This window comes from Arthrobacter sp. 35W (genome assembly GCF_000482545.1).
GTDB lineage: Bacteria > Actinomycetota > Actinomycetes > Actinomycetales > Micrococcaceae > Specibacter.
In genome coordinates, this window is record NZ_KI519455.1 from 1 (window position 1) to 461,373 (window position 461,373).

Sequence of the window (461,373 nt, forward strand, 5' to 3'; positions counted from 1 at the left end):
CGCCAGACGTTCCTGGACATCCTCGCCGGCACCCCGGCCATGGCCCGGGTGCTGGCCGACGGGCACCGGCAGACGGTGATCGCGGACCGGAACTACTACGGCCGGGACTTCGAAGCCGCCCTGGGGGAGGCCGGGATTGATCTGCTGCGCCCGGCCCGCCGGGGCGAAAAGCCCCGCGCCGGGGCCCGGTTCTTCAAACCCCTGCGCCAGGTCATCGAATCCATCAACGACACCCTCAAGGGCCAGCTCGACCTGGAACAACACGGCGGACGGACCCCGGCAGGGGTCGCCGCACGCGTCATTCAGCGGCTGCTGGCGATGACCGCGGCGATCTGGCACAACGACCGCACCGGCCAAGCCGTCCGCCGCTCACTCATCGCCTACGACCACTGACCGCTTGGAATTACTCGTCTAGAGGGCGTGCTCGGGGATGCGGGCCAGGCGGCGGGAGGCTTCGACGGCGGCGGCGCGGCCGGCGCGTGTGGCACCCAGGGTTGAGGCCGAGGCGCCGTAGCCCACCAGCAGCAGCCGCTCCTCTTTGAGCACCTTTACCCCATCCATCAAGATGCCACCGCCGGGTTCGCGCAGCTTCAACGGCGCCAGGTGGTCCAGGGCGGCGCGGAATCCGGTGGCCCAGAGGATCACGTCGGCATCGAAGGCGGACCCGTCGTCGAAGACCACCCGCTCCGCCTCGATCCGCTCGATGCCGCCGCGGCTCACCAGCGTGCCCGCGGTGATGCCCCGCTGGTACGCCTCGATCAGCGGGATCCCTGTCGCTGCCACCACGCTCAGCGGTGGCAGCCCGGCGGCGGTGCGGGCGTTGACGCCGCGTTCCACATCCCTGCCCCACTCGGGGTCGAAGGCGCGGGTGGTGAATTCCGGCGGCCGGCGGGTGGACCAGGCGGTCTTGACCCCGGCGCCGGCCAGTTGCAGCAGGAACTGCACGGCCGAGGTTCCACCGCCCACCACCAGCACGCGCTTGCCGGCAAACTCGGATACGGAACGGAAATCGTGGGTGTGGAGCTGCCGGCCGGTGAAGGTCCGCTGGCCGGGGTAGCTGGGCCAGTACGGCTTGTCCCAAGTGCCCGTGCCATTGATGACGAGGCGGGTTTCATAGACGCCGCGGTCCGTTTCGACCAGCAGTGGGGAGGAGCCGTCGTCCGGGTCCCGGGGCCGGATGGCGAGCACCTTCACCGGGCGGTGGATGGGCAGTTCAAAGACGTCTTCATAGGAGCCGTAGTAGCGGCCGACGACGGCGGAGGCGGGCTCGGAAGGGTCCGGCTCGCCGAGCTTCATCCCGGGCAGGTCGTGGACGGCGTGGGCGGCACCGAGGGTGAGCGAGGGCCAGCGGTGGCGCCAGGCGCCGCCCGGTCCGGCGTTCGCGTCCAGGACCACAAAGTCCCGTTCCGGTTCCAGCCCGCGCGCGGCGAGATAGTAGGCGGCCGACAGACCCGCCTGGCCGGCCCCGATGACTACTACGTCTAACACCGTTCCTCCTGCACCGGCGCCCACTGTGGGCTCCACTCACAGGAACTACTTGCAGGCGCGCACTATTCCTACCGGGAGCGTGCCGTCCGCCACGATCGGCGTGCGGCGCCCCGGCGCAGGGCTGCGTCCACCAGCAGGGCTGCGAGCGCCCCCACCGCATAGGCGGGCAGATCCGTGGCGGCGAAGGTGGTGCCCAGCAGCAGCCGGAAGGGCGGGAAGGCCGCGGTCAGCTCCGCCGGGATGCCGGTGAGCTGCAGCAGTTCAATGCCCACGCTCACCGCGAGCGCCAGCACTCCCACCACGGCGCTGGAAAGCCGTGGAAACAGCAGGCCCAGCAGGACAAACACCAGCACGGTGTAGAGGGCGTCGCCCGCGAAGTCAGCGAAGGGGCCGCTGCCAAAATAGTGGACGGCCAGTCCCGTGCCTAGCACTGCCACCGCCGCTGCGGCCAACGCCACACGGCGCCGCGAAGTCCTGCGCATTACCCCCACCCGTCCCCGGCCCGGTGCCGGCCACCCCAGCCTACGATGCCGCGGTCACCGGGAAGTGCACGGGTGCGGCGGGGCGGCAGCGTCCGTGCACTTCCGGAGGGAGGCTAGGCCCGGACTACGGGGATTTCGGCCCATTCGGTGGTGAAGCGGGGCGAGGAGTGCTCGCGTTTCATGGACCACTGCGGCGGCTCGGCCAGGCCGCCCAGGCCCAGGCCGATGGCTGCGGCGCCGAACTTGGTCCGCACGCTGCCCATCAAGTCGCCCAGTTCCAGCTGCTCGCGGTGGTCCACAAAGAGGTCCAGCACCTCCTGGCCCCCGGCCGGCTCCAGTCCGCTGAAGAGCACGCCGGCGCGCAGGTATGCGGCGCCCGGGACGACGGATTCCCGCACCGCGGCGACGGCGGCGCGGGTCAGCAGGATGGGGTCCTGCGTGGCCTGCGGCAGCCGGATGGTGACGGAGGGGAAGCTCGCCACGCCCTGGGCGAAGCGGCTGGTCCCGGCGGTGACGGTCATCGTCGTCGTCCGCATCCCCTCGGCACTGAGCCGGGCCGCCCCGCGCTGGGCGTAGATGGCCATCACCTGCTCCATGCCCTCCACGGACGTGACGGGGGTGGAAAAGCTGCGGGAGAACATGATCTGCTGCTTGTCCGCACGCTCCTCTGTGTGTGGAATGCAGGCGGTGCCGTTCAGCTCATGGACGGTGCGGGCCAGGACCACGGAGAACTTTTTGCGGATCACCAGCGGGTCCGCCGCCTTGAGATCGGCAATGGTCTCGATCCCCAGGGCGTTCAGCCGCTCCCCAGTGCGCCCGCCCACTCCCCACAGACCGGTCACCGGGACCTTGGCCTGGATGGCGTCCACATGGCCCGGCGGCATCGAGTCAAGAGAACACACGCCGTTCAGGGCGGGGTTCTGCTTGGCAATGCGGTTGGCGAACTTGGCCAGGGTCTTGGTCGAGGCGACACCCACGCATACCGGCACGCCCACATGCCGCGCCACAGCCGCCCGGATGCCGGCACCGGCATCGCGCAGCTGCGCCTCGTCCCCCACCAGGCCCACGAAGGACTCGTCGATGGAATAGACCTCCTGCCAGGTGCCAAAGCGGCCCACCACCTCCATGACGCGGGCGCTCATATCGCCGTAGAGCTCATAGTTGCTCGAGCGGGCCACCAGCCCCCAGGCCTTGGCCATCGGCTCCACCTGGTACCAGGGTGCTCCCGTGGCGATGCCCAGCGCCTTGGCCTCTGCCGAGCGCGCCACCACGCAGCCGTCGTTGTTGGAGAGCACGACGACGGGGCGGCCTTCCAGCCGGGGGTTGAAGACCCGCTCGCAGGAAACGTAGAAGTTGTTGACGTCCACCAGAGCCATGCGGTCCCTGCCGGTTCCTGCCGCCACAACCACCACCGCCTAGAACAAATATTCGATTGTTCATGCTAGCACCGGACCGCCGGAGCGGTCAGTGGCATGCGGTGGGCAGGATCAAACCAGCGGGCTGTGGCAGCCAGCCAGCTGGCCGATGAGTTCCTCGGTGCTGCCGGAGCGCGCCAGGGCCAGCAGGCGGCGGTGCTTGGCCACCACACCGGCACTCTTGGCATTGTCACCCCGGTACGAGCGGATGATCCGCCGCTGCACGGGGTTTTCCCAGATGCCCTGCAGGGACGCGAGCAGGTACTTGTTGGGGCATGGAGCCACCAGCAGGAGATGGAAGTCCATGCTGGTGCGGAAGATTGCATCAAAGTCCGCCTCCGGTACGGATTCCGCCTCAGCCAGTGCCATCTCCAGCCGCGCGAGGTCCATGGGCGTGTATCTGCCGCCAAACCGCCTGATGGCCAGCGCCTCCACCTCCCGGCGGACCTCGTAGACGTCCGCGATGTCGGAGTCACTGAGCACCTTCACGAAATGCCCGCGGCCCGGAATGAAATCCGCCATCCCCTCATGGACCAGGCGTGCCAACACATCCCTGACCGGCATGCGCGAGACCCCATACTGGGCAGCAAGCTGGTCCTGGACCAGCTGGGCCCCCGGAGCAATGAGCTCGTTGACGATGTCATCACACACCCGTTCGTACACTCGCTCACTCAGCGGGCGCGTATCCCGGACCTCCACACTTGCCACCTTTTGCCCCTTGCCGCCGGCCCCTCGCGCAGACCTCTGCGCAGAATTCTTCCCAACATCTTTTCCCAAAGGTGTTGCACTTCACAGTATCCCTTGGATATGTTGTATCCAATCTTACCGATTGGATACAGAGCACATGGTGCAGCTACCCCACACGATCGACCGGGTCCGCGGAATCGACTTCGCGGCCCCCGGCAGGCAGCTTGGCCACCTGTCGATCGAGCACTCCAACAATGAGTTCGACGGCGCCGTCATCCCCGTACCCATCGCCGTGCTGGCCGGGCCGGACGCATCGAATGGCCCCACGGTCCTGCTGACGGCAGGCACCCACGGCGACGAATACGAGGGCCAGGTCCTGCTGCACGAGCTCATCCGCACCCTGGATCCAGGAAGCATCTGCGGCCGGATCATCGTCCTCCCCTCGCTCAATCTGCTGGCGGTGCGGGAAGGCTCCCGGGTCTCCAAGGTCGACGGCGCCAACCTGAACCGGGCCCTTCCCGGCCATGCAGCGGGCGGCCCCACGGCGCAGATTGCACGGATCGTCGACGCCGACCTGCTGCCATTGGCCGACTTCGCCCTCGACATCCACTCCGGCGGCGCCGTCAACGAATACGTCCCATCGGCCTTCGTCTATGCCGGGCCCACGCCGGAGGTGTGGGCGCGCAAGATGGCAGCCGTCGAGGCCTTCGGCCAGCCATACTGCGTCGTCGTGAAGCCGAACTATGTGTCGGGATCCATCAGCGGGGCGGCCGACCGCGCGGGCGTTCTGATGGTCTCCACGGAACTCGGCGGGCGCGGCACGGTCAACCGCCGCTTGCTCGCAGACTCCCGCGCCGGGCTCTACAAGCTGCTGGCCCATGTGGGCGTGCTTGACGGCGGCACTCCGCGCCCCGGAGCCACGGCCGACGCCGACGCGCGTACCCCCGCGGGTCCCCCTGCGGACATCCAGTACATCCAGCTGGGCTCCGATGCAGCAGTCATGGCCCGTGCCGGCGGTCTCTTCGAACCAACCGTCGATCTGGGCCAGCGGGTCGTCGTCGGCGATCTCATCGGCAAGGTCCATTTCATTGACGAGCTGGACCGGCCGGCCTATGAATACCGCGCCCACATCGATGGCCTCATTGCCACATTGCGCCACCCCACCCTTGTACGGACCGGAAGCACCCTGGTGAACATCGCCGTTCCCATGGACAACCCTTCACGATTGGACAGCTGACATGACCTTTCCACGCATCCTCCGCCTGGTCCTCGCCGCCACTGTCGTCCTGACGACCGGGCTGGCAGCCACGGGCTGCACCAACGCCTCCCAAGGCCTGGCCGGCACGGGCCCCGCCAGTGTGCCGGGCTCCCCCAGCTTTGATCCGTCCACCCTGCACAAGGACGACGCCCTGGCCGCCATGCTGCCGGACTCGCTCAAGGGCAAGGACACCATCACGGTTGGCTCGGACACCACCTATGCCCCGGCCGAGTTCCTGGGCGGCACCGACGGCCAGACGCCCATGGGGTTCGACGTCGACTTCGCCAAGGCCATCGGCGCCACACTGGGATTGACGGTGGACTTCCGCACGGCGGGCTTCGCCACCATCCTCCCGGGGCTGGGCACCAAATACGACCTCGGCATGAGTGCCTTCTCCATCACCAAAGAGCGCATGAAGGCCGTGAACTTCGTCGACTATTTCAAGGCCGGCTCCATCTGGGCCGTCCAAAAGGGCAACCCGCAGAACGTCAGCGTCGACAACCTCTGCGGCCTCAAGGTGGGGGTCCAGACCGGGTCCGTCCAGGAGGATCCGGACCTCACCGGCCGTTCCAAGGCCTGCACCGACGCCGGCAAGCCCGCCATCGACGTCGTGAGCCTGCCCAACCAGACGGACATCACCACCCGCCTGGTCAATGGCGGCATCGCGGCCATGGTGTCCGGTGGAACCACCATCACCTACGCGCTGACCCAGACCGGCGGCCAGTTGGAACTTCTGGGTGGGTTGTACAACCCGGACCACAACGGCATCGCCGTGGCCAAGTCGGACCCTGAACTCGCGGACCTGGTGGCCAAGGTGATGAACAAGCTCATCGCCGATGGCAGCTACGCCAAGATCATGGACCGATGGGGCATCGCCGTACTGTCCACCGACAAGTCAGTGGTCAATCCGGAGGTCGACAGGTGACCGACACCAAGACGCGCATCCCCGGGCGGACTCCCCATGGCGATGCCCATCCGCACGGCGTCGTGTTGAACGATGCGGTTCCGGTCCGGCACCCGGGCCGGTGGGTCGGGGCCGCCATCATCGTGCTCGTCCTGGCCATCACCGCCCAGTCCCTGATCACGAACCCCCGCTTCCACTGGGACCTCGTGGGCACCTACCTGCTGGACACCCTCGTCGTCCAAGGCATCGGCTGGACCCTGATCCTCACCGTCTCCTCGATGGTCATCGCGATCGCCCTGGCCATCATGCTGGCCTTCATGCGCCAATCCGAGAACCCGCTCTTCCGCTACGTCTCCTGGGTCTGGGTCTGGTTCTTCCGCGGCACCCCCGTCTACACCCAGCTCGTCTTCTGGGGCCTCGTCGCGACCCTGTACCCCAAGATCATCATCGGCGTCCCCTTCGGCCCCGAATGGTTCTCCATGGACACCCAGACCGTGGTCAACGCCACCGTCGCAGCGATCCTGGGCCTGGGCCTGAACGAATCCGCCTACCTCGCCGAGATCTTCCGCGCCGGCCTGAAATCCGTGGACAACGGCCAGATGGAGGCCGCCGAGGCCCTGGGCATGCGCCGCTCCAAGATCATGTGGCGCATCATCCTGCCCCAGGCCATGCGCGTGATCGTCCCCCCGACCGGCAACGAAACCATCGGCATGCTCAAAACCACCTCCCTGGTCCTGGCCGTGCCCTTCACCTACGACCTGACCTTCGTCACGAACACCATCGCGAACCGCATCTACCAGCCCATCCCGCTGCTGATCGTCGCCGCGTTCTGGTACCTGCTGGTCACCTCCGTGCTCATGGTCGGCCAGTTCTACATCGAACGCCACTTCGGCAAGGGCGTGGACAACCTCACCAAGGCCCCCGTCAAACCCGCCGCCGTGGCCGCCGCCGTCGCCCACGCCCACAACCCCGCCGCCCCGGCAGACCCGGAACCGGCGGCCCCGACCAGTGAAGGCGGCACCACGCCATGACCACCACCGCCACCGGCACCCCCGGACGGGCCGGCACCGACCCGCTCGTCAGGATTGAGGGCGTGCACAAGTTCTTCGGCGAGCACCACGTGCTGCGCGGCATCGACATGACCGTCCAGCCCGGGGAGGTGTCCGTGATCATCGGCCCCTCCGGCTCGGGCAAGTCGACCCTGCTGCGCTGCATCAACCTGCTCGAAACGATCTCCGCCGGCCGCATCCAGGTCCGCGAGGACCTCATCGGCTACAAGGAGGTCAACGGGCGCCTGCACGATTTGTCCACGAAGGCCATCGCGAACCAGCGCCGGGAGATCGGCATGGTCTTCCAACGCTTCAACCTGTTCCCGCACAAGACCGCGCTGGCCAACATCATGGAGGCCCCCACCCAGGTCAAGCGCAAGTCCAAGACCGCCGCCCGCACCGCGGCCCTGGAACTGCTGGACCGGGTCGGGCTGGCCGAGAGGGCCAACCACTACCCGTCCCAGCTCTCCGGCGGGCAGCAGCAGCGCGTCGCGATCGCCCGCGCCCTGGCCATGGAACCAGAACTGATGCTCTTCGACGAGCCGACCTCCGCCCTGGACCCCGAACTCGTCGGGGACGTGCTGAACGTGATGAAGGACCTCGCGAAGTCGGGCATGACGATGATCGTGGTCACCCACGAGATCGGCTTCGCCCGCGAGGTCGGAGACACGCTCACCTTCATGGACGGCGGCGTCGTCGTTGAAACCGGCAACCCCCGCCAGATCATCGCCAACCCCCAGCACGCCCGCACCAAGGAATTCCTCTCCCGCGTCCTCTAACACCACCGCCTCCGGCCAACAGCACCGGCACATCTGGGGCGCGCCAACTGCACAGAACCACCCGGTTCCCGACAGTTGCCGCGCCCCAGATGCATGCACGGCCCGCGGGGCGGCGCCGGGACCGCTGTTAGGCTCGGGCCATGACCACCCTCTCCCGCGTTGCCGCTGTCGCAGGCTCGACGGCGTTCGCGGCGTCGGCCGTGGTGCACACAATGTGGGGTCTGGGGTCGGCGTGGCCGATGCGCACCCGGGCGGAACTAGCTGACGCAGTGGTGGGCAGCAACACCGTCCCCGACGCCCGGGCATGCTTCGCTGTCGCCGGACTATCGGTGGCTGCGGCAGCCTTGGCCGCGGGCGTGGGCGGGTCCGGCAGGGCTGCCCAAGCGGCACGGTTCGTCTTGGGCGCCGGCATCCTGGCGCGCGGCACCGCCGGTGGACGGCCGGCTACCAAGGTCCTCGGCCTGCCGGAGCCCTCGGCACGATTCGTTCGTCTGGACAAGACCCTGTACCGGCCGCTCTGCCTCGGCGTGGCAGCGGCCGTCTTCACAGCCGCCCGGCGCTGACCGAGCAGCGCCGTCATCGACCCACGCAGTTCGGCGGCTGAACCGAGTTCGCTAGGGCGCCAACATATCGGCCGTAAACGCCGGATCCTGGGACCACAGATCCAGCCAGATCTGGTCCGGCGAGGAGTCATCCGCGGCCGACACACTGACCAAGACGCGGGTTTCGCTTGCACCGGCGGGCACGGCCACGCTTAGCTCGGCATCTCCGATATGGATGGTCCCGCTTGGCGTCAGCAATGTTCCTTCGTAGACCAACTGTCGCTCCGGATGCACATCAACCGGCCCGTGATGGAATGCCGCACTGACGGATCCTTCGGCAAGATCTGGGTCGCCGTCGTCGTCGGAATCGTCATTCAGATCGTCGTCAATGTCCTGGGCATGGCGGATAAGGATAACCAGACCGGTTTCATTCGCCGAAACCACCCTGCCTGGCTCAATATCCGGCAGTTCGCCAGTGGCTGAGTTGTCGGTGACCACCACGATGCCCCAATTCCACGGGCGGGCCAGCGACGTCGTCATGATCGGCTGCACGGAGCCCCACTTCCACGAGATGATGAGTAATTGTCCAACCCGACTCTAAACGGCCAGCATCAACCGTGAATTCTCGGCAAAGTTCTCCGCCGTGTGGTCATTGAAGGCGCTGCAGAGATGGCCCACCAGCACGTCCACGGCATCTTGGATGCGCTTGGTCTCCGCCGGCTGCCCGGCATGGATCCGGCCATCCTCCCCCACGATGATGTAGCCCCACTCATAGAGGGCATCGCATCCCAGCGCACAGATGAGCATCGCGGACCGCTCGTGGTCCATGCGCTCCTCCTCGGTGCACTTGCCGCGAGGCTTGATATGGCCGGCGATCAGCAGCCGGGCCGGCAGGTCCTCCCCGCAGATGGAGCACGGTGCGTTCTGGCGGCCGCGCAGCAGGTGCTTGCGCAGATGTGCCTGCTCAACGCGGATGGTGGTCATGCCCGGATCGTCCTCTTCAACTCCCCACACATCCCCCGGCAGCCCGCGCAGGCTGCCCGCGGAGGACAGCGGCGCGCTCACGCCCGCCTCGGCCAGCAAGGCCTTGCCCTCCTCGTCGGAGAGGGGCGTCAGGTAGCGGTGCTGGGGCTTCCCGGCTTCGTTGAAGGGCCCGTTATGTTCACCGGAGGCCGTCAACGCGGCGGCACGGTCGCGGTGGATCTGCAGTCCCGTGGCGATGGAATAGACCCGCACCAGCCAGCCCTTGTTGCTCTCGCCCTCCTGCTGCTCATAGCCGGAGGGCCGTTCAAAGTCCTGCCATTCCTCGGCGACGACGCTGACGGCGCGGACATAGGGGCCGAAGTAGTGGAAGACGATGTCCCCCTGCTTCATCTCCTTCAGGGAGGCTCTGTCATCGGGCAGCGAGCCATCCGCTTCGGGGCAGCTCCACAGCGTGCCCTCCTCGATCGCAGTCTCGTAGTTTCGGCCCTGGCTGGCCCACCAATAGCGCATCCCCAGACTCCTTGCCTCGGATCGGTCCGTCTCCGTCGAGCTTCCACCCTAACCCCGGACCGGGACGCCGGGCAGGCGCAACGGGGATCGTTGTGGCCGGAATTCCGCGCCGTTCCACGGCAGCGGCGGACTTGCTACAACCGGTGCAGGCAGCGTGTCGCGACGCCCCAGATGACCAGCTCGGACAGGTCCGGCACCAGGATTTCCGGGGCCGGGGCGCCGTCGCCGCTTTCCGATTCCAGGGTGGCCCCGCCGTCGGAGATGCGCAGGCGGCGGACCACCAGGTCGCCGTCGAGCACCGCCACCACCACCGATCCATCCCGGGGCGGCACGGAGCGGTCGACGATGATCTCATCACCGTCGCTGATCCCGGCGCCCTCCATGGAGCTGCCGGCCACGCGCATGATGAAGGTGCAGGTCCTGTCGCGGATCAGATGCCGGTTGAGGTCGATCCCGCCGTCAAAATAGTCCCGGGCCGGGGAGGCAAAACCCCGCGGTTCGACGTCGACGGCGGGAGGCTGGGCGGACCGTGGTGCAGGCAGATCCATTCCAAACACCGCAGCCACCACCTAGAACAAAGGTTCGAATGGTTCATGGTAGCACCGCGAAAAACCGGCCGCCGGGGACCGGGCGTCAGCCGTGGCGCAGGGCGATGCGGGTCTGGGTTTGGGCGGCTCCGCCGTCGTGCTTGAGCCGGTGCAGGAATCCGTCCAGTTCCAAGGGATTGCGCACGCGCACATGCAGCAGATAGTCGTAGGGGCCCGTCACGTGCACCGCGTCGCGCACCTGCGCCAGCGGCTTCAGATAGGCCAGAAAGGCGTCGCCGCCGGTGGACTCGCGCAGCCTCACATCGATGAACACCTCCAAGCCCTCCGCCGGGCGCTCAAGGTCGTCGGCCAGGCGCACCGTGTAGCCGGCAATGATGCCATCCTCCTCCAACCTGCGCACACGGGCGGCGGCGGCATTGGCACTCAACCCCACGCCGCGCCCCAAGGCACTGAAGGAAGCTCTGCCGTTGTCACCCAAAAGCCGCAGCAATCCACTGTCAATGGCATCCATACGGCGATCGTAACGGTTTGGCAGAGCTTTTGTCAGCGAGCGCAGGAGCCGAATGTACGCTCGGTTCCATGACACTATCCGCATCCCTTCTGGCCGGCCTGGCCGCCGGGCTCGGCGTCGCCCTGCCGCTGGGCGCGGTGGGCATCCTGATTGTCACCCAGGGTGTGGCCGGCGGGTTCAGGTCCGGGGCCGCTGCGGCGGGCGGGGTGGCGCTGGTCGATCTGGTGTACTGCGTGGCCGCGCTGGCCTTCGGGGCCGCCCTGGCCCCAGCCGTTGCTGCCGCCGGGCGCTGGCCGGGCGCCGCGGCGGGCGTCCTCCTCATTGCCCTCGCCGTGCGGGGGCTGGCGAAGCTTCGATCGGCCGACGGCGCCGCCGCGCCGGCGGTGCGGGGCGGTCCAGTGCGGGTGTTCGCCACGTTCACCGGGCTCACGGCGCTCAACCCCGCCACGGTGCTGTACTTTCTGGCACTCGCCACGGTGCTGGGAGCGGGCGGCTGGACGTGGGGCTCGGCGGCTGCCTTTGCCATCGGCGTGGGCACCGCCTCGCTGGGCTGGCAGCTGGTCCTCGCCGGCACCGGGTCCCTGGCCGGCCGGTGGATCACCGTCCGAGGCCGGCGCTGGCTCGGCATTGCCGGGTACGGCATGGTCACCCTCATGGGGCTCGCCGCCCTGGCCGTGGCGGCGTCCGGATAAGCGGCAGGACAGGCGCGGCCGCAGAGGGAAACGCTAGGCGGTCAGGCCCAGCTGGCTCATCCGTTTGGAATGGTTGCGGGTCAGCGCGGACATCAGCGCCGGGACCGCCGTCGCCGGAATGGCCTCCTGGGGCAGCAACCCCATCAGGAAGCTGTGTTCGCGGCCCACCCGCTGCGCCTGGGTCAGGGCCTCGCCCACCAGCCGGCGGCCCCACAGGGCCAGCCGGGAGGAGAGCCGCGGATCCTCGGCCAACATCAATTTCAGGCGGGACTGCAGCAGCGCCGAGGATTCCTCCGGGGTGCGCACGGCCTCAATGACGGCGCTCGTCTCGGCATCCAGGAACGTGCTGATGGACTGGTAGAAGTCCCCGGAGATCGCGTCCACCACATAGGCCTTCATCAGGGACTCATACCAATCCGCCGGACGGGTGCGGTCATGGAAGGCATCGATGGAGGCCTGGAAGGGGCGCATGGCCAGCTCCGGGTCCAGGCCCATGGCCGACAGCCGGGCGCTGACCACCTCGAAGTGCTCAAATTCGCGCACCGCCATGGCACCCAGCGTGGCCCGGTCGTGCAGCGTTGGTGAGTACCGTGCGTCGGAGGAAAGGCGTTCAAAGGAGGACAACTCGCCGTAGGCCATAACGCCCAGCAGGTCCACCACAAATTTGTCGTACCGTGCCGTGAACTCGCCCGATGACAGGACGGGGGCCGATTCGCCCTGGGGAATGCTCATGGTTCTAGGTTAGCCCGGGCTCCACCGCATTGCGGCGTGCATCACTTACGCTATGAGCGTGCCCTACACACACATTGGCGTGCATGACAATGCAGCACAGCAGCAGCTCTCCTCGGCCCTTCAGGCCCTGAAGACGGAGTTCAAGCTGCCCGGCGAGTTCCCCGCGGAGGTGCTGGCCGAGCTGGAGCGCTCGATTGCCGCACACCAATTGCCGGATCTGGACCTCACGGCACTGCCGTTCCTGACCATCGATCCGCCGTCGTCGCTGGATCTGGACCAGGCCATGCACCTGGAACGGACCGACGGCGGCTACCTGGTCCGCTACGCCATCGCCGATGTGCCGGCCTTTGTGCCGCCCGGCGGCGCGCTGGATGCCGAGACACGGCTGCGCGGCCAGACGTACTACACCCCGGACGGGCGGGTTCCGCTCCACCCGGCGCCCATGAGCGAGGATGCGGCCAGCCTCTTCGCCAACCAGGACCGCGCGGCCTATGTCTGGGACATCGGGCTGGATGCCGACGGCGCCCACACCACCACACTGGTCCGGCGCGCCCGGATCCGCAGCATCGCCAAGCTGGGCTACGAGCAGGCCCAGAAACTGCTCGACGACGGCGCAGCGCCCACTGCACCTGTGGGCCCCGGCGCCGCGGCGGAGGACGACGTTCGCGCAGAGGACGACGTTCCCGCGGAGGACGACGCCGCCACCCGCCTGAGCCATCCCACCGGCGCCGTGCTCGACCAGGTCCGCGCCACGTTGGAGCTGCTGCGCGAGATCGGCCTGTTGCGGATTGAACGCGAACGCGAACGCGGCGGCGCCAGCCTGAATGTGCCCCAGCAGGAGGTCGAATTCGTCGACGGCCGCTACCGGCTGGTCTTCCGCCCGGCCCTGCCCATCGAGGACTGGAACGCCCAGATCTCCCTGCTGACCGGCATGGCGGCGGCCACCCTGATGCTCAAGGGCAAGGTGGGCATTCTGCGCACCATGCCCGAGCCGGATGCGGGTTCCATCGCCCACTACCGGCGCCAGAGCGTGGCCCTGGGCAAGCCCTGGCCGGCGGACATGCCCTACGGGGAGTTCCTGCGCACCTTGGATACATCGGACCCCAAGCAGCTGGCGCTGATGCACGCTGCCCGCTCGCTGTTCCGCGGCGCCGGCTACACCCCCTTCGACGGGGAGGTGCCGGCGAAAACCATCCAGGCCGCCGTCGCCCACGAATACGCCCACACCACCGCTCCCCTGCGCCGGCTGGTGGACCGCTTTGTGCTGGTCATCTGCGCCGCCCTGTGCGCCGGCGAAGAGGTGCCGCAATGGGCCCGGGACGCCCTTCCCTCGCTGCCGGGGATCATGATGGCCTCCGACCAACTGGCCAACAAGGTGGACCGCGCCGCCGTGGACACGGTGGAGGCGGCCATCCTGAGCAGCTATGTGGGCCGCGAGTTCGACGCCGTCGTGCTCTCCGGACCCCGCCCCAACGGCAATGGGAACGGCAATGGGAACGGCAATGGCCACAAGGCCGACGCCGGCCCGGTGAGCAGCATCCAGATCCGCGAACCAGCCGTCGACGCCGACTGCCAAGGGGCCCTGGAGCCCGGCACCACCGTGCGCGTGAAACTCCTGCAGGCGGACATCGCCACGCGGACGGTGCTCTTTACAACCCTCTAGCGGCGTGGAATTGGTGCCACCGGCTAGACTTGGCTCTGTAGACATGGATGCCCGGTCGTTGATTGATCCTTTACCCACTCAACAAGCCCGCCCATACGCGCTTCTTATGTGCCCTCTTGCGACGCTGGGGCCGCAACCGGTTCGGTTGACGGCACCCAATCGCGGGGCATGCATGTGTTAGCCCGCGATCGGCTTCCCAAAGGATGTGCCGCCTTGGCTGGCTCCGTCACCGCCCACTGGGCCGGTGGCGTAGAGCCCAAAGATGCGGCACCTGTATAGACGAATTGAACGGTAAGCATTTGAACACTGAGAATGAGACCCACCTGCACGCGGACAACAGCGACGAGGAACTCACGGTTGAGGCCACGCTGACCACCACGGAGGAACCGCACCACGAGGTTGCTGCCACGTTTGCGGACTTCAACGTCCGTGCGGACATCGTCGAGTCGCTGGCCGAGGCCGGCATCACGCACCCGTTCCCGATCCAGGCCATGACCCTGCCGATCGCCCTCGCCGGCCACGACATCATCGGCCAGGCCAAGACGGGCACCGGCAAGACCCTCGGCTTCGGCATCCCCGCGCTGCAGCGCGTGGTGGGCCCGAAGGACGCCGGCTTTGACAAGCTGACGGTCCCCGGCGCCCCGCAGGCCATGGTCATCGTCCCGACGCGCGAGCTCGCCGTCCAGGTGGCCAGCGACCTCGAGGTGGCCTCCCGCCACCGCGGCGCCCGCATCGCCACCATCTACGGCGGCCGTGCCTACGAGCCCCAGATCGAGGCCCTGCAAAAGGGCGTCGAGGTCATTGTCGGCACCCCCGGCCGCCTGATCGACCTCTACAAGCAGAAGCACCTGAACCTGGCCAACGTCCGCATCGTCATCCTTGACGAGGCCGACGAGATGCTGGACCTGGGCTTCCTGCCCGACGTCGAGACCCTGATCGCCGGCACCCCCGCCGTGCGCCAGACGCTGCTGTTCTCCGCCACGATGCCCGGCCCGGTGGTGGCCATGGCCCGCCGCTACATGACGCAGCCCACCCACATCCGCGCCGCCGATCCGGACGACGAGGGTCTGACCAAGCGCGACATCCGCCAGCTGATCTACCGCGCCCACAACCTGGACAAGATCGAAGTTGTCGCCCGCATCCTGCAGGCCCGCGGCCGCGGCCGCAGCATCATCTTCACCAAGACCAAGCGCACCGCCGCCAAGGTGGCCGAGGAGCTGGTGGACCGCGGGTTCGCCGCCGCGGCCATCCACGGCGACCTGGGCCAGGGCGCCCGCGAGCAGGCCCTGCGTGCCTTCCGCAACAACAAGGTTGACGTGCTGGTTGCCACCGACGTCGCCGCCCGCGGCATCGACGTCGACGACGTCACCCACGTGATCAACTACCAGTGCGTTGAAGACGAGAAGATCTACCTGCACCGCGTGGGCCGCACCGGCCGTGCCGGCAACAAGGGCACCGCCGTGACCTTCGTGGACTGGGACGACATGCCGCGCTGGGCCCTGGTGAACAAGGCTCTGGGCCTGAGCGTTCCCGAACCCATCGAGACCTACTCCTCCTCCCCGCACCTGTACGAGGACCTGGACATTCCCGAGGGCACCAAGGGCCGCCTGCCGCGCAACAAGCGCACGCACGCCGGCATCGACGCCGAGGTCCTGGAGGACCTGGGCGAGACCGGCAAGCGCAACGCCTCCTCCGGTGCACGCGACGGCGGCCGCGGCACCGGCGGCCGCGATGGTGGCCGCAGCTCCGGCGGCCGCGATGGCGGACGCAGCTCCGGCGGCCGCGATGGCGGACGCAGCTCCGGCGGCCGCGATGGCGGACGCACCAGCACCGAGCGCGAGGACCGCAGCGGCACCGAGGGTGAAACCCGCAGCGCCACGGCACTGGACGGCCGCTTCACCCAGAGCCCCGAGCGCGGCCCGGAGCGCGAGGGCGGCAGCCGCCGTCGTCGTCCGGCCACCGTTCCCGGCGCATCCGCCGACAAGGGCGCCAACGGCGCCGAGTCCAAGGGCAACGGCCCGGCCTCGGGCGACGCCGGCAGCAGCGAAGGTGCCTCGGCACGTCCGCGCCGCAACCGCAGCCGCACCCGCCGCCGCAATGGCGAGGTTGTTGGCTCGTCCGACGCTCCGGCCGCCGAGTAGTACAGGCTGCCGATTCCTTCATGACGAATACCCCGTGGCATCCGGAGAGCGCGGGCGCAAACCTGGTGGTCCAAGCGGACAACGCCGAGTTTCTGCCCACGCTCCCGGATGGCGCGTTCACGCTGATCTATGTGGACCCGCCCTTCAACACCGGACGGGCGCAGAAGCGCCGCTCCACCACCATGGTCCGCAGCACCACCGGCGACGGCGACCGCGTGGGCTTTGGCGGGCGCAGCTACGAAACCATCAAGGGTGCGCTGCACAGCTACGACGACGCCTTCACGGACTACTGGTCCTTTCTGGAGCCGCGGCTGCTTGAGGCGTGGCGGCTGCTGGCCGACGACGGCACCCTGTACCTGCACCTTGACTACCGCGAGGTGCACTACGCCAAGGTGATGCTGGATTCCATCTTCGGCCGGGACAGCTTCCTCAACGAGATCATCTGGGCCTACGACTACGGCGCACGCGCCAAGAACCGCTGGCCCACCAAGCACGACAACATCCTCGTCTACGTGAAGAACCCCTCCGGGTACCACTTCGACAATGCCGAGGTTGACCGCGAGCCGTACATGGCGCCGGGGCTGGTGACGCCGGAGAAGCGCGAGCTCGGCAAGCTGCCCACCGACGTCTGGTGGCACACCATCGTCTCCCCCACCGGCAAGGAAAAGACCGGCTACCCCACGCAAAAGCCCGAGGGGCTGCTCCGCCGTGCCGTGGCGGCGTCCTCGCGCCCGGGCGACTGGTGCCTTGACTTCTTCGCCGGCTCCGGAACTCTTGGCGCCGTCGCGGCGTCTCTGGGGCGTCGCTTCATCTGCGTGGACGCCAACCCGCAGGCCATCGAGGTCATGGCAGCACGGCTGGGCCACGTCGCAGAGATCGTGCCGGCCAAACCCAAGCGGAAGTCGCGTGCCAAGGCAGCGGTGGAGGCTGCTGCTGCTCTTGCTGCTGATCCGAAGGCCAAGGCGGCCGCGAAGCCCCGGGCCAAGGCAGCGCCCAAGGTGAAGGCTGCCGCCAAGCCAAAGCCCGAACCGGCCGTGGAGCCCGAACCGGCCGTGGAGCCCGGGCCCGCCGTCGTCGTCGTGGAGGAACCCACAGCCGTCCTGGCGGTGGAGGCAGATTCCGTCGCTGAGGCGGCAGTGCAGCCTCCTGTGCCGAAGCCGAGGCCCTTTCCCAAACCGCGTCCGCCCGTCGCCGTCAGCTGACCTATCGACCGGTGATTGAGCGGAGCCAAGAGAGGCAGCAGGGTTCCCTGGCCGAGCGAAGCGAGGTTAGGGCGGCTGCCGAACGGGAGCCGAAATCCCGTGAGCCGCATATTGTCGCCCGCCACCGACGCAGTTCCCCTGTCAGGACGCAATCGCAGCCATGTCATAAGCGGCGAACTGCGTCCCGGCCACCGCCGTCGGCCGCCAGGGGTCTCGACAGGCTCGACCAACGGTTGCGCCGATCGGAAGTGGCCCTAGCGGACGACGGCGGTTCCGGTGCCGAGGGCTTCGATGCGGGCCAGCGCCTCGGGTGACGTCAGGTTCTCACCGAGCAGGTTGGGTTTGCCGGCGCCGTGGTAATCGGAGGATCCGGTGACGATCAGGTCCTTGCGCGCAGCCAGCTTCCGCAGCCAGGCGCGGCCCTCCTCCGGATTGTCCCGATGGTCGATCTCCAACCCCAGCAGGCCGGCGTCGATCATGTCATTGAAGGTCGCCTCAGCCACCACGCGCCCACGCGCCGAGGCCACGGGGTGGGCGAACACCGGCACTCCCCCGGCGGCGCGGACCAGCTGGACCGCCAGCACGGGGTCCGGAGCGTAGTGGCTGACAAAGTAGCGAGAGTGCGAGGTCAGGATGCTGGCGAACGCCTCGCTGCGGTCCTCCACCACCCCGGCGGCGACAAGGGCATCAGCGATGTGCGGCCGGCCCACCGTGGCACCGGGGGCCACATGCTGGGTGACATCGTCCCAGTTCAGCGGATAGTCCTCGGCCAGCCGCTCCACCATGCGCTCGGCGCGGGAGAGCCGCGCATCCTTGGATTTGGTGATCTCCTCCAGCAGATCCTCATTGAAGGGGTCGTGCAGATAGGACAGCAGGTGGACGCTGATCCCCTCGCGGGTCTTGCAGGAGATCTCCATGCCGGGGACCAGCACAATGCCCTGTTCCCGTGCCGCCAGGGACGCCTCGGCCCAGCCGGAGGTGGAGTCATGGTCCGTCAGGGCCAGCACATCCAGGCCGGCGTTCTTGGCAGCGGCCACCAGCACCGCCGGTGTCTGGGTGCCGTCGGAGACGTGCGAATGTGCGTGCAGATCGATCTTCACTCCACAAGCCTACGTCCGCACGCCGCCATTGGACCCGGACAGCGTCCGCTCCGGGCTACGGTGCGTGCGTCAGCGGCACGTCGGCGAGGTTGAGGATCTCGGCGTAGCGGTCGATCATCATGTCCTGGCCCTTGATCCTGGAGATCATCTCGGCGCTGGCGATCTCACCGTTGGGCAGCTGCCCCGATCCTCCCCTGGGCCCCAAGGGCAGGATGATGACGGGCTGGGACGGTGTGTAGCGGGCCGGTCCCCCCTCACCCGTGAGTTGGTGGATGATGTTGCCGGCGACGACGGCGGCCTGCCGCCCTGCGACGCCGGCCTTGTTCACATCAATGGCCGCGATGTCGCCCAGGGCATAGACGTTTCCGAAGCCGGGCACGCGGAGGTCCGAGTCGACGCGGAGGTATCCGTCGGCCGTCCGGGCCGCCGCCAGATCCCCGGCAAGGTAGCTTGTCTGGGGAGCGATTCCGTAGCAGCGGAACCAGATGTCGGCCTCAATGCGGGTTCCGGCGGTGGTGGTGACGGTGAACGGCGACAATTCACCGGCCGCGGGACCGGGCAGCGCCGTCAGCGGGCTGCCCATCGCCTGGCCGATGCCCAATGCCGCCAGCTGCCGGTTGATTTCATCGCGCAGCCGCTGGTCATAGGGTCCCGGAAGGATATGTTCGGCCTGGTCCACCAAGACAATCTCCTTGCCGGGCCAGGCTGCCGCAATCTCGCCGGCAAACTCCAGCCCCACGGCCCCGGCACCGAGCAGCATCACCGTGCCCGCACGCCCCAGGTTGCTGTGCGCGGCACCATAGCGCCGGATGGCCGCCGCGGTTTCGACGTCGTCGGTCTTGGCGGGGAACGGGTAGCTGGACCCGGTGGCCAGCACTATGACATCCGGCTCCATCCGGCGCCCGGAGGCCAGTTCCACGGTCCGTCCGTCAACCATCACCGCACGGTCGCGGACCACCGTCCCGCGCGCCAGAAGCCGCCCGTAGGGAAGGAACATCCGGGGCAGGAAGTCCGGCTGGACCACCGAGCGCAGTGCGGCGATGTTGTGGACAAACGCGTCCTTGGGCTCCACCAGCGTCACGGCGGCGTGCCCGTCGAGGGCCTTCGCCACGTTGATGCCGCCGTATCCACCGCCGATGACCACAACAGAGGGCTGGATTGCTGAACCACTCATGGCATTCCCTTCACCGAGGCGATGCTGCGGCCGGGCTGGCTGCCGGGGCCATCAACACGGCCAGTGACCATTCATATTACCAAATCATTGGCAAAGTACAATCATTTTTGAATCAATATGATTGGCATGCTGGTAAAATCAATGGATGGATCCCGCGGCAGCCCCCGACCAGCTTGGCTTTCTTTTGGCGCGCCACGGACGCACCATGAACGCCGCACTCCGCCAGGCCCTCGGATCCGCCGGGCTCAACCCGCGCCATGCCTCCACCCTGGTCCGGCTGCACCATGCCGGGCCCACCAGCCAGCAGGATCTGCTGGACATCCTCTCGATCGACGCCAGCGCGCTGGTGGCCATCCTGAACGACCTTGAGCGGGACGGGCTGGCCTCCCGGCGCCGCGATGCGGCCGACCGCCGCCGCCACATTGTGGAGATCACCGAGGCGGGACGTGCCGCCGTGGCCGCCGTGGAGAGTTCCATCGCCGCCGTCGAACGCGAAGCCTTTGCCGGCTTCTCTCCTGGCGAGCTGGAGGCACTGCACGGGCTGCTCACCAGAATCCACTCCGGCCCGGCGGACCCGGACTGCGCCACGGACTAAGCAGCAGACTGGAGCAGCGGACCGCACGGGGCCGCCGGGCCGCCGCCATTGGTCCCAGCCCCGGTGCAGGTGCGAGACTTGAAGGGTGAATCAGACACAGCCTGCCTCCAATGACCAGCCGATCGAGGACCGCGTGAACAACCGTTCGCAGCGTCCCACCTCGGAAGCCTTCAAGACCTTCATGGCCAGCAGCTGGGCGCCGTCCTCCACGGAACTGCCCGCCCGGGCCGCCGTGGCAGACCACGCCGCGCTGCGCCGTCGTGCCGTTTCCGAGCAGTTCACCGGCGAACGCCTCGTGATCCCGGCCGGTCCCCTGAAGGTGCGTTCCAACGACACCGACTACCGCTTCCGCCCACACTCCGGCTTCGCCCACCTGACAGGTCTAGGCCTGGACCACGAGCCCGACGCCGTGCTGGTGCTGGAGCCGACGGCAGCCGGTGCCGGCGACGACGGCGGCAACCACCACGCCACGCTCTACTTCCGCCCGCTGGCCGGCCGCAACACCGAGCAGTTCTACTCCGACGCCCGCTCCGGCGAGTTCTGGATCGGCGCCCGCCCCACGCTGGCCGAGTTCAAGGCACAGCTGGGTCTTGACACCGCCGACATCACCGAGCTGGAACTGGCCATCACCAAGGATGTGGGCGATCCCAAGATCGGCGGCATGTCCATCCGTCTGGTCCGCAAGGCCGACGAAAACGTTGACGCCCTGGTGGACACCGCGCGCTTCAACACCGCGCAGAACCCGGAGGAGCTGGACCTCTCCGAGCTGGACGCCCTCGATGACAAGCTGACCGAGGCCCTCTCGGAGCTGCGCCTTCTCAAGGATGCCTGGGAAATCGAGCAGATGAAGGTGGCCATCGCCGCCACCGCCGCCGGGTTCGAGCAGGTCGTCAAGTCGCTGCCGCGCGCCGCCGCCCACCACCGCGGCGAGCGCGTCGTCGAGGGTGCGTTCTTCGCCCGCGCCCGTGAAGAGGGCAACGAGCTGGGCTACGACACCATCGCCGCCGCCGGCAACAACGCCACCATCCTGCACTGGACCCGCAACAACGGCACAGTGGTGGAGGGCGAGATGATCCTCGTCGACGCCGGTGTGGAGGCCGACTCGCTGTACACCGCCGACATCACCCGCACCCTGCCCGTCAATGGCACGTACTCCGAGATCCAGCGCAAGGTCTACCAGGCCGTGCTCGACGCCGCCGATGCCGCCTTCGCCGTGGCCGTCCCTGGACGCAAGTTCCGCGATGTGCACACTGCCGCCATGGAGGTGCTGGCCGACCGCCTTCAGGCATGGGGCCTGCTGCCCGTCTCCGCCGAGGTCGCCCTGTCCGCCGAGGGCCAGCAGCACCGCCGCTGGATGCCGCACGGCACCAGCCACCACCTGGGCCTGGACGTGCACGACTGCGCCCAGGCCAAGCGCGAGCTCTACGTGGACGGCATCATCACCGAGGGCATGGTCTTCACGATCGAGCCCGGCCTGTACTTCAAGAACGAGGACCTGGCCATCCCGGCCGAGTACCGCGGCATTGGCGTGCGCATCGAGGACGACGTCCTCATCACCGCCGACGGCCCCGTGAACCTCTCCGCCGCCCTGCCCCGCACCCCGGAGGCCGTGGAGGCCTGGATGGCGTCGCTGGCCGGCTAGGACGCACATCCCCGCGGGGGACGCGGTAGTGGACGCGTCCCCCGCGGGGAACCGCGTCGCCGCTGCGGTCCCTGTGGCCGGTTGGCGCGCAAAGGGCATAAAGAAGGACGACGGCGGAACTCAAGTTCCGCCGTCGTCCTTCTTTGCATCTGGGACTAGTGCTTGTCCCCCGGGACCGCGTTCGGCTCCTGCGGGGCCTCGGCGGCTGCGGCCGGGGGCTGCGGTGCCTCCACGGGCTCCGCCGGCGCTGCAGGCTCCACGCGGATGCCGTACTGCGGGCGGCCGTCGGGCAGGTCGTGGTAGGTGCCGGGCGGAGGCGTGGCGGGGGCTTCGGCCGGGGCCTCCGGAGCGGCCGGTTCAGCTGCAGCAGGGGCCGCGTAGGGATCGTGCCAGCCCTGGGGGCGTGCGGGCGGGGTCTGGTTGGCCGGCGGCTGGTGCAGCTGGCTCTGGTAGCTCGGCGGCCGGACGGCCTGGGAGCCCATCGGCAGCTGCGAGAGCAGGCGGCGTGCCTCGGAGGCCGCCTCCGGTGCGACGATCACGTCATAGCTGGACGCCAGCACCTGGCTGGTGGAGGTGAAGTCCCGCTTGCCGCGCTGGGCCGCGTAGCCCACGATCGCGAAGAGCATCCAGAAGGCGGCACCCATCAGCACCGAGGTTCCCACCGAGAGGTAGGAACCGGCACCCTGGGGTGCAGTGCTGAAGAAGGACAGCAGCACTCCGATGAACAGGCCGAACCAGGCGCCTGTCAGCGCACCGGAGAGGGCAACGCGCGGGTAGCTCAGCTTGCCGGTGACCCGCTCCACCATCTTCAGGTCATTGCCAACGATGGACACCAGCTGCACGGGGAACTTCTGGTCGGCCAGATAGTCCACCGCCTTCTGCGCGTCCAGATAGGAGGTGTAGGAGCCGATCGTGTCCCCAGTGGGTACGCTGCGGGCTTCATCGATTGGGCGGGTCCGTCCAAAAAGGTTTGCCATACCTTCATTCTTACCCAAGTTCATGGGTGTAGGCAGGGTTATCGCTGGCAGTGAACTGATCCCCGGCTGGACGGGCTGGATCCAGACAGGCTTCCGGGCCCAATCCGGGGCTCCGGTTGCTCCAATTCCACGCTGTGCAAGTAGCCTGTACATGTGAGCACCATTCCCTCACGCGTCTTTGTTGCGCGACTCCTCGGCCTTGACGTATTCGACCCGCTGGGTGACCGGCTGGGACGGCTGCGCGACGTCGTCGTGCTGGCACGCGGCGGGAAGGCACCCCACGCCGTGGGCATCGTGGTGGAGGTCCCGGGCAAGAAGCGCGTCTTCGTGCCGATGACCCGCCTGACGTCGATGGACCAGTCCCAGATCATCTGCACCGGCCTGGTGAATCTGCGCCGTTTTGAGCGGCGCGGTGCCGAGCAGCTGGTGGCCGGCGGCCTCTTCGACCGCAAGGTGATCCTGAAGGACGACGGCGGCGACGCCGTCATCGAGGATCTGGCCATGGACCAGCAGCGCAATGGCGACTGGCTGGTCACCAAGCTCTTTGTCCGCCGTGGCAGCTCCACCTCCCGCCTGCGTGGACTGCGCCGCGGCCACACGCTGCTGGTGGACTGGGAGGATGCCCTGACCGGCTCCGCCGCGGACCCGCAGGGCGCCAGCCACTTTGTGGCCACCCACGAGGACCTCAAGCCCGCCGACTTCGCCGATGCACTGCAGGAAATGTCGGACAAGCGCCGCATCGAGGTGGCCAGCGAGCTGCAGGATGAGCGCCTGGCCGACGTCCTGCAGGAGCTTCCGGAGGAGGACCAGGTCTCCCTGCTCTCCGCCCTGGACAATGAGCGCGCCGCCGACGTTCTGGAGGAGATGGACCCCGACGACGCCGCCGACCTCCTGGCAGATCTGCCTTCGGCCAAGGCCGAGGAGCTGCTCCAGCTCATGGAACCGGAGGAGGCCGACGACGTCCGCCGCCTGCTGCAGTACGCCGAGGACACCGCCGGCGGTTTGATGACCCCCGTGCCCGTGATCCTGCCGCCCGAGGCCACAGTCGCCGAGGCGCTGGCCCATGTCCGCAGCGAGGACCTCTCCCCCGCACTGGCCTCGGCCATCTTCATCTGCCGCCCGCCGCTGGAGACGCCCACCGGCCGCTTCCTGGGCGTGGTGCACATCCAGCAGCTGCTGCGCAGTGCCCCGCCGGAACAGCTGGGCACCATCGTGGACAAAAACCTTGAACCCGTCTCCGACCATGCGAGCGTCAGCGAGGTCAGCCACATCATGGCCTCGTACAACCTCAACTCACTGCCCGTGGTGAACAGCGACGGCCGTCTGGTGGGGGCGGTGACTGTTGACGACCTCTTGGACCATCTGCTCCCGGACGACTGGCGAACCCACGAAGACGGAGCCCCGATCAGAAAACTAGGAGGCCGCATTGGCTGAAAAGCTTCCCCCCAAGGGCGGCGGCCTGGACACCCCGCGCGAGCTCCGCTCCCGGCTCATGCCCAACTTTGGCGCCGATCCGGACACGTTCGGCCGCTTCGCCGAGCGTTTTGCGCGCTACATGGGCACCGCGAACTTCCTGTTCTATATGACCATCTTTGTGATCATCTGGGTGGCCATCAACGTGGTGGGGCTCTTCGGCTTCCAGTGGGATCCGTACCCGTTCATCCTGCTCAACCTCTTCTTCTCCACCCAGGCCTCCTATGCCGCGCCCCTGATCCTGTTGGCGCAGAACCGCCAGGACGACAGGGACCGCGTGCAGATCGAGCAGGACCGCTCGCGCAACGAGCGCAACCTGGCCGACACCGAATACCTCACCCGCGAGGTTGCCGCGCTGCGCATTTCCCTGCGCGAGCTGGCCACCCGCGACTTCATCCGCTCCGAGCTGCGCTCCATGCTGGAGGATCTGACCGCCGCCCAGGACGGGGAGGACGACGGCGAACGCCGGGAGAAGCAAAAGGACTCCCGCGGCTCCTCCCGCCACCCCGCCACCTCCAAGATGCGCGCCATCAAGAGCGGCCCAGCTTCTACCGGATCGGCCAACTAGCGCATGACTGCACCCACCACTGATCAACTCACTGCTGCCCTGGACACGGTGATCGACCCCGAGCTGCGCCGTCCCGTCACCGAACTGGGCATGGTCGAATCCGTGGCGGCCGACGACGCCGGCCGGGTCCGTGTCGTCGTGCGCCTGACGGTGGCCGGCTGCCCGCTGCGGGAGACGATCACCGCCGACGCCACGGCGGCCCTGAGCGCCGTCGACGGCGTCACCGGCGTGGACGTGGAGCTGACCGTGATGACCGCCGAGCAGCGCGCCGTCCTGAAGGAACAGCTCAAGGGTGCCGGCGCCGCACGCGGCATCCCGTTCAACGATCCCGGCTCCCTGACGCGCGTCTACGCGGTGGCCAGCGGCAAGGGCGGCGTGGGCAAATCCAGCGCCACCGTGAACCTCGCCTGCGCCATGGCGGCCAAGGGGCTGCGCGTGGGCATTGTGGACGCCGACATCTACGGCTTCTCGGTGCCGGCGCTGATGGGCATCACCCAGAGCCCCACGCGGGTGGATGAGATGATCCTGCCGCCGGTGGCCTACGGCGTGAAGGTGATTTCGATCGGCATGTTCGTCACCGGCAACCAGCCGGTGGCCTGGCGCGGGCCGATGCTGCACCGCGCACTCGAGCAGTTCCTCACGGACGTCTACTTTGGCGATCTGGACGCACTGTTCCTGGACCTCCCCCCGGGGACCGGGGATGTTGCCATCTCCGTGGCGCAGCTGCTGCCCAAGGCGGAGATCCTTGTGGTGACGACGCCGCAGGCGGCCGCCGCGGATGTGGCCGAGCGGGCCGGGGCCATCGCCCTGCAGACCGGGCAGAAGGTTGCCGGCGTCATCGAGAACATGTCATTTTTGACGCTGCCCGATGGCAGCACCATGGAGCTCTTCGGTTCCGGCGGTGGGGCCACCCTGGCCGCACGGCTGAGCCAGACGGTCAACGCCCCGGTGCCCCTGCTGGGCCAGATCCCGCTGGATGTGGCGCTGCGCGAGGGCGGAGATGTGGGGGCTCCCATCGTCATTTCGACCCCGGACTCGCCCGCCGCCGTCGCGCTGCAGGGCATCGCGGACCAGCTGGCGTCCCGCCCCCGCGGCCTCGCCGGCCTCAAGCTGGACGTCACGCCCCGCTAGAAAAAGTTGAGCCGTGAGGTGGTGCCCTTTAGACCATGTCTAAAGGGCACCACCTCACGGCTCAACGAAAGAGTCTTAAGTGGCTTCGACGTCGAACGGGGCTGCCACGCCGGCGGGCAGGCGCTCGATGGTCTTTGCCGGGGCGGCGGGCTGCTCGACGGCGGCATCGGCGGGATCGTCCTTGCCGAGCATGGCAGCCATGGCTGCAGCGGGTGCCGCCTTGGCCGCGGCCAGGGCCTCGACGTCGTCGTCGTCCAGCAGGGCTTCGCGGATGATGCGGCGCGGATCGTACTGGCGCGGGTCCAGCTTCTTCCAGTCGATCTCGTCGATATCAACGCCGGCCTCATCCTTGATGGTTTCGCGCGCGCCGGAGGCCATCCTGCGCACTTCGCGGATGAGGTTCTTCAGCTTCTCCACATATTCGGGCAGCCGCTTGGGGCCGATCACCAGGACCGCCACGATGGCGAGCATGATCAGCTCCGGAGTATTGATACCAAACACGTTAGGAAGATTACCCTCTCCGGGTGCAAAGCAACGATTCCCCGCTGCCACAGAAGCCGATTATTGATTTGTCATGCCGAGTGTGCTTCACATCACTGCCCGCCCATTCCGGACAGGCGCAGCAATCCACGCAGCAGGCGCCCCATCACCGAGTCGTCGACGGCCCGCTGGGCGGCCTCCTGCGGCTCATGCGTGGCCGCCTCGATGTCAGCCGCCAAGCGGGTGGTCACGGCCGCTCCGGAGGCCTTGCCGCCCGTCCCCGCGACCGCTGATCCGTCGGCGGAGGCCAGGGAGTCGACGCCGGTGGCCAGCGAGAGCGTGTAGCTGGTTCCGCCGGCCACAAACACCGCCCGCCAGCCGCCGTCGGGTGAGATCCACAGCGGGTGTCCATCCACCTGCACCGCCGTGAAGCCGTCCACATCGGCGCGGTGGCCGGTGGCGGCGTTTACGGGCACATCGGTAGAGCCGGAGGACGGAGCACCGGAGGACGCCGCGGCGGGGTGCTGTTCAAACAGTGTCAGCGTGGTGTTGTCCTTGGCCATGACCAGGCGCAGCGTCGGCTGCCCGTCCACCACCAGTCCCCCGGCGGAGCTCAGGGCAAAGCCCTCCTCATCCAGCACGGGGCAGGACCAGCCGGCGGCACGGAGCCGGGCAAGGTCCGAGCCGGCCAGCGGGGCCGGGTGCGCTGACGCACCGCCCGCCGCCTGCGGCCACGCCAGGGCCGCCAGGGCTGCCGTGGAAGCCAGACCCGGAATGGGGGCCGCGGCATTGACGGTGGTGTTCTGGGCTGTGCCCTGTGCGTTGTCCAGCCCAACTGTCTGGGTGCCGTCCGCTGCGGCGGCGTGCCCGGCGGCATGCACGGTTGGGGCGCTGCCCACCACGTAGGCGCCGGCCCCAAGGATGGCCAGAACGGCCCCGGCTGCCACGGTGGCGGCACCCACCATGCGCAGCACGCGGTGCCGTTCAAAGGGCAGCTGGAGATCCTCGGTGCAGCTGGTCTGCAGGGTCTCCGTCATCCGCAGGATGCGGGCTGTCAGATCTGGCGCCGGGTCGGGGCCTTGAAGATGTCCGGGGTCTGTCATGGCTGAGGCTAGCGGGCACCCATGATGCGCGGCAGGGCAAGCCGCGGCTTCCTGGGCGTCTCCGGCAGCGGACCGCTGTAGCCCGGTGCGCGGTGGGCCAGCGACTGGCGCAGCATGGTGCGGCCGCGGTGGATCCGCGAGCGCACGGTGCCCAGCTTCACGTCCAGCGCCTCGGCCACCTCGTCGTAGGAGAGGCCTTCGAGGTCGCACAGCACGACGGCGGCGCGGAAGTCCGGCGGCAGGGCGTCCAGGGCGGCCTGCACGTCCAGGTCCAGGTTGTTGAACTCAAAGACGCGCTCGGGACCCGGGTCGCGGCCGGGCAGGCGCGCCTCGGCGTCCTCGGCCAGCGGGTCGAAGCGGATGCGCGTCTTGCGGCGCGCCTGGTCCAGGAACAAGTTGGTGGTGATGCGGTGCAGCCAGCCGTCCAGGGTGCCGGGTTTGAAATTGGCCAGCGAGCGGAAGACGCGGACAAAGACTTCTTGGGTGAGGTCCTCGGCGTCGTACTTGTTGCCCGTGAGGCGGTAGGCCAGCCGGAACACTTTGGCTGAGTGGTTGGACACCACTTCCTCCCAGGATGGCGCCGTCCATGGCTCGCCGTTCGCATCAAGGGGCGCGGCAGCCGTGGCGGGGTCCTGCGGGGGCTCTGGTGTGGCGTGTGCGCGGGCCGAAAGCGTGGAACTCATGGCCGCACCTCTCTTCCGGGGTGGACAATACGTGCTTCATTCTCTCAACGAAAGCTGGACTTTCGCTGAATGGCGGTGAAATTGCGCGCAGGGCGCAAGAACCCCCGGCGGCACAGGGGCCGAGGCAGTAGGCTGGAAACCAATCCACGCGCGCGAAAGTCAGGAATCAACATACCCATGAGTGCCGACAAGTCCACCAGCTGGTCCTACACCGAAGGACTGCCCATCGAGGACGAGGTGCTCATGCGTGCCCGGGAGCGCTCCCATGAACTGGGCCTGTTCCCTGTCAGCCCCGGCGTGGGCGCAGCCCTGACGGTTTTGGCCGCCGCCTCCAAGGCCGCCACCGCCGTCGAGATCGGCACCGGAGCCGGCGTGTCCGGCGTCTGCCTGCTGCGCGGGCTGGGCCGCAGCTCGGTGCTGACCACCATCGACCCCGACGTCGAACACCTCAAGGCGGCCCGCGAGGCCTTCCTGGAGTCCGGCTCCCCCGCGAACCGGACCAGGACCATTTCCGGCCGCGCCCAGGATGTGCTCCCCCGCCTGACCGACGCCGCCTACGATCTGGTGTTCATCGACGCGGACAAGCCCTCCTTCCCCGAATACGTGGACCAGGCCATCCGGCTGCTCAAGAGCGGCGGGCTGCTGATTGTCAACGACGCCCTGGACAAGGACCGCGTGTCCGATCCGGCCATCCGCGAGGCCAGCACCGTGGTGCTGCGCCAGGTGGGGCGCACCATCCGCGAACACAACCAGCTGATGACGGCCATGCTGCCCACCGGCGACGGACTGCTGCTCGCCGTCAAGCGCTGACCCAACTGAGTGACAGCTATGACACGTTCCGGGCCCTGGAATGCGTCATAACTGTCACCTAGTTGGGGTGACGGGTGTCGGCGGGCGGTGGTAGAGATGGTGCATGGACGCCACAGAGGATCTTCCGGACCTGCCAGACGTTGAACTGTGCCACCTGCCGGGCAGCGAGCGGCCCCCCGCGGCCGGCTTCCTGCCCGCTGCGGCGAGGCCTGTTCCACCCGAATCGACCATTGAGGCCACCCTGGTGCTGCGGCGCCAGGCGTCGCCCGGGGCTGAAGTGTTCGACGGCGTACTGACGCCGGCCGAGCTGGCCGCCCGCTATGGTGCCGCGCCCGCGGATGTGGCGCTGGTGCAGTCCACCCTTGCGGGCCTCGGCGCCGCCGTCGTGTCGGTGGACGCCGCCAGCCGCCGGGTGAAGGTGGCAGGCAGTGCCGCCCTGCTGGGCCGGATCTTCGGCACCGACCTGCAGGAAATCCCCGCCACGCCGCCCCAAGAGCCCGGGCCCAACTATGCCCAGCGCCACCGCAGCGGCGGTCTGAGCATCCCGGTGGCGCTCGACGGCGTGGTCACGGCCGTCCTGGGTCTGGACGACAGGCCGCAGTCCCGTCCGCTGTTCCGGATGGCCCCCGCGGCCCAGCGCAGGATCTCCTACACTCCCCTGGAGCTGGGCCGGATCTACAATTTCCCGCCGGACCTGGACGGCAGCGGCACCACCATCGCCCTCATCGAACTCGGCGGCGGCTTTGCCCAGGCGGAACTGGACACCTACTTTTCCTCCCTCGGCATCAAGCGGGCACCGGTGGAAGCCGTCGGCATTGACGGGGCAGCAAACCTTCCCGAGGGCAATCCCAACGGGGCCGACGGCGAGGTGCTGCTGGACATCGAGGTGGCCGGCGCGCTCGCCCCGGGGGCCCGGATCGTCGTGTACTTCGCGCCGAACACCGACGCCGGCTTCCTGAACGCCATCGCCACTGCCGCCCACGCGACGCCCACCCCGGCCGCCATCAGCATCAGCTGGGGCCTGCATGAGGATGGCTGGACAGCGCAGGCCCGGACCGCCATGGACGAGGCGCTGGCCGATGCTGCGCTGCTGGGCGTGAGCACCAGCGCCGCCGCGGGGGACGATGGCAGCGCGGACCAGGCCACCGACGGCGGCGTCCACGTGGACTTCCCCGCGTCAAGCCCCCACGCCCTGGCCTGCGGCGGCACGCGGCTGCTGGCCTCTGCAGGAAAGGTGGAAGCGGAGACGGTGTGGAACAACGGCGTTGGCGCCGGAGCGACGGGCGGTGGCGTCAGCGGCGCGTTCCCCCTCCCCACCTGGCAGCGCCGTGCCGGTGTGCCACTGCTGCGCGGCCGCCCGGGGCGCGGCGTGCCCGATGTTGCAGCGGTGGCCGATCCGCAGACCGGCTACCGCGTGCTGGTGGACGGTGTGGAATCGGTGATGGGCGGCACCAGCGCCGTCTCGCCGCTGTGGTCGGCACTGCTGGCCTGTCTGGCCCAGGGGGCAGGCAGGCCCTTCGGCCTGGTCCAGCCCAAGCTGTACCCGGCGGGCGGGCACCCCGCCGTGCAGCGTGGATTCCGCGATGTGCTGGCCGGGAGCAACGGGGCCTACCAGGCCGGGCCCGGCTGGGACCCCTGCACGGGGCTGGGCGTGCCCGACGGCGCCGCGCTGAGGGAGCTGCTCGTGGGCCGGAAGCCCTGACGCTCTCCGGGGCACCGGCGCCGGTGCACAAAAAAGCGGGGCGGCCGAAGCCGCCCCGCCGGGAAATCAATTGCCCGGATGCTGCATCCGGATTATTCGGTGACGCCTACCAGGCATTCCTTCAGATTGGAGGCCTCGGCTGCGTTGAGCTCGACCACCAGTCGACCGCCACCCTCCAGGGGCACGCGCATGATCAGGCTGCGGCCCTCCTTGGTAACTTCCATCGGACCGTCACCGGTTCTAGGCTTCATGGCCGCCATAAGGAATCCCCTTTTCTTTGTGCGGACAGGTACCCGCCTGCAGCTTCCCCCAGGCCAGCCTTCCGCGAGTTGACATCAACCTCCACCGCCCGGTTTCAGCAACCGGTTGAAAGAGGCTGGGACATTTTGTCTGTCCGTGTTCGTTCGCTCACACTATTATCCCGCAGATTGCACGCAGGTGCGAATCGGCACCCCCTAAGAGTGTGATGGCCCCCACCGCGGACTACGGCGGATAGTCGCCGCCGCCGGGCAGTGGGGCCCAGGCCCAGAGCCAGGTGACCCAGACAATCTGCAGAATCACAAAAAGAACCACTACCGTGCCACGGTAGGCCTTCGACCGTGAGAGGAAGGCCGCGGCCAGGGCCAGCGGAAACAGCGGCAGCAGCATCCTAAAGGTGCTGGTCTGCGGGTGCAGCACGGCCAGCAGGTAGCCAAGGTAGGCGGCACACCACAGGCGCAGGTCGACGCCGATCCGCCGCACGGAGTCGGAGTTCAGATACAGCGCGGCCAGGCCCACCAGCAGCACCGGTGCCAGCGTTCCCGCCACGGGGCCCAGCAGGGACACCCCGGCGTCGAACCACGGCTTGAACAGCGTCAGATCCGTACCGCGCCAGGCCATCTCGGTGTCCGTGTAGGCCTTCATCTCCCCCGTGACGGCCCAGGCGATCAGCGGCCAGGCAAAGGCTGCCGCGCCGCTGGCCAGCAGCAGTGCACCGCTGGCAATCATCTCCCGCCGGGGGAAGCCGTCGCGGCGGCGGTTCCACACACGCAGGGCAATGTGGGCGGCGACGAGGGCGGCGAAGGGCACGCCGGCCGGCCGGGACAGGCACATCAGCACCACCACCGGAATCGCCCAGAGGTAGCGCCGGAGCACCAGTTGGTACAGGGATGCGGCGATCAGGGCCGTGTTGAGCGACTCCGCATAGGGCACCTGCAGGATCGGGGAGATCGGGAAGGTGGCAAAGAAGACCACGCCCCACATCGCCGTCGTGGTGGAGGCAAAGTGGCGGAAGAGCTTGTAGATCACCAGGGTGGCGCCCAGGCCGCACAGCAGCGCCACCGCCGGGGCCAGCACCAGCCAGCCCACGCCCGTCAGGGCACTGAGGGCCTTGACCAGCAGCGGGAAGAGCGCGTAGAAGGCCCAGGCATTCTGGCCCGCCACGCCGTCGGCGCCGCGCGGAATGTCCACCGGATAGCCGCTGGTGAAGATCCGCTGGTACCACTCGCTGTCCCAGATCCCCACGAAGTGCAGGTAGTCCGGGTGCGGCCCGCCCCAGGGGCTGGTCCCCTGGTGCAGCGCGACGCCCTGGAAGATGAAGAAGGACACCAGCCGCGCGGCGAAGTAGATCAGCGTGACCTGGGCCCACCAGGGCAGCCGGCGCAGCGGAGCCAGCCCCGAGCGCAGGACGGCGTAGAGGCGGTGGTTGAGGGTGGGGTGTGCGGCGACGGCGGCCGCGCCCTGGGTGGTCTGCGGTTCAGTCATGGCCCGCACCGTCCGCGGCCGAGGACGGGACCATGGCGCCGACGGCCCAGCACAGCGGGTGGTGGTCGTTGACCAGCCCGATGGCCTGCATCATGGCGTAGGCGGTGGTGGGGCCGACGAAGGAGAAGCCGCGCTTCTTGAGCTCCTTGGCCAGGGCCACGGACTCGGGCGTGGTGGCGGGCACCGGGGAGCCGGGCAGCCGCGGCACGGCAGGGGCGTGGCGCCGCACCAGGCCCTCCAGCGTCTCCGCTTCGGGGAGGGCGCGCAGGGCACGGGCGTTGGCAATGGTGGCCCGGATCTTGGCGCCATTGCGCACGATCCCGGCGTCGGCCAGCAGCCGGGCCACGTCGTCGTCGCCAAAGTCCGCAACCACCGCCGGGTCGAAGTCCGCGAACGCCGCCCGGAAGGCCTCGCGTTTGCGCAGAATGGTCAGCCAGCTCAGCCCGGATTGGAAGGCTTCCAGGGTGAGGCGTTCAAAGAACTCCCGCTCGCCGTGGGCCGGGCGGCCCCATTCGTGGTCGTGGTAGTGCTCGTAGTCCGGGTTGTCGGCCATCCCCGCCCAGGCACAGCGGGCCCGTCCGTCGGCACCGATGGTCACCTCGGCCACTACTGGCCGCCCTCCCGCTGGGCCTCCGCGGGGAGCCCGACGGCGGCCTCGAGGCTGGCGATGCGTGCATCCTTGGCGGCCAGTTCATCGCGCAGCCGGTCCAGCACCTCATCCACCTGGTCCATCCGGTAGCCGCGCAGCCCCAGGGAGAACCGCAGGTGGTCGACATCCTCGGGCACCGGGTGGTGGGGAAGCAGCACCGGTGGCAGATTGGCCACCGGCTCGGTGTAGCCATCGGGCAGCCCGACGGTTTCCGGGCGCTTCTTCAGGCCGAGGGCATAAAAGGCCACGGCGCCGGCCAGCAGGACGGCCAGAAAAACAAGGAAATAGCTCACCTATCCATGGTGCCAGAAACGCCCCGCCCCCGGCAGCCGTGACACAGGACACGTCCGCCGGGGGCGGGACGGGCGGGGCCGGACGGGGCGGGGACAGGGCCTGGTGCGGCTAGGAGCGGCCCACCACGCCGCTGGCCAGCACCAGCTCCACGGCCTCCTCGGCCGTGTCCACGACCTGGATGATGTTCAGATCCACCGCGGAGACCAGACCCTCGGCCACCAGGGTGTTGTGGATCCAGTCCAACATGGGGCCCCAGAATTCCGAACCGATCAGCACGATCGGGAAGGAGGTCACCTTGCGGGTCTGTACGAGGACCATGGCCTCGAAGAGTTCATCCAGCGTGCCCAGACCGCCCGGCAGCACGATGAACCCCTGGGCGTACTTGACGAACATCGTCTTGCGGGCGAAGAAGTAGCGGAAGTTGACGCCCAGATCCACCCATTCGTTCATGCCCTGCTCAAAGGGCAGTTCAATGCCCAAACCAATGGAGAGTCCGCCGCCGTCGATCGCACCGCGGTTCGCCGCCTCCATGGACCCGGGGCCTCCGCCGGTGATGACGGCGATCTTTGCCTCGGCCAGGCGGCGGCCAACTTCCACACCCACCTGGTAGTGGTAGCTGCCGGGCTTGGTGCGGGCGGAGCCGAAGACGCTCACGGCCGGGCCAACATTGGCCAACGCGCCGAAGCCCTCAACGAACTCGCTCTGGATGCGCATGACGCGCCAGGGGTCGGTGTGGGTGAACTCGCCGCTGACCCGGGTGTCAAGCAGGCGCTCGTCCGACGTCGACCCCTTGGCCAGTCCACGGCGAAGGACGATCGGCCCTTCGCGGCGGGACGGGATGGGATTGCTGGATTCGGTGGGTGCACTCATTCGACAAGGGTATGTCAAGACCAAGGGCGGTTTTTTGCACGGCACGCCCCCGGCGCCGGCCCATTCCCATGGCGCGGGAAAGGTCTCGTTCAGGTCACGATCGACTGTGATCCGGCTCATAGTGTTGATTGCTGTCGTGGTTTGGCTAGATTCAATTTCATGACTAGTCCCGCACAGACGCATGTCCTGGTGGACCTGCAATCAGTCAACAAGCACTACGGCCCGCTGCATGTTCTGCAGAACATCAACCTTCAGGTGACCAAGGGCGAGGTGGTGGTGGTGATCGGGCCTTCCGGGTCAGGAAAGTCCACCCTGTGCCGCGCCATCAACCGGCTGGAAACCATCGACGACGGCGACATCTTCATCGACGGGAAGAAGATCCCCGCCGAGGGCAAGGAACTGGCCCGGATGCGCGCGGATGTGGGGATGGTCTTCCAGTCCTTCAACCTCTTTGCGCACAAAAACATCCTGGAGAACGTGACCCTTGGCCCAATCAAGGTCAGGGGCGTTGCCAAGCCGGAGGCGGAAAAGGATGCCATGGCCCTGCTGGAGCGGGTCGGCGTCGGCAAGCAGGCCAACAAGCTGCCCGCCCAGCTCTCCGGCGGCCAGCAGCAGCGCGTGGCCATCGCGCGGGCCCTGGCCATGAAACCGAAGGTGATGCTCTTTGACGAGCCCACCTCGGCCCTGGACCCGGAGATGATCCAGGAGGTGCTGGACGTGATGATCGGCCTCGCCAAGGACGGCATGACCATGATCGTGGTGACCCACGAAATGGGATTTGCCCGCCGTGCCGCCGACCGCGTGGTCTTCATGGCCGACGGCCAGATTGTTGAAGAGGCCACCCCGGAGCAGTTCTTCACCAACCCGCAGAGCACCCGTGCCAAGGATTTCCTCAGCAAGCTGATCACCAACTAGCCCATGTAGCGCTCGCGGCCCGTACATCGGGCCGTCAACGAAGGAGAGAAACATGCAAAAGACACGCTTGGCGATCGCCGCCATTGCAGCGGCGGCAGCACTGGCCCTTAGCGGCTGCGGCGGTGGCACCAGCGGCGGCGGCTCCGCCGACAAGATCAAAATCGGCATCAAGTTCGACCAGCCCGGCCTGGGCTACAAGGACGGCGACAAGTACACCGGTTTCGACGTCGCGGTGGCCACCTACGTCGCCAACGAGCTTGGCTTCCCGGCGGACAAGATCGAATTCGTCTCCACCCCCTCCGCCACCCGCGAAACCGCCCTGCAGAACAAGCAGGTGGACATGATCTTCGCGACCTACTCCATCACCGATGCCCGCAAGCAGTCGGTGGCCTTCGCTGGACCATATTTCATTGCCGGCCAGGACCTCCTGGTGCGCCAGGACAACAATGACATCAAGGGCCCGGAGGATCTGAACGGCAAGACGCTGTGCTCGGTGACGGGTTCGACGTCGGCGAAGAAGATCAAGGACAACTACGCCACCACTGTGAACCTGCAGGAACTGCCCGGCTATGCCGAGTGCGTTACGGCCATGGAGGGCGGACAGATCGACGCCGTCACCACCGATGACATCATCCTGGCCGGCCTGGCCGCCCAGCCCGCCTACCAGGGCAAGTTCAAGGTGGTGGGCGCACCGTTCTCCGAGGAGAAGTACGGCGTCGGCCTGAACAAGGAATCCGACAAGTGCAAATCCATCAACGATGCCATCGCGAAGATGATCAGCAGCGGTGAATGGCAGAAGGCGCTCGACACCAACACGGCGGGAACGGGCTACAAGCCCAGTGCCGCCAACCCGCCCAAGCAGGACGCCTGCGCCTAGGCGCACCACCAGCGCCAGGGGGCGGACGACGGCGGCGCCTTGCGCACCGCCGTCGTCCGCCCCACCGATTCGGGCCGGCCACCGGCCCGTGGATTCGAGGCAGCCATGGATAATTACCTCTCGCTCTTTACGCAGTACAACATTCCGGCGGCATTCTGGGTGAACATCCAGCTCACCTTCTGGGCCGCCATCGGCGCCCTGGTGATCGGCACCATCCTGGCCCTCATGCGCATCTCCCCCGTGCCCAGCTTCGAGGCCTTTGGCGCCGGCTATGTGAACATCATCCGCAATACGCCGCTGACCATCATCCTGCTCTTTGGCGTGCTGGCCCTGTACAACCAGCTCGGCTTCCGGCTCTCGGATGATTTCCAGACCAATTTCTTCCGCCTGGCGGTGATGGGCCTGTCCATCTACCACGCGGCGTTTGTCTGCGAGGCCATCCGCTCCGGCGTCAACACCGTCCCGCAGGGCCAGGCCGAGGCCGCCCGTGCCATCGGGCTGGGCTTTCTGCAGTCGGCCAGCCTGGTGATCCTGCCGCAGGCCTTCCGCGGCGCCATCGTCCCGCTGGGCAATGTACTGATCGCCCTGATCAAGAACACCACCGTGGCAGCCGTGGGTTCGGTTGCCGTGGAGGCCTCCTCGGTGATGAAGACTGCCCTGGAGTTCCGCGGCGACATCATCATCCCGATCTTCCTGACGTTTGCGATCGGCTTCGTCATCATCGTGATCCCGGTGGGGCTGCTGACCACCTGGCTCTCCAAGAAACTGGCGGTGGCCCGATGAGTGCATCTGTCCTCTTTGACGCGCCAGGCCCCAGGGCACGGCGCCGCATTCTGCTGACCAACATCATCGGCATCCTGGTCATCGTGGTGCTGCTCTACATCGTCATCTCCGGACTGGCGGGCAAGGGGCAGATGACGGCGGAGAAGTGGTCCTCGCTGTTCACCGCCAACGCGTGGGTGAACTTCCTGCTCCCGGGGCTGGTCAACACCCTCAAGGCAGCCGCCCTGGCCATCGTGTTCTCCGTGGTCATTGGCCTGCTGCTGGGCATTGGCCGGCTCTCGCTGAACAAGCCGATCCGCTGGGTGTGCTCGATCCTGGTGGAGTTCTTCCGTGCCGTTCCTGTGCTGTTGATGATGGTGTTCTTCAACATCTTCTTCTCCCGCACCGGCCTGGTGCCCGGCAGCGATGCACCCTTCTGGTCCGTCGTCGTCGGGCTGGTCTGCTACAACGGCTCGGTGGTGGCCGAGCTGGTCCGCAGCGGCGTCAACAACCTGCCCAAGGGCCAGCGCGAGGCCGGCACGGCCATCGGCCTGACCCGGGGCCAATCGCTGCGGATGATCGAGATCCCCCAGGCGCTCACGGCAATGCTGCCGGCGTTGATTGGGCAGTTTGTCGTGATCCTGAAGGACTCCGCGCTGGGCTACATCATCTCCTACAACGAGTTCCTGTTCTTCGCCCGCACCTTCGGCTCCGCCAACGCGAACACCCTGCAGGCGCTGGTCGTCGCGGCGGCCGTGTTCATTATCATCAACTTCGCCCTGACCAAGGTCGCCGAGTTTGTCTCGCGGCGCCTGGGCAGCAGGTTGGGCAAGGCCGGCGACGACGAGCCGCCCGTCGTCGCCCTCGGCCTGCCGCCGATGGTCCCCGGAGCCAAATAGGCCCCACGTTCAGCTGGAGACAGAAAGCGAAAATCGCGCCTCAAGATAGTTTCCGCGCCCGTTCACCGGGCGCGGAAACTACCAGGGGGCGCGATTTTGGCGTCTGCAGGGGGGACGACGGCGGCTATGCCTCCTCGGGTCAGCCGAGCCAGCGGGTGAGGGCGGCCAGGCAGGCGCGGATGTCCTGCGCCGCGACGTGCTCGTTGTCGCTGTGGGCCAGCAGAGCATCGCCCGGGCCGAAGTTGACGGCCGGGATGCCCAGCTCGCTCAACCGGGCGACGTCGGTCCAGCCGTACTTGGGCTTGGGCTCGGCCCCCACGGCAGCCACGAAGCTGGCGGCTGCGGGTGCGTTCAGGCCGGGCCGGGCACCCGCCGCAGCGTCGGTGCGGACCACCTCAAAGCCCTCCAACAGCTCACGAACATGGGCCTCTGCCATGTCCGGCGTCTTGTCCGGGGCAAAGCGGTAGTTGATCTCCACCACGCAGGCATCGGGGATGACATTGCCGGCGGTGCCGCCGTGGATCTTCACCGCGTTCAGGGATTCACGGTAGTCCAGGCCGTCCACCGTGACGGTGGCGGGCTCGTAGGCGGCCAGCCGGTTCAGGATGGGGGCTGCGGCGTGGATGGCGTTCTCGCCCATCCAGGCGCGGGCCGAGTGCGCTGCCTTGCCGTGGGTTGTGGCGTGGAAGCGGATGGTGCCGTTGCAGCCGCCCTCCACCGTCCCGTCCGTCGGCTCCAGCAGGATGCCGAAGTCCGCGCCCAGCCAATCGGCGTGGTCGCGCACCAGCCGGCCCAGACCGCTCTTGCTGGCCTCGACCTCCTCGTGGTCGTAGAAGACGAAGGTGATGTCTTTCGTGGGCTCTACCAGGGTGGCGGCGAGCGCCAGCTGGACGGCGACGCCGCCCTTCATGTCCGTGGCGCCGCGGCCATACAGCACCTCCCCCTCCCAGCTGCTGGGCACCGTGCCGCGCGAGCCCGGTGTGGTGGGCAGCGGGACGGTGTCCAGGTGGCCGGCCAGGATAACGCGCTCGGCGCGGCCCAGCGTGGTGCGGGCCATGATGGCGTCGCCGTTACGCAGGATCTCCAAGTGGGCCAGCGGGCGCAGCGCGGCCTCGACGGCGTCGGCGATCGGCCCCTCGTTGCCGGAGACGCTCTCAATGTCCATCAGGGCTGCGGTCAGCGCCGCGACGTCCTGGAGCAGGTCCAGGGCCGGGGGCGCGCCCGGATCGGCAGGGGTGGACGGGGTGGCGGAGGCGTCGTCGTAGGTCACCGGGCCAGTTTACCGGCGGCGGGAAAAGCAATCCCAACCGGGTCCAATCCAAGATGCCGCTCTGTTCCGAAGTACTCCCCGACAGCCCAGCACGACAGTAGCCGGGACACCCGGCGGAAGCCTCCGCCGACTTTGAAGGAGAACGCCATGCTTCGTCTCACCAACAAGAAGACCGCCGCCCTGGGCGTCATCGCCGTTGCAGCCTTTGCGCTGAGCGCCTGCAGCGGTTCGGGCTCCACCACCACGACCACCACCGCCGCTGCGGCGCCGACCACCTCCATGGCGGCACCGACGACGTCGGCCGCCATGAACCCGGCCTCCGAGCTGGTGGGCGCCGGCTGCGCCGCCTACGCCGCAGCAGTTCCCAGTGGTGCGGGATCCGTGGCCGGCATGGCCCAGGACCCGGTGGCCACCGCCGCCTCCAACAACCCGCTGCTGACCACACTCACCGCTGCGGTCTCCGGCAAGCTCAACCCGGACGTGAACCTGGTGGACACGCTCAACTCGGGCCAGTTCACCGTCTTTGCCCCCGTCGACGATGCCTTCGCCAAGATCCCGGCCGCCACCATCGAGGGCCTGAAGACCGACTCCAAGACGTTGAGCTCGATCCTGACCTACCACGTGGTCCCCGGACGCCTCTCCCCCAGTGAGGTCGCAGGCATGCACGCCACCGCCGAGGGTGGCTCCGTGAACGTGACGGGCAGCGGCGACAACCTGATGGTCAACGACGCCAAGGTGATCTGCGGCGGCGTCCAGACAGCCAACGCCACCGTCTACCTGGTGGACACCGTCCTGATGCCCCCGGCCAAGTAGCCAAAACCGCGACAACAGCAGGCCGCCAGCAGAAACAGTGATCGAAGGAGAACCGGGTGCCGGGGGAACGTGAGAGTCTAGGGTCCATGCGGATACCGTGGTTGCGGTCCGCGGAGCCCACGGCCCCGCCGACCCATGAAGACCTGATCCGCCTCGTCGCCCTCGGCGACGAGGCGGCCTTCGAAGCACTCTACGACGCGATGGCGCCACGGGTTTTTGGCTTGGTGCGGCGGATCGTCCGAGATCCAGCGCAAAGCCAAGAGGTGGCGCAGGAGATCTTCGTGGACGTGTGGCAGCAGGCCGCACGGTTCGATGCGGACCGGGGGAAGGCAGTCTCCTGGATCCTGGTGATAGCCCATCGGCGGGCTGTCGACAGGGTCCGGGCCAGCCAGGCCAGCACGGACCGGGATCTGCGCCAGGGCATCAAGGAATTCCAGGAAAGCTACGACGACGTCGAGGACACCGTTGAAGCGCTGCTGGAATCCGAACGGGTCAACAAAGCCTTGGAATCATTGACCCAGGTCCAGCAGGAAGCCATCAGGTTGGCCTACTACGGTGGCTATACGCACCAGGAGGTGGCGGAGCTGCTGAAGGTCCCGGTGGGGACCGTCAAGACACGAATACGCGATGGAATGATCAGACTTAGGGACAGGTTAGGGGTGGCGTGATGGAAGAACAATTGCATCTTTTGACCGGCGCCTACGCCCTGAACGCCCTCAACGATCTGGAGCGGGCCGCGTTCGAGCGGCTGGCCCGGACCGATGAGGACATCCGCTCCGAGGTCCGCGAACTCAGCGAGACCGCCGCGCTGCTGGCCTACGGCGTCCCTGAACAGACACCTCCGCCGGAACTGAAATCCTCGGTGATGGCGGCCATCCGCAACACCCGCCAGCTCCCTGCCGCCCAGGTGGCCACCGATGCTGCACCAGCGGCATCCGCCGCACGAGGCCACCGCGCCGCAAAGCCACGCACGATCACCATGCGCCGCAGCGTCCTTCAGGGGCTCGCGGCAGCGGCGGCGGTCGTGGCCATCGCCGCAGCCGGTGTGACCGGCTGGGCCCTGGGCCAGAGCAACGGCCGCAGCGGGCAGGACGGGCTGGAACAGCAGCTTGCCGCCGCCCAGGCCAAGCAGAACCAATTCCTGACCATCCTGGGCTCCGAGGACGCCAAGGTTGCCACCCAGCGCCTGGGCAACGGCGCCACCGTCATGGTGGCCGCATCGGCCGCGGCAGACAAGGCCGCCGTGATGGTGGCCAACATGCCATCGCTGCCCGCCGACAAGGTCTACGAGCTGTGGTTCATTGCCGACGGCAAGGCCATCCCGGCCGGGCTCATGGGCCCCACTGTGGCGGCCGGGCCGAGCCTGCAGCTGCTCGACGGCGGCCTCGACGGTGCCAGCCACATCGGCATCACCGTCGAACCCAGCGGAGGTTCCGTGCAACCCACCACCGATCCAATCCTGTTGCAACAGTTGTAACGGGTTTCCTGCCCGGTAGTTTCGGGCGCTGACGTTTCCCGGCACCGGAAGGTGCGGGAGGAGGGCACATCATGGGCACCACAGGGAAAACCAGCATCGGCCGCCCAGGCCGGCTGGCAGCGTTGGCGCCCGGTGCCGTGGCCGGTGTTGTCGCTGCTGCCATCCTGTTTGGCGTCGCCGAACTGCTGGCGGCATTCATCGGCCCCCGGTCCTCCCCACTGGTGGCGGTGGGTTCGACGTTCATCGACTTCACTCCGCCGTGGCTGAAGGACTTTGCCGTGGCCACCTTTGGCACGGCGGACAAACTGGTCCTGTTCATCTCGATGGCCGTAGTGGCCACCGTGGGCGCGGCTCTGGCCGGCGTCCTGGCAGTGCGCCGCTTCAACCTCGGCGCCACACTGGTGCTGGCGCTGGCCGTGCTCATGGCCGTCTGCGTGGCCACCCGGGCCGGCGCCGCAGCCACCGACATACTGCCCACCCTGCTGGGCACAGCGGCGGGCCTGGCCGCGCTGCGCAATCTGGTGTCCAAGGCCCCGAAGCCAAACGCTCTTGGGCTTCCCTCCCCGATTCCGGCGCCGGTGCCTGAGTTTGCCGACTCCGCCAACCGCCGGCCGGCAGCTCCGCCGGTGGCATCCACCACGGCACCGGGGCGGCGCGCCTTCTTCGCCACGGCGGCCGTGCTGGCAGCGACCGCCGTCGTGCTGGGCGTTGGAGGCAAGGCATTGAGCGGCATCCGCGGTGCCGCCGAAAAGGTGCGCGAGGCCCTCAAGCTGCCCGCCGCCGCAAAGCCCGCTCCCCCGCTGCCGGCCGGCGTCCAGGCGCCAGTGGACGGCGTGGGGCCCTTCGTCACCCCCAATGCCGACTTCTACCGGATCGACACGGCCCTGATCGTCCCCGACGTCGACCCCTCCCAATGGAAGCTGCACGTGCACGGCATGGTCGAGAAGGAGTTCTACCTTTCCTTCCAGGATCTGCTGGACTCACAACTCATCGAGACGCATGTGACACTGACGTGCGTGTCCAATGTGGTGGGCGGCAATCTGGCCGGCAATGCCAAGTGGCTGGGCTACCCGCTGCGGGAAGTGCTGGCCCGGGCCAAACCGCTCCCCGGGGCGGACATGGTGCTCTCCACCAGCATCGACGGCTTCAGCGCCTCCACCCCGCTGCCCATCCTGCAGGACGGCCGCGACGCCATCCTTGCGGTGGGCATGAACGGCGAGCCGCTGCCGCTGGAGCATGGCTTCCCGGTGCGCATGGTGGTCCCCGGACTCTACGGCTACGTCTCGGCCACCAAATGGGTGGTCGATCTGGAGGTCACTACCTTTGCCCAGAAGGAGGGCTATTGGACCTCGCGGGGCTGGTCCTCGCACGGACCGATCAAGACCGCCTCCCGGGTCGAGGTGCCCCGCGCGCTGGCCCGGGTGCCCGCCGGCACCGTGGCCGTGGGCGGCACCGCCTGGGCCCAGACCGTGGGCATCTCCGCCGTACAGGTCCAGCTCGACGGCGGCCCCTGGCAGGAGGCCACCCTGGCGGCCGAAGCCACGGTGGACACGTGGCGCCAATGGTCCCACTCCTTCGACAGCGTGGCCGCGGGTTCGCACAATGTGCGGGTCCGGGCCGTGGATGCGAAGGGCCAGCTGCAAATCGAGCAGCAGGCCCCGCCGCAGCCCGATGGATCCACGGGCTGGCACAACATCACCTTCACCACCACCTAGCCGCGCTCTGGACCGCTTTCTTCCGGCGTGCCGCCTCTCGATAGACTGGGGGCATGACTGAGACTGCTTCCACAACCCGCACAGCCCACGGCTTCGGCCTCGCCACCGTCACCGCCGACGGTTCCATTCTGGATGTGTGGTTCCCCGCTCCGGCGCTGGGCACCGCCGTCGACACCCTGGGCGCCGCGCCCGCCGCCGATGCCGAGCTCACCGCCCTGGCCGAGGCCGGCGCCGACGCCGACCGCGGCACCACCACCGCCGTGGTCTTCGCCCAGATCGATCTGGACGCCGCCCCCGAAGACACCGCCGATGCCTACCTGCGCCTGCACCTGCTCTCGCACCGTCTGGCCGCCCCCAACTCGATCAACCTCGATGGCATCTTCGGCAAGCTGCCGAACGTCGTCTGGACCAACTTCGGCCCGGCCGCCGTCGAGGGCTTCGAACTGACCCGTGCCAAGCTGCGCCGCCGCGGCGCCGTCACGGTCTACGGCGTGGACAAGTTCCCGCGCATGGTGGACTACGTGGTCCCCGCCGGCGTCCGTATTGCCGACGCGGACCGCGTCCGCCTGGGCGCCCATCTGGCCGAGGGCACCACCGTGATGCACGAGGGCTTCGTCAACTTCAACGCCGGCACTCTGGGCGCCTCCATGGTTGAGGGCCGCATCTCCGCCGGTGTGGTGGCCGGCGACGGCACCGACGTCGGCGGCGGCGCCTCCATCATGGGCACCCTCTCCGGCGGCGGCAAGGAAAAGATCACCCTGGGCGAGCGCGTGCTGCTGGGCGCCAACTCCGGCGTCGGCATCAGCATCGGCGACGACTCCGTCGTCGAGGCCGGCCTGTACGTCACGGCCGGCACCCGCGTGCGCGTCCACGGCCCGAAGGACGAGAACGGCGAGGACACCTCGGTGATCGTCAAGGCCTCCGAGCTCTCCGGCGTCGCCAACCTGCTCTTCCGCCGCAACTCCAGCACGGGCGAGGTTGAGGTTCTGCCGCGCAAGGGCCAGACCGTGGCGCTGAACGCCGCCCTGCACGCCAACTAGGGCAGGGCACCACATGGGCAGCGGACGCCGCTGGCGGGCGCTGCTGCTGTGGCTGCTGGTCCTGGCCGGGGTGCTGGGCTTGATAGTGGCTGGCGGCATCTGGGCCGTCAGCTTCTTCAAGCCCTTCGCCGCACCCCTGGCCCAGGGCTGCCGGGCCGCTGCCGACGGCACCGAGTACTCCCTGGCGCTGGACCAGACGGAGAACGCCGCGCTCATCACGGCCGTCTCCGTGCGCCGCGGCATGCCCGCCCGGGCCGCCTCGATTGGGCTGGCCACGGCCATCCAGGAGTCCAAGCTGCGCAATATTACGCACGGCGACCTGGATTCGCTGGGCCTGTTCCAGCAGCGTCCCTCCCAGGGCTGGGGCACCGAGGAGCAGATTCTGGACCGGTTCCACTCGACCAACGCCTTCTTCGACGTGCTGGCCACCGTGCCCGGCTACGAGGACATGCCGATCACCGAGGCGGCGCAGATCGTCCAGCGCTCGGCCTACCCGGATGCCTACGCGCAGCGGGAGCCTACGGGCAAGGCCTTCGCCTCGGCACTCACCGGCCACTCCCCCGCGGCGCTGAGCTGCACCCTCACGGCACCCGACGGCACCGGGAGCCCGGCAGCCGTCGCCGATGCCCTGGATGCCGCCTACGGCTCCGTGCCGTCGCAGATCGACGGCGCCTTGCTCTCCGTGGCTGCCTCCGAAACGGCGGGGTGGAGCTACGCCCAATGGGCGGTGGCCAACGCGCAGTCGCTGGCCATCACGGAGGTTTCCTTTGCCGGGCAGCGCTGGGTGCGCGGCAACAACGATGGCAGCCGCAATGCGGGCTGGCACTCCACCGGTGCGGAGCCGGGCCCCGTCGTCATCACCGTGGCCCAGCCCTAGGTCCAGCCCTGGACCGGGCAGCGGCCTGGCCGTGGGTCCAGTGGCGGCTAGACCAGCAGTTCCACCACGGGCTGGACAAAGCTCAGGAACACGGGCTCGTCGTCAAGCAGGTGCTGGCTCATGATCAGCCTGTTGGGTTCGACAAACCAGGCCCGTGGCTCGCACAGCGGCATTTCGACGATCGAAAGCGTGAAATCCCTTGCGTTGCGGCCCAGCTCCATCTCCCGGTTCTGCACGAGCTCGGCGAGGATCTTCGGCGAGCCCAGATTCTCCCGCCGGGCGGACAGCAGCGAGTACTGGCTCTGCTGCTCGCGCGCCCAGGTCAGGGCCGAGCCGAAGTGGGCCTGCAGCACGCGCTGGAGGGCCGGCATGGGGGCGAAGGCCGGGAACGACGGCGGTGCCAGTTCAGGCTGCCGGCCGGTGCGGTTGTCCACCAGGGTGCCCCACCATTTTTCCCATTGGCTGCGCAGGGCGTCTGTGCCGCCGACATGGGCCGTCAACTGGTGGTGGTCCGCCGGTCGGATGGCGGGGGCGACATGGCACAGCGCCGGATTGCCTGCACCGGCCAGCCCTGTCACATCGCGAATGTAGAGTGCCAAAAGCATGGGGCCCGAAGTATCCATGGTGATTCGCCAGCCCGGGCCACCGGTGTGATGCATGATGCTGCCTCCACGGCTGGTGATCGGCCACCAGCCACCAGTTAAGAGTTTACTCCGCTGCGGTGTCCATGAGTGAGGACAAATGCGTGCGCAGCGTGGCCAGCGCCTGCTCGCCGCCGGCCCACTCGGGCTGCACCAGCATGTGCAGGCCCAGGCCATCCACCACTGCCATCAACCGCTCGGCCTCCAGCAGCGGGACCAGCTCCGGCGCCGCCGCTCCGGAGTCCAGCAGCAGCAGGATGATGCGCCCCACCGCTGCCGCAGTGCCCCGGTAGCTGTCCTGGCCGGCGGAGTGCAGCAAGGGGGCGGTGCGGGCGGCCAGGGCAAAGGAGAGCAGCACAGTGGCCTCCTCCTGTCGCACCTCATCCAGCGGCAGCAGCTGCGCCAGGACGTCGACGCAGCCATCCAGCAGGGATTCCAGGTCCGTGTGCTCTGCATCCTCCAGCGGCGCCAGCAATTCCTCCACGCGGGCGTGGATGCGCGCTGCGACAAGGCGGAAGGAGTAGTCCATCAGCTCCGATTGGCTGCCAAAGTAGTGGCGCACGGACCCCAGGGCCAGCTCCGCCTCCCTGGCCACGGTGCGCAGCGAGACGGCGGCGAACCCGTCGCGGCGGACCACACGGAAGAGGGCATCGGCCACGTCTTCGCGGCGTGCGTCGGCATCAACAATCTTGGGCATTGTTCCTTCTTAGCATGGGCGCGCACCAATCCGTGGAACCACCGCACGCACCGCCGTCGTTCGCGCTGCTGCCACAGCAGCCGATCCTGCGGCCGGCGCCACCGTCCATCAGGCGGGCGGCGCCGCGGCGCTGGGCGCGCACCGATTAGGCTGGAGGCATGAGAGTTTTGGTCACCGGAGGAACCGGGTACATCGGATCGCACACCGTTCTTTGCCTGCTTGAGGCCGGCCACCAGGTGGTGGTGCTGGACAACCTGGTCAATTCATCCCAGGAATCCCTGGTCCGGGTCCGCGAGCTGACGGGCAAGCCGGTGTCCTTCCACCACGTCGACCTGCTGGACGAGCCCGCCGTCGACGGCGTCTTTGGCGCCTATGAGGCCGACGGCGGGATCGACGCCGTCATCCACTTTGCCGGGCTGAAAGCCGTGGGCGAGTCCGTCCACCAGCCGCTGCGGTACTACCACAACAACGTCACGGGAACCATCAACCTGCTGCGCGTGATGGACGCCCGCGGCGTGCGCACCCTGGTCTTCAGCTCCTCCGCCACCGTGTACGGCGACAGGAACCCGACGCCCTACATCGAGAAGATGGACATCGGGGCCAACAACCCCTATGGCCGCACCAAGGAGCAGATTGAGGACATCCTCTCCGATGTTGGCGCCGCCGACAGCCGCTGGCACATCGCCCTGCTGCGCTACTTCAACCCGGTGGGTGCGCACCCGTCGGGCCGCATCGGCGAGGACCCGATGGGCATTCCGAACAACCTGGTGCCGTTCATCGCCCAGGTGGCAGTGGGCCGCCGCGAGAAGCTGATGGTTTTTGGCGGGGACTACGACACCCCCGATGGCACGGCGCTGCGCGACTACATCCACGTCATGGACCTCTCCGAGGGGCACGTTGCGGCCGTTGACCACGTGGCCAAGCGCGAGGGCGTCTTCCGCTGGAACCTCGGCTCCGGCATCGGCTCCAGCGTCTTCGACGTTCTGCACGCCTTTGAGCGCGCCGTGGGGCACCCGCTGCCCTACGAGGTGGCTGCACGCCGCGCCGGGGACCTGCCGGCCTTCTGGGCCGACCCTTCCTCCGCGCTGGCGGACCTGGGCTGGTCCACCACCAAGACCCTCGACGAGATGTGCGAGGACCACTGGCGCTGGCAGAAGAACAACCCGGCAGGCTACGCCCCCGCCGAATAGGCCCCGGCCCGCTGGGCCGGCCGTCCGATGTTCTCTGGTTTCAAACATGACGCCGAACCCCGTTGAGGACGCAGTCATAGACGCGTCGCCAACGGGGTTCGGCGTCGCAAGTCGTGGGATAGGCCCACAGCACAAACGACGGCGGCCGGCCTCCCGAAAGGGAGGCCGGCCGCCGCTGCTTTTCCGGTTGTACCAACGCGCTCTTAGCGCGAGGGGTACATGCGCTCCGGCTCACCCGTGTACAGCTGGCGCGGGCGGCCGATCTTGGTCTGCGGGTCCTTCATCATTTCGCGCCACTGGGCAATCCAGCCCGGCAGGCGGCCGATGGCGAACAGCACGGTGAACATCTTCTCCGGGAAGCCCATGGCCTTGTAGATCAGGCCGGTGTAGAAGTCCACGTTCGGGTACAGGCGGCGGGAGATGAAGTACTCATCCGTCAGGGCCACCTCTTCCAGTCGCATGGCGATGGCCAGCAGCTCATCGTTGCCGCCCAGCTTCTCCAGGATCTCGTGGGCCGTGGCCTTGACGATCTTGGCGCGCGGATCGTAGTTCTTGTAGACGCGGTGCCCAAAGCCCATGAGCTTCACGCCGGCTTCCTTGTTCTTCACGCGCTCAACGAACTTCTCCACCGGCTCGCCGCTGTCGCGGATCTGGCGGAGCATGTTCAGCACGGCCTCGTTGGCGCCACCGTGCAGCGGGCCGAAGAGGGCGTTGATGCCGGCCGAAACCGAGGCAAACATATTGGCGTTGGCGCTTCCCACCAGGCGCACGGTGGAGGTGGAGCAGTTCTGCTCGTGGTCCGCGTGCAGGATCAGCAGCAGGTCAAGTGCCTTGACCACCACCGGGTCCATCTCGTAGGGCTCGGCCGGCAGGCCGAAGCTCAGGCGCAGGAAGTTCTCCACCAGGTTCATGGAGTTGTCCGGGTACAGCATCGGCTGGCCGATGGACTTCTTGTGCGCGTAGGCGGCGATGACCGGCAGCTTGGCCATCAGACGGATGGTGGCCATTTCCACCTGCTCGTCATCGAACGGGTCCAGTGAGTCCTGGTAGAACGTGGACAGCGCGGAGACGGCCGAGGAGAGCACCGGCATCGGGTGTGCGTCGCGCGGGAAGCCGCCGAAGAAGCTCTTCAGATCCTCGTGCAGCAGCGTGTGGCGGCGGATGCGCTGGTCAAAGGCGGCCAGCTCTGCCGGGGTGGGCAGGTTGCCGTAGATGAGCAGGTAGGAAACCTCCAGGAAGCTGGAGTGTTCCGCCAGTTCCTCGATGGGGTATCCGCGGTAGCGCAGGATGCCCGCGTCGCCATCGATGTAGGTGATGGCCGAGGTGGTGGCTGCGGTGTTCACGAAGCCGGGGTCAAAGGTGACCGCACCGGTGTCCTTGAGCAGCTTGGAAACGTCGTAGCCGTCATTGCCTTCTACGGCCTTGATGCGCGGCAGGTTCAGCTCTCCGCCGTCGTAGCGCAGGGTGGCGCTCGTCGATTCAGTCATGGAGTCCCCTTCATGAGGTAGCCCTGCCCGTTGGCAGAGCCTGTATTTAGCTCTATGCACCATCACTGCGCGGTCCAAGCCGCGCAACAGGGCGCTGGGCTTGGTTAAGAGCCAGGGCTCCTAAGCAGCAAGGCACAGCAGCGTGCATAGACTTCTACTTAGAAAATACCGCCCCGCACGCCTTCTGCACTAATCCGTGCCGCCCGGAGTCGGGCCGGCACGGGCCTGATGGCGCAATGGCGCCGCCGCGTTAGGCCCGGATCAGCGGCCGGCCGCGGCGGCCAGCAGGCGCCCCACGGCCGCGTCAATGCGCTCATCGGTGCCGGTCAGCGCCACCCGGATGAAGCCATTGCCGGCCTCCCCGTAGAAGACGCCAGGGCCCGCAACAATGCCCAGATCCGCCAAACGGCCGATGGTGGTCCAGGTGTCCTCGCCGGCGGTGCACCACAGGTAGAGCCCAGCTTCGGAGTGCTGGATCTGAAGACCGAAGGCCTCCAGGGCCGGAACAAGCCTGTCGCGGCGTGCGCGGTAGAGCGCCTTCTGCGCCGAAACGTGGGCATCATCACCCAGTGCCACGCGCATGGCCTCCTGCACCGGGAAGGGCACGATCATGCCGGCGTGCTTGCGGCTGTTGACGAGGTTGGCCATGATGGCCGAATCCCCGGCAACAAAGGCTGCGCGGTAGCCGGCAACATTGGACTGCTTGCTCATCGAGTAGACGGCCAGCAGGTTCTCGGTGGATCCACCGGAGACCTCCGGGGCCAGGATGCTCGGCACGGCGGTGCCGCCGCGTTCCGAATCCCATTCGCCCCAGCCCAGCTCGGCGTAGCACTCGTCGGAGGCGACGACGGCGCCCACGGCGCGTGCCTGCTCCACCAGGGTCTTCAGCGAGTCGGCGCCGCGGACGATGCCTGTCGGGTTGCCGGGCGAGTTGACCCAGACGAGGCGCACGCGCGCACGGGTGGCGTCGTCGAGCTCGTCCAGGGAATCCGCGGCAACCGCCGTGGCGCCCACCAGGAGCGCGCCAATGTCATACGTCGGGTACGCCACGGTGGGGCGGACGACGACGTCGCCGGCGCCCAGTCCCAGCAGCATGGGCAGCCAGGCCACCATCTCCTTGGAGCCAACCGTCGGCATGACGTCCGCCGGGTCCAGCCCGGATACCCCGCGGCGGCGGGCAAACCAGTCCACGATCGCCTGGCGCAGCGCCGGGGTCCCGTGCGTGGTCGGATAGCCCGGCGCGTCGGCGGCGGCCACCAGTGCGGCCTTGATGAGCTCCGGCGTCGGGTCCACCGGGGTGCCGATGGAAAGGTTCACAACGCCGTTGGGGTGCTGTGCGGCGGTGGCCAGGTAGGGTGCCATGGCATCCCACGGGTACTCGGGCAGCTGCAGGCCAAAGCCCGCGGTGGTTCCGGCAGTCATGAGGGCGTACTAGTCCTGGTTCTGGGGCGGCAGAGCGGCAATGAAGGCGTGGTCGCGGTGCGTGTTGCCGATCTTGGCGGCACCGCCCGGGGACCCGAGGTCATCGAAGAACTCAACATTGGCCTTGTAGTACTCGGCCCACTCGTCCGGGGTGTCATCCTCGTAGTAGATGGCCTCCACGGGGCAGACGGGCTCGCAGGCGCCACAGTCGACACATTCGTCGGGGTGGATGTAGAGGGAGCGCTCACCTTCGTAGATACAGTCGACGGGGCATTCTTCAATACATGCCTTGTCCTTGACATCCACGCACGGCTGCGCGATTACATACGTCACGTCCCGACCTCTCTGCTACATATTCAGTGCCCCGTCAAACATGCCACAACGGGGCTGGGCTTGTGACCATTATCCCCCACCGGCGCCGGGGCCACGAACATAGAAGACCTACTATGAACAGGTGAACGACGCCGTGGACAGAATCCGATCCTTCCCGCTGGGCACCCGTGTGGTGATCCGCTATGTGCACGGCGACGGCGCCACCGATGCGCTGGGCGAACTCGTGGCGCTCGACGCCGGCTCGGCCACCGTGCGCACCCGGCGCGGGGACGCCGTCGTCGCCCTATCCGATGTGCTGCTGGCCAAGGAAGTCCCCCCGCCGCCGGCCCCGCGCCCGCGACGCTAGAGGTGGGCCGGGTCCACCGAGTCCGGCAGCCGCTTCATCCCCAGCAGCGGGGAGAAGAACACCGCGAGCGGCGGCAGCAGCCCGCCGGCCGCCGCAACCCACAGGGCACCAGCGAGCCCCAGCGACTGGCCCAGCAGCCCCGCCAGCAGGGCGGCCAGCGGCATCACGCCGAACACAGCAAAGCGGATCGAGGCATTCATCCGCCCCAGCAGCCGGGGCGGGCAGACGCGCTGGCGCATGGTGACCTGCATGATGTTGTAGACCAGCGTCGCGAAGCTGGCCAGGAACTCCGCCACCACCAGCATCACCAGGGCCAGCCCGTGGGATCCGGCCAGCAGTGTGGCCGGCACCAGGACCAGCGGCACGGCACCGGCCAGTGCCGAGAGCGGAATCAGCGTCCCCTCCCCCACGACCCGGCCCAGCCAGGGTGCGGCCAGGGCGCCCAGCAGGCCGCCGGCAGCACCCACCGAAAGCACCAGTCCCAGGCCGCCCGCCCCCAGGCCGAGCTCCCGCAGCACCAGAATGGGCAGGAGGGTGAAAGTGATGGTGGAGAAGGCGTTGAAGCCCGCCGTGCAGAGCACTATGCGGCTGATCAGCGGATGCTTCACCACAAAGGCGAGTCCCTCCTTGATCTCCGCCGCGAGCGGCCTCCGGTCCGCCACCGGCTGGGGCACCTCTGCCACACGGGTGCGCCACAGGAAGACGGCGCTCAGGAGGTAGCCCAGGCCCTCACCCAGGAACAGCAGCGGCGCACCCATGATGGTCAGCAGGCCGCCGCCCAGCGCCGGTCCACCGACCCTTGACACCTGCGCGGTGCCCTCGAGCTTCGCATTGGCCTCCGCCACCTTGGAAGTGCGGACCAGCAGGGGGACGATGCTCTGGTAGGAGACGTCGAAGAAGACCGTCGCCACACCCACCACGGCCGCCACGACGTAGAGCTGCCACATCGCCAGCACGCCCAGCCACCACAGCAGCGGCACGGCGGCCATCGCCGCCATGCGCACCAGGTCGGCGGCGATCATTACGCGCCGCTTGAGCCAGCGGTCCACCCAGGCGCCGGCCGGCAGCCCCACCACCAGGAAGGCCGCGGTGGACGCCGCGTTCAGGGCTCCCACCTCCATCTCGGTGGCGCCCAGCAGCGAAACGGCCAGCACCGGGAAGGCCAGCAGTCCCAGCTGGGCGCCCAGGGCGGAGATGGTCTGGCCCGTCCAAAAGGTGGCAAAGTTGCCATCCCGCAGCAGGGAGCGTTCGGCGGTGGTCGTGCTCATCCGGCCAGTCTTCGCCTGCCATTGGGATTTGTCAATCACTTCAACCGGGATGCGCCAGGGCCCGAGCCAGGGCCGTGCCGAAACACACCAGACGCCGCCGTCGAACGTCCTAGACTGGGGCCATGGACGACTCACAGGCCAGGGCCCGGGCGCTCAGCTCCCCGCTGCGGCTGCGGATTCTGCGGCTGTGCCTGCACCAGGGCAGAACCAACAAGGAGCTCGCCGATGCACTGGCATTGAACCCGGCCACCACGCTGCACCATGTGCGCACGCTGCTGGCCACGGGCTTCCTGGCGGCCCAGGAACCCCGTATAGGTAGGCGCGGCGCCCGCGAAATCCCCTACCTGGCCACACGGCTCTCGTGGAACACGGAGGTTCCGGACCTTGGCCCGGTGCTGGTGGAAACCTTCCTGCAGGAGATCCAGGGCCTGGAATCGGACGAGCTGGAGATCTCCCGGCTGGGGCTGAAACTCAACAAGGACCACCAGGAGCAGATGCGCTCCCGCTTTCGGGCCCTGCTGCAGGAATACGCCGGCATGCCGGCCGATCCCGACGGCGAGCCGACGTCGATCTTCTTTGTCCACCACCCCGACCGGAGCGCTCCCACACCCCGCTGAATGCACGGATGCGGACGGTTCGGGTCAGCGGGCGCTGCGGCGCAGCACGGCGCGGGCGATGAGGGCCGCGACGGGCGTGGCCAGCGCGATCCCGATCAGCCAGACGTTGCCCTGCAGATTGGTCACGATCAGGCCAAAACCCCCGCGGGGAATCGAGAGGATGCCGGCGACGGCGTACGCTACGCCGCCCGTCAGCAGAGCCACCCAGCTGCGCCGGGCCCAGAGCCCGGTCAGCACCGCCAGAGCGGTCAGCAGCACCAGCGCCGCGGCAGCACCGAGCGGCACCACGGAGGTTGCCGCATAGATCGCCTGCCCGTGCAGAGCGGTGCCCAGCAGCCCCGCGCCGAGCCCCGCACCGACACCGGCGGCCACAGCGGCCGCAGCGGTGGGCAGCGGGGCCGGATGGGCCGGCTCCTCCGCCAGCGAATCGCGCACCAGAGCCTGGAACTCCTCCCGGGGGCTGATGCCCTTCCACACGCCGTCGGAGAGGGCGTAGCGCTCCCCCTCAACGGTGATCTGGGTGCGGTGTGCGCGCATGGCCGCCGTCTTGGCGGCCAGGTCGCCGTCCACCACAATGCGCTCGGCCGCGGGGTCCAGGGGGCGCTCGGGGCGATCGCTGACGATGGTGAAGACCTGCGGCACCTGCCACGCGGGCAGCCTGCCGCCGGGCTCCTGCGCGGCCAGTTCGATGGCCCGCAGGGCAAGGTCGTGGGTGCGGACGTGGTCCGGATGCCCATAGCCGCCGTCCGCGGCGTAGGTGACGACGACGTCGGGCTGCAGTGCGCGGACCAGGGCCGCCGCGTGGCCGGCCACCTCGTCCAGCGGCGCGCGGGAAAGCGATCCCGGCAACAGCGTGTCCGCTGCCACCGCGCGGCCGTCCGGGCCCCATTTCATCCCGGAGTCCCGGTAGAGGGTGTCAGGCCCGCTCGTGGCGGCTCCGGAGCCCAGCCAGTGGTGGTCCGCCACCCCCAGCGCGGCCAACGCGCCGGCCAGTTCATGTTCACGTTCGACGGCGAGGCCGGCACCGCCGTCGGCGGCTCCGCGGCCCACTTCCAGGTGGTGCAGCTGGGGCGGAATGACCTCGCCCAGTTCGCCGCGGGTGCAGGTCAGCAGCGACACCCGCGCTCCGAGGGAGGCGTAGCGGGCCATCGTGGCCCCTGTGACAAGAGTTTCGTCATCCGGATGTGCGTGGATGAAGAGCAGCCGGGGCGCATCGGCCCCGGGCATGGACGGCAGGGGGCGCGTTAACGGCAGCAACCCGCCCCAAGGGTTGCTGGGGGCGGGTTGCTGATGCGTCATGGTTCCATCTTGTCAGGTCGGCGGGAGTGCCAGTGACAAGGGGCGGAACACCATGCGCCGGCCGCAGGCGGCCGGTTAAGGACTAGGCCTTGGCGCGGGCGCGGTTGGACTTGGCGCGCTCGGAAGCGTCCAGGATGAGCTTGCGGATGCGGATGGACTCCGGGGTGACCTCCACGCACTCGTCCTCACGGGCGAATTCGAGGGACTCTTCCAGGGTCAGCACGCGCGGCGGCGTCAGGTTCTCGAAGGTGTCCGAGGAAGCGGCACGCATGTTGGTGAGCTTCTTTTCCTTGGTGATGTTCACGTCCATGTCATCGGCGCGGGAGTTCTCGCCAACAATCATGCCCTCGTAGACCTCGGAGGTCGGCTGGACGAAGAAGGAGCCACGCTCCTGCAGGTTGATCATGGCGAACGGCGTCACAACACCGGCGCGGTCGGCGATCATCGAACCGTTGGTGCGGTACTCGATCGGGCCGGCCCACGGCTCGTAGCCCTCGGCGATGGAGGCCGCGATGCCGGCACCGCGGGTGTCGGTCAGGAAGCGGGTGCGGAAACCGATCAGGCCACGGGCCGGAACGATGAACTCCATGCGGCACCAGCCGGTGCCGTGGTTGGCCATGTTGGTCATGCGGCCCTTGCGGGCGGCCATCAGCTGCGTCACGGCGCCGAGGTATTCCTCGGGTACGTCGATGGTCATGTGCTCCATCGGCTCGTGGGTCTTGCCGTTGATGGTCTTGGTCACAACCTGGGGCTTGCCCACGGTCAGCTCGAAGCCTTCGCGGCGCATCTGCTCAACGAGGATGGCCAGGGCCAGCTCGCCACGGCCCTGGACCTCCCAAGCGTCGGGACGCTCGGTCGGCAGAACCTTGATGGAGACGTTACCGATCAGTTCCTTGTCCAGACGGTCCTTCACCTGGCGTGCGGTGACCTTGGCGCCCTTGACGCGGCCGGCCAGCGGGGAGGTGTTGATACCGATGGTCATGGAGATGGCCGGGTCGTCAACGGTGATCAGCGGCAGCGGCTGCGGGTTGTCGAGGTCGGTCAGGGTCTCACCAATGGTGATCTCCTCGATGCCGGCGACGGCGACGATCTCGCCGGGGCCTGCGGACTCGGCCGGGACACGGGTCAGTGCCTGGGTGGCCAGCAGTTCGGTGATCTTGACGGGCTTGATGGTGCCGTCGTGGCGGGCCCAGGCAACGGTCTGGCCCTTGCGCAGGGTGCCGTTGAAGATGCGCAGCAGAGCCAGGCGGCCCAGGAACGGGGAGGCATCCAGGTTGGTCACGTGGGCCTGGAGGACGCCCTCCGGGTTGTAGGTCGGGGCCGGGATGTGCTCGATGATGGTCTTGAACAGCGGCTCAAGGTCCTCGTTGTCCGGGGCGGCACCGTTGTCCGGCTGCGTCAGGGAGGCGCGGCCGAGCTTGCCGGAGGCGTAGACGACGGGCACGTTCAGCACGGCGTCCAGGTCCAGGTCCGGAACCTCGTCGGCCATGTCGGAGGCCAGGCCCAGCAGCAGGTCCATGGACTCGGCGACAACCTCGTCGATGCGTGCATCGGGGCGGTCGGTCTTGTTGACCAGCAGGATCACGGGCAGCTTGGCGGCCAGCGCCTTGCGCAGCACGAAGCGGGTCTGGGGCAGCGGGCCCTCGGAAGCGTCAACCAGCAGCACAACGCCGTCGACCATGGACAGACCGCGCTCCACCTCGCCACCGAAGTCGGCGTGGCCCGGGGTGTCGATGACGTTGATGGTCATGACCGTGTCCGGGGAGGACGGTCCGTTGTAGGCCACGGTGGTGTTCTTGGCCAGAATGGTGATGCCCTTTTCGCGCTCCAGGTCACCGGAGTCCATCACACGCTCGGCAACCACGCCGTGGTCGGCAAAGGAGTGGGTCTGCTTGAGCATGGCGTCCACGAGGGTGGTCTTGCCATGGTCAACGTGCGCCACAATGGCGACGTTGCGCAGGTCATTGCGCGAGGCAGTGTTGACGGTGGTTTCAGTCATGCGGAAAGACTCGTTTCAGTATGGTCCTGGCCTGACAGCCCTCAGGGGCCATGGCAGAAACTCACAATAGATGGTGGGCCGCGAAAATCGGCAGATAACCCCATTCTAGACCGTCCGGCAAAAAATGGCCTAAACACCCTATCCCAAAAGGACGGATCCCGCAGCCTGCGGCGCTCTGGCGGCACTAGGATGGCTTCTGTCACCGCTGCGCACCGAAGGAAACACCATGGCCGGCCACCGCCCGCGACGCCTGCGCCGCACCGCGCCGGCCGCCCTCACCGCCGTCGTTCTCACCGCCGCCATTTTCAGCACCGCGGCCGGGTTCGGCCCCGCCGTGGCGGACGACGCCGGCGCCCGCACCGCTGCGCCGCAGACCGTCTCCCCCGGAGCACTGCAGAGCGGAACGCTGCAGAGCTTTCCCGCGCTTGGCCCCAGACCGGGCCCCTTGTCGGGCCCCCTTCCGGGGCGGCACGGGGCCGTCGATCCGCTCATGGGCTCCACCGCAGTGCTCTTTGGCGACTCGCAGGCCGCCGGCGCCGCGGGCGTCCCGGGGCCCGCCACGTGGCCGCAGCAGGCACTGGCCCGGCAGGGCTACCGCGTTCTCTTTCTGGGCGCACCAGGCATCGGCTTCGTCGCCGGCACGCCCAAGGCGGCAAACTACATCGATTCCTTCACCCGAGGGCCCCTGGTGCTGCCCGCCGGGAATCCGGCCCTGGTGGTGGTCCAGGGCGGCGGGAACGATGCCTCCCGCGGCGTTCTTGATGGCCAGATCCGGGCGAACGCCGACAGGCTCCTGCGCCGGTTGCAGGCCGGCTACCCCCAGGCCCGGCTTCTCATGGTGGGGACGTTGGCCAAGGGCACCGGGCGCAGGACCCAGGTTGACGCCGCACTTGGCGCCGCCGCCCGCGAGCATGGGGTGGATTTCATCAGCGCCGGGGACTGGCTCACCCGCTACTCGTTGGCCCCGCTGATGGCCGACGGCGTGCACCTCACGGCCGCCGGGCACGAGGCCCTGGCCACGGTGCTGTCCGCCCGGATGGACGGGCTGGGAATGCGGCAGGGGCCGCCCGCGAAGTAGCGGACGGCCCCTGCCGATGGTGGGACGCAGTTCCCCGTTCATGACGCAATCGTGGACGTGTCCTGGGCGGGAAACCGCGTCCCGGATGCAGATGTGCGTCCTGAAGATCCGCTAGTCGGTGCCGGTGGCGAGGAGCTGCTCGCGCAGTTCGCGGCGTTCGCGCTGCTTGTCCGGGTCCGGCAGCGGCACGGCTGCGAGCAGGCGCTGCGTGTACGGCTCCTGCGGGTTGCGCAGAATTTCGTCGCGCGTGCCCTGCTCCACGATCGCGCCGCGCTGCATCACCACGATGCGGTCGGCCAGGTAGTCCACCACGGCGAGGTCGTGGGTGACGAACAGGCAGGCAAACTTCAGCTCCTCCTGCAGCCCCTTGAGCAGGTCCAACACCTTGGCCTGCACCGAAACGTCCAGCGCCGACGTCGGCTCATCGGCCACCAGCAGCTGTGGCTTCAGCGACAGGGCCCGGGCAATGCCCACGCGCTGCTTCTGGCCACCGGAGAGCTCGTGCGGGTAGCGGTTGCGGTACGCGCGCGGCAGCTCCACCTGGTCCAGCAGCTGCTCGATGCGCTTCTGCAGTTCCGGCCCCTTGGCCACCTTCGCCAGGAACATCGGCTCGCCGATGCTCTCACCCAGCGGCAGACGCGGATTCAGCGAGGAGGACGGGTCCTGGAACACCATGCCCACCTTCTGGCGCAGCGCGCGCAGGTCCTTCGGGCGGGCGGCGGTGATGTCCTGGCCGACGACGTGCAGGGTGCCGGCGGCGACGGGCAGCAGCCCGACGGCGGCGCGGCCCACGGTGGTCTTGCCCGAACCGGACTCGCCCACCAGGCCGACAACCTGGCCGGGGTAGATGGACAGGTTGGCGCCCTCCACGGCACGGAAGGCCGGAACGCGCCCCTGCTTGGGGTATTCGATGGCGACATCCGTCAGCTCCAGCACGGGTTCGCCGTGCTTCTTCACGCTCTCGGCCCGCGCCGCGGCCAGGGCCGTGGTGAGCGCGGCCTTGTTCTCCGCCTCGCGCTTGGCCAGCTCCGCCGGATCCACGCTGGTGAGTTCGGCATGGGTGACGGCGGCCAGCGCTGCCGTCACATCGACGTCGGCGCCCTCCCCCGAGCCCTGGCCCAGGTGCGGGACGGCGGCCAGCAGCGACTGGGTGTAGGAGTGCTGCGGGTTGTTGAAGATGTCGTTCGCCGTGCCGGTCTCCACGATGACGCCCTTGCGCATGACGGCAATGCGGTCCGAGAGGTCCGCCACCACGCCCATGTCGTGGGTGATCAGCACGATGGCCGAATCCAGCTTGTTGCGCAGATTGCGCATCAGGTCCAGGATTTCGGCCTGGACCGTGACATCCAGCGCCGTCGTCGGCTCATCGGCGATGAGCAGCTTGGGGTCGCAGGACAGTGACTGGGCAATCATGGCGCGCTGGCGCTGGCCGCCGGAGAGCTGGTGCGGGTAGGACTTGAAGGCCTTCTCCGGATCCGGCAGCTCCACGAGTTCGAGCATGTTGATGGCGCGCTTGCGGGCCTCGTCCGGGGAGATGGCGTTGTGCAGGCGCAGGGTCTCCATGATCTGGAAGCCGATGGTGTACACCGGGTTCAGCGCCGTCATCGGCTCCTGGAAGATGACCGCCACGTCCTTGCCGCGGATCTGGCGCAGCTTGGCCGGGCTGGCGTTGAGGATCTCCTCGCCGTTGAGCTCCACGCTGCCGGTGACCCGGCTGTTGGAGGGCAGCAGGCCCAGGATGGCCATGGAGCTGGCGCTCTTGCCGGAGCCGGACTCGCCCACGATGGCCAGCACCTCGCCGGCGTGGACCTCGTAGTCCAGACCGATGGCCGCCGGGACCCAGTGCTTGTCCACGCCGAAGTCGACCGAAAGGTTCGAGACCTTCAGCACGGGCTTGCGACGGGGGCGCTTGTCCGAGGACGCCAGGAGAGGGACGTCGATGTTCTCCGGCGTGGTGTTTTCCGGCGTGCCCGGCGTGCCAGGGGTGCCGTTCTCGCCGGGGGTGTTCTCGGCGTTGGGGACGTTTTCACTCATCTTGGGTTATTTCCTTCCGCCCAATGCCAGCTCTGGAACAGGGATGTTGACTTTACTGGCATGGATTCGATGAAACGATGGGGGCATGGCTACAGCACACACAGGCAAACCAGCACCCGTTTCCGGAGAATTCCGGCCCCGCACCAGCGTGCTGCTGGCGGGGTTCATCTGGCTGCTGGCCGCTGCTGCGGCGGTGTCCACGCTGGCCAGCGGGGTGGACGGATGGCGTGGCCTTCCGTTCGCCGCGGCTCTGGCCTTCATTGGCTATTGGTTGTTCTGGTACCCGGTGGTCCGTCTGGACGCCGACGCTGTGCTGCTGCGCAATCCGGTGCGCCGGATCAGCGTCCCGTGGGATGCGCTGATCCAGGTCGACACCAAGTACGCATTGACACTTGTCACCACCAAGGGGTCCTTCGCGGCCTGGGCCGCGCCGGCGCCGGGCGCCCTGGGCGCATTCCGGGCCAAGGCCTCGGATGCCCAGGACCTCCCGGCCACCAGCTATGGTGCCGGTGGATCGATGCGTCCGGGTGATCTGAAGAATTCCGATTCCGGGGCCGCGGCCCAGCTGGTCCGCACGCATTGGGCGGCACTGGCCGAGGCCGGTGCGCTCAATGTGGATGCGACCGAGACCGCCACCGCCACCATCCGGTACAACTGGGCACTGATCGGTGCCGCCGTCGTACTGGCCGTGGCGGTGGCCGCCTCGGCGACCATCTGAGTGGATCCCAGACATGGTGCCTAGGCCTTCACGATCGGCTTGGCCTTCTTGGAATTGAACTTCTTCTGGCGCGGGTCGAAGGCATCCCGGAGACCGTCGCCGATGAAGTTGATGCACAGGCAGATCACCACGATGAACAGGCCCGGCCACCAGAACAGCCACGGCCGGGTGGTGAAGGCCTCCTGGTTGTCGCTGACCAGCAGGCCCAGCGAGGTGTCCGGCCGCGTCACACCGAAGCCGAGGTAGCTCAGACCGGCCTCCAGCAGGATCGCCGAGGACATCAGCAGCGTGGTGTTGACGATGATGGTGCCGAACGCGTTGGGCAGGATGTGCTTGAAGATGATGCGGGCATTGGAAGCGCCGGCAATCCGGGCCGCATCGACAAACTCACGCTCGCGCAGGGACAGGAACTCGCCGCGCACCAGACGGGCCAGGCCCGTCCAGATGACCATGCCCAGGAACGCGCCCAGCAGCACCACGCCAAAGTTGGTCTGCAGCCAGCCGAACATGGCGTCGATCCAGTTCTTGCTGATGCCAACGGTGCCGTCGGCTTCGATCACTGTGGTTCCGCTGCCGGCATTGCCTGCCACACGGCCCAGCACGGCGGCCAGCACGATCACCGGAATGATGATGATGACGTCGGTGAAGCGCATCAGCACGGCCTCGACCCAGCCGCGGAAGTAGCCGGCGAGGGCGCCGACGACGACGCCGATGGCCGTGCCGATCAAACCGATGGTGAACATCACCAGAATGGAGAGCTGCGCGCCGCGCATGGTCATGGCGAACATGTCGCGGCCCACGCGGTCCTGGCCGAAGGGGTGGTCGCCCCAGGCGAAAACCCCCTCCATGGTGGGGGCCCCGCCGTTGACAATGGGCAGGACCTGGTCGTAGCTGTACTTCCACCAGCCGGGGATGTTGATCCAGCCCCAGAGCTTGATGCCCTGGGAGCTGAAGACCAGGATGACCACCAGCGCGAAGACCACCAGCGCCACCATGGCGCCCGTATGTCCGAAGAAGCGCTTGCGGATGATCTGGCCCTGGCTCAGACCCTTGGTCTGCTCACCCGCGTCGCCGGACTGTTCCGGCGGCAGGTGCGGGGTTGTTTCGGGGGAAACGATGGTCGTCATGACTTCACCTTCACTCGCGGATCGAGGGCCGAGTAGACCAGATCAGCCAATAGATTGAACACCAGGGCCGTGATGCCAACCACCACGAAGAAGCCCATCACGGGGTTCGGATCAACGCTCAACAAGCCTTGGGCAAACATCGAGCCCATGCCGGAGAACGAGAACACCCGTTCGGTGATCACCGCTCCACCGATCAGTCCACCGATGTCGAAGGCCACGATGGTCGCCAGCGGGATCAGGGCGTTGCGGAAGGCGTGGCGCATCACCACGGTGCGTTCGCTCAGGCCCTTGGCCCGGGCGGTGCGGATGAAGTCCATGTTCATGATTTCCAGCATCGAGCCGCGGGAGTAGCGCGTGTAGGAAGCGATGGAGATCAGGATCAGGGCGATGGTGGGCAGCAGCAGGTGCGTCATGCGGTCCAGGCTGGAGGTCCAGAAGTCGCCGTCGAAGTTGGGCGTACTGGCTCCGATGGTCGGGATCGGCCTGCCGCGGATCTTGGAGTTGTTGAAGTACTCCGGCCACGACTGCATGAACCTGTCGGCCATGATCAGGGCGCCCACAAGGAACGCCGTCAGCGCGGCCGAGCGGATGTTCTGGCCACGGTCGTAGCCGCCCATGAAGTAGCCGACGGCGATGCCGACGGCGATGGCGGCAATGGCCAGCAGCACGATCATCAGCGGGGTTGCAGCGGCCAGCAGCGGCTGGATCGGGAAATACAGCACGACGCCGATGCCTGCGGTGATGAGGGCCGAGTAGAGGGCCTTCTTGTTCTTCAGGCCGGCGCTGAGCGTGGTGATGCCGAAGGCAACGCCGACGGCGGTTATCGCGATGACGACGATGCCCAGACCCGGATTGGTGAACCAACCGGTGACGGAGAGCAGCTGCAGGATGATGGCCGTGGCAGCAGCGGTGATGCCAAAGACCATCCACCGGCGCTTCCAGGCACCAGTGGACACAGCCATGGCAATGAGTCCAAACACGAGGGCCAGCACAATGGTGACAGGTATCGGGACGACGGCGTCGCGGAGGAAGTTGTTGAAGCCGATGGCTCCGTACTCCTTCAGCAGCACGGCGGCCCAGAAGATGGGCAGCGAGAAGAAGAGGAAGGCCATAAAGGTCACGCCGTAGTCCAGCGCGCTGTACTGGCGCAGGGCCGTGATGATGCCCAGGGTGACACCGATGAGGATGGCCAGCAGCGTAGCCACCGTGACCAGGGAGAGGGTCTGGACCATGGCCAGGCCCAGCTGTTCGGTGACGGGCTGGCCTTGGAGATTGGTGCCCAGATCACAGGAGTTGGCAAAGGGGATGAGGCAGCCTGCCGCCCCCTTGAGCCAGATGAAATAGCGCAATGGCGCCGGTACGTTCAAATGGAGCAGTTCTGTTCGCTGCTGGATGAGCTGCGTTTTATTGGGCGAGGGGTTGGCCCTCAACTCCGCCAAGGGATCTCCGGACGCCGCTGTCAGAAGATAAACCAGGAAGGATGCGCCCAACAGGATCAGCACAGCGGTAACGAGCCGCCGGACGATGTACGTCACCATGTTCTAGGACCTCGATTGTTGTTTGTTCCGGGGTTGTCCCGGGTGGAAAACTTTTCTGGATCGCGGGTGGAGCAGTCCCGCAATGGAGCGGTTCCGCCGTCATCGTACGCGTGGCATGAAGCCGGCGGAACCACTCCACCAGAAAAGCGCTGGGACCAGATGTTGCGGTCCCAGCGCTTTCCCAGAATCTCCTCAGAGCGCGGTGCCTACTTGGCGGACCACTCCCAGAAGTTCCACCAAACACCGGTCTGGTTCGGCATGTACTTCACGCCGGTGATCTTGTCGCTGTAGGCGTCAACACCCACGGACTGGAACAACGGTGCACCGTACTTGGAGTCCCAGATCAGCTTGTCGATCTTGGTGTTGATTTCGTCCTGCTTGGACTTGTCGGTGGTGACAATCAGCTCTTCCATCAGCTTGTCGGCGTCCGGGTTGGAGAAGCCGCTGAAGTTGGACTCGGCACCGGACTTGAACAGCTGCGGCACGGAGGAAACGCCAACACCCGGGCTGGTCCAGCCGAAGATGGTTGCGTCGTAGGTGCCGTTGCCCAGAGCCTTGCTCCAGTCCGACTTGCCCAGGCCACCGTCAACGATGTTGAAGCCGGCCTTGGTCGCGCTTGCGGCGATCAGGGTGTAGGCGTCAGCGCGGTTGGGGTTGTCCTTGTTGTACATGATGCGCACCGTCGGGGTGGCGCCGTTCAGGAGCTTCTTGGCGCCGTCGATGTCGACCTTGTCGAAGGCGGAGGAGCCGTTGTTCTTGGCGGAGTTCTCGTAGCCGGCCTGGGCCGGGATGAAGATCTGCGAATCCAGAACCTTGGCCTTGTCATCAAGGGGCTTGATGATCTTGTCCAGGATGTCCTGGCGCGGGGTTGCCTTCATGAAGGCTTCGCGCACATTGGCATCGGCAAAGACACCGGAGAAGTTCAGGTCCAGGTGGTCGTAGGCCAGCTGGGCATCCTGCTCAACCGTGACGCCCTGGCTCTCCAGAGCCTTCAGCTGGCTGACGGTGTCGGCGGAAGCCTGCGGGGCAATGATGTCAGCCTCGCCGTTCTTCAGCGCAGCGATCTGGGCCGCCGGATCGGAGATGTAGCGGACGGTGATGGAGTCCAGGCTCGCGGCAGGGCCCCAGTTGTAGTCCGGGTTCTTGACCAGGGTCATGGACTGTTCGGGGTCCATGCTCTTGACCATGAAGGCGCCGTTGGAGAGGGCCAGGGCCGGATCCGTCGGCATGGTCTTCGTGTCGAAGCCTGCGTTCCACAGGTCGGCAACCTTCTGCAGCTCGGGGCTGGCAGTCACCGGAGCCTCCGGGTTGCCCTTGGGCAGAGCCTTGAGGAAAGCGGTCAGTGCATCTGCGTCCTTGAAACCGCTCTTGGTGGCCATCACGTGGGACGGAATGTCAACCAGGGAGCCAAAGGCAATCTCCCAGTCGGCGAACGGCTTGGAGTACTTCAGCGTGACGGACTGGCCGTTGTCGCCGATCTCCGGGAACTCGGTCAGGCCCAGACCGGAGGTGTCGCCGGCGTACTGGAAGTAGGTGGTGCCAGAGGCAATGTCACCCTTGTCATTAAGCTTGGAATCGTTGTAGAAGCCAGAGAACGTGGCCCACTGCAGGATGAGGTCGTTGGCGGTGACGGGAGCGCCGTCGGACCACTTGACGCCATCATTGATGGTGTATTTCACCGTCAGCGGGTTGTCGGAAATCTTCTCGTACTTGCCGAACTTCTCGTTCTTGACCACATTGAGCTTGTTGTCGATGTAGTTGAAGCCCGAGTGCGTTGCATAGTCGATCTTCGAGTTGATGTCCGAGTTGCCGTTGGCAGTGTTCGTGTTGAACGAGCTGAAGCCGTTGACCTCGACGACGGTGGCGCTGCCACCGGCCTGTCCCCCGGCGGAGCTGGTGCTGGAATTACCACCCGTGGTGCTGGCGCAAGCGCTCAGCGCAAGAGCAGCAACGGCCGCAACGCCCACTGCTTTGGAAATACGTGCGAAACGCATTCCGCCTCCTATTTGTATGTTCTTCGTGGTAACCAGAGTGTTCTCACTCCGGCCAGACAACGCCAACCGATCAGATTGGTGAGCTGTCTCACAGAACTCCGAGCCTAATGGGATTTTGTTACCGGCTGGTAAAAACGGGCCCGAATGGGCCGGGTTGTTATCAAGCTGCAACGTCGCAGCCTCCCGGAGAAACATCGTGGCAGGCATCACTTTTGCCCCATTTTCCGCGCCGCTGCGGGGTTTCGGTGCCTGCCAACCGCCTAGTAGCCCACCGTTCCGTCCAGGCACTCGCGCAGCAGGTCCGCATGGCCCAGATGGCGGGCATATTCCTCGATCATGTGCACATAGACCCAGCGCAGGTTCAGCTCCCGGCCATGCCGGGCGCCGGGCAGCGGGTCATCCAGGCTGCCCACGGCTGCGGCGTTGGCCCGCGCCGCCGCGACCTCGCCGTGGAAGCGTTCCAGATCTGCGAGCGCCTCGGAGGCGTCGACGTCGTTGAAGTCGCCGTCGGGATCGTCTCCGCTGTAAAGGGTTGTCAGCGGTTCACCCGCGACGACGGCCGTGAACCAGTAGCGCTCCACCTCGCTCAGGTGCCGGACGATGCCCAGCAGGGTGAGGTTCGACGGCGGGACAGCGGCTTCGGCCAGTTGCTCCGGCGCAAGGCCGCCCACCTTGATGGGCAGCGTGGCGCGGTACAGCTCCAGCCAGGTCTCCAGGGACTCCCTCTCCCCCGCCAGAAAGGGCGGATCCACCCGGGTGTCGGGGACCTCGGGGCTGTTCTTGCCGCTCACGTCGTCGCTCATGCGCGACAGCCTACCAACGCCTGAATTGGGCACCGCTCAACGCTCCGGCGCAGCATTGGGAGGACTGCCGCCGTCGGACGCTGGACGCCGGCCAGCGACCCGAGATCGCCTGGATCGGATGGTTTGGACCGCCATGATGGGCACCAGCAGCACTGCCAGCAGAGGAGCTCCGACGGCGGCGAAGGCAAGCATGGAGGAGGCTGGATACTTCACCCCGCCGCTGCTGCCCACCCCGATGACGGCCTCACCGTTCGCGCTGTCGGCCAGAAGGTATTCGCCGCCATAGGTGCCAAGGGAATCCACGCACGTGATGGTGTGGGATCCGGACAGCGTGGCGGTGAACCAGCGGACTTGCTTGAACCCCGGGCGCGCCGTCACCCACCACAGCGTGTCGTCCCAGTCCAGATCGCGACGCTGCGAGATGGTGGGCACTTGGCCATCGGGCCCAATGGCCGCACATTCAACGGTGCCCAGGCTTGCCGATATGCCGCTCGCCCAGATGCCGATGGTCTCCCCCGCGTCGAGCTCCTGCACGACCGGCTCTCCGACGGTCACCGGCGCCGCCGCTTCAATCGACCGGTTCACGGGGATGACCCACAGGGTCCAGACCAGCACGGAGAGCACAATGCTCAATCCGGCAACGGACCACCCGAACTGCAAACGCTCGCGGCTGGGCAGCGGGGGTTTGTTCGTGGGCATGGCAACAGCCTGCCACAGTCTCTTGGCGCAAAATCGCGCCTGTTTATCATTTTCGCGCCCGCCCACCGGGCGCGAAAATGACGAACAGGCGCGATCTTGTGAGGTTTGGCGGAAATGACCTGGAGAGTAACTTCGCGCCATATGCGGCGGCCGGTCCTGGGCCCCGCACATAGCATGAGGATCAGCCGTCCACCGATCCCCGAAGGAAGCCATGCCCGACTCTTCACGACCGCTGCGCAAGCTGGGATTCCTCACCATTGGCCTGTTCAACCCGGCTGATCCGGCCGCGGGGCACGAATCAACATTGCAGGTCATCGAGTTGGGCGAGCGGCTTGGGTTCGACAGTGCGTGGCTGCGGCACCGCCATCTGCAGTTCGGAATCTCCTCCCCCATCGCGATCATGGCCGCGGCCAGCCAGCGCACCTCGCGGATCGCGCTTGGCACCGCTGTGACCCCTGTGGGCTGGGAAAACCCACTGCGTCTGGCCGAGGACCTGGCAACCGTGGATCTGCTCGCCGGCGGTCGAATCAACCCGGGCCTGAGCGTTGGCGAACCAATGCACTACGACACGGTCAAGCACGAGCTGTACCCGGACACCGCCGAGCTGGAGGACTTCAGCTATGCACGCGTGGACCGGCTTGCCCGTTTGATTGCCGGGGAACCGGTCCGGGAATTCTCCGGTAAGCAGGGCGTGGTCGAGGAATTCTCCAACCGCGTCGAGCCACACTCGGCCGGGCTGCGGGAGCGTCTTTGGTACGGGGCGGCAAGCAGCAAATCAGCCATCTGGGCCGGGGCACACGGATTCAATCTGCTCACCAGCAGTGTGATCTTCCCCGAGGAGAACCAGGAGCCCGTGTTTGACCGCATCCAGCAAGCGCAGATCCGTGCCTACCGCGAAGCCGCAGCGGCATCGACCCAACCGCACGGATCAGCCAGGGTTTCGCAAGGCCTGGTGGTGATCCCCACCGATTCGGCGTCGGCGAAACAGCGGGAAAAGTACCAGCTCTACGTCGACGAGCGCACTCCCCGCACGAAGGCGCCCCAGGGGCCGAAAAGGATGCTGTTCGCCCCCGACCTCATCGGCACCAGCGAGCAGATTGCAGAACAGCTGTACGCGCATGCGGGGTTCCAGGAGGTCGACGAAGTGGCATTCGCACTTCCCTTCAGCTTCGACCACGAGGACTACGTCCAGATCCTCACCGACATCGCCACCACGCTGGGGCCGGCTCTGGGATGGACCCCGGCGGCAGGTTGAGCGCTGTCCACCTCTGCCTTGATAGGTCCTCGCTGGACGTCGGGGTGGATGACATCAGGTGCAGGAATCATTCGAGCAGGATTCAAGAAGCGGGCCACAATTGGTGGCAGTAGTGTGATTTCGAACCAGGAATGGTTGCCACACTCGAACTTAGGAGAATCACATGGCCGAGAAGACCGCCGGGCTGTCCAAGGAAGAACGTGATGCCGTCAAACAGCGTGCTTCGGAGCTGCGTGCGCAGGAAAAAGCCGGGAAGAACCGCGCCGCAGGCGAGCAGGCAGTCCGTGAGGCGATCGCCGCGCTGCCGGATGAGGACCGGGTTCTCGCCGAAGGCATCGACAGGATCGTTTCCGAAGTCGCTCCGCATCTTGTTCCGAAAACCTGGTACGGATTCCCTTCGTATGCCACCGAGGACGGGAAGATCGTCGTGTTCTTCAAGGCAGCCTCGAAGTTCACCTCACGCTATGCCACCCTGGGCTTCGAAGAGTCCGCCAAGCTCGACGACGGCGACCTGTGGGTAACCTCGTTCGCCCTTCTGGCTTTGACGCCTGAGACTGAAAAGAAGATCGCGGAGCACATCCGCAAGGCCGCAGGCTAACCCGTCCGAATCGTGGTCGAAGGCCCTGCTTTTTGCAGGGCCTTCTGTTCCACCATGGCAGGAACGCTGCACGTCGAGATGACCCCGGCCGGCGGCGGTCCAGCAGCGTCCTCGCTCACCGTGCATGGGGATGGTGGGCGACCACGCAAGAAACAAGCTCTGCTCCACCCCTCGCCACGGGACCGCGGTCTTTTGCTGTACCCGGCCATGACGTTGGTGGAACTCGGCTTTGGGATGGGCTCGTCGACGGCGGGTGGTTAGGCTGAGTGGATGGCGACAGTTATTCTCGTGCGGCACGGCCGCTCCACAGCCAATGCCACCGGGCTGCTGGCCGGCCGGGCTGTCGGCGTCGGCCTGGACCAGATTGGGCGGGACCAGGCTGCCGTGGCCGGAGACCGGCTCGCACCCGTTCCTCTGGTCGGGGTGGTGTCGAGTCCTCTTGAGCGTTGTCTGCAGACCGCCCAGTTCATCATCGATCGCCAGACTGGCGCGCCTTATGCGCCGGTTGACCCCGATCTCACCGAGTGTGACTACGGCCAGTGGCAGGGCCGCATGCTCAGTGATCTCACTACCGAGGAGTTGTGGCCGGTTGTCCAGTCGCAACCGTCCGCCGCCGTTTTTCCGGACGGTGAATCCATGGCCGCGATGCAGGCCCGGTCAGTGGCAGCGATTCGACGCCACGATGCAGCATTCGAAGCCGAGCACGGGCCAGGGGCAGTGTGGGCGGCAGTGAGTCACGGTGACATCATCAAATCGATCCTCGCCGACGCGCTCGGCATGCACCTGGACCTGTTCCAGCGAATCAACGTAGGCCCCGCCTCCATATCGATCGTGAACTACGGCGCCAGCCGGCCAAGCGTCTACGCGACCAACACCGATGCGGGTGATCTGTCGTGGTTGTCGAACGGCATCCGCTCCGACGATGCGCCGGTGGGCGGCGGTGCAGGGCAAAAGGCGCCCTGAACCCGGTGGGCCTAGAATACTGACATGCCTACACGTGTTCACGAGTTTTCCTGGCCTGATCGGGTCGTCGTTGGCACCATCGGCCTTCCGGGCGCGCGCACGTTCTACCTTCAGGTGCGCGCAGGGACGCAGGTCGTGAGTATTGCCCTGGAGAAGCAGCAGTCGGCTCTGCTCGCGGAGAAGATCGACGAAATTCTGGACCAGCTCATCACCATCGAGGGCAACCCTTTCAGCGTTCCCATGGGTACTCCCATTGAACTTGTCGACAATGACCCGCTCGAGGCCGTCCAGGAGCAGTTTCGCACTGGGGCCATGAGCCTGGGGTGGGACCCAACCACGGCCCAGATCGTCATTGAGGCCCACCCCATCACCGATGACGATCCCGATGCTGATGCTGATGGCGACGACGAATCGTTTCATGAGGACAGGGCCAACGAGCCCGAAATGCTGATCGTGCGAGTGCCGGTCGGCAGCGCGCGCGCATTCGCCAGGCGCACCCGCGAGATCGTGGGCGCTGGGCGCCCGGCGTGCCCGCTCTGCGGGTATCCCGTGGACGCTGACGGACACATCTGCACCCTTCCCGGAGCCTGATGCCAACGCCGGACCTGGTGACCGCCGAGCTGACTCTCACCGGCCGTATCACGACGGCTTCAAACGCCACATTTCTTGGCAGCATCGGCGATGTGGTGGTCGTCTATAAGCCGATAGCCGGCGAAAGTCCGCTGTGGGATTTTCCCCAGGGCACGCTGGCCCATCGGGAGGTGGCCGCCTACCTGGTCTCGCAGGCCTTTGGTTGGGGCATCGTGCCCCGCACCTGGCTGCGCGATGGTCCGATGGGCGAAGGAATGGTGCAGCTCTGGCAGGAGCAGGATCCCGCCCAAGACGCCGTGGACCTGATCCCGGCGGACCATATGCCGGAGACAGGTTGGAAACACGTTCTACAGGGACGAGATGAGAACGGACGGCTGGTCGCCCTCGTTCACGAAGACTCGCCAGCGCTCAGGCGCATGGCGGTGTTCGACGTCATAGTCAACAACGCCGACCGCAAAGGCGACCACATTCTTGCCCTGGCTGATGGACACCGGCACGGCGTGGACCATGGGCTCACCTTTCACCGTGACCACAAGCTGCGCACGGTGCTGTGGGGATGGCTCGGAGACGCTCTAACCGCCGACGAAGAAGCCGGCATAGATCGTGTCAGCGAAGGACTGCATGGTGAGCTGGGCCGAAATCTGGCAGACTTGCTCAGCGCCGAAGAAATCGCATCGCTCGCCGCGCGCTGCGCCCGGTTGCGCTTGGCAGGGCGGTTTCCGGCTCCCAGCGGTGAGATGTCGGCGGTGCCCTGGCCGCTGTTCTAGGGGAATTGCGGCCACGATCTTGGTCACTCGTTCGGTGTGCAGCAGAGTACTGGCTGCATTGGGGTGGCAATCGCCCGGAAAAGCGCATGGCCGCCAAGAACACGTGTTCATGGCGGCCATCGCAAATGGTTTCAAGCAGTCCAGCGGTTCTACACGTTGAAGCGGAACTCCACCACGTCGCCGTCGACCATCACATACTCTTTGCCTTCGATGCGGACCTTGCCCTTGGACTTGGCCTCGGCCATCGAACCGGCCTCGATGAGGTCGTCAAAGCTGACCACCTCGGCCTTGATGAAGCCGCGCTGGAAGTCGGAGTGGATCACGCCGGCGGCCTGCGGGGCGGTGTCGCCCTGGCGGATGGTCCAGGCGCGGGCCTCCTTGGGTCCGGCGGTCAGGTAGGTCTGCAGACCCAGCGTGTGGAAGCCGACGCGGGCCAGCTGGTCCAGTCCGGACTCCTCCTGGCCGCTCATCTCGAGCATTTCGCGGGCCTCGGCCTCGTCCAGCTCGACCAGATCGGACTCGAGCTTGGCGTCGAGGAAGATGGCATCTGCCGGCGCCACCAGGGCACGCAGCTCGGCCTGCCGCTCCGGGTTGCCCAGCACGGCGTCGTCGACGTTGAAGACGTAGATGAACGGCTTGGCCGTCAGCAGGGAGAGCTCGCGCAGGTATTCCATCTCCAGCTTGTCCGACTTCACGGAAGCGAAGATGGTGTCGCCGCGCTCCAGGACCTTCTGGGCAGCCAGCACAGCATTGAGCTCCGCGGCTTCCTTCTGCTTGAGCTTGACGGCCTTCTCCAGGCGCGGAACGGCCTTTTCGATGGTCTGCAGATCGGCGAGGATCAGCTCGGTGTTGATGGTCTCCATGTCCGAGGAGGGATCCACCTTCCCGTCAACGTGGACCACATCGGGGTCGTCGAAGACGCGGATGACCTGGGCGATGGCCTCGGCTTCGCGGATGTTGGCCAGGAACTTGTTGCCCAGACCTTCACCCTCGGAAGCGCCCTTGACGATGCCGGCGATGTCCACGAAGGACACCATGGCCGGGAGCAGGCGGGCGGATCCGAAGACCTCGGCCAGCTTGCCCAGACGGGCGTCCGGCAGGTTGACCACACCAACATTGGGCTCGATCGTGGCGAACGGGTAGTTCGCCGCGAGCACGTTGTTGCGGGTCAGCGCGTTGAAAAGGGTTGATTTGCCGACGTTGGGCAGTCCGACGATGCCAATAGTAAGAGCCACGGTATCTAAGCTTACCGGCAGGATCCGCGGCTGGCCGCCTGCGGCCCGGTGCGGGGGCCGGGAAGCGTTACGGCAGGATCCGCGCATGGCCGCCTGCGGCCCGATGTGCTGGCCGCCTGCGGCCCTCCGGTGCGCGGCTGCGACGGCTTTGTCGGTTGCCCATGCCAAGGTATTGGCATGGATGGATTTTCGATACTGCTGGCCCTGTTGATGCTGCTGCTTGGACTGGTGGCTGGTGCTGTGGCCGCCACCGTGTATTTCCGCCGCCGGTTGGCGTCCGTTGAAGGGGACTTCGACGACGCCAGCGCCCGTCTGGGCGAGGTCAGCGCCCAGCTGGCCGGCGCCAATGCTGAGCGCAGGCTGCTGGCCACGCAGAACCAAACGATGAACGCCCGGCAGTCCTCTGACGCCTCGGTGCTGGCAGCCCTGGGCCCGGTGTCTGAGAAGCTCACCGCCGTCCAACGCCAGGTGGCCCTGCTGGAGCGCGACAGGGTGGAGCAGTACGGCCAGCTGTCCCAGCAGCTGCGCGACGCCAAGGACGCCGACGCCGCCCTGCTGTCGACCACTCGGTCGCTGGCCTCGGCGCTGAATTCCAACAGCGCCCGCGGCAAGTGGGGCGAGGTGCAGCTGCGCCGCGTGGTGGAGGCCGCCGGCATGCTGGCGCATGTGGACTTTGCCGAGCAGGTGCACAACACCACCGCCGACGCCGTCCACCGCCCGGACATGGTGGTGCGCCTTCCCGGTGGCAAGGAACTGGTGCTTGACGCCAAGGTCCCGCTCTCGGCCTACCTCCAGGCCCATGAGGAAGCCGCCGACGGCGGAGCGCCCGCCGCACCGCTGCTGGCTGCCCATGCGAAGGCACTCAAGGCCCATGTCGACACGCTGGGCAGCAAGAAGTACTGGGAATCGGCGGGCAACTCCCCCGAGCTGGTCATCTGCTTCGTCCCGGTGGAATCCATCCTGTCCTCGGCCCTGATGTCGGACCCGGGCCTGTTGGACCATGCCATGGCCCGCAATGTGGTGCTGGCCTCCCCCATCAGCCTGATGGCAATCCTGAAGGCTGTGGCCTTCAGCTGGCGCCAGGACGTACTGACGGAGAGCGCCAAGGAACTCTTTGAACTCTCCAATGCCCTGTACCTCAGGCTGGGCACGCTCGGGGAGAACGTAGGCAAGCTGGGGTCCTCGCTGAAATCCTCCGTGGACCGCTACAACGCCCTGGTGGGGACGCTGGAGGCGCGGGTGCTGCCCACGGCCCGCAAGCTGAACACCATGGACGCCGATGCACTGGCCACCCCGCCCACGGTGGAGGCCGCGCCGCGCTCCCTGTCCGCGCCCGAGTTGGAATGGGAGGACCGTTCCATGTCCTGGGAGGAGCCGGAACTGCCGTGGCAGGAACCTGCCCTGCCGGCCATGCCCAGCCTGCCGCCGTCGTCGGCCTCTCCGGTGCTGGATCCAGCGGAACGGGATGCGGTCCACGGCGGATTGGCCGGCTGAGCGTCGGGCATGCGGTGGCGGCACAGGCGCCGCCACCGCTCTACGTGGTGTGGACTTCGTAGCTGTCCACGGTTCCCAGCGGCACCACGGTGGGGGCGGGCAGCCCCGCAGCCGCGACCAGCTCGGCAAATCCACTGCCTTGGCTGAATCTGTCAAAGACTTCACGGTCAGGGCAGGTGTCGTAGACGGAGATGCCCGACTCCGTCGCCAGGCAAATGTGGATCTTCAGCACACCGGGAGGCAGCAGCTCCAGCATTCGCTGGTGGCCCTCCAACAGTTGCGCCGTGTCTCCGGTGAAGTGGTAGACGCCCATGTACATTGCATGACTCCTTTGCTAGTGGCGGCAGGCCGGGGCCGGCACCCCGGCTGTCAGGGGAGGGCGGCGGGCCGCCGGCCGGCCCATGGCCTGGCCCGTTCCAGCTGGCCGGCCAGGCGGAACAGCAATGCCTCCCCACCGAAGGAGCCCAGGAAATGCATGCCGACGGGCAGCCCTTCCGCATCGGCGCCCAGGGGCACCGACATGGCTGGATTGCCCGTGATGTTGGCGTATTCGCCGTCGAACATCAAGAACCGGCCAGCTTCGCGCTCGCCCCGCAACGGTTCCTCTTCGGTTCCGTTCAGGGTGCCCAAGGGCAGCGGTGGCCAGCCCACCGTGGGTGTTAGCCAGAGATCGAAGTCCTCGAAGAATCCCGCTGTGCGGCGGCTGAACCGTTGCAATTCCTCAAGGCCTGCGAGGTACTGCCCGGCCGTGATGGCGCGTGATCTGTCGAATACGGCGGCCGTATAGGGTTCAATGTCCTCCGGCTGCGGCCCACCACCCATCCGCCGGGTCCAATACTCCTCGATCCATGCCGCGGCGCCGCCGTAGACGGCCCTGATGGCCCGGTGCCCGGCGCGGCCGAGGGGCTCGGGGTGGGCCTCCCTGACCTCGTGGCCCAGATCCGAGAGCAAATCCACCGTTTCCTCGAAAACCCGCACATAATCCGGATGGACCTGCTGTCCTCCATTCGGGGCCACTGTGGCGGCAATGCGGAGCGTGCCCGGCGGCGTTTCGGATTCGGCCAGGAATGACCGGTTTTGCGGCGGCGCGGCGTAGGGATCGCCCAGCGAGGCTCCGGCCGTTGCATCCAGCAACGCCGCTGAATCCCGCACGCTTCGCGTCAGGGCATGTTCGACGGCGAATCCGCTGGCCACGTCGCCATACTCGGGCCCCAGGGGCACCCGTCCGCGCGTCGGTTTGAGGCCGAAGACTCCACACCAGGCGGCGGGATAGCGCAGCGAGCCGCCAAGATCGTTGCCGTGGGCCATCGGCACCATGCCAGCGGCCACGGCGGCAGCCGAGCCTCCGCTGGAACCGCTCGTTGAGCGGCCCAGGTTCCAGGGATTGCGCGTGGGCCCGTGCAGCGTGGGTTCACAATGTGGACTCAGGCCGAATTCTGAGGTGTTGGTCTTTCCGATGACCACCAGACCCGCGCGGCGGTGCCTGAGTGAAAGCTCCTGGTCCTGGGTGGAGACGTTGGTCCGCAGCCATCGCGATCCCTCCGTGAACCGGGTCCCCGCGATCTCCACGGCCAAATCCTTGACCAGAAAGGGGACGCCGCCAAAGGGCCGGCCCGGCTCACCCTCCGCGGGACGGTCCACCGGCTCCACAATGCAGTGGAGCATTGGATCGAGGTCCCGGATGCGTTCCCGCGCGGCGTCCAGCAGCTCCTGAGGAGAGGCCAGGCCCTTGTGGACAAGCTCCGCCTGTCCGAGGGCGTCCATCCAACGAAGTTCCTCGTCCATGGCTCATTTTAGAGCCCTCCTCCGCGGGGCCGCCAGAGTCGGTGTCCGGCGGCCCCGCCGCCGGACCTAGCTGGTGGGGCGGGTGCCGCGCCCACCCAGGGCGCGGGTGGAATCCCCGGCTGCCTTCAGCGTCGCGCGGAGCTCCTTGGGCAGGGAGAACAGCAGATCCTCCTCGGCCGTGACCACCTCTGCCACGTCGGCATAGCCGTAGTCGGCCAGCAGACGCAGCACGTCCTGCACCAGGATCTCCGGCACCGAGGCGCCGCTGGTGACGCCCACGGTGGAGACGCCCTCAAACCAGGCCTCGTCCACCTCGTTGGCAAAGTCGACGCGGTAGGAGGCCTTGGCCCCGTATTCCAGGGCGACCTCCACCAGGCGGACGGAGTTGGAGGAATTCGCCGAGCCCACCACGATCACCAGATCGGCCTGCGGGGCGATCTTCTTGATGGCCACCTGGCGGTTGGTGGTGGCATAGCAGATGTCGTCGCTGGGCGGATCCTGCAGGGTGGGGAACCTGTCCTTGAGCAGGCGGACGGTCTCCATGGTCTCGTCCACGCTCAGGGTGGTCTGCGAGAGCCAGATGACCTTTTCCGGGTCGCGCACGGTGACCTGGTCAACCTCGTGGGGTCCGTTGACAATCTGGATGTGCTCCGGGGCCTCGCCCGCGGTGCCTTCGACTTCCTCGTGGCCCTCGTGGCCGATGAGAAGGATGTCGAAATCGTCCTTGGCGAAGCGCACGGCCTCCTTGTGCACCTTGGTCACCAGCGGGCAGGTGGCATCGATGGTGCGCAGGCCGCGGTCCTCCGCGGACTGCACCACAGCCGGGGAGACGCCGTGGGCGGAGAAGATCACCAGGGCACCCTCGGGCACCTCTTCGTTCTCCTCGACGAAGATCGCGCCCTTGGCCTCCAGGGAGCTGACCACGTGGACATTGTGCACGATCTGCTTGCGCACGTAGACGGGCGGCCCGTAGTGCTCCAGGGCCTTTTCGACGGCGATCACGGCGCGGTCCACGCCGGCACAGTAGCCGCGCGGGGCCGCCAGCAGCACCTTCTTCGGGCCGGCTACGGGGGCCGCAGCCGCCACGTCAGCCGGTGTCCTGCGCCTGCGCGGAACGGAGGGCATGGGGATGGAAACTGCTGAGCTGCTCATGCCTCCATCCTACGCGGAACGGCGGACCGCCAGCCGGGCCGCGGCGCCTGTGAGGACCAGCACGCCGGCGGTGATGGCGCCGGCCAGAATCCAGCCGTCCAGGTTTTCAGTGGCGGCCTGCACAAAACGGTCCTTGAACAATTGGGCCACGGGGTTGCCGGTGTCCACGGCCTCCACCATGGCGGCCGCCGCGCCTGCGGCAATCTTCCACCCGGCGGACACCACGGCCAGCCCCAGCCCGGCCAGCAGCAGGGTGGTCGACCGCCGTCGTGCCAGCACCAGGCCGGCCACAAGGGCAACGGCTGAACCGGCGGCCAACCACACGCCCCACGGGCCGGCCTGGGCCACTCGCGAGACGACAGCGCGATTGGCGGCGCTGCCGACGGGGATCTGCACGGTCTCCGGAGCCTTGACGTCGGCGCCCACGGAGGCCGCCAGCCGGTCCACCACCAGCCCCAGCAGCGGCGCCACGTCCAGCGCCATCGTCTCGGGCGCCTCCGGGGTTCCGGGCGCCGAAACCGACAGGCGGTGGCTGCGGGCCAGCGTCTGCGTCCAGGCCTCGGGGTAGCCGGGGTCAGTGTTCAGCGCGGCGGCGGCCTTGGCGACCAGCGGCTCCACCAGCGACCCCAGGCCCAGCGGCAGGTCAAGCGAGGTCGCCACGGTGGTTCCGGCGGCCTGGGACAGCGCCTGCTGGAACTCGGCGTCGGCACCCAGCGGCGCCGCCAGGGCGACGAATCCCTGTTCCTGCACCACATTGGCCTGCAGCCACAGCGTGGGCAGCGCGGCGGCAGCCAGCACCAGGGATAGGAGCACGGCCAGGGCCGAGAGGATCGATCGCATGCTTCTCCTGCAGTTGGTGCCGAATGTCCAGGGGCCGGATGCCCAGGTGGCTGAAAACCAGTCTGGCCGGATTTCCACAGTACCGCCCGGCACCACTGCGGATGTCGGTGCCCGGGCCCATCATGGAAACACAGTGAAAGATAGAGTGGAACGGCGCACCGGATGCAGCAGGGCTGGCCGGGACGCAAGGCAGTCCGGCAACCAGTGCAGGGCGACACGGGTGGAGGAAGTTCCAGTGGCTGAAGAGATCTTCGAGAACGACGGCGGTGCCGGCACCGATGCCCTGCTCGGCGCCGCCCCCGCGCAGAAGACCATCCCGGCAACGGCCGGGGAGACCAGCGCCGAGAACCCGTGGCCGCTGCACCTGCTCTCCGAAAAGCTCAAGGCCCACATCGAACGCGCCCCCGCCGCCTGGGTCGAGGGCCAGGTGATCGAACTGAACAAGCGGGCCAACGTCAGCTATTTGACCCTGCGCGACATCGACGCCGAGGTGTCCCTCAGCGTCACCGTGTGGGGTTCCGTGTTGTCCTCCATGGCCACGCCGCTGGAGCGCGGCGCCCGCGTGGTCGCCCAGCTCAAACCCGATTTCTGGCTCAAAACGGGCCGGCTGTCCATGCAGGGCCGCGACATCCGCCCGGTGGGCCTGGGCGATCTGCTGATGCGCATCGAGGCCCTGCGCCAGGCCCTCGCCGCGGAGGGCCTCTTCGACGCGGACCGCAAGAAGAAGCTCCCCCTGCTCCCACACCGGATTGGGCTGATCACCGGCCGCAACTCCGATGCGATGAAGGATGTGCTGCGCAACGCCGCGCTGCGCTGGCCCGCCGTTGAATTTGAGGTCCGCGAGGTGGCCGTCCAGGGTGTCAGCGCCGTGGCGCAGGTCAGCGCCGCCCTGGCCGAGCTCGACGCCGATCCCGAGGTGGACGTGATAGTCATTGCCCGCGGCGGCGGCTCGATGGAGGATCTGCTGCCGTTCAGCCACGAATCCCTGGTGCGGGCCGTGGCGGCAGCCTCCACCCCCGTGGTCAGCGCCATCGGCCACGAGGCGGACCGGCCGCTGCTCGATGAGGTGGCGGATCTGCGCGCCTCCACGCCCACCGACGCCGCCAAGCGGATTGTGCCGGACGTGGCCGAGGAGCTGCGCCGCGTGGAGACGGCCCGCGGGCAGCTGAACCGGCGCATCCACGCCCTGGTGGAGCGCGAATCGGAACGGATCGCCGCGCTGCGCACCCGCCCGGCCCTGCTGTACCCGGAGGACATGGTCACGGCCCGCGCCGAGGACATCGAACGCCTCGGCGGACGCGCCCTCTCCGCCGTCCGTGGAACGCTCGCCCGGCACCAGGAAAAGATCGGCCACCTGCGGTCCCAGGTCCGGGCACTGTCGCCGCAGAAGACCCTTGACCGCGGCTACGCCGTCGTCCAGCTTTCCGACAATGCCGTGGTCAGGGACCCGGCCCAGGCGCCGGAGGGAACCCCGCTGCGCGTGCGCGTTGCCGCCGGAGAGTTCGCTGCGACGTCCGGTGCGCGCTGACCCATCCTGAGCCGGGACACCGGCCCCAGCACCTCCACGATCCCCGCGGGACCACCGACGGGAAACCACTTCGGACCACTACACGACAAGGACCCCACCCATGGCGAAAGACCAAACAACCCCCAACGCCGATGTTGCAGCCCTGAGCTACGAGCAGGCCCGCGAGCAATTGGTGGCAGTCGTGTCCCAGCTCGAGGCAGGCGGCGCGAGCCTGGAGGAATCGCTGGCGCTGTGGGAGCGCGGCGAGGCCCTGGCACAGCGCTGCGAGGAGTGGCTGGCCGGCGCCAAGGCACGCCTCGACGCCGCCCGGAACGCTGCCCGGAACGCTGCCGAAGCCTAGACGGCCGCTAAAGCCTAGACCGCCGCCGAACCCACTATCGACACGGCGGCGCCGGCCGACATCCCAGGACCATTGGGACCGCCCCGGTGCTGGCTCTGCTGCCCTGCCACCAGCAGCATGAGAACGAGCACCACCGACAGCACGATGCCCGCCACCACCGACACATAGCCGATCACGAGGCCGGCAATGGCCAGGCCCCGGCCGCCCTCGCCGGTGCGTTTGATCTGGTTGAGGGCGATGTGCCCCGTCACGATGGCGGCGATGGAGACGAAGAACGCCAGCACGAAGGAGACGATCGCCAGCGTGTTGGTAGGGCCTGCGGGCTTGGCAGGAGCCGGGTATTCACTGGGCCATACCTGGGTCATGTGGACCACCTCGGGATGCTCGGGAACGGTCTGATAGGGAAACAGGGAGCTGGCGCGGCGCGGGCCTAGCTGGCCGCCACGCGGGCACGCTCGGCGTCGAGGTCGAAATCACCCTTCGGCCACTGCAGATTGAGCGTGGCGAGGGCGTCGATCAGGATCTCCTGGACGGCTAGACGGGCATACCACTTCTTGTCTGCGGGCACCACGTGCCAGGGGGCACCGCCCGTGGTCGTCTTCTCGAAGGCTGTCTGGTAGGCCTCCATGTACTGGGGCCAGTAGGCCCGCTCATCGAGGTCGCTGGTGCTGTACTTCCAATATTTGCTGGGGTCCTGGAGCCTGGCCGTCAGCCGCGCCTTCTGCTCTTCGGGGCTGAGGTTCAGCATCACTTTCACCACCGTGGTGCCGTTGGCCGCCAGCTCGGCCTCGAAATCGTTGATGGCCGCATAGCGGCGTTCCAGCTCCGCCTCATCGGCCCAGCCGTGGACGCGGTGGATGAGCACATCCTCGTAGTGGGATCTGTCGAACACGCCAAACATGCCGGCACCGGGCACGGCCTTGCGGATGCGCCAGAGGAAGTCGTGGGACTTTTCCTCGTCGGTGGGTGCTTTGAAGGCCTTCAGTGCCACACCTTGCGGGTCCACGGAGCCCACCACATGCTGCACGATGCCGCCCTTGCCCGCGGTGTCCATGGCTTGGAGCACCAGCAGCACCGACCGGGTGCCGCCGTAGCGGCTCTCGGCAAACAGCTGTTCCTGGAGGGTGGCCAGCACCTTGGACCGCACCGCCAGTTCCGCGGCGCCGTCGGCCTTCTTTCCGGAAAAACCCGGGGACGCATCGGTGGGCTGCCCCGACAAGTGGAACCCCTCCCCCACTCGCAACAGCTGGGCCGGGGGCTGGTCAAAAGCATGCTGGTCGGGCATGGAAGGATCCGTTCTGCCGAAGTGGACAACTGTCCGGCGGCGCCGGCCCGGCCGTTGGGGCAGTCTGCCCTGCCGGCCGGGGCCTCGCGGCCGTGCGCCCAGCTTACGACGCGGCGGGGATCCAGCGCCGGGAAACCTTCCGTGTCACGGCTTGTAGCCGCCCAGGAACTCGGCAATCCGGCCGATCGCGTCCTCGAGGTCCTTCACATTCGGCAGTGTGACCAGACGGAAGTGGTCGGGCCGCACCCAGTTGAAGGCGGTGCCGTGGGAGATCAGGATCTTCTGCTGGCGCAGCAGGTCCAGGGCGAACTTCTCATCGCTCTTGATCGGGTAGACCTCCGGGTCCAGCTTCGGGAAGAGGTACAGCGCACCCTTGGCCTGGTTGACGGAGACTCCGGGGATCTCGTTGAGCATCTTGTAGGCGATGTCGCGCTGCTCGCGCAGCCGTCCGCCGGGCAGGATCAGGTCCTCGATGCTCTGGTGTCCGCCCAGGGCCGTCTGGATGGCGTGCTGGCCGGGCGCATTGGCGCACAGGCGCATATTGGCGAGCAGGTTGATGCCCTCCAGATAGTCCGCGGCGTCGGCCTTGGGGCCGGAAATGGCCAGCCACCCCGAGCGGTAGCCGCAGATGCGGTAGGCCTTGGACAGGCCGGAGAAGGTCATGCACAGGACGTCGTCGCCGGTGAGCGTGGCGGTGTTGATGTGCTCGGCCTCGTCGTAGAGGATCTTCTCGTAGATCTCGTCGGAGAAGATGACCAGGCCGTGCCTGCGCGCCAGATCCACCATGCCCTGCAGGATGTGCCGCGGGTAGACGGCGCCGGTGGGGTTGTTGGGGTTGATGATCACGATGCCCTTGGTGTTGGGCGTGATCTTCGCTTCCAGATCCTCAAGGTCCGGCCACCACTCGTTGTCCTCATCGCAGAGGTAGTGCACCGGGCGTCCGCCGGCCAGGCTCACGGATGCGGTCCAGAGCGGGTAGTCGGGCGTGGGCACCAGGATCTCGTCGCCGTTGTTCAGCAGAGCCATGAGCGAGAGCGTGATGAGCTCGCTGACGCCGTTGCCGAGGTAGACGTCGTCGACGTGGATGTTCTGGATGCCGCGCGTTTGGTAGTACTGCACGACGGCGGTGCGCGCGGAGAAGATGCCGCGGGAGTCCGTGTAGCCCTGCGCGTGCGGCAGGTGCTTGATCATGTCCACCAGGATGGCGTCGGGGGCCTCAAAGCCAAACGGCGCCGGGTTGCCGATGTTCAGCTTGAGGATGCGGTGGCCCTCCGCCTCCATCTGCTGGGCCTGCTGCAACAGCGGGCCGCGGATGTCGTAGAGGACGTTGTGAAGCTTGGTGGACTGGGTGAATTCTGCCATTTACCCAATATCCCACAGCGCGGGCGGCGCACCGCTTCGGTGTTGCTTTATGCCGCGGTCCAATGGCGAAAAAGTGGCCTTGGGCTACTTGGCCAGGCCCTTGTCCTTGAGCCAATGCGCGGCGGCCTCGGCCGGGCTGAGCGCCTGCTTGCCGGTGGTGAGCCTGTTCAGCGCCACCAGATCCTCGGTGGAGAGCGTGGAGGAGACCTTGTTCAACACATCCCGAGCCCGCTGGGGCACGGCGTTGGTGGCGATGACGGGCACCACCACATTGGCCGGCCAGATCTTCTTGGTGTCTTCCAGCACCACCAGATCGTTCTCCTCCACGGCCGGGGAACTGGTGTGGATGTCGGCCACCAGCACGTTGTCCCGCAGCAATGCCAGCACCAGTGCGTTGCCGGAGTTGGAGATCGTGGAGACGGACAGCGGGGTGCAGCCATAGGTGCCCTTCAGCGCGCCAAGCCCGTCGGGGCGGGTGGCGAAGTCCCCGGCGGCGCCCAGGGGCAGCTGCGCGCAGACCTTGGCCAGATCCTCGATGGTCTTCAGCGAGTGCTTCTGCGCGGTGACCTTGGTGACCACCAGGGCATCGGAGTCGGCGGCCTTTGAGGCATCAAGGAGCGTCAACCCAGCCGGCAGCTTGGCCGCCAGCTGCTTGGGGACGTCCGGGGACTCGGTGGGCTGCGACGTGTCCACCGTCTCGAGCAGGCTGGCGCCGTAGTCGACGACGACATCGGCCGTGCCCGCCAGCAGCGGCGCCAGCGAGTCGGCGCCCGGAGATGCCACGGGAGCGACGTTTGCCGGGATGCCGGCGGCGTCCAACGCCCCGGCATAGATCTGCGCCAGCACCTCGTTCTCGCCCGGATTCGCCGCGTCCGGAACGGGCCCGGCCGTGACGATGAGCGGCACGGCGCTGGCCGAGGCCGACGACGACGGCGAGGGGGCAGGAGTGGGGGCGGAGCAACCGGCCAGCAGAAGAGCCGCCAGGCCCAATGCCAGCGCCTTGGGCCCGCGTGTCTTTCCGGTGTGCATCACACCCCCAATCCTACCCAGCGGATGATCCCGCCTGGTTCCTAGGGAAGGCTTTCCACGTGGTGGGCCGGTGCACCGAGCTCGGGAAGTTCGCGCAGTTCCAGCGTGCTGCCGCGGTGTTCCAGCTCCAGCACCGTGATGGTGTTGGCGCCTTCGCGCAGCAGCGGGGCCGGCACGTACAGCGTGATCTGCGGCCCCACCTCCCAGTAGCGGCCCAGCAGGAAACCGTTGATCCACACAAAGCCCTTGCCGAAGCCCGGCAGCGCCAGATAGGTGTCGGCAGGCTCCTGGACGGTCAGTTCCGCGTGGGCAAAGCCGGAACCGGCGGCGTCGTTCTGCGCTTGGTGCCAGCCGCCGGCCGGCGCCTGGGCAGTGGCGGCCAGCAGCTCCTCCACAGGGAGCTCCAGCTCAACACGGCGCTGCTCCCAGTGGAAGACATAGCGCTGGTTGATCAGGACGCCGTCGAGGATGCCCTTGCCCTGGCCGAACAGCGGACCGTAGTTGATGCGGCCCTGGTTCTCGACGAGGATCTCCAGCCGCACGGACACACCGTGGCCGGGGACCTTGACGCCGTCGACGCCGGTGGCGTCGTCCAGCACACCGGCCAGCACGCCGTCGACCCAGACATAGGCGCGGTCGTGGAGGCCGCGGATCCTGATGGTCGCCTCGGCGTTGGGCAGGATGGCATTGGCCGTGTAGTGCACCAGACCGCGGTCCAGGCCGAGCTCTTCGAAGCTGAGCGGGCGGACGCTGGAGACCGGGGCCGCGGCACGGACCAGGTCCAGCAGCCCCGCGCCGGGAGTGGCGGCCAGCGTCTGGGCACCCAGTGCACGCACGGGCGCGGCCAGGTGCGCCGGCACGGCTGTGAGTTCGCGGCCGGAGGCGGCGAAGAACGCCTCGCGCATGGCGTGGAACTTCTCTGTCAGCGTGCCGTCCTCGGCGATGGGGGCATCGGAGTCGTAGCTGGTGACGGTGGGCTGGATGGTCTTGTCGTGGTTGCTGCCGCTGGTCAGGCCGAAGTTGGTTCCACCGTGGGCCATGTACAGGCAGACGGAGCCGCCCAGATCCAGCATCTTGCGCACCTCCGTGGAGGCGTCCAGGGCCGTGCGGGTGTGGTGGGTTTCCGTCCAGTGGTCGAACCAGCCGTTCCAGAACTCCACATTGAAGAAGGGCTCCTGCGGGCGGCGGCGCTTCCAGACCTCGATGGCCTCATCGCCGCGGCTGCCCAGCGTCGCCGTCGCCCAGGTGTCCTCCAGCTCGCCGCCGTCCAGGAAGTAGTCGTTGCCGCCGTCGGCGGTGAAGAGCAGCTCGGTGATGCCTCGTTCGGTCAGCGCCGAGCGGTTCCAGCGCAGGTAGTCCTTGTCATCGCCGTAGCTGCCGTATTCGTTTTCCACCTGGACGGCCACGATGGGCCCACCCTGGCTGGCTTGCAGCGGTGCAAGGACGGGGATCAGGGCGTCGAACCAGGGCTCAATCGGGGCCGTGAAGCCCGGGTCGGAGGAGCGCAGGGCAACCCCGGGCGTGGAGGTGGCCCAGATGGGGAAGCCGGCGTTGTCCCACTCGGCGCAGATGTAGGGGCCGGGGCGCACGATGACGTCCAATCCGGCCTCGCCCGCCAGCGTGATGAACCGGGCCAGGTCGCGCCAGCCCTCGAACGACGGCGCCACATCCTGGTGCGGCTGGTGGAAGTTCCAGGCAACGTAGGTGTCGAGGGTGTTCACACCCATCGCGGCCAGCCGGGCGATCCTGTCCTCCCATTGGTCCGGGTGGACGCGGAAGTAGTGGATGGCCCCGGCCAGAATCTGGTGCGGCCGGCCGTTGCGCAGCAGCCGGCCGTCCTGGATGCTCAGCACGCTGCCATCGGCAGCAGTGTCACCGAACGAGGTGGGGTTGGACAACTGGGCTTCCAGAGTAATCAGGCTCCTCGGGTTGTTGCCGGACGACGGCGGCCACAGGGGCTCCGTCCGGCCATGCAGGCCGGGCCGGCGGCCGACCCGGGCACATACTAATCTGTTATCGATAACAAGACTAACGCCATTCCGGCAGGCACGTCCATTCAGGGTGTGCCAATCCTCCGATGTTAGTGTTGTTACAACCAACAGGGCGCCCCGAGTGAAGGACCACAATGCAGAAGCGGCAGTTCAATAGGGCTCCGGCCATGCGCGATGTTGCGCAGGCGGCGGGCGTGTCCGCCCAGACGGTGTCGCGTGTACTCAGCGACCATCCCAATGTCCAGGAGGTCACGAAGCGGCGCGTGCTGGCCGCCGTGGAGGAACTGGGCTACCGCCGCAACAACACCGCCCGGGCGCTCGTCACCGGGCTCAGCCGCACCATCGGCGTCGTCACCCTGGCCACCAACAACTACTCCCGCTCCTCACTGGCGCTCGGCGTGGAGCTCGCCGCCCGCGAGGCTGGCTACGCCGTCAACTCCGTCACCTCAAACCTCAGCACCCAGGGCCTGACCGAGGCCGTCAGCCGCCTGGTGCAGCAGGGTGTGGACGGTTTGATCATCGCCGCGCCGCTGCAGGAAGCGGCCCGGCGGGTCCGCGAGATCACCGCACGCATCCCCACCGTCACCACCGACGGATCCTCGGGCATGAGCGACGAATTGGTGGGCGTGGACCAGGAGTCCGCCGTCGTACTGGCCACCAACCACCTGCTGGGGTTGGGGCACCGCACCGTGTGGCACGTCTCCGGCCCGCCCGAGTGGTCCGACGCCGCCAGCCGTCTGGACAGCTGGCGCCGGGCCTTGGAGAAGGCCGGCCGCGAGGTGCCGCCCGAACTCCACGGCGACTGGAGCCCGGAATCGGGCTACCGCAGCGGGCTGATTCTGGGCCGCATGCCGGATGTGACGGCCATTCTGGTGGCCAGCGACGAAATGGCCTTCGGCGTGATCCGCGCCTTGACCGAACTGGGCCGGCGCATCCCGGAGGACGTCTCCGTGGTGGGCATCGATGACATCGACCTGGCCGCCTACGCGACCCCGCCGCTGACCACCGTCCGCCAGTCCTTTGAGGACACCGGGCGCCGGGCCGTCTTCCACCTGTTGGAGCAGATCGAGAACCCCGAGGCCGAGCACACGCACCAGGTGGTCGAGCCGACGCTGGTCATCCGCAAGAGCACCGCCCCGCCGCCCTCCGTCTAGCCGCGGGCAGCGCCCCAGTTTCGTGTGGAATTTTTAGCGGTCCACGAGCTCCAGGACGCCGAAGATCGGATCCTTGTCCAGGATCCGCACCTCACCCAGCCCGGCGGCCGCGGCGTGGGTCCGGAACGACTGCTGCAGCGCCGGCTGGTTGCTGCCCAAACCGCTGCCCAGCACGATGGGCCCCGTGATGCCCAGCTGGTGGGCGCATTGGGCGGCCAGCTCGACCAGATCCCTTGCCGCCGTCTCGATCATGGCCAGGCTCTCGGCGTGCCCGGCCGCTGCTGCGTCAAAGACCACCGGCGACACCGCGGCCCAGTACCGCCGGGTGGTGCCGTGGTGGAAGTGGGCAATGAGTGCACGCGGATCATCGAGTCCGACGTGCGCCAAAAGCGCCGCAGTCAACGTGTCGGGTTCGAGCCCGAGGTCCATGCGCTTGAGGCTGTGCCGCACCGCCTCGCGTCCCAGCCAGTAGCCGCTCCCCTCGTCTCCCAGCAGGTAGCCCCAGCCACCCGCCCGGGCCGAGGCGCCGTCGTCGTTGGTCCCCCAGGCGGCCGACCCGGTGCCGGCAATCACCGAAACACCAGTCCTGGCGCCACCGGCGGCGAGCAGCAGGCGGGTGTCATGCACCACCGTGATCTGCGCGCCCGGGGCATGCGGAGCGATCAAGGCTGCGAGCGCCGCGGCGTCCTCATCCGTGTCGATGCCACCTGCACCGGCGTACACGGCCCGGGGCGCGGCACCCGGAGCTGCGGCGGCCAGAGCGGCGAAAAGCTCCGCCAGATTGGCCTCCGCCACCTCCTTGGGGACATTCTGCACATTGGCGCTGCCGGCCACGGCGTCGGCCACCAGCACGCCGTCGCGCCAGGTGATGCCGCGGGTTTTGGAGCCGCCGATGTCCAAGCCGACAACAACGCCTGCGGGTGTGCTCTGGGTCATGGCATTTGGGGTCACCCACCTAGACTAGTGGCATGTTTGGCTCCCTCTTGATTGCCGCCCCCATGGCGGGCGGCACCAGTACGACGGCGCTTGCCACGGCCGCCGCTTCAGCCGGCGCGCTGGGATTCCTTGCCGCCGGGTACAGGAGCGTCCAGGAGGTGGCGGAGCAGATCGCCGCCACCCGCGCCGGACTGGCGGGAACGTCCTCCTTCGGCGTCAACGTGTTCGTCCCTGGCGAGACTGGTCTTGATCCTGCGGCCGCTGCCGCGCTGGCCGCCTACCGGGCCGTGCTGGAGGAGGAGGCGCAGCGCTGCGGCGCCTCGGTTGGCCCAATTCCGCAGCGGCTGGACGATGAGTGGCCGGAAAAGATCGAGCTGCTCTGCCAGGACCCCGTGCCCTATGTGAGTTTCACCTTCGGGCTGGCGCCCACTGGCGTTGTCCGGCGGTTGCAGCGTGCGGGCAGCATCGTGCTGGCCAGCGTCACGACGACGGCGGAGGCCCTGGCCGCGCAGGAAACCGGCGTGGATGCGCTCGTGGTCCAGCACCCAAGCGCCGGCGGACACTCGGCGGCCTTCCTGCCCGCTCCCGGCACGTCAGGACAGGGCTTCGCCGACGCCGCGGAGCTGGTCCGCGCCGTCGCCGCGTCAACGACCCTGCCATTGGTGGGCGCCGGCGGCATTGGAACCCCGGCCCAGGCCAAAGCGGCGCTGGCCGCCGGTGCACGGGCGGTCCAGCTGGGCACCGCCTTGGTCCGGACGCCGGAGAGCGGGGCCCGCGATCTGCACAAGAACGCCCTGGCGGACCCTCGCTACACGGAGACAGCCGTTACCCGGGCCTTCACCGGCAGACCCGCCCGGGCCCTGGTGAACCGCTTTGTCCGCGAGCATTCGGCCCACGCGCCCGAGGCGTATCCACAGGTGCACTTCCTGACGGCCGGCATCCGGGCCGCCGCCGCGGCGGCGGGTGATGCGGGGTCGCTGAACCTGTGGGCGGGAACCGAATGGCGCCACGCCCGCGCCGATCCCGCCCGCGATGTGCTGGCCGGCTTCCTCAAGGAGCTCTAGCCGCCGTCGGCGCCCAGCGCCCGCCGCAGCAGTTCAACACCCTCCCCCAGCACCAGCTCCCGGAAACGGCGCACCTGGGCCGGTTCATCGCTGCGGTTGCGCCAGACCAGGCCGATGCCCCTGCTGGCAACCGGCTCAAGGATGTCGACCTCGGCCCAGCCCAGCTCGCTGCCCGCAGGGGTCAGGTGGTCCCCGCCCGACGGCGGAAGCACGCTGACGCCCAGCCCCGCCGACACCAGGCCGCGGATGGTGTGCGAGTCCTGGCCCTCGAAGGCCACCCGCGGGCGGAATCCGGCCTCCCGGCACAGCGCCTCGACGATGGAGCGCATGCCATAACCCGGTTCCAGCAGCACAAAACCCTCGTCCCGCACCTGGTCCAGGCGCACCGGTCCCCCGTGTTCCAGCCGGTGTCCGCGGGGCACCACCAGCCGCAGCGGCTCGGTGTACAGCAGCTGGGCGGACAGCCCCCGCCCGGATCCCGCGGATTCCGGAGGGGGTGCCACGATGGCCAGATCGGCGGTTCCCGCCGCCAGCGCATCCAGGGCGAAGGACCGGCTCCCCTGGCTCAGGTCGAAGCTGACACCGGGATGGTCCCGGGCGAAGCGTTGGATCAGCAGCGGCACGGTGGCCTCGCCAAAGGTGTGCTGGAAGGCCACAGCGATCCGCCCGTAGCTGCGCCCGGCCTCCTCACGGGCCGCAGCCAGCGCGCCGGAGACCTCCGCGAGCGCCGCCGTCATGCGCGGCAGCAGGAGGTGCGCCGCGGGGGTGAGGCGGATGCCCCGGCCCTCGCGCACAGTCAGCGGGGTGCCGACGACGGCGGACGCCCGGGCAAGGGCCCGGCTCACCGTGGGCTGGGGAATGCCCAGCAATTCGGCCGCCGCCGTCACGTGGCCTGTCTCGCCGAGCTGGACGAGGATGGGCAGCACGGGCAGCAGCGCCGCCAGATCCTGGTATTCGCTGCGCTCCACCGTGCCTCTTCCCTGCGGGTCCGCGGCGGTCGAAGAGCTGCGCCACAGTGAATGAATTTGGCTCTAATTATGCATTGGACGCATGGATGGGGCGAGCCTACGGTGGAATATGTGAGCACCACAGCACAGACCGGCACAGCCCTGGACCCCGAAGCGGGCGCCGCCGCCGTCGAACCCCAGGCCTTCACCGGGCATGCTCCGGGTTCCACCGGCTACCGGCGCATCATGGCGGCGCTGGCCTGTGCCGGCGTTGCCACCTTCGCGCAGCTGTATTCGCTGCAGGGCGTCCTTCCCCTGGTGGCCAAGGATCTGGATGCCACGGCATCACAGGCATCCCTGGCCGTCTCCGCCGCCACGCTGGGCCTGGCCCTGGCCGTTCTCCCGTGGTCCTTTGCGGCAGACAGGATGGGCCGCGTCCGCACCATGACGGTGGCCATCATCCTGGCAACCCTGGCGGCGCTGGCCGTTCCGGCCTCACCCAGCTTTGAGGTGCTCATTGCCCTACGCTTTGTGGAAGGCGCCGCCCTGGGCGGCGTTCCGGCCGTTGCCATTGCCTATCTGGGCGAAGAGGTGGCCGCCCGCCAGGCCGGGGCCGCCGCGGGCGTCTATGTCGCAGGCACCACCCTGGGCGGGCTGTTCGGCAGGCTGCTGGCGGGCCCCGTGGCCGATGCCGCGGGCTGGCGGGCAGCGGCATTGAGCGTGTCGATCGCCGCAGCCATCGCCGGCACCGCCTTTGTCCTGCTGGCCCCACCGCCGCGCGGATTCCCGCAGCGGGGGCTTCGCAGACACGGGCCCGCAGAGCCCGGGGCCGGGCTGGGCGCCGCGGCCGCCCGCCTGCTGCCCCAGCTGCGCAACAAGCGGCTGCTGGCGCTCTACGTCCAGGCGTTTGCCCTGATGGGAGCCTTTGTCAGCGTCTACAACTATTTGGGATTCCGGCTCCAGGCGCCCCCATACCTGCTGCCCGCCACCGCCGTCGCTCTGCTCTTTCTGGCCTACCTGGCCGGCACGGTGTCCTCCCGTGTTGCAGGGGCGTGGGCGGAGCGGGCGGGGCGCCGCACGGTGCTGCTTGGTTCCACGGTCCTCATGACCGCCGGGCTGGTGGTGACGTTGGGGCAGCATCTGCTGGTGGTGCTGCTGGGCCTGGTGCTGTTCACCGCGGGCTTCTTCGGCGCCCATGCCGTGGCCTCGGGCTGGACGGGAGCCATGGCCGTGGGCGGGCGGGCACAGGCGGCGTCGCTGTACAACCTCAGCTACTACGCCGGTTCCAGTCTGGTGGGCTGGGCAGTCGGCCTGCTCTTCCAGCACTTCGGCTGGTCCGCCCTGGTGGCGGTGCTGGCGGCCTTGTTGCTGCTGGCCGCCGGCACCGCCGTCGTATTGCTCCCCGCCCGCCAACCACTACAGTCCCGGCAGGGCGGCACGGCGTCGTCCTAGCGGGTGGACTCGATGGCCTGCACCAGGTCGTTGAGGATGTCATCGGCATCCTCAAGGCCGACGGACACGCGCAGCATCGCGGCATTCGGCTTGGCTTCGGCGGCCACTGGACGGTGCGTCAGCCCGGCCGGATGCTGGATCAGGCTGTCGACGCCACCGAGGGAGACGGCATGGGTGATGAGCCCGACGGCGGCCGGCACCCGCTCGGCATGCTCCGCCGAACGGAGTTCAAAGGACAGCAGCGAGCCCGGGCCGGCCATCTGCGAGCCGACGAGGCCCAGCGGATCGCACTCGGGCAGACCCGGGTACAGCACCCGTGTGACCAGCTCGTGGCCACTGAGCGCCGCGGCGATCTTGTTGGCATTCTCCTGGGCTGCGCGAACGCGGACCGGCAGGGTGGCCAGCCCGCGGTGCAGGAGGTAGGCCGGCCAGGGCGTCAAGAGCCCACCCGTCACCGCCCGGACCTGGCGCAGCCGCGAGGCCCAGCCGGCATCCGTGGCCACCACACCACCCATGGCGTCGCCGTGTCCGCCGATGAACTTCGTGGCGCTGTGCAGCACCAGCGACGCGCCCAGCGTGAGCGGCTGCTGGAGGACGGGGCTGGCGAACGTGTTGTCGACCAGCACCGGCACGCCGTCGGACTGGCGCACCAGCTCGGCGATGTCCAGCAGGCGCAGGTCGGGGTTGGCGGGGGTTTCCGCGATGACCAGGCCCGTGTCCGGGCGCAGGGCGGCACGGACCCCACCGGGCTCGGCAAAGGTGACCCGGGTCCCCAGCAGGGCGGAGGCCAGCAGATGGTCCGAGCCGCCGTAGAGGGGGCGCACGGCCACCACATGGGGCTTGCCCGCGGCCACCGAAGCCAGCAGCACCGCGCTCAGCGCCGCCATGCCGGTGGCAAAGGCCACGGCCTCCGGTGCGCGCTCCATCGCGGCCAGCCCCTCCTCAAAGCGGGCCACGGTGGGGTTCCACAGCCGCTGGTAGACGGTGCTCTGGCCCGGCAGCGGAACGCCTCCTGTGGCCATCTGCTCATAGGCCGCGCCGCCGTCGTGGACGCTGGGCAGCGGAGCCGTGGTCGACAGGTCAATGGGCAGTGCGTGGACGCCCAGCGGACCAAGACCGGCCCTCCCGGCGTGGACCGCCGTCGTATCCGAACCAAACATGGACATCTCCCCCTCCGCCCCGCCATTGGGGCCGAATCTCCTGTGGATCTGCATCGAGTAGGGAAAGTATGGTGCACAAATTCGACATTTTGATAGGATGTCGAACAAACAGGAAGCCAATTCGAAGAACTCGAAGTGGCTGATCACCCACGGAGGGCACCATGGCGTCACCAGCGAAGAATGTTCGGCGCGACGGCGGCGCATTCGTCCAGCAGATTGAACCGCTCGACGCCGTGGACCGGCAGATCATCGACGCCCTGGTGGCCGATGCCCGCATCACCAACCGGGACCTTGCCGATTCCGTGGGGATTGCCCCGTCCACGGCCCTGATGCGCACGCGTGCACTGCTGGAACGCGGCGCCATCGAGGGTTTCGAGGCCAAGCTGAATCTGGCCGCCATCGGCCGCTCGGTGCAGGCCCTCATTGCCGTGCGCCTGCGCGCCCACGACCGCGACCAGATCGACAGGTTTACGGCCCGCGTCCCGCTGCTGCCCGAGGTGCTGTCCACCTTCCACACCTCGGGGTCGGTGGACTACCTGCTGCACATTGCCGTGGCCAACACGGATGCGCTGCGCGACTGGGTGCTGGACAATCTGACCACGGACCCGGTGGTGGGCCACACCGAAACGACACTGGTCTTCAAGCACATACCAGGCCACTCGGGCCCGCTGGACTAGCTACTTTGCGCTAGTACCCTCCGGCCCAGCCGCGGGTCCAGCCGCCACCGCGCCGGTGGTGGCTGGGCCCGCTGCGCCACCGCACCGGTGGCGTCAGCGAAACAGTTGCGTCAGCGAAGCAGCCCGTCGTGCATTGCGCCGGCCTGGCTCTCGCGCTGGTGCGCCAGGTTCTCTTGGAACTGCAGAGACTCCACCGACACGGCCTCACGCCGTGCCGCCCAGTTCTGCAGGGCCACGCCGGCGGAGTTTGCCAGGGCGGCCATGACGCCGGATCGGCGGGGCAGGTGCTTGGACGTGTTGCTCATTGTTGGTTCCCTTTCGAATGATTGCCTGCGGAATGGTTGTTGTCCGCATGGCTGTCTACCGTTTGCTTGCCTGTCGTTTGATTGCCTGTGGTTTGCCTAGCTGTGGATTGGGCATTTGCCTTCTCCGCTGCCGCCGCGCCGCGGGCGATGGCTCGTTCGGCCTCGTCGGAGACCAGCGGGAACGCATTGAAATGGATCTGCACCGGCCTGGCGCCGGGCTGCGGCCCCGCCGCCTTGAGCCGCTCGAGCAGAACCCGGGAAAATTCATCCATCTGCCGTGAGAACTCCGCCAACTGCTCCGCCGTCAGACGGGCGTGGGACGTGGACAGCGTGCCCGCATCCTGCCATTCCTCCGGCAGCCGCTCATAGCCGCAGGTGGCGAACTCGGCCAGCGCCGCAGCCCGCGACCGCTCGATTTCACGGGTGACCAGTCGGGTGGCGTCCCCGACGACGGGACTCGTGGCCAGCTCGCGGCTGCCCACTTCAATGGGTCCGCTGGCGCGCTCCCACCAGCGCTCCCGTGCGGTCCCCCGCCCCGGCACCTCGTGGACAAAGTCGTATTTGGCCAGCTGGCGCAGGTGGTAGCTGGTGGCCCCGCTGGATTCATTGAGCAGCTCGCCCAGGCCGCAGGCCGTCTGGGCGCCGTAGTTGGCCAGCGCCTCAAGGATCTGCACGCGCAGCGGATGTGCGAGCGCCTTCATCGACGCCATGTCCAACGTCCGCACCGGCTCCAGCGCAGCGCTTGCCGCAGAACCGGCTGCGGGGCCGGCGTCGGCGTCGGTCCCGGTGTGGTGCCCAGCGTGGTGCTCAGGGTCGCGGAGAGTGGTCATGGCCCCAGTCTACGATTGCAAAGAAACCTTTGCAATGGTTTCTTTGCAAAGAATTCGTTGCAACCAGACGCCGTCAGCCGCGCAGTACGCGCCGCGAGGCCAGGGCCAGAATCGCGCTGGCCGCCACCACCAGCACCGAGAAACCGGCGACGGCGGCGGGCAGGCCCCAGACTCCGGCCGCAGCCCCCAGACCCACCACCGGAACGGCGCTGCCCAGGTAGGTGATCACGTAGACGGTGCTGATGATCTGTGCGTGCCGGGCCGGTTCCACCCGGGATGCCACATTGTTGAAAACCACGCGGAAGGCCAGCCCCTGCCCCGCGCCCGCGGCCAGGCTTGCCAGTACCAGCAGCCATCCGGTGCCCGTGGCGCCGGCGACGGCGATCAGGGCCACCGCCGTTCCCAACAGCACCAGCCCCGCCGGAACCACGGCACGGCCGCGGACCGTCAGGAGCTGGCTCAGGGCCGAGCTGCCCAGAGTGAGCGCGGCAAGCACTCCGATCGCCGGGCGCGAATCGGTGTGCAGCACCTGGGCAAAGTAGCCCGGAGCCAGGGACAGGCAGAAGCCGAAGACGGAGAAGCTGAGGAAGCCGACCGAGGACGCGAGCCAGAATGCGCCGCGGGCGTCTCCCGACACCGAGGGGCGGCGCGGACGGAGTGTGGCCAGGGCGGAGCCTTGGACGGCCGGCTTGATGGCCGGGCGGGCCTGCAGCGCAAAGAGCGGAACCAGCAGGGCCACCAGGGCCAGCGACTGGAGAAGGAACGGCGTCCGGGTGGGGTCGGGGAGCTGGGACAGCAGACCGCCGAGCACCGGACCGGCCGCCACGCCCCCGGCGGAGGCCAGCAGCGTGAAGCGCGAGGCCCATTCCGGGCGGGTGGGCAGCAGATCGCGCAGCGCAGCCGAGCTGGCCCCCGTGGCAAAGGCCACCGCCACCCCCTGGAGGGCGCGCCCGCCGGCCAGCATGGCCAGGTTTGAGGCGTTGGCAAAGACGATGCCGCCCACCAGCCCGATCAGCACGGCCAGCACCAGCGCGGCCCGGCGCCCAATGTGGTCCGACCAGTGCCCCGCCGCCAGCAGTCCACCCACCAGGGCCAGCACATAGCTCGCAAAGGCCACCGTGATGCCCAGCGAATCAAGCCCCAGCTGCGCCGCCAGCAGCGAGTACAACGGTGTCGCGAGGTTGGCGCCCACCAGCAGCGTGAAGATGACAGCCCCCGCGAGCACCAGACGTGCGGTGGTGGAGGCGTTCCAGCCCCAGGCCGCCAGGCGGGCGGGTCGCATCTGCAGCTCGCGAAGAACAGTCATCGAAGGGCTCCTCCATTGGGCACCCGGGCGGAGTGTGCCCGGGATCCTGCGGCCCCCGGCGGGATGGGCCGGGGCGGCGCTGGCACGGCCTTGTGGACCGCGATTCACGCAAATTCCTCTATAGAATGGGGTCCAGCTGGCCATTTGGCCCCGAGCTTTTTACAGAACAGATCATTTTGATCTGTTTTCCCTTCCCGATTGATGCCGGAGTGACCGCGATGAGCACCTTGGACGCCATTGACCTGAAGCTGCTGCTGGCCCTGGTGGATGATCCCCGCGCCCAGATCGGCGAACTCGGCGAGCGGCTCGGCGTCGCCCGCAACACCGTCCAGGCGCACCTGCGCCGCCTCGAACGGTCCGGGGCACTGCGGCAGGGCGGGCGCGATGTCGACCTCGCTGCAGTGGGGTTCGACGTCGTCGCCTTTGTCACCATCGAGGTGACGCACCGCGAGCTCGACGGCGTGATCGCCGCCCTGCGCCGGCAGCCGCAGGTGTTGGAGGTCTACGAGATCTCCGGGCGCGGGGACCTCTGGTGCCGGATCGCGGCGCGGGACGTCCACCACCTGCAGAACGCCCTGCGCGCCGTCCTGCGGATCCGCGGCGTCATCCGCACCGAGACATCCCTGGCGCTGCACGAGCACATCCCGCACCGGATCCAGCCGCTGCTCGGCGGCACCGCAGGCTGACTCCCGCCGGCCGCGGGCGGGTCGTCGATGACGCGGCGCACAGGCGGACATAATGGGACCGTGACCATCATCGACAACGCCGTGTACGTCAACGGCGTCCGCACCGCCGATCCCGTCAGTCTTGAACAGACCTACGAGACGCTGGCCGAGCGCGGCGGCATGGCCTGGATCGGCCTGTACCGCCCCACAGAGGCGGAACTGGCATCCGTTGCCGCTGAATTCGGCCTGCACGAACTCGCCGTCGAGGACGCCATCAGCGCCCACCAGCGGCCGAAGCTGGAACGCTACGACAACAACCTTTTCACCGTGCTGCGCCCCGCCCGCTACGTGGATGCGGAAGAGGTGGTGGAATTTGGCGAGCTGCACATCTTCACGGGCAAGGACTTCGTCATCACCATCCGCCAGGCGGACACCCCGGGGCTGGCCCGGACCAGGCTGCGTCTGGAACACAATCCCGAACTGCTGGCGCTGGGTCCGGAGGCCGTGCTCTACGCCATCCTGGACCAGGTGGTGGACGACTACGCCCCCGTGGTCGCTGGGCTGGAGAACGACATCGACGAAATCGAGGACCAGCTCTTTGCCGGCGACCCGAACGTCTCACGCCGCATCTATGAACTCTCCCGCGAGGTCATCCAGTTCCAGCGGGCCATCCACCCGCTGGCCGACATGATGGTCCAGCTGCACGGCGGTTTTGCCAAGTATGGCGTGGACATCGAGCTCCAGCGCTATCTTCGCGATGTGGAGGACCACATCCAGACCCTCAACCAGCGGGCCGATTCCTTCCGCCAGCTGCTGCAGAACGCCCTCACAGTGGACGGCACGCTGACCGCCAACCGGCAGAACGCTGCCAGTGTGGCCCAGAACGAAGAGGTCAAGAAGATCTCCTCCTGGGCCGCCATCTTCTTCGCCCCCTCCTTCGTAGCGGGCCTGTACGGCATGAACTTCCGCATCATGCCGGAGCTGGAATGGACCTACGGCTACCCCTTTGCCGTGTTCCTGATGGTGCTGGTTTCCTGCATCATGTATCTGATTTTCAAGAAAAAGAAATGGCTCTAGGCACCCACATCCCGGGGCCGGCGGCCGAGTACCAAGGAGAAACCCCGTGACCGAACAGACCACAATCAACACTGTCGACACCGCCACCACGGTCAACACCGTGGAACTGAACAACGGCGTCGTCATGCCCCAGCTCGGCTTCGGCGTGTGGCAGGTGCCCAATGAGGAGTCCGCCGCAGCGGTGAAGACCGCCCTGCAGGCCGGCTACCGCAGCATCGACACTGCCGCCATCTACGGCAACGAGGAGGGCGTGGGCGAAGCCATCGCCGAGTTCCTGGCCGAGACCGGCACCGACCGTGCGGAGCTGTTCATCACCACCAAGCTGTGGAACTCCGAGCAGGGCCACGAGAGCACACTGGCTGCCTTCGACGAAAGCCTGCGCAAGCTGGGCCTGGACTACGTCGACCTGTACCTGATCCACTGGTCCACCCCGGACCGCGATCTGTACCTGGACACCTGGAAGGCCTTCGAGGAGATCTACGCCAGCGGGCGGGCCAAGGCCATCGGCGTCTCCAACTTCGAGCCCGAGCACCTCGCGCGCATCATCGACCTCGGCGGCACCATCCCGGCCGTGAACCAGGTGGAGACCCACCCGCTGCTGGCCCAGAAGGTCCTCAAGGCGTTCGAGGCCGAGCACGGCGTCGCCCACGAGTCCTGGAGCCCGCTGGCCCAGGGACAGCTGCTGGAGAACGAGGCCATCACCGCCATCGCCGCAGCCCACGGCAAGTCCCCCGCCCAGGTCATCATCCGCTGGCACCTGCAGAGCGGCAACATCGTGATCCCCAAGTCGGTCACGCCCGAGCGCATCGCCGCCAACTTCGACGTCTTCGACTTCGAGCTCAGCGACGCCGATCTGGCCGCCATCGACGCCCTGGACAACAACGGCCGCGTGGGCCCGCACCCGAACGACTTCCACGTCGCCTAACCCTCCACCCAACTAGGTGACAGTTGTAACACAAAAACCGCGGTTTTTCGTGCGATAACTGTCACCCAGTTGGGTGGAGGGTTAGGTCCTCGCCAGGGCGTCAATGTCCTCGAGGAACTCGCCGGCCACCTCGGCGCTCACGGTGGCCCGGGTGTCGGCGATGGTGTCCAGGTAGTCGTGCGTCCCCGGGCCTCGGCGGCGGGTTCCGTTGGCACCCGCCGCGGCAGCGCCGTCGTCGATGGCCTTCTCCAACGCCCGCTGGGAGGCGCTGCGTGCGGCAAACTCAATGTCCGCCGGCGAGAAGCCCTCGCTGCGCTCCACCAGCGCCGCAACATCCACCGTGTCCAGCACGCTGCCCGGAATGAACCGCTGCCACATGGCCGTCCGTGCCTCGGCATCCGGCAGGCCGATGGGGATCACGTAGTCGAACCGGCCGTGGCGCAGGAAGGCCGAGTCCAGCGAGCGGATAAAGTTGGTGGCGCACACCAGCAGGCGTCCGGGCTGGTCGCGGAACGCCGGAATGATCTTCAGCAGCTCGTTGGTGACGCCCTGCAGCGGCGACGGCGGCTCCCCCGAACGGTGGGCGGCAATCTCCTCCACCTCGTCGATGAACACCACCGCATGCTCCAGCTCGGAAATCTCCAAAAACGTCTGCCGCAGCGCCCCGGCCAGGCCCGCGGGATCCGCGGCCAGCCGCGAGGGGAAGACCTCCACGAACGGCCATTCCAGCCGCGAGGCAATCGCCTTGGCAAAGGTGGTCTTTCCCGTGCCGGGCGGTCCAAAAAGCACGACGGCGCGCGGCGGCACCACGCCGAACTCCTCCGCCAGCTCCGATTGCGCCAGCGGAAGCACCAGCCGGCGCTCCAGCAGCCGCTTTTCCTCCGTCATGCCAGCCACGTTCTCCCAGAGGTTGCGCGGCAGGATCCGCCCGCCCAGCTCCTCCAGCGCACCGAGCTCGGCCCGCTGGACGGGGATGCGGCGCTCAAAGTACCGCAGATCCGCCTTCACGGCGAAGCCGCGGTTGAGGAACGCCTCCACGCGCGTCTCCCCCGCCGGCATCAGGGCCGAGAGCTTTGTCAGGCCCAGGTGGGCCATGCGGTTTTCGACAGCGGCCAACAGCGAGGTGCCGATCCCCCGCCCGCGCCACTGCGGCAGCGTGGCCAGAAAGACTATCCAGCCCTGGTCGTGCGCAGCCCGGCCGACGGCGGCACCCACCACCGTCTCGCCCTGCACCGCCACCACGGCGTGGTCCTTCTCCGCCGAGGCCAGCACCTCCGAGAGGTCGTACACGGGCTCCACATTGTTCGCCTTCAGCGCCTCCCACAGGTGCAGCAGGCCTTCCAAATCCGAGGGATGGAAATCCCTGATCTTCCAGGTGGACATCGTCGTCGTTCCTTTCCCTAGGGTGCGGCCATCATGGCATGGGGGCGCCGCCGCACGGGAAGTATGACTGCAGAATGCGTCCCGGCGGAACCAGTGCACCCGTCGGTTCAGCGCGTCCGGACGGCGTCCCCGGCACGGGCGGGCATCAGCACTGCTTCGACAACCGGATAGAGCATCAGCAGCGCCAGCACGCCAAAGGTCCATTGGTAGCCCAGCACGGCCGGAGCCCCCGGAGCCGATGCCTCGATGATCCCCTGGGCCGCGCGCAGCACCAGCGCGCCCACCGCCACGCCCAGACCCGTGGCCACCTGGGCAATGGTGGAGGACAGTGTGTTGGCCCCCGACATCTTCAGCGCCGGGACGTCGGCGAACTGGACGGTGTTGTACGCGCTGAAGCCGATGGAGCGCAGCACTCCGCTGGCGAAGAGCACGACGGCGATCACGGCCAACGGCGTCGCCGGCGTCAGCAGGGCGCAGAGCACCAGCACCGCGGCGCCGCCGGCATTGCTGAGGATCAGCACCTTGCGGAAGCCGAAGCGGCGGATCAGCGGCGTGGTGGCCGGCTTGATGAGCACATTGCCGGCAAAGACCGCCATCACCATCAAACCCGCCTCAAAGGCGCTCCAGCCAAAGCCCAGCTGGAACATCAACGGCAGCAGGAACGGCACGGCGTTGATGACCAGCCGGTACAGCCCTCCCCCGGCGTTGCCCGTCCGGAAGGTGTGGATCCGCAGCGCCGACAGATCCAGCAGCGGGTGCAGGGCATGGCGGAACCGCAGCACCGCCAGCACACCGGAGAGCGCCGCGGCACCCAGCAGAAGAGCGACGGCGGCCCACGGGGTGGGCTCCGCCCCCACCTGTTCCATGCCCAGCACCAGGGCGGCCAGCGAGATGCCGCACAGCACGAAGCCCAGCCAGTCCGGCGGCGCCACCCGCTCCGAGCGCACGGCGGGCACCACAAACAGGGCGAGGATGAAGCCCACCATGCCCAGCGGAACATTCAGCAGGAAGATCCAGTGCCAGCTGGCATAGGTGGTCAGTAGACCGCCGATCACCGGGGCCAGGACGGGGGCCAGCAGCGCCGGCCAGGTCAGATAGGCGATCGCTTCGAGGAACTGTTTGCGGTCCGTGCTGCGCAGCACCACCAGCCGTCCCACCGGGACCATCATGGCCCCGCCCAGCCCCTGGAGCATCCGGGCCAGGCAGAGGACGGTGAGCGTGGGGCTGGCGGCGCAGAGGATGGAGGCCACGGTGAACACGGCAATGGCCGCGGCAAAGACCCTTCGGGCGCCGAAACGTTCGGCAAGCCAGCCGCTGATCGGGATGCCCACCGCCAGGGTGATCAGGTAGCTGGTCATCGCGGCGTTGATGTCCACCGGGCGGACGCCCAGATCCCCGGCCATGGCGGCGGCCGCCGTCGCGATGATGGTCCCATCGAGGATTTCCATGAAGTACGTGCCCGCAACCAGGAGTGCCAGCACCCGGCTGAACGACCCGGTGGTGGATGGTGCCTGCAGCGTTTTTGCCATGAAGCGAGGGTATCGGGGCGGCCACGGGTCCACAGATTCGGGGACGTTCGACGGCGTCATACGGCCGCGCACATGGATTCCGCAGCCCGCGCGCTCGAGGGCACTGTGGCGAACAGCACACCCGGTGCGGGAATCCTACGCGGCCATCCAGCGCTGATCAACACAGCACCCCAGCAACGACCCCGCACAGCAAAGGCATGGACCACATGAGCATTGACGTCGCAACCCCGGGCACCCTTGAGGACCAGTTGGTTCTGGATGGCACCACCGCCGACACCCTGTTTCTGCAGGCCCGCACGGCCAGCACCTTCGCCGACGACGAGGTCACAGACGAAACGCTGCAGGCCATCTACGCCCTGACGCGCATGGGCCCCACGGCCATGAACATCCAGCCGCTGCGCATCACCTGGGTCCGCTCCGCCGAGGCCCGTGAGCGCCTGGCCGCGCACATGTACGACAACAACAAGCCCAAGACCCTCGCCGCCCCTATGACGGCCATCCTGAGCTTCGACGGCGACTGGCATGAACTGCTGGCCACCGTGTTCCCTCCCGGTGCCGCCCGCAAGACCATGTTCGATGAGAACGAGGCCATCCGCACCACCATGGGCTCCAACAACGGCCACCTCCAGGCCGGCTATTTCATCCTGGCCGCCCGTGCCGCCGGGCTGGCTGCGGGCCCCATGACCGGTTTCGATGCCGCCGGCGTGGACGCAGACTTCCACGCCGAGTCCGGCTACACCTCCTTCATGGTGGTCAACCTCGGCAAGCCCTCCACCGCCGCGGGCCACCCCCGCCTGCCGCGTCTGGAATATGACGCCGCTACGGACACCGTGTAGCACCCGGCACCCACAGGGCCCCGCTTCCTCCGACCGGAGGAGGCGGGGCCCTGTTGTTGTCTCAAACAGTCGCAATCATGCGCAAACACGGCACATTCCAACCGTCCGCGAGCGCCGGACCACCCCGACGCACACAGACATGCGCGGAATTGTAGCAAAGAGATCCGGATCACATCTACGGTTATTTCAAGCCCTTCACTTAATGCGTTGTGATGGATAACATCGGGGCAGCATGGCCTACAAGCCTCCACTCGCAGCAGAAGGACCTACAACATGCTCGTCAAATGGAAATCAGCCCTTGCAGCGGCGGTGATAGCGCCCACCGTCCTTCTCACGGTCGCGCTGCCGACGGTGCAGGCAGCCCCCGCCACGGGAAAGAATGTCGCACTCGCCTCCGCAGGCGGCACCGTCACGGCCAGCGGCCAGGAAGTCGCCGGACGCTGGGGCCCCGCTCTGGTGATCGATGGCAACGCCGACTCCTCGGTGGCCGGCGCCCAGCAGTCACGCTGGTCCTCCAACACCGACGATGACGCGTCCATCACCGTCAAACTGGCGGCCCCGACTGTGGTCGACCACATTGCCATCCAATGGGAAGCCGCCTGCGCCGCCGCCTACAAGCTCCAGGTTTCCACCGACGGCGTGACCTTTATCGATGCCACAGGCACCATCCGGCCCACCTGCGGCACCCGTGACGTGCAGAAGATTGCCTCCGCCCCCGCCGGCACCGCATACCAATACATCAAGATGCAGGGCATCGACCGCACCCCCATCGGTGCCAACAAGTACGGCATGTCCATGTGGGAGTTTGAGGTCTGGGACGGACCCGAGGCCCCGCCCGTGGTCCCCGCCGCGCCGCTGAACCTGGTGCCCAAGCCCGTCAACGTCGTCGAGCACTCCGCCGACGCCCCCTTCACCCTCGGCGCCAACGCCAAGATCGTGGCCACCGGCGGCGCCGTGGCCACCGCCGAGTATCTGGCATCCCTGCTGCGCCCCGCCACCGGCTACGCCCTCCCCGTGGTGTCCTCCGCCACCGGAACCGGCAATATCACCCTTACCGTCGGCACCGACGTCGCAGGCTTCGCTGGCAAGGACGAGGCCTACTCGCTGGCCGTCAACGCCAACGGCGCCACCATCTCGGCCAAGGCAGCCCACGGCGCCTTCAACGGCGTCCAGACCCTGCGCCAGCTCTTCCCCGCCTTCATCGAGGCCAAGACGGCCGTCGCCACCGCCTGGACAGCATCGGCCGTGGACATCACCGACGCACCTCGCTTCAGCGAGCGCGGCATGATGCTCGACGTCGCCCGCGACTTCAAGACCGTGGAGGAAACCAAGGCGATCATCGATTCGCTGGCCGCCTACAAGATCTCCACCCTGCACATGCACCTCGCCGACGACCAGGGCTGGCGCATCCAGATCACCAATGACGGCAAGGCCGCCGGTGATCCCCTGGACTACTCCAAGCTGACGTCCGTCTCGGGCGACACGGCCATGACGCAGACCGGCTTCCAGAACGAGCTAGGCCACACCGGCTTCTACACGCAGGATGAGTACAAGTCTCTCGTGGCCTACGCCGCCTCACGGCATATCGACGTCATCCCCGAGATCGACGTCCCCGGACACACCAACGCCGCCCTGCACGCCCTGCCCGAGCTGAACACCGCAGGCACCAAGCCCGGTGTGGGCCCCGACGGCGTCGTGCCCGCCAACGGCACCGGAAACGTGGGCTATTCCACCCTGGACGCCAATGCGGACATCACGTGGACCTTCGTGAACCACGTCTTCAAGCAGATCGCGGACATGACGCCCGGTGAGTACATCCACATCGGTGGCGACGAATCCCACTCGACCGGCCACGACAACTACGTCAAGTTCGTCACCAAGTCGGTGGAGATCGTCCACGCCCTGGGCAAGAAGCCCATCGGCTGGAACGAAACGGCCATTGGCGGCCTCACCGCCGGCGACGGCATCCAGTACTGGACCGGCGGCACGGCCGACACGCTCAACGCCATCAATGCCAAGGGCGCCAAGCTGCTGGTCTCCCGCGGCTCCACGGCCTACCTGGACATGAAGTACCACTCCAAGACCCCCATCGGCCTGACCTGGGCCGGCACGGGCGATTTCACCACCTACTACAACTGGGATCCTGCCGCTGTGGTGCAGGATGCCGGTGCCAACCTGCCCGACAGCAAGATCATGGGCGTCGAGGCCCCCATGTGGTCCGAGACCATCCGCGGCGGCGAGCAGGCCGAGTTCATGGCCTTCCCCCGCGTCCTGTCCTTCGCCGAAATCGGCTGGACCCCGCAGGCCCAGCGCAACGTCAACGACTTCAAGGTCCGCATGGCAGGCATGGGCCAGCGCATGCTGGTCAACGGCACCAACTACTACGACGGCAACCAGGCCACCTGGCAGTGGTCGATGGCAGGCGCCAAGCTCGCCGTTTCGCCGGGCAAGGCCCTGTCCCTGAACGTGGGTTCGGTCTCCGCCCCCGGCACCAAGGCCGCGGCCGACGGCGCCACCATCGCCGTGGACTCCGTGGACGACGCCGACGGCGCCAGCGCCTCCGCCATCACCGGCAGCCTGGGTGTTGTGGTCAACTGGGGCGACGGCTCCGCCGCGACCCCTGCGGTGTTCACCACCACCACCGCCCGGACCTCGCTGTCCGCCGGCGGTCTGTACTCCCTGGCCGCCACCCACAGCTACGCGGCCGCGGGCACCTACACGGGAACGCTGACGGCCAGCAACGGCACCACCAGCCCCTTCACCATCACGGTGGCCGCAGGCATCCCGGATCCGACGGTCCCGGCGGGCTGGGATTCTTCCCAGACCCCCGCCCTGGCCACCGATTCCACGGGCAAGGCAGGTGGGCGCGCCGACGCCACCTTCAGCGGCTTCGAGCCCGGCAAGTACGTCGATATCAAGCTGGGCGAGACCACCCTCGGCTCCGTCCTCCCTGGTGCAGCCGGAATCATCACCACCGCACTGCCCATCCCGGATTCCACCTACGCGGGCACCTACCCGCTGACGGCCACCCAGGGCACCCGCACGGCGTCGTCGTCCATCAAGGTCGCCTCCGCGCTGGTGCCACTGTCGAACAAGATCCCGCAGAGTTCCATCACCATCGAGAGCTTCGACTCCCAGGAGACCGTGGGCGATCCCGGATCCGCGACCAATCTGCTCGACGGCAACCCGGCCACGTTCTGGCACACGCAGTGGCAGGGCGCCACCCCGGCCTTCCCACACGAGGTCGTCTTCGATCTGGGCACCTCCCACGCCGTGACGGGCTTTGAGTACACCCAGCGCAACGCGTCCAACGGCAGGATCAAGGACTACGAACTGTACGTCTCCGATTCACCCACCAGCTTCGGCACCGCCGTTGCCACCGGCAGCTTCCTGGATCTGACCCGGGCACAGGTGGTTCCGGTCAACGGTGGCAAGGTAGGCCGCTACGTCAAGCTCAAGGGTCTGAACGCCATCGCCGGCAACGCCTTCGCCGGCGGCGCCGAGGTCAACATCGGCGGCATCGACATCGCTACGCTGGCCCCGGAGATCGACACCGACGGCGTCGACTCCATCGAGGCAGGCAAGGACGTGGACCTGGCTCTGTCCGGGTTTGCCCCCTACGCCGCGGTTGAGGTGGCCCTGGCCCCCGCAAACCCGGCACTGCGCGCCGCTCCCGTGGTGCTGGATACGCTGACCGCCGACGGTTCCGGCGCCGTTTCCGGCTCGGTCACCATTCCCCAGGAGACCCCCGCCGGTGAGCACGATCTCGTGGCGTCCTCGGGTGCCGTTTCGGCCTCGCGGTCGCTGACTGTGACGGCCGTGCCGGTGGCCACTCCCGAGCCGACGGACCCGCCGACCACGCCCGGCGCCACCACCCCGCCGACCGATCCGGGAACGACAACTCCCCCCGTGGATCCGGGCACCACCACCCCTCCGGGTGGCGGCAGCGGCAGCGGAAATGGCGGCGCCGGCAGCGGCAGTTCCGACAACGGCAGCCTTGGTCCGCAGGGCAGCGGGAACACCCCGCTGGGCACCGAGGACGAGCTGTCCAACACCGGTTCCGCCAGCACACCGCTGCTGCTCGGCTCGCTGCTTCTGATGGGGGCCGGCGCGGCAACGCTGCTGCTGCGCCGCCGCAAGCGGGCAACGCACTCCTAACCCCCGCCCGGTCCAGCCGGAGCGCAGCGTCGGAGCGCAGCGTCGGAGCGCAGCGTCTGATCGCAGCGCTCCGGCCGGATAGAGCGCCCGGTGGACACAGGACCGGCCCGCCAGCTCAATGCTGGCGGGCCGGTCCTGTTTTGTGTGCAGCTGCCATGCAGCCGACGTGCCCTGGGCCTTCGCGCCCGACCGCCCGGCCGCCAGGCGTCAGGCGTCAGGCGTCAGGCGTCAGGCGTCAGGCGTCAGGCGTCAGGCGTCAGGCGTCAGGCGTCAGGCGTCAGGCGTCAGGCGTCAGGCGTCAGGCGTCAGGCGATGCTGACAAACACGGGGTTGGAGTAGAACCAGGTGTCGGCCCACGGATCGCCCTCGCCCGCACCGTGCGGGATCGGCCCCTGCGGGTCGACGGCTGCACCCATCGGCCCCACGCCCGAGCGCTTGCCGTCGCTGCCGCGCAGGCGCAGGTAGAACGGCTCGGTGACGTTGGCGAAGGTCCGCGTCAGGACAATCGTGCCGTTTTCGGCAGTGGTGTCGATGCGCTCATGCACCCTGGTCCCCGGCGCCGTGAACGAATCGTCGTCGGCCACCGGACCCGTTACCAGGCCCTTGATGATGTCCACGTGGGCCAGCTTGGGCACGATCCCGGCCGAGTTGGCCGCCGTCGTCGGTGTGATGGTGATGACCAGCTCCACACCCGTGCCGGCAGCCACGCTGAGTGTGGAGCCCATCACCTTGCCCGGGCCAGTGTGCCCCACCGGACGCACGCGGACATCGAGCCCCGCGATGAGGTGGCCGTGGTCCACCCACATGCGCCCCGCCCGCATGGCCTCCAGCACCTCCCGGTAGCTGCGCGCAGCGGCTCCGATGTGCGTGCGGCTGAACTGGCCCGGCCAATAGTCGCTCCCGCCCTGGGGAGTGCCGGTCTCCACCGGGTCCGGACGACGGCCCGCGCGGTTGAAGTTGTTCAGCGATGCACCGTTCTCCCAGCCGTCCCCGGTGGGGTAGTCGCCAATGCGCATCGTGTCCTTGATGGTCAGGTGGTTGTCGCTGTTCGTGGTGATCCAGAACGGCTTGCCCTCCGCCAGCATGGAGTCCCACATCCCTCCCACCACGCTCGTCACCCAGTCAAACCCGCCGCGGGTCTTGTAGGACTCCGCCGGGAACCCTGGGAAGGACGAGGCACTCGGAGCGTTTTCGTACTCCCCGCGCTGGCTGGAGGCATTGGCGTTGGCACTGACGGCCGAGCCCTGGGCACCCGGCGCCCCCTCCATACCGATCATGATGGTCGGATCGGCATCGCGCCACGCACGCATTTCGTGGGGCGAGTCAAAGCCCAGACGGGAAGGGTGGTTGGCCAGCACAACGACGTCGTCGATCAGCCCCGCACGCTTCTGGTCCCCCAGCCAGGCAATGGCTGCCCCGGCCTTGGCCTCCTGGTCAGCGGCGGCGGGGCTGCCGTAGGGTGGCTTCTCCCAGCCATTGAGCTTTCCATCCCAGAGCAGCTCAAACTGGCGCAGGATGCGGGCCTCGTTCGGCCCCGGGGCCACCAGCACCGTGGCATGCTCGGCTGCCGGGATGTACCACTCCAGGCCCTGGAAGATCAGCATCCCCGGGCGGGCGGAGCGGGCCGCGGCAATGTCCGCGCGGGAGTTCAGCGCACCGCCCATGTTCGCATGCCCCCAGTTGCTGTGCTCGGTGAACGCGATGACATCCACGCCGTACTGCTGCGCCTTGTCCAGAAGCTGGCTTTGCAGGTACTTCGCATCGTGGCTGTAGACGGTGTGGACGTGGTGGTCCCCCACCAGCCAGGAAAGGTCCTGGGGATCGTCAATGGAGGGGGCCGCCGATGTCTGCGGGGCCGACACCACCTCTCCGGCCACCAACCCCGCGGCCACCAGGGCTGCTGCGCCCATCAACTTCCGGCGGCTGACGGTCATGGGGGTTTGCGGGGTACACATCTCTTTGGCTCTCCTCATTGTTGCGAATCGAGAAAAGACTAGGCACCCCGGATGAACATCCGGTGCCTATCCGTAGTCGCTGAGGCGCCGGCGCGGGGCCTGCCGTTAACCCGCGGGCCACCATGGGGCCATGTGCGTGCGGGACGATCCATCAGCCGCACCTTTCCCATCGGTGTGACTACAAGAAGGGTGTTTTTCGTGTCTTTGACCACCGCCACGCGCCAACTGGCGTCCATCGCCGCCGTCTCAATTCTCCTGCTGGCCGCACCGGCCGCTGCACAGGCTGCGGCCCCGCCCGCGCCCGCCAACAGCCGTGGTTTCCTTGTCCTGGTGGATGGCTCGGGCACAGCGCTGGCTTCCGGAAGTACGACGGCGCAGCCCGGCTTTGCCGCCGCCGTCGCGCCCGCGGCCTGCCCGGCAGGGTTCACCGATGCTGCTCGCCTGTCTGTAGTACCGGCCACCGGCTCTGCCTCCGTAATCTCCGCGACAACGGCACTGTCCGATCCCGCCGCCCCTGCCACCGTGCCCACCGCTGTGGTGCTGGCCGACTACGCGTTGGGTGATGGTGCGACGGTGGTGATGGAATGCCTGTCGGTGCGCAACGGCATCCCGGTTCCGGCAGCCACCGTGTTCAGTGCAGGTCTGGACATCAGTGGCACATCCTTCGCCGTCGTCCCCGCTCCGGCACTGCCGAGCGCCACAGCAACCGCCACGTCGTCGGGTTCCTCCTCCCCGACCGGTTCTGGCTCGCCTACCGACGGCGCCCAGCAAGGTACGCCTGCCGCAACACCCGGCGCCGGAGCGCCGACCGATGCCGGGCAGGGTTTGGCGAGCACCGGCGCCACCGTGCTGCCGATCCTCCTAGGGGCCGGCGGACTTGTCGCCGCAGGCGTTGGCGCAATGCTGTGCCGCCGCCGCAACGCCGGAGCCCGCGCCTAGGTCCGGGCTCAACGCAGCCTCGCCGGCCTCGCGTCGCGGTCCAGGTTCCATCCGGCCCGAGACACATGGTGAAAGCCCGATTCAACAGCTCTGCCCTGCCAAGCGTTGCTTGGCAGGGCAGAGCTGTTGAATCTCTTCGGAGACGGGCTGAGGCCTAGATCTTCTTGACCACGCTGGACTTGAGCTGCATCGGGCCCACCCCGTCCACCTTGCAATCGATGTCGTGGTCGCCCACACCGTCGATGAGGCGGATGTTGCGGACTTTGGTGCCGACCTTGATCACAGTGGAGCTCCCCTTGATCTTCAGGTCCTTGACGACCGTCACCGTGTCGCCATCCTCGAGCACATTGCCCACGGCGTCCTTGATGACCGCCGGGCCGGACTCCGTTGCATCGCTGTCAGCGGCCGGAGCCCACTCATGTGCGCATTCCGGGCACACCAACAGCGAACCCATCTCGTAGGTGTATTCGCTGGAGCAGTCGGGGCACGGAGGCAGGGTTTCGTTCACATCGCAATTCTATCTATGAGGGGCTGCCAGTCGGCTGGCCTGTAGTGCCCACTCCGACCCGTCCGTCGAGTCTGGGTCCACGGCCACCAGGGACCCGCTCCGCTGACCGGGCCCGTCAAGGCCCCGCTGCCCGCTCGCGCCGCTGGTCGGGCCAGTCGAGGCCCCAGCGCCCGCACGTGCCGGTGGCCGGGCCTGTCGAGACCCCCTGCCGCCCATGCTCGGCCGCCGGCCGCCAGGCCTTCACGCGCCGCCTGCTGCCCGGGACTCGCCGGGACGGGCGAATCCTGCCCACCCGGTGGACGCCGCAGATCGTGCCCTCCTGGCGAACGCAGCGGATCCTACTCACCCGGCCCCTGCGTGGTGGAAGGCGTTGCGCAGCGGCCGCCGTTGTCCGGGAGCGTGTCCGTGCGCGAGGCCAGGCGGACGCAGTCCAGCAGGGCGTGCAGGAGCAGCTGCGGCCGGGGGCGTTGGGCGGCCAGCAGCCGCCTCGCCACGTCAGGGTCCAGCCCGGAGTGGTCCATGGCGTCAATGAACCCGGCGCAGTCCCCGGCCGCGGTCCCTGCACCCAGGCCCTCTTGTCCGGATTCGTCCGGTCCGCCGGCGCCCGCACCCGTGCCGGATGCACAGGACCCGCCGTGCCGCGCGTCAGGGGCGCCGCGCGTGCCCGCGGCTGGCGGCGGCCCGCCACCAGCTGCGGCACGGGCCCGGTCCGGACAACCCTCCGCCGTGGAGCACGGTCCTGGCCCACCCATGCCGGGCGCGCCGCCTCCAGCACCGCCACCCCCGGTGGCGTTCGGGGCGCCGGCATCCGCACCGCCGCCGTCTGGGGTTCCGACGGCCCAGGCCGGGGGTGCGCCCTGCCCCGGCACCGCCACCACGCCACCGGCACCACCGGCCTCGGCCACGATGCCAGCCAGGGTGCGCGGGTTCGTGCCCGTGCCGATCGCAGCCATCAACTCCTCATACGACAGCTGGGTCAAATGCCCCTCGAAGCGGACCAGGCCCCGGCGGGGATGCCCGAAGTGGATGCCCTCCTTGGCCAGCAGCTCCGCCTCGGTGGGCTCGGACCCGTCCGGATCCAGATGGGCCAGGATCCTGCGTGCGACCCGGCCCAGGAAGTCCGGGGACTCCGTGGCCGCCACCGCGGCCAGGCGGGCCTCGACCTCCTCCAGCTCCGAAGCCGTGATCCGCCCGCCGGCGGCCAGGTGCGAGGCGTCGGTGACGGCGCGCGAGGCGGCCAGGGCGGCCTCGGCCGAACACGCCCCGGACAGGAACGCGGCGCCCAGCACGGGCTGGCGGGCCGGGGACACGGCCAGCGTGATCGGATCCGTGGCGGGCAGGAACGCCGTGGCGAGGGCGAGGCGTTTGGCCGCCTCGGCCGCCGAGAGCTGCAGGGTCTGGCGGAGCATCGCCACCGGGGTCGCGGCCCCGGCCTCCCGGTACCGGCCCGCCAGGGTCCGGGCGGAGATCTCCCCGGCGCACTGGACCTTGAACGCGTCCAGGCGGCGGGACAGGGTCTCCAGCTGGCCGGCAAGCTCCACCAGGCCGTGGTCGCCCAGCAACTCCAGGCCGAGGACGTCCGGGCCGCAGGAGGAATCCCCCACGCCGCCGTCCGCATCATTGGAGTCGGTTCCAGCACCCGCCGGATGCGTCGCGGCGAGGTAGGCAAGGGCGATGATCCGGCGGGCATGCCCACCGGATCATCGCCCCGAAGCGTCGGGGGAATACGCCGCCGTACTCATACACATATTCTAACTAGTGGCAAATTCACCGACGTTGATCGAATGTATGCGCCGAACCAAACACCCGCCTGCGGGGCCTGTGGAGGGATCGGCTACCGTCGGCGGCCCGTCCGGAACCCGGACCAGAACGCCAGCATCAGCAGACCGATGACGGCCACGACCACCCCGATTTGGGTCTCGCCCGAAAGGAACAACAGCCCATCTGAGGAGAACGTCTGGTCGGAAAGCGGTGCATAGGCAAACCAGCCGAAACTGGCTTGCTGCTGCCCTATAAGGGCCATGCCCACACCGAACACCACGAGTGCTACAGCAGCCAGCGGCACCGCGGCCCGCACAAGCAAGTAGCCGATCCTTCGAGGTCCCCCACCGTTGTCCATGCGCCCACACTAGTGCCGCAGTGGGTCATGGGTCTCGACAAGCTCGACCACCGAACCAGCGCAATCGGGACCTCGACAAGCTCGACCAGCAGGAAAAGGCGAGCGAAACTTAGGCGTCAGGCCTTGAGGATCAGGGCATCTCCCTGCCCGCCGCCACCGCACAGGGCCACCACTCCCACACCGCCGCCGCGCCGGGCAAGCGCGAGCGCCTGGTGCAGCACCAGCCGCGCACCTGACGCGCCCACCGGGTGGCCGAGCGCAATGGCGCCACCCTCGGCATTGATGCGGTCCGTATCTATGCCAAGGTCCTCGGCGGACTGGACCACCACGGAGGCAAAGGCCTCGTTGATCTCAATCAAATCCAGCGCTTCAACAGCAAGGCCTTCGCGCCGCAGGGCCGCCTCGATGGCCCGGGACGGCTGCGAATGCAGGGAACCGTCCGGCCCCGCCGTCTGGCCGTGGGCGCCAATCTCCGCAATCCACTCCAGCCCCATCGCCCGCGCGGCGCCCTTGCTGGCAATCACCAGGGCAGCGGCGCCGTCGGACAGCGGCGAGGATGATCCGGCGGTGATGGTTGCCTGCTCGCCCTTGGCAAAGGCGGGCTTCAGCGCGGCCAGGGATTCCGCCGTCGTGCCCGGCCTGATGCCCTCGTCATCGGCGACGACGACGGCGCCGCCGCGCCGCTGCTCGATGGTGACGGGTGCGATTTCCTCCGCCAGCACCCCCGCGGCACGGGCGGCCTCTGCGCGTTGGTGGGACAGGGCGGCGACGGCATCCTGCTTTTCCCGGGTGATCCCGCGGACAGCGTTGCCGGCGTCGGTGGCGCTGCCCATCAATTCGCCGCTGATGGGGTCCTGCAGTCCGTCGTGGTTCAGCGAATCCACCATGGGGGTGTCCCCGATGGTGATGCCGGCGCGCAGTCCCTTCACCAGATGCGGCGCGTTGGTCATGGACTCCTGCCCGGCGGCAACGATGAAGTCCGCCTCGCCGGCACGGATCATCCGGGCAGCATCGATCACGGCGGTCAGCCCCGAGAGGCACAGCTTGTTGACCGTCACGGTGGGCACGTTCCAGCCGATGCCCGCAGCAAGGCTGGCCTGGCGGGCGGGGCCCTGGCCGGCTCCGGCCTGGATCACCTGGCCCACGATCACGGCGTCGATCTTCGCCGCCGGCACGCCAGTGCGCTCCAGCGCAGCACGGATGGCATGCGCCCCCAGCTCACTGGAGGACATGGACGCCAGGGCGCCGCGGAAACGGCCGAACGGTGTGCGGGCCCCGCCCAGGATGACGGGTGTGGAATCGTCTGCAGTCATTGACATGCCTTTCAGTGAATACCCGGTGAAAGCTAATTGGAAGTTTGATGAAAGAGGAGAGGTGCGCTCAGGCGAAGGCGGAGATGCCGGTGATGGATCGGCCGATGATCAGCGCCTGCACCGTTTCCGTGCCCTCATAGGTGTGGATGGCCTCGATGTCCGCCAGGTGCCGGGCAATCCGGTTCTGCAGCAGGATGCCGTTGCCGCCGAGCAGGTCGCGGGCATTGGAGGCGATCCCCCGGGCAGTGCGGGTGCAGGTGTACTTGGCCAGCGAGGCCTGCACAGGCGTCAGCACGCCTTCTTCATCCAGCCTGGTCATCTGCGCGACCATCAACTGCATGGTGGCCAGTTCGGAGTGCATGCGGGCCAGCCGTTCCTGGATGATCTGCGACGCCGCCAACGGACGTCCGAACTGCTGACGCTGCGCCGCGTACTGCACGGCCGTTTCGTAGCAGGCGGTGGCGTGGCCGACGGCGGACCAGGCCACGCCCAGCCTGGTGGCCAGCAGCACGCGTCCGGCATCCTTGAACGTCCGGGCCCCGGGCAGCACATTGGCGGCGGGGACAAACACATTCTCCAGGCGGATGTGGGCCTGCCAGATGGCGCGCAGCGAGGCCTTGCCCTCAATGGTGGTGGCCACATAGCCGGGGGAATCCTGCGGCACCAGGTAGCCGTGCACCGCGCCGCCTTCCCCACGTGCCCACACCACCGTGACGCCGCCAATGGAACCGTTGCCGATCCACTTCTTCTCGCCGTTGAGCAGGAAACCGCCCTCGACGGCGGTGGCAGTGGTCTCCAGCGCCACCGAATCGGATCCGTGCGTCGGCTCGGTCAGGGCGAAGGCGCCGTAGTCCTCGCCGCGGGACAGCGGCCCGAGCCAGCGGGCGCGCTGCTCGTCCGATCCGCATTCGGCGACGGAACGCAGTGCCAGCCCGCCCTGGACGGCGATGATGGTGCCCACGGAGCCATCGCCGCGGCTGATCTCCATGTTCACCAGCCCGGCGGCCATCTTGCTCATCGCCGGGAATCCATCGACATCAATGCCGTCGCGCAGCAGGTCCAGTTCACCCAGCCGCTTCAGAAGATGCAGCGGGTACTCCGCACGCTCCCAGTAGCCGGCAATGACGGGCAGCACCTCGTCCTGGACAAAGGCCCGGGCGCGGTCCCAATAGGCACGGTCCGCATCTGAAACATTGGTGAACACGGAGGCCGGGTCCGGATCGAGCGCCTCGGAGAGCACATACTCCGGCTCCACCGTTCCGAAGGGAAAGTCCTGGTGCAGCTGGGTCGAAGCGGCGGTGCTCGTCATGAATCAGTCCTTGCGTTCGGGAGAAGAGGAAGCTCTTGGTTCCAGAATGCTGTGACACTCAGTTCCATGTCAAGGAATTGAGTGTCACCTTCTATTGCAGGGCGTTTCGAACCGCCTTGAGGATCTCTTCCGTTCCGGCGGCGGGGTCAAGGACGGTGACAACGACGGCGGACCGGGGTGCGCCGGCCACCGCACCACTGCCTGTCGAACCGGAGGCCGGTGCTGCGGGCCGGAATCTGGCCGCGAGCGCCCGAAGCTGGACTTCAAGCTTTGCTGATGCCTCCTCGCTGCGCCGGACCGCGCCGGCCGCCGTTTCGGCCTCGGTTGCGGCCCCAGAGTCCGCCTCCGCGGAACCGCCAGCCTCCTCCGCATCGCCGGCATGGAGGCCTCCGGACCCCCGGGGAGGCTCGGCCGCCTCCGTGCGCAGCCAGTGGCGCAGGGCGGCGTTGTGGACGGCCACTACCGAGGCAGCGAAGGCCACGGCTTCGGCTCCCCCGGCGTCATCCGAAGCTCCGGCGGGGCTGGCGCTGCCGGTACCGCCTGCGTTCCCGTCCACACCCGCGGCGGCACCGCCGTCGGCGCCTGGCGCGTGCGCCTGCAGATGGCGGCGGAAGGCACGCTCATAGCGGTGTGTCATCACCAGCTCGCGGTCCCGCAGCGCCGGAACCTGGCGGAGCAGTTCGTGCCGGCGCAGGGAGGTGTCCCGATTGCGGACATGGTTGGAAAACACCAGAAGAGCGGCCTCCACCACGGCAGCCAGAGGGTCTCCGGGGCGGTGGTCCAGCAGCTGCTGCACTTGGGCCAGAATGCGGTCGTGGTCGGCGAAGACCACATCCTCCTTGGAGCCAAACTTGCGGAAGAAGGTGCTGCGGCTGATCCCCGCGGCGTCAGCCAGCTCCTCCACAGAGGTGGCTTCAAAGCCCTGCCGGGCCAGCAGCTCTATGGCAGCGGCGACAATCGGACCGGGATCAACGTGTGCGGTGGTGATGGCCATAGCGGGAAATCTAACACGACCGGCGGACCGGCGGCCCCGGCAAACCCCGCCAGCGTACCCAGCAATGGGCCTTCGCGGCTACGTGGTGATCGGGAATCCCGTGTGCAGGCTGAGGGTCTGGCCCGGCACCAACAACCCCGCAGACCGGTCAATGTAGGCAGGCCAGGGCGGCGTCGTTCCGTCATACTTCGGAACCACCGGCCGATTGGCCTGGTCCAGATCGGAGTACGAGAGCCGGAATCGGGCGGCAATCTGGCTAACGTTGTCACCGGGGGCCGTCGCATAGGTCAGCGGGACCCCGCGGTCGTCGACAGTGAAGGCCCCGCGGGCACCGGGGATGGTCCGGGAGTTGGGCATCAACACCACTTTGGTGCCGGCGGGGATCGGCGCATTGGCCGAAAGCTGCGGGTTGTCGCTGAGCAGTTCGGTGGTCGTGCGGCGGAATTCGCAGCCCAGACTGTCGATGGAATCGCCATCGACTGTGGTGTAGAAGATCGGCGTCCCCACCGAGTTGTGCACAAGATTTCCCTTGCCGGCACTGGAATCCACCGGCTTCTTCTGAAGCACGATGGTGGCTCCGATGGCCAGGAATCCCTCGCCAACGGTGGCGTACTTGGGCACCTTGTTGGCCTCGGCCAGCTATTCCGCACTCATCCCAAAGCGGGCAACGACGCCCGCGAAGCCGTCGTTCAAGGCCACCGTGTAGGTCTGCGGGATTCCCAGGGCATCCAGCGGGGCCTCCCCCCTGGCCCCCACAATGGGGCCGGGCGGCGGAATGAGCCGCAGCACGCTCCCCGCGGCCAGTGGAGTGCCGTCCGCGACGGCGTTGAGCAGTCCGAGCCGCTTGGCCGGAATCTTGAACACCTCGGCAAGGCCAGCCAGAGTATCGCCCTGGACGGTGGTGTAGTAGAGCACATTGCCGAACGAGTCGGCCACCCGCGCGCCGGTTCCTGCTTCAAACGACGGCGAGGCCGCCGTGGCGGCCGGCGTCGTGGCCGCTTGCGGGAGGGCGGCCTCCGGCACGGCGGCGCACCCAGAGCCCGCCAAGACCACCATGGCCAATACCGCCGCAGCCGCAGACCTGCGCATGTTCCCCAATGGTTCCCCAATATTGTCAACGGATGGCGCAAATGACATCCGGAGTGTTTGAGCGATCCTAGCAGCGCCCGGACGGGGTTCAGCCCAGCGCCGCCTGGACCATGAACGACGTTGGCCACTACTTCGCGGATCTTCCCGGACTGCCCAGCATGCGGCAGAGGCCGGCCAAGGTGGGCCCATCCTGCGCCTCCACGATTCCTCACACCTTGCGGCGAATCCGCGGCACGGGGCAGTTGTCAAAAGTGCCTTGCAATTCTTCAAAGGTTCATTTCAGCCAACCGGCCGGAAATCTCCATGAGATTCCCGGCCGCTCTTGCTGATTAATTACCGAACGTTGATCCGGGAATTAAATTATGCCGAAATCAGTTCCGGCTTTGCAGAGATTGCTTCATTAAATTTCATCTGGACGATTGCCGCACCGATGAAGCCCAGAAGAAGCAGCAGCCAGAACGATGCCTGGCGGCCCATGCCGTTGTTGGTGAACTTCTCGACGCCCACCGAGTACTGCCAGAGCCACCATATGTTTGCTATGGGAACGATGAGCCACCACGCTGACGGGATGGCCGCACCGGCCCGGTTCATTTCATTCTTGGTCTTGACTTCCCAGACCAGGAAATAGATGCCGAAAGTAATGATGGGCAAAAGCAGCGGCGCTGCGGGACTGCGTTGTATCAATTTTCCTCCTAGAAGATGTATTTCCAGAAGAAGCGTAGCTGGGAGTGTCAATGATTTGTCACAAAGAGGAATTTGATGGAAATGATGAATTTTCACAAATTTTGCTGCTTTTTTACCGGATCTCACTCGGGATGTTTGGTGCGGTCCATGTCGGTTCACTGGCCTATATTTGAGGGCATGTCCGCGGTATGCGGAGGCACCCCGTGTGAAGGCCCCAGAGGAGACAGCAATGGCAGCACTACCGAGCCCGGAACCACTGGACCGCACGTTCACCGCCCCGATACAGAAGGATGGCGCGTTCACAACGTTCGTCATCCTGCCGGGCTCGGACGGCTATCTGGGCACGCGGCGGGCAGTGAAAATCGGCGGCACTATTGACGGACACCCCTTCAACGCCACGCTGACGTCTTCGGGCACCGGACCACACATGCTCCCGCTCCGAGCCGCCATCTGCAAGCTCATCGGCCAAGACCAGGCAGGATCCGAGGTCTCCGTCCACCTGCAGGAACGATTCAGCTAGCGCCGGGCAAACACCACATGCACCACGCCGTCGGACGCGGCGAACTCCACCCGCTCCATCCCCGTCGGGCCGCCGTCAAGGTGGTCAAACAACCGTTCGCCGCTGCCGAGCAGAACGGGCACCAAAGCCACATGCAGTTCATCCACGAGGGAAGCCCGCAGATACTGCTGGACGGTGGAAACGCCCCCACCCAGCCGCACATCAGCCCCGTTGGCCGCCGTGAAGGCCCGTTCCAAAACGTCCTCGATGCTGTCGTTGGTGAAGTTGAAGGTCGTCCCGCCCTCCATCACCAAGGGTGGCCGCGGGTAGCGGGTGAGGACGAACACAGGGTGGTGGTACGGCGGGTTGCCGCCCCACCAGCCCGTCCATTCCTCATCGAGCCAGGGTCCACGGATGGGGCCAAACATGTTCCTCCCCATGATGGTGGCACCAATGCCCCGGTCTCCCCGCTCCAGAAACTCGTTGTCAATGCCGGTGCTTCCACCGCCGCCGCCGTCGAACATGGCATGGCCCGCCACGGTCTCGAACACCCACTCATGCAGACGCTCCCCTCCCCTGCCGAGTGGATGCTTCAGATCCTGAAGGGGTCCCGCCGCGTAGCCGTCCAAGGACATGGAGAAGTTGTGGACGCGTAGTTTCGGCATCGGTGGCCGTCCTTCCCGGGTGGAGGTGCACTAACTGAAAAAGCCGCGAAGAACGGGGGCAAGGACGTTGTCGGCGACGGAATGGTCCTGGTCCGCAACCACGTCGACCCGCCCGTCCTGGACTGCTGCAGCTACGGCCGTGGCTGCGGCCTGGGCCCAGTCGGGGCTGCTGCCGCCATAGAGCGCCAGCACCGGGGCGGCGACCATGGACAAGCGCACCACGGGCGCGGCTCCGTCGGCCGCCAAGGTCAGGTCGTAGGGCAGCGTGTGCGCCAGCGCTGCCAGCGAAGGCCAGAACGGAGCCTTCTTCATGCCGGGATCAAAGTCGGCACCGGTGTGGCGGATGAACGCCTCCACAGCCTCTCCCCCGCGGCCACTCGCCGCCAGGGTGCGCACCTTTTCCACGAAGGCCTGCCATGGTTCGCTGCGCCCGCCGGCCGGGAAATACGGCGGTTCGTAGGCGGCGATCCTGGCCACGGGAAGTCCCGCGGCGGCCGCCTCCAGGGCCAGAATCGCGCCGGAGGAATGGCCGTAGAGGTTCACCGGCGCACCGGCGGCGTCGGCGAGCGCGCGCAGATCGTCAATTTCACGGTCGACGGCGTAGGCCCGTGCGTCGCTGCTGTCGCCGCGGCCGCGGCGGTCGTAGCGGAAGACCGTGAAGTCCTTGGCCAGCAGGGACGCCAGCCCGGCGGCGGATTGGCGGTTGTTCAGCGCGCCGCCCACGATGACAAGCGGCGCACCCTTCCCCGCCCGCTCATAGGCAATCGTGGTTCCATCAACGGATTGGACTTTCTGGACCATGGTGTTCTCCTGGCGCGGCGTGCACTGGCGGCTATTCCCTTCCTACGCCCAAGTCGGCAGGGGTTCAAGGGGGTGGGCGGCGGCTGGTGCCGCCGCCGTCATGGATTGCAGCGGTAGGCCAGGTAAACGACTCCGTTGTCGAACCGGCGCTCGTCCACCAGCTCAAGTGCCAGCTTCACGCCGTCGGGCAGGAACGGGATGCCGCCGCCCACCACGATGGGTGAGATGAACTGGATGATCTCATCCACCAGCCCTGCCCGGATGGCCTCGGCAGCCAGCGTGGGGCCGCCGACGCTGATGTCGCCCACGGACGCAGCCTTCAGGGCGGCAACCGCGCCCGCATCAAACTTCTTCTCAAGCCGGGTCCGGGCGGCGGTTACGGTCTCCAGCGTCGTGGAGTAGACGATCTTGTCGGCATCGTGCCAGATATCGGCGTATTCCTGCATTTCCGCGGGCAGGTCCGTCCGGCCGTGGAAGTCATCCCAGACGGCCATCACGTCGTACATGCGGCGCCCAAGGAGGTACGTGCCGCAACGGCGTTCCAGTCCATTGATGAAGGCATGGACCTGCCCATCCGGCATGCTCCAGTCGAAGTTGCCCTCCGCATCGGCCACGTAGCCATCCAGCGAAGTGATGGCGGTGTAGATGAGCTTGGCCATGCCGGACCCCTGTCCACAAAGGGCTGCACCGTGCAGTTGATTCGACGGTAGACCGGGACGGCCTCCGGTTCAACAGTGCGCACCGTCTTCAGCGGACAGCCGTAGGAGCCTGGGACCTCAGGCGGCGCGGACCTCGATCTCGCCGGGGTTGGCGCCCTCGCTGCCGAACACGAGGTGGCGGTTAGCCACCTTCTCGGTGAAGAAGCGGTCGTGGCTGACCACCACCACGGCACCCGGGAAGTGCAGCAGGGCCCGCTCCATGACCTGGGTGCTGGACATGTCCAGGTGGTTGGTCGGCTCATCGAGCAGCAGCACCGAGGCACCGGAGAGCAGGCACTGGGCCATGGCGACGCGGGCGCGCTGGCCACCGGAGAGGTTGCCGATCTTTTGCTTCAGGTCCGCTTCGGAGAACTGGAACATCGCCAGGAACCGGTTGACGGACTTCTTGGTGGCGGTCAGGGCCAGGCTGTCCGGCATCGCATTGACGGCGTGGCTGACCGTGTCCGTTTCGTCCAGCTCCTCCAGCACCTGGTTGTAGGAGACCATGCCGGCGCCCTTGGCCCAGGCCACCTCGCCGGCGTCGGCCAGCTCATCGCCCGTCAGCACCTTCAGCAGCGTGGACTTGCCACTGCCGTTGGAGCCCAGCACCACAATCCTGTTGCCGCGGCGGATCTCAAAGCTTAGATCAGAGAACAGCGTCTTCTCGCCATAGGACTTGCCCAGGGATTCCACCCGGCAGAGCACATCCTTCACGTGCAGGCCGCTGTAGATCTCCGTGATGATCTGATCCACTGGCCGCGGTGTGCGGGATTTCTTGATCTTGGCCAGCTGGTTGCCCAGCGTGCGGCTGGCGGCCTTGGCGGCCTCGCGGCGGTCGGCAATGCCCTCGGCCTCAAAGGCCAGCAGCTCCGATTCGTGCTGGAACTGCGCCTCCAGGGTCTTGAGCCGGAACTGCTTGGCCACCACGTACTCGCCAAAGTTGCCCGGGTACTCGTGCAGGTGGAAGTTCTCCACCTCGATGATCCGGGTGACGACGGCGTCCAGGAACTTCCTGTCGTGCGAGACGATGATGGCCGCGCCGCGGAAGTCGCGGAACCAGGTTTCCAGCCATTCGACACCGGCCACGTCCAGGAAGTTGGTGGGCTCATCCAGCAGCAGGACGTCGGGGCCCTCCAGCAGGATCTTGGCCAGGGCGGCGCGGTTGCGCCAGCCGCCGGAGAGCTTGTCGATCGGGCAGATGCGGTGCGCCTCATCGAACCCCAGGGTGGTCAGCACCTTGTCGATGCGGCGCGGGTAGTCCCAGCCGTCGAGGCGGTCCATGGCCTCGAACAGCTCCGACTGGCGGTGGATCAGCCGCTCCAGTTCGGCGCCGTCGCCGGAATCCACGGCAATGGCGGCATCGATGGACGCCAGCTCGGCCTCGATCGCCTTGATCTCAACAAACACGCCGTCGAGCACTTCGGTGATGGTGTGCTCGCCGTTCAGCTCGGAGAACTGGGAGAAGTACCCGATCCGGGTCCCCAGCTCCACGGAGACGGTCCCGCCGTCGGCCTCCACCTGGCCCAGGATCAGCTTGAGCATGCTCGATTTGCCGGAGCCGTTCTTGCCGATCAGGCCCACGCGGTCGCCCGGTTCCAGGCGGAAGAATGCCTCACGCAGGATCTGCGTGTTCTCGAAGCGGACGCTGACGTCGTTCAGCCTGATCAGGCTCATGGCGGTGTGACTTTCTTAGGTGGGAAGGTGGTGCGGCCGCCCAGAATGCTGGCGTCCAGAAGGATCGGTGGCGGTTCGACGACGGCGGGCGGCCGCCGTCGTCGGCCCAGGTTCAGAACTACAGGTTCAGCGCCTCAGCGCGGGGTGAGCCGCCACAGTGAGGTGGTCTCGGCTGCACGGGCCGCGAACAGCGGATCGCTGCGGTCCGCGGCCTTGCCGTGCGTCGGCACCGTGTCCATCCGATCGACGATGTCCAGCCCGGCGGCGTCAATGGCCTTGAGCAGCTCGTCCCGGGTCCGCAGGCCCAGGTGTTCGGCCAGGTCCGAGAGGACCAGCCAGCCCTCCCCGCCCGGTTCCAGGTGGTCGGCGAGCTCGTTCAGGAAGCGCAGCAGCATCCGGCTGCCGGGATCGTAGACGGCACTGTCCAGCGAAGAATGCGGTGTGGCCGGAATCCACGGCGGATTGCAGATGACCAGCTGCGCGCGCCCCTCGGGGAACATGTCCCCCAGCACGGCCTCGGCCCGGTCCTCGATGCCGAGGCCGCGGAAGTTGTCCTCGGCGCAGGCGATGGCGCGCGGCTCGTTGTCCGTGGCGATGACGCGCTCGACGCCGCGGCGGACCAGCAGCGCCGCGAGCACTCCCGTGCCGGTGCCGATGTCGAAGGCCAGCGGCAGAGACGGCAGCGGGGCTTCGGCGACAAGGTCCACGTACTCGCTGCGGGTGGGGAAGAAGATGCCGTAGTGCGGGTGGATGCGGTCCTGCAGGGCGTCGACATAGACACCGTTCCGGCGCCATTCATGGGCGCCAATGGCCCCCACCAGCTCGTGCAGGGACACCGCCGACGGCTCGGCGACGGCACCGTAGGCCCCCGTGGCGGCGTCGTGGACATCCGGGGCCCGGCGCAGCGGCACCACCGGCCCGGGGTCCAGCGGAACCAGCACCAGCCCCAGGATGCGGGCACGGTGCGAGCGTGACTGGCGGTGGCGGTAGAACTCATCCGCCATGTCCTTGGCGGGCTTCTTCTTGCCATTGGCCAGGCGCCGGTCCATGGCGTTGAGGATCTGCCGCGCGTTGTTGAAATCGCCCCGCCACAGCATCGCAATGCCCTGCGACGCCATCCGGTTGGCCTCATCGGCGGTGAGGGAATCATCCACCACCTCCACCCGCTTGGGCGCCGGCCGGCCGTTGGCCGAGAGCCAGCGCAGGGTGCGGGTTTCGCCGTCGTCCGCGGTCCAGCTGACGACGGCGGGATCATCCGCCACTGCTGTGGTGGACGGATTGGCTGCTGGGGCGTTGCTTGTGATGGGAGGTCCGTTCGGAGATTCCGGGAGGGTGGGGCGGCCCTGGATCATGTCCAGCCCGCCTTTTCAGGATACAGGGGGCGCCACAGGCGCCGCCCACCGCACCCGGTGATGCCCGCCCTACTTGGCCGTGTCCGGGTCCGAGTCGCCGATGTGGCCCGGTGCCGTGGCGGCGAGGACGCGCTGGACAAAGGCGCAGTACTCATCCATGTAGTGGCGCAGGAACGTCTCCGTGGCAGGGTCCTTGACCTCGCCGTCATTGCCAAACGCCTCCGGATCGAACCTGACGTACGCCTCGGGCGCGTTGAGCTGGGGTGCATCAAGGAAGCTCAGCACGCTGCGCATCGATGACTGCATCACGGCCGTGCCGATGCCGCCCGGCGAGGCCCCGACGATGCCCGTGGGCTTTCGGGCAAAGGAGTTGGTCCCCCACGGCCGCGAGCCCCAGTCGATGGCGTTCTTCAGGGCACCCGGAATCGACCTGTTGTACTCCGGGGAAATGAAGAGCAGACCGTCGGAGGCTGCGATGGCCTCCTTGAAGGCCAGCCCCACCGGCGGGAAATCGGCGTCGAAGTCGGAGTTGTACAACGGAAGGTTCCCAATCGGGATCTCGGTGAACTCCAAATCCTCCGGTGCCACCTTGATCAAGGCCTTGGACAGAATCCGGTTGATCGAGCCACTGGCCAGGCTCCCGACGAAGTATCCGATCTTGTACGTTGCCATGACGAAATTCCCTTCCCGATGGAGACGGTGCAGGATCGATGCACCGTCTCCAAGTTGAGCACAGCACATCAGCGAGGGCCAGAGCCTCGGAGGCGGGATCTGCGGGTCGTGCAGCGCGGGAAAAACCATCCGCGGCACCAATGAAGCGGGCAATGGTGCCGGCGTCCCCCAAATACAGCGCCGGCACCACCGCACGTCTTTCGACGTTGCCCCTACCGTCGCCGGCCATGGCCTCGACGGTTCCCCAAAATGAGAATAATCCAGACGTGAGCCAAAAACAATATGGCCGTCCGGTTTAGAGCAATAATTCTGCCGTTGGGCTTAGGCGGAGACCAGTCCCGCGAGCGTCGCGGCGTCCGGCCGCAATTCTTCTGACACGATTCCGGGCAGCAGGATCGCCCACATCTGTTCGATGCGCTGCATGACATCCGCCCTGCTGGTCAGGACTTCCGAAACCATCTGAACACCGGTGAACGATGCCACGATGTATCTCGACAGCGCTGCCGGATCCACTGCCTGCCGGATCTGTCCCTCGTCCTTGCCGCGCTGCACCAGATGCTCCATCGCGGCGATCCAGTCCTCGTACGGCCCCCGCATGGGCGGACCGAACGTGGTCGCTTCAAAGGTCAGGCGGATGCCGGCCTTGACGATGGGCTCATGGACCAGCCGCAGCCCGAACGACCGGCACATGAGGATCATGGTCTCCACCGGGCTCCGCTCCTCGGCGAAGACTGCTTCACTGTCGGCGAGGGAAATGCGGTGTTGTTCGGCAATGACGGCCCTGGCCAGTTCCTCTTTCGACCGGAAGTGAAAGTAGAGCGCTCCCTTTGTCACCCCGGCCGTGTCGGCGACCTGCGTCAGACTGGCATTGCCGTAGCCATACTCGGCAAAAACGTCCGATGCTCCGGCAATGATCGACTCACGGGTCGCTTTGGCACGATCCTGAAGAACCATCAATGAACCTCAACTCTTCTCAGGCGGCTGGTTTTCGAAGCACCTGCGGCGCCCCGCCAGCGATGGAAACTCATTCCACCGAGCGAACAACCCGCTGGTCGGAACCCCTGTGTCATCGAATGACTGAATTATCAAGGCCCCCACGACGCCAGACGGCATCTTGCCTTCGATCCTAGCAAGTCGGCCAATCGGCCCCTCCGGCCGGCTCCGCGCGTCGCCCGGAAATACTGCCCGGATGCTCTCTACGCAGTCCTGAAGTCCAGCCGGAATCTGAGATGGGCCCCGAGGATGGGGCTGGAAAGGAAGTTGGGCCGTGCCTCTTTTGCCCACGGTCAACAGGAGTGTGGACAAACAGACGGGGCCCCAGCCATGTTGGTCAGGGGGGGCCTTCGTGGTGGGAGTCTTGCAGGCTTACTCGAAGATGTCGCGGCAGTTACGCAAGCTGCAAAGTCTTGTGGCGCTGTACTGCAGCGTCGCCATATTTCTCGACAAGGACCTGAAAGCTCAAATCCTACGCTACAGCCCCCTGAGCCCTTAGATCATCACCACTGGCTCGAATCCGAACGACGTGCGCACCGCTGTCTTTGGCCGCCCGTCAGCACAAATTCCAAGCGCTCAGGTGCCCGCGTCGACCCGAGAGCTTGGTTACAGGCCAACACGACGGCCGCAGGGAGCCTGGGCGCAAACGCATCCCACGCGTTGCGATCATCTTCCTAAGCTGCACTCCACGGAGCGGAAAAGCTGCTCCATACCGAGGCCAAAAGCACTCCGACAGGCTTTGGCCGTCGCCCTCTGATCCCGAGCTTGCCTCTACTGTCGTCGGCCCCGACGTCCGTAGCGTCAAAACTTCCAGGCAGTCCGTTGCAGCGGACTCGGTCAAGGCGTGACCGGCGGAGCTCCTGCAAGCACATCGCCGACGAGAAGCTTGATGAGGTCTTCTTCATATGCCGCGACACCCACGCGGTCCATCTGCGCACCCAACTCTGGGTCCCATGGTGTCTCGGAAACCACAACCTTCGTCCCAGAACCGTGTCGAGTGACCGCGAGGTAGTCAGCGGCGCACATTCGCCACGGCTTCGCTGCTGGAGCCGAGGCGAGCAGGGACCGGACGTGTTGCAGGCCCCTGGTATCGAAGTCAGCGCGTACCGTGACTCGCCAGCCAGCAGCGGTCAGGGCAGCTATAGCCTCGCACTCCGTCCGAGACGGCGTCCCCGATGTGCAGACCACGCGCGGCGGCGTGCTGCCAGCCCCCGAGGTCTGGATGAATCCCTGGACTGAGGCTGAGAGCACTGATGGATTCTCGGTCACGAACACCCATGAGTCTGGCGTGGAAGGGCTTGCCCACTTAATGCCCGTCAGTTCTTTCGGGGGCAGGGTTAGCGTCGCGCCGTCGGGGATCGCCCACCCGTCCGGGTGCACTCCTGTGACAATGAGCCCTCCGACCAGGTCGTCGATGTCGACGCCGACCTCCGCCCAGGCGTCCCTGGCGCGCGGTCCCGAGACGCCCATCACCGCCAGGACCAGAGCAGGCAACGGACCCTCGTCCAAAGCGTGCGGGCTACCTGGAACCAGGGTGCGGCGGTCCACTCGGTCACCTGGGGCCGGGAGCAGAAGCAGAACCTCAAGTGCCTGACCGACGAGGGCCTGGGGGTCATCAGTAGCCAGGACGCGGGCGACGCCGCCGGTCCGCAGGAGCCGCTCGAGCACCGCGTCGACATCAATCCCCAGATGTGACGGTAGGGCCTCCACCCCTGTGCGCAGCTGGTCAACTATCAGCTGTCGTGCTGCGCTAGCCTGTAGCTTCTCCCGTGCTCCGACGGCGAGTCGCCGCCTGACTGCATGTGCCACAACCACGCCCGGAGTCAGCCCGGCCGACCGCAGCTGCAGGGTTCGGGTAAGCGTGGTGAGGTCCACTGTGCGCTTCTGCCCGGGTATCAGAGGGCGTCCGGGAATCAGTCCTGTCGCCGCCGCACGCTCCGCCGCGTCCTGTGGTGCCTTGATTGTGACCGTTCCAGTGGTCATGTCGTCGTCTCCGCGGCGGTCGGCTGCTTGGGCCACGATCTGCCAAAGCCACAACAATTCTGGGGTGAGCAGCGCCGTCAAGTCAGCGTCCGCACAGGCGCCCGAGCACAAAGAACAAGCCATCACGGCTCCTGGGCTGGGCTGATCACGTACTCGGTGTCGCCGGGGAGCTGGAGCAGGCCGCGCACCATCATCGGGAACGCAACCACGGTGCCGTCCGACCCGGCCTCAAGGTCGTGCGCGTCGATCCCATCCCATGCGCCGGGCGCGCCGTCCCACAGGTACGAGGTGGCGATCAGGTCCAGGTCGAGTTGCGCGATGTAGCGGGCCAAGCCTTCACGTCCTTGCTCGTCGACCTCAGCGGGAACCTCGTCGAGCGGCAGCAGTCTCAGCGCCTCGGTTCCAAGCCGGTCGTAGCCGGCCGCGATCGCGGCAAGCATGGGCGCCAGTACGACGAGCCGCCTCTCACCGCCGGACAGGCCGGTGGTGCGGCCCCACTTCCGCTCCTTCTCGGGGTCATCGGCGCGGGTCACCATGTAGTCGACGTCCACCCAGGAAGTGATGTCAACTGCATCTGCGAGACGCTCCGCCATCGTGTCCCCGTTTGCGCCGGCCAGACGCCGCTCGATCGCTTTGCCGACCTGATGCCGCTGTTCCTCTGTGCGAGCTGCGTCGCTGAGCTTGCAGGAAAGATCGAACACAGTCTTCGCCGCGGGGTCCAGATCGTCGCGTGGCGTGATGCGCACACGAACGCCGACCCCGGATGACGCCTGCGCGGAACGCATCTTTGTGTTTACCTCACGAGTCCAGTCCTGCAGCTGCTGCCAGGCGTACCCAATTGAGGTGGGGATCTTCCCTATCACAAAACGCTGCAAGGCCTCGGCGTCTGCTTCGGCCAACGCTTCCTCGGCGCGACGCGCCAGCTCTCTGGCCTTCGCTGCCGCGCTGGCAGGGTCGTACATGTGCTCGTCGTGGGTGAGCTCGAACATCTCCACTCCGACTCCTTCTGGCACTTCGCCGAATACCAGCGTCCAGGTCTGGGCGAGTTCAGCTTTCGCGGTGTCGTACCGCTCCGTCAGCGTCTTGCGTGCGAACGTCGGTTTGCGGTCCAGCAGCGCCGACGCATTACGCAGCAGAGTCGTCCAGTCGTCCAGCCCCTGTGCAGGATCCAAGCCCGCAGTGGTTACGAACCCGGGAACGTCCAGCGCGGAAGTAACCGGTGGCCAGGTCAGCAGGGTGTGAAGCGCGGCTACTGCTGCGGTCTGCGCGGGGAGAGCCTCGGTCGCCGCCTGCCGAGCCGGCTCGACGGCGGCTTCTGTCCGGGTCGCCTCGTCGTGGTCGGACTGAGCCTTGGTGCGTGCAGACGCAAGCTCCCCGAACACACGGTTCGCCTCGGCCTCCGCAGCCTGGTGGCGGGTCACTGCGTCGTCGGCGCCGCTGTCACGGCTCACCTCATCCAGCAAGGCCTGCGTGGTCTCCGCGGTTTCATGGGCTTGCTGCGCCTCGCCCTCCAGGCGTGCCAGTTCTAGGGTGAGAGCTTCCTCCCCGGGCAACTGGGCCAATATTCGAGGCAGTGTCACTGTGGAGAGCTTGTCGAGCTGCTCGCGTGCGGCGGTAATCTCGCGTGCCTGGTTGCGCCGCTCCACCACGATGTCAGTCAGCTGCGCCACATCTGCGGGCAAGCCCACGGCGGCGGCGTTACGCGACCACTCATTCTTCAGCCGCCGATACTCGGCTCGTGCGGTCTCGGCCTTCGTCGTCGCGGTGTCGCGGGCCTCCTCGGCGATCCAGGTGCGACGTGCGGCGCCGGAGCGTGAGGCCTCAGCGTCACGAAGCGGGGACAGTGGGGGGAACGACTGCCCATCCTCCCTGGCCGTCCCCGCTGCAACTCGCGCCCGCCCGGCAGCTGAGCGCTCGCCATCGGCCTGCTGCTCAAGCTCGGAGGCCTGCTGCTCAAGCAAGTCTGCCTCAGCGAGCGCCCGATAGCGGCGGGTGCGTGCGCCGACGAAGCCCGCCTCGGGGAGCTGCCCGCCGTCCGCGGTAGCTGCCATGACGGGGTCGGAGGTGAGAGGCCCCGCCGCGAAGGTGCCGTCGCGTCCGATGACAAGCCATTCAGAAGTAGTGGAGGTTGCCGTGTTGGCGAGCTCGATGCGCTCGAGCACAGACCGCGCAGCGTCGGCAGACGGATGCTCGGCGTCGACCGTGAGCACCGTCGTGAGGTTGCTGGCAGTCACCTGGCCCCGGGAGCTGACGCTCCACGCTGCCGTGCTCGCCTCGGCTGCCTCGGAGTCGGTGACGAGGTGGGCGGTGAGCAGGCCGCTAGCTGCGAGCGCGACCTCCAGCCGATCCCGCATGCCAGCGTCGACACCGTCGACCCACTCCAGCACGGAGCCGAGAGCAGCATCGTCGTCGCTCTCGCCAGCCCAGTCGGGCCGCGGAAACTCCAGGAGCTTCCCTGCGCGCAGCTCGGTCGCACGGTCGCGAAGCAGCCCGGCTTCCGCGACGAAATGGGTCGAGTTCTGGACGTGCTGGCGGGCCTCGGCCTCGTACCGGGCGGCGAGCCGCTCTGCGGCAGAGACCGCGAACTGCGCCCACTCGGAGAGGCTTGCAAGCACCTCGGCCGGATCACTGCCCGCCAGTGGGGTGGCGTCCTCGACCAGCCAGTGCTGTCCTAGCTCCGGCTCGAGGGGGTCAATCGCGCAGAGGGTGTGGTGCAGCCGGGTCCAGCTCTCGACCTTATCGATCAGTATCCGGGCAGCGGACGCGGCGTCGCGGACTGCTTGGGTGAGGAGCTGCTGCTCAACGCCGTACGCGGTCTCCGTCTTCACTAGCTCTGCTGCGGCGGCGTTCCAGCGTTGCTCAGCGCCAGCGACACTGTCGTGGTCGGTGACGAGCAGCTGGGCAATGTTGGCCTGGTTCGCCTGGGTTCTCGCGGCGTGCCCCCAGCCCACGCTCAGCTCGGTCCACGCGGCCGCGTTGTGGACGACGGTCATACCTGTGCCGGGGCTTGCCATGACGTCTCCTGCGCGGCGCACCTGCCGGGCGTGGGAGTGGTGCGCGAGCAGGGTCGCAACCTCGGGAATGGTCTGGCCGGCGTCCCGGGCCCGGCGCAGCACAGCGGTGAGCTGGTCAAGTAGTCCGTCGAGCGCCGAGACTGCGGCCTGTGTCTCCCGTGACGCTGCTTCCGCCTTGGTGATCAGGGTTGCCATGCTGCTGCGACTGTTCGCACGCTCGGCAGTCAGGCGCGCGGTCAGGTCGCGGATGGTGCCGGCGGCCTTATACGCATCCGACTGCTGGATCGCGCGGACCTTGTTCACCGCATCCGTGTGCTGCCTCTCGATATCAGTCAACGCGTTGCGCGACATCTCCGCGTCTTTCGCGGCACGGTCTGCATCTCGCTCAGCCTTTGTCTGCTCGCGACGCTGTTTGGTGGCCCTCTCGACCGCGTGTTCGGCCACAGCAAGCTTTTCCTTCGCAACATCGGTGACGTGTCCGGCCCAGACGCGGGCGAAGTCGGCCAGCACCTCGGCGGCGCGACGGTCGCGCTCGAACGCAGCGCGGGTGGTCTCCGAAGCGGCGAGCGCATCGGCCGTCTCTGTGATCACGGCGGGGTCGACGTTCGGGAGCGCCTCGCGCAGCGCCTCCGACGCCTTCTCTGCTGACAGGTCGGCGAGCAGCACAGGGTTGCGCACCTGCCGGAGTCGGCTCGCGAGGTCACGCACCTCCTTGGGCGTCGCCGAGAACACACGACCGCTCAGGTCTTCGACGTAGCTTTCGGGATCGGCAAACACCAGACCTCCGAGTCTGTCGATCAGTCGAATGAAGTCGTCGTGCTCCAGAGCCGACCCGGTCTCTGTCTCCAGCCCGAAGTCGCAGACAGGTCTTGCGGGAACAGTGAACGGCACGACGGTCACGGCTGGTGAAGCGCTAGGTGAGTACTGCAGCCGGACCCCGTAGGTGACGTGTGCGGGTTCGTCGACCCCGGCCGGTGGTGCGACCGTGAGCCACGCGTACCCGTACCGCCTGCCCTTCTCCTTCGCGCCCTCAGCCATGAGCTGCTTCAGGGTGGTGGTGCGTGCTTTTCCGGCCGAGAGCTTCCCCTGTCCGTGGTCCAGGTCGATGAGGAACGGCCACAGCGCTTCCAAAGCGGTGGTCTTTCCTGTGCCGTTCGGGCCGCGCAGCAGCAGCCGTCCTGACGTTGCCGGCAGTTCCAGGTTCCCGTACCTCCACACGTTGGATAGCCCGGCACCGACCAGATGCCACCGTCCCGTGAACCGGTCAGGATTCCCGGAAGGAGGGGCAGCCGGCGTGTCGGTGAACTCCAGCTCAAGCATCTCGGTCACGTCAGCTCCTGCAGAAACGGGGTCTCGGGTGTGTCGGTGGGTATCGGTCTACGGTGCCGACCGGCGCCCACTGCGACAGTGCCTGTTCGGGTCTCTGCCCATCGGCCGGTTACGGGGGCGAACCACCACATGTGGGCTGGTTCCGGTGAGCCCGCCGCCACCCCCGCGTCGGCTTCGACATTAGCGCCGAGGATGCGCAGTGCGTTGATCCCGACCAGAAGCTCCGCGACGTCCTGGGCAAGGTGGGTGACGTCGTCGGAGTACTCCGCGCTCCAGCCGCCTCGTCCGGCCGCGTGCTCGCTGGCGAGCACCCCCAGCGCGGCGATCATGTCTGCCTCTGTGAGTCCTCGCCATCCCGGCCCGGGCGCGTCCGTCTGGGCGCCGTACGTACCTGCGTGCTCGGAGATCAGCAGAGCCGCGTGGCCGCGTGTCCCGGTTCCGGGGAACGCGAGCGGTCCGAGCTCGTTCGCGTGCCGGAACGCGTATTCTGGGACGACGAACGCCGCCCCTTCGAGGCGTCGTTCCAGCTTCAGTCCGAAGGCGTCGGCGAGGGGCTGGCCGTCGTCACCACGAACACGCTGTGAAAGCCACGCGGCCTCCTCCTCATAGAGGTCGGAGGTGTGGACGCAAGTGTCGTCGACGAGCGCACGCCGCATGCGTCGGGCAGCGTCCGGTTCGCGGCTCACCTGCGCCAGCCACGCCTCCGGGTCCGCAGCAGCATCCACGGTTCCGGGGTTCGCGATGACGTGGAGCAGGCGGGTGTGGTACACGTGCAGCAGCACGCTGTTCTCCTGCCCAGAGGTCACGTAGGAGTCCAGGGCTCCGTCGACGCGCTCAATTACACCGCGCTCGTCCAGTAGCTTCAGTGCAGCGATGATCGCGCGTCGTTCGGTGATGTCGTTGCTCACCTCGATCCCCGCATCCGCGGCAGCGGAACGTGCCGCATTGACGAGCGTGCCGATAGCAATGTCCGGTTCGAGGGAGTCGGCCGCTGCCACGATGAGGAAGAACCAGGAGCACGTCTGCGCTGAGGGCGCGGTGTCGGCGTACGCTTTGGCCCGCGCTGGCGGACTCTTCCGCAGCCGGACGACGTCGCGGTCGATGTGCACACTCCAGCCGAGACGGCCGTACACGCGGCGCAGCTCCGCTTCGTTGCGCCGTGCGGCCGCAATCTTGTCGTCGTCGCGTCCGGCGACCAGCCAGCAGTGCCGGTTCAGGTAGCGCATCAGTTCGGATGCCTCGTCGCCGGCGTCGGCGCGCCAGCGCCTCTCACGGCGGCTGCCGGCCGCAGCCTCCGCAGCCGACTCGCTCTCATGGGTTTCGAGACGCTCGGTCGTCATGCGTCACCCTCCCGAACGCGCGGGGGCGTCACAGTCTCCGCGCCTTCACTGGCGGCGGGAGCGGAGCTCAGGGCTGTGACGTGCACGTACGCGATTGTGTCGGTGTCAGGTACGGGAGAAACGGCGGTCATCTGTGCAGGACTGGGTCGCTGGCCGCGCAGGTGAAACAGCGGTACGCGGCCGGGCACCACGATCTGCCATATAGGGGCTCGCAGCACGCCGACGCCCGTGTTGACGCGGACCAGAGTGCAGCCGAGACCTCCGGCGGTGGCAGTGCGACGGCCCTTCTTCACGCTGGCACGTGCTGCGGCCATCAGAGACTCCAACGCCACCCGGGCTGCGGGTTCGGACAGCCCGGTTCCTGGTGCCCAGGCGAGCACCTCGCGTACGGCCGCATCGTGCCGGGCCTGGCGGCGTCGGCGAAGCGCCTCAACCTCTGCTTTGGTTGCCCGGTCGTTGCGCGGTGTGGTGCCCCGTCCGCGCGGCCCTGATCTTCCGCGGGTGCGAAGCAGTTCGGGGACGGCGACGACTGGTCCTCCGCGCCAGGACGGGTTCCGACCGGCGTCGTCTTCGTCAGCGGTGCCGTACAGCTTCCGCCAGGAATGGTCACCGACCGCCGCTTGAAACACCTGTGCTCCGACCGTGGGGTCGAGCACGGCGCGTGCCAGCGAAAGTGCCCGGGTGCGGTTGGTCGCGGTTCCCGACGAGGTGTGGAGACGTTGCAGGTTGGCGTGCATCGTCGGGAGTGCGCGGATCAGGCCCCGGGTGAATCTCTCGGCGCGTCCGGTGGCAGGGTCGCACCACTCGCGCAGCTTCACCCAGTCCTCAACGCGGCCACCACGGGAGGCTCGTAGGGCGCCGGCGGCGATGAGCTGGCGGGCTTCCGGAGAGGAGACGGAAGCGGCGGCAAGGCTGTCGTAGTGGTCGCGGAGTGCGTCGAGCGCAGCGGCGGCGCGACTTGATCCCGTCGTGAGCTCGGTTGCGACCCGGGTTGCGTACCCGACCAGGATGCCCTTGAGGTCGGATGCGCTCTCGTCGTCGAGATCGAACCGGTTCGCGAGCGTCTTGAGCTCGTCCTCGGCCCCGACGAGAGCAGAGTCCAGGCTGTCGTGGCTGGTGAAAATCGTAGTGACGGCGTCGACATGAGGCCCGGTGGCCGCCGAGTGCCCAGCCTCCATGGAGAGTTCGGCCGCGAGGTTCTCGACGTTGGTGACCAGGAGGTTAAGCGCACTGATGGGGATCTCGCGGACCGTCGGTGTGCCGGTGAGGAACTCGCGGTAGAACCGCTGCACCTGGCGTCCGATGAGGGTGGGGGTATACCGCCAGTTGCGGGCGAGGAGGTCGGCAACTCGGCGCACCTGCGCGGCGTTGGTCTGGTAGGAGACGGCCCCCATACCAATGAGCGCATCGAGCCGTGCTTCCACGGTTTCGGGAGACACACGCCTCCCGACGCGGGCGAGCTCGGCGCGCACTTCAGTTGCGCTCATCTCGGTGACCGATGCTTCGAGCACTGTCATCACCGCAATGTACTCGTCGGCCTCTGGCCGGATCAGGTACCCGACCGCGGCACGGGAGTCCGAATCCCCAGATGTCACGGGTGCGCCGACCGTGGCGGGGACGACCGACGGGTTGGGGACGTCACTCACAACCTGCTCCTTCCTGCTGTCCGGCCTGCGGAACTGGGCCGGGTATTCCCATGGTGACAGCTGGTACCGACAGTTTGACGCCGCTCACGAGTTTTTGGGCATGTCCGCAGCCCTTTTGAAGCCGCGAACATGGAGCGGAGAGCTCATTCCCGCCCTCATACACGCCGTGATTTCAAGAAGTGCGACAAAATCTGCCCCACGGTTACAGACGCTGGGGCGCAACGCGCGACCGGCTGCTTCGGTGAACCATCAGCAGCTTCCGTGACGAACCATACCGCCCCAAGGGTCGGTCTGCCCTCAAGCTAACCAAACCAACACCCTTTACACGAAGATGGCTGGGGCGACGTCGGTCGCGGCAAACATGCGATCGAGGTGCTCACGATTCGACGCCCATGAACAATCTTGTAAGCATCCACCGCTCACTGATCGCGCCACATGGGCGACGGTCCAAGACAGGATCCACGCAGGCCGCAAGAGCCCTCACACCAACGTCGACGACCTCAAATGCACCCTGCGTTGCCATGTAGGCGGGCGGCAGCTCATCGTCCACCATGCACGGTCCAAGAGCGGGTCAATGCACGAGTAATTAGTCCAGTCGGCTGGCAGGCACTCCCGACTCATGCCGGCAATGCGCCATCCAGATCGCCAAAGCGGAGGCACGTGTCGAAGAACTCGCAGCCAACTGTCAGTCAGAGCGCTACCGCGCGAGCCACGCACGAACTCGCCAAGTTGGACTGTCACCTCAGGCAGTTGACCGATGTCAATCGTCAACGCAGCGACGATGCAGAGGCGGAGGCGGAGCCAGATACTCGTGCCCACGAAGCCGGCACGGCGCACCCCAATCCGCTCGGCACCGGTCGAGATCTTCGGAATCGAAACGTTAAGCAAAAAAACTGCCCGGTCCGTGGATTCACGGACCGGGCAGAGTCAGTATGGTGGAGGTTCTGCAGGCCTACTCCAGCAGAGGTCGCCACTATGAAAGCCGCCTCGATAAGATCCTGGCGGCCACTATCAAGTCGGTGGCAGTCCGGAAGCCACGACAACCCAGGGCGAAGTCATCGGCCAAAATTGTCCATCGCCTGACGGTTGATGACCAGGTCAACATTGCCGCTCGCTACCAGCAAGGCTGCTCGTCCCGCCAGTTGGCCGAAGCCTACAAAGTCTCCAAGACCAGTATCGTCATCTTGCTTCGAGAATCTGGCATCCCGATTCGGCGCCAAGGTCTCAGCGATTTCAAGGCAGACGACATCGCCAAGCACTACGCAGCCGGCGCTTCATTGGCTGCCATTGGCAACGTGTACGGTGTCTCAGCTGACACGGTCCGCAAGCTCCTCCTCAGGCAGGGGATCACGCTGCGGAATCCCTGGGACCATCCGCAGGCGAATCCTCTGACTCTTCCTCGAGGAGCGACTCTCTCGCCAACCGAATGAACATTCGCGCGAGTCGGTCGACGTCTATCTGCGGTCGAGCCAGTGGCTGGAGGAGTATCTTTCCAGCTCGTCTCTTCGTCCGGATTCTCGCTGCCTGCCGAGCTGGTCGAACTGCAATGGGAAGCGCAAGTTTCCGACCCAGTCGCACGTAGGCCTTATCATCCCACTCCATAAGCCACGCGTGTTGATTCGCGACGCGCATATTCGAATATATATTCGATACTTGATATAATGGAAGGCCTATGGGATCTAGTTGTCAGCCATCTGTAGCCCGCAGCATCCTCGACGGAGGGATTCTCTGATGGCGCCCCAGCGAAGAAGGGGCGCCAGGTAGGATTTGGCCATGTCTGAGTCGATGCAGGAGCGCGAGGTGGTGACGGCTAACGAGTCGTCTGCCACTGGGGCAGCTATGAGCCCGTACGCCACCGGTGGGGGTGGCGTGACCTTCGAGCGCAAAGTTGCGGTCCACTACCTCGCCCGGATGCTAACCGGCTTGGGATCGACCGAACTGGGCGAAGGTCGATCTGTCGTGAGTGTCGCATTTCAGCAGGCACCCCAACACTCGGCGGATGACTTGGTCGTACGCGCCCAACGAGCCGACGAAGACGAGCCATCGTTGGTGCTTGCGCTCGCCGTACGCCGCGCCCCAGACATTATCAAGAGCGATCCGAAGGCTCGGAAGCTCATCGGCTCGCTACTGGCGGAGCTTACGCATGACCCCGGTGCCGATGTTAATCATCGGGTTGGGCTCGTGGTTGCGGGTCACCAAGATCATGCAACGCAACTGGCAACATTGGCGGATCTCGCTCGCGGGCAATCCGACCCGGAAGCTTTCGTCGCTCTGGTCCAAGAGCCGAACCGTTTCGAACGTTCGGTTCGCGATCGCTTCAAGCACCTTCAGGACTTGGTGAAGTTGGCGCTCGAAGATGCTGGCGGTGCCTCCCCCGACGGAGTCGCGGTCACACAGCAAACCTGGCTTCTACTGTCTCGCCTTGAGGTCATCTTGCCGCTACTCGAGTCGCCGGATGAGTCGGATTGGGCCGGCATCGCGAACGATCTAATCGGAGTCTCCCGTCCTGGTGACCTGACGGGTGCAGTTGTCGTGCGTGATCGGCTCGGCGTACTCGCCGCGACCTACGCGCCCAAGGCAGCTGCCATCGATCTCGACATTCTTCGACGAGACACCCACCACGTCATCATGCCGACGACCCGTCGCCACGAGACAGCCTGGCAGGTGTTAGACGGACTGCACGAGCGGGCAGTTACTGCAGTTCGCAGCCAGGTTACATCTTCCGACGGCGATCACACGGTCCATATTGATCGCACCGCGACGATCACCGAACTTCACACACTGACAACTACAAACCCCGCAGTGATTGTCCATGGCGAGTCCGGCGTCGGGAAGAGCGCGCTCCTGATTGAGGTTGCATCCACTGCCAACCGCGGCGACGATGGATCTCAGGCGCTCGTAATCAACTTGCGGCACCTCCCAGCGACGGCCATTGAGTTCGAACATGCGCTCGGCGATCCATTAGCGACAGCCCTGGCTGAAATGAGCGCTCCCGAGCGGCTGCTGATCATCGACGGAGCGGACGCGGTGGCTGAAGGGAAGTCTGAACAGCTCCGCTACATAGTTGACGCTGCATTGCATAGCGGCGTTCGAATCCTGGCATCGACGACTAATGACGTCAGAAGGCCGCTCCGGGATATCGTCGCCCAACAGTGCAACAGCGCGGTCGTCGACTACGAAGTTCAAGGCCTCACCGACGAGCAGATCGATGGGCTCGTTACGAAATTTCCAGAGCTAGCTACACTCGCGGCTAACGCCCACGCCCGAGAACTTCTCCGACGGCTGGTAGTAGTTGATCTTCTTATTCGTGGCGGCGTGTCGGGCTTGCCAGTCACGGACGCCGACGCGATGCAGGAGGTATGGTCTGGCCTCGTCCGTCGCCACGAGCAGACCGATCGGGGCACACCCGATGCTCGTGACACAGTGATGCTGCGCCTGGCTGAACTTTCTCTCACTGGCGGAGATCCGCTCCCCGTCGTGGCGACACTTGATAGCGCAGCTCTTGACGGACTGCGGCGCGACGGGCTCCTGCGAACCTCGACTAATCAACCGTTCAAGATCGGTCCGGAGTTTGCCCACGACGAGGTACGGCGCTACGCCGTAGCCCGCTTGCTTCTCGCGGCGCACGATCCATCGATCCGATTGCTCGCGGCCGGGATGCCCCGTTGGTCGCTCAGCGCATCGCGGCTGGCATGTCAGATCTATCTTGAAGCATCCGACTTGCTGGACAACCCCGTCCGGAGCAGATTCGCACGTCTGCAGCGAGCGTTCGATGCGGTCGTCACCGCGGGCCATGGTGAGCGCTGGGGCGATGTTCCTGGTGAGGCACTGCTCACTTTGGCTGCGCCTGGGGTATTGGTGACCGATGCGTGGACCGAGTTGCGCGCTAACGAAAACGCGGGCCTCCATCGCCTGTGCCGGCTCGTAGATCAGCGGCTGCGTGATCCCATTGGTCTCGTTAGCGTTGCAGCCGTCGAACCGTTGATCAAGCAGCTGTTCGATGGCTCCACTCCTTGGTTTGGTGATAAGCAACTTCAGGAGCTCGTGCGTGACTGGCTTCGATCCCTCATCGTTGCGAACACCCCAGCGAACGAAGCGTTGCGCGTTCAACTTCGCTCCCAACTGCTCGGCAGGTGTGCAACTGCAGATCAAAGGGAGCAGGAGGAGCAGACCGCGGCTGCCGCTGCCCGCACGGCCCGGACTCCCGAGGATGTCGAACGAGAGCGCGAACGTGCCGCGCAAAGCACTTTGTTCCGTGAGATCGGGTACCCACACAGCCGACGCCGTCGGAGACGGGACCTTCCACGCGAGATCACGGACGAAGTCATGGTCGAGTTCTTGGCCCTCCTCGGCCCCGATATGGGGGATGAGGGTGAGGAGATCCTTCGGCGTATCGCGAGCGATGCGCCTGCGTATCTCGGCCCCGTAGTCGAAGCACCCTTAGCTGGACGCGCCCTAACCACTCGCCCCCAAGGCTTCCTGGCGGCGATGACCGAGGCCTACTACCTGGACGACGAGGAAGACGGATCGGGATTCCATGAGGACGGCATTCGCGATCACGACCCGCACGGGTTCGGTATGCCGCTCGCGGCGTGGTACCGCGGACCATTCATTTCGTTGTTTCAATCAGACTTTCGCGGCGGTGTCCGGGTTCTCAACCAGTTGCTGAACCATGCAGCGCTTGCGCGCGTGCGGGGCATGGCTGGCATTAGCCGTTACGGCAGTAGTGTTTCAGACGAAGAACTTGACTCGTACCACACCGAGTTACAGGTCACTGGTGTTGCGCGCACCTACGTTGGCGACCCACACGTCTGGACCTGGTACCGAGGCACCGGAGTCGGCCCGTATCCGTGTATGAGCGCCCTCCAAGCCCTCGAACGAGTTTGTGATCAACTGATCGAGATCGACATTCCGCTAAATACGATCGTGACGATTCTGCTTGACCGCTGCGAAAGCCTCGCGATGGTTGGCCTCGTGGTCGGGCTTCTCGTCCGCCACCTCGAGAAGAGCAACGGGCTGCTTGACCCATACCTTTCGGAGCCGACGATCTGGCATCTCGAGTTTGCCAGGGTCGGCAGCGAAGCCAGCGGACTTGCGGCGTCGTCTGACGGCCTTGTGGGTGCGGACCGTCGGCAGTGGTCGCTCCGCGAGGCTTCGATGATGCTTGTGCTGCGGGCTGACGAGGACAGAGCTGAGGAGTTGCGCTGCCTCGGCCAGGATCTCATTGAGAGAGCACGGCAGGAGATTCAGTCCGCTCTTGGCGACGATGACGACGCGATCGAACAAGAACTTATCGCCGTGCGAGGCTGGGCCAGCGGCATGGACCGAGACACTTATAGCGCCCATCCGACCGATGACGGCCAGCTAGCCGTCCAGAGCACGCCGCCCGAGGCCTTACTCAATGCACTCGAGAGCTCAAGCGCCGATATCCAGCGTGGACGGGAAGCCACACGGCTAATCGTGCAGTACTACATCAACGCGAAGAAGCGCACTGCCGAGCCCCGGGCAGCTGAGACGCTCATCGCAGATTTGAACATTGCAAAGCAACTGATCGATGATCCACCCGCCTTCAGCGCTGGTGGAGAGTGGGACGCCCCTGCGGTAGTCGTTGCGGCCGCGCTCGAAGCACACCTGATTGAAGGAGTTGAGTTACCTGACGACTCTCTTCGATTCGCGGCCGAAACCCTCGTGACGATCGCTGAACTATCGGGACAGGGACGGCAGTTTGACTCCGAGGAGTCATATTTCGAACAAGGTGCAGATCGGGTTGCGGCGCGAGTTCTGCCACTTCTTCTACTGCCAGCAGCGGCCCGGGTGCGGGCTCTTGTTGATGGAGCGGATGGGTCTGAAACTTATGCACGCGTCGTACAGGCGATAGCCGGACTTGCCTCAGCACTGCCCAACGAGGTCCGGGTCCACCTGGCTCGCGGCCTCGATCTCCTATGGCAAGTGCCATGCTCGAACGAGGGGCCGTGCCATCACCAGACAGCGCTAGACCTAATTATCGCGACCATGCGCGACTGCGTATTTGGCGACTGGGATTCTGAAGCCGGTCAGCGGGCCTCAACCGTGCTTGAAGATCCGGTCGCCGAGTCGCTGCTGGCCGCATCCGACGATGTCATCTATTTGTCCAGGCTCGACGCCGCACTTCGCGCGCTCGCGCCTGCCTCCGTTGCCGGAATCTGCGTGTCTGGTCACGCCGAGGAGTTGTTCCATATTGTCCTCGCGGCCCAACGCCGAGCACTTCTCGCCAACGAACGGGACATGGACCATCGCGGGACCCATGCGCTCATCGCGGCACGCGCGCTACTCACCGTTATCGAGGGACGGCACGAGACACCGCTGTTCAATCACCTTGACACCTTTGCTGATAGGTCTGACCTGCTCGGCGCGTTCGTTCGCGCAGTCTCAGCCGCAGCCGAAGAGACCTCTCGGCGAGCCGCCACCGCAGCGCGACTCTGGCCGGAACTCGTCACGCGCGTCCTCGGCTACGAAGACGACCATAAGCCGTTCGACGGCAGGCATTACGGCGACTACGCCCGTGCGTCGCTCATCCCAAATGCCGCCGGGGAAGCTACCTACCTCTACTCCGAGCTTGATGGGGAGCCGATTGTTTGGTGGAGTCCGGACACGCTCCGGGACTCAGTCGAAGAATGGCTGCCAGGTGCTCGAGGAGATTCAACATGTGTTGATCACCTCATCAGCTTTATACACGCACTTAACGCTGACGATCAGGTGCGCATAGGGCTGCCGTGGATCGCCGACCTTGTGCTCGCCAGCCCCGAACAGATAGCCCGGCGCAGCTATCTACTTTCGACCTGGTTGATCGATATCCAACCCGCTGTTGCTGACAGTACTTCGGTCGCCACCTGGCAACGGGTAGTCGATGCTCTGGTCGTGGCCGGAGACTCGAAGCTCGCGCCCTACTCACAGTAGCCCAGGGACCGCCGATCACTGGTGAGATCCGACTTCTCTTCGCTAGGCGGATCGCGGGTGTATACAGATGTGCTTTGCGCGATCACTTCTACGCAGTCGCCCCCTCGACCAGCGGTGGCAGTGCCCACTAGCGTGGTGTACGACCATCAAACAGAACTCAACAGGGGCGAGATCACCCGGAGTGAGCTTGTGTCGTCGAACTGATCGGAATGGTTGGGAGACAAAAGGATGGCATCAGCAAAGTCAACGGCGACAATCAGTTTCACGTATCCATTTGGCACCAAAAGAACCTGTCGTAATAGGTTCGAATATGCGCTCTAAGGTAAGGTCTTCGTGGAGGTTCTGCAGGCGTACTCCAGCAGGGGTCGCCACTACGAAACCCGCTTCGACAAGATTCTAGAAACCACTACTAATTTGGCAAGACCCGGAAAACCGCGAAAACCCAAGCCAAAGTCATCCGCCAAGATTGTCCATCGACTGACAGCCGCCGACCAAGCTGACATCACCGCTCGCTACCAGCAAGGCTGGTCATCACGCCAACTGGCCGAAACCTATAGCATTTCCAAGACCAGCATCGTCATCCTCCTTCGAGAAGCCGGCATCCCGATTCGTCGACAAGGTCTTAGCAACTCCGAGGCGGAAGAGATTACTGGACACTACGGAACTGGTGCTTCACTGGCTGCCATCGGCAAGGCCTATGGTGTTTCAGCCGACACGGTCCGCAAACTCCTCATCAAGCATGGAACTACGCCACGGAATCCATGGGATCGTCCGTGAACAGTCTGCAAACGACACTAAGTCGGCAAGGTGACTTGCCGCAGTATTTCAGGCATACAAGCCGCAAATCATTGCAAAACTGCAAGTAGAATTCGCGACGAAGCTAGGATTACCTGAATAGTGCCCTTGCTTCGTTGTAGTCGTCCGCTAGTCTCTTTCGATGCTCCTGAAGGTCAAGTTCTCCTCGGCTGTCTCGATCGGTCCAGTAGCGCCCATTCAATCGGCGGGCTGGCTTGCCTGAAATCTCCAATGTCGTTGAGCCATGGTGCATTCGGCTGCGATCTTCGAATTTCATACCGGGGCGGTTGAGGTAGAGGTAGTGAAGGACGGAGAGCCCATCGGATTTACAAATACCGGCCAACGAGGAGTAGGACGCCGATTCGTCGCTCAGGAAGCTGACATGAACGAGCGTAGCTGTCTGACGGACAACCAAGAAGGCAACTTTGCCTTCAACCGGAACACCGTCTGGCCCTATCCAATGTGATTCCAGTGTTCCTTTCCAGGTTCCCCGAACGCTAACCGGGACGCTGGGGATCATCTGAACCCATGGCAACCGCCAAAGCCAAAGATCCCAAACTCCAAAAAGTATTGTCCCTACGAATACGACAGCTGAGACATAGCGGAGTGGTTCAATGTTTAGAGCGCCACTGGTAAACCATGAACCCAATGCCAAGAACGCAAAGAGTAAGATTGCTCCAATTCTTAGCGCGATCTGAGTTCTCATGTGCTGAACCCCAAGTAGTTCCAAGCGGCTTTGGCAAAATCGCGACCGTCCTGGCGACTCCAAGGCTGAGCATTATAGAACAAATATTTACATTCATTCGGCTCCAGCCAGCGCTTCGAAGCGTCTGTCGGCTCGTCACCCTCCAACGTGTCCCAGATATGGACTATCACGCCTTTGATGGTGTCAGTCCAGGAGTTTTGCATGAGTACGTTGTTAGGGCAGTTATAGACAAGAGACTCGACGAAGAAAGACTGAACTTCTCGGTGATGTCCAGCTGAGACCATCGCGTTCTCGACACGCTTCATGACCCGCACTGCCTTCTTGTACCTATGCATTGTGGCGACATTCTTGGATTTTCCGTTTGCCAGCTGCTGATCTGGGTAGTTGGCTATCTTGGATCCGTCTTTCTTGAATACTCTGGATCCCCTGCGGGAGCTCCCATCCTTAAAGTAGTACTTGTAGTCGAATGCCGGTACAACGTCTGCTTCAACCCGAGCGGAACTTGAATTTATGCGGATGGCCGTCGATCCTGAATCGTCCGTGTGATCCGGAAATTTTTCCTTTAGGGCTTTGACCAGCTCGCCGCGTAGCTGTGATGGAGTCCAGATGCCTGTATAGGACGAGGACACCGGGTGTGCACCTGCCGTAGCCTCATCCCAGTAGATGACGTTCATGCATTGGACTGCTATGTCGACGTCGCTATCAGTTCGAACGTTGGTATTATTCGCGTACGAGCCTTTTGCGTAAATCTTCAGGTCGCAGTCGGCAAAGGCTGGATGGCTATTTATCGCATCCCGAATCATGCGCTCAGTTCGATCTTGCTTGTCTTGTTCGGTGACGCTCGACGGTCCCACCCATCCGGAAAGTGTTGCCTCAATGCTCATACCGAAAGGACCTCCATTAAGGCTTCATGTGTAGATTTCAACTCAGAAGCACATTCTTCATTGATTTCTATCTTCTCATTTCCAACGAGCCAGCTGGCGATAGCTACTTTTGATGGCATAACGAGATCTCGATCCTCAGCCCATTTCGATATTTTGGAGGCCCAAGAGCCAACTTTTGGGTTAGAGAATAGAGGCATTCCGGTGAGATCTGCTCCAGGGTTTGACTCCGCCAGCAGAGATCGGGTTGCGTCTTCGTAGACTGATGGCTCGAGGGTATTCTCGAGCCCGGGGACAGCTAGGGTAACGATTAACTTCTCTGGAATTCCCGACCGAATAAGAGCTTTTTTGAGGCTGCGGCCTCCCGCATCACCGTCAACAAGGTAGGCAACTTTCGCTCCCTCGAAGTCAAGTTGGGGGTAGAGTGCCGTTGGAGATTCTGAAAGACCCGGTGCAATCTGGTAGTTCAATGTCTCTTCACCGGTAGCCATCCGGATCAATGTAGGCAGCATGATCATCTCGGTTGCCCCCTCCGCAAGAACGACACAACGTGCCGGTGTGAATGCCGCTGCCGCCGCACCCATCGCCATCATGAGAGGGGTGAAGCCCGGACCGTTGCCCCAGAAGTTATTCCTCACGTCACTTATCTGTTGGTTGTCTTGGCGAGGCACAACCGAGCGAATTCCTGAGCCGAGATCAGGGGGTAGGCAGGCAGGACTGTGTGTTGTGTAGATGACATTGGCGGCCTGCTCCTGAGTCATGAACATACTCACAAGGTCGGCCTGGGCGTCGATATGAAGGTGGTTTTCAGCTTCGTCGATCAGAAGAATTGGAGGACGCGTTGTGCCGTGCACATTGAGGAATGCAGTGAGAGCCACAAACATTTGAAGACCGGCGCTGCGCTCGTTGAAGACAGTAATATTGTCCCCATCTTCCCATATCATGACCCTGAGCTGACTTCCATCGATGTCAAGTCGCACAGATAAACGTGACTGTTTCCAGGAATGCTTGAACGCGGAGTTAAGTCGCGCATTTGCCTGCGCAATTGTCGTGCTTCGAGGACCAAAATTTGATGATTGATGGTATTCGAATAATTTGGCTAAATCAAGCCCAGCCATACTGGCTAAATTCAATAACGCCGGGGGTGTATTCGCTAATAAGACTTCATCAAAGTTATAAGTCGAGAGTAGCGTTCGATCATCCTCTCCGAAGAGCAGAAAATCCGGAGTGCGAGACCACAATATATTTATTGTCTCAGTTGATGTGTTCCCGACTCTGAGCCATTCTGTCAGATTGGAAATCACCAAGCGAAGTTCACTGGCCTTTTCCGCATCGAGGGTGCCGCTAAGAAGTTCTTCACAGTCGATGGCCAATTGGTCGTGACCGGAGATTCCACCGTCGCCGGATAGTAGCGCTTTTGTATTTTCGATTAGCTTTTCCAGCTCAGCTGGATAATCTCGTGGAGCGTCAGAATTTGGATCCGCGTACGTCGTATCCGGGTTGATATAGTCACTCAGGTCGGGATCGGCTAGGTATCGGGTTAATATATCCACCCATGAGTGGAGTACGTTTCCGTCCTTGGTCGGATTTGGCTTAATTGCGATCGTTACCCCACCTCTAGCCAATCGGTTTACCGTCATTGACCGTGGTGCTTCTTCGAGGCCCAGGCCGGAGACACTGTCGCGATCGGCATCGTCCAGGACAAAGTCGACTGACGTAACGATAGTCTCATCCGTTACATCGACTGCTCGAGATCGCTGTGGGATAGGAAGAGCTTCATCGGAGTCCATGCGGGCCAGCGCCTTGAGAAGGGTTGTCTTCCCAGCTTCATTGGGGCCAACTATGGCAATGACTTTACTGTCGAGATTAATTTTCGTATCTGCGAGTCGCCCGAAGCCTTGAATCCTTGCCTTAATGAGTCTCATAAATGCCCCTCGTAATTGATGCGCATGCCGTCTTTATCCGTTGTATTTATATAATCAACAGGTCCCACGGGTGCAGATTCAAAGTGGCGTTTCGCAAAACGTATGCGCATTGCCTCTTCCCATTCCAGATCTTTTAGGTTAGTTGTGTCCTTAGTTTCGCGAACCAGGTACAAACGTTGAGTCCCGTTGTCGTCGTACACGATTGCCCAGTCGGGCGAGTACTCGCCAACGGGGGTACGCACTCGAAAACGCCTCGGTAGCTTAGTGAAGAGCTTGACGTGTTCCCGGTCGTTCTCGAGGAGCGCTGCGAATGAACGTTCAACGTGACTGTCATAGATGGTCGCGTCGAAAAGGTTCGTGCCGCCGTCGGGCGCTGGTGCAACACCGTAACTAGGATCGAAATCATCCATCGCAAGCGGTGGATTCACAGACTCGGCTTCAATGAACACGACCTCTGCATCCCATGAGTCGCCATCAGGAAGCGGCTCATATCCAACATGCTTCACCATCTCTTCGATTGTTGTCGTCCGAATGGCATTTGCGACAATGCGTGCCCAACGATCGGGGTCGTCGATTACTCGACGCCTGACACGAAGGGGTAGCGCGCTGAGGATGGCAACTACTGTAGGTCGCGTGAGCTGCAATGGATATTTTGTTGCAAGCAGCTGGTCTTCTACGAGACGAACGGGATCAGGCAGCCGCTGGCCAACGATGTCGACAGACTCTCCCTGATCTTCTGCCACGACTTTGTCATTGGTGATGACCTGGCCCTCATCGTTGTACTCCAGATCTGCAGTCTGCAAAACGTTTGCACGTCTGGCTAGGTAGGCAACATCATCTAACAGTTCGGAAGTTGCAACGGCGTCGGGGAGCACGGCAGGATCAAGGCTCACTCGATAACGAGCTTTGTAGCGAATGTGCTTCCAGAGTGCTGCAAATTCGGGGCTTTCAAACTTCTCTGCGCGCCGGCGAACGATGATTTCGTGGTCCGCATTGTCCGGTTCAGGGCCGTCATCGCCGCTACCGGAACCACCATCGGCTATGTACTCCTTGTTGAGTCCTTCGCGGAAGGCAGCGAAGGACTCATCGACTACCAGCGTGAGGCGGCATGTAGCAGGGTCGAAGACGCGCCGTCCATCTTCATCGACGGGTAGTCGAAGGCCTCGACCAATTTGTTGACGACGTTCCAGTTCGGACTGAGTATGCCGCAAAAAACCAACCTGGAATACATTCGGATTGTCCCATCCTTCGCGAAGTGCTGAGTGGGAGAAGATGAATGAGCGTGGATTATCACGCGTTAGGATTAGTTCTTTGTTTGCAATGATTTCTTCATAGGCCCTCGCTTCGAATTCTGCATCTGACGCATTCCCCTTTGTATCTTTATAGATGCCTGTTTTGGTGGAAGGGAAGTAGTGGACTCGTAATGTCTCTGGATCTGGGCAGTCACCCGCAGCCCGTCCCGCATGTACCCATTCTTCGCGGAAGAGTTTGTCGAACAATGTCGGTAGTTCCGCCGTGTCGCCAACGTAATCTGCGACCCGCTCGACAAAGAAGAGTGAAAGAACTTTGACTGTTCGCCCGGTGCTGTTAATTTGGTCCTGCCGGGCGAGATGTTGACGAATTGTATGGCGAATCTGGTCGCTCCAGACCGACATGCGGTCTACGCCAATTTCGTGACCGACACGGATCTCGGTGCCGTCTTCGAAAATAATGCGGTCAGGTTTACGCTCGAACCGGTCAACCACCATTCCCTTGTATGCGTCCAGTCCTTCGGACTCATCGAAAAGGTCGGAGCCGTTTTGCAGAACTGCGTCCGTTCGCACAGCGCCAGACTTGGCAGCCCTGTCTATGACTACTTCTGCCATCAGCCGTTTGCGGACGCTTCGGATCTTCTTAACTAGTAGATAGGGCGCACCTGACCCGCCGGCGACGATACCCTTGACTGATACTCGTTTGACCAGGCCAGCTTCGCTAGCCGCTTTTGGTCCTAGGCGGTGTACAAGGTTGAATACTTCTCGGTGTGTTGCGCTGTATCTGAGCGCTACGAGAGGGTTGAGCGTTGCGATAGCCTTCCGGCGGAGGTCCGTCGCCATGTTCTGAGGTTCGTCAATGAGAACGACGGGTCGTGCTGATGCAATGCCGGACATCCCGCTCATGGATTCATTCCAGAGCTGTGGCTGTTCAGCCTCTTGGTAAACGGAGTTGGAGTCTGGTTTATCGATTGCCTGAACACTAGCCACCAAGAACTGAACTGTGCCTGATGGTTCCGTGAAGTCATCCAGCCCTGAACCCTCGCCCAGAACTCCCCAATTGTATGAAAGACCAGGAAATTTAGTGCGGAAGTGGGCTTCAGTCTGCTCGAACGTCTTGACGACTCCGGCGCGAATGGCGACAGAGTGGACGAGAATTACAAACTTGCGCAGTCCGTACAGCTCAGCTAGTCTGAGCGCCGTCGCGATGTAGACGTATGTCTTTCCCGTGCCAGTTTCCATCTCTATGGAGAAGTTTGGGAATGACCGGTCTTCACCCTGAAGGTCTTCGCTCTCAAGGAGCGCGAGCTCGTTTTGTTTGGTAACCGCCTCGCGTTCCGTGATGGTCGCTAGATTGTCAGCTAGGAGCCCTTTATCCAAGGTGAAGCCGCCATGCCCGGCACCTCCAGCTGCTTGGCCAGCCAAGATATCTCCTGGCATGCGGAGGGCACCTTCAAGCAGGTCAGTTACCGCCGCTATTGCTGCCGCTTGATGCGGCTGATCCTCAAAGCGAAACTTCACGTGGCACCCGTTCCAACAAAACCAATTTGGACTGCAACCGAGGAGCCAACGTTAGCGTGGTTGCGTCGGAAACCTTGTCGCCGCGAAGGATAAGCGTGTCGTCGTCGGTGAGATTAATTTTATCCGCTGTGGACAGATCGAATTCATCGAGACTGATAAGTAGTCGTCCCTGAGAGTCCGATGAAGTAACGGCGGGCTTGAACTCATAGACTATGACGCCGTTCAATTCGTGCTCAGCAACCTTGGCATCGAGTTTCGTAGCCGTTGATTTGAGTGCCACTTCCCACGCGACCGCCAGTGGGTTTGCATTGGCAATAACCGGGCTCGCTTGCACGCTTGTAAGCGACATCTGAAGGTATTCGTCACCCGTCATGCCAGGGCTAGCAACAACTCGTGGCTGAATGATGAGATTAGTTGGACGTGTTCTAAATATTCGGAATCCAAGGTCGGTCGCATCAAGGGTATCTCCTTGGAGCTCGGCTGCGGCACGGCGCAGCCGTTCCGCAGTCACCTCGAAAATGGTCTTGTATCCGGCCTTTATTGCGTTCTTTCCGGACTCTTCCTTCTCGTCTGGCTCCTCGGGAAGCTGGACGAGGACCCAGTTGCGCGTTCGACTATCAGTCCGATTTTGCTCCCAAACAGCGTGACCAGTTGAACCAGAACCGGCGAAGAAGTCGATGACGAGATCCTCGTCACCTGTCATTGAGTGGATAAGTCTTGCTAAGACGTCGACGTTCTTCGGGTTGTCGAAGACTTTGGTCCCCATCAGCTTAGTAAGAGCTTTTGACGCAGACCTTCGGTCCTTGTAGAAGACGGATGATGGCGCCCATTGTTCCCGCATATGAAGATACGACTTGATCTGCACGCGCTTAGTCTTGTCTTCTGGATAAATGAGCCGCCCTTCGCTATCGAGGCGTTCCATGGTGGATCTCTCATACCGCCATCCATTTGCCGGAGGGCCGTATCCCTTCCAGTCATATATGAGATTCTCCCGATAGTTTGGACTAGAGATATTGTCTGAGAACCAAACACCTTTTTCATCGATCTGGGCGTAATAGTCGTGTGCTTTAGATGGTGCTTCGTCCGCGAGAGACTTGTACCATTTTCTAAGGTCGGTTGTCGCTGCGTCGTAGTCTGCGCCGTGTTTTGCTCTAAGTTCTTCAACTTTGGCGTAGATCTCATTCAGGCCAGTCTTATCTTCACGCCATCGAGTGTCCTGAGTCTTCAAGAACGCTTTGTCACGCGCATAGACGAGGATGTAGTCCTGTCCGCCAGCAGTGAGCTTACCGTCACCTTTTCGCGCACCTCGCCATGTCATCATGTCAACGAAGTTATCTGCGCCAAAGACTGCATCGAGCAAGAGTCGAAAATGGTGCACCTCGTTATTGTCTATCGAGGCGAGGATGACTCCATCGCGGCGCAGTAGGTGTCGAGCGACAGCTAACCGGGGGAACATCAGGGAAAGCCAGGGCGCGTGCTTGCGGCCGGCGTTTTCAATCCTGCTCGTCGTTGCGTTACCTTGCTCATCGACTTGACCGGTGGCGGTCAAATATTCGCTCTCTGGAATAGCGAAATCATCGTTGTAAGTGAAGGTTTCACCAGTGTTGTATGGCGGGTCGATGTAAATAAGTTTGGCTTGGCTCCTGTAGCCGCTTTTCAACAGTTTGAGCACTTGAAGGTTGTCGCCTTCGATCAGGATGTCTCGCGCACTGTCCCAGTTGACGGATGCTTCAGGATCGGGCGCAAGTGTGGCGGTCGTCGCAGCCCGTGCTTCCTGGCGCGCATCCTCGATACCTGGCCAACTGAACGTGAATGATGGTTTGCGCTGATCGCCGACGCCGAGGATATCGAGGAGTGAATCGGCATCAAGCCCACCGTCCTGAAAGGCTTCAGGGATTAAATCACGAAGCTGACTCATCAACTCTTCATGTTGGTCCGCGGTTGATCCGGGGACATTTCCAGTGTTCATACAGTGTGCTCCTGCGCGGCCGTTATTGGTTTCTCCCCCAACACTACTAAGGCACGCCGACACTATGTGCTTCTGAGCAGGGGAGGTAGCGTCATGGCCGGGATTGTCTCTACCGGACGCCATGTTCTACTCCTTGTTATACCACAAACAGCTCATTAGTTTAAGTTTCAACTAAATCATGAAGACCCGGCTACTCATCTGGTTGGCCTTTGTTATTGTCGCAATCGCCGCACGAGCTCGCCGTACTCTGCGAAGATGCGCTGTCCAATCAACTTCATAATCTGTTCGCACTTCTGCTCTCAGGATCGGAACGCTGGTGGATCTCGACGGCGCAGCGGTTCACAAAGTTGAGCACCCGCCGGACGAAGGCAAGCTTCACTACTTGCTTCAGGGTCAGACGATCTGGTCGTCCCCCACACAGCCTCGACGCCTTCACCTGAGATGGCCATCTCGGTCACTAAGTAGGTACGCCAAGCCTAGTACCAGCCCCACCGTCGACAACCGGTCCTCTGATCTTATCTATCTCTGGTGACACAAATGGTCGTCAGTGGACACGGCTTATGGGAGTGACATACAGCAATCCAGAAACCACTTTGGCGGGTTTCCAGAGCGCGTGCCAGGAGATGCGTCGCCGGTGGGCCAGGGCAGAGGCAGAGGTGTCATACCAGGCCCTTACGTCAGTGGCCCAGCTGATGACTTGTTCGCGGGCGGTGCTATTGGCGGGATGGATGTGGAGGTCGTCCACGTCGAGGAGGGCCTCCACACGTGGACACCAACGCGTGCCGGGACAGCGGGACAGCACGTAGCATTAAGCATGCCAGGGGTTCTTTTGAAGGTTTGCTTGGTCGCTAACCATTCAAAGAATCCCTTGCGCCTGTCCGGCCACGCCACGCCGGCGTCATCGAAACGACACGCAGGATTACCCGGGGTTTCAGGAACTTCTCGAACTACCGATTGCGCAATCTGCTCAGTACAGGAGGCCGCCGGCCGTACCAGGAAAACTCGAGCCAGCCATATCTAATTACGAAGAGCTCAATAACTCACAAGCTCTCTAAGGCCACTTTCCCAAATCGATTACGAACCCGTGCTTCTGATTCACTCAGGCCCTTTTTGAATTCCAGCCGCTGTTCCGGAGTCATGGATACGTTATTGACAACTTTTGGACCGTCCGCACCAACTATAGCGACGGAATTGCCGAGCGCACGCCCAAGTAGCTTGATCATACGATCGTGCGGCCCGAGCTCTTCACTATCTGAATTCTTCTTGAATTTATCCAAATCAAATGATTCAATTTTTTCAATCGGAATGTGATAGTCAGAACTCATACTGTTTGTGATTTTTGCATAAGATGGCAATCTAGTCAAGCCCTTTCATTGATAGTTGACGCGTAGCGCGTTGAGCGCGAAAGAAACATGCCAAAACATATTGCGAAACTAAGTGCCGTCGAAGCCATCATTAGACTCCATGATCCGTGTTCAATTTTGATAAAACTCCATTCAAAACGAACAGGTTCAACACCTGAAACCTTCAAAGCCGCGATTGAAACAAGCATGGCAGAATTAACAGCTAATAAGCATAAGGCCAAATAAGTAGATATAGAGATGCTTCGTAGCGTCTTCGCATCCGCCCGCGAAAGAATCCAGCCCGTCACTATGGCCGGAACGCCAAAGATTACAGGTGCCCAACCTTGGTATCCTTGCATCAGGCCAGGGCTTTGGACACGAAAAACCTCGTTATGAAAGTAACCAACCGTCCAAGTCAGGACAACGAGCCAGAGCGCGACAACGGATATCGGACCGAGTAGTCCTGGAGGATGCTCCCGATACTCAAGAAATACACGCGGAATGCTGGCCGCCTCGACCGAACTGTCTTTTGATTCAAGGTTGATAGCTGGGCCACCATCCAAATCACGCATGTAGACATGAGCATGTTGATCGCCCACTAGGCGTGATCGCGCTATTAGCTTGCTTCTAAATCTTCCGCGAGTTGGATCAACTGCCTCGTTTTTGATTGTGTCGCTGTATCCCCATATAGGATAAACGTCGTATACGTATGTATTTTCTGGACCTTCAACTTGAAGATGAAAGCTCTTTGATTCCGCCGCACAAGGGAGTTCAAATGTGAATTTCCGCTTTCCTAAGCCAACCAAGGCTCGAAATCTATTAGTAGGACCCGTAACCCCTTCGTTGTACTCGCCGTCATATTCGATTGTCACTCGACTTATATCGTTGGTTGAGTTCGGCTCAATGGCGGCCAAAATGTATTCATATAGAGATGCCTCAGACACAAAGCGAAGGAGCGCTTCTCTTTCCTGTTGAGATGCATCGGATGATTTGATGGCTTCCTGAAGATCTGAACGTAACTTCAAGAATTTATCCCCCGCAGGAGATAAATGTCCCACGATGGCTCTACAGCATCTGTTTAGTAGCTCATCATCTTTAGCAACAGGAAATACCGCATCGTATGCGACATAGAGGGCCGCTATTTGAAATCCCTTGCACTCATCAAAGGTCAAGGTTCGCGTTCGCTTTTCGTCGATCGTAAGACGCAGATCACCGACTATCTTGCCTTTTTGTACACGAATGAGCGGAATCAGAAGAGCCTGTCGGCCTGTGTAGATTGTTCTTGATATTTTTATTGAATATCTTTCATTCAAAATCTTGAACTTCTGTGACACTCGTGAGGTTCGTGATGGTGGGTCAAGCAAAAGAGTGAGTGTCTCCACTAGTGAGTGCGAATGTTTTGAGGAAAAGAAAACCCCCATGTAATATTCGGCCAGCTTGATCAAATCCGGCTCGGGCTCAAATATTAATTCCTTGGGATGCCTTTTAAGAGCAGGAATACTTTTGCTCAAAAGACTAAATATGTATTCCGATAGAAGCAACCGAATGAGCAGTGCGGCTGAAAATAGAATCCATAATATGACAATCCACTCAAAGGATATCCGAATTTCATAAGCAGGAGACGAGAACATTGAAAGCGATCCGGCGACAGCAAAGAAGCACGCACATAAGAAGAAGAGGCGTCGATAGAGCGTTGCGTGGTTTCGGATGTGTACCCAAAATCGCGGGCTTGAACGATCATCCATTGCAGCTACTCCTCCGGAGACTCGATGCCGCCATCATACAGTTCCGAGTGCCTCGTACGCTTGCACTCAGCTAGTGACTTTTGCAGAACTTCGCCCCATCGTTGATCTGGGATGTCCGTCTGCCGAACCACAGTTCAGTGACTTGCGTTACTTTGTCGATCGGCGCGTTGCAGGAGAGACACTTCCCACGACCGGATTTGCATGCTTATTTCGGCCGTTGCCGACGCACCGCTGTTCCTTCACGGCATCATCGTTCATCCCTGTTTCAGTTGCCCTATTCCGGATCAGCAATGTGTGTCATCCAGTGCCGTAACCGCCTCACGAGTTCGCCGTACTCCACAATTGAAAGCTTTTCGATCAGTCTCATGATTTGCTCGATCTTCTGCCCCTCGGGCTCGGGGCGATGGTGGATCTCGACGGCATAGCTCTCAATGAGTGCGGCAAAAGTGGCGAGCGCGGTGGATTCCGGCTTCTTTCGGAAGGTGTCGACAGAGTGGTATCCAAGGCGTTCGGCAGCAACTTTCCGAAGTACAGTCGGCGATGCTCCGCGCCTACCGAGCTCTAACCCCAATAGAAGCCCGATAGCGGTTCCCTGGGCGCCCTCCGAGCGCTGCGCGTAGACCGCACGGAGCATGCGTTCAACGTCGCTTGGCTGTCCGCCCCCCATGGTCTCTTCAGCCAAACGAACAAGTGCGGGAATCTGATTGACGCAGTCGTCTAGCCGGTGCAGGCCGTGGCGTCGCACCACCTTGAGCTCTGCAATGAGCAACTGCTGCAGTTTGGATTCCGGCATGCCCAGATTTTGCCACCAAAATGCCCAGTTTGGCCCCAGCAAGTGCGACAGCCCAACAACTTGAATTGATGTAGACGGAAATCCCGTTCCGGTATCGCCACAGCGGAGATGCCGCTCCACATTCAACAGATTGGACCCAGACCATGTCTGACCTTATCCGTCGCCCCGGAGGCGACACCTCCCCGTATTCCGCCCCCGGCGGATTCTCCCGCACCGAGGGCAAGGGACTCCAACGGCGGCAGAACACCGAGATTGCCAACGGTCTCGTGACCGCCGCTCGTGTCCAGGCAGCCGGCTACGTGGCCGCCACGGGCATGCAACTCTCGGCCATGCTCAGCCGCGAGGCCCAGTTCCAGTCCGATGGCGACCCGCGCACGGCGGAACGCCTGAACTACATCGCCGACTCCTTCGCCGAATATGCGGCGCTGGAAGTCCGCCGGTTCCAGCGGTAAAGGACATTCCGATGAAGCATGAATTTGCCAATCCGTTCATGTCCCGGCAGCAGCCGGAACCTGAGGTTCTGCAGCACGAGGCGGCGGTGCGCCTATTCATCGGCCGTGTGGCGTCCCTGGTGGACGAACTCGATGCCGTTGCAATGACGGTTAATGCTGACTCACCGGCCACGGCGCGCCATCTGCGCCTGGTTTCGCAGCAGATGTCGGCCATGGCGTTGACGGCGCTTGAGACCTGGCCGAAGGTGCTGCGGTAGCGATGGTGACATTGATCTGGGTGCTCACCCTGGTGGCCAGTGTTGCTGCCATCTTCGCCGCGTACATGGTCGTCGCCGACTTCTGGAACGACCGAACGCCGTCCCACCGGGACCAGATGACCCGCATCAAGCAGGAAGCTGACGAAACGGTCGCCCGTCTCGATGTGTCCTACCGCCAGGCGCTGCGGGAGATGCGTCGCCACCGCCGCTAGCGGAACACACCTGAGAGCCGCCGCTCTCACTCTCCTTATCCACCATGCCTCCAGAGAGGGGTTAATTGTCATGCCCGAAACCTTCACATCGTCCGAACTCGCCACCGCCCAGAAGCGGCTCAGTGACTACATCCTGGACGAAGCCCACAAGATTGAACACCGGCTGCACTTCGGCTGGGAGCCGGCCGCCGATGCTCCGGACAAGTACACCGACCTGTGTGCAGCCTTCACGGACTCCCAGGAGGATGGCCGCCCGCTGCCCGTGTCCAACGAAAACAGCGGCAGCGTGGTCTTCGGCTCACCGGAGGTCAATATGGCCTACCGCTACGTCCACGACGTCGCTCACGTCGAACAGGGCCTGACCTTCTCGTCTCCAGACGAGTTCGAGCTGGCTCGCTGGCAGATGCACCGCTTCGAGCGGACCGGCTTCAGCCATAACGACCTGGAGTGGCACCTGTTTCAGGCGGACGCGGTCGGGCAGGTGCTGTACTACGCGGTGACCAAGCAGTTCGTCAGCGATCAGCTGCAATTCGCCCTGGACTGTGTCCGGCACGGCCTCGACACGGGCCTCTACCTGGAGATGGAGCGCCAGAAGTGATCGGCGATCCGAGCCCGAAGTCGTGGTTCGATCGGGCTATCGGTGCCTGCATGTCGATCCTACTGGCCGTCATCGCCCTGTACTGCGCCACTCAGGTGCTGCAGTCGATCCTGCCATTCCTGGTCGTCTGCGTCGGCATCGGCGCGATCATCTGGGCGGTCTGGGTCTTCATCCAGTACCGCCGCAACAAGTACTAAATCCATCGCCGCACTGCGGCAACTGAGCTCTTCCAGTCGGTGTTGTGGTTTGCGCCAAAGTGGTTGATCGTTCAACCAATTGAACGCATACTAGCCCACAGACCACGTTCAATACGTTGAACGATCGTCTGCATCGCCAACCACAACACCAATTGAAAGGAGGGGAATCACCATGCCTACACACAAACAACCACGCCGCCGCCGCGCCACCCGTCCGCGCCAGGAGCGCCACATCCTGGTCTATGGGGTCCAACGCGACAAGCCGGACCTGCGCAAGCTCAGCCGGGCCGTCATCGCCATGGCTCAGGCCGAAGCCGAACGCGACGCGCAGCGCCAGCACGAGACGAATCGGCGCCCAAGGGGAGATCGTCATGACTAGCCAGGAATCCCTACTAAGTCAGATCATCTGGCAGGAGATCTACTGGCCGCACCCCTTGGACGCGACGCGTACGCTGAACCTGCTCCGCCAATGGGCCGCCCAGCTCCACGCTCCCCAGATCATTCTGGAGGCCCGAGCCACCAAGAACGGCATCCGCTTTCTGGTTGGGTCCCAGCGCCGTCACGAAACCGCCCTCCGCCGCGACATTGAGCAGATGGTGCCTGGCGCCATCGTTGCTGCCGACGTTAACGGACGCAGCCATGCAACCGTCGCCCGCCGCCTGACCATCAATCAGCCGATCCGGCCGCTCGAGTCACACGACAACGAGGGCAGCACCCGGTCCATTCTGGCCAGTCTCGCTGGACTGCGCGGCAAGGAACTGGTGGTCGTGCAAATCGTGCTCGGTCCACGACTGGCACCCCAGTTGCTACCTGGACGACTGCCACGGGCAGACCAGGGAATTGCCTCCTTGGCATTGACCGGCATCCAGCCAGAACGCCGCCCGCCGGTCGCCAAGCAAATCCAGCTCAAACAGTCCGACCATGGGTTCGCCGCTGTCATCCGCATCGGCGTCACCGCCACCGACGAAGCCCGCTGTGCAACCCTGATCAAACGTGTCGTTGGCTCATTCGGGACGCTGCTGACGCCTGGCCTGCGGCTGCGCGAACACCGGGAAAAGGTGCAGAAACTGAACGCTCCCGCCTCGGAGTGGGCATTCCTCACCGCGGCGCAACGGCTGTCTGTCGCAGAGGTTGGCTTGCTCAGCGGCTGGCCGGTTGGCGCTGTCGATACCCCGTATCCCGGGTTGCCGCCGATCCATCCGCGCCCGATCCGTCCCTCGTTCACTACCGGGGATAAGCACCGGGTGGTTGCCCAGGCCACGGCGCCAGGTGCCACCGACGCCACACTCGGGATCACGGCTGATGACAGCCGGCGTCACCTCTGGCTGCTGGGGCCGACCGGCGTCGGCAAGAGTTCGCTGCTGTTGAACCTGATTTACGGTGACATGCTGGCCGGACGGGCTTTGGTCGTGGTCGAGCCGAAGGACCTGATTCGCGATGTCCTGGCCGTCGTACCGGCATCGCGCCGGGATGACATTGTGCTGGTCGATCCTCTGGACAGCGCCCCGGTCGGCATCAATCCACTCGATCTCCACGGGCGGTCACCGGCACTGGTCGCCGACCAGCTCTTCGGCACCTTCAAAGCGCTCTACGGGGCGGACGGGTTGGGGCCACGCTCGTCGGACATACTGCGGCACTGCCTATTGGCTTTGGCCAGCCGCGGTGACGCCAGCCTGGCCATGCTGCCGGTGCTGCTGACCAACCCCGGCTTCCGCCGCTCGGTCACACAGCACATTGCCCGCAGCGACCCGTTTTCGGCCGGACCATTCTGGCGCTGGTTCGACCAGCTCTCGCCGGAGGCCAGCGCCCAGGTGACGGCTCCACTGATGAACAAGCTGCGCCCGTTATTGGATTCGCACCTGCGCCACGTCCTGGCCCAGCGCAACCCCCGGTTCAACATCCGGCAAGTCCTGACCGAACGGAAGATTCTGCTGGTACCGCTTCAAAAAGGCGTGCTCGGGCCGGAAGCCGCCGAACTGCTCGGTGCGCTCGTCGTCGCTGAACTCTGGCAGGCCATTCAGGAACGTGCCGCCATCGACCCGAAAGACCGTGACACGGTCATGGTCTACCTCGATGAGGTGCAGGACTACCTACGTCTACCTACAGATATCGGCGATGCATTGGCTACCTCGCGAAGCTTGGGTGCCGCCTTCCACGTGGCCCATCAGTACCTCGACCAGTTACCGATGGCGATGCGCTCGGCCTTCGAAGCGAACTGCCGCTCCCGCATCTTCTTCCAGCTGGCGGCCAAGGACGCCCGCGCAGCCGCCGCCATGGCTCCAGGGCTCGACCCCGAGGACTTCACCTCACTGCCGGCTCGTCATGTCTATGTGCAGCTCGTCAACCAGGGAACCGTCACCGACTGGGCATCGGGCAGGACCCTCACGACGCCGAAGGCGACGGCCAACGTGCCCGACATTCAAGCCCGCAGCCGCCTCCATTACGGCCAGGCCACCGACGCCATTGAACAAGGACTTCTCGGCATCCTGGAACTCCCCCAGGATCAACCAGACTCGGGCGGGCGCCGCCGCAGGAGCACATCATGAACGACAAAACGACCCTTCCGACCGGCTACCCGGCCGCGTCGAGCCACCCACCGGCATTCATGCAGGTCAGCGGCGAAAAGGGGACAACAGGGGCGACGAATACCGGTGCCCTGACGGACACCGGAGCACACGCCGGACCACGCATCAGCAGCCGACGACTGCGGGAGATCCAGTCTCACCTCAGCGAACGCGACCAGGCTATCTTGGCATCCGTCGACCGCTACCGATTCCTGACCGCCAGACACCTCCAGGCGCTGCACTTCACGGATCATGCGTCGGCAACCTCTGCCGCTCGAACCTGTCGCCGCGTCCTGGCTCGGCTGCGCACACTCCGAATCCTGGGCGTCTTGGACCGCCGGATCGGCGGCATCCGAGCTGGCTCCGAGGGCCTGGTCTACTACGTGGATACGGCGGGCGACCGCCTTCAACGCGGCGTAACGTCGGCCCGGGCACGCAAGCGGTTTGACGAGCCATCAGCCCGCTTCCTCGACCACACGCTGGCGATCGCGGACATGGCTGTAGGGATCCTTGAAACCGCTATGGCCCACGGGGCTGAGGTGGTCAAACTCGATCCCGAACACGCTGCCACCCGCACCTACGCAGACAACTACGGGGTCGCCCAAGTGCTGCGCCCCGACCTCTACGTCGAACTGGCAGCTTCCACCGGCGACGAGGAAGTCAGCGTATTCTTCATCGAGGTCGACCTCGGGCACGAAAGCCTGCCCACGCTGCTCGGGAAGGCCCTGATGTACGAGGACTACCGCAGCACCGGTATTGAACAACGCCAGTTCGGCGGTTTCCCCCAGGTCATTTGGGCCATGGACGCCTACCGCGAAACCACCGCCCAGCGGCGCCGAAAGTCGCTCCAAGACTCCCTCGAACGGAATAGCCGTCTCAACGCCGGCCTGTACCGGATTCAGGCAGTTCAGGATACCGCCATGGACATTGTGCAGGGGCTGCGCCATGACTAATATGACTGGCAAACTCCACATTGGCGACGCACTGAAAACACTGCGCAGCTTGCCGAATGAATCGATCGACATGTGCCTGACCAGCCCACCGTATTTCCGGCTGCGCGACTACGACGCTCCCGGCCAGCTCGGGTTGGAAGAGTCCGTCGATACCTGGGCGGCCACCCTCCGTGAGGTGTGCCGCGAAGTCCGCCGCGTCCTTGTGCCAACCGGCACGTTTTGGCTCAATCTGGGCGACACCTACACTACCCATGCCCGCCAGGGTGCCCCGCCCAAAAGCCTGGCACTGGCACCGGAACGGCTCGTCCGGCTGTTGCAGGACGACGGCTGGATTCTGCGCAACAAGATCATCTGGGCCAAGCCAAACCCCATGCCAACCAGCGTCCGCGACCGGCTCACAGCCACCCATGAGGTGATCTACCTCTTTGCCAAACAGCCCCGCTACTTCTTCGATCTGGACAATATCCGTGTTCCCCACGTCTCCAAACCGGGAGCACCACCCGGGCGCCGGTCTCGCCGACCAGCCGCAGAGCCCTGGCGTGGCCCGAACGCGGATTCCACGACTGGCTTGGCGACCATGAAGGCGCGGGGCATGGTCGGGCACCCGCTGGGCAAAAACCCGGGCGACGTCTGGACAATTTCGACGTCAGCAGGAAAGGGCAGCCACCACGCCACCTTTCCCGAACCGTTGGCCAGCCGTTGCATCCAGGCCGGGACCCCCGAAACCCGCTGCATCACGTGCCGTAAGCCGCATACCCGTGCCATTCGACGGCTTGGCGAAACGGCCACCCGACTCGCTCTCGCACCAACCTGCGGGCACCGCGACGGCACGGAGCCCGGCATTGTCCTTGACCCATTTATGGGCTCGGGCACCACGGCCGTTGTCGCCGAACGGCTGCACCGGCAATGGATAGGGGTGGAAATCAACCCGGACTTCGCCCGTGAAGCCGTCGCCCGCATCGAATCCGCCAGTGCATCACCCACAGGCTGAACCCGCGATAACTCGTCGGTGTCATGCGGCTCGGTGAGTCAGGTTTCATCCCGAAACCTCGCCGACCGCAAGCACCGAGGAGTTGTCATGACGACACCACCGGTTGACGGCACTGACCGTCACACCCCGGACAGCGTGAAAACGCTGGCCGTCCGGCTCGAACCGGACATCCACACCCAGCTGACGCTCATCGCGCAGCTGCGCAGCAGCACCATCACCGCAGAGATCCGGCAGGCTTTGGCGGCGCACATTGCGCTCGTCAAGGAGAACACCGATCTGGTCTCCCAGGCCGAATCTGCCATGGCAGAGATCGAACGTGAGGCGGCAGCCCGCCGCGAGGCCATCGCCAGCCTGTTCGGCACTGACCAGGCAGAGATGAAGCCCCGCACAGCGCGTGGACGCTAGTTCGAGCCAACTACCGGCAGGAGTCAGCGTGAGTGGAGTTCGATCGAACTCCCTCCGCTGCTCCTGCCGGAAAAATACACCACGTAAGCGAAAGGAGGCAACTCATGAACCACGAACACCTACCCGGGACAGACCCGGAACGCCAGAACCAACGCACCACACCATGTATCTACGTCGCGTCGCTGGCCGACTACAACAACGGCCGGCTGCTCGGTGATTGGATTGACGCCACCATCGGAGCCGAGGCCATCTACGAGAGGATCACCGCCATCCTGGCCCGATCCACAGAGCCGGCACCGGAGGAATGGGCGATCCACGACTACGAGGGCTTCGGCAACAAACGACTCAGTGAGTACGAACGCATCGAAGACGTCGCCGCCCTGGCCGAAGGCATCGAGCAGCACGGTGAAGCCTTCGCCGTCTGGGTCGACTACACCGGCCTCGATCCCGAAGACTGGCACCACTTCGACGAGGCCTATCTGGGCGAATACGAGAATCTGGCAGCCTATGCCGAACAGATCATCGATGACCTGGGATGGCGTGACGAGGTCGAAAAGTTCTTGCCGGAATCGCTCCAGCGATACGTCAAGATCGACGCCGAGGTCATGGCTGAAGATATGCGCCTGAATGGTGAGATCTACAGCGTCGAGTCTGGCTCGGGCATCTACGTATTCAACAGCCGCATCTGACAATATCCGAAGAATAAGGCAGTACTTCCTGCCTTGACGAAATTTCTGTTGTGGAATTCGCTTAAATCGTTGAACGAAATGAACGATCGGCCCATACTACAAACAGAAATTGGAGATCAACGAAATGCAAGACCACGACATACAACAACTGGCGGACGCCATCCGGGAACGACGCCAAGAACTCGGCCTGTCCGCCAGCGAAGTCGCCCGGCGTGCGGACGTCGCCAAGGGAACCATCACCAGGTTAGAACTCGGGCAAATCACCAGCCCCCGCATGGACAATCTGCGCTCGATCGCCGACGTGCTCCAGATCCCGCTGACCAATCTCCTGGCTGAATCCCGCGTCCTGCGTGGATCAGACCTCCCCACATTGCAGCCCTACCTGCGCACCAAATTCAAAGACATGCCAGAAGGCGCCGTTCGTGAAATCGAAGAACACTTCCGCGACGTCGCCGCTCGCCACGGCATCGACGTCACCACCGGCCCCGCGCCAGGCGAGGACGAGTAACCCACCTATTTCTCAGAGAAAGGAGAAAGCCATGACCAACCAAGTCAACCCAACTCCATTTGATCGAAGCGTCCTGTCCACTCTCCGATCTCTCATCCCAAACCGCGACGTTCACTCGCTCGCCGAGGCAAAACAAGTCGCCGAACACCAAGCCATCCGCCTGCTCCAGCTGCACCATATCGACGCCGGCCCTATCCCGGTCGAGTTCATCGCCGAGCTTCCCAAGATAGAGATTGAACTCGTCGAGGTGCCCGTCTCCGGAGCCAGCTTCTGGAACGGCAACGCCTGGATCATCCAGCTCAACCGGCACGAACACTACCGTCGCCAGCGATTCACCCTCGCGCACGAATACAAGCACATCATCGACCACAACCGGGCCGACGGGCTCTACTTGGGTTCAAAAGATCTGACGGCCGCCGAGCAAGCCGAGCACGCGGCCGACTACTTCGCCGGGTGCCTGCTCGTCCCAAAGCTGCTGCTCAAACGCGCCTACTACGGCGGCATGCAGAAGCCATCCGACCTGGCCAACCATTTCCAGGTGTCCGAAGTCGCCATTGTCGTCCGGCTCCGCCAGACGGGCATCGCTGAACCAGCTCCACGCTGCCAACCAACCAGCACCCCATTCTCACGTTCATGGCAATACCGCATGAACAACCTCACCCCGATACAAGGAGTTTGATCATGACTATCGACGACATCGAGGCTATGCGCCCGCGAAAGGCCGTTCTCTACCTGCGCGTTTCCAGCAAGAAACAGACCGAGACGGCCATCGACATCGATAAAGACGGCAACTCCATCGCCACCCAGCGCGATTGGTTGGGCCCCCGTTAGCAGTCCAGCGTCTATGCGATAGCTAATTGGTTCTCTTGCGTCCAGGTTTCCCAGTACCGGTAGGGCGTCATGCCGTCCAGGGATCCGTGGGGCCGTTCATGATTGTAGATAGCTTTCCATTCGGCGGCCAAATACTTTGCTTCGGCCATGGTGTCCATGATCTCGCCGGTGAGTTGTTCCCTTCTGAATTGGGCGTTGAAGGATTCGATGAAGCCGTTCTGCCAAGGTGATCCAGGGTCGATGAATGCCGTGTCGACGCCGACGGTGTTGCACCACTCGATCAATGCCGCGGCGGTGAATTCAGGCCCGTTGTCACACCGGACGTAGGCAGGTGCCGTGCCGGTTTCGGCGATGATGTTCTCCAGCACCGCGACCACGTCGGCGGCCTTGAACGACCTGCGCGGGATGATCGCCAGCGCGGTGCGGGTGTATTCGTCGATGACGTTGAAGAACCGGATATGCCGGCCGCAGGAGGTCACATCCGACTGGAAATCGAAGCTGACCACGTGCATCGGGTACTGCGCTGTGAGGCGCTTCTGCTCCCCGGCGCCGGGCCCGGTGCGCCGCTTCTTCCGCGCCTTCGGCTTGCAGGTCAGCCCTTCGTCGCGCCAGAGCCGGCGGATCCGCTTCCGGTTCAGCGCCACACCGTCCCACGCAGGCTGCGCGAGCAGGTGCCAGCGGGCCTTCCGCCAGCCCCACGCCGGGTGCTTCACGGCCACGGCCCGGAGCTCCGCCCGCAGCTGCATCTCCTCGAAACCCATGTCCGGTTTCTTCTTCCGGAAGGCAGAGCGGTTCTGGCCCAGAAGAGCGCAGGCGAAGCGTTCGGACGCCCCGAACTTCTCCACCGCCATGCGGACGGCACGGCGGCGGGGTTCGGGGCTCAGAATTTTCCCTTGGCCACCTCGTTCAGGATGTCGATGGCGAGCTCCTTTTCCGCCAGCAGCCGCTTGAGCCGGGCGTTCTCCTTCTCCAGCTCCTTGGTCCGTTTGGACGCCTCGGCGTTCTTCTCGGACCCGTACTGGTTCAGCCAGCGGTACCAGGTTGCCTCGGTGACCTGGAGCTCCTTGATGACCTCGACCATCGGGCGTCCGTCATTGAGCATTTTCTGGCCCTGCCGGACTTTGGCGATGACCTGCTCGGGGGTGTGTCTGCGTGCCATGATTCGTGAATTTCCTCCTGTGTCCATTCTCGGACACGAAACTCACACAAACACTGGACTCCTACGCGGGGACCCAACCACGATATCTGTGAGCAGAAAGCCGGAGCGCTTGGTGCGGAAATTGCCCAGGAGTTTGTCGAGCCGGGCGTTTCGGCTCAGACAATTGAGAAGCGCCCCGTCTTTCAGTCCATGCTGAGCTACCTGCAGGACAACCGCGATGTCGACTACGTCATCGTCTATGCTAGATCCCGTGCGTTCCGTAACTTCGTCGATGCGGCCATCACCAAACGACATCTCGACAAGCTAGGCGTCCGGCTCCTGTCCGCGCGGGAAGACTTCGGCGAAGGTACCTACGCAGAAGCCATGGAAGCCGTCACTGACATCATGAACCAGGTACAAAACCAGCTCAGCGGCGAAGACATCCGGATCAAGATGCGCAACAAGGCGGTCAACGGCGGCACGATCGGCCGAGCCAAACTGGGCTACCTCAACGTTCGAAAGGATATCGACGGGCGACAAGTCAACACCGTCGAACTTGACGTGAAGCGCGCACCCCTCATTCTCAAGGCCTGGGATCTTTACGCTACGGGCGACTACACTCTCGAACGGCTCGAAGCCGTGATGGGCGACATGGGGCTCACTTCACGGGCATCGGCACGTGCGCCGGAAAAGCCAATAGCGCAAAGCAAGCTCCACCAGATGCTCAAAGACCCGTACTACTGCGGCTATGTCACCTACAAGGGCGACATCTTCCCCGGGCGGCACGACCCGATCATCGGCCAAGAGCTCTTTGAGCAAGTGCAGGAGGTTATGGATCTGCGAAGCCGCCGTGGCCAGCGCGACCGCGTTCATCACCATTTCGCCAAGGGCATGCTGTTTTGCCGACGGTGCCATGACCGGGGCCAGACGAGCCGCATGATCTTCACCGAAGCCATCGGGCGCGGTGGAACGTACCAGTACTACGTCTGCCGGCAGCGAAAAGAGGGAACTTGTGACCTTCCGTATCTACCCGTGTACCGCATTGAAGAAGCTCTTGAAATTCACTACAAGTCACTCAATTTGCCTACCAACTTCCTTGCAGATATTCACGATCGGATTGATCAGGCACTCGCCGACGAACAGGGCAGTGTCCGCGACATTGACGCAAAAGTCACCAGACAGCTCAAGGAACTTGAGGTGAAAGAAGAACGCCTGATAGATCTCGCCGCTGACGGAATGCTTCCGCAGCACAAAATTCGCATGAAGCTCCACGAGATCCACACCCAGAAGAGGAAGGCCCAAGACTCACTGGCTAACATCTCGGCCGAACTAACCGTCGGCGGGGCAGTGCTAAACAAGGCGCTCGGTCTCATTGAAGATCCATCCGGACTCTACTATTCGGCAACCGACCCTGTCCGCCGCCTAATGAACCAGTCCTTTTTCGAGAAGATTTACGTTGATGAAATCGGTGACGTGACCACGGATCTGGCCGAACCGTTCGCCGGACTCTACGCCGCAGAAACCGCTTGGGCGGCCACTCGTGCCGATCTGGGCGATGAAACGACCCCAGCACCAATCAAAAGACGCCCCCGCATTGCGGAGGCGTCAGATGGTATTCAAATGGTTCGTCTTTTTTCGGTCGATGGTTCGACTAAGACATCTATGGTGGAGCTAAGGGGATTCGAACCCCTGACCTCTTCGATGCGAACGAAGCGCGCTACCAACTGCGCCATAGCCCCGCGGCGACTGTGTCGCCGGTCTCATTAGGTTATAGCGTGGGAGTTTCCGTTGTCCAAACGGCGCGCCCGCGCGAACAGGGCCAGTGCGAACACAGCCAGGGCCCAACCCGTCAGCGCGGCTGCGCCACCCACTCGGCAAACCCCACGGTGCCGACGGCACTTCCGGGAACCAGGTTCCGGCCCGCGCGCAGGAACCTGCCAAAGGAGCCCGGCAGTGGGAGCGGGAGAATCAGTCCCCGGCGCCCGGTGGCCGCCTTCCACGCCAGCGCCAGCTCTTTCATGCTGTGGACGGCCGGGCCGCCGGCCACGATGGCGTGGTGTGGGCCGGCGTCGGACAACGCCGCATCCACCAGCACCCTGGCCACATCCGCCGTGGCAATGGGCTGGAAGGAGACGCCACGGAACACGGGGATCAGCCCCACCCTAGCCCCGGCGGCGAAGATGCCCGCCACGAGATTGTGGAACTGGGTGGCGAGGACGACGGCGGTGGGCAGCGGTGCCTGGCGGTACAGTGCCGCCCGCTGCGCCTGCGCACCGTAGTAGGACATGGCGCATTCCTCGGCATGGACGATGGACAGCAGCACCGCCCGCTTGACGCCTGCCGCATCCGCGGCACGCAGCAGCGATGCGCTGGCTGCCGGCAGTCCCTTCAGCGCGGCACCGGAGCGGGCATCAAGGGTTTCAATGAGAAAGTCCACACCGTCCAGGGCCTGGGCCAGCCCCTCGCCCGAGGACGCATCGGCCCTGGCATAGGCGGCACCGGGCACGAACGCCGGCGCCGAAGGGGCGGGGATGTGGCGGCTCAGCACCCGCACCGACAGTCCGCGGGCGAGGCATTCGGCCACCACTGCGCGGCCTGCGGTGCCGGTTCCTCCGGCGACGGCGATCAGCACCATCGGGATACCTTCCGGGAGTGGGAGGGGAAGCGGGTGGGCCTATGCCCGGCGGCGCTGGAGCACGTCGTCGAGGTTGCTCAGGCTGTGGGTTGGGCGGGCCTTGGTGGTTGCGGCGGCCGGCGTCGCAGCTGCCGGGGCGGAGGTCGAGGCGACCACCATCTTCCGCGCAGTGGGGTCGTCGGCACCGGCACCGACACCGGCCAGATCGGCCTTGATCGACGTGGTGGCGGCGGCCTTGGGGCCTTCGGGAAGTTCCAACGGGGCCGGCGCGGCGCGGTCGGCCTTGGCGGCGGCCACGTAGGCGGGAACCGGAATCTCGATGGGTTCCCAGGCGACGGTCTCGGTGTGCGCCAGCTTGGCGTCGGCAGTGCCCTTGGCAGCAACGGCGAGGGCGGCGTTGCGCAGTTCTGCGGCGGTGAGCGGCTTCTCGGCGGGTGCCGGCGCCGGGTCGGCCACGCCGTCGGCACCGTCAAAGACCGTCGACGCCGGCCGGGCCGCGGGGGCGGTCGAGGAGAAAGGGGCCGGACGCGCCGCCGTCATGGTCCCCATGGCGTCACGGAAGGCAGCGGACAACCTGCGGCGGCGGTCCCTGACTGCGAGGGAGCGAAGGACAAAGATGGAGCCGGCGAACAACACGAAGGAGCCCAGCGGAACCAGGACGGACACCACGCCAACCAGGCTGAGGACGCCTGCCACGGCGGCGGCAAAGAGGGCCAGCACACCCACCAGAGCCAGCGCGGAGCGGCCATAGCGGATCTTCAGCGGCGCTGGGCGCAGCTGCTCCGACGGCGCTGCAGAACCCGGGGTGCCGGGGGCGGAGGAGGTGCTGGTTTCCATCAATGTCTCCTGCGACTGCGTTGACTCCATGGCCACCGCGCTGTGCACGCGCGGAGCCGGTGCGGTTGGCAAGCCTACCGCGGGTGTTGCAATGGACGCTACACCCCCGTCCACCAGCTGATCACGGCGCCGGCGCAGGGCGGAGGGCACCACCCAAATCAGCCAGAGGGCAACAGCAACCAGCAAGATCACTGATGAGTTCAGGGGTGCGTCCACAGTCCAACCCTAGAGGTGATTCATGCCGCACCGGGCATTAGTTGCGGTGTGTCGCGAGGTACACCGTGGAATTGCCTCAGCGGCTGCGAAGCCACCTCTCCAGCAGACCGCCGGGGACCTCCTCGGCCGTCAGTGCGAAGCTCTCATGGTCGGCCCAGGCTCCGTTGATGTGGAGGTAGCGCGGGCGCAGCCCCTCGTACCGGAAGCCCAGTTTTTCCACCACCCGCAGACTGGGAGCGTTCTCCGGACGGATGTTGATTTCCATCCTGTGCAGTCCCAGGGTGCCGAAGCAGTGGTCCGTGGCCATGGCGACGGCGGTCGGTGCAATGCCACGGCCGGCACGGTCCTTGTCCACCCAATAGCCCAGGGTCGCCATCATGGCGGAACCCCAGACAATGGAGGAGACCGTCAACTGGCCCACCAGGCGCGGTTTGGCCTGGGTGGGCACCCGCTCGGCAATAATGAACGGCAGTGCCGTGGCCGCCCGGGCCTGCGTATTCAGCGCCCTGACCATGCCACCAAAGGTGGGCAGCCCCCCACCAGGGCTGGGATTGCTGGCCTCCCAGGGGGCCAGCCATTCCGCGTTGCGGCCGCGGACCTCTGTCCAGGCCGCCTTGTCACGGTGCCTGATGGGGCGCAGCAGCAGATCGCCGCACTCCAGGGTGAGCGGCCACATGGGCAGCCCGGACACCGGCTACTTGGGAAGCTGTGCGGTGAACTCGCCCAGCCAGGTGCGCAGATCCGAGCCAAGCTCCTCGTTTTCGCAGGCCAGGGTCACCACGGCCTTGAGGTAGCTGAGCTTGTCACCGGTGTCGTAGCGGCGGCCATGGAACACCACACCGTACACGCCGCCGCCTTCGCCCTCGCGGGTGGCGAGCGTCTGCAGTGCGTCGGTCAGCTGGATCTCGTTGCCGCGGCCCGGAGGCGTGTTCTCCAGCACCTCGAAGACGGAGGGGTGGAGCACGTAGCGGCCGATGACGGCCAGGTTGGACGGGGCCTCCTCGACGGAGGGCTTTTCCACCAGCTGGTTGACGCGGACGTAGCCCTCGCCGTCGATGGCGGTGACGTCGGCGCAGCCGTAGGAGGAGATCTTGGACGGCTCAACCTCGATGAGGGCCACGACGGAGCCGCCGGTCTTGGCCTGGACATCGATCATGATGGTCAGCAGTTCATCGCGCTCGTCGATGAGGTCGTCACCGAGCAGCACGGCGAAGGGCTCGTTGCCCACATGGGTCTTCGCGCGCAGTACAGCGTGGCCGAGGCCCTTGGGATCGCCTTGGCGGACATAGTGGATCTCGCCGAGGTCCGTGGCGTGCTGGACGGCGGCAAGACGATCGTTGTCTCCCTTGTCTTCCAGCAGCTGCTCGGTCACCGGAACGCGGTCGAAGTGGTCTTCGAGGGCGCGCTTGTTGCGGCCGGTGATCATGAGGACGTCCTCCAGGCCGGCACTGACGGCCTCCTGGACGACGTACTGGATGGCAGGCTTGTCCACCACCGGGAGCATCTCCTTCGGCATCGCCTTGGTGGCGGGAAGGAATCGGGTGCCCAAACCGGCAGCAGGAATCACGGCTTTGCGTACACGGGGTGCAGAAGTCATTGTCCTAGGCTACTTGAAAACGGTATCCACAATGGGATCCGGTCTACGTAGCACTACTCACAGCACCACCGAGGCCAAGGAGCACCCGATGTCGACCAAGGTTGAACTGCGGCGCCACCTGCGCCAGCTGCGCTCGGAGATGGGCGACGCCGAACGCGCCGCCGCCGGTGACAGGCTGGCAGCGCGCGGGCTCGCCTGGGCGGCGTCGCTTCCCGTCATCGGTGGCAGGCAGCCCACCGTCTGCGCCTTCATCTCCGGCGGCACCGAACCACCCACGTCCGCACTGCTGCACCGCCTCCACACCGAGGGCTACCGCGTTCTGGTTCCGGTGTGCGAGCCCGCCTTCGCCCTGTCCTGGGTCCATTGGCGCCCCGGCGTTGCCATGGCCCGCAGCGCGCTGGCCCCTGTCAATGAGCCGGTGGGCCACCGGCTCGCCTTCACCGAGCTGGGGCCCGTCCTCGGCATCGCCGTGCCGGCGCTGGCCACGGACCGGGCGGGGAACCGTTTGGGGCAGGGTGGCGGCTACTACGACCGCTTCCTGGCCCGGGCCGCGCACCATGGCCACCGGCCGGCCACGGCCGCCGTCGTCTACCCCCATGAGGTGCTTCCGGCCGGAATTTTGGTCCACGACGTCCTCGACCAGCCCGTGGACGGTGCGTTGACGCCTCAGGGCTGGCTGATCGCTGCCAGAGAACACTCCCGAGGGGAATGATAGAATTGGCACTCAGGGCCTTGGACTGCTAACGATCGCCTGTTGCAGACACCGCCCTGACGTCTGCTACAGAAGGAGAACCAGTGCCAACCTATGCCTACGCCTGCAAAGACTGCGGCCATGCCTTCGACATCGTCCAGCAGTTCAGCGACAACTCCCTGACGGTCTGCCCCACCTGCGAGGGCTCCCTGCGCAAGAAGTTCAACTCCGTAGGTGTGGTCTTCAAGGGTTCCGGCTTCTACCGCACTGATTCCCGCAGCGGCGCCGTTGCGGCGGCACCCTCGACGGCGGCTGCCCCCTCGGCTCCGGCCGCGCCCGCCAGCGTGCCCGCGGCCAGCGCCGCCGCCAGCTAAGCCCCAGCACGCAGCCGCCGCGCCCGCCCAGGCCCGCCGGCCCTCCGCTCCTCCACAGCCTGGTTCCGCCCTGCCCTGGCGCAGGTTGAACGGTTAGGACCTCTTCGATGCTGCCATGGAGCACTAGCCTCGGTGCATGAAGTCCCTGGGACGCACCGCACGGCCACTGTGGCCCGATCAACAACGCCCATCATCAGCGGCCGCCCGCGCGGCTCCCGGGCCCCTGCGGTCCCTGCGCAGGCTGGTCCTTCGCCGGCGGCGGCTGCTGGCTGCCCTGTTGTTCTGTGCCGCGGCTGCGCTGGCCGTTGCCCAACTGACGCCTGCCCCGCTGGCCCTGTCCGCGGTGGTGGTGGCAGAGCGTGATCTGGGTGCCGGCACCACATTGGCCGGCAGCGATCTGGGCTATGCCCAGCTCCCACCCGATGCCGTACCGTCTGCCGCATACACCACGGTTGAATCACTGGTGGGCCGCCAGCTGGCGGGCCCACTGCGCCGGGGCCAGTTCCTGACGGATGCCTCGCTGCTCGGCGCCGGCCTGCTGGTGGGAGCGCCGCCGGGAAGCCAGGCCGTGCCCATCCGGTTGGCGGACCCCGCCACCGTGGGGCTCCTGTCCGAGGGGCAGTTGGTGGATGTGGTGCTGAGCAGCACCACCGGGGCAGCAGACACCCCCGCCAATGAGCTGCTGGCCCGGGCCGTTCCAGTCCTGTGGACGGCCGATGCCCCGGCACAGGGCGTGGGGCTCATGCCCGCCGGCGAAGCCGACGGACTGATTGTGGTGGCCGCGGGCCCCGAGGACGCCCTGAGGTTGGCAGGTGCATCGGCGCGGGGAAAGATCTTCCTCGTGCTGGTGGGCGCTCCGCCCTAGCCGGCCGCCGCCCGGCGGGGCGGCTCAGCGGGGCGGCTCGGCCCCAGTGGGGACGGCTCAGCCCTCGCGGAGCGGATCAGCCCGGCGGGGCGGCTCAGCCCCAGTGCGGCGGCTTCTGCTCGCGCAGCCACTCGTCGTGCCCGGCGTCGCCGGAATCACCCCACTGTGCGGGATCATCCTCGGCGGCGACCTTGGGCAGAACAGGCTCGGAATCGTTGGCAGGGGTTTGTGGCGTGGTGCCCACGGCTGGTACTTCCTCTTCTACTGCTTCTTGTGTTTCTACTGCGTCCTGGGCTGTCCCATAGTCGACATCCTCGGGGAAATCGACCACTGGCGTGGTCGAGGTGTCCAACGGTGTGCCCAGCAATGACGGGGCCTCGTTGTCGGCCAGCGCCGGAGACAGCCCCAGGTAGCCGCCGATCTGGTCCGCGCAGGTGGACGGGTCCGTGAAGACCTCGATGGTCCACAACGGCATGTAGCGCCAGCCCAGCTGCTCCAGCATCTGCGGACGCAGCCTGCTGCGTTCACGCACACTCATGGCCCGGTACCTGGCGGAGCCATCGGATTCCACGGCCACCGGCGCGGGGATTTCGTGGTCGGCACGGCCCAGATTGGCCACCGGGTCCGGTGCAGCAACGATGTCCAGCGCGCCGTCGTAGTGGTGCCAGACGCGGGCGCCGCGGGCACGCAGGCGCTCGGCAAGGTCGGCGACCAGGGGGTCCTCCCCCAGTGCCGCTTCGCTGGCTGCGGCCCGTGATGCGGTGGTGCCCAGCAGCGAATTTCCGGCCAGCTCGCGGTCCAGCAGTTCATAGAAGTCCACGGCACCGTAGCTGAGCCGGGACTGGTCCAGATCCTCCGGGCGGAAGCAGGTCAGCACGTGTAGATGCCTGCGGGCGCGCGTCATGGCCAGGGCAAACTTACCCCGGCCGTCCGGCTCGGACAGGGGGCCAAAGCTGTGCAGCGCCCGCCCGTGCGGGGTGCGGCCGTAGCCGAGGGAGAAGATCACGTGGTCGCGCACCATGCCCGCGGAACGGTCGATGGTGACCACGCGGAAGGATTCCGGCCCGGAGTCAAAGAAGCTGGCCAGCAACGGGTGGTTGGGCATCTGGAGCCGGATGGCCTGCGCAACCCGGACGGCGTGGCGTTCGCTGGCGGTGATGACCACCAGCGAGGAGCGCGGACGCATGCGGGCGTGTTCGAACACCAGATCCACGGCGCGGTTGACCTCGGCCACCACCGATTCCACGCCGTCGGTTCCGGTGCCGGGCAGGCCGGTGCCGTCCGGAAGGTAGTCCACCACCAGGGAGCGTTCCAGACCCGTGACCACGCGGCCATCGGGCAGGCGTCCGAGCTGGTTGTCGTAGAACCCGCCGCTGAGCTGCAGGACCAGATCCTCGTCCACGGCACGGTAGGACACCGTGAGGCGGTGGCGCGGCAGCACCCGGGACAGGGCGCCGAACACGCTCTCCAGCGGCTGGGCGCCCCCGGAGCGGGTGGCCGGCGTGGTGGAGACGGTGAAGCTGCGCGGGCAGGCGGTCTGCTCATCACCGAACGCCACCACTTGGGCTGCGCGGGCAAGTGCTGGCAGTGCCGCCTGGAGCGAGATCGACTCGGCATCCAGCAGCACCACGGTGTCGAAACGGTGGTTGGCGGGGATCACAGAGGGCAGCACCAGCGGACTGGCCGTGAAGACCGGGACGAGGTTGGCGAGCAGATCGGGGGCCTGCAGGGCCAGGGACTCGAGCGTGACGCGGCCGTCCTTGAGCAGCGCCCGCAGGTGTTCGCCCTGGCGGTTGCGGCCGGAGACCACGGCGTTCCATTCCTGGGCCAGCTTCCAGCGGATCCGGGCGGCGCCGCTGGAGACGTGGGCCTGGTCGGCGAGGCGGAACTCCGCCTCCAGCCGGCGCAGGCTCTCGCCGTCGGACATCGCCAGGTAGTCGTCGCCGCTGATCATGGCTTCCAGCGCCGACTGCCACCAGGCCAGCTCCAGCTCGGTGCGTGTCTCGGTCGGACCGACTTCGCGGGCGGAGAGATCATCAAGCAGCTCGCCCAGGCCATGCTCACGCATGCTCTGCAGCAGCAGGGTGCGCTCGGGCAGCGTTTCCAGCGTGGCGGCGTCGTCCACCAGCGCGGCCAGGCGTGCCAGCAGCTCAGGGTGGATGCTTTCGTCCAGCCTGCCGCCGTCGGGCGTGCGGGCCAGGGCCGTGCCCAGCGCAGCCAGCTGGGTGCCAAGGGACCTGTAGCTCTGGTTCAGCTCCGCCAGTCCGGAGGGCACGGCGGGGTGGCGCTGGGTGGTGGCAAATTCGGCCCAGTGGCCGCGCTGCTCCTGGACCAGGGCCAGGGAGGCATGCAGGTCTGCGATGTGGACGCCGGGGCGCACATATTCCTTGGCCACCCGGCGCAGGCGCGAACGCTGCATGGCCGGCATTTCCAGGTTCTTTTCCCGCCGCCAGGACGAGCTTGCCGTCGCGGAGATCAGATCCGTGACGGGGCGGTCGAAGATGTCGGGGGTGAACTTGTCCAGGCTCTCGCGCACGGCCACCAGCAGGGCCAGCTGGCTGCCCCATTCGGCAAAGGTGCTGCCACGGCGGATCTCCGCGTAGTCGGCCACGGCGTCCATCTTCTCGATGAAGTCCGGGAGCCCGGCGAGCAGGTCCTTGGCCAGGGCCAGTGCCTCCTCGGTTTCCTTGCGGGTCAGCAGCCGGGCACCGTGCCAGGGGCTGGTGGTGGCTGCGTGGCTGAAACTGCCCAGCTCCGCGGCGCGGCGGAGGCGGGCTGCCAGTTCGTCGCGGTCGCCGATGCTGTCAAGCACACTGCGCTTGAGCCGCACGGTGGTGGCCGGGGCCGGGTGGATGGACGTCAGCTCGGCGAGGGACTGCATGGCCTGGTACGGCGAGCAGCCCCACCGTTCGCGGACATTGTGCAGGCTCGCCACGTGGTCCACCAACTGGTGGCGGTGGTCGGCCAGGGTGCGGTGCAGGTTCGCCAGCTGCGGCTCGACGGCCTTCTCATTGCGCATGATCGAGCGCACCAGCTGGGACTTGATCTGCTGGGGGCCGGTCTGGGCGCTCAGCTGCAGCAGCAGCGAATCCAACCCGAGGTCGGAGAAACGCTGGGCAAATTCATTCAGCGTGGCCCGGCGTTCGCCCACCACCAGCACGGACTTGCCGTCATGGACGAGCTGCGCGACGGCGTTCAGGGCCGTCTGCGTCTGGCCGGTCCCCGGCGGTGTGGAGACCAGCACGGAATCCCCGGCGCGGATCAGGTCAAGCACATACTGCTGCTGCGGGTCGGCGTCGACCACCAGCAGCTCCTCCTCGGGGGTGCGCTCGTCCAGCGGCTTGAAGCGCTCGGCGTCGATCTCCAGCTCCACCGGCAGGACGTCGCCGTCCATGCTCAGGCGCAGGGCTTCGATCAGGTCGCTGCCCTCCTGCAGGGCCGGGTCGTTCAGGTTCTCGGCAAGGTCCGCGAAGGTGGACACCAGCAACTGGTGTTCGACGATGGCAGAGGGGACGGCGGCGAGCTGGGAGCGCAGGCGCTCCAGCACCGGCGCCGGGTCGAACCGGGCGGTGCTGTAGGCCAGCCGGGCCAGGGCCGGGCCGTCGATGGTGATGCCGTGGGTGGCCTCCAGATGGCGCACCAGGGCCGGGTTGATGCGGGCCTGCTCGGTGAGCTGAAGTTCAAAGTCGTCCTGGCCGGGCCGGGCGGTGAGCGCGACGGCGGTGAGCAGCACGGGGGCCGAGACGGCGCCCTGGCCGTGCATAGGGGCGGCGGGCCAGCTGGTGACACCGGCGGCGAGGTAGCCGACGTCGAGCCCGCGGTCGGTGCTCAGTTCAAAGATTTTGGTGCGCAGAACGCCCGCTGCGCGCAGGGCGGCACTGTACTGTCCGTCGTCGCGGATCAGCGTGGACAGGCGCGTGCGGCGGCCGGCCAGCAGCTGGGCCAGGCCGGAGGGGTGCGCGTGCGTGAGGTCGATCGTTCCCTTCACCGTGGGGGTGAAGGCCAGCAGGGTGTCGGACCCGGTGTAGGCATCGAGCCCGGCAAGCCACGAACGGAGCTCGGCCGAGCCCTCCTTGAGGCTGACTTCCTGGGGCACTGGAGCCTTCTTCTCTACGCTGCTGGAGCGGAACGATCGTGACCATACGGGCATGCTTTCAAAGCTATCCCGGTGGGGTGGATAATGCCGAAACGGCACACTGGGGAGCTGCAAATACGTCCAAATTCGACGCTCCCTTCAACAAGGAATGCAGACTCCCCAGCGTGCCTAGCGGGCTACTCCCACTCGATGGTTCCCGGGGGCTTGGACGTGACGTCCAGGACAACCCGGTTGACGCCATCCACTTCGTTGGTGATGCGGTTGGAAATGCGGGCCAGCAGATCGTACGGCAGACGGGACCAATCGGCCGTCATGGCATCCTCGCTGGAGACCGGGCGCAGCACGATCGGGTGCCCGTAGGTGCGGCCGTCGCCCTGCACGCCGACGCTGCGGACATCCGCCAGCAGCACGACGGGCATCTGCCACACCTCGTTGTCCAGGCCGGCTGCGGTGAGCTCGGCGCGGGCAATGGCATCGGCCTTGCGCAGCAGGTCCAGACGCTCGCCGGTGATCTCACCGACGATGCGGATGCCCAGGCCGGGTCCGGGGAACGGCTGGCGTCCCACGATCTCGGCGGGCAGGCCCAGCTGTGCACCCACGGCACGGACCTCGTCCTTGAACAGCGCACGCAGCGGCTCAACGAGCTCGAAGCGCAGGTCCTCGGGGAGGCCGCCCACATTGTGGTGGCTCTTGATGTTGGCAGCACCCTCGCCGCCGCCGGACTCGACGACGTCCGGGTACAGCGTGCCCTGGACGAGGTACTTGATCTCCTCGCCCTCCGCGGCAGCGGCGGCCATGATGGCGCGCTCTGCCTCTTCGAAGGCACGGATGAATTCGCGGCCGATGATCTTGCGCTTGGTCTCCGGGTCGGAGACGCCGGCCAAGGCGCTCAGGAAGCGCTCCTGCTCGTTGGCAACGTACAGCTTGGCGCCGGTGGCGGCCACGAAGTCGCGCTCGACCTGCTCGGCCTCGCCCTCGCGCAGCAGCCCGTGGTTGACGAACACGCAGGTGAGCTGGTCGCCCACGGCGCGCTGCACCAGGGCCGCGGCGACGGCGGAGTCGACGCCGCCGGAGAGGCCGCAGATGACCTTGGCGTCGCCGATCTGCTCCTTGATGCGGGCAACCTGCTCCTCAAGGATGTTGCCGGTGGTCCAGTTGGGCTCCAGTTTGGCGCCCTTGAAGAGGAAGTTCTCCAGCACGGCCTGGCCGGCGGAGGAGTGCTTCACCTCCGGGTGCCACTGGACGCCGTAGAGGCACTTCTCCTCGTTGGCGAAGGCCGCCACGGGGGCGCCCTCGGTGCTGGCGAGCACGTCGAAGCCGGCCGGAGCCTGCTGGACGGAGTCGCCGTGGCTCATCCAGGCGATCTGGTGGTCCGGGGTGCCGGCCAGAATGGAACGGTCCTCCCCCACCATCGAGACATCGGTTGCGCCGTATTCGCGCAGACCCGTCTCCGCCACGGTTCCGCCCAAGGCAGCGGCCATGGCCTGGAAGCCGTAGCAGATGCCAAAGACCGGCACGCCGGCTTCGAAGAGGTCGGCACCTACGGACGGGGCACCCTCGGCGTAGACGCTTGACGGTCCACCGGAAAGGATGATGGCAGCGGGGTTCTTAGCCAGCAGCTGCTCTGTTGTAAGGGTATGCGGCACGATTTCCGAGTACACATTGGCCTCGCGCACACGGCGCGCAATCAACTGGGCGTACTGGGCTCCGTAGTCCACAACCAGGACGGGCTTCTGCGAAGTCTGGGCCGTAGCGGGGGTAGTCACCCTCCAATCTTAACCCAAGAGGCCACCGCACTTGCTGTGCGGTGGCCTCTCTCACGTTCAAAGCGTCTAGTAGCGCTTGGTTGCCTGCGGGTGGGCGGCCAGTTCGGCCAGCGCCTGGCGGTGGATGCGGCCCTCCAGGAAGAAGGACAGCAGCGGCACCACGCCACCGAGGGCGATGAGGATGAACTTGCTGAACGGCCAGCGCATGAGCGACCACAGGCGGAAATCGGCGATCAGGTAGATGACGTACATCCAGCCATGGACGATCAGCACGGTGGTGGAGATGTTCAGCCCGCCGATCACCAGCGAGGCGCCGTCCTGCAGCTGCACGAGGCCGAAGGAGTGCGCCGCTCCGGTGAGAGTGTCGGTGCCGCCTGAAATCAGCACGGAGTTGAAGCCATAGCGGACGATGAGCTCGATGGTCAGCAGGAGCAGCATGGCGCCGGTGGCGTAGGCGAGCACCTTGTAGAACTTCAGTGCGGATTGGATCTGGGCGGGGGTGCCGCCAAAGCGGCGCTTGGTGGCCTTGGGCGTGGTGGTCACTTAGTGTGCCTCTGTGCTTTCCTCGGTGGTGGGGCTGGCTGCTGTGTCTGGGTTGCCGCCGTCTGGGTTGCCGCCGTTGCCACCGTCGCCGCCGCCGGCTGCTTCGGCGCTGGCTGCTTCGGCGCTGGCTTCTTCGGCGCTGGCTGCTTCGGCGGCGTCGAGTTCGTCCTCCTGCTTGCGCCGGTGTTCATCGGCCACCAGGCGCCACCACAGGAAGACGGCGAAGCCGGCGAAGACCACCCACTCGATGGAGTAGAAGATGTTCAGCCAGTTCACCTTGGTGCTGTCGGGCTGGGCCGTGACGGTGATGCCCTTCAGGTCCCCCGCCGTGGCGTGGGCGCCAACGTCGGTGCCGTTGGAGAGTTCCTCGGAGGACACGATGAAGGCCGGGTAGCTGCTGGCCTGCCAGACGTTGACCAGCTCCGCGGTGGACAGGGCTGCGACCTGGCCGGCGGGGATGTTGGGCTTGGCAATCGGGGCTTCGGCCGGAATCAGGCGTCCACTCACGGTGAGCGGGCCCGACGGCGGGGCGCCGGCCTGGGCCGGATCGGCGATCCAGCCGCGGGCGACGGGGATGATGGTTTCTTCGGTTGCCCCCGCGCCGGCCAGAACCGGGGCGCCGTCGACGACGAACGCCGTCACCACCCAATAGCCCAGCACCTTGTCCTGCAGCCTGGACTGGACGACAACCTGTTTGGTGGGGTCGAAATGCCCCGTTGCTGTGACCAGCTGGTCCGCCACGGAGGCCATCATGGGAGCACCGGGCTGCAGCGTTTCCACCAGCGGTTTGTGCGTCTCGGTGACTGCCGGCGGGGCGGCATCCTGCTCCAGGGAACGGGAAAACTGCCACTGGCTCAGCAGGACAAACACCGCGGAAATGGCCAACGCAAGGACGAGCGCGGCGATCCAGCGCGGCTTCAGGGCGGTTTTCAACACCCTTTAAAGGTACTTCTTCCGCGTGTAGAACTCACAATGCCCGGCCCCGGCGGCCTGTGACTGCTGCATCACAGGCCCCAGCGCCGGGCACCAGCCCCCGCTCCGGGGGCTAATGGTCGAAGAAGACCAGCGTGGAATTGATGAGCTCGGCGATGACCTCTGCGTCGTGGGCGCGGCGCAGGGATTCGCGGAAGTTCTCCTTGGACAGCGAGCGCGCCAGCGTGGCCAGCACCTCGAGGTGCTCGGAGAAGGAGCTGGCCGGGGTGGCGATCAGGAGCACCACCGTGGCCGGACCGTCCACGGCACCGAAATCCAGGCTGTGGCCAAACTTGGTGATGCCGACGGCGATGGAGGTCTCCCGGACGTAGTCGCTGCGCGCGTGCGGCAGGCCGATGCCGCCCGGGAGACCGGTGGCCAGCTGGTGCTCGCGGGCGTTGACATGGCGCAGGAAGCCCTCGAGGTCCGTGACCCGGCCGGCGTCGAACAGCCTCTTGGCCAGCTGTGCCGAAGCGTCCTCCTTGGACGCGGCTTCCATCTCCAAAACCACCAGGTCCGGTGTAGTCAGCTCGGTGTTGTAGCGCTGAAGCGGATCCAGTGTCATGGCAGCCTTTCGGGCGGTGTCGTGTGCCGGCGCGGGGCCGGGCCTGGGCCGCAGGTCAGCGCAGCGGGACGATGTCCGGCGCCCCCAGACGGGCGGCGTCGGCCGACTCGTCGTCGGGCTGCTGCTGGCTCAACCTCTCGGCCTCCACCCGGGCCAGGTAGTGCACAACCTCGTTTTCCTGCTGCTCTGCGCTCCAGCCCAGAATTCTCCCCATCAGTCTAGCGACAACGGGGGCGGCCGAGGTGCCGCGGTCCCAGGACTCGATGCTGATCCGCGTGCGGCGCGTCAGCACGTCCTGGACGTGCAGGGCCCCCTCGTGCGACGTCGCGTAGACCACCTCCGCCTGGAGGTAGTCGTCGGCGCCGGGCAGCGGGGTCCCCAGTTCGGGGTCCTCGGTGATCAGCGCCAGCACCTCGTCGGCCAGGGAACCGAAGCGGTTGAGCAGGTGCTCCACCCGTGCCACATGGATGCCCGTCTCCTCGGCCGTCCGGTTCCGCCGGTTCCACGCGGCCTTGAACCCTTCGGCGCCCAGCAGCGGGATGGTCTCCGTGCAGCTGGCGGGCACCCGCTCGTCGAGCGTCCGGGTGGCCTCGTCGATCGCGTCCTTGGCCATCACGCGGTAGGTGGTGAACTTGCCGCCGGCCACCACCACCAGGCCCGGGACGGGGTGCGCCACCACATGCTCGCGGGAGAGTTTGGCGGTGGAATCGTTCTCCCCCGCCAGCAGCGGGCGCAGGCCGGCGTAGACGCCCTCGACGTCCTCGCGCGTGAGCGGGCGCTTGAGCACCTTGTTCACATGCTCCAGCACGTAGTCGATGTCCTGGCTGGAGGCCGCGGGGTGGGCCTTGTCCAGCTTCCAATCCGTGTCGGTGGTGCCGATGATCCAGTGCCGGCCCCAGGGAATCACGAAGAGCACCGACTTTTCCGTGCGCAGGATCAGCCCCACCGTGGATTGGAACCTGTCCCGCGGCACCACCAGGTGGATGCCCTTGGAGGCGCGCACCTTCAGCTGGCCGCGATCGGTGACCATGGCCTGTGTTTCATCCGTCCAGACGCCGGTGGCGTTGACCACCTGCCGGGCCCGGATCTCAAACTCCGTACCGTCCTCCTGGTTGTGGACCTTGGCACCGACCACCCGCTCGCCGGCCCGCAGGAAGTCCACCACCTTGACCTGGTTGACGGCGTGGGCGCCGTAGCCGGCAGCCGTGCGGACGATGTTGGCCACCAGCCGCGCGTCGTCCACCTGGGCGTCGTAGTAGCGGATCGAGCCGATCATGGCGTCGTCCTTGAGACTGGGGGCTGCCCGCAGGGTGCCCCGGCGGCTCAGGTGCTTGTGCATGGGAACGCCGCGGCTGTTGCCGCTGGTCATGCCCAGGGTGTCGTAGAGCAGAATGCCGGCGCCCACATAGGGGCGCTCGACAAAGCGCTTGCTCAGCGGATACAGGAATGGCACCGGGCGGACCAGATGCGGGGCGATGCGCTGGATCAGCAGTCCGCGTTCCTGCAGCGCCTCCGTCACGAGGGCAAAATCGAGCATTTCCAGATAGCGCAGGCCGCCGTGGATCAGTTTGGAGGAACGCGAGGACGTCCCCGACGCCCAGTCATTGGCCTCCACAATGCCGACGCTCAGGCCGCGTGTGACGGCGTCCAGAGCGGCACCGGCGCCGACCACCCCGCCACCGACAATCAAGACGTCGAGCTCGGCCCCCGGCTCGGAGGTCGCCTTGAGGGCCGCCAGCGATGCGGCCCGGACCTCCGGTCCCAGAGCGGATGACGGACGGGACGTGGGCAACATAGCGGACCTCCTGGGAAGTACAACGTGATGGTGCAATCACCTTACGTCGTCCTCCCCGCAAACGGGAGGGGCGCCGCGGCTGCTGCCGCGGCGCCCCTTGCGCGTTGTGTGTCGCCTACTTGGAGACCACAACCTCCACGCGCTGGAATTCCTTCAAATCCGAGTAGCCGGTGGTGGCCATCGCCCGGCGCAGCGCGCCGATAAGGTTCGCACTGCCATCGGCCTGGTGGGCCGGTCCAAAGAGGACCTCCTCCAGCGGACCGACGGTGCCCATCTGGACCCTGTCGCCGCGGGGCAGCTCCGGGTGGTGCGCCTCGGCGCCCCAGTGCCAGCCCTGGCCGGGTGCCTCGTCCGCACGGGAGAGGGTGGCTCCCAGCATGACGGCGTCGGCGCCCATGGCGATGGCCTTGATGATGTCGCCGCTGGAGCCCAGGCCGCCGTCGGCGATCACGTGCACATAGCGTCCGCCGGACTCATCCATGTAGTCGCGGCGGGCCGCTGCCACATCGGAGATGGCGCTGGCCATGGGTGCCCGGATGCCCAGGGCGCGGCGGGTGGTGGTGGAGGCGCCGCCGCCAAAGCCCACCAGCACGCCGGCAGCGCCGGTGCGCATGAGGTGCAGTGCCGGGGTGTAGCCGGCCGCCCCGCCCACGATCACGGGCACATCGAGCTCATAGATGAACTGCTTGAGGTTCAGCGGCTCGGTGGTCTTGGAGACGTGCTCGGCCGACACGGTGGTGCCGCGGATGACGAAGATGTCCACTCCGGCGGCCACAACAGTCTTGTAGAACTCCTGCGTACGCTGCGGCGTCAGGGACCCTGCGACAGTGACGCCGGAGGCTCGGATCTCGGCCAGGCGGGAGGTGATGAGCTCGGCCTGGATGGGGGCCTCGTAGAGCTCCTGCATCCGGCGCGTGGCGGCGGGGTCCTCGGCGGAGCCCTTCAGCGCGGCGATCTCATCCAGCACCGGCTGGGGGTCTTCGTAGCGGGTCCACAGACCCTCCAGGTCGAGGACGCCCAAACCGCCCAGCCGGCCCAGCGCAATCGCTGTGGCCGGGGACATGACGGAGTCCATCGGGGCGCCGATGACGGGTGTCTCGAATTGGTAGGCGTCGATCTGCCACTTGACGGATACGTCGTTGTGGTCGCGCGTGCGGCGCGAGGGAACGATGGCAATATCGTCAAGGGTGTACGCGCGGCGTCCGCGCTTGGCGCGGCCAATCTCAATCTCGTAAGTCACTGCCCTAGCCTATCCCAGCGGCCGCCGGCTCTCCCAAGCATGTCAGGAGCACGACGCCGGCCCGCGCCAAGGCGGGCCGCTCTGAAGCGCCGGGACGGGGCCGGACGGGGCCGTAAGCCGGGCTGCGGCCGCCGGCCGAGCAGTGCCATTGGCCCAGCAGCTCCGCTGGCCCAGTGCCGTTGGCCCGGCGCCATCAGCCCAGCAGTGCCGTGGCGGCCCGGCGTTCCTCCTCGATGATGCCGTCGAGCAATTCCGCCATCGCGGTGAAGTCCGCATCCTGCTGGCGGCCAACCGCCGCCGCGAAGCCGTCCCACCGGCTGCCGAGTCCGTCGTAGAGCTCCGCCGCCTGCACCCAGGCCGGGTCTGCGGCCTCGCGCAGGAACGCGGCATAGAGCGGCCGCAGCGCCCCGGGCCCGCTGAATTCGGGGCCGGTGAGCAGCGCGACGAGCATGTCCAGCCCGGCGCGGCGCCGCTGCGGGTCCGCGAAAAGGACGGGCCAGCCGCCCTTGGTCCTCGTGCCCAGCAGCCGCGAACGCCAGGTTTCCATGCCGCGGATGCCGAAGTTCTTGCCATATCCGGCGGGGATCCCGGCCGGGGCTTCGCCGCTCAGCAGCGCCCGGGCCGTTTCCCGCACAGCCTCGGCCACGACGCCGGGCGTGAGCGGCGCACCGGGTGGCGCACCAACATGGGCCTGCCAGTGCTTGTCCGCCTTGCTCTGGGCGCGGGCGGCGGCCAGCTCCCCCGCTCCAATCCGCTCCAACCTCCCGCCGCCGTCGTCCACCAGATAGCCCTCCCCGTCCCGGGACACGACCACCACATCGGTGGACCCGGACTCGGTCAGCAGGGTCCTCTTGCGCCAGGGCAGTGCCGCCGGCACCACCCGGACGACGGTGGGCCGCCCGGCGTCCAGGACGGAGTCCAGCCGCCCCCGCGCCAGCCTGGCACTGGTGGTCTGTTGGACCTCCACACCGGCCCCGGAGCGGTCCAGCATGTTCGCCACGAACGGGCCCGGGTGGAAGCGGGTGACGACGGAGGCGGTGGTCACTTCCTTGTAGGCGAAGGTGAAGACCATGAAGCCGATGCCGCCGCCCAGGCCGGCGAGCATGGCCTCGGTGAAGGGGGCGCCGGACAGCGGATTGACGGCTCCCGAGGCGGCCAGCACCCGGGTCCACAGACCCGAGTCCCGGTGGATCAGTTCAGGAGTGGGATCGTAGCTGGGGGCGTCCATGGCTTGATGCTACCGGGCGGCGGCCAAAGCGTCCGCTCACCAGCACGACGCCGGCCACCACCACCAGCCCGCCCAGCAGCTCCGCCGGATGCGGCAGCTCCCCCAGCCAGAGGAACGCCACCAGCACGGCCACCGGAGACACCAGGTACAGCAGCGACGTCGAGACCGCCATGGGCAGCCGAGCCACCGCATATCCCCAGAGCACAAATCCCAGGGCCGAGGGCAGCAGGCCCAGGTAGACCGCGCCGGCCCAGGCTCCGGGTCCGGCGGCGGACAACTGGGCCATGCTCTCCGGCAGCACGGCCAGGGTGGGCAGCACCACCACCAGCCCCGCCACCATCGCGTAGGTCGCCACTTCCAGTCCGGTGTACCTCTTCAGCAGCGGCTTGGTCAGCGGGTGGTAGATGCCCTGCACCAGCATCGCGCCCACCACAATCCACACCGGCCCGCTGATCTGCAGCCCGGAGCGGGCCAGGCACACCAGCACCACCCCAGCCAAGGCGACCAGGCTGCCCGCCACCTTCCACCCCGTCAGACGCTCGCCCAAGGCGCCGGCGGCGATGGCCACGCTGACCAGCGGTGCGGCCGCCACCACAATGCTGGCCGTCCCGGCGGGGACGTAGAGCTCGCCCCAGTTCAGCAGGATCTGGTAGGCGGCCATGCCGAAGAATCCGCAGGCGGCAATCAGCGGCAGATCGCGGACGGCAGGGCGGCGGACGCCGAGGAACGGAGCCAACACCAGCAGCGCCCCGGCGGCCACGGCCAGCCGCACCACGGAGAGTCCGACGACGCCCATGGCCGGGGCGGCCACCTGGATGGCAGGAAAGGCACTGGCCCACAGGACGACGACGGCGAGGCCAGCCAGGAGAACGCGGGGATTGCTCATGGATCCAGCGTAGAAGCCGTAAAGCTTCATTACCACTTACTTTTCGCTTGGTATTAAGTAAAAATTGCTGATGTGTTGGATCTTCGAAAACTGCGCATGCTCACCGAGCTGGACCGGCTCGGCACCCTCTCGGCCGTCGCCGCCGCCCTGCACCTCACCGCGCCGGGCATCTCGATGCAAATCGCCGCACTGGAGCGGGAAACCGGGCTTCCGCTGACGGAACGCCAGGGCCGCAATGTCGTCCTGACCCCGGCCGGGCGCCTGCTGGCCGACCACGGCCGCGACATCATGGACCAACTCTCGGTGGCGGAGATGGAGGTGGCCGCCCTGCGGGAGGGCTCCTCGGGCACGTACCGTCTTGCCGCATTCCCCTCGGCGGCCCGGACGGTGGTGGCCCGCGCGTGGCGGGAAATCCTCTCCGGCACCGGAACATACCCCTCACTGGAGCTGGTGGAAATGGAACCCCAGGATGCGCTTCCGGCCCTGGCCGCAGGGGAAGTGGATGCAGCGTTGACGCACTCGTACTCCAATGCGGCGCCCGACGTCCGCCCGGGACTGTACATGGAGCTGCTGGGGACCGAACCCGTGGTGTTGGCGGCCCGCGCGGACCACGATGTGTTCTCGAGGCTGCCCGAGGACCGGGGCACCGGGGCGCTCACGCCGGAACCTGTGGACCTGCGGCTGCTGGCCACCGCCGCGTGGATCATCCCCAACCGCCGCTGGGCCTGCTGCGAAATGGTGGAACGGGCCTGCGGCATGGCAGGATTCGCTCCGCTCGCCGCAGCCGAGGCGACGGACTTTTCCACCCAGCTGGCCTTGGTCTCCGCGGGGGTCGGCGTTGCCCTCATACCGTCCCTGGCACTGGCCGCCGTGCCCGACGACGTGGCGCTGCGCCCTCTGGCGCAGCCGGTGTCCCGGAGCCTTTTCCTCGCACGTCGGACCAGCGCCCGTGCGGACGCCGGCAGCCGCCGCCTGGCGGAGCTGCTGGCAAGGGCCACGACGGCGGCGTTGAACGACAGCGCCCCGCGGCCATAGGCCGCGGGGCGCTCACACTGGATCAAACCAGCAGTCGCATGGGCTGCGCTTGGCGCGTTACTTGGAACCGTAGTTCGGTGCTTCGACGGTCATCTGGATGTCGTGCGGGTGCGATTCCTTCAGACCTGCAGCGGTGATGCGGACAAACTTGCCGCGCTCCTTCAGTGCCGGAATGGTCGGCGCGCCAACGTAGAACATCGTCTGGCGCAGGCCGCCCACCAGCTGGTAGGCCACGGAGGACAGCGGTCCGCGGTAGGCCACGCGGCCCTCAATGCCCTCGGGGATGAGCTTGTCATCGCCGGAGACATCCGCCTGGAAGTAGCGGTCCTTGGAGTAGGAGGTGTTCTTGCCGCGGGACTGCATGGCACCGAGCGAGCCCATGCCGCGGTAGGTCTTGAACTGCTTGCCATTGACGAAGATCAGCTCACCCGGAGCCTCCTCCGTGCCGGCCAGCAGCGAACCCAGCATCACAGTGTCGGCGCCGGCAACCAGCGCCTTGCCGATGTCGCCCGAGTACTGCAGACCGCCGTCGGCGATCAGCGGCACACCGGCCGGGATGGCGGCCTTGGCAGACTCGTAGATGGCGGTGATCTGCGGAACGCCCACACCTGCCACCACGCGGGTGGTGCAGATGGAGCCCGGGCCCACGCCCACCTTGATGCCGTCGGCACCGGCGTCGATCAGGGCCTGGGCGCCTTCACGGGTGGCGGCCTGGCCGCCGATGACGTCCACGTGCTTGAGTACGGGATCGCTCTTGAGGCGGCGGATCATGTCCAGCACGCCCTGGCTGTGGCCATTGGCAGTGTCAACGAACAAGGCGTCGACGCCGGCGTCGACCAAGCGCATGGCGCGCTCCCAGCCGTCTCCGAAGAAGCCGATGGCCGCACCGACGCGCAGGCGGCCCTGGTCATCTTTGGTGGCCAGCGGGTACTGCTCGGCCTTGGCGAAGTCCTTGACGGTGATCAGGCCGCGGAGGTAGCCGCCGTCGTCCACCAGGGGCAGCTTCTCAATCTTGTTCTTGGCCAGCAGCGCCGAGGCGTCCTCGCGGCTGATGCCCACCTTGCCGGTGACCAGCGGCATGGCGGTCATGACTTCGCTGACGCGGCGGCCGGCGTACTCGGACTCCGGGATGAACACGGTGTCGCGGTTGGTCACGATGCCCACCAGACGGCCGTCGGCGTCCACCACGGGCAGGCCGGAGACGCGGTAGCGGGAGCAGAGCTCGTCCAGCTCGGCCAGCGTGGCCTCGGGGTGGACGGTCAGCGGCTTGGTGATCATGCCGGATTCGCTGCGCTTGACCAGGTCCACCTGCTCGGCCTGGTCGTCAATGGAAAGGTTGCGGTGCACCACGCCCAGACCGCCCTGGCGTGCCATGGCGATGGCCATGCGGGACTCGGTGACGGTGTCCATCGCTGCGGACAGCAGCGGGGTCTGCACCGTGATGCGCTTGGAAATGCGCGAGCTGGTGTCAGCCTCGGAGGGGATGACGTCCGTGTGCCCGGGCAGCAGCAGAACGTCGTCGTAGGTCAGACCCACAAAAGCGAAGGGGTCATGGATTTCAGGCTGGGTCACGAGTGCTCCTCGGCGGTGGGACCGGGTGGTGGTTGCAACCAACGGCGCGCACCGTGATTACGGAGCATGCCTGTGCGTTTGATACATCCTAAAACGAAAGGAGTCGCTGCCCTATTCCGGATGCGTCCACGAATGCCCGCTTGTGGGCGAACTCACGGTGCCCAGCCGGTGGCCGCCAGCAGCCGTTGTTCAAACATCGGCGCCGTCGATTGGGTGTAGGTCTTCGTCAGATGGTTGTCGTCCTTGTAGACATAGACGTTGCCGACGACGGCGGGGCAGACGCCGCCGACGCAGATGTAGTCGCTCATATCCATAAAGAAGAGGTTCTCCGGCGCCCCGGCGTAGCCGTCCAACGGGGACTGCTCGGCCAGTGAATCCGACAATGGCGGATTGCAGGCCGGGGCGGCGGCGCCCTTGATGCCCGCGCAGTCGGCCATGTTGATGGTGAAGCGGGGGTTGTCCCGCATGCCGATCACCTCGATGCCGGCATCGGTGAACGGCGTGATGCCCTCAAGGTAGGCCGGCACCGCCGTCTCGACGGGGTCCAGTTCGTGGGTGAGCGAGGCCAGCGTAAAGACGGCATCGGGCATGAGCCCGAGCACGTACTCCCTGTCAAGCTGGTTGAACTCGTTGCAGTCATCGGCGCGCTCCGGGGTGTCCCCGCCGTAGCGGCAGCCGGACTTGAGCATCATGACGATCTGCCAGTTGTATTTGGTGGCCAGGGTGTCCCACACCGGCAGCCACTGCTGCGAATGCGAATCGCCCAGCACCACAATTGTCTTGGCCGGATCCCCGGCGGGCTGGTTGGCGTGGCAGACCTGCGCGAGCACCTCGGAGTCCGGAACCAGCGCGCCGGTGCAGTCGCCGTCGATGGTGGCGAATTCGTTTTTCAGCTGCGTGGGTGCCGGGATGACCCTGGCGGTGCTCGACGGCACACCTTCGTAGCCGGGCTGCAGGGCCGCGGCGCCGGGATTGTCTGCCGGCGTCTGGGCGGCGACGGCGGTGTCGTAGGCGGAGATGTCGCTCTGCCACAGGGCCACCGGACCGGCCAGCAGCGAGGCGCAGCAGGCGATCACTGCCGCCGACCGCCAGGCCCGCAGCTTGGGCCATTCCCAGCTGCGCAGCGGCTTTTCGACAAAGCGGGTGGTCAGCCAGGCCAGCAGCAGGGAGGTTGCGATGACGCCCAGGCCCTGCAGCAGCGTCACGGAGCCTTGGTCCTCGGCCACGAGGAAGACCACCAGCAGCGGCCAGTGCCACAGATAGAGGGCATATGACATCCCGCCCAGGCCAACGAGCGGCTTGGAGGAAAGGAGCCTGTCCACGCCGATCCGGCTGCCGGTGGCGCCGGCCGCGATCACCAGGGAGGCGGCGAGCGTGGGCCAGAGCGCGATCCAGCCGGGGAACTGCTGGTCCACCGTGAGGATGAGCCCACAGCCCAGCATGGCGGCCAGGCCCAGCCAGCCCATGAGGATGCGCACCACCCGCGGCAGGTCCAGATGGGGCAGCACTAGGGCCAGCAGCGAGCCGAGGGCAAACTCCCACAGCCGCACGCGGGTGTCGAAGTAGGCATAGGCCTGGTTGGTGGCCGTCTGCTGGATGGAGTAGGCCAGCGAGGACGCGAAGATTGCCGCGAACACCACGGCCAGGATCCCCCGGTAGCCCAGCAGCGGGGCCAGCACGGGAATCCTGTGGGCCAGGCCCGTGCTGCGGATGAGCCGCCACACCACTGCGGCGCCGGCAAAGACCAGCGGCCAAAGAATGAAGACCTGCCCCTGGATGGACAGCGACCAGAAATGCTGCAGCGGGCTGGCGCCGGAATGGTCGATCGCGTAGTAGTCCACTGCGTTGTCGGCCAGCAGCCAGTTCTGTTGGTAGGTGAGCGATGCCAGCGCCTGGTCAAGGATGTCCGGCCAGCGCCGCGGCGGCAGCACGGCCCAGGTCAGCAGCAGCGTGGCCGCCAGGACGACGACGGCGGCCGGCAGCAGGCGCTTGAACAGGTGCAGCCAGTGGCGGATGAGCCGCAGGGGGCGGCCGCCCTCCACCTTGGCGGTGAACTGGCGGGTCATCAGGAAGGCTGAAACCAGCAGGAAAACGTCCACTCCCCCGGACACCCGGCCCAGCCAGACGTGGTAGGTGACAACCATCAACACGGCCAGCGCACGCAGGCCCTGGACCTCCGGCAGGAACTTCCGCTTCCCGCCCGTTGCCGCACCCTCGTCCGGCCCCTCTGCCGGCCCCTGTGCCAGGGCACCGCCGTCGGCCGTCCCAGCCCTCAATACGCCCGTTGACGCCGTCCCAAACTCCATCAACCTGCACCTAACCATCGCTAAAGCCAAGTTTCCACGGTACGTGGACCTCCTTGGAGCCGTCGATTTAAGTGGTCCGGGCCACATCCACGACCGGTAGTCTCAGGGACGGGGCCCGTCCGGGTTCCGGGACGGGAGGACCGGTCATGACCTTGCAGGTGCGGGTGGTGGTGCCCGCTGGGCTCACTGCCGACATTGTCAGCGCCGCCCGGGGGCTGTCCGGCGTCTCGGAGATCTCCGTGCTCACCGGAGCCTCGGTGCTGCCGCCCGGGGACATCATCACGCTCGCCGCCGAGCGCGAGTGTGTCGCGGAATTGTTGGAACTCCTGCATGGCTTCCAGGTCGCCGAGGTGGGCTCCGTCAGCATCAGTGAACCGGAGCTGGTGCTGTCCACCCGGGCCCGGCAGGCATCCGAGCAGACCCCGGGCGAGGGCGCCGATGCCATCATCTGGGACGAGGTGGAAACCAACACCAGCGAGGAAGCCAAGCTGAGCTGGAGCTTTCTGGCCTTCCTGGTGATCGCCACCCAACTGGCCGGGATCGGCATCGTCACCGATTCAACCATCGCCATCGTGGGCGCCATGGTGGTGGGTCCGGAATTCGGGCCGCTGGCCGGACTGGCCCTGGCCCTGGTGGACCGGCGCTGGGCCCTGGCCCGCCGCGCCGCTGTGGCCCTGGGCGTGGGGTTCCCGGTGGCCATGGGCATTGCCGCCCTGGCCACCTGGCTGTCCATTCCGCTGGGGCTGGTGGACCCGGGCTTCCTCAGCAAGGGGGATCCGGCCACCGAGTTCATCTACCACCCCGGCCCCTACTCGTTCATCGTGGCCGTGCTGGCCGGCGCCGCCGGCATGTTGTCCCTCATCGGGCGCAAATCCGCCGTGCTGGTGGGTGTCTTCATTTCCGTGACAACAGTCCCGGCAGCAGGCTTTGTCGCCGTCGCGCTGGTCCTCAACGAGCCTGCCCTGGCCGCCGGCTCCGCGATCCAGCTGCTGCTGAACCTCTCCGGCATTGTTGTCTCCGCGGCCGCTGTGCTGGCGGTGTACCGCTGGCTGGGCCGGCACCGCTCCAGCGCACCGGCGTCGCCCTACGCAGCCAACCCGTTCAAACGCCAACAGCCCGTTAAACGCCAACCGCCCCGCAGCCAGCGTCCGTCTAAGGGACGCTGACCGCGGGGCGGTTGGTTAGGGATGCCTAGTGCTGGTGGCCAGCGTGGGCGTCCTCATCCTCTTCGGGCTTCTCCGTCACGAGGGCCTCGGTGGTGAGCACCAGGGCGGCGATGGAGGCGGCGTTGCGCAGAGCGGAGCGCGTCACCTTGACCGGGTCGATGATGCCGGCGGCAACCAAGTCCTCGTACACGCCGGTGGCGGCGTTGAAGCCGAAGCCATCTTCGAGCTCGCCAACCTTGTGCACGACGACGTAGCCATCGTGTCCGGCGTTCTGGGCGATCCAGCGCAGCGGCTGGGCCACGGCGCGGCGGACCAGCTCGACGGCGGTTGCCGCGTCGCCCGTCAGCTGGGCGACGTTGCGGTCCTCATCCAGGGCCTTGGCGGCCTGGACGAGGGCGGAACCGCCACCGGCCACGATGCCCTCTTCAAGAGCGGCACGCGTGGAGGACACGGCGTCCTCGATGCGGTGCTTCTTTTCCTTCAGCTCAACCTCGGTGGCAGCGCCAACCTTGATCACGCCGATGCCGCCGGCCAGCTTGGCCAGACGTTCCTGCAGCTTTTCCTTGTCCCAATCGGAGTCGGTGCGGCCCAGTTCGGCGCGCAGCTGGGCCACGCGGTCCGCCACATCTGCGCCGGTGCCAGCACCGTCGACGATGGTGGTGGAATCCTTGGTCACGGTGATCCGGCGGGCGGTGCCCAGGACCTCGAGGCCAACCTGGTCCAGCGACAGGCCGATCTCCGGGGAGACAACCTGGGCGCCGGTCAGGATCGCGATGTCCTGCAGCATGGCCTTGCGGCGGTCGCCGAAGCCCGGAGCCTTGACGGCGACGACGTTCAGCGTGCCGCGCATCTTGTTGACGATCAGCGTGGACAGAGCCTCGCCGTCGACGTCCTCGGCAATGATGAACAGCGGCTTGGAGGCCTGCAGAGCCTTCTCCAGCAGCGGCAGGAAGTCCGCAATGGAGGAGATCTTGCCCTGGTTGATCAGGATCAGGGCATCTTCGAGCACTGCTTCCTGGCGTTCTGCATCGGTGACGAAGTACGGGGACAGGTAGCCCTTGTCGAACTGCATGCCCTCGGTGAGGACCAGCTCGGTGGCGGTGGTGGAGGATTCCTCGATGGTGATCACACCATCCTTGCCAACCTTGTCAAAGGCCTCGGCCAGCAGGTCGCCGATTTCCTGGCTCTGCGCGGAGATGGCGGCAACTTCTGCCACCTGGCGGCCCTGTACTTCGCGGGCGTTGGTCAGCAGGCGCTTGGAGATGGCCTCAACCGACACCTCGATGCCGCGCTTGAGGTCTCCGGGGGCTGCGCCTGCAGCAACATTGCGCAGGCCTTCCTTGACCAGAGCCTGTGCCAGCACGGTCGCCGTCGTCGTGCCGTCGCCGGCCACGTCGTTGGTCTTGGTGGCAACTTCCTTGGCCAGCTGGGCACCAAGGTTTTCGTACGGGTCGTCCAGCTCAATCTCACGGGCGATGGTCACGCCGTCGTTCGTGATGGTGGGAGCGCCCCACTTCTTGTCCAGCACAACGTTGCGGCCGCGCGGGCCCAGGGTCACCTTGACGGTGTTGGCCAGCTTGTCGATGCCGGCCTCCAGGCTGCGGCGGGCAGCGTCGTTGAATTCAAGCTGCTTAGCCATGTTTCAAGTCCTTTCACGCAAAGACCCCACGCCATCGATCCAGACAGGCTCAATCGGCGGCGCGGGGCATTGCAACGGGTGCTACTTTACGATGATGGCCAGCACGTCGCGGGCGGAGAGAACCAGCAGCTCTTCGCCGCCGGTCTTGATCTCGGTTCCATCGTACTTGGAGTAGATGACAACGTCGCCAACTGCTACATCGACGGGAACGCGGTTGCCCTTGTCGTCAATGCGGCCGGGGCCCACTGCCACAACTTCGCCCTCCTGGGGCTTCTCCTTGGCGGTGTCCGGGATGACCAGGCCGGATGCGGTGGTCAGCTCAGCTTCGAGCTGGCGGACAACAATACGATCCTCAAGAGGCTTAATAGAGACCGACACTCGGACCTCTCCTTCACTGGGTAAAAATCTTCGGATGATTCAAGAACCTTGGGACAGACTCCGCCTCTGCCAACGTCGTCGCGGTGCCGCGGGCAGGGAAGAAGTCTGAGGCTTCTTCAATTAGCACCCTCATGCCGAGAGTGCTAACCCGACTCTATTGAATCGGTTAGCACTCGGTCAAGGCGAGTGCCAATGAAGCGCCATATTCGGGGCCGTTTTCGCTGCCGGCGCACAGGCCCGGCGGCGGGGCGGCCCGGGATCGCCCGACGGCGATGGCTGCCTGAGCGCAGCTGCTGTCGGCGTGGTGCGGGGCGCGTCAGTGCCCGCGGTGCTGGGCGGACCAGACGGACAGGCGGTGCTGGTGGATCGTTGCGGCAGTCCGCTTCGCAGTTCTCGCAGCCGACTTGAACCACAAGACTGCCGCAATGGTTCCTCCGGCCCCGGCCAGCAGCAGCACACCGCCGCCCACCATGGCCGGCGCGAATCGACCCAGGTCCACCACTTCTTCGCCCTGGGCTGCGAGCGCATAGCTGGTCAGCGGGCCCACTAGGAGAAAGAACCCGGCCAGACCCACCAGCAGCGACAGGGCCAGCACCCAGCGGGTCCGCGGCCGCCCGGCGGCGGCAGCGTCTGCCGTCTCAAGCAGGTGGGCGGGCACCGGTATGGCCAGCAGCTGTTCCGGCGTGGGCTCCGCGGCATGCCGCGCCTGCCCTGACTGCTGATGCTGCCTGAACGGCTGGTTCTGTCCGGCGGGCGGAGTCTGCGGATCTGTCATGTGCCCACCCTAGCGGCCGCCGGACACCGGGCACCCGCCGGGACGGTCGCACGTCCCCGCCGGGATAATCTTGACCCATGGCTACAGATGCAATCGCGCCCTTGTTGACCGCCGAGGGGTGGGAGCTCCTCGCATCGATGGGCCAGTACCGGGAGGCCGACTCCCTCAAGCTCAATGCCTCCCTGCGCAAGGCCGGCCACTCCCCCGAACTGGTGGCAGCGGTCCTGACCCAGTCCCGGCTGCGCACCAAGGCCGAGGCCAAGTTTGCCGAGTTCGCACACCAGATGCTGTTCACCCAGGCCGGCCTCGAACAGGCCACCAGACTCAGCATCGCGGCCCTGCATGCCCGCCGATTCGCCGAGGCCGGCGTCCAACACGTGGCAGACCTGGGCTGCGGCATCGGCGCCGATTCGCTGGCCCTGGCCAGCATGGACCTTCGCGTCACCTCGGTGGAGATGGACGAGACCACGGCGGCCTGCGCCACCATCAACCTCATGCCCTTCCCCACCGCCACGGTGGTCCAGGGCCTTGCCGAGGAAACCGACCTCACCGGCGTCGACGGCGTCTGGCTGGACCCGGCCCGCCGCACCACCTCGACCAGCGGCACCACCCGCCTCTTCGACCCCGAGGCGTTTTCCCCACCACTGTCCTTCGTGGAATCCCTGGCTGCCCGCGGCCTGGCTGTGGGCGTCAAGATGGGCCCCGGCATCCCGCACGAATCCATCCCGGCCGGCTGCGAGACGCAGTGGGTTTCGGTGGACGGCGATGTGGTGGAGGCGGCCCTGTACTTCAATACTCTGGCCCGCGACGGCGTCGTCCGCGCCGCCGCCGTCATCGGCCCGCACGGCATGGCCGAGCTCACCAGCCCCGAGGCCTACGATGCCGCCAACCAGGACGTCGCCATTGGGCCCGTCGAGGGCTACCTCTACGAGCCCGACGGCGCCGTCATCCGCGCCGGACTCGTGGCGGATCTGGCCCGGCGCCTCGACGGCCACCTGCTGGACGAGCACATCGCGTACATCTGCGCGCCCGAACTGGTGGCCACGCCGTTCGCCCGCGCCTACAAGGTGCTGGAGGTCAAACCCTTCAACGTCAAGGCCCTCAAGGCCTGGGTCAAGGCCAACCGGATCGGCGTGCTGGACATCAAGAAGCGCGGCATGGCCGTCACCCCGGAGGAACTGCGCCGCCAGTTGCTGACAGGTTCGGGCAAGGGCCCCAACAAGGCCACGCTGGTCCTCACCCGCATCGGCGAGGACCGCGTGGCCATCGTGGTCGAGCCCATCAACCTGCACTGACCCTAGCTGCGGGAGAACTCGCTGGCTTCGCGCACCTGCTCGGGGGTGGGGCGGATGCCGGTGTAGAGGACAAACTGCTCCTCCGCCTGGATCGCAATGACCTCGGCACCCGTGATGACGTGCTTGCCGGCGGCGCGGGCCGCCGTGATCAGCGGCGTTTCGGAGGGAAGCGCGACGACGTCGAACACCACGGCGGCAGCGGCCACCGTCGCGTCGTCGAACGACTGGGCAGCTTCATCGGCACCGGCCATGCCCAGCGGCGTCACGTTGACCAGCAGATCCGCCACGGCCTCCCCCACCTCCGGCAGCCAGGCGAAGTTGTACAGCCCGGCCAGGGCGCGGCCGGATTCCTCGTTGCGGGCCACGATGGTGACGGCAGCAAACCCGGCGTCGCGCAGGGCAGCCGCCACCGCCTTGGCCATGCCGCCGGAACCGCGCAGCAGCACGGTGGACGCCGGGTCCACGCTGTGCTCGGCCAGCAGCCGGGCGATCGCCAGGTAGTCGGTGTTGTAGGCCGTGAGAACACCGCCGTCGTTCACGATGGTGTTGACGGAATCGATGGCGATGGCGGAAGGATCCATGACATCGACCAGCTCAATGACGGCCTCCTTGTACGGCATGGAGACAGCCGCGCCGCGGATGCCCAGACCTCGGATGCCGGAAACGGCCTGGGCCAGATCCACCGGCGCGAAGGCCTTGTAAATGAAGTTCAGGCCCAGAAGGTCGTAAAGATAGTTGTGGAAGCGCGTGCCAATATTGCTGGGCCGGGCAGCCAGCGAGATGCACAGGGTCATGTCTTTGTTCAGGATCGGCATTCCTCCATTGTGTCCGGTGCAATCGGCCCGGGGCGAGAATGACGCCGGATTCCGTTGATGAATAAAGTGGACGACCAAACGGCCCGCTGTGTCCGAACACACCAGCAGCCCCGTTACATATGACGCCCCACAGACGCGGCAGCCCTGGGCCTGCATTAGAATTGCCCCATACTCACGGGCGCAATCTGGCGGCCATGAATGGCCAATTAAAGAATCTGGGAGGGCGTTTGAACATCGATTTCGCCTCATCAGAACGGTCAACACTGGGCGTCGAGTGGGAACTCGCCCTGGTGGATGCCGAATCGGGGGAATTGGTACCGGCCGCCAGCGAGGTTCTGGCCGCCGTTGCGGCAGCACATCCGGAGCTGGCCGCAGATGCGGAACACCCGCACATCAAGCAGGAACTGCTGCTGAATACCGTGGAAATCGTCACCGGGATCTGCCACACCGTGTCCGAGGCAAAGAACGATCTTGCCCGCAATCTTGCCACCCTGCGCGAGGCAACAGACCCGCTGGGCGTGGAACTCCTCAGCGCGGGGACACACCCGTTCAGCCACCCCCGCCAGCAGGCGGTGACTGACAAGGAACGCTACGCCAAGCTCATCGACCGCACCCAGTGGTGGGGCAACCAGATGGTCATCTACGGCGTCCACGTCCACGTCGGCCTTGACCATGTGTCCAAGGCCATGCCCGTTCTGGACGGGTTGGTGAACTATTTCCCGCACTTCCAGGCACTTTCCGCGTCGTCGCCCTACTGGGACGGCGAGGACACCGGCTACGCCTCCCAGCGCGCGCTGATGTTCCAGCAACTGCCGACGGCCGGCCTGCCGTTCCAGTTCCCGGACTGGGCAGCGTACGAGGCCTATGTGCAGGATATGTTCACCACGGGAGTCATCGACGCCACGTCGGAGATCCGCTGGGACATCCGCCCCGTCGCCAACCTCGGCACCATCGAAATGCGCATTTGCGATGGCCTGTCCACGTTGGAGGAGATCGGCGCCGTCGCAGCGCTCACTCAGTGCCTGGTGGATGATTTCTCCCAGACGCTGGACGACGGCGGCACCATTCCGACCATGCCGCCGTGGCATGTACAGGAAAACAAATGGCGGGCCGCCCGCTACGGCATGGACGCGATCATCATCCTCGATGCCGCAGGCAACGAGCAGCTGGTCACGGAGAATACGCTGGAGCTGCTGAACAAGCTCGAGCCCGTCGCCAAGCGCCTGGGCTGCTCCGACGAGCTGGCCGATGTGGAGAAGATCATTGCCAACGGCGCCGGGTACCAGCGCCAGCGCTCGGTTGCCGCCGCCAATGATGGAGACCTGCGCCCCGTGGTGAAGGACCTCGTGGCCCGCATGCGATCCAACACCCTGCCGTAGCAGACGGTTTCTGCACACATGGTGCCGCCCTGCTTCCAGGGCCGGCGCCACGGAACTGCTGGGCGACTGGGCGACTGGGCGACTGGACAACTGGACAACTGGACGACTGAGTCATTGAACGACGACGGCGGCACCTCGGTGCCGCCGTCGTCGTTGTTTCCGGGGCTGCTTGCTCCCCGGCGGATCCTGCAATCCGCTGGATCCGCCGAAATGCGCGGCTAGTTCGACATCCGGTTGCGGAGCGAACCCGAGCTCGCCAACGCCGCGGCGATGGCGTCTGCAGTTTGCTCAAACACTGTATTGGTCTTTGCGGCACCGATGGCTCCGCCCTTTAGCGACGCTGCTGCCAGGCTGCGGTTGAGCCGTGCCACCAGCAATTGGTCCGGCGTGGCAAAGAACTCCACGGGAAATGAAACGTGAAGCTTTTTCCCCGCCATCGCTCCCAGCACCACCGTGGCAAAGGTACTGCCCCGTGTGGCCGTGAAGCCGCCATTCGGGGCGGCTTCACGGTGAACCCCTGTCCGGTGAGGGCGTCACCAACAATTCGTTTGCCCGTCTCCGCATCAGTTGCAATAAGGAAATCGTGGCTGGATGCCATTTCCTTGCCTTTCCAGAATTCGTGGAGCCCGTTTCCTGCGAATCGCAGGAAACGCTGGCATCGCCAGCGCGGCAACAGTCTAGGCATCGAAACACCCAGCACACGGGATGACACGAACGTCGCCTGCCCTTGGGGTTTGGCCGGCGTCCACTTCTTCTACCAGGGCGGGTCCGCTCCCAGGCCGGGCGGGTACGTTTCCCGGCCGGGCGGGTGCATCGGGGGCCGGGCGGCGAGGCGGACGGGGTCGGGGTTGTGGGCGTGGTTGCGGCGGGGGCGTTGGAGCCGGTCCAGGGCCAGAGGCGGGGTGAACCAGGGGACCCCGTCCACCAGGGCCGCCGTCCAGCCGGTGTGGTGGAGGAGGTGGTGGTGCCAGGAGCACAGGAGCACGCAGTTGGCCAGGGAGGTTTCCCCGCCGCAGGCCCAGGGCACGATGTGGTGGGCCTCGGTCCACTGCGGGGGCCGGGTGCAGCCCGGGAACGCGCAGCCGTGGTCGCGGACGACCAGGGCCCTGCGCAGGGCCGCGGAGACCAGGCGTTGTGAGCGGCCCAGGTCCAGGACCTCCCCGTTCGTGCCGAGCACGGCCGGGATGAGGTGCGCGTCGCAGGCGGCCTGGCGGATCGAGGCGATCGAGGTGGACCCGGCGTACGGGAGCAGGGCGCTGCCCAGGCCCGAGCGCAGTTCGGCCAGGGTGACGGTGATGAACAGCTGGGGCCGCAGGCCGCCGTTGTCGGGGAGGGTGTCGGTGCGGGCGGCGAGGTGCACGCAGTCCAGCAGGGCGTGCAGCAGGGCCTGGGGGCGGGGGCGGCGGTCGCGGATGGCCTGGTCCTGCGTGCACTGGTCCGGATCGGTGCCCGGCCCCGGATCGGTGGACGTGGCGGCCTCGGCGGTGGATGTGGCGGCGTCATGGTGGGTGGGGGCGCAGCCTGTGGAAGCGGACAACCCTCCGTCCCCGGGGGCACCAGCGGTGCCGGCCCCGGCAGTCCCGCCGTCCGGGCCAGCGTCCGGGCCAGCGCCGTCCGGGCCAGCGTCCGGGCCGCGGGCCCAGGCGGGCATCTCCGCGGCCGGGGAGGAGGGCATGGCGCCGGGGATGGTGTTGATGCCGGCGGTCTGGCGGGGGTTGGTGGCGGTGCCGATCGCGGCCAGAAGCTCCTCGTAGTCGACCACGGTCAAATGTCCATCGAAGTGGACCAGTCCGCGGCGGGGCCGGGTGAAGTGGATGCCCTCCTTGGCCAGCAGCTCGGCCTCGGTGGGTTCGGTCCCGTCCGGGTCCAGCAGGTTGATGGTGCGGTGCGCGCACTGGGTGAGGATCTCGGGGCGTTCGGCCACGGCCAGGGCCGTCAACGCCTCCTCCACCGTGCGGACTTCGGGCAGGGTGATCCGGCCCCCGTCGGCCAGGTGGGAGGCCTGGGTGGTGTAGTCGGCCACGATCCGGGCGGCCTCGATCGACAGGGCCCCGGCGAAGAACGCGGCGGCCAGGGCGGGCATCCTGGGTGCGGTGGTGTGGGTGGTGAGCGGGTCGATGGTGGGGAGCAGGTGCTCTGCGAGGATGATGCGGCGGGCGGCCTCCCGGCCGGAGATCTGCAGGGTTTCGGCGAGCAGGTTGATCGGGTTCGTCGCCCCGGTCCCGGTGTACCGGCCCGCGGCGGCGCGGGCGGCGATCTCCCCGGCGTAGTGGATCTGCAGTGCGGCCAGGTGGCGGGCGAGGGATTCCAGCTGCGCGGCCCGGGTGGTGAGCTGGGCGTCGGTGTGGGCGGGCAGGTGGAGGGCGGCCGGGTCGACGACTGCCGGTCCTGCGGCGTCGGCGGCGGCCAGGGCCAGGCGCAGCACGGCCCGCAGATGCCCGCCCGCCACCGGCACACCCCGGCCCGGCGCGTCCCGGCCCTCCGGATCCAGGCCCGGCGCATCCCTGCCCTCCGGATCCAGGCCCGGCGCGTCCCGGCCCTCCGGATCCCGGCCCGGCGCATCCCTGCCCTCCGGGCCCGCGTCGGGGCCGGCTGCCGGGCCGGGGAAGGCGGCGGGTGCGCCCGGCTCTTCGCCGTAGTCTCTGGAGGCCCCACCGCCGCCGTCAAACCAATTCATACATATATTCTAATAAACTTTGGTGCCTTCGAAAAGAGGTTTAGGGGAATCAACAAAATCTGTGGATAAACCGGCCTGTGAATAACCCTGTGGAGGACTCGGCAATTGTTCCGGTGGGTTTATCGGATGCCATCCAGTGCACCAATCCTCGATTCGATGGCGGGGAGCTTCGACGCGTTGGAGGCCTGCTTCATCAATCCAGCGCAGCGACTGCACCGGCATCTGGAGCAGCGGGAATCAGCGGAAACACGGTGCGCGACGTTGGATCCGCCAGGCTCCGTCCAGCCATCCATATGGCTTGCGGGATCTCCATAGCCCTCGGCGCCACGTGCCCGCCGTGCCCTCGGCGCCACGTGCCCGCCGTGCCCTCGGCGCCACGTGCCCGCCGGCAGCCAAAAACCCGCAATATCTGGATGCTCAATAATTGGTCCAGCGCTACGCCCCAAGGGGGCCGGCAATCCGCTCCCGGCCCCAAAGGGGAATAGGTGAATAGTTCGAATTCCCAAGGAACCCGAAAGGAGGAACTATCCGGCCAGGCTGATGCTTGTCACGGGCATCGAGGAATCCGGCGCAAAGCCAATTCCACTCGGAGCCACACCGCGCATGACCAATTGCGCGCCGAGGGCCGCCACCATGGCGCCGTTGTCGGTGCAAAGGTTCAGTGCGGGAACCAGCAGTGTGATGCCGGCGGCCGCCGTGCGCTCGGCCAGCAGTGAGCGCAGCCGGGAGTTGGCCGCCACTCCCCCGCCCAGCAGCAGCGTGGTGATGCCCTGCTCGCGGCAGGCCAGCACGGCCTTGGCCGTGATGACGTCCAGCACGGCTTCCTGGAAGCTGGCGGCGATGTCGGCCATGGGCGGTTCCTCGCCGCGCGCCTCGTAGAGCTCCACGCAGCGCGCCACGGCCGTCTTCAGCCCGGAAAAGGAGAAGTCGTAGCGGTGCGGCCCCGGGGCCTCGGCCATCCCCATGTACTTGGGCACCGCAAGGCCGCGCGGGAATTTGATGGCCTTGGGGTTTCCTTCGCGTGCCAGCTTGTCGATGGCGGGGCCGCCCGGGTAGTTGAGCCCGAGCAGGCGGGCCACCTTGTCGAAGGCCTCGCCGGCGGCGTCGTCAATGGTGGCGCCCAGCAGTTCGACGTCGTCGGCAATGCTGCGCACGCGCAGAATCTCCGTGTGCCCGCCGGACACCAGCAGGGCACCCAGGTTCTGAGGCAGTCCGCCGTCCACCGACACGGAGGCAATGGCCTCGTCCAGCAGCGCCACACCCACATGGGCCACCAGATGGTTGATTGCGTACAGCGGCTTACCCGTGGCCAGCGCCAGGGCCTTGGCCGCGCTGACACCCACCATCAGGGCGCCGGCCAGGCCGGGGCCGCTGGTGACGGCAATGGCGTCGATGTCGGCCAGCGTGACGCCGGCCTCCGCAAGTGCCGCCTCAAGCGTGGGGACAAACGCGTCCAGATGCGCGCGGGAGGCGATCTCGGGGATGACGCCGCCAAAGCGGACATGCTCGGCCATCGAGGAGGAGACGGTGTTGGTCAGCAGGTCCGTGCCCCGGACGATGCCGACGCCGGTCTCATCGCAGGAGGATTCGATCCCCAAAACCAATGGGGTGGAGGTCGCCGTGCTCATTTGCCGTCCTTGTTCTCGTCAGGGCTGTTGCCGGTGGCCGCACGGAGCGTCAGGCGCATGATCAGGGCGTCGCTGCCGTCGCGGTAGTAGCGGGGCCGCTGGTGGATCTGCTCGAAGCCGTAGCGGAGGTAGAGCTCCTGCGCCCGGGGGTTCGCGGCACTGACCTCCAGCAGAACGTCGTCGGCCCCACGGCGCCGCGACTCCTCGATCAGCTCGGTCAGCATGGCCCGGCCGATGCCGCGGCCCTCGAAGTCGGGCAGCACGCCGATGGTCTGGATGTCGGCGATCGGCTGGACGCACATGAGGCCGGCATAGCCGACGACGGCGCCGTCGAGTTCGGCGATGATGTACCGCCGGGTCTCGGGCTGGGACAGCTCGTCAACAAACATCTGCCGCGGCCAGCAGTCGACGGCGAAGAGCTGGCGGTCCAGCTCGGTGATGAAGTCGATGTCGGACGCCACCATGTCCCGCAGCGACAGGGCGCCGCTCACAGGGCGCGCTTCCGCGGGCCGGGGACCTTGGCATCGGATTCGCGCAGGTACAGCGGAGTGCTGTCCAGCAGTGGGCGGCCCGCAAGCAGGTTCGCCATGGCCATAAGACCGAGGGATTCGGCCTTGGGCTGGGCCGCGGAGAACGATCCATCCACGGTGCACCCCTGGGCCTCCAGCACCTCGCGGTAGATGCCCGCACCCATGCCGTAGACGGACAGTGCCGGCAGCTCAGTGGCGGGGCCAACGTGCGGGCCCTCCAGCAGGGTGGCGTCCCGGGAGTAGCGGGCCCAGTAGACCTCTTTGCGCCGCGCGTCGGTGGCAATGACAAAGTCCCGCTCCGGGTGCAGCACGCGGCTGAGGACATCCCCATCCTGGTGTCCGGCATGGAGAACGTCCCAGGCCAGCGCATCAAGGCTCATGACGCCGTGCAGTGGCACGCCCCAGACGAAACTGAGCGTGCGGGCCATGGCAATGCCGGAGCGCAGGCCCGTAAAAGGGCCCGGTCCCACGCCCACGACAATTGCGTCCAGGGCGGGCCCGTCGACCATGGGATCGGCGAACAGGGCGGCAACCCCCGGGCCCAGCACCTCGGCATGGCTGCGGGTGTCCTCGGTGGCGAAGCTTGCCTCCACCGTCGCGCCGGCGCCCGGGCGTCCCTCGTGGGGCACCGCGGAAATCAGGGCCGCGCTGGCAATCGCGGAAGTGTCTATGGAAAGAATGCGCACGTTTGAAGCCTATTCCACGCCGCTGGGGCGCTGGTTTTCCTCGGCGAGCCCGGAAAGGTCCACGCCCTCCCAGCGGGGGCCGACGGCGCGGATGCGCACGATGCGCGCCTCGTCCTCGCCGCCCTCTTCCTCGCTGAAGTCATGGCTGAAGTCGTTGCTGGTGTCATGGCCTGCGGCCGTGTCCTGCGTGGAGGCGTGGTCGTCGGCGCCGGTGGCACGCACCAATTCGATCTCCAGCCGGCTCTCGGCCAGGTGCTCCACGCGGTCGGCGCCCCATTCGACCACAGTGACGGCGCCGTCGAGGGTGTTCTCCAGGTCGATGTCGTCGATCTCGGCGGCGGAGCCCAGCCGGTAGGCGTCAACATGCACCAGATCCGGCCCGCCCGGGTTGTGCCCCTCGGCAAGGTTCGGGTGGATGCGGACCAGGACAAACGTGGGCGAAATGATGCCCGGGCGCACACCCAGGCCGTGCCCGAGCCCCTGGGTGAACGTCGTCTTGCCCGCACCCAGCCCACCGCTGAGGATCAGCAGGTCCCCGGCGCGCAGCAGGGCACCCAATTGGTGCGCGATGTGCTGGGTTTCGGCGGCAGAGGACGTGGAGAACTCCACGAGAGGGCTCATGCGCCGGCCTCGGAGTCGATGTATACGCGGGGCACACGGGGGCTGATCCGGGTCACCACTTCGTAGTTGATGGTGCCTGCGGCAGCCGCCCAGGATTCGACGGCGGGGGCGCCCGCGGCGGGGTCCCCAAAGAGAACTGCCTCGGCGCCGAGCAGGGAGCCGGCGGCAATCCCTGGCCCCAGGTCCACCACCATCTGGTCCATGGCGATCCGCCCCACCACCGGGTAGGTGGTGCCGTCGATCAGGACCGGCCCACCGGTGGCCACCCGGGGAACGCCGTCGGCGTAGCCCAGCGGCACGAGTGCCAGTGTGGTCGGGGCCGCCGTGATGTAGTTCAGTCCGTAGGAAACCCCCTGGCCGGCGGGCACCTCCTTGCACGCCGCCACCCGGGTGCGCAGCGTCATGGCCGGCCGCAGGCCGAGGTCTGCGGAGGTTTGGTCCTCGAAGGGTGAAAGCCCGTACAGGCCCAGGCCCACCCGCACCAGATCGAAGTGCGCATCGGGGCGGGACAGCGTTGCCGGCGTGTTGGCGGCATGCCGGACTTCCAAGTCCGCGCCGGCGTCCTCTGCCAGGGCCACGGCCTCGCGGAAGCGGTCCAGCTGCTCGTCCGTTTCACGGCGCGCCGGCTCGTCGGCCACGGCCAGATGGGTGAACAGGCCCACCACGCGCAGCAGCCCCTCGTCCTGCTGGGAGATCGCATCGCCCACAAAGGCGTCCCACGCGGCGGCGGTGCTGCCGTTGCGGCCCAGGCCGGTGTCGATCTTCAGGTGCACGCGTGCGGGACGCTCCTGGGCGCGGGCCGCGGCCACGATGTAGTCCAGCTCCCAGCCGGATACACCCAGGTCGACGCCGGCGGCCAGGGCTGCGGAGAAGTCGCTCGACGGCGTGTGGAGCCAGGCCAGGATGGGCGCCTCGATGCCTGCCTCGCGCAGGGCCAGAGCCTCGGAGATGTGGGCCACCCCCAGCCAGCTGGCTCCGGCGGACAGCGCGGCGCGGGCCACCTGGGCGGCGCCGTGCCCGTAGGCGTCGGCCTTGACCACTGCCATCACCTTCGCCGGCGCGGCCGTCTCCACCAGGTGGCGGACGTTGTGCCGGATGGCGGCGAGGTCCACCACGGCCGCCCGTTCCGGCCAGGGCAGCGGGGCGGCGCCGTTGACGGAGTCTGCTGCCGGTCCGGACGCGGAGGGGTCCTGCGGAATGATGTGCTGCTGGGCGGGAATCACCCTCCCATTTTAGCCGGGGCGGCACGGCACCTGGCCCGGGGGCTGGAGGTGGGAGAATTTAGCTACGTGCGCCCGCGGGCGTTCGGTTGTCCATGCTGTTGTCGTAGTCCAGTTGTCTGTCCATCCAGTGGTGAAGGAGTCCCGGTGCACCAGGTGCGGCGCGTTGCCATGTTGTCTCTGCACACGTCCCCGCTGGACCAGCCCGGCGGCGGGGACGCCGGCGGCATGAACGTCTACGTCCGCTCGCTCGCCCTGGAGCTGGCGGCCTCCGGTGTAGCCGTGGAGATCTTCACCCGGCGGACCAGCCCGGCCCAGCCCGACGTCGTCGAGCTCGGCCCGGGCGTGCTAGTGCACCACGTCACGGCGGGCCCGGCCCACAAGGTCTCCAAGGAGCGGCTCCCGCTGCTGGTCCCCCAACTGGCCGATGCGGTCTCAGCGGTCATCCAACGGGCGCCGGCGGGGCATTTCGACGTACTCCACGCCCACTACTGGGTCTCCGGCATGGCGGGCCTGCTGCTGTCCGAGCGGTGGGGCCTGCCGCTGGTGCACACCATGCACACCATGGCCAGGGTCAAGAACAAGCATCTGCCGACGGGCCAAAGCGCCGAGCCCAGCATCCGCGAAGACGGGGAGCAGCACATTGTGGCCGCCGCCGCCCGGTTGATCGCCAACACCACGGCCGAGGCCGCGGAGCTGGAGCGGCACTACAACGGCTGCGAGACCCGGATCGACGTCGTCTCCCCCGGGGTGGATCTGAAGGTGTTCAAACCGGCGTTCCGCGACAGGTCCCGGGCCGCCCTCGGGGTGCCCACCGAGGTGTTCCATGTGGTGTTCGCCGGCCGGCTCCAGCGGCTGAAGGGCCCGCATGTGCTGGTCAAGGCCGCCGCCCTGCTGCGCCGCAAGCGCGTCGACATTCCCCTGCGGGTCACCGTCCTGGGTGCCAGCAGTGGTGGGGACAAGTACGATCTTCCCCAGCTGATTGCCGACGCCGGCGTGGCCGACGTCGTATCGGTGCGCCCGCCGGTTGGTGCCGGCTCACTGGCCGATTGGTACCGCGCCGCGGATGTCGTGGCCATGCCATCCTCCAGCGAGTCCTTCGGACTGGTGGCCATCGAGGCCCAGGCCTGCGGCACGCCGGTGGTCGCGACGAATGTCGGCGGCCTCCCACGCGCCGTCAGCGATGGCCGCACCGGCCTGCTGGTGGACGGCCGGGATGCGCACGATTGGGCCGATGCCCTCGCCTCGCTGCATGACTTCCCGCAGACCCGCACGGACATGGGCCGCGCGGCCTCCGTCTACGCGGAATCCTTCGGCTGGCAGCATACGGCCGAGCTCACCACGGCCAGCTACGACCGTGCGTTGGCCGGCGCGGCGCCGGTGCAGCGTGGAGCGGCGCAGAGCCAGCGGGTCTAGGGCCCACCGGGCGGCAGTTCAGCCCGCAAAGGCCTGCTGCTGGATGGCGATTGCCGCCGCGCCGCGGGCCCACTCGTCGAAGGCAGCCGGTGTCACCACCAGCTCCACCGGATCGGCCTCGGGGTCCCGGTCGGCGGCCAGAGCGGCCTGGACGATGGATTCAACCTGGGCAAACATGCCGATGCCCTCCCCCGCCAGCACCACCGTGTTGACCATGGCCAGGTTTGCGGCGGCGGCGATCATCCGGCCCAGTGCCCGGGCAGCGGAATCCACCACCGCCGCCGCCACCGGGTTGCCGTCGGCGGCGAGCGCCAGCACCTCCTCATAGTCCACCGGGCGGCCCAGCGCCGCGGAGACCTGCGCACAGATGCTGGGAATGGTGAGCATGCCGGTGGAGCAGCCGCGGTGGCCCTCCTTGCACAATGGACCATTGGGGTCCAGGGGGTAGTGCCCGCCCAGGCCCAGGCCGGCGTCGCGGGTGCGGACCACCCGGTTGTTGATGGCGATCCCGTAGCCCACGCCGGCGCCGATGGTGAGAACCGCAAAGTTTGCCGCCGTCCGCCCCGCACCGAACCACTGCTCCGCGGCCGCGAGGGCAATGACGTCGTTCTCCACGGCCACCGGCAGACCCAGCCGCTCTTCAAGGAGGCGCCGCAGCGGGACGTGGCGCCAGCCCAGGAAGGGTGCGCGGAGCACCACGCCATGGGCGTCGACATTGCCACCGATGGAGATGCCCACGGCAGTGAGCACCCCTGAGCCGTTCCCCCGCAGCCGCTCCACCAGTTCGGCAATGGCATCGACCACCGCTTCGACGCTGTCGCCGGAAAATGCCAATTCGTCGGTGGCCAGATCCCGGGCCCGAAGGTCCGTCAGGGCGCCCAGGACGGCGCTTCCCGTCACCTTGATGCCTACAAAGTTCTGGACCGAGGCGTGCACATCCAGCAGCCGCACGGGGCGTCCCACCGAACCGTCCGCGACCAGCTCGCCCTCCACCAGTACGCCGGCATCGAGCAGCGGCTTGCTGAGCCGGGTCAGGCTGGCGGTGCTCAATCCCACCCGGCCGGCCAGCTCGCTTCGTGACAGCGGGCCGTGGATCAGGACGGTGCGGGCCAATTCGAGCGCCGATTCCGGCAGTCCGCGGGGGACGACGGCGTCGGGGGCAGTGGGGGTGCTGAGGGTGGCCATGGCCATAGTTTATTGCACCACAAAGCTAACTCAAGCCTCTGCATGCTATTCCAGTGGCGCTGCGGCCACATTTCCGGCCGGCAAGTGACCCTTGACACAGCAATTAGTTTTGCCGTAAAAATAACTCATGCCCTCTTCGCCTTCCTCCCTTGCCACCGCCGCCGAGCCCGTCGGGAAGCCCGCACCCTCCGTCATCCAGCTCCACCGCGGCGGGACCTCCGTCCTGCTGGACACCCGGACCGCAGGACTGCCCACCATCCTGCACTGGGGCCCGGACACTGGGACCCTCAGCACCCACGAACTGGACTCGCTGGCCATCGCCGCAGCCCCGCAGCGGGTCTCCGGCGGCATTGATTCCCCCGCCCGGCTGACCCTGCTGCCGCAGGAGGCCTTTGGCTGGCAGCACTCCCCAGCGCTGCAGGGACACCGCGGCGGAACCGGCTGGGCCAGCGCCTTGTCGACGACGGCGGTCAGCGCCACCGGACACGGCGTCGCCATCACCGCCGAGGACACGGCCGCCGCCCTGTCGTTGGTGACTGAGCTGGACGTCACCGCCGCCGGCGTCGTGCGCCAGCGCCACACCCTCACCAACAACGGCACCACCGATTACGAACTGTCCCAGCTGGCCGCTGTCTTCCCATTGCCGCCCTCGGCCTCCGAGGTGATGGACACCACCGGGCGCCATCTGAAGGAACGCACGGCACAGCGCCGCCCGCTCACCGTGGGCGCCCACGTCCGCGAGAGCCGCCGCGGCCGCCCCGGCGCCGATGCATCCCTGCTCATGCTGGCGGGCGAGGACGGCTTCGGATTCCGCAGCGGATTGGTCCACGGCGTGCACCTGGCCTGGAGCGGAAACCACCGCCTGAGCGCCGAACGCACCATCAATGCCGACAACTTCCTCACCGCGGGCGAGCTGCTCGCGCCGGGCGAAGCGATTCTGGCACCAGGCGAGAGCTACAGCACCCCGTGGGCGCTCGGCTCCTGGGGCCACGGTCTTGACCAGCTTTCCGCCCGCTTCCATGCGGACCTCCGCGCCCGGCCCCAGCACCCTGCCAAGCCGCGCCCCGTCACCCTCAACACCTGGGAGGCCGTGTACTTCGACCATGACCTGGACACGCTCAAGGCACTGGCCGACAAGGCGGCCGAGGTCGGCGTCGAACGTTTTGTGCTCGACGACGGTTGGTTCAACGGCCGCCGCGACGACACGGCCGGTCTTGGCGACTGGTTTGTCGACGCCGGCGTGTGGCCCGACGGTCTGGGACCTCTGGCGGAGCACGTCCGCTCGCTGGGCATGGAGTTTGGCCTGTGGTTTGAACCCGAGATGGTGAACCCGGACAGCGAGCTGGCCCGCAACCACCCGGACTGGATTCTGCACACCGATGGACGCTGGCCGCTTCCGGGCCGCCAGCAGCAGGTGCTCAATCTGGCCCACCCCGATTGCTACGCCTATCTGCTGGAGCGGATCGACGCGCTGCTGGGCGAGTACCCGATCGGCTACATCAAGTGGGACCACAACCGCGATCTGATGGATGCCTCCGATGCGCGCACCGGCCGGCCGGGCGTCCACATCAGCACCACGGCCCTGTACCGGCTGCTCGCCGAGCTTAAGGACCGCCACCCGGGACTGGAGATCGAAAGCTGCGCCTCCGGCGGCGCCCGCGTTGATCTCGGCATTCTGGACTTCACCGACCGCATCTGGACCAGCGACTGCATCGACCCGATCGAACGCCTCGACAACCAGGCCAACACCGGGCTGCTGGTCCCGTACGAGCTCATGGGCGCCCACATCGGCGGACCCCGCTCGCACTCCACACACCGCCGCCACACCCTCGGCTTCATGGCGCGCACGGCCGTCTTCGGCCACCTGGGCATCGAATGGGACATCAGCGGCATCGATGACGCCCAGACCGACGAGCTGCGCTCCTGGGTCGAGTTCCACAAGGCGAACCGCGCCCTCTTCCACAGCGGCGTGAGCGTCCACGCGGACCACCCCGATGCCGCCATCGACATCCGCGGTGTGGTGGGCTCCGATTCCCGCCGCGCCATCTTCGCCTTCACGCAGCGTGAGGCTTCCACCACCTACCCCGCGGGGCGCTTTACGCTCCCTGGCCTGGGTGAGGACGCCCGTTACAGCGTCCGCCTCTCCGGGCCCCTCACCGACGATCTGGGCAACGGGCAGTCTCCGCTCGCCTGGGCCGGCACAGACGTTGTCTTCAGCGGACGGTCGCTGGCCACCATCGGCCTTCAGGCACCCGTCCTTTTCCCCGAACACTCGGTGCTGGTCATTGTTGACCAGATCACCGGCTAAGGAGTTGCGATGAACATCCCCCCGGCGCCGCCACGGCGCCTCAAGCCCTTCCGCCTCAACAGCATGGTGGGCGCCGTCGTCGCGGTGGCCCTCGCGGCCACCCTCAGCGGCTGCTCAGCGTCCGACGGCGGCAAGGTCACCCTGGATTTCTTCCAGTTCAAGCCCGAGGCCGTCAAGAACTTCCAGGGCATAGTCAGCGCGTTTGAGGCGGAGAATCCCAACATCGACATCGTCATCAACACTGCCCCCGACCCCGACACGGCCATCAGGACCCTGCTGGTCAAGGACAAGACGCCCGATGTGCTGACCCTCAACGGCAACGGCAACTTCGCCGATTTGGCCAAGGCCTGCGTTTTCGCCGACCTCTCGGAGCTGCCTTCAGCCGCACGGGTGAAGCCCGCGGTCCAGGACATCCTCAATGGGCTGGGCACCTGCCACGGGCAAGAGACCAATGGGCTTCCCTTCGCCAACAACGCCAGCGGCATTTTGTTCAACCCGGAAATCTTCGCCAAGTACGGCGTAACGGTCCCCCAGACCTGGGATGAGTTGATCGCCGCAGCCGACACCTTCAAGGCCAATGGCGTCAACCCCTTCTACTTCACCCTCAAGGATGCCTGGACCATCTCGCCGCCCTATGTGAACCTGGCCGGCAACCTGACGCCGCCGGACTTCTTCAAGGACATCCGCTCCCCCAAGTGGACGCCCGAGGCAGGCAGCTACAGCTTTGAAAAGAATGGTGGCGAGGCCGCTGAAAAGCTCAAGCAGCTCTTCAGCTACGCCCAGCCCGGAGCCGAGAGCGCCGGCTACAACGATGGCAACGCCGCCTTCGCCGCGGGCAAGTCCGCCATGTACCTGCAGGGCAGCTACGCCATCCCAGCCATCCGTGCGGCCAACCCCGACGCCAAGCTGGGTTCCTTCCCCTACCCCACCACCAATGACCCGGCCAAGAACACGCTGGTCTCCGGTGTGGATGTCACCTTGGCCATGGGCCGCAACACCAAGCACCCCGTGGAAGCCAAGAAGTTCATCGAATACATGATGAGCACCCCGGTGCTGAACGCCTATGCGGCCTCTCAGTCGTCCCTGACCCCCGTCGTCGACGCCGCCCCCAGCACCGATCCGGGCCTGGCCGGCATCCAGGGCTTCTTCGCCGACGGCCGCGTGGTGGGGTTCTTCGACCACCACATCCCCGCCAGCATCCCCTTCACGGCCATCCTGCAGCAGTTCATCCTCGACGGGAAAGAGAACGAGTTCCTCTCCCGGGTGGACCATGAATTTGCCAAGGTGGCTGCCCGCACCTCATCGAACGAAGGGCAGTAGCCATGGCTTCCCCCACCCTGTCCAAGACGGCCCCACTGCGGGCCACGGCCTCACGGCGGTCGCACCGCACCAAGGTGAACCGCACCTTCTACTGGATGGTGCTCCCGGCACTTGTCCTCTTCGTTGTCCTGCACACCGTCCCCACCGTGACGGGAATGTTCTTCAGCCTCACCAACTACGCCGGCTACGGTGAGTGGAGCTTTGTGGGGTTGGAGAACTACATCAACCTCTTCCAGGACGATCGGGTGCTCTCCTCCTATGGGTTCACCTTCCTCTTCGCCGTCACCACCACCATCGTGGTCAACGTGCTCTCGCTCTTCGTGGCGGTGCTGCTGAACTCGAAGATCAAGTTCCAGACGGCCTTCCGCGGGATCTTCTTCATCCCCAATGTGCTCTCGGTGCTGATCGTGGGCTATGTCTTCAACTACCTGCTCTCCAACAACCTGCCGTTGATCGGGCAGGCCCTGGGCATCGATTGGCTCTCCACCTCGATCCTGGCCAACCCGGATCTGGCCTGGCTGGGCATCGTGGGTGTGACTTCGTGGCAGTCCATCGCCTTCAGCGTGATCATCTACCTTGCCGGGCTGCAGACCGTCCCCGGCGAGCTCTACGAGGCCGCCAGCATTGACGGTGCCTCCCCGTGGCGCCAGTTCCGCTCGATCACCTTCCCGATGATCTCCGGCTTCTTCACCATCAACATGGTCCTGGCCCTCAAGGGCTTCCTGCAGGCCTTCGACCAGATCGTCGCCCTGACCGGCGGCGGCCCCGGCACCTCCACGGAATCGGTGGCCATGGTCATCTACCGCGGCGGCTTCCAGGGCGGCGAGTACGGCTACCAGATGGCCAACTCCGTGGTGTACCTGGTGGTCATTGTGGTCCTGTCCCTGCTGCAAATGCGCACCCTCCAACGCAAGGAGGCCGACTTCTAATGTCCGCCGTCACCAGTACCCCCAAGGCCGCCGCAGCACCGCAGAGCCCGGCCCCCGCTTCCCGGCGGCGCAAGCGCCGCCTTGACGGTGCCAACTGGCCCCTGACAGCCCTCGTGGCCGTCCTGTCGATGACCATCCTCATCCCGCTCTACTTCACGGTGGTCACGGCGCTGAAATCCCCGGACCAGCTCGGTGGCACCGGCTTCGAGCTGCCCACCAGCGTCCATCTGGAGAACTTCAGCACGGCGTGGACGCTGACCAACTTCCCCAACGCCCTGCTCATCTCCTCCATCGTGACCGTCGCCGCCGTCGTGCTGACAATCGCGACGAACTCCATGGTGGCCTACGCCATCGCCCGCAATATGCACAGGCCCTTCTTCAAGGGGCTGTACTACTTCTTCATCGCCGCGCTCTTTGTGCCGTTCCCGATCATCATGCTGCCCGTCACCAAGGAGACGGCGCTGCTAGGTCTGGACAATCCCGTGGGCCTGTTCCTGCTCTACGCCGTCTACGGCCTCAGCTTCAACGTCTTCGTCTACACGGCCTTCATCAAGTCCATCCCGGGCGAACTGGAGGAGGCGGCCATCATGGACGGCGCCTCCGTCTGGACGACCTTCCGCAAGGTGATCTTTCCGCTGCTGACGCCGATGAACGCCACGGTGGGCATCCTGACCTGCCTGTGGGCCTGGAACGACTTCCTGCTCCCGCTGGTGATCCTCTCCAACCCGGACACCCGCACGCTGCCGCTGGTCCAGTACGTGTTCCAAAGCCAGTTCAACACGGACTACGCGACGGCATTCGCCTCGTACCTGATGGCCCTGGCGCCGTTGCTGCTCGTGTACCTGTTCGCCCAGCGCTGGGTCATCTCCGGCGTCATGCGCGGCTCCATCAAGTAGCTGCACCGGACGTGCAAAAAGGGCTGGGCCCCTGCCAATTGGCAGGGGCCCAGCCCTTTAGCGGAATTCTTCTTCAGCGCCTGTTCCTAGCGCTCGATGTCGCCGCGGATGAAGGCCTCGACCTTTTCCTTGGCGATGTCATCGTTGTACTGCTCCGGCGGGGACTTCATGAAGTAGCTGGAGGCGGACAGGATGGGGCCGCCCACGCCGCGGTCCATGGCGATCTTGGCCGCACGGATGGCGTCGATGATGACACCGGCGGAGTTGGGGGAATCCCAGACCTCCAGCTTGTACTCCAGGGACACCGGGGCATCGCCGAAGTTGCGGCCCTCAAGGCGCACGAAGGCCCACTTGCGGTCGTCCAGCCAGGCCACGTAGTCGCTCGGGCCGATGTGGACGTCGTCGGCGTGCAGCTCGGCCTCGACGTTGGAGGTGACGGCCTGGGTCTTGGAGATCTTCTTGGATTCCAGGCGGTCGCGCTCCAGCATGTTCTTGAAGTCCATGTTGCCGCCGACGTTGAGCTGGTACGTACGGTCCAGCGTCACACCGCGGTCTTCGAAGAGCTTCGCCATGACGCGGTGCGTGATGGTGGCACCGATCTGGCTCTTGATGTCATCGCCCACGATGGGAACACCGGCGGCGGTGAACTTGTCGGCCCACTCCTTGGTGCCGGCGATGAAGACCGGCAGAGCGTTGACGAAGCCAACGCCGGCGTCGATGGCCGCCTGGGCGTAGAACTTGGCGGCGTCCTCGGAACCGACGGGGAGGTAGCAGACCATCACGTCGACGGCGGCTTCACGCAGGGCGGCAACGATGTCGACGGGCTCGGCGTCGGACTCCACGATGGTCTCGCGGTAGTACTTGCCCAGTCCGTCAAGGGTGTGCCCGCGCTGGACGGTGACGCCCAGATTCGCGACGTCGGCAATCTTGATGGTGTTGTTCTCGCTGGCGCCGATGGCGTCCGAGAGATCCAGGCCCACCTTCTTGCTGTCCACGTCGAACGCGGCAGCAAACGTCACGTCATTGACGTGGTACTTGCCAAACTCGACATGCATGAGTCCGGGCACCGTGGCCTGCGGGTCTGCATTCTGGTAGTACGTGACGCCCTGTACCAGCGATGCGGCACAGTTCCCCACTCCAACAATGGCAACCCGAATAGGATGATTGGACACGGAACTCCTTCTAAATCTGCACAAGGGCCCGGCCAGCATTCAATGTGGTGTCTTACCGCAGTTCGCCGCAGTCAGCGGCGCGCTTCCGGACCTGGCGCCCGATTGGCGCCCTCTTCATTCTAGCCAACAGTGCCCGGGGTGGATTTGTTCCCCGAGCACTGTTGCGTTCATCCGTCAAGAGGAACGGGTTATCTACTTGCCCCAGAGATTGATGTCTGATTCGACGGCGAACTGGTCGATCGCCGTCAATTCCTCGCTGCTGAAGGCCAGGTTGTCCAGAGCGGCCAGGTTGTTTTCCAGCTGCGCCACGCTGGAGGCCCCCACCAGAGCAGAGGTGACGGGAGTCCCCTTGGGCTGGTCGCGGAGGATCCAGGCGATGGCCATCTGTGCCAGCGACTGGCCGCGGCCCGCGGCAATGCTGTTCAGCCCGTGCACGCGCTCCATGGTTTCCTCGGTGAGGTTGGAGTCGGAGAGGAAGCGGGCCTTGGCCGCCCGCGAATCAGCCGGCACGCCCTTGAGGTACCTGTCGGTCAGCAGGCCCTGCGACAGCGGCGAGAACGCGATGGAACCGGCGCCAACGCTTTCCAGCGCCTCGTAGAGGTTGGGCGTGCCGTTCTCGGTCCAGCGGTTCAGCATCGAGTAGGACGGCTGGTGGATCAGCAGCGGGGTGCCCAGTTCCTTCAGGATCCGGGCCGCCTCGATGGTCTGCTCGGGCGTGTAGGAGGAAATGCCGGCGTAGAGGGCCTTGCCCGAGCGCACTGCGTAGTCCAGAGCCCCCATGGTCTCCTCCAGCGGAGTCTCCGGGTCCGGGCGGTGGCTGTAGAAGATGTCCACGTAGTCCAGGCCCATCCGGCCCAGGGACTGGTCCAGGGAAGCCAGCAGGTTCTTGCGGGAGCCCCACTCGCCGTACGGGCCAGGCCACATGTAATAGCCGGCCTTGGTGGAGATGACGAGCTCATCGCGGTACGGAGCGAAGTCGTCCTTGAGGTGGCGGCCAAAGTTCGTCTCGGCGGAACCGTCCGGCGGGCCGTAGTTGTTGGCCAGGTCGAAGTGCGTGACGCCCAGGTCGAAGGCACGGCGCAGGATGTCGCGCTGCTCGTCGAAGCGCTTGTCATCGCCAAAGTTGTGCCACAGACCCAGGGAGATGGCGGGGAGCTTGAGTCCACTGCGGCCAACGCGTCTGTAGGGCATGTTTTCGTAGCGGTTTTCCGCGGCGTGGTAGGTCATGTCTTCATCCTGCCACCTCCACGACGGTGCTCTTGGACTAAGTCGGATAGTGTCGGCCGTCAGCCGCCCGCCAGCGACCGCCAGACGGCCGGCAGGACCCCGGACAGCGCCCCGGCATGCAGCGGACCGCCAACCGCCGCGGCCGCCCGGCCGTGCAGGCTGGCCGCCATGGCGGCGATGGCCGCCCACTTCCCGCCTGCCGGGATGCCCAGGCGGGAGAAGCGTTCGACGTCGTCCGCCAGCGCCGCCGCCAGCGCACCGAGGATGCCGGCCAGCACGTCCCCGCTGCCCGCCGTCGCCAGCCATGGCGTCCCGTCGGCCTGGCTGAACACTGTTCCGTCCGGTGCAGCCACGATGGTCGTGGCACCTTTCAGCAGCACTGTGGCGCCGGTCAGCGCCGCGGCTTTGGTGGCACAACCGTGCGGGTCGGCTTCCACCGCGGTCCGGGTGGTTTCCCCGTCCAGGCGGGACAGCAATGCGGCCAGCTCACCGGCATGGGGCGTCAGGATGACGCCGGGCCACAGCCCCGTTTCCACCAAGGGCAGCGCCGAGGCATCCACCACTGTGGGCAGCGAGCTGGCCATGGCATCGCGGGCATGCTGTGCCTGGTCTTCGCCGCCGTCCATGCCGCCGTCGATCCCCGGCCCGACCAGCCAGGCCTGCACGTGGTTCTCCGCCACGGACCCACTTCCAACCACCACCTCCGGATGGGCGGCATGGATGAGCCGTGCCACCGGTTCCGGACCAAGGAAGCGCACCATGCCCGCCCCGCACGCAACCGCTGCGCCGGTGCTGAGCACGGCGGCACCGGGATAGCGCTTGGATCCCGCCGCGATCCCCAGCACGCCGCGGCGGTACTTGTGGCTGTCCCGGGTGGGCGAGGGCAGCAGAAGCGCCAGATCCCCGGCTTCCAGCCGGCGCACGGCGGGGATTTCAAGCCATGGCGCCAGGCCGATGTCCACGACGTGGATCCGCCCGGCATGGCCCTCGCCGGGCGGCAGGAGCAGCCCAGCCTTGGCGGCGCCAAAGGTCACAGTGGCATCGGCCCGCAGTACCTCGGAGGTGCAGTGGCCGGTGTCGGCGTCGAGGCCGCTGGGCAGGTCAACCGCCACCACCATGGGGCCCGGCATCCCCGCGAGGGCATGCACCACGATGGCCGCAGGGCCGCGCAGCGGTCCACGGCCGCCGGTGCCCAGCAGACCGTCAAGCAGCACATCGGCAGCGGCGGCCTCCGCCAGAAACTCCCCAAGAATGGCGGACGATGCACCGGATGACGGCCCGCCGCCGGCACCAACCGCCGGGCCTGCCTCCAACGGCAGGCTCCGGCCCCCGGCAGCATGGAACGCGGCCAACGCCGCCTCATGGATCCGCGCGGTGGCCAGCAGCGCCACCACACGCGCGCCCCGGGCAGCCAGCTCGGCGCCCGCGTACAGGGCGTCTCCGCCGTTGTTTCCGGCACCGGCCAGGATGGCCACGCGCGAGCCGTACACGCGCCCGCGGCGCGCCCGCAGCATCCGCGCCACTTCCACGGCCAGACCATGGGCCGCGCGGGCCATGAGCTCACCACCGCGGCCGGCCGCCAGCAGGGGCGCCTCGGCGGCTCGGACGTCGGTTCCCGTGTAGGCGGCGAGCATCTAGCCCTCGGCGATCACCATGGCGGTGGAGATGCCGCCATCGTGGCTCATGGACACGTGCCAGCGCTTGACGCCCTTGGCCTTGGCCACGGCCGCCACGGTGCCCTTCACCTGGATGGTGGGACCGTGCTCGTCCAGACCGATCCAGCAGTCCTGCCAGTTCATGCCTGCAGGTGCGCCAAGAGCCTTCGCCACCGATTCCTTGGCGGCGAACCGTGCCGCGAGGGATCTGGTGTTCAGGTTTCGTTCGGCCGGCACAAACAATCTGTCCCGCAACCCAGGGGTGCGCTCCAGCTGGCCGCCAAAACGCTCAATGTCCACCACGTCCACACCGATGCCAATAATCATGATCCCCAGCCTAGTGCTCGAGGGGCCCCGACGGAGCGAAGCGACGTTGGGGAGAGCGCGACGGCGCTAGTGCTCGAGGGGCCCCAACGGAGCGAAGCGACGTTGGGGAGAGCGCGACGGCGCTAGTGCTCGAGGGGCCCCAACGGAGCGAAGCGACGTTGGGGAGAGCGCGACGGCGCTAGTGCTCGAGGTGCCCCAACGCCGGAAGCCGCGGCGCCTCCCCTGTGGGGCGGCACCGCGGCTTCCGGTCTTGTGCTTGGTGGTCCGCTACTCGACGGTGACGGACTTGGCCAGATTGCGCGGCTGGTCCACGTCATAGCCCTTGGCCGTGGCCAGCTCACAGGCAAAGAGCTGCAGCGGCACCGTGGTCAGCAGCGGCGCCAGCAGCGGCGTCGTCTGCGGGATGTAGAAGACGTGCTCGGCATAGGCCCTGACCGCTTCGTCGCCCTCTTCGGCAATGACAATGGTCTTGGCGCCGCGGGCGCGGATCTCCTGGATGTTGGAGACCACCTTGGCGTGCAGCGAATCGCGTCCGCGCGGGGACGGAACCACCACGAACACCGGCTGGCCCTCCTCGATCAGGGCAATCGGGCCGTGCTTGAGCTCGCCGGCGGCGAAGCCCTCGGCGTGGATGTAGGCCAGCTCCTTGAGCTTGAGCGCGCCTTCCATCGCCACCGGGAACCCCACGTGGCGGCCCAGGAACAGCACGCTCCTGGTGTCGGCCATGGAGCGGGCCAGTTCCTTGATCTCCCCCGAGTGGTCCAGGATCTGCTGGATCTTTGCCGGCATCTTGGCCAGATCGGCCAGGATGTCCTTGATCTCGCCCTGGAAGAGGTTGCCGCGCAGCTGTGCCAAATACAGGCCCAGCAGGTAGGCCGCTGTGATCTGGGCCAGGAAGGCCTTGGTGGAGGCGACGGCGATTTCGGGGCCGGCGTGCGTGTAGAGCACGGCGTCGGATTCGCGCGGAATGGTGGAGCCGTTCGTATTGCAGATGGCCACCGTCTTGGCGCCCTGTTCGCGGGCGTAGCGGACGGCCATCAGGGTGTCCATGGTTTCCCCCGACTGGGAGATGGAGACGATCAGCGTGGTGTCGGTGACAATCGGATCCCGGTAGCGGAACTCGTGCGAGAGCTCCACCTCCGTGGGGATCCGGCACCAGCGCTCGATGGCATATTTGGCCACCTGGCCGGCATAGGCGGAGGTTCCGCAGGCCAGCACAATGATCTTGTCCACGCTCTTGAGCAGTTCCGCGTCGATGCGCAGCTCGTTCAGGGTCAGCAGGCCGTGCTCATCGGAGCGGCCCAGCAGGGTCTGCGCGACGGCGTCGGGCTGGTCGTTGATCTCCTTCTCCATGAAGGAGGGGTAGCCGCCCTTTTCTGCGGCAGCGGCGTCCCAGTCCACCAGGTATTCCTTGCCCTGTGCGGGCAGCCCGTGGAAGTCGGTGATCTCCACGGAGTCAGGGGTGATGGTGACGATCTGGTCCTGGCCCAGTTCCACGGCGCGGCGGGTGTAGTCGATGAAACCGGAGACGTCGGAGCCGAGGAAGTTCTCCCCCTCGCCCAGGCCCACCACGAGCGGCGAGTTGCGGCGTGCCGCCACCACGACGCCGGGGACGTCGGCGTGGATGGCCAGCAGGGTGAAGGCGCCTTCCAGCTTCTGGCAGGCCATTTCCATGGCCCGGGTCAGCGCGCCCTCCTTCTGGCCGGCGTCGACGAGGGTGCGGTAGATGTCCCCGAGCAGGGCCGCGGCCACCTCGGTGTCCGTGTCGGAGGAAAAGGTGTAGCCCTTGGTCAGCAGCTGGTGCTTGAGCTCGGCAAAGTTCTCGATGATGCCGTTGTGGATCAATGCCAGCTGTCCACCGTCCGCCAGGTGCGGGTGGGCGTTCTGGTCCGTCGGACCGCCGTGGGTGGCCCACCGGGTGTGGCCAATTCCGGTGGTGGCCTCGGGAAGCGGATTGGCCTCCAGCTCGGCCAGCAGGTTGGCCAGCTTTCCGGACTTCTTCCGGGAGGAGATGCTGTGATCGGCCAGCACCGCCACGCCCGCGGAGTCGTAGCCGCGGTACTCCAGCCGGCGCAGTCCCTCCAGCACCACATCCAGGGCACCGTGCGCGTGAAGCGATCCGGTGCCATTCTCAGAAACTCGGCCTACATACCCAACGATTCCACACATAGGGTCAAGATTAGCGCCCGCACCAGAGGGAGGATGTGGGATCTTAGCGTCTTTGGGCCCTTCCGGGAAAGCCTGGTGCTGGAAAACACCTCTATTTCGTGAACAATCGCTGACAAGGCAGAATCACTAGGGTGACTTCGCAACGACACGAGTCCGCGAACGGGGAGGGCGCCTCCCCCTTCGTGGAACTGGACCGCACCACCTGGTCCCGGCTTTCCGACACCATCGAACAGCCCCTCAATGAGGAGGACATTGCCCGGCTGCGGGGTCTGGGCGAAAAGCTGAACATGAAGGAGATCCGCGAGGTCTACCTTCCCCTCTCGCGCCTGCTGAACCTCTATGTGGGCGCGGCCGGCTCGCTGCATGCCGCCACCACCACCTTTCTGGGTGAGAGCATGCGGCGGACCCCCTTCGTCATTGGCGTCGCCGGCTCGGTGGCTGTGGGCAAATCCACAACGGCACGCGTGCTGCGCGAGATGCTCCGCCGCTGGCCCGACACTCCCAATGTGGAACTTGTCACAACGGACGGCTTCCTCTACCCCAACGCGGAACTGGCGCGGCGAGGATTGATGGAACGCAAGGGCTTCCCCGAGTCCTACGACCAGCGCGCCCTGCTGCGCTTCGTCAGCGAGGTCAAGGGCGGCGCGGAAGAGGTCCGGGCCCCCTGGTACTCGCATCTGACCTATGACATCGTCCCCGGCAAGGAAGTGGTGGTCCGCCGCCCGGATGTCCTCATCGTAGAGGGCCTGAATGTCCTTGCCCCGGCCCGCCCACGCCACGATGGCCGCTCCGGCCTGGCGGTCAGCGACTTCTTCGACTTTTCCATCTACGTCGATGCCAAGACCTCCTACATCGAGCAGTGGTACGTGGACAGGTTCCGCTCACTGCGCACCAGTGCATTCAGCAACCCGGAATCGTACTTCCGGCGCTATGCGGGGCTCTCCGACGTCGAAGCCGTGGAGACGGCACTGGGCATCTGGAAGCGGATCAACGAGCCGAACCTGATCGAAAACGTCATCCCCACGCGCGGACGGGCCCAGCTGGTGCTGACCAAAGAGGCCGACCACTCCATCCGCCGCATGCTCCTGCGCAAGACGTAGTTCATGGCACACCGCCGCGGCGCCGGTCCGCACCCACTGGCCAGATTGGCGGCCGCCGTCGCCGCCGCCGCACTGCTGGGCACCTTGGCTGCCTGCGCACCGCAGCAGCCGGCCCCGGAGGCCGGCCCATCGCCGGCAGAGAGCACTGCATCCACCCCGTTCTTCGGCCGGCTCCCGACGCCGGCCGCGCAGCCAACGGCTTCGGCCTCCCCCGCGGCCACCTCGGTGCCCACCGCAGCGCCCACAGAGCCTCCGGCCGCCACGCTGGTGCCGGGTCCACAGTCACCCGCGCGCTCCCTGGCCGCCCAGCATTCGCTGACGGATCCGCTGAGTCCCTGGGTGCTGGTGAACAAGCACCATCCCTTGGATCCGTTGGACTTCATTCCGCCCGATCTGGTTGCGCCGGATGTCCGGTCCGCGAGTTCCGAACCGGTGCTGCTGCGTTCCGAGGCCGCTGCCGCCGTCTCCCGCATGTTTGCCGATGCCGCGGCCGATGGGGTGGCGATGACGGTGCTCAGCAGCTACCGCTCCTACGCCGTCCAGACCGGCCTGTACGCCTCCTATGCTGCGGCTGGCGGCGTAGCCGAGGCAGACACCAAGTCGGCCCGCCCCGGCTATTCCGAACACCAGAGCGGCCTGACCTTGGACATTGGCGATGCCGCGGCCGCGGCATCCTGCCAGCTCTCCCCCTGCTTCGCACAGACCGCCGCAGCCCAGTGGGCCGCAGCCAACGGCCACCGCTATGGCTTCATCGTCAGGTATCCACTGGGCAGCCACCCCGTGACGGGCTACTACGCCGAGCCGTGGCATCTGCGCTATGTGGGCGTCGAACTGGCCACGGACCTGGTGCAGCGCTCAGTCGCAACCTACGAAGAATATCTGGGCACAGGATCGGCGCCGGACTACGGCTGAGCACCGTTGAGGCGCAGTTTCGGACCCCGGGATCGTGTCCGACACGTCGCCAGAATATTGCCCAATGTATGCATTCTTGTCCCACTGCGTGCTGTAGCTTGGGGGCATGCTCAAAGGATTCAAGGAATTCATATCCCACGGAAATGCTATTGATCTCGCTGTTGGTGTCATCATCGGTGCTGCGTTCAGTGCCGTTGTCACCGCTCTCGTTGAAGGCATCATCACGCCGATGATTGCGGCCATCTTTGGCAAACCGGACATTTCCCATGTGGGCAATTTTGTCCTCAACGGCGCCGAGTTCTCGGTGGGCTCCGTCCTGCAGGCGCTGCTGAACTTCCTGCTGGTTGCCATTGCCCTGTACTTCGCCATTGTGCTCCCCATCAACCACATGAAGGCCCGCGCTGCCGCACGGCGTCCCGTCGAGGAGATTGTTGCGGAGGTTGACGAGCAGACTGTGCTCCTAACCGAAATCCGCGACGCTCTGCGCCGGGGCTGACCAAGGCACCAACGCCGCACAAATGCCGGTGGGCGGGGAATCCTTCAAGGATTCCCCGCCCACCGGCATTTAATGCTGTTGCTGCTGTTGCTGCTGTCAGCGCTGCAGGCCCAGGCGTTCCTGGACGACGCCGGCCAGCTGGGTGCAGATGCGGGTGGCCGTTTCCATGTCGGCGGCCTCCACCATGACCCGAACCAGCGGCTCGGTGCCGGAGGGGCGCAGCAGCACCCGTCCCGTGTCCCCCAGCTCGGCTTCTGCCGCGGCGACGGCGGCCGTAACGCCCGTGTCGAACGACGCACGGTTCTTGTCCACATCCGGGACGTTGATCATCAGCTGCGGCAGCTTGGACATGACCTGGGACAGTTCCTTCAAGGTCTTGCCCGTGCGGACCACCTGGGCTGCCAGCTGGAGCCCTGTCAGGACGCCGTCGCCCGTGGTGGCGTACTCGGAGAAGATCACATGGCCGGACTGCTCGCCGCCGAGGCTGTACCCCCCGCGTCGCATTTCCTCCAGCACGTAGCGGTCGCCGACGGCCGTCTCACGGATGGTGATGCCGGCATTGCGCAGGGCAATCTTCAGGCCGAGGTTGCTCATGACCGTCGCCACCAGGACATCGTCCTTGAGCTCGCCGGATTCCTTCAGCGCAACAGCCAGGATGGCCATGATCTGGTCGCCGTCAATGACGGTGCCCTCGTGGTCAACGGCCAGGCAGCGGTCGGCATCGCCGTCGTGGGCGATGCCCAGATCGGCACCATGCTCAAGCACTGCGGCCTGGAGCTTCTCCAGATGGGTGGAACCCACGCCGTCGTTGATGTTCAACCCGTCCGGCTCGGCGCCAATGACCACAACCTGGGCGCCGGCGTCGGCGAAGACATGGGGCGAGCAGCCGCTGGCCGCACCGTGCGCGCAGTCGAGCACCACCTTCACGCCATCCAGGCGGTTGGGCAGCGTCGAAAGCAGGTGGACGATGTAGCGGTCCTCGGCGTCGGCGAAGCGGGCAATGCGGCCGACGTCGATGCCGACCGGGCGGAAGACTTCATTGGCCAGCTGCGCCTCGATGGCGTCCTCGACCTCATCGGCAAGCTTGTGCCCGCCGCGGGCGAAGAACTTGATGCCGTTGTCGGGTGCGGGGTTGTGCGAGGCGGAAATCATCACGCCAAAGTCTGCGCCCAGATCGGCGATCAGGAAGGCTGCGGCCGGTGTGGGCAGCACACCGGCGTCGTAGACGTCCACGCCGGCGCTGGCCAGACCCGCTTCAACGGCAGCACCGATGAACTCACCGCTGGCGCGCGGGTCGCGGGCAATCACGGCGCGCGGGCGTTTGCCCTCCGCCATCTGCTCGTGGCCCAGCACGACGGCGGCAGCCTGTGCGAGGGAAAGGGCAAGCTCGGCGGTCAGCAGACCGTTGGCCAGCCCGCGGACACCGTCGGTTCCAAATAGTCTAGACATCCTCCCCAGTTTAGGGCACGGGCGCCTCCCCGGCCCCCAAGCGGGGCCGCGGCACGTCCACCGGAGCCGCCGGAGGTGCCGTTCTGCACGGAGTTTCCGCCCAACTTTGCGCAGAACAGCTTCTGCGCAAAGTTGCCAGCAAACCCCGCGCACCACGGCGCGCCGCCCCTTAAACGCCAAAAAGGCCTGTCGCAAAAGCGACCGGCCTTTTTGGCCAGCGATCCAAGCGCTTGTGGAGCCAAGCGCTAAATATCGCTGAGTGGCCCCAACGGCAATCGCGCCAGCGATCGCCGTTGGGGAAAGCGCAGATTTAGCGCTTGGAGTACTGGGGTGCCTTGCGGGCCTTCTTGAGACCAGCCTTCTTGCGCTCGATGACGCGGGCGTCACGAGTCAGGAAGCCGGCCTTCTTCAGGGTCGCGCGGTTGTTCTCGGTGTCGATCTCGTTCAAGGAACGAGCAACGCCCAGACGCAGTGCGCCGGCCTGGCCGGAGGGGCCACCACCGTGGATGCGGGCGATGACGTCGTAGGCGCCATCCAGATCCAGGATGCGGAAGGGCTCGTTGACTTCCTGCTGGTGCAGCTTGTTCGGGAAGTAGTCGGACAGCTCGCGGCCGTTGACGATCCACTTGCCGGAACCCGGAACGACGCGAACGCGGGCGATGGCCTGCTTGCGGCGGCCAACGGCTGCGCCGGCAACCGTCAGGGCCGGGCGCTCCTTCTTGGGGGCAGCGTCACCGGCCGGAGCGGACTCCGAGGTGTAGCTGGTCAGTACTTCTTCCTCAGCCACGACGGCCTCGGTGTTCAGCTCTTCAGTGTTCTGAGCCACGATTCTCCTTGATAAATATTTGGGTTGGTGGCCAGGACTACTGGGCGACCTGGGTGATTTCGAAGGTCTTCGGCTGCTGTGCAGCGTGGGGGTGCGATGCACCCCGGTAGACCTTCAACTTGCCGATCTGCTGTGCGGCAAGGGAGTTCTTCGGGAGCATGCCACGGATGGCCTTCTCGACGGCGCGGACCGGGTTGGACTCCAGCAGTTCTGCGTAGTTCACGCTGGAGAGACCGCCCGGGTAGCCCGAGTGGCGGTATGCGCGCTTCTGCTCGAGCTTGGCGCCGGTCAGGGCAACCTTCTCGGCGTTGATGATGATGACAAAGTCGCCCATGTCCATGTGGGATGCAAAGGTCGGCTTGTGCTTTCCGCGCAGCAGGATTGCGGTCTGGCTTGCAAGACGGCCGAGGACAACGTCGGTGGCGTCAATGACGTGCCACTGGCGGTTGATGTCGCCGGGCTTCGGGGTGTACGTACGCACGGTTTCTGCCTTCGTTTCTTGTTCTTAGGGGGCGTCACAGAATGGTTACGCCTGCTATCTATGCGTTACCGGAACAGAGGTGAGGGCTCTACCACCAGTTATCCATAATCGTCCCGATGGCACCCGGCCGAATCCATGGTCCTGCAACCGGACCTTCAGCGGGCGTGGATTATCGAGAAAGGACACGCACAACGACTACCAACAATAGCCGGTTCGGGCACCATTGGTCAAAGCGGCCTTTAACACAGGGGGGCGGTTTGGCAAAAAAGTGCCCAGCTACTCGCGTCTGGCGCGGGTCAGATCGGCCCTGGCACCCATGCCGGCGTCGGCCGGGTAGCGGACCTCCTCCAGCACCAGTGCATGGGGTCCGGCCAGGATGGATTTGGCGTCCCGCTCCCCCACGCCCAGGCGCAGGCGCATCCACCCCGGGGGCTCGAGCCCCTCTCCGACGCGCATGGCGCCGCCGGTCAGGGCACGCACCATGTTGTGGCAGAAGGCGTCGGCTTGGATGTCAACGGTGATGATGCCGTTGTCCCCCCGGCTGAAGGTGAATCGCTGGAGTTCGCGGATGGTGGTGGCACCCTCGCGGGGCTTGGCAAAGGCCCGGAAGTCCTGCACCCCCAGCACGGACTGTGCTTCGGCATTCATCAGTTCCACGTCGAGGGGCGCCTTGTGCCACAGGGTGCTGTGGCGGGTCAGTGGATCCCACCGGGTGTTGGCGTCGGCGATCCGGTAGCTGTAGCGGCGCCACATGGCCGAGAAGCGGGCGTCGAAGCCCTCCGGGGCCACGGACACCCTGTGGACCTCGATGGCCCCGTGGAGGTCGCCCAGGCACCGGTTCAGGGCGCCGCGCAGGCGGCGCAGCAGCGCCTCGGCCGGATCCATGTCGTGTCCGCGGCGGATGCCGTCCCACTCCTCGGGACTCAGGTCCAGGTGCACCACCTGGCCGCGGGCATGCACGCCGGCGTCGGTGCGCCCCGCGACGTTCACGCGGAAGGGGCGGCGCAGCATCAGCGCCAACGCCTCCTCCAGGACGCCCTGGACGGTGCGCCGGCCCGGCTGCACGGCCCATCCGCTGAACGGCCCGCCGTCGTAGGCAAGATCGAGGCGGATGCGAAGAAACCCGCCATCCCCCTCTCGGGGTATGACGGGTTTCTGCGAGCTCATGCCTCTACGTTACTTGGTAGGCGGCACTCACTGCCAATGGCGCAAAGTTACTTTGCTTCCTTGGTGTCTTCGACCTCTGCGGCTTCGGCTTCGACAACCTCGGCCTCAACGGCTGCGGTCTCTTCGGCCTCTACAACAACGGGAGCTTCCTCAACGGGAGCAGCCTTTGCAGCAGCAGCGGTGGCTTCCTTCACAACGGCCTGCTTGGCGCTGACCGGCTCCAGAACCAGTTCGATGACGGCCATGGGAGCGTTGTCGCCCTTGCGGTTGCCAATCTTGGTGATGCGGGTGTAGCCACCGTCGCGGTTCTCCACTGCCTTGGCAATGTCGGTGAACAGCTCGTGGACGACGCCCTTGTCGGCGATCAGGCCGAGGACACGACGGCGGGAAGCCAGGTCTCCGCGCTTGGCGAAGGTGACCAGACGCTCGGCGTACGGGCTCAGGCGCTTGGCCTTGGTCACCGTGGTGGTGATGCGCTTGTGCTCGAACAGGGCTGCAGCCAGGTTGGCCAGCATGAGACGCTGGTGCGCCGGGCTGCCTCCGAGGCGCGGACCCTTAGTGGGGGTAGGCATGGTGTTATCTCCTCAAGTGTTGGCCTAGTGGAGGGAGCCCGGAATCCGGGTCCTTCCGCTGGGCCGAAGTAAGTTGTTCGTCTTTAGAGTTCGTCGTCGCCGAAGGCGTCGTCGTTCTCATCAATGGCTGCGGCGCGTGCTGCGAGATCGAATCCTGGAGGGGAATCCTTCAGGGAAAGACCGAGCTCGACGAGCTTCGCCTTGACCTCGTCGATGGACTTGGCACCGAAGTTGCGGATGTCCATCAGGTCAGCCTCGGAGCGAGCAACGAGTTCACCCACGGAGTGGATGCCCTCACGCTTGAGGCAGTTGTAGGAACGGACGGTGAGGTCCAGATCCTCGATCGGCAGGGCCATGTCGGCAGCCAGAGCGGCGTCCGTCGGGGACGGGCCGATCTCGATGCCTTCGGCAGCGGTGTTCAGCTCGCGGGCCAGGCCGAACAGCTCAACCAAGGTGGTGCCGGCGGAGGCAATGGCATCGCGCGGGGCGATGGCCTGCTTGGTCTCCACGTCAACCACCAGGCGGTCGAAGTCGGTGCGCTGCTCAACACGGGTGGCTTCCACGCGGAAGGTCACCTTCAAAACCGGCGAGTAGATGGAGTCGACCGGGATGCGGCCGATCTCCTGGTCGCCGGACTTGTTCTGGGCAGCGGAAACGTAGCCGCGGCCGCGCTCGATGGTCAGTTCGAGTTCGAACTTGCCCTTCGAGTTCAGCGTGGCAATGTGCAGATCCGGGTTGTGGAACTCCACACCGGCCGGCGGAGCAATGTCCGCAGCGGTGACGACGCCGGGGCCCTGCTTGCGCAGGTAGGCCACGACGGGCTCGTCGTGCTCGGAGGACACCGAGAGGTTCTTGATGTTCAGGATGATCTCAGTGACATCTTCCTTGATACCGGGAACCGTGGTGAACTCGTGCAGCACGCCATCGATCCGGATGCTGGTGACAGCCGCGCCGGGGATGGAGGACAACAGGGTCCGACGGAGGGAGTTGCCCAAGGTGTAACCGAAGCCGGGCTCCAGCGGCTCAATGACGAACCGGGAGCGGTTTTCGGAGACTACTTCTTCAGACAGGGTGGGGCGCTGTGCAATGAGCACTTGGTTTTCCTTTCAGCGAGCATCCGCTATATGACGCAACACAGGTAGTGGAAATGGCGGTCTAGAACTTAACGCCTGTTAAGTTGGCCCTCCCGTGCGGACCGAAACGAATTCGGACCCGCGGACGGGAAGGCCAACTCACACAGCGTTAGGCGTTAGACGCGGCGGCGCTTCGGGGGACGGCAGCCGTTGTGGGCGCTGGGGGTGACATCCTGAATGGAGCCAACCTCAAGACCAGCAGCCTGCAGCGAACGGATGGCCGTCTCGCGTCCGGAACCCGGACCCTTTACAAACACGTCAACCTTGCGCAGGCCGTGCTCCTGGGCGCGCTTTGCAGCGGCCTCGGCAGCCATCTGGGCAGCGAAGGGAGTGGACTTGCGTGAGCCCTTGAAGCCAACCTCGCCGGCAGATGCCCACGAGATGACTGCACCACTGGGGTCCGTGATGGACACGATGGTGTTGTTAAAGGTGCTCTTGATGTGCGCCTGGCCAAGCGCGATATTCTTCTTATCCTTGCGACGCGGCTTACGAACCGCTCCACGAGTCTTCGGGGGCATTTTTTCTCCTACAGAAAGTTTTTTGGGTTGCGGGGCGCTGGGCCCACACTTGCCAGGTTTCCTGAAACCGCGCCAGCGGTTTTAGGAAGCAAGTGGGGATTAACGGCCGGCCTTCTTCTTGCCAGCAACCGTGCGCTTCGGGCCCTTGCGGGTGCGAGCGTTGGTCTTGGTGCGCTGGCCGTGTACGGGCATGCCACGACGGTGGCGGATACCCTGGTAGCTGCCGATCTCGACCTTGCGGCGGATGTCGGCTGCAACCTCGCGGCGAAGGTCACCCTCAACCTTGTAGTTACCCTCGATGTAGTCACGCAGCTGAACCAGTTCAGCGTCCGTGAGGTCCTTGACGCGGACGTCCGGGGAGATCCCCGTGTCGGCCAGGACTTCGTGTGCACGGGTCTTGCCCACGCCGTAGATGTATGTAAGCGCTACTTCCAACCGCTTTTCGCGGGGAAGGTCTACGCCAGCGAGACGTGCCATAGTGGCTTGCTCCTTGTGTAAACCGGAGGTCGTAGGCAGTACACCCACACAATCCGTGTGGCCCTGGCCTCCGACCAGGGGTCCGCTGGGCCGTTGCGGAATTTCTTCCGTCGTACTCCCAGCTTGTGCTGCCTTTAATTACTGACGTGAGCAGATGCCCGGGGTTTCCTCAGAGAGAGGAAATTAGCCCTGACGCTGCTTGTGGCGCGGGTTCTCGCAGATCACCATGACTCGACCGTTGCGGCGAATCACCTTGCACTTATCGCAGATCTGCTTGACGCTCGGCTTAACCTTCATGGCGTTCCTTTGCGTGTTTTGCAGTTGGGTTATTTGTAGCGGTAGACAATACGACCACGGGTGAGGTCGTAAGGGCTTAGCTCCACCACTACTCGGTCCTCAGGAAGGATACGAATGTAGTGCTGGCGCATTTTTCCTGAGATATGGGCAAGAACGATGTGCTTGTTGGTCAGCTCAACGCGAAACATCGCATTGGGCAGAGCCTCGGTCACAACGCCCTCGATCTCAATGACCCCGTCTTTCTTGGCCATATCCTCCGCTAACTTTTGTTCGGCCGCCACCGGTGCGGATCCATGTCGGAAACGCATGCTGACAGCTACGATTTACTACTGATTTTTGGTGGCCATGCGGGCACCGGGCGGACATTCAACACACTTCAACACATCCGATCTGCAAGCAGACCGGCTGTGAAGAGCACGTAGATGCGCCTGGGCACAGACAACCAACAACCAACTCTACGGCACAGCGCCGATTAAGTTAAATCGCGGGCGCTGCAGCCGGGCGGAGTGCTGTATCCTCTAGGGTTCGAATGTGCCCTGGGGGGCAAAGGGTTCGAGCCTGCCCGAGGGTGTGTCGACGGCGGTGGCGCTGGCCACGCCGTCGGCGATTGCCAGCCGGAGCACCTCCGCAGCCGCGCTCTGCAGTTCGATCATGGCCGCGACCGGCCCGTGCGCCGAGGCATCCAGCGCCATTGCACCCGTGGCCAGCACGAAGATGGTGTCGCCGTCGGCCAGCGTGTGGACCGGATTGAGCGCCCGCGCCATCCCGGCGTGGGCCGCCGTTGCGGTCCGGGTGGCTTCGGCGGGCGTCAGCACCGCATTGACCGCCACCACGGCCAGCGTCGTATTCAACCCCTCCCCCGCGCCGCCAAACATGTCCCGCGGCGCTGCGGTCCGGCCGGCCGCTGGGCCGGGGCCGGCCCAGGGCAGCCCCGCGGCGTTCACCACGGCCAGAGCTGCCACGACGACGGAGGAGTTCGGGCCGCTGAGCCGCAGCGAGGCGGTCCCTACGCCGCCCTTGAACGCACCGGCGCCAATGGCCGCCCCGGTGCCCGCCCCCACATTCCCGCGTCCGACGGCGGCGCCGTCGCCGCTGCCACCCGCCGCGGCCGCAGCAGCGTAGCCCATCGCGTCGCCGGGGCGGGCGGCAAAGTCTCCTCCCCGTCCGAGGTCGAAGATCGCTGCCGCCGGTACGATGGGGACCACGCCGCCAGGAACGGGAAATCCCCTCCCCTGTTCCTCGCACCAGCGCTGGGTGCCTCCCGCCGCGGCCAGCCCATAGGCGCTGCCACCGGTGAGGACGACGGCGTCGACGGTGGGCACCAGGGTGGTGGGCGACAGTGCATCCGTTTCATGGGTGCCCGGACCGCCGCCGCGCACGTCGACGCCGCCGATCGTCCCCGGTGGCGGCAGCACGACAGTGACGCCGCTCAGCCAGCCATCGCCGATCCGTTCCACCTGGCCGACCTTGATGCCCGGTACATCCGTAAGGGAACCCCACTCGCTGCCCATCAGCCGCACCCGCCCGTCGTCGTTGTCCGGGGACCTGCGGGCACCCCGGCGCCCACACCACAACGGCACGGCGCCAAAGGGGCGGAACGCATCAAATCTATCCGGCGCCGTGCCATGTGCGGAATACCCCGGCTGCCGCTGGGCCCGGAGCTGTCGGCGTGGGACGTGGCGGCCGGGCCTGCCGCCGGCACAAGAAAGCGCCCCACACTGCAGCTGGGCAGTGTGGGGCGCTTCGGTGCGGGGGCGCAGCCGGGTTCTAGCCCAGCGGAACGGGCGTGACGCCCAGCGGCGCGAGCCTGGCGGCACCGCCGTCGGCAGCAGTCAGAACCCAGATGCCGCCGTCGTGCACGGCCACCGAATGCTCCCAGTGCGCCGCGCGGGCGCGGTCTGTGGTGACAACTGTCCAGTCATCGGCCAGTGTGGCCGTTTCCAGACCGCCGCGGACCAGCATCGGCTCGATGGCCAGGCACAGGCCCGGACGCAGCTTGGGGCCGCGGTGCTTCGACCGGTAGTTGAGCACATCCGGGGCCATGTGCATCTCGGTGCCGATGCCGTGGCCCACGTAGTCCTCAAGAATGCCCAGACGCTTGCCCGGCTGGGCGCTGACGTAGTCATCGATGGCACAGCCGATGTCACCGACAAACTTCCCCGTGGCCATGGCGGCGATGCCCCGCCACATTGATTCCTCGGTGATGTCGCTCAGGCGGCGGTCCGCCGGGTCCTCGGCGCCCGGCCCACCCACAATGGTGGTCCGTGCCGAGTCCGAGTGCCAGCCATCAACCACGGCGCCGCCGTCGACGGAGAGCACGTCTCCGGCCGCAAGGACGCGGGAGCCCGGAATGCCGTGCACCACTTCCTCATTCATCGAGGTGCAGATGGTGCCGGGGTAGCCGTGGTAGCCCAGGAAGTTGGAGGTGGCACCGGCGGCCTTCAGCGCGGCGGCGAAGACGGCGTCCAGCTCACCGGTCGTGACACCTGGCGAGGCCGCCGCGAGCACCTGGCCCAGGGCATCGTCAAGGATGAGCCCGGCCTGGTGCATGGTGCGCATTTGCGCTGTGGTCTTGTATTCAATCCGTGGCTGGCCAAATGCCATGACGGTGTCCCTTCAATCAAACTGGTTGGCCGCACGCTGGCGGTGCAGGGTGCTGCAGAGGCAAAAAACAGGGCTCCTCCCCAGCGGGAAGGAGCCCTGTCGAGATCATGCGGTGGAAGGCAGCCTAGGCGCCCTGGGCCTGGCTGATCGCGTTCATCACGCGGTCAGTGACCTCATCGATGGCACCGATGCCATCGACACGGCTGAGGATGCCGCGCTCGGCATAGCGCGCCACCACGGCTTCGGTCTGCTCGTGGTACAGGTCCAGACGGTGGCGGATGACAGCTTCGTTGTCATCGCTGCGGCCGGTCTCGATCGCGCGGCCCAGCAGGCGTGCCACCAGTTCCTCGTCGTCGGCCGTCAACTGCACGACGACGTCCAGCTTGGAATCGGTCGAGGCCAGGATGTCATCGAGCTCGTCCACCTGCGCGGTGGTGCGCGGGTAGCCGTCCAGGAGGAAGCCGTCCTCGACGTCGCCCTCCTGGAGACGGTCGCGGACCATCTTGTTGGTGACCGAGTCCGGCACGAAGTCGCCGTTGTCGATGTACTTCTTCGCTTCGATGCCCAGCGGGGTCTCGCCCTTGACGTTGGCGCGGAAGATGTCACCGGTGGAGATGGCTACGACGCCGAGGCGCTCGGAGATCCGCTCCGCCTGCGTGCCCTTGCCCGATCCAGGCGGACCAATAATCAGCATTCTCGTCATCGCAATAACCCTTCGTAGTGGCGCTGTTGGAGCTGCGCATCAATCTGCTTGACCGTCTCCAACCCGACGCCGACCACGATCAGCAGCGAGGTGCCGCCGAACGGGAAGTTCTGGTTGGCCTGGATGAGCACCAGGGCAATCAACGGAATCAACGCCACGAAACCAAGGTAGAAGGCTCCGGGCAGTGTGATGCGCGAAATAACGTACTGGAGGTAATCCGCCGTCGGCTTGCCGGCACGGATACCCGGGATGAACCCGCCGTACTTCTTCATGTTGTCAGATACTTCCTCAGGGTTGAAAGTAATGGCGACATAGAAGTACGTAAAGAACACAATCATCACGAAGTACAGCGTCATGTAGATGGGGTGGTCGCCCTTGGTCAGATTCGCTGTAATCCACTGGACCCAGCCCGGAATCGGGCTGCCGTCGGTGGGGGTGGCGAACTGTGCCAACAGGGCGGGCAGGTACAGCATGGATGAGGCGAAGATCACAGGAATCACGCCGGCCATGTTGACCTTGATCGGGATGTATGTGCTGGTGCCACCCATCGTGCGGCGGCCCACCATGCGCTTGGCGTACTGGACCGGAACGCGGCGCTGGGACTGCTCGACGAACACCACGAGAGCCACTACGACAAGGCCGATGAGCAGCACTGTCAGGAAGACGCCCCAGCCCTTGGTCTTGATGATGGCGCCCAGGGAGGTCGGGAACTGCGCGGCGATGGCCGTGAAGATGAGCAGGGACATGCCGTTGCCGACACCCTTTTCGGTGACGAGCTCGCCCATCCACATGATCAGGCCGGTGCCGGCCGTCAGGGTGATGATCAACAGGACTGTGGTGATCAGGGAGTCGTTGGGGATGATGGCGCCGGCAGTGCCGGAGGCGCCACAGCCGCCAAGGAGCTGCCCGGAGCGGGCCAGCGTGATCAAAGTGGTGGCGTTGAGCAGGCCGAGGGCGATGGTCAGGTAACGCGTGTACTGCGTCAGCTGGCCCTGTCCCTGGGCGCCTTCCAGGTGGAGTTCCTGGAAACGGGGAATGACCACACGCAGCAGCTGGATGATGATGCTGGCGGTGATGTAGGGCATGATGCCCAACGCGAAGATGGAGACCTGAAGCAAAGCGCCACCACTGAACAGGTTCACCAGCTGGTAGATACCCTGGTTCGTGTCAGCGGCGTTCACGCATGCCTGGACATTGCGGTAGTTCACTCCCGGCGAGGGAATGAAGGCACCCAGGCGGAAGATGGCGATGATTCCCAGCGTGAACAACAACTTGCGTCGCAGATCAGGCGTGCGAAAGGCGCGGCCAAATGCGGTAAGCAAGCGTCCTCCTGATATGTAGTGGTTCCGATGGGCGTCAGGAATTGAGGCCCAGAGAGTGAGTCTAATAGGTGACGTACCTCGCACTGAAACTGTGACCAGTGCGCAGGAACGATCAGGGATCTGTCAGAAAAAGCAAAAGACCCTTGGTGGACGGGAAATCCCGTCCACCAAGAGTCTAGTCGCTAGGTGAAGACACCGAGGAACTCTAGAGTTCCGTGGTGCTTCCGCCGGCAGCAGCGATCTTCTCAGCAGCGCTGGAGGAGAAAGCGTGGACCGTGACGTCAACCTTGACGGTGATGTCGCCGGTGCCGAGCACCTTCACGGGCTGGTTCTTGCGAACGGCACCCTTCTCAACCAGGTTCTCCACGGTGACAACGCCACCTTCGGGGAAGAGCTCGTTGAGCTTCTCCAGGTTTACAACCTGGAACTCGACCCGGAACGGGTTCTTGAAGCCGCGCAGCTTCGGCAGGCGCATGTGCAGCGGCAGCTGGCCGCCGGCAAAGCCAGCCTTTACCTGGTAGCGAGCCTTGGTACCCTTGGTACCGCGGCCAGCCGTCTTACCCTTGGAACCCTCACCGCGGCCAACACGGGTCTTAGCCGTCTTGGCACCCGGAGCGGGACGCAGGTGGTGGACCTTGAGCGCAGTCTGCTTCTCAGCAGCTGCTTCAGTCTTCTTTTCAGTTGCCATGATTACTTCGCCTCCTCAACCTTTACAAGGTGCGGAACCGTGTTGATCATGCCAACGGTCACTGCGTCAGCCGTACGGACAACGGTGTGTCCGATGTGCTTCAGACCCAATGAGCGAAGGGTGTCCTTCTGGTTCTGCTTGCCACCAATGGTGGACTTGATCTGGGTAATAGCCAGCTTCGCGTCGGAAGCCTTGATGTTCTTAGGTGTAGACATTACGCACCCGCCTTCTGCTGCTGCATGTTGCGCAGCAGCACAGCCGGGGCAACCTCGGACAGCGGCAGGCCACGGCGGGCTGCAACTGCGTTGGGGTCTTCCAGGCGCTTCAGAGCATCAACCGTTGCGTGAACAATGTTGATGGCGTTCGAGGAACCGAGGGACTTGGAGAGCACATCGTGCACGCCAACGCATTCCAGTACGGCGCGAACCGGACCACCAGCGATAACACCGGTACCGGCGGAAGCCGGACGCAGCATGACGACGCCGGCAGCGGCCTCACCCTGTACGCGGTGGGGAACCGTGGTGCCGACCAGCGGAACCTTGAAGAAGGACTTCTTGGCCTCTTCAACGCCCTTGGCGATGGCCGCGGGAACTTCCTTGGCCTTGCCGTAGCCAACGCCAACCATGCCGTTGCCATCGCCGACGACGACGAGAGCGGTGAAGCTGAAGCGACGACCACCCTTGACGACCTTGGCGACGCGGTTGATGTTTACAACGCGCTCAACGAACTGGTTCTTCTCGGCCTCGCGGCCACCGTCACGGCCGCCACGGCCGCCATCACGGCCGCCACGGCCGCCATCACGGCCGCCGCGGGCGCCGCGCTCACCGCGGCCGCCGCGGCGGTCGTCGGTTGCAGCAGCTGCCGTCTCGGTGGTTGCGGTGTCAGCTGCAGTTGCTTCAGACACAGTGTTCTCCTTGTTAACGTTTTCGCTCACAGTGCCAGACCACCTTCGCGTGCACCGTCAGCGACGGCTGCGATGCGGCCGTGGTACCGGTTGCCACCGCGGTCGAAGACAACGGCGTCGATTCCGGCCTTCTTTGCGCGCTCGGCAACGAGCTCGCCAACGCGCTTGGCCTTGGCGGTCTTGTCACCGTCAAATGCGCGCAGGTCGGCTTCGAGGGTCGAGGCCGAAGCCACGGTTACACCCTGGCTGTCGTCAACGACCTGAACGAATACGTGGCGTGCAGAGCGGTTGACCACCAGACGCGGGCGAACCGCGGTACCGGTGATGCGCTTGCGGACGCGCAGGTGGCGGCGGCCGCGTGCGGCCTGCTTGGACTTGCCTTTAATGGACAGTGCCATGGTTACTTACCAGCCTTTCCGACCTTGCGGCGGATGATCTCGCCGGCGTAGCGAATGCCCTTGCCCTTGTACGGGTCGGGCTTGCGCAGCTTGCGGATGATGGCAGAAACTTCGCCTACCTGCTGCTTGTCAATACCCGAAACAGAAAGCTTGGTGGGGCTCTCTACGGTCAGGGTGATGCCTTCCGGAGCCTTGATGGCAACCGGGTGGCTGTAGCCCAGGGCGAACTCGAGGTCCGAGCCCTTGGCCTGTACACGGTAACCGGTACCCACGATTTCCAGCTTCTTCTCGTACCCAGTGGTCACACCAACGATGAGGTTGGAGATCAGGGTGCGGGTCAGGCCGTGGAGCGAACGCGAAGCGCGCTCGTCGTTGGGGCGGGTAACGCTGATGGTGCTCTCTTCAAGTGCAACCTCGATCGGGCTGGCAACAGTGTGCGCCAGCTCGCCCTTGGGGCCCTTTACCGAGACAACATTGCCGTCGATCTTGACCTCAACGCCGGCAGGCACAGAGATGGGGAGACGTCCAATACGTGACATTTTTCTTTCCCTTCCCTACTACCAGACGTAGGCGAGGACTTCCCCACCCACGCCCTTCTTGGAGGCCTGACGGTCGGTCAGCAGACCGGAGGACGTCGACAGAATGGCGATGCCCAGACCACCGAGCACGTGCGGCAGGTTGGTGGACTTTGCGTAAACGCGCAGACCGGGCTTGGAGATGCGGCGGATGCCGGCGATGGAACGCTGGCGCTCCGGGCCGAACTTCAGGTCGATGGTCAGCTTCTTGCCGACCTCAGCGTCTTCGACCTTCCAGGCTGCGATGTAACCCTCAGCCTTGAGGATGTCGGCGACGTGGCCCTTGAGCTTGCTGAACGGCATGGTCACGGTATCGTGGTATGCCGAGTTTGCGTTGCGCAGACGCGTAAGCATGTCTGCGACAGGATCTGTCATGGTCATTGGGCTCTAGCCCTTCCTCATAACGGTTTCCGGCGAGGCCGGACCTATTACGTAGCTAATTAATCTTCGGTCTTGAACGGGAAGCCAAGCGCCTTGAGCAGCGCGCGACCCTCGTCATCGGTCTTGGCAGTCGTGACGACAGTGATGTCCATACCGCGAACGCGGTCGATGGAATCCTGGTCGATCTCGTGGAACATAACCTGCTCGGTCAGACCGAAGGTGTAGTTGCCGTTGCCATCGAACTGGCGGGCGTTGAGGCCACGGAAGTCACGGATACGCGGCAGAGCCAGCGAAACCAGACGATCCACGAATTCCCACATGCGGTCTCCACGCAGCGTGGCGTGGCAACCGATCGGCATGCCTTCGCGCAGCTTGAACTGTGCGATGGACTTGCGGGCCTTCGTGACCTGCGGCTTCTGGCCGGTGATCTGGGTCAGATCGCGGACAGCGCCGTCGATCAGCTTGGAGTCCTTGGCGGCATCTCCAACACCCATGTTCACAACAACCTTGACCAGGCGCGGAACCTGGTTGACGTTTTCGTAGTTGAATTCGTCGAGCAGGGTCTTCTTGATTTCCGCTGCGTAGCGGGCCTTCAGGCGAGGCATGATCTTCGGAGCGTTCTCTGCAGTTACAGCACTCATTACAGATCCTTCCCGGAGCTCTTGGCGAAGCGGACGCGAACTTCGCGCTGCTTGCCGTCACGCTCTACAGTCTCGGTGCGGTAGCCGACGCGGGTCGGCTTCTTGGTGGACGGGTCCACCACAGCAACGTTGGAGATGTGGATGGGAGCCTCAACGGTCTCGATGCCACCAGTGGTGGTGCCGCGTTCCGTCTGGCCGGCCTTGGTGTGCTTGGTAACGCGGTTGATGCCTTCCACCAGGACACGATTGGTCTCGGGGAAAACGCGCAGAACCTTGCCCTGCTTGCCACGGTCGCCGCCGCGCTCAGCCTTGGCGCCGGTGATGACCTGAACCAGGTCACCCTTCTTGATCTTTGCCATAAGTTACAGCACCTCCGGAGCCAACGAGATGATCTTCATGAACTTCTTGTCACGAAGCTCGCGGCCAACCGGGCCGAAGATACGGGTACCGCGGGGGTCCCCGTCGTTCTTGAGAATCACTGCTGCGTTCTCATCGAACTTGATGTAGGAACCATCCGCACGGCGGCGTTCCTTCTTGGTACGAACGATGACAGCCTTGACGACGTCACCCTTCTTGACGTTTCCGCCAGGGATAGCATCCTTGACGGTGGCGACGATGACGTCACCGATGCCTGCGTAGCGGCGCCCAGATCCACCGAGAACGCGGATGGTCAAGATTTCCTTGGCCCCCGTGTTGTCGGCGACCTTAAGCCGCGACTCCTGCTGAATCACTTATTTCTCCTGTTCGTCGCGCCGGTTCTTAGCCATAACCATCTATGGACAAGCCTTGCGGAACGGATTGTTCGGGATGTCTCTCGGCCTGCCTGGATTTTGCCAGAACGGGCCTAAATTGCCGTGCCATCTCCACTTGCCGCACTTTCCCGGGGGAATGCACTGGAGCGTGCTCCAGAGCTCGTGCGGCAGTTTGTAGTGGCACGGAAATTTACGAGGTCTTGCGCACCAACTGCCACCACCAAAATTGGTCAGGCGGAAATGGCGCAGCAACACACAATCCTAGCATGGTTGGACATGTCCGGATTCCACTGGTAGGTTGCAGGCCGCCCAAAGTGCTGTTAAACACTCACTCCTTAAACACACAAAGGGCCCGCTGCCGTTGCCGGCAGCGGGCCCAACGCGTGCTTTAGCGCTGGAAACCAGTGCTAGAGACTACTTGGCCTTCTCGAGGATCTCGACCAGGCGCCACCGCTTGGTCGCGGAGAGCGGCCGGGTTTCGCTGATCAGGACCAGGTCGCCGATGCCGGCGGTGTTCGCCTCATCGTGGACCTTGACCTTCGAGGTACGGCGGATGACCTTGCCGTACAGGGCGTGCTTTACGCGGTCCTCAACCTGGACGACGATGGTCTTGTCCATCTTGTCCGAGACCACGTAGCCGCGCAGCTTCTTGCGCTCGCCGCGCACGATGGCTGCATCGTTGTTGTTTACGACGTCACTCACTTGGCATCCTCCTCGGACTGCTCAGCCTTCTTGGAGACCTTCTTGGCTTCCTTTTCGGCCTTCTTATCCGACTTCGCTTCTACCACCGGTGCGGCAACGACGTTCGGGCGAATGCCCAGCTCGCGCTCACGCAGAACGGTGTAGATACGGGCGATGTCGCGCTTTACAGCACGAAGACGGCCATGGTTTTCCAGCTGACCGGTGGCGGACTGGAAACGGAGGTTGAACAGCTCCTCCTTAGCCTTACGGAGTTCTTCAACGAGACGCTCGTTGTCGAATCCGTCAAGCTGTGCAGGCGCCAAATCCTTGGACCCAACTGCCATGTCTACTCACCACCTTCGCGACGCACAATGCGTGCTTTCAACGGCAGCTTGTGGATTGCCAGGCGCAGGGCCTCGCGAGCTACCTCTTCATTGACACCGGCGAGTTCGAAGAGAACCCGGCCCGGCTTGACGTTGGCGACCCACCACTCGGGGGAACCCTTACCGGAACCCATGCGGGTTTCGGCAGGCTTCTTGGTCAGCGGACGGTCGGGGTAGATGTTGATCCACACCTTTCCACCACGCTTGATGTGGCGCGTCATGGCGATACGAGCGGACTCGATCTGACGGTTGGTCACGTAGGCCGGAGTCAGAGCCTGGATGCCCCATTCACCGAAGGTGACCTCGGTGCCGCCAGTAGCCTGACCGGAACGACCCGGGTGGTGCTGCTTGCGGAACTTTACTCGACGTGGGATAAGCATTTAAGCCTGTCCTCCTTCTGCTGCCGGAGCTGCAGCCTCTGCGGCTGCGGGAGCCTCAGTGGCAGCCGGAGCCTCGGTGCGGTCGTTGCGGCGGCGGTCGCCACGAGCAGCGCCACGGGGGGCGCGGTCGTCGCTGTCACGGCGCGGTGCGCGGCCACGGGAAGGAGCAGCAGCTGCCTGGGCAGCCAGTTCCTTGCTCGTGACATCGCCCTTGTAGATCCAGACCTTGACACCAATGCGGCCGAACACGGTCTTGGCTTCGAAGAAGCCGTAATCGATGTTGGCGCGCAGGGTGTGCAGGGGCACACGACCTTCGCGGTAGAACTCGGTGCGGGACATTTCAGCGCCACCCAGACGACCAGCACAAGCGACACGGATGCCCTTGATGCCGGCACGCTGTGCGGACTGCATGGCCTTCTTCATCGCGCGGCGGAAGGCCACACGGGAAGTCAGCTGCTCGGCGATGCCCTGGGCAACGAGCTGAGCGTCAGCTTCCGGGTTCTTGACTTCCAGGATGTTCAGCTGGACCTGCTTGCCGGTCAGCTTCTCCAGCTCGCCGCGGATGCGGTCTGCTTCGGCGCCGCGGCGGCCGATCACGATGCCCGGACGTGCGGTGTGGATATCCACACGTACACGGTCGCGGGTGCGCTCGATCTCAACCTTGGAAATGCCAGCGCGCTCCATGCCGGTGGACATGAGTGCACGGATCTTGATGTCCTCGCGGACGAAATCCTTGTAGCGCTGTCCGGGCTTGTTGCTGTCCGCGAACCAGTGCGAGACGTGGTCCGTGGTGATCCCGAGACGGAACCCGTGCGGGTTTACTTTCTGTCCCACTTAGCGAGCCTCCTCTTTCTTCGGGGTCGAAACAACCACAGTGATGTGGCTGGTGCGCTTCTTGATCTGGAATGCGCGACCCTGAGCTCGCGGCTGGAACCGCTTCATCGTGGGGCCCTCATCAACGAATGCCTCGCTGATGTACAGATCGCCTTCGCTGAAAGCGACGCTGTCGCGGTCTGCCAGAACGCGGGCGTTTGCCATCGCGGACTGAACTACCTTGAATACCGGCTCCGAAGCTGCCTGGGGGGCAAACTTCAGAATCGCCAATGCCTCATTCGCCTGCTTGCCACGAATCAGGTTGACGACGCGCCGGGCCTTCATAGGCGTTACGCGAATATGACGCGCAATTGCCTTGGCTTCCATTGCTATCCTTCTCTCGTCTTAGCCGTAAGAGCGAGCGCCTAGCGGCGCTTGCCCTTGCGGTCGTCCTTGACATGGCCGCGGAAAGTCCGCGTCAGTGCGAATTCGCCGAGCTTGTGCCCGACCATCGACTCGGTCACAAACACGGGGATGTGCTTGCGGCCATCGTGCACGGCGATCGTGTGACCCAGCATGTCCGGGATGATCATCGAGCGGCGGGACCAGGTCTTAATGACGTTCTTGGTGCCCGCTTCGTTTTCCTTAGCTACCTTGACAAAGAGGTGCTGGTCAACGAAGGGACCCTTTTTCAGGCTGCGTGGCATGTGTCCAGGCTCCTATCGCTTGTTCTTGCCAGTACGGCGGCGACGAACAATAAGCTTGTCGCTCTCTTTGTTGGGGCGGCGGGTACGGCCCTCAGGCTTACCGTTCGGGTTGACCGGGTGGCGTCCACCGGAAGTCTTACCCTCACCACCACCATGCGGGTGGTCAACCGGGTTCATAGCCACACCACGCACGGTCGGGCGAACGCCCTTCCAGCGCATACGGCCGGCCTTGCCCCAGTTGATGTTCGACTGCTCGGCGTTGCCGACCTCGCCGATCGTCGCGCGGCAGCGGACGTCAACGTTGCGGATTTCACCGGAGGGCAGACGCAGCTGGGCGAAACGGCCTTCCTTGGCGACGAGCTGGACGGATGCACCAGCGGAACGGGCCATCTTGGCGCCGCCACCGGGACGCAGCTCCACAGCGTGGATAACAGTACCCACGGGGATGTTGCGCAGCGGCAGGTTGTTGCCAGGCTTGATGTCCGCTTCCGGACCGGCCTCAACAAAGTCACCCTGCTTGAGCTTGTTCGGTGCAACGATGTAACGCTTGGTGCCATCGATGTAGTGCAGCAGTGCGATGCGCGCGGTGCGGTTGGGATCGTATTCGATCTCAGCAACGCGGGCGTTGACGCCATCCTTGTCGTGGCGACGGAAGTCAATCAGGCGGTACTGGCGCTTGTGGCCACCACCCTTGTGACGCGTCGTGATACGACCGGTGTTGTTACGGCCACCCTTTTTGGGGAGCGGACGGACCAGAGACTTCTCCGGAGTCGACCGCGTGATTTCAGTGAAGTCGGCAACGCTCGAGCCGCGACGGCCCGGGGTTGTCGGCTTGTATTTACGGATTCCCATAGTATATTTCCTCGTTAAAGTGGTCTCCGCTTAAGAAAGCGGACCGCCGAAGATGTCGATTGTGCCTTCTTTGAGGGAGACAATCGCGCGCTTGGTGTTCTTGCGCTGTCCCCATCCGAACTTGGTGCGCTTGCGCTTACCGGCACGGTTGATGGTGTTGATCGAGTCGACCTTGACGGAGAAAATCTTCTCCACGGCCAGCTTGATCTCGGTCTTGTTCGAGCGGGGGTCGACCAGGAAGGTGTACTTACCTTCGTCGATCAGGCCGTAGCTCTTTTCCGAAACGACGGGTGCAATGACGACGTCGCGCGGATCCTTGATGGTGGCGGCGCTCACTTGGCGTCCTCCTCAATTGTCTGTGCCGACTCGCCACCGGCGGGAACAAAGCCAGCGGCCTTGGCTTCCTCAACGGTTGCGAACCAGACCTCGGCGACAGTGGCGTCATACCACCGGGAGCCGGGCACGTGGTACTTCATGGAGTCCTTGTTGCCCTTGATGGTGCCTGCGGCAGCTTCGGTGGCAACGATCTCAACGTCTTCTTCAAGCAGGATGCTGGAAGCGAAAGCCTCGGCAGCAGCGGTGCCGGAGACAAAAGCCTCGTAGGCAGCTTCGGTGAAGATGACGTCGTCGGAGACCAGCACGTCGTAGGTGTTCAGCTGATCGACGTACAGCACGTGTACCTCGGGCAGGTTGCGAACAGACAGTGCTGCAACATCGGCGGCGCGGTCCAGAACGACCAGCAGGTTCTTGCGGTCGGAAACCGAGCGCAGAGCAGCGTGGGCGGCCTTGGTGGACGGCGTGGTGCCGGCAACAATCTCAGCCAGAACGTGGATGCGGCCGTTGCGTGCCCGGTCGGACAGGGCGCCGCGCAGTGCAGCAGCCTTCATCTTCTTGGGGGTGCGCTGGCTGTAGTCACGCGGGGTCGGACCGTGGACAACGCCACCGCCGGTCATGTGAGGAGCACGGATGGAACCCTGACGGGCGCGGCCGGTGCCCTTCTGCTTGAACGGCTTGCGACCTGCACCGGAAACCTCGGCGCGGGTCTTGGTCTTGTGGGTACCCTGGCGTGCAGCAGCGAGCTGGGCAACGACGACCTGGTGCAGCAGCGGCACGTTGGTCTGTACGTCGAAGATCTCAGCAGGCAGATCAACCTTTACAGTAGCCATTTACTTATGCTCCCTTCACGGCGGTGCGTACGAGGACGACCCGGCCGCGGGCGCCGGGGACGGCACCCTTGATGAGCAGCAGCGACTTCTCGGCGTCTACGCCGTGAACCGTGAGGTTCAGCGTGGTGTGGCGTTCGCCACCCATGCGACCGGCCATGCGCACACCCTTGAAGACGCGGCTGGGGGTGGATGCGCCACCGATGGAACCGGGCTTGCGGTGGTTCTTGTGGGCACCGTGGGAGGCACCAACACCGTGGAAGCCGTGGCGCTTCATGACACCGGCAAAGCCCTTACCCTTGGAAGTGCCGACGACGTCGACCTTCTGGCCGGCTTCGAAGATCTCAACGGAGAGCTCCTGGCCGAGGGTGTAGTTGTCGGCGTCTGCAGTGCGCAGCTCGACGACGTGGCGGCGGGGGGTGACACCAGCCTTCTCGAAGTGACCAGCCAGCGGCTTGGTGACCTTGCGAGGATCGATCTGGCCGTAGCCGATCTGAACAGCGGTGTATCCATCAACAGCGGCGTTGCGCAGCTGGGTGATGACGTTGGAATCTGCCTGGACGACAGTGACGGGAACAAGCTTGTTGTTCTCATCCCAAACCTGGGTCATGCCGAGCTTCGTGCCCAGGATGCCCTTAACGTTACGGGTCGTGGTCATAGTTTTCTCAGCCTCCCCTACAGCTTGATTTCGATGTTCACGTCGGCGGGCAGGTCGAGGCGCATAAGCGAGTCAACAGCCTTCGGCGTGGGGTCGATGATGTCGATCAGACGCTTGTGCGTGCGCATTTCAAAGTGCTCGCGGCTGTCCTTGTACTTGTGGGGAGAACGGATAACGCAGTACACGTTCTTCTCGGTGGGCAGCGGCACCGGGCCGACTACCGTTGCGCCTGCGCGCGTGACCGTCTCAACGATCTTCCGGGCTGATACGTCAATGACCTCGTGGTCATACGACTTCAGCCGGATGCGGATTTTTTGTCCCGCCATGGCGTCGTGACTCTCTTTCCTGACATAGCGCCCATACCTAGCAGCACTGTTGACGTAAACGCTGTTTACTTTCCTTTAGCTGTGGCACTTTCAGCCACGCTCCCAACGAACTGAATCCGGACATTTCCGGGTTCCTCAATCCGCCGAAGCTCCGACCCCCGCGGTCGGGCGTGTCGCGATCAGATCGCGCACGTACCCATCGTTTTGCGGTGGTGGGTTATGTTTGGTCTTCAACTTGGACCCTGCATCGAGCATTATCTCGACCGGGACGCGAAGAAGCACTTGAACAACTCGTCTAGTATGCCGGAATTCCGCGTCAAAAGCGAATCCCTCCCCACCCGGCATCCCTGTTTTCCAGCCCTCCAGCACGCCCCTCCCGCGCGGAACACAGCCATGGCATGCTGGGCGTGTGGGCAAAATCACCTCGATGCGTTCCGCGGCGGCCCCTTCGGGCAGCCCGGCGGTGCCCCCAGGGAAAGGCGTTGCAATGACGGCAGACTCCACCCTTTCGGTCCAGACGGAGGGCCCGTGGCCGGTTCCGGTGCTTCCGGAGGGCTTCTCGCTGGGCGCCGCCACGGCGGCGTACCAGATCGAAGGCGGCACGCGCGACGGCGGCAGGGGGCCCAGCGGCTGGGATGCGTTTGCGGCCCTGCCAGGGTCCATCCTGAACGGCGACACCGCCGACGTGGCCTGCGACCACTACCACCGGGTGCCTGAGGATGTTGCTCTGTTGAAGGATCTGGGGGTCGATGCCTACAGGTTCTCGGTGGCCTGGCCGCGCATCCAGCCGGAAGGCAGCGGGCCCGCCAATGCGGCAGGCCTGGCGTTCTACGACCGGCTGGTGGATGACCTGCTGGCCGCCGGCATCGCACCGATGGCCACGCTGTACCACTGGGATACGCCACTGCCGCTGGAGCACTCCGGCGGCTGGCTGAACCGGGCGACGGCCGAACGCTTCGGCGAGTTCGCCGCCGTCGTCGGCGATGCCCTGGGCGACAGGATCGACAAATGGGTCACGGTGAATGAGCCGGCCACCGTCACGCTCAATGGCTATGGACTGGGCATCCACGCCCCGGGCAAGGAACTGCTCTTCGACGCCCTGCCGGCGGCCCACCACCAGCTGCTGGCCCATGGACTCGCCGTGCAGGCACTGCGCGCCGCCTCCGTGGCCGGTGGCATCGGCATCACCAATGTCCACTCCCCCGTCTCTCCGGCCGACCCGTCCAGCCCCGCGGACGTCCTGTATGCGGAACTCTTCGACGCCGTGCACAACAGGATCTTTGCCGACCCGGTGCTGCTGGGGCGCTACCCACAGCTCCCCGGGGAGCTCGCGGGCATGTTGGATGCGCTGCACGCCGCCCCCCAGACGGATCTGGACGTGATCAGCGAGCCGCTGGATTTCTACGGGCTGAACTACTACGCCCCCACGCGCATCGCCGCCGGGTCCGGTGCCGAGTCAAGCCCCGACGGTATCGCGGCCGCCATGGCCGCACTGCCCTTCCGGCTCGCCGACTGGCCCGAATACCCAACGACGGGATTTGGCTGGCCGGTGGCGCCCGAACACTTTGGCACGGCCCTGGAGCAGATGCGCGACCGCTATGCCGGCCACCTGCCACCGGTGTACATCACCGAAAACGGCGCCAGCTTCCCCGATGAGGTGGCAGATTCCGGTGTGGTGCAGGACCACCGCCGGGTGGACTTCCTGGCCCGGCATCTGCACAGTGCCCTGGAGGCCGTCAAGCCCGGCGGACGCGCCGAGGGTGTGGATCTGCGGGGCTGGTTCGCCTGGTCGCTGATGGACAACTTCGAGTGGGCCGCCGGCTACTCCCAGCGCTTTGGCCTGGTGCACGTGGACTTCGACACCCTGGTGCGCACGCCCAAGGCCTCCTACCACTGGCTGCGCGGGCTCATCCGTTCCCGCCCCCGGACACCCTAAGCGGCACCGCCAATAACTCCAGGCGATGGATGAATGAGGGCATAAGAAAGCCCCCGGTCGAAACCGGGGGCCTTCCTACAGAACTACAAGAAGCAGATGCTACTTGATGATCTTGGTGACACGGCCCGAACCAACGGTGCGGCCGCCTTCACGGATAGCGAAGCCGAGGCCCTCTTCCATGGCGATCGGCTGGATCAGCGCGACAGTCATTTCGGTGTTGTCGCCGGGCATAACCATTTCCGTGCCCTCGGGCAGGGTGATGACGCCGGTAACATCCGTCGTACGGAAGTAGAACTGCGGGCGGTAGTTCGAGTAGAACGGGTTGTGGCGTCCACCCTCATCCTTGGCCAGGATGTAGACGTTGGCCTCGAAATCGGTGTGCGGGGTGATGGAACCCGGCTTGACGATAACCTGGCCACGCTCTACGTCTTCGCGCTTGATGCCGCGGAGCAGCAGACCACAGTTCTCGCCGGCCCAAGCCTCGTCGAGCTGCTTGTGGAACATCTCGATACCGGTAACCGTGGTCTTCTGGACCGGACGGATGCCGACGATCTCGACCTCGGAGTTGATGGCGAGGGTTCCACGCTCGGCGCGGCCTGTCACAACAGTTCCACGACCGGTGATGGTGAAGACATCTTCAACCGGCATCAGGAACGGCTTGTCCTTGTCGCGGATGGGGTCCGGAACGTGCTCGTCCACGGCGTCCATCAGGTCCTCAACGGCCTTGACCCAGACGGGGTCGCCTTCCAGAGCCTTCAGGCCGGAAACGCGAACAACCGGAGCCTCGTCGCCATCGAAGCCCTGCGAGCTGAGCAGCTCGCGAACTTCCATCTCCACGAGGTCCAGGAGCTCTTCGTCGTCAACCATGTCGGACTTGTTCAGGGCAACCAGCAGGTAGGGAACACCAACCTGGCGGGCCAGCAGAACGTGCTCACGGGTCTGGGCCATCGGACCATCCGTAGCAGCAACCACCAGGATAGCGCCGTCCATCTGGGCAGCACCGGTGATCATGTTCTTGATGTAGTCAGCGTGACCGGGGGCGTCAACGTGTGCGTAGTGACGCTTCTCGGTCTGGTACTCAACGTGGGAGATGTTGATCGTGATACCGCGCTGCTTCTCCTCGGGAGCCGAGTCGATGGAAGCGAAGTCTCGCTGCTCGTTGAGTGCCGGGTACTTGTCGTACAGTACCTTGGAAATGGCAGCCGTCAACGTGGTCTTACCATGGTCAACGTGACCGATGGTGCCGATGTTAACGTGCGGCTTAGTCCGCTCGAACTTTGCCTTCGCCACGGGTTCCTCCTAGAACGTGTTCAGATGACTTGCTCTCAGCGACGCTTTTCGTCACTGATTCTGCAGCAAGTCTACTGGGGGCTTTTGATTTGGTGAAATTACCTGCAGTTTGCGCCTCTGCCAGCCTAGTGCCGGCAGAGGCGCAAACATAAGTGCGACTATTCGCCGCGGGCCTTCTGGATGATCTCGTCGGCTACTGCCTTCGGGACCTCGGCGTAGCTGTCGAACTGCATCGAGTACACTGCGCGACCCTGGGTCTTGGAACGCAGATCGCCAATGTAGCCGAACATGCCGGACAGCGGAACCAGGGCACGAATGACCTTGACGCCACTGGCATCCTCCATGGACTGCATCTGGCCACGACGGGAGTTGAGGTCACCGATTACTTCACCCATGTATTCCTCAGGGGTGCGGACCTCAACGTCCATCAGCGGTTCGAGCAGAACCGGGTTGGCCATCCGAGCGGCTTCCTTGAACGCCATGCGACCGGCGATCTTGAAGGCCATTTCGGAGGAGTCAACATCGTGGTACGCGCCGTCAAGCAGCGTGGCCTTGATGCCAACAACCGGGTAGCCGGCCAGCACACCATCGTTGAGTGCGGACTGGATGCCCTGGTCAACGCTGGGGATGTACTCGCGGGGAACACGGCCACCAGTGACCTTGTTCTCGAACTCGTACATCGCGCCGTCGGCGGTGTCCATGGGCTCGATCGCAATCTGGATCTTTGCGAACTGGCCGGAACCACCGGTCTGCTTCTTGTGCGTGTAGTCGTGCTTGGCCACGGCGCGCTTGATGGTTTCGCGGTAGGCAACCTGGGGCTTGCCCACGTTTGCCTCGACGCGGAACTCGCGGCGCATGCGGTCAACCAAGATGTCCAGGTGCAGCTCGCCCATACCGGCGATGATGGTCTGGCCAGTGTCCTCGTTGAGGGAGACCTGGAAGGTCGGGTCCTCAGCGGAGAGCTTCTGGATAGCCGTCGACAGCTTCTCCTGGTCACCCTTGGTCTTGGGTTCGATGGCAACCGAGATCACGGGCTCCGGGAAGCTCATGGACTCGAGCACGATCTGCGCGTTGCTGTCGCAAAGGGTGTCACCGGTGGTGGTGTCCTTCAGACCGATGGCAGCGTAGATGTGGCCGGCCAATGCCTCTTCAACAGGCATTTCCTTGTTGGCGTGCATCTGGAACAGCTTGCCGATGCGCTCCTTCTTGCCCTTGGTGGAGTTGACCACCTGGGTGCCAGCGGAAATCTGGCCGGAGTACACGCGGATGAAGGTCAGCTGGCCGAAGAACGGGTGCGTAGCAACCTTGAACGCCAGAGCGGAGAAGGGCTCCTCCGTGCTGGGTGCGCGGGTCAGCTCGATTTCCTCGTCGCGGGGATCGTGGCCGATCATCGGCGGCACGTCCATCGGCGACGGCAGGAAGTCGATGACGGCGTCGAGCATCGGCTGGACACCGCGGTTCTTGAAGGCGGAGCCACACAGAACCGGGTACAGCTCGGAGTTGATCGTCATCTTGCGGATGCCGGCCTTCAGTTCCGCGACGGTGATTTCTTCACCTTCGAGGTACTTCTCCATGAGCTCTTCGGAAGACTCTGCAACGGTTTCCACCAGAGCAGCGCGGTATTCCTTGGCCTTCTCCACGAGATCAGCGGGGATCTCCTGGACTTCGTAGGCGGCACCCATGGTGACGTCACCCTTGGAGTCGCCGGCCCAGACCAGTGCACGCATCTCGAGCAGGTCGACAACACCGGTGAAGTCGTTCTCAGCACCGATGGGCAGCTGGAGAACCAGCGGCTTGGCGCCGAGGCGGTTGATGATGGTGTCTACGGTGAAGTAGAAGTCTGCACCGAGCTTGTCCATCTTGTTGACGAAGCAGATGCGGGGAACTTCGTACTTGTCAGCCTGACGCCACACGGTCTCGGACTGGGGCTCAACGCCCTCCTTGCCGTCGAACACGGCAACGGCGCCATCGAGGACGCGCAGGGAGCGCTCAACCTCAACGGTGAAGTCAACGTGGCCGGGGGTGTCAATGATGTTGATCTGGTTCTTGTCCCAGAAGCAGGTCACGGCGGCGCTCGTGATGGTGATGCCGCGTTCCTTCTCCTGCTCCATCCAGTCGGTCGTCGAGGCACCGTCGTGGGTCTCGCCGATCTTGTGGTTCACACCCGTGTAGAACAGGATGCGCTCAGTAGTGGTGGTCTTGCCGGCGTCAATGTGGGCCATGATGCCGATGTTGCGGACCTTGTTGAGGTCGGTAAGCACGTCCTGTGCCACGATTTCTCCCTATCTAGGTGAGGCAGGGAATGGCGGCGGCGGGCCGCCGCCATTCCCAAGGCTCTGTTACCAGCGGTAGTGGGCGAAGGCCTTGTTGGACTCGGCCATCTTGTGGGTGTCTTCGCGACGCTTGACAGCGGCACCGAGACCGTTGGAAGCATCCAGGATTTCGTTGCGCAGACGCTCAGTCATCGTCTTCTCGCGGCGAGCCTTGGAGTAGCCAACGAGCCAGCGCAGAGCCAGTGCAGTTGCACGGCCCGGCTTGACCTCGACGGGAACCTGGTAGGTGGCGCCACCGACACGGCGGGACTTTACTTCCAGGCTCGGCTTGATGTTGTCCATGGCCTTCTTCAGAGCTGCAACGGGGTCGCCGCCGCTCTTCTCGCGGGCACCTTCGAGGGCACCGTAAACGATGCGCTCTGCGGTGGACTTCTTGCCGTCAACGAGGACCTTGTTGATCAGCTGCGTGACCAACGGGGAGCCGTATACGGGATCTACAACGAGCGGCCGCTTGGGGGCCGGACCCTTGCGAGGCATATTACTTCTTCTCCATCTTTGCACCGTAGCGGCTGCGAGCCTGCTTGCGGTTCTTGACGCCCTGGGTATCCAGTGCGCCGCGGACGATCTTGTATCGAACACCGGGAAGGTCCTTCACACGACCTCCACGCACGAGCACGATGGAGTGCTCCTGGAGGTTGTGGCCAACACCGGGGATGTAGGCGGTAACTTCCACGCCACCGTTGAGGCGCACACGTGCAACCTTGCGCAGAGCCGAGTTCGGCTTCTTCGGGGTGGTGGTGTAGACGCGCGTGCAAACGCCGCGACGCATCGGGCTGCCGTTAAGCGCGGGAGCCTTGGTCTTCTTGACCTTGGGGGTCCGGCCCTTGCGGACCAGCTGGTTAATCGTAGGCACTTTCGTGTTCTCCGTTTTTTCTCGAGATGGTTCTCGTGTTGCTTTCCCTTGACATCCAGCCGAGTCCGCAATGAATCGCATCCGCAGTGGCGCTGGGGGTAAGCCCTTTACTGGTAGTCGCACACTCAGCGACTTCACAGCGCTTAGGCATGCAAAAATGTGGCATTCGCTGTACAAGAACCGTACAACCCGGAACCGCATCCACTTTTCCCGCGCAAACCTCACGATTTGCACCAGATGTGGGGACGCTTTCATCCACTGCCACACTAACAATTACTAGCAACTCTAGCATGGGGAGCCCCCAACCCTTAAACCACGGGGATTTTGGGCCCCTCCCCCACTCCCCTGCCCCGGAAACGACAACAGCCCGGCACCCCGCGAGGGGAATGCCAGGCTGTTGTGCTGTGCTTCAGAGGCTAGCCGCTGAAGTTGGTGCCCAGATCGTAGTCATCCAAGGGGATGGCGTGGAACTCGGGTGCCAGGTCGGAGCCGACGTTCGTGTAGTCGAAGTCGCTGAACGCGCTCGGACCGGTGAACAGATTGGCCTTGGCCTCTTCCGTGGGCTCCACCGTGACGTTGGTGTAGCGCGGAAGACCGGTGCCGGCCGGGATCAGCTTACCGATGATCACGTTTTCCTTCAGGCCCAGCAGCGGGTCGGACTTGCCTTCCATGGCCGCCTGCGTCAGAACGCGGGTGGTCTCCTGGAACGACGCGGCCGACAGCCACGACTCGGTGGCCAGCGAGGCCTTGGTGATGCCCATGAGCTCGTTGCGGCCCGAAGCCGGCTTCTTGCCCTCGGACACCACGCGGCGGTTCTCGGACTCGAAACGGCCACGCTCGGCGAGCTCGCCGGGCAGCAGGTTCGATTCACCGGACTCGATGACCGTGACGCGGCGCAGCATCTGGCGGACGATGACTTCCACGTGCTTGTCGTGGATGCCTACACCCTGGCTGCGGTACACGCCCTGGACTTCCTCAACGAGGTGCTTCTGGGCGGCACGCGGGCCGAGGATGCGCAGAACCTGCTTGGGGTCAACAGCACCCACAACCAGCTTCTGGCCAACCTCAACGTGCTCGCCGTCGGCGACCTGCAGACGCGCACGGCGCAGAACCGGGTACGCGATCTCCTCGGTGCCGTCGTCCGGAGTCAGCACCAGACGCATCTGGCGTTCCGTCTCCTCGATGGTGATGCGGCCAGCCGCTTCAGCGATCGGGGCAACACCCTTCGGGGTGCGGGCTTCGAAGAGCTCCTGGATACGGGGCAGACCCTGGGTGATGTCCTCGCCACGGCTGGCGGACACAGCACCACCGGTGTGGAAGGTACGCATGGTCAGCTGCGTGCCGGGCTCACCAATGGACTGTGCGGCGATGATGCCCACGGCCTCACCGATGTCCACAAGCTTGCCGGTGGCCAGCGAGCGGCCGTAGCACAGGGCACAGGTTCCGACGGCGGACTCACAGGTGAGTACGGAGCGGATCTTGATCTCGGTGACGCCTGCAGCGAAGAGCTCGCCGATCAGGACATCTCCGACGTCGGCGCCGGCCTCGGCCAGCACCTTGCCCTTGGAGTCAACCACCTGGGTAGCCAGAGTACGGGCGTAAACGCTGTTCTCGACTTCCTCGTGCAGGTGCATCTCGCCATTGGCGTCAGCCACGGCGATCGGCAGCGTCAGGCCGCGCTCGGTGCCACAGTCGTCTTCGCGAACGATGACGTCCTGGGACACGTCCACCAGACGACGGGTCAGGTAACCCGAGTTGGCGGTACGCAGAGCAGTATCGGCCAGACCCTTGCGGGCACCGTGCGTGGCGATGAAGTACTCCAACACCGACAGGCCCTCGCGGTAGGAGGACTTGATCGGGCGAGGGATGATCTCACCCTTCGGGTTGGCCACCAGGCCACGGATACCGGCGATCTGGCGAACCTGCATCCAGTTACCACGGGCACCGGAGGAAACCATCCGGTTAATGGTGTTGGAGGCAGACATCGACTGGCGCATGGCGTCGGCAATGTCGTTCGTTGCCTGGTTCCAGATGTCGATGAGCTCCTGGCGGCGCTCGTCGTCTGCAATCAGACCCTTCTCGAACTGCGACTGGACCTTGGCGGCCTTGGCCTCGTAGCCCTCAAGGATGGCCGGCTTCGACTTCGGAACCTCGATGTCGGAGATGGCAACGGTGATGCCCGAGCGGGTGGCCCAGTAGAAGCCGGAGCTCTTCAGGTTGTCCAGCGTCGCCGCAACAACAACCTTGGGGTAGCGCTCGGCGAGGTCGTTCACGATCTCGGAGAGCGTGCCCTTGTCGGCAACCTTCTCAACCCAGGGGTAGTCCTCGGGCAGGGTCTCGTTGAAGAGGACCTGGCCCAGGGAGGTGGCAACGATGGCCGGCTGGCCGGGCTCCCAGCCCTCCGGAGCTTCCCACTCGGCGTACGGGATGAAGTTGTCCAGACGGATCTTCACCTGCGAGTTCAGGTGCAGGACTCCGGCGTCGTGGGCCATGATGGCCTCGGCGGGGGTGGAGAACATGCGGCCTTCGCCGGCGGAACCAACGCGCTTGGTGGTCAGGTGGTACAGACCGATGATCATATCCTGCGAGGGCAGGGTGACCGGACGGCCGTCCGAGGGCTTGAGGATGTTGTTCGAGGACAGCATCAGGATGCGGGCCTCGGCCTGTGCCTCCGGGCTCAGCGGCAGGTGCACTGCCATCTGGTCACCGTCGAAGTCGGCGTTGAAGGCGCCGCAAACCAGCGGGTGCAGCTGGATGGCCTTGCCTTCAACCAGCTGGGGCTCGAACGCCTGGATGCCCAAACGGTGCAGGGTGGGTGCACGGTTCAGCAGCACCGGGTGTTCGGTGATGATCTCTTCGAGAACATCCCACACCTGGGGACGGAAACGCTCGACCATGCGCTTGGCGCTCTTGATGTTCTGGGCGTGGTTGAGGTCAACCAGGCGCTTCATCACGAACGGCTTGAAGAGCTCCAGAGCCATCTGCTTGGGCAGACCGCACTGGTGCAGCTTCAGCTGCGGGCCGACGACGATGACCGAACGGCCCGAGTAGTCCACGCGCTTGCCGAGCAGGTTCTGGCGGAAACGACCCTGCTTGCCCTTGAGCATGTCGGAGAGCGACTTCAGCGGACGGTTGCCCGGTCCGGTGACCGGACGGCCGCGGCGGCCGTTGTCGAACAGGGAGTCAACGGCTTCCTGCAGCATGCGCTTCTCGTTGTTGACGATGATCTCCGGAGCACCCAGGTCAAGCAGTCGCTTGAGACGGTTGTTGCGGTTGATCACGCGGCGGTAGAGATCGTTCAGGTCGGAGGTGGCGAAACGGCCACCGTCGAGCTGGACCATCGGGCGCAGTTCCGGCGGGATGACCGGGACGGCGTCCAGGACCATGCCCAGCGGGCTGTTGTTGGTGGTCAGGAAGGCGTTGACAACCTTCAGACGCTTCAGGGCACGCGTCTTGCGCTGGCCCTTGCCGTTCTGGATGATGTCGCGCAGCAGCTCGGCTTCGCCGGCCATGTCGAAGTTTTCCAGACGCTTCTTGATCGCCTCGGCGCCCATGGAGCCCTCGAAGAACATGCCGTAGCGGTCACGCAGTTCGCGGTAGAGTGCCTCGTCGCCTTCGAGGTCGGCAACCTTGAGACCCTTGAAACGGTCCCAAACCTGCTCGAGGCGCTCGATGTCGGCATCCGCGCGCTTGCGGATGTTGGCCATCTGGCGGTCCGCGGAGTCGCGGGCCTTCTTCTTCTCGGCAGCCTTGGCACCTTCACCCTCGAGGCGGGCGATCTCGTTTTCGAGGTCGCGGGCCACGGTGGCGATGTCGGAGTCGCGGGTGTCGACCATCTGCTTCTTCTCGAGGTCGTGCTCAACCTGGAGGTTCGGCAGCTCTTCGTGGCGCGCATCGGCGTCAACGCTGGTGATCATGTAGGCAGCGAAGTAGATGACCTTCTCGAGGTCCTTCGGTGCCAGGTCCAGCAGGTAGCCCAAACGCGAGGGAACGCCCTTGAAGTACCAGATGTGGGTGACGGGAGCGGCCAGCTCAATGTGGCCCATGCGCTCGCGGCGCACCTTGGCGCGGGTGACCTCAACGCCACAACGCTCGCAGATGATGCCCTTGAAGCGGACGCGCTTGTACTTGCCGCAGTAGCATTCCCAGTCGCGGGACGGGCCGAAGATCTTCTCGCAGAAGAGGCCGTCCTTCTCGGGCTTGAGCGTGCGGTAGTTGATGGTTTCCGGCTTCTTGACTTCGCCGTGCGACCAGTCGCGGATGTCTTGCGCAGTGGCCAGGCCAATCTGCATGAGGCCGAAGGAGGATTCGCTGGACATATGGTCCCTGTTCTCTCTTATTCTCTAAATTCGTGAAATCTTGCTGCCCCGGTCCCGGCGAGCGGGTCCAGTGGGCATACGGGTTGCGGTAAGAGGGAGCGGTTCCGGTGGGCCGGGGATGCCGGCCCACCGGAAACGCTGCTAGACCTCTTCGACGGAGTTCGGCTCGGCCCGTGACAGGTCGATGCCCAGCTCCTCCGCGGCCCGGAAGACTTCCTCATCCGAATCACGCATCTCAATCGTCGTACCGTCGGTGGAGAGGACCTCCACGTTCAGGCACAGCGACTGCATTTCCTTGATCAGAACCTTGAAGGATTCGGGGATGCCCGGCTCCGGAATGTTCTCGCCCTTGACGATGGCTTCGTAAACCTTCACGCGGCCATGGATGTCATCGGACTTGATCGTCAGCAGTTCCTGCAGGGTGTATGCGGCACCGTAGGCCTCCAGGGCCCACACTTCCATCTCACCGAAGCGCTGGCCACCGAACTGTGCCTTACCACCCAGCGGCTGCTGCGTGATCATGGAGTACGGACCGGTGGAGCGGGCGTGGATCTTGTCGTCCACCAGGTGGTGGAGCTTCAGGATGTACATGTAGCCCACGGAGATCGGGTCCGGGAACGGCTCGCCGGAGCGGCCGTCGAACAGACGGGTCTTTCCGGAGGAGTTGATCAGACGATCGCCGTCGCGGGTCACGTTCGTGGAGTCCAGCAGGCCGGTGATTTCCTCTTCACGGGCGCCGTCGAACACCGGAGTGGCAACGGTGGTCTGGCCGGTCTCACGGGGCAGGTTCGGCAGGTTCTTGACCCACTCCGGCTCGCCCTCGATCTTCCAACCGGTCTTGGCAACCCAGCCGAGGTGCGTTTCCAGCACCTGGCCGACGTTCATTCGACCGGGCACACCCAGCGGGTTCAGCACGATGTCGACGGGGGTGCCGTCGGCCAGGAACGGCATGTCCTCGATCGGCAGGATCTTGGAGATGACACCCTTGTTGCCGTGGCGGCCGGCCAGCTTGTCACCATCGGTGATCTTGCGCTTGTTGGCCACGTACACGCGGACCAGCTGGTTGACGCCCGGGGGCAGCTCGTCGTCGGAGTCGCGGTCGAAGACGCGGACGCCGATGACGGTGCCGGACTCGCCGTGGGGAACCTTCAGGGAGGTGTCGCGGACTTCGCGGCTCTTCTCACCGAAGATGGCACGGAGCAGGCGCTCCTCCGGGGTCAGCTCGGTTTCACCCTTCGGGGTGACCTTTCCGACCAGGATGTCGCCGGCTTCAACCTCGGCACCGATGTGGATGATGCCACGCTCGTCCAGGCCGGCCAGGATCTCCTCGGAGACGTTCGGGATGTCCCGGGTGATCTCCTCGGCACCAAGCTTGGTGTCGCGGGCGTCGATCTCGTGCTCTTCGATGTGGATCGAGGACAGGACGTCCTCGGCCACGATGCGCTGGGAGAGGATGATCGCATCCTCGTAGTTGTGGCCTTCCCAGGACATGAACGCAACCAGCAGGTTCTTGCCCAGAGCCAGCTCGCCCTGGTCCGTTGCCGGACCGTCGGCGATGATGCCGCCAACTTCCAGACGCTGGCCCTCGGAGGCCAGAACGCGCTGGTTGTAGGAGTTGCCCTGGTTGGAGCGCTGGTACTTGTGGATCGGGTAGTTGGTCTCCGTGCCGTCGTCGTTGAGCATGACGACGAGATCGGCGGACACCTCGGTGACCACACCGGCCTTCTTGGCGATGACAACGTCACCGGCGTCGACGGCGGCGGCGCGCTCCATGCCGGTGCCCACGAAGGGGGCCTCGGAACGGACCAGCGGCACAGCCTGGCGCTGCATGTTCGCACCCATGAGTGCGCGGTTGGCGTCATCGTGCTCCAGGAACGGGATCAGGGCGGTTGCCACAGACACCATCTGGCGCGGGGAGACGTCCATGTACTCGACCTCGTTGGCCGGGATCAGGACGGGCTCGCCTCCACCACCACGGGCACGGACGAGGACGGTTTCCTCGGCGAAGTGGTTGTTCGCATCCAGCGGCGCGTTGGCCTGGGCGATGACAACCTCGACCTCGTCGTCTGCCGTCAGGTAGTCGACCTCATCGGAGACGACACCCTCGGACACGCGGCGGTACGGCGTCTCAATGAAACCGAACGGGTTGATGCGGCCGTAGGAGGCCAGCGAACCGATCAGACCAATGTTCGGGCCTTCAGGGGTTTCAATGGGGCACATGCGTCCGTAGTGGGACGGGTGGACGTCTCGAACTTCCATGCCTGCACGGTCGCGGGACAGACCACCCGGGCCCAGCGCGGAGAGGCGACGCTTGTGCGTCAGACCGGCCAGCGGGTTGTTCTGGTCCATGAACTGGGACAGCTGGGAGGTTCCGAAGAACTCCTTGATGGCTGCCACAACGGGACGGATGTTGATCAGCGTCTGCGGCGTGATGGCCTCGACGTCCTGGGTGGTCATCCGCTCGCGGACGACGCGCTCCATGCGGGACAGACCCGTGCGGACCTGGTTCTCGATGAGCTCGCCGACGGCGCGGATGCGGCGGTTGCCGAAGTGGTCGATGTCATCGACCTCGACGCGCAGGTCGACCTCTCCACCGTCGCGCTTGCCCTTGAGGGTCTTCTCACCGGCGTGCAGGGTCACCAGGAACTTGATCATGGCGACGATGTCGTCGATGTCCAGCACGGAGGCATCATCGGCCGAGAGCGGCTTGTCGATGCCCAGCTTGCGGTTGATCTTGTAGCGGCCAACCTTGGCCAGGTCGTAGCGCTTCGGGTTGAAGTACAGGTTGTGCAGCAGCGCATCGGCGGCCTCAACCGTCGGCGGCTCGCCCGGTCGCAGCTTCCGGTAGATGTCAAGCAACGCGTCTTCGCGGGTGGACGTGGCGTCCTTCTCCAGCGTGGCGCGGATGGAGTCGAACTGGCCGAACTCCTCAAGGATCTGGCCTTCGGTCCAGCCGAGGGCCTTCAGCAGCACCGTGACGGACTGCTTGCGCTTGCGGTCAAGGCGGACGCCGACCTGGTCGCGCTTGTCGATCTCCAGCTCAAACCATGCACCACGGGAGGGGATGATCTTGGCGGTGAAGATGTCCTTGTCACTGGTCTTGTCGGCGGTGCGCTCGAAGTAGGCGCCCGGGGAACGGACCAGCTGGGAAACGACGACACGCTCGGTGCCGTTGATGACGAAGGTGCCCTTGTCGGTCATCAGCGGGAAGTCGCCCATGAACACCGTCTGCTGCTTGATTTCGCCAGTGGTGTTGTTCATGAACTCGGCCTTGACGTACAAGGGAGCCGAGTACGTGGCGTCGCGGTCCTTGCATTCGGCCATCGTGTACTTGGGGTCGGCGAACTCCGGGTCCGAGAAGGACAGGGACATGGTGCCCTGGAAGTCCTCGATCGGGGAGATCTCTTCAAAGATGTCAGAGAGGCCGGAGGTGGTGGCGACGCTGTCGTCACCTGCGTCCACGGCTGTCTGCATCCGCTCCTGCCAGCGCCCGTTGCCGACGAGCCAGTCAAAGCTCTCGGTCTGGAGGGCCAGCAGATTCGGCACGTCAAGCGGCTCGTGAATCTTGGCGAAGGAGAGGCGGCGCGTGGCACCGTCGGTGCTGTTTGCGTCGATAGCGGTTTCGGCGTTGTTTACATTAGAGGTGCTCGAGGCGACCAAGAGGGATCCTTCCACAGACCTTCAGGCTTGTTCTTACGACCCCGAACCTGATCCAAAACCCTGCCTCGTGGCAGAATCCGGACGCCACATCACTGCAATGCGCCCGGCGGACGCAACACGATGAATGGCAAAGCCTACCGCTATATGAAGGCTGAAGGTTAAGAGGGGATACGCAAAGATCTACTCTATAGGCAAATGGCTTCGCCTGTCTACCCCAGAGTTGCCGATTGTGCAAGTACGGCTTCCATGCGGTATCGAATGCCGCGCCGGCGCTGGTGGAAACGGCGTAGATGTGAGGGAAATAACAAGGGGCTTTGAACTGTTAGATTCTTGTGTAGCGGCCCTCAACGGTGAGGCGATGCCGCTCGAACGCAAACGAGGAGCACACTCCCATGACTGCAGAATCCACCGAGGTGGTGGTCCTGGCCGGCGCCCGGACCCCGCAGGGCCGCCTGAACGGGCAGCTTTCCGCCTTCACCGCCGTCGAGCTTGGGGCCAAGGCCATCGCGGCGGCCGTGGAGCGCTCCGGCGTTCCGGCCAGCGCCGTCGACGCCGTCATCATGGGGCAGGTGCTGCAGGCCGGTGCCGGGCAGAACCCCGCACGGCAGGCCGCCATCGGGGCGGGCCTGGGCTGGAACATCCCCGCCGTCACCATCAACAAGGTCTGCCTGTCCGGCTTGACGGCAGTGATCGACGCCGCGCGGCTGATCCGCAGCGGCGAGGCCACCGTGGTGGTGGCCGGCGGCCAGGAGTCAATGACCCGCGCGCCGCATGTGCTGCCCGGCTCGCGGCAGGGCTGGACCTACGGCTCCATCCAGGTGCTGGACGTGGCGGCCCACGACGGGCTCACCGACGCCTTCGACGGCGATTCCATGGGCCTGTCCACAGAACGCGGCAACATCAAGCTGGGCATCGATCGGCACAGCCAGGACGAGGTGGCGGCGGCCTCGCACCAGCGCGCCGCCGCCGCTGCCGCCGCCGGACGCTTCGAGGCAGAGATCGTTCCGGTCTCCGTGCCGCAGCGCAAGGGCGAGCCGGTGCTCCTGAGCACCGACGAGGGCGTGCGCCCGGCCACCACCGTGGACACCCTTGCTCCGCTGCGTCCGGCGTTCACCACCGACGGCACCATCACGGCCGGCAATTCCTCGCCGCTGAGCGACGGCGCCAGCGCCCTGGTGCTGGCCAGCCGCGCCTACGCCGAGGAGCACGGCTTGGAGTATCTGGCCGTGCTGGGCTCCCCCGGCCAGGTGGCGGGCCCGGACAACTCGCTGCACTCCCAGCCCGCGAATGCCATCCAGAACGCACTGGCGCGGGCCGGCTGGACCACCGAGGATCTGGACTTCATCGAGATCAACGAGGCCTTTGCCTCCGTGGCGGTGCAGTCGCTGCGCGAGCTCGGCATCGATCCGGTGCTCTGCAACATCCATGGCGGCGCCATCGCCCTGGGCCACCCCATCGGTGCCTCGGGCGCCCGGCTGGCCCTGCATGCGGCCTCCGAGCTGGCGAGGCGCGGCACCGGCCGCGCCGCGGTGGCCCTCTGCGGAGGCGGCGGCCAGGGCGAGGCCCTGCTGCTGTACAGGGACTAGGACATGGCACATGGACACGGCACCGGCGCGCCCGCCGGACGCGAACGGGTGGCCGCCGATGCCGCCGCCCGCGGACTTGAGGTGGAGATCTTCCCGCGGCAGAACGCCTCCTCGCTCGCCGAGGCGGCCGGAATCCTCGGAATCCGCCCCGCTGACATCGTCAAATCCCTGGTGGTGAAGCGGCCGGGGGACGAATTCCTCTTCGCCCTGATCCCGGGAGACCGGCAGATCTCCTGGCCCAAGCTGCGCGCCGTCGTCGGCGTCAACAAGCTGGCCATGCCGCCGGCGGAGGTGGCGCTGGCGGCGACGGGGTATGCCCGCGGCACCATCACGCCGCTGGGCAGCACGACGGCGTGGCCGGTGTACGCGGACGAGTCGATGGTCGGGCAGAGGGTGGCGATGGGGGCCGGCGAACACGGCTACAGCCTCTTCGTGGACGGCGATGCCCTCATTACCGCCCTCGGCGCCACCGTCGCGGACATCTCCTCCCCCGCCTAGGAACAACTGTGCGACAGTAGATGCTGCTCTGGAGCTCCAGAGCAGCATCTACTGTCGCACAGTTGGGTTCCACCCCCGGGAGGCCAGGGCCCGGCGCACCTTGGCCACGGCCGCCCGGGCCTCGTTGTCCATATGCCGCTTGGAAATGCGCACCTGGATCCAGCCGGCCCGCGCGTAATCCTCCTCGCGGTCGATGTCCCGTGCCACCTGCTCGGGAGCGGCATGCCCCGCACCCTCGTACTCCACGGCAACCTGGTACTGCGCAAAGGACTGGTCGGGCTGCCGGGATGCGCCGCCAGCCAGCTCGACGGCGGTGTTGAGCGCCGGTTCTGGCAGGCCTGCACGCACCAGCGCGAGCCGCAGCCTTGTCTCGGGCGCCGAATCGCTGCCCACGCGCGCCTGCTCCAGCGCCAGCCGGGCCTTGCGGATGCCGGGCGTGCCCCGGTGCCGCTCCAACAGCGCCGCGAACTCGCCAACGGTGGCGTAGGGTTCCGAACGGCCCTCGAACTCCGGGCGGGGAATGCGCAGCAGGTGGTCGGCAACCACTGTCAGCTCGTCCACGCTCATCCGGCGGGCGCAGTCCAGCCACGTCCGGATCCGGGTAGTGATCCAGAGGCCGGCCAGGCATTCGACCTCATCGCCGCGCAGATGCGTCCGGTGCCCTGTGACCCCGGTGCGGCGCGGAATGCCATGTGGGTACTGACGCGCGATGTGGATGCCTTCGTCGACGTGCTGCGGCAGGAAGCCCGGAAAGTCCCAAATGGCGAAGGCCGTGGCGTGGGATGCGGCGCAGTGCCCGGTGACCACGCTGTAGGGGCGGACCAGCAGCGCAAGGTCGGTGCCGCCGTCGTCGGCGGTCCTGGCGATCCCACGGCAGAGGTGGACGATCTCCCTGTGCCGCAGCTTGCCGGGCGTCACGCCGGCGTCCCGGGCTTCGGCCATGGTGAAGGGGGCTGATGCCAGATGGGGCGGGAGCTGGGTGGGCCGGCGCATCTGTCCATTGTGGCAACCGGGCTGGTTCCCCGCAGAAGTTGTCCACAGCCGCCCTGGAGGACCTCATCTGTGCGACAGCAAACGCTGCTCTGACGCTCCAGAAGAGCGTCTGCTGTCGCACAGATGCAAAGAAGCCCCGCACCAAACGGTGCGGGGCTTCTTCGAAAGAAAGACGCTGTAGTTACTTGACGGTAACGGTTGCGCCGGCTTCTTCGAGCTGAGCCTTTGCCTTCTCGGCAGCTTCCTTGGTGACGCCTTCGAGGACAGCCTTGGGAGCGGAGTCCACAACGTCCTTGGCTTCCTTCAGGCCGAGGGACGTGATAGCGCGCACCTCCTTGATGACTGCAATCTTCTTGTCGCCAGCGGCTTCGAGGATGACGTCGAACTCGGTCTTCTCTTCCTCGGCCTCAGCGGCACCGGCGGCGGGGCCGGCAACGGCGACAGCAGCAGCGGTAACTTCGAAGGTCTCTTCGAACTGCTTGACGAACTCGGAGAGCTCGATGATGGTCAGTTCCTTGAAAGCTGCGATGAGCTCGTCATTGGTGAGCTTAGCCATGAGTGGCGCTCCTTCTGTTTCTTGGCCTTGGCGGCCGGGTCTATAACCTAAAGTCCTGGTGGAGTTCAGGGTGTAACCAGGGAGTGAACCCTGTGAGGTTTTAGGCCTCGGTGGTCTCAGCTTCAGCGGCGGGAGCTTCGGCAGCTGCCTCTTCGGCCGGAGCCTCAACAGCAGCTTCTTCAGCAGCGGCTTCCTCGGCCGGAGCCTCGGTGCCTTCGGCCAGCTTGGCGCGCAGGGCTTCGATGGTGCGCGCAGCGGCGGCCATCGGAGCCTTCAGGACGCCAGCGACACGGGCGAGCTGGAGTTCGCGCGACTCGAGGGCAGCCAGGGCTGCAACCCCTGCCGCATCCAGGGCCTTGCCTTCGAACAGACCGGTCTTGATGACCAGCTGCTTGTTGGCCTTTGCAAAATCCGTCAGGCTCTTGGCTGCCGCAACAGCGTCACCCTTGATGAACGCGATTGCGGTGGGGCCGGCGAGCTGACCTTCGAATGCGCCAACACCAGCTTCCTTGGCCGCAATGGCGGTCAGGGTGTTCTTGACGACCGAGAACTTGGTGTCCTGGCCGAGAGAAACACGCAGCTGCTTGAGCTGTGCAACGGTGAGCCCACGGTATTCGGTTAGGACTGCAGCGTTGGATTCCTTGAAATCGTTGGTGATTTCTGCAACTGCTGCCACCTTGCTAGGCGTTGCCATAACACTCCTTCCGGGAAATTAATGCCGGTCGCTTCATGTCCTTGCCGTTTTCACAGCACAAAGAAAAACGCCCCGCGCAGATGCCCGGGGCGTTGGACCATGGCGTTCCGGATTGCTCCGGACCTTCCACATGGTCAAGCTTCGTTCACCTGCGCCGGCCGCCTTCAGAGAAGGACTTTCGGATGGAAGCCTGCCCGCTTCCCCGCTCATGGACGCATGCTGCGACCTTGGCTGGGGGGAGGAATTCCATCGACCGACGGTCTTTGGTCCTTCCAGACTACGCGATCCGGGCCCCCGGGGACAAATCGGGCCCGACGGCGGACCGCCCGCCGGATGCCCTCCCGGGCCGGCAAGGACCTAGTGTCCGTAGTTGAAGTCCTTGTGCCACTGGCCGGTGACACCGGCCGGGATGAAGCCCAGCATCGCATTGACGCCCAGCATGTAGGTGTTGTCCGAGGCGTTCCAGGTGTAGACGGTGCGCACGCTGGGGAAAGACTGGGCCAGAAGCCTGAGATTGGCAACCTTGATCAGCAGGCCGACCTCCCGGCCGCGGTGTTCGGTGAGGACCACCGTGTCGTCCTGGAAGGCGACGTCGTCCCGGTTGCCCAGCACGGAGATGGAGGTGAATCCGATGAGCTTGCCGGTGAGGCTGTCCTCGGCTGCGCTGACGAGTGTATGGCGTCCGCCCTCGGCCGCCAGCTCCTCGCTTTCGCGGATCCTCGCCTCGGTCCAGGCATCATCCGAGCTCCCGTCGTCGCCCGCCACGGCGGCCACGGAGGATTCCAGCGTGACGATGTCCGCCAGCCACGTCTCGGGGCACCTGTCCACCCACTGGTGCAGGATGTACTGGTCGCCCTGCGCGGCAAGGGCCCTGGCCCGCATGGACTCGGCAAGCGGCTCGGGGAGCGGCAGGGTGCGGGCGCTGAACTGCTCCACCTGCTGGAGCTGGTAGCCGGCACTGTGGGCAAACCGGGCCTCGCGGCTGCTCAATGGCAAATGACCCACTCCGCCGCTGGCCTGAAGAGTCTCGCCGTCGAGGGAGTCCAGGGTGACGGCGGGGTGGTGGGTTTCCACCAGCACCACGCGGCGGTTCTCGCCGAGCACAAACTGCTCGGCGGCCTCCAGCAGCTCCCGTCCCACACCGTGGCCCTGCGCGCTGGGCAGGATGTCCAGGGTGACATGGGCCAGATCCGTTGAATCGGCCAGCGGAAGCGTGATGCCCGCCCGGCCCACGATCTCCCCCTCGACGCGGGCCAGCAGGACGATGTTCCACTCGTAGGGGTCTTGGAAGGTGGCCAGCAACTCGGCGGCCGTGTAGGCGAGGTCGTCGTTGCCCCAGGTGTTGACGCGCACCTGCCGGGACACTTCGACGGCGGCATGGAGGTCGGCCGCATCGGGCCCGTCCAAGGACTGCGGCACGTGCAGCTGCTCGATCTCAATGGTCGTCATGGCTCCCCCATCGGCGGACCCTGCGGTGCCGCCAGTATCTTCTGCCACGTGGCAGTAGCGCCGGCGCGGACAAAGCCCATGGCAATGTTGATCGCCAGCATGTTCGCGTTTTCCTCGGCGTTGAAAGTATAGATGCGTTCCACCGTGGGCCATTCCCGCCCGGCCGCGGCAAGGTTCGCATCCTTCATCCGCCGGCCCAGTCCGTGGCCCCTGTAGGAGGGCAGCACCAGTGTGTCGTTCTGGAACGCCACGGCCGGCACATCCGGGCTGTGCTCCAGCACCGTGTGGCCGGCGAGGGCACCCGTTGCCGCCTCGCGTGCGACGGCAACCAGTAGGGAGGACCCTTTGGCAGCAACCTCATCCTCCTCGGCCCGGACGCGGGCGCCGTCCCAGCGTTCCTCGTGCAGGTCCAAGCCGCCCAGCGGCACCTCGGTGCTCATCCGCCGGCGCAGATCGGCATAGGCCTCCAGCACCGCCTCAGGACAGCGTCCATTCCACAGCAGCAGCTCGAATCCGCCCCGGGAATCAAGCGGAGGCTCCACTGCCGGATCCTCAGCCTGGCCAGGCCCGGGCGCCGCCAGGTGCAGCACGCTGATCTTGTCCACCTGTTCCAGGACGAAGCCGTGGGCGACAGCGAATCCGGCCGCCGCGGCCTCCAGGGACACGCTGCCGGCCCCGGTGGTGGCCACCAGTGTCCTGCCCGCGGCCTCCGTTCCAGGCTGCTCGAGGTGGTCGCTCCAGCCGCACAGGACGGTTCGGCCGCGCTCCCGCGCCAGTTCCGTGGCCCGGGCCAGCAGGGCGCTGCCGGCACCCCGTCGGCGGTGGTCCGGATGGACCTGGATGTGCAGGTCGGCCAGGTGGAGGTTGTCCGCCAGCGGCAGGTTGAGGCTGGCCCGCCCCACCAGCTCTCCGCCGTCGTACGCGGCCAGCAGCAGCTTCTCGTCATAGTCCTGGCGTTGGGCCCTCGCCAGCGCGGCGGCCGGGCTGGTGGCGAAGTCGCCGCTGCCCTGGGTGTCCCGCTCCACCAGATTGGCCAGCTCGGCGGCGGCAACGAAGGGGCCGGCGCCGGGCGCTTGAAGGGACTGCGGTATCCCCAGTTGAACTATGCTGATGCTGCTCACAACCACCACCTAATCCGTGGGGCGCACCATCACGTAATCGTGCTCCTGGCGCGTCCCCAGCATGAATGTCTTGGTTCCCATCTGCACAAAGCCGCTCTTTTGGTAGAAGCGGATCGCCCGGGCATTCTCATCGTTCACGCCCAGCCACAGGGATGCTGCCCCGAGGCGGGCGCCATGGGCCACCGATGCGGCCATCAGCGCCGCGGCCAGCCCCGCACCGTGATGGTCCGGGTGGACGTAGCACTTGCTCAATTCAATGACCGGCTGTGCCGCGGCTTCAAGCACCTTGGCCACCTGGGGGTCCGCCGGCGGCGCGGACACCAGCAGCGCATAGCCTCCGAGGCTTCCGTCGTCGTCGGCCACCAGCACTGTCCGCTGTGGATCCGCCAGATATCCGCCGAAGTGCTCCTCGGTGAGGTTGGCGTCAATGAATGCCGCAATGTCCTCCGGAGCGCTTGACGGCGGACATGCCAAGGGGAAGGTGATGGCTGCCAGCTCGGCCAACGCCGCGGCGTCCTGGACCGTCGCCTGCCGGATGGTCGCGCCCATCAATGCCCTCCTCAGTGTCTGCCGCCCGCCGGCGCGGGACAACCCCAGCTTACAAAAAAAGGGACCCGCACAGCAGATGCTGTGCGGGTCCCTTTCGTCAGAACTGTCGTTCCTAGGCCTCGATGATGACCTTGGTGACGTTCGGGTCCACGGCGATGCCGGGGCCGAACGTGGTGGCGACGGTTGCCTTCTGCAGGTAGCGACCCTTGGCGGCGGAGGGCTTCAAGCGAAGCACCTCTTCCAGAGCTGCGGCGTAGTTCTCGCCCAGCTTGACGGCGTCGAAGGACACCTTGCCAATGATGAAGTGCAGGTTGGAGTGCTTGTCGACGCGGAAGTCGATCTTTCCACCCTTGATGTCGATGACAGCCTTGGCGACGTCGTTGGTGACGGTGCCGGTCTTCGGGTTCGGCATCAGGTTGCGCGGGCCCAGGACCTTGCCCAGTCGGCCAACCTTGCCCATGAGGTCCGGCGTAGCCACGGCTGCGTCGAAGTCGGTCCAGCCGCCCTGGATCTTTTCGATCAGGTCGTCGGAGCCAACGAAGTCGGCGCCGGCTGCGATGGCGGCCTCGGCGCGCTCACCGGTGGCGAACACCAGAACGCGGGCGGTCTTACCGGTACCGTGCGGCAGGTTGACCGTACCGCGGACCATCTGGTCAGCCTTGCGAGGGTCTACGCCCAGGCGGAAGGCAACCTCAACGGTTGCGTCGAACTTGGAGGGGTTGGTCTCCTTGGCGAGGGTGATGGCCTCGAACGGCGCGTAGAACTTGTCTGCGTCGATCTTGGCGGCCGCTGCCTCATATGCTTTGCTGCGCTTTGCCATGCTGCTTGTTTCTCCTTGTGCAGTTGTGGTCGTGTGGACCGCGCGGGCCCTGCCACTGCGACGGCCCAAAGCCGTCAATTGATGTTCTTGGTGTGGTGGTCTGGACTGGCCAGGCCACCGGATTGCTGGTTTCGACAAGCTCAACCAGCAGCGAGGGGATTTAGGCCTCGACCGTGATGCCCATGGAGCGGGCGGTGCCGGCGATGATCTTCTCGGCGCCCTCGATGCTGGTGGCGTTGAGGTCAACCAGCTTCTGGGTGGCGATCTCGGTGACCTGTGCCTTGGTCAGCTGCGCAACCTTGACGGTGTGCGGGGTAGCCGAGCCCTTGGCAACGCCTGCAGCCTTCTTGATGAGCTCTGCAGCCGGCGGGGTCTTGGTGATGAACGTGAAGGAACGGTCCTCGTAGACAGTGATTTCCACGGGGATGACGTTGCCGCGCTGGGATTCCGTTGCAGCGTTGTACGCCTTGCAGAATTCCATGATGTTGACGCCGTGCTGACCAAGCGCCGGACCGATGGGCGGTGCCGGGTTGGCGGCGCCTGCCTGGATCTGCAGCTTGATAAGGCCGGTGACCTTTTTCTTGGGAGCCAATGTAGGGTCCTTCTCTCAATATCTTTCCCAGGCGACGGAGCGCGCCGTGGGATTTTTGGCCGGATGGCGTCCGGCCACCGCGTCGGCAGCAGCTAAGCGGGCTGCGCCGACGCGAAATCGTGGGTCAACTAGATCTTGGTGACCTGGTTGAATGCGAGGGTAACGGGGGTCTCGCGCTCGAAGATCGACACCAGGACCACCAGGGTCTGGGATTCCGGCTTGATCTCGGAGATCGTGGCGGGCAGGGTCTCGAACGGACCCTCCTTGACGATGACGGACTCGCCAACTTCGAAGTCGATCTCGGCGTCGGCCGGGTTGTGGCGCAGCGGCACACCTGTCTCGGCGGCGTGCTCTTCCTCGAAGACCGGAGCCAGCATGGAGAAGACCTCATCGAGGCGCAGCGGCACGGGGTTGTGGGCGTTGCCCACGAAGCCGGTGACGCCGGGGGTGTGGCGGACGACGCCCCAGGAGGCATCCGTCAGGTCCATGCGGACCAGCACGTAGCCGGGGATGCGGACGCGGTTGACGATCTTGCGCTGAGCGTTCTTGATCTCAACGACTTCCTCCATCGGCACCTGGGTCTCGAAGATGTAATCTTCCATGTTCAGGGACTGGGCACGGGTCTCAAGGTTGGCCTTGACCCGGTTTTCATAGCCGGCGTAGGAGTGGATGACGTACCAGTCACCCTCCTGGCGGCGCAGCTTGGCCTTGAATTCTTCGGCGGGGTCGACGGCGGGGGCCGGCGCAGCAGCGTCTTCGGCCTCGGCGTCGGCCGGCTCGGTCTCGGAATCCTCGTCGGACTCGGACTCGGAATCCGTCTCGGACTCGTCGTCGTCCTCATCGGAGTAGTCGTCGTCTACGTCCGTCTCGGAGTCCTCAGGCGCAACAAATTCGGCACCGTCGGCGGCCTCGGCCACCTCGGCGCCCTCGTCCAGCACACTCTCGGTTGCTTCGAGCTCCTGCTCAGCGTCGTGCTCAGACACGTAATTTCCTGCTTTCCTAATCCGAACTTAAATGGCTCAACCGACCCCACGCAATTGCTTGCGCCCGGGGCCGGCACTGTTGAGCGTCCTACTGCTCCAGGTTGCCGGCTCCGCCGAACACCCACAGCACGCTCTTGCCGAAGGCAAGATCCAAGACGGTCACCAGCGCCATCATGATGATCACAAACACCAGAACCACAAGGGTGTAGTTGATCAGTTCCTTGCGAGTCGGTGTAACAACCTTCTTCAGCTCACCGATGACCTGACGAACGAACAAGGCAATCCGAGCAAAGAAACCGGCATTGGAAGGCTTGTTGCTCTTCTTCGCGGGGCGGCCCTGGGAGCTGCTGGCAGCAGTATCGGACACTATGCCTGCCTCAATCTTTTCTCGGCTTGGACACTGGTTCGGACAATGAACCGTGTTTGATTCGCACGTCTGGAACTTCTCAAGCTGGTTGACTGCTGCACCGAAATGGCCGCCGGGTTCCCTGCCTGCTGAAAGCAAACATGGAACCCGGCCACCATTTTCGGCTATGCGCAGGGCAGACAGGACTCGAACCTGCAACCTGCGGTTTTGGAGACCGCTGCGCTACCAATTGCGCCACTACCCTATGGAGTCAATGCGACCCCCACTATTTTTGCACACTTTGGACGAAACCCCACATTGTGAACCCCGGCCGATGCGGCGGGAATGCGATGCGGTCCAATGGCGCAAACCATCGTGGTGGTATCAACACCGGTGAACCAGTCTACGCAATCCGGGGCGCTACGTCGAACTGGCGGCCGCAGCCCCCTAAAATAGGGGGCGACAACCTTGTTTTTTTCAGGCTGAACCCCTCACGAAAGATTGCTCATGTCTGCCGAACTGCCAGCTGTCCATTCCGCCCCGGCCTCCCGCGTGTCCGCGCGTGTGGGTGCCATTGCCGAGTCCGCCACCCTTGCTGTCGATGCCAAGGCCAAGGCCCTCAAGGCCGCCGGGCGTCCCGTGATCGGCTTTGGCGCCGGCGAACCGGACTTCCCCACCCCGGACTACATCGTCGAGGCCGCCATCGAGGCTGCGCGCCAGCCCAAGTTCCACCGCTACTCCCCCGCCGCCGGCCTGCCGGAGCTCAAGGCGGCCATCGCTGCCAAGACCATGCGCGATTCGGGCTACGCCGTGGATGCCTCCCAGGTGGTAGTCACCAATGGTGGCAAGCAGGCTGTCTACCAGGCATTCGCCACGCTGCTGGATCCGGGCGACGAGGTACTGCTGCCCACCCCCTTCTGGACAACATACCCGGAGGCCATCCGCCTGGCCGGCGGCGTGCCGGTGGAGGTCTTCGCAGGCCCCGAGCAGGGCTACCTTGTCACGGTGGAGCAGTTGGAGGCGGCCCTGACGCCGCGCACGAAGGTGCTGCTGTTCGTCTCCCCGTCCAACCCGACCGGCGCCGTCTACTCGCCGGAGCAGACCAAGGAGATCGGCCAGTGGGCCGCATCCAAGGGCCTGTGGGTCATCACGGATGAGATCTACGAGCACCTGACCTACGACGGCGTGCCGTTCACCTCGATCGCCACCGCCGCCCCCGAGCTGGGCGACCGCGTCGTCATCCTCAACGGTGTCGCCAAGACCTACGCCATGACCGGCTGGCGCGTGGGATGGATGGTGGGCCCGGCCGACGTCGTCAAGGCCGCCACCAACCTGCAGTCGCACGCGACGTCGAACGTTTCCAACATCTCCCAGATGGCCGCCCTGGCCGCCGTCGCCGGTCCGCTGACGGCCGTGGATGAGATGAAGGTGGCCTTCGACCGGCGCCGCAAGGCCATGGTGGCTGGGCTGAACGCCATCGAAGGCATCAACTGCCCCACCCCGCACGGTGCGTTCTACGCCTACGCAGACGTCCGCGGCCTCCTCGGCAAGGAACTGGGCGGCATCCGCCCGGCCACCTCCGCCGAGCTGGCTGCGCTGATCCTGGACAAGGTTGAGGTGGCAGTGGTGCCGGGCGAGGCCTTTGGCCCCAGCGGCTACATCCGCCTCTCCTACGCCCTGGGCGATGAGGATCTGGCCGAGGGCGTGGGCCGACTGCAGGAGTTCCTGGGCACCGCCAAGTAGTCCCCAACCGCCCCCTCGGCCTCGCACGCTCGGCCAGGGAACCCCGCGGCCGTGGGCCCACCCAACCGCCCCCTCGGCCTCGCACGCTCGGCCAGGGAACCCGGCGGCCGTGGGCCCGGAAACTGTGCGACAGAAGATGCTGCCATGATCGTTCATGGCAGCATCTTCTGTCGCACAGTTGGTTTTAGAGGAGGCGGCGGTCGGCGGCCCAGCGGGTGAGCTCGTGCCGGGAGGAGAGCTGCAGCTTGCGCAGCACCGCCGAGACATGCGTTTCCACGGTTTTCACCGAGATGAACAGCTCCTTGGCCACCTCCTTGTAGCTGTAGCCGCGCGCAATCAGGCGCATCACCTCCAGCTCGCGGGCCGACAGCCTGTCCAACTCGTCCTCCACCGCAACCTCGGCTGTGCCAAAGGCGTCGAGCACAAAGCCGGCCAGCCTGGGTGAGAAGACGGCGTCGCCCCCGGCCACGCGGCGGATCGCGTCGGTGATGCCCTCGCCCGAGATCGACTTGGTGACATAGCCGCGGGCGCCGGCCCGGATCACCGACACCACGTCCTCGGCGGCATCGGAGACGCTCAGAGCCAGGAATCTGGTGCTGGCCAGCAGCGCCGCACAGCCAGCGATGACCTCGCGCCCGCCGCCGCCCCGGCCGCCGGGCAGGTGGACATCCAACAGGACGACGTCGGGCCGCAGGGCCGTGACGGCCGCGATGGCCTCCTCCACCGTCCCGGCCTCCCCCAGAACGTCGATGCCGGCGCCCAGATCCGCCTTCAGGCCGGAGCGGAAGATGGCGTGGTCATCCACCACCACGATCCGGATCGGAGGTGTGGCGCCGGCGGGGGTGGGCTGCTCAGTCATGCTGTGGAGTTCCTTCGGTGTTGGCCTTCTCTGTGTTGGCCTTCTCTGGGCCGGTCTTCTCGGGGCCGTTCCTGTCTGCGGGCAGTTTGAGCCGGACCTCCGTGCCGCTGGCGGAGCTGACGATGTCGGCGCTGCCGCCAATGCGGGCCATCCGGCCCACCACCGATTCCCTAATGCCCAGCCGGTCCGGAGCAATGGCGGCGGTGTCGAACCCAGGACCGCGGTCCTTGATGAAGACCTCGACGGCATCCGCGCGCGCTTCCAGGTAGACGGACACGGGGGTGCCGGCGTGCCGGACGGCATTCAAGACGGCCTCCCTCGTGGCCTGGACGAGCGGCTGCGAGCGTTCGGTCAGCACGGCGTCGCCCACGGCGACCACCTCCACGGCCGTCCCGTGGAGGTCCTCGAGTTCGGCGCAGACGTCCTTCACGGCAGTGGCCAGCGTCCCGGGCGAGCGGGCGGCGTCCTGGTAGATCCACTCCCGCAGTTCGCGTTCCTGTGCCCTGGCCAGCCGGGTGACATCCTGCGGAGATCCGGCGCGCTTTTGGATCAGGGCCAGCGTCTGCAGCACCGAATCGTGCAGATGGGCGCCGATCTCGGCCCGCTCGGCCTCGCGGATGCGCCCGGCGCGCTCCTGCTGGAGGTCGCGCCAGAATTTCAGCGCCCAGGGTGCCAGGACCAGCCCGACGCCGGCCAGCACGCCGAGGGAGGCGAGCATGGCCGGGGCCAGCAGCTCCCACGATCCGGAGCCGGCCACAATGATCAGTACGCCCACGACCACCAGGGCGATGCCGGCAATGAAGCGCAGCACGCCCCAGGGCTTGTCGGCCCCGGCAACATTCAGCAGCCCGGCACGGCGGGTCTCGTCCAATTGCATCCAGGCCAGCACCGCCCCGGTGCCGATGACGGCTAGGGGGATGATGGTGCCCAGTGGAAGGTCCAGGCCGAACTGGTTGCCCAGCAGCAGGCTGGCTGCCACCAGCAGCGCGGCCCCGGCGAGCAGTTCCCGCACGCCAAGCGCCACCCGGCGCCCACCCCGTCCGGCCAGCGGTCCGCCCGGGCCGAAGGCGGCACCCGTGCCGAAGGCATCACCCAAGCCGGTGCCGGAACCCCCGCCGGCGGCGCCCGGCAGAGGGCCCCCGGAGCCATCGGCAGCGGCGGGGCGGAAGAGTTTGAGCCGCCGCTCCGAGGGCGCATCGGCGGCTGCTGACGGGGTTCCGGCGCCGCCGAGCGGTGACTCGCCCGCGACGGGGACCAGCACCCAGAACCAGGCATAGAGGAAGATGCCGGCGCCAAAGAAGAAGCTTGAGGCCACCATGATGGCGCGCACGAGCCCCACATTCCACCCCAGGTGCTCGGCCAGGCCGGCGCAGACACCTGCGATGATGCGGTCACTGGAACGGTAGAGTCTGGCGGCCATGAATCCATCCAAACACGTGCGGGACTCCCCCGGGCCGCTTCAGGGGTTTGATCAGGGTTGTTTCAGGGTGACCCCGGATTCCGCCCGGCGGCGGGCACGGACAGGATGGAGTCATGGACATCAATGAGGGCGGCCCCCAGCGGCCGCAGGAACCCAGGAACACGCACGACGGCGGCACCGAACCCGGCGTTGGGCAGGCACCGCCCGCTCCCGGCCGCCAGGGCGGGGCCCCCGCCGCAGGAGCGCCCGGTGGATATGGATATGCGGGTGGCCCGGCCCCGGCACCCGCCGCTGCCGTGGGCGCCGGCTTCTTCGGCTGGCTGCGCGGGCTGGGCGTGCGCCGCGGCTCCGAGCGCTGGATCGGCGGCGTGGCGAGCGGCCTGGCAGAGCGCTGGGGCATCGACCCCGTCATTGTGCGCGGCCTGATTGTGCTGCTCTCGCTCTTCTTCGGCGTCGGAGTGCTGGCGTACGGACTGGCCTGGGCGCTGCTGCCGGAACCGGACGGACGCATCCACGCCGAGGAGGCCCTGCGCGGGCGCTGGAGCACCGGCATGACCGGTGCTGTGGTGTTCACCGCACTGGGCCTGCTGGGTCCGGGGCGCGGACTGGTGTTTGGCGGCAACGACGGCTGGTTCCCGTGGCCGCTGTTCTGGATCGCTGGCATCGTCGGCATCATCGTCTGGGCCGTCAACCGGGACAAGAACCGCAACGGAGCCGCCACCGGTCCGGGCCGGCCGATGGGAGCCTCCATGGGCGCCCCGCCGCCCCCGGCACCCCCGTACACGGCGTGGTCCGCCGGCGCACAGGGCACCATGCCCCCGCAGGCGCCGCCCACGGCACCTCCCATGCCGCCGGCTTCCGGGCAGGGTCCCTGGAATGGAACATCGTCCTTCACCGCCACCGCCGAACGCGTGGGCCACGGCATCAACGACTGGTCCCAGCGCACCCTCGGCCCTGAGGGCCCGCTGGGTCCGAACGGCGCCCTTGGCCCCAACGGCCCGTTGGCACCGCGGCGCCACCCGCGCTGGGGGGCCGGCGCCGTCGCCCTTTCCCTGGGGCTGGCCATCCTGGCCGGCGCGGGCGTGCTGCTGCTGGACTCCGCGGGGCTGATCGCTCTGGGCGGCTACGCGGTTGCCACCGCCTTTGCCACTGCGGCGGCGGTGCTTGGCCTGGCCGTGGTGGTCGCCGGCCTGCGGGGTCGGACCTCCGGTCTGCCGGGGTTCCTGTCCCTGATGGCCCTGCTGGTGGCGATCGCCCTGAGCGTGGTCCCCACGGCCGGCTCGTGGTCGCTGGCCCGGAGCCAGAACTGGGCGCCGTCGTCCATCTCCGCCGCCGGTGACGGTTTCTCCATCGCCATGGGCCAGGGCTCCCTGGACCTCTCTGCACTGGGCGATTCCGCCCCGCTGCCGGAGCGCACGGTGGTTCCTGTCAACTTCGCCGCCGCCGAGGTGGAGATCACGATCCCGTCGAACATCCCCGTTGTCGTCCAGAGCGAAGTCGCCGCCGTCTCCATCTCGTACGACGGCGAACGCAGCAACGGCGTGGCCGTGGGCACGGGCAGCACCACCACCCTGAACCCGGAGGCCAAGGGGCCGGCGCTGGTGCTGCAATTGCGCGGCGCCGCCGGGTCCATCAACATCGCCACCACCCAGAAGTGAAGGACGCCATGACCAACCAACCAGCCTCCGATGCCCCGTTCCCGGAGCATGAGAACGACACCGCCCGCCTTGACACCAGCACGTTCGACGACGCTGGATTCACCAAGACCGCCGCAGAGCCCGAGTCCCCGTCGCCCCTGGTCGGGACCATGGTCTGGGGACTCGTGCTGGCCGCACTCGCCGTACTGACCATCGTCGCCCGGCAGGCCGGACTGGTCCTGGACCTGGGCCAGATCCTGATCTGGCTGCTGCTGGGCGCCGGAGTGGCCATGGTGGTGGGCGGCGCCGCCAGCCTGGCCCGCCGAAAGAAGTAGACAGCCCTGCCGCCGGCCGACTGGCTGCCGCGGGCGGCATCCCCGACGGGGGCAGCACGTGTCCACCAAACGGGCACGGGTTGCCCCCGTCACATGAGGGTCTAAAATCACTAGGGGAGCTCAATGGGGTGCTCTGGCCATGACATTCATCTGACTACACATCCCAAAGGACCCATTTGCCATGAAGATTGGAATTCTCACCAGCGGCGGCGACTGCCCCGGACTCAACGCCGTCATCCGCGGCGCCGTCTTGAAGGGCATCAAGGTCTACGGCCAGGAATTCGTCGGATTCCGCGACGGCTGGCGCGGCGTTGTCGAGGGCGACATCATGGACCTGCCCCGCCAAAGCGTCCGCGGCATCTCCAAACAGGGCGGCACCATCCTGGGCACCTCCCGCACCAACCCCTTCGAAGGCAACGGCGGCCCCGAAGTCATCAAGGCCCACATGGACCGCCTCGGCATCGACGCCATCATCGCCATCGGCGGCGAAGGCACCCTGGCCGCCGCACGCCGCCTCACCGACGCCGGCCTGAACATCGTCGGCGTGCCCAAAACCGTGGACAACGACCTGGACGCCACCGACTACACCTTCGGCTTCGACACCGCCGTGCAGATCGCCACCGAGGCCATCGACCGCCTGCGCACCACCGGCGAATCCCACCACCGCTGCATGGTCGCCGAGGTCATGGGCCGCCACGTCGGCTGGATCGCCCTGCACGCCGGCATGGCCACCGGCGCCCACGCCATCCTGATCCCCGAACAGGCCACCTCCCTGGAACAGATCGCCACCTGGGTCAACGAGGCCCACGAACGCGGCCGCGCACCCCTGGTCGTCGTGGCCGAGGGCTTCGTCCCGGACCACCAGGACTCCCCGCACTCCGAACGCGGCCTGGACGCCTTCGGCCGCCCCCGCCTGGGCGGCATCGGCGAACAGCTCGCCCCGCAGATCGAGGCCATGACCGGCATCGAAACCCGCGCCACGGTGCTGGGCCACATCCAGCGCGGCGGCGTGCCCAGCGCCTTCGACCGCGTCCTGGCCACCCGCCTGGGCATGGCCGCCATCGACTCCGTCGTGGAACAGCGCTGGGGCACCATGGTGTCCCTGAACGGCACCGAGATCGAACACGTCCCCTTCGAAGAGGCCCTGGGCAACCTGAAGACCGTCCCCCAGCACCGCTACGACGAGGCCGCCATCCTCTTCGGCTGACCCGGCCTCACTTGCCGGCCCGTCCGACCGCAAGTCCCCAGTCGCTCCCACAGCCCACAAGCTCGCCGCGGGTCCCTCGCGGCTGTGGGCCCACCCGTCGCTCCCACCGGCCCGGACAATCGCTCCAGGGTCATCTTCAACGCTGCCGCTGTTTGGGCGTCCCCTTCGGGGATCCCCGAACGGCGGTAGCGTTGTCTGCATGAGCTTTGATCCGCGCAGCACCGCCATCGTCCACCTTGCCTGGGAACGGCGGTTGGGCCTGGCCGACGGCGCCCTGGCTGCCGCCGGGGGCACCCGGCTGGTGCACGCCGTCGACGGCGCACGCTCCGTAACGTTCCTGCGGCTCTGGGGACAACCGGTGCTGGCGGGTCCGGCGGAGGTGCTGGCGGCCGCCGCGGACGTGGCCGACGACGATCTGGCGGACCACGCCACGCTGCTGGCCCTCACCCGCGGCCTGGGTGGAACGGGGCTCGGCACGGCGTCGCTCTATGTTGCAGACGATCTTCCGCTGCTCCAGCCCGCTGCGGAGATCACCGTCAGCCACGGAAACCCCGAGGCCGTGCTGCTGGAATCCCGCTGTCCCCCCGATGATGCCAACGAGGTGCACCTGGCCCAGCTGGAGCACAAGTTCACGGTGATGGTCGAGGACGAGCCAGTGGCCTGCGGCGCGTACACCGAATGGCAGGGGTTTCTGGGCTCGCTCGGCGTACTGGTGGCTCCGGACTACCGGCGCCAGGGGCTGGGCCTGCTGGCGGCGTCCATCGCCGCCCATGAGGCGCTGGCCTCCGGGCTGGTGCTTCAATGGCGCTCGGACATCTCCAACATCGCGGCCAATTCCCTGGCCCGCGCGCTGAGCCTCAGCTGGGCCGGGACGCAGACGTCGGTGCGTCTGGGCTGAGCTCCCCGCCGGGCTGTGCCACCGAGACTTCTGCAGCCTGTTCCACGGGGCGTGGCTTGGCGAAGAACACCGCCGCCGCCGCTCCGAGCAGCACCACCGCCGCCGGCAGCAGGATGGATTGGCCCATGGCCGTGGAGAACCCGGCGTGCAGGGCCGGCGGAAGCGTGCCGGCGAACTCCATGCCGGAGCTGCCCGCTGCGGCAGCGGGCAGCTCCGCCGCCAGACGCGACTGGATCAGCGCGGCAATGGCGGCGGAGCCCAGCACCGAGCCGATGAGCCGGGTGGTGTTGTAGACGCCGGCGCCGGCCCCGGCCTCGCGGGGGGACAGGTTCCGGGTGGCGGTGGTGGCCAGCGGCGCCCAGATCCCGGAGGAGGCGATGCCGGTGAGGGCGCTGGGCAGCAGGAACATCCAGATGGACATGTCAGGGGTCATCAGCAGGGCGTTCCAGGCCAGCGCCACGGCCATCAGCAGCAGCCCGGTGGTGGCGATGTAGCGCGGGTTCACCCGGTCCACCAGCTTGCCCACCACGGGTGCCAGCACACCGGCCAGCACCGCCATCGGCACCAGCATCAGGGCCGATTGTGTGGGGGTCAGGCCGCGCACCAGCTGGTAGTAGAAAACGAGCGGCAGGGCCATCGCCGTCATGGTGAAACCGACGGTGGTGATGGCGGTGTTGGCCAGGGAAAAGTTGCGGTCGCGGAACAGGTGCAGTGGCAGCAGCGGCTCACCCTTGTTCAGGGCCTGCCAGAGGACGAAGAGCCCCAGCACCACGATGCCGGCGATGATCAGGCCCCACACGGTGACGGGTCCGGTGATGGTGCCCCAATCGTAGGTGGCGCCCTCCTGGATGCCGAAGACGAGCAGGAACATGCCCGCCGCGCTGAGCAGGACGCCGGGGATGTCGAATGTGTGCGAATGGACGCTCAGGGTGGGGACCAGCCGCCAGGCCAGCACGAACCCGACGATGCCCACCGGAACGTTGACGAAGAAGATCCATTCCCAGCCCAGCGAATCAACCAGCACGCCGCCCAGGATCGGGCCCACCAGCATGGCCACGCCCGCCGTCGCACCCCACAGCCCCATCGCGGGGCCGCGCTTGTCCGGCGGGAAGACGCGGGTGATCACGGCCATGGTCTGCGGTGTCATCAACGCCGCGCCAAAGCCCTGGACGGCACGGGCGGCGATCAGCATGCCGACATCTGCCGAGAGCCCGCACCACAGCGATGCCAGGGTGAAGACAACCAGCCCGATCAAGTAGATCCGTTTGGGGCCGAACCTGTCCCCCAGCCGGCCTGTGACCAGCAGCGGCACGGCATAGGCCAGCAGATAGGCGCTGGTCACCCAGATGACGGCGTTGATGTCCGTCCGGAGGCCTTCCATGATCTTCGGATTGGCCACCGACACGATGGTTGTGTCGATCAGGATCATGAAGAACCCGACCACCAACGACCACAGTGCGGGCCACGGTTTTGCGACATGTTCCATGCTGTTCCTTTTTCCGGTGCGGACTACCTGTGGAAATCCTGGAAAACCATGTGCAAAGCCGCTAGCGCGGTGCGCGCAGGAATCCGGTGGCGCGGCCGACCACCTGGCCGGCGTCGGGGGCCACGATGACCTCCTGGGCGGCAGCGTACTGCTCGCCATCGTCCTCGACCGTCAGCTCCGCCTCGGGGTCCACAGTGCGCTTGACGACCGCCAAGGCGATGGGGCCCATCTCGTAGTGCTGGGCCACGGAGGTCACGGTGCCCACCGTACGCCCGCCAACCGACACGGCGCTGCCGGGGGCCGGCAAGGTGTGCTGCGAGCCGTCCAGCTGCAGGAACACCAGCCGGCGCGGCGGATGGCCCAGATTGTGCACGCGGGCGACGGTTTCCTGGCCCTTGTAGCAGCCCTTGGACAGGTGCACGGCGGTGCGCAGCAGGTCCAGCTCGTGTGGAATGGTCTTTTCGTCGGTCTCGGCGCCGCGGCGGGGGCGCCAGGCGGCAATGCGCAGCGCCTCAGCGGCCCAGACGCCGGCCAGGGGGCGCTCACCCACGGTGGCCTCAAGCTCGGCGGCGGGCACCAGGTATTCAAACCAGCTCCGCTCCCGCCCCGGGTGTCCGTCTTCGGGGACGACGGCGTAGCTGTAGCCGCCGACTGCGACCTCGGGCCACGGATCCCGCCAGCGCAGCAGGGCATCCCATTCGGGCACTTCGTGGGTGCTGCCGAGGACGGCAAAGCCGGCGGAGACGTCCGCGACCTCCACGCGCAGCATGAACTTCATGGAGGTGAGCCAGGCGGCGAGGGGTGCGGCCTCGTCGTTCTCGACGATCAGCCAGGTGGTTTCGCCGTCATCCAGCACCCGGGCGTCGTACTCGATCCGGCCCTGGATGGTGAGCAGCAGCAGCTCGGTGCCGACGCCGGGCGCCAGATTCGTCAGCTGCTGGGAGGAGAGGGTGTTGAGCCAGCTGAGCCGGTCGGGGCCGGACACCGTCACCACGCCGCGGTGGGAGAGGTCGACGACGGCGGTGGCTGCGGCTCCGTGCACCCCCGCCAGCAGACGCTGCTCGCGGATGGGGTCGGAGTAGTGCGCGGCGACGCCGGCATCCAGGCCACCGGCCTCGACGGCGCCATGGCGCTGCAACAGAGGGCTCTTGTAGGTCATAGCGTTGCCAACATCCATTCCGGGGTGGGTATTCCCACACCGGTACTGCGTGGGCGGTAGCGGGGCGGCCGGACACCGGCCGGGAAAACCTAGGGCTGCTTGGCCAGTGCGGCGGAGGCGTGCGCCTCAAGTTCCTTGCCGTTGGCTGCGACATCCCAGCGCCAGTACAGATCGCCGTTGACCAGCCCGAAGATGCGCGTGGCGGCCGAGTAGTCCTTGGATCCGGCGCCGCGCATGACGGCGTCGGTGGCCAGCTGGATCTGCGGGCCCTTGATCTGGCCGTAGTACAGCTCGGCGATGCCGCCGGGGTGCACGATGGTGGCCGTAATGTCGAAGCCGCCGTCGGCATTGCGCAGCTTCTCGACGTCGTCGGCGGTCGTCAGTGCGGGGACGATGCCGGCCGGAATCAGCCCGGGGCCGCCGTCGGCGTCGTTGAGCTTGCGGTCCAGCGCCCAGAAGCCGGTTTCGATCGACAGCGGGCGCAGCACTGTGCCCTCATCGTCCGTCAACCAGCTCTCGGCCGTGTAGTGCAGGAACGGCTGGCCATTGGTGGTGAAGGTGACAAGCTGCTCGAAGTGCTCGTCCTCCGCCTCGCCGGAGCCAAGGCGGCCCTTGCCGCGCCAGCTGCCCAGCAGCCAGGACAGGGGCACCAATTCGGGCGTCAGATCCGTGGGGATTTCAATGGGCATGACGGAACCTCACACGTTGTAACGGGACGATGCGCGGGGTGAGCGCTTACTTCTGGCCCTTGAACAGGCGCCAGACAACCAGACCGGCAAACCAGGCCATGGCGACGCTGGCAACAACCAGCAGGCAGATGAAGAAGATTTCCAACCCAAGTACAGACATGCCGCCATCCTATCGTGATCTTTTGCGTCGTCAGGTGATCAGTAGTTTATCGATGAAATACACCAGTGCGCCCAACGAGGACACCGGCGCCAGCCCCATGGCCAGCGCCCCCGGGACCGAGCGCGGCGCCCCGGCCAGGGATGAGAGCTTGCGGAAGGCCATCACGATGGCGGCCACCACGGCGGAGACGACGGCGGCCGGGAGCAGGGAGAAGTCCGTCAGCACCATGGCGGCGAGGGGTCCGGCCAGCGTGGCCAGGACCATGCCAAGGGGCGCAACAATCCTGTCCGGCCAGCGGAGCAGCCCCACGCCGAGGGCCACGAGGGCGGCCACACCGGTGACCAAGGTCATGCCGCCGTCGCCCGTAAAACGGTGGGCGGCAATCCAGCCTGCCCCCATCGCGGACATGGCGACGCCGGCTCCGGCACCCAGGGTGGATTCCAGCCGGTGGATCTGGCCGGTGCCGCGCACCAGCTGGACGGCAAACACCGAGCCAATGCCCAGCGCAATGAAAATCGGGGCCTGGTCAAGATACCCGGGGCCGGCGGTGAACGCGGCGCCGACGGCGGAGCAGGCGCCCGCGAGCGCAATGATGACGCCGAGCGTCTTTTTTGCCGGAATCCCCAGATAGTGCGGCCAGCCCAGACCGAAGAGGGCAGCCACGAGGACGGCCACGCCCAGCCGGACGCCGGGGGCGCTGTAGGAGCCGCCAATGACGGCCGCCAGGGCCACGATCGGCGCGAGGCCGACAATCCATGTCTTCACTCCTCAATCCTGCCTTAACGTTTGCCCATTGCTGGTGGGTCTTGCCGGTACACTGTGGATCAACCCTTCCACCGTGTGGATCCGCATTCTGGAGCGGCACGATGGGGATGACGCTCAAAGATGCGCCCTACGCACTTTGGAGGAACCATGTCGCAGATTCTGTTATTGACCAACAGCCCTGGATCGTCAGTGGACATTCTGCCTGCGCTCGAACTGCTGAGCCATCGCATCCACATCCTCCCCGCACAGCCCACAGCCCTGCTGGAAGCCGATCCGGCCGATGTAGTGATGCTCGATGCGCGCAAGGACCTGGTGGGGGCGAGGTCGCTGACCCAGCTGCTGCGGGCCACCGGCATCGGCGCACCGCTGATCCTGATCCTCACCGAGGGCGGCATGGCCGCCATCTCCGCCACCTGGGCTGCGGACGACATCATCCTGGACACCGCCGGCCCGGCCGAGGTGGAAGCCCGGCTGCGGCTCGCCCTCACCCGGCGCCACCCCGCCGAAGAGGAGCCGAGCACGGAAATCCAGGCGGCCGGCGTCGTGATTGACGAGGGCAGCTACACGGCCCGGGTCAACGGCGAGGTCCTGAACCTGACCTACAAGGAATTTGAGCTGCTGAAGTACCTGGCCCAGCACCCCGGCCGCGTCTTCACCCGCGCCCAGCTGCTGAACGAGGTCTGGGGCTACGACTACTACGGAGGCACGCGCACCGTGGACGTCCATGTCCGGCGGCTGCGGGCCAAGCTCGGCTCGGACCACGAGCACCTGATCAGCACGGTCCGCAACGTCGGCTACCGCCTGACCGTCACCCGCGTCACCGACGACGAGCTCACCGACGCCTGACCCCTCATCTGTGCGACAGTAAACGTTGCTCTGGGCGTCCAGAGCAACGTTTACTGTCGCACAGATGCCCGGGGCAACGCAGAAGGCCCGCTCCCTGGTGGGAGCGGGCCTTCTGCTGCCGTACTTGAACGCTGTGTGGTGCTCGGTGGTGGAGGACATACGGGTTGAACGTATCGAGGGCACCCCGGTGGTGCATCCCCCTCGGCAGGTGGGCCGCAAGGGCCCCGCAAGCAGGTTCCACTGTAGGACACAGCCGCTGGTGGGCGCAAATGGACGCCGCGGCGGGCCATCTCGCCACCTGCCCCCGCTGAGGTTAGGCTGTGGACATGAGCCCCGCGAAGACTGAGAACTGGCCCGTTGTAGTGGGCGGCGGCGCCCCGGATCCCCAGCTGCGCCGCGACATCGACGCCCTGGTGGCGGCCGCTGCGGAAGCGGACGGCAACCCGCCGCTGTCGGAGCAGACGCTGGTGGAGCTCCGCTCCGGCGGCGGCACCGCGGTGGACGTGCTGACGCTGGCCACCTACGCCCCCGAGGACCACTCGGACCCGGCCACCGCCGCCGATCTTGCCGGCATCGCCGTCGTCGTCTCCCATGAGGGCGCGGGCGTGCTGGAGGTGGTGGTCCACCCCACCTACCGCAACCAGGGCGTGGGCGCCCTGCTGGTGGACGCGCTCAAGGCACACCGCGGGCTGGCGAACCTGACGGCGTGGTCGCACGGAAACCACGAGGCCGCCGCCGATCTGGCCGCGCGCTACGGCTTCGGTGCCATCCGCGAATTGTGGCGCATGCGCCTGGCCCGCCCCGCCGCGGGCGCACCGGCGCTGGAGCCGGCGGAACTGCCCGACGGCGTCACGCTGCGGACCTTTGTCCCGGGGCAGGATGAGGATGCCTGGCTCGCCGCGAACGCCGCGGCCTTCGCCCACCACCCCGAGCAGGGCTCCATGACCGCCGCCGATCTGCGCGCCCGCATGGACGAGCCGTGGTTCGACCCCGCCGGGTTCTTTCTGGCCACCCGGGCCGGCGACGGCGGCAGCGAACGCATTCTGGGCTTCCACTGGACCAAGGTCCACGCCGCCCTGGGGCAGCACCCGGCCATGGGCGAGGTGTATGTGGTGGGCGTGGCCCCCGAGGCGCAGGGTCTGGGCCTGGGCAAGGCCCTCACCGTGGCGGGCATCCGCCACTTGCAGCAGGCAGGGCTCGCCGCCATCATGCTGTACGTGGATGCCGACAACACCGCCGCCGTCGCGCTGTACCGGAAGCTGGGATTCACGCGCTGGGACGCGGATGTCATGTACGGACCCACGCCGTCATAATCGCCGCCGAACGATTGTAGGGTTGAGCTTAGGACCTACTTTCTACAAGGGAGCACCATGAAACCCGAGACTGCCCCTCCGTCACAGATTGCCGCCTCGCTGGGCACGGAAAGATTCGGCTCCTCGGAGGTGCCCGCGGCCAGGGCCACGCAGGACCGGATCGACATTCCCGAGTTCGCCCCCAATCTGCTGCCCACCGGCGATGTCACCCCGGACCGCTTCCTGGACCGGGAATTGAGCTGGCTGGCCTTCAACGCGCGCGTGCTGGAACTGGCGGAGGATCCGGATCTGGCCCTGCTGGAGCGGGTCAACTTCCTGTCCATCTTTGCCTCCAACCTGGATGAATTCTTCATGGTCCGCGTGGCCGGCCTCAAGCGCCGCATCGCCACAGGACTGGCCGTGCCCTCCCCCGCCGGTCTGAGCCCCATGGAGGTGCTGGACCAGATCAGCGAGGCCGCCCACCAACTCCAGGCCCGGCACGCCCACGTTTTCGCCGACCAGATCCGCCCGGCGCTGGCCTATGAGCACATCCACCTGGTCCACTGGAACGAGCTGGACGAGGGCGCCAAGGATGCACTGAGCACCATGTTCCGGGAGAAGGTCTTCCCGATCCTGACCCCGCTGGCCGTGGACCCGGCCCACCCCTTCCCCTACATCTCCGGGCTGTCCCTGAACCTCGCCGTCGTCGTGCGCAACCCGGTGAGCGACAAGGAGCTCTTCGCCCGCGTGAAGGTGCCGGACCAGCTGCCGCGCCTGGTCTCGGTGGACGGCCCCCGCGCCGGCACCGTCCCGGGCCGCGTGGCCCGCTTCATCCCGCTCGAAGAGGTCATCGCCGAGCACCTGGACAGGCTGTTCCCGGGCATGGAGGTGCTCGAGCAGCACACCTTCCGCGTCACCCGCAACGAGGACCTGGAGGTGGAGGAGGACGACGCCGAGAACCTCCTGCAGGCGCTCGAAAAGGAACTTCTGCGCCGCCGGTTCGGCCCGCCCGTCCGCCTCGAGGTGGCCACGGACATCAACCCCAACATCCTTGCCCTGCTGGTGCGGGAGCTGGACATTGAAGAGTCCGAGGTCTACACGCTGCCGGCTCCGCTGGATCTGCGCGGCCTGTCCGTGATCGGTGGGATCGACCGCAGCGATCTGCGCTACCCCAAGCATGTCGCCCACACCTCGCGGTACCTGAACGAGTCCGAGACGGCCAAGGCCGCCAACGTCTTTGCCGCCATGCGCCGCCGCGACATCCTGCTGCACCACCCCTACGACTCCTTCTCCACCTCGGTGCAGGCGTTCCTGGAGCAGGCCGCGGCCGATCCCAAGGTCATGGCCATCAAGCAGACCCTGTACCGCACCTCCGGCGACTCCCCCATCGTGGATGCGCTGGTTGACGCCGCGGAGGCCGGCAAGCAGGTGCTTGCCCTGGTGGAGATCAAGGCCCGCTTTGACGAGCAGGCCAACATCTCCTGGGCCCGCAAGCTCGAGCAGGCCGGCGTGCACGTTGTGTACGGCATCGTCGGGTTGAAGACGCACTGCAAGCTCTCCCTCGTGGTGCGCCAGGAGCAGGACGGCCTGCGCCGCTACAGCCACATCGGCACGGGCAACTACCACCCGCGCACGGCCCGCTACTACGAGGACCTGGGCCTGCTCACCGCTGACAACCAGGTGGGCGAGGACCTCTCCAAGCTGTTCAACCAGCTCTCCGGCTACGCGCCCAAGTCCACGTTCAAGCGTCTGCTGGTGGCCCCGCGCTCCGTCCGCTCCGGTCTGATCGACCGGATCGAGCGCGAGATCTCCAACAAGAAAGCCGGCCTGGCCGCCCGCGTGCGGATCAAGGTCAACTCCATGGTCGATGAGGCCATCATCGATTCCCTGTACCGGGCCTCGCAGGCCGGCGTCCAGGTGGATGTGATTGTCCGCGGCATCTGCTCGCTGCGCCCCGGCGTCCCCGGCCTGAGCGAGAACATCACCGTGCGCTCCGTGCTGGGCCGCTTCCTGGAGCACTCGCGCGTCTTCACCTTCGCCAATGGCTCGGACCCGGTTGTCTACATCGGCTCCGCCGACATGATGCACCGCAACCTGGACCGCCGTGTTGAGGCGCTGGTGCAGCTGGCCAACCCGGACGACATCGCCGAGGTCAATTCCCTGCTGGATCGGTACATGGACAATGGCACGGCCAGCTGGCATCTGGACAACGAGGGCCTCTGGACGCGGCACCACCTCTCCGAGGACGGCAGCCCGTTGCTTGATGTCCAGTCCTGGCTGCTCTCCAGCCGGTCCCGGCAGCGGACGGCCAGCCGCCGCTGATGCTTGATTCAGTCTCCACCGGTCCAACGGTCGACGGCGGTGCACCGGTTGCGGTGCGCGCCGCCGGCGCGCTGTGCTGGCGCATCACCAAGAAGCAGCTCCAGGTGCTGATCATCCACCGGCCCCGCTATGACGATTGGTCCTGGCCCAAGGGCAAGCTCGACGCCGGGGAAACCCTGCCCGAGTGCGCCGTCCGGGAGGTCCGCGAGGAGGTGGGGCTGGCCATCACCCTGGGCGTCCTGCTGCCGTCGATCACCTACGCGGTGAAGACCGGCACCAAGGAGGTCCACTATTGGGCGGCCGAATCCAACGGCCTGCCCCCGCTCGCCGACGGCAAGGAGGTTGACGGCGTGCTGTGGTGTTCCCCCGAGAAGGCCATGGAACTGCTGTCCAACCCCTCCGACAAGATTCCGCTGCAGGCCCTCATTGAGGCGCATGCGGCGGGCAACCTGGCCTCCTGGCCCCTGTTGATCCTCCGCCATGCCAAGGCCAAGCCCCGCTCGGGCTGGACCCGGGCCGAGGGCGATCGGCCGCTGGCCGCCACGGGGCAGCGGCAGGCACTCACTGTGGCCCGGCTGCTGACGGTCTGGCATCCGGTGCGTGTGGTGACCAGTCCATGGCTGCGCTGCGTGGCCACCGTGTCCCCACACGTGAAATCAATCCGGGCCAAGGTGAAGATCGCCGACGCGCTGACGGAGGCTGCCCACGCCCGGCATCCGCGGAAGGCGGCCGCCGTCGTCGAGGCCTTGTTCACCAAGCGCTCCCCGGTGGTGCTGTGCACCCACCGCCCGGTGCTGTCCACGGTGTTCGCCACCTTGGGCAGGCACATGTCCAAGGAACTGGCGGCCCTGCTGCCCACCCAGGACCCCTATCTGGCCCCGGGTGAGATGGTGGTGTGCCAGGTCAGCTCGGCCGACAACAGCACCATCCTTTCGGTGGAGCGGCACAAACCCTACGACGACTGATCGTTGACGTCGGCATCTTTGCATCAAACACTTGATACAAAGATGCCGATTCGTTCTTGGGGGACGCCGTGTTCAATCTGATGGGCTTTGTCTGGCCCGTACTGTGGATTTCGCTCGGAGCGCTGGTCCTGTACCTGTGGCTGCGCTTCGTGGCCTGGTCGCCGTCGGCAAAGGGTGCGGCAGCTGCGGCGGCCAGCCACTCGCTATGGGTCGGCATGCTGGCCTGGCTCTTGAGCGGGCTGCAGGGCGCGGCCCAGGCGGGCAGGATTCCGCCGCCCGTCCTGCCAAGCAAAGGATATCCCGGCAACGAGGTGGACGCCTCGGCTGCCCTCGCCCCGGAGTCCGTCGCGCCGGTCCAGTTCCTGCACCTTGAGGCCATCTTCTTTCCGGTGATGGCGGTCCTTGCCGTCCATGCCATTGGCCAGTTGACGTGGCCGGCACCAACGTCGCCGCGGCGCCAGGCTGCCTTGGAACCACGGCACATCAAGGACTTTGTCGAACCGGCACTGGCCATCGTGGTGGCGGCGGTGTTTGTCCTGTCCGCTGCCTTCATCGTGTGGATTGCCTTCCTGCCCGGCTACACAGCCACAACCACCCGCACGGTGACAGCTGTGGCGGAATCGCGTTCCTCCTTTGATGGCCGTGTCACCGGATGGCAGTTGGCCCTGCCCCTGGGCATTGCCCTGCTGGTGCTGGCCGCCGGGACGCTGCTGGTGATGTGGCTGGTGGCCCGGCGCCGCGAACTCGATTCTCTGGCTCCCGCCCAGAACCGCGCCTTGCGCAGGATCTGCATGAACCGCCTGCTGCGGGTGTCGGCCACCGTTGCCTCCGGGCTGGGCGCTGTGGCCGGCTACTACGCCGGCATCCGCGAGCCGGGCACCGCCCTCGACGCCGTGGTCTATCCCGCGGGCATCGTCAACATGGCGGTGCTGATTGCCATGCTGGTCTGGAAACCGCAGCAACTGGTGCCCACTGCACCGCGCAGAGGCACTGTCGTGGCAGCCGGGCCGTCGTGAGCGCACGGATCTCCATTGACCTTGACGCGCCCACCGCACCGTACGAGCAGATCCGCGCCCAGCTGGCTGCGATGATCGCCGTCGGCGCAGTCCAGCCGGGCGCCAGGCTGCCCACGGTGCGGATGCTGGCGCTGGATCTGGGCGTTGCCGCCGGCACCGCCGCGCGGGCGTACAAGGAGCTGGAGGCTGCCGGGATGGTGTCCACCCGGCGCCGGCACGGCACCGTGGTGTCGACCACACTCGGGGAGGTGCCCGGTGGAGGTGCACACACCGCCGGCACCGCCGGCGCTGCAGCCCACCATGCGGCGGCCCGCGAGGTGGGCGCCGCCGTCGAACAGTTGATCCTGACCGGCCGGGCGGCAGGGCTTTCAAACGACGATTTGCTGAACCTTCTGCGGGGCCGGTTGAATCAATTGCGGGACGGGTAGCTGTCCGCCCGTCCGTTGAGGGGGAACGAATGAAGGAATCTGCTGCGGCCGCATCCACGGGCCAGATGCGCAGGGGCGTCAATTGGTGGTGGCTTGCTGTGCCCACCGTCCTGCTGCTGGGGACGGCCGTCTACGGCATCCTCCGCTACCCGTCGCTGCCCGAGCTCATCGCGACGCATTGGGACGCGCACGGCGAGGCCAATGGTTTCAGCGCCAAATCCGTGGGTGCCGCCTTCACTGGCGTGTTTGCCTTCGCCGGATTCCTGCTGGTCATGGCGGGAGTGTCGGTGCTGGTGGCCAAGGCGCCGTTGAAGAATCCGGCGGGCGTGGATGAACACATGAACCTGCGCCAGGGCATCGCCTCAAGCAATGCCTCCCTGACGTTCCTGGGCATCCTCACCAACGCCATGTCCGTGGTGATGGCGGCCGCCGCCCTGATGGTCTTCTCCACCTCCGGGGTTTCCGTTCCCGTGTATGTGCCGATGATCCTGGTCTTTGGCGGGCTCGCCGTTGGCGGGTGGGTGGCCTGGCGCCAATACCGGCGCGAACTCGCCACGGCCGGCCAGCCGTCGTCGGACGCTGACGGCCACTGGATCGCCGGCATGATCTACAACAATCCGGACGACGAGCGCGTTCTGGTGCCCAAGCTGGTCGGCATTGGGCTGACGGTCAACTGGGCGAGAACGGGTGGCAAGTTCTTCTATCTGGGCATTCTGGCGCTGGTGCTGCTGGCACCCTTGGTGGCTCTGCTCGCCTGACCGAAGGCAATGCGCCCACTAGACTTGGGGCGTGAGCATTCCTACCCCCTACGAAGACCTGCTGCGCGACGTGCTGGCCAACGGCGCCGCGAAATCGGACCGCACCGGCACCGGAACGCGCAGCGTTTTTGGCCGCCAGATCCGCTTTGACCTGGCCGAGGGCTTCCCGCTGATCACCACCAAGCGCGTGCACTTCAAGTCCGTGGCCCTGGAGCTGCTCTGGTTCCTGCGCGGCGATTCCAATGTGCGCTGGCTCCAGGAGCGCGGGGTCAAGATCTGGAACGAGTGGGCCGACGACGACGGCGAGCTGGGTCCTGTATACGGCGTCCAGTGGCGCTCCTGGCCCACCCCGGACGGCGGGCACATCGACCAGATCGCCCAGCTGATGGACTCGCTGGCCAACAACCCCGATTCGCGCCGGCACATCGTTTCCGCCTGGAATGTGGCCGAGGTGTCCAACATGGCGCTGCCGCCCTGCCATGCACTGTTCCAGTTCTACGTCGCCCCCGGCGAGGACGGCGGCCCCGGCAAGCTCTCCTGCCAGCTCTACCAGCGCAGTGCCGACATGTTTCTGGGCGTCCCGTTCAACATCGCCTCCTACGCGCTGCTGACCATGATGGTCGCCCAGCAGCTGGGGCTGGAACCGGGCGAATTCATCTGGACCGGCGGCGATGTGCACATCTACGACGACCACGTGGACCAGGTCAATGAGCAGCTGGGCCGGACGCCCTACCCCTATCCGAAGCTGGCCTTCACCCGCCGCCCGGAGTCGATCTTCGACTATGATCTTGAAGATTTCGAGCTGGTGGACTACCAGCACCACCCGAGCATTAAGGCCCCGATCGCCGTATGAGCACCGAGTCCGCGCCCGCCTCGCAGCCGGCCACGTACACCTTCAACGCGCCCATCATCGGCATGGTCTGGGCCCAGACCAACCAGGGCGTCATCGGCAATGAGGGCGGCATGCCCTGGCACCTGCCCGAGGACATGGCCCACTTCAAGAAGCTCACCACCGGCCACCCGGTGGTCATGGGCCGCAAGACCTGGGACTCCTTCCCGGCAAAGTACCGGCCGCTGCCCGACCGGACCAACATCGTCATCACCCGCCAGAGCGGTTGGGCGTCCACGCCCGAGGCGGCAGGCGCCGTCGTCGTCCCCTCCATCGAGGAGGCCCTGGTGGAGGCACAGTTCTCCCCCGGCGGCAACGAGGTGTGGGTCATCGGCGGCGGGCAGGTGTATGCGCAGGTGCTGGAAGAGGCCAACGTTGCAGTGGTCACCGTGATCAATTCCGAGGTCGACGGCGACACGATGGCGCCCGCGCTGGGGCCCGAGTGGTCCTTCCGCGGCGCCACCCCGGTGGAGGGCTGGCACACCAGCACCAACGGCACCGAGTACCGCTTCACGCTCTGGGCCAAGGGCGGGTCGGAGTTCCAGGCCCCCGAATAGCAGCCGTCCCGCTGCCATGGGGACTTCACCCCATGGCAGCGCCAATGGGGTCTGCATAGACTCGGGGCAGAACACTGAGCGTCCAGCTGGTGGGGAGGGGAAAAATGTCGGAAATGCTTGGAGCGGATGTCGAGGACCTGCGGGCCCTTGCCCGCGAGTTCTCCTCAAAGGCCACGGCCCTGAAGGGGATCAAATTCACCCTTGACGGCGCCGTCAACCGGCTGCCCGGATATTGGGTGGGCGGGGACTCCGACCGATTCGCCAACCAGTGGCGCACCAGCGGCCGGCTGGTGCTCACCTCCACCGCAGACCTGCTGGATGAAACGGCAAAGCTCTTGGCCCGCAATGCGGACGAGCAGGAGCAGACCAGTTCCATCGCCGGCTCCGGCGGGGGCGGCGTGCCGACACCGGGAGGGCCCGGCAGCAAGCCTGGCGAGGACTGGTGGGGGCCCGATTGGCTGGCCGATCCCGATTCGCCGTTCCGTGATGGATGGGATTTCTACAACACCGTCAAGGCGTTCCCGGGCCTGCGTGCCGGCGTCTACGACATCGCCTCGATGCTCCAGAAATCGCACATCGGCGATTTTCTGGACAGCGGGGCCTGGAAGACCTTCCAGAACACCGACGAATTCAGCAGGTTCTTCAACACCTCGAACCGGCTGTTCGAGGGCAACTGGCATGAGGCGTTCAACCTTGCCGAGGACACCACAGCTTTCAAAGCCTTCAACGTCATGGGCAAGGGCCTCGGCGTTCTCGGCGTCGGGTTGGATGTCCTTGACGTGGTGAACTCGGTTCAAGACAAGGAGTATGGCGATGCCGCCTATTCCGCCACCAAGGCCCTCATCGGGGCCGGGTCGTTCCTCCCGCCACCGGCAGGCACTGTCTGCATGGTCGCCAGTGGCGCGTTGGCCCTGTACGACAATGTCCCCGTCATCCACGATTCGGTCAACTGGGTCGGCGGGCAGATCGCTGACGGCTGGAATTCCGCAGGCGATGCGCTGGGCGATGGATTGGATTCCGCCGGCGACGCAATCAGCGATGGCGCAAATGCCGTTGCAGACTTCTTTGGCTTCTAACAACGAGGAGAAACACCCGTGACGCAGACAACCACCGCCCTGCCCTCCCAGCAATCCGCATATCCTGACTCGATTGGTTTCGGCTTCGCAGAGCTTGTTGCACTGCTGAACCTTGTCCGCGGCGAGGCCGCAGTGGCCAGCGCACGAGCGCTGCGGATCGAGAACGAGCTCGAAGATCCCCGGCTGGTCTCTGCCGGTGCCTCGTCCCTGGTTGCCCGCGGGTTTGCCAAGGTCGAGCCCGGGGGCGAGCTGAGCGTTGCTGGCCCGGTTGCGGCCGTAACCAACGCCCTGACCGCTGCAACCCGCCGCATGGAGATCTCCCTGCTGACGCCGGAGGATACCGACAATGTGCTGTCCGTCGAGTCGCCGGACTACAAGGTGCTGCTCCAACCGCGGGCCTACCTCACGTGGTTTGCCATGGCGCAGAACCCGGACATTTCCGCCGCAGAGGGCAACTTCTACATCATCCGCAAACACCTCGAGGACAACCCCTCCGGCGGTGCGACCATACGCCGGCGCGAGGACGCGTCGGGCCAGCAGCTGCTCCTGAAGCGCAGCGGCGGCGTGTGGACCATTGGATACAACACCCCCGGCACGCCTTCCATTGAGGAAACCAGCGGCCTCGACGACGCCGCTGTGCTGGACCTGGTCCGCCGGATCCGCCAGGACTAGTCCGCCGGGACCACCAGAAGAAGGCCCCCTTTGCTCGACCACCGGGCAGCCAGGCCACCCATGTGGATCTGGGACACGGTTCCCTGTCCAGGACGCGTCAACGATTGCGTCCTGAACGGAAAACGGCGTCGGGCTGCCGGACGGTGCCGCCGCACCTGTGTCCCGGACGGCAACGCGCGTCCTGGTAGGCAGTGAGTACCTTTACGCCCCCAACGATGGGCGCAGCCCCCAAGCCCCTCGACACGATTGGAATCCACCTTGGTTTACGACGCCGCCCGCAACACTCGGGACGTGCAGATGACGGCCTGGCACAACCAGGCCGTGGCCGCCGGAGAAAAGCGCACCCTTTCGCGCACCCGGGAGGGCGAGTTGCACAGCTACGCCAGCGATGAGATCGGTTTCGCCAGGGCCGGCTCCAGCGCCATTGCCAGCTCTGCCTCGGGCATGGCGTTGCTGGCCGGGGTACTTGCCCTCTTCGCGGTTTCCACCATCTTTCTTGTGACAGCTCCGGTGGCCGACGGCGGCCAGCCGCTGTGGGGGGTTCTGGTCCTCACCGCGGGTTGCGCTGCCGGCGCCGTCTACGCCGGGCGTCTGGCTGCTGCGGAGTTCAAGGCCAAGCGGGTGCGCCGTGAACGGGGCATTCCGGAGCCGAGTTCGCGCCAAGGGATCTAGCCAACCGGGTTCATGGCCAACGCTGCCGCATCGCCATCGCGCCCCCGGGGCCGGGCTCGACGGCGGCGCAGTGGTGGGCGGCCACCCAACCCAGCGGCCGCCGTCGTCGTCATGAAATTCGGGCCCGTGTGCAGGCTGCCCTAAACTTGGGTCCATGACCTTGAACAGTGTTCCTTCCGTCGGCCTGGTGGGCTGGCGTGGCATGGTTGGCTCCGTCCTGATGCAGCGCATGCAGGAAGAGGGCGACTTCGCCAACATCAACCCCGTCTTCTTCTCCACCTCCAATGCAGGAGGTGCCGCCCCGTCGTTCGCTGATGGGGCAGGCAAGCTGGAAGATGCGTTCGATGTTGAGACGCTGAAAAAGCTGCCGATTATTGTCACAGCGCAGGGCGGGGACTACACCAAGCGCGTGCACACCGAGCTGCGCGCGGGCGGCTGGGACGGCCTCTGGATCGACGCCGCCTCCACTCTGCGCATGACCGACGATTCCATCATCGTGCTGGACCCGATCAACCGATCCGTCATCGACGCTGGCCTGGCGAACGGCACCAGGGACTTCATCGGCGGCAACTGCACCGTGTCCTGCATGCTCATGGGTCTGGGCGGATTGTTCAAGAACGATCTGGTCGAGTGGGGCACCTCCATGACCTACCAGGCTGCCTCCGGCGGCGGCGCCCGGCACATGCGTGAACTGCTGAACCAGTTCGGCACGCTCAACAGCGAGGTCGCCACGGAACTGGACGACCCGGCGTCGGCCATCCTGGACATCGACCGCAAGGTGCTGGCCCACCAGCGCGGCGGCGTGGACGCCAGCCAGTTCGGCGTGCCGCTGGCCGGCTCCCTGATCCCCTGGATCGACGCGGACCTGGGCAACGGGCAGTCCAAGGAAGAGTGGAAGGCCGGGGTGGAGACCAACAAGATCCTGGGCACCTCCGAGGCCAACAAGATTGTCATGGACGGCCTGTGCATCCGCATCGGCGCCATGCGCTCCCACTCCCAGGCCCTGACGCTGAAGCTGCGCGAGGACCTGCCGGTGTCCGAGATCGAGTCGCTGCTGGCCAATGACAACCAGTGGGCGAAGGTGGTTCCGAACACCAAGGACGCCTCGATGAACGATCTGACCCCGGTGGCTGCCTCCGGCACGCTGGACATCCCGGTGGGCCGCATCCGCAAGCTGGAGATGGGCCCGGAGTACATCAGCGCCTTCACCGTGGGCGACCAGCTCCTGTGGGGCGCCGCCGAGCCGCTGCGCCGCATGCTGAACATCGCCACGGGCACCCTCTAGGGCCCCCTCCGCCGCGGGCATTCCGCGAAACCGTGCTTTGCCCGCTTGGACGTTGTTGCCCGACAACGTCCAAGCGGGCAAAGCACGCTTAAGCCCTCTTGGTGAGTGCACGGTCCATGGCTGCACGGATCCTGCGTTCCAAACCCTGCGGGTCGGCCAGGTCCTGCCACTCGATGCGGAGGATCGACCAGCCCTGTTCCACGAGTGCCCTCTCGCGGCACCGCTCCGCAAAGAGTGCTTCATCCGTAGGCCGGTGTTCGAAGTACTTGCCGCGGCCATCAAACTCCAGGACCAGGCCCAGCTCCTCCCATGCGAAATCCGTGCGGTAGCGCCCGTGGGGCGCCCCAATGGCAACCTGGAGGCTGGGCAACGGCAGCCTCATCCTGGACAGCAGCAGCCGGGTTCGGGTCTCGCAGGCGGATTCGCTGTGGGCGTCGAGGGCATCCAGTACCCGGCGGGCCCGCGCCGATCCCCGTTGCATTGGGCTCTCGGTGAGCATGCGCCGCATCCGCGCAGCATCCGCAGCCAGTGAACCGCGGTGCGCCACCACCCCGGACTGGTGGCTGCTCCGGTTGGGCGAAAAGTCCTGCACCACATGCACCTCCGGACCACAGTCCAGATCCAACAGCCGTGCAGCCGTGCGGCGCTGGTGTGGCTGTAGATGCCGGTGCTGCGGGCCGAGGCGGCATGCGCATGCAGCCGCAGAATGTCCCGCCGCCAGGGTTCAGCCTCCTTCCACGCCACGGCCGGAATGCAGGCACCCCGGCAGATCCGCACCAGAATGCCGGACCGGACTGCTGCGGTGAGGGATCGCTCGGGCACACCCGCGGCCGGCAGTGTTTCGGTTGTGGCGATCATAGAGTGGGCGTCCGCCGGCCAGCGCTGGGCCAACAGTCTGCGCAATGCGGAATCAGCCATGCCCCCCATGCTGGCCATGGCCGGCACACTCCGGCGGCACCAGCTGCCGGAGTGTGGACGTCCGGGCACGGAGCGGCGCCTGTGCCGGAGCCGCGGGATCGTGCGTGGGCGGCACAAACGCCGTCGGGCAACAACGTCCGTGCGGTCAATACACGCCCTAGCTGGCCATGAACGTGGCGTAGGCGGCGGCCGCCTTGTCCAGCTTCCGCTGCTGGGCGGCCGTGAGCTCCGCGAAGGGGCTGGGCACGACGACGGCGGCACCGCCCTTGGGCGTCTTGGCGCCCTTGGCCCAGGTCCCGGCAACGCGGCCGCCAGCCACGATGGTGGATCGGAAGACGCCGTTGCCACCGGGCACGATGGCCTCGGCGTGCTCCGGGGCCAGGGCTGCGCTGCGGTCCGCGTAGCCGAGCAGAAACTCGTCAAAGCCGGGCAGGAGCAGCAGCGACTGTGCGCCGGGGACTGCCTTGGCATCGCTCAGTGCCGCCGTTTCCGGCGCCATCCAGACGCTGCTGCCGTCCAGCTGGGCCTCTGCAAGGTCCGGCTGCGCCGCGGCCAGGCCGGCCCGGGCGTCAGTGAGGGTGAGCTTGGCCCACCAGGCAAAATCCTGGAGCGTGGCCGGGCCGTGGCTAGTGAAATACCGTGTGGCCAGCTCTGCGAGGGCCTCGCTGCGGTCCAGCACCCGCGGCGCGGGGATCCAGCGCTCCATCAGCATGAATTTCTGCCCATTGCCATGGCTGGGGCCCTGCACCAGCGTGCCGGTGAGGCTGAGCAGCCAGAGCAGATGGATGCCGCGCTGTCCGGTGGTCTCCTGCCCCGCCGTCTGGAACGCTGCCATGAGCTCGTCGCGGGAGGCCTCGCCGTGCTCCTCCAGCACCCGGTGCGCAGCCTCCCGAGCCACCTCGACGTCGCGGTCTTCGATGCCCAGCTGGCGGTGCCGGCCGGTCTGCCCGGCGACCATGCGCCCGCTGGTCAGCGACAGAATCCAGCCGAGGTCCTCCGCAGCTGTCAGGTGCAGGGTTCCCCGCAGCGGCCAGGACCGCACGATCTCCCCGGCATCCAGCGCCGCCTGGACGGCGGAGCGCCCGGCGCCGGGGACGCGCAGCCCCACTGACCACAGGGCGCCGGGCAGGTCCTGGCCCTGCATCGCCGTCATCCATTTGACCGCCTCAACGGGCCGGGTGAAGGTGCTCGCCAGCAGGCGCTGGCCGGCCAGCCGCAGCCGTGCCGCGGAGGAGGGGGTGAGGATTGCTGGCATGGCCCCAATCTAGCCCAGGACGGTGGCGATTCTCAGCCCTCCCCCGCGGCATCTGGTTTGATTGCCAGCCACAGTGTGGTGTCGGGCGGGATGACATCCGTCTGTTCCTTGAACGCCGGGTTGCTGCCGAGCAGCACCGTTCCGGCCGGGACAGGTATCGGAGTGGTGTCGAAGTTGGTGATGCTTTCCCACTGCCCCCGGCGGAAATGAAGGGCCCCGGGGGTGTCGATCCATTCCACGTCGGCTGCTGACTGCAGGGCCCTGCGCAGCGAAATGGCGTTCCGGTACAGCCCAAGGGTCGATCCCTTGCGGCCGTCCTGTCTGGATGCGGCAAGGTCACCGAACCAGGCTGGCTGGGGCAGCCACGAGCCACCGGCACCGAATCCGAAGGATGCCCCATCCTCCGTCCAGGGCAACGGCACGCGGCACCCGTCGCGGCCCTTGAGCCGATGGCCGGTGCGGGTCCAGATGGGGTCCTCGAGGACAGCCTCGTCCAGATCCGCCACCTCGAAAAGCCCCAGTTCCTCACCCTGGTAGAGGTAGGCGGAGCCGGGCAGGGCGAGCATCAGCAGGGTGGCCGCGCGGGCCCGGGACAGTCCCATGGCCCTGTCCTCCTGGGGGAACACGCCGTCGCTTTGGAGCCACGCGTCGAGGTCCGTCTCGTTGGGAAGCGCGAACCGGCTGGCGTGGCGGACGATGTCGTGGTTGGACAGAACCCATGTGGAGGATGCATTGCACCGCGCGGCGTCCTCGAGTGCGGTGGTGATGATGGTCCGGAATTGTCGGCTGTCCCAGCGCGCATTGACGAGGTCGAAATTGAAGGCCTGGCCCAAGCCGTCGGCCCTGGCGTAGAGGGGCCGGCGCGCGGCAGGAGCCCACGATTCGGCGACAGCCATGCGGGCAGGCGTGTACTCGTTGAAGAGTTGCCGCCATTCCGCATAGATTTCGTGCACCCCGTCCCTGTCGTACAGCGGATCGCTTCCGTCGTCAGGCAATAGCTTGTCGAGGTTTGGCTGGCTTCGAAGCGGCTCGGACATGTCCTTGACCAGACCGTGGGCAACATCCACCCGGAACCCGTCCACGCCCAGATCCGACCAGAACCGCAACGTGGTGAGGAAATCGGCCCGGACGTCGGGATTGTCCCAGTTGAAGTCCGGCTGTTCCGGTGCGAACAGATGCAGGTACCACTGTCCATCGGGCAGCCGGGTCCAGGCGCTGCCGCCGAAATGTGATTGCCAGTCCGACGGCGGTTCGTCCCCATTCGGCCCCGTCCCGTCGCGGAAAATGTACCGGTCCCGCGCGGCTGATCCTGGTTCTGCCGCGCGGGCCTCGCGGAACCAGGGGTGCTGGTCCGAGCTGTGGTTGGGTACAAGATCAACGATGAGTTTCAGGCCGTGCCTATGGGTTTCGTCGGCGAGCACCGTGAAGTCGGCCAGCGTCCCGAACCGCGGATCCACGTTTCGGTAGTCGGCGACGTCGTAGCCGCCATCGGCCAGTGGCGAGGGGTAGAACGGGCTGATCCAGAGAGCGTCGGCCCCGAGACTGGCAAGGTGGGGCAGCCGTGACGCCACACCGGCGAGGTCGCCGGTGCCGTCGCCGTTGGCGTCGGCAAAGCTGCGGGGGTAGATCTGGTAGACGACGGCGTTGCGCCACCAGTCCTCGGCCACAGTCGGCGTCGTGCCGGCCGTTGATGCGTTCACGGGAGGGATCCTTCTCGAAAATGGTTGGTGGGGATCGGCGGGTTCATCCGGGATGGATGGGGATGGCTGAAGGACGTCACCCCTTGGTGGCTCCCTGGAGCAGTGCTTTGACAAAGTGCCGCTGCAGGATGAGAAAGACGATAATGGTCGGTGCCATGAGCAGTACAGACCCTGCGTTGAGAAGAACCAGATCGGTGCTGTATTTGCCGACGAAGGACTGCAGCGCACCGGCCATCGTCCGCTTGTCCGGATCATCCACGAGCACGATGGCCAGAAGGAACTGGTTCCAGGTGGAGAGGAACGTCAGCAGCCCCAGCGAGGCAAGGGCCGGCCCGGCCAGCGGAACGTGGATGAGACGAAAGGCCCGCAGCGGGCCGGCGCCGTCCATGCCCGCGGCTTCGGACAGTTCTTCCGGAACGGTCAGGAAATGGGCCCGCATCCAATAGACGGCGAAGGGCATGTTGAGCCCGACCAGGGCCAAGCAGAGACCAACGCGGCTGTTGAGCAGCCCCATGTCCTGCAATTGCTGGTAGAGGGGGACGATGGTCACCTCGAACGGAAGGGTCAATCCGACCAACAGCAGCAGGAAGAAGAGTTTGCCCAACGGTATCTTCAGCACCACCAGCGCGTACGCGGCCATTGTTGAAATCAGCATCACCGCGGGGACGACGCCGAGCACGATCAGAACACTGGACCCCAGCAGGGTGGTGATGTTGGCGAGGTTCCAGGCGTCGATGAAATTGTGCCATTGCGGGTCCGCCGGCCAGGACAAGCCCTGCGGGATGGTGCCCTGCGGTTGAAGGGCGGCCGAGAGCATGCTCAGCAGCGGTATGACCGAAAAGAGCATGGACGCGAGGATCAGGATGGTGCCGGGCAGATTGATCCGGCGCAGCGTCATCCGGGACCGCTTCGGTTGGGTGAGGGTGGGTGCTGTTGACATGGAAACCACTTCTTATCGTTGTCTAAAGACGCGCTGCAGGGGGCCGACGACGGCGAGGACCAGGACCGTGAGGACGATCGCGAGGGCGGACGCCAGTCCCAACCGGTTTTCCACGAAGGCCAGTTCATAGACCTTGACGCCGGGAACCATGGTTGCCTGCCCGGGGCCGCCCTGGGTGGCAATGAACACCACATCGAAGCTGGCCAGGGCCGCAATGACAGTGATGGTGACGCAAACCCCGATTTCCTGCCGCAGGCCCGGCAGGGTGACGTTGCGGAACTGCGCCAACCAGCTGGCCCCGTCCATGCGGGCAGCCTCGTAGAGGGAGGGATCGATCTTGCCGATCCCTGCCATGAGCAGGAGCGTGCACAGCCCGACGGAGAGCCAGGTGCCGATGAAACCGACCGCAGGCAGGGCGAAGGTGAAATCGCCCAGCCAGGCCCTGCTGAAATCTCCGAGTCCGATGGCACGGAGGAACTGGTTGACCAGCCCATCCTGGGAGTACATCCATGTCCATGCCACGGCCGAGGCAGCTCCGGGAATGATCTGGGGCAGGAAGAGCAGCGTACGGGCGAGGCCGCCGAACAGTTTGCTCTGGATGTCCCGCATGACAGCGGCGACGACGAGCCCGACAGCTACGGGGATGATCGTGAAGAAGATGATGAGGAAGAAGGCGTGCCACAAGGTGCTCAGGAGGGTCGGGTCCGAGAGGACGTGGACGTAATTGTCCACTCCCACCCACCTGGCAGTGCCGATGCCGTTCCAGTCGTAGAAGGAGTACTGGACCGAGGAGAATACCGGCCTGACCACGAACGTCAGGTACATGGCCAAGGCCGGGAGGGCGAAAAGCCAGCCCGCCCAGCGCCGGTTGGCGGGGAATCGGCGGCGGCGCTTGCCGGATGTGTGCGCCGTCGCTTCTGAACGGTTGAACCGGGCGGGCCGGCTAGTCACGGTGCTCATTTCTTGGTCTGGTCCTCGTACGTCTTTTGCACCGTCGCCAGGAACTGCTGCGGCGTGACCTGGTTGGCGGCCAGCTGCTGCAGTCCGGGGTTGAGCGCGGACGTAGCCATGCCCTGCGAGACGTCGGCCACCCATCCGGTCAAGGAGTTGTCGGCGACGGCCTTGGCATAGGAATTGGAAAGCTGTTTCTGGACGGAGTCGCCCATGCTGAACGTCGTGGCGGCGTCGGGAGCCTTCGCGGAAAATCCATTCTCGTAGGCAGCGGCAGCGGCCTCGGGGCTCTGCACCCAGTCCAGGAATGCTGCGGCTGCGTCATGGTTCTTGGACTTGGCCGGGATGACGAAGGACAGGGACGTTGATGACATGGCCGTGGCCGGGTGGCTGGCGTCGGTGCCGGGCAGTGGGAAGAATCCAAGATTCCCTTCGTCCACCATCTTCTTCAGCGGCCCCAGGATCCAGCTCCCCTGGACGGTGAAGAGTGCATCACCGTTCATGAACCGGCCGTAGGAGGGATCCTGCTCCAGGGCGTTCTGGTCGCTGTTGAAGTAGCCGGCTGCCATCCAGCTCTGCAGCTTCGTCGTCGCGGCCAGCGCCTCGGGGGTGTCCAGGGTGGATCCCGGCTTCAGGAACCGGAAGTCATTGAGCTTTTCGGCACCCATGTAATCGCCGAGCAGCAGGTTCCACACATGGCCGGTCAGGCCGGTCTTGTTGGCGCTGATGATCGGCGTGATCCCGGCATTCTTGGCCTTCTTCAGCGCGTCATCAAATTCGGCAAGGGTCTGGGGAGCCTTGTCCATACCGATCTTCGCGGCCAGGTCCCGGTTGTAGAAGACGCCCGTCATCGGACCGGCAGGTGCGCCGAAGGCATAGAGGGAGCCGCTGCCGAGCACGCCGTTGTCCACCTGGTATTGGCTGAGCTGGGCTGCGGGAAGCGTGTCCCAGCCGTATGCCTTCGCATACGCATCCAGGTTGGTCAGGACGCCATCCCTGACGTACCCGGCAATCGCGCCGCCCGGATAGCGGACCAGGTCCGGTGCGTCGTTGGAGCTGATGACGCGGGGCATGTTCGTGTTGGTCACGGCATCGGGATCGCTGCGCAGGGTGATAGTGATGTTGGGGTTCTTCTTCTCGAACGCCGCGATCAGAGCCTCGTCAAAATCCTTCAACCCTGCTCCGTCGTAAAACGTCAGGGCCACCGGCTTGTCGATGGTGGTGCTCACTGCCGCGGGACCGGCAGCTGCCTGGCTCCCGGAACCGGGCGCACAGGCGGTAAGGGCCATGGCGCTGGCGGCGCCCAGTGCCATGATGCCCCGAAGGGCGGAACGTCGTGCCAAGAGGCCGCGGGGGCCACCACTTTGTGACATGTACATCTCCATTGGCTAAAACCGTTCACCCCCGGGCAGCCGTTGATGGCTCCGGATCGGAAACGCTTCCTAAAATACTCCGGCAGACCTAGTGACATGTCAACGCCTTCCATCAACTTGCCTTTAAACAAGCCGAAAATAACGACTCTTCATTTGCCACCACCCACGGAAACGCATCCTATGGAATGGAACGGTAGACTCGTGGAATGTCCGAATCGCACCCCACCAGACCCAGCATGTCCGACCTTGCCAATAGCCTTGGCCTCGGCGTTGCGACGGTTTCGCGTGCGCTCAGCGGCGCCACGGGGGTGTCGGAAAAAACGCGGCAGCGTGTACGCCAGGCCGCCGATGATCTGGGCTACGTCGTTTCTCCCGAAGCATCCCGGCTGGCAGGCGGCCTAACGCGGCGAATTGCCGTGGTGACACCCCACCTGTCCCGATGGTTTTTTTCGGAAATGCTCGACGGCATTGAAGCCGAGCTCAGGCAGGCCGGCTATGACGTTCTGCTCTACCACGTCCCTGACGGCGCATCGCGCCACCAGTTTTTCCGCGACCTGCCGGCCAGGCGCAAGGTGGATGCGGTGGTTGCCGTTGCCTTCCCCATCGACGATGATGAGGCGCGGCGGCTCGAACTTCTTGGCGTTCACATTGTGGCAGCCGGAGGACAGACGGCTTCCTATCCCTTTGTCTGCATCGATGACGGAACGGCTTCCCGGCAGGCTGTGGACCATCTGCTGTTGCTGGGGCACCGGCGCATAGCCATGATTGAAGCATTTGATCCCGACAGTCCGCAGTGGCACGTCCGCGTGGGGCGGTCGCAGGGGTACTATGCTGCGCTCGAAGAAGCCGGCATTCCAATTGACGAGAAGATGGTCCTGTCCGTCCCCTGGAGCGGTGAGGCGGGAGCGGAGGCGATGGCCAAGCTGCTGAGCCTCCCCCGCCCGCCCACTGCAGTCTTTGCCCACTCCGACGAGGTGGCCCTCGGCGCCATCCGAACCTTGCGGCGCGCGGGGCTGCGCATCCCACAAGACATGTCGGTTGTCGGGATTGACGACCATCCCCTCGCAGCGCTGACCGACCTCACCACCATCCACCAATCGGTCAGGGAGCAAGGGGCACAGGCAGGCCGCATGGTCCTGGACCTGCTCGCCCAGCGTTCGACAGCCACCGCTGTCACCACGCCCACCCACCTCATCCCGCGCGGCAGCACGGCGCGCCCGCGTGAAACACCCTCTGCACCCGGACACACCGGCCAGATGTGACGGCTGGTTCGGAGGCGTTCAGCGGCGTTCAGCGGCGTGGCCCCGAGTTAAACGAAAATCGCGCCTCCACATGATTTTCGCGCCCGGGGCACGGGCGCGAAAATGATGTGGAAGCGCAATTTTGGAAGAGGAAGGCTACCGGGTGCGGAGCTGGGCGGTGATGGGGCAGTCGAAGGGATCGCGCTGGCCCAAGCCCACGCGGTTCAGATAGCGCATCACGATCATGTAGGACTCGCCCAGGGTGGTCTCCGTGTAGCGGATGTTGCGCTCGGCGCAGTAGGCGCGCACCATCGGCTGGACCAGCTTGAGGTTCTTGGAGGACATCGTCGGGAACAGGTGGTGTTCGATCTGGTAGTTCAGCCCGCCCATGCCGGCGTCGACCAGCCAGCCGCCGGAGATGTTGCGGCTCATCAGCGTCTGGCGGCGCATGAAGTCGATCTTGACGTCCTTGGGCACCAGCGGCATGCCCTTGTGGTTGGGGGCAAACGAGCCGCCCATGTACAGACCCAGCGCCATTTCCTGCACGGCCAGGAAGGCCAGGCCGATCCACGGGCCCAGGAACAGCAGCACGACGACGGGGAAGACCACCAGGCGGATGAACAGCAGGGCGAGCTCCACGCGGCGGTGCGGCATTGCATGCTTGGTGTCCAGGGCGCGGCGCACTGAGCCGATGTGCAGGTCAAGTGCGGCAAGGGTCAGCAGCGGGAAGAAGAAGGCACCCTGGTGGGCGGCGAACCACTTGGCGAAGCCTGTCCGCTCTGCGGCGGAATCCGGGTCGAAGACCAGCACGCCGGCCTCGATGTCCAGGTCCACGCCCACCTTGTTGGGGTTGGCGTGGTGCTTGCCGTGCTTGTTCATCCACCATCCGTGGCTGAGGCCGACAAACAGGTTGCCGGTGATGATGGCCGTCCAGGCGTTGGCCTTGGTGGAGGCGAAGATCTGCCGGTGGGCGGCGTCGTGGGAGAGGAATCCCGTGAGCGTACACATGATGGCGAACAGGACGGCTGTCACCAGCTGCCACCAGGACTGGCCAAGGGTGACAAACAGAACGCCGACGGCGGCGAAGCCCAGACCCAGGCGGATCATGCGCCCCACGTACCAAGGGATCTCCCGCTTCATCAGACCCGCAGCGCGCACCTCATCGGTGAGGGCAATGAAGTCCGTGACGTGTCTGTCCCGCACCGGACGTGTCGGCCTGGACAGTGTTGCGGAAGACATGAGAGCCCCTTCGTTGACGATTCCCCAATCTGTCATCAACGCTACGGATTGCCGTCCCTGTGCACATCACACCCGGGAGCCGTCCCGACCCCCTACCGTCGTACGGGGTCCAGGCTCAGAGGGTGCAGCCGACCAGCACCGGCTCCGGGTGCAGGTCGATGCCGAAGGCGTTTTCGACGCCGGTGCGGACGGCGCGGGCCACGGCGAGGACGTCCTCGGCAGTGGCGGCGCCGCGGTTGGTGATGGCGAGGGTGTGCTTGGTGGACAGCGACGCGCGGCCCTGCGCCACGCCGTCGGGCTCCAGGCCAAAGCCCTTGGCAAAGCCGGCCCTGTCGATCAGCCAGGCGGCGCTGAGCTTGACCTCGCCGTCGCTGCCCCCCGGATAGCGCGGCGCATCCCCGGGCAGCGTGGCGGCCATCTCCGCGGAGACGATCGGGTTGGTGAAGAAGGATCCGGTGGAGAAGGTGTCCCGGTCCGCCGGGTCCAGCACCATGCCCTTGGAGGCGCGCAGTGCGAGCACCTCGCGGCGGACGTCCAGGGCGTAGGCGCGCTGGCCCACCTCCACACCCAGGGCCCGGGCCAGCTCGGCGTAGCGGATGGGGGCGCTCATCCGGCCCAGCAGCAGCTGGAATTCCACGGTGAGCACCACATAGCGCGGGGAGCCGTCCACGGAGGTGGCCTTGATGATGGAGTTCCGGTAGCCGAACTTCAGCTCGGAGCTGGTGAAGGTCTGCACGGCGCCGCGCTCCCGGTCCCAGACGCGCACGGCGGCGATGGTCTGGGAGACGTCGGCCCCGTAGGCACCCACATTCTGCACGGGGGTGGCGCCGGCCAGCCCCGGAATGCCGGACAGGGCCTCCAGGCCGCTCCAGGCGTGCAGCACGGACTGGTGCACGAAGTCGTCCCAATCGTGGCCGGCCTGCACCACCACCGCCGCGCCCCCGCAGCTGTCCTCGGCGTTGACCGAGTATCCGCTGCTGGCGATCTGCAGCACGGTGCCGTCGAAGCCGCCGTCGCCGACCACCAGATTGGAACCGCCGCCCACAATCAGCAGCGGGGTGCCGGCGTCGTCGGCCTCCCGGACGGCCGCGATGATCTCCGCCTCGGATTCCGCGCGGACATAGCCGGCGGCGGGGCCGCCGACGCCGAGGGTGGTCAGGGAGCTCAGGAGGGTCTGCGCAGTCACCCTTCCAGACTACCGGCCCGCTCTAGACGAGTAATTCCAAGCGGTCAGTGGTCGTAGGCGATGAGTGAGCGGCGGACGGCTTGGCCGGTGCGGTCGTTGTGCCAGATCGCCGCGGTCATCGCCAGCAGCCGCTGAATGACGCGTGCGGCGACCCCTGCCGGGGTCCGTCCGCCGTGTTGTTCCAGGTCGAGCTGGCCCTTGAGGGTGTCGTTGATGGATTCGATGACCTGGCGCAGGGGTTTGAAGAACCGGGCCCCGGCGCGGGGCTTTTCGCCCCGGCGGGCCGGGCGCAGCAGATCAATCCCGGCCTCCCCCAGGGCGGCTTCGAAGTCCCGGCCGTAGTAGTTCCGGTCCGCGATCACCGTCTGCCGGTGCCCGTCGGCCAGCACCCGGGCCATGGCCGGGGTGCCGGCGAGGATGTCCAGGAACGTCTGGCGTTCATCGGCCGTGGCACCGGTCAGGGCATACCCGACCGGCAGCCCGTGAACGGTGGCGACCAGATGTAGCCGCAGCCCCCAGAACCAGCGCGAGTGCGAGGCGCAGTACCCGTACTCGGCCCACCCCGCCAGCTCCGAGCGGCGGACCGTGTCCTTGGACCGGCCGCATTCGACCGGGGTCGAATCAACCACCCACACGTCATCGCAGCAGATGTCATTGCGCTCCCCGAGAACACCGATGAGCCAGTTCATGGCCGGGGCCAGCCGGCGCAGGCGCTTGTTGTACCCGGACTGGCCCGGCAGATACGGGAACATCGGGTGCAGGGACGCATGCGCGTACCGCAGCCACCTCGCCTCGGAGGTGAACCCCAGCAGGGCCTGCATCAGCGCCAGGGTCATGAGTTCGGCATCGGTGATCTTCGGGCTGATGCCGATCCTGGGCCTGTAGGGCATCCGTTCGGGATGGGCCTTCAACAGGTCATCGGCGTCGGCATAGAATGCCGTTGCAAGGGTGTCCAGGTCGGCGTCCACGTGAGCCTCCAAGTTCGACGTTGGGTAGATAACGCCGATTCTGGGCACCCCTGCACCACGGGTCAATGCATGCCGCTGCGCCGGGATCCCTTGGAATTACTCATCTAGGCCGGAACGGCGCCGCCCTTCCTGGGGGCGTGGACATAGGGGGTCAGGATGAAGCTGATGACCAGCATCACCAGAACCGCCAGCAGCGAGTGCAGCACGCCCACGTGCTCGGCCAGCAGGCCCAGCAGCGGTGGTCCGCAGAGGAAGGCACCGTAGCCGATGGTGGAGACCACCGAGACGCGGGCCGCGGCATTCTCCGGATCGTCCGAGGCGGCGGACATGCCCACGGGGAAGCCGAGCGAGGAGCCCAGACCCCACAGCACCAGGGCGCCCAGGGCCACCCACTGGTTGGGGGCGAAGACGAACACTGCCAACGCCACCCAGTCCCCCGCGGCACCCTCGGCGATCGAGAGGCCCAGCACCAGCACGCCCAGCAGCAGTGTGCGCTTGTCGCGCCAGGCGGCCTTGATGCGGGCCTTGCCGTCCGGCTTGGCCGCCGGGTTCTCCGCTGGGTTCGCCACGATGGGGATGGGCCCCGTGGCGGGGCCAAGATTCAGATCCTCGACGGTGTCCACCAGCGCGGGGCCGGCGGGACTGCGCTCTGATTGGTAGTAGCCGGCGGCGATCCACACCGAAATGAGGACCGCGGCGGCCGTCGCGGCGAAGTGCCAGAGCACGGGCAGGTGCACCGCGGCAGCCCACGCGCCCAGCCCGGCACCCAGCACCGTGCCGAGGCTGAAGGAGCCGTGCAGGCGCGGCATGATGTGCCGGCCCGAGCTTGAGGACAACCAGCCCCGACGCCGAGACGGAGACAAAGGCGCCCAGCGTCATTCACAGCAGCAGGATGCCCACGCTGCCGGGCGTCAGCGCCAGATCATCCCGGATCGCGGGGATGCGGGACACCCACGAGGCAAACGCAACGCCGGAGGCACCGTAGCTGGTGACTACGGCGTTGCGCCAGGAAAGGACTCTGCTCACGCCATTTTGACGAGAGCCTGCGCCTTCATGAGGACCTTCTGGCCGCCGGAGGTGACCGTGAGGTCGATCCGTGCGGTGGAGTTTTCGGCGTCCAGGGCGCCGACGACGCCTGCCACCTCGATGAGCGCGCCGGGTTCAAGATCGGTGTCCGCCACCGGAACGGGCTTGGTGAAACGGGTCTGGTAGCCGGAGACGGCGCCCGGATCCCCGGCCCAATCGGTCACCAGCTGCACTGCCGCACCCATGGTGAACATGCCGTGGGCAATGACGCCGGGCAGTTCCACGGAGGTGGCGAAGCGCTCGTTCCAGTGGATCGGGTTGAAGTCGCCGGAGGCGCCGGCGTACTTCACGAGATCCGCACGGGTCACCTCAACGGTGCGCGAGCCGATTTCCTGCCCAACGGTGAGTTCTGCGAAGTCCATTACTGCCCCTCTCCGCGGACCAGGATGGCCGAGATGGTGGTGGCCACCGGTTCCCCGGCCGCCGTCGAAATTTCTGCTCGGGTGGTGATCATGGCCCCGCCGCCCATGCCGCGGACGGAGTCCACGTGCAGCTCGGCCACCAGTTCGTCACCGGCAATGATGGGGCGGTGGTGCGTGAAGCGCTGCTCGGCGTGCACCACGCGGGAGAAGTCAATGCCCGAGTCCGGATCCTCGATCAGCTGGGCATCGGCCCGCTGGGCCACGATGATGGCGAAGGTGGGCGGTGCGACGAGGTCCGCATGGCCCAGGGCGCGCGCGGCATCGACGTCGAAATGGGCCGGATGCGTGGCCTTGACGGCCCTGGCGAACTCGCGGATCTTTTCACGGCCGACGTCGTACGTCGCGCCCTTGGGGTAGCTGCGCCCCTGCAGCTCGGGATTGATACTCATGCCCCAAGCCTATCCTCCGGCGGTGCGGCGGCGCGGTCAGCTGCGGCCCCGTGACTTGAGCTCGGCGACGACGTCAAGCAGGGCCTGCATCTCGCCCTGTGCCTCGTTGCTGGGCGGGATCCCGAAGAGCGCCGCGTTGTAGTAGAGGCCGTCCCCAATCAGCATGATGGCCCGGGCAATGGCGGGGTCTCCGACGTCGGCCAGCAACAGCTCCAGCCAGGTGGTGTGCAGCTCCTCGAAGGCGGCCCGCACCGTGTGGTCCTCGCCCTGGGCCAGGCGCATGGCGGCGATCAGCGTGCGGTCGAAGGTGCTGTCCCCCACCACCGAGGTCTTCACGTAGTAGTGGGCCCCGCCTTCGGGGGCGATCCGCATCTGGGCGAAGTCCGTCTCGGCCTGCTCGCGCATCTTGGCCACCAGCCCGGCAGTCAGGGCCTCGCGGCTCTTGAAGTGGTACAGCAATCCGCCCTTGGAGACGCCGGCGGCTGCGGCCACGGCATCCAGCGTCGCGGCCCGTTCACCGTCACTGATGAGCAGGTCCTCGAATGCCAGCAGCACTCGCTCGCGGGCCGAAAGTTGTGTCGTCATGCCTTCAAGAGTACCCAAACCCGAAGACTGTACCGTCCAGACGGTTTACTGTACCGGCTGGACGGTATAGTATGGGAAGTGTGCCGGCCCCGGCGCCACCCCACCACGAGATTTTCAAGGACAGTGGACATGACCAGCAGCATTGCCCCCCAGGCAGTTTCGGCCACCACGGCACCGCCGCGTGCCGGGCGCCGGGAGTGGATGGCCCTTGCCGTCCTGATGCTCCCGGTGCTGCTGGTGGCAGTTGACGGCACGGTGCTCGACCTTGCCATCCCCTCCATGTCGATGCACCTGCACCCGAGCGCCAATGAGCTGCTCTGGATCATGGACATCTACCCGCTGGTGCTCGCCGGCCTGCTGGTGTCCATGGGCTCCCTGGCCGACCGCATAGGACGGCGCCGGCTGCTGCTGATCGGCTCCTTCGGCTTCACGGTGGTGTCAGTATTTGCCGCCTTTGCACCCACCGCCGGTGCACTGATCGGCGCCCGCGCCCTGCTGGGCTTCTTCGGCGCCATGCTGATGCCCTCCACCTTGTCGCTGCTGCGCAACACCTTTGCCGACGCAACCCAGCGCCGCACCGCCGTCGCCATCTGGGCCGCCTGCTTCTCGGGAGGTGCCGCCCTGGGCCCGATCGTGGGTGGCTTCCTGCTGGAGAACTACTGGTGGGGCGCCGTCTTCCTGCTCTCCGTGCCGGTGATGATCCCGCTGCTGGCGCTGGCCCCGTTTCTGATCCGCGAGTCCAAGGACCCCCACCCGGGCCCGATCGACCCGCTGAGCATCGGCCTCTCGTTTGCCGCCATGGTGCCGACCATCTTCGGCATCAAGATGCTGGCCCAGGAGGGCATTTCCGTGGCCGGCCTAGCCATGCTGGTGGGCGGCCTCGCCGTCGGCGCCCTCTTTGTCCGCCGCCAGCTGCGCCGCACCACGCCGATGCTCGACGTCACGCTGTTCCGCAACCCGGTGTTCTCCGGCGCCGTGCTGGTGAACCTGATCAGCGTCTTCTCGCTGGTGGGCTTCCTCTACTACGTTTCCCAGCACCTGCAGCTGGTCACGGGGCAGTCCCCCACCGAGGCAGCCTTCACGCTGGTCCCGGGTCTGGTCGTCTCCATCGCCACCGGCCTGCTGGCCGCACCGCTGGCCCGGAAGATCCGCCCCGGCATGCTGGTCGCCGTCGGCCTGATGCTCAACGCCGCGGGATTCTTCGTGGTGATCCTCAACAGCTCCGGCTCCGTGCCGGGACTGATGCTGGCCTTCGCCATCCTCGGCGCCGGTGTGGGCATGGCGGAGACCATCTCCAACGACCTCATCCTGTCCGCGGCCCCGCCGGCCAAGGCGGGAGCGGCGTCGGCCATTTCCGAGACCGCCTACGAGGTGGGCGTGGTGCTGGGCACGGCGGTGCTGGGCAGCATCCTGGCCGCGGCCTACCGCAGCAATGTGGCGCTGCCGGAAATGCTGACCGGCGAGGGCCGTGAATCCGCCAGCCAGACCCTGGGCGGCGCCATCGACGCAGCCTCCACGCTGCCGGCCGGACCGGCCCAGGCCCTGGTGGAATCCGCCCGGCACGCCTTCGACTCGGGCTCGGGCACCGTGGCCGCCGTCGGCGTCGTCCTGATGCTGCTGGCCACCGTAATGTCCCTCATCACCCTGCGCCGGGTCAAGGCGTCCTAACCCGCGGTCCCGACCCAACTAGGTGACAGTTATCGCACGTTCTGGGCCTCGGAACGTGCGATAACTGTCACCTAGTTGGGTGCGCACCCAGAATCCGTCCAGTTAGCTTTGGGACCCTTGGACAATGCGTTTTTCTTCAGCCCCCGCTCCCGCCCGGCGGCGCCGTGCCCTGGGATGGACGACGGCGGCTGCCGCGCTCCTGCTGGCGCTGGCCATGGCGGGCTACAAATTCCTGCCGCCGCACAGCGACGCCAGCTTCCTGCTGGGCACCGCCCTGCCGTGGCTGGGGCTGGCCGTCCCAGTGCTGGCCGTGGCCTCGCTGCGGGCCCGCTCCTGGCTGGGTGGAGCCGGCACGGCCGCCGCCCTGGCGGCATGGCTGGTGGTGGCCGGGCCGTGGCTGCTGCCCTCCCCCGCACCGGCCGCCCCATCGCAGGCCGCGGGGCAGTCCTCGGGCCCGCTGCGGGTGGCGAGCCAGAACCTCCGGGCCGGAAACCTCCAGGCCCCTGCCCTGCTGGACAATCTGGCACAGTCCGGAGCCGACGTCGTCGCCCTCCAGGAGGTGACGGGGTCCACCGACACCGGGCCGGGCACCAGCATTGGTGCGGCCTACCCGCACCAGAGCCGGGTGGGCACCGTGGCGCTGCTCAGCAAGACCCCCATCAGCAATGTCCAGCCACTGGCCCTGGGTTTGGGCTGGAAGCGCGCCCTGAACGCCACGGTGTCGGTCGGCGGGTCGGAGGTAAGTGTGTACGTGGTGCATGCCGCCTCGGCCCGGCCCAACGACCATGCTGACCGCGACACCATGCTGGAATCGCTCGCCGGGATCGTTGCCACGGATACGAGCTCGAGGGTGGTGGCGCTGGGCGATTTCAACGCGGCCAGCGATGAGAACATCCTGGGTCCCATCAAGGCCCAGCTGAGCGAACCCTCGCAGGCCGAACGCGGCCCCGGCTTCACCTGGCCCTCGGCGTTCCCGATGGCGCGCCCGGACCACATCTTCGCCCGCGGGCTCACGGGGATCTCCAGCACGGTGGTCGATTCCATCGGCAGCGACCACAAGGGCGTCACGGCCGACTTCGCCCTGTAGCCGGGACACGGGCGACGCAGCTTCCAGCTTGGGACGCAGTCGCAGCCATGTCCCAAAAGGGAATCGACGTCATGGATGCAGTGGCGCGCCCCGGAGTGGGGCTATTTGCCCTTGAGGCGCTGGCGCATGACGCGGCCGCGGACCATGAGGGAGCCGATGTGGCCCAGCATGCCGGCGCCGATCACGGCCAGGCCGGTGAAGTTCACGGCCGGAACGCCGGTGGCAGCGCCAATGATGACGAGGATGATGCCCAGCGCTGTGAGCCCCATGGCGCCGAAGACGAGCCACTTGTACAGCGGCGGGGCGGTTTCGAAGAAGTCGTTGAGCACCAGCCCAGTCTACCGGGGCGAGGCGGTCTAGAAGAGGGACTCCTGCACCGACGGGACCTCGGTGGTGAAGCCGCCGGCTGTGGCGACCCGGCCCTTGAGCGCGGAGAGGTCCACCAGGAAGTCCAGCTCCGAGCCGTCCAGCCGCACCAGAGCGTAGGGTCCCAGCAGCGAGGAAAGCTGCAGTCCGTGGCTGCCAGAGTCCAAAGCCTGCGGATAGTCGTGCCGCTCCCCGGGTCCACAGACGGCCTCGGCCAGGGCCGGCCGCTGCCAGGGATCGTCGACGACGTCGAACCCCTCCAGCTCGACAGTGGCCAGGAAGGAGCGGACGGCGGCGGCGTGCGCCGCGTTCAGCGCGGCCAGCTCGGCGCCGGGGCGCGGGGCCAGCAGTGCCCGGTGCTTGGCGGCGGAGCGGACAAATTGCGTCAGTCCCACGGACTGCGTGGCCAAGTCCTCGAGCAGCCGCACCACGCGGCCGTCGGCGGCATGGGCAACATAGGCCGCCACGACGGCGCCCTGCTCGGCGAGGCGCGAGAACCTGCTGCGCGCCGATGCGGTGCCCACCTTGGTGGTGCCATCGGCAAAGGTGGCCACGTACAGCCAGTGCTCCTGCGCCAGATACAGCTTCAGCCCGGGCGGAGCGATGCCGCTGCGGTGGAAGTCGTGCATGAAGCGGAAATCGTCGCGGCCGAAGCACGGACCGCACTGGTAGCCGCGCTCGGCGTCCGACGACGTGGGGCACGGGTGGTGTGCGACGTCATCGGGCCCGGACACTGCCGAATACCCTAGGCAGCGGCGGGCACCGGGGGCCACACTGAAGCGCAGCCAGTGGCCGGCGGACAGCGGCAGGGAGCCGTCGCCGTCGTCCGTGGTGAACGACAGCGACGGCCCAGAGCCGTCCCAGCGGATGCCGCGGACCAGCGCCGAGGCGGGCAGGCCGGCGGTTGGGGACGCGGTTGCCTCACCGGGTTTCGGCTCCGCTTCGCTGCGCTCAACCACCGGGGTGCTTAGACGGCGGGCTGGACGCCGTAGGCGATGGCGAGCTTCATGATCTTCTCGGCACGGCCCAGGCGGGGCAGGTCGGAGCCGTCGCGGATGACTCCGCCGCGGGCGTTGAAGTCCTCCATGAAGTCCGTGGCCCAGGCGACATCGGTCGGCGTGGGACTGATGACCTCGTTGATGATGGTGGTCTGGTCGATGGCCAGGGCCAGCTTTCCCGTCATGCCCATGGAGACGGTGATGGCGGACTGCTCGCGCAGCACGGGGTGGTTGGTGCCCACGGTGGGTCCGTCGATGGGGCCCGGCAGGTTGCCGACGCGGCTGGCGACCACCAGCTTGGCGCGCGGGTAGGCCATGGCTTCGCGGTCGGCGCTCATGCCGGTGTCGCGGCGGAAGTCGCCGGAGCCAAAGGCCAGGCGGAACGCACCCTCGGCCTTGGCGATGTTGTTGGCTTCCTCGATGCCGACGGCGGATTCCACCAGGGCCAGCACGCGGGTTTTGCCGTCCAGACGGTGGAAGGTCTCCTTGACCTGCTCCGCGTTCTCGGTCTTGGCCAGCATGACGCCCAGCAGGCCGGGGTTGTTGCGCAGTTCGGCAACGTCGTCGGCCCAGAAGTCGGAGTACACATCGTTGATGCGGACCCAGGCCTTGCCACCGTTGTTCATCCACTCGATGACACCGGCGCGGGCGGAGGCCTTGTTCATCGGGTCAACGGCGTCCTCAATGTCCAGCACGATGGCGTCGGCCCGCGAGGCGGCGGCGTCGTCGAAGGTCTCCGGCTTGGTGGCCGGGACCAGCAGCCAGGACCGGGCAATCTCGGCCGGGATGTTGCGTGTACGTGCGGGCTTTGCGGTGGCTTCATTGCCAGTGGAGGTTGACATGGTACTACCGTATACGCGCGGGGCGTCCGGTTGCCATTTGGACCATAACAAGTGGGATTATTCACCCGCCAGCAGCTACGGCAGCAGCTTCAATAGTGCGCCGAATCCGGGCCCATGCTCCCCTATGTCCGTATTCGCGACCTCCTTTTCCATGGCGGCGTCCAATTGGTTCCGGCTCATCGAGGAGAGCGACCAGCCCAGCGGCGGGTCCAGCGCCGGGATGCTGTCGGGGGCGACGACGACGATGGCCCGGCCGCCGAGTTTGGCGAGCATCCTGTTCGTGGCCGCCTGGCAGCCGCTGTCCGAGGACGGCGACGGGCAGGAGCGCAGGCCGCCGTCGAGGCGTTGGAGCCAGGCGGTGGAGCTGATCTGCAGGGCCCGGGCGTTCAACCCCACGAGCGGAACTGCCAGTTCACCTGCCGCGGCAGGAGGGGGTTCAACCCTGTCGGTGCCGGGATGGTTCTGCAGGAACAGCACCACCGGGACGATGTAGTCATTGACCGGGGGCGTTGGAGGTTCAGGGGCACCGCCGGCGGCGCCCTGCCGCTGCAGCACTGAATAGGCCTCCGCCGCCTCGACCTGGGCATTGTGCTGCTGGACGGCCGCCCGGATGGTTGGCATGAGGTCGCTCAACGTGCCCAGCGCCGATCCCTCCGAGTATCCCCCGTCGATGGCCTGGTAGGTCCGGGTCGGATCGCAGCCGCCCTTCGCCGCGAGGGCCGGCACGCGGCCGGCCGGGGCGATGATCGGGAACCTGGCCGACAGCATGGCGGCCGTGGACCAGCGCAGCCCCAGCGGGCAGCTCTGGCTGCCAAGTTCCTGCTGGGCGAGCAGGTCAATCGACAGGGGGAAACCCTGGGGGTCCAGACAGCCCGGGCCCGCACCCTCCGGCGCTGGCCCCTTGCTGTAGTCGGCCGGAGCCAGGATCTTGGCAGGCATCTTCAGCTGGCTGACCAGCAGCCGGCACCCCAGCCCGGATGCGGTGGAGTTCATGATCAGCGCGCCGGCGGGACCGGTGGTGAAGGCGCTGAATCTCTGGACCAGAGGCGGCGCCGCTTCCTCCCACCGGGTTTCCATCAGTGCGGCCCTGTCGTACCAGTCCGCTGTTCCATTGGAGCCGGCCGGCACCATCAGTCCCGTGCCGGAGGCAATGATGTCCCCCACCGCGGCTCCGGAGACGGCCGCAGCGAGCGCCTGCGGGTCCGCGAGCGCGGTGGAGGCCTCGGCAGCGGTCTGCGGCTGCCCAGCGTCGGCGGGTGATTCTGTGCCGGCTGGCACGGTGCCAGGGACCGCGCTTGCGGCGCCGCCGTAGAGCGTTGCCAGGGCCAGGCCCACGGAGCCCCCGCTGACACCGCTGGAGAGCAGTGTTGCCTTGGCTCCGCAGGAACCGGCGCCGCCGGTGGAGCCCAGCCGCGCCAGGCCCTGCACCGTCCACTCCGTAGCCCGGATGCCGCCGCCCTCCGAGGCCACCAACAGCATCGGACGGACACCCGGACCCGACTCGCCGGATGCCCCGGCGCCCGGCAGGTGGCAGGCCGCGCTGCCGGCCAGCCACTCGTCAAACCGCTGCTGGAGCGTGGAGCGCTCCAGGGGCGCGGGGTCCAGTTGCCGGATGGCATGGACGCGCACATCCCCGCCGTTCAAGGACCCCACGGCCAGGATCACCGCGACGATGGACAGAAACGGGTTGGCCCGCAGGCCCATCCGCTCAAAGACGGCCAGCGGGCGCCGGTGCTGCACGGCGGCTATCAGGAAGCCAAACACCATGGCCCAGGCGGCAACGCCGGCGACAGCGGTTGCCGTCACGCCGGCAATCTCCGTTGTCCCGGCCGGAGCAAAGGCCAGCAGCACCAGCGCGCCGATGGCCAGGCCAAGGCCGAGCCCCGCGGCCCAGCGGCTGGGTGTGCGGCTCTTGATCCTCGGATCCATCAGACCCTGGTACCACTTGGCCGTTGGCCCGGGGGCACCGGCCTCAGGTCCTGAAACGGGCCAACAGCGTTTGACGACGCGGTTGCCCACCCAAAATGCTGTGCCGACAGTCAACCAGCCAAAGGCCAGCAGGGCCACGGACCAGCCAAAGATGCTGCAGTCCCCGGCGGGTGAGAGAACAGAACAGACTCGTTTGCCGTCGTCGATCCTTGACTGCGCAACGGCCAGTGCCACGGGTGCGGTGAACGAGCGCACCAGTGCCATGCCGGAGACGGCGGCGAAGAGCATGGCCAGCACGTCGCCGCAGCGCCAGATGTCCCGTGCCAGCAGCCTGTCCGTAGGCGAGGACGGCAGCGGGAGGCACCGTGGAAAGACGAGGGAAAAGACCAGCAGGCCCACCGGCAGAGCCAGGAAGAACCAAAACTGGCCCCGGGGCGGATTGGCCAGGCCGATGGTTCCGGCCGCCACTCCCCGAACCACCACCACGGCCAGCGCCGCCAGGAGCACCGCCGGGCCCAGCCACCACGGCCATACGGCTGCCTTCAGCTTGGCCACGGGTGGATCAACGGCGTACAGGTCCCAGGCCAGTTCGCTGCGCCGCCGGCCCATGACGGCCATCCCGGCGGCGACCACCAGCACGACGACGGAGGTGAGCACCCATTGCCACGCGGCACCGCTGCCGGCGGCCCACGCCCGCTGGGTGTCGGGCATCTGGTCATTGACACCGGCGATGGGCAGCAGCGCCAGCACGCCGATGATCAGGATGACGGCCGCCGAGAGCCGTTGGAAGAAGACGGCCTTCGCCGCCCGCCGCAGCGAGGACCACAACCGGTCCCTGAGGTCCTTGATGCTGAAGAGCACCGGCACCAGCGCACCCAGCGCGGCCCACTTCACCACGGCTGCCACCGGGAGCAGGCCGGCCAGCGGCGGGGCCGAACCCGCACGCAGCTCCGCCGCCGAGATGAACAGCAACACCGCTTCCGTGGCCTCCGCCGCGGCAAGCGCACCCAACAGGATGCAAGGCACAACACGCCGGCCGAAGAACCGCCACAGCAGCGGGATGTAGAGCGCGGGGAAAACCACATCCAGGACCGCGTAGACAACGAGGAGCCAGGACACCTCCTGGCGCAGCGGCCCGGGCAGGGACAGCCAGTCCGTCCACAGCTGCGCATGGGTGCCTGCCTCGAAACCCTGCAGGCTGCTGGCGGTGCCACCCGCGCCTTCGGGGGTGCGGGCTCCAGCCAGCAGCCGGTCCACCTCCACGATGGCAATCCAGGCGGTGAAGGACATGACGGCCAGAAACCCGGTCAGCCACCGCTCGAAGCCGTGGGTTCTTCGATCAATGACCGGCGCTTCCCGCGGGATTCCCGCGGACTTGTACGACTCAAGTACCCATGCCATCGTGGCTCCGGTTCTCCCACACCTGTGTGGGGCAGCTGGCCATGCAGATCACGTTGGCTCCAGTGCACACCCGGGCCTCGGCGCCGTCAAGGTTCGACATGCCCCGACGCATTGGTCCGGCCCCGGCCGCGGTGAAATGGTGCGGGGTCTTGACAGGTGCCGGTTCCCTTCCGGCTGCAGCGGGCCGCATTTCGACGCCGCACCGCTGCCTCAGCGCCCCGATGGGCCCGGCCCGCGTCCCGGCATGACCGCGGGTGACCTGGCATGGCGGCCCGTGTCGCCATGCGGTCCACACGGCGCAGCACGGCGTCACATGACAAAGATTTCCCTGCGTTTCGCCCGGTTTCCTTGGGTGAAACGGCGCTTTCACGGCGGCGGAATTTCCTGTTGCATCGTTCCCACCACGGCGGCGGATCCACCGGCCCCGGGCGACGAACAGGAAGAAAGCCATGAAACGATACCTGCCACTCTTGACCGTGACGGCCGCCGTCGTGATCACCCTGGCGGTGTCGGGGTGCGGCGGCCCCGCCACGGCCGGCGGTGCCGCCCCGGGCCAGGCCCAGACCAAGGAGGTCCGCTACCAGGGTTCGGCCAACAACGTCTCCCTCCTGGAGGTGGCCGAGGATCTGGGCTACCTGGGCGACGTCAAGCTCAAATGGGTGGGCAACACCATCTCCGGCCCCCAGGACATCCAGTCGGTGGCGACCAACCAGACCGACATCGGCGGTGCCTTTGCGGGGGCCGTGGTGAAGCTGATCGACGCCGGCGCCGCGGTCAAGGGTGTGGTCAACTACTACGGCGAGGATGAGAAGAGCTTCATCGGGTTCTACGCCCTGGACGGAAGCCCCATCCATTCCGCCAAGGATTTCATCGGCAAGAAGATCGCCGTCAACACCCTCGGCGCCCACGCCGATGCGGTGATCAACGGCTATCTGAAGAAGAACGGCCTCTCCGAGGCGGAGATCAAGTCGGTCCAGTTGGTCGTCCTGCCGCCCAACGACACCGAGGAGGCCATCCGCCGCGGCCAGGTGGACATCGGCGCCCTCTCCGGCGTCCTGCAGGACCACGCCGTCGCCACCGGCGGACTGCGGTCCATCTTCAGCGACTACGAGCTCTACGGCGCCTTTGCCGGCGGACAGCTGGTGCTGCGCAACGACTTTGCCGCACAGAACCCCGACACCTCCGCCACCCTCGCGACCGGCGTCGCAAAGGCCATCCAATGGGAAACCAGCACCCCCAAGGAAGAGGTCATCGCCCGCTTCACCAAGATCATCACGGACCGCAACCGCGGCGAGAGCACGGCCAATCTGAAGTACTGGAAGAGCGTCGGGGTGCCCAACGCGGGCATCATCACCGACGCCGACTTCAGCCGCTGGGAGTCCTGGCTGAAGGACACCGGAATCATCAGCGGCGCCATCAACCCGGGGAAGTACTACACCAACCAGTTCAACCAGCTGGCGTCCGCACCCGCCACTTCGGCATCGAAGGGGCAGCCATGACCGCAAAGATCAGCCTTGAGCATGTGCACCAGGAATTCTCCGTCCGCCCCGCCCGGGGCGCCCGGAACGGCCCGGCACCGTCAACCCTCGTGGCCCTGGACAACCTCAGCCTGGACGTCGCCGCCGGCGAGTTCCTGACACTGGTGGGGCCCAGCGGCTCCGGAAAGACCACCCTGCTGGACCTGCTCGCCGGCCTGACCCGGCCGACGTCGGGCCGGGTGCTGGTGGATGGCCGCGAGGTCACAGGCCCGGGGAAGGACCGCGCCGTTGTCTTCCAGCAGTACGCCCTCTTCCCCTGGCGGACCGCCTCCACCAATGTCTCCATCGGCCTGGAGGGCAGCGGTCTGAGCCGCCGCCAGCGCGCGGCCAAGGCACGGGAGTACCTGGAGCTGGTGGGGCTGGGCGGTTTTGAGGACCGCTACCCGCACGAGCTCTCGGGCGGAATGAAGCAGCGGGTGGCCATCGCCCGCAGCCTGGCCTACGAACCGGACATCCTGCTGATGGACGAGCCGTTCGCCGCCCTGGACGCCCAGACGCGTGAACAGCTGCAGGACGAGCTCCTGCGCATCTGGCGGGCCACGGGCAAGACGATCATCTTCATCACCCACGGCATCGACGAGGCGGTCTACCTCGGGCAGCGCGTGGCCGTGCTCAGCTCGCGCCCCGGCCGGCTCAAGGCCATCGTCGACGTCGACCTGGGCGACCGCAGTGCCGACGCGGACGTCCGTTCCAGCGCTGCCTTCGTCTCCCACCGGCACCAGGTGTGGTCGCTGCTCCACGACGAGGTCCAACGGGCCCAGGACGCCGGACACCGCAAGATCCTCCCCGACGGCACGGCGCCGGACGAGCAGCCCCTCCCCGAAAGGAGCGCAGCCTGATGAGCACCCTTGCAACCCACCGCCCCGCCTCCGATGCCGCACCTGCGGCACCGGTCCAGCCCGGCCCGGCGCCGTCGGGCCCCAATGCCGGGAACGATTCCACAAAGACGGGCACGACGGCGGTGGGCCGGCTCCGGCGCTCGGCGTCGCTGGCCGGTTCCTGGGTCTGGAAGTCCGCCGCCGTCATTCTGTTTCTGGCCTTGTGGGAGTTTGGCCCCACCTATCTGGCCAGCGCATCCACCCGGGTGTTCCTGCCGCCCCTGCATGAGGTGCTGGCGGCCGGGGCCGAGCTGCTGCGCACCGGCCAGCTGCAAAACCACCTGCTGGCGAGCATCACCCGGTCCGCGGCCGGCTTCGGCATCGCCGTCGTGCTGGGCGTTTCGCTGGGTCTGGTGATCGCCTGGTACCGGCCGCTGCACTCCTTCCTGAACCCGCTCCTGGAGCTGTTCCGCAACACCGCGGCGCTGGCCCTGCTGCCGGTCTTCACCCTGTTGCTGGGGATCGGGGAGGAATCCAAGATCACGATCGTGGCCTACGCGGCGTTCTTCCCGGTGCTCCTGAACACCGTGGCAGGGGTCCGCACCGTGGATCCGCTGCTCGTGCGGGCCGCCAAATCGCTGGGCCTGAACAGCTTCTCGCTCTTCCAAAAGGTCATCCTGCCCTCCGCCGTGCCCACCATCTTCACCGGCATCCGGATGGGCGGCACCGCCTCCATCTTGGTGCTGATCGCCGCGGAGATGGTGGGGGCCAAGGCCGGCCTGGGCTACCTGATCATCAATGCCCAGAGCAGCTTCCTGATCCCGCAGATGTATGCGGGCATCCTGGCGGTTTCGCTGCTGGGGCTGGCCGTGAACACCGCCCTGGTGGCGGCCGAACGGCACTTCTCCCGCTGGCGCGTGGCGATCACCGCCTAGCTTTGCACTCCTCCACTTCAACTCCACCCAGCACCACCACAGCAAAGGACACCGAAATGACCATCGTCACCGAAAACCGCACTGCTTCAACCACCCTCGCCTTCACCAAACTGGGCTCAAAGATCGGCGCCGAAATCCGCGGCCTGGACCTGCGCGGGGAACTCTCCGCCGACGTCGTCGCCGGCATCCGTGCCGCGCTGAACGAGCACAAGGCCCTCGTCTTCCGTGAGGCCAACATCCTCACCGATGAAGACCAGGTCCGCTTTGCCGGCCACTTCGGCCCGCTCACCGAGGCCCACCCCACCGTGGCCTCGGTGGAGGGCGCCGTGAACGTCCTTCCCGTGGACAGCGAGAACGGCTCCGCCAACACCTGGCACACCGACGTCACCTTCGTCGTGAACCCGCCGCAGGCCTCCACACTGCGCAGCATCACCGTGCCGGAGTATGGCGGCGAGACGCTGATCGCCTCCTCCGCCGCCGCCTACCAGGACCTGCCGGCGGAGCTGCGCACCTTTGCGGACTCCCTCTGGGCCATCCACACCAACGACTACGACTACTCCGTGCCCAAGAACCTGGAACACGCCAACGCCGACGAGCGCCGCAAGGAGTTCACCCGGCAGGTCTTCGAGACGGTCCACCCGGTGGTCCGCGTCCACCCGCTGACCGGCGAGCGCGGGCTCTTCATCGGCGGTTTTGCCCAGCGGCTGCGGATTGTGGGGCTCTCCAACACGGAGTCCAAGGACATCATCCGGATCCTGCAGGCCTATGTGGTGCGCCCGGAGAACGTGGTGCGGGTCAATTGGGAGCCCAACCAGCTGGTGCTCTTCGACAACCGGATCACCCAGCACTACGCGCCGGACAACTACGACGGCCTCCCCCGCACGCTCAACCGGGTGACCATCGCCGGCGACGTGCCCGTCAGCATCGAGGGCAAGCCCAGCCAGGCCTTGCAGGGCGATTCCTCCACCTACTCCGTGATCGCGCCGGTGCGCTGACCATGGCCTCTTCCCAGAAGCAGCTGCATCTCAATGCCTTCCTGCACGGAACGGGCCACCATGAGGCAGCGTGGCGGCATCCGGATGTTGCACCGCTGGAGGAGCTGACGCTGGCCCACTACGTGGCGGCGGCGCAGACCGCCGAGCGGGGCCGATTGGACTCGGTCTTCCTCGCGGACGGTCTGGCCGTGTCGGCGAACATTGCCTTCAACCCCCAGCATTCCTTTGAGCCGCTGACGCTGCTGGCGGCCCTCGCCACGGCGACGGAGCACATCGGGCTGATTGCCACGGCCTCCACCACCTACAACCAGCCCTACTCGCTGGCCCGGGCCTTCGCCTCTGTAGATCGGATCAGCGGCGGCCGCGCGGGCTGGAACATCGTCACCTCGGCCGGGCAGGGCGAGGCGCTGAACTTCAATCTGTCCCAGCGGCCCAACCATGCTCAGCGGTACGAACGTGCCGATGAATTCGTCTCGACGGCCAAGGCCCTGTGGGACAGCTGGGAGGACGACGCCGTTGTGGCGGACAAGGCGGCCGGCGTCTACGCCGACGCGGCAAAGATCCGTCCCATCAACCACGAGGGCGCGCATTTCCAGATCCAGGGGCCGCTCAATCTGCCCCGGCCGGTGCAGGGCCATCCCCTGCTGGTCCAGGCCGGGTCCAGCGAGGCCGGGAAGGATTTCGCGGCGCAGCACGCCGAGGCCGTCTTCACCGCGCACCTGAGCGTCGAATCCGCGCGGGAGTTCTATGCGGACCTGAAGGGACGGCTGGGCGCCTACGGACGCCTGCCCGGGGAGCTGAAGATCCTGCCCGGGATCAGCCCGTACATTGGACGCACCCGGGCTGAGGCGCAGGCCAAGCATGAGCAGCTGAACTCGCTGGTCAACCCGGAGTACGGCGTCCGGCAGCTGTCGGCAATGTTGGATGTGGACCTGTCCGGTCTGCCGCTGGATGGCCCGCTGCCCGAGCTGCCGGCCGGCACCGAGGGCATGCAGAGCCGCAAGGCACTGGTGGTGGAGCTGGCACGGCGGGAATCGCTGTCCATCCGCCAGGTCACCGAGCGGATTGCGGGCGCCCGGGGCCACTACACCTTCATCGGCACCCCGGAGCAGGTGGCTGATGAGATCGAGCTGTGGTTCACCACCGGTGCCGCGGACGGCTTCAACATCATGCCGCCCACCTTCCCCGGCGGGCTGGATGACTTTGTCGAACTGGTGGTGCCGATCCTGCAGCGCCGCGGGCTGTTCCGCACCGAGTACACGGGCCGCACACTGCGGGAGCACTACGGCTTGGCCCGGCCATCTGTCCGGCCACCGGTGCAGCAGGCAGCACTGTTGGCCGTCTGAGCTGTCCCCGGCCACTGCCGAAGCAGCCCACCTTTGGGACGTACGCCGCCCGGATTTGATCCGGACCGGGCGTGGCGGCCGCAAAGGTGGGCTGCTTCAGTGCCAGGACCGCCGTCTACGGAATCGGTCCGCCCCGTGCGCTGAGGTACAGCGAGTACCACTCGGTGGTGGCCATCAGCCGGGCCTGTTCCGGGGCATCGGCGCAGGCGGCAATCCGGTCCGGATTGGTGGAGCCGATGACCGGGGAGATCCCGGCGGGGTGGCGCATCAACCAGCCAAGAACGATGGCCTCCGGGGTGGTTCCCTTCTGGCCGGCGAGCGCGGCCACCAGTTCCGCCGTCGCCCGCTCCGCGTCCGTGGCCTCCCCGGGTGCGCCGGAATAGACGCCCTGGCCCAGGGCGCCCCAGGCCTGCAGGCCGACGCCGTGGCGGCGGCAGTGTTCCAGGGTGCCGTGCGGGAACGGGTACTGGGCCGCCTCGGGGTGGTTGATGAGCACGCCGCTCTCCAGCCAGGCCCGCTGGCGCAGGCTCATTTCCAGCTGGTTGGCCTCGATGGGCAGTTCCAGCCGGTCCTGCAGCAGAGCGATCTGCGCACCGGACATATTGGACACGCCCACGCCGCCGATCATTCCCTCGGCATGCAGGAAGGTGAGCGCTGCCGCCACCTCGCCGGGATCCATCAAGGGGTCCGGCCGGTGCAGGATCAGCAGATCCACGTAGTCGGTGCGCAGCCGGGCCAGGCTGGCTGCGGTGCGCTCGAGGATCGCCTCCCGGCTGAGGTCGTAGTAGGCGTCCAGCCCGCCCTCGCCCAGACGGATGCCGCATTTGGTCTGGATCCGGATCTGCCCGCGCAGTCCTTCATTCCGGGCGAGGACGTCGCCGAACACCGCCTCCGACTTGCCGCCGCCGTAGATGTCGGCGTGGTCAAAGACGGTGATGCCAATCCGCCGCGCCGCGCCAATGGCTGCCGCGGCGCCATCAATTTCAGCGGCGCCATACTCGGTGGCATCCCACGGACCACCGAGGCCCATGCAGCCGTAGATCAATTCCCCTGCAGTCTCCACCGGCACTCCTTCGTTAACGGAGCGGAACCCCGGCGCCGGGCCGGGGTTCCGCAGTTGGTCAATCGTTACACGAGCCAGGCCGTGGTGTCGGCAGGCAGCTTCCCATCGACGAGCGGTGCGCTGGCGAGCACCACCTTGCCGGCGGGCAGCTCGACGGCGGTGGTGCCGAAGTTGGTCACCGAATGCCAGCCGCCCGGGCGGGTGAAGTGCAGGACGTCGGCCGCCGACGGCAGCCACTGGAGCGTCTCCGCACCCTGCAGTTCCGTACGCAGGGCCAGGGCGCTGCGGTAGAACTCCAGCGTGGAGCCGTCGACGCCGTCCTGGGCGGATGCGGCGTAGCCGGCAAACCACTCCGGCTGGGGCAGGTGGGCACCGTCGGAGCCGAACCCGTAGGAGGATCCGTCCGCCGTCCACGGCAGCGGCACGCGGCAGCCGTCGCGGCCGATGTCCACGCCCGGGTTGCGGAAGAAGGCGGGGTCCTGGCGCTCGGATTCGGGGATCTCCCCCACCTCCTGCAGGCCCAGCTCCTCGCCGTTGTACAGGTACGCCGATCCGGGCAGTGCCAGCAGCAGCGCGGTGGCGGCGCGGGCCCGGCGCAGGCCAAGCTCCGCATCCACATCCGACGGCTTGCCGCCGGCCAGCAGCCAGGCCTTGCCATCCTGGCCCTTGGCCTCCTCGCTGTTTGCATCCGCGCCGGGAGCGGCCACGGTGGGAGTGGCCTCGGCCAGTTCCAGCGCCTTGGGCAGGCCATAGCGGGTGGCGTGGCGGACGACGTCGTGGTTGGAGAACACCCACGTTGACGACGCGCCCGTCGCCTCGGCCTCGGCCAGGTTCTTGGTGATGATGCTACGGAAGGCGTCGGCGTCGAAATCGGCCTGCAGCAGGTCGAAGTTGAACGCCTGGCCCAAGCCCTCGGGGCTGGCGTAGCGGGCGCGGCGCGAGGCGTGGACCCAGGCCTCGGCGACGGCGGTGCGCGGCGGGGTGTACTGGTTGAACAGCCTGCGCCACTCGGCGTAGATGCCGTGGACCTCGTCGCGGTCCCAGAACGGGTGGCTGCCGTCCAGCAGCTGGCCCTCGACGCCGAGCTCGGCCGTGCTGGGCAGCGGCTCGGAGAGGTCCTTGGTGAGCGCGTGGGCCACGTCGATGCGGAAGCCGTCCACGCCGCGGTCCGACCAGAACTTCAGCGTCTTCAGGAAGTCCTCGCGGACCTCGGGGTTGTCCCAGTTGAGGTCCGGCTGCTCCTTGGCAAAGATGTGCATGTACCACTGGCCGGGCGTGCCGTCGGCGTCGGTGGTGCGCTCCCAGGCCGGGCCGCCGAACACGGAGGTCCAGTCTGCCGGGGGCAGCTCGCCGTTCTCGCCCTTGCCATCGCGGAAGATGTAGCGCTCGCGGGCGGCGGATCCCTTCGGGGCGGCCAGCGCCTCCTTGAACCACTCGTGGCGGTCCGAGGAGTGGTTGGGGACGATGTCGGCAATGAGCTTTATGCCGGCGGCGTGCAGCGCGGCCGTCATCTCGTCGAAGTCCGCCAGGGTGCCCAGCTTCGGGTCCACATTGCGGTAGTCGTCGACGTCGTAGCCGCCGTCGGCCAGAGCGGAGGGGTAGAACGGGCTCAGCCACACGGCGTTGATGCCCAGCGCCTGCAGGTAGGGAACCTTGGCGGTGATGCCCTTCAGGTCGCCGATGCCGTCGCCATTGGAATCGGCAAAGCTGCGCGGATAGATCTGGTAGACGGCAGCCTGGCGCCACCAGTCGGGGTCGGTCATGCGCGGCGAGAGGGTCAGATCGACCTGCGGTGCAGTGGTCAAGACGGGAGTCCTTTTCAACGAGTGGTGGCTTGCCGGGGGCTTGCTTTGCATTTAGATAGAATCTAAATTTAAGTACTGCACCAGCATGCCCCCATTCCCCAGCGAAGGTCAAGCACCCATGGTTTCCACCCCCGCCACCCCGGCCTCCCTGCGCCGGGCCAATGCCGCGGCCGTCCTGGCCGCCGTGCGTGCCGGGACGGTGGTGACGGGCACCGAACTGATGGCCGGAACCGGGCTGACCCGCGCAACGGTTATGGCCGTCTGCGACGAACTGGCGGCCGCCGGCTGGATCCTTGAACTGGATGGCCCGCGCGACGGCGCCGCCAAGGGCCGCCCGGCCCGCTGCTTTGAGCTCAACGCCGACGCCGGCGCCGTCCTGGGACTGGATGTGGGCGCCGGCAAGACCACCGCCGTCGTGCTTGATCTGCGCGGCACCGTCCTGGGACGCGCGGTGCTTCCCTCTCCCGGGCTTGAGCTCGACGCCGCAGGGCGGGTGGAGCTGGCCAGCAATGCCGCGCTGGCAGCCCTGGCCCAGGCGGGCATCGGTGCGGATCGGATTCTGGCCGCGGCGGCGGGCGTGCCGGCCCCGATCGACAAGCACGGGCGGATCCGCGCCGGGCAGCCGTTCTGGGCGCTCTTCGACGTCGACCTGCGCGAGGCCCTCAGGGCGCGGCACGGCTGGGAGGTCCTGGTGGAAAACGATGCCAATCTGGCGGCGCTGGCCGAACGCTGGAGCGGAGCGGCGCAGGGCGTGGAGGATTTGGCGGTGCTGCTGGCCGGCGAGCGCCTGGGTGCCGGGCTGATGGATTCGGGCCGGCTGCTGCACGGCCATGGCGGCAGCGCCGGTGAAATGGACTTCCTGAAACTTGTGGCGGGCGTGGGCAGCACCCACGGCATCGCCTACCTGGCACGGGAGTGGGGGCAGGCGGCAGTGGACGAGGGCCGTGCGCCTGGGCTGGCGGCCCTGGCCGCGGGTGGACCGGTCAGCGCGGAGCTGGTGTTTGCCGCCGCGCACGACGGCGACCCGGTGGCCGTTGCGCTGCTGGAGAGGCTGGCGGAGCGGATGGCCCGGGTGATTGCGGCGCTGGGCTCGCTGGCCAACCCCGAGCTGGTGGTGCTGGCCGGCGCCGTCGCGGCCTCGGCCGGGGCGCTGCTGGAGGGCATCGACGCGCGGCTGCCGGCGCTGACTGTGGCGCCGCCCCGTGTGGCGGCCTCGCCACTGGGGACGGACGTCGTCGCCCTCGGCGCCGCCCGGCACGCCCTGGACTACGTAGAATCCCACGCCCCCGAGCTCGAGCTCGCGTAGCCGGCGGGCCGGCGGCAGGTTCGGCAATTCCCCATCCGACGGCGACGCTGATTCCCGCTGAGGACGCAAAAGCAGCCATGTCCCAGGCGGGAAACGGCATCCTGACATCGGGTGCGCATCCTGATCGGGTCCCCCGCTCGAGCTGAAGCCGGGCGGCAGGGCAGGCAATTTCCGTAGGCGACGTCAAGGGACACGTGGCCGCTTGCGGCCTGGTGTCACAGTCGCCGGGAAATTGCCGAACCTGCCGCCGGCGGCTGCCGGGGGTCTCGCTCCCCACCGCACCCCGCCCTCGCAAGCTCGGGTGGGGACCCGGCGGCCGTGGGCCCAGCTCGACCAGCGGTCTCCCCGCCCGGAGTGGTCTTAGTCGGGCATCATCATGGTGCGGAGGTCTAGCTGGCGGAGGACACGGTCGGCCACTTCGGGGTCGGTGCCGGACTCGCTGCGGGCGGAGAGCACCTCCTGGCGGGCGGCGTCGAGGGCAATGGTCTGCACAGCAATGGCCAGTTCGCGGCCGCGCTGGCGCTGCTGCTCCGCGGATTCGTTCTTCATGGTGCCATCCAGCAGCTCCGCATGCAGACGGGTCATCTTCTCCTTCACCAGCGCGATCCGCTCCGGCGGCAATTGGCTGATGAGGTCCGTGTCCTTCAAAGCTGCGATGGCCGCCGACTGCGCCCGGGCGGCCAGCTCCTTCGCCGCCTGCTGCTCCTCGACGCCGTCGTCCGCGGCCTTGAGCACGCGCATCAGCCACGGCAGCGTGAGCCCCGGCAGCACGAGTGTGGCCAGCAGCACGGCGCAGGCAATCACGATGATCTCGTGCCGGGCCGGGAAGTCTGTGCCGTCGGACAGGGTGACGGGAAGTGCCAAAGCCAGGGCCAGGGTGGCCAGACCGCGCATGCCGCACCACGTCAGAATCAGCACATCCTTGAAGCCGGTGGGCGGCAGATCGCTGCCGCGCCGCCGGGCCGCGGCTGCCAGCAGGGCCAGCCACAGGAAGCGGACGGCAAACACCAGCACGCAGACCGCGGCGGCCATGCCCAGCATGCCAAAGATCGCCGAGCCCTCGGCCTTAATCACCTCGCGGATTTCCAGGCCCACTAGGCCAAAGGCCAGGCCCGTGACCAGCAGCTCCACCACATCCCAGAAGGCTGTGCGGGTGATCCGCTCGGCGGCATCCTGCGGGCGGGCGTGGCGCCTGATCTCCAGCGCTGTGGCCACGACGGCGATGACACCGGAGGCGTGGACCTCTTCGGCCAGGATGTACGCGGTGAACGGCACCACCAGGGTGACGGCGCTGCGGGCCACCATCGAGGTGACCAGCCGAGTGATCAGGCTGGTCAGCCAGCCCATCAGGACACCGATGACGACGGCGATGACCGCACCGAGGATGAACTTCCCCGCCACGCCCCAGCCGATCTCGGTGCCGCCGACGGCGCTGGCCACCGCGGCCTGGAAGATCACGATGGCGGCGGCGTCGTTGAACAGGCCCTCGCTCTGCAGCACGGTGATCAGCCGGCGCGGCATGTGCACGCGCCCGGCCACCGATTCCACGGCCACCGGGTCCGGCGGAGCGACCATGGCGCCCAGGGCGATGGCCGCGGGGATGCCGATCGAGGGGATCAACAGCCAGGCCGCACCTGCCACCACCACGGTGGTCAGGACCACCAGCGCCACCGCCAGCAGCACGATGGTGCGCCAGCGGATCTTGAAAACGGACCAGGAGCTGCGCTGCGCCGTGGCGAACAGCAGCGGCGGCAGGAAGACGGGCAGGATCAGCTCAGGGTCGATCCGCAGGTCCGGGAAGCCGGGGATGAACGTCAATCCCGCGGCGAAGAGCAGCATCAGCACCGGATAGGGCAGGCGGAGGCGGTCCCCCACACCCACTGCCACCACCGTGGCGAAGAGAAGTCCGATGATCAATGCCAGCTGGTCCACGGGCCCACTTTCGGTTCGGGTGCACTTGCGCAGCGTGGTCCGCACTAAAGGAACCCTGCTGCCTCCACGCTACCGGCGCGGAGGCAGCAGCCGCTGCACTGTCTACTGCCCGGCGGCCGTGTTCCAGGGCTCCTCGGAGACCGGGATCCACCAGCGGCGCTCCTCGCCCTCGCCGATGTACTCCGGCCAGCGGAAGTCGATGGGGGCGCTGAAGCCGGCGGGCAGCAGCGGCGCCACGGAACCGCGGCGGATCTTCTCCGCCTCGAACTCGGCCTTGGCCTCGGCCAACGTCTCCGGCGAGGTCAGCAGGTCCAACACCATGCCTGCCACCATCTTGCCCGTGGCGATGATCGTGGGGTCGATGGTTTCCGGGATGCCGCCCATGGCCGTCATCGCCCACCCCGGGTACGCCGTGCCATTGCCGTCCGGAGCCAGCGTGGGGCGGGCCGTGTAGAAGCGGATGGTTGGGGCGTACCAGCTCATCTCCACGTAGTCGTCGCTGGTCCAGTTCAGCTGGGTGGCCGGCAGGTGGCGGCGCAGCTCGGCCTCGGCATCCTGCGGGCTGATGAGCTGCTCGGTGGCCGGGTGGAAGGGGTTCTCCATCGGCTCCACGCCGCAGGAGATCTGGATGTCGCGGCCGATCTCACGTGCCCGCTCGGAGAGCTGCGGGGCCCCGACGGCGGCAATGTTCTCCCAGGCGACCTGGGCGACAGTGTGGTTGGCGATGCCGGGCCGGTTGCGGGCCACCCAGCGGGTGCTGACGGTGCAGTGCGAGGCAGCGGCGGCGAGCTCGGCGTTGCGGTCCAGCACGGCCAGCACGGCGTCGGCCTCGGCCAGGCAGGGGCAACGCCAGGAGTACTGGATCTGCGCCAGGCCCGCCGGCTGGTTGTCCGCCGTCGCCTGTCCGGCGCTGAGGATGGCTTCGGAGAGGGACCAGCCCCCGGCCTGCGGCAGCATCGAATCCTGGGTGGTCTTGGTCAGGGAGAACATGGTGAACAGCGCGGCGTCGGCCCCCGGGGCGCGGGCGGCCGAGTGCGAGGACGGGATGGGGCTGTCCCCGTAGGTGTTGCCCCAACCCTCGGGGTCGTCGCAGGTGAAGGTGTAGACCTTGGAATAGTACGAGCCGCAGTGGGTGTCCCAGCGGGCGGTGTTGCACAGCGGCATCATGTAGAACGGGTGGTACGAGATGATCGCGTCAAGGTTGTCGTAGTAGCCGCGCAGGCCGTGGACCACCTTGGAGCCCTGCACCTTTTCCGCCGGTTCACCGGTGTAGACCAGCGTGCCGGGGATGTTGTGCGCCTCCATGGCTTCCTTGGCAGCCAGGAAGCCGGCCAGCGTGGAGATACCCAGCGCCGAGTGCGGATCCGTGTGCCCCGGGGCGAAGCGGGACATGCCGATGCGCGGCTCCCGCTTGGTGGAGGCGGCCTGGCAGTTGCCGGGGATCGCGTCGTACTCGGCGTAGCCCAGGATCCGCGCGCCGGGGCCGGCGGGGCTGGTCCATTCGGCGGCGAAGGCCGTCGGCATGCCGGCGCTGCCCTCCTCCACGGTGAAGCCGTGCTCGCGCAGTGTCTTTACGTACCAGGCGCAGGATTCGTACTCGCGCCAGGCCGGCTCGGCCAGTTCCCAGATGGTGGTGTGCCAGGCGGAGAGCTGCTCCTGTGCTCCATCCACCCAGCCCCAGGCGGTGTTCTTCAGCCCGGGGTTCTTCACGGGCACGGTGGTCTCTGTCATGGCGTCCTTTTCCTCGGTCAGTCGGTGGTGTGGTGGGGCCCGCCTAGCGGACCACAAGCTTTCTGTTGGCGAACTCCTCCAGGCCCAGCCGGCCCAGTTCCCGGCCCACGCCGGAACGCTTGACGCCGCCAAAGGGCAGGCAGGCGTCCGACGGCGGAAGCTGGTTCACGCTGACCATGCCCACGTCCAGCCGGTCGCCCAGCCGGGCGGCGCGCGCCGGATCGGTGCTGAAGATGGTGGCGCCCAGGCCAAAGGGGGAATCGTTGGCCAGCCGCACGGCGTCGTCGTCGTCCGTGACCGCGTGGACCACGGCGACGGGCCCGAACAGCTCCTCGTCATAGGCGCGCATGCCGGGCACGACGCCGGTCAGCAGCACCGGGGCGACAAACTCCTCGCCGTCAGCGGTGCTGGAGCCGCCGCAGTGCAGCTGTGCACCGGCGTCGACGGCGTCGCGGACCTGGGCCAGCAGCGCCCGGGCCGCAGCGGCGGAGAACATCGGGGCCAGCGTCGTCGCCGGATCCAGCGGATTCCCGGGGACGTAGCCGGCCAGCCGGGCGGTGAGCCTTTCAACGAAGCCCTCGTACAGCGCCTCCGCCACGAGGAACCGTTTGGGCGAGTTGCAGGCCTGTCCGCAGTTCTCCATCCGGGCCGCCGCGGCCAGTTCCACCACGGCATCCAGATCCTCGGTGTCCAGCACGATGAAGGCATCCGAGCCGCCGAGTTCAAGCACATGCTTCTTCAGCGCCGCACCGGCCAGGGCGCCCACGGCCTCCCCCGCCCGCTCGCTGCCGGTGAGGGAGACGCCCTGGATGCGCGGATCGGCAATCAAGGCCGCGGTGTCCGCCACGGAGGCGAGCACCGTGGAATAGGCGCCGGGCGCGGCACCGGCGTCCAACAGCAGCTGCTCCAGCGCCAGGGCGGAGCGGGCACAGGCCGGGGCCGGCTTGATGAGCACCGCATTGCCCAGCAGCAGGTTGGGTGCGGCCAGCCGGACCAGCTGGTAGTAGGGATAGTTCCACGGCATGATGCCCAGAATGGCCCCCAGAGGGCGGCGCACCACCGCGGCGCCCGGGTAGGGCAGCGGCTCCTCGGCCAGGAATCCCGGGCCGGATTCGGCGTAGAAGGTGAAGATCTGCGCGCAGAGCTCCACCTCGCCGCGGGCCTCGCTGAGCAGCTTGCCCGTTTCCAGGGTGGCCAGCCGGGCCAACTGGTCCTTACGGTCCAGCAGCAGCCGGGCCGCCCGGTGGAGCACCGCGGCACGCTCCCACAGCGCCGTGGCGGACCAGCTCGCAAAACCCCGCTGCGCCGCCGCGGCGGCGGCCTGGGCCATGTCCGGACTTGCTTCGGTATACGCGGCCTCGGTGAAGTCAGGGCCGGATGCCGGGGCGGCCGGGGAAACGGAAACGGTGCCCGCTGTCATCAGATGGTCACATGGATCAGGCTGGGGCCGCGCACGGCCATCGCCTTGGTGACGGTGGGGCCGAGCTCGTCCAGGTCCTCCACGGAGAACGCGGCCAGGCCGAAGCCCTCGGCCAGCTTCACCCAATCGGGCTGGGTGAGGTCCACTGCCACCGGGGCCATGCCGCGGTCGGCCATGTTCGCCTTGATCTCGCCGTATCCGCCGTTGTTGACACAGATGATCGGCAGATCCACGCGCTGTTCGACGGCGGTGATGAATTCCTGCACGGCGAACATGAGCGCGCCGTCGCCGAGCAAGCAGACCACCGGACGGTCCGGCGCTGCCACCTTGGCGCCGATGGAGGCTGGCAGGCCGTAGCCGAGCGTGGCGTAGCAGGGCGTGTAGAGCAGCTGGTGGGCGGAATCCATCGGGAAGAAGGACGCCGTGCCGAAGTAGGTGATCTGGGACGAGTCGCCGCCAATCACCGTGTCCTTCGGGAGCACCGAGGCCAGGATCTCATTGATGCGCGCAAGCACCGGGGACATCTCCCGGGCCTCGGCCTGCAGCGAGGCCTTCAGGTCCGAGACATCCGCTTCTGCCGCCGCACGGTGGCCGGCGAGGGCTGCCAGCAGGGCCGGCACGACGGCGGCCGAGTTGCCCACCAGCTCGATGTCGGCGGAGAGGTTGACGCCGAGCTGGCCCGGGTCGATGTCGATGCGGATGCAGCTGCCCGCCGGCGCAATCCTGCCGCCCCACAGCTCGGATTCGCCCACCTTGGAGCCAACCACCAGCAGGGCGTCGGCGCCGTTGCACAGGTCCTGCGCGGCGGAGAGGCGGATGTCCGAGCCCAGCGAGAGCGGGTGCGATTCGGGGATGGCGCCCTTGCCGTTGAGCGTGGTGACCACCGGGGCCTGCAGCAGTTCGGCCAGGGCCAGCAGCGCCGAGCCGGCGCGCAGGGAGCCGCCGCCGGCCAGGATCACGGGATTCGTTGCCTGCGACAGGACCGCCACAGCGGCGGCCACGGCCTCGTCGTTGGCGTTCCGGGCCGGGCCCAGATCGCGGGCGGCCAGCTGCTCCGCCGGAACGTCGTGGGCGGATTCCAGCAGGTCCAGCGGGATCTCGATGTGCACGGGGCGCGGACGGCCGTGGGCAAACAGCGCGAACGCCTCGTGGATGATCTCCACCGCCTCGGCTCCGCTGGCCACGCGGGTGCTGCGGCCGATCAGCGCGGCGACGGCGCCGGTGGGGTCGCGCGTCTCGTGCAGGGAGCCGATGTCGGAGAATTCGCTGCCGCGCGGCGCCCCCGGGGAGAGGACGATCAGCGGGCGCGACTCGCAGTACGCCGTCGCCGTTGCGGAGAGGGCGTTGAGCAGACCGGGGCCGGAGGTGGTGATGACGACGCCAGGCAGGCCCGTCATCTGGCTCCAGCCATCGGCGCCGTAGCCGGCGCCCTGCTCGTGGCGGCTCGTCACGGGGTGGATGCCCAGGGGTGCCAGGTGGCGGTAGAACTCCAGATTGTGGGTTCCGGGGATGCCGAAGATGGTGTCGATGCCGTAGTTGCGCAGCGTGGCCATCACGGCCAGGCCAACGTTGTTTTCCGGGACCGCTGTGTCCGCGCCAGCATCAGTGGTGGCGGGTGCTGTGCTTTCAAGGGTGTTCATGGGAAATCCTTTGCGCTCAGGAGGATGAAGGTGGCGGCGGAGGGGCGGGCTAGAAGACCCGCACGCCGTCGACCCAGGTCTGCAGCACCGCAATGGCGCTGATGTCCCCGGCGGGGGTGTCCAGCGGATCGGCGGCCAGCAGCACGAAGTCGGCCAGCTTGCCGGTCTCCAGCGAACCCAGGTCCCGCTCGCGGCCCATGGCCCGGGCGCCGTTGATGGTGTGCGCCCGCAGCGCCTGGACGGCGTCGATCTTCAGCTCGTCCCCGCCCAGCTGCACGCCGGAGCGTGTGGTGCGCGTGATGGAGGTCTGGATGGCCTCCAGCGGACGGGGCTCGGCCACCGGGGCGTCGGAGCTCATGGTGACGGGCACGGAGGCGGCCACAAATTCGCCCAGCGGGTTGAAGCGCTCCCCCGGCGACCCGATGGCATCGAGCACGCCCGGGCCCCAGTTGTAGTAGTGCTGCGGCTGGTTCACCGGCAGGATGCCCAGCTCGGCCATCTCGGTGATCTGCTCCGGGGTGGGCAGTCCGCAGTGCTCGATGCGGTGGCGGTGGTCGGCCCGCGGGCTGGCGGCAACGGCCTCCTTGACGGCGTCGATCACCAGCTGGATCGCCGTCGGCGACTGCGCGTGGGTGGCGGTCTGCAGGCCGGCGCTGTGCGCCCGGGCCACCAGCGAGCGGTACTCGGCGGGCTCGTGGTAGAGCGAGCCGGTGCGGCAGGGATCGTCGCGGTAACCCTCGGGGAAGTAGGCGGTCCAGCCGCCCAGCGTGCCGTCGGCGTAGAGCTTGATGCCGGCGAAGGACAGCAGCGAGTCGCCGAACTTGTCCACCAGCCCCAGCTCCAGCACCTCGTCAAGCAGGCTGGAGAGGAAGTAGGCGTTGATGCGGGTGACCAGTTCGCCGCGCTCCACCAGGTCCAGGTAGGCGGAGAATTCGCGCCGGGTCACCTGGCAGTCGCCGATGGTGGTGACGCCGTTGGCCAGGAAGTTACGCTGCGCGTGCAGCAGCTGCGCGCGGTGCTGGTCCTTGCTGTCGGCGAGGTGGAAGTTGGGGCCGTGGTGGCCCAGCTTCACGCCGTCGGCGCCGGTGAGGATGTCGCAGGCGGCATCGGACAGCTCGCCGGTGAGCGAACCGGCCGCGTCGCGGAAGAAGGTGCCGCCGTCGGGGTTGGGCGTGGCGTCGGTGATGCCGGCCTGCGCCAGCGTGACGGAGTTGACGACGCCGCCGTGGCCGCTGGCGTTCATCACGTAGACCTCGCGGGTGGTGGACACCGTGTCCAGCTCCTGGCGGGTGGGGTGGCGCTGCTCGGCCAGGTTGCGGTGTTCGTAGCCGTAGCCGCGGATGGGGCCCTCTCCCGGGTTGGCTTCGGCCGCAGCGGCCAGCTTCGCCAGCATGGTGGGGATGTCCGGGGCCGCCTCGGGGCCGCAGTCCACCCAGGACAGCAGCTGGCCGTACATCAGCGGGTGCGCGTGCGGATCGGTGAAGCCGGGCACCATGGTGCGTCCGGCCAGGTCAACAACCTCGACGTCGGAGGTGCTCAGGCGGGCGGCCTCGGCACGGCAGTGTGCCTCGGAGCCCACGGCGGCAATCGTGTTGCCGATCACCAGGGCGGCCTCGGCCACGGAGTTGGCGGCGTCTACGGTGCGGATGGTGCCGCCCAGGAACAGCGTGGCTGCCGGGACGACGGCGGTGCCGGGGGAAGTCTGGGTTGTCATGGGGCTGACCTTTGCTTGCTAGAAGTGGTTCGAATCCGGGCGGCAATCAGCCGGCCGGCTCCAAAACGAAGAGCGGGGTGTCGGGGGTGCCGTTGGCGGCCAGCGAGAGCACATTCTGGGCCTGGACCCTGATGTACTCGGCCAGCGTGTGCTCGGAGAGGAAGCCGACGTGGGGCGTGACGAGGATCCGCGGGTGGCCCATCAGCGGATGGTCCGCCGGGGCGGGCTCGACGTCGAGCACGTCCAGGGCGGCGCCGCGGAGATGGCCTGAATCGATGGCCTCCCGCAGGGCCTCGTTGTCGACCAGCTGGCCGCGGCTGACGTTGACCAGGTAGCTGCCGGGGCGCATCGAGGCCAGCGTTTCGGCGTTGATGAGGTGGTGGGTGTCCTCGCTCAGCGGTACGTGCAGGGACAGCACGGCCGATTCCGCGAGCACCTCCTCCAGCGTGGTCCGGCGGATTCCGGCGTCGGACAGCAGAGCCCGGGTCTCGGCGGTGTCCGGCAGGAACGGGTCGTAGCCGATGACCTCGCCGAAGACGCGGGAGGCCATCTCACCCAGCTTGGTGCCGATCCGGCCCAGGCCCACAAGGCCAAGGCGCTGCTGGCTCAGCCGGAAGACGGCGGAGTCCGGTCGGGAGTTCCAATCGCCGGCAGCCACGCGCTCGGCAAAGTAGGACAGCTCACGAGTGGAGGCCAGGGCCAGGGCCAGTGCGTGGGAGGCCACCTCCTCGGTGGCGATACCGGGCAGATTGGTCACCCAGATGCCGCGCTCTCTGGCGGCGTCGAGGTCCACATTGTCGAAGCCCATTGAGAGCAGCGCGATGAGCTTCAGCCCGGGGATGGCGTCCATGACCTCGGCCGTGACCTGCGCATAGCCCACCAGGAGCGCCTCGGCGCCGGTGGACTCGGCCGCGATGACGTCGGAATCCTGCGTGCCCAGGTAGCGGACCTCGTAGCCGTGCTGCTCCAGCAGGGCGACGCCGGAGGCATGGTCGATGTCCTCCATGTCCGTGTACACGGCAAGGGGGCGGACTCCCGGGATCAGGGTGGAAGTGGCGTTAGTGGACATGGCTGAGGAACTTCCTGGTGCGTTCGTGCTGGGGATTGTCGAAGAACTCGTCCGGTGCGGCCTGCTCGACGATGATGCCGCTGTCGAAGAGGGTCACCTCGTCGGCAACCCGGCGGGCGAAGCGCACCTCGTGGGTGACCACGATCATCGTCATGCCGTCGTTGGCGAGGCCCTCCATGACATCGAGGACCTCCCCCACCAGCTCCGGGTCAAGGGCCGAGGTGGGCTCGTCGAAGAGCAGCACCGTCGGGTTCATGACCAGGGCGCGGGCGATGGCCACGCGCTGCTGCTGCCCGCCGGAGAGCTCCGAGGGGTAGTGGCCGGCGCGGTGGGACAGGCCCACGCGTTCCAGCATGGCCATGGCCTGTGCCTCGGCCTCCTTGTGCGGAACGTTCTTCACACTGGTCAGGCCCAGCATCACGTTGCGGCAGGCGGACAGGTGCGGGAAGAGGTTGAACTTCTGGAACACCATGCCGATGTTCGCCCGTTCCTTGGCCAGCTCCCGCTCGGGCAGGGCGATCGTTGCCCCACCGCGCTCCCGCACGCCGATCCGGCGTCCGCGCAGGGTGATCTCGCCGTCGTCGGCCGGCTCCAGCAGCGCCATCAGGCGCAGCATGGTGGACTTGCCGGAGCCCGAAGGCCCCAGCACTGCCTTGACCTGGCCCTGGTGGATGTCGAACTCCACACCCTTGAGGACCTGCTGGTCGTGGTAGGTCTTGTGCAGATTGCGCACCTTCAGCACGGGCTGGCTGTCATTCCAGGTGTCGCCCAGCTGCGGGGCGCTGGCGGCGTGCGTCATGATGCCACGCCCGCGGACTGGGGTGCCTGGATGGATGGCTTCTTGGATTTTGTACGAGATGTCCATAGGAATTTCTTCTCCACGTAGCTCTGCAGCAGGGTCAGGAGCGTAACGATGATCAGGTAGTAGACGATGGCGGCGGCGTAGTACTCCGCGTAGCGGAACGTGATGTTCACGCCCACCTGGGCCGTGGTCAGCAGCTCCTGGAGCGAGATCACGGAGGCCAGCGAGGAGAACTTCACGAGGCCGATGAACTCGTTGCCCGTGGGCGGGAGGGCGATGCGGATGGCCTGCGGCAGCACCACCTTGGTCATCACCTTCCAGGGGGACATGCCCAGCGCGCGGCCGGCCAGGCCCTGGCCCTCGTCGATGCTGATGAGGGCCGAACGGATGATTTCTGCCATGAAGGCCGCCTCGACGACACCGAGGCCAATGAAGGCGGCGATGAACGGGGAGAACCAGTCCTGGCGCAGCACGGGGAACAGCTGGGGCAGGGCATTCCAGATGATCAGCAGCACCAGCAGGGCGGGGATGGCCCGGAAGAACCAGATGTACAGGCCGGAGAGGCCCTGCATCACCTTGCTCTTGGAGGTCCGGCCCAGGGCCATGATGAAGCCGATGACGGTGGCCAGGACCAAAGCGAGCACGGCCACGGCAACGGAGAGAAACGCGCCCTTCACATAGTCCGGGCTGATGAGCTGTTGGACGAAGATGCCGAGATCAAACTCCATCGGATCTTTCCTTATCTCTTGGGTGTCTTGGGGAGCCGGGCGCCCGCACCATTGCGGTCGCCCGGCAGAGGGGGTTAGTAGACGTCGACGATGGCGGCGTCGAGGGTGTTGTCCGTGGCGATCTTGGCCAGGGTGCCGTCCTGGTGCAGAGCCTTCAGCGCCTCGGCGATGGCCGGGGAGATCGGGTCGCCCTTGCGGCTGAAGACGCCGAAGGTGGTGTCGGTGGCGAAGACGTTGGCGGCCACGGCCAGCTTTCCGGCGTTCTGCGAGGCCATGTAGGAGGCGGCCACATTGGTTTCGATCAGAGCCTGGGACTTGCCGTTGATGACGGCCAGGACCGTCTCGGCAGTCTTCGGGTACTCGGTGAGCTTGGGCTCGTCCTTGCCGGCCGCCTTGCACTCGTCCTTGAGCGTGGTGATGCGGGCGGCGTTGGAGGAGGCCGTCTGGGCGGCGACGGACTGTCCGCACAGGTCCAGCGGGTCCTTGATCTTCGCTGCGTTGTCGGGGCTGGCGAGGATCGAGGGGCCGGCATTCATCACCGGGGCGGCGTCGGCCACGGCCAGGCGGGCCTCGCTCATGTACAGGCCGCCGAAGATGGCGTCGCAGCGCTTGCTCTGCAGACCCGGCATCAATCCATCGAACGTGGTGACCTCGAACTTGGTTTCCAGACCCCAGTGGGCAGCCAGCGCGCGGGCGGCGTCGGCGTCGAAGCCTTCAATGGTTCCGCTGGAACCGTTGGCGTAGTACTCCAGCGGTGCGTATTCGGGGTCGATGCAAAGGGTCAGCTTGCCGGCGTTGGCCAGGCCCTCCGGAGCCTTCGCCGCCGCGGTGGCGCCATTGCCAGCCGGGGTCGGGGACGGGGTGGAGGAACAACCACTCAGGAGCAGGGCCAGGGCGGCGGCGGCAACGGCGGTCTTGGTGAATGCGTGCATTACAGGTCTCCAATGATGAACGGTTCGCCGGGAGCGGCGAGCGCTATGCGGATCAATGTGGCGCTGGTCACGATGCTAGCCAAGATTGCCGCTTAAGCCAACAAATTTTCTGTGAGACTGCCACTTCACACATTATTTGCGTGTTTGTTACACGAAGTAGCCCCAGAGTTGTTGTATCAAGAGCGTAGGATGCAGTTATTGAATGAAATCCCGTCCGGGCGGGCGCACCCGCCCCAGGGGCACCGCTCCCCCGGCAGCTACGGCAGGCGCTTATTGTGAAGACCATGCATAACCTTGAAGGCCGGATGGTGCGCCTGCTCCAGGCCGACGGCCGGGCCTCCTTCAGCGATCTCGCCAAGCAGCTCGGCGTCACCCGTTCGACGGTCACGGCGAAGTTCAATGAGCTTGCCGCCTCCGGCGAACTGCGCATTGTCGCAGCCATCCACCCCCGGGTGCTGGGCCTGAACGCCGTGGCCCACCTCTCCATCCAGCTGCGCGGATCCGCCGAAGCCGTCCTGGCGAAGCTGGCGGAGCTGGACGGCGCCGTCTTCGCCTCGCTGACCACCGGGCACTATGGCATCATCACCGAACTGCGGGTGCCCACCGTGGCCGAGCTCTACGAGCAGGTGGACGCCATCCGCGCAACGGACGGCGTCGCCGCCGTCGACGTCCTCATGTACAAGGAGGTGGTGCGCAGCCTGTTCCTGAACAAGGAGCCGCTGGTGCAGGGCCTGGAGCTCGACGGCGTGGACCTGCGGATCATGGGCGAACTCCAGAAGGACGGCCGCATGGGCTTCGAGGCGCTGGGCGAATGCGTGGGCCTGTCCGCCAGCGCCACCCGGACCCGCGTGCTGCGGCTGCTGGAGTCCAGGGTCATGCAGATTGGCCCCATCATCAACCGGACGGGCTCATCGGGCTCCATGGCCTTTGGCTTTGGCATCACCACAGTCTCAGGCACGGAGGAGGCCGTCGAGTTCTTCTCCAACACCCCCGGGGTGGAGTTCATCGCCAGCTGCTTCGGCCGCCATGATCTGGTGGCCACCGTGGGCGTCAGCTCGCTGGATGAGCTCAACACCATCCTGGACCAGCTGCGGGATCTGGACTCAGTGGCCTCCGCCGACTCCTGGCTGCACCTGCGCATCCTCCAGGAGCGCTACGAGAAGCCGCTGGACAATCTGGTGGCCGCACGGTCCTAGCGGGCCGCTGCGGGCCCTGACGCCTCCGGTACCGGCGGCGTCAGGGCCCGCCCAAGGCTTCAGCAATGTCAATGCCGCCGTCGGTGAATCGGATGGTCCGTCCGGCCGTTCCAGGGAGTTCCAGCACCGCCGCAGCCACCAGCGCCACGCTGGCGCGGGAGGTCCTGGTGTCGGACCCCGAAGGTTCCGGGTTGATGCGGCCGGTGGAGGGCTCATCGGTCAGCGCGCCTGGGGCCAGAATGGTCCAGTCCAGCCCCGTGCCACGCAGATGGTCGTCCGCCGCAGCCTTGGCCTCGGCGTAGGCAAAGAAGCTGTTCTCCGGGTCGATGCCATGGTCCCGCCGGGCACCCAGATAGGACACCATCACATAGCGCTCCACGCCCGCCTCCGCGGCGGCCGCCATGGACATGATGGCCGCATCCCTGTCCACGGCATAGGTGCGCTCCGGATTCCCGCCACCGGCGCCCGCAGACCAGACGACGGCGTCGTGCCCGGCCATCGCCGCGGCCAGCTCCGCCGTCGTGCAGTGCTCAACGTCCAGCACCAGCGGCTGCGCCCCGGTTTCGGCAATGCGGGCGGCCTGGGAGTCCCTGCGGATGACGGAGGTCGCCTGGTGGCCGCTGCGGGTCAGAACCTCCGCCAACTGGAGTGCGATCTTGCCGTGTCCGCCGATAATCAGAATGCGTGCCATGGTGGGTTCCTTCCGCAGCCGGTGTCCCCTGCCACGCTAGCCCACCCGCCGCCACAGGCACAGGACGCTTAAACGAAAGAAGGGCCGGAAGCTGATGCTTCCGGCCCTTCTTTTTCTCTGTAGCGGCGGGGAGGCTCGATCTCCCGACCTCACGATTATGAGTCGTGCGCTCTAACCAACTGAGCTACGCCGCCATAAATGGGAATAGCTCGAGCAGCCGGCCAAAACCGATTGACACGAGCCTTCCCATTCAGAGCCCCCCACCGGAATCGATCCGGTGACCTCGTTCTTACCAAGAACGCGCTCTACCACTGAGCTAGGGGGGCAACGAGAAAATACTTTACCAGTGGTTTTGCCGGATGCGAAATCGAGGCAAACATGGGACGTACAACGGTGCAAAAACCGCGGAATTCCGGGGATTTCCAGTCGTCGCGGCAGGCTCCACAAGAACGCTTTTCCGAGGCCTTCGACAGAACTTTTCCAGTGACCTTCGCCACATTCCGCCACCTGCGGCATCGATGGGAGGCCCCTCCCATCGACCCAGCAGCTGTGGCGGGTTCGGACGGCTCGAGGCCGCCACAAGTGCTGCCTCGATTTGGATCGGCCGGCACGCATAAAGAGGGGCCGTCCCAGTCGATTGACTGGAACGGCCCCTCTTTATGCAATGCCCGTTCGGCTAGGCCGACGGCAGGTGGGTCCTAGGACCTACCACTTGCCCTTGCGGTTGAAATCCTTGGCGCCAACGCCAGCGCCTGCATCCTTGCCGTGGCGGGGACGACGGTCGCCGCCACCGGTGCCGGTGTGGCCCTGGCCGCGCTCGCCACGGTCGTTGCTGTAGCCGCCACCCTGGTAGCCGCCGCGCTCGCCGCCACCCTGGTAGCCGCCACGGTCGGAGCTGCCCTGGTAGCCGCCACGGTCGCCGCCGCCCTGGTAGCCGCCGCGGTCGCCGTCGAACTTCTTCTTGAAGCCGCCCTGGCCGCGGTCTCCACGGTCCTCACGGCCGCGGAATCCGCCGCCGGCAGCGGAAGCACCGGCGCTGGCCGGACGACGTCCGTTGTCCAGCTCCAGGTGGATGAGCTCGCCGCCGATGCGGGTCTTGCTCAGGGCGCGCCACTGGTCCTTGCTCAGCTCGGCGGGGAGCTCAACGAGGGTGTGGTCGGCACGGATGTCGATGCCACCGATCTGTGAGGAGGACAGGCCACCCTCGTTGGCAATGGCGCCAACGATGGAGCCGGGCATCACGCGCTGGCGACGGCCCACCGCGATGCGGTAGGTGGCGTTGCCCTCGGTGAGGGTGCGTGTCGGGCCACGGGAGCCGAAGCCGTCCTTGGCGCGGTCCTTCTTCTGGAAATCCGGAGCGGCCGGCAGGTCATTGACCAGCAGCGGCTGTCCACCCTGGGCCATGACGGCCAGAGCGGCAGCGATCTCCGAGGCGGGAACGTCGTGCTCCTGCTCGTAGCTGGCGATGAGGTCGCGGAACTTCGCGACATCCTCGGAGGCCAGGGTCTCGGTGATCCTGTCGGCGAACTTGCCCAGGCGCAGCGAGTTGATGGTCTCGGCGCTCGGCAGGTGCATCTGGTCCACCGGCTGGCGCGTGGCCTTCTCGATGGCACGCAGCAGGTACTTCTCACGCGGGGTCATGAACAGGATCGCGTCGCCGGAGCGGCCGGCGCGGCCCGTGCGGCCGATGCGGTGCACATAGGACTCGGTGTCGTGCGGGATGTCGTAGTTGATCACGTGGGTGATGCGCTCAACGTCAAGACCACGGGCGGCGACGTCGGTGGCCACCAGGATGTCGATCTTGCCCTCGCGCAGTGCCTCGATGGTGCGCTCGCGCTGCTGCTGCGGGATGTCACCGTTGATGGCTGCAGCCTGGAAACCGCGTGAACGCAGCTTGTCGGCGAGGTCCTCGGTGGCCATCTTGGTGCGCACGAAGGCAATGACGCCGTCGAACTCTTCAACCTCGAGGACGCGGGTCAGGGCATCCAGCTTGTGCGGGCCCATGACCTGCAGGAAGCGCTGGCGGGTGTTGGCACCGGTGGTGGTCTTGGACTTGACCGTGACCTCGGCGGGGTTGTTCAGGTACTGCTTGGAGATGCGGCGGATGGCACCGGGCATCGTTGCGGAGAACAGTGCAACCTGCTTGGTGTCAGGCGTCTTGGAGAGGATCTGCTCGACGTCCTCGGCGAAGCCCATGCGGAGCATCTCGTCGGCCTCGTCCAGCACCAGGTACTGGAGGTTGGACAGGTCCAGGGAGCCCTTGGACAGGTGGTCGATGACACGGCCCGGGGTACCGACAACAACCTGGGCGCCGCGGCGCAGGCCGGCCAGCTGCGGGCCGTAGGCGGATCCACCGTAGACCGGCAGCACGGAGAAGTCGGGCATGTGGGCCGCGTAGGAGGAGAATGCCTCTGCAACCTGCAGGGCCAGCTCGCGGGTGGGGGCCAGCACCAGGATCTGGGTGTCCTTGGTGGGTCCGTTGAGGTCCATCAGCTCGGCCATGCGGGACAGGGCCGGGATGGCGAAGGCGGCAGTCTTGCCCGTACCGGTCTGGGCCAGGCCGACGACGTCGCGGCCTTCCAGCAGCAGCGGGATGGTGGCGGCCTGGATGGGCGAGGGCTTCTCGTAGCCAACATCGCTCAGGGCGGCCAGGACGCGGCCGTCGATGCCAAGGTCGGTGAAGAGGACCGTGGGCTCGTCGATGACGGCGTCTTCCGTGGTGGTTTCTTCGGTGGTGTTTTCAGACATGGGAATTAAGTCCTCATTCATAGGGCCACGCGGCGAGGGTGCCGCATTACAAAGAAATCCAGCCGTTACAGCTCATCCCTGGCAGGACTTCTCGCCGCAGCTGCGCACCGGAGTGCGGGCTCCAACCGAAGCTGGAGCCGTGTGGCGTTTTCTTTGCCGGCCATCCCCTATGAACGTTCATGCCCGCCGCAAATGCGCGGGCCCCATACACTTCAGGCTCCTGCCTCAAAAATTGGGCAGAAAAAAATAAAGGAGATACCGGAGTGGGGGATATTTAAATTGTAGGGCATACGCTACCCATCCGCGATGGCAGCTGTCGATGGGGGCCAGTGAGATTGCGCACAGGATGTTTGGCAGCAGCCGATTGCCTTAGGCGTTTTGGCGCAGGATCCGCTCAAAGGCGGGCAGGTAGGCCTCTGCCAGATCCAGCTGCCCGGACTCCTTCAACCGCCACAACGTCCGGATGTCCTCCAGCGTGGGCTCGGAGAAGTACCGCCCGATGGTGATGCCGTGCTCGGGCCGGTGTTCCACGACGACGGCGTCGCCCGCGGCAATGGTTCCCTTGGACAGCACGCGCAGATAGGCGCCCACCCGCCCGGCCTCGGTGAAGCGCTTGACCCACTGCGGCTCCCCCATCCGGCGGCCAAAGGTGGCACAGGGAACGCGCGGCGAGGTGACCTCCAGCAGCACATCCGCCCCGATGCGCCAGCGCTCGCCAATCACTGCCCCCGTAGCCTCCACGCCGGAAATGCGCAGATTCTCGCCAAAGAACCCCGGCGGAATCTCCCGGCCCAGCTCCGCAGCCCAATAGTCGGCGTCGTCCTGGGAGTAGGCGTAGACGGCCTGGTCCCGCCCGCCGTGGTGTTTGCGGTCCGCCTGGAGATCGGCATACAGGCCCAGCGGCCCCACCTTCACCGGACCGTCGACGGCGCGCTTGTCGATCGCCGTGACGCCGACATTTCCGGCGTCGGGGTGCAATTGGTGGACGCGGCAGACGGCAAGCACTTTCCCCAGTTCCATGGCTCCCAATCTACGCCCAGACGCCGTTGATGCGGGGTTGGACGGTCTCGTCCGCGCCAGTTGTCGCCGATCTGCGGCGTAACACTCCGATACTCGCAGCAGGGCTGCTAGCCTGATCGTTTTTGGCGATTCCTCGCCCGTTCACGATCCTTGGGGGGAAGTATGAAAACCGTTCAAAACACTCCACCACGGCAGCCCCTCGGCTGGCGCCCTGCCAAATCATTCTGGATAGCGGCTGCATTGATCATGCCATTGGTGCTGATCTTCGCTGCGGCGGGAGGTCTTGGAGCAGTCCTGGTCCTTCTCGGGATCATTGCCCTCGTCACGGCGCTGTATGCATGGCTATTCAAGCGTCGTTCGTGGGTTGGGCTACCCCATGCGAAAGCCGCCAAGATCGCCGCCGGCGGCGGTGCAGCCTTGTTCTTAGCCGGTTCCATCATTTCGGGTGCCACAGCCGCGCCGCAGACCGCCGCCCCCAAGACGCCTCTGGTTGGTTCGACTAGTGCTTCAATCAGTGCATCTGCGTCCCCAACTACAAGGCCAAGTGCACGTGGAACTAGTCCGGCGCTGGAAAGTTGCGACAAGCCTGGTTCCACTCGAAAGTTCGAAAGCACGTTGTATACGTGCGGGCACAATGCTGCAGAAACTCTCGTCTGGCTGGACGAGACTGCGGCGAAGTCGATCGCCGATGGCAAGGCGGCCGCGGCGAAGGTTGCTGCCGAAAAAGCTGCCGCTGAGCAGGCAGCGACAGCCGCTGCAGAACAGGAATCGGCGCGCCAAGCTGCGGCAGCGACAGCCGCTGCAGAACAGGCTGCAATTCAACAGGCAGCGGCCGAGCAGGCCGCAGCACAACAGCTTGCGCAACAACAAGCTCCTCCGCAGCCTGCTCCAGCTGCAGACTATGTCCACCCCGGATCATTTTGCAGTGGCGGCGGAAGCACTGGGGTCAGCAAGACAGGCAAGGCAATGGTCTGCGCCCCAGCGTCCGACGGCAGGCTTCGCTGGCAACAGCCCTGATTGAACGATGACTTAAACACCGTTGAGGCGTGGGCTGGTGCCCTTTAGAAGTGTTCTAAAGGGCACCAGCCCACGCCTCAACAAGGGTCAGTTGCGGGGTCAGGCGTCCGCGAGGACTTCGTCGCCGGCGGGGAGCTCGGCCTCGGAGGCCCAGCGCGGCAGGAAGCTGGCCGCGATGGCCGCCAGCACCAGGCCCGCGGCCATGATCCACATGGTGGAGGTGAAGCCGTCCACAAACACCGCAGCCTTGCTGGTCGCCGTGCTGCGCGTCAGGTTGTCGAAGAACAGTGTGCCCACGATGGCCACGCCCAGGGCTCCGGAGAGCTGGCTGGTGGTGTTGAACAGCCCCGAGGCGGAGCCTGCGGAGTGGGTGGGCACCTCGGAGAGCACGAAGATGCCCACCGGAGCCACCACCATGCCGAAGCCGGCACCGCTGAGCGCCAGTCCGGCGATCAGGTGCCACGGGGTGACGTCCCCGCCGGCGGCCTGGACGGTGAAGATCAGCACCACAAAGCCGGCGGCGAGCACCAGCGGCCCCAGCTGGAGCACCACGCGGCCGATCTTCTTGGCCAGGATCGCAGCGGACAGGCCCGCAAGGATGGGCACCATCACGGAGAACGGGATCATGGTGAGCCCGGCGGTGAGGATGGAGTAGCCCAGACCCAGCTGCAGGAACAGCGTCTGGATCAGGAAGAAGCCGTTCATCGGGATGAAGAAGAGGAACATCAGCGCGATGCCGGCAGCGAAGGAACGGTTCTTGAACAGCGAGACCTTCACCAGCGGCTCACCACCGTTCTTCTCCTCACGGTGCTGCAGCACCACGAAGCCCACCAGCACCAGGATGCCGGCGCCCAGGCACAGCCAGGTCCACAGCGGCCAGCCCTCTTCGCGGCCCATGGTCAGCGGGTAGAGGATGGCGAACATGCCCACGGCAAGGACGACGACGCCGGGAATGTCCAGCTTGTGCCGCTTGGGGGCCACGGATTCCGGCACGAAGCGGATCGCGCAGATCACGGCGAAGATGCCGACGGGGACGTTGACGAAGAAGATGGTGCGCCAGCCCCAGCCGAAGATGTTGGCGTCCGTCAGGATGGCGCCCACGATGGGTCCGGAGACGGCCGCAACGCCGGCCAGCGCGGAGAAGCCGGCCATGGCGCCGGCCCGCTCGGCCGGCTTGTACATAACCTGCAGGCTGGACAGCACCTGCGGAATCATCGCCGCGGAGGCGAAGCCCTGCAGCGCGCGGGAGGCAATCAGCATCTCCGGATTCATCGCCATGCCGCACAGCACGGAGGCGAGGGTGAAGACCACCAGGCCGGTGATGAAGATCTTCTTGCGGCCATAGATGTCGCCCAGCCGGGATCCGGTGATCAGACCGATCGCCAGGGCCAGGGTGTAGGAGGCCACCATCCACTGGAGCTCGGCGTTCTGGGCACCCAGGGAGGTTTCAATTTGGGGCAGTGCCACGTTGACAATCGTCGCGTCCAGCAGCTCCATGAAGGATGCCAAAAAGAGCGAGATGAGCGCGATGGAACGTGCCCTGCCGGTGGGCACGGCGTGCGTTTTCATGATGAAGAGTCCTCAGGGTAGGGATTTGAGTGGGCCGCAGCGAAGGCATCCAGTGATTCGCGGCTCCAGGTGATGGAACCGTCCTGAAGATCTTCAAGCACGGCGGTGGTCCAGCGCAGCTCGGTGCGCCGCAGGTCGAGCAGGAGTTCGGTGTCCAGCAGGAACAGCCTCGGCAGCCAGTCGTCCACGCTGGAGATGGCCGTTTCGAGGCGGGCCACCTCCGCCGCGAGCTCGGTCGCCCGGACGGCAAGGTACTCGGCGCTCTGGCCGGGGGTGATCATCGGCAGATGGGCGACGGCGGCGGCGAATTCGGGGTACTCGGGCCGGGGGTCGGTGAGCATTTCGCGCATCCACAGTTCCGCGGAGTCCCGGCCGGCGTCGGTGATTTCATACACCGAACGTTCGGGGCGCTGGCCGTCACGTGTGGTCTCCATCAGCTGGATGAGACCATCGCGCAGCAGCCGGTCGATGGTGTTGTACAGGCTGGCGCGCTGGGAGACGTTGATAACGTCGTCCTTGCCCCGCTCGGTGATCAGCTGCTGCATCCGGTACGGATGCATGGGAGCCTCCACCAGCAGGGCAAGCACGGCAAGTGCCAGGGGTGAGCGTTTGGACATTCCCCCAGCATAGTAGTCAGTTTATGACTAATCAAGATTGACTATGTGATCCGCGCCACGAACTGCCGTGCGGTCGACGCGCGGGTGGCCCCGGCTCAAGGCTCGAAGCGGTACCCCATGCCGGCCTCCGTCAACAGGTGCCGTGGCACGGCCGGATTGGGCTCGAGCTTGCGCCGCAGCTGGGCCATGTAGACCCGCAGATAGTGGGTTTCGCGCGCATAGGCGGGCCCCCAGACCTGAGTCAGGATCTGCTGTTGGCTGATCAACCGGCGCGGGCTGCGGACCAGCACCTCAAGGATCTTCCACTCCGTGGGCGTCAGGCGGATGTCCTCCCCCTGCCGGGTCACCCGCTTGAGCGCCAGATCCACCACGAAGTCCTCCGTGGCCAGCGTGGGCGCCTCCTCCGGGTTGCTGGTGGCGCGCCGTGTGGCGGCACGCAGCCGGGCCAGCAGTTCATCCAGGCCAAAGGGCTTGGTCACGTAGTCATCCGCACCGGCGTCCAGGGCCAGCACCTTGTCCTCGGAGCCGTGCCGGGCCGAGAGCACGATGATGGGCACGTTCGTCCAGCCGCGCAGCCCCTCGATCACCTGCACGCCATCCATGTCCGGCAGTCCAAGGTCCAGCACCACGGCATCCAGGGGGTGCTTTTGGGCGGCCAGCAGCGCGGAGGCGCCGTCGTGGGCTGCCACCACCTGGTAGCCGTGGGCGTGCAGATTGATCTGCAGTGCACGCAGGATCTGCGGCTCGTCGTCGACAATCAGGACCCAGCTCATACAACTCTCCTCCGGCTGACGCCTGTTGAAATCGGCAGTCTGACCACCATGGTCAGCCCTCCACCGGGTGTTTCCTCGGCCTCCAGCACGCCGCCCATGGTCTCGGTGAACCCCTTGGCCACCGCCAGACCGAGTCCGACGCCGGTGCCGCCCGCCGCGCCGTAGGAGACGTCGTCGAGCCGTTGGAACGGCGCAAACATGGCCACGACGGCATCGGCCGGGACGCCACGCCCCCTGTCGATGATGCGCAGTTCGCTGGCGGGCTGGCCGTCGATGGTGGACCATCCAGCGCCGCCCACCGAGCCCACGATCAGGATCTCCGAGCCCGGCGCGTACTTCACGGCGTTCTCGATGATGTTGGCCAGGACGCGCTCCAGCATGCCGGCGTCGGCATCAACCGGTGGCATGTTGGCCGGCAGCTCCACCCGCACGCGGCCCTCCGGTGCGCCGCGCAGCGCCTCCGGCAGCACCTCCCGCCAGCTCACCGGAGCCAGCAGCGGCGTCACCGTATCGCTGGTGAGCCGGGACATGTCCAGCAGGTTCCCAACCAGCCCGTCCAGCCGGTCGGCGTAGTTCTCGATGGTGGCCAGCAGCTCCGCCTCGTCCTCGGCGGAGAACGTCACCGCCGTCTGGCGCAAGCTGCTCACCGCCAGCTTGATCCCGGCCAGCGGTGTGCGCAGATCGTGCGAGACGGCGCGCAGCACGGCGGTGCGCATCTTGTTGCCCTCGGCCAGCCGGAGGTTGTCCCGGCGGCTTTCGCTGAGCTCGGCCCGCTGCTCCATCGCCATCAGGTGTGCACCAAAGGCGGACAGCAGGCGCCTGCCGCTGGCCGGCAGCGTACGTCCGTTCAGGGCCAGGACCAGATGCTCGGAGATCTGCTCCACATTGTCCGCCTCCCCCGGCGACGACGGCGGCGCCTCCCCCACGCTGGCTGCCAGCTCCCAGCCGGACCCGGCCAGTCCCGCCGTTCCGGCAGCCGACGGGCCCCCGCCCGGACCGCGGTCCGCGGCAACGCCGTCGGGCCTGCGGAACAGCGCCACCGCGCCCACCTGGAAATGCTCGCGCACCTGCTCCAGGAACACCGCGAGGGTGTCCTGGGAGGCCAGCACTCCGCGGGCGAGCTCGCCCAGCGTGGCGGCCTCGGCGCCGGCCACTGCTGCCTCCTTGGACCGTCGGGCCGAGCGGTCGACCACCAGGGCCACGGCCGCCGAGACGGCAAGGAAGATGCCCAGCGCCAGCAGATTCTGCGGATCGCTGATGGTCAATGTGCCCAGAGGTTCGGCGGAGAAATAGTTTAGGAGCAGGCTGCCCCAGATGGCGGCCACGACGGCCGGCCAGAGGCCACCCACCAGCGCCACGGCAATGGCGGCCGAGAATTGGACCAGCATGACGGTGGCGAAGTTGACGTTCTGCGGGTAGCCCAGCAGCCACTGCACCAGCACGGGCAGCAGCACCGCCAAGGCAAAACCGATGGCCACCCGCCGCCGGCCCAACAGCCCGCGGCGCGGCCCGGCCACACCGCGCCCACCGAGCGGGTGCGACACCATGTGCACGTCGATGTCGCCGGAATCGCGGACCACACGGGTTCCCACTCCGGGCCCCTTGAACAGCCCGGTCCAGGTTCTGCGCCGGGACGTGCCGACCACCACCTGGGTGGCATCCACACTGCGGGCGAACTCCAGCAGCGCCACCGCCGGATCGTCCCCGCCCACCGAATGGTAGGTGCCGCCCAGATCCGTAACGAGCTGGCGCTGGATCTCCAGCTCCTTCGGCGACTCCCCCGCCACCCCATCCGAGCGGCGCACATGGACGGCCAGCAGCTCCCCGCCGCTGACCCGGCTGAGGATCCTGGCCGCGCGCCGGATCAGCACCTGCCCCTCGGGCCCGCCGGTCAACCCCACCACCACGCGCTCACGGGTGGGCCAGCTTTCCTCGATGCCGTGTGTGGACCGGTAGGCCGCCAGTCCCTCCTCCACCCGGTCCGCCAGCCACAGCAGGGCCAGCTCGCGCAGCGCCGTCAGATTGCCGAGGCGGAAATAGTTGGCCAGCGCCGCATCCACCGTGTCGACGGCATAGATGTGTCCAGCGCCCATGCGGGCCCGCAGCAGCTCCGGGGCGATGTCCACCAGCTCGATCTGGTCCGCCCGGCGCACCACGTCGTCGGGTACTGTCTCCTGCTGCCGCACGCCCGTGATGGAGTGCACCACGTCCCCGAGCGAGGCCAGGTGCTGCACGTTGACGGTGGACATCACGTCGATGCCGGCTTCAAGCAGGGCTTCGACGTCCTGCCAGCGCTTGGCATGCCCGGTGCCGGGGACGTTGGAATGGGCGTACTCGTCCACAAGCGCGACGGCGGGCCGGCGGGCCAGCACGGCGGCCAGATCCATCTCCTCAAAGTCAGCGCCCCGGTACGAGACACGCAGAGTGGGGATCTGCTCCAGACCCTCCGCGAGGGCGCGCGTCTGCTCGCGGTCGTGGTCCAGGACGATGCCGACGACGACGTCGACGCCGGCCGCCAGGAGGGTCTGGGCCTGCTCCAACATGGAATAGGTTTTGCCGACGCCGGGGGCCGCGCCCAGGAAGATTCTCAAGATGCCGCGTGCCATGCGTTGATTCTCCCAGTACTAGTTCCCAACTCGTCCCACATTCCCCACAGCTGCGGTTCCTCCGCAGTGGACCTACGGTTTCACGGCGCTTGGCGGTCGCCGACTGTTACCGGGACGGGAGGCTTCCCGGCGCTTGGACACGGTCCGGGAGCGTCGTCCGCCCGCGGGCGGGCTCCGCCACGCCCGGCCGCGATGCGCGCCTACGGAAGCCTCCCCACCCGTCCACTCGTGGGGAGGCCGGTCCCAGTGCTCGCTGACGGAAACCGTTGGCCCACCGCTGGATTCACTGCATCTGGGACGCAATTCCCCGCCTAGGACGCGTCCACGAATGCGTCCTGGGCGGGGAACGGCGTCGCGCCGCCGGACGGCACCGCCACAACCGCGTCCAAGCGCCGGGAAACCACCCACACCTCGGCACTCCTACTTCGCGAGGGCGGCGAGGGCGAGGTTGAGGGTGGTGGTGTTGACGGCGGGTTGGCTGAGGAAGGATTCGAGGGGGCCGGAGGTGTTGTGGGCGATCAACTCGTTGACCTGGGCCTCGCTGAGTCCATTGGCCTTGGCGACGCGGGGGGCCTGGAGTGCGGCGTAGGCGGGCGAAATGTCCGGGTCCAGGCCGGAGCCGCTGGCTGTCACGGCATCGATCGGCACGGCGGCGGGGTCCACGTTCTCGCGGGCGGCCACCTCGGCGCGGCTCGCGTCGATGGCCTCGGCCAGCGCGGGAGAGTTGGGCCCCAGGTTGGAGGCGGAGGACGACGCCGGGTCCCAGGCCACCGCCGAAGGCCGCGGGTAGAAGAACTCGTGGCCCTCCACCGGCTGGGCCAGCAGCGACGAGCCGACAGCAGTTCCGGCACCCGCAGCGCCGTCGGACGCTCCAGTCCCGGACGCCCCGGAACCGGGCGCGGCCTCCCTGATGATGGAGCCGTTGGCCTGGGCCGGGGCCAACACCTGGCCCAGGCCAAACACCACCACCGGGTAGGCCAGGCCCAGCACCAGGGTGGCCAGCAGCAGGAACCGGGCGGCGGTAAGGAGTTGTCTCAGATAGGAAGTCATGGCGGATCAGCTTTCTTGGGCCCTAGCCCAGGGCCGGGAGCAGGGAGAGGAGCATGTCGATGAGTTTGATGCCGATGAACGGGGCAATGACGCCGCCGAGCCCGTAGATGAGCAGGTTCCGGGACAGTGCGGATGCCGCGGACACGGCCCTGTACTTCACCCCGCGCAGGGCCAGCGGCACCAGCAGCACGATCACCAGCGCGTTGAAGATGACGGCGGAGAGGATGGCCGACGACGGCGATGCGAGCCCCATGACGTTCAACAGGCCGAGCCCGGGGAAGGTGGCAGCAAAGAGCGCCGGCACGATGGCGAAGTACTTGGCGACGTCGTTGGCCACGGAGAAGGTGGTCAGGGATCCGCGGGTGATCAGCAGCTGCTTGCCGATGCCCACGATGTCGATCAGCTTCGTGGGATCCGAGTCCAGGTCCACCATGTTGGCGGCCTCCTTGGCGGCGTTGGTGCCGCTGTTCATGGCCACGCCGACGTCGGCCGCGGCCAGGGCGGGGGCATCGTTGGTGCCATCGCCGGTCATGGCCACCAGACGCCCGGCGGCCTGCTCGCGCTTGATGACGGCCAGCTTGTCCTCCGGCGTCGCCTCGGCCACGAAGTCGTCCACTCCGGCCTCGGCGGCGATGGCTCCGGCGGTGATCTTGTTGTCGCCGGTGATCATGATGGTCCTGATGCCCATGGCCCGCAGCTCGGCGAAGCGCTCCTTCATGCCGGGCTTGACGACGTCGGCCAGGTGGATGACGCCGAGCACCTCGGCATGCCCGCCCTCGACGCTGGCCACCAGCAGCGGCGTGCCGCCCTGGGCGGAGATCTCTTCAACGGCGGCGGCGGTTTCCTGCGGCACGAAGCCGCCGGCGTCTGCCACATAGGCGGCGACGGCGGAGGCGGCGCCCTTGCGGATCTGGCGCGTGCCGCCGTCGGCCATACTGGCCATCTCCACGTCCAGGCCGCTCATCCGGGTGGTGGCGCTGAACTCCACCACCGTCAGCTCGCCGGAATTGTGGCCCAGGTCCTCCAGGCTCGGCTCCGCCACGCCCTGCTGGGCGGCCAGGTCGATGATGGACCGGCCCTCGGGGGTTTCATCGGCCAGGCTGGAGAGCCGGGCCACCTCCACCAGCCTGGCGGGTTCGACGCCGGGGGCCGGCAGGAAGGCCACGGCCCGGCGGTTGCCGAAGGTGATGGTGCCGGTCTTGTCCAGCAGCAGGGTGGTGATGTCACCGGCCGTTTCCACGGCGCGGCCGGAGGTGGCCAGCACATTGCGCTGCACCAGCCGGTCCATGCCCGCGATGCCGATGGCCGGCACCAGGGCGCCGATCGTCGTCGGGATCAGGCAGATGAGCAGCGCCACCAGCACGATCGGTGTGGGCAGTGCGTTGGCGAAGGCCGCCATCGGGGCCAGGGTGAGCACGCAGAGCAGGAACACGATGGTCAGCGAGGCCAGCAGCACGTTCAAGGCAATCTCGTTGGGCGTCTTCTGCCGGGTGGCACCCTCCACCAGGGCGATCATCCTGTCCAGGAAGGTTTGGCCGCTGGCCGCGGTGATCCGCACGACGATGCGGTCAGAGAGCACAGTGGTGCCACCGGTGACCGAGCTGCGGTCCCCGCCCGATTCGCGGATCACGGGGGCGGATTCGCCGGTGATGGCGGATTCGTCCACGCTGGCCAGGCCCTCCACCACCTCGCCGTCGGAGGGGATGACGTCGCCCGCCTCGCAGACCACCAGATCCCCCACCGCCAGTTCGGTGCCGGCCACCCGCTCCTCGCGGAAGGTGCCGTTGCCGCCGTCGACCCATTTGCGGGCCAGCACGGAGGTGCGGGAGGCCCGCAGGCTGTCGGCCTGTGCCTTGCCGCGGCCCTCGGCAATGGCCTCGGACAGGTTGCCGAAGAGCACCGTCAGCCACAGCCAGAACGTCACGGCCAGTGAGAACGCGGCCATGGAGGAACCCTGGACCAGCTGGACCACCGTGACAAGGGTGCAGACGATGGATCCGACCAGCACGGTGAACATCACCGGAGAATGGACCATGTACCGCGGGGAGAGTTTGCGCAGGGCCAAGGGGATGGCCGCGATGAGAGTGGTGGTGTTCATTTCACAAGTCCTTCGGCGGCCGGCCCCAGGGCAAGGGCAGGGAAGTAGGTCAGGGCGGTCAGGATGAGCGAGACACCGCCGAGCATGGTGGCGAACAGGGGTCCGTGCGTGTGCACCGTTCCCGCCGTCACGGGGATCTTGCGCTGCTGGGCCAGCGAGCCGGCCAGGGCCAGCACCAGCACGATCGGCAGCATCCGCCCCAGCAGCATGGCCAGCGCCAGCAGCGTGGCCAGCCCCGGCCCGGAGCTGGTGATGCCGCCAAAGGCCGATCCATTGTTGTTGGCCGCGGAGGTGAAGGCGTAGAGGATCTCGCTGAAACCGTGCGGTCCGGCGGCCGGTGCGGCGGCGGCCAGATCTGGGATGGCCACGGTGACCGCGGTGCCCGCCAGCACCAGCGCCGGGGTGACGAGGATGTACAGGGCCACCAGCTTCATCTCCTTGGCACCGATCTTCTTGCCCAGGAATTCAGGGGTGCGCCCCACCATCAGCCCGGCGATGAACACCGTGATGATGGCCAGCACCAACATGCCGTAGAGGCCGGAGCCGACGCCGCCGGGGGCCACCTCGCCCGTCATCATGTTCAGCATCAGCAGCCCGCCGGCCAGCGGGGGCAGGGAATCGTGGGCCACGTTGACGGCGCCCGTGGAGGTCAGGGTGGTGGCCGTGGCAAAGATGCTGCTCGGGGCCACGCCCAGACGCTGCTCGAAGCCCTCGCCCAGGCCGACGCCGGCTCCGGCCGCCGTCGCCCACGCCATCAGGGTGGTGGAGATGAGCCAGAAGGCGGCCATCACGGTGAGCACCGTGTAGCCCTGGCGCTTGTCGCCCACCATCCGGCCGTAGGCGGCCGGCAGCGCGGAGGGGATCAGCAGGATCAGGAAGACCTCAAAGAGGCTGGTGAAGGCATTGGGGTTTTCGAACGGGTGGGCGGAATTGGCGTTGAAGTAGCCGCCGCCGTTGGTGCCCAGCAGCTTGATGGCCTCCTGTGACGCCACCGGCCCGCCCGGCACCGTCTGCCCCAGCTGGCCGGCGATGGTGGTGATCGGGGTGCCGGAGAAGTTCTGCACCACACCGCCGACCACCAACAGCACCGCGCCCACCACGCTGATGGGCAGCAGCACGCGCAGCACAGTGCGGGTCATATCCACCCAGAAGTTGCCCAGGCCGCTGGTCTGCGAGCGCGTGATGCCGCGGATCAGCGCCACGGCGACGGCGATGCCGACGGCGGCGGAGAGGAAGTTCTGCACCGCCAGCAGCAGCATCTGCACGCCGAAACCGAGCGTGGCCTCAGGGGCGTAGGTCTGCCAGTTGGTGTTGGTGGCGAAGGAGACGGCGGTGTTCATGGCCACCCACGGATCCACCCCGGCCATGCCCTGGTTGAACGGCAGGATGCCCTGCAGGCGCTGGAGCAGGTACAGGGCCAGGATGGAGACGATGGTGAAGGCGATGACGGAGCGCAGGTAGATGGTCCAGCGCTGGTCCGCCGTGGGGTCGACGCCGGCCAGCCTGTAGAAGCCGCGTTCGGCGGCCAGATCGCGGTGGCTGGTGAAGGTGCGGGCCAGATAGGCGCCCAGCGGCTGGTGCAGCACCGCGAGCAGCACCAGCAGGATGCCCACCTGCGTGGCGAAGGAGAGAACGTTCAGATCCACGTCCGCGTCACCACTTTTCCGGGCGGATCAGCGCGGCGAACAGGTAGACCAGCATCGCCAACCCCGCCGCCAGCAGCACCACGGCCAGCACGACGTCGAGCACGGAACTGCTCACAGCTTTTCCACCGCCCGGGCGCATCCAACAATGAGCGCCAGCGCCACCAGCAGTACGGCAAGACAAACCACGTCAGCCATTTCTTGACCTCTTTCCAAGGGGAGTTCGATGTCCTTCCTTCATCGAACTGCGCCCTTGGCCCGCCGGCGGCCCTCTTGACGATTCCTTGATGCCCCGGTCCCCAGTCTTGACGGCCCCCTGACGCCGCGGCCCCTCGGCTCAACCTCCAGGCTCAGGCGGAGAAGCCGCCGTCGGCCTTCAGGAGCTGGCCGTTGACCCAGCGGCCCGCCGGGGAGAGCAGGAAGGCGGCGACGGCGGCAACGTCGCCCGGGGTGCCGAGCCGGCCGGTGGGCTGGTTCGCGGCGAGGTGGGTGCGCAGGGCATCGTCCATCCAGCCGGTGTCCACCGGGCCGGGGTTGAGCACATTGGCGCTGATGCCCAGCTGCCCCAGTTCCCGGGCCGCGGCGATGACGATCCGGTCCAGCGCACCCTTGGAGGCGCCGTAGGGCAGGTTGTGGGCGGTGTGGTCGCTGGTCAGCGCCACGATGGCCCCGCCGTCGCCGCCCACCTGGCGGGCGAAGGCGGCCAGCAGCTGCCAGCTGGCGCGGGTGTTGACGGCGAAATGCCGCTCGAAACTCTCCAGCGTGGTGTCCAGAATGGACGAGTCCACCGACTCGCAGTGCGAGAGGACCAGGCCGCTGAGGACTCCTGCCGCCCCCGCCACCTGTGCCATCAGGGCTTCCACGGCGTCCGGATCCGCGAAGTCCGCCGGGAAGGCATGGACTGCGGCACCGGCGGCCTGAAGCTCGGCGGTGAGGGTGGCGACGTCGTCGGGCTGCACACCCCAGGGCATCCGTGCGTCGTACTCCTGCCAGTACGTCAGCGCCAGGTCCCACCCATCGGCGGCGAGCGCCCGGGCAATCCCGGCCCCGATCCCCACCGTTCGGCCCACACCCGTCACCAACGCCGTCCTCCGTGTCATCCGGCCAGCCTACCTTCGGGATGGAGCCGGGCCGCGACGACGGCGGCCGGGGCGGGTAAGTTGGAACCACACCATCCCCCATTACCGAGGAAAGGGTTGTCATGACCACCGCCTCCCCCGTAGCCCGCAACAGGGCCCGCGTCCGCAAGACCCTGGCCATCACCAACGCCATGGTGGTCCCCATCGACGGCGAGCCGTTCGAGGGCACTGTAGTGGTCCGGAGCGGGAAGATCGCGGCGATGGGACCCAAGACCAAGGTACCCGCCGGGGCCGAGGTGCTCGACGCCGAGGGCCAGTGGCTGTTGCCAGGCTTCATCGACGCCCACGTCCACCTGGGCATGCACCCGGAGGGCGAGGTGGGTTCCACCAGCGACGTGAATGAGATGACGGATCCGGTCACGGCCGGCGTCCGCGCCATCGACGCCGTCGACCCCTTCGACCCCGGGTTCGACGACGCCCTGGCCGGCGGCGTCACGGCCGTGAACATCAACCCGGGCTCAGGCAACCCGATCGGCGGGCTCGCGGTGGCTCTGCACACGCACGGGCGGTACGTGGAGGAGATGGTGCTGCGCTCCCCCAGCGGGTTGAAGTCCGCGCTGGGCGAGAACCCCAAGACCGTCTACGGCCACAAGAAGGCCATGCCCTCCACGCGGCTGGGCACCGCCATGGTGATCCGCAAGGCCTTCATCGACGCGCAGAACTACATGGCCAAGAATGATCCGGCCGCCCGCGACCCCAAGATGGAAGCGCTGGCCATGGTGCTGCGCCGCGAAATCCCGTGGCGCCAGCACTGCCACCGCGCGGACGACATCGCCACAGCACTGCGCCTGGCGGACGAGTTCGGCTACGAGCTGGTGCTGGACCACGGCACGGAGGCGCACATCCTGGGCGATGTCCTTGCCGAGCGCGGCGTGCCCGTGCTGATCGGCCCGCTGTTCACCACCAAGTCCAAGGTGGAGCTGCGCGGGCGTTCGCTGGCCAACCCGGGCAAACTGGCCGCCGCCGGCGTCGAAATCTCCATCATCACCGACCACCCCGTGGTGCCGATCAATTTCCTGATCCACCAGTGCACGCTGGCCGTGAAGGAGGGGCTGGACCGCGAGACGGCGCTGCGGGCGGTGACCATCAACCCGGCCAAGGTGCTGGGGCTGGACAGCCGGATCGGCTCGCTGGCCGTGGGCAAGGACGCCGACCTGGTGCTCTGGAGCGGCGATCCCCTGGACGTCATGCAGCGTGCGTTGAAGGTGTGGATCGGCGGCAAGCCGGTGTACCACTACGACGGCGACGAGCGCCGCGGCGTGGTGGCCGCCCGCTGATTCCTGTCCCCTGCAGCACCCACAGCGGGCGGCAGAGCCGGCATTTTTTGTAGGCGGCGTCAAAGGACGCTGGCCGCCCCGCGGCCGTAGCGGCCCTAGCCGCCGGAAAAATGCCGGTCTGCAGTCCGCCGGGGCTTAGATCTCGACCTGGATGTGCTTCTCGCCCCAGACCTTGGCGAAGGCGTGCTCCAGATCGGCCAGCAGGTCCTCGAGGTCTTCGATGCCCACGGACAGGCGGATCAGGTTCACCGGCACGGCCAGCTCGGTGCCCTTGACGGAGGCGTGGGTCATCTCGGAGGGGTAGTTCATCAGGGATTCGATGCCGCCGAGGGATTCCGCCAGGGTGAACACCTTGGTGGACTCGGCCACCTTGCGGGCCGCGGCCTCGCCGCCCTTGAACTGCACGGAGATCATGCCGCCGAACTTCTTCATCTGCCGCGCGGCCAGCTCGTGGCCGGGGTGGTCCGGCAGGCCGGGGTAGAGCACGCGCTCCACCTCCGGGCGGGTCAGCAGCCATTCGGCGATCGCCTGGGCGTTCTCCGAGTGGCGGTCCATGCGCACGCCCAGGGTCTTAAGCCCGCGCGTCGTCAACCAGGCCTCCATCGGGGCCGAGACGGCGCCGACGGCGAACTGGATGAAGCCGATCTTCTCCGCCATGGCGTCGTCGTTGAGCACGATGGCCCCGCCGCTGGCGTCCGAGTGGCCGCCGATGTACTTGGTGGTGGAGTGGACCACGATGTCCGCGCCCAGCGCCAGCGGGTTCTGCAGGTACGGCGAGGCGAAGGTGTTGTCGACCACCAGCAGGGCGCCGGCGGAATGGGCTGCCTCGGCGGCGGCGGCGATGTCGGTGATCTTCATCATCGGGTTCGACGGCGTCTCGACCCAGACCATCTTCGTGGGCGCGGCGGCAATCGCGGCGGCAACAGCACCGGCGTCGGACATGTCCACGGCGGCGTTGGTGATCCCCCACGGCGCCAGCACGCGGTTGATCAGGCGGTAGGTGCCGCCATAGACGTCGTTGCCCATCACGATGTGGTCGCCCGGGGCCAGCAGCGCGCGGATCAGCGCATCCTCTGCGGCCAGTCCGGAGGCGAAGCTGAACGCGTGCTTGCCGCCCTCAAGCGCCGCCAGCTGGGTCTGCAGGGAATCGCGCGTGGGGTTGGTGCCGCGCCCGTACTCGTAGCCGTTGCGCAGACCGCCAATGCCGTCCTGGGCAAAGGTGGAGGTTTGGTACAGCGGCGGAACGACGGATCCTGTGGTGGCGTCCGGCTCCTGGCCGGCGTGCACGGCACGAGTGTTGAATCCCTGGCTCATTGCGTCTCCTGGTGTGTCGATGCGGATTAGTCATTGAGGTAGTTCAGCAGATCATGGCGCGTCAGTACACCCACCGGCGCCCCCACAAAGGTCACCATCAGCGCATCCACGTCCTGCAATTTGGCGCGCGCGGCGGAAATGGGCTCCAGCGAGCCGATGATCGGCAGCGGCGGCTGCATGTGTTCGGTGATCTTGTCCGTCAGTTTCGCCTCGCCGCGGAAGAGCTTGCCGGTCAGCGTGCGCTCGTCCACCGAGCCCACCACCTCGCCCATCACCACGGGCGGTTCCTGGGTCAGCACGGGGATCTGCGAGACGCCGTATTCGCTCATCAGGGAGATGACATCGCGCACCGTCTCGTTCGGGTGGATGTGCACCAGCGCCGGCAGCTGGCCGGTCTTGGTCTTGAGCAGCTCGCCGATCGCGGGCTCGTCGGTGGCCTTCAGGAAACCGTACGACTGCATCCAGGTGTCGTTGAAGATCTTGGCCAGGTAGCCGCGGCCGCTGTCCGGCAGGAGCACGACGACGACGGCATCCGGCCCCAGCCCCTTGGCCGCTTCCAGCGCGGCCACCACGGCCATGCCCGAGGAGCCACCCACCAGCAGGCCTTCCTCGCGGGCCAGCCGGCGGGTCATGGCGAAGCTGTCGTTGTCCGAGACCGCGATGATCTGGTGCGGAACGGCCGGGTCGTAGGATTCGGGCCAGATGTCCTCGCCCACGCCCTCCACCAGGTAGGGGCGTCCGGTGCCGCCGGAGTAGACGGAGCCTTCAGGGTCCGCGCCGATGATCTGGACCTCGCCGCCGTCGGCCTCGGGACGGGCGGCGGACACCTCGCGCAGGAAGCGGCCGGTGCCGGTGATGGTGCCGCCGGTGCCCACGCCCGCCACAAAGTGCGTGACCTTGCCGTCGGTGTCGCGCCAGATTTCCGGGCCGGTGGTTTCGTAGTGGCTCAGCGGGCCGTTCTGGTTGGAGAACTGGTCCGGCTTGTAGGCGCCGGGGATCTCGGTGACCAGCCTGTCGGAGACGCCGTAGTAGGACTGCGGGCTGTCCGCGGCCACCGCCGTCGGCGTCACCACCACCTCGGCACCGTAGGCCTGCAGCACGGCGCGCTTGTCCTCGCCCACCTTGTCCGGCACCACGAAGACGCAGTTGTAGCCGCGCTGCTGGGCCACCATGGCCATGGCCACGCCCGTGTTGCCGCTGGTGGGCTCGACGACGGTGCCGCCGGGGCCGATCAGGCCCGCCTTCGCGGCCTCGTCCAGCATCTTCACGGCGATCCGGTCCTTGGCGGAGCCGCCCGGATTCATGTACTCCAGCTTCACCAGGATCGTGGCGTCGATGCCCGCGCTCACCTTGTTCAATTTGACCAAGGGGGTGTTGCCGATCAGGTCCAAAACGGAGTTGGCGTACTTCATGGCTTAAACCTAGCGGCCCTGTCCAGTAACCGAAGACACCGCGCCCCCTTAAAGCCCAACTAGGTAACAGTTATCGCACATTCCGATGGGCGGAACGTGCGATAACTGTCACCTAGTTGGGTGGGTGGAGGCTGGTTAGATCAGGTCATCCGAGAGGTGGTTCGGCGTGCCGAAACGGTGCGCGGTGATGCTGACGGCCTGCTCGTGCAGGAACGGGAGCATCTCGATGCGGCCGGCCTCGGTGGCTTCGCCGGCGTAGATTGCCACGTCCGGACGGCCGTTGGTGGCCGTGTAGAGGGCGCTGGCGTCCCCGCCGAGGAGGCGGATGCGGCCGGCACCGCGGCGGGCGGCGGCGGCCAGGTAGGCGCCGTCGTTCTCCACCCAGGCGGAGATGCCCAGCTCGCTGAGCACTGCCTTGACCGCGGAGGGAAGCTCGACGGCGGTGGAGACGCCCGGGCGGGCGCCGGCCAGCAGTGCAGCACCGAGCACGCGCAGCAGCGTGGCCACGGACTCGCCCTCGGCCAGGCGGATGGAGGTGTCCACCGGCAGGTAGCGGAACACATTGCGCTCGGCGGTCAGGGCCGAGACGTCCTTGGCGGCGCCGAACTCATCGGCCCAGGCGGCGGCGTCGGAGCGCAGCGCGCGCTCCAGCCAGCCGCGCTCGGTGTCGGAGACGATGCCCGTTGCGGCGCCAAGAACCTTGGCTGCGGCACCCTCGATGGTGGCCGTGGCGGTGGACTCGGCCGGAACCCAGCTGCCCAGACCGGCCAGGTAGTTGGGGCCGCCGGCCTTGGTGCCCGCACCAACGGCGGACTTCTTCCAGCCGCCGAACGGCTGGCGCTGCACGATGGCGCCGGTGATGCCGCGGTTCACGTACAGGTTGCCGGCTTCGATGGTGTCCAGCCAGGTGCCGATCTCCGCAGAGTCCAGGGAGTGCAGGCCGGAGGTGAGGCCGTACTCGATCTGGTTGGTCATCGCGATGGCCTCTTCCAGCGTCTCGGCGGTCATGACGCCGAGCACCGGGCCGAAGAACTCGGTCAGGTGGAAGTAGCTGCCGCGCTTGACGCCGGTGCGAACACCCGGGCTCCAGAGGAGGCCTTCGTCGTCGAGCTTGGCGGGCTTCACGGCCCACGTCTCGCCCGCACCGAGGGTGGTGAGTGCGTTGAGCAGCTTGCCGGCGGCGGGCTCGATGACCGGGCCCATCTGGGTGGTGGCCTCGGCCGGGAAGCCGACGGTCAGGGACTTGGCGGCGTCGATGAGTTGGTTGCGGAAGCGTGCCGAGGAGGCCACGGAGCCGACCAGGATCACCAGCGAGGCGGCGGAGCACTTCTGCCCGGCGTGGCCGAACGCGGAGTTGATGACGTCCTTGGCGGCCAGGTCCAGGTCGGCGCTGGGGGTGACGATGATGGCGTTCTTGCCGGAGGTCTCGGCCAGCAGTGGCAGGTCCGTGCGGAAGCTGCGGAACAGCTCGGCGGTCTCGTAGCCACCGGTCAGGATCACTCGGTCAACGCTGGGGTGCGAGACCAGCTGGCGGCCGAGCTCCTTCTCCCCGAGCTGGACCAGGGCCAGCACCTCGCGGGGCACACCGGCGTCCCACAGGGCCTTGACCATCACGGAGCCGCTGCGGCGGGCCTGGGTGGCGGGCTTGATGACGACGGCGGAGCCGGCGGCCAGCGCCGCCAGGGTGGAGCCGGCGGGGATGGCCACCGGGAAGTTCCACGGCGGAGTGACAACCGTCAGGCCGGCGGGGACGAAGGTGGCGCCGTCGACGGTCTCCAGATCCTTGGCACGCTCGGCGTAGTAGTGCGCGAAGTCGATGGCCTCGCTGATTTCCGGGTCCGACTGGTCGATGGTCTTGCCGGTCTCCGAGGCCATGACCTCCATGAGATCCGCGCGGCGGGACTCCAGGACGTCGCCGGCGCGGTGCAGGATGGCGGCACGCTCGGCGCCGGTCATGGCACCCCAGGCCTTGCCGTGCTCCAGAGCGGTGGCGATGGTGGCGTTGAGGGTGTCCAGATCCGTGATGCGGGTGGACTCCACCAGATCGTTGCCCAGCACGGAGCCGGGGATCTTGGCCAGGATGTCCCGGCTCCAGGCGCGGTTGGCGGCCAGGGAGGGATCGGTGTCCGGGGTGTTGGTGAAGCCCTCCAGCGCCGCCGGGGCGGCCGGCAGGGCGCGGTTCTGCTGGCGGTTGGCCGGCGGAACTGTGTCGTCAAGGGTCGCCAGGGAAGCCAGGAAGCGCTGCTTTTCGCGCTCGAACAGGGCCTCGTTGGCGCTGAGCTCGAACACGGCGGACATGAAGTTGTCCTGGCTGGCGCCCTCTTCCAGGCGGCGGATCAGGTAGGCGATGGCGACGTCGAACTCGCCCGGGTGCACCACCGGCGTGTACAGCAGCAGGGATCCGACGTCCTTGCGCACGGCCGTGGCCTGGCCGGTGGCCATGCCCAGCAGCATCTCGAACTCGATGCCGGAGACCACGCCGCGCTGCTTGGCCAGCAGCCAGGCATAGGCGACGTCGAAGAGGTTGTGGCCGGCGACGCCGATGCGCACACCGTCCACGTGCCCGGGGGTCAGTGCGTAGTTGATGACGCGCTTGTAGTTGGTGTCCGAATCCTGCTTGGTGCCCCAGGTGGCCAGCGGCCAGTCATGCAGGGAGGCTTCAACCTGCTCCATGGGCAGGTTGGCGCCCTTCACGACGCGCACCTTGATGGGTGCACCGCCGTCGGCGCGGCGGGCCGTGGCCCATTCCTGCAGCTCCATCATGGCGCCCAGGGCGTCAGGCAGGTAGGCCTGCAGCACAATGCCGGCCTCAAGGTTCTTGAACGCGGGCATGTCCAGGATGCGCTTGAACACGGCGATGGTCATGCCGAGGTCCTTGTACTCCTCCATGTCCAGGTTGATGAACTTGGGCTTGGGGAAGGAGGCGGCCAGCGTGTACAGCGGCAGCAGCTTCTCCACAATGTGGTCCACGGCCTCGTCGAAGGCCCACGGGGAGTGCGGGGCCACGGTGGAGGATTCCTTGATGGACACGTAGTCCACGTCCTCGCGGGCCAGCAGCTTCAGCGTTCCCTCCAGGCGGCGGGCGGCCTCGTGCTCGCCCAGGACGGCCTCGCCGAGCAGGTTCACGTTCAGGTTCACGCCGTCCTGGCGGATCTTGGCGATGGCCGGACCCAGCTTGGCGTCTGTCGCGTCGACAATCAGGTGGCCCACCATCTCGCGCAGCACCTTGCGGGCGATCGGGATGACCACCTGCGGCAGCACGGGGGCCATCACGCCGCCCAGGCGGACGGCGCTGCGCATGTACCAGGGCAGGAAAGCGGGGACCTTCGGTGCCAGCCGGGCCAGGTTGCGGCCGGCGACGGCGAGGTCTTCGGGGCGGATGACGCCGTCGACGAAGCCCACGGTGAAGTCCAGGCCGTTGGGGTCCTTCAGGACGCCGGCCAGGCGCTGGGCGGAGACGTCCACCGGCACCTTGGAGGCCTCGGTCAGCCAGTGGCGGACCAGGGCGATGGTTTCCGTGGCCAGCTCATGGGCGGCGGCTGGATTGGATGCTGAAACGGTGGAAGTCACGGTGGCCTTCTCTGCAGTGCTGCTCATGGAACGGGGCTGTCGCTATCTGTCGGTGCGGCTGGGTCTTTCCTCAAGTATGGAACTACACTCCAATTAGCAAAAGCGTTCTTTTTTGATGAATATCAGTTAGTTCTACTTACGTTTGGAGATGGGCCGTGCTCGACGTCCGGAGGCTGCGGCTGCTGCGTGAATTGAAGATCCGCGGCACCCTCGCAGAGGTGGCCCAGGCACTGGCCTACACGCCGTCGGCGGTGTCCCAGCAGCTGGCCCTATTGGAGAAGGAAGCGGGCGTGGAACTGCTGCGCAAATCCGGCCGGCGGGTGCTGTTGACGGCCCAGGCGGAGATCCTGGTGGCCCACACCGCGGAGATCCTCGAATCCCTGGAACGCGCCGAGGCCGACCTGGCCAGCTCGCTGACCACCGTCACCGGCACCGTGCGGCTGGCGGTCTTCCAATCCGCCGCCCTGGCCCTGCTGCCGGGTACGCTCAGTGCCATGGCCCGGGAGTATCCGGAGGTGCGGATCGAGATGACCCAGCGTGAGCCCGAAACGGCGCTGCACGAGACCTGGGCGCGCGACTTCGACCTGGTGGTGGCCGAGCAGTACCCGGGCCATGCCGCACCCCGGCATCCGGAGCTGGACCGCATCACGCTGACCACCGACGCCATCCGGCTGGCCGTTCCACCGCCCAGCCAGGAGGGCTCCCCTGCCCGGCCGGCGGGCGCCGTGCTGGCTTCTTTGGAGGACACCGCCGATCTGCCGTGGGTCATGGAGCCCCGCGGCGCCGCATCGCGGCATTGGGCCGAGCAGGCCTGCCGGCAGGCCGGCTTCGAGCCGGACGTGCGCTACGAGACGGCCGATCTGCAGGCCCAGATCCGGCTGATCGAATCCGGCAACGCCGTGGCCCTGATGCCCGATCTGGTGTGGACGGGCCGCGAGAAGACCGTCACACTGCTGGACCTGCCGGGGCTCCCCCGCCGCACCGTCTTCACCTCCGCGCGCCGGGCCAGCCGGCGCCGCCCGGCCATTGTGGCCTGCCGCGGCATGCTGGCCAGCACGGCCGAGGCCGTGGCCAATGGGGCGGACACCCCGTGAGCCGGGTGCAGGGACTGGCCGTTCCACTGGTGCTCTTTGCCGCCGGCGCCGCGGCACTGGCCACTGGGCTGCTGCCCTGGGGCGAGTTCGTGGAGCTGGCCGCGCGGACGGTGCCGATCCTGTTGTTTGTGCTGGCCATGACCATCGTGACGGAGCTGGCCGAGGCCGCCGGACTGTTCCGGGCGATCACCGGGTGGCTTTCCGCCGCCGGCGCGGGGGGAAGCCGTCGCGGCGGGAGGACCACACGGGCCGACGACGGCGGGCGGGTTGGCGGCGCCGGGGGCGGCGTCCGCCGGGGCCGGGTCGCCGTGCTGTGGCTCTTCGTGGTCCTGCTGGCCACGGTCAGCACCATCTTCCTTTCCCTGGATGCCACCGCCGTGCTGGTGACTCCTGTGGTGGTCCTGCTGGCCCTGCATGCCCGCATTCCGCCGCTGCCTTTTGCCTTGACCACCGTGTGGCTGGCCAACACCGCCTCGCTGCTGCTGCCCGTGTCCAACCTGACCAACCTGCTGGCCCAGCACCAGCTGCAGACCACTCCGGCGCAATTTGCCGCCCTGCTGTGGGCTCCGGCACTGGTGGGCATCCTGGTGCCCATGGCACTGTTGGGCACCGCCTTCCGCAAGGATCTGGGCGGGCGCTACCGGCCGCCGTCGTCCCCGCCCGCGTCAGACAGGGTGCTGCTCGCCATCGCCGGGACGACTGTTGCGCTGCTGCTGCCCGCACTGGTCTCAGGCATCCCCGTGGCCATCCCGTCCGGAATCGCCGCGGTGTTTCTGCTGGCGGTCTTTGCCGTCCGGCGGCGGTCAGCCCTGCGCTGGAGCATGGTCCCGGCCCGCCCGCTGCTGCTGACCATCGGCCTGTTCATGGTGGTCCAGGCTCTGCATTCCCATGGTCTGGCGGCCCTGCTGGGCACCGTTGCCGGGACCGGGAACGGCTATGCCGCTCTGCTGCAGCTGGCAGGGCTGGGAACGTTGAGCGCCAATGCCATCAACAATCTGCCCGCCTATCTGGCACTGGAACCAGTGGCCGGCAGTCCGCTGCGGCTGGCAGCACTTTTGATCGGCGTCAATCTGGGGCCGATCATCACGCCATGGGCCTCGCTGGCAACGCTGCTGTGGCATGAGCGGCTCAAGGCCCTGGGCGTCGATGTGTCCTGGGGCGGCTACGCGCTGGCCGGGCTGGGCGCCGTCGTCGTGCTCCTGCCCTTGTCCGTGCTGGCCCTCTGGCTGTCGGCCGGCGCCTCGTAGCCTGCCGGCACACGCCGCTGTCCGACCCCCGTGGGAGCATTGACGCATGATGGTCCCCACGCAGCCCGGCGCAGAAAGCCTGCTCTGGGATGCCGGGGTGCCGTACGAGCTCGCCGGCACCGTGGGCATCATCCCCCGCGGCCCAAGAGACCCGGCCGCCCGGGTGGCCCATGGCACCGTCTGGTTCGCCTTCAACACCCCTTCCGGCCCGGCCACCCTGCACCTGTCCATGGCCACGACGACGGCGGTGCGCGCCACTGCCTGGGGCCTCGGCACCGCGTCCGCTCTGGCGGGAGTGCCGGCACTGCTCGGCGGCGGGGACGACTGGTCCGGGTTCGACGAGCCAGGCTTCCACGCCACGCTTCCCCGGCTGGCCACCCAAGCGCGGCGGCGCCATCCGGGGCTGCGGCTGCCGGCCACGGGACGGATGGTGGATGCGCTCATCCCCGCCGTTCTGGAGCAGAAGGTCACGGCCATCGAGGCGCACCGCGGCTACAGGTATCTGGTGGCGAAGTTTGGCTCGCCCGCCCCGGGGATCGGCCCCGGCTCCCCCGTGCCGGCGGATCTGGTGGTGGCGCCGACGCCGGAGCAGTGGGCCCGCATTCCGTCCTGGGAGTGGCACAAGGCAGGGGTGGGGCCGCAGCGCTCCGCCACCGTGATGCGGCTGCTGCGCGCGGCATCCGCGCTGGAGCGGCTGGCCGCCGTCGACGCCGTCGAGGCGGCTGCCAAGCTGCAGACCATCCCGGGCATCGGCATCTGGACGGCCGCCGAGGCCACCCAGCGCACCCATGGCGACGCCGACGCCGTCGCGGTGGGCGACTACCACCTGGCCAAGTTTGTGGGCTGGGCACTGGCCGGGAAGCCGGTTGACGACGCCGGCATGCTGGCCCTGCTGGAACCTTGGCTGGGGCACCGGCAGCGGGTGGTGCGGATGCTGATGCTCAGCGGCTTCCGCAAACCCGCCTTTGGTCCACGGATGACCATCCAGGACCACCGCCGCCACTGAGGCCCGACGTCCCGTGCAGCCGCCCATGGCGATGTATTCCTGGCTGGTGCATTGCTGGGTAGCATTGCGCTCAAAGTCCTTCGGCCCACTCCCCGAGAGCAGGTTGCCATGACCGTGTTCATCGTTCTGGCTTCCGGGCTGCTTCTGCTTGCCGGGGTGGTTCTCATTGCTGCGTGGGGCGGGGCATCGGTCCGACCACCGCCAGGACCCTCCGTTGCCGCACTGCCGCCGGAGGCTCGGAGCGGACGTCTGAACAGGGCGCTTCGGCGGTATGCCTGGTGGGCAAATGTCGCCTGCTTCGCAGCATTCGTCTCCGCTGTGCTGATTGCCTGGCCCGGCGGCCGCCTGGTGATGCGCGTATTGGCCATGACCTCACCGGCCCAGTCCCAAGGCATGCTCACGGAAGCCGGCGCCGTCGTTGGCCTGCCCACCGTCGATGGCACGCTGTCGCTCCTGGTCTTCGGCGGGCTGCCGGCCGCCTTCGCCGCGACCTTCATCTATCTGCTGGTCCACCGATTGCTGCCGCCCGGCCGGCTGAACGGACCGCTGGCCGGGCTGGCCGCCCTTCTCCTCCTGGGGTCGTTTCTGGAACCCTTCCGGGCCAACAACATCGACTTCACGATAGTTGGACCCGGCCTGCTGTCGGTGGCGCTGTTCGCGGTGCTCGCCGTGCTTCTGGGTGCACTCGTTGCAGCGGCGGCTGGTTGGTACAGCCAACGTCTGCCCTTGCCGTCAGGCCGGGCCGCGAAGGCCTATTGGCCGCTCGTGGCCGGCATGGTGTTTCTGCCGGCGGGAATTCTGATCGGCATCGGCGCACTGATCGTGGTGGCCTTCTCGGCCATCGTACGCAGCCCACACGGCTGGGCCTCACGGAAGCATGTGTGGGTGGGCAGGTCGCTCCTCGGGCTGGCCGTCCTTGCAGCGCTGCCGGCGTTCATTGGTTCACTAGGCTTCATCCTGTTCCGGTGACTGTTACGGCGGCCGACGGCGGCGGCCCACCGGACGGCCCCGGGTCCTCTACGCTTGATCCATGAGTGAACCCATCAACCTGCAAGCAACCTTCATCCCCAACGACGGCGAGTTCTTCCGCGTGAAGCTGGCCCTTGAGATTGCCATCGAGCAGGTCGTGGCCGAGCCCGGCTGCCTGCGCTATGAGATCACCGAGGAATCCGAGGACAAGATTGTCCTGACCGAACAGTGGGCCACCCAGGCGGATCTGGACAAGCATGCCAAGGGCATCGCGGTCCAGGACCTCGAGGAATCCCTCTCGGCCCTGCTGGCCACCCCCGTGGAGCTCGCGACCGTCTAGCAGCACCCGCCAAACGAAAATCGCGCCTCGTCGTCATTTTCGCGCCCGGTGATCCGGCGCGAAAATGACGACGAGGCGCGATTTTTGCGTTCTGGGGTAGCGCCGGAGGCTAGTTGGCCCCGGCCTGCTGCTTGGCCACCTGGGCGTGCACATCGGCCATGTCCAGGCCCTTGACGGCGGTGAGAACCTCATCGAGCTGCGCGGCGTTCAGCGCGCCGGGCTGGGAGAACACCAGCACCTTTTCGCGGAAGGCCATCAGCGTCGGGATGGAGGTGATGTTGGCCTCCGCGGCGAGCTGCTGTTCAGCCTCGGTGTCCACCTTGGCGAAGACGACGTCGTCGTGCTTGTCCGAGGCAGCCTCAAAGGTGGGCGCAAAGCGCACGCACGGCTGGCACCAGGACGCCCAGAAATCCACCAGAACAATGTCGTTGTTCTCAATGGTGGGACCGAATGATTCAGCGGAGATATTGACTGTAGCCATGCTTCCACCGTACGTGAACGGGCGGAAACATGGCTACAGATTTCGCTCAGCGCGTGAGCGTGGACTGCCCTTCTAGACCCCGTGCGGGGCGTGGGCGGTGAGGTACCTGCGCCCACCAAAGATCACCACGGCACCGGCAAGGACGACGGCGGCGGCCACGTAGAAGGTGACCGGGGCACCGAAGTGTTCGGCCAATTTGGCGGCCAGGAACGGCGCCAGGGCACCACCCATCCAGCGCACGAAGTTGTAGCCGGCGCTGGCCACGGGACGGGGCGAATCGGAGACGCCCATCGCCAGCTCCGTGTACAGCGTGTTGTTGATGCCCAGCAGGGCGCCGGAGACGATCACCAGCACCACGATGGTGGGGATGGAGTGCCCTGCGGCCAGGCCCATGCCCAGCAGCACCAGCATCAACAGGACCAGGGTGCCGGTCAGCGCGCCGGTGGCACCGAAGCGGCGCTGCACAATGGGCGCCACGAAGACGGAGAACACGGCCACTGCCACGCCCCAGCCGAAGAAGACGGCGCCGATTCCATAGGCGTCAAAGTGCAGGATGAACGGGGTGAAGGCGAGGATGGTGAAGAAGCCGTAGTTGTAGAACAGGGCGCTGGCAGCGGTGGTGCGCAGGCCCTTGTGGCCCAGGGCCAGCAGCGGATCCCGCAGCCGGGTCTTCACGGCCGGAACCGGCGTCTTGGGCAGCAGCGTGATCAGCGCGATGAAGGCGATCGCCATGGCCGTGGCCGTGCCGAAGAACGGCGCCCGCCACTGCCAGCCGCCCAGCAGGGCTCCCATCAGCGGCCCGAGGGACAGGCCCAGGCCCAGCGCGGCCTCGTAGAGGATGATCGCCGTCGCGGTTCCACCGGAGGCCACACCCACCATGACCGCCAGCGACGTGGCCACGAACAGCGCGTTGCCCAGACCCCAGCCGGCGCGGAAGCCCACGAGTTCGGAGACAGTGGAGGACATGCCGGACAGGGAGGCAAAGACCACGATCAGGCCCAGCCCGATGAGCAGCGTCTTCTTGCCGCCAATCCGGGAGGAGACATAGCCGGTGACCAGCATGGCGACGGCCGTGACCAGGAAGTAGCTGGTGAACAGCAGTGAGACTTCGCTCGGCGTGGCCTTCAGGTTCTCGGCGATGGCCGGAAGGATGGGGTCCACCAGGCCGATGCCCATGAAGGCGAAAACCGAGGCAACGGCCACGGCCCACACGGCCTTGGGCTGTTTGAGCATGGAAGCCTTCTCGGCCTTCACAGTTTCTTCAATGGTGTGGGCAGTTGATTCTGCCGTGCTGGCCTCCACGGGCCCTCCTTGGATGTTCGGTATGGAATAGTTCGACGACGCTGGGCGGCGGGCGCGCAGGGCGCTGCGGCGGCTCAGGCGCCGAGTGAGTTGGTGAGTTTGGCGATCGCGGGAATGGCGGCCGTGATGGCGGACCGCTCGTCCTCGCTGAGCACTGCCAGGGCGCCGGCGATGCGCTCATTGCGCTCCCGGTTTGCGGTGGCCAGTGCTGTGCGCCCGGCATCCGTCAGATGCACCAGGACCGCGCGGGCGTCGTCCGGATCGGCCCGGCGTTCCACCAGGCCGGCCGCCTCCAGCTTGATCACCTGTTCGGTGGCGCTGGGCACTCGGATGCCGGCATGGCGGGCGACGTCGCCCACCCGGGCCGGGGCCAGGGCCAGAATGTTCATGGTGGCAACCTGGCCGGTGCTGAGCTCGCCGTTGGCGTCCAGGGAGCGGATCAGATAGACGGCATGCCGCAGCACGTCCCGGTATCTGGCGGCAAGGTCAATCAGCTCTTCGTCCAGCTCAATGTCACTCATAGTTAGGCAGCCTAATAGTTAGGCTGCCTAACTGTCAAGACTTCGCGCGGCGGTGGGGCATCCGTCCACAGCAAATTCACTGCCAGTTCACCGGCCGCATGCACCATGGGGTTGTTGGCTGTGAGGAACCAACCGGCCGCACCACCCCGCATACCTTGGCACTTGCCGTGACATCTGGAGGACACAATGAGCATGCGCATCACTCGACGGGCATGGCGCCCAGCCAGTGGCGATCTTTGGCCAGCGCTGGAGCCGGAGGAGACAGTTGCACTGGTCAATGCCAACGGCTGGCGGCTCAGCGGCCGCGTGGAGGCCGTGACGCCGGACCACAGCTGCCTGTGGATCCAGCTCGACGGCGGCATGGGCCGCCAGCTGATCCACCACCAGGACGGCTTCGCCCTCGAAAGCCGTGCCAAGCACAACGCATAAAGCTCCGGCTCAGCGGCGGACCCCACCGGGGACGCAGTTTCCCTTCGGGGACGTGTCTACAACGTCATCCCGGGCGGGGAACTGCGTCCCCGCCTGCAATAAGCGCCAGCGGAGGTCAGTCTTCGGGGCCGATCAGGGCCACAAAGCCCGCGGCCTCGTCCGCACCGGCGTCCGAGTTGGCCCGCAGCAGCGCGGCGGCGCCGTCGCGGTCCCCGGCCCGGGCCAACGTCTTGACCTGCTCCACGATCTCGGAGTTCAGGCGGGTGCTGACAATCTCGCGGATCTCATCCCCACGCGCGATGATGGCGCGGTAGCGGTAGACGCGCGGCGTTGAGGGCTGGGCCCGGACGGGCTCCACGGGCGCCGCCGCCTCGCGGATGGATTCCTCGGCCGATGGCTCCGTGGGCCAGCTGGCGGGCGGATCGGCGAACAGCAGCGCCTCGACCGGGTCCGCGGGTGCTGCGGGCGCATCGGAGGCCGACGGGTCCACAGTGGCTCCGGTCCCGGACGCAGCGCCGGGGGTGGAATCCACGGCGGGCGTGGCGGCGTCGGGCACTGAACTGGACGGCGCATCGGAGGCCGAGGGCTGCACTGCATCCGGTGCCGAACCGGGGGCGGCGGCCTCGCTCATCCACCGCGGCTCCGGCGTGGGCTGCGGGAACTGCGCCAGGGCGGCAGCCGACAGGGCCGCCTCCTTGAGCGAGCAGCCCGTGGCGGCACGGAATTCCTTGATGGCGCCCAGCGGCTGCTGCCGGGCAATCATCGAGTAGACGGCGCGGTGCTGTTCGGGCGTCAACCGGGCACTGGCCTGCACCGCCAGCTCGCGGGTGATGCCCGGGTTCGCCTGCACCGGCTTCCCGTCCGCCCCCGGCGCGCCAAAGGCCTGCGCCAGGCCGGCGCGGCTGCGGCGGCCCAGCACCCGCGCAGCCACCCAAACAACCAGGACGGCGGCCAGCACACAGAGCAGGGGGATGATGAATTCCATGCTTCAACTCTAGATGCACCCAGCGATTCGGGCGGAGTGTGGCGGACCGGCACCACAGCCGCTGCTCCGGACGGTTTGAGGGCAAGAAAAAATCCCCGGATCCATAAGGATCCGGGGATTCTCTGCTGGTGGCAGATGAGGGATTCGAACCCCCGTAGGCGTTGCCAGCTGATTTACAGTCAGCCCCCTTTGGCCGCTCGGGTAATCTGCCGCAGCCAGCCAAACCACACAGTGCAGGACACTGTTTGGTTCAACTTTCGCCCCCAGCAAGTGGGAGCAGTAAAACAATACAAGGGATTTGCCAAAGAATCGAATCGAGCGGATTTGCGGCTCGTTCCGGGCCCAATGTGGCCCGGATTTCTAGGCTTCGCTGGTGATCCGGCGCACCAGCTGCGCCTCAAAAAGCGCCGCCTGCTCGGCCGTGACCTGCCGCAGTGAGACCGCGCGGGCCAGATCCTCCTGCACGCCGGCGATGCGTTCCGCAATGGAGGGGGCATAGGCGGTGGAAACCGCCGGTCCGCCGGCAAGGGTGGCAGTGGAGGCACCCGCAGGAGCAACAGCCGTTCCGGACGCGGACGGCGCCCGCACCGTCGAGGAGGCAACGGCCGACGTCGTCGAACGTCCGGTACCCAGCTGCACCGGAGCGGCGCCCGGCCCCGAAAAGGCTGTAACGGCAGCCAGGGTGGCTGCTGCCACCACTGTTCCGGCGGCCACCTTGGCGCTGCGGGCAACGGACTGGCGTGACGGTCCGGCATTCATGGAGTGCTCCTTCTGTAGCGTCTTCCTGTCCTCCACTCTGTCCGCCCCAGATGTGACAAGCCTCAACCTTTCCTTTGAGCAGGCTGGGAGCCCGGTGCGTCAACGACGGCGGATCCGCGGGAGTCCGGCAGCAATCCGGCGATCCGGGCTAGGCTAGGAGCCAAAGAATCCATGTCACTACGTACCCCTATCTGGAGGAACCATGGCCAGCGAATCAACGTTCGACGTCGTCAGCAAGGTGGACAAGCAGGAGGTCGCCAACGCCCTCAACCAGTCCCAGAAGGAAGTTGCCCAGCGCTACGACTTCAAGGGCATCGGCGCCGAGATCGACTTCAGCGGTGAAAAGATCCTGATGAAGGCCAACTCTGAGGAGCGCGTCAAGGCCGTTCTGGACGTGTTCGAGTCCAAGCTGATCAAGCGGGGCATCTCGCTGAAGTCCCTGGACGCCGGCGAGCCCTTCGCCTCCGGCAAGGAGTACCGCATCGAGGCCTCCATCAAGGAAGGCATCGAGCAGGATGTGGCGAAGAAGATCAACAAGCTGATCCGCGACGAGGGCCCCAAGGGCGTCAAGTCCCAGATCCAGGGCGATGAACTGCGCGTCAGCTCCAAGAGCCGCGACGACCTGCAGGCCACCATGGCCCTGCTGAAGACCTTCGAGGACGCAGACCTGCAGTTTGTGAACTTCCGCTAGGGCATTGTTCCACTGGAGCGGGCGGGCATACAGTCGGCCGTATCGGCCCCGCCCACCCGCTCCAGGAGCATGCCATGTCCGCCTTTGCCACAGCCGCAGGCGATCCCTGCTGGATCGACCTCGCCACGCGCGACCCCTTGGGGGCCAAGGCCTTCTACACGGCGCTCTTCGGCTGGACCTACGACGTCTGGGATGAAGAGGCGGCGGACGGCTACATCATGGCCTTCAAGGACGGCGCCGCCGCGGCCGGGATGATCAAGAACAGCGGCGCCAGCGGCCAGCCCGACGGCTGGACCACCTATCTGCGTGCGGACAACCTCGCCGAGGTGGCCGCCGCGGTTCCGTCCCACGGCGGCCGGGTGCTGGTCGCCCCCATGGAGGTCTCCGCCCAGGGCAGCATGTCCTTCGTCGCCGACCCCGCCGGGTCCACCGTCGGACTCTGGAAGCCCGGACTGCACCAAGGGTTCGGCATCCACGGCCGCCCCGGCTCCGCCGTCTGGCACGAGCTGCGCACCACCGACTACCCCGGCACCGTTGCCTTCTACCGCGCCGCCTTCGGCTGGGACACGGCGGCCAGAGACGACGACGGCGGCCCCCGCACCACCACGTTGGGCGAGGGGATCTACGCCCGGGCTGGCATTGTCGACGACGGCGAGGGCCCGATTCCGGGCCGCTGGCAGGTGGTCTTTGGCGTGGCCGACGCCGGTGCCTCCACCGCACTGGCCGCCACCCTGGGCGGGCGCGTGGTCGCCCCCGTCGTGGAGTCCACCTACGGCCGGACCGCCACCCTCGCCGACACCACCGGCGCCGTCTTCCAGATCGCGCAGCTGCACTAGGCAGCCAGCCTCCTGGTGCCTTGGATCGCTGCCGTCACCACGCCCCTGGACCGGCGGCGGTGCCGGAGAGTGCGGCCGCTTCGCCGCCCCTGCGCCCATCCAGGGACCGCTCCGTCCGGAGTTCGCCCAGGCGGGCGCGCAATCCGCGGTCCGCTGCCACATCGGCCACAGTGAGGGCCAGTGCCAAGGCACCATCGATGACTGCAGCATCCCCGGCCGGCGACACGGCTGCCTCGGCGAACTCGATGGTGTGCGGCACGGCCTCGCTGCCCTTGAACACCACGCAGGGGTGGATCGAGGGGAGATACTGGGAGACGTTCCCCATGTCCGTGGACCCGCCACCGCCGGATCCGGCGGGTGTTTCGACCTGGTAGCCGAGATCGGCGATATTTCCGTCCCAGAGTCGCGCAATGCCAGGGTGGTGCCGCATGGGCGCGTAGGGCTTTTCAGATTGGCGGATGTCCACCTGGCAACCAGTGGCCAAGGCTGCCCCTTCCAGGGCGGCCCGCACCCGGGCGCTCGTTTCAATCCAGTCGTTTTCGTCGGAAGCACGGACCTCGACCTGGAGGTCCGTCCGTCCGGGAATGATATTGGTGGCAGCACCGCCGTTTTCAATGAACGATGCAACGACAATGCCCGGCTTGAGCTGCTGGCGCAGCAGCCCCAAAGCGACTTGGGCCAAAGTCGCCGCGTCTGCTGCGTTGATTCCCTCGTGGGGTGCCGCCGCGGCATGGGCCGTGCGGCCGGTGAAGGCCACGTTCAGATGCTCAAGGGACCGGGCGGTGAAGGCCTCGCATGGCAGTTGGGGTCCGCTGGACCCGTGCACCATAAGAGAGAAGTCGGTGTCGTCCCACGCGCCACGTTCGAGCATGATGATCTTGCCGCCGCCCTTCTCCTCCGCCGGCGCACCCAGCAGCTTCACCTTCAAGTTCAGCGAGTCCGCAACACCCTTGAGCGCAAGCGCTGCACCAACGGCTGCTCCCGCGATCACATTGTGCCCGCAACCGTGGCCGATGCCCGGGAGGGCGTCATATTCGGCAACCAGCACCACCGTGCAGTCACCATTTCCGTAGACGGCCTCGATCGCCGTGGGCAGCCCATAGGCTCCCCGGTCGACGTCGAATCCGGCCTGCTCGAGCGCGTCGGCGACGAGCGCCGAGGCATGGAACTCCTCAAAGGCAAGCTCCGGGTTGGCGCCGATGTCATGGCTCAGGCGTAGCAGCTGATTTCGATGCCCTTCAATGGCTTCGGTGATGCGTTCCTTGAGGATGGGAGCTGTTTCTGAGGTCATTTTTGGTGTTCCTATCGTTGTTTGTTTGCGCTATTGAGACGGTTGTTATGGCTGAATAACGGCGGGGATGCGGTCGGAGCCTGTCGAAGCTGCCCCAGTCAGACTGTTGGTGCGGCCCCGGGACAGGAAGATGGCCGCCATGGCGGCAGCCACGTTCAGCGCGGCAAAGACCGTCCAGATCAGCTGGAATGCTCCAAGCGATGGTGCAACGACACCGGCCCCGGATCCGCCGGCGGAGACGACCAGGACGGTCGTCACCGAGGCCACAAATGCCCCGGCCAGGGACCCGCCAATGGTGCGTGCCGTGTTGTAGACGCCGGAGGCCGAGGCAGGTGCGGACGCAGGGGCCCTGTCGATCACGACAGCCGGCAGGGTGCTGAGGACGATTCCGTGGCCGAATCCTGCGATCGCCAGCCAGACGATCAGGACCACGCCCGATGACGGTGCGAAGGCCAGGCATAGAAGTGCCGCGGCCGCCGCCAGACACGCGAAAACCAATGTCCGGGCCTGGCCAACCAGCCGGCCCAGAAGTGCGGCAGAGAACGAACCCAGGGTGCTGCTGACGGCCCCGATGGCCAAGACGAGCCCTACGGCCGAAACCGACATGCCGGCACCGTAGCCGAGCTTGTCCGGATTGGCACTCAGGAAGAGCACCGATGGGGCCTGGTTGCCGAACATGGTCACCGCTATGAGAAAGCCGATGCCGATGGGGTTGCCCAGCCGTGCGGCACGGATGACTTTGAGGTCCACGAGCGGGGATTCGGCCCGCTTCTCCACGCGAAAGAAGAGCACCAATGCGGCGATGCCCCCGGCAAGGGGAGGCAGGGCCTGCGGGGAGGTCCACCCCAGATGCGGGGCCTCGGACAGCCCGTACATAATCGCCACCAGTCCGGCGCCGAGGAGCACCGCCCCCTTCCAGTCAATGCGCCGGGAGGCATCGGGGCTGGTTTCGGGGACCAACAGCCAGACGAAGGGTACAAGGACCGCGATGCCAACCGCGGGAATCATCTGGACCACGGCGAGGTTCCCCAGGGCATCCAACGCCACGCCGGACAACAGCATGCCCGCGGCAAGCCCAATGGTGAGGGCGCCCACTATCAGCCCGACGTCGCGGTTGGCGGACCGAATGCGGTGGGCTTTGAGCAGTGCCATGTCGAGTGGAAGGAATGCTGCCACCGGACCCTGGACCGCCGCACCGAGCAGGACCAGTGGGAAGGTGGGGGCGAAGGCGATCAGCAGCGAGCCGGCGGCCACCAGCGCCACGGAAACCACCAGCAGCCGCTGGTGCCCGAAACGGTCGCCCAGCATGGCAATCAACGGCACCGACACGGCGGATGAAAGCAGTCCGACGGCAAGGACCCAGCTGGTCGACCCGGCGGGTACGCCGTACACACGCCCAATCTCCGAGAGCAATGGCACTATCCATCCCTGCACAAGTCCAGAGAGGAGTTCAAGGGCAATGAGGACCGGGACGAACAATCGAAGCTTGGCACCCGCCACGTTCTGGGCCCTCCGGTGGGCTGTGTCCATGGTGTCTTCCTTTCTCGTGAGCCCACCGGTGCGGCGGCTCTGTGGAATACTGTGACATCGGCAACATGAACACATGCTGATGTGCAGGATTCTGGCGATATCGGGAGGTCATGTGAACAAAGATCAGCTGGACGAACTGGATTTGCAGATTATTAACGCCCTGCAGATCGAGCCGAGGATGCCGTGGACGTCGCTCGCCAAGATCATTGGCACCGACTCCGTCACACTTGCACGCCGCTGGGAACGGATCTCCAGCCAAGGGCTGGCCTGGATCAGCGCCGTGCACGAAGCCGATGCTCCCCACAGCGTGGCCATCGTCGAAATACAGTGCGAATCCGGGAAAGCCCTCACCACCGCCGCACAAGCCAGCAAGGACCCAGCGATCTACTCGATCGACCTCACCAGTGGATTCCGCGACATCATCATGACGCTGTTCGCAAGGAACGACGACGAACTGGCCGAGTACATCCTCGTCACATTGGGCCAGCTTCCCGCCGTACGGTTGGTCAGAACGCACATCGTCAATGTGGGGGTAAAAACCGGTGCACAGTGGACCCTGCGGGCACTCACTGCCGCGCAGGCGGAAAGAATACCTCGGTCCCGGCCCCCACGCCCCGGAGCCGCGAAGGTCATCCCGCACCAGACCATGTCACGGGTGGCCGGAGCCCTGGAAGGGAACGCTCGCGCGAGCAATGTGGAACTCGGGACAATCCTCGGCATGAGTCCGCAACGCGTCGGGGATGTCATCGCCACGATGCGGCGCCAAGGATCCTTGGGTCTCCGGGTGGACATCGCGCAGCCATATTCGAACTGGCCGACGGTGCTGTGGTACTTCATCCAGACCCCAAGTTCGTCCATCAACGCAGCCCAGGAGGCGCTTGCCGGCATGCCGGAGGTGCAATTCGCCTGCGTGAGCACCGGCCAATGGAATCTGATCGTTGCACTCAGCGCCCGGCACCGCGCCGACGCCCCCAAACTGGAAGCCGAACTCGAGAAGCGGCTGCCCCATGCGACGATCATGGATCGTTCCATGGTCATCCGCGTCTACAAACATCTGGGGCATCTGCTGGATCGATCGGGCCGTGCCACCGGCGAATTCGTCAGCCGATCCCCACTTCCCTGACCCACCATTGATCCTGTCGGTGCCTGCTAATAGAGTCGCCTGTGTTCCCTTCCATCCACCCAGGAGCACATCATGCCCAAGCCCAACATCCCCGCTGGATCGCCGTGCTGGATCGATCTGATGACCTCGGACCCGGAGAAGACCAAGGACTTCTATGGCCAGCTTTTTGGCTGGACCTATGAAACCGGCGATGAAGAGAAATACGGCGGCTACGTGGTCGCCTCCAAGGACGGCGCCACCGTTGCCGGCCTGATGAAGAATGACCCGCAATCCGGCTACCCGGACGTCTGGTCCACCTATCTGCGGGTGGATGACATCAATGCGGCCACCGCGGCCGTCACGGCCCACGGCGGCCAGATCTACATGCCGCCGATGGAGGTCCCGGAGCAGGGCCACATGGGCATGGTCGGCGATTCCAGCGGTGCAGCCCTGGGCCTGTGGCAGTTCGGCGGGCACACCGGCTACCAGGTCAGCCGCGAGAACGGCACGCCGGCCTGGCATGAGCTGCACACCCGCGACTACGACGCGGCCATCGCCTTCTACAAGGACGTTTTCGGCTGGGACTACGAGGTGGTTTCCGATGCTCCGGAGTTCCGCTACGCGACCTTGGGCTCCGGCGACGACGCCCTGGCCGGCATCTTCGACGCCTCCTCGGATCTGCCCGAGGGGGCACCGGCCAGCTGGCAGGTGTACTTTGCCGTGGACGACGCCGATGCCACCGTGGCCCAGGCCCTCGCCCTGGGCGGGGTGGTCGTGGAGGATGCCCAGGACACCCCCTACGGCCGGATGGCCTCGCTGACCGACCCGACAGGTGCCATGTTCCGGATCATGCAGGACCTGCCCGCCGCACCCGAGGCGTAGCCGCCGGACAGCGGAGGCGAAGACGACAGGCCGGCCCGCCACTCTGGAAGGAGCGGCGGGCCGGCCTGTCGTGCCAGGGACCCGAGGGATGGACTCGTCCGGCTACATGCCCGGCTCCACCAGACCCGTCTCGTAGGCCAGCACCACGGCCTGCACCCGATCGCGCAGCTCCAGCTTGCCCAGGATCTTGCTGACATGGGTCTTGACGGTCTGTTCGGCAATGAAGAGGGTTGCCGCGATCTCCTGGTTGGACATCCCCCGCCCCACCAGCGTCATGACCTCCAGTTCGCGCTCGGTCAGGCTGGCCAACCGCTCCAGCGACGGCGCGGGCCGGCTGCGGGATTTGGCGAACTGCTCGATCAGCCGTTTGGTCACCGACGGGGCCAGCAGGGCCTCCCCCGCGGCCACGATGCGCACCGCTGCGACAAGTTCGTCGGCCAGGGCATCCTTGAGCAGGAAGCCGCTGGCCCCCAGCCGCAGGGCGTCGTAGACATAGTCGTCCACATCAAAGGTGGTCAGCATCAGCACATGCGTGGGCCGCGAGCCGTCGCCGGGGTGCTGGGCGGCCAGGATCTGCTCCGTGGCGGCCAGCCCGTCCATCACCGGCATGCGGACATCCATCAGCACCACATCGGGGCGGTGCAGCGCGGCCATGGCAACGCCCTGGGCGCCGTCCTCCGCCTGCGCAACCACCTCGATGTCGTGCTGGGCGCCCAGCAATGCGGCGAAACCCGCCCGCACCATGGCCTGGTCGTCCACCACGAGGACTCGAATGGTCACTGGAACTCCTTGATTGCTAAAGAAAATGTGGTCAGGCGCCGGGCTCGGCCAGCGGCAGATGCGCACTGACCTGGAATCCGCCGTCGGCCGTGGGCGTGCAGAGGACGGAGCCGCCCACAATGGAGGCCCGCTCGCGCATGCCCATCAGGCCGTGGCCGGCATCGGGACCGCGGTCCAGCTGGGCCATGACGGCGCCCACATCCGAGGGCTCGTTGGCGACCTCCACCAGCAGGTGGCTCCCCTCCACGGCCAGCCGCACGGTGGCGGCGGCCCCCGGGGCATGCCGAATCACATTGCTCAGCGCCTCCTGGACGATCCGGTATGCGGTGAGGCCGATGACCTCCCCCACCACGTCGGCATCCAGCGTGCCCAGCCCCTCCACGGTGACGGTGATGCCGGCGCTGCGGGCCGAGGTGACCAGCAGCCCAAGATCCGCCAGCCCCGGCTGGGGCCCGAGTTCACGGCCGGCGTCGGCGCTGCGCAGGGCGCCAAGCATGGAGCGCATCTCCGACATCGCCCGGCGCGAGGAGGCGGCAATGTCTTCAAACTCGGCCACCAGCGCACTGGACATGTCCGGGTGGCGGAAGGGCGCCGTCGTCGCCTGGACGACGACGGCGGACATGCCGTGGGCCACCACGTCGTGGAGTTCGCGGGCAATCCTGGTCCGCTCCTCCGCGAGCCGGCGCATGGACTGCTCCTCGGCACTGAGCGTGCGCTCGGCCACCAGCTGGAGCCGGATGTTCTGCCACTGCTGGGTGATTACCGAGGCCACCATCAGGCCGCCGGAGACCGAGGCAAAAACCACCACATTGGCTTCGCTGCCCGGCGTCGCGGCCCCCGGAACGCTGCGGTAGATGACGGCGGTGCCCACGGCCACGCTGAGCAGCCACGCGGCGCCGGCCAGCATCCAGTGGCTGCGCAGGCCCGTCACGCACACCACCAGCACCTGGGTCATCATGGCCACCACGCTGAACGGCATGGGCGCGGCACCCATCGGCGTGGCCAGCAGCGGCATCAGGGCCAGCGGCACCAGGGAGGCCAGCATCCCCACGGCCGGCCGGGCCACTGTCAGCGCCAGGGTTCCGGTGTGGGCAATGGCCAATCCCAGCCCGAACACCAGCGGCATTTGGTAGAGGTTGACGTTCAGCGAGGCCCCCACGGCCATCAGGGCCAGGCAGGCTGTGACAAAGCCCAGCCAGGCCCAGCTCGTCTTCTTCAGCCGCATGCTCGGCAGGGCGTTCAGCTGCGCGGTAAGCTGCGCCCGCCGGCTCTCAGGCATCTAGCGCTCCAGGCCGAGGTCCTCGACGGGCAGGGCGGACATGTCCGCCAACGGCCCGCTCTGGGTGTCGCTGCCCGCCGCCGGGCGGCCGTGCCACTGCAGGATCTTCCACGCACCGGCGGGAGACCCCGGGCCGGCCATGGTGCCCTCGAGGATGACGATGCCCGTGTTGTCGAGCTCAAAGTATTTCTTGTCGGTCCAATCCAGATTGCTGGCCCGGCAGCCGGCCCAGAAACGGATCATGGCGCCGTGGCTGACCATGGCCACCGTGCCGCCGTCGGCCGCGTCCTCGGCCCGGCGGACGACGTCGTCAAAGCGCGCCAGAACCTCGGTTCCGGTGTCCGCGCCGTCCATGCGGACATCCGGCTCACCCTGCATCCAGCGCTTCAGGGTCCCCAGATAGGCCATGATCGACGCCGTATCGCCCTTCATCTCCAGCGTGCCGGCGGAGATCTCCCGCAGGCCGGCCTCGATCTGGACCTCCAGGTCCAGCTCCGCGGCCAGCGGTGCGGCCGTGGCCTGGGTGCGCGTCAGCGTGGAGGCATAGATGGCGCCAAGGTGCTCCCCGGCCAGAGCGGTGGGCAGGCCCTCGGCCTGGCGCACCCCCTCCTCGGTGAGTCCGGGGCCGGGAAACGCCGTATCCAGCAGGTTCTCAAGGTTGGACGGTGTTTGGCCGTGCCGGATCAGAATCAGTCGCATCCACCCATTCTCCTTCAGTCCCGTGTCCTTTGGTTCCGTGCCCTTTGGTGCCGGGCCCAGCGGTGCCGTGTCGGCGGGAGCCAGCCGAGGCACTACTGGGACAGCGGCCGTCCGGCCATCTTCTCCAGGCGGGCAATGCGCTCGGCCATCGGCGGGTGGGTCGCGAAGAGCTTCGCGGCCCCGCCGCCCTTGAACGGGTTGGCAATCATCAGATGCGAGGTGTTCACCAGCGACTGTTCCTGGGGCAGCGGCGCCCGCTGGACGCCCAGCTCCAGCTTGCGCAGGGCCGAGGCCAGCGCCAGCGGATCCTCCGTCAGGCGCGCGCCGTCCTCGTCGGCGTCGTACTCGCGGGTCCGGCTGATGGCCAGCTGGATCATCGAGGCCGCCAGCGGTGCCAGGATGGCCATCGCAATCATGGCCAGCGGGTTGGCGTTGCGCCGGTCCCCGCCGCCGAAGAACATCATCATCTGGGCCACAGAGGTGATGACACCGGCGACGGCGGCCGCCACGGAGGAGGTGAGGATGTCGCGGTTGTACACGTGCATCAGCTCATGTCCCAGCACCCCGCGCAGCTCGCGTTCGTTGAGGATGGCCAGGATGCCCTCGGTGCAGCAGACCGCCGCGTTTTGCGGATTGCGGCCGGTGGCGAAGGCATTGGGCGCCTGTGTGGGTGAGATGTAGATGGCCGGCATGGGCTGGTTGGCCTTGACCGAGAGCTCGCGCACGATCGAGTAGAGGCCCGGCGCCTGGGCCTCGGTGACCGGATAGGCCTGCATGGAACGGATGGCGATCTTGTCGCTGTTCCAGTAGCCGTACGCCGTGGTCCCGACGCCGATCAGGGCAAAGATCCACAGCGGCGCGGCGCTGGATGTGCTGGAGGAAATGATGGCGCCGATCCCCAACAGGACCGCCCACAGCACGCCAAAGAGCGCCGCCGTCTTCAAACCGTTGAAATGCTGGTGCACTGCTGTTCTCTCCTCGTTGTTGCCCACGTGCGCAGGTGGTGCCGGTGGGTATTGGGAAAACGAATTGCCACTGCTTGGCGTTCCCGGGCCGGCGGTCGCGGACCGGGGGTCCTTCAGTTGTGTCCCTGCGGCTCAGGGCTGCGGGTGTTTGGCGTCGTAGCGCAGGAAGCCCGGCTGCAGCCGCGCCACCACCCACACTGCCACGATGCACAGCAGTCCGCCGACGACGGCCGCCCAGGGCTCGCCCAGCCATTGCCCGGTGCCGCCGGAAAAGAGGTCCCCCATCCGGGGCCCACCGGCCACCACCACGATGAAGATGCCCTGCAGCCGCCCGCGCAGATGGTCGGGCGTGGCCGATTGCAGGATGGTGGAGCGGAACACGGCACTGACCGAATCGGCGATGCCCGCCACCACCAGCGCGGCCACGGCGCCGACAATCCACGGCGACACCGCGCCGTCGACGGTCCGCCCGCCGGCCAGAATGGCGCCGCCCATCGCAGCAATGGCAGCGCCCCAGAGCGTGATGCTCCAGACCACGGCCAGGCCCTGGCGCCGGACGTGGCCCAGCGGGCCGGAGAACAGCGCGGCCAGGAAGGAGCCTGCGGCAATGGCGGCCAGCAGGATGCCCGCCGTGGATTCACCGCCGCCCAGCCACAGGGCACCGATGGCCGGCAGCAGGGCCCGGGGCATGGCAAAGACCATCGCGCACAGGTCCACCAGGAAGGTCATCCGCACGTTCTTGTGCGTGCCCAGGAAGCGGAATCCCTCCAGCACCGAGCGGAATCCGGCCTTGCGGACCTCCCCCTCCGGCGGCAGCGAGGGCAGCCTGAACAAGGCCCAGAGCGAGGCGGTGAAGGTCAGCACATCCACCGTGTAGGTCCAGCCGTAGCCGACGCCGGCCACCAGGACACCGGCCAGCAGCGGTCCCAGCGTGGTGCCCAGGCCGAAAACGATCATGCTCAGCGCATTCGCGGCCGGCAGCAGCTCCGGGCGGACCAGGCGCGGGATGATGGCGCTGCGGGCCGGCTGGTTGATGCCGGCCGCCGCGGATTGGATGGCGATGAGGCCGTAGAGGATCCAGACATTGTCCAGCCCCAGCCAGGCCTGGACGGCGACGCCGATGGTCACCAGCCACAGCACGGCGGAACTGGCCAGGGCCACGGTGCGGCGGTCGTGGGCGTCGACCACGGAGCCGCCGTACAGTCCGGCCAGCACCAGCGGGATGAGGGCAAAGACGCCGAGCAGACCCACAGACCATGTCGACTGCGTCAGGTCGTACACCTGCAGGCTGACGGCGACGATGGTCAGCTGGGTGCCGATGGAGGATAGTGCCAGGCCGAACCACAGGCGCCGGTAGTCGGGGCTTTCGCGCAGTGGGGTGATGTCGGCCAGGAGTTTACGCACCGACCCAGCCTACCCGCGGGCTCCGCGCCGGATCCCCGGGCGCTCCCCCGCCGGCTCCCGGTGGCTAGACTGGGCGGGAAACGGCCACCAGGGGAAGGTGCAGGCATGCGGGCACATGTGCACTCATCGGCCTTGTGGCGCATCCAGCGTCCCAAGACGCCCCTCACCCCCGGCCATCTGCTCCTGCGTTTGAACGATCCCGCTACGGCGTTCGACGCCGCCTCCGCCGCAGACCTGCTGCATTGCTACAGATTGGCCCGGGCCGCCCTGGGAGCCGTTGCCGGCGCCACCGGGGCGGCACTGTACCTGCCCGTGGACTGGCACCCGGTGGGCGAGGGCCTGGGCGAACCGGCAGCCGAAACCTCCACCCCCACCATCCACCTCTTCGCCGAATGGCCCAGCGCCGGGACCGCCGGAACGGGCTCGGCGGCGACGACGGCGTCCGCCCTGGCGGTGCCGCTGCACCGGCGGAGCGCCGCGACGGCAACCGGCCTCGCCAGTGCCGGTCTGGACACGCTGCCGGGTCTGGACGCGGCCCTGCGCGCACAGATGCGGGCCGCAGACCGTCCCACCCCATCCCGCGTCACCGCCGCCGAAACACCCGGGACCGCGCCGGCGCACCACCGGCCCATCGTTCTGGCCGTGCCGGAGGACGCCGTCTCGCAGGCCCATTGGACGGCTGGGCTGGGTGTGCCCAGCCTGGCGGAGGCGGACCCGCCGCTGCTGCTGGCCATCGGCGAAGCCCTGGCAGGTGCCATGGTCTACCCGCCCGGCAGGCCCGCCGTCGCCGGTCCAGCCACGGCCCCGGCGGAACCACCCTTCCGGCCCACGGGTTTCAGCTGCTGGGCCGTTGAATCCTGGCAGCCCGGCGCCGGCCCCCTGGAGCTGGCAGTCTTTGGCCGCAGCCACCGGGAAACCGTCCATCCACTGGCCATCTTCCTAACGCGCGGCAGCCTCGGACCGATCCCCGCTGGGTAGGCGCCGGCCCGGGAAACCGGTGTCCGGAGGAAAACTTCAGAAGAACTTAGCGTGCCCTTATTGTGAATTACTCAGAATAGGTGGTTGACTGAGGCCATGGAACCGATCATGCACACCGAAGCGGACTGGGCGGCGCAGCTGCACTCCCACGACCGCAGGGTGACCAAGCAGCGGCTGGCCGTTCTGGCCGCCGTCGGGCAGCTTCCCCACGCCACGGCCGAGGCCGTCACCGACGCCGCCCGCGCAACGCTGCAGGCGTTGACGCTGCAATCCGTGTACGTGGTGCTGGCCGACCTCACCGCGCTGGGCATGCTCCGCCGGATCGAACCGCCCAACTCCCCCGCCCGCTACGAAACGCGCACCGGCGACAACCACCACCACGCGATCTGCACCAGCTGCGGCAAGATCGAGGACGTGGACTGCGCCGTCGGCCACGCCCCCTGCCTAACCCCCAGCAGCACGACGATGACCATCAAGATCGCCGACGTCCTTTACCAGGGCATCTGCAGCGACTGCGGCCCCTAGATTTCCGTCGGCACGGCGTGAGGTCTCCCTTCGCCGCCACTGCCAACGGTCAGCCCTTGCAAGGGCACCTCAGCCAAGAAACCCAACAACAGGAGAATCATGACTGCTCATTCGACCACCCAGTCCGGTGCCCCCGTCACCTCGGATGCCCACTCCCAGTCCGTCGGCGCCGACGGTGCCATCGCCCTGACCGACCACTATCTGGTCGAGAAGCTGGCCCAGTTCAACCGCGAGCGTGTGCCGGAGCGCGTAGTGCACGCCAAGGGCGGCGGCGCCTTCGGTACGTTCAAGACCAGCCAGGATGTGTCCACCTACACCAAGGCCGCACTGTTCCAGCCCGGTGTTGAGACCGAGATGCTGATCCGCTTCTCCTCCGTGGCCGGCGAGCAGGGCTCCCCCGACACCTGGCGCGACCCCCGCGGCTTCGCCGTGAAGTTCTACACCACCGAGGGCAACTACGACCTCGTTGGCAACAACACCCCGGTGTTCTTCATCCGCGACGGCATCAAGTTCCCGGACTTCATCCACTCCCAGAAGCGCCTGCCGGGCTCCAACCTGCGCGACGCCGACATGCAGTGGGACTTCTGGACCCTCTCCCCCGAGTCCGCGCACCAGGTGACCTGGCTGATGGGCGACCGCGGCCTGCCGGCCTCTTGGCGTGAAATGCAGGGCTACGGCTCGCACACCTACCAGTGGATCAACGCCGCCGGCGAGCGCTTCTGGGTCAAGTACCACTTCCACACCAACCAGGGCGTGTCCGCCATGAGCGGCGAAGAGGCCGCAACCCTGGCCGGTTCGGATGCCGATTACTACATCCGCGACCTCTACACGAACATCGAAGCCGGCAACTTCCCCTCCTGGGAGCTGCACGTGCAGGTCATGCCGTACGAGGATGCCAAGGACTACCGCTTCAACCCCTTCGACCTGACCAAGACCTGGTCCAAGAAGGACTACCCGCTGATCCACGTCGGCACCATGACGCTGGACAAGAACCCGGAGAACTACTTCGCGCAGATCGAGCAGGCCGCGTTTGCGCCGTCGAACTTTGTGCCCGGCATCGCCGCCTCCCCGGACAAGATGCTGCAGGCCCGCATCTTCTCCTACGCGGATGCACACCGCTACCGTGTGGGCACCAACCACGCCCAGCTGCCGGTGAACGCCCCGAAGAACGAGGTGCACAACTACAGCCAGGCCGGCCAGGGACGCTACCACTTCAACTCCGCGTCCACCCCGGTCTACGCCCCCAACTCCAAGGGCGGCGCCGCTGCCGTTGAGCCCACCACCCCCGGTGGCGGCTGGGAGAACGACGGCGCCCTGACGCTGTCCGCCCACTCCCTGCACTCCGAGGACAGCGACTTCGGCCAGGCCGGCACGCTGTACCGCGAGGTGTTCGACGACGGCGCCCGCGCCCGCTTCCTGGACACCATCACCGGTGCCGTGGGCGGCGTGCAGGATGCCGACATCAAGGAGCGCGCCATCGCATACTGGACCAACGTTGACGCCGAGCTCGGCGCCAAGCTGCGGGCCAACCTGGGCTAGTCCCCAAACGCTCCCCAAGCTCGCACGCTCGCTTGGGGGCCCTCGCGTTTGTGGGCCCACCCAAACGCTCCCCACCGCTTCATCCCGCTGGTCGAGCTCGTCGAGACCCGGTGCCCCGCGCACTTGGTCCCGACGGGCTCGGCCAGCGGCATTTAACGCCATTGTCCACAGACCCCCGGCCCGTGCTGGCATGCGCACTCGCCGCTCCGTAGGATCCACCCATGGACACTTTCACCGGAATCCCCGCCGCAGCCATGGCCTTCTACGCCGAGCTGGAGGAGAACAACAACAGGGAGTGGTGGCTGGAGCACAAGGATGTGTACGACGGCGCCGTGCGGGGGCCTCTGGAGACCCTGTTTGCCGGGCTGGAGCCGGAGTTCGGCCCCGCGAAGATCTTCCGCCCCAACCGCGACATCCGCTTTTCAGCCGACAAGTCCCCCTACAAGACGGCCCAGGGCGCGTTCGCCGCGAACCACGAGGGATTGGGCTACTACCTGCAGATCAGTGCCGATGGCCTATTGGTGGGTGCCGGCTGCCACTCGTACTCCCCCGCCCAGCTGGCCCGCTACCGCTCCGCCGTCGACGCCCCGGTCAGCGGCGTCGAACTGGCCGACGTCGTCGACGCCGTGGCGCAGGCCGGTTTCAGGATCGAGGGCGAAATGCTCAAGACCGTCCCCCGCGGCTTCGACAAGGAGCACCCGCGGGCGGAACTGCTCAAGCACAAATCCCTCTCCGCTGCCGTGATGCTCGGCCAACCCGGCTGGATGGACAGCCCCGCCGCCCAGGGGGAAGTTGCAGCGCTCTGGACCCAATTGCGCCCCCTGGTCGAGTGGATGGCCGCGCACGCCGCCCCTTAACCCCAACTGGGTGACACTTATGACACATTCCGAGGCCCGGATCGTGCGATAACTGTCACCCAGTTGGGCACAGAGCTGGGCTGCTAGCTGGGGGTGCCGAACTCGCGGATGGTGATTCCGGTGAAGGTGGCGGGGCCGCCATCGGTGTAGAAGGAGATCCCGGTGTCGCCGTCGGCGAAATGCACTTGCTGCGAAAGAACTGTGTGACCGGCGTTCACGAACACCTCGACGCTCTGCGTATCGACAAAGATGCGCAGGTGGACCGATCGTGCGTTGGCGTCGATGGGCGCGGCAGCACGCGTGTAGGGCACGAGCGAGAAGCCGCTCTGGTTCGACGGCGCGCGGTCGACGTACAGCTCGTTTCCATACTTGCCGATGTTTGTGTGGCGGGAACCGTCCCAGGACCGGCCGACCGAGACGCCGACGTTCGCCGCTGTGTCCCACGAGACGTCGAACTCGAGCTCGTAGGCGCGCCCGGTCCACGGAAGCAACGAGCTTCCCGAGACGGTGCGGTCTGGGATCGTGGTGGCTGCGGTGGCGTATCCCGCGAGCGCCGGGACCGGAGTGCTGAGCAGGCCGTACCGGCCGCCAGGCTGGGACTCGAGCCGCAGTTCCCGCACGATGGAGTTCTGCCCGTTGTACCCGTCGGATGCATCGGTGGGTACGTCGCGGGCTGCATACTTCCAGTTGTTCATCCATGCGATGGCGAGGCGCTTTGTCTCTGGCGCTTCGTGCGACGGCCACGTCACGGCCGCGTACCAGTCCCATCCCCAGTCGAGCCACTGCGGTGTGAGGTCACCGGCGGTGAACGTGGTGCCGTTCCAGGAACCCATCCAATAGGCGTAGGTCATCGGCAGGTCGACGCTGTAGGCATCCATGCTCGCCCCGAACACCCAGTGCCGCGTGCCATCGCCAGCGGTCATCTCGAACAGATCTGGGCATTCAATTCCGCCAAGAGCATGGTTCGGGTAGTCAAAATTGGATTTCCACTGCCAATCCAGCAGGTTCGGCGAGGTGTAGAAGGCCGCGTAGCGTGCCCGTCCAATCACGCACACCCATTCGCCGCGTGCCGCGTCCCAGTGGATCTTGGGGTCGCGGAACCACTCTGCGTTTTCAATCTCGGCGGCTGTCGTGGCCGTGCGACCGTCGGTGTTGATGATCACCGGGTCGGCCAGGGCTGTGAAGGTGGAGCCACCGTCGGTCGACCAGTAGAGGTACTGCTCTTGATATTTGCGGATCCCATCGGTCGGCTGGGTCGCGAGTGCGACCACCGCCCCGGCACCGAAGCCGGCAGTGTTGGCGGTGTCGACGACGGCGGACCCCGACCACACCGGGAAGTCGGGCTGCAGGGGCATCACTACGCCGTGGTGCGTGTAGGCCACCCCGTCTGTGGTCGTCGCGTGGTCCCAGCCGCCCTGGCCGTTGTTCTGCCCGGAGTGCAGGTAATAGAGCTGATAGGCGCCGTTGGTGTACACCGGACGCTGCGGGTCGCACAGCCAGCCGGAGGGTGGGGTCATGTGGTAGACCGCCCGAAGGGAGGTCTGGGCGTGCGCGGCAATGGGCACCGCGCCGCCCATGAAAAGGGCAAGTGCCCCGGCTCCTGCCCCGTGCAGGACAGTGCGTCGCGAGATCTCGTAGGTCATGAAGTGGTTTCCTCTCAAGCATTCGGCGGTGATGGAGGCACATTGACGGGAAATGGCATCGACAAGGTTTTGCAGCCAACGCCGCACTTTTTCCCGGGTGAAGAACACGAACCGATGATCACGGCCATGCCGTGCCGCGCTGTCCAAGCTCGCAGCGGCTCATCGGTACACAGGACGATAATGCGACTTCCTCGCTGTGGTCAAGCGTTTAATCACCCGACACCTGATGTGGACCCCAAGGGAGCGGTGCACCCCTAACGCTTTTCTGGAGCGGTCCCCGGGAACGGAAAACAAACTTTGCTAAAACGCTTGACCAGTTGTGTGACGCACGATACTTTTAGATCCGATCAAACGTTTTAGCAGAATGGACACCAGAGCCGATGAACCGCTCAGTTTTCTTCCAACCCGCAGACAGCTGGGTTGGAGACCTCATCCCCTTCGAGAAGGACGGTGAGTTCTGGCTTTTCTACCTCCACGAGGTCCGCAGCGACCCCAAGCCGGGCACCTCATGGAATCTCGTCACAACAAAGGACCTTGTCAGGTTTGAGGACCAGGGTGTTGCCCTGCACCATGGCTCCGAGAGTGATGCCGATTTCAACGCGTACACGGGCAGCATCGTGTGCGACCAGGACGGCATCCACCGCCTGTTCTACACGGGACAGAACCCGCAGCACCTCGGCTCCGACGGGGCGCCGCTGCAGCTAGTCATGCAGGCCACCAGCACCGACGGAATGCAGACCTGGGTCAAGCACCCGGAACTGACCTTCGGTGCGCCGGCAGGCTACGAGTCCGGCGACTGGCGGGACCCCTTCGTCTTCCGCGATGAGGAGGCCGGACTGTGGCGGATGCTGCTGGCCGCACGGCACGCAGCGGGCCCAGACCGCCGCCGCGGCGTCATTGCCCAGTGCGTTTCCACCGACCTGGAGACCTGGGTGCACACCGAACCATTCTGGGATCCGCGGCGGTACATCACCCACGAATGCCCGGACGTGTTCGCCTGGGGCGACTGGTGGTACCTCGTCTACTCGGAGTTCTCGGAATCCTTCACCACCCGCTACCGAATGGCCAAAAGCCCCACCGGACCGTGGACGGTGCCCGAACGTGACAGCGTCGATGGGCGCGCCTTCTACGCCTCAAAGACGGCCGAACGGGATGGCCGCCGGTTCTTCTTTGGCTGGATCGCCAGCAAAGAGGAAAACCAGGACGACGGCGCCTGGCAATGGGCCGGAACGATGTCCGTTCTGGAAGCACGCCAGAATCCCGACGGAACACTGGCCTTCGCCTTGGCGGAGGAACTGGTTGAGAGCTTCTGGGAGGAAATCCCTGCAACGTTTGGCCGCAGCCTCCCGGCAACGATGGATGTTCCGGACGGGTACTCGTCCCTTGTCTCCGAGGAGGTCCTGCCCTCGCAGTTCTACGCCAAGACGGTTCTGCAGATCGGCGCTGGCACCACGGAATGCGGCCTGCTGCTGCGCTCCAGCGCCGACGGAGACGAGTCCTACGTCATCCGTCTGGAACCCAAGCGCGGCCGCATGGTTTTCGACAGGTGGCCTCGGAAAGCCACCGGCGACGCGCAGTGGAACGTCTCCGGCGACGTACCGTTTGAGATCGAACTCGAGCGCCCATGCGACCTCGGCCCCGGCGAACACACCCTCGAAGTCGTCGTCGACGGCGATCTCTGTGTCGCCGTCGTGGACCGCCAGGTGGCACTGAGCACCCGCATCTACGACCGGCCTCAGGGCCGGATCGGAGTCTTCGTCGGGGAAGGCTCAGCCACCATCACAGACCTTGAAATACGCAAGCGCACCGACAACTAAACACCTGCACCCATATTCCGTTCCAATCGAAGGAGATTGACCCCATGATGAAAATGATCCGAACGGCCGCTGTGGCAGCGGCCACGGTCCTCGCCCTGGCCGCCTGTGGCGGCGGCGGGTCCGCCAGCTCGTCCAATGTGAACCCCACCGGCGAAATCAAGCCGCGCGAGATTTCATGGCTGCTGTCCCGCCCCGCTGACGGCGCGGTGATCAACATCATGAAGCAGATCGCTGCTGACTACGCCAAGGACCACCCCGGCTTCGAACTGAATCTGATCACCACCCCGGACCGGCCCTCCTACATCCAAAAGCTGGAGACGTTGGCCGCGGCGAACAAGCTCCCTGAACTCTTTGATACGGATGCGACGCCGTACGCCCAGCAGCTGGCAAAGCAGGGCAAGATGGTGGACGCCGAGAAGCTCCTGAAGGACCTTGGCGTCTACGACAACTACCGGTCCAACGCGCTGGACTACCAGCGCTTTGATGACGGGTCCCTGTACATGATCCCGTTCCAGTTTGAGCTGGAGTTCGTCTGGTACAACAAGAAGCTGTTGCAGCAGGCCGGCGTCGCCGCTCCGACGTCGCTGGATGACATCCCGGCGATGTGCACGTCCCTGCGCAATGCCGGCATCACGCCGATCGCCCTCAATGGGCAGGACCAGTGGCCCCTGGAGCGGTACATGGCCTACCAGCCGTTCCGAGCTGCCGGACCGGACTTCATCCAGAAGCTGAAGAGGGGCGAGGCAAAGTTCTCCGACCCGGCGGGCCAGAAGGCTGTGGAGTGGATGGCCGCGCTGGGCAAGGCCAAGTGCTTCCAGGATGGATTCTCCTCCCAGGGCTACTCAGATGCCCAGAACCTGTTCACGTCCGGCAAGGCGGCCATGTACAACATCGGCACCTGGGAGCTCCCCAGCCTGGCGACCGACAAGCTCAACCCGACGGTCCGCGATGATGTCGACTTCTTCACCCTCCCCACCACCCAGGGCTCCGTCACCGCCGCCAACGAGTACGTCTCCCCCTCCGGCATCGGCATGGCGGTGAATGCCAAGACGTACGACCCCCTCGTCAGCGATTTCCTGAAGTTCGCCCTGAAGAAGTACCCCGCGGCCTATGCAGCCACCGGCGCTCTCTCGCCGACGGTCGATGCACAGACCGAGATCCCGGCGAATGCCTCCCCCCTGTTCACGAAGGCCCTCGACCAGGCCAAGGATCTGGGCGGCCAGCAAGCCATGCCATGGGACACCCAGCTCGACCCGACGACCAACGGCCGGCTGCAGCAGGAGCTCGTGCTCCTTGTCCAGGGCGACATCACACCCGAGGAGTTCACCACCACGATGGACAAGACCATCGCGCAGAACGCCCCGAAGTTCTTCAAATAGCCACAATGGTGGGGGCTCCGGCCCCCACCACCGGAAAGGCCCTCCCATGCTTCCCAACAGGTCACGACTATCTGTTCTGATCTTCCTGCTTCCACCGCTGCTGCTCTACGGCGCAGCCGTGCTGTTCCCCATCCTCCAGTCCCTGTTCCTCAGCTTCTTTTCCTGGAACGGCATCAGCGACATGGAATTCGTTGGCCTCGCCAACTACGCCCGGATGCTCTTCGGCGACGACGTCTTCTGGCGTTCCTTCTTCAACGCGCTCGGCTATCTGGCCATCTGCCTGGTGCTGCAGCTGGGCGGTGCCCTGCTCGTCGCCAGCCTCCTCGCCTCGCTGCGCCGCGGCCGCGAAGTCGTCAAAACCCTCTACCTGCTGCCGGCCGTGATCTCCACTGTGGCCATCGCGTTCCTGTTCGTGCGCATCTACTCCATTGACCCTGTGGGGCTGCTCAACCAGCTCCTGGACTGGATCGGCCTGGGTGGGTTGGAACGGGCCTGGCTGTCCGACGTCAACACGGTCCTGGCTGCGGTGTCGATCCCGGAAGGCTGGCGGTTCACCGGCCTGTACATGCTCATCATCTACGCGGCCCTGCTCTCCGTCCCCCAGGAACTGGAGGAGGCAGCCCGCCTCGACGGGGCCTCGCGGTGGCAGGTCTTCACCAAGATCCGCTTCCCCCACATCATGCCTGTCTGGATCACCACCACCATCATGGCCACCACCTACGGTCTGCGCGGATTCGACATTCCCTACCTCATGACCAATGGCGGGCCCGGACAATCCTCGGAGCTGTTGACCACTTACATGTACAAGACGGCCTTCACCAGCACCGACTTTGGCTACGCCAGCACCATCTCGGTCTTCATCGTCGTCGAGTGCCTCGTCGCCGTCGGACTCATCCTCTTCATGCTCAAACGAAAGGCGGACGCATGACCGCGCAAGCAGCCCCGACCACCCGGCGCGCCACCACCCCGACGGAGAGCGGCCCGCCCTTGCGCCGGCGCCGCAAGGCGACGTTCTCCGCCACCCTGACACGGGTCTTGATAGCCCTCATTGTCATCGTCCAGGTCTACCCGCTCGCCTGGCTTTTCATCACCAGCCTGCGCACCGAACACGATTTCGCCACCGGGGATCCGTTCGCCCTGCCCAAGGCAATCACGCTCGACAACTACGTACGTGCCTTCGAGACTGGCAATCTGGGGCAGAACATCCTCAACAGCTTCATCGTGACCATGGGCGCGAACCTGCTCATCGTGCTCCTGGGCATGATGGCCGCCTACGCACTCCAAGTCCTCGGGTTCCGATTCAGCAAGTTTGTCCGCGGACTGTTCCTCATTGGCATCATCGTTCCGGTGCAGATCGCCCTCGTCCCGCTGTTCATCGACTACTCGGCAGTGAACATGCTCGACACCTACCAATCGATGATCATCCCGTTGGCCGGATTCGCTCTGCCGATGTCGATCTACCTCTTCTCCTCATTCTTCGAGTACATTCCGCGTGAAACGTATGAGGCTGCCTCCTTGGACGGTGCCGGCCCGTACCGGATCTTCGGCCTGGTGACGCTGCCGCTGTCCATCAACACGATCGTCACCGTCGTCCTGGTCAACAGCATCTTCATCTGGAACGACTTCATCTTCGCCAACACCTTTGTCCTTTCGGAGGATCTCAAGACGATTCCGCTGGGGCTGCAGAACTACATCGGTGCCATGGGCAAGACGGACTGGACGGCCACGTTTGCCGCCGTCTGCGTCACGATCACCCCGCTGCTGCTGGTTTTCCTTGTGCTGAACAAGGCGATGATCCAGGGTCTGGAGAGCGGGGCAAACAAGTAATGGCCTCGATAACAGACGGATATACTCCTGAGGGAGGGAAGATGAATTCGATGGAGAATGATCCGGGCACGCCTATGGCTGCGGCCGCATCCACAGTGCAGCCCGCGCGCGCCCATCCCGTCACCCTGCGGCAGGTCGCGGAAGCCGCCGGCGTCTCCACGGCCACCGTCTCCCTCATTGTCAACAAGAAAAAGGGCGCCCGAATCGCCGCTGACACCCGCAACCGGGTGCGGGACGCCATCCGGGACCTGGGCTACCGGCCCAATGCCATGGCCCAGACCCTTGTCAGCGGCAGCTCCAGGTTCATCGGGTTGGTTGCCGATGCCATCGCCACCACCCCCTTCGCCGGCCAGATCATCCATGGCGCCCAGGATGAGGCGTGGAAACACGGATACGCCCTCCTGATCGCCAACACCGAGGGCAATGGCGAGTTGGAAACGGACGCCATCGCCATGATGCTCGAATACAAGGTGCGCGGCATCCTCTACTCAACCTGGTTCCACCGTGCCACAGCTGTCCCCGCCTCTTTGCGCGAGTCGGACTTCGTCTTGGTGAACTGCTTCTCAACGGAGCCCGATGCACGTGCCGTGATCCCGGATGAAGTCCAGGGCGGCCGGTCAGCCACGGACATCCTGCTCCGCAACGGCCACCGCCGGATCGCCTTCATCAATGCCACGACGCCGGCGCCCGCCAAGGACGGACGCCTGCAGGGATACAGGGAGGCTTTGGAAGCGGAGGGAATTCCGTTTGACGAGTCCCTGGTGCTCGAGGCCTACCCCGACCAGGAAGGCGGATACGGGGCAACCGAAGAGCTTCTGAAGCGCGGCGTCACCGCTGTGTACTGCTACAACGACCGAATGGCGATGGGCCTCTACGATGGCCTGCGTGAGAACGGCCTGTCCATCCCGGGCGACATGGCCGTGGTGGGCTTTGACAACCAGGAAGTCATTGCCGCGCACCTGCGCCCCCCACTGTCGACGGTCTCGCTGCCCCACTACGAACTGGGCGCCGCGGGCGTGAGGATGCTGCTGGGTCTGGACGAATCCCCGGCCGACACCGCAGTGAAGGTGCACTGCCCCCCTGTGGAGCGCAGCTCCGTATAGGGCATGCACGCCGCCCCTTAACCCAAGTAGGTGACAGCTATCGCACACTCCGAGGCTCGGAACGTGCGATAACTGTCACCCAGTTGGGCCGGAAGGCTAGACGGCGTCGAACTCCGGGACCTGCTGCTCCGAGGCTGTCGCGGCTGAATCGGCGGCGCCAGCCTTCTCTGCTGCCTCTTCCTTGCGCAGGCGGGAGTTCCGGTAGCCGTAGGCGAAGTAGAACGCCAGGCCGACGGCCAGCCAGATGGCGAAGAACAGCCAGGTCAGCGTGGCCAGGTTGAACATCAGGTACAGGCACAGCGCGGCGGACAGCACGGGGATCACCGGGCCGAAGGGCACCTTGAAGGCGGGCTTGAGGTCCGGGCGCTTGCGGCGCAGCACCAGGATGCCCACGCTGACCATCACGAATGCGGAGAGCGTGCCGATGTTGATCATCTCGCCCAGCAGCTCCACCGGGGTGAAGCCGGCCACCACGGCCACCACCACGCCGCAGATGATCTGCAGGCGGGCCGGGGTGCTGCGCTTGTCGCTGGTCTTGCTCAGGGAGCGGGGCAGCAGCCCGTCGCGGCTCATCGCCATCGTCACGCGGGCCAGGCCCATCAGGAGCACCATGATCACAGTGGTCAGGCCGATCAGCGAGCCCAGGGAGATCACGACGACGGCCCAGTCGGCACCGACGAGGTGGAAGGCCGTCGCCAGCGACGGATCCTTCTGCTGCGCGAGCTCCGTGTAGGGCACCATGCCGGTGACGGCCAGCGTCACCAGGATGTACAGGACGGTGACGACGGCGAGGCCGGCGAAGATGCCGCGGGGCAGCGTCTTCTTGGGGTTCTTGACCTCTTCGGCGCTGGTGGCCACGACGTCGAACCCGATGAAGGCGAAGAACACCAGCGCGGCACCGGAGATCAGCCCGCTGAAGCCGTAGACGGACGGGTTGGCGCCACTGAGGAAGGACAGGAACGGCTGCACCGTCCAGCTGACGCCTGTGTCATCGGCCGGCTGGGAGGCCGGGATGAACGGCACGTAGTTCTGCGCCTTGACGAAGAAGAAGCCGGCCACGATCACGAAGAGCACGATGGCGATCTTGATGATGGTGAAGACGTTGTTGATGCGGGCCGACAGCTTGGTGCCCAGCACCAGCACGGTGGTGAAGACGGCGACGACGATCAGCGGACCCCAGTACATGGTGACGGGCCCCAGGGCGATTTCGGCCGGGATGTTGACGTTCACCGCCTGCAGGAAGTCGCTGAGGTAGACGCCCCAGTACTTGGCGATCACGGCGGCGGCCATCAGCAGTTCCAGGACCAGGTTCCAGCCAATGATCCACGCCAGCAGCTCGCCCATGGTGGCGTAGGTGAAGACGTAGGCGCTGCCGGCAACGGGGATTGCCGTGGCGAATTCCGCGTAGCACATGATGGCCAGCGCGCAGGTGACCGCGGCCAGCACAAAGGAGATGGTGACGGCCGGGCCGGCGTTGAAGGCCGCGGCCTTCGCGCCGACGGAGAAGATCCCCGCTCCGACGGCCACGGCAATGCCCATGATCATCAGATCCCAGGTGCTCAGCGTCCGCTTGAGGGTGCGTCCGGGCTCGTCCGCATCAGCGATGGAACGTTCAATGGATTTGGTGCGCAACAGGTTCATGTAATCCGCTCGGCAGTCTAAAAGTAACCAATAGACCGTAGCGGGAGGGCCAAGGAGCCTGCTGCCCAAAAGGCTGGTTTGTCTTACATGGTGAGACAATCAGCGCTTAATTTGGATGGATCAGGCTTCCGCACCCGTTAATTCGCGTCCGCCCGTGCGGCGGGACCGGCCGGTTCCCGGATGCAGAGCGTCCGGGAACCGGCCGTCTAGCTCCGATTAGCCTCGGGATGCCTCAATCATGCCCTCGCGGGGCACCACCTTCACGCGCTCGCGCGCCGGCCCGCCGTCGTTCTCTGCGGTCCAGGCCTCGCCCAGCGCCTTCTCGTGCGCATCCAGCTTCAGCCAGCCCTCCCAGGTGGTGTAGTCGACGCCGCGGGATTCCAGCAGCTTGACCACCTCGTCCTCGCCCGGGCGCTCGGCGGCGGGCAGGCTGAGCCGGTCCTCCAGCAGGCAGCCGATGGTCTCCAGGGCGTCGCCCTTGGTGTGGCCGATCAGGCCCACCGGACCGCGCTTGATCCAGCCCGTGGCGTAGATGCCCTGGATGGGGTTGCCATCGGTGTCCAGCACGCGGCCTGCGACGTTGGGCAGCACGCCGCGGCGGGCGTCGAATTCCAGCTCGGGCAGCTCGGAACCGAAGTAGCCAATGGCGCGGTAGACGGCCTGGACCGGGTAGTCGATGAACTCGCCGGTGCCGCGGGCGTTGCCCGTGCCGTCGAGCTCATTGCGCTCGAACTTGATGCCGGCAACCTTGCCGTCTTCACCGATGATCTCCACCGGGGTGTGCAGGAAGTGCAGGTGCAGGCGGCGCGAGGCGGAGCCCTCGCCGGGGGTGCCGTGGTGGTCGGGCTGCTCCACGAGCCAGTTGGTCAGCGTGTTCACCATCGTCTTGACCTGGTTGTTGGTCCGGATCGCCTCATCCGAGGCCTCATCGAACTCAAAGTCCTCCGGGTACAGCACGATGTCCACATCCTTGGAATGCGACAGCTCGCGCAGCTCCAGCGGGGTGAACTTCACCTGGGCCGGGCCACGGCGGCCAAAGACATGCACATCCGTCACCGGGGACTTCTTCAGACCCGCGTAGACGTTCTCCGGGATCTCGGTGACGAGCAGGTCGTCCGCGTGCTTGGACAACACCCGGGCCACATCCAGCGCCACGTTGCCATTGCCCAGCACCGCAATCTCCTTCGCCTCCAGCGGCCACTCGCGCGGCACATCCGGGTGCCCGTCGTACCAGGAGACGAAATCGGCTCCACCGTAGGAGCCCTCCAGCTCAATGCCGGGAATGTTCAGATCCGCATCCTTGATCGCACCGGTGGCGAAGATGACGGCGTCGTAGCAGGCCCGGACATCGCTGAGCGTGAGGTCGCGGCCGTAGGTGACATTGCCGAAGAAGCGGATGTCGCCGCGGTCCAGCACCTTGTGCAGGGCGTTCACGATGCCCTTGATGCGCGGGTGGTCCGGAGCCACGCCATAGCGGATCAGGCCGTACGGGGCCGGGTAGGACTCAAACAGGTCGATGCTGACCTCCACGTCACCGCCGGCGACCTCCTGCGATTTGGTCAGGATGTCGGCGGCATAGACGCCGGCAGGACCAGAGCCAATGATGGCAACGCGGAACGGGCGGGCGGATGTCGAGCTAGACAAGGGTGAGTCCTTCCGAACTGTCGGGCCCACCGCTGACGCGCGGACCAAATCAGGAGCGATGCAAGGAGTGGGCTCCGGCACCACCGCCCAGTCTAGATTGTCTGCCCGGACAGCGCTAAGCCAAGGTGAGCAAAGCCTCAGCTAAGCAGCCCCGCCTCCGCTCAGCGGTGGGCGCCTGTGGGCTGGCGGCGGCGGTGGAAACCGACCACGACGACGCCGATCCCCAGGACCACCGCACCGGCCAGCAGCGCCAGGGAGCCGCCGAACCCGGTATTGGCCATGCCGTCGCCGGCCGCAGCTGAAGTGCTTGGCGAAACGGCCCCGGTCGAGGCCGATCCGCCGGCTGCTCCGCCCGCCGCGTCGCTGGCTGCTGACGTGGCGGTTCCGGCCTCGGGGGCGCCCGACGGCGTGGCCGTCGCCGTCGCCGTCGCCGTGGGCGTGGGCGACGGCGCCAGACCGGGCGCGACCGCGAGCGCAAGGTTCCGCGTGGCCGTCAGCGGCACGGCGGAGGAATCCGCCACGGTGATGGCGGCGGTGAAGCTGCCCACCGCCGTCGGCACTCCGGTGATGGCCCCCGTGGCGGCGTCGATCGACAGCCCGCCCGGCAGGCCCGCAGCGGAGTACCTGTACGGTGCCACACCGTTGATGCTGGCCACCGCGGCCGAGTAGGGGGTTCCCTCGGTGCCGCCGGCCAGTACCGGGGTGAAGACCTCCAGCGGCCGTCCCTCGATGCTGACGGTGCCGTAGCTGGTGATGGCGGCATTCGCACTCACCGCACCGCCTCCCGCGGTGGTGTAGAGCACGAGCGTCCACGTCCGGGTCCCCTCCGGCGCCGTCCACTGCAGTGAAGAGGTGGCGCCGTCGGCGGCGTTGACGCTGCGCAGGGAACAGTGGGCCACCGTATTGGCCGGGAGGAAGATGCCGTCGTAGAGCGCCGCCAGCACCGAACCGCCCGAGGCCGTGACATCGGCCCGGAAGCTCCCGGTTCCGGGGCCGCCGGTGGTGAAGACGATGGTCTTGTAGGACGCCAAGGTGCCGCTGGGGTAGCAGGAGGAGTTGAGGATGGGCATGTTGACCAGCTCGGCGCCGTCCAGCACGACGGCCGCGGTGGACGTGACGCCGGCGCGGGCGGGGGCGGCCGCCAGCATGCCCGCCAACAGTGCTGCGACGGCTGTTGCGCACAGGGCAAGCGCCAGCTGAAAGAGACGGCTCGGCTGCATCAAAACTCCATGATCGTGGGAGGAATCGGACGGCTCCATGCCCGGGCTCCCCCGGCATCGGAACGCGCTGTCACAAAGCGATAGCCAGTGAGCACTGATGCTCGCTGGCATGTATTCTGCATCACAATAGAGCACTTTGGATGAGCAGCTCTTTTGTTACAAGGAGATCCCATATGTCACGTCCCACCACTGAAGCATCGGCATCACCCATCCGCCGGCGCGGCCTCCTTGCCGGCGCCGGGGCCGCCGGTTTCGGCGTTCTGGCCGGCCTCGCCGCGGCCCCCGCCGCCCGGGCCCAGGACAGTGCCACCGGCGCACTTCCGGTGCTCTCCCCCGGGGATGACTGGGCCGCAACGCTTGCCGCCACACCCCAGGTCCAACTGGTGGCAGGGGCGGCCTACACCCTGGAAGCCGCCGTCGACCTCCCCCACAACACCCTCATCGAGGGCAATGGCGCCATCGTGACCGTGGCCGGGGATGGCATCGGTGCGTTCACCGCCACATCCAAAATCGGCATCACGCTGCGCGGCATCACCTTCCAGGGGCGCACGGCGGATCCTCTCAACGCCGCAGCCAACTTTGCCCACACCGCCGTACGGCTGGTCCGCTGCACCGACTTCCGGGTGCTGGACTGCGATTTCAACTTCTGGCTTGGCGCAGGTGTCGCCGTCACCGGTTCCACCAGTGACGACTACTTCTCCTACCGAGGCCACGTGGAGGGCAACAACTTCCACAGCTGCTACTTCGGCGTCTCCTTCACCGACCGCGCCGAGTACTGCCTGCTGGCCAACAACATCTTCAGCACCAACCGGCTGGCCATCTGGAACAGCTCGGGCAACCTCACCACCACTTCCAATGTGGCGGTGAACTGCTACGGCGCCTACTACGCCTACGCCAAGACCAGCCCGTACGGCGCCCAGAGCTCCGACAACTGGAACCACGGTGCGGTGGTCGGCAACACGTTCAACCACAGCAACGGCAGCGGCGGCCCCCGCTGGACGTCCAATGCGGCGTTCCCCATCGGCGGCGCCAGCACCGACCCGGGCTCCGGCGTCGTCGTCGACGGTCTGCTGCCGCCGACCTTCACCGGCAACACGCTCTGGTACACCAACATCAAGGCCAACAACCACGGCGCCAATGTGTGGATGCTGACCGGCAACGCCCTGTCGAACCTGTCAATCACGGCCAACGGCACCAATCCGATCAAACTGCTGGGCTACCAGTCCAACGGTGCCGCCAACGTCCCCACTCTGGTGGGCAACGTCCAGTCGGTGTTCTAGGCACCCGCCGGTCCATGCGCCGCCGGCGCGGCCGTTCCGGTGCCACACATCACAGGGTGGCACTGGAATAGCCGTGCGGAGCGTGCTGTTATGGATCCTGTGCCAGCCCGCGATACAGACCTCAAAGCCATGCCCCTTACCTCCGGACGGCGCCCGCGCCGCAGCGAATCCACCACGGGGGCCTTGTATGGCATCGCCTCCTACGGCATCTGGGGTGTGCTGCCCCTGTACTTCATCGTTTTGAGCCCGGCCGGCAACGTGGAAATCGTCGCCAGCCGCATCGTCTTCTCGCTCGTCTTCTGCGCTGCACTGCTCACCGCCACCCGGGGCTGGGGCAAGTTCACGGCCGCCATCCGCGACCGCAAGGTGCTCGGTCTGCTGGCCGTTGCCGCCGTACTGCTCACCGTGAACTGGCTGACCTACACCTATGGCGTCACCACCGGCCAGGCCATCGAGGCCTCGCTGGGCTACTTCATCAATCCGCTGGTCTCGGTGCTGCTGGGCGTGCTGGTCCTGAAGGAAAAGCTCCGCCCGCTGCAGTGGGCGGCCGTGGGCATCGGGGCCACCGCCGTCGTCATCCTCACCATCAGCTACGGGAAGCTGCCCTGGATTGCCCTGGTGCTGGCCTTCAGCTTCGGCCTCTACGGCTTCGTGAAGAAGAAGGTGGGGCCTAAGGTCGATCCGACGTCCAGCCTGAGCATCGAAACCGCCGTGCTGGCGCCCTTCGCCGCCGCCACCCTCGTGTTCCTGAGCGTGAACGGCGAGGCCACTCTGGCGACGCTCGGCGCGGGCCACTTCTGGCTGATGGCGGCCTCGGGGGTCATCACTGCTGTGCCTCTGGTGATGTTCGGCGCCGCCGCCTCGCGGCTGCCGATGACCACCATCGGCCTGCTGCAGTACCTTGCCCCGGTGATCCAGTTCATCATTGCCGTTGCCGTGCTGGGCGAGCAGATGGGTGCGGCCCAGTGGATGGGCTTCATCATCGTCTGGGTTGCTCTGGCGCTGTTGACGGTGGACATGCTGCACAGCTACCGCAAGATGGTGCTGCTGCGCCGGGCGGGCATTTCGGCCTAGCAGTACGCTTGGACGCACCGGGTCCGCACGGTCCGGTGCGGGCGTCCGGTGCGGACGGAAGTGGAGGGACCTTGGCATGGGTGTCGAAGACTTTGATCTCCTGGTGGTCGGCGGCGGGAAGGCCGGCAAATCCCTGGCCATGGATCTGGCCGCAGCAGGCCAATCCGTCGCCATGGTGGAACGCGGAATGATCGGCGGCACCTGCATCAATGTCGCCTGCATTCCCACCAAGACGCTCGTCAACAGCGCCCGGCTGCTGAAAACCATGTCCCGCGCCGCGGATTTTGGCATCGCCGCCGCCGGCACCCCCGTCATTGACGTGGATCTGCTGCGCGCCCGCAAGGAGGACGTGGTGGGCACCATGGTGGCCGGCCAGCGCAAGGCCTTTCTGGCCTCGGGCATGGACCTGGTCATCGGCCAGGCGCGTTTTGTTGGTGAGCGCACCGTGGAGGTGGCGCTCGACGACGGCGGCCGGCGCACGCTGCGCGGCACCAATGTGGTGGTCAATACGGGCATGGTCCCGTTCCATCCGCCCATCGAGGGGCTGGCCGGGGCCAACGTTCTGGACAGCAATTCCATCCTGGCCCTGGAGCGGCTGCCGCGCTCCATCATCATCCTGGGCGGCGGCTACATCGGCTCCGAGTACGCCAGCATGCTGGCCACCATGGGACTGGCTGTGACTGTCATCCAGCGCGCCGCCTCGCTGCTCCCCCGCGAGGATGCCGATGTAGCCGCCGCGGTGGAGGACGGCTTCCGCGCCGCCGGCACCACCCTGCTACTGGGCGAGGAAGCGGTGCGGATCGAGCGGGCGGGCGATGGCACCGTGGCGGCCGCCCTGGCCTCGGGCGGCACCGTCACGGCCGAGGAGCTGATGGTCGCCGTGGGCCGGACCCCCGTCACGGCGGAGCTGGGGCTGGAAGCTGCCGGCGTCGAGTTGACCGAACGCGGGTTTGTGGCGGTCGACGACCAGCTGCGCACCACCGCCGACGGCGTCTGGGCCGCCGGAGATGTGGCGGGCACCCCGCAGTTCACCCACGCCTCGTGGAACGACTACCGGATCCTCAAAGCCAATCTGGCCGGCGGCTCACTGAGCACCCGGGACCGGCTGATCCCCTACAGCGTCTTCACCACCCCGGAGCTGGGCCGCGTGGGCCTGTCCGAGGCCGAGGCCGGGGCTGCCGGACTGGACATCCGGGTGGCGACGATGCCCGTCGCCGCCATCCCCCGGGCCCGCACCGTGGGCGAGCTCGACGGCGTCTGGAAGGCCGTCGTCGAACGCGGCACCGATCTGATTCTGGGCGCGGCGCTGCTGGGCCATGAATCCAGCGAGGCCATCGCCGTTGTCCAGATGGCGATGCTGGGCGGGCTGCCCTACCAGCGTGTGCGCGACGCCGTCATCAGCCACCCGACCATGGCCGAGGGCCTCCAACTGCTCTTCAGCGACGCGTTCCTTCAGGCCTGACCCACCCCGCCACCCACCCCAACTGGGTGACAGCTATCGCGCAAAAAACGCCTCGGAATGTGCGATAACTGTCACCTAGTCGTCGAGGCGCTCGAAGTCGCGGGGAACCACGACCATCGGCACCGGCAGGGCGCGCAGGATCTTGTTCGCCGTCGGGCCCAGGAAAATCTTGTTCTTCTCCGCCAACCGGCTGGATCCAACAATCACCAGCTCGCCGGCCTTCCAGCCGATCGAATCGATGGCCTCCTCGATGGTGCGCCCGTGCGCGGCCGTGACGGTGACGGAGCCTTCGGGCAGCTCAGCAGCCGCCTCGCTGAGCGCCGTGTTGACGTGCTGGCGGGCCGGGCTGAGCGGATTGTCCAGATCGTATTCGCCCTGTTCCAGCTGGTCCAGCTCGAGGATGGAGACCAGCCGCAGCGGCACATTGCGCCGGGACGCCGCATGCACGCCGACCTGAACGACGGCGTGCCATCCCTCGCGGGTGCCAGTCATCACCGTCAGGCGGCTCAACGCGGCCTTGCGGTTGTAGCCGCGCGGGGCCAGCGCCACCGGCACAGGCGAGGCGTGCAGCAGGGCATTGGCCACGCTGCCCACGGTGAAACGCTTGAACAACCCGTTGCTGGCGGCACCCACCACAATCAGGCGTGCGGAGAACTCCCTGGCGGCCTCGATCAGTCCGGCGGCCAGGGATTCGGCGGAGCGTACGTGGAAGGTTGCCGGAAGCCCCACCGGGACCAGCCGCATGGCCTCCCGCTTGGCGGTCAGGACGCGCTGTTCGGCCGCATCCACGCGGTTGCCGTCCGGGTTCAGGGCCACATAGGGTGCGTCCTTGCCCACGACGAACACGATGTCCAAGGTGGCGCCCTGGGTCTTGGCAATCACGGCGGCCAGTGCGATGGCGTCCCCACCGCGCTCATCGGGCCTGAAACCTACTACATATCGCATAAATCCAGCCCTTCACGGGTTCACGGCTGCGCGGCGGGATCACCTTCGCTGCAGCGTTGGAGCATTGGTAGCTCAGACTCTACAGCCGCCGCGCCCGGGCCGGTACGCTCACCAGACAACCGGCCCCCGCGAACGAGCAGCACAGGAGAGTGGTGGGCCCGCACACTGTCCTGTGCTGCTTGTTCGCGGAAGGGTGGGTGGGTTAGGGAGCGGAGGTGCGCACGTTCAGCTCCCAAGGGAAGTCCAGGAGCGACGGCGGGAGGCTGGCGTCGCGGGCCCGCGCCACCAGCCGGGCGGCCACCTGGGCGAAGAGGTCCGCCGGCCCGGCGGAGGTCAACGACGGCGACATGAGGGCGCCCTCGGGAGTGTTGCCGATGCTGGCAATGTGCACATCCTCCCCCACCACCAGGCCCAGCCTTTCGGCGGCACGGACGGCCTGGATCCCGGCAAAGTCGGTGCTCGCGTAGAGGGCAGTGGGCCGGTCCGGTCCCTGCAGCAGGGCCGTGGCGCGGGCAAAGGCGCCCACGGGTGTGCCGTCGAAGACCGCCACGTCCCGCTCCCGGACCTGTACGCCCGCCTCCGCCATCACCTGCCGGTACGGCTCCAATCTGGACGGCTGCAGCGGGTGGATCTGGCGGGAGGTTGCGCCGGGAGCCGGAACCAGCGCCGCCACCGAGCCATGCGAGCGCAGCAGATGCTCCACCACCATGGCGCAGCCGGGGAGCGCATCGGAGCGCACCACATCAAATCCGTCAGGTTCCAGCGTTTCATCGAAGACCACCAGCGATGTGCCGGCGGCGGCCAGGGACCTGACCAGCCGGCGCTCGGCGGGTGCGACGGCATCAAGGAAGATGGCGTCGGCGCGGTGGGTGTCCAGCACGGAGCTCCAGCTGCCGTCCGCCATGATCAGCACAGTGATCCCCGCGGCTGCAGCGGCCTGCTGGACGGCGTCCACCATGGCCCGCGCCCACGGATCCGAACTGAGCATGGTCAGCGACAGCAGCATCGTGCCGGTGCGCCCCGTCCGCATGGCCTTGGCCGCCTGGTTGGGCCGGTAGCCCAGGGCGGCCGCGGCGGCGTGCACCTTTGCCGCCGTCGTCGTCGAAAAGCCCGCGCGGGAGGCCCGGCCCACCTGCCCGGAGAGCACATTGGACACGGTCGCCGTGGATACGCCGGCCGCCGCGGCCACGGCCCTGATGGTGGGCACGGTGGCCACGCTGCTACACCAGCACATCCGGGTTGGGCTCGCGCAGGGCCGCCGGACCAGTTGCCAAGACCGGGTCCAGCGCGAAGGCGAGGACCCCGGCGCCGCAGCCGGACAGGTCGAACTCCACAGTGGATTCGGACAGCGTGCGCGCCGCGCAGCCCGCGGAGGTGGGCCCCAGTGCGCGGTGCCCGGCCAACGACATCCCCGGTGGCAGCGCCAGCGTGATCCGGCCCGAGGCCGGGCGGCGGGTGACGACGGCGTACACCGTGCCGTCCGCGGCCGCCGTGTAGTAGCCCCATCCCGGATAGGTCCAACCCTCGGCATGGCCGCAGCCGTAGACGGCCTCGCCATTCTCCGCCAGCCACGCACCCACAGCACGGGCGATGCCGACCTCCACCGGCTGCAGCGAGCCATCCCCGCGCGGGCCGAAGTTCAGCAGGAAGTTCCCGCCCAGCGAGGTGCAGTGCACCAACATCTCCACCAGATCCGCGGGGTGTTTGAGCGTGGCGGCCGCCCAATCGCCGCGGTGGTAGCCCCAGCTGGCCTGGGGGATGGTCATGCAGGCCTCCCAGTCGCGCTCGGCCACGGAGGTGTCCCAGGGATCGGGCAGCCGGCGCTCGTAGCCGCTTTCGTAATCGCCCATCAGGGCCCCGTTGGAATCCACATGCCGGGCGCCCAGATCGTCGGCGCGCAGCCGGGAGTTCACCACGACGCCGGGGACCAATTCCTTCAGCCGCTGCTCCACCTCCCAGGTCCACTTGCCGTTGCGCTTCACGGATTCGTCCCAGGTGCCGTCAAACCAGAAGGCCTTCACGGAGGGGTAGCGTGTGGCCAGCTCCTCCAGCTGGGCCATGGCGAAGTCCAGGTAGCGGGCGAAGGCCGTCTCGTCCCCGGCCGTTTCCAGGGCAAAGCGCCAGTCCGGGTGGTGCCAGTCCAGCACCGAGTAGTAGAAGTTCACGTCGATGCCGCGTGCCTCGTAGGCGGCGATAAGCTCCGCCAGGACGTCGCGGCCGGAGGGGGTGTTGCCGATGTGGAAATCCGTCTGGGCCGTGGGCCACAGGCAGAACCCGTCGTGGTGCTTGGTGGTGATGGTCATGTACCGCACGCCCAGCGCCGCGGCGGTGTCAGCCCATTCCTCGGGGTTGAACGCCTCCAGCGTGAACTCCCCGGCGAGCGCCTCCCATTCGGGTGCTGGAACCTTTGCCACGCGCGGCAGGAACTCGGCGGCAAAGTCCACGTCCTCCCCGTTCCAGCGTCCGGCGGGTATGGAGTACAGGCCCCAGTGGATGAACTGGCCGAAGCGGTGGCCGCGGAAGCGCTCCATGGCGGCGTCCGTGCGGCGTCCGCCGGGGTTGGCGCCGTAGGCGAGGGTATGGGTGGCCATTATTGCTTTCCCGTCTTTCCGTCCCAGGGCACAAAGGATGCCAGGTCAAAGGTGTGTGCTTCCCCGCCGGTCCACTGCGCCGTCACCACCGTGCCATCCACGCGGACGTCGACGGCGGCGCGCAGCTCGGCCTCGGTGGGAGCCTCCCCGCGCGTGAGGGCGTGCAGCGCAAGGTGCACGCTGGGCTCGCCGGCCCGGGCCGGATCGATGGCGGCAGTCAGGAAGGGCACCACGTGGTGTCCGGCCAGGGCGTTGTCGCCGCTGTAGGCAGCGGTGGCCGGCTGCTCCCAGCCGGAGAGTCCGACGACGGCGGCAAAGACGCCGTCGCCGTTCCGGGCCCAGGCCAGCGGGGCCAGCCCGTCGGTTTCAGAACCCGAGGTGCCGGCGTCGGGCATCGAATCCCCGGCCACGGCGGCCGAACCCTCGCGGAGCACATAGCCAGCCGCACCGTGCACCAGATGCGCCCGGAGTTCGTAGATGCCCTCCACCAGCGAGACGGTGGTGACGGCCGTGCCCGGCAGGGACGTGTTGTTCAGCTGCGGGATGTGGACCGAGCCGCTCAGGGCACCGTCCACGCGGGTGCCGCGCAGCGAGCAGCGCCGGCTGGCCATGCCGTCGGCATCCACCAGGGCCAAATGGCCGTCGATGTTGTCCACCCAGGCAGCGCCCGTGCCGGGGGCTGTGTGCGTGGAATAGGAGAACTTGGCATAGTGCGGATCGTCCGGGTCCGTGCCCCAACCCACCGGCAGGCCGCAGTGGTCGCTGCCGTGGTTGGTCAGCCGGACCAGGTCCCCCGCGGTGCTGAAGGTCCAGCCGACGTCGGGCAGGGCGCGCTGGAGCGGGGCGCCGTCGGTGGGCTGAGCCTCCTCCTGCGCCGTCCAGACGGGGTGGTCCGCCGGCAGGGCCAGCCCGAGGAAGCCGATGCCGGCCAGGTACGGCGAGCCGAAACCGCTGTACTCCTGGCAGGAATCGAGGTGTTCGCGGTACCAGCCCAGACTGGGCGGGCCGTCGACGCCGACGCCCCGGTCGGTGAAGTTGGCCAGCACGCCTGAGGCCAGACGGCGGGTGGCGCCGGGCGCGAGCGGGTTGACCCCGGCCAATTCGGCGCACCAGAGTGCCCCCAGCACGGCGGTGCGGTAGGCCAGCGATCGCCCCACATGCAGCACGGCGCCGTCGTCGGCGTACATCAAGGACTGGGTTTCAATGAACGCCCCCAGCCGCTCCTTGCACCGGCGGCCCTCGTACGTGTCCTGCTGTCCCGTCATCTCGTACCAGGCCCACAGATACGGGTGGATGGCCCAGGCGTTGTAGTAGTCAATGGCGTGCTCGGGACCGTCCGTGTACCAGCCATCGCCCAGGTACCAGGATTCCACCCGCGCAACATTGCGAGCCCCGGTGCAGCCGGAGACATCCTCCCCCACGGAGCGCAGGAAGCCCTCGGCCATGGCCGGGAAGAGCTGCCAGTTGTTGCCCCAGACCTCCAGCCGCGCATGGTGGCGCAGCCAATCGGCCACCTGCGTCTTCTCCTCGCGGGAGAAGCCCTCCCACAGCCAATCGCGGCTGATGTAGAGGGAGAAGGCAATGTTGGCGGCCTCGACGATCGAATTGGTGACACCCAGCAGCGGCGGCTTGCAGGTGACGCCCCGCGGCCAGGATTCGGGCCCAGCCGGGTCGGTGCCGGCCAGCAGAGCCTGCCGGTACCAGGCGGCCAGCTGCAGAGGGTCTTCGCCCTTGGCGCCGGCAAGGCGCGGCGCGGCCATCAGCAGGCTCCGGCCAATGGTCTCCATGCTTTCGCGGCGCTCGCCGTCGCGCGTCACACGCCCGGGCAGCACCGGCGCGGCGTGCAGTTCGCTGCTGTACCGGCGGATGTGGCCCAGCCAGTTGTCCGCGGTGGCCTCCCAGTGGCTGCGGGTCCACCCAGTGAAAGGTGAAAGGGCTGCATCCAGTGCGGGCAGAACGAACGGAGGCTGGGTCGCGGTCTCGGTCTGGGTCTCATTCTCGGTCTCGGTCTCGGTCACTAACTTGGTCCTTTGGTTCCTGCTGCTGTACTGGATTAATGCTGCACTGGACTAATGCTGCTCCACCATCCGGCGGCGCCCGCCCCCGGCAAAAGGGGCCGGCCGCCGCCGGACGGCGGTGCAAGGGGAGTGCTAGGAGGCCAGGGCCTGCTCGTACTCGCCGCGGATGGTGTCGCCGCCGCTGGTCTTCCAGGCTGCGATGGCGGCCTTCAAGCCGGCCATGTCGCCGCGGCCCGCAATGAAGGCGGTGGCGGCGTCGGAGACCGGCTGGCCCAGCTTGGAGCCCTGCGAGGAGTCCGTCGGGCTGAACAGCGTCTCACAGGGGTTGGCCACACCGAGGGGGATCAGCTTGGAATAGGCGCTGTGCAGCGTGGTGGCGATCTCCTTGTTGGAGGGATCGAACACCACCTGCTGCGGGGCGGCCAGGTACTTCCACGGCACGGCGGTGTCCAGCAGTCCGCGCTCGGTGGCGATCGGGTTGCCGTTGCCGTCCAGTGTGTAGTCGGTGCCCTCGACGCCGTAGTTGAGCAGCAGGTACTCCTCGCTGCCAAACGGTGCGGCCAGGAAGTTGGCCACCCCCAGAACCTCCTTCAGCTTCGCCTCGTCGTTCTGCTTGAGCATGACGGTGCCGAAGGTGACGTTGTCCAGCCAGGTCTGGGCCTTGCCGCCGTCGTGCCCGAACGGGATGAACGGCACGGCCTTGTTGGCCGGGTTGGCGGCGGGCAGCGAGCGGCCGTAGCCGGTGGGGCCGGTGTAGGCAGGCAGTCCGTCGTAGATCATGGCGACCTTGCCGGCGATGAAGGCGTTGACCATCTGCGACTTGGTCCAGCCCTCGGAGCCGGGTACGTACAGGCCATCCTTGTAGAGCTTGGCGGCGAACTCGATCGCGGCCAGGTACTCCTCGGTCTCGAAGGCTCGGGTGAGCTTGCCGCCGTCGTTGCGCCACACATTCGGGGTGCGGAAGATGTGGTGCAGCATGGTCAGCCCAAACTTGGTGCTGCCCAGGGCCCACTGGTTGTTGGCCGGATCCGTCAGCGCGGTGGCGACGCGGTAGAAATCGTCCTTGTCCTTGATATCCGCGGTGGAGGAGACACCCACCTTCTCCAGCATGGTCTGGTTCACGAAGCCGGAGCCGCCGGTGAGGTTGCGCGGGATGGGCAGCGAGTAGATCTTGCCGGCCTGGACGGTGTTCTTCCAGAAGATCTCCGGGATGGCCGCCAGGTTGGGGTACGCGGCAATCTTGTCGCCACCGAGGTAGGGGGTCAGATCGGCGCATTTGGCCTGCAGGAACTCGATGGTGTCCTTGACGGCGGAGCCGTTGTTCAGCATCAGGTCCGGCAGATCGCCGCCGGCCACCACGGTGTTGAACTTCGTGTCGTAGTCATCGGAGGAGACGGAGGTGATCTCCACGGTGCCGCCCAGACGCTCCTCGATGGCCTGCCAGGCCGGGTTGGAACCGCGGCCGTTGGGGGCGGTTCCGAAGAGGTTGGTGATCGCCGTGATCTTGGTGCCGTTCAGCGGCGCCTTCTCCACACTGCGGAAGGCCTTGGGGTACTTGAAGAACGCGGAGGGAACGCCGTCGGCGGTGCCGGCGATGTCCGCGGCCTGGGCCTTCAGCGGAATCGTGGTGGGCAGCAGGGCATCGGAGGCGTTGGAGACGCCGGCCACCGTGCGCTGGCCGCAGGCAGCCAGGGACCCGGCGCCAAAGAGGGCCAGGGCGCCGACGCCGGCCACGGAGAGGAAGTTGCGGCGGCTGGGGCCGGCGGGACGGGTTGCTGCATTCATTGAAATTACCCTTCTCTAAAAGATCTGGTTTGGCACAGCTGGCAGGACGGGCGTCAGCCCTTGATGGCGCCGGTGAGGACGCCCTTGGTGAAGTAGCGCTGCAGGAACGGGAAGACGATCACGATCGGCAGCAGGGAGACCACGACGACGGCCATCTGGATGGCCTGGGACGGCACGGCGATCTCCGCCACGGCCCCGGCGTCGCCCATGGGTTGGCCCAGCAGCACGTACTGGCGCAGGATCATGGACAGCGGCCACTTGTCATCGTTGAGGTAGAGCATCGCGTTGAAGAAGGCGTTCCAGTAGCTGACGGCGTAGAACAGGCCGACGACGGCGAGCACACCCTTGGAGAGCGGGAGCACCATCTGGACGAGGATGCGGAAGTCCCCGGCGCCGTCGATCTTGGCGGCCTCGAAGAGCTCCTGCGGCAGGTTCATGAAGAACGAGCGCACCACCACCAGGTTGAAGGCGCTCATCAACGTGGGCAGCACCAGGGCCGCGTAGGAGTTGAGCAGGCCCAGCTCCTTGACCATCAGGAAGGAGGGGATGATGCCAGGGCTGAACAGCATGGTGAACAGCGCCGTCATCAGGAAGAAGCGCCCGCCCACCAGGTTCCGCCGGGACAGTCCGTAGGCCATGGCCACGGTGACCACCAGAGACAGCGCCGTGCCGATCAGGGTGATCAGCAGCGAGCGGACCAGCGCGTTGGTGACCACCCCGCCGGCAAAGATGGTCTGGTAGGCGGCCAGCGTCGGTTCCTTAGGGAAGAGCACCAGGCCGTTGTTGTTGGCAATCTCCGTCTGGCTGGACAGGCTGGTGGCCAGCACGGCAAAGAGCGGGTAGAGCGCCATGAAGCAGATGGCCACGATCAGAATGGCCTTGCCCAGCTGCATCGCGGGCTTGGGCTTCTCCATCCAGACGGGTCGCTCGTTGCCGGCCTCCCAGCGCTGGCGCAGCGTGGGGCGCGGGGCGCGCAGGGCGTTACTTGGATTTGCCACTGGAGTAGACACCTTCCTGTCCGAAGAAATGGGCGAGCTTGTTGGCCCCGAGCACCAGGAACAGTCCCACGATGCCCTTCACGAGTCCGACGGCGGCGGCCGGCCCCCATTGGCCGTCCTGGATGCCGTGGAAGTAGACGTAGGTGTCCAGCACCTCGCCGGCGCCCGGGCCGACGTTGTCGCGCTGGAGCACAATCTGTTCAAAGCCCACGGAGAGGATGCTGCCCAGGTTCAGGATCAGCAGCAGGATGACCACGGGCATGATGCCAGGCATCGTGATGTTCCACATCCGGTGCCACGGGCCGGCACCGTCGACGGCGGCGGCCTCGTAGAGCTCCTGGTCCACGTTCATCAGGGCGGCCAGGAAGATGATGGTGCCCCAGCCGGCGTCCTTCCAGACGGACTGGATGGTGACAAGGAACGGGAAGAACTCCGGAGTGGTCATGGCGTCGAAGCGCGGCAGGCCCAAGCTTTGCAGCACATGCGGCACCACACCCGTGGCGCCGAGGATCTCGGAGAAGACGGCCACGATGATCACCCAGCCGATGAAGTGCGGCAGGTAGACGACGCTCTGGACGAACTTGCGGATCCGCTTGGACATGATGGAGTTCAGCAGCAAGGCCAGCATGATCGGCACCGGGAAGAAGAGCACCAGCTGCAGGCCGGTGATCACCAGGGTGTTGCGCAGGGCCACCCAGAACGCCGCGTCCTTGAACATCGCGGAGAAGTTGTCCAGCCCCACCCAGACGCTGTCCACGAAGCCCAGGTACGGCTTGTAGTCCAGGAAGGCGATGATGTTGCCGGCCAGCGGGACGTAGTGGAACACCACAAAGTAGGCGAAGCCGGGCAGGATCAGCGCGAGCATCACCTTGTCGCGGCGGATGCGGCTCCACAGCGATCCGCGGCGCTGGGCCGCCGTCCTGGCATTCCTGGCGCCGCCGGACCGCTTCCCGGTTTTGCTGGGCTTGCCGTGCTTGCTGTGCTCTCCGGGGTTGCCGGCCTTGCCCGACTTCTCCGGGGCACCGGGGGCCTGGGCGCTGCCGGGCAGAACGGATGCCGGCCCGGCGGAGCCGGCCGGATCAAGTGTTTTGCTACTGCTGCTCATACAAGTCCTCTATCTGTCCCGTCTGCGTCTGTTCAATCGCCCGAATCCCTCAAGCCGGGGTCGGGCCCCGCTGGGTTTCGGTCCGGTGGGCGGGGCATCCGATGCACCGGCACGCATCGGGAGTCCATCACTCCCAAAGCTGCAAAATAGTAAACGCTTACTATGGAAGTAACGTACAGATCGCCCCCATGTGATGTCAACAACATCTTGGGGATTCCTGGAATCGAATAGAGAATCCCTTGATTTGCATGGATTTCCGTTGCCAGCGACCTCTAAACCTCCCCGCCCGGCACCTCCGGTTCGGGATTGACAGCCACATTCCAGGAGTTCTACTGTGTTGATCGTAGTAAGCGTTTACTATCGGTTTCTGGACCACAAGGAAGCCGCAGGCAGTCAGAGAAGGTGAGCCAGGACGTTGACAGGGAACAGTGCCGGCAGCGGCGTAGTGAAGGCCGCCTTCGTGATGGCGCCGAAGAATCTGCCCACGCTCTTCAGCGGCGACGACGTCGAGCGCCTGGCCGCCACCGTCCAGCTCCTCTCCCCCTCCCCCATCGACAGCTTTGACGAACCCGGCGTGAGGGAGCTGCTGGCCGACGTCGAGCTGCTCGTGACTGGATGGGGAGCCCCCGCCATCGATGCCGCCGAGTTGGACGCCATGCCCCGGCTGCGCGCCATCGTGCACGCTGCCGGAACCGTCAAGACCTTCCTGACCGATGCTGTCTTTGAGCGCGGCATCCAGGTTTCCTCCTCGGCCGCGGCCAACGCCGTACCGGTGGCCGAGTTCACCTTTGCCGCCATCGTGATGGGCCTCAAGCGCAGCAGCCGTTTCACCCACCAGCTCAGGACCACGGGACGAAGCCGCACCACGGAGGGCATGCCGCCGCTGGGCACCCACGGTGTAGTCATCGGCATCGTCGGCGCCTCCCGGGTGGGGCGCGCCGTCGTCGGCCTGCTGGCCAACCTGGATGCCACGGTGCTGGTGCACGACCCCTACCTCAGCACGCTGGAAGCGGCCGAGCTGGGCGTGGAACTGGTGGAGCTGGATGAGCTCTGCCGGCGTTCGGATGTGGTGAGCCTTCACGCCCCGGCCACCGAGGCGACGGCCAAGATGATCGGCGCGGCCCAGCTGGCCGCCATGAAGGACGGCGCCGTGGTCATCAACACCGCCCGCGGCTCCCTTCTCGACACCGCCGCCTTGACGGCGGAGGTGGCTGCGGGGCGGCTGGACGCCTATCTGGACGTCACGGACCCCGAGCCGCTCCCGGCCGATTCGGTGCTGTTCACCCTGCCCAACGTGGTGGTCACGCCGCACATCGCCGGCGCCCTGGGCAACGAAATCCACCGGCTGGGCCACCAGGCCGTGACCGAAGTGGAGCGTTTTGCCCAAGGCTTGCCGCTGGCCTTCCCGGTAATTGCCGCCGATCTTGCAAGAATCGCGTAGTGAAGCAAAACAACGTGCCGGCTGCCTCCCCCCTGCCCCCGCAGCGCAGTGGTGTGACCATCACCGACGTCGCCACCTCCGCCGGGGTCTCGGTGGCCACCGTCTCGCGCGCACTCAGCGGCAACTACCCCGTGGCGGCGGCCACCCGTGAACGCGTCCAGCACGCCGTCGCTGCTCTGGGATATGTGGCCAACGCCCATGCGCGGGCCCTTGCCGGAGCCACCACCCGCACGGTGGGCATCATCATCAATGACGTGGCCGACCCCTTCTTTGCGTACATCGCCCGCGGCGTTGAGCGCCAGGCCAGCGCCGAGGGCCGCCTGTGCCTGATCATGGCCACGCACGGGGACAAGGAACGCGAACTGGCCCTGGTGGACCTGCTGCGTGAACAGCGCACCGACGCCGTCATTCTGGTGGGCGGCGCCTCCGACGATCCCCGCTACCGCAAGCAGATGGCGGACCGCGCCCGCGCACTGGATGCGGATGGCTCCGTACTGGTCCTGTGCGGGCGCCCCTCCCTCGGCCCCAATGTGCCGACCAAGACGGTGGGCTACGACAACGAGGGCGGCGCGTTCGCCATGACCGACTACCTCATCTCCCAGGGCCACCGCCGGATCCTGTACGTGGGCGGCCCGCAGAACTTCTCCACCACGGCCGCCCGGCTGGCGGGCTTCCGCCGCGCGCTGGCGGCCCGCGGCATCGAACACGATCCCGCACTGGTCCACGAGGGTGCCTTCGGCCGCGGCTTTGGCTACTCCCGCATGAAGGAAATCCTCGCCACGTCCCTGGACTTCACCGCCGTCTTTGCCGCGAACGACATGGTGGCCGCCGGCGTCCTGCAGGCCCTGGAGGAGCAGGGGCTGCGCGTCCCCGAAGATGTCTCGCTGGTGGGCTACGACGACGTCCCGCTCGCCAACGAACTGCGCCCGCGGCTGACCACCGTCCATGTGCCGTTGGAGGACATGGGCCGCGAATCCGTCCGGCTGGCCCTGGCCGATTCCGCCCACGACACCGGTGCCTCCTCGGACAACACCATCACCGTGGGCACGCACATCGTTCTGCGCAACTCGGTCGCACCGCTCGCCCCCCGCTGACCGCCGTCGTCCGGCCCTGTCCCTGCACCTGCACCCGGGTTTAAGATCAAAGCAGCCACGGTCTGGGGAGGACGGCGGAGGCTCCGACGTCGACCGGGTGCAGACTCGCGGGAGACAAGCCATGGGCGAAGAGGCCGATGTCCGGCAGCAGCTGTCCGCACGCGTCGCAGCGCGCCGGGCAAACCTTTCGATCTTCCTCAGACGTGCCAGGCCGCGGCGGAACCGTCTGGCCAACCTGAGCATTGCCGGCAGCGCCGTCGCCGCCGTGATGACGGCCGGACCGGCGCTGGGTGGAAAGTCCTTCACGGCCACCGTCCAGGGCAGCCTGGGCATCGAGGACAGCTCCACCGTGTGGCGGGTCCTCTGTCTGGTGGCCCTGCTGGTCTCGGTGGCAGCGGCCGTGGCCACCAACCTCAGCAATTCCCGCGATCTGGACGGGCGCGTCACCGCCGCTGAAACCTGCAATGCGGAGCTGGAGGGACTGCAGACCATGCTGGAGTTCGGGCAGCTGCCGCTCCAGGACGCCGTCAAGCTGTACCAGCAGTACGTGGCCAAGGTGCCCTTTGTCGACGAGGCCGCGCCCGCCGGCTAAGTCGGCCCCGCCTTTCCGGCCCCCGCCGGCTGACCCCAACGCAAAACGGCCCCGCAGCACGGACCAGCAGCGGGCAGCATCTGGTCCGTACGGCGGGGCCGCGGTATGGGGGGGGTGTTACTTGACGGCGGCGCGGATGGCGTCGCAGAGCACATCCAGTCCGTCGTTGAGCAGCTCGTCGGAGATGACAAGCGGCGGCAGCAGGCGGATGACGTTCCCGTAGGTGCCACAGGTGAGGATGACGACGCCGGCGGCGAGGCAGGCTGCGGCAATCGCCTTGGTGTCCTCGGCGTTGACCTCCTTGGTGGTGGCGGCAGTGCCGGCCTTCACCAATTCGATGGCCACCATGGCGCCGCGGCCGCGGAACTCGCCGATGATGTTCTTCTCGCCCAGTTCGGCGGCGAGGGCTGCCATGCGGTCGCCCACGATCTTCTCAATGTTCTGTGCACGGGCGTTCAGATCGAACTCGCGCATCGTGTTGATCGCTGCCAGCGCGGCGGCGCAGGCCACCGGGTTGCCACCGTAGGTGCCGCCCAGACCGCCCGGGTGGACGGCGTCGAGCAGGTCGGCACGGCCGGTGATGGCGGACAGCGGCATGCCGCCGCCGATGCCCTTGGCCATGGTGATGATGTCCGGGACAACGCCCTCGTGCTCGGAGGCGAACCAGGCACCGGTGCGGCAGAAGCCGGACTGGACCTCGTCGGCAATGAAGACGACGCCGTTTTCCTTGGCCCAGGCGGCCAGGGTCGGCAGGAAGCCCTCGGCCGGGACGATGAAGCCGCCCTCGCCCTGGATCGGCTCGATCACGATGGCAGCCACGGAACCGGCGCCGATCTGCTTCTCGATCATGGTGATGGCGCGCTGGGCGGCCTGCTCACCCTTGATCTCGGCCTCTTCGCGGAAGGGGTAGCTCATCGGCACGCGGTAGATCTCCGGTGCAAACGGGCCGAAGTTGGTCTTGTACGGCATGGCCTTGGCGGTCAGCGCCATGGTCAGGTTGGTGCGGCCGTGGTAGGCGTGGTCGAACGCGACGATGGCGTCGCGGCCGGTGGCCAGGCGGGCCACCTTGATGGCGTTCTCCACGGCCTCGGCGCCGGAGTTGAACAGCACGGTGCGCTTCTCGTGGTCGCCGGGGGTCAGCTTGTTCAGCTCCTCGGCGACGGCGATGTAGCCCTCGTACGGGGTGACCATGAAACAGGTGTGGGTGAAGTGTGCGGCCTGCTCGGCCACGGCGGCGACGACGGCGGCGTCGGAGGCGCCGACACTGGTCACGGCAATGCCCGAGCCGAGGTCGATGAAGGAGTTGCCGTCAACGTCCTTGATGATGCCGCCGTCGGCGTCTTCAACATAGACCGGCACGGAGGAGGCCACGCCGCCGGCAACCACGGACTTGCGGCGCTCGTTCAGCGCAGCGGACTTCGGGCCCGGGAACGCCCCGAGGATCTGGCGCTTCTGCTCGAGGCGGTACTGGATTTCTGCCATGGTGTTGCCTTTCTCATCTTTCGAAAATTCGTAGTTGGCGGGCTCGTCAATGGAGCCCGGGCCGGCCGGGGTGCCGGCTTCCGTAGCCGCGCATCGCGGCTGCGTGCGGCGCAGGCTCTGCGGGCGGAGCGACGGACCAGACCGTGTCTAAGCGGCGGGAAGCCGGCGCCCCGGCATCGCCTAGGCGTCCAGCGAGCTCATCACGTGCTTGATGCGCGTGTAGTCCTCGACGCCGTACATCGAGAGGTCCTTGCCGTAGCCGGACTGCTTGAAGCCGCCGTGCGGCATCTCGGCGGTCAGCATGATGTGGGTGTTGATCCACACCGCGCCGAAGTCCAGATCGCGGGAGACGCGCATGGCCACACCGTGGTTGGAGGTCCAGACACTGGAGGCCAGGGCGTATTCGACGTCGTTGGCCATCTCGACGGCCTCCTCCTCGGTCTTGAACGTCTGCACTGTCAGCACCGGGCCAAACGTCTCCTCCTGGACGATCGAGTCGGTCTGCTTCACACCGTCCACGATGGTGGGCTCGAAGAAGAAGCCCTTGTCGCCGGCGCGGTGGCCGCCCGTGACAACCGTGGCGTACTCGGGGATGTTCTCCACCACGTGGACAACCTGGTTGAAGTGGTTCACATTGTTCAGCGGACCGAAGTAGTTCTTGCTGTCGTCCTGGTGGCCGGTTTCCAGCCCCTTGGCGGCGGTGGCCAGTGCTGCGACCAGCTCGTCGTGGGCGGATTCCTCCACCAGCACGCGGGTGATGGCGGTGCAGTCCTGGCCGGCGTTGAAGAAGGCGAACTCGGCGATGGACTGGGCCGTCTTGCCCAGATCAGCGTCGGCGAACACGATGGCCGGAGCCTTGCCGCCCAGTTCCAGGTGGGCCCGCTTCAGGCCCTCGGCGGCACCCTTGGCGACGGCGATGCCGGCGCGCACGGAGCCGGTGATGGAGACCATCGAGGGGGTCTTGTGGGCCACCATGGCGGCACCGGTGGCGCCGTTGCCCAGGATCACGTTGAGCACGCCGGCGGGCAGGATGTCCTTGGCGATGTCGGCCAGCACGAGGGTGCTTTCCGGGGTGGTGTCGGAGGGCTTGAGCACAATGGTGTTGCCGGCAGCCAGGGCCGGGCCGATCTTCCAGATGCCCATCAGGAAGGGGTAGTTCCACGGTGCCACCTGGGCAATGACGCCCACGGGCTCGCGGCGGATGTAGGAGGTGAAGCCGTCCATGTACTCGCCGGCGGACTTGCCCTCGAACAGGCGGGCGGCGCCGGCGAAGAAGCGCAGCTGGTCCGCGCCCGCGGCGACCTCCTCGGTGGCGATCATGGCCTTGACCTGGCCGGTGTTGCGGTGCTGTGCCTCGACCAGCTCATCGCTGCGTGCCTCGATGGCGTCGGCCAGCTTCAGCAGCATGGCCTGGCGGTCGCGCGGGGTGGCGCGTTTGAAGGTCTTGAACGCCGCGGCCGCCGCACTCATGGCAGCGTCGATGTCCGCCTGGCTGGAGATGGGCGCCTTTGCCACGATCTCGCCGTTGGTCGGGTTGACGATGTCCAGGGAATCCGTGCCCGTTGCAGGGACGAACTCGCCGTTGATGAAGTTCTGCAGGGTTTGAACCACGGTGTACTTTCCTCTCCAAATGGATGTTGGGGACTTTGCGCAGCAGGATGGTGGACCTGCGGCGTTCGGACCTCTGCTGAGCCTAAGGCAGGCATGGGGCTTCGGTGAATGGCCGTCTGCACCACCGGACCAATGTGCGTTAGTGCGTTTGTATAGTTGAACCATGGCAATTTCCCTGGCGGACCTGCTGTCCACGCCACACCTGAACCTAAGGAACCTGGGCTCGACCCGGTCCACGCTGACGACCCCCATCGATTGGGTGGCCGTGACGGAGTTGGAGAACCCCCAACCGTTCCTCAGCGGCGGTGAATTGGTCCTGACCATCGGGGCGCGGCAGCTCACGGCCGACGCCCAGCGCTCCTTTGTCCGCCAGATCCGCCGGGCCGGCGCCGTCGGCATCGGCTTCGGCGTTGGCTTCGGCCACGACGAGGTGCCCGCGGCCCTGGTGGCGGAGGCCAACCGGTGGAGCGTGCCCGTCATCGAGGTCCCCTACGGCACGCCCTTCATTGCCATCGGCAAGCTCGTGGCGGATTCGCGCAGCGCGGACCACTACGCCAAGCTTGAACGCCTGCTCAGCCAGCACCAGGTGCTGGCCCGGGCCCTGCTCTCCGGCGGCGGCCTGCCGTCCCTGCTGCGCAAACTGGCGGGCATGGTGTCCACCGATCTGGTGCTCACGCAGTTCGGCACCGAGCTGTTCAGCACCGTGCCGGGCACGGCCGTTGACGACGACGGCTGGCTGCCGGTGGCGCTGGCCACCGGCAAGCGCGATGCCAGCACGCTGTGGCTGCGCAGACCGTACGTTGACGATGGGATCGTCGACTACGCCAAGGGCCTGATCAGCGTGGAGCTGAACAACCTCATCCAGCGCCGCCGCACGGCCCGCCAGATTGCCGGCCAGGTGCTCTCGGATGTGGTCCGCGGCTCCTTGGAGGCCCCCGTGGCGGCCGCCCGGTTGCAGGGTTTGCAGATCGACCCCGGCGCGAAGAACCAGATCCTGCTGGTGCAGGCCACGGCCGCCACCTTCACCACGCTCTCCACCATGGCGCTGCCCACCGAGCTGGAATCCGCCGTCGCCGCCGTCGTCAGCACCGGCGACGTGCACGAACTCGCAGTGGTGGTGCCGCCGCAGCTGGGCGATCCGGGCGCCTTGGGCCGCGCCCTCGCCCGGCAGATGGCCCAGGTGGGCATCGTCGGATCCGTGGGGGTGGGTGGCGCCTACACCCAGGCCAATGGGCTGCGCTGGAGCTACTTTGAGGCCCGCGAGGCCGCCTCCCGCGGCCAGGAGGTGAACCTGCCCGAACGGCTCAGCCTCACCTCCCTGCTGCTCGCCAGCGAGGACGTGCCCATGGCGGACATGGCCGAGGAGGCGCTGGGCCCGCTGGTGGCGTTCGACGCAGCGCACTCGGCCGAGCTGGTCAACACGCTCGAGGTGTACCTGCGGCTCAACGGCTCCGTGGCCGGCGTCGCCGATGCCCTCACCCTGCACCGCAACACCGTGCGGTACCGGCTGACCCAGATTGCCGAGCTCACCGGCTACGACCCGGCCCTGACGGCGGACCGGGTGCAGCTGTGGCTGGCGCTGGCCGTGCGCCGGCTCTCCCGGCCCGGCGGGTAGAGGGTTACTCCTCCACCACCAGGGCGGGGGTGTCCTGGCGCAGGGTTTCGCCGCGGAAGAAGCCGGGCATCCGCCGGTAGACCAGGGCCATCACCACCAGGCCCAGGGCGATGATGCCCACGCCGATCACGAACACCAGCCCGACGCCGAACACCTCCGAGCCGCTGCCGAAGGCCGGGTCCCAGCTGTCCACGGCGGTCTGCAGGAACACCACGGCCAGGCCCACTCCGCCCAGCAGCGGGAACAGCAGCCGGAAGAAGACGTTCCGGGCACTGGTGAACCAGCTGTGGCGGAAGTACCAGACGCAGGCCAGCGCCGTCAGCCCGTAGTAGAAGCAGATCATCAGCCCCAGGGCCTGGATGGTGTCGTTGAGGACGTTGTCGCTGGCAAAACGCATCAGCGCGTAGAAGCCGGCGGAGACAACCCCCGCCACAACCGTGGCGAACACCGGGGACTTCAAGTGCGGGTTGACCCTGGCGAAGGACGCCGGCAGCGCCTTGTAGTAGCCCATCGCCAGCAGCCCGCGGGCCGGGGAGACGAAGGTGGACTGCAGCGAGGCCCCGCAGCTGGACAGCACGGCCAGGGACAACAGGATGGCGAACGGACCCATCACCGGGGAGGCGATGGCCGTGAAGACGTTTTCGGCAATGTCCGGGTTGGTCAGTCCGACGCCGGTGTCCCCCACGCCGGCGAACATCAGCAGCGCGATGGAGCCCAGCAGGTACACCACCAGGATGGCCACGGCCACGAGGGTGGCGGCCCGTCCGGAGGTCTTCTTTGAGTTGGTGGTCTCCTCGCTCATGGTCAGGCACAGGTCCCAGCCCCAGAAGGAAAAGATGGACAGCGACAATCCGGCGGCGAAGGCGGAGAAGCTGCCGATGTCCAGCGGATTGAACCAGGCCCAGTCGAAGGCCAGGCCGGTGGCTGCCTGCCCGGAGGCCACCTTGGCGAAGGCCCCCACGACGAACCACGCCAGCACCAGGATCTGGAAGCCCACCAGGGCGTACTGGACGGACTTGGTGGTTTTGACCCCGCGGCAGGAGACCCACACGGCGATGGCGACAAACACCAGGCAGGTGGCCACATTGATGACCTTGTCCGCGGCCAGGGCGGCAATCCACTCCTGCCCCGTCAGCTGGGACAGGAAGAGGTAGAAGAAGTCCACGGCCACCCCGGCCAGGTTGGACAGCACGATGATGTTGGCCGCCAGCAGCCCCCAGCCGCCCATCCAGCCGACAAACGGGCCGAACGCCTTGGTGACCCAGGTGAAGGTGGTGCCGCTGTCCGGGGAATCCGCATTCAACTCCCGGTAGCCCAGGGCCACCAGGAACATCGGGATGAACCCCACGATGAAGATGGCCGGCAGGTGCGTACCCACCGCCGCCACCGTGGGGCCGATGGTGCTGGTCAGGACGTAGGCCGGGGCGATGGTGGAAATGCCGATCACGATGACGGCGAGAAGCCCCAGCTGGCCGGCGGCCAGCCCCTTGCCCGGTGCCTTGGCGCCGTCGGCTCCGGAACCCGGCCCCGCCGTCGTCGTCGCCGTCGAACGTGCAGTCTTGAGGGTGCGTGTCTGACTCATCGTTGAGCCTTTCTCAGGGGATCCGGGGTTGCTGTTGGGTGATGCAGTGGATGCCGCCGCCGCGGGCGAAGAGTTCGCGGGCGTCGATGCCCACCACCCGGCGGCCGGGGTAGGCCTCGGCCAGGATGGCGGCGGCCTTGGAATCCATCGGGTCGTCGAAGGAGCAGGCCAGGACGCCGCCATTGAGGACCAGGTGGTTGATGTAGCTGTAGTCCACCGGACCCTCGTCGTCCCAGAGTGTTTCCGGCGCGGGGACCTCGATGATCCGCCACTGGCGTCCGGCGGCATCGGTGGTGGTGCGCAGGTACGCGATCAGCTCGGCACTGATGGAGTAGTCCGGGTGGGCGGGGTTCTGCTGGCTGTGCACCAGCAGCGTCCCCGGGCTGGGGATGGCCGCCACGATGTCCACATGTCCGCGGGTGCCGAAGCGCTGGGCGTCCCGGGTCAGTCCTCGCGGCAGCCAGATGACCTTGGTGGCGCCAATGGTCCGGGCCAGCTCGGCCTCCACATCGGCCTTGGTGGCGCCGGGGTTGCGGTCCGGGTCCAGCTGCACGGTTTCGGTCACCAGCACCGTCCCCTCGCCGTCGACGTGGATGCCGCCGCCCTCGTTCACCAGCGGTGAGCGGACGACGTCGGCACCGGACCAGGTCCCGACCGTGGCGCCGATCTTCTCATCGTGCCCCCAGCTGGCCCAGTCCTGGGCGCCCCAACCGTTGAAGACCCAGTCCACGGCCCCGAGCCTCCGGCCAGCACCTTCGGCGCCGGCGCCGTCGTCGTTCACCACAAAGGTGGGGCCGATGTCCCGCATCCAGGCATCGTCCAGTTCCGCGGTGCGCAGCTCGACCCGCGGATCCAGGAAGCTCCGCGCAATGTCCTCATGCCCCGGGGCCACCACCATCGTGACGGGTTCAAAGTCGACGGCGGCATTGGCCACGGCGGCCCAGGTGCGGCGGGCGGCGTCGGCCTCCTCCGCGGTGTCGCCGAGCGTGTAGCTGCCCGAGGGGAAGGCCATCCAGATGCGCTCCTGCGGGGCCGTCTCCGCGGGCATGGTCCAGCCCATCAGCGCACCTGGCTTTCTGCGGCGGGGGCGCCGGCAGGGACCGGTTCGCCGCCGAAGGGCGCCTCGGGACGGACGGGGTCCAGCAGCCGGGCGTAGGTGTCGGGGCGGCGGGTGGCCAGGAAGGGGAAGAGCTCGAGCCAATCCGCCCGCTGGGCCAGATCCAGGTCCGCCACCAGCACGGCGGATTCATCCCGCGGCGCCTGCACCAGGATGCGGCCATAGGGATCGGAGATGAACGAGGAGCCGTAGAAGGTGACAGTGCCCTCGCTGCCGGTGCGGTTGGGCACCACCATGAACAGGCCATTGGCGATGCCGTTGCCGACAATCACCTGCTGCCACAGCGGCTGCGTGTCGAAGTCCGGGAAGGAGGGCTCGGAGCCGATGGCCGTGGGGTAGACCAGCAGCTCGGCACCGCCCAGGGAGTAGAGCCGGGCGACCTCCGGGAACCACTCGTCCCAGCAGGTGGGCATGCCCAGCCGGGCGCCGTCCAGCTCTGCGGGGGCGTGGACCTCGTAGGCATCCGCGGCGGCGGGGCCCTCGCGGAAGAATTTGTCCTCGTAGTAGCCGTCGGTCCGCGGGATGTGCAGCTTGTGCGTGCGGGCCAGCAGCTCACCCTCCGGGGACACCAGAATGGCGGTGTTCAGGCCCAGGCCGTCATCACCCTGGGGGCCGTCGGCGCGCTGGTAGAGGGAGGCATGCACCGTGACATTGAAGTCGCGGGCGGCCGCGGCGGCAAAGGTGAAGGTGGGGCCGGTGAGCAGATCCTCGGCAATGACATTGGGGGTCCCCGTGGGCAGCACATCGGCCGGGTAGCGGGAGAGCGTGAGCTCCGGCAGGAAGACCACCGTGGCGCCCAGGCCTGCGGCGCGGGCAATGCCCTCGCGCAGCTCGGCGGCAACGGCAGCGGCGTCGGGCTGCCAGCGGTGCTGGACGACGCCCACCCGCAGCGGGGCCCGGCCGGCGTCGTCCACCCGGGCCCAGGAACGGGGCGGGGCGAAGTTGGTCAGTTCAATCATGGCTTCTCCTGTGAGATGGCAGTCACATAAAACGAATGGCGTTCGTTTATTATGAAGTCACGGCTCGCAGTGGCGCAAGGGGTAAAACGAATTAAGTTCGTTATTATCGAAGAACCCGTCGATGGAGGATCCGCATGGCCCGCCCGCTCAGCCCTAAGCTCTCCCCCGCCCTCATCACCGAGGCCGCCCTGGAGATGGTGGACCAGCGCGGCGAATTCACCATCCCGGAGCTGGCCAAGCGGCTGAAGGTGAGCCCCTCCTCGCTCTACAACCACGTCTCCGGCAAGGACGACATCATCGAGCTCATGCGCGGGGCGGCGGTGGCAGCCATTGCGCTGCCCTCCCCCGGCATGGACTGGGTGGACGCGGTGCGGGACATCGCCGTGAAATACCGGGATTCCTATGCCCGCCACCCGCGGCTCATCCCGCTGCTGACGGCGCATGCCGTCCGCGACGCCACCACCATTGGGATGTACAACGTGCTGGCCGAGCTCTTCACCTCCGCCGGCTTCGCGCCGCGGCGCGTGCTGGAGGCCATCACCGTGCTGGACAGCTACGTGCTGGGCTCGGCCCTGGACGTGGCGGCGCCGGACAATGTCTGGGATCCGGGCGAGCTGGCCTCCGACGCCCTGCGCGACGCCCTCGACGCCGGCCTGGGCCACCCGGGACGCGCCGACGACGCCTTCACCTTTGGCCTGGACCTGATCATCAACGGCCTGGCCGCCCACGTACACGCAGGGTAGGACCACGGCTGGGCAGCCTCTGGGGGCGTGCCGCCACGCGAAAATCGCGCCCCCTCATAACAATCGCGCCGGATCACCGGGGCGGATTCTTACGAAGAGGCGCGATTGCGGCCGGTCCCGTGCAGGGACCGGCCGATGGCGTCTTGTGGGTGGAACCTAGACGACGGCGGCAGCGCCGCGGGAGACGTCGACCATCTCGGCGCGGGGCACCACCTTCACGCGCTCGCGCACCGGCCCGCCGTCGTTCTCTGCGGTCCAGGCCTCGCCGAGCGCCTTCTCGTGCGCATCGAGCTCGATCCAGCCCTCCCAGCTGGTGTGCTCCACGCCGCGGGAATCCAGCAGCTCCACGATGGCCGCGGCCTCGGGGCGGGCCGCGGCGGGCAGCCCCGTGCGGTCCGTGAGCAGGTGGGTGATGGTCTCCAGGGCGTCGCCCTTGGTGTGGCCGATCAGGCCGACTGGTCCGCGCTTGATCCAGCCCGTGGAGTACACACCCGGCACGTGGGTGCCGGCGGCGTCCAGCACCCGGCCGCCGTCGTTCACCACGACGCCGCGCTGGTGGTCGAACTCGACGTCGTCCAGGGCGGAGCCGAAGTAGCCGATGGAACGGTAGACGGCCTGGACCGGGTAGTCCACTAGCTCGCCGGTGCCGCGGGCGTTGCCCGTGCCGTTCAGCTCCGTGCGCTCAAACGTGATGCCCGTGACGCGGCCATCGGCGCCGGTGACCTCCACCGGGTTGTGCAGGAAGTGCAGGTGCAGGCGGCGGGAAGCGGTCAGCGGCTTGTCCTCCTGCTCGACCAGCCAGTTGGTCAGCGTGTTCACCATCGTCTTGACCTGGTTGTTGGTCCGGATCGCCTCATCGGAGGCCTCGTCGAACTCGAAGTCCTCCGGGTACAGGACGATGTCGACATCCTTGGAGTGGCTCAGTTCGCGCAGTTCCAGCGGGGTGAACTTCACCTGCGCCGGGCCGCGGCGGCCAAACACGTGCACATCGGTCACCGGGGACTTCTTCAGACCCGCGTAGACGTTCTCGGGAATCTCTGTCACCAGCAGGTCGTCGGCGTGCTTGGAAAGCACCCGGGCCACATCCAGGGCCACGTTGCCGTTGCCCAGCACCGCAATCTCCTTGGCCTCCAGCGGCCACTCGCGGGGCACATCCGGGTGTCCGTCGTACCAGGAGACGAAGTCGGCCCCGCCGTAGGAACCGTCCAGCTCGATGCCGGGGATGTTCAGATCCGCATCCTTGATCGCACCGGTGGCGAAGATGACGGCGTCGTAGTGCTCCTGCAGATCCGCCAGGGACAGATCCGTTCCGTAGTCCACGTTGCCGAAGAAGCGGATGTCGCCGCGGTCCAGCACCTTGTGCAGGGCGTTCACGATGCCCTTGATGCGCGGGTGGTCCGGAGCCACGCCATAGCGGATCAGGCCGTACGGGGCCGGGTAGCGGTCGAAGAGGTCGATGCTGACCTTGAGGCCATCGCTGACCTCCTGGCTCTTGGTCAGGATGTCGGCGGCATAGACGCCGGCCGGTCCGGACCCGATGACCGCCACGCGCAGCGGGCGGTCCTCGGTGCCAATTTCAACGGAGGAGGTCTTCGGTGACACGGCTGTGCTCATTTCTGTGGGTGGTTCCCAACTGAGTGACAGTTGTGTCGCATTCCGGGGGTCAGAACGTGCGATAACTGTCACCTAGTTGGGGCAGGGGTCAGGGGTGGGTGAGGGTCTTGGGTTGGGTGCCGTAGTTGGCGGTGGCGAGCTCGGGCGGGGCCAGCGGGCTGACCCGCACCACGTCGCCGACGACGACGACGGCCGGGTTGGCCACGCGGACGGCGGCCGCCTGTGCGGCGATGGTGCCCAGCGTGCCAATGGTGACGCGCTGGTTGGGGGCGTAGCCGTTCTCGATGATGGCCACGGGGCAGTCGGCCCCACGGCCGGCGGCGGAGAGCGTCTTGACCGACTGGTTCAGCGTGCCGATGCCCATCAGGATGACGACGGTGTGGTCGCTGCCGGCGGGGACCTGGTCCAGGTCCTCGTGGCCGCTGATCAGGGTGAAGGCCTTGGCCAGACCACGGTGGGTCAGCGGGATGCCTGCGGCGGCGGGCACCGAGACGGCACTGGTCACGCCCGGCACCACCTCGACGTCGACGCCGTTCTCGCGGCAGTGGATGGCTTCCTCGCCGCCGCGGCCCAGAATGTACGGGTCCCCGCCCTTGAGCCGGACCACACGGTTGCCGGCCTGGGCCTCGCGGACGAGGATCGCGTTGATCTCCTCCTGCGGCACGGGGTGGTGGCCGGGGGTCTTGCCGACCTCGATGATGCGCACATCGGCGTCGAGCCCGGAGAGCAGGGAGCGCGGGCCCAGGCGGTCGGCGACGACGACGTCGGCCTCGGCCAGCAGGCGGCGGCCGCGGACGGTGATCAGTCCGGCATCGCCCGGCCCGCCCCCGACAAGGGCGACGGAACCCTGGCTGGGCGAAGCCGAAACTTTGCGGCGGCGCAGCGGGAGGCTGCCGCTTTCCAGAGCGGTGGCGACGGCGTTGCGCAGGGCCTGGGCCCGGCGGGAGTCGCCGCCGGCGTTGACGGCAATCTTGACGTCGTCGACGGAGGCCACAGCGGGCATCCAGGCCGAGGACGAGGAGGCATCGGAGGCGTTCACGGACCAGATCCGGGCGGCCTCGGCGTCGGCGGCCACGGCGTCATCGACGTCGGGGATGCCTGTCGCGGCGTGCACAAACCACATGCCGTCGACGTCTGAGGAGGTGTAGCTGCGCTGTTCCCAGGCGAGCAGTCCGCCGTCGTGCAGCGCGGCCAGGGCATCGGAGAGGGCGGGCGCCACCACCGTGACGCGGGCGCCGGCGTCGAGCAATCCCTTGGCCCGGCCCGCGGCAGTCTCGCCGCCGCCGACCACCAGGACGGAGCGTCCGAGCAGTCGCAGGGAGGCGGGGTAAATATCCACATTTGCCATGAGTAGACCTTAGAGAAGCCGTAACAAAGCGATCAATAGTGCCGAAACACCCGTTCACGGGGCGTCACGCGGGGACATATTTGCCACCGCCCGAAAGCACTGTGAAAGCGCGGGGGAAGCGCCCGGAAAACGCCCGGCTCCGCTTGGGAGCCAGGGGCCTAGCGGGTGCTGCCGGAGAGCAGTCCGCGGCCGCGGAGCAGGCGCTTTTCGATCGGTGCGAACACCAGCAGTTCCACGATGATGCCCACGAAGAGGATCAGCAGGATGGCCGAGAACACGACGCTCATGTCGGACAGCGTGCGGCCCTGGTCCAGCAGCGAGCCCAGGCCAAAGCCCATGGTTCCGCCGACGGTGATGATCTCCGCGGCCATGAGCGAGCGCCAGGAGAAGGCCCAGCCCTGCTTCAGCCCTGCCACGTAGCCCGGCAGTGCCGCGGGCAGCACGATCTGCAGCGCCATCTCCAGCCGCGAGGCGCCGAGGACCTGGCCCACGCGGCGGTATTGCGGTGGGATCTGGTCCACGCCGGCAATGAGGCCGTTGACCATCGAGGGGATGGCCCCCATCAGCACCACAAAGTAGGCGGTGCCGTCGGTGAGCCCAAACCAGAGGATGGCGGCCGGAACCCAGGCCACCGAGGGCAGCACCTGCAGGCCGGAGATGAGCGGCCCAAACGCCCGGCGCAGCAGTTTGACCTGGGCCAGCAGCAGGCCCAGTGGGGTCGCCACTGCCACAGAGATCAGGAAGCCGACCAAGCCGCGCTGCAGCGAGGTCCAGACGGCCTGCTGCACGCTGCCCTCGCCCCACAGCGTGCTGAGCGAGCCGATCACATCCAACGGTCCGGGCACGATGTCGCGGCGCCGGAAGCCGAGGGAGACATAGACCTGCCAGGCCACCAGGATCACCAGGAAGGCGGCCAGGGGCAGCAGGACGCGGGTCCAGTCGACACCGTGCTTGGCGGTGGTCTCGGATTGGAGCGAATCCAGCCCGGCCTCGAGCTGGCGGAAGTCGTCGGGGGAGCCCTGTTTCAGGACGGGTGCTGTGACGGTCTCAGGCATGACGGCGGATCTCCTCGCGCAGGCGGGTGGTGATGGCGCCGGTCAGCTCTCCGGCCTTGCCGGCATTGGTGCGGTGCTCCTCGGAGACCTCCCACTGGGCCACGACGCGGCCGGGGCGGGAGGAGAGCAGCAGCACACGCTGGCCCAGCCGCACCGCCTCGCGCACATTGTGGGTGACAAAAACGATGGTGCGCCCGGTTTCCTTCCAGATCCGCTCCAGCTCGTCGTGCAGCAGGTCGCGGGTGATGGCATCCAGGGCCGCAAAGGGCTCGTCCATCAGCAGCAGCGGGCGGTCCTGGGCCAGGGCCCGTGCCAGCGACACGCGCTGGCGCATGCCGCCGGAGAGTTCGTGCGGGCGCTTGTCCGCGGCCTCGGCCAGGTGGACCAGCTCCAGCAGCTCCATGGCGCGGGTGCGGCGCTCGGCCCGGCCCACGCCGCGCAGCTTCAATGCCAGCTCAACATTGCCTCGGGCAGAGATCCACGGGAACAGTGCCGAGTCCTGGAACATGAACGCTGCACCGTCGCTCGGCACCTCCAGCGCACCGCTGCTGGGCTCTTCCAGCCCGGCGATGATGTTCAGCAGCGTGGACTTCCCACAGCCGGAGGCACCCAGCAGGGCCACGAACTCGCCCTGCCCGATGGTCGCGTTGACGTCCTCCAGCACGGGGGCGCCGGAACCGAAGCGCTTGCCCAGGTTTTCCAGGACGACGGCGGCTTCGCGCCGGGGCGCGGCCAGGGAGGGGGCCGGGTCCGTGGACACAGCTGCATGCGGCACCGCCGTTTCAGACACGGCCGTTTCCGACACTGCTGCTTCAGGTGTTGCTGCCACGATCCCGTCCTCCTCTGTGCTGCGGGCGGCTGTTGCCGCGCCGCTCCCGGCTATGGAAGCCGCCGTCGTGCTCACTCTGTGCCCAGCCCTGCGGCCGAGGCGGTAGGCTGACCGGCGTCCTTCAGGACGGCGTTCAGCGGGGCCAGATCAAAGATTCCGTTGATGTCCGCCTGCTTGGTGACGCCGGCGGTGACTCCGTGTTCCAGCAGTTTCGGGTAGGTGGCGGCCAGTGGATCGGCGGTGAACGTCAGCGCCGACAGCGAGCGGGCCAGGACATCGGCCGGAAGCGTAGCGCCCGCAGCTTCCTTGAGGCCGGCATTGATGACATCGCCGGCGGTGCCGGGGTTGTCCTTGATCCACTGCACGGAGGCCACGTGGCCGCGGAGCAGGGCCTTCACGGTGTCCGGGTGCTCCTTGAGGAAGGAGGCGTTCACGATCAGGATCGTGGTGGTGAACTGGCCCTTGTCCCAGAGGTCCTTCTCATCCACCAGCACCTTGGCGCCGGCCTGCAGCACCAGCCGCGAGGCCCAGGGCTCCGGCAGCCAGGCGCCGTCGAGCTTGCCGTCCTGGAACAACTTCAGCGTCTGGGCGTTTTCGGTCGGGTTGATGGCGACGTCGCCGCCGCCGTCGGGCGTGGTCTTCAGGCCCTGGTCGGCCAGCCAGGAACGCAGTGCGACGTCCTGTGTGCCGCCCAGCTGCGGGGAGGCCAGCACCTTGCCCTTGAGGTCCGCGGCCGATTTGATGGCCGGGTTGACCACGAGCTGGGCCCCACCGGAGGCGGCGCCGGCGATGATCCGGATGGACTCGCCCTTGCTCTTGACGAAGGAGTTGATGGCCGGGTTCGGGCCCAGGTAGGCGGCGTCGATGGCACCGGCATTGAGCGCCTCGATGGCGGCCGGTCCGGCGTTGAAGACCTGCGTGCTGAGCTTGGTGGAGCCGAGCTCCTTCTGCAGCAGGCCCTTCTGCAGACCCACCAGTGCGGGGGCGTGGGTGACGTTGCCGAAGTAGCCGAGCTTGAGCTCGGTGGCCGGGGAGGCCACGACGGCGGGCTGTTCGGCGGGCTTGTTCTGGTTGCCCAGGGTCACGGAGGCGACGGCGGCACCGGCGCCAATGAGGAGAACGAGGCCTGCGACGAGGCCTATCTCCAGTGCCCGGCGGCGGCCCTTGGGCTTCTCACCGGCGACGATGCGTGTGGTGGCCGGTTTATTGGTGTGCTGCGGTTCTTCAGACATGGGGGGTGCTCCTAAACTGTGCGGATGATGGCGATGGGGGCGTAGCTAGGCCGCGCAACATCGCCGCATTCGTCCGCCGGAGCGGTGCTGCCCGGAGGCAGACAGGGGGGTCCGGGGGTGCAGAGCGGGAGTGGTCATTCCTCCACGGTAGGGAATGCTCTTCTGGCCTTCAATGGCGGGGAAACGCCAGGTCACGCAGGGTCACGCAGCGTCACATTCCGGGGCATGAATCTGGGGGTTGGGCCCGTCGAATCCAGGCGCGACAGACGTGTCCCCGGTTGGCGACGTCGTTCCCCTCCGACGACGCGGTAGTGGACGCGTCCGCAACGGGGTGGCGCGTCCCCGGCCGCCGCCGTCAGCCGTCAGCCGTCAGCCGTCAGCCGTCAGCCGTCAGGAGATCAGACCTTGGCGAACCAGTTGTTCAGGGCCGCGAGGGCGGTGTCGAGGTCGGGGATGTCGGGGTGCCAGGCCTTCTCCCATTCGAGGGAGAGCCAGCCGCCGGCGCCGTCGCGGGCCTCCATCAGCGCTGCGATCTCCGCCACGGGGATGTCCCCCTCCCCCACCAGCTCGGGGTGGCCGGCCATCGTGGCGTCCTTGATCTGGGCGTAGGCCAGCCAGGGGTCTAGCGCCGCCAGCGTCTGCTCCGGCGACTCCCCCGCCCGGGCCGGGTGCACCATGTCCCAGATGACGCGCACGCCGTGGCCGGGCACGACGGCGTCCAGGGCCGTCAGGACGCGGGCCAGGTCCGCACCGCGCGGGTGGGAGTCGTGGGTTTCCAGCAGAATCACCGGACCGCCGGCCGTCCCTGAGCCGGCGCGGAGCGCGAGCACTGCGGCGGCCAGCCGGCGCAGCATCCGCTTGTCCGCGGCGGAGCGGTGCATGCGGACGTCGATGCCACCGGCGGGGGCGCCGGCACCCGGGAACACCCGCACGCCACCGGCACCCAGGTCGCGTGCCAGCTCCAGCTCGGCCTCTAGCGCCGCAAGCACCTGGGCGTCGTCCTGGTCCGGGGCGCCGATGCGGACGTAGGAGGCCACGCCCAGCACCTCGATCCCGGCGGCGGCAAGGGCCCCGCGCAGTGCGGCGCGCTCGGCGGTGGACAGGCCGGTGTGCACCAGCTGGCCCTCGCCCGAGCGCAGTTCCAGACCCGTGGCACCGTGCCGGACGGCCAGCTCGACCACGTCCTCGAGCGTGGCCCCCGGGCAGCCGAGCGTAGAGAATGCCAATTTCGCCATCAGGCGGTCCTTCCCAAAATGTCCTGGTCCAATGCGTACAGCAGTTCTTCGCCGCGGGCGGCCCGGCCAGCCTCGGCCAGCGCCGTGTCCGCCAGTCGTGCGAGTTCAACGCCCAGCGACCCGGCCGCGTGCGGAGTGAGCAGCACGTTCGGGTGGTCGTAGAAGGGGTGGTCCGGATCCAGCAGTTCCGGCGTGGTGACGTCCAGGACGGCGTAGAGATCGCCACCCTGGATACGGCGGACCAGCGCGTCCTGGTCCACCAGACTGCCCCGGGAGGTGTTGATGAAGGTCGCCCCGGGGCGGATGAGGCCCAGTGCGCGTTCGTCGATCATGTGCCGCGTTGCCGGAATCTCCGGTGCGTGCACGGTGACGACGTCGGACGTGGACAGCAGCTCGTCCAACCCCACCGCCGTGACGCCCAGTTCGGCGGCCTCGGCGTCGGAGAGGTACGGGTCGAAGACCACCACGTCGAAGGCGAAGGGCTTCAGCAGCCCCAGCAACGCCCGGCCTATCCGCGAGGCCCCCACCACGCCGATCCGCTGCCCGTAGTTGCCCATCGCCGGGTACAACGACTCCATGGGAACCCTGTTGCGGGTGCTTTTCAGCGTGGCGGCCAGCTGCAGAACCTTTTTGTTGGCCAGCAGGATCATGGCCAACGTGTACTCGGCCACGGGGATCGCATTGGCGTCCGCGGCCGTGGAGACCCTGATGCCGCGGTTGAACACCGCCTCGCCCACATGCCCCTTCACCGACCCGGCCGCATGCAGCACAAAGCGGAGGTTGGGCGCGAGCGCCAGCACCTCCTCGGTCAGCGGCGGGCAGCCCCAGCCCGTCACGAGGGCGTCCACGCGGGCAAGGACTGCCGCGGCGTCCGGGGATGTGAAGTCTGCCAGCGGCCGCGGCGACAGCAGCACCAGCTCCGGGTCGAGGGCGGCCAGGCGCTCCGAGGGGAACATCCGTTCCGCCACGCTCGGACCCATCGCCAGAGCGATGTTCAGCGGTGCCATCGTGCCTCCTTGGGCCCCGTGCGGGCCATTGTGTACGCGGCCACCCGCGGGGACGTTCGGTGCGTCCCCGCGGGTGGCCGCGGTGGTGGAATGCCGTGCCGGGTCCGCTACGGGACCGGCACTGCCCCCAGACTAAGCGACGGCTCCACCAGGGATGCCCAACGCTCCTTGACCGTTTCAACGACGTCGGCGGGCGGGGCGTTCCAGATCTCCTGGTTGAAGATCTCCACCTCCACCACGCCGTCGTAGCCGGCCGCAGCCACCCACTCGCCGATCGGCGCAAAGTCGATCACGCCGTCGCCCATGAACCCGCGCGACAGCAGGGCATCGGCGGCGATGGGCAGGTTGAAATCGCACACCTGGTAGGAGGCAATGCGCCCCTCCCGCCCGGCGCGGGCAATCTGGGCCTCCAACGCCGGGTCCCACCAGACGTGGAAGGTGTCGACGACGACGCCGACGGCCTCCACCGGGTGGGGCGCGGCCAGATCCAGGGCCTGGCCCAGGGTGGAGACGACGGCGCGGTCCGCTGCGTACATCGGGTGCAGCGGTTCGATCACCAGGCGCACACCGTGTTCCAGCGCGAAGGGCACCAGTTCGGCCAGCCGGGCCGCCACATTGGCACGGGCGGCCAGCAGGTCCCTGCCACCGGCGGCAGGGGCGGTGGCCGTTCCGCCGTCGACAGCACCGGGGGCGACACTGAAGGCGGGCAGACCGCCCACCACCATGATCAGCTCCGTGGTGCCGAGCGCCTTGGCTTCCAGGATGGCCGCCTGGTTGTCGGCCAGGGCGGCCGCAGCACCGGCCGGATCCGCGGCCGTCAGGAAGCCGCCGCGGCACAGGCTGGAGACGGAGAGCCCGGAGGCCTTGACCATCTCCACGGCCTGCTCCAGGCCAACCTCGGCCACCTTGTCGCGCCACAGGCCGATGTGGCCCAGGCCGGCGGCCCGGCACAGCTCCAGCGCCTCGGCCAGCGAGGCCTTCTTGATCGTGGCCGTATTCAGCGACAGGCGCCCAAACACGGCGCTCACAGCCCGGCCCCGATTTCGGAAGGTCCGGCGATCCCGGCACCGGCCAGGAACGTCCGCATCCTATCGGCGGCAACCGCCGGCTCCAGCAGGAGCCCGGCGGCGTCGGCCAGGCGGAACAGCTGGACCAGGTGGGCCACGCTCCGTCCGGAGTGCAGCCCGCCCACCATGGCAAAGCCGGGCTGGAAGCCGTTGAGCCAGGCCAGGAAGGCGATCCCCGTCTTGTAGTAGTACGTGGGCGCCTCGAAGATGTGCAGCCCCAGCTCCCGGGTGGAGTCCAGGATGGCGCGGGCGCGCACCGGATCCCCGGCGTCGTAGGCCTGCATCGCCGTGGAGGCGGCGGGTGCGATGGCCGCAAAGATGCCCAGCAGGGCATCCGAGTGGTGCTCGCCGTCGCCGTCGATCAGCTCCGGGTAGTTGAAGTCGTCCCCGGTGTACAGGCGCACGCCGGCCGGCAGCGCGGCGCGCAGGCGGACCTCGTGGGCGGCATCCAGCAGGGACACCTTCACGCCATCCACCTTGTCCGCGTGGGCGGAGATCAGTTCCTGGAACGTCGCGGTGGCGGCGTCGACGTCCTCGCTCCCCCAGTAGCCCGCAAGCGCCGGGTCGAACATGGTGCCCAGCCAGTGCAGCACCACGGGTTCGCGGACCTCGGCCAGCAGCGTGGAGTACACGTGCAGGTAGTCCGCCGGGCCGGTGGCCACGCGGGCCAGGGCGCGGGAGGCCATCAGGATCACCTTGGCACCGGATTCCTGAACCACCGCGATCTGCTCACGGTAGGCGGCGAGGACGGCGTCCAGCCCGGCGGCACCGGGTTCAACGGTGGCCGGATCCAGCTGGTCCGTGCCGGCGCCGCAGGCCAGCAGGTCGCGGAGCGTGCGCTCGGCCGTGGCAATGCCGGCGGCCTCTGCCGCGCTGCGGCGGATGAGCTCCTGCGTGGCGGGCCAGTCCAGGCCCATGCCGCGCTGGGCGGTGTCCATGGCATCGGCAATGCCCACGCCCCAGCTCCACAGCTCGTGGCGGAACGCCAGCGTGGCATCCCAATCGATGTCCGCCGGGGAGCCGGGCGTATTGCTGCCCAGCACCTTCGGGGCCACATGGGCCGCGGCGTACACCTTGCGGGAGGTGATCAGTGCCTCGGGTTTGGTCCAGGGACCGGTTTCTCCGAGCAGCATTTCCTCAAGCACGACAGCGCCGGACGTGCCGGTGCCGACCGGCAGCAGGATGCTGGGTCCGGTGCCCTCTTCTGCCTTTATCTCTTCTTGCAGCTGGGTGGTCACAGCGCGATCTCCGGGATGTCCAGGGTGCGGCGCTCGGCGGAGGACTGCAGTCCCAGCTCGGCCAGCTGAACGCCGCGGGCTGCGGAAAGCAGGCCAAAGCGGTGCTCGCGGCCGGCGATGACGTCGCGCAGGAATTCCTCCCACTGCAGCTTGAAGCCGTTGTCCAGGTCGGCGTTCGCGGGGACCTCGGCCCACTGCTCGCGGAAGGCCTCCGTGACGGGCAGGTCCGGGTTCCAGACCGGCTTGGGGGTGTTGCCTCGCTGCTGGGAGACGCATTTGCGCAGACCGGCGACGGCGGAGCCGTGCGTGCCGTCCACCTGGAACTCCACCAGCTCGTCGCGGTACACGCGCACGGCCCAGGAGGAGTTGATCTGGCCGACGACGGCGTCGCCGGACGGGGTCTCCAGGTCGAAGATGCCGTAGGCGGCGTCGTCGGCGGTGGCCTTGTACTCGTTGCCTGCCTCGTCCCAGCGGGCCGGGATGTGGGTGGCGGTCTTGGCGTTGACGCTCTTGACCTGGCCAATGATGCCTTCGAGCACGTAGTTCCAGTGGCAGAACATGTCGGTGGTCATGCCGCCGCCGTCTTCCTTGCGGTAGTTCCAGGACGGGCGCTGGGCCGGCTGGATGTCGCCCTCGAAGACCCAGTAGCCGAATTCGCCGCGGATGGAGAGGATGCGGCCGAAGAAGCCCTCATCCACCAGACGGCGCAGCTTGACCAGGCCCGGCAGGTACAGCTTGTCGTGCACCACGCCGGCGGTGACGCCGGCGTCGCGGCCGATGCGGGCCAGCTCGATGGCCTCCTCCAGCGTCTCCGCCGTCGGCTTCTCGGTGTAGATGTGCTTGCCGGCGGCCATGGCCTTCTTCAGGGTGGCGGCGCGCAGGCTGGTCATGGAGGCGTCGAAGATGACGTCCACGGACGGGTCATTGATGACGGAGTCCAGATCCGTGGTCCACTCGTCCACGTTGTGCAGCTTGGCCAGCTCGCGGACCTTCTCCTCATTGCGGCCAACCAGGATCGGCTCGATGGCCACCTTGGTGCCGTCCTCCAGAACCAGGCCGGAATCGCGCAGCGGCAGGATGGAGCGCAGCAGGTGCTGGCGGTAGCCCATGCGTCCGGTGATGCCGTTCATGGCGATGCGGAGCACGGTGGGCCGCGGCGAAGTTTGCTCAGTCATGGGGTCTCCCTGGAGGTTGTGTGAAACATTGGAAAGCGCTTTCCAAGATAGACTGGATCCAGCCGCCGCGTCAATGCCATTTCGCGAAGATGTTCTGAAAATGGTGCAATGGCCCTGCAGCACCCGCCCGTCACGCCAGCAATTCCCCCAGCCGTTACCGTCAGCGAAGGAGCCCTCAGTGGCCGTCACCCTCAGCGATGTGGCCCGCCACGCCGGAGTATCCCTGGCCACCGCCTCCCGCGTGCTCAACGGCTCGGACCGCACCCCCGCAGCCGGCATTGCCGAGCGCGTCAAGGCCGCTGCGGTGGAGCTGGGGTACGTCGCCAACGCCCAAGCCCAGGCCCTCGCGCGCGCCGCCACCCGGCTGGTGGGGCTGGTGGTCCACGACATCGCGGACCCCTATTTCTCCACCATTGCCCGCGGGGTGCAGCACAGCGCCGGGGAAAAGGGGCGCCAGGTGCTGCTGGCCAGCTCCGACCATGGTCCGGAGGCCGAGCTCGATGCGGTGTCGGCGTTCATCGCCTACCGCACGGACGCGATCATTCTGGCCGGATCCCGCAGTGAAACGCCCGATCCGGCGCTGACCGCCCTGCTGGCCGGCTACATCGCCGGCGGCGGCCGCGTGGTGACCTTGGGCGCCACCGATGTGCCGGGCGCGCAGCATCTGGACCTTGCCAATGAAGCAGGGGCCTTCGAACTGGCCAGCGCGCTCATCGCGCGCGGCAGTACGCGTTTCGCCATCCTGGCCGGCCCCGGCACGCTCACCACGGCGCGCCAAAGGGCCGCCGGCTTTGCCCGTGCGTTGGGAGCGGCGCAGCTGGCCCCCCTCGCCGTCGTCGAGGGTCCCTTCACCCGCGAGGGCGGGTACGACGCCGCCCTCCAGTGCCGTGCGCTGCTGGAGGGGGCGCCTGGGGCCGGGGAGGCGCCGCTGTGCCTGCTTGCCGCCAACGACGTCATGGCCCTCGGCGCGATGACGGCGATGCGGGGTCTGGGTCTGCGGGTGCCCGAGGACGTGCAGATTGCCGGCTTTGACGACATCCCCACCCTGCGCGACCACTCCCCCGCACTGACCACCTACCGGCTGCCGCTGGAGCAGATCGGCCACCTCGCCGCAGAGCTCGCCCTCGCCGGAACCGCCGAAGGCCCTGTCCACGTGGCGGGCGAAGTGGTCCTCCGCGAAAGCGCCGGCTGAGCCGACCACCCGGCTGGCGACGTCGAATCCCGGTGCGACGGGCGCGTCCCCGATGGGCGACGTCAAACCCCCTCCAGGACGCATTAATAGGCGCATCCTGGGCGGGGAATTGCGTCATGGCGGCAGCTGCACGCCCCCTGGTCTCGCACCCACTGCTGGCTTAAACGCCAAGGTCGACAGTTCGGGATTTTTCGCAGGCGACGTCAAGGGCCGCAGGCCGCGCAGCGGCCGTCGCGGCACAGTCGCCGGAAAAATCCCGAACCGTCGACCCGGTGGGGCAGACCGTCCGAAGCGCGTCGAGAACGTTAGATGACGTAGCGCTCGTCTTCATGGTCGCCGGGGTGGTCCTTGACCAGACCTGCGGCCAGCGTGTTGCCGTCCTGCGGGTCGATCACCAGGAACGCACCGGTGCGGCGGTGTCCGGCATAGTTCTCCACCGGCAGCGGGGAGGCGAGGCGGATCTGCGCGGAGCCGATGTCGTTCAGGTCCAGGCCCGACGCCGGCTCCTCGCGGAAGGTGTCCAGATCCAGTTTGCCGGTGACGGCGCGGATGAGGCCCTGCACCGTGCGGCTGCCGTGCTTGATCAGCACCTTGGAGCCCTCGCGCAGCGGCTTGGGCGAGAGCCAGCACAGCTCCGCGTACAGGTCCTGCGTGGCCTCGGCGAAGGTGCCGGAGGCGGCAATCAGGTCTCCGCGGGCAATGTCGATCTCATCGGCCAGGCGCAGCGACACGGACTGCGGCGCCACGGCCTTCTGCAGTTCCACACCGGCGAAGTCGATGCCCACCACGGTGGTCGTGCGGCCCGAGGGCTGCACCGTGATGGCGTCGCCCACCGATACGGAGCCCGAGGCCACCTGGCCGGCGTAGGCACGGTAGTCACGGAAGGCGGCACCGCCGTCGGCCGCGGCGGCCAGCTCCGGAGCCAGCGCACCCTGCGGACGCACCACCAGCTGCACCGGGAAACGGAACGGCTCAAGGCCGCGCTCCAGATCGTCGGTGGACGGCAGGGTCTCCAGGACGTCCAGCAGGCTGGGTCCGGTGTACCAGGGGGTGTTGGTGGAGCGGTCCACCACGTTGTCGCCCTCGAGCGCCGAGACCGGCACCACCAGGACATCGTCCAGGCCAAGCTCGGCCCCCACACGCTGCACATCGGCGGCGATGGTGGTGAAGATGTCCTCGCTGAACCCGACCAGGTCGATCTTGTTCACGGCCACCACCACATGCGGCACGCGCAGCAGGCGCAGCACCGACATGTGCCGGCGGGTCTGCTCCAGCACACCCTTGCGGGCATCGATGAGCACGACGACGGCGTCGGCCGTGGACGCGCCGGTCACCGTGTTCTTGGTGTACTGAACGTGTCCGGGGCAGTCGGCCAGGATGAAGCTGCGGCGGTCGGTGGCGAAGTAGCGGTAGGCCACATCGATGGTGATGCCCTGCTCGCGCTCGGCGCGCAGGCCGTCGGTCAGCAGTGCCAGGTCGATCTTCTGCACACCCTCGGCGCCCTCGCCGCCAAAGCCGCGGTCGGCGGAGGTGCGGGCAACGGCGTCGAGCGTGTCGGCCAGGATCGCCTTGGAATCGTGCAGCAGGCGGCCCACCAGGGTGGACTTGCCGTCGTCGACGGAACCGGCGGTGGCAAAGCGGAACAGGGTGGAGGAGCTGAAGTCCGCCTCGAACTCGTCGAGGCCGGCCAGCGGAGTGTCTGAATTGCTCATTAGAAGTAGCCGTCCTTCTTGCGGTCTTCCATGGCTGCCTCGGAGATCCGGTCATCGGCCCGGGTGGCGCCACGTTCGGTGAGGGTGGAGGCTGCTACCTCGCGGACAACATCGTGCACAGTGGCGGCGTCGGAGGCGACGGCGCCGGTGCAGGACATGTCGCCGACGGTCCGGTAGCGGACCGTCTTGGTGATGACCTGCTCATCGGCGCGGGGCTCGGAGACCGGCCCCACCGCACGCCACATGCCGTCGCGGGCGTAGACCTCGCGGTCGTGGGCGTAGTACAGGCCGGGCAGCTCGATGCCTTCGCGGGCGATGTAGCGCCACACATCCAGCTCGGTCCAGTTGCTGATCGGGAACGCGCGCACATGCTGGCCCACCGTGTGGCGGCCGTTGTACAGGTTCCACAGCTCGGGGCGCTGGTTGCGCGGATCCCACTGGCCAAACTCGTCTCGCAGGGACAGGATGCGCTCCTTGGCGCGCGCCTTGTCCTCATCGCGGCGGCCGCCGCCAAAGACGGCGTCGAACTTGTTCTTCGCAATGGCATCCAGCAGCGGCACCGTCTGCAGCGGGTTGCGCGTGCCATCGGCCCGCTCGGCCAGCTCGCCGCTGTCGATGAACTCCTGTACGGAGCCCACCACCAGCTTCAGGCCCAGGCGCTCCACCGTGCGGTCGCGGAAGTCGATGACCTCGGGGAAGTTGTGGCCGGTGTCCACGTGCAGCACCGGGAACGGGACCTTGCCGGGCCAGAAGGCCTTGGTGGCCAGGTGCAGCATGACGACGGAGTCCTTGCCGCCGGAGAACAGCAGCGCCGGGCGCTCGAACTCGGCCACCACCTCGCGGATGATGTGGATGGCCTCGGATTCCAGCAGGTCCAGGGAGTTCAGCCGGGCATCAGGGGTCACAGCGTGCTCAACCTTCAGATTCTCAGTGTGGGTGCTCATACGTGAAGTCCGCATTCTGTCTTGGAGGTGCCGGCCCAGCGGCCGGAACGGGGGTCTTCGCCTGCGGCGACTTTCTTGGTGCAGGGGGCGCAGCCGATGGAGGGGTAGCCCTGGGACAGCAGCGGGTTCACCGGCAGCAGGTTGTCGTCCGAGTACTCCACCAGATCGTCAAAGGTCCAGGTGGCCACGGGGTTCACCTTGACGAGGCCGTTGTTGGCGTCCCAGGTGACCAACGGCGTGTTGGTGCGGGTGGGGGCCTCATCGCGGCGCACACCGGTGAACCAGAGTTCGTAGCCGGTGAGCGACTTCTTCAGCGGCCCCACCTTGCGCAGCGCACAGCACTGGGCGGGGTCCCGGGCGAAGAGGTCCTTGCCGAGCAGAGAATCCTGCTCGGCCACGGTGGTTTCGGGCAGGACGTCGACGACGTTGACGCGCAGGTTGGCGGCCACCTCGTTGCGCGTGGCGTGGGTCTCCGGGAAGTGGTAGCCGGTCTCCAGGAACAGGACGTCAACGCCGGGAAGCTGGTCCGCAACAAGGGCCGGCAGCACGGCGTCGGCCATGGAGCAGGCGACGGCGACGGCGGAGGTGGCGAAGTTGCGCGCCACCCAGGCGATGACCTCCTGCGCGGTGGCATCCCAGCCGAGCTCGGCGGCACCGGACTCGGCGAGGGCCTGCAGCTCCTCTTGCGTGCGGTGCGGGGCGGCAGCGCCGGCTCCGGCCTTCAGCTCCGTGCTCATTGCAGCAGCCCTTCGTCGGCGCGGTGGGCGAATTCGGCGAAGGTTTCGCTCGATTCGCGGTGGGCGATGTAGACGCGGATGACGCGTTCCACGTAGTCGGGGAGGTCCGCGGCAGTGACCTTCAGGCCGCGGATGGTGCGGCCCAGGCCGGCCTCGGCGCGGTTGTCGGTGGCGAGCCCGCCGCCCAGGTGGACCTGGAAGCCGGGGGCCGTGCCGCCGTCGTCGGTCGGGAGCATCATGCCCTTCAGGCCGATGTCCGCCGTCTGGATGCGGGCGCAGGAGTTGGGGCAGCCGTTGATGTTCAGCGCGATGGGCTGGGTGAGCTCTCCGCTGTCCACCAGGTCCGCCAGTCGGCGCTCGAGTTCGGCGATGGCGTGCTTGGCCGTGTCCTTGGTGTTCACGATGGCCAGCTTGCAGTACTCGATGCCGGTGCAGGCGATGGTGGAACGGCGGAACAGGGACGGGCGGGCGCTCAGACCCAGCGCATCCATGGCCACGATCAGCGGCTCAACCTGCTCCTTGGGCACATCCAGCACCACCAGCTTCTGGTGCGGGGTGGTGCGCAGGCGGTAGGAACCGTGCGCCTCCAGGGTGTCGGCCAGCTGGGTCAGGATGGTGCCGGACACGCGGCCCACGGTGGGGGCGACGCCGATGAAGAACTTGCCGTCCTTCTGCTCGTGCACACCGATGTGGTCGCCCGGGGACGTCGGCTTGGGGGCGGCGTCGCCGTCGGGCAGCTTGTGGCCGAGGTATTCGTCCTCCAGGATCTGGCGGAACTTGGCGGTGCCCCAGTCGTTCAGCAGGAATTTCAGGCGTGCCTTGGTGCGCATGCGGCGGTAGCCGTAGTCGCGGAAGATGCTGGTGACGCCCAGCCACACCTCGGCGGCGATCTCGGGTGCCACGAAGACACCCAGACGCTCGGCCAGGCGCGGGTTGGTGGACAGGCCACCACCCACCCAGAGGTCGTAGCCGGCACCCAGCTCGGGGTGCACCACGCCCACCAGCGCAAAGTCGTTGATCTCGTGCACCACGTCCTGGGACGGGTGGCCGGTGATGGCTGTCTTGTACTTGCGCGGCAGGTTGGCCAGCTCGGGGTCGCCGATGAACCGGCGGCTGAGCTCGTGGATCAGCGGCGTGGGGTCGATGATCTCATCCTTGGCAATGCCGGCCACCGGGCTGCCGAGGATGACGCGCGGCACGTCGCCGCAGGCCTCGGTGGTGGACAGGCCGGCGGCCTCCAGGCGGTTCCAGATCACCGGAACGTCCTCCACACGCACCCAGTGCAGCTGGACGTTCTGGCGGTCCGTCAGATCTGCGCTGTCGCGGCCGAACTCCGTGGAGATCTCGCCGATGACGCGCAGCTGCTCGGTGCTCAGGGCGCCGCCGTCGATGCGGACGCGGAGCATGAAGTACTTGTCCTCGAGCTCGTGCGGCTCCAGGGTGGCGGTCTTGCCGCCGTCGATCCCCTGCTTGCGCTGGGTGTACAGGCCCCACCAGCGGAAGCGGCCGTGCAGATCGGTGCCCTCGATGGAGTCGAAGCCTTCCTTGGAGTAGACCTTTTCGATCCGCTCGCGGACGCTCAGGCCGCCGTCGTCCTGCTTCCACGCCTCATTGGCGTTCAGCGGGGCGGTGCCGTCGATCTTCCACTGGCCGTGCGGCTTCGCTGCCGGGCGGGTGCGGGCGGGGCGGGCCGGAGCTGCGCCGTGCGCATCAGTGGAGTCGGTGGCTGCTCCGGCTAGAGCTGTCTGTGTCATGAATCGAGGTTAGGTTGGCGACGCTGTGTGACGCAGCGGGGCCGCAATGTTGGGTCACTCAGAGCAATATTTCGTCACACGGCGCCGTCGGCAACGACGGCGTCGAACCGCTCCAGCGCCAGCTCGGCAATGAGCGGCGATGGCAGCAGCGGGGGCGAGACGACGTCGGCACCGGCCAGCGACAGCTGGTCGTGGAAGTAGCCCGGCGCCAGCAGATACGAGGCGATGGCCACGTGGGTGCAGCCGCGGGCACGCAGGGCGGCGACGGCGTCGGGCACGGACGGCTCGGCGCTGGCGCCGTAGCCGGCCAGCACCGGTTCACTCCGGAGCCCCTGCAGGTCCGCAGCCAGTTCGGCCACGCTCTCGGCGGCTTCGGGATTGGAGGAGCCTGCGGCCGCCAGCACCACGCCCCAGCTCCCGCCGTCTATGGCGTCCAGGGTGCCCAGACGCTCGTCCAGCAGCGCTGCCAGACGAGGGTCCGGGCCCAGCGGTTCGGCCGCAGCCAGGGACGGACGCGAGGCCACGGCCTCGGCGATGTCCACCCGGACGTGGTAGCCCACCGAGAGAAGGAGCGGGACGACGACGGCGGGAGCCCCCGCGGGCAGCGAGCCCACCACGGCGGGAAGGGCGGGGTCCTGGACGTCCACATAGGCTTCCAGGACATCCACGCCCGGGCGCAGTGCGGCAATGTCGGCGCGGATCTGGTTGATGCGCGCCTGCCCCTCGGCGTTGTTGGTTCCGTGGGCGCAGGCGATGATGGCTGGTGTTGGCATGGCAGAAGCCTATGCTCTAGGAGATGGAACCCGTATTGCTGGTCCTGTCCACAACGAGCCCGGTGGCTGCGTTCTCGCGCACGGCATTGATGCCGGCGACCACTGCCTTGATGCTCGGGAAGTCCGGGGACACTGCCACCACGGAACCATCACCGGACCTCAGCTTGAAACTAAAAGTATCCTTCGGACCCTTGACGATCTCGAATGCTCCTGCCACGTCTTTACTGCCTTCCATTGTTGGATGCGTCGGTGCATCTCATCCTCGAATGCCCCCAGGTTGCCCCAGAGGGCCAAATCCCTTTGAGCATATAGGCAGGCTGGCGGGGTTTTCCGACTACTGGCGGGTATGCGGCAACACTGCGCAAACGGGCGAAATGTGACGCAGATCATTAACCTCCGGGGGCACATGTGGTGTAGGTTACATCTTTCGCCCACGTGCCGGAGCGCGGCCAAACGCCTCCTTGAGCGAGAGTTTGCGGGAGTATTCGATGGAGCCGTAGCGGAACAGGTGGACAGCAACGCGCAGGGCGATGAACCCCAACACGAAGAGCTCCACAATCACGATGCCCGCCTCGACGGGCCCCAGCGAGCCAAAGGCATTGCGGAGCATGGCCGTGACGGGCGCGGACATCGGGAAGTATGTGAAGATCTGCACGATCAGGGCCTGCGGATCGCTGACCACCAGCGCCACGGCGTAGAACGGCACAAAGATCATCGCGATGACCGGGCCAAAGACGGTGTTCGCTTCCTTCACCGTGGGCATCACGGCGCCGATGGCCACCAGCACACCTGTGAAGAGGATGAAGCCGCCCAGCAGCAGAAGGGCACCGACCAGCATCGGCCAGAACTGCAGGTTCAGGTGCGACAGATCGAAGTCGGGCATATTGAGCCTGTCGCGGAAGAAGAGATAGCCCACCACGATGGGGGCGCTGAAGACCACCATCTGCACCAGCCCCACCATAAACAGCGAGAGCACCTTGCCCACCACCAGCGTGGTGGGGTTCAGCGTTGTCAGGATCATCTCCGTGACGCGGTTTTCCTTTTCCTCCAGAGTGGACGCCAGCATCTGGTTGGCCAGCAGAATGATCACCGCATAGAAGATGACCAGGAAGAACAGCGGCGGCACGACGGAGCCGATGCCCCCGGATTCCACACCATTCTTGAACGTCTGCGAGGTTGTGGAAAATTCACCCTGGACCAGCGCGCTGAGCTGCGGGGAGCCGATGGCCTTCTGCGCCGAGAGCACCATCAGCTGCCGGGCGACGGCGTCGTAGGCTCCGTTCTTGAAGATCCCGTTGTCCACCCCATATACACGCACGGGATCCTTGGCCGGGTCCGCGGGAAAGTCGAAGAAGGCCGCCAGGGTGCCGTTCTTGACGGCGTCGACGGCGGCCGCCGGATCCGCCGGATCCGCCGCCGTCGAGCCGCCCATGGCGGTGGCGATGGCCGGGTCGATGACACCTGACGCGTCCGCATAGCTGAAATCGAGCTTCTCGTTCTTCTGGGCATCGGCGCTCGAAGAGGTGGAGGAGCTGCTGAGGAAGACCAGACCGAAGATCACGGCCAGGAGCACCGGAATGGCCAGCGTGGCAATCCAGAAGCGCCGCTTCTTCACTGTGCGCAGGAATTCGAAGGACACCACTGTGCCCAGATTGTGCCGTGCCATCAGTGCTGCTCCTGCCCTGCCGGGGCGTTCTCGTCCCCGTACACCTCGATGAATATGTCCTCCAGAGACCGCTTGGCCGCCGTGAACCCGCGCACCGCCACGCCCGCCTCCACCAGGGCGCGGAGCACCTCGGCCTCGTCCACGCCGTCGGCCAGGCCCAGCTCGGCGTAGTTGGTTTCACGCACCGAGACGGTGAACTTGTCCGACGCCGGGAGCGCGCCGCTGTACTTGAGCCGCACGGTGCGTCCGCCGTAGAGGTTCTGGACCTCGTCGATGGTGCCGTAGGCCTCGGCCCGGCCATTTTTCAACAGCACGATCCTGTCGCACAGCCGCTCCACCTCCTCCATCTGGTGGGTCACCATCACCACCGTGGCGCCGGCCAGCTTGCGCTCCTCGATGATGTCCATGAGCAGGCGCCGGTTCACCGGGTCGAAGCCCTTGGTGGGCTCGTCCAGAATCAGCAGCTCGGGATCGTTCATGATGGTCACGCCCAGCTGGACCTTCTGCTGCTGGCCGCCGGAGAGCTTGTCCAGCCGCACTGAGGCCTTGTCCCCCAGATTCACCCGCTCCAGATAGTCCAGGGCAAAGGTCCGCGCCGCAGCCTTGCCCAGCCCCTTGAGCCGGCCGAAGTAGACCATCACGTCCAGCACCGACTCCTTCTTGTAGAGCCCGCGCTCCTCGGGCAGATAGCCCAGCCGCGAGCCAAAGGTGTCACTGAAGACGCGCCCGTCGATGTGCAGGGTCCCCGCCGTGGGCCGGTAGATGCCCAGCAGGGCCCGGATGGTGGTGGTCTTGCCGCTGCCATTGCTGCCCAGGAACCCAAAGGTCTCCCCGCGGAGGACGTCAAAGGAGAGGTCTTCGATGACAGTCTTCTCGCCAAAGTCCATGCGGAAATTCTGGATGTGGACAAGTGGCGCAGCGCCGGGTGTGGCCGAAGTCATGCCCCCAGCCTAGCCATTCCTCCCCCGTCCGCCCCGGACTGCCGCCGCCGGCCCGGTGCCGCCGCGTACGCTGGACTGTACGCTTGGCAGCCAAGTCCCCCCGGAGCACCTCATGACCTTTGACCTTGCCTTGGCCCTGGACCTTCTGGGTGTCTTTTTCTTCGCCGTGTCCGGCTCCCTGCTTGCCGCCCGCAAGGGCTTCGATCTGGTGGGTTCACTGCTGCTGGGCTCCATGGTGGGGCTGGGCGGCGGCGTGGTGCGCGACGTCATCATCAACAACGGCGTCCCCGCCGCCTTCTCCAACCCGATCTACCTGGTGCCGGCGCTGGTGGCCGCCATGGTGGTCTACCTGCTGCCCCGCGGAGTGGAGCGGACCGGGCGCCTGCTGCTGGTGTTCGACGCCGGCGGGCTGGCGCTCTTCTGCATCACCGGCACGCTCAAGGCTCTGGGTGCAGGGCTGAATCCGGTGGCCGCCATCCTGCTGGGTGTCACCACGGCCGTGGGCGGCGGCATTCTGCGCGACATCACCGCCAACGAGGTGCCGCGGCTGTTCGACCCGACCGACCTGTATGCCATCCCGGCCTTCCTCGGTGCGGGGTTGACCACGCTGCTGTTCCACCTGGACGCCCTCAATCTGGCCACCGGCTCCGCCGTCGCGGCCGCCGTCTTCGCCTTCCGCGTGCTCAGCCTGAAGTTCGGCTGGCACGCGCCCCTGGCCGCACGCAGCTGGCGTGTGCCCCGCCGCACCGGCCACAGCGTCGGCCACGGCTAGGATTGGGTACTGATCCGCCCGACGATTTCTGGAGACACAGATGAGCGATATTTTCCTGGAGAAGTTCCGCGGCCTGGTGCCCATGTACCTGGATGAGCCGTGGCAGGAATCGGACGGCATCCCCTTGGATGAGCTGGACGAGGCCCTGGCCGAACACTCCTTCCCGGTGCCGCTGGTGCTGCGCGAGTTCCTGCACGCCGTCGGCGGCTGCGAAGAACTGATGGAGGCGTACCACTACTTCTGGGACCCGGACGAGCTGGAGGTCATCGACGGCTACCTGTGCTTCCTCGAGGACGAGGACGAGGAATACACCTGGGGCATGCGCGTGGACCAGCTGGACGTGCCGGACCCGATCGTGTGGCGCCGCAACAACGGCCGCGGCAGCTGGACCAGCGAAGAAGGGACCTTCAGCGAGTTCGTCCTGGATCTGCTGGACTTCTCCTTCTCCGAAGACGACTAGTCTCCGCATAGACCACGACCGCTGCCGTTTCGGTCATGCGCTGCTGATGCAACAGCAGCACATGACCAGAACGGCAGCGGTTTTGCGTTGTGCACCAACCTCGCGGCCGGCAGCCCCATGCACCTCCAGCCGGGGATTTTCCGGCGACTGCAGCACTCGGCGTCGTGCGTGGGGGCCTCCGGGATCGAAGTCTTCCGGCGACTGGGCCCCCAGGCCGCAAGCGGCCTCGGACCCTTTGACGTCGCCTACGAAGACTCCGATCCCTGCGGCCCCGTTGGCTGGCCTTGCGGCCGCTGGCCGCAGGGCCGGCCGGGCCACGCGCCCGGCCTGTCGGCCGCGGGCGCCGCGGCCGACAGGCCGGGGCCCGCTTGGGGCGGCGGACTTGGGTTTTTCGTAGGCGGCGTCAAAGGACGCAGGCCGCCCCGCGGCCGTCGCGGCCCTAGCCGCCGGAAAAATCCAAGTCCGCCGGCCGCCCAACGGGGAACGCCGGGTGCTGCAGTCGCCGGAAAACCCCGGGCTGCAGGGCCACACCCGACGCACACGGCACATCCGGCTGTGCGGTCGGAACCGAGGCAGCAGTTGTGGCGGCCTGGACGGTGCCGGAGCCGCCAGTGCTGCTGGGTCGATCCGCAGACAGAACGACGGCGCGTCCCCGGGTGGGGGACGCGCCGTCGTTGGTTGGGCTTGGGTGCGCTAGACGTCGCGGGAGACCACGGCCAGGGCGAAGGAGCTCAGAGCGGTCTTGACGACGCCCTCGGGCAGCGGTTCCAGGGCGGCGACGGCGTCATCGGCCCACTGGCGGGCCACCGTCCAGGACTCGGCGGTGGCCTCGTGGGAGCGCAGCGCGGCAACGGCCTCGGCCAGCGCCTCATCGCTCGTCAGGTCGCCGTCCACCAGGGCCAGGACCTCGGCTGCGGAGGCATCGCCGGCAGCGGCGGCCTTGCGCAGCAGCAGCACGGGCAACGTCGGAACACCCTCGCGCAGATCCGTGCCCGGGGACTTGCCGGACTTGACCTTCGCACCTGTGACGTCGATGACGTCGTCGGCCAGCTGGAAGGCAACGCCCACCTTCTCGCCGTACGCCAGCAGCACTGACTGCATCTGGCGGTCAGCTCCGGCAAAGATGGCACCGAGCTGGCCGGAGGCGGCCACCAGCGAGCCGGTCTTGTCCGCGATGACCGAGAGGTAGTGCTCCAGCGGATCCTCGTCCGGGCGCGGGCCCACCGTCTCGTGCAGCTGGCCCAGGCACAGCCGCTCGAAGGTGCGGGCCTGGATGCCCAGGGCCTCGCCGCCGAGCTCGGACACCAGGATGGAGGCACGGGCAAAGAGCAGGTCCCCCGTGAGGATGGCAACGCTGTTGCCCCAGACCTCGTGCGCCGTGGGGGCGCCCCGGCGGAATGGCGCGGAGTCCATGACGTCGTCGTGGTACAGAGTGGCCAGGTGGGTCAGCTCGACGACGACGGCGGCCTGGATCACCTCGGACCGGGTGGGGTCGCCCAGATGGGCGGCCAGCAGGGTCAGCAGCGGACGGATCCGCTTGCCGCCGGCCTCAACCAAGTGCCGGCTCGTGGCATCGGCCAGCGGGTCGGAGTTGGCGATGGCTTCGCGCAGCTGCTTCTCCACCTTGGCCAGGCTCATGGAAATGGCTGGGCCAAGATCATCGTCTTCGGCGATCGCGGCAAAGCCTTTGGGGAGCTTCAAGGCCGTGGCAATGGCCATGGTGGTCGGATCCGGCTCAGCGGAGTCTGGCAGGCCGTGCCCGGCGTGGGTCCAGCTGTGGTCTGCGGAAGTAGTCACTTCTTTACACTAACTATCGAAGGGGATTGTTGCTCGTTCGCCGCGGTTCGGCCCTGGTTGCTGGTGGCGGGCACCAGCTTCTCCAGCAATGCGATCACTCTGTCTTCAAAGGCCTTGCCACCGGTGTCGGTCAGATTGGCCATCATGCGCACCACGAAGCGCATCAGCACCGGCACGGGCATGCCCGTGCGCAGCGCCAGCTTCATGATCTGCGGCTTGCCGATCAGCTGGGCAAACACCCGCCCCAGCGTGAAGTGGCTGCCCCACTGGCCGCGGATGTAGCCACTGTAGCTGGCCAGGGCATGGTCGGCGGCAAGGCGGGAGTTGGCCCCCGCGGCACGCTCGATGAACTCCGCGGCGAAGCGGGCCGATTCCATGGCGTAGGAGATGCCCTCGCCATTGAACGGACTCACCATGCCGCCGGCGTCGCCCAGCAGAAGCATTCCGGGCGAATAGTGCGGGGTGCGGTTGAAGCCCATGGGCAGCGCGGCGCCGCGGATCTCGCCCACCTGGTTCTCGGGCGTGAAGCCCCATTCGGCGGGCATGCCGGCGGTCCAGTCGCGCAGCACCTGGCGGTAGTCCAGCTTGCCGAATTCCTTGGAGGAGTTCAGGATGCCCAGGCCCACATTGGCCGTGCCATCGCCGACGCCGAACACCCAGCCGTAGCCGGGCAGCGGGTTGCCGTGCTTGTCCGGCAGCTCCAGCCAGCCCTCCATCCAGTCGTCCTCATGGCGGGGGCTGGTGAAGTAGGTCCGGTAGGCAACCCCGAGCGGACGGTCGTCGCGCTTGTGCAGCCCCAGGGACACGGCGGTGCGGGTGGAGTTGCCATCGGCGGCCAGCACCACATCGGCGTCAAAGGTTCGGGTTTCGCCCGTCTTCTTGCCGGCGTCGTCAAGCAGGGCCGCCGTGGCGCCGACGACGCGGCCGGCGTCGTCCGTCACGGCGGCGTTGACGCTGTGGCGCTCCAGCACGACGGCGCCGGCGGACTGGGCGTGGCGGGCCAGGGACTCGTCGAAGCCGAGGCGGGTGCGGATCAACCCGTACTGGGGGAAGTCGCTGAGCTCGGGCCAGGGCACCTCAACGGTGCGCCCGCCGGCCTTCAGGCGCAGGCCCTTGTTCCTGCGCCAGCCTTCGGATGCCTCGTGCGGCAAACCCAGCTTCTGGATCTCGCGGACGGCGCGCGGAGTCAGGCCGTCACCGCAGACCTTTTCGCGGGGGAAGGCTGTCTTTTCCAGCACCGTGACATCCATCCCGGCCTGGGCAAGGTAGTACGCGGCGGTGGAGCCGGCAGGCCCGGCGCCAACAATAAGGACCTTCATCTAGCTCTTGGCCCGGGTGGTCTTCCGGCGCTTGGTCGCGGCGGTGGCGCTCTGCGCACCGGCGGGCACCTCGTGGTCTGATTCCGGGGCCAGCGGCTTGGTGGCGCGGTGGACGGCGACGATGCCGCCGCTGAGGTTGCGGTAGGCCACGTTCTCCCAGCCCGCCTCCACCAACCAGGCTGAGAGGTGGTCCTGGTCCGGCCAGGCGCGGATGGACTCGGCCAGATAGACGTAGGCATCCGGGTTGGAGGCGACCTTGGTGGCGATGGCCGGCAGAGCGCGCATCAGGTACTCGGTGTACATCGTGCGCCACAGCGGCACCGTCGGGTGCGAGAACTCGGCCACCACCAGCTTGCCGCCGGGCTTGGTGACGCGCAGCATCTCCGCCAGGCCCTTCTTGGCATCCGTGACATTGCGCAGGCCGAAGGAAATGGTGCTGGCGTCGAAGCTGTTGTCGGCGAAGGGGAGGTTGGTCGCGTCACCGGCGATGAAATCAATGTCGGGGCGGCGGCGCTTGCCCACCTTGAGCATGCCCACGGAGAAATCGCAGGCCACCACGGACACACCGGCGTCGGCGTAGGGCTCGGAGGAGGTGCCGGTTCCGGCAGCCAGGTCCAGCACGCGCTGGCCGGCGGTGGCGCCCACGGCGTCCACCACAATCCGGCGCCAACGGCGCGTCTGCCCCATCGACAAGATGTCATTGACGATGTCGTATTTGGGCGCAACGTCATCAAACATTGCGGCAACTTCTTCCGGACGCTTCTCCAACGATGCACGGTTCACCGTCCAAGTGTCTCAAACTTTGCCAGCCGCTGCCTGCCGGGCAACCACCATCCGCTCCCCCCGCCGTGGCAACAGCGCGGCCGCTGCCCTGCCCTGCGGACCCCGGGGCCTACCGCGGAGTAATCTTGGATCATCATGACTGCGTCCCTGACCACCCTGACAACGGCCCTTGATCCCGCGATGCTGGCGGAGATTCCGGCCGGTTTGCCGGCACATCTTCCAGCAGGTTTCCCAAACGCTCGCCCGGCGGGCGGCCTGGCCGGCTTCTTGGACATCCCTGGGGCGCTGTGCTGGATCCGCCGCGGCGAGGGTCTGGTGGCCTTTGGCGAGGTGGCGCGATTCACAGGCCATGGACCCACCCGCTTCTCCGATGCCGAGGACTGGTGGAAGGCGCTGCTGGCCGCCGGCGCCGCCACCGGACGGGTTGTCGACCACATCAGGATGCCGGGCACCGGCCCCCTGGCCTTCGGCAGCTTCGCCTTCTCCAAGACGTCCGCCTACGACTCGACGCTGATCGTGCCGAGGCTGGTGCTGGGCCTGCGCGAGGGCACCGTGTGGCTGACCCAGCTCAGCATGGATGGAACCCTCCCCACCGCCGGCTCGGCGCACCGTGAACTGGCGGCCCTGCTGGCCGGTGCCCTGACCGCGGACGCCGGTGCCGCACCGGCCCTGGCTGGTCCGGCCGCCGCGTCCATCTCCATGAACGGAAACGACCCCCATCTGGCCACCGGCTCGCTGACCGAGCAGGAGTGGATGGACTCCGTCTCGGCGGGCGTGGCGGCCATTGCCACCTCCGGCCTGGAAAAGGTGGTGCTCGCCCGCGACGTCGTTGCCACCCTGGACTCCCCCATCTCCCGCGGGGCTATTCTGCGCACACTGGCCGACCGCTACAGCGAATGCTGGACCTACGGTGTCGGCTCGCTGGTCGGAGCCACTCCGGAGATGCTGATCAAGGTGGAGGGCAGCCGGGCGCAGGCGCGCGTGCTGGCCGGAACCCTGGACCGCCAGGACGAGCCCGACGGCGCCACGGCCTTTGCCTCCGAGGTTCTGGGCGGCTCGGCCAAGCAGCGCCAGGAGCATGATTTCGCCGTCCGCTCGCTGACCCGGCAGCTGGCCCCCTTTGCCACGGATCTGAGCGTTCCGTCGGAGCCGTTCATCCTGGAACTGCCCAATGTGTGGCACCTGGCCTCCGATGTCAGCGCCGAACTGGCCGGCACCGGCACCCACATGCCGACGTCGCTGGCCCTCGTCGAGGCCCTGCACCCCACAGCGGCGGTCTGCGGCACCCCGCGCGAGGCCGCCGGGGAACTGATCCTGGAACTGGAGAAGATGGACCGCGGCCCCTACGCCGGGCCCGTTGGCTGGCTCGACGGCGCGGGCAATGGCGAGTGGGGCATCGCCCTGCGCGGCGCCGTCGTCGAGGATCCGGTGACGGTGCGGCTCTATGCCGGAGCCGGCATCGTGGAAGCCTCGGATCCAGCGGCCGAGCTCGCCGAAACGTGGGCCAAATTCCGCCCCATGCTGCAGGCCCTGGGCCTGCACACCTAGCCTGGAGGGCAGCGCAGGGCCCTGGGAAGGACCCGGAATGCGGCCAAGAACGGCCAAACCCGCACAGTTCCGGCCGCCGCCAAGGCTGTGTCTGGAATTTCGGACAGGAGTGATTCCAAAGCTCTTGCGGAGGCCCCGGTAAAGTTGTCCAATAGTGAAACGCTGTTTACCGTGATGCACATCACAAGTGGTCGTACACTATTACCTAGCACCTCGCACCGTCCCATGACACAAAGGGTAAAAAATGCCTATCTCATCCAAACTGAGTGTTCGTTTGGCCGCCATCGCCGCCATCGCCGTACTGGCACTGACCGGCTGCACCAATGCCTCCCAAACAGGCGGCACGCCGGGTACCTCGGGGGCAGCGTCCTTCGACCCGTCCACCGTGGCCAAGGACGATGCCCTGGCCGCCATGCTGCCGGACTCGCTCAAGGGCAAGGACACCATCACGGTTGGCTCGGACACCTCATACGCCCCGGCCGAGTTCCTCGGTCCGGACGGCCAGACCGCAGTCGGCTACGACGTCGACTTCGCCAAGGCCATCGCCGCGACGCTGGGCAAGAAGGTCCAGGTGCAGACCGCCGAGTTCACGGGCATCATCCCCGCCCTGGGCACCAAGTACGATCTCGGCATTTCCTCCTTCACGGTCAACCCGGAGCGCCTTCAGGCCGTGAACATGGTCACGTACTTCAACGCCGGCGTCCTGTGGGCCGTCCAGAAGGGCAACCCGAAGAAGATCAGCCTTGACGACATCTGCGGCAAGTCCGTGGGCGTCCAGACCGGCACCGTCGAAGAGGACCCGGACGTCTCCGGCCGCTCCAAGGCCTGCTCCGACGCCGGCAAGCCCGCCATCAACATCGTCACGCTGAAGAACCAGACTGATGTCACCACGCGCCTGGTCAACGGCAGCATCGACGCCATGAGCGCCGACTCGCCGATCATCGGCTACGCCCTGTCCCAGACAGGCGACCAGCTGGAAACCCTGGGCAAGGTCTACGACGCTGCGCCCCAGGGCATCATCATCGCCAAGGAAGACAAGGCTCTGGCCGAGCTCATCACCAAGGTGATGAACAAGCTCATTGAGAATGGCACCTACGGCAAGATCCTCTCCACCTGGAACAACGCCGACGGCGCCATCACCAAGTCCGAGCTCAACCCGGCGGTTTCGAGTTGAGCCAGACCGCAAAACGCGGCAGTTTCGCCGGCCCGGATGACGGAGTGGAGCGCATCAATGCGGTTCCGGTCCGTCACCCGGGCCGGTGGGTCGGGGCCGCCATCATCGTGCTCGTCCTGGCCATCACCGCCCAGTCCCTGATCACGAACCCCCGCTTCCACTGGGACCTCGTGGGCACCTACCTGCTGGACACCCTCGTCGTCCAAGGCATCGGCTGGACCCTGATCCTCACCGTCTCCTCGATGGTCATCGCGATCGCCCTGGCCATCATGCTGGCCTTCATGCGCCAATCCGAGAACCCGCTCTTCCGCTACGTCTCCTGGGTCTGGGTCTGGTTCTTCCGCGGCACCCCCGTCTACACCCAGCTCGTCTTCTGGGGCCTCGTCGCGACCCTGTACCCCAAGATCATCATCGGCGTCCCCTTCGGCCCCGAATGGTTCTCCATGGACACCCAGACCGTGGTCAACGCCACCGTCGCAGCGATCCTGGGCCTGGGCCTGAACGAATCCGCCTACCTCGCCGAGATCTTCCGCGCCGGCCTGAAATCCGTGGACAACGGCCAGATGGAGGCCGCCGAGGCCCTGGGCATGCGCCGCTCCAAGATCATGTGGCGCATCATCCTGCCCCAGGCCATGCGCGTGATCGTCCCCCCGACCGGCAACGAAACCATCGGCATGCTCAAAACCACCTCCCTGGTCCTGGCCGTGCCCTTCACCTACGACCTGACCTTCGTCACGAACACCATCGCGAACCGCATCTACCAGCCCATCCCGCTGCTGATCGTCGCCGCGTTCTGGTACCTGCTGGTCACCTCCGTGCTCATGGTCGGCCAGTTCTACATCGAACGCCACTTCGGCAAGGGCGTGGACAACCTCACCAAGGCCCCCGTCAAACCCGCCGCCGTGGCCGCCGCCGTCGCCCACGCCCACAACCCCGCCGCCCCGGCAGACCCGGAACCGGCGGCCCCGACCAGTGAAGGCGGCACCACGCCATGACCACCACCGCCACCGGCACCCCCGGACGGGCCGGCACCGACCCGCTCGTCAGGATTGAGGGCGTGCACAAGTTCTTCGGCGAGCACCACGTGCTGCGCGGCATCGACATGACCGTCCAGCCCGGGGAGGTGTCCGTGATCATCGGCCCCTCCGGCTCGGGCAAGTCGACCCTGCTGCGCTGCATCAACCTGCTCGAAACGATCTCCGCCGGCCGCATCCAGGTCCGCGAGGACCTCATCGGCTACAAGGAGGTCAACGGGCGCCTGCACGATTTGTCCACGAAGGCCATCGCGAACCAGCGCCGGGAGATCGGCATGGTCTTCCAACGCTTCAACCTGTTCCCGCACAAGACCGCGCTGGCCAACATCATGGAGGCCCCCACCCAGGTCAAGCGCCAGTCCAAGACCGCCGCCCGCACCGCGGCCCTGGAACTGCTGGACCGGGTCGGGCTGGCCGAGAGGGCCAACCACTACCCGTCCCAGCTCTCCGGCGGGCAGCAGCAGCGCGTCGCGATCGCCCGCGCCCTGGCCATGGAACCAGAACTGATGCTCTTCGACGAGCCGACCTCCGCCCTGGACCCCGAACTCGTCGGGGACGTGCTGAACGTGATGAAGGACCTCGCGAAGTCGGGCATGACGATGATCGTGGTCACCCACGAGATCGGCTTCGCCCGCGAGGTCGGAGACACGCTGACCTTCATGGACGGCGGCGTCGTCGTTGAAACCGGCAACCCCCGCCAGATCATCGCCAACCCCCAGCACGCCCGCACCAAGGAATTCCTCTCCCGCGTCCTCTAACACCACCACATCCGGCATGCCGTGTGGATGGGCAGTGCTCCATGGGGAGCGCTGCCCATCGACGCATCCGCCGGGATTCCGATAGGTTCTAGTTAGTCGATCAACCGGAGAAACCGGTTGGACAAAAACCGCACCGGACCTCCCGGCCGCACACACTTTGAAGGGTGAACATCATGGCAAATGGCATCATCGGCAACGATCCCGCAGACATGGCCGACCTCATGGGCAAGCTGGACCACGCCGTGAACGAGATCCACAACCTCACCAACACCCTGGACTCCAAGGCCCAGAGCGTGCGCTGGGAGGGCCAGGACGCCAACAACTTCAAGCACTCCCAGTGGCCGGACCACAAGCGCGGCCTGAAGCAGATCGCCGCACAGCTCGAAGAGGTCAAGAACACCGTCAAGCGCCAGAAGGAAGAGCAGGAGCGCACCTCCTCGCACTAGCCCCAACCGGCGCCCCACGGGGGCGCACGGAGCGCACGGCACGCACCAAGGCCCGCGGAACCAACCGGTTCCGCGGGCCTCTCCGCGGTCATCAGCAAAACTGTGCGACAGAAAACGCCCCAAAACCGGTGGTTTAGGAGCGTCTTCTGTCGCACAGATGCGGGTGGGTGGAGCCAGCGCCGGTCCCAGGCGTCATCGGCCGGCGGCAGGCCGGCCCGGAGACAGCCCTACGCCAGCAGTGCCGCCCGGACCCGCTCGTGCAGGCCGCGCAGCCCCGCCCGCGACGTCTGCACTTCGATGATGCTCCGCCCCTGCACCTCAGCGGCCAGCGCCGCGGACAGTCCGGACACGGTCTGCACCCGCTGGTGCGTCCAGCCGTAGGCCTGGGCCAGCGCGGCGAAGTCGGCCGACTGCGGCGTCCCAAAGAGGCGTTCGACGGCGTCCGTGTAGCCGGCGGCCGCGCCCAATGCGCCGTGTTCCAGCAGCGAGAAGATGCCCCCGCCGCCGTCGTTGAGCACCACCAGCTGTACGTCTGCGCCGCGCTCCCCCGTGCCCAGCAGCAGCGCTCCGGCATCATGGAGCAGCGTCAGATCGCCCAGCAGCACCCGGGTGGGGCGGCCGCTGGCCAAGGCGATGCCTGTCGCCGTGGCCACGGTGCCGTCGATGCCGGCAAGCCCGCGATTGGCGAAGACGGCAGGAACGTCCGCGGATCCAATCCCGTCCGACCCCCCGGACTGCGGAGGGGCCGGCGTGCCGGCCAGGTCAACGTCGCGGATGGGGTTGGAGGATCCCAGCACCAGGTTGCTGCCCGGGTCCGCGGCGGCACGGGCCCAGACGGCCCGGCCAAGCTGCAGCCCGTTGATGGTCGAGGCACCACCAGCATCCGCACCGGCCGCGGCGTCCTCCCAGGCACCATCGGCTTCGGCCGCCAACACCCCATTGAGCGCTGCTTCGGCCTTGGCGGCGGCACTCTGCCACGCCCCAAGCCAGCCGTCCGGGCCGTGTCCGGCAAAGCCAGCCAGCTGGTCCCACTGCGTGAGCACCAGCTCGGGGCGGCGGCCCGGCTCGAACCAGGACACGGGACGCGGAAGGTACAGTGCGCGCTCAATGTCGGTGCGGGCCAACAGCGCGGCCACCGGCCTGGACAGCGTGGGCCGGCCAAAGACCACCACGCGCTCAATCGGGAAGGCGCTGCCCGGACCGAACTGCTCCAACAGCAGCCGGTAGGGGCCCACGGCGTTGGGCCCATAGCGGGCATTGGACGACGGCTCCGCCAGCAGCGGCAGCCCGAGGGTGCGGGCAAAAATCTCCGCCGATGACCCGGCGCCGTGGCCGGCCAGAACCACGGTGCGGTGCTCCGTCCGCGGAACGGCGGGTGCCGTTGGATCCCCGGCGACTGTCTCGGCGAAGTAGTCGGCCAGGATGTTGGCAGCTGCCTCGGCCGCCGAGGTCTGGGCTCCCGGGGCCGCGCCGGCTCCGCCGTCGGGCACCCCGACGCCATCGGTCGTCCCGGCCACGACGGCGTCGGCGCCCGGGGTGGAGTCCGCGTCCGCTGGCTCCGGAGCCTGCCCGGCGTCGGCCGCGGTGCCGGGCTCCGGCCGCCGGGACAGCCAGCCACTGCCGTCCAGCGGCGGCGTCAGCGGATCCCGGAAGGCCAGATTGACCTGCACCGGACCTGCGGGAACGCCGGCCAGCCGGCCCTGCGCTGCGCTGAGGCCCGTGGCCACGGCCGAGGTGGGATCCATGCCGGCCGGAACATCCGTGGCAAAACGCACGTGTTCGCCGAAGAGGTCCAGCTGCATCGTGGTCTGGTTGGCGCCCGTGCCCCGGAGCTCCTCCGGACGGTCGGCCGAGAGCACCACCAGTGGCACACCGGCGTGGTTGGCCTCCATCACCGCCGGCAGCAGATTCCCGACGGCGGTTCCCGAGGTGGTCACGACGGCCGCGGGCGCTCCCCCGCCCAGCGCCAGTCCCAGCGCCGTGAAGCCGGCAACGCGTTCGTCGATCCGGACGTGCACCTCCAGCCGGCCATCGGCCACCGCCTCGGCCAGGGCGTAGGCCAGCGGGGCGCTGCGGGACCCCGGTGCCACCACCACATGCCGGACCCCGGCATTTTCGAGGGCATCGACTACCAGGCGGGCGGAATCCATTGAACCAAGAAAAGTCACGTCCCCATCTAACCACCGCGGCGGTGGGGGCCTCGTCAGCCGGCGGCCAGCACCCGGTGGCAGCGGGCCAGCCGCTCACGCCACCACACGGTCCGCTCGGCCGGGGCGGCATACCGGACCAGCAGGTGCGGATCCGCAGCCACATCGCGCACGGTGATGCCGCCGTCGAGCGCCACCAGGGATTCCTCCACCACATCCCCGGCCATGAGCGCCACCGTCCCCAGCCCGCAGGCGTAGGGCAGTTGGGGCAGCGCGGCGGCCAGGGCGATGCCCGCACGGATGCCCACGGAACTGTCCAGCGCGGAGCTCACCACGGCCGGCAGTCCCGCCTGGGCAACAATCTCCAAGGCCCGGCGCACGCCACCCAGGGGTGCCGCCTTCACAATGATCAGGTCTGCAGCCCCGGCGCGGGCCACGGCCAGCGGGTCGGTGGCCTTGCGCACGCTTTCGTCAGCGGCGATGAGAATCCCCAGCCCCGCGACGTCGCGGCGCACCTGCGCGAGTCCGTCGATGCTGGGCACCGGCTGCTCGGCGTATTCCAAGACGTACGGCGCCAGGGCCCGCAGAGCGTCCACGGCCTCGGGCACGGTCCAACCGCCGTTGGCATCAATGCGGATGGCGGCGTCCGGCAGCGCCGCACGAACCGCTGCCACGCGGGCCAGATCGTCCGCCAGCTCCTGCCCGCGTTCGGCCACCTTGATTTTGACGGTGTGCACGGAGTCGAAGGACGCCAACACCGCCGCCACGTCGGACGCCGGCACGGCCGGAACTGTAGCGTTCACCGGGATCCATTGGCGCAGTGGTTCGGGGAAGCCCTCCCAGCCCGCCTCGATGGCAGCGGCCAGCCAGCGCGAGGACTCCTCGTCGTCGTACTCCACGAAGGGTCCAAACTCCGCCCAGCCGGCCGGACCATCCAACAGCAACAACTCGCGCTCCAGCACCCCGCGGAACTTCACGCGCATGGGCAGCACCACCACATGGGCGGCGTCGAGCAAGTGGTCCAGATCGGGAAGGGCAGCCATGAAATCACTGTACTGCCGTGCATGGCGGCCACCGGTTCCCGGGTTGCTCCCATGTTTATGTGGGAGCCTTGTAGGGATGAGTTCGACAACAGGGACAGCCTCGATGTCCGCACGGCAGGCGGCCCCGCATGCCGTGCTCTTTTGGCTGGGCGCGGTGGCCTCGGTGCTGGGCCTGGTGGCCTGCTATCTGTTCTTCGTCGGCACCACCACCGGGCAGTTCATCGACGAGTCGGCCCTGGCCGAGGCGCCGCGGGTCCAGGCCGTGATCGGCACTCCGGTGGCACAGTTCCTGGATGCGCTCCCGGCCACCTCCGCGGTGATCGCCGCCGTCGTCGTCCTCTTCGTGACACTGGCCCGGCGCCGCTGGAAGGCTGCCGGCATCGCCCTCGCCGCCATGGCCGCTGCCAATGTCTCCACCCAGCTGCTCAAGACGGCCCTGCCGGACAGGCCCGACGTCGGTGTCGCCACCTTGATGTTGAACTCGCTGCCGTCCGGCCACAGCACCCTGGCTGCCTCCGCCGCCGCCGCGGTGTTCCTGGTGGTCTCCCCGCGCTGGCGCCCCGCCGCGGCATTTCTTGGCGGCAGCTACGCAATTGCCTGCGGAGTCTCCACACTGGTCAACCAGTGGCACCGCCCCTCAGATGTAGTGGCTGCCTTCCTGGTGGTCGCGCTGTGGACCCTGCCTGCGGCACTGGTGATCATGCGCACCGGATCACAGTGGAACGTCTGGGCCGGCTACGGCGAGCACTGGGCAGCCTCGCGCTGGTGGCCGGTGCTCGGCCTGCTCCTTGGTGCCGGTGCGGCCGGAGTGGGCTGTCTGGTCCTGGCGCCCGTGCTGCCCGGCACCGCTGCAGCGTCCAGCGTGGTCAACTACTTTTGGGCCGGCGTCGCCCTGATCATGGCCTGCGGCTATCTGCTGACGATGGCGGGGACGCTGCTGCTGGGCGGACAGGCACGACGGCGGCAGCTGCCCACGCGCTGACTGGATCCGGCTGTTCCGGCGGCACTCGTCTAACCTCCCGGCCCGGGCCGCCAGCGCGGCGTCCGCGGCACCCAGTACCAAAGCACCACCGCGGCGGCCAGCCCCAGCAGACCCGTCACGCCAATGCCGATGGAGAGCGTCGCCAGCGCCGTCACAGCTGAGAGCAGCGCCGGTCCGCCGGAACCGCCCAGATCCGAGATGAACCGCCAGATGCCCAGGAACTGGGCCCGGCCGGGCGAGGGCGAATAGTCAGCCCCCAGGGTCATGATCATGCCGGAGCCAATGCCGTTGCCAAAACCAATCAGCAGCGAGACCAACAACAGGGACGTGGCTCCCCCGGTGAGTGGCATCAGCAGCAGCGAAACGCCCATGATGGCCATGCACGGCACCGCGACCCACACCCGCCCCTTGCGGTCCATCACCTTCCCCGCTGGATAGAACACCAGCATGTCGATGGCGCCGGAGAGCCCATAGATCAGCGAGGTGGCCGTGGCATCCAGGCCCAGATGTTCGGCCCACAGCGGGATCACCACCTGCCGGGATGACCGGACGGCACTGACCAGCAGCACCCCCAGGCCCACCGTCAGAAACAGCCGCCCATGCGCTGCGAGGATCGAACGAATGCCCGGACCCGGTGCCACGGGCCTCCCCGAGGCGCCCACCACCGCCGCCGCCACTGTCGCAGCGGCCGCCGTCGTCGAACTTTTCCGCGCCCCTGCCCTCTGTGCCGCTTCCAGATCCGGCAGCCCCCAGGACAACGCACCGGCACCTGCCATCGCCAGCACGGCCACCCAGTAGGCACCTTCCAGCCCCATGAGGTGGATGGCCAGCGCACCGAGGAATGGTCCGGCGAAGATGCCGATCCGCATCACGCCGCCCAGGGTGGACATCGCCCGGGCCCGCAGGGCCACGGGGACAACTTCCGTCAGGAAGCTCTGCCGGGCCAGGTTGAAGACGGCCGCCGAGGCCCCGATGAGGGCAATGCCCAGGGCATAGACCCACAGGTCCTGGGCGGCGATGCACAGCAGCAGTGCCACGATGGACAGCACGGCGGCGCCGACCATGGCGAAGCGTTCACCGTATTTGGCCGTGATGATGGAGGCGGGGATGTTGCTCAGCAGCGAGCCGACGCCCACCAGCGTCAGGACCAGGGCGGCGGCCGCAACGGTGGCACCCAGACCGCGGGCGCTCAGCGCAATGATCGGAAGGATGGCCCCCTCGCCCAGGCCAAAGAGCAGCGAAGGCCCATAGGCGGGAATGGCAATGGACCACAGGCTGAAGCCCTCGCGTCCACTGTCCCGTCCCATCGGGTCCACTCTATCCCCGCCCCAACTAGGTGACAGTTATCGCACATTCTCGGGTCGCAAACGTGCGATAACTGTCACCTAGTTGGGGCGGGAGGAGGTTTCCTTCAGCCGGGTGATGAACCAGCGGGACTGGACGGGGCCGTAGGGCAGCACCGGAATTGCCTTGGTCGCGTCGTCGGGCATCTCCCGCGTGGCCTCCTGGGCCTGGCGGACGGCCGTGGACATCGTGGTGGCCATGGTGTGCACAAAATCGTCATCCACCGGCTCGCCATGTCCGGGCACCAGGAATTCGTAGCGGTGCCGCAGCGCAGAGATCTGGCGCAGCGTCTGCGCCCACTGCGCGGGGTAGGAATCCTCAAAGGCCGGGTACGCGCCATGCTCCACCAGATCACCGGCAAACAGGGCAGTGGGTGTGCCCACCAGCAGATCCCCGTCCGTGTGGCCCAGGCCGAGGTGGAAGAGCGTGGCGGAGAACCCGCCCAGATCCACCAGCACCGGCTGCTCCCCCACCACCGCCGTCGGCAGCACCAGCGCGGTGTTCTCGCCGACGCCGGCGGCCATTTCCGGCTCCAGTTTCGACACCAGCGGCCGCTGGACCTCGGCATGGGCGGCCATGTCCTTCGCGGCGTTCTCGTGCGCCCAGAACTCGGTGGCGCCGTCGGCGGCAAAGACGGCATTGCCGAAGAAGTGGTCGTAGTGGGCGTGCGTATTGACCACGATGAGCGGCAGCTCCGTCAGCTGGCGCACGGCCGCCAGGATCTGCGCACCCTGGCGCGGCCCGCAGCCAGTGTCGACCACCAGCGCGCGGTCCCGCCCCACCACCAGCCCCGTGTTCAGCAGCTCGCCGGGGGTTGCCAGCACATGGCTGCCGGATCCTACATTTCGCCATTGG

The 461,373-nt window shown here is 66.8% G+C and carries 420 protein-coding genes, 5 tRNA genes and 3 pseudogenes (1 of these 428 only partly in view); 153 read left to right on the top strand and 275 right to left on the bottom strand.

The window, feature by feature from the left end; all coding sequences use genetic code 11:
• Positions 1-393, top strand: a pseudogene (locus tag K254_RS25940) (IS982 family transposase); the annotation flags it as partial.
• Positions 394-411: 18 nt separating this feature from the next.
• On the opposite strand, the gene K254_RS0112110 reads toward K254_RS25940, so the two are convergent.
• The 4 genes from K254_RS0112110 to K254_RS23055 form a co-directional block, all read right to left on the bottom strand.
• Positions 412-1,488 carry an FAD-dependent oxidoreductase gene (locus tag K254_RS0112110; protein WP_026553663.1) on the bottom strand — a complete coding sequence of 359 codons (1,077 nt, stop codon included), beginning with the start codon at positions 1,486-1,488 and terminating at the stop codon, positions 412-414.
• 68 nt (positions 1,489-1,556) lie between these two features.
• Positions 1,557-1,970: a ribosomal maturation YjgA family protein gene (locus K254_RS0112115; protein ID WP_035748791.1), complete on the bottom strand. Its 414-nt coding sequence runs from the start codon at positions 1,968-1,970 to the stop codon at positions 1,557-1,559.
• Positions 1,971-2,083: 113 nt separating this feature from the next.
• Positions 2,084-3,373, bottom strand: coding sequence for a Y-family DNA polymerase (locus K254_RS0112120; protein ID WP_026553665.1), 1,290 nt, complete (start codon positions 3,371-3,373; stop codon positions 2,084-2,086).
• Positions 3,374-3,457: 84 nt separating this feature from the next.
• On the bottom strand, positions 3,458-4,048 hold the full coding sequence (locus K254_RS23055; RefSeq protein WP_051388581.1) for a GntR family transcriptional regulator: 591 nt from the start codon (positions 4,046-4,048) through the stop codon (positions 3,458-3,460).
• Positions 4,049-4,229: 181 nt separating this feature from the next.
• Between K254_RS23055 and K254_RS0112130 the strand changes: the two genes are divergently transcribed.
• The 5 genes from K254_RS0112130 (at position 4,230) to K254_RS0112150 (ending at position 8,625) form a co-directional block, all read left to right on the top strand.
• Positions 4,230-5,309: a succinylglutamate desuccinylase/aspartoacylase family protein gene (locus K254_RS0112130; protein WP_051388582.1), complete on the top strand. Its 1,080-nt coding sequence runs from the start codon at positions 4,230-4,232 to the stop codon at positions 5,307-5,309.
• 1 nt (position 5,310) lies between these two features.
• A complete protein-coding gene (locus K254_RS0112135) occupies positions 5,311-6,255 on the top strand; it encodes an ABC transporter substrate-binding protein (RefSeq protein WP_035748793.1) in 945 nt (314 codons plus the stop codon).
• 62 nt (positions 6,256-6,317) lie between these two features.
• Positions 6,318-7,265: an amino acid ABC transporter permease gene (locus K254_RS23060; protein ID WP_231391705.1), complete on the top strand. Its 948-nt coding sequence runs from the start codon at positions 6,318-6,320 to the stop codon at positions 7,263-7,265.
• Positions 7,262-8,062, top strand: a complete 801-nt coding sequence (locus K254_RS0112145; RefSeq protein ID WP_051389193.1) for an amino acid ABC transporter ATP-binding protein — start codon at positions 7,262-7,264, stop codon at positions 8,060-8,062. The genes K254_RS23060 and K254_RS0112145 overlap by 4 nt, the downstream gene beginning before the upstream one ends.
• A gap of 140 nt (positions 8,063-8,202) precedes the next feature.
• The gene (locus tag K254_RS0112150; protein ID WP_026555588.1) at positions 8,203-8,625 is read left to right on the top strand and encodes a DUF3995 domain-containing protein; all 423 of its coding nucleotides are present in this window, start codon (positions 8,203-8,205) and stop codon (positions 8,623-8,625) included.
• Positions 8,626-8,676: 51 nt separating this feature from the next.
• On the opposite strand, the gene K254_RS0112155 is transcribed toward K254_RS0112150, so the two are convergent.
• The 4 genes from K254_RS0112155 to K254_RS0112170 form a co-directional block, all read right to left on the bottom strand.
• Positions 8,677-9,144 (bottom strand): hypothetical protein, encoded by a 468-nt coding sequence (locus K254_RS0112155; protein ID WP_155848568.1) that lies wholly within the window; start codon positions 9,142-9,144, stop codon positions 8,677-8,679.
• A gap of 57 nt (positions 9,145-9,201) precedes the next feature.
• A complete protein-coding gene (locus K254_RS24855; protein ID WP_026555590.1) occupies positions 9,202-10,098 on the bottom strand; it encodes an HNH endonuclease in 897 nt (298 codons plus the stop codon).
• A gap of 134 nt (positions 10,099-10,232) precedes the next feature.
• Positions 10,233-10,646, bottom strand: a complete 414-nt coding sequence (locus tag K254_RS23070; RefSeq protein ID WP_051389462.1) for a LexA family protein — start codon at positions 10,644-10,646, stop codon at positions 10,233-10,235.
• Between the two features lie 85 nt (positions 10,647-10,731).
• Positions 10,732-11,157: an Lrp/AsnC family transcriptional regulator gene (locus tag K254_RS0112170; RefSeq protein ID WP_026555591.1), complete on the bottom strand. Its 426-nt coding sequence runs from the start codon at positions 11,155-11,157 to the stop codon at positions 10,732-10,734.
• Positions 11,158-11,225: 68 nt separating this feature from the next.
• On the opposite strand from K254_RS0112170, the gene K254_RS0112175 reads away from it, so the two are divergent.
• Positions 11,226-11,849 (top strand): LysE family transporter, encoded by a 624-nt coding sequence (locus tag K254_RS0112175; protein ID WP_026555592.1) that lies wholly within the window; start codon positions 11,226-11,228, stop codon positions 11,847-11,849.
• A gap of 33 nt (positions 11,850-11,882) precedes the next feature.
• On the opposite strand, the gene K254_RS0112180 is transcribed toward K254_RS0112175, so the two are convergent.
• Positions 11,883-12,581: a ferritin-like fold-containing protein gene (locus K254_RS0112180; RefSeq protein WP_026555593.1), complete on the bottom strand. Its 699-nt coding sequence runs from the start codon at positions 12,579-12,581 to the stop codon at positions 11,883-11,885.
• A 58-nt stretch (positions 12,582-12,639) separates the two neighbouring features.
• On the opposite strand from K254_RS0112180, the gene K254_RS0112185 reads away from it, so the two are divergent.
• The 3 genes and pseudogenes from K254_RS0112185 to K254_RS23075 form a co-directional block, all read left to right on the top strand.
• Positions 12,640-14,244, top strand: coding sequence for an RNB domain-containing ribonuclease (locus K254_RS0112185; protein WP_196810954.1), 1,605 nt, complete (start codon positions 12,640-12,642; stop codon positions 14,242-14,244).
• Positions 14,245-14,543: 299 nt separating this feature from the next.
• Entirely contained in the window at positions 14,544-16,385 is a 1,842-nt protein-coding gene (locus K254_RS0112190; protein ID WP_035750160.1) for a DEAD/DEAH box helicase, read from the top strand.
• Positions 16,386-16,405: 20 nt separating this feature from the next.
• Positions 16,406-17,278: pseudogene (locus K254_RS23075) on the top strand (DNA-methyltransferase); the annotation flags it as partial.
• Between the two features lie 563 nt (positions 17,279-17,841).
• On the opposite strand, the gene K254_RS0112200 reads toward K254_RS23075, so the two are convergent.
• A complete protein-coding gene (locus K254_RS0112200; RefSeq protein WP_026555596.1) occupies positions 17,842-18,687 on the bottom strand; it encodes a PHP domain-containing protein in 846 nt (281 codons plus the stop codon).
• Between the two features lie 55 nt (positions 18,688-18,742).
• Positions 18,743-19,861, bottom strand: coding sequence for an NAD(P)/FAD-dependent oxidoreductase (locus tag K254_RS0112205; RefSeq protein ID WP_026555597.1), 1,119 nt, complete (start codon positions 19,859-19,861; stop codon positions 18,743-18,745).
• 145 nt (positions 19,862-20,006) lie between these two features.
• On the opposite strand from K254_RS0112205, the gene K254_RS0112210 reads away from it, so the two are divergent.
• Positions 20,007-20,456 (top strand): MarR family winged helix-turn-helix transcriptional regulator, encoded by a 450-nt coding sequence (locus K254_RS0112210; protein ID WP_026555598.1) that lies wholly within the window; start codon positions 20,007-20,009, stop codon positions 20,454-20,456.
• Between the two features lie 85 nt (positions 20,457-20,541).
• Entirely contained in the window at positions 20,542-22,098 is a 1,557-nt protein-coding gene (locus K254_RS0112215) for an aminopeptidase P family protein (RefSeq protein WP_026555599.1), read from the top strand.
• Positions 22,099-22,253: 155 nt separating this feature from the next.
• On the opposite strand, the gene K254_RS0112220 is transcribed toward K254_RS0112215, so the two are convergent.
• Positions 22,254-23,075: a general stress protein gene (locus K254_RS0112220; protein ID WP_026555600.1), complete on the bottom strand. Its 822-nt coding sequence runs from the start codon at positions 23,073-23,075 to the stop codon at positions 22,254-22,256.
• A 153-nt stretch (positions 23,076-23,228) separates the two neighbouring features.
• Between K254_RS0112220 and K254_RS0112225 the strand changes: the two genes are divergently transcribed.
• Genes K254_RS0112225 through K254_RS0112235 form a run of 3 tightly spaced genes read left to right on the top strand, consistent with a single transcriptional unit; the run spans position 23,229 to position 26,247 of the window.
• Complete coding sequence (locus tag K254_RS0112225; protein ID WP_026555601.1) at positions 23,229-24,509, top strand: magnesium transporter MgtE N-terminal domain-containing protein; 1,281 nt, start codon at positions 23,229-23,231, stop codon at positions 24,507-24,509.
• Complete coding sequence (locus tag K254_RS23080; protein ID WP_035750162.1) at positions 24,502-25,116, top strand: DUF1003 domain-containing protein; 615 nt, start codon at positions 24,502-24,504, stop codon at positions 25,114-25,116. Before K254_RS0112225 ends, K254_RS23080 begins: the two co-directional genes overlap by 8 nt.
• Positions 25,117-25,119: 3 nt before the next feature.
• A complete protein-coding gene (locus K254_RS0112235; protein WP_026555602.1) occupies positions 25,120-26,247 on the top strand; it encodes an Mrp/NBP35 family ATP-binding protein in 1,128 nt (375 codons plus the stop codon).
• A 75-nt stretch (positions 26,248-26,322) separates the two neighbouring features.
• Here K254_RS0112235 and K254_RS0112240 read toward each other — a convergent pair whose 3' ends face one another.
• From K254_RS0112240 to sigE, 3 genes are all read right to left on the bottom strand, one after another.
• Positions 26,323-26,748 (bottom strand): twin-arginine translocase TatA/TatE family subunit, encoded by a 426-nt coding sequence (locus K254_RS0112240; RefSeq protein ID WP_026555603.1) that lies wholly within the window; start codon positions 26,746-26,748, stop codon positions 26,323-26,325.
• Between the two features lie 92 nt (positions 26,749-26,840).
• Complete coding sequence (locus tag K254_RS25705; RefSeq protein WP_155848569.1) at positions 26,841-27,830, bottom strand: hypothetical protein; 990 nt, start codon at positions 27,828-27,830, stop codon at positions 26,841-26,843.
• 8 nt (positions 27,831-27,838) lie between these two features.
• Positions 27,839-28,513: an RNA polymerase sigma factor SigE gene (sigE, locus tag K254_RS23085; RefSeq protein ID WP_051389194.1), complete on the bottom strand. Its 675-nt coding sequence runs from the start codon at positions 28,511-28,513 to the stop codon at positions 27,839-27,841.
• A gap of 177 nt (positions 28,514-28,690) precedes the next feature.
• Between sigE and K254_RS0112255 the strand changes: the two genes are divergently transcribed.
• Entirely contained in the window at positions 28,691-29,323 is a 633-nt protein-coding gene (locus tag K254_RS0112255; RefSeq protein WP_026555605.1) for an O-methyltransferase, read from the top strand.
• Between the two features lie 103 nt (positions 29,324-29,426).
• Positions 29,427-31,025, top strand: coding sequence for a S53 family peptidase (locus K254_RS0112260; RefSeq protein WP_051389195.1), 1,599 nt, complete (start codon positions 29,427-29,429; stop codon positions 31,023-31,025).
• Positions 31,026-31,117: 92 nt separating this feature from the next.
• On the opposite strand, the gene K254_RS25355 is transcribed toward K254_RS0112260, so the two are convergent.
• The 5 genes from K254_RS25355 to K254_RS0112285 all read right to left on the bottom strand — a co-directional run bounded on the left by K254_RS25355 (position 31,118) and on the right by K254_RS0112285 (position 34,581).
• Positions 31,118-31,285 (bottom strand): DUF3117 domain-containing protein, encoded by a 168-nt coding sequence (locus K254_RS25355; protein WP_081710118.1) that lies wholly within the window; start codon positions 31,283-31,285, stop codon positions 31,118-31,120.
• Between the two features lie 223 nt (positions 31,286-31,508).
• Positions 31,509-32,768 carry a hypothetical protein gene (locus K254_RS0112270; RefSeq protein WP_051389196.1) on the bottom strand — a complete coding sequence of 420 codons (1,260 nt, stop codon included), beginning with the start codon at positions 32,766-32,768 and terminating at the stop codon, positions 31,509-31,511.
• Entirely contained in the window at positions 32,761-33,375 is a 615-nt protein-coding gene (locus K254_RS0112275; RefSeq protein WP_026555608.1) for a DNA-3-methyladenine glycosylase I, read from the bottom strand. Before K254_RS0112275 ends, K254_RS0112270 begins: the two co-directional genes overlap by 8 nt.
• Positions 33,375-33,710: a DivIVA domain-containing protein gene (locus K254_RS0112280; protein ID WP_026555609.1), complete on the bottom strand. Its 336-nt coding sequence runs from the start codon at positions 33,708-33,710 to the stop codon at positions 33,375-33,377. The genes K254_RS0112275 and K254_RS0112280 overlap by 1 nt, the downstream gene beginning before the upstream one ends.
• A gap of 109 nt (positions 33,711-33,819) precedes the next feature.
• Positions 33,820-34,581: a TIGR00730 family Rossman fold protein gene (locus K254_RS0112285; protein WP_026555610.1), complete on the bottom strand. Its 762-nt coding sequence runs from the start codon at positions 34,579-34,581 to the stop codon at positions 33,820-33,822.
• 159 nt (positions 34,582-34,740) lie between these two features.
• On the opposite strand from K254_RS0112285, the gene K254_RS0112290 reads away from it, so the two are divergent.
• From K254_RS0112290 to K254_RS23090, 4 genes are all read left to right on the top strand, one after another.
• Positions 34,741-35,496, top strand: a complete 756-nt coding sequence (locus tag K254_RS0112290; protein WP_026555611.1) for an amino acid ABC transporter ATP-binding protein — start codon at positions 34,741-34,743, stop codon at positions 35,494-35,496.
• A gap of 52 nt (positions 35,497-35,548) precedes the next feature.
• Positions 35,549-36,373: a glutamate ABC transporter substrate-binding protein gene (locus K254_RS0112295; protein WP_026555612.1), complete on the top strand. Its 825-nt coding sequence runs from the start codon at positions 35,549-35,551 to the stop codon at positions 36,371-36,373.
• 105 nt (positions 36,374-36,478) lie between these two features.
• Positions 36,479-37,156: an amino acid ABC transporter permease gene (locus K254_RS0112300; protein ID WP_026555613.1), complete on the top strand. Its 678-nt coding sequence runs from the start codon at positions 36,479-36,481 to the stop codon at positions 37,154-37,156.
• Entirely contained in the window at positions 37,153-38,034 is an 882-nt protein-coding gene (locus K254_RS23090; RefSeq protein ID WP_035750165.1) for an amino acid ABC transporter permease, read from the top strand. Before K254_RS0112300 ends, K254_RS23090 begins: the two co-directional genes overlap by 4 nt.
• Positions 38,035-38,173: 139 nt before the next feature.
• Here K254_RS23090 and dapE read toward each other — a convergent pair whose 3' ends face one another.
• The gene (gene dapE, locus K254_RS0112310) at positions 38,174-39,304 is read right to left on the bottom strand and encodes a succinyl-diaminopimelate desuccinylase (RefSeq protein ID WP_051389197.1); all 1,131 of its coding nucleotides are present in this window, start codon (positions 39,302-39,304) and stop codon (positions 38,174-38,176) included.
• A 147-nt stretch (positions 39,305-39,451) separates the two neighbouring features.
• Between dapE and K254_RS0112315 the strand changes: the two genes are divergently transcribed.
• The 6 genes from K254_RS0112315 to K254_RS0112340 all read left to right on the top strand — a co-directional run bounded on the left by K254_RS0112315 (position 39,452) and on the right by K254_RS0112340 (position 45,226).
• Positions 39,452-40,117: a fasciclin domain-containing protein gene (locus K254_RS0112315; protein ID WP_026555615.1), complete on the top strand. Its 666-nt coding sequence runs from the start codon at positions 39,452-39,454 to the stop codon at positions 40,115-40,117.
• 86 nt (positions 40,118-40,203) lie between these two features.
• Positions 40,204-40,785, top strand: a complete 582-nt coding sequence (gene sigK, locus K254_RS0112320) for an ECF RNA polymerase sigma factor SigK (protein WP_051389464.1) — start codon at positions 40,204-40,206, stop codon at positions 40,783-40,785.
• 11 nt (positions 40,786-40,796) lie between these two features.
• On the top strand, positions 40,797-41,594 hold the full coding sequence (locus K254_RS0112325) for an anti-sigma factor (protein WP_196810955.1): 798 nt from the start codon (positions 40,797-40,799) through the stop codon (positions 41,592-41,594).
• A gap of 71 nt (positions 41,595-41,665) precedes the next feature.
• Positions 41,666-43,309: a molybdopterin-dependent oxidoreductase gene (locus tag K254_RS0112330; RefSeq protein ID WP_051389198.1), complete on the top strand. Its 1,644-nt coding sequence runs from the start codon at positions 41,666-41,668 to the stop codon at positions 43,307-43,309.
• A 53-nt stretch (positions 43,310-43,362) separates the two neighbouring features.
• Positions 43,363-44,349, top strand: coding sequence for a 2,3,4,5-tetrahydropyridine-2,6-dicarboxylate N-succinyltransferase (gene dapD, locus K254_RS0112335; protein WP_026555619.1), 987 nt, complete (start codon positions 43,363-43,365; stop codon positions 44,347-44,349).
• Between the two features lie 13 nt (positions 44,350-44,362).
• Positions 44,363-45,226 carry a hypothetical protein gene (locus K254_RS0112340; RefSeq protein ID WP_026555620.1) on the top strand — a complete coding sequence of 288 codons (864 nt, stop codon included), beginning with the start codon at positions 44,363-44,365 and terminating at the stop codon, positions 45,224-45,226.
• A 47-nt stretch (positions 45,227-45,273) separates the two neighbouring features.
• On the opposite strand, the gene K254_RS0112345 is transcribed toward K254_RS0112340, so the two are convergent.
• Both K254_RS0112345 and K254_RS0112350 read right to left on the bottom strand, forming a co-directional pair.
• On the bottom strand, positions 45,274-45,885 hold the full coding sequence (locus tag K254_RS0112345; protein ID WP_026555621.1) for a hypothetical protein: 612 nt from the start codon (positions 45,883-45,885) through the stop codon (positions 45,274-45,276).
• A 49-nt stretch (positions 45,886-45,934) separates the two neighbouring features.
• Entirely contained in the window at positions 45,935-46,564 is a 630-nt protein-coding gene (locus tag K254_RS0112350; protein WP_026555622.1) for a TetR/AcrR family transcriptional regulator, read from the bottom strand.
• Between the two features lie 158 nt (positions 46,565-46,722).
• On the opposite strand from K254_RS0112350, the gene galE reads away from it, so the two are divergent.
• A complete protein-coding gene (gene galE / locus K254_RS0112355) occupies positions 46,723-47,754 on the top strand; it encodes a UDP-glucose 4-epimerase GalE (RefSeq protein WP_026555623.1) in 1,032 nt (343 codons plus the stop codon).
• Between the two features lie 203 nt (positions 47,755-47,957).
• Here the strand turns inward: galE and K254_RS0112360 are convergent, their stop codons facing one another.
• The 3 genes from K254_RS0112360 to fdxA all read right to left on the bottom strand — a co-directional run bounded on the left by K254_RS0112360 (position 47,958) and on the right by fdxA (position 50,996).
• Positions 47,958-49,241, bottom strand: a complete 1,284-nt coding sequence (locus tag K254_RS0112360) for a citrate synthase (RefSeq protein WP_026555624.1) — start codon at positions 49,239-49,241, stop codon at positions 47,958-47,960.
• A 261-nt stretch (positions 49,242-49,502) separates the two neighbouring features.
• Entirely contained in the window at positions 49,503-50,663 is a 1,161-nt protein-coding gene (gene dapC, locus K254_RS0112365; RefSeq protein WP_026555625.1) for a succinyldiaminopimelate transaminase, read from the bottom strand.
• A gap of 9 nt (positions 50,664-50,672) precedes the next feature.
• The gene (gene fdxA, locus K254_RS0112370) at positions 50,673-50,996 is read right to left on the bottom strand and encodes a ferredoxin (protein WP_026555626.1); all 324 of its coding nucleotides are present in this window, start codon (positions 50,994-50,996) and stop codon (positions 50,673-50,675) included.
• A gap of 133 nt (positions 50,997-51,129) precedes the next feature.
• On the opposite strand from fdxA, the gene K254_RS0112375 reads away from it, so the two are divergent.
• A complete protein-coding gene (locus K254_RS0112375; RefSeq protein ID WP_026555627.1) occupies positions 51,130-51,342 on the top strand; it encodes a putative acetyltransferase in 213 nt (70 codons plus the stop codon).
• Here the strand turns inward: K254_RS0112375 and K254_RS0112380 are convergent.
• Positions 51,339-52,610 carry an MFS transporter gene (locus K254_RS0112380; RefSeq protein WP_026555628.1) on the bottom strand — a complete coding sequence of 424 codons (1,272 nt, stop codon included), beginning with the start codon at positions 52,608-52,610 and terminating at the stop codon, positions 51,339-51,341. The genes K254_RS0112375 and K254_RS0112380 overlap by 4 nt on opposite strands.
• Positions 52,611-52,732: 122 nt before the next feature.
• Here K254_RS0112380 and K254_RS0112385 point away from each other — a divergent pair, with 122 nt between their 5' ends.
• Positions 52,733-53,227, top strand: coding sequence for a helix-turn-helix domain-containing protein (locus tag K254_RS0112385; protein ID WP_026555629.1), 495 nt, complete (start codon positions 52,733-52,735; stop codon positions 53,225-53,227).
• Positions 53,228-53,251: 24 nt separating this feature from the next.
• Here K254_RS0112385 and K254_RS0112390 read toward each other — a convergent pair whose 3' ends face one another.
• A complete protein-coding gene (locus K254_RS0112390; RefSeq protein WP_026555630.1) occupies positions 53,252-54,526 on the bottom strand; it encodes a PIG-L family deacetylase in 1,275 nt (424 codons plus the stop codon).
• A gap of 82 nt (positions 54,527-54,608) precedes the next feature.
• Positions 54,609-56,525 (bottom strand): translational GTPase TypA, encoded by a 1,917-nt coding sequence (typA, locus tag K254_RS0112395; protein WP_026555631.1) that lies wholly within the window; start codon positions 56,523-56,525, stop codon positions 54,609-54,611.
• 226 nt (positions 56,526-56,751) lie between these two features.
• Between typA and K254_RS0112400 the strand changes: the two genes are divergently transcribed.
• Positions 56,752-57,603 (top strand): SGNH/GDSL hydrolase family protein, encoded by an 852-nt coding sequence (locus tag K254_RS0112400; RefSeq protein WP_035750167.1) that lies wholly within the window; start codon positions 56,752-56,754, stop codon positions 57,601-57,603.
• A 111-nt stretch (positions 57,604-57,714) separates the two neighbouring features.
• Here K254_RS0112400 and K254_RS23095 read toward each other — a convergent pair whose 3' ends face one another.
• Positions 57,715-59,637, bottom strand: a complete 1,923-nt coding sequence (locus K254_RS23095; protein ID WP_081710119.1) for an ABC transporter ATP-binding protein — start codon at positions 59,635-59,637, stop codon at positions 57,715-57,717.
• 85 nt (positions 59,638-59,722) lie between these two features.
• On the opposite strand from K254_RS23095, the gene K254_RS0112410 reads away from it, so the two are divergent.
• Positions 59,723-60,355: a PH domain-containing protein gene (locus tag K254_RS0112410; protein ID WP_026555633.1), complete on the top strand. Its 633-nt coding sequence runs from the start codon at positions 59,723-59,725 to the stop codon at positions 60,353-60,355.
• Positions 60,356-60,375: 20 nt separating this feature from the next.
• Here K254_RS0112410 and K254_RS23100 read toward each other — a convergent pair whose 3' ends face one another.
• The 5 genes from K254_RS23100 to K254_RS0112435 all read right to left on the bottom strand — a co-directional run bounded on the left by K254_RS23100 (position 60,376) and on the right by K254_RS0112435 (position 66,516).
• Positions 60,376-61,482 (bottom strand): ABC transporter permease, encoded by a 1,107-nt coding sequence (locus K254_RS23100; protein ID WP_035750169.1) that lies wholly within the window; start codon positions 61,480-61,482, stop codon positions 60,376-60,378.
• The gene (locus K254_RS0112420; protein ID WP_026555634.1) at positions 61,479-63,020 is read right to left on the bottom strand and encodes an ABC transporter permease; all 1,542 of its coding nucleotides are present in this window, start codon (positions 63,018-63,020) and stop codon (positions 61,479-61,481) included. Before K254_RS0112420 ends, K254_RS23100 begins: the two co-directional genes overlap by 4 nt.
• A 206-nt stretch (positions 63,021-63,226) precedes the next feature.
• Positions 63,227-65,014 carry an ABC transporter family substrate-binding protein gene (locus tag K254_RS0112425; protein WP_026555635.1) on the bottom strand — a complete coding sequence of 596 codons (1,788 nt, stop codon included), beginning with the start codon at positions 65,012-65,014 and terminating at the stop codon, positions 63,227-63,229.
• 260 nt (positions 65,015-65,274) lie between these two features.
• The gene (locus K254_RS0112430) at positions 65,275-65,817 is read right to left on the bottom strand and encodes a DinB family protein (RefSeq protein ID WP_026555636.1); all 543 of its coding nucleotides are present in this window, start codon (positions 65,815-65,817) and stop codon (positions 65,275-65,277) included.
• Between the two features lie 36 nt (positions 65,818-65,853).
• Positions 65,854-66,516 carry a hypothetical protein gene (locus tag K254_RS0112435; RefSeq protein ID WP_026555637.1) on the bottom strand — a complete coding sequence of 221 codons (663 nt, stop codon included), beginning with the start codon at positions 66,514-66,516 and terminating at the stop codon, positions 65,854-65,856.
• Between the two features lie 211 nt (positions 66,517-66,727).
• Between K254_RS0112435 and K254_RS0112440 the strand changes: the two genes are divergently transcribed.
• From K254_RS0112440 to K254_RS0112460, 5 genes are all read left to right on the top strand, one after another.
• The gene (locus K254_RS0112440) at positions 66,728-67,771 is read left to right on the top strand and encodes an LLM class flavin-dependent oxidoreductase (protein ID WP_026555638.1); all 1,044 of its coding nucleotides are present in this window, start codon (positions 66,728-66,730) and stop codon (positions 67,769-67,771) included.
• A 163-nt stretch (positions 67,772-67,934) separates the two neighbouring features.
• Complete coding sequence (locus K254_RS0112445; RefSeq protein WP_026555639.1) at positions 67,935-68,369, top strand: hypothetical protein; 435 nt, start codon at positions 67,935-67,937, stop codon at positions 68,367-68,369.
• Between the two features lie 270 nt (positions 68,370-68,639).
• Positions 68,640-69,332 carry a histidine phosphatase family protein gene (locus tag K254_RS0112450; protein ID WP_026555640.1) on the top strand — a complete coding sequence of 231 codons (693 nt, stop codon included), beginning with the start codon at positions 68,640-68,642 and terminating at the stop codon, positions 69,330-69,332.
• A 24-nt stretch (positions 69,333-69,356) separates the two neighbouring features.
• Positions 69,357-69,923, top strand: coding sequence for a DUF3090 domain-containing protein (locus tag K254_RS0112455; RefSeq protein ID WP_026555641.1), 567 nt, complete (start codon positions 69,357-69,359; stop codon positions 69,921-69,923).
• A complete protein-coding gene (locus tag K254_RS0112460; protein ID WP_026555642.1) occupies positions 69,923-70,690 on the top strand; it encodes an SCO1664 family protein in 768 nt (255 codons plus the stop codon). The genes K254_RS0112455 and K254_RS0112460 overlap by 1 nt, the downstream gene beginning before the upstream one ends.
• A gap of 149 nt (positions 70,691-70,839) precedes the next feature.
• Here the strand turns inward: K254_RS0112460 and ychF are convergent, their stop codons facing one another.
• Positions 70,840-71,925 (bottom strand): redox-regulated ATPase YchF, encoded by a 1,086-nt coding sequence (ychF, locus tag K254_RS0112465; RefSeq protein ID WP_026555643.1) that lies wholly within the window; start codon positions 71,923-71,925, stop codon positions 70,840-70,842.
• A 177-nt stretch (positions 71,926-72,102) separates the two neighbouring features.
• Between ychF and K254_RS23105 the strand changes: the two genes are divergently transcribed.
• Entirely contained in the window at positions 72,103-73,419 is a 1,317-nt protein-coding gene (locus tag K254_RS23105) for a DNA recombination protein RmuC (protein ID WP_081710120.1), read from the top strand.
• A gap of 40 nt (positions 73,420-73,459) precedes the next feature.
• Here K254_RS23105 and K254_RS0112475 read toward each other — a convergent pair whose 3' ends face one another.
• From K254_RS0112475 to K254_RS0112490, 4 genes are all read right to left on the bottom strand, one after another.
• Entirely contained in the window at positions 73,460-73,738 is a 279-nt protein-coding gene (locus tag K254_RS0112475; RefSeq protein WP_026555644.1) for a hypothetical protein, read from the bottom strand.
• Between the two features lie 50 nt (positions 73,739-73,788).
• Positions 73,789-75,204: an amidase gene (locus K254_RS0112480; protein WP_026555645.1), complete on the bottom strand. Its 1,416-nt coding sequence runs from the start codon at positions 75,202-75,204 to the stop codon at positions 73,789-73,791.
• Positions 75,205-75,270: 66 nt separating this feature from the next.
• The gene (locus tag K254_RS0112485) at positions 75,271-76,356 is read right to left on the bottom strand and encodes a 4-hydroxy-3-methylbut-2-enyl diphosphate reductase (protein WP_026555646.1); all 1,086 of its coding nucleotides are present in this window, start codon (positions 76,354-76,356) and stop codon (positions 75,271-75,273) included.
• 9 nt (positions 76,357-76,365) lie between these two features.
• Complete coding sequence (locus K254_RS0112490) at positions 76,366-77,196, bottom strand: hypothetical protein (protein ID WP_026555647.1); 831 nt, start codon at positions 77,194-77,196, stop codon at positions 76,366-76,368.
• A 283-nt stretch (positions 77,197-77,479) separates the two neighbouring features.
• On the opposite strand from K254_RS0112490, the gene xseA reads away from it, so the two are divergent.
• Both xseA and K254_RS0112500 read left to right on the top strand, forming a co-directional pair.
• Positions 77,480-78,724, top strand: a complete 1,245-nt coding sequence (xseA, locus tag K254_RS0112495) for an exodeoxyribonuclease VII large subunit (protein WP_026555648.1) — start codon at positions 77,480-77,482, stop codon at positions 78,722-78,724.
• A 100-nt stretch (positions 78,725-78,824) separates the two neighbouring features.
• Entirely contained in the window at positions 78,825-79,064 is a 240-nt protein-coding gene (locus tag K254_RS0112500; protein ID WP_026555649.1) for an exodeoxyribonuclease VII small subunit, read from the top strand.
• Positions 79,065-79,078: 14 nt separating this feature from the next.
• On the opposite strand, the gene K254_RS23110 is transcribed toward K254_RS0112500, so the two are convergent.
• The 5 genes from K254_RS23110 to K254_RS0112525 all read right to left on the bottom strand — a co-directional run bounded on the left by K254_RS23110 (position 79,079) and on the right by K254_RS0112525 (position 84,638).
• A complete protein-coding gene (locus K254_RS23110; RefSeq protein ID WP_081710122.1) occupies positions 79,079-79,429 on the bottom strand; it encodes a DUF4190 domain-containing protein in 351 nt (116 codons plus the stop codon).
• A 65-nt stretch (positions 79,430-79,494) separates the two neighbouring features.
• Entirely contained in the window at positions 79,495-80,349 is an 855-nt protein-coding gene (locus K254_RS0112510; protein ID WP_026555650.1) for a polyphosphate kinase 2 family protein, read from the bottom strand.
• Between the two features lie 144 nt (positions 80,350-80,493).
• On the bottom strand, positions 80,494-81,711 hold the full coding sequence (locus tag K254_RS0112515) for a pyridoxal phosphate-dependent aminotransferase (protein WP_026555651.1): 1,218 nt from the start codon (positions 81,709-81,711) through the stop codon (positions 80,494-80,496).
• Positions 81,712-81,795: 84 nt separating this feature from the next.
• The gene (locus K254_RS0112520; protein WP_035750170.1) at positions 81,796-82,740 is read right to left on the bottom strand and encodes an ABC transporter substrate-binding protein; all 945 of its coding nucleotides are present in this window, start codon (positions 82,738-82,740) and stop codon (positions 81,796-81,798) included.
• Positions 82,741-82,781: 41 nt separating this feature from the next.
• The gene (locus K254_RS0112525; protein ID WP_051389200.1) at positions 82,782-84,638 is read right to left on the bottom strand and encodes a glycoside hydrolase family 35 protein; all 1,857 of its coding nucleotides are present in this window, start codon (positions 84,636-84,638) and stop codon (positions 82,782-82,784) included.
• A gap of 227 nt (positions 84,639-84,865) precedes the next feature.
• Here K254_RS0112525 and K254_RS0112530 point away from each other — a divergent pair, with 227 nt between their 5' ends.
• Positions 84,866-85,885, top strand: coding sequence for a LacI family DNA-binding transcriptional regulator (locus tag K254_RS0112530; protein ID WP_026555654.1), 1,020 nt, complete (start codon positions 84,866-84,868; stop codon positions 85,883-85,885).
• A gap of 33 nt (positions 85,886-85,918) precedes the next feature.
• On the opposite strand, the gene K254_RS0112535 is transcribed toward K254_RS0112530, so the two are convergent.
• A complete protein-coding gene (locus tag K254_RS0112535; protein WP_026555655.1) occupies positions 85,919-86,821 on the bottom strand; it encodes an N-acetylglucosamine kinase in 903 nt (300 codons plus the stop codon).
• 32 nt (positions 86,822-86,853) lie between these two features.
• Between K254_RS0112535 and K254_RS0112540 the strand changes: the two genes are divergently transcribed.
• Positions 86,854-87,885 (top strand): NAD(P)H-dependent flavin oxidoreductase, encoded by a 1,032-nt coding sequence (locus K254_RS0112540; protein ID WP_026555656.1) that lies wholly within the window; start codon positions 86,854-86,856, stop codon positions 87,883-87,885.
• Here K254_RS0112540 and K254_RS0112545 read toward each other — a convergent pair.
• Entirely contained in the window at positions 87,882-88,853 is a 972-nt protein-coding gene (locus K254_RS0112545) for a LysR family transcriptional regulator (RefSeq protein WP_026555657.1), read from the bottom strand. The genes K254_RS0112540 and K254_RS0112545 overlap by 4 nt on opposite strands.
• Before the next feature lie 111 nt (positions 88,854-88,964).
• Here K254_RS0112545 and K254_RS23115 point away from each other — a divergent pair, with 111 nt between their 5' ends.
• Complete coding sequence (locus K254_RS23115) at positions 88,965-90,284, top strand: MFS transporter (protein ID WP_442853055.1); 1,320 nt, start codon at positions 88,965-88,967, stop codon at positions 90,282-90,284.
• Here the strand turns inward: K254_RS23115 and K254_RS0112555 are convergent.
• Positions 90,281-91,444 carry a trans-sulfuration enzyme family protein gene (locus K254_RS0112555; protein ID WP_026555658.1) on the bottom strand — a complete coding sequence of 388 codons (1,164 nt, stop codon included), beginning with the start codon at positions 91,442-91,444 and terminating at the stop codon, positions 90,281-90,283. The genes K254_RS23115 and K254_RS0112555 overlap by 4 nt on opposite strands.
• 161 nt (positions 91,445-91,605) lie before the next feature.
• Between K254_RS0112555 and K254_RS0112560 the strand changes: the two genes are divergently transcribed.
• Complete coding sequence (locus tag K254_RS0112560; protein WP_026555659.1) at positions 91,606-92,121, top strand: Lrp/AsnC family transcriptional regulator; 516 nt, start codon at positions 91,606-91,608, stop codon at positions 92,119-92,121.
• Between the two features lie 110 nt (positions 92,122-92,231).
• Here K254_RS0112560 and K254_RS0112565 read toward each other — a convergent pair whose 3' ends face one another.
• The 3 genes from K254_RS0112565 to K254_RS0112575 form a co-directional block, all read right to left on the bottom strand.
• Positions 92,232-92,426, bottom strand: coding sequence for a hypothetical protein (locus tag K254_RS0112565; protein WP_026555660.1), 195 nt, complete (start codon positions 92,424-92,426; stop codon positions 92,232-92,234).
• The gene (locus K254_RS23120; RefSeq protein ID WP_051389201.1) at positions 92,423-93,256 is read right to left on the bottom strand and encodes an ArsR/SmtB family transcription factor; all 834 of its coding nucleotides are present in this window, start codon (positions 93,254-93,256) and stop codon (positions 92,423-92,425) included. The genes K254_RS0112565 and K254_RS23120 overlap by 4 nt, the downstream gene beginning before the upstream one ends.
• Positions 93,257-93,329: 73 nt before the next feature.
• Positions 93,330-94,562 carry an MFS transporter gene (locus tag K254_RS0112575; RefSeq protein ID WP_026555661.1) on the bottom strand — a complete coding sequence of 411 codons (1,233 nt, stop codon included), beginning with the start codon at positions 94,560-94,562 and terminating at the stop codon, positions 93,330-93,332.
• A gap of 218 nt (positions 94,563-94,780) precedes the next feature.
• Between K254_RS0112575 and K254_RS0112580 the strand changes: the two genes are divergently transcribed.
• From K254_RS0112580 to K254_RS0112590, 3 genes are all read left to right on the top strand, one after another.
• Positions 94,781-95,248 (top strand): Lrp/AsnC family transcriptional regulator, encoded by a 468-nt coding sequence (locus K254_RS0112580; RefSeq protein WP_081710305.1) that lies wholly within the window; start codon positions 94,781-94,783, stop codon positions 95,246-95,248.
• A gap of 60 nt (positions 95,249-95,308) precedes the next feature.
• Positions 95,309-96,304, top strand: coding sequence for a magnesium/cobalt transporter CorA (gene corA, locus K254_RS0112585; protein WP_026555663.1), 996 nt, complete (start codon positions 95,309-95,311; stop codon positions 96,302-96,304).
• Positions 96,305-96,428: 124 nt separating this feature from the next.
• Positions 96,429-97,229, top strand: a complete 801-nt coding sequence (locus tag K254_RS0112590; RefSeq protein WP_051389467.1) for an aldo/keto reductase — start codon at positions 96,429-96,431, stop codon at positions 97,227-97,229.
• 81 nt (positions 97,230-97,310) lie between these two features.
• On the opposite strand, the gene K254_RS0112595 is transcribed toward K254_RS0112590, so the two are convergent.
• Both K254_RS0112595 and K254_RS0112600 read right to left on the bottom strand, forming a co-directional pair.
• On the bottom strand, positions 97,311-98,612 hold the full coding sequence (locus tag K254_RS0112595; protein ID WP_026555665.1) for an ATP-binding protein: 1,302 nt from the start codon (positions 98,610-98,612) through the stop codon (positions 97,311-97,313).
• A gap of 107 nt (positions 98,613-98,719) precedes the next feature.
• Positions 98,720-100,141: an MFS transporter gene (locus tag K254_RS0112600; RefSeq protein WP_026555666.1), complete on the bottom strand. Its 1,422-nt coding sequence runs from the start codon at positions 100,139-100,141 to the stop codon at positions 98,720-98,722.
• Positions 100,142-100,347: 206 nt separating this feature from the next.
• On the opposite strand from K254_RS0112600, the gene K254_RS0112605 reads away from it, so the two are divergent.
• Positions 100,348-100,977, top strand: coding sequence for a malonic semialdehyde reductase (locus K254_RS0112605; RefSeq protein ID WP_081710124.1), 630 nt, complete (start codon positions 100,348-100,350; stop codon positions 100,975-100,977).
• Between the two features lie 273 nt (positions 100,978-101,250).
• Positions 101,251-105,135 carry a family 20 glycosylhydrolase gene (locus tag K254_RS25360; RefSeq protein ID WP_081710125.1) on the top strand — a complete coding sequence of 1,295 codons (3,885 nt, stop codon included), beginning with the start codon at positions 101,251-101,253 and terminating at the stop codon, positions 105,133-105,135.
• A gap of 305 nt (positions 105,136-105,440) precedes the next feature.
• Here K254_RS25360 and K254_RS0112615 read toward each other — a convergent pair whose 3' ends face one another.
• Positions 105,441-107,090 carry a PHP domain-containing protein gene (locus tag K254_RS0112615; RefSeq protein WP_196810956.1) on the bottom strand — a complete coding sequence of 550 codons (1,650 nt, stop codon included), beginning with the start codon at positions 107,088-107,090 and terminating at the stop codon, positions 105,441-105,443.
• A 198-nt stretch (positions 107,091-107,288) separates the two neighbouring features.
• On the opposite strand from K254_RS0112615, the gene K254_RS0112620 reads away from it, so the two are divergent.
• Positions 107,289-108,029, top strand: coding sequence for a hypothetical protein (locus K254_RS0112620; protein ID WP_155848570.1), 741 nt, complete (start codon positions 107,289-107,291; stop codon positions 108,027-108,029).
• A 154-nt stretch (positions 108,030-108,183) separates the two neighbouring features.
• On the opposite strand, the gene K254_RS0112625 is transcribed toward K254_RS0112620, so the two are convergent.
• The 9 genes from K254_RS0112625 to K254_RS25370 all read right to left on the bottom strand — a co-directional run bounded on the left by K254_RS0112625 (position 108,184) and on the right by K254_RS25370 (position 116,171).
• Positions 108,184-108,537, bottom strand: a complete 354-nt coding sequence (locus K254_RS0112625) for a zinc ribbon domain-containing protein YjdM (RefSeq protein ID WP_026555670.1) — start codon at positions 108,535-108,537, stop codon at positions 108,184-108,186.
• A 338-nt stretch (positions 108,538-108,875) separates the two neighbouring features.
• Complete coding sequence (locus tag K254_RS0112630) at positions 108,876-110,141, bottom strand: DUF222 domain-containing protein (protein ID WP_026555671.1); 1,266 nt, start codon at positions 110,139-110,141, stop codon at positions 108,876-108,878.
• Between the two features lie 230 nt (positions 110,142-110,371).
• Positions 110,372-110,656, bottom strand: coding sequence for a hypothetical protein (locus K254_RS0112635; protein ID WP_026555672.1), 285 nt, complete (start codon positions 110,654-110,656; stop codon positions 110,372-110,374).
• Between the two features lie 116 nt (positions 110,657-110,772).
• The gene (locus K254_RS0112640) at positions 110,773-111,969 is read right to left on the bottom strand and encodes an acetyl-CoA C-acetyltransferase (protein WP_026555673.1); all 1,197 of its coding nucleotides are present in this window, start codon (positions 111,967-111,969) and stop codon (positions 110,773-110,775) included.
• Between the two features lie 67 nt (positions 111,970-112,036).
• Positions 112,037-113,278, bottom strand: coding sequence for an acyl-CoA dehydrogenase family protein (locus K254_RS0112645; protein ID WP_026555674.1), 1,242 nt, complete (start codon positions 113,276-113,278; stop codon positions 112,037-112,039).
• Between the two features lie 91 nt (positions 113,279-113,369).
• On the bottom strand, positions 113,370-114,272 hold the full coding sequence (locus K254_RS0112650; RefSeq protein ID WP_026555675.1) for a TetR/AcrR family transcriptional regulator: 903 nt from the start codon (positions 114,270-114,272) through the stop codon (positions 113,370-113,372).
• Between the two features lie 78 nt (positions 114,273-114,350).
• Positions 114,351-114,893 (bottom strand): LysM peptidoglycan-binding domain-containing protein, encoded by a 543-nt coding sequence (locus K254_RS0112655; protein ID WP_026555676.1) that lies wholly within the window; start codon positions 114,891-114,893, stop codon positions 114,351-114,353.
• 18 nt (positions 114,894-114,911) lie between these two features.
• Positions 114,912-115,361: a LysM peptidoglycan-binding domain-containing protein gene (locus K254_RS0112660; RefSeq protein ID WP_155848571.1), complete on the bottom strand. Its 450-nt coding sequence runs from the start codon at positions 115,359-115,361 to the stop codon at positions 114,912-114,914.
• Positions 115,362-115,721: 360 nt separating this feature from the next.
• Positions 115,722-116,171, bottom strand: a complete 450-nt coding sequence (locus K254_RS25370; RefSeq protein ID WP_196810957.1) for a DUF4234 domain-containing protein — start codon at positions 116,169-116,171, stop codon at positions 115,722-115,724.
• 103 nt (positions 116,172-116,274) lie between these two features.
• On the opposite strand from K254_RS25370, the gene K254_RS0112670 reads away from it, so the two are divergent.
• Positions 116,275-116,565 (top strand): DUF1905 domain-containing protein, encoded by a 291-nt coding sequence (locus tag K254_RS0112670; RefSeq protein ID WP_026555678.1) that lies wholly within the window; start codon positions 116,275-116,277, stop codon positions 116,563-116,565.
• Here the strand turns inward: K254_RS0112670 and K254_RS0112675 are convergent.
• The 11 genes from K254_RS0112675 to K254_RS23145 form a co-directional block, all read right to left on the bottom strand.
• Positions 116,562-117,209 carry a dihydrofolate reductase family protein gene (locus tag K254_RS0112675; protein WP_026555679.1) on the bottom strand — a complete coding sequence of 216 codons (648 nt, stop codon included), beginning with the start codon at positions 117,207-117,209 and terminating at the stop codon, positions 116,562-116,564. The genes K254_RS0112670 and K254_RS0112675 overlap by 4 nt on opposite strands.
• Positions 117,210-117,239: 30 nt before the next feature.
• A complete protein-coding gene (locus tag K254_RS0112680) occupies positions 117,240-118,010 on the bottom strand; it encodes an alpha/beta fold hydrolase (RefSeq protein WP_026555680.1) in 771 nt (256 codons plus the stop codon).
• Positions 118,011-118,108: 98 nt separating this feature from the next.
• On the bottom strand, positions 118,109-118,669 hold the full coding sequence (locus tag K254_RS0112685) for a dihydrofolate reductase family protein (protein ID WP_026555681.1): 561 nt from the start codon (positions 118,667-118,669) through the stop codon (positions 118,109-118,111).
• Positions 118,670-118,786: 117 nt separating this feature from the next.
• Positions 118,787-120,382, bottom strand: a complete 1,596-nt coding sequence (locus K254_RS0112690; RefSeq protein WP_026555682.1) for an ABC-F family ATP-binding cassette domain-containing protein — start codon at positions 120,380-120,382, stop codon at positions 118,787-118,789.
• A gap of 134 nt (positions 120,383-120,516) precedes the next feature.
• Complete coding sequence (locus tag K254_RS0112695) at positions 120,517-121,644, bottom strand: methyltransferase (RefSeq protein WP_026555683.1); 1,128 nt, start codon at positions 121,642-121,644, stop codon at positions 120,517-120,519.
• Positions 121,645-121,803: 159 nt separating this feature from the next.
• Positions 121,804-122,406, bottom strand: coding sequence for an NADPH-dependent FMN reductase (locus K254_RS0112700; RefSeq protein WP_026555684.1), 603 nt, complete (start codon positions 122,404-122,406; stop codon positions 121,804-121,806).
• 321 nt (positions 122,407-122,727) lie between these two features.
• Entirely contained in the window at positions 122,728-123,360 is a 633-nt protein-coding gene (locus K254_RS23135) for a ScbR family autoregulator-binding transcription factor (protein ID WP_035750174.1), read from the bottom strand.
• An 876-nt stretch (positions 123,361-124,236) separates the two neighbouring features.
• A complete protein-coding gene (locus K254_RS0112715) occupies positions 124,237-125,382 on the bottom strand; it encodes a DUF2399 domain-containing protein (RefSeq protein ID WP_196810958.1) in 1,146 nt (381 codons plus the stop codon).
• Positions 125,383-125,504: 122 nt separating this feature from the next.
• A complete protein-coding gene (locus K254_RS0112720) occupies positions 125,505-129,716 on the bottom strand; it encodes an SbcC/MukB-like Walker B domain-containing protein (RefSeq protein WP_231391934.1) in 4,212 nt (1,403 codons plus the stop codon).
• A gap of 5 nt (positions 129,717-129,721) precedes the next feature.
• Complete coding sequence (locus K254_RS23140; protein ID WP_051389203.1) at positions 129,722-131,065, bottom strand: DUF2398 family protein; 1,344 nt, start codon at positions 131,063-131,065, stop codon at positions 129,722-129,724.
• Positions 131,062-132,711 (bottom strand): DUF2397 family protein, encoded by a 1,650-nt coding sequence (locus tag K254_RS23145; RefSeq protein ID WP_051389204.1) that lies wholly within the window; start codon positions 132,709-132,711, stop codon positions 131,062-131,064. The genes K254_RS23140 and K254_RS23145 overlap by 4 nt, the downstream gene beginning before the upstream one ends.
• A 935-nt stretch (positions 132,712-133,646) precedes the next feature.
• Between K254_RS23145 and K254_RS24860 the strand changes: the two genes are divergently transcribed.
• The 3 genes from K254_RS24860 to K254_RS25710 all read left to right on the top strand — a co-directional run bounded on the left by K254_RS24860 (position 133,647) and on the right by K254_RS25710 (position 140,424).
• Positions 133,647-134,141: a hypothetical protein gene (locus K254_RS24860; protein WP_196810959.1), complete on the top strand. Its 495-nt coding sequence runs from the start codon at positions 133,647-133,649 to the stop codon at positions 134,139-134,141.
• Between the two features lie 343 nt (positions 134,142-134,484).
• On the top strand, positions 134,485-139,647 hold the full coding sequence (locus K254_RS0112745; RefSeq protein ID WP_026555688.1) for an NACHT domain-containing protein: 5,163 nt from the start codon (positions 134,485-134,487) through the stop codon (positions 139,645-139,647).
• Between the two features lie 333 nt (positions 139,648-139,980).
• Complete coding sequence (locus K254_RS25710; RefSeq protein ID WP_155848573.1) at positions 139,981-140,424, top strand: hypothetical protein; 444 nt, start codon at positions 139,981-139,983, stop codon at positions 140,422-140,424.
• Positions 140,425-140,533: 109 nt separating this feature from the next.
• Here K254_RS25710 and K254_RS26470 read toward each other — a convergent pair whose 3' ends face one another.
• The 8 genes from K254_RS26470 to K254_RS0112775 form a co-directional block, all read right to left on the bottom strand.
• Positions 140,534-141,148: a hypothetical protein gene (locus K254_RS26470; RefSeq protein WP_196810960.1), complete on the bottom strand. Its 615-nt coding sequence runs from the start codon at positions 141,146-141,148 to the stop codon at positions 140,534-140,536.
• On the bottom strand, positions 141,145-142,032 hold the full coding sequence (locus K254_RS0112750) for a nucleotidyltransferase domain-containing protein (protein WP_026555689.1): 888 nt from the start codon (positions 142,030-142,032) through the stop codon (positions 141,145-141,147). The genes K254_RS26470 and K254_RS0112750 overlap by 4 nt, the downstream gene beginning before the upstream one ends.
• The gene (locus tag K254_RS25375) at positions 142,029-143,954 is read right to left on the bottom strand and encodes an AAA family ATPase (protein ID WP_081710126.1); all 1,926 of its coding nucleotides are present in this window, start codon (positions 143,952-143,954) and stop codon (positions 142,029-142,031) included. The genes K254_RS0112750 and K254_RS25375 overlap by 4 nt, the downstream gene beginning before the upstream one ends.
• Positions 143,951-146,725 carry a restriction endonuclease gene (locus K254_RS25380; protein WP_081710127.1) on the bottom strand — a complete coding sequence of 925 codons (2,775 nt, stop codon included), beginning with the start codon at positions 146,723-146,725 and terminating at the stop codon, positions 143,951-143,953. Before K254_RS25380 ends, K254_RS25375 begins: the two co-directional genes overlap by 4 nt.
• Entirely contained in the window at positions 146,709-148,694 is a 1,986-nt protein-coding gene (locus K254_RS0112770; RefSeq protein ID WP_196810961.1) for a site-specific DNA-methyltransferase, read from the bottom strand. Before K254_RS0112770 ends, K254_RS25380 begins: the two co-directional genes overlap by 17 nt.
• Before the next feature lie 1,040 nt (positions 148,695-149,734).
• Positions 149,735-150,019: a hypothetical protein gene (locus K254_RS25715; RefSeq protein ID WP_155848574.1), complete on the bottom strand. Its 285-nt coding sequence runs from the start codon at positions 150,017-150,019 to the stop codon at positions 149,735-149,737.
• Between the two features lie 35 nt (positions 150,020-150,054).
• Positions 150,055-151,782 (bottom strand): hypothetical protein, encoded by a 1,728-nt coding sequence (locus tag K254_RS25720; RefSeq protein ID WP_155848575.1) that lies wholly within the window; start codon positions 151,780-151,782, stop codon positions 150,055-150,057.
• Between the two features lie 274 nt (positions 151,783-152,056).
• Entirely contained in the window at positions 152,057-152,575 is a 519-nt protein-coding gene (locus tag K254_RS0112775; RefSeq protein WP_026555694.1) for a hypothetical protein, read from the bottom strand.
• A gap of 143 nt (positions 152,576-152,718) precedes the next feature.
• Here K254_RS0112775 and K254_RS0112780 point away from each other — a divergent pair, with 143 nt between their 5' ends.
• The 14 genes from K254_RS0112780 (at position 152,719) to K254_RS25730 (ending at position 161,232) form a co-directional block, all read left to right on the top strand.
• Positions 152,719-153,027, top strand: coding sequence for a hypothetical protein (locus K254_RS0112780; RefSeq protein WP_026555695.1), 309 nt, complete (start codon positions 152,719-152,721; stop codon positions 153,025-153,027).
• Between the two features lie 11 nt (positions 153,028-153,038).
• Positions 153,039-153,284 (top strand): hypothetical protein, encoded by a 246-nt coding sequence (locus tag K254_RS0112785; RefSeq protein WP_026555696.1) that lies wholly within the window; start codon positions 153,039-153,041, stop codon positions 153,282-153,284.
• Between the two features lie 2 nt (positions 153,285-153,286).
• The gene (locus K254_RS0112790; protein ID WP_026555697.1) at positions 153,287-153,496 is read left to right on the top strand and encodes a hypothetical protein; all 210 of its coding nucleotides are present in this window, start codon (positions 153,287-153,289) and stop codon (positions 153,494-153,496) included.
• Positions 153,497-153,566: 70 nt separating this feature from the next.
• Positions 153,567-154,094: a hypothetical protein gene (locus tag K254_RS0112795; RefSeq protein ID WP_051389206.1), complete on the top strand. Its 528-nt coding sequence runs from the start codon at positions 153,567-153,569 to the stop codon at positions 154,092-154,094.
• Positions 154,095-154,144: 50 nt separating this feature from the next.
• Positions 154,145-154,291 carry a hypothetical protein gene (locus K254_RS25950; RefSeq protein WP_196810962.1) on the top strand — a complete coding sequence of 49 codons (147 nt, stop codon included), beginning with the start codon at positions 154,145-154,147 and terminating at the stop codon, positions 154,289-154,291.
• Positions 154,292-154,463: 172 nt separating this feature from the next.
• Complete coding sequence (locus tag K254_RS25725) at positions 154,464-154,670, top strand: hypothetical protein (RefSeq protein WP_035750175.1); 207 nt, start codon at positions 154,464-154,466, stop codon at positions 154,668-154,670.
• A complete protein-coding gene (locus tag K254_RS0112810) occupies positions 154,663-156,837 on the top strand; it encodes a type IV secretory system conjugative DNA transfer family protein (protein WP_026555700.1) in 2,175 nt (724 codons plus the stop codon). The genes K254_RS25725 and K254_RS0112810 overlap by 8 nt, the downstream gene beginning before the upstream one ends.
• Positions 156,834-157,808, top strand: coding sequence for a replication-relaxation family protein (locus K254_RS23160; protein WP_051389207.1), 975 nt, complete (start codon positions 156,834-156,836; stop codon positions 157,806-157,808). Before K254_RS0112810 ends, K254_RS23160 begins: the two co-directional genes overlap by 4 nt.
• On the top strand, positions 157,801-158,799 hold the full coding sequence (locus K254_RS0112820; protein WP_035750176.1) for a DNA-methyltransferase: 999 nt from the start codon (positions 157,801-157,803) through the stop codon (positions 158,797-158,799). The genes K254_RS23160 and K254_RS0112820 overlap by 8 nt, the downstream gene beginning before the upstream one ends.
• A gap of 87 nt (positions 158,800-158,886) precedes the next feature.
• Positions 158,887-159,204 carry a hypothetical protein gene (locus tag K254_RS23165; protein WP_051389208.1) on the top strand — a complete coding sequence of 106 codons (318 nt, stop codon included), beginning with the start codon at positions 158,887-158,889 and terminating at the stop codon, positions 159,202-159,204.
• A gap of 104 nt (positions 159,205-159,308) precedes the next feature.
• Positions 159,309-159,893, top strand: a complete 585-nt coding sequence (locus K254_RS0112830) for an antirestriction protein ArdA (RefSeq protein ID WP_026555702.1) — start codon at positions 159,309-159,311, stop codon at positions 159,891-159,893.
• Positions 159,894-160,002: 109 nt separating this feature from the next.
• Complete coding sequence (locus tag K254_RS0112835; protein ID WP_196810963.1) at positions 160,003-160,401, top strand: helix-turn-helix domain-containing protein; 399 nt, start codon at positions 160,003-160,005, stop codon at positions 160,399-160,401.
• Positions 160,402-160,432: 31 nt separating this feature from the next.
• Entirely contained in the window at positions 160,433-161,080 is a 648-nt protein-coding gene (locus tag K254_RS23170; RefSeq protein ID WP_051389209.1) for an ImmA/IrrE family metallo-endopeptidase, read from the top strand.
• Positions 161,081-161,082: 2 nt separating this feature from the next.
• On the top strand, positions 161,083-161,232 hold the full coding sequence (locus tag K254_RS25730; RefSeq protein WP_155848576.1) for a hypothetical protein: 150 nt from the start codon (positions 161,083-161,085) through the stop codon (positions 161,230-161,232).
• A gap of 11 nt (positions 161,233-161,243) precedes the next feature.
• On the opposite strand, the gene K254_RS0112850 is transcribed toward K254_RS25730, so the two are convergent.
• A protein-coding gene (locus tag K254_RS0112850; RefSeq protein WP_155848397.1) for an IS3 family transposase occupies positions 161,244-162,391 on the bottom strand; the annotation gives its coding sequence in 2 pieces (ribosomal slippage) (positions 161,244-162,118 and positions 162,118-162,391; 1,149 coding nt in all).
• Between the two features lie 120 nt (positions 162,392-162,511).
• On the opposite strand from K254_RS0112850, the pseudogene K254_RS26475 reads away from it, so the two are divergent.
• Positions 162,512-163,150: pseudogene (locus tag K254_RS26475) on the top strand (recombinase family protein); the annotation flags it as partial.
• Here K254_RS26475 and K254_RS26185 read toward each other — a convergent pair.
• The 7 genes from K254_RS26185 to galU all read right to left on the bottom strand — a co-directional run bounded on the left by K254_RS26185 (position 163,034) and on the right by galU (position 167,655).
• Positions 163,034-163,285 (bottom strand): hypothetical protein, encoded by a 252-nt coding sequence (locus K254_RS26185; protein WP_231391864.1) that lies wholly within the window; start codon positions 163,283-163,285, stop codon positions 163,034-163,036. The pseudogene K254_RS26475 and the gene K254_RS26185 sit on opposite strands and share 117 nt — an antisense overlap.
• 156 nt (positions 163,286-163,441) lie before the next feature.
• The gene (locus tag K254_RS25745; protein WP_155848577.1) at positions 163,442-163,672 is read right to left on the bottom strand and encodes a hypothetical protein; all 231 of its coding nucleotides are present in this window, start codon (positions 163,670-163,672) and stop codon (positions 163,442-163,444) included.
• Positions 163,673-164,033: 361 nt separating this feature from the next.
• Positions 164,034-164,109: transfer RNA gene (locus K254_RS0112880), tRNA-Ala, on the bottom strand.
• Between the two features lie 110 nt (positions 164,110-164,219).
• The gene (locus tag K254_RS0112885) at positions 164,220-165,005 is read right to left on the bottom strand and encodes an SDR family oxidoreductase (RefSeq protein ID WP_026555708.1); all 786 of its coding nucleotides are present in this window, start codon (positions 165,003-165,005) and stop codon (positions 164,220-164,222) included.
• A 39-nt stretch (positions 165,006-165,044) separates the two neighbouring features.
• On the bottom strand, positions 165,045-165,842 hold the full coding sequence (locus tag K254_RS23175) for a hypothetical protein (protein ID WP_231391865.1): 798 nt from the start codon (positions 165,840-165,842) through the stop codon (positions 165,045-165,047).
• A 292-nt stretch (positions 165,843-166,134) separates the two neighbouring features.
• A complete protein-coding gene (locus K254_RS0112895; RefSeq protein ID WP_442853056.1) occupies positions 166,135-166,734 on the bottom strand; it encodes a GNAT family N-acetyltransferase in 600 nt (199 codons plus the stop codon).
• A gap of 18 nt (positions 166,735-166,752) precedes the next feature.
• Positions 166,753-167,655, bottom strand: a complete 903-nt coding sequence (gene galU, locus K254_RS0112900) for a UTP--glucose-1-phosphate uridylyltransferase GalU (protein ID WP_026555711.1) — start codon at positions 167,653-167,655, stop codon at positions 166,753-166,755.
• Between the two features lie 88 nt (positions 167,656-167,743).
• Here galU and K254_RS0112905 point away from each other — a divergent pair, with 88 nt between their 5' ends.
• The 3 genes from K254_RS0112905 (at position 167,744) to cpaB (ending at position 169,585) form a co-directional block, all read left to right on the top strand.
• The gene (locus K254_RS0112905) at positions 167,744-168,367 is read left to right on the top strand and encodes a 5-formyltetrahydrofolate cyclo-ligase (protein WP_026555712.1); all 624 of its coding nucleotides are present in this window, start codon (positions 167,744-167,746) and stop codon (positions 168,365-168,367) included.
• Positions 168,368-168,450: 83 nt separating this feature from the next.
• Complete coding sequence (locus K254_RS0112910; protein WP_026555713.1) at positions 168,451-168,720, top strand: FmdB family zinc ribbon protein; 270 nt, start codon at positions 168,451-168,453, stop codon at positions 168,718-168,720.
• Between the two features lie 136 nt (positions 168,721-168,856).
• Positions 168,857-169,585 (top strand): Flp pilus assembly protein CpaB, encoded by a 729-nt coding sequence (gene cpaB, locus K254_RS0112915; protein ID WP_081710131.1) that lies wholly within the window; start codon positions 168,857-168,859, stop codon positions 169,583-169,585.
• A gap of 94 nt (positions 169,586-169,679) precedes the next feature.
• On the opposite strand, the gene K254_RS0112920 is transcribed toward cpaB, so the two are convergent.
• From K254_RS0112920 to K254_RS0112960, 9 genes are all read right to left on the bottom strand, one after another.
• Entirely contained in the window at positions 169,680-173,735 is a 4,056-nt protein-coding gene (locus K254_RS0112920; RefSeq protein WP_026555715.1) for a DUF4011 domain-containing protein, read from the bottom strand.
• A 122-nt stretch (positions 173,736-173,857) separates the two neighbouring features.
• Positions 173,858-175,447 (bottom strand): glutamine-hydrolyzing GMP synthase, encoded by a 1,590-nt coding sequence (gene guaA, locus K254_RS0112925; protein ID WP_026555716.1) that lies wholly within the window; start codon positions 175,445-175,447, stop codon positions 173,858-173,860.
• A 66-nt stretch (positions 175,448-175,513) separates the two neighbouring features.
• Positions 175,514-175,990: a DUF3817 domain-containing protein gene (locus K254_RS0112930; protein WP_026555717.1), complete on the bottom strand. Its 477-nt coding sequence runs from the start codon at positions 175,988-175,990 to the stop codon at positions 175,514-175,516.
• Entirely contained in the window at positions 175,991-176,926 is a 936-nt protein-coding gene (locus K254_RS23180; RefSeq protein WP_081710132.1) for an SURF1 family protein, read from the bottom strand. It lies immediately after the preceding gene.
• A gap of 109 nt (positions 176,927-177,035) precedes the next feature.
• On the bottom strand, positions 177,036-177,527 hold the full coding sequence (locus K254_RS0112940) for a PTS sugar transporter subunit IIA (RefSeq protein ID WP_026555718.1): 492 nt from the start codon (positions 177,525-177,527) through the stop codon (positions 177,036-177,038).
• A gap of 55 nt (positions 177,528-177,582) precedes the next feature.
• Positions 177,583-179,322: a glycerol-3-phosphate dehydrogenase/oxidase gene (locus K254_RS0112945; RefSeq protein WP_026555719.1), complete on the bottom strand. Its 1,740-nt coding sequence runs from the start codon at positions 179,320-179,322 to the stop codon at positions 177,583-177,585.
• Positions 179,323-179,437: 115 nt separating this feature from the next.
• Positions 179,438-180,562 carry a GuaB3 family IMP dehydrogenase-related protein gene (locus K254_RS0112950; protein WP_026555720.1) on the bottom strand — a complete coding sequence of 375 codons (1,125 nt, stop codon included), beginning with the start codon at positions 180,560-180,562 and terminating at the stop codon, positions 179,438-179,440.
• 193 nt (positions 180,563-180,755) lie between these two features.
• The gene (locus K254_RS0112955) at positions 180,756-181,790 is read right to left on the bottom strand and encodes a BtrH N-terminal domain-containing protein (protein ID WP_026555721.1); all 1,035 of its coding nucleotides are present in this window, start codon (positions 181,788-181,790) and stop codon (positions 180,756-180,758) included.
• The gene (locus tag K254_RS0112960; RefSeq protein ID WP_026555722.1) at positions 181,759-182,676 is read right to left on the bottom strand and encodes a DMT family transporter; all 918 of its coding nucleotides are present in this window, start codon (positions 182,674-182,676) and stop codon (positions 181,759-181,761) included. Before K254_RS0112960 ends, K254_RS0112955 begins: the two co-directional genes overlap by 32 nt.
• A gap of 72 nt (positions 182,677-182,748) precedes the next feature.
• On the opposite strand from K254_RS0112960, the gene K254_RS0112965 reads away from it, so the two are divergent.
• Positions 182,749-183,711: a LysR family transcriptional regulator gene (locus tag K254_RS0112965; RefSeq protein WP_026555723.1), complete on the top strand. Its 963-nt coding sequence runs from the start codon at positions 182,749-182,751 to the stop codon at positions 183,709-183,711.
• Between the two features lie 57 nt (positions 183,712-183,768).
• On the opposite strand, the gene guaB is transcribed toward K254_RS0112965, so the two are convergent.
• Both guaB and K254_RS0112975 read right to left on the bottom strand, forming a co-directional pair.
• The gene (gene guaB / locus K254_RS0112970; RefSeq protein WP_026555724.1) at positions 183,769-185,283 is read right to left on the bottom strand and encodes an IMP dehydrogenase; all 1,515 of its coding nucleotides are present in this window, start codon (positions 185,281-185,283) and stop codon (positions 183,769-183,771) included.
• A 152-nt stretch (positions 185,284-185,435) separates the two neighbouring features.
• A complete protein-coding gene (locus K254_RS0112975; RefSeq protein WP_081710134.1) occupies positions 185,436-187,589 on the bottom strand; it encodes an acyltransferase family protein in 2,154 nt (717 codons plus the stop codon).
• Positions 187,590-187,735: 146 nt separating this feature from the next.
• On the opposite strand from K254_RS0112975, the gene K254_RS23185 reads away from it, so the two are divergent.
• Complete coding sequence (locus tag K254_RS23185) at positions 187,736-188,755, top strand: DUF389 domain-containing protein (RefSeq protein ID WP_051389210.1); 1,020 nt, start codon at positions 187,736-187,738, stop codon at positions 188,753-188,755.
• A 25-nt stretch (positions 188,756-188,780) separates the two neighbouring features.
• On the opposite strand, the gene groL is transcribed toward K254_RS23185, so the two are convergent.
• From groL to K254_RS0112995, 3 genes are all read right to left on the bottom strand, one after another.
• Positions 188,781-190,394, bottom strand: a complete 1,614-nt coding sequence (gene groL, locus K254_RS0112985) for a chaperonin GroEL (protein ID WP_026555726.1) — start codon at positions 190,392-190,394, stop codon at positions 188,781-188,783.
• A gap of 81 nt (positions 190,395-190,475) precedes the next feature.
• Positions 190,476-190,772 carry a co-chaperone GroES gene (gene groES, locus K254_RS0112990; protein WP_026555727.1) on the bottom strand — a complete coding sequence of 99 codons (297 nt, stop codon included), beginning with the start codon at positions 190,770-190,772 and terminating at the stop codon, positions 190,476-190,478.
• A 316-nt stretch (positions 190,773-191,088) separates the two neighbouring features.
• Positions 191,089-191,547 carry a hypothetical protein gene (locus K254_RS0112995; protein WP_026555728.1) on the bottom strand — a complete coding sequence of 153 codons (459 nt, stop codon included), beginning with the start codon at positions 191,545-191,547 and terminating at the stop codon, positions 191,089-191,091.
• A 77-nt stretch (positions 191,548-191,624) separates the two neighbouring features.
• Here K254_RS0112995 and K254_RS0113000 point away from each other — a divergent pair, with 77 nt between their 5' ends.
• Complete coding sequence (locus K254_RS0113000; RefSeq protein WP_026555729.1) at positions 191,625-192,842, top strand: THUMP-like domain-containing protein; 1,218 nt, start codon at positions 191,625-191,627, stop codon at positions 192,840-192,842.
• Between the two features lie 2 nt (positions 192,843-192,844).
• On the opposite strand, the gene K254_RS0113005 is transcribed toward K254_RS0113000, so the two are convergent.
• The gene (locus K254_RS0113005) at positions 192,845-193,657 is read right to left on the bottom strand and encodes a shikimate 5-dehydrogenase (protein WP_026555730.1); all 813 of its coding nucleotides are present in this window, start codon (positions 193,655-193,657) and stop codon (positions 192,845-192,847) included.
• A gap of 227 nt (positions 193,658-193,884) precedes the next feature.
• On the opposite strand from K254_RS0113005, the gene K254_RS0113010 reads away from it, so the two are divergent.
• On the top strand, positions 193,885-195,036 hold the full coding sequence (locus K254_RS0113010; protein ID WP_026555731.1) for a glutamate--cysteine ligase: 1,152 nt from the start codon (positions 193,885-193,887) through the stop codon (positions 195,034-195,036).
• A gap of 218 nt (positions 195,037-195,254) precedes the next feature.
• Here K254_RS0113010 and K254_RS25750 read toward each other — a convergent pair whose 3' ends face one another.
• The 7 genes from K254_RS25750 to alr form a co-directional block, all read right to left on the bottom strand.
• Complete coding sequence (locus K254_RS25750) at positions 195,255-195,440, bottom strand: hypothetical protein (RefSeq protein ID WP_026555732.1); 186 nt, start codon at positions 195,438-195,440, stop codon at positions 195,255-195,257.
• 350 nt (positions 195,441-195,790) lie between these two features.
• On the bottom strand, positions 195,791-197,713 hold the full coding sequence (locus K254_RS0113020; RefSeq protein WP_026555733.1) for an HNH endonuclease signature motif containing protein: 1,923 nt from the start codon (positions 197,711-197,713) through the stop codon (positions 195,791-195,793).
• Between the two features lie 524 nt (positions 197,714-198,237).
• Entirely contained in the window at positions 198,238-199,341 is a 1,104-nt protein-coding gene (tsaD, locus tag K254_RS0113025; protein WP_026555734.1) for a tRNA (adenosine(37)-N6)-threonylcarbamoyltransferase complex transferase subunit TsaD, read from the bottom strand.
• Positions 199,338-199,805 carry a ribosomal protein S18-alanine N-acetyltransferase gene (rimI, locus tag K254_RS0113030; protein WP_051389470.1) on the bottom strand — a complete coding sequence of 156 codons (468 nt, stop codon included), beginning with the start codon at positions 199,803-199,805 and terminating at the stop codon, positions 199,338-199,340. The genes tsaD and rimI overlap by 4 nt, the downstream gene beginning before the upstream one ends.
• Positions 199,806-199,828: 23 nt before the next feature.
• Positions 199,829-200,557 carry a tRNA (adenosine(37)-N6)-threonylcarbamoyltransferase complex dimerization subunit type 1 TsaB gene (gene tsaB / locus K254_RS0113035; protein WP_026555736.1) on the bottom strand — a complete coding sequence of 243 codons (729 nt, stop codon included), beginning with the start codon at positions 200,555-200,557 and terminating at the stop codon, positions 199,829-199,831.
• A gap of 9 nt (positions 200,558-200,566) precedes the next feature.
• Entirely contained in the window at positions 200,567-201,178 is a 612-nt protein-coding gene (gene tsaE / locus K254_RS23190; protein WP_051389211.1) for a tRNA (adenosine(37)-N6)-threonylcarbamoyltransferase complex ATPase subunit type 1 TsaE, read from the bottom strand.
• Positions 201,175-202,317, bottom strand: coding sequence for an alanine racemase (alr, locus tag K254_RS0113045; protein WP_155848650.1), 1,143 nt, complete (start codon positions 202,315-202,317; stop codon positions 201,175-201,177). The genes tsaE and alr overlap by 4 nt, the downstream gene beginning before the upstream one ends.
• 252 nt (positions 202,318-202,569) lie before the next feature.
• Here alr and mshA point away from each other — a divergent pair, with 252 nt between their 5' ends.
• Positions 202,570-203,814, top strand: a complete 1,245-nt coding sequence (gene mshA, locus K254_RS0113050; protein ID WP_026555738.1) for a D-inositol-3-phosphate glycosyltransferase — start codon at positions 202,570-202,572, stop codon at positions 203,812-203,814.
• A gap of 18 nt (positions 203,815-203,832) precedes the next feature.
• Here mshA and K254_RS23195 read toward each other — a convergent pair whose 3' ends face one another.
• The gene (locus K254_RS23195; RefSeq protein WP_051389471.1) at positions 203,833-204,999 is read right to left on the bottom strand and encodes an ROK family transcriptional regulator; all 1,167 of its coding nucleotides are present in this window, start codon (positions 204,997-204,999) and stop codon (positions 203,833-203,835) included.
• A 127-nt stretch (positions 205,000-205,126) separates the two neighbouring features.
• On the opposite strand from K254_RS23195, the gene K254_RS0113060 reads away from it, so the two are divergent.
• Genes K254_RS0113060 through K254_RS0113075 form a run of 4 tightly spaced genes read left to right on the top strand, consistent with a single transcriptional unit; the run spans position 205,127 to position 210,452 of the window.
• The gene (locus tag K254_RS0113060; protein ID WP_051389212.1) at positions 205,127-207,307 is read left to right on the top strand and encodes an alpha-galactosidase; all 2,181 of its coding nucleotides are present in this window, start codon (positions 205,127-205,129) and stop codon (positions 207,305-207,307) included.
• A 9-nt stretch (positions 207,308-207,316) separates the two neighbouring features.
• The gene (locus K254_RS23200; protein WP_051389213.1) at positions 207,317-208,627 is read left to right on the top strand and encodes an ABC transporter substrate-binding protein; all 1,311 of its coding nucleotides are present in this window, start codon (positions 207,317-207,319) and stop codon (positions 208,625-208,627) included.
• A 2-nt stretch (positions 208,628-208,629) separates the two neighbouring features.
• Positions 208,630-209,556, top strand: a complete 927-nt coding sequence (locus K254_RS0113070) for a carbohydrate ABC transporter permease (protein WP_026555740.1) — start codon at positions 208,630-208,632, stop codon at positions 209,554-209,556.
• Positions 209,556-210,452 (top strand): carbohydrate ABC transporter permease, encoded by an 897-nt coding sequence (locus K254_RS0113075; protein ID WP_026555741.1) that lies wholly within the window; start codon positions 209,556-209,558, stop codon positions 210,450-210,452. The genes K254_RS0113070 and K254_RS0113075 overlap by 1 nt, the downstream gene beginning before the upstream one ends.
• Positions 210,453-210,538: 86 nt before the next feature.
• On the opposite strand, the gene K254_RS0113080 is transcribed toward K254_RS0113075, so the two are convergent.
• From K254_RS0113080 to glmS, 5 genes are all read right to left on the bottom strand, one after another.
• Positions 210,539-211,624: an inositol-3-phosphate synthase gene (locus K254_RS0113080; RefSeq protein ID WP_026555742.1), complete on the bottom strand. Its 1,086-nt coding sequence runs from the start codon at positions 211,622-211,624 to the stop codon at positions 210,539-210,541.
• Positions 211,625-211,816: 192 nt separating this feature from the next.
• Entirely contained in the window at positions 211,817-212,851 is a 1,035-nt protein-coding gene (gene mgrA / locus K254_RS0113085; RefSeq protein WP_026555743.1) for an L-glyceraldehyde 3-phosphate reductase, read from the bottom strand.
• Between the two features lie 59 nt (positions 212,852-212,910).
• On the bottom strand, positions 212,911-214,485 hold the full coding sequence (locus K254_RS23205; protein ID WP_035750180.1) for an NAD(P)H-hydrate epimerase: 1,575 nt from the start codon (positions 214,483-214,485) through the stop codon (positions 212,911-212,913).
• Entirely contained in the window at positions 214,486-214,833 is a 348-nt protein-coding gene (locus K254_RS0113095; protein WP_026555744.1) for a holo-ACP synthase, read from the bottom strand. It abuts the gene before it with no gap.
• Positions 214,834-215,100: 267 nt separating this feature from the next.
• On the bottom strand, positions 215,101-217,002 hold the full coding sequence (gene glmS / locus K254_RS0113100) for a glutamine--fructose-6-phosphate transaminase (isomerizing) (RefSeq protein ID WP_026555745.1): 1,902 nt from the start codon (positions 217,000-217,002) through the stop codon (positions 215,101-215,103).
• 131 nt (positions 217,003-217,133) lie between these two features.
• Between glmS and coaA the strand changes: the two genes are divergently transcribed.
• From coaA to mscL, 3 genes are all read left to right on the top strand, one after another.
• Complete coding sequence (gene coaA / locus K254_RS0113105) at positions 217,134-218,102, top strand: type I pantothenate kinase (protein ID WP_026555746.1); 969 nt, start codon at positions 217,134-217,136, stop codon at positions 218,100-218,102.
• A 3-nt stretch (positions 218,103-218,105) separates the two neighbouring features.
• Positions 218,106-219,014, top strand: a complete 909-nt coding sequence (locus K254_RS0113110) for a M15 family metallopeptidase (RefSeq protein WP_051389214.1) — start codon at positions 218,106-218,108, stop codon at positions 219,012-219,014.
• Between the two features lie 106 nt (positions 219,015-219,120).
• Positions 219,121-219,510: a large conductance mechanosensitive channel protein MscL gene (gene mscL / locus K254_RS0113115; protein WP_026555748.1), complete on the top strand. Its 390-nt coding sequence runs from the start codon at positions 219,121-219,123 to the stop codon at positions 219,508-219,510.
• 96 nt (positions 219,511-219,606) lie between these two features.
• Here the strand turns inward: mscL and glmM are convergent, their stop codons facing one another.
• The 34 genes from glmM to rpsJ form a co-directional block, all read right to left on the bottom strand.
• Entirely contained in the window at positions 219,607-220,959 is a 1,353-nt protein-coding gene (gene glmM, locus K254_RS0113120; RefSeq protein WP_026555749.1) for a phosphoglucosamine mutase, read from the bottom strand.
• Positions 220,960-221,269: 310 nt separating this feature from the next.
• Positions 221,270-221,785, bottom strand: a complete 516-nt coding sequence (rpsI, locus tag K254_RS0113125; RefSeq protein ID WP_026555750.1) for a 30S ribosomal protein S9 — start codon at positions 221,783-221,785, stop codon at positions 221,270-221,272.
• 37 nt (positions 221,786-221,822) lie between these two features.
• Positions 221,823-222,266: a 50S ribosomal protein L13 gene (gene rplM, locus K254_RS0113130; protein WP_026555751.1), complete on the bottom strand. Its 444-nt coding sequence runs from the start codon at positions 222,264-222,266 to the stop codon at positions 221,823-221,825.
• 276 nt (positions 222,267-222,542) lie between these two features.
• Positions 222,543-223,433, bottom strand: a complete 891-nt coding sequence (gene truA / locus K254_RS0113135) for a tRNA pseudouridine(38-40) synthase TruA (protein WP_026555752.1) — start codon at positions 223,431-223,433, stop codon at positions 222,543-222,545.
• A gap of 47 nt (positions 223,434-223,480) precedes the next feature.
• Positions 223,481-224,005, bottom strand: coding sequence for a 50S ribosomal protein L17 (gene rplQ / locus K254_RS0113140; protein WP_026555753.1), 525 nt, complete (start codon positions 224,003-224,005; stop codon positions 223,481-223,483).
• A gap of 83 nt (positions 224,006-224,088) precedes the next feature.
• Positions 224,089-225,099, bottom strand: coding sequence for a DNA-directed RNA polymerase subunit alpha (locus K254_RS0113145; RefSeq protein WP_026555754.1), 1,011 nt, complete (start codon positions 225,097-225,099; stop codon positions 224,089-224,091).
• A 155-nt stretch (positions 225,100-225,254) separates the two neighbouring features.
• Positions 225,255-225,656 carry a 30S ribosomal protein S11 gene (gene rpsK / locus K254_RS0113150; protein WP_026555755.1) on the bottom strand — a complete coding sequence of 134 codons (402 nt, stop codon included), beginning with the start codon at positions 225,654-225,656 and terminating at the stop codon, positions 225,255-225,257.
• A 99-nt stretch (positions 225,657-225,755) separates the two neighbouring features.
• The gene (rpsM, locus tag K254_RS0113155) at positions 225,756-226,133 is read right to left on the bottom strand and encodes a 30S ribosomal protein S13 (RefSeq protein WP_026555756.1); all 378 of its coding nucleotides are present in this window, start codon (positions 226,131-226,133) and stop codon (positions 225,756-225,758) included.
• 183 nt (positions 226,134-226,316) lie between these two features.
• Entirely contained in the window at positions 226,317-226,430 is a 114-nt protein-coding gene (rpmJ, locus tag K254_RS0113160; RefSeq protein WP_011775570.1) for a 50S ribosomal protein L36, read from the bottom strand.
• Between the two features lie 29 nt (positions 226,431-226,459).
• Positions 226,460-226,681 (bottom strand): translation initiation factor IF-1, encoded by a 222-nt coding sequence (gene infA, locus K254_RS0113165; RefSeq protein WP_009358723.1) that lies wholly within the window; start codon positions 226,679-226,681, stop codon positions 226,460-226,462.
• A 267-nt stretch (positions 226,682-226,948) separates the two neighbouring features.
• Positions 226,949-227,941 (bottom strand): P1 family peptidase, encoded by a 993-nt coding sequence (locus K254_RS23210; protein WP_051389215.1) that lies wholly within the window; start codon positions 227,939-227,941, stop codon positions 226,949-226,951.
• Between the two features lie 256 nt (positions 227,942-228,197).
• Positions 228,198-229,034: a type I methionyl aminopeptidase gene (gene map / locus K254_RS0113175; protein WP_026555757.1), complete on the bottom strand. Its 837-nt coding sequence runs from the start codon at positions 229,032-229,034 to the stop codon at positions 228,198-228,200.
• Positions 229,035-229,158: 124 nt separating this feature from the next.
• Positions 229,159-229,728 carry an adenylate kinase gene (locus K254_RS0113180; protein WP_196811032.1) on the bottom strand — a complete coding sequence of 190 codons (570 nt, stop codon included), beginning with the start codon at positions 229,726-229,728 and terminating at the stop codon, positions 229,159-229,161.
• A gap of 5 nt (positions 229,729-229,733) precedes the next feature.
• Positions 229,734-231,059: a preprotein translocase subunit SecY gene (gene secY / locus K254_RS0113185; RefSeq protein ID WP_026555759.1), complete on the bottom strand. Its 1,326-nt coding sequence runs from the start codon at positions 231,057-231,059 to the stop codon at positions 229,734-229,736.
• A 205-nt stretch (positions 231,060-231,264) separates the two neighbouring features.
• Entirely contained in the window at positions 231,265-231,747 is a 483-nt protein-coding gene (rplO, locus tag K254_RS0113190; RefSeq protein WP_051389216.1) for a 50S ribosomal protein L15, read from the bottom strand.
• A 2-nt stretch (positions 231,748-231,749) separates the two neighbouring features.
• Complete coding sequence (gene rpmD / locus K254_RS0113195; RefSeq protein WP_026555761.1) at positions 231,750-231,962, bottom strand: 50S ribosomal protein L30; 213 nt, start codon at positions 231,960-231,962, stop codon at positions 231,750-231,752.
• Positions 231,962-232,651 (bottom strand): 30S ribosomal protein S5, encoded by a 690-nt coding sequence (rpsE, locus tag K254_RS0113200; RefSeq protein WP_196810964.1) that lies wholly within the window; start codon positions 232,649-232,651, stop codon positions 231,962-231,964. The genes rpmD and rpsE overlap by 1 nt, the downstream gene beginning before the upstream one ends.
• Positions 232,652-232,677: 26 nt before the next feature.
• Complete coding sequence (rplR, locus tag K254_RS0113205) at positions 232,678-233,049, bottom strand: 50S ribosomal protein L18 (RefSeq protein ID WP_026555763.1); 372 nt, start codon at positions 233,047-233,049, stop codon at positions 232,678-232,680.
• A 2-nt stretch (positions 233,050-233,051) separates the two neighbouring features.
• Complete coding sequence (rplF, locus tag K254_RS0113210; RefSeq protein WP_026555764.1) at positions 233,052-233,588, bottom strand: 50S ribosomal protein L6; 537 nt, start codon at positions 233,586-233,588, stop codon at positions 233,052-233,054.
• A gap of 18 nt (positions 233,589-233,606) precedes the next feature.
• Positions 233,607-234,005, bottom strand: a complete 399-nt coding sequence (gene rpsH, locus K254_RS0113215; protein WP_026555765.1) for a 30S ribosomal protein S8 — start codon at positions 234,003-234,005, stop codon at positions 233,607-233,609.
• Between the two features lie 59 nt (positions 234,006-234,064).
• A complete protein-coding gene (gene rplE, locus K254_RS0113220; RefSeq protein ID WP_035750182.1) occupies positions 234,065-234,646 on the bottom strand; it encodes a 50S ribosomal protein L5 in 582 nt (193 codons plus the stop codon).
• Positions 234,646-235,005: a 50S ribosomal protein L24 gene (gene rplX, locus K254_RS0113225; protein ID WP_026555767.1), complete on the bottom strand. Its 360-nt coding sequence runs from the start codon at positions 235,003-235,005 to the stop codon at positions 234,646-234,648. Before rplX ends, rplE begins: the two co-directional genes overlap by 1 nt.
• Before the next feature lie 3 nt (positions 235,006-235,008).
• Positions 235,009-235,377 carry a 50S ribosomal protein L14 gene (gene rplN, locus K254_RS0113230; protein WP_005267743.1) on the bottom strand — a complete coding sequence of 123 codons (369 nt, stop codon included), beginning with the start codon at positions 235,375-235,377 and terminating at the stop codon, positions 235,009-235,011.
• Positions 235,378-235,812: 435 nt separating this feature from the next.
• The gene (gene rpsQ / locus K254_RS0113235) at positions 235,813-236,100 is read right to left on the bottom strand and encodes a 30S ribosomal protein S17 (RefSeq protein ID WP_035750184.1); all 288 of its coding nucleotides are present in this window, start codon (positions 236,098-236,100) and stop codon (positions 235,813-235,815) included.
• Positions 236,097-236,423 (bottom strand): 50S ribosomal protein L29, encoded by a 327-nt coding sequence (gene rpmC / locus K254_RS0113240; protein WP_026555769.1) that lies wholly within the window; start codon positions 236,421-236,423, stop codon positions 236,097-236,099. The genes rpsQ and rpmC overlap by 4 nt, the downstream gene beginning before the upstream one ends.
• 2 nt (positions 236,424-236,425) lie before the next feature.
• Positions 236,426-236,842 (bottom strand): 50S ribosomal protein L16, encoded by a 417-nt coding sequence (gene rplP / locus K254_RS0113245; protein WP_026555770.1) that lies wholly within the window; start codon positions 236,840-236,842, stop codon positions 236,426-236,428.
• Complete coding sequence (gene rpsC, locus K254_RS0113250; protein WP_026555771.1) at positions 236,843-237,676, bottom strand: 30S ribosomal protein S3; 834 nt, start codon at positions 237,674-237,676, stop codon at positions 236,843-236,845.
• The gene (rplV, locus tag K254_RS0113255) at positions 237,677-238,042 is read right to left on the bottom strand and encodes a 50S ribosomal protein L22 (RefSeq protein WP_026555772.1); all 366 of its coding nucleotides are present in this window, start codon (positions 238,040-238,042) and stop codon (positions 237,677-237,679) included.
• 38 nt (positions 238,043-238,080) lie between these two features.
• Entirely contained in the window at positions 238,081-238,362 is a 282-nt protein-coding gene (rpsS, locus tag K254_RS0113260) for a 30S ribosomal protein S19 (protein ID WP_026555773.1), read from the bottom strand.
• 12 nt (positions 238,363-238,374) lie between these two features.
• Positions 238,375-239,214, bottom strand: coding sequence for a 50S ribosomal protein L2 (gene rplB, locus K254_RS0113265; protein ID WP_026555774.1), 840 nt, complete (start codon positions 239,212-239,214; stop codon positions 238,375-238,377).
• A 30-nt stretch (positions 239,215-239,244) separates the two neighbouring features.
• Complete coding sequence (gene rplW / locus K254_RS0113270) at positions 239,245-239,550, bottom strand: 50S ribosomal protein L23 (protein WP_026555775.1); 306 nt, start codon at positions 239,548-239,550, stop codon at positions 239,245-239,247.
• On the bottom strand, positions 239,547-240,380 hold the full coding sequence (rplD, locus tag K254_RS0113275) for a 50S ribosomal protein L4, sunset domain variant (protein ID WP_026555776.1): 834 nt from the start codon (positions 240,378-240,380) through the stop codon (positions 239,547-239,549). The genes rplW and rplD overlap by 4 nt, the downstream gene beginning before the upstream one ends.
• 4 nt (positions 240,381-240,384) lie before the next feature.
• Positions 240,385-241,035 (bottom strand): 50S ribosomal protein L3, encoded by a 651-nt coding sequence (gene rplC / locus K254_RS0113280; protein WP_026555777.1) that lies wholly within the window; start codon positions 241,033-241,035, stop codon positions 240,385-240,387.
• Positions 241,036-241,052: 17 nt separating this feature from the next.
• Positions 241,053-241,361, bottom strand: coding sequence for a 30S ribosomal protein S10 (gene rpsJ, locus K254_RS0113285; RefSeq protein ID WP_003803825.1), 309 nt, complete (start codon positions 241,359-241,361; stop codon positions 241,053-241,055).
• Between the two features lie 487 nt (positions 241,362-241,848).
• Between rpsJ and K254_RS0113290 the strand changes: the two genes are divergently transcribed.
• Positions 241,849-243,297 carry a GH1 family beta-glucosidase gene (locus K254_RS0113290; RefSeq protein WP_026555778.1) on the top strand — a complete coding sequence of 483 codons (1,449 nt, stop codon included), beginning with the start codon at positions 241,849-241,851 and terminating at the stop codon, positions 243,295-243,297.
• A gap of 99 nt (positions 243,298-243,396) precedes the next feature.
• Here the strand turns inward: K254_RS0113290 and tuf are convergent, their stop codons facing one another.
• From tuf to rpoB, 6 genes are all read right to left on the bottom strand, one after another.
• Complete coding sequence (gene tuf, locus K254_RS0113295; RefSeq protein WP_026555779.1) at positions 243,397-244,587, bottom strand: elongation factor Tu; 1,191 nt, start codon at positions 244,585-244,587, stop codon at positions 243,397-243,399.
• A gap of 158 nt (positions 244,588-244,745) precedes the next feature.
• Complete coding sequence (gene fusA, locus K254_RS0113300) at positions 244,746-246,860, bottom strand: elongation factor G (RefSeq protein WP_026555780.1); 2,115 nt, start codon at positions 246,858-246,860, stop codon at positions 244,746-244,748.
• Positions 246,861-246,926: 66 nt separating this feature from the next.
• Positions 246,927-247,397, bottom strand: a complete 471-nt coding sequence (gene rpsG, locus K254_RS0113305; RefSeq protein WP_026555781.1) for a 30S ribosomal protein S7 — start codon at positions 247,395-247,397, stop codon at positions 246,927-246,929.
• Position 247,398: 1 nt separating this feature from the next.
• A complete protein-coding gene (rpsL, locus tag K254_RS0113310) occupies positions 247,399-247,773 on the bottom strand; it encodes a 30S ribosomal protein S12 (protein ID WP_011692814.1) in 375 nt (124 codons plus the stop codon).
• 416 nt (positions 247,774-248,189) lie between these two features.
• Positions 248,190-252,092, bottom strand: a complete 3,903-nt coding sequence (locus tag K254_RS0113315) for a DNA-directed RNA polymerase subunit beta' (protein ID WP_026555782.1) — start codon at positions 252,090-252,092, stop codon at positions 248,190-248,192.
• 141 nt (positions 252,093-252,233) lie between these two features.
• Entirely contained in the window at positions 252,234-255,752 is a 3,519-nt protein-coding gene (gene rpoB, locus K254_RS0113320; protein WP_026555783.1) for a DNA-directed RNA polymerase subunit beta, read from the bottom strand.
• Between the two features lie 392 nt (positions 255,753-256,144).
• On the opposite strand from rpoB, the gene K254_RS0113325 reads away from it, so the two are divergent.
• Positions 256,145-257,338 (top strand): acetyl-CoA C-acetyltransferase, encoded by a 1,194-nt coding sequence (locus tag K254_RS0113325; protein ID WP_026555784.1) that lies wholly within the window; start codon positions 256,145-256,147, stop codon positions 257,336-257,338.
• Positions 257,339-257,341: 3 nt separating this feature from the next.
• The gene (locus K254_RS0113330; RefSeq protein WP_026555785.1) at positions 257,342-257,836 is read left to right on the top strand and encodes an aminoacyl-tRNA deacylase; all 495 of its coding nucleotides are present in this window, start codon (positions 257,342-257,344) and stop codon (positions 257,834-257,836) included.
• A gap of 48 nt (positions 257,837-257,884) precedes the next feature.
• Here the strand turns inward: K254_RS0113330 and K254_RS0113335 are convergent, their stop codons facing one another.
• The 11 genes from K254_RS0113335 to K254_RS0113385 all read right to left on the bottom strand — a co-directional run bounded on the left by K254_RS0113335 (position 257,885) and on the right by K254_RS0113385 (position 266,204).
• A complete protein-coding gene (locus K254_RS0113335; protein ID WP_026555786.1) occupies positions 257,885-258,829 on the bottom strand; it encodes a hypothetical protein in 945 nt (314 codons plus the stop codon).
• A gap of 181 nt (positions 258,830-259,010) precedes the next feature.
• Positions 259,011-259,385 carry a 50S ribosomal protein L7/L12 gene (gene rplL, locus K254_RS0113340; protein WP_026555787.1) on the bottom strand — a complete coding sequence of 125 codons (375 nt, stop codon included), beginning with the start codon at positions 259,383-259,385 and terminating at the stop codon, positions 259,011-259,013.
• Between the two features lie 100 nt (positions 259,386-259,485).
• Positions 259,486-260,079 (bottom strand): 50S ribosomal protein L10, encoded by a 594-nt coding sequence (gene rplJ, locus K254_RS0113345; RefSeq protein ID WP_026555788.1) that lies wholly within the window; start codon positions 260,077-260,079, stop codon positions 259,486-259,488.
• A 357-nt stretch (positions 260,080-260,436) separates the two neighbouring features.
• The gene (locus tag K254_RS0113350; RefSeq protein ID WP_026555789.1) at positions 260,437-261,528 is read right to left on the bottom strand and encodes a GNAT family N-acetyltransferase; all 1,092 of its coding nucleotides are present in this window, start codon (positions 261,526-261,528) and stop codon (positions 260,437-260,439) included.
• Positions 261,525-262,649 carry a GNAT family N-acetyltransferase gene (locus tag K254_RS23215; protein ID WP_196810965.1) on the bottom strand — a complete coding sequence of 375 codons (1,125 nt, stop codon included), beginning with the start codon at positions 262,647-262,649 and terminating at the stop codon, positions 261,525-261,527. The genes K254_RS0113350 and K254_RS23215 overlap by 4 nt, the downstream gene beginning before the upstream one ends.
• Before the next feature lie 9 nt (positions 262,650-262,658).
• Entirely contained in the window at positions 262,659-263,198 is a 540-nt protein-coding gene (locus K254_RS0113360) for a GNAT family N-acetyltransferase (RefSeq protein ID WP_026555790.1), read from the bottom strand.
• Between the two features lie 112 nt (positions 263,199-263,310).
• On the bottom strand, positions 263,311-264,018 hold the full coding sequence (rplA, locus tag K254_RS0113365) for a 50S ribosomal protein L1 (RefSeq protein WP_026555791.1): 708 nt from the start codon (positions 264,016-264,018) through the stop codon (positions 263,311-263,313).
• Positions 264,019-264,178: 160 nt separating this feature from the next.
• Positions 264,179-264,610 carry a 50S ribosomal protein L11 gene (gene rplK, locus K254_RS0113370; protein ID WP_026555792.1) on the bottom strand — a complete coding sequence of 144 codons (432 nt, stop codon included), beginning with the start codon at positions 264,608-264,610 and terminating at the stop codon, positions 264,179-264,181.
• A gap of 128 nt (positions 264,611-264,738) precedes the next feature.
• A complete protein-coding gene (gene nusG / locus K254_RS0113375) occupies positions 264,739-265,593 on the bottom strand; it encodes a transcription termination/antitermination protein NusG (RefSeq protein ID WP_026555793.1) in 855 nt (284 codons plus the stop codon).
• Positions 265,594-265,681: 88 nt separating this feature from the next.
• The gene (secE, locus tag K254_RS0113380; protein WP_026555794.1) at positions 265,682-265,960 is read right to left on the bottom strand and encodes a preprotein translocase subunit SecE; all 279 of its coding nucleotides are present in this window, start codon (positions 265,958-265,960) and stop codon (positions 265,682-265,684) included.
• Between the two features lie 171 nt (positions 265,961-266,131).
• Positions 266,132-266,204 (bottom strand) — tRNA-Trp (locus tag K254_RS0113385).
• A gap of 242 nt (positions 266,205-266,446) precedes the next feature.
• Here K254_RS0113385 and K254_RS0113390 point away from each other — a divergent pair.
• Positions 266,447-267,682, top strand: coding sequence for a pyridoxal phosphate-dependent aminotransferase (locus tag K254_RS0113390; protein ID WP_051389218.1), 1,236 nt, complete (start codon positions 266,447-266,449; stop codon positions 267,680-267,682).
• Positions 267,683-267,866: 184 nt separating this feature from the next.
• On the opposite strand, the gene K254_RS0113395 is transcribed toward K254_RS0113390, so the two are convergent.
• Together K254_RS0113395 and K254_RS23220 are read right to left on the bottom strand one after the other, a co-directional pair.
• Positions 267,867-268,541 carry a LuxR C-terminal-related transcriptional regulator gene (locus K254_RS0113395; protein ID WP_026555796.1) on the bottom strand — a complete coding sequence of 225 codons (675 nt, stop codon included), beginning with the start codon at positions 268,539-268,541 and terminating at the stop codon, positions 267,867-267,869.
• Positions 268,534-269,961 (bottom strand): ATP-binding protein, encoded by a 1,428-nt coding sequence (locus K254_RS23220; RefSeq protein ID WP_051389219.1) that lies wholly within the window; start codon positions 269,959-269,961, stop codon positions 268,534-268,536. The genes K254_RS0113395 and K254_RS23220 overlap by 8 nt, the downstream gene beginning before the upstream one ends.
• Before the next feature lie 113 nt (positions 269,962-270,074).
• Between K254_RS23220 and K254_RS23225 the strand changes: the two genes are divergently transcribed.
• The 4 genes from K254_RS23225 (at position 270,075) to K254_RS0113420 (ending at position 274,038) form a co-directional block, all read left to right on the top strand.
• Complete coding sequence (locus tag K254_RS23225; protein WP_051389220.1) at positions 270,075-271,619, top strand: PspC domain-containing protein; 1,545 nt, start codon at positions 270,075-270,077, stop codon at positions 271,617-271,619.
• A gap of 8 nt (positions 271,620-271,627) precedes the next feature.
• The gene (locus K254_RS23230) at positions 271,628-271,933 is read left to right on the top strand and encodes a hypothetical protein (RefSeq protein WP_035750187.1); all 306 of its coding nucleotides are present in this window, start codon (positions 271,628-271,630) and stop codon (positions 271,931-271,933) included.
• Between the two features lie 181 nt (positions 271,934-272,114).
• Positions 272,115-273,140: a 6-phosphofructokinase gene (locus K254_RS0113415; RefSeq protein ID WP_026555797.1), complete on the top strand. Its 1,026-nt coding sequence runs from the start codon at positions 272,115-272,117 to the stop codon at positions 273,138-273,140.
• Positions 273,141-273,339: 199 nt separating this feature from the next.
• Positions 273,340-274,038 (top strand): GNAT family N-acetyltransferase, encoded by a 699-nt coding sequence (locus K254_RS0113420; protein ID WP_026555798.1) that lies wholly within the window; start codon positions 273,340-273,342, stop codon positions 274,036-274,038.
• Here K254_RS0113420 and K254_RS23235 read toward each other — a convergent pair.
• From K254_RS23235 to K254_RS0113445, 4 genes are all read right to left on the bottom strand, one after another.
• Positions 273,998-275,524 (bottom strand): DHA2 family efflux MFS transporter permease subunit, encoded by a 1,527-nt coding sequence (locus K254_RS23235; protein ID WP_081710135.1) that lies wholly within the window; start codon positions 275,522-275,524, stop codon positions 273,998-274,000. The genes K254_RS0113420 and K254_RS23235 overlap by 41 nt on opposite strands.
• A gap of 61 nt (positions 275,525-275,585) precedes the next feature.
• Positions 275,586-276,683, bottom strand: a complete 1,098-nt coding sequence (gene ygfZ, locus K254_RS0113430; RefSeq protein ID WP_026555799.1) for a CAF17-like 4Fe-4S cluster assembly/insertion protein YgfZ — start codon at positions 276,681-276,683, stop codon at positions 275,586-275,588.
• An 89-nt stretch (positions 276,684-276,772) separates the two neighbouring features.
• The gene (locus K254_RS0113435) at positions 276,773-277,372 is read right to left on the bottom strand and encodes an FABP family protein (protein ID WP_026555800.1); all 600 of its coding nucleotides are present in this window, start codon (positions 277,370-277,372) and stop codon (positions 276,773-276,775) included.
• A 190-nt stretch (positions 277,373-277,562) separates the two neighbouring features.
• Positions 277,563-278,297 carry a hypothetical protein gene (locus tag K254_RS0113445; protein ID WP_026555801.1) on the bottom strand — a complete coding sequence of 245 codons (735 nt, stop codon included), beginning with the start codon at positions 278,295-278,297 and terminating at the stop codon, positions 277,563-277,565.
• A 147-nt stretch (positions 278,298-278,444) separates the two neighbouring features.
• Between K254_RS0113445 and K254_RS0113450 the strand changes: the two genes are divergently transcribed.
• The 13 genes from K254_RS0113450 to asd all read left to right on the top strand — a co-directional run bounded on the left by K254_RS0113450 (position 278,445) and on the right by asd (position 291,075).
• On the top strand, positions 278,445-279,143 hold the full coding sequence (locus K254_RS0113450; RefSeq protein ID WP_026555802.1) for a winged helix-turn-helix transcriptional regulator: 699 nt from the start codon (positions 278,445-278,447) through the stop codon (positions 279,141-279,143).
• A 326-nt stretch (positions 279,144-279,469) separates the two neighbouring features.
• Positions 279,470-280,456 carry a mycothiol synthase gene (gene mshD, locus K254_RS0113455; RefSeq protein ID WP_026555803.1) on the top strand — a complete coding sequence of 329 codons (987 nt, stop codon included), beginning with the start codon at positions 279,470-279,472 and terminating at the stop codon, positions 280,454-280,456.
• A gap of 57 nt (positions 280,457-280,513) precedes the next feature.
• Positions 280,514-282,757 (top strand): RNA degradosome polyphosphate kinase, encoded by a 2,244-nt coding sequence (locus tag K254_RS0113460; protein ID WP_026555804.1) that lies wholly within the window; start codon positions 280,514-280,516, stop codon positions 282,755-282,757.
• Positions 282,757-283,722, top strand: coding sequence for an NUDIX hydrolase (locus tag K254_RS0113465; RefSeq protein WP_051389221.1), 966 nt, complete (start codon positions 282,757-282,759; stop codon positions 283,720-283,722). Before K254_RS0113460 ends, K254_RS0113465 begins: the two co-directional genes overlap by 1 nt.
• A 68-nt stretch (positions 283,723-283,790) precedes the next feature.
• On the top strand, positions 283,791-284,738 hold the full coding sequence (locus K254_RS25955) for a hypothetical protein (protein WP_051389222.1): 948 nt from the start codon (positions 283,791-283,793) through the stop codon (positions 284,736-284,738).
• Complete coding sequence (locus K254_RS25960) at positions 284,735-285,166, top strand: GntR family transcriptional regulator (RefSeq protein ID WP_026555806.1); 432 nt, start codon at positions 284,735-284,737, stop codon at positions 285,164-285,166. The genes K254_RS25955 and K254_RS25960 overlap by 4 nt, the downstream gene beginning before the upstream one ends.
• Positions 285,167-285,195: 29 nt before the next feature.
• Entirely contained in the window at positions 285,196-285,924 is a 729-nt protein-coding gene (locus K254_RS0113480) for a DUF1648 domain-containing protein (RefSeq protein WP_026555807.1), read from the top strand.
• Positions 285,925-285,955: 31 nt separating this feature from the next.
• Positions 285,956-286,777, top strand: a complete 822-nt coding sequence (locus K254_RS0113485; RefSeq protein ID WP_026555808.1) for a thymidylate synthase — start codon at positions 285,956-285,958, stop codon at positions 286,775-286,777.
• Positions 286,774-287,370 carry a dihydrofolate reductase gene (locus tag K254_RS0113490; RefSeq protein WP_026555809.1) on the top strand — a complete coding sequence of 199 codons (597 nt, stop codon included), beginning with the start codon at positions 286,774-286,776 and terminating at the stop codon, positions 287,368-287,370. The genes K254_RS0113485 and K254_RS0113490 overlap by 4 nt, the downstream gene beginning before the upstream one ends.
• 104 nt (positions 287,371-287,474) lie before the next feature.
• Positions 287,475-288,446 carry a WXG100 family type VII secretion target gene (locus K254_RS24865; RefSeq protein WP_231391866.1) on the top strand — a complete coding sequence of 324 codons (972 nt, stop codon included), beginning with the start codon at positions 287,475-287,477 and terminating at the stop codon, positions 288,444-288,446.
• A gap of 18 nt (positions 288,447-288,464) precedes the next feature.
• Positions 288,465-289,118, top strand: coding sequence for a hypothetical protein (locus K254_RS0113500; protein WP_026555811.1), 654 nt, complete (start codon positions 288,465-288,467; stop codon positions 289,116-289,118).
• Positions 289,119-289,376: 258 nt separating this feature from the next.
• Positions 289,377-289,790, top strand: coding sequence for a hypothetical protein (locus K254_RS0113505; RefSeq protein ID WP_035750188.1), 414 nt, complete (start codon positions 289,377-289,379; stop codon positions 289,788-289,790).
• Positions 289,791-289,944: 154 nt separating this feature from the next.
• The gene (asd, locus tag K254_RS0113510; protein WP_026555813.1) at positions 289,945-291,075 is read left to right on the top strand and encodes an aspartate-semialdehyde dehydrogenase; all 1,131 of its coding nucleotides are present in this window, start codon (positions 289,945-289,947) and stop codon (positions 291,073-291,075) included.
• A gap of 88 nt (positions 291,076-291,163) precedes the next feature.
• On the opposite strand, the gene K254_RS0113515 is transcribed toward asd, so the two are convergent.
• The 6 genes from K254_RS0113515 to K254_RS0113540 form a co-directional block, all read right to left on the bottom strand.
• Positions 291,164-291,667 (bottom strand): hypothetical protein, encoded by a 504-nt coding sequence (locus tag K254_RS0113515; protein WP_155848579.1) that lies wholly within the window; start codon positions 291,665-291,667, stop codon positions 291,164-291,166.
• A gap of 483 nt (positions 291,668-292,150) precedes the next feature.
• The gene (locus K254_RS0113520) at positions 292,151-293,248 is read right to left on the bottom strand and encodes a winged helix DNA-binding domain-containing protein (protein ID WP_026555815.1); all 1,098 of its coding nucleotides are present in this window, start codon (positions 293,246-293,248) and stop codon (positions 292,151-292,153) included.
• Positions 293,249-293,280: 32 nt separating this feature from the next.
• The gene (locus tag K254_RS0113525) at positions 293,281-294,948 is read right to left on the bottom strand and encodes a glycoside hydrolase family 13 protein (RefSeq protein WP_035750189.1); all 1,668 of its coding nucleotides are present in this window, start codon (positions 294,946-294,948) and stop codon (positions 293,281-293,283) included.
• Between the two features lie 76 nt (positions 294,949-295,024).
• Positions 295,025-295,888 (bottom strand): carbohydrate ABC transporter permease, encoded by an 864-nt coding sequence (locus K254_RS0113530; protein WP_331271236.1) that lies wholly within the window; start codon positions 295,886-295,888, stop codon positions 295,025-295,027.
• A 12-nt stretch (positions 295,889-295,900) separates the two neighbouring features.
• Complete coding sequence (locus K254_RS0113535) at positions 295,901-296,848, bottom strand: carbohydrate ABC transporter permease (RefSeq protein WP_035750190.1); 948 nt, start codon at positions 296,846-296,848, stop codon at positions 295,901-295,903.
• Positions 296,845-298,212 (bottom strand): ABC transporter substrate-binding protein, encoded by a 1,368-nt coding sequence (locus tag K254_RS0113540; protein WP_026555819.1) that lies wholly within the window; start codon positions 298,210-298,212, stop codon positions 296,845-296,847. The genes K254_RS0113535 and K254_RS0113540 overlap by 4 nt, the downstream gene beginning before the upstream one ends.
• Positions 298,213-298,418: 206 nt before the next feature.
• On the opposite strand from K254_RS0113540, the gene K254_RS23250 reads away from it, so the two are divergent.
• Positions 298,419-299,474, top strand: coding sequence for a LacI family DNA-binding transcriptional regulator (locus tag K254_RS23250; protein ID WP_035750191.1), 1,056 nt, complete (start codon positions 298,419-298,421; stop codon positions 299,472-299,474).
• A 135-nt stretch (positions 299,475-299,609) separates the two neighbouring features.
• On the opposite strand, the gene K254_RS0113550 is transcribed toward K254_RS23250, so the two are convergent.
• The 8 genes from K254_RS0113550 to K254_RS26325 form a co-directional block, all read right to left on the bottom strand.
• Positions 299,610-300,692 (bottom strand): fatty acid desaturase family protein, encoded by a 1,083-nt coding sequence (locus K254_RS0113550; protein WP_026555820.1) that lies wholly within the window; start codon positions 300,690-300,692, stop codon positions 299,610-299,612.
• A 115-nt stretch (positions 300,693-300,807) separates the two neighbouring features.
• Positions 300,808-301,878, bottom strand: coding sequence for a UDP-N-acetylmuramate dehydrogenase (locus tag K254_RS0113555; protein ID WP_026555821.1), 1,071 nt, complete (start codon positions 301,876-301,878; stop codon positions 300,808-300,810).
• A 44-nt stretch (positions 301,879-301,922) separates the two neighbouring features.
• Positions 301,923-302,846 (bottom strand): IS982 family transposase, encoded by a 924-nt coding sequence (locus tag K254_RS0113560; protein WP_026555822.1) that lies wholly within the window; start codon positions 302,844-302,846, stop codon positions 301,923-301,925.
• A 104-nt stretch (positions 302,847-302,950) separates the two neighbouring features.
• Positions 302,951-303,655: a hypothetical protein gene (locus tag K254_RS23255; RefSeq protein ID WP_051389224.1), complete on the bottom strand. Its 705-nt coding sequence runs from the start codon at positions 303,653-303,655 to the stop codon at positions 302,951-302,953.
• Between the two features lie 70 nt (positions 303,656-303,725).
• Complete coding sequence (locus K254_RS26480) at positions 303,726-303,872, bottom strand: hypothetical protein (protein WP_442853057.1); 147 nt, start codon at positions 303,870-303,872, stop codon at positions 303,726-303,728.
• Positions 303,869-304,294, bottom strand: a complete 426-nt coding sequence (locus K254_RS0113570) for a MaoC family dehydratase (RefSeq protein ID WP_026555823.1) — start codon at positions 304,292-304,294, stop codon at positions 303,869-303,871. The genes K254_RS26480 and K254_RS0113570 overlap by 4 nt, the downstream gene beginning before the upstream one ends.
• Positions 304,294-304,743, bottom strand: coding sequence for a MaoC family dehydratase N-terminal domain-containing protein (locus K254_RS0113575; RefSeq protein WP_026555824.1), 450 nt, complete (start codon positions 304,741-304,743; stop codon positions 304,294-304,296). The genes K254_RS0113570 and K254_RS0113575 overlap by 1 nt, the downstream gene beginning before the upstream one ends.
• A gap of 36 nt (positions 304,744-304,779) precedes the next feature.
• On the bottom strand, positions 304,780-305,328 hold the full coding sequence (locus K254_RS26325; protein WP_026555825.1) for a TetR family transcriptional regulator: 549 nt from the start codon (positions 305,326-305,328) through the stop codon (positions 304,780-304,782).
• A gap of 129 nt (positions 305,329-305,457) precedes the next feature.
• On the opposite strand from K254_RS26325, the gene K254_RS0113585 reads away from it, so the two are divergent.
• Together K254_RS0113585 and K254_RS23260 are read left to right on the top strand one after the other, a co-directional pair.
• Entirely contained in the window at positions 305,458-306,996 is a 1,539-nt protein-coding gene (locus K254_RS0113585; RefSeq protein ID WP_026555826.1) for an MFS transporter, read from the top strand.
• Between the two features lie 124 nt (positions 306,997-307,120).
• Positions 307,121-308,083, top strand: a complete 963-nt coding sequence (locus tag K254_RS23260; protein ID WP_051389225.1) for an endonuclease/exonuclease/phosphatase family protein — start codon at positions 307,121-307,123, stop codon at positions 308,081-308,083.
• Positions 308,084-308,184: 101 nt separating this feature from the next.
• On the opposite strand, the gene K254_RS0113595 is transcribed toward K254_RS23260, so the two are convergent.
• The 4 genes from K254_RS0113595 to K254_RS0113610 all read right to left on the bottom strand — a co-directional run bounded on the left by K254_RS0113595 (position 308,185) and on the right by K254_RS0113610 (position 313,619).
• The gene (locus K254_RS0113595) at positions 308,185-308,412 is read right to left on the bottom strand and encodes a hypothetical protein (protein ID WP_026555827.1); all 228 of its coding nucleotides are present in this window, start codon (positions 308,410-308,412) and stop codon (positions 308,185-308,187) included.
• 27 nt (positions 308,413-308,439) lie between these two features.
• Entirely contained in the window at positions 308,440-309,408 is a 969-nt protein-coding gene (locus K254_RS0113600; protein WP_231391867.1) for a DUF2797 domain-containing protein, read from the bottom strand.
• A gap of 8 nt (positions 309,409-309,416) precedes the next feature.
• Positions 309,417-310,289 (bottom strand): HpcH/HpaI aldolase/citrate lyase family protein, encoded by an 873-nt coding sequence (locus tag K254_RS0113605; protein ID WP_026555829.1) that lies wholly within the window; start codon positions 310,287-310,289, stop codon positions 309,417-309,419.
• Between the two features lie 75 nt (positions 310,290-310,364).
• Positions 310,365-313,619 (bottom strand): hypothetical protein, encoded by a 3,255-nt coding sequence (locus K254_RS0113610; RefSeq protein WP_026555830.1) that lies wholly within the window; start codon positions 313,617-313,619, stop codon positions 310,365-310,367.
• Positions 313,620-314,068: 449 nt separating this feature from the next.
• Here K254_RS0113610 and K254_RS23265 point away from each other — a divergent pair, with 449 nt between their 5' ends.
• From K254_RS23265 to K254_RS0113635, 5 genes are read left to right on the top strand one after another with little or no spacing between them, the layout of a single operon-like run.
• Entirely contained in the window at positions 314,069-315,118 is a 1,050-nt protein-coding gene (locus K254_RS23265; protein WP_035750193.1) for an ABC transporter substrate-binding protein, read from the top strand.
• On the top strand, positions 315,115-315,996 hold the full coding sequence (locus K254_RS0113620; protein WP_026555831.1) for an ABC transporter ATP-binding protein: 882 nt from the start codon (positions 315,115-315,117) through the stop codon (positions 315,994-315,996). Before K254_RS23265 ends, K254_RS0113620 begins: the two co-directional genes overlap by 4 nt.
• Positions 315,996-316,910 carry an ABC transporter permease gene (locus K254_RS0113625; protein WP_026555832.1) on the top strand — a complete coding sequence of 305 codons (915 nt, stop codon included), beginning with the start codon at positions 315,996-315,998 and terminating at the stop codon, positions 316,908-316,910. The genes K254_RS0113620 and K254_RS0113625 overlap by 1 nt, the downstream gene beginning before the upstream one ends.
• 56 nt (positions 316,911-316,966) lie before the next feature.
• Positions 316,967-317,905, top strand: coding sequence for a TauD/TfdA dioxygenase family protein (locus tag K254_RS0113630; RefSeq protein ID WP_026555833.1), 939 nt, complete (start codon positions 316,967-316,969; stop codon positions 317,903-317,905).
• A 2-nt stretch (positions 317,906-317,907) separates the two neighbouring features.
• Positions 317,908-319,251: an LLM class flavin-dependent oxidoreductase gene (locus tag K254_RS0113635; RefSeq protein ID WP_026555834.1), complete on the top strand. Its 1,344-nt coding sequence runs from the start codon at positions 317,908-317,910 to the stop codon at positions 319,249-319,251.
• 115 nt (positions 319,252-319,366) lie between these two features.
• On the opposite strand, the gene K254_RS0113640 is transcribed toward K254_RS0113635, so the two are convergent.
• Positions 319,367-320,314 carry an aldo/keto reductase gene (locus K254_RS0113640; RefSeq protein ID WP_026555835.1) on the bottom strand — a complete coding sequence of 316 codons (948 nt, stop codon included), beginning with the start codon at positions 320,312-320,314 and terminating at the stop codon, positions 319,367-319,369.
• Positions 320,315-320,379: 65 nt separating this feature from the next.
• Positions 320,380-322,077 (bottom strand): glycoside hydrolase family 13 protein, encoded by a 1,698-nt coding sequence (locus K254_RS0113645; protein ID WP_231391937.1) that lies wholly within the window; start codon positions 322,075-322,077, stop codon positions 320,380-320,382.
• Between the two features lie 160 nt (positions 322,078-322,237).
• Between K254_RS0113645 and K254_RS0113650 the strand changes: the two genes are divergently transcribed.
• Positions 322,238-323,425, top strand: a complete 1,188-nt coding sequence (locus tag K254_RS0113650) for an ROK family protein (protein WP_026555837.1) — start codon at positions 322,238-322,240, stop codon at positions 323,423-323,425.
• A gap of 360 nt (positions 323,426-323,785) precedes the next feature.
• Here K254_RS0113650 and K254_RS0113655 read toward each other — a convergent pair whose 3' ends face one another.
• The 9 genes from K254_RS0113655 to K254_RS0113695 form a co-directional block, all read right to left on the bottom strand.
• Positions 323,786-325,357 (bottom strand): Na+/H+ antiporter, encoded by a 1,572-nt coding sequence (locus K254_RS0113655; protein WP_026555838.1) that lies wholly within the window; start codon positions 325,355-325,357, stop codon positions 323,786-323,788.
• Positions 325,358-325,459: 102 nt separating this feature from the next.
• Complete coding sequence (locus K254_RS0113660; protein ID WP_051389227.1) at positions 325,460-327,088, bottom strand: peptidase M20; 1,629 nt, start codon at positions 327,086-327,088, stop codon at positions 325,460-325,462.
• A 43-nt stretch (positions 327,089-327,131) separates the two neighbouring features.
• Positions 327,132-328,508: an aldehyde dehydrogenase family protein gene (locus tag K254_RS0113665; RefSeq protein ID WP_035750196.1), complete on the bottom strand. Its 1,377-nt coding sequence runs from the start codon at positions 328,506-328,508 to the stop codon at positions 327,132-327,134.
• Positions 328,508-330,148 (bottom strand): thiamine pyrophosphate-binding protein, encoded by a 1,641-nt coding sequence (locus tag K254_RS0113670; protein WP_026555841.1) that lies wholly within the window; start codon positions 330,146-330,148, stop codon positions 328,508-328,510. Before K254_RS0113670 ends, K254_RS0113665 begins: the two co-directional genes overlap by 1 nt.
• Positions 330,149-330,197: 49 nt before the next feature.
• A complete protein-coding gene (locus K254_RS0113675) occupies positions 330,198-331,862 on the bottom strand; it encodes an amidohydrolase (protein ID WP_026555842.1) in 1,665 nt (554 codons plus the stop codon).
• A gap of 46 nt (positions 331,863-331,908) precedes the next feature.
• Entirely contained in the window at positions 331,909-332,931 is a 1,023-nt protein-coding gene (locus tag K254_RS23270) for a C-terminal binding protein (RefSeq protein ID WP_051389228.1), read from the bottom strand.
• Entirely contained in the window at positions 332,921-333,730 is an 810-nt protein-coding gene (locus K254_RS0113685; protein ID WP_051389229.1) for an amino acid ABC transporter ATP-binding protein, read from the bottom strand. The genes K254_RS23270 and K254_RS0113685 overlap by 11 nt, the downstream gene beginning before the upstream one ends.
• A complete protein-coding gene (locus K254_RS0113690; RefSeq protein ID WP_026555844.1) occupies positions 333,727-334,461 on the bottom strand; it encodes an amino acid ABC transporter permease in 735 nt (244 codons plus the stop codon). The genes K254_RS0113685 and K254_RS0113690 overlap by 4 nt, the downstream gene beginning before the upstream one ends.
• Positions 334,462-334,535: 74 nt before the next feature.
• Positions 334,536-335,393 (bottom strand): transporter substrate-binding domain-containing protein, encoded by an 858-nt coding sequence (locus tag K254_RS0113695; RefSeq protein ID WP_026555845.1) that lies wholly within the window; start codon positions 335,391-335,393, stop codon positions 334,536-334,538.
• 284 nt (positions 335,394-335,677) lie between these two features.
• Between K254_RS0113695 and K254_RS0113700 the strand changes: the two genes are divergently transcribed.
• Complete coding sequence (locus tag K254_RS0113700) at positions 335,678-336,589, top strand: Lrp/AsnC family transcriptional regulator (protein WP_026555846.1); 912 nt, start codon at positions 335,678-335,680, stop codon at positions 336,587-336,589.
• A gap of 40 nt (positions 336,590-336,629) precedes the next feature.
• Here the strand turns inward: K254_RS0113700 and K254_RS0113705 are convergent, their stop codons facing one another.
• From K254_RS0113705 to K254_RS0113725, 5 genes are all read right to left on the bottom strand, one after another.
• Positions 336,630-337,280: an NAD(P)H-binding protein gene (locus tag K254_RS0113705; protein ID WP_026555847.1), complete on the bottom strand. Its 651-nt coding sequence runs from the start codon at positions 337,278-337,280 to the stop codon at positions 336,630-336,632.
• Positions 337,281-337,400: 120 nt separating this feature from the next.
• Positions 337,401-337,474, bottom strand: a tRNA-Met gene (locus K254_RS0113710).
• 60 nt (positions 337,475-337,534) lie between these two features.
• Positions 337,535-337,606: transfer RNA gene (locus K254_RS0113715), tRNA-Thr, on the bottom strand.
• A gap of 379 nt (positions 337,607-337,985) precedes the next feature.
• Complete coding sequence (locus K254_RS23275) at positions 337,986-340,028, bottom strand: DEAD/DEAH box helicase (RefSeq protein WP_231391868.1); 2,043 nt, start codon at positions 340,026-340,028, stop codon at positions 337,986-337,988.
• Between the two features lie 369 nt (positions 340,029-340,397).
• Positions 340,398-341,048 (bottom strand): MOSC domain-containing protein, encoded by a 651-nt coding sequence (locus K254_RS0113725; RefSeq protein WP_026555848.1) that lies wholly within the window; start codon positions 341,046-341,048, stop codon positions 340,398-340,400.
• 162 nt (positions 341,049-341,210) lie between these two features.
• Between K254_RS0113725 and K254_RS25755 the strand changes: the two genes are divergently transcribed.
• Positions 341,211-342,065 (top strand): hypothetical protein, encoded by an 855-nt coding sequence (locus tag K254_RS25755; protein WP_155848580.1) that lies wholly within the window; start codon positions 341,211-341,213, stop codon positions 342,063-342,065.
• Between the two features lie 99 nt (positions 342,066-342,164).
• Here the strand turns inward: K254_RS25755 and K254_RS23285 are convergent, their stop codons facing one another.
• The 9 genes from K254_RS23285 to K254_RS0113780 all read right to left on the bottom strand — a co-directional run bounded on the left by K254_RS23285 (position 342,165) and on the right by K254_RS0113780 (position 353,521).
• The gene (locus K254_RS23285) at positions 342,165-343,634 is read right to left on the bottom strand and encodes an MFS transporter (protein WP_035750198.1); all 1,470 of its coding nucleotides are present in this window, start codon (positions 343,632-343,634) and stop codon (positions 342,165-342,167) included.
• Complete coding sequence (locus K254_RS0113735; protein ID WP_026555849.1) at positions 343,631-344,251, bottom strand: PadR family transcriptional regulator; 621 nt, start codon at positions 344,249-344,251, stop codon at positions 343,631-343,633. Before K254_RS0113735 ends, K254_RS23285 begins: the two co-directional genes overlap by 4 nt.
• A 95-nt stretch (positions 344,252-344,346) precedes the next feature.
• Entirely contained in the window at positions 344,347-345,024 is a 678-nt protein-coding gene (locus tag K254_RS0113740; protein WP_026555850.1) for a response regulator, read from the bottom strand.
• Positions 345,021-347,630, bottom strand: a complete 2,610-nt coding sequence (locus K254_RS0113745) for a DUF4118 domain-containing protein (protein ID WP_026555851.1) — start codon at positions 347,628-347,630, stop codon at positions 345,021-345,023. Before K254_RS0113745 ends, K254_RS0113740 begins: the two co-directional genes overlap by 4 nt.
• Positions 347,631-348,050: 420 nt before the next feature.
• A complete protein-coding gene (locus K254_RS0113755; protein WP_026555852.1) occupies positions 348,051-348,680 on the bottom strand; it encodes a potassium-transporting ATPase subunit C in 630 nt (209 codons plus the stop codon).
• Positions 348,681-348,702: 22 nt separating this feature from the next.
• On the bottom strand, positions 348,703-350,778 hold the full coding sequence (gene kdpB, locus K254_RS23290; RefSeq protein ID WP_081710140.1) for a potassium-transporting ATPase subunit KdpB: 2,076 nt from the start codon (positions 350,776-350,778) through the stop codon (positions 348,703-348,705).
• The gene (kdpA, locus tag K254_RS0113765) at positions 350,775-352,418 is read right to left on the bottom strand and encodes a potassium-transporting ATPase subunit KdpA (RefSeq protein WP_026555853.1); all 1,644 of its coding nucleotides are present in this window, start codon (positions 352,416-352,418) and stop codon (positions 350,775-350,777) included. The genes kdpB and kdpA overlap by 4 nt, the downstream gene beginning before the upstream one ends.
• A 13-nt stretch (positions 352,419-352,431) precedes the next feature.
• A complete protein-coding gene (locus K254_RS25410) occupies positions 352,432-352,539 on the bottom strand; it encodes a potassium-transporting ATPase subunit F (RefSeq protein ID WP_231391869.1) in 108 nt (35 codons plus the stop codon).
• A 232-nt stretch (positions 352,540-352,771) separates the two neighbouring features.
• The gene (locus K254_RS0113780; RefSeq protein WP_026555854.1) at positions 352,772-353,521 is read right to left on the bottom strand and encodes an SDR family oxidoreductase; all 750 of its coding nucleotides are present in this window, start codon (positions 353,519-353,521) and stop codon (positions 352,772-352,774) included.
• A 101-nt stretch (positions 353,522-353,622) separates the two neighbouring features.
• Here K254_RS0113780 and K254_RS0113785 point away from each other — a divergent pair, with 101 nt between their 5' ends.
• The gene (locus K254_RS0113785; protein WP_081710142.1) at positions 353,623-354,837 is read left to right on the top strand and encodes an amidohydrolase; all 1,215 of its coding nucleotides are present in this window, start codon (positions 353,623-353,625) and stop codon (positions 354,835-354,837) included.
• A gap of 135 nt (positions 354,838-354,972) precedes the next feature.
• On the opposite strand, the gene K254_RS0113790 is transcribed toward K254_RS0113785, so the two are convergent.
• The 3 genes from K254_RS0113790 to K254_RS0113800 all read right to left on the bottom strand — a co-directional run bounded on the left by K254_RS0113790 (position 354,973) and on the right by K254_RS0113800 (position 361,160).
• The gene (locus K254_RS0113790; RefSeq protein ID WP_026555856.1) at positions 354,973-356,151 is read right to left on the bottom strand and encodes a cystathionine gamma-synthase; all 1,179 of its coding nucleotides are present in this window, start codon (positions 356,149-356,151) and stop codon (positions 354,973-354,975) included.
• Between the two features lie 26 nt (positions 356,152-356,177).
• Complete coding sequence (locus K254_RS0113795; protein WP_026555857.1) at positions 356,178-357,563, bottom strand: cystathionine beta-synthase; 1,386 nt, start codon at positions 357,561-357,563, stop codon at positions 356,178-356,180.
• Between the two features lie 135 nt (positions 357,564-357,698).
• Positions 357,699-361,160, bottom strand: coding sequence for a bifunctional proline dehydrogenase/L-glutamate gamma-semialdehyde dehydrogenase (locus K254_RS0113800; protein ID WP_026555858.1), 3,462 nt, complete (start codon positions 361,158-361,160; stop codon positions 357,699-357,701).
• Between the two features lie 128 nt (positions 361,161-361,288).
• Here K254_RS0113800 and K254_RS0113805 point away from each other — a divergent pair, with 128 nt between their 5' ends.
• The 5 genes from K254_RS0113805 to K254_RS0113825 all read left to right on the top strand — a co-directional run bounded on the left by K254_RS0113805 (position 361,289) and on the right by K254_RS0113825 (position 365,789).
• Complete coding sequence (locus tag K254_RS0113805) at positions 361,289-362,227, top strand: LysR family transcriptional regulator (RefSeq protein ID WP_026555859.1); 939 nt, start codon at positions 361,289-361,291, stop codon at positions 362,225-362,227.
• 5 nt (positions 362,228-362,232) lie between these two features.
• Complete coding sequence (locus K254_RS0113810) at positions 362,233-363,474, top strand: SLC13 family permease (protein ID WP_026555860.1); 1,242 nt, start codon at positions 362,233-362,235, stop codon at positions 363,472-363,474.
• A 46-nt stretch (positions 363,475-363,520) separates the two neighbouring features.
• Positions 363,521-364,480 carry a DNA-3-methyladenine glycosylase family protein gene (locus K254_RS0113815; RefSeq protein WP_026555861.1) on the top strand — a complete coding sequence of 320 codons (960 nt, stop codon included), beginning with the start codon at positions 363,521-363,523 and terminating at the stop codon, positions 364,478-364,480.
• A gap of 108 nt (positions 364,481-364,588) precedes the next feature.
• Positions 364,589-365,449, top strand: coding sequence for a hypothetical protein (locus K254_RS0113820; protein ID WP_026555862.1), 861 nt, complete (start codon positions 364,589-364,591; stop codon positions 365,447-365,449).
• A 61-nt stretch (positions 365,450-365,510) separates the two neighbouring features.
• On the top strand, positions 365,511-365,789 hold the full coding sequence (locus K254_RS0113825) for a putative quinol monooxygenase (protein ID WP_026555863.1): 279 nt from the start codon (positions 365,511-365,513) through the stop codon (positions 365,787-365,789).
• A gap of 109 nt (positions 365,790-365,898) precedes the next feature.
• On the opposite strand, the gene K254_RS0113830 is transcribed toward K254_RS0113825, so the two are convergent.
• The 3 genes from K254_RS0113830 to K254_RS0113840 form a co-directional block, all read right to left on the bottom strand.
• The gene (locus tag K254_RS0113830) at positions 365,899-366,270 is read right to left on the bottom strand and encodes a thioredoxin family protein (protein ID WP_026555864.1); all 372 of its coding nucleotides are present in this window, start codon (positions 366,268-366,270) and stop codon (positions 365,899-365,901) included.
• A 72-nt stretch (positions 366,271-366,342) separates the two neighbouring features.
• A complete protein-coding gene (locus tag K254_RS0113835) occupies positions 366,343-367,572 on the bottom strand; it encodes an MFS transporter (protein WP_026555865.1) in 1,230 nt (409 codons plus the stop codon).
• A 74-nt stretch (positions 367,573-367,646) separates the two neighbouring features.
• Positions 367,647-368,093, bottom strand: a complete 447-nt coding sequence (locus tag K254_RS0113840; protein WP_026555866.1) for a MarR family winged helix-turn-helix transcriptional regulator — start codon at positions 368,091-368,093, stop codon at positions 367,647-367,649.
• A 186-nt stretch (positions 368,094-368,279) separates the two neighbouring features.
• Here K254_RS0113840 and K254_RS0113845 point away from each other — a divergent pair, with 186 nt between their 5' ends.
• Positions 368,280-368,522, top strand: a complete 243-nt coding sequence (locus K254_RS0113845) for a hypothetical protein (RefSeq protein WP_026555867.1) — start codon at positions 368,280-368,282, stop codon at positions 368,520-368,522.
• Positions 368,523-368,637: 115 nt separating this feature from the next.
• Here the strand turns inward: K254_RS0113845 and K254_RS24870 are convergent, their stop codons facing one another.
• From K254_RS24870 to K254_RS0113860, 3 genes are all read right to left on the bottom strand, one after another.
• Positions 368,638-369,507 (bottom strand): hypothetical protein, encoded by an 870-nt coding sequence (locus K254_RS24870; RefSeq protein WP_051389231.1) that lies wholly within the window; start codon positions 369,505-369,507, stop codon positions 368,638-368,640.
• Positions 369,508-369,633: 126 nt separating this feature from the next.
• A tRNA-Tyr gene (locus K254_RS0113855) sits at positions 369,634-369,718 on the bottom strand.
• 149 nt (positions 369,719-369,867) lie between these two features.
• Complete coding sequence (locus K254_RS0113860) at positions 369,868-370,266, bottom strand: hypothetical protein (protein WP_051389232.1); 399 nt, start codon at positions 370,264-370,266, stop codon at positions 369,868-369,870.
• Between the two features lie 202 nt (positions 370,267-370,468).
• On the opposite strand from K254_RS0113860, the gene K254_RS0113865 reads away from it, so the two are divergent.
• Both K254_RS0113865 and K254_RS0113870 read left to right on the top strand, forming a co-directional pair.
• A complete protein-coding gene (locus tag K254_RS0113865; RefSeq protein ID WP_026555869.1) occupies positions 370,469-370,957 on the top strand; it encodes a YajQ family cyclic di-GMP-binding protein in 489 nt (162 codons plus the stop codon).
• Between the two features lie 74 nt (positions 370,958-371,031).
• Positions 371,032-371,793 (top strand): VOC family protein, encoded by a 762-nt coding sequence (locus K254_RS0113870; RefSeq protein ID WP_026555870.1) that lies wholly within the window; start codon positions 371,032-371,034, stop codon positions 371,791-371,793.
• Positions 371,794-371,827: 34 nt separating this feature from the next.
• On the opposite strand, the gene K254_RS0113875 is transcribed toward K254_RS0113870, so the two are convergent.
• Together K254_RS0113875 and K254_RS23305 are read right to left on the bottom strand one after the other, a co-directional pair.
• Positions 371,828-373,084: an amidohydrolase gene (locus tag K254_RS0113875; RefSeq protein WP_026555871.1), complete on the bottom strand. Its 1,257-nt coding sequence runs from the start codon at positions 373,082-373,084 to the stop codon at positions 371,828-371,830.
• Between the two features lie 45 nt (positions 373,085-373,129).
• Positions 373,130-374,614, bottom strand: a complete 1,485-nt coding sequence (locus tag K254_RS23305) for an MFS transporter (RefSeq protein WP_051389233.1) — start codon at positions 374,612-374,614, stop codon at positions 373,130-373,132.
• A gap of 112 nt (positions 374,615-374,726) precedes the next feature.
• Between K254_RS23305 and K254_RS0113885 the strand changes: the two genes are divergently transcribed.
• The gene (locus tag K254_RS0113885) at positions 374,727-375,737 is read left to right on the top strand and encodes an Lrp/AsnC family transcriptional regulator (protein WP_026555872.1); all 1,011 of its coding nucleotides are present in this window, start codon (positions 374,727-374,729) and stop codon (positions 375,735-375,737) included.
• A 72-nt stretch (positions 375,738-375,809) separates the two neighbouring features.
• A complete protein-coding gene (locus K254_RS0113890) occupies positions 375,810-376,598 on the top strand; it encodes a VOC family protein (RefSeq protein ID WP_026555873.1) in 789 nt (262 codons plus the stop codon).
• A 102-nt stretch (positions 376,599-376,700) separates the two neighbouring features.
• Here K254_RS0113890 and K254_RS0113895 read toward each other — a convergent pair whose 3' ends face one another.
• The 5 genes from K254_RS0113895 to K254_RS0113915 form a co-directional block, all read right to left on the bottom strand.
• The gene (locus K254_RS0113895) at positions 376,701-377,378 is read right to left on the bottom strand and encodes a response regulator (RefSeq protein WP_026555874.1); all 678 of its coding nucleotides are present in this window, start codon (positions 377,376-377,378) and stop codon (positions 376,701-376,703) included.
• Between the two features lie 31 nt (positions 377,379-377,409).
• Positions 377,410-378,657 carry a sensor histidine kinase gene (locus tag K254_RS23310; protein WP_035750200.1) on the bottom strand — a complete coding sequence of 416 codons (1,248 nt, stop codon included), beginning with the start codon at positions 378,655-378,657 and terminating at the stop codon, positions 377,410-377,412.
• Positions 378,658-379,356, bottom strand: a complete 699-nt coding sequence (locus K254_RS0113905; protein ID WP_026555875.1) for a histidine phosphatase family protein — start codon at positions 379,354-379,356, stop codon at positions 378,658-378,660.
• A 92-nt stretch (positions 379,357-379,448) separates the two neighbouring features.
• Entirely contained in the window at positions 379,449-380,321 is an 873-nt protein-coding gene (gene htpX / locus K254_RS0113910; protein ID WP_026555876.1) for a zinc metalloprotease HtpX, read from the bottom strand.
• 132 nt (positions 380,322-380,453) lie between these two features.
• Positions 380,454-381,725, bottom strand: a complete 1,272-nt coding sequence (locus K254_RS0113915) for an MFS transporter (protein WP_026555877.1) — start codon at positions 381,723-381,725, stop codon at positions 380,454-380,456.
• 105 nt (positions 381,726-381,830) lie between these two features.
• On the opposite strand from K254_RS0113915, the gene K254_RS0113920 reads away from it, so the two are divergent.
• The 4 genes from K254_RS0113920 to K254_RS0113940 all read left to right on the top strand — a co-directional run bounded on the left by K254_RS0113920 (position 381,831) and on the right by K254_RS0113940 (position 385,624).
• A complete protein-coding gene (locus K254_RS0113920) occupies positions 381,831-382,703 on the top strand; it encodes a hypothetical protein (RefSeq protein WP_026555878.1) in 873 nt (290 codons plus the stop codon).
• A 96-nt stretch (positions 382,704-382,799) separates the two neighbouring features.
• Positions 382,800-383,228 carry a Fur family transcriptional regulator gene (locus K254_RS0113925; RefSeq protein WP_026555879.1) on the top strand — a complete coding sequence of 143 codons (429 nt, stop codon included), beginning with the start codon at positions 382,800-382,802 and terminating at the stop codon, positions 383,226-383,228.
• A 99-nt stretch (positions 383,229-383,327) separates the two neighbouring features.
• Entirely contained in the window at positions 383,328-384,767 is a 1,440-nt protein-coding gene (locus K254_RS23315; protein ID WP_035750582.1) for a catalase, read from the top strand.
• 221 nt (positions 384,768-384,988) lie between these two features.
• Positions 384,989-385,624 carry a DUF2461 domain-containing protein gene (locus K254_RS0113940; RefSeq protein ID WP_026555880.1) on the top strand — a complete coding sequence of 212 codons (636 nt, stop codon included), beginning with the start codon at positions 384,989-384,991 and terminating at the stop codon, positions 385,622-385,624.
• 83 nt (positions 385,625-385,707) lie between these two features.
• Here the strand turns inward: K254_RS0113940 and K254_RS0113945 are convergent, their stop codons facing one another.
• Positions 385,708-387,267, bottom strand: a complete 1,560-nt coding sequence (locus K254_RS0113945) for a glycoside hydrolase family 32 protein (protein ID WP_026555881.1) — start codon at positions 387,265-387,267, stop codon at positions 385,708-385,710.
• A gap of 380 nt (positions 387,268-387,647) precedes the next feature.
• Between K254_RS0113945 and K254_RS0113950 the strand changes: the two genes are divergently transcribed.
• The 5 genes from K254_RS0113950 to K254_RS0113970 are packed head-to-tail and all read left to right on the top strand — an operon-like array spanning position 387,648 to position 393,393.
• Positions 387,648-389,084: a glycoside hydrolase family 32 protein gene (locus tag K254_RS0113950; RefSeq protein WP_026555882.1), complete on the top strand. Its 1,437-nt coding sequence runs from the start codon at positions 387,648-387,650 to the stop codon at positions 389,082-389,084.
• A gap of 44 nt (positions 389,085-389,128) precedes the next feature.
• Positions 389,129-390,463, top strand: a complete 1,335-nt coding sequence (locus K254_RS0113955; protein ID WP_026555883.1) for an ABC transporter substrate-binding protein — start codon at positions 389,129-389,131, stop codon at positions 390,461-390,463.
• A gap of 46 nt (positions 390,464-390,509) precedes the next feature.
• Positions 390,510-391,391 (top strand): carbohydrate ABC transporter permease, encoded by an 882-nt coding sequence (locus K254_RS0113960; RefSeq protein ID WP_026555884.1) that lies wholly within the window; start codon positions 390,510-390,512, stop codon positions 391,389-391,391.
• A complete protein-coding gene (locus K254_RS0113965; protein WP_026555885.1) occupies positions 391,388-392,290 on the top strand; it encodes a carbohydrate ABC transporter permease in 903 nt (300 codons plus the stop codon). Before K254_RS0113960 ends, K254_RS0113965 begins: the two co-directional genes overlap by 4 nt.
• Positions 392,291-392,331: 41 nt before the next feature.
• Positions 392,332-393,393, top strand: a complete 1,062-nt coding sequence (locus K254_RS0113970; RefSeq protein WP_026555886.1) for a LacI family DNA-binding transcriptional regulator — start codon at positions 392,332-392,334, stop codon at positions 393,391-393,393.
• A gap of 96 nt (positions 393,394-393,489) precedes the next feature.
• Here the strand turns inward: K254_RS0113970 and K254_RS0113975 are convergent, their stop codons facing one another.
• From K254_RS0113975 to K254_RS0113985, 3 genes are all read right to left on the bottom strand, one after another.
• Positions 393,490-395,034, bottom strand: coding sequence for an APC family permease (locus tag K254_RS0113975; RefSeq protein WP_026555887.1), 1,545 nt, complete (start codon positions 395,032-395,034; stop codon positions 393,490-393,492).
• 216 nt (positions 395,035-395,250) lie between these two features.
• Entirely contained in the window at positions 395,251-396,678 is a 1,428-nt protein-coding gene (locus K254_RS0113980) for an FAD-dependent oxidoreductase (RefSeq protein ID WP_026555888.1), read from the bottom strand.
• A 161-nt stretch (positions 396,679-396,839) separates the two neighbouring features.
• Positions 396,840-397,898: an Ig domain-containing protein gene (locus tag K254_RS0113985; protein ID WP_026555889.1), complete on the bottom strand. Its 1,059-nt coding sequence runs from the start codon at positions 397,896-397,898 to the stop codon at positions 396,840-396,842.
• Positions 397,899-398,071: 173 nt separating this feature from the next.
• Between K254_RS0113985 and K254_RS0113990 the strand changes: the two genes are divergently transcribed.
• The 3 genes from K254_RS0113990 to K254_RS0114000 all read left to right on the top strand — a co-directional run bounded on the left by K254_RS0113990 (position 398,072) and on the right by K254_RS0114000 (position 401,714).
• The gene (locus K254_RS0113990) at positions 398,072-399,178 is read left to right on the top strand and encodes a hypothetical protein (RefSeq protein WP_026555890.1); all 1,107 of its coding nucleotides are present in this window, start codon (positions 398,072-398,074) and stop codon (positions 399,176-399,178) included.
• A gap of 90 nt (positions 399,179-399,268) precedes the next feature.
• Positions 399,269-400,252 (top strand): EamA family transporter RarD, encoded by a 984-nt coding sequence (gene rarD / locus K254_RS0113995; RefSeq protein ID WP_026555891.1) that lies wholly within the window; start codon positions 399,269-399,271, stop codon positions 400,250-400,252.
• A 76-nt stretch (positions 400,253-400,328) separates the two neighbouring features.
• Positions 400,329-401,714 (top strand): dihydrolipoyl dehydrogenase family protein, encoded by a 1,386-nt coding sequence (locus K254_RS0114000; protein ID WP_026555892.1) that lies wholly within the window; start codon positions 400,329-400,331, stop codon positions 401,712-401,714.
• Between the two features lie 75 nt (positions 401,715-401,789).
• On the opposite strand, the gene K254_RS0114005 is transcribed toward K254_RS0114000, so the two are convergent.
• The 7 genes from K254_RS0114005 to K254_RS0114035 form a co-directional block, all read right to left on the bottom strand.
• Entirely contained in the window at positions 401,790-402,659 is an 870-nt protein-coding gene (locus tag K254_RS0114005; protein ID WP_026555893.1) for a universal stress protein, read from the bottom strand.
• 202 nt (positions 402,660-402,861) lie between these two features.
• The gene (locus K254_RS0114010) at positions 402,862-403,866 is read right to left on the bottom strand and encodes a LacI family DNA-binding transcriptional regulator (RefSeq protein WP_231391871.1); all 1,005 of its coding nucleotides are present in this window, start codon (positions 403,864-403,866) and stop codon (positions 402,862-402,864) included.
• Positions 403,867-403,879: 13 nt separating this feature from the next.
• Positions 403,880-405,250, bottom strand: a complete 1,371-nt coding sequence (locus K254_RS0114015) for an alpha-L-fucosidase (RefSeq protein WP_035750205.1) — start codon at positions 405,248-405,250, stop codon at positions 403,880-403,882.
• The gene (locus K254_RS0114020) at positions 405,250-407,268 is read right to left on the bottom strand and encodes a DUF2264 domain-containing protein (protein ID WP_231391872.1); all 2,019 of its coding nucleotides are present in this window, start codon (positions 407,266-407,268) and stop codon (positions 405,250-405,252) included. The genes K254_RS0114015 and K254_RS0114020 overlap by 1 nt, the downstream gene beginning before the upstream one ends.
• A gap of 132 nt (positions 407,269-407,400) precedes the next feature.
• The gene (locus tag K254_RS23320) at positions 407,401-409,053 is read right to left on the bottom strand and encodes an extracellular solute-binding protein (protein ID WP_035750207.1); all 1,653 of its coding nucleotides are present in this window, start codon (positions 409,051-409,053) and stop codon (positions 407,401-407,403) included.
• A gap of 53 nt (positions 409,054-409,106) precedes the next feature.
• Positions 409,107-410,051, bottom strand: coding sequence for a carbohydrate ABC transporter permease (locus K254_RS0114030; protein WP_196810968.1), 945 nt, complete (start codon positions 410,049-410,051; stop codon positions 409,107-409,109).
• The gene (locus K254_RS0114035; protein WP_196810969.1) at positions 410,035-411,156 is read right to left on the bottom strand and encodes an ABC transporter permease subunit; all 1,122 of its coding nucleotides are present in this window, start codon (positions 411,154-411,156) and stop codon (positions 410,035-410,037) included. Before K254_RS0114035 ends, K254_RS0114030 begins: the two co-directional genes overlap by 17 nt.
• Before the next feature lie 415 nt (positions 411,157-411,571).
• On the opposite strand from K254_RS0114035, the gene K254_RS0114040 reads away from it, so the two are divergent.
• The 3 genes from K254_RS0114040 (at position 411,572) to K254_RS0114050 (ending at position 414,283) form a co-directional block, all read left to right on the top strand.
• Positions 411,572-412,597 (top strand): hydroxyacid dehydrogenase, encoded by a 1,026-nt coding sequence (locus K254_RS0114040; RefSeq protein WP_231391873.1) that lies wholly within the window; start codon positions 411,572-411,574, stop codon positions 412,595-412,597.
• Entirely contained in the window at positions 412,597-413,691 is a 1,095-nt protein-coding gene (locus K254_RS0114045; RefSeq protein WP_196810970.1) for a LacI family DNA-binding transcriptional regulator, read from the top strand. The genes K254_RS0114040 and K254_RS0114045 overlap by 1 nt, the downstream gene beginning before the upstream one ends.
• A 121-nt stretch (positions 413,692-413,812) precedes the next feature.
• Positions 413,813-414,283 (top strand): hypothetical protein, encoded by a 471-nt coding sequence (locus K254_RS0114050; RefSeq protein ID WP_026555901.1) that lies wholly within the window; start codon positions 413,813-413,815, stop codon positions 414,281-414,283.
• Between the two features lie 117 nt (positions 414,284-414,400).
• Here K254_RS0114050 and gabT read toward each other — a convergent pair whose 3' ends face one another.
• Together gabT and K254_RS0114060 are read right to left on the bottom strand one after the other, a co-directional pair.
• Positions 414,401-415,765 (bottom strand): 4-aminobutyrate--2-oxoglutarate transaminase, encoded by a 1,365-nt coding sequence (gene gabT, locus K254_RS0114055; protein WP_026555902.1) that lies wholly within the window; start codon positions 415,763-415,765, stop codon positions 414,401-414,403.
• A 180-nt stretch (positions 415,766-415,945) separates the two neighbouring features.
• Entirely contained in the window at positions 415,946-417,376 is a 1,431-nt protein-coding gene (locus K254_RS0114060; RefSeq protein ID WP_026555903.1) for a gamma-aminobutyraldehyde dehydrogenase, read from the bottom strand.
• Between the two features lie 163 nt (positions 417,377-417,539).
• On the opposite strand from K254_RS0114060, the gene K254_RS0114065 reads away from it, so the two are divergent.
• Positions 417,540-418,991, top strand: coding sequence for a PucR family transcriptional regulator (locus K254_RS0114065; protein WP_026555904.1), 1,452 nt, complete (start codon positions 417,540-417,542; stop codon positions 418,989-418,991).
• 4 nt (positions 418,992-418,995) lie between these two features.
• Here the strand turns inward: K254_RS0114065 and K254_RS0114070 are convergent, their stop codons facing one another.
• From K254_RS0114070 to K254_RS0114080, 3 genes are read right to left on the bottom strand one after another with little or no spacing between them, the layout of a single operon-like run.
• Positions 418,996-420,573 carry an APC family permease gene (locus tag K254_RS0114070; RefSeq protein ID WP_026555905.1) on the bottom strand — a complete coding sequence of 526 codons (1,578 nt, stop codon included), beginning with the start codon at positions 420,571-420,573 and terminating at the stop codon, positions 418,996-418,998.
• A 13-nt stretch (positions 420,574-420,586) separates the two neighbouring features.
• Positions 420,587-421,633: an agmatine deiminase family protein gene (locus K254_RS0114075; RefSeq protein WP_026555906.1), complete on the bottom strand. Its 1,047-nt coding sequence runs from the start codon at positions 421,631-421,633 to the stop codon at positions 420,587-420,589.
• Positions 421,633-422,649 (bottom strand): nitrilase-related carbon-nitrogen hydrolase, encoded by a 1,017-nt coding sequence (locus K254_RS0114080; protein WP_026555907.1) that lies wholly within the window; start codon positions 422,647-422,649, stop codon positions 421,633-421,635. Before K254_RS0114080 ends, K254_RS0114075 begins: the two co-directional genes overlap by 1 nt.
• A gap of 134 nt (positions 422,650-422,783) precedes the next feature.
• Here K254_RS0114080 and K254_RS0114085 point away from each other — a divergent pair, with 134 nt between their 5' ends.
• The gene (locus K254_RS0114085; protein ID WP_026555908.1) at positions 422,784-423,392 is read left to right on the top strand and encodes a TetR/AcrR family transcriptional regulator C-terminal domain-containing protein; all 609 of its coding nucleotides are present in this window, start codon (positions 422,784-422,786) and stop codon (positions 423,390-423,392) included.
• A 156-nt stretch (positions 423,393-423,548) separates the two neighbouring features.
• On the opposite strand, the gene K254_RS0114090 is transcribed toward K254_RS0114085, so the two are convergent.
• The 10 genes from K254_RS0114090 to K254_RS0114135 form a co-directional block, all read right to left on the bottom strand.
• On the bottom strand, positions 423,549-425,006 hold the full coding sequence (locus K254_RS0114090) for an FAD-dependent oxidoreductase (protein WP_035750209.1): 1,458 nt from the start codon (positions 425,004-425,006) through the stop codon (positions 423,549-423,551).
• Between the two features lie 88 nt (positions 425,007-425,094).
• Positions 425,095-426,354: a uroporphyrinogen-III C-methyltransferase gene (gene cobA / locus K254_RS0114095; RefSeq protein WP_026555910.1), complete on the bottom strand. Its 1,260-nt coding sequence runs from the start codon at positions 426,352-426,354 to the stop codon at positions 425,095-425,097.
• A gap of 158 nt (positions 426,355-426,512) precedes the next feature.
• A complete protein-coding gene (locus tag K254_RS0114100) occupies positions 426,513-427,409 on the bottom strand; it encodes an ABC transporter permease (RefSeq protein WP_026555911.1) in 897 nt (298 codons plus the stop codon).
• On the bottom strand, positions 427,402-428,145 hold the full coding sequence (locus K254_RS0114105; protein ID WP_026555912.1) for an ABC transporter ATP-binding protein: 744 nt from the start codon (positions 428,143-428,145) through the stop codon (positions 427,402-427,404). Before K254_RS0114105 ends, K254_RS0114100 begins: the two co-directional genes overlap by 8 nt.
• 164 nt (positions 428,146-428,309) lie before the next feature.
• Entirely contained in the window at positions 428,310-429,470 is a 1,161-nt protein-coding gene (locus K254_RS0114110; RefSeq protein WP_026555913.1) for an ABC transporter substrate-binding protein, read from the bottom strand.
• Between the two features lie 398 nt (positions 429,471-429,868).
• Entirely contained in the window at positions 429,869-430,705 is an 837-nt protein-coding gene (locus K254_RS23325) for a sugar phosphate isomerase/epimerase family protein (protein ID WP_035750211.1), read from the bottom strand.
• Positions 430,705-431,712, bottom strand: coding sequence for a hydroxyacid dehydrogenase (locus K254_RS0114120; protein WP_026555914.1), 1,008 nt, complete (start codon positions 431,710-431,712; stop codon positions 430,705-430,707). Before K254_RS0114120 ends, K254_RS23325 begins: the two co-directional genes overlap by 1 nt.
• A 107-nt stretch (positions 431,713-431,819) precedes the next feature.
• Complete coding sequence (locus tag K254_RS0114125; RefSeq protein WP_026555915.1) at positions 431,820-432,740, bottom strand: sugar phosphate isomerase/epimerase family protein; 921 nt, start codon at positions 432,738-432,740, stop codon at positions 431,820-431,822.
• Complete coding sequence (locus K254_RS0114130; protein WP_051389475.1) at positions 432,737-433,912, bottom strand: dihydrodipicolinate synthase family protein; 1,176 nt, start codon at positions 433,910-433,912, stop codon at positions 432,737-432,739. The genes K254_RS0114125 and K254_RS0114130 overlap by 4 nt, the downstream gene beginning before the upstream one ends.
• 101 nt (positions 433,913-434,013) lie before the next feature.
• Entirely contained in the window at positions 434,014-435,192 is a 1,179-nt protein-coding gene (locus K254_RS0114135) for a Gfo/Idh/MocA family protein (RefSeq protein WP_026555917.1), read from the bottom strand.
• Positions 435,193-435,370: 178 nt separating this feature from the next.
• Between K254_RS0114135 and K254_RS0114140 the strand changes: the two genes are divergently transcribed.
• Complete coding sequence (locus tag K254_RS0114140) at positions 435,371-436,384, top strand: LacI family DNA-binding transcriptional regulator (RefSeq protein ID WP_026555918.1); 1,014 nt, start codon at positions 435,371-435,373, stop codon at positions 436,382-436,384.
• A 305-nt stretch (positions 436,385-436,689) separates the two neighbouring features.
• On the opposite strand, the gene K254_RS0114145 is transcribed toward K254_RS0114140, so the two are convergent.
• The 8 genes from K254_RS0114145 to K254_RS0114180 all read right to left on the bottom strand — a co-directional run bounded on the left by K254_RS0114145 (position 436,690) and on the right by K254_RS0114180 (position 444,911).
• Complete coding sequence (locus K254_RS0114145; protein WP_035750213.1) at positions 436,690-438,096, bottom strand: sulfate adenylyltransferase subunit 1; 1,407 nt, start codon at positions 438,094-438,096, stop codon at positions 436,690-436,692.
• Positions 438,096-439,040: a sulfate adenylyltransferase subunit CysD gene (gene cysD / locus K254_RS0114150; RefSeq protein ID WP_026555920.1), complete on the bottom strand. Its 945-nt coding sequence runs from the start codon at positions 439,038-439,040 to the stop codon at positions 438,096-438,098. Before cysD ends, K254_RS0114145 begins: the two co-directional genes overlap by 1 nt.
• The gene (locus K254_RS0114155) at positions 439,037-439,777 is read right to left on the bottom strand and encodes a phosphoadenylyl-sulfate reductase (RefSeq protein ID WP_051389235.1); all 741 of its coding nucleotides are present in this window, start codon (positions 439,775-439,777) and stop codon (positions 439,037-439,039) included. Before K254_RS0114155 ends, cysD begins: the two co-directional genes overlap by 4 nt.
• Positions 439,774-441,531 carry a nitrite/sulfite reductase gene (locus K254_RS0114160; protein ID WP_026555922.1) on the bottom strand — a complete coding sequence of 586 codons (1,758 nt, stop codon included), beginning with the start codon at positions 441,529-441,531 and terminating at the stop codon, positions 439,774-439,776. The genes K254_RS0114155 and K254_RS0114160 overlap by 4 nt, the downstream gene beginning before the upstream one ends.
• Before the next feature lie 74 nt (positions 441,532-441,605).
• Complete coding sequence (locus K254_RS0114165; RefSeq protein WP_026555923.1) at positions 441,606-442,304, bottom strand: sirohydrochlorin chelatase; 699 nt, start codon at positions 442,302-442,304, stop codon at positions 441,606-441,608.
• A gap of 16 nt (positions 442,305-442,320) precedes the next feature.
• The gene (locus tag K254_RS0114170; protein ID WP_026555924.1) at positions 442,321-442,539 is read right to left on the bottom strand and encodes a YegP family protein; all 219 of its coding nucleotides are present in this window, start codon (positions 442,537-442,539) and stop codon (positions 442,321-442,323) included.
• A gap of 183 nt (positions 442,540-442,722) precedes the next feature.
• Positions 442,723-443,970 carry an ABC transporter permease gene (locus K254_RS0114175; RefSeq protein ID WP_026555925.1) on the bottom strand — a complete coding sequence of 416 codons (1,248 nt, stop codon included), beginning with the start codon at positions 443,968-443,970 and terminating at the stop codon, positions 442,723-442,725.
• Positions 443,970-444,911 (bottom strand): ABC transporter ATP-binding protein, encoded by a 942-nt coding sequence (locus tag K254_RS0114180; protein WP_026555926.1) that lies wholly within the window; start codon positions 444,909-444,911, stop codon positions 443,970-443,972. Before K254_RS0114180 ends, K254_RS0114175 begins: the two co-directional genes overlap by 1 nt.
• Positions 444,912-445,023: 112 nt before the next feature.
• On the opposite strand from K254_RS0114180, the gene K254_RS23330 reads away from it, so the two are divergent.
• Both K254_RS23330 and K254_RS0114190 read left to right on the top strand, forming a co-directional pair.
• Positions 445,024-445,683, top strand: a complete 660-nt coding sequence (locus tag K254_RS23330) for a trimeric intracellular cation channel family protein (RefSeq protein ID WP_035750217.1) — start codon at positions 445,024-445,026, stop codon at positions 445,681-445,683.
• Positions 445,684-445,723: 40 nt separating this feature from the next.
• A complete protein-coding gene (locus tag K254_RS0114190) occupies positions 445,724-446,143 on the top strand; it encodes a hypothetical protein (protein ID WP_026555927.1) in 420 nt (139 codons plus the stop codon).
• A gap of 693 nt (positions 446,144-446,836) precedes the next feature.
• Here the strand turns inward: K254_RS0114190 and K254_RS0114195 are convergent.
• The 3 genes from K254_RS0114195 to K254_RS23335 are packed head-to-tail and all read right to left on the bottom strand — an operon-like array spanning position 446,837 to position 450,042.
• Positions 446,837-447,940, bottom strand: a complete 1,104-nt coding sequence (locus K254_RS0114195) for a polyprenyl synthetase family protein (protein WP_026555928.1) — start codon at positions 447,938-447,940, stop codon at positions 446,837-446,839.
• On the bottom strand, positions 447,937-449,259 hold the full coding sequence (locus K254_RS0114200) for a geranylgeranyl reductase family protein (protein ID WP_026555929.1): 1,323 nt from the start codon (positions 449,257-449,259) through the stop codon (positions 447,937-447,939). Before K254_RS0114200 ends, K254_RS0114195 begins: the two co-directional genes overlap by 4 nt.
• Positions 449,260-450,042, bottom strand: a complete 783-nt coding sequence (locus K254_RS23335; protein ID WP_155848584.1) for a demethylmenaquinone methyltransferase — start codon at positions 450,040-450,042, stop codon at positions 449,260-449,262. It abuts the gene before it with no gap.
• Between the two features lie 135 nt (positions 450,043-450,177).
• On the opposite strand from K254_RS23335, the gene K254_RS0114210 reads away from it, so the two are divergent.
• The 5 genes from K254_RS0114210 (at position 450,178) to K254_RS0114230 (ending at position 455,002) form a co-directional block, all read left to right on the top strand.
• Complete coding sequence (locus tag K254_RS0114210; protein WP_026555930.1) at positions 450,178-451,590, top strand: isochorismate synthase; 1,413 nt, start codon at positions 450,178-450,180, stop codon at positions 451,588-451,590.
• 244 nt (positions 451,591-451,834) lie between these two features.
• Positions 451,835-452,764 (top strand): ABC transporter substrate-binding protein, encoded by a 930-nt coding sequence (locus tag K254_RS0114215; RefSeq protein WP_026555931.1) that lies wholly within the window; start codon positions 451,835-451,837, stop codon positions 452,762-452,764.
• The gene (locus K254_RS23340; protein WP_081710147.1) at positions 452,761-453,759 is read left to right on the top strand and encodes an amino acid ABC transporter permease; all 999 of its coding nucleotides are present in this window, start codon (positions 452,761-452,763) and stop codon (positions 453,757-453,759) included. Before K254_RS0114215 ends, K254_RS23340 begins: the two co-directional genes overlap by 4 nt.
• Complete coding sequence (locus tag K254_RS0114225) at positions 453,756-454,556, top strand: amino acid ABC transporter ATP-binding protein (RefSeq protein ID WP_051389236.1); 801 nt, start codon at positions 453,756-453,758, stop codon at positions 454,554-454,556. Before K254_RS23340 ends, K254_RS0114225 begins: the two co-directional genes overlap by 4 nt.
• 173 nt (positions 454,557-454,729) lie before the next feature.
• Positions 454,730-455,002: a WXG100 family type VII secretion target gene (locus tag K254_RS0114230; protein WP_155848585.1), complete on the top strand. Its 273-nt coding sequence runs from the start codon at positions 454,730-454,732 to the stop codon at positions 455,000-455,002.
• A 227-nt stretch (positions 455,003-455,229) separates the two neighbouring features.
• On the opposite strand, the gene menD is transcribed toward K254_RS0114230, so the two are convergent.
• The gene (gene menD, locus K254_RS0114235; protein WP_035750219.1) at positions 455,230-457,152 is read right to left on the bottom strand and encodes a 2-succinyl-5-enolpyruvyl-6-hydroxy-3-cyclohexene-1-carboxylic-acid synthase; all 1,923 of its coding nucleotides are present in this window, start codon (positions 457,150-457,152) and stop codon (positions 455,230-455,232) included.
• A gap of 53 nt (positions 457,153-457,205) precedes the next feature.
• Entirely contained in the window at positions 457,206-458,192 is a 987-nt protein-coding gene (locus K254_RS0114240; RefSeq protein WP_026555935.1) for an o-succinylbenzoate synthase, read from the bottom strand.
• Positions 458,193-458,268: 76 nt separating this feature from the next.
• Between K254_RS0114240 and K254_RS23345 the strand changes: the two genes are divergently transcribed.
• Positions 458,269-459,174, top strand: a complete 906-nt coding sequence (locus K254_RS23345) for a phosphatase PAP2 family protein (RefSeq protein WP_035750221.1) — start codon at positions 458,269-458,271, stop codon at positions 459,172-459,174.
• A 29-nt stretch (positions 459,175-459,203) separates the two neighbouring features.
• Here K254_RS23345 and K254_RS0114250 read toward each other — a convergent pair whose 3' ends face one another.
• Together K254_RS0114250 and K254_RS0114255 are read right to left on the bottom strand one after the other, a co-directional pair.
• The gene (locus K254_RS0114250) at positions 459,204-460,481 is read right to left on the bottom strand and encodes an MFS transporter (RefSeq protein WP_026555936.1); all 1,278 of its coding nucleotides are present in this window, start codon (positions 460,479-460,481) and stop codon (positions 459,204-459,206) included.
• A 78-nt stretch (positions 460,482-460,559) separates the two neighbouring features.
• Positions 460,560-461,373 carry the 3' portion of an MBL fold metallo-hydrolase gene (locus K254_RS0114255; protein ID WP_026555937.1) on the bottom strand. It continues 5 nt past the right edge of the window, so the window shows 814 of its 819 coding nt (coding positions 6-819); the start codon falls outside the window, past its right edge; the stop codon is at positions 460,560-460,562.

Coding starts and splice junctions, on each gene's coding strand:
- K254_RS0112115 (WP_035748791.1), bottom strand. CDS start 1,970: ATGCGCAGGACTTCGCGGCGCCGTGTGGCGTTGGCCGCAGCGGCGGTG.
- K254_RS0112130 (WP_051388582.1), top strand. CDS start 4,230: ATGGTGCAGCTACCCCACACGATCGACCGGGTCCGCGGAATCGACTTC.
- K254_RS0112135 (WP_035748793.1), top strand. CDS start 5,311: ATGACCTTTCCACGCATCCTCCGCCTGGTCCTCGCCGCCACTGTCGTC.
- K254_RS0112145 (WP_051389193.1), top strand. CDS start 7,262: ATGACCACCACCGCCACCGGCACCCCCGGACGGGCCGGCACCGACCCG.
- K254_RS0112150 (WP_026555588.1), top strand. CDS start 8,203: ATGACCACCCTCTCCCGCGTTGCCGCTGTCGCAGGCTCGACGGCGTTC.
- K254_RS0112155 (WP_155848568.1), bottom strand. CDS start 9,144: ATGACGACGTCGCTGGCCCGCCCGTGGAATTGGGGCATCGTGGTGGTC.
- K254_RS24855 (WP_026555590.1), bottom strand. CDS start 10,098: ATGCGCTATTGGTGGGCCAGCCAGGGCCGAAACTACGAGACTGCGATC.
- K254_RS23070 (WP_051389462.1), bottom strand. CDS start 10,646: ATGGATCTGCCTGCACCACGGTCCGCCCAGCCTCCCGCCGTCGACGTC.
- K254_RS0112170 (WP_026555591.1), bottom strand. CDS start 11,157: ATGGATGCCATTGACAGTGGATTGCTGCGGCTTTTGGGTGACAACGGC.
- K254_RS0112175 (WP_026555592.1), top strand. CDS start 11,226: ATGACACTATCCGCATCCCTTCTGGCCGGCCTGGCCGCCGGGCTCGGC.
- K254_RS0112180 (WP_026555593.1), bottom strand. CDS start 12,581: ATGAGCATTCCCCAGGGCGAATCGGCCCCCGTCCTGTCATCGGGCGAG.
- K254_RS0112205 (WP_026555597.1), bottom strand. CDS start 19,861: ATGAGTGGTTCAGCAATCCAGCCCTCTGTTGTGGTCATCGGCGGTGGA.
- K254_RS0112210 (WP_026555598.1), top strand. CDS start 20,007: ATGGATCCCGCGGCAGCCCCCGACCAGCTTGGCTTTCTTTTGGCGCGC.
- K254_RS0112220 (WP_026555600.1), bottom strand. CDS start 23,075: ATGGCAAACCTTTTTGGACGGACCCGCCCAATCGATGAAGCCCGCAGC.
- K254_RS0112235 (WP_026555602.1), top strand. CDS start 25,120: ATGACTGCACCCACCACTGATCAACTCACTGCTGCCCTGGACACGGTG.
- K254_RS25705 (WP_155848569.1), bottom strand. CDS start 27,830: ATGACAGACCCCGGACATCTTCAAGGCCCCGACCCGGCGCCAGATCTG.
- sigE (WP_051389194.1), bottom strand. CDS start 28,513: ATGAGTTCCACGCTTTCGGCCCGCGCACACGCCACACCAGAGCCCCCG.
- K254_RS0112255 (WP_026555605.1), top strand. CDS start 28,691: ATGAGTGCCGACAAGTCCACCAGCTGGTCCTACACCGAAGGACTGCCC.
- K254_RS0112260 (WP_051389195.1), top strand. CDS start 29,427: ATGGACGCCACAGAGGATCTTCCGGACCTGCCAGACGTTGAACTGTGC.
- K254_RS25355 (WP_081710118.1), bottom strand. CDS start 31,285: ATGGCGGCCATGAAGCCTAGAACCGGTGACGGTCCGATGGAAGTTACC.
- K254_RS0112270 (WP_051389196.1), bottom strand. CDS start 32,768: ATGACTGAACCGCAGACCACCCAGGGCGCGGCCGCCGTCGCCGCACAC.
- K254_RS0112285 (WP_026555610.1), bottom strand. CDS start 34,581: ATGAGTGCACCCACCGAATCCAGCAATCCCATCCCGTCCCGCCGCGAA.
- K254_RS0112290 (WP_026555611.1), top strand. CDS start 34,741: ATGACTAGTCCCGCACAGACGCATGTCCTGGTGGACCTGCAATCAGTC.
- K254_RS0112295 (WP_026555612.1), top strand. CDS start 35,549: ATGCAAAAGACACGCTTGGCGATCGCCGCCATTGCAGCGGCGGCAGCA.
- K254_RS0112300 (WP_026555613.1), top strand. CDS start 36,479: ATGGATAATTACCTCTCGCTCTTTACGCAGTACAACATTCCGGCGGCA.
- K254_RS23090 (WP_035750165.1), top strand. CDS start 37,153: ATGAGTGCATCTGTCCTCTTTGACGCGCCAGGCCCCAGGGCACGGCGC.
- K254_RS0112315 (WP_026555615.1), top strand. CDS start 39,452: ATGCTTCGTCTCACCAACAAGAAGACCGCCGCCCTGGGCGTCATCGCC.
- sigK (WP_051389464.1), top strand. CDS start 40,204: ATGCGGATACCGTGGTTGCGGTCCGCGGAGCCCACGGCCCCGCCGACC.
- K254_RS0112330 (WP_051389198.1), top strand. CDS start 41,666: ATGGGCACCACAGGGAAAACCAGCATCGGCCGCCCAGGCCGGCTGGCA.
- dapD (WP_026555619.1), top strand. CDS start 43,363: ATGACTGAGACTGCTTCCACAACCCGCACAGCCCACGGCTTCGGCCTC.
- K254_RS0112340 (WP_026555620.1), top strand. CDS start 44,363: ATGGGCAGCGGACGCCGCTGGCGGGCGCTGCTGCTGTGGCTGCTGGTC.
- K254_RS0112345 (WP_026555621.1), bottom strand. CDS start 45,885: ATGCATCACACCGGTGGCCCGGGCTGGCGAATCACCATGGATACTTCG.
- K254_RS0112350 (WP_026555622.1), bottom strand. CDS start 46,564: ATGCCCAAGATTGTTGATGCCGACGCACGCCGCGAAGACGTGGCCGAT.
- galE (WP_026555623.1), top strand. CDS start 46,723: ATGAGAGTTTTGGTCACCGGAGGAACCGGGTACATCGGATCGCACACC.
- K254_RS0112360 (WP_026555624.1), bottom strand. CDS start 49,241: ATGACTGAATCGACGAGCGCCACCCTGCGCTACGACGGCGGAGAGCTG.
- dapC (WP_026555625.1), bottom strand. CDS start 50,663: ATGACTGCCGGAACCACCGCGGGCTTTGGCCTGCAGCTGCCCGAGTAC.
- K254_RS0112380 (WP_026555628.1), bottom strand. CDS start 52,610: ATGAGCACGACCACCGCCGAACGCTCCCTGCTGCGGGATGGCAACTTT.
- K254_RS0112385 (WP_026555629.1), top strand. CDS start 52,733: ATGGACGACTCACAGGCCAGGGCCCGGGCGCTCAGCTCCCCGCTGCGG.
- K254_RS0112390 (WP_026555630.1), bottom strand. CDS start 54,526: ATGACGCATCAGCAACCCGCCCCCAGCAACCCTTGGGGCGGGTTGCTG.
- typA (WP_026555631.1), bottom strand. CDS start 56,525: ATGACTGAAACCACCGTCAACACTGCCTCGCGCAATGACCTGCGCAAC.
- K254_RS0112400 (WP_035750167.1), top strand. CDS start 56,752: ATGGCCGGCCACCGCCCGCGACGCCTGCGCCGCACCGCGCCGGCCGCC.
- K254_RS23095 (WP_081710119.1), bottom strand. CDS start 59,637: ATGAGTGAAAACGTCCCCAACGCCGAGAACACCCCCGGCGAGAACGGC.
- K254_RS0112410 (WP_026555633.1), top strand. CDS start 59,723: ATGGCTACAGCACACACAGGCAAACCAGCACCCGTTTCCGGAGAATTC.
- K254_RS23100 (WP_035750169.1), bottom strand. CDS start 61,482: ATGACGACCATCGTTTCCCCCGAAACAACCCCGCACCTGCCGCCGGAA.
- K254_RS0112420 (WP_026555634.1), bottom strand. CDS start 63,020: ATGGTGACGTACATCGTCCGGCGGCTCGTTACCGCTGTGCTGATCCTG.
- K254_RS0112425 (WP_026555635.1), bottom strand. CDS start 65,014: ATGCGTTTCGCACGTATTTCCAAAGCAGTGGGCGTTGCGGCCGTTGCT.
- K254_RS0112430 (WP_026555636.1), bottom strand. CDS start 65,817: ATGAGCGACGACGTGAGCGGCAAGAACAGCCCCGAGGTCCCCGACACC.
- K254_RS0112435 (WP_026555637.1), bottom strand. CDS start 66,516: ATGCCCACGAACAAACCCCCGCTGCCCAGCCGCGAGCGTTTGCAGTTC.
- K254_RS0112440 (WP_026555638.1), top strand. CDS start 66,728: ATGCCCGACTCTTCACGACCGCTGCGCAAGCTGGGATTCCTCACCATT.
- K254_RS0112445 (WP_026555639.1), top strand. CDS start 67,935: ATGGCCGAGAAGACCGCCGGGCTGTCCAAGGAAGAACGTGATGCCGTC.
- K254_RS0112450 (WP_026555640.1), top strand. CDS start 68,640: ATGGCGACAGTTATTCTCGTGCGGCACGGCCGCTCCACAGCCAATGCC.
- K254_RS0112455 (WP_026555641.1), top strand. CDS start 69,357: ATGCCTACACGTGTTCACGAGTTTTCCTGGCCTGATCGGGTCGTCGTT.
- K254_RS0112460 (WP_026555642.1), top strand. CDS start 69,923: ATGCCAACGCCGGACCTGGTGACCGCCGAGCTGACTCTCACCGGCCGT.
- K254_RS23105 (WP_081710120.1), top strand. CDS start 72,103: ATGGATGGATTTTCGATACTGCTGGCCCTGTTGATGCTGCTGCTTGGA.
- K254_RS0112475 (WP_026555644.1), bottom strand. CDS start 73,738: ATGTACATGGGCGTCTACCACTTCACCGGAGACACGGCGCAACTGTTG.
- K254_RS0112480 (WP_026555645.1), bottom strand. CDS start 75,204: ATGGACGAGGAACTTCGTTGGATGGACGCCCTCGGACAGGCGGAGCTT.
- K254_RS0112485 (WP_026555646.1), bottom strand. CDS start 76,356: ATGAGCAGCTCAGCAGTTTCCATCCCCATGCCCTCCGTTCCGCGCAGG.
- K254_RS0112490 (WP_026555647.1), bottom strand. CDS start 77,196: ATGCGATCGATCCTCTCGGCCCTGGCCGTGCTCCTATCCCTGGTGCTG.
- K254_RS0112500 (WP_026555649.1), top strand. CDS start 78,825: ATGGCGAAAGACCAAACAACCCCCAACGCCGATGTTGCAGCCCTGAGC.
- K254_RS23110 (WP_081710122.1), bottom strand. CDS start 79,429: ATGACCCAGGTATGGCCCAGTGAATACCCGGCTCCTGCCAAGCCCGCA.
- K254_RS0112510 (WP_026555650.1), bottom strand. CDS start 80,349: ATGCCCGACCAGCATGCTTTTGACCAGCCCCCGGCCCAGCTGTTGCGA.
- K254_RS0112515 (WP_026555651.1), bottom strand. CDS start 81,711: ATGGCAGAATTCACCCAGTCCACCAAGCTTCACAACGTCCTCTACGAC.
- K254_RS0112520 (WP_035750170.1), bottom strand. CDS start 82,740: ATGCACACCGGAAAGACACGCGGGCCCAAGGCGCTGGCATTGGGCCTG.
- K254_RS0112530 (WP_026555654.1), top strand. CDS start 84,866: ATGCAGAAGCGGCAGTTCAATAGGGCTCCGGCCATGCGCGATGTTGCG.
- K254_RS0112535 (WP_026555655.1), bottom strand. CDS start 86,821: ATGACCCAGAGCACACCCGCAGGCGTTGTTGTCGGCTTGGACATCGGC.
- K254_RS0112540 (WP_026555656.1), top strand. CDS start 86,854: ATGTTTGGCTCCCTCTTGATTGCCGCCCCCATGGCGGGCGGCACCAGT.
- K254_RS0112555 (WP_026555658.1), bottom strand. CDS start 91,444: ATGTTTGGTTCGGATACGACGGCGGTCCACGCCGGGAGGGCCGGTCTT.
- K254_RS0112560 (WP_026555659.1), top strand. CDS start 91,606: ATGGCGTCACCAGCGAAGAATGTTCGGCGCGACGGCGGCGCATTCGTC.
- K254_RS0112565 (WP_026555660.1), bottom strand. CDS start 92,426: ATGAGCAACACGTCCAAGCACCTGCCCCGCCGATCCGGCGTCATGGCC.
- K254_RS23120 (WP_051389201.1), bottom strand. CDS start 93,256: ATGACCACTCTCCGCGACCCTGAGCACCACGCTGGGCACCACACCGGG.
- K254_RS0112575 (WP_026555661.1), bottom strand. CDS start 94,562: ATGACTGTTCTTCGCGAGCTGCAGATGCGACCCGCCCGCCTGGCGGCC.
- K254_RS0112580 (WP_081710305.1), top strand. CDS start 94,781: ATGAGCACCTTGGACGCCATTGACCTGAAGCTGCTGCTGGCCCTGGTG.
- K254_RS0112590 (WP_051389467.1), top strand. CDS start 96,429: ATGCCCCAGCTCGGCTTCGGCGTGTGGCAGGTGCCCAATGAGGAGTCC.
- K254_RS0112595 (WP_026555665.1), bottom strand. CDS start 98,612: ATGTCCACCTGGAAGATCAGGGATTTCCATCCCTCGGATTTGGAAGGC.
- K254_RS0112600 (WP_026555666.1), bottom strand. CDS start 100,141: ATGGCAAAAACGCTGCAGGCACCATCCACCACCGGGTCGTTCAGCCGG.
- K254_RS0112605 (WP_081710124.1), top strand. CDS start 100,348: ATGAGCATTGACGTCGCAACCCCGGGCACCCTTGAGGACCAGTTGGTT.
- K254_RS25360 (WP_081710125.1), top strand. CDS start 101,251: ATGCTCGTCAAATGGAAATCAGCCCTTGCAGCGGCGGTGATAGCGCCC.
- K254_RS0112615 (WP_196810956.1), bottom strand. CDS start 107,090: ATGTGTACCCCGCAAACCCCCATGACCGTCAGCCGCCGGAAGTTGATG.
- K254_RS0112635 (WP_026555672.1), bottom strand. CDS start 110,656: ATGGACAACGGTGGGGGACCTCGAAGGATCGGCTACTTGCTTGTGCGG.
- K254_RS0112640 (WP_026555673.1), bottom strand. CDS start 111,969: ATGACTGCAGACGATTCCACACCCGTCATCCTGGGCGGGGCCCGCACA.
- K254_RS0112645 (WP_026555674.1), bottom strand. CDS start 113,278: ATGACGAGCACCGCCGCTTCGACCCAGCTGCACCAGGACTTTCCCTTC.
- K254_RS0112650 (WP_026555675.1), bottom strand. CDS start 114,272: ATGGCCATCACCACCGCACACGTTGATCCCGGTCCGATTGTCGCCGCT.
- K254_RS0112660 (WP_155848571.1), bottom strand. CDS start 115,361: ATGCGCAGGTCTGCGGCTGCGGCGGTATTGGCCATGGTGGTCTTGGCG.
- K254_RS0112670 (WP_026555678.1), top strand. CDS start 116,275: ATGGCAGCACTACCGAGCCCGGAACCACTGGACCGCACGTTCACCGCC.
- K254_RS0112675 (WP_026555679.1), bottom strand. CDS start 117,209: ATGCCGAAACTACGCGTCCACAACTTCTCCATGTCCTTGGACGGCTAC.
- K254_RS0112680 (WP_026555680.1), bottom strand. CDS start 118,010: ATGGTCCAGAAAGTCCAATCCGTTGATGGAACCACGATTGCCTATGAG.
- K254_RS0112685 (WP_026555681.1), bottom strand. CDS start 118,669: ATGGCCAAGCTCATCTACACCGCCATCACTTCGCTGGATGGCTACGTG.
- K254_RS0112690 (WP_026555682.1), bottom strand. CDS start 120,382: ATGAGCCTGATCAGGCTGAACGACGTCAGCGTCCGCTTCGAGAACACG.
- K254_RS0112700 (WP_026555684.1), bottom strand. CDS start 122,406: ATGGCAACGTACAAGATCGGATACTTCGTCGGGAGCCTGGCCAGTGGC.
- K254_RS23135 (WP_035750174.1), bottom strand. CDS start 123,360: ATGGTTCTTCAGGATCGTGCCAAAGCGACCCGTGAGTCGATCATTGCC.
- K254_RS0112715 (WP_196810958.1), bottom strand. CDS start 125,382: ATGACCACTGGAACGGTCACAATCAAGGCACCACAGGACGCGGCGGAG.
- K254_RS0112720 (WP_231391934.1), bottom strand. CDS start 129,716: ATGCTTGAGCTGGAGTTCACCGACACGCCGGCTGCCCCTCCTTCCGGG.
- K254_RS23140 (WP_051389203.1), bottom strand. CDS start 131,065: ATGACGACCGAGCGTCTCGAAACCCATGAGAGCGAGTCGGCTGCGGAG.
- K254_RS0112745 (WP_026555688.1), top strand. CDS start 134,485: ATGTCTGAGTCGATGCAGGAGCGCGAGGTGGTGACGGCTAACGAGTCG.
- K254_RS26470 (WP_196810960.1), bottom strand. CDS start 141,148: ATGAGAACTCAGATCGCGCTAAGAATTGGAGCAATCTTACTCTTTGCG.
- K254_RS0112750 (WP_026555689.1), bottom strand. CDS start 142,032: ATGAGCATTGAGGCAACACTTTCCGGATGGGTGGGACCGTCGAGCGTC.
- K254_RS25375 (WP_081710126.1), bottom strand. CDS start 143,954: ATGAGACTCATTAAGGCAAGGATTCAAGGCTTCGGGCGACTCGCAGAT.
- K254_RS0112770 (WP_196810961.1), bottom strand. CDS start 148,694: ATGAACACTGGAAATGTCCCCGGATCAACCGCGGACCAACATGAAGAG.
- K254_RS25715 (WP_155848574.1), bottom strand. CDS start 150,019: ATGAGTTCTGACTATCACATTCCGATTGAAAAAATTGAATCATTTGAT.
- K254_RS25720 (WP_155848575.1), bottom strand. CDS start 151,782: ATGGATGATCGTTCAAGCCCGCGATTTTGGGTACACATCCGAAACCAC.
- K254_RS0112775 (WP_026555694.1), bottom strand. CDS start 152,575: ATGCCGGAATCCAAACTGCAGCAGTTGCTCATTGCAGAGCTCAAGGTG.
- K254_RS0112780 (WP_026555695.1), top strand. CDS start 152,719: ATGTCTGACCTTATCCGTCGCCCCGGAGGCGACACCTCCCCGTATTCC.
- K254_RS0112785 (WP_026555696.1), top strand. CDS start 153,039: ATGAAGCATGAATTTGCCAATCCGTTCATGTCCCGGCAGCAGCCGGAA.
- K254_RS0112790 (WP_026555697.1), top strand. CDS start 153,287: ATGGTGACATTGATCTGGGTGCTCACCCTGGTGGCCAGTGTTGCTGCC.
- K254_RS0112795 (WP_051389206.1), top strand. CDS start 153,567: ATGCCCGAAACCTTCACATCGTCCGAACTCGCCACCGCCCAGAAGCGG.
- K254_RS25950 (WP_196810962.1), top strand. CDS start 154,145: ATGTCGATCCTACTGGCCGTCATCGCCCTGTACTGCGCCACTCAGGTG.
- K254_RS25725 (WP_035750175.1), top strand. CDS start 154,464: ATGCCTACACACAAACAACCACGCCGCCGCCGCGCCACCCGTCCGCGC.
- K254_RS0112810 (WP_026555700.1), top strand. CDS start 154,663: ATGACTAGCCAGGAATCCCTACTAAGTCAGATCATCTGGCAGGAGATC.
- K254_RS23160 (WP_051389207.1), top strand. CDS start 156,834: ATGAACGACAAAACGACCCTTCCGACCGGCTACCCGGCCGCGTCGAGC.
- K254_RS0112820 (WP_035750176.1), top strand. CDS start 157,801: ATGACTAATATGACTGGCAAACTCCACATTGGCGACGCACTGAAAACA.
- K254_RS23165 (WP_051389208.1), top strand. CDS start 158,887: ATGACGACACCACCGGTTGACGGCACTGACCGTCACACCCCGGACAGC.
- K254_RS0112830 (WP_026555702.1), top strand. CDS start 159,309: ATGAACCACGAACACCTACCCGGGACAGACCCGGAACGCCAGAACCAA.
- K254_RS23170 (WP_051389209.1), top strand. CDS start 160,433: ATGACCAACCAAGTCAACCCAACTCCATTTGATCGAAGCGTCCTGTCC.
- K254_RS25730 (WP_155848576.1), top strand. CDS start 161,083: ATGACTATCGACGACATCGAGGCTATGCGCCCGCGAAAGGCCGTTCTC.
- K254_RS26185 (WP_231391864.1), bottom strand. CDS start 163,285: ATGGCACCGTCGGCAAAACAGCATGCCCTTGGCGAAATGGTGATGAAC.
- K254_RS0112885 (WP_026555708.1), bottom strand. CDS start 165,005: ATGGTGCTGATCGCCGTCGCCGGAGGAACCGGCACCGCAGGCCGCGCA.
- K254_RS23175 (WP_231391865.1), bottom strand. CDS start 165,842: ATGGAAACCAGCACCTCCTCCGCCCCCGGCACCCCGGGTTCTGCAGCG.
- K254_RS0112895 (WP_442853056.1), bottom strand. CDS start 166,734: ATGTGGCCGCTCACCCTGGAGTGCGGCGATCTGCTGCTGCGCCCCATC.
- galU (WP_026555711.1), bottom strand. CDS start 167,655: ATGACTTCTGCACCCCGTGTACGCAAAGCCGTGATTCCTGCTGCCGGT.
- K254_RS0112905 (WP_026555712.1), top strand. CDS start 167,744: ATGTCGACCAAGGTTGAACTGCGGCGCCACCTGCGCCAGCTGCGCTCG.
- cpaB (WP_081710131.1), top strand. CDS start 168,857: ATGAAGTCCCTGGGACGCACCGCACGGCCACTGTGGCCCGATCAACAA.
- K254_RS0112920 (WP_026555715.1), bottom strand. CDS start 173,735: ATGCCCGTATGGTCACGATCGTTCCGCTCCAGCAGCGTAGAGAAGAAG.
- K254_RS0112940 (WP_026555718.1), bottom strand. CDS start 177,527: ATGACACTGGATCCGCTTCAGCGCTACAACACCGAGCTGACTACACCG.
- K254_RS0112945 (WP_026555719.1), bottom strand. CDS start 179,322: ATGTTGCCCACGTCCCGTCCGTCATCCGCTCTGGGACCGGAGGTCCGG.
- K254_RS0112955 (WP_026555721.1), bottom strand. CDS start 181,790: ATGGACGCCCCCAGCTACGATCCCACTCCTGAACTGATCCACCGGGAC.
- K254_RS0112960 (WP_026555722.1), bottom strand. CDS start 182,676: ATGAGCAATCCCCGCGTTCTCCTGGCTGGCCTCGCCGTCGTCGTCCTG.
- K254_RS0112975 (WP_081710134.1), bottom strand. CDS start 187,589: ATGGAGTTTGGGACGGCGTCAACGGGCGTATTGAGGGCTGGGACGGCC.
- K254_RS23185 (WP_051389210.1), top strand. CDS start 187,736: ATGACCTTGCAGGTGCGGGTGGTGGTGCCCGCTGGGCTCACTGCCGAC.
- groL (WP_026555726.1), bottom strand. CDS start 190,394: ATGGCTAAGCAGCTTGAATTCAACGACGCTGCCCGCCGCAGCCTGGAG.
- K254_RS0112995 (WP_026555728.1), bottom strand. CDS start 191,547: ATGACAGATCCGCAGACTCCGCCCGCCGGACAGAACCAGCCGTTCAGG.
- K254_RS0113000 (WP_026555729.1), top strand. CDS start 191,625: ATGGCTACAGATGCAATCGCGCCCTTGTTGACCGCCGAGGGGTGGGAG.
- K254_RS0113005 (WP_026555730.1), bottom strand. CDS start 193,657: ATGCCGATCCTGAACAAAGACATGACCCTGTGCATCTCGCTGGCTGCC.
- K254_RS0113020 (WP_026555733.1), bottom strand. CDS start 197,713: ATGAATTGGTTTGACGGCGGCGGTGGGGCCTCCAGAGACTACGGCGAA.
- tsaD (WP_026555734.1), bottom strand. CDS start 199,341: ATGAGCACGGCGACCTCCACCCCATTGGTTTTGGGGATCGAATCCTCC.
- rimI (WP_051389470.1), bottom strand. CDS start 199,805: ATGGTGGCGTCCGACATCGACTTCATCACCGAGCTGGACCGCCAGCTC.
- tsaE (WP_051389211.1), bottom strand. CDS start 201,178: ATGAGCCCTCTCGTGGAGTTCTCCACGTCCTCTGCCGCCGAAACCCAG.
- mshA (WP_026555738.1), top strand. CDS start 202,570: ATGTTGTCTCTGCACACGTCCCCGCTGGACCAGCCCGGCGGCGGGGAC.
- K254_RS23195 (WP_051389471.1), bottom strand. CDS start 204,999: ATGGCCACCCTCAGCACCCCCACTGCCCCCGACGCCGTCGTCCCCCGC.
- K254_RS0113060 (WP_051389212.1), top strand. CDS start 205,127: ATGCCCTCTTCGCCTTCCTCCCTTGCCACCGCCGCCGAGCCCGTCGGG.
- K254_RS23200 (WP_051389213.1), top strand. CDS start 207,317: ATGAACATCCCCCCGGCGCCGCCACGGCGCCTCAAGCCCTTCCGCCTC.
- K254_RS0113070 (WP_026555740.1), top strand. CDS start 208,630: ATGGCTTCCCCCACCCTGTCCAAGACGGCCCCACTGCGGGCCACGGCC.
- K254_RS0113075 (WP_026555741.1), top strand. CDS start 209,556: ATGTCCGCCGTCACCAGTACCCCCAAGGCCGCCGCAGCACCGCAGAGC.
- mgrA (WP_026555743.1), bottom strand. CDS start 212,851: ATGACCTACCACGCCGCGGAAAACCGCTACGAAAACATGCCCTACAGA.
- K254_RS23205 (WP_035750180.1), bottom strand. CDS start 214,485: ATGCTCGCCGCCTACACGGGAACCGACGTCCGAGCCGCCGAGGCGCCC.
- K254_RS0113095 (WP_026555744.1), bottom strand. CDS start 214,833: ATGATTATTGGCATCGGTGTGGACGTGGTGGACATTGAGCGTTTTGGC.
- glmS (WP_026555745.1), bottom strand. CDS start 217,002: ATGTGTGGAATCGTTGGGTATGTAGGCCGAGTTTCTGAGAATGGCACC.
- K254_RS0113110 (WP_051389214.1), top strand. CDS start 218,106: ATGGCACACCGCCGCGGCGCCGGTCCGCACCCACTGGCCAGATTGGCG.
- mscL (WP_026555748.1), top strand. CDS start 219,121: ATGCTCAAAGGATTCAAGGAATTCATATCCCACGGAAATGCTATTGAT.
- glmM (WP_026555749.1), bottom strand. CDS start 220,959: ATGTCTAGACTATTTGGAACCGACGGTGTCCGCGGGCTGGCCAACGGT.
- truA (WP_026555752.1), bottom strand. CDS start 223,433: ATGAGCTCGCAGAAACCCGTCATACCCCGAGAGGGGGATGGCGGGTTT.
- rplQ (WP_026555753.1), bottom strand. CDS start 224,005: ATGCCTACCCCCACTAAGGGTCCGCGCCTCGGAGGCAGCCCGGCGCAC.
- rpsK (WP_026555755.1), bottom strand. CDS start 225,656: ATGCCCCCGAAGACTCGTGGAGCGGTTCGTAAGCCGCGTCGCAAGGAT.
- rpsM (WP_026555756.1), bottom strand. CDS start 226,133: ATGGCACGTCTCGCTGGCGTAGACCTTCCCCGCGAAAAGCGGTTGGAA.
- rpmJ (WP_011775570.1), bottom strand. CDS start 226,430: ATGAAGGTTAAGCCGAGCGTCAAGCAGATCTGCGATAAGTGCAAGGTG.
- infA (WP_009358723.1), bottom strand. CDS start 226,681: ATGGCCAAGAAAGACGGGGTCATTGAGATCGAGGGCGTTGTGACCGAG.
- K254_RS23210 (WP_051389215.1), bottom strand. CDS start 227,941: ATGGGCAGCGAGTGGGGTTCCCTTACGGATGTACCGGGCATCAAGGTC.
- map (WP_026555757.1), bottom strand. CDS start 229,034: ATGGCATTTGGCCAGCCACGGATTGAATACAAGACCACAGCGCAAATG.
- K254_RS0113180 (WP_196811032.1), bottom strand. CDS start 229,728: ATGCTGATTATTGGTCCGCCTGGATCGGGCAAGGGCACGCAGGCGGAG.
- rplO (WP_051389216.1), bottom strand. CDS start 231,747: ATGGCAACTGAAAAGAAGACTGAAGCAGCTGCTGAGAAGCAGACTGCG.
- rpmD (WP_026555761.1), bottom strand. CDS start 231,962: ATGTCTACACCTAAGAACATCAAGGCTTCCGACGCGAAGCTGGCTATT.
- rplR (WP_026555763.1), bottom strand. CDS start 233,049: ATGGCACTGTCCATTAAAGGCAAGTCCAAGCAGGCCGCACGCGGCCGC.
- rplF (WP_026555764.1), bottom strand. CDS start 233,588: ATGTCACGTATTGGACGTCTCCCCATCTCTGTGCCTGCCGGCGTTGAG.
- rpsH (WP_026555765.1), bottom strand. CDS start 234,005: ATGACCATGACAGATCCTGTCGCAGACATGCTTACGCGTCTGCGCAAC.
- rplE (WP_035750182.1), bottom strand. CDS start 234,646: ATGAGTGCTGTAACTGCAGAGAACGCTCCGAAGATCATGCCTCGCCTG.
- rplX (WP_026555767.1), bottom strand. CDS start 235,005: ATGGCAAAGATCAAGAAGGGTGACCTGGTTCAGGTCATCACCGGCGCC.
- rpmC (WP_026555769.1), bottom strand. CDS start 236,423: ATGGCAGTTGGGTCCAAGGATTTGGCGCCTGCACAGCTTGACGGATTC.
- rplP (WP_026555770.1), bottom strand. CDS start 236,842: ATGCTTATCCCACGTCGAGTAAAGTTCCGCAAGCAGCACCACCCGGGT.
- rplV (WP_026555772.1), bottom strand. CDS start 238,042: ATGGAAGCCAAGGCAATTGCGCGTCATATTCGCGTAACGCCTATGAAG.
- rpsS (WP_026555773.1), bottom strand. CDS start 238,362: ATGCCACGCAGCCTGAAAAAGGGTCCCTTCGTTGACCAGCACCTCTTT.
- rplB (WP_026555774.1), bottom strand. CDS start 239,214: ATGGGAATCCGTAAATACAAGCCGACAACCCCGGGCCGTCGCGGCTCG.
- rplD (WP_026555776.1), bottom strand. CDS start 240,380: ATGGCTACTGTAAAGGTTGATCTGCCTGCTGAGATCTTCGACGTACAG.
- rplC (WP_026555777.1), bottom strand. CDS start 241,035: ATGACCACGACCCGTAACGTTAAGGGCATCCTGGGCACGAAGCTCGGC.
- rpsJ (WP_003803825.1), bottom strand. CDS start 241,361: ATGGCGGGACAAAAAATCCGCATCCGGCTGAAGTCGTATGACCACGAG.
- K254_RS0113290 (WP_026555778.1), top strand. CDS start 241,849: ATGACGGCAGACTCCACCCTTTCGGTCCAGACGGAGGGCCCGTGGCCG.
- rpsG (WP_026555781.1), bottom strand. CDS start 247,397: ATGCCTCGCAAGGGTCCGGCCCCCAAGCGGCCGCTCGTTGTAGATCCC.
- K254_RS0113315 (WP_026555782.1), bottom strand. CDS start 252,092: ATGTCCAGCGAATCCTCCTTCGGCCTCATGCAGATTGGCCTGGCCACT.
- K254_RS0113325 (WP_026555784.1), top strand. CDS start 256,145: ATGACTGCAGAATCCACCGAGGTGGTGGTCCTGGCCGGCGCCCGGACC.
- K254_RS0113330 (WP_026555785.1), top strand. CDS start 257,342: ATGGCACATGGACACGGCACCGGCGCGCCCGCCGGACGCGAACGGGTG.
- K254_RS0113335 (WP_026555786.1), bottom strand. CDS start 258,829: ATGCGCCGGCCCACCCAGCTCCCGCCCCATCTGGCATCAGCCCCCTTC.
- rplL (WP_026555787.1), bottom strand. CDS start 259,385: ATGGCTAAGCTCACCAATGACGAGCTCATCGCAGCTTTCAAGGAACTG.
- rplJ (WP_026555788.1), bottom strand. CDS start 260,079: ATGGCAACGCCTAGCAAGGTGGCAGCAGTTGCAGAAATCACCAACGAT.
- K254_RS0113350 (WP_026555789.1), bottom strand. CDS start 261,528: ATGACGACCATTGAGATCGAGCAGCTGCACGTGCCGCAGTCCTTGGAC.
- K254_RS0113360 (WP_026555790.1), bottom strand. CDS start 263,198: ATGGGCGCGACCATCCGGCAGGCGACGGTCCAGGACGCCGCGGCGTTG.
- rplA (WP_026555791.1), bottom strand. CDS start 264,018: ATGGCAAAGCGCAGCAAAGCATATGAGGCAGCGGCCGCCAAGATCGAC.
- K254_RS0113390 (WP_051389218.1), top strand. CDS start 266,447: ATGTCTGCCGAACTGCCAGCTGTCCATTCCGCCCCGGCCTCCCGCGTG.
- K254_RS0113395 (WP_026555796.1), bottom strand. CDS start 268,541: ATGACTGAGCAGCCCACCCCCGCCGGCGCCACACCTCCGATCCGGATC.
- K254_RS23220 (WP_051389219.1), bottom strand. CDS start 269,961: ATGGCCGCCAGACTCTACCGTTCCAGTGACCGCATCATCGCAGGTGTC.
- K254_RS23225 (WP_051389220.1), top strand. CDS start 270,075: ATGGACATCAATGAGGGCGGCCCCCAGCGGCCGCAGGAACCCAGGAAC.
- K254_RS23230 (WP_035750187.1), top strand. CDS start 271,628: ATGACCAACCAACCAGCCTCCGATGCCCCGTTCCCGGAGCATGAGAAC.
- K254_RS0113415 (WP_026555797.1), top strand. CDS start 272,115: ATGAAGATTGGAATTCTCACCAGCGGCGGCGACTGCCCCGGACTCAAC.
- K254_RS0113420 (WP_026555798.1), top strand. CDS start 273,340: ATGAGCTTTGATCCGCGCAGCACCGCCATCGTCCACCTTGCCTGGGAA.
- K254_RS23235 (WP_081710135.1), bottom strand. CDS start 275,524: ATGGAACATGTCGCAAAACCGTGGCCCGCACTGTGGTCGTTGGTGGTC.
- ygfZ (WP_026555799.1), bottom strand. CDS start 276,683: ATGACCTACAAGAGCCCTCTGTTGCAGCGCCATGGCGCCGTCGAGGCC.
- K254_RS0113435 (WP_026555800.1), bottom strand. CDS start 277,372: ATGCCCATTGAAATCCCCACGGATCTGACGCCCGAATTGGTGCCCCTG.
- K254_RS0113450 (WP_026555802.1), top strand. CDS start 278,445: ATGTCGCAGATTCTGTTATTGACCAACAGCCCTGGATCGTCAGTGGAC.
- mshD (WP_026555803.1), top strand. CDS start 279,470: ATGAGCCCCGCGAAGACTGAGAACTGGCCCGTTGTAGTGGGCGGCGGC.
- K254_RS0113460 (WP_026555804.1), top strand. CDS start 280,514: ATGAAACCCGAGACTGCCCCTCCGTCACAGATTGCCGCCTCGCTGGGC.
- K254_RS0113465 (WP_051389221.1), top strand. CDS start 282,757: ATGCTTGATTCAGTCTCCACCGGTCCAACGGTCGACGGCGGTGCACCG.
- K254_RS0113480 (WP_026555807.1), top strand. CDS start 285,196: ATGAAGGAATCTGCTGCGGCCGCATCCACGGGCCAGATGCGCAGGGGC.
- K254_RS0113490 (WP_026555809.1), top strand. CDS start 286,774: ATGAGCACCGAGTCCGCGCCCGCCTCGCAGCCGGCCACGTACACCTTC.
- K254_RS24865 (WP_231391866.1), top strand. CDS start 287,475: ATGTCGGAAATGCTTGGAGCGGATGTCGAGGACCTGCGGGCCCTTGCC.
- asd (WP_026555813.1), top strand. CDS start 289,945: ATGACCTTGAACAGTGTTCCTTCCGTCGGCCTGGTGGGCTGGCGTGGC.
- K254_RS0113520 (WP_026555815.1), bottom strand. CDS start 293,248: ATGCCAGCAATCCTCACCCCCTCCTCCGCGGCACGGCTGCGGCTGGCC.
- K254_RS0113530 (WP_331271236.1), bottom strand. CDS start 295,888: ATGTCAACAGCACCCACCCTCACCCAACCGAAGCGGTCCCGGATGACG.
- K254_RS0113535 (WP_035750190.1), bottom strand. CDS start 296,848: ATGAGCACCGTGACTAGCCGGCCCGCCCGGTTCAACCGTTCAGAAGCG.
- K254_RS0113540 (WP_026555819.1), bottom strand. CDS start 298,212: ATGTCACAAAGTGGTGGCCCCCGCGGCCTCTTGGCACGACGTTCCGCC.
- K254_RS23250 (WP_035750191.1), top strand. CDS start 298,419: ATGTCCGAATCGCACCCCACCAGACCCAGCATGTCCGACCTTGCCAAT.
- K254_RS0113550 (WP_026555820.1), bottom strand. CDS start 300,692: ATGTCTTCCGCAACACTGTCCAGGCCGACACGTCCGGTGCGGGACAGA.
- K254_RS23255 (WP_051389224.1), bottom strand. CDS start 303,655: ATGCCGCGCCTGCACGGCTCCTTCAGCCTCGGCACGGTGCTGGGTGCC.
- K254_RS0113570 (WP_026555823.1), bottom strand. CDS start 304,294: ATGGACTTCGCAGAACTCACCGTTGGGCAGGAAATCGGCTCGCGCACC.
- K254_RS0113575 (WP_026555824.1), bottom strand. CDS start 304,743: ATGAGTATCAATCCCGAGCTGCAGGGGCGCAGCTACCCCAAGGGCGCG.
- K254_RS26325 (WP_026555825.1), bottom strand. CDS start 305,328: ATGACGACACAACTTTCGGCCCGCGAGCGAGTGCTGCTGGCATTCGAG.
- K254_RS0113585 (WP_026555826.1), top strand. CDS start 305,458: ATGACCAGCAGCATTGCCCCCCAGGCAGTTTCGGCCACCACGGCACCG.
- K254_RS23260 (WP_051389225.1), top strand. CDS start 307,121: ATGCGTTTTTCTTCAGCCCCCGCTCCCGCCCGGCGGCGCCGTGCCCTG.
- K254_RS0113605 (WP_026555829.1), bottom strand. CDS start 310,289: ATGTCAACCTCCACTGGCAATGAAGCCACCGCAAAGCCCGCACGTACA.
- K254_RS0113610 (WP_026555830.1), bottom strand. CDS start 313,619: ATGGCATGGGTACTTGAGTCGTACAAGTCCGCGGGAATCCCGCGGGAA.
- K254_RS23265 (WP_035750193.1), top strand. CDS start 314,069: ATGAAACGATACCTGCCACTCTTGACCGTGACGGCCGCCGTCGTGATC.
- K254_RS0113620 (WP_026555831.1), top strand. CDS start 315,115: ATGACCGCAAAGATCAGCCTTGAGCATGTGCACCAGGAATTCTCCGTC.
- K254_RS0113625 (WP_026555832.1), top strand. CDS start 315,996: ATGAGCACCCTTGCAACCCACCGCCCCGCCTCCGATGCCGCACCTGCG.
- K254_RS0113630 (WP_026555833.1), top strand. CDS start 316,967: ATGACCATCGTCACCGAAAACCGCACTGCTTCAACCACCCTCGCCTTC.
- K254_RS0113635 (WP_026555834.1), top strand. CDS start 317,908: ATGGCCTCTTCCCAGAAGCAGCTGCATCTCAATGCCTTCCTGCACGGA.
- K254_RS0113645 (WP_231391937.1), bottom strand. CDS start 322,077: ATGACCGACCCCGACTGGTGGCGCCAGGCTGCCGTCTACCAGATCTAT.
- K254_RS0113650 (WP_026555837.1), top strand. CDS start 322,238: ATGGTTTCCACCCCCGCCACCCCGGCCTCCCTGCGCCGGGCCAATGCC.
- K254_RS0113660 (WP_051389227.1), bottom strand. CDS start 327,088: ATGACAGAGACCACCGTGCCCGTGAAGAACCCCGGGCTGAAGAACACC.
- K254_RS0113665 (WP_035750196.1), bottom strand. CDS start 328,508: ATGACAGCGGGCACCGTTTCCGTTTCCCCGGCCGCCCCGGCATCCGGC.
- K254_RS0113670 (WP_026555841.1), bottom strand. CDS start 330,148: ATGAACACCCTTGAAAGCACAGCACCCGCCACCACTGATGCTGGCGCG.
- K254_RS0113675 (WP_026555842.1), bottom strand. CDS start 331,862: ATGACAACCCAGACTTCCCCCGGCACCGCCGTCGTCCCGGCAGCCACG.
- K254_RS23270 (WP_051389228.1), bottom strand. CDS start 332,931: ATGTCCACTAACGCCACTTCCACCCTGATCCCGGGAGTCCGCCCCCTT.
- K254_RS0113685 (WP_051389229.1), bottom strand. CDS start 333,730: ATGACGCACGCCGCCAGCGCCCCGCAGCTGGGCGACACCTGGAATGAC.
- K254_RS0113690 (WP_026555844.1), bottom strand. CDS start 334,461: ATGGAGTTTGATCTCGGCATCTTCGTCCAACAGCTCATCAGCCCGGAC.
- K254_RS0113695 (WP_026555845.1), bottom strand. CDS start 335,393: ATGCACGCATTCACCAAGACCGCCGTTGCCGCCGCCGCCCTGGCCCTG.
- K254_RS0113700 (WP_026555846.1), top strand. CDS start 335,678: ATGCATAACCTTGAAGGCCGGATGGTGCGCCTGCTCCAGGCCGACGGC.
- K254_RS0113705 (WP_026555847.1), bottom strand. CDS start 337,280: ATGGCACGCATTCTGATTATCGGCGGACACGGCAAGATCGCACTCCAG.
- K254_RS23275 (WP_231391868.1), bottom strand. CDS start 340,028: ATGTCTGAAAACACCACCGAAGAAACCACCACGGAAGACGCCGTCATC.
- K254_RS0113725 (WP_026555848.1), bottom strand. CDS start 341,048: ATGGAACTGGGGAAAGTGCTTGCCGTCTGCCGCGTCCACCAATTGCAC.
- K254_RS25755 (WP_155848580.1), top strand. CDS start 341,211: ATGAAAACCGTTCAAAACACTCCACCACGGCAGCCCCTCGGCTGGCGC.
- K254_RS23285 (WP_035750198.1), bottom strand. CDS start 343,634: ATGAAAACGCACGCCGTGCCCACCGGCAGGGCACGTTCCATCGCGCTC.
- K254_RS0113735 (WP_026555849.1), bottom strand. CDS start 344,251: ATGTCCAAACGCTCACCCCTGGCACTTGCCGTGCTTGCCCTGCTGGTG.
- K254_RS0113740 (WP_026555850.1), bottom strand. CDS start 345,024: ATGAGCTGGGTCCTGATTGTCGACGACGAGCCGCAGATCCTGCGTGCA.
- K254_RS0113745 (WP_026555851.1), bottom strand. CDS start 347,630: ATGGCACGCGGCATCTTGAGAATCTTCCTGGGCGCGGCCCCCGGCGTC.
- K254_RS0113755 (WP_026555852.1), bottom strand. CDS start 348,680: ATGACTTCCTATCTGAGACAACTCCTTACCGCCGCCCGGTTCCTGCTG.
- kdpB (WP_081710140.1), bottom strand. CDS start 350,778: ATGAACACCACCACTCTCATCGCGGCCATCCCCTTGGCCCTGCGCAAA.
- K254_RS0113780 (WP_026555854.1), bottom strand. CDS start 353,521: ATGACACGGAGGACGGCGTTGGTGACGGGTGTGGGCCGAACGGTGGGG.
- K254_RS0113785 (WP_081710142.1), top strand. CDS start 353,623: ATGACCACCGCCTCCCCCGTAGCCCGCAACAGGGCCCGCGTCCGCAAG.
- K254_RS0113790 (WP_026555856.1), bottom strand. CDS start 356,151: ATGAGCCAGGGATTCAACACTCGTGCCGTGCACGCCGGCCAGGAGCCG.
- K254_RS0113795 (WP_026555857.1), bottom strand. CDS start 357,563: ATGAAGTACGCCAACTCCGTTTTGGACCTGATCGGCAACACCCCCTTG.
- K254_RS0113800 (WP_026555858.1), bottom strand. CDS start 361,160: ATGAGCAGCACTGCAGAGAAGGCCACCGTGACTTCCACCGTTTCAGCA.
- K254_RS0113815 (WP_026555861.1), top strand. CDS start 363,521: ATGATGGTCCCCACGCAGCCCGGCGCAGAAAGCCTGCTCTGGGATGCC.
- K254_RS0113820 (WP_026555862.1), top strand. CDS start 364,589: ATGACCGTGTTCATCGTTCTGGCTTCCGGGCTGCTTCTGCTTGCCGGG.
- K254_RS0113825 (WP_026555863.1), top strand. CDS start 365,511: ATGAGTGAACCCATCAACCTGCAAGCAACCTTCATCCCCAACGACGGC.
- K254_RS0113830 (WP_026555864.1), bottom strand. CDS start 366,270: ATGGCTACAGTCAATATCTCCGCTGAATCATTCGGTCCCACCATTGAG.
- K254_RS0113840 (WP_026555866.1), bottom strand. CDS start 368,093: ATGAGTGACATTGAGCTGGACGAAGAGCTGATTGACCTTGCCGCCAGA.
- K254_RS0113845 (WP_026555867.1), top strand. CDS start 368,280: ATGAGCATGCGCATCACTCGACGGGCATGGCGCCCAGCCAGTGGCGAT.
- K254_RS24870 (WP_051389231.1), bottom strand. CDS start 369,507: ATGGAATTCATCATCCCCCTGCTCTGTGTGCTGGCCGCCGTCCTGGTT.
- K254_RS0113860 (WP_051389232.1), bottom strand. CDS start 370,266: ATGAATGCCGGACCGTCACGCCAGTCCGTTGCCCGCAGCGCCAAGGTG.
- K254_RS0113865 (WP_026555869.1), top strand. CDS start 370,469: ATGGCCAGCGAATCAACGTTCGACGTCGTCAGCAAGGTGGACAAGCAG.
- K254_RS0113870 (WP_026555870.1), top strand. CDS start 371,032: ATGTCCGCCTTTGCCACAGCCGCAGGCGATCCCTGCTGGATCGACCTC.
- K254_RS0113875 (WP_026555871.1), bottom strand. CDS start 373,084: ATGACCTCAGAAACAGCTCCCATCCTCAAGGAACGCATCACCGAAGCC.
- K254_RS23305 (WP_051389233.1), bottom strand. CDS start 374,614: ATGGACACAGCCCACCGGAGGGCCCAGAACGTGGCGGGTGCCAAGCTT.
- K254_RS0113890 (WP_026555873.1), top strand. CDS start 375,810: ATGCCCAAGCCCAACATCCCCGCTGGATCGCCGTGCTGGATCGATCTG.
- K254_RS23310 (WP_035750200.1), bottom strand. CDS start 378,657: ATGCCTGAGAGCCGGCGGGCGCAGCTTACCGCGCAGCTGAACGCCCTG.
- K254_RS0113905 (WP_026555875.1), bottom strand. CDS start 379,356: ATGCGACTGATTCTGATCCGGCACGGCCAAACACCGTCCAACCTTGAG.
- K254_RS0113920 (WP_026555878.1), top strand. CDS start 381,831: ATGCGGGCACATGTGCACTCATCGGCCTTGTGGCGCATCCAGCGTCCC.
- K254_RS0113925 (WP_026555879.1), top strand. CDS start 382,800: ATGGAACCGATCATGCACACCGAAGCGGACTGGGCGGCGCAGCTGCAC.
- K254_RS23315 (WP_035750582.1), top strand. CDS start 383,328: ATGACTGCTCATTCGACCACCCAGTCCGGTGCCCCCGTCACCTCGGAT.
- K254_RS0113940 (WP_026555880.1), top strand. CDS start 384,989: ATGGACACTTTCACCGGAATCCCCGCCGCAGCCATGGCCTTCTACGCC.
- K254_RS0113945 (WP_026555881.1), bottom strand. CDS start 387,267: ATGACCTACGAGATCTCGCGACGCACTGTCCTGCACGGGGCAGGAGCC.
- K254_RS0113950 (WP_026555882.1), top strand. CDS start 387,648: ATGAACCGCTCAGTTTTCTTCCAACCCGCAGACAGCTGGGTTGGAGAC.
- K254_RS0113955 (WP_026555883.1), top strand. CDS start 389,129: ATGATGAAAATGATCCGAACGGCCGCTGTGGCAGCGGCCACGGTCCTC.
- K254_RS0113960 (WP_026555884.1), top strand. CDS start 390,510: ATGCTTCCCAACAGGTCACGACTATCTGTTCTGATCTTCCTGCTTCCA.
- K254_RS0113965 (WP_026555885.1), top strand. CDS start 391,388: ATGACCGCGCAAGCAGCCCCGACCACCCGGCGCGCCACCACCCCGACG.
- K254_RS0113970 (WP_026555886.1), top strand. CDS start 392,332: ATGAATTCGATGGAGAATGATCCGGGCACGCCTATGGCTGCGGCCGCA.
- K254_RS0113975 (WP_026555887.1), bottom strand. CDS start 395,034: ATGAACCTGTTGCGCACCAAATCCATTGAACGTTCCATCGCTGATGCG.
- K254_RS0113985 (WP_026555889.1), bottom strand. CDS start 397,898: ATGCAGCCGAGCCGTCTCTTTCAGCTGGCGCTTGCCCTGTGCGCAACA.
- K254_RS0113990 (WP_026555890.1), top strand. CDS start 398,072: ATGTCACGTCCCACCACTGAAGCATCGGCATCACCCATCCGCCGGCGC.
- rarD (WP_026555891.1), top strand. CDS start 399,269: ATGGATCCTGTGCCAGCCCGCGATACAGACCTCAAAGCCATGCCCCTT.
- K254_RS0114000 (WP_026555892.1), top strand. CDS start 400,329: ATGGGTGTCGAAGACTTTGATCTCCTGGTGGTCGGCGGCGGGAAGGCC.
- K254_RS0114005 (WP_026555893.1), bottom strand. CDS start 402,659: ATGCGATATGTAGTAGGTTTCAGGCCCGATGAGCGCGGTGGGGACGCC.
- K254_RS0114015 (WP_035750205.1), bottom strand. CDS start 405,250: ATGGCCACCCATACCCTCGCCTACGGCGCCAACCCCGGCGGACGCCGC.
- K254_RS23320 (WP_035750207.1), bottom strand. CDS start 409,053: ATGAATGCAGCAACCCGTCCCGCCGGCCCCAGCCGCCGCAACTTCCTC.
- K254_RS0114035 (WP_196810969.1), bottom strand. CDS start 411,156: ATGAGCAGCAGTAGCAAAACACTTGATCCGGCCGGCTCCGCCGGGCCG.
- K254_RS0114050 (WP_026555901.1), top strand. CDS start 413,813: ATGGGCGAAGAGGCCGATGTCCGGCAGCAGCTGTCCGCACGCGTCGCA.
- gabT (WP_026555902.1), bottom strand. CDS start 415,765: ATGGCAGAAATCCAGTACCGCCTCGAGCAGAAGCGCCAGATCCTCGGG.
- K254_RS0114065 (WP_026555904.1), top strand. CDS start 417,540: ATGGCAATTTCCCTGGCGGACCTGCTGTCCACGCCACACCTGAACCTA.
- K254_RS0114070 (WP_026555905.1), bottom strand. CDS start 420,573: ATGAGTCAGACACGCACCCTCAAGACTGCACGTTCGACGGCGACGACG.
- K254_RS0114075 (WP_026555906.1), bottom strand. CDS start 421,633: ATGGGCTGGACCATGCCCGCGGAGACGGCCCCGCAGGAGCGCATCTGG.
- K254_RS0114080 (WP_026555907.1), bottom strand. CDS start 422,649: ATGATTGAACTGACCAACTTCGCCCCGCCCCGTTCCTGGGCCCGGGTG.
- K254_RS0114085 (WP_026555908.1), top strand. CDS start 422,784: ATGGCCCGCCCGCTCAGCCCTAAGCTCTCCCCCGCCCTCATCACCGAG.
- K254_RS0114090 (WP_035750209.1), bottom strand. CDS start 425,006: ATGAGCACAGCCGTGTCACCGAAGACCTCCTCCGTTGAAATTGGCACC.
- cobA (WP_026555910.1), bottom strand. CDS start 426,354: ATGGCAAATGTGGATATTTACCCCGCCTCCCTGCGACTGCTCGGACGC.
- K254_RS0114100 (WP_026555911.1), bottom strand. CDS start 427,409: ATGCCTGAGACCGTCACAGCACCCGTCCTGAAACAGGGCTCCCCCGAC.
- K254_RS0114110 (WP_026555913.1), bottom strand. CDS start 429,470: ATGTCTGAAGAACCGCAGCACACCAATAAACCGGCCACCACACGCATC.
- K254_RS23325 (WP_035750211.1), bottom strand. CDS start 430,705: ATGGCGAAATTGGCATTCTCTACGCTCGGCTGCCCGGGGGCCACGCTC.
- K254_RS0114120 (WP_026555914.1), bottom strand. CDS start 431,712: ATGGCACCGCTGAACATCGCTCTGGCGATGGGTCCGAGCGTGGCGGAA.
- K254_RS0114130 (WP_051389475.1), bottom strand. CDS start 433,912: ATGCTGCTCGGAGAAACCGGTCCCTGGACCAAACCCGAGGCACTGATC.
- K254_RS0114135 (WP_026555917.1), bottom strand. CDS start 435,192: ATGACTGAGCAAACTTCGCCGCGGCCCACCGTGCTCCGCATCGCCATG.
- K254_RS0114145 (WP_035750213.1), bottom strand. CDS start 438,096: ATGAGCAATTCAGACACTCCGCTGGCCGGCCTCGACGAGTTCGAGGCG.
- cysD (WP_026555920.1), bottom strand. CDS start 439,040: ATGAGCACCCACACTGAGAATCTGAAGGTTGAGCACGCTGTGACCCCT.
- K254_RS0114155 (WP_051389235.1), bottom strand. CDS start 439,777: ATGAGCACGGAGCTGAAGGCCGGAGCCGGCGCTGCCGCCCCGCACCGC.
- K254_RS0114160 (WP_026555922.1), bottom strand. CDS start 441,531: ATGACACAGACAGCTCTAGCCGGAGCAGCCACCGACTCCACTGATGCG.
- K254_RS0114165 (WP_026555923.1), bottom strand. CDS start 442,304: ATGCCAACACCAGCCATCATCGCCTGCGCCCACGGAACCAACAACGCC.
- K254_RS0114170 (WP_026555924.1), bottom strand. CDS start 442,539: ATGGAAGGCAGTAAAGACGTGGCAGGAGCATTCGAGATCGTCAAGGGT.
- K254_RS0114175 (WP_026555925.1), bottom strand. CDS start 443,970: ATGGCACGGCACAATCTGGGCACAGTGGTGTCCTTCGAATTCCTGCGC.
- K254_RS0114180 (WP_026555926.1), bottom strand. CDS start 444,911: ATGACTTCGGCCACACCCGGCGCTGCGCCACTTGTCCACATCCAGAAT.
- K254_RS23330 (WP_035750217.1), top strand. CDS start 445,024: ATGACCTTTGACCTTGCCTTGGCCCTGGACCTTCTGGGTGTCTTTTTC.
- K254_RS0114190 (WP_026555927.1), top strand. CDS start 445,724: ATGAGCGATATTTTCCTGGAGAAGTTCCGCGGCCTGGTGCCCATGTAC.
- K254_RS0114200 (WP_026555929.1), bottom strand. CDS start 449,259: ATGAAGGTCCTTATTGTTGGCGCCGGGCCTGCCGGCTCCACCGCCGCG.
- K254_RS0114210 (WP_026555930.1), top strand. CDS start 450,178: ATGACTGCGTCCCTGACCACCCTGACAACGGCCCTTGATCCCGCGATG.
- K254_RS0114215 (WP_026555931.1), top strand. CDS start 451,835: ATGCCTATCTCATCCAAACTGAGTGTTCGTTTGGCCGCCATCGCCGCC.
- K254_RS0114225 (WP_051389236.1), top strand. CDS start 453,756: ATGACCACCACCGCCACCGGCACCCCCGGACGGGCCGGCACCGACCCG.
- K254_RS0114230 (WP_155848585.1), top strand. CDS start 454,730: ATGGCAAATGGCATCATCGGCAACGATCCCGCAGACATGGCCGACCTC.
- menD (WP_035750219.1), bottom strand. CDS start 457,152: ATGGATTCCGCCCGCCTGGTAGTCGATGCCCTCGAAAATGCCGGGGTC.
- K254_RS0114240 (WP_026555935.1), bottom strand. CDS start 458,192: ATGGCTGCCCTTCCCGATCTGGACCACTTGCTCGACGCCGCCCATGTG.
- K254_RS23345 (WP_035750221.1), top strand. CDS start 458,269: ATGAGTTCGACAACAGGGACAGCCTCGATGTCCGCACGGCAGGCGGCC.
- K254_RS0114250 (WP_026555936.1), bottom strand. CDS start 460,481: ATGGGACGGGACAGTGGACGCGAGGGCTTCAGCCTGTGGTCCATTGCC.